Raw genomic sequence first — 459,493 nt, forward strand, 5'->3', positions numbered from 1 at the left:
TTCGCGCACGGGCAGAGCCCGCTGCGGCCGCTGAACCCGGACTGGGATCACGCGCTGCTGGATCTGATCGACACCAACCGGCTGTCCGAGGTGGATGGCTGGAGCAACGAGTGGATCGCGCGCGAGGCCGGCAATTCGGCACACGAGATCCGCACCTGGGTGGCGGCTTTCGCCGCGATGTCAGCCCAGGGCAACTACCAGACGCAGCAGCGCTACTACCGCGCTGCTCCCGAGCTGATCGCGGGATTCGCGATCCGGACGGCGGTACCCGCGTGAACAACCAGTACGACCACACCGTCGACGTCCTGGTCGTCGGCTCAGGCGGCGGTGGCATGACCGCCGCGCTGAAGGCCGATGCGGCCGGACTCTCCACCCTGATCGTGGAGAAGTCGCCGAAGTTCGGCGGGTCGACCGCGCTGTCCGGCGGCGGCATCTGGGTACCCGGCGCGCCGTCACAGCGCCGTGCCGGCTACCGCCCGGACCCCGACGGCGTGTTCGACTACCTCAAGACCATCACCGGCGGATTGGTCAGCGACGAGCGGCTGCGCGCCTATGTCGACGCCGCGCCGGAGATGATGGACTTCCTGGAGCGCTCCAGCGACTGGTTCGAATTCGTCTGGAAGCCCGGCTATGCCGACTACTACCCGGAACTGCCCGGCGGGTCCGAGCGGGGCAGCACCATCAACGTCCCCGAGATCGACCTGCGCAAGCTCGGCGCCGAAGAGCAGAATCTGCTGGCCCCGTTGGCGCTCGCCCCGAAGGGAATCTGGTTCGCGCCCAAGGATCTACGGCTGTTCTATCAGGTCCGGCAGAACTGGCGGGGCAAGGCGGTCCTGGTGAAACTGATCTGGCGGATGTTCCGTGCCCGGGTGTTCGGGGACCGGATGGCCGCCATCGGCCAGTCGCTGATGGCCCGGATGCGCCTGGCGCTGCAGGAGCACGACATCCCGCTGTGGCTGTCGTCCCCGATGACCGAACTCATCACCGACGTGGACGGCCGGGTGGTCGGCGCCGTCGTCGAGCGCGACGGAAAGCCGCTGCGCATCGGTGCCCGCGGTGGGGTGGTGCTGGCCACCGGCGGATTCGACCACGATATGGAATGGCGCCGCCGGTATCTTCCGCTACTGGAGAAGGACTGGAGCTTCGGCAACCCGGCCGCCACCGGTGACGGTATCCGGGCGGGGGAGAAGGTCGGTGCCGCCACCGAACTGCTGGACGAGGCATGGTGGTTCCCCGCGATGTGCTGGCCGGACGGGCGGTTGCAGTTCATGCTCAACGAACGCATGATGCCTGCCCAGTTCGTCGTCAACGGCGCGGGTAAACGCTTCATCAACGAGGCCGCGCCCTACATGGACTTCGCGCACGCGATGATCGAGGGACAGCAGTCCGGCATCGACCATGTGCCCTGCTGGCTGGTCACCGATATCGCATCGTTCCACCGCTACGTGGTCGGCGGGCACCTGCCGATCCCGAAGGTGCCCTTCGCCCCGGTACCGACCGGGCGCAAGATCCCGCAGGCCTGGCTGGACTCGGGCATCGTGGCGGCGGCGGGGAGTTTCGAGGAACTGGCCACCAAGATCGGCGTACCACCGGCCGAATTGCGCAACACGGCAATGCGGTTCAACGATCTCGCGCGCCAAGGGCACGACGACGACTTCAACCGCGGCGACAGTGCCTATGACAACTACTACGGCGACCCCACCCTGCCCAACCCGAATCTCGCACCCCTGGGCAAGCCGCCGTACCTGGCCTTCCAGATCATCCTCGGTGATCTGGGCACCTCGGGCGGGCTGCTGACCGACGAACACGCCAGGGTGCTGCGCGAGGACGGCAGCGTGATCGCCGGCCTCTATGCCACCGGCAACACCTCGGCCGCGGTGATGGGCCGCAGCTACGCCGGTGCAGGCGCCACCATCGGACCCGCCATGACGTTCGGCTACGTTGCGGCACAACACATATCTGAGAACTCCAATAGAGAGGTAACCGCATGAAGATCTCGCTGTTCTACGAATTCCCGCTGCCGCGGCCGTGGTCCGAGGACGACGAGCACCAGCTGTTCCAGCACGGTCTGGACGAGGTCGAGGCAGCCGACAAGGCGGGGTTCTCCACGGTCTGGCTCACCGAACACCACTTCCTGGAGGAGTACTGTCACTCCACCGCGCCGGAGATGTTCCTGGCCGCGGCGAGCCAGCGCACCAAGGACATCCGGCTCGGCTTCGGCGTGATGCACCTGCCGCCGCCGATCAACCATCCCGCACGTATCGCCGAACGGGTGGCCACCCTGGACCACCTGTCCAACGGCCGCGTCGAGTTCGGCACCGGTGAGGGTTCCTCGGTCGCCGAACTCGGCGGCTTCGACATCGATCCCGCCGACAAGCGCACCATGTGGGAGGAGGCCCTGGAGGTCTCCATCCGTTGCATGACCGAGGCGCCGTTCAGCGGCTTCAAGGGTGAGCACGTCGAGATGCCGGCCCGCAACGTCATCCCCAAACCGCTGCAGAGTCCGCACCCACCGGTCTGGGTTGCCTGCACCCGACCGTCCTCGGTGCAGATGGCCGCTCAGAAGGCCATCGGCGCACTGAGTTTCGCCTACACCGGACCCGAGGCGCTCAAGGACCGGGTCGACGGCTACTACAAGACGTTCGAGGAGGAGGGGGCGCCGGTGACACCGGCCATCAACCCCAACATCCTGGCCATCGGCGGCGACCTGTCGATGATGGTGGCCAAGACCGAAGAAGAAGCCCTCAAACGCCTCGGCACCGGTGGTGGCTTCTTCTCGTTCGGGATCATGCACTACTACCTGACCGGCATGCACACCCCCGGCCGCACCGGCGTGTGGGACCTCTACCAGGAGGCGGTCAAGGAGGACCCGACGCTGGCCTACGGGCCGGGCCGCGGCGCCATCGGATCGCCGGACACCGTGCGCGAGTTCCTGCGAGGCTATGAGGCCAGCGGCGTCGACGAGATCATCCTGCTGCTCAACCCGCGCAGCCATGAGGGCACCATGGAGTCCATCGACATCATGGGCAGAGAGATCCTGCCGGAGTTCATCGAGCGCGACGCAAAGGCAGTGGCGGACAAGGCCAAGCGGCTGGCTCCGGTGATCGAGAAGGTCGAGGCCCGACGTCAGCCGTCGAGCGCCCCGCTGTTCGACGAGACGTACTCCTTCGGTGGCCTGCCCACCGGGCGGGGCGGGAAGTTCACCGCCGGCGAGATCCCCGAGGCGATGGCCGAGATCAATGAGGGCCGGGTCAAGGCCGCGCAGCTGGAGAAGGATCAGCGCGAGGCCGCCAAATAAGCATGGTTGACGACCGCTGGCGCTATGACGGGCGCCGGGTAGTGGTGACGGGATGCGCATCGGGTATCGGCGCGCATCTCGCCAGTCAACTGGCCGATCTCGGGGCGCACGTCACCGGACTCGATCTGCGCAGTCCGCAGGCCGGGCCTGTGGAGTTCATCGAGGTGGACTTCGCCGACACCGCGTCGATCGATGCCGCGGCCGCCGCCATCGAGGGACCGGTCGACGCGTTGTTCAACGTGGCCGGGGTGTCCTCCGGGATCGGCAAGCCGCTGTTGGTGGTGACCATCAACTTCCTCGGTATGCGGCATCTCACCGAGGCGCTGGTGCCGAAGATGCCGCGCGGCTCGTCGATCGCCAACGTGTCCTCGCTGGCGGCGGCCAATTATCTGGCCAACACCGCTGTCACGGCCGGACTGCTCGCGACAACCTCCATGGCCGAGGGCATTTCCTGGTGCGCGGCGAACCCGGCGGCGCTCGCCGACGGCGGTTACCGATTGTCCAAGGAAGCGATCATCCTCTACGGCATGACCCGCGCACTGGACCTGGGTGCTCGCGGCATCCGGATCAACTGCACCGGACCGGGGGTTACCGAGACGCCGATCCTCGATCAATTGCGATCGGCGTACGGCGAGAACTATCTCGACGCGTTCCCCACCCTGCTCGGCCATGTCTGCGGGCCCGACGAGCAGGCGTCGGTACTGGCGTTCCTGAACAGCCCGGCGGCCAGTTACATATCGGGACAGGTGATCTGGGTGGATGGCGGCAGCATCGCCGGTAGGATCGCCGCGACACTGGAGGTATCTGAATAGTGGCCACCATGAAGGATTTTCGCCGCGTCGCCGACGATGTGCGCAATTGGGGCCGCTGGGGTGATGATGACGAACTCGGCACGCTGAACCTCATCACCGCCGACAAGGTGGCCGAGGCCGCGGCGACCGTGAAGAAGGGCACCGTCATCTCGCTGGGCGGTGACTTCGGCGCCAACGGGCCCCAGGGCGCGTTCAAGTTCCGGTTCAACCCGATCCACGTCATGACGGTGGACGGCGGCGACGCCGAGACGCTGGTCAAGTACGCGCCCGAATGGGCCCGCAATTCAGTCGCCCAGGAGCTCAGTTCCTTCTTCGTCGACAACCCTTTCCGGTTCAACGACGACATGATCACCATGTCGCTGCAGGCGGCCACCCAATGGGACGCGCTGTCGCACGTCTACTACGAGGACAAGCTGTACAACGGATTCCCGGCGGACTCGGTGACCAGTTTCGGCGCCTATCACTGCGGTATCGACAAGGTGGACGTCAAGGGCATCACCTCGCGCGGAGTGCTGCTGGATGTGGTGGCCCACCGGGGCGCCGACGTCTTCTGCGAGCCCGGCACCCCGATCACCCCGGCCGAACTCGACGATATCGCCGCCAAGCAGGGTGTCGAGATCCGCAGCGGTGACATCGTCGTCGTCCACACCGGTTGGTGGACGCGGTTCCTGTCCACCGGTGACGGGCACGAGGCCGGCTCCGGTCTGGACTGGACCTGCGCGTCCTGGTTGCACGACCACGACGTCGCCGCGGTGGCCGCCGACAACCTGATGGTGGAGGATCCCGACCCCGCCAACGGTGTCGAGGGCACGTTCCTGCCGATGCACATGCTGTGCCTGCGCGATATGGGTCTGATGTTCGGCGAGTACTGGGATCTGGGTGGTCTGGCCGCCGACTGCGCGGTCGACGGTGTGTACGAGTTCCAGCTGATCGCACCGCCGTTGAAGGTCGTCGGTGCCGTCGGTGCTCCCGTCAGCCCGATCGCGATCAAATGAGCTTCGACCGCAAGACCATCTCCGTCGACTCCCTGAAGACCAGTTATCTGGAGGCCGGCACCGGTGAACCGGTGGTGCTGCTGCACGGCGGTGAATTCGGCGGCAGCGCCGAGATCGCCTGGGAGAACACCATCGATGCGCTCGCGCAGCAGTACCGCGTGCTGGCACCGGACATGCTGGGCTTCGGCGAGTCAGCCAAGGTCATCGATTTCACCGACGGGCGCGGTGTGCGGATCCGGCATATCGCCCGATTCTGCGAGGTCCTCGGGGTGAGCTCGGCCCACTTCGTCGGTAACTCGATGGGTGCGATCAATCTGCTCGTCGACGCCACATCGGAGCAGCCGGTGTTGCCGGTGCGCTCGCTGACCGCGATCTGCGGAGGCGGGGACATCCAGCGCAACGAGCATGTGGGTGCGCTCTATGACTACGATGCGACGTTCGAGGCGATGCGCGCCATTGTGACGGCGTTGTTCGCCGACCCGGCGTATCCGGGCGATGACGCCTATGTGCGGCGCCGCTACGAGTCCAGTATCGCGCCGGGCGCCTGGGAATCGTTGGCGGCAGCACGATTTCGCCGCCCCGGTCTGGAGTCCCCGCCGGCCCCGTCCAGCGTGCGACCCTATGGCCGCATCTCGGTGCCGGTGCTGGTCATCGAAGGTGCGGCCGACAAATTGCTGCCCGCCGGCTGGGCGGCCGTGATCGCCGGCCAGATTCCGGACGGGCGGTCGGCGGTGGTGCCGGACGCCGGTCACTGTCCCCACATCGAGGCACCCGACACCGTGAACGGGCTGCTGCTGGAGTTTCTGAAAGGCGTGTCATGAGCGAACTGGCCGGCAAGGTCGCCGTCATCACCGGGGGAGCCTCCGGGCTCGGCGAGGGCCTAGTGCGCCGATTCGCCGCGGAGGGCGCACGGGTCGTCTTCGGTGACGTCGACAAGGCGCGCGGCAAGGCGGTGGCCGACGAGTTGGGCTCGGCCACGCTCTTTCTCGCCACCGATGTCACCGATATGAGCCAGATCGCCGCACTGGTGGACACCGCCGTCGGGGAGTTCGGCGGCCTGCACGTGATGGTCAACAACGCCGGTATCTCGGGCACCATGCACCGCCGGTTCCTGGACGACGACCTCGCCGACTTCGACGCCGTCATGCGGATCAACCTGCGCGCGGTGATGGCGGGCACCCGGGATGCCGCCCGCCAGATGGCCGAGAACGGCGGCGGATCGATCATCAACCTCACCTCCATCGGCGGCATCCAGGCCGGCGGGGGGGTGCAGACCTACCGTGCGTCGAAGGCCGCCGTCATCCAGTTCACCAAGTCGGTGGCCATCGAATTGGCGCACCACGAGATCCGGGTGAACGCCATCGCGCCGGGCAACATCCGGACCGCGATCGTGCGCAAGAGCGCCGCGGGTGAGGACCGTGAGCACCTCGAGGAGTTCGAGGCCAAGATCCGCGCCCAGATGCGCAATGACCGGCCACTCAAACGCGAGGGCACCGTCGACGACGTCGCCGAGGCGGCGCTGTACTTCGCCACCGACAAGTCGCGCTACGTCACCGGCACGATTCTGCCGATCGACGGCGGAACGGTGGCCGGGAAGGTGCTCGTCCGCAAGGAGAAGGGCTAGCTGCACCGCTGGGGCAGCCGCCGAGCGCACCGCCGGTCGGCACTTTAAATCAATCGCTTGACTTAATTACAGGAGGGGCGTTGACTGTAACGGTGACCGCGGCCAGACCCCTGCGCACCGACCGGGCGAGCATCACCCGCGAGGCCATCCTCACCGCAGCCGAACGGCTCTATGCCGAACACGGCGTCTTCGCCGTGTCCAACCGCCAGGTCAGTGAGGCTGCCGGACAAGGGAACAACGCCGCCGTGGGCTACCACTTCGGCACCAAGACCGACCTGGTCCGCGCCATCGAACAGCGCCACCGCGAGCCGATCGAGGAACTCCGCCAGCGCCTCGTCGCCGATACCGACGAGCACACCGACCTGCGCGGCTGGGTGGCGTGCCTTGTCCGTCCGTTGACCGACCACCTCGAGGAACTCGGCAACCCGACCTGGTACGCACGGTTCGCCGCGCAAGCCATGACCGACCCGGCGTATCACGGGATCGTGGTGAAGGACGCCCTGAGTTCGGCCTCGCTGGTGCAGGTGATCGACGGTATCAACCGGTGCCTTCCCGATCTGCCCGTCGTGGTGCGGTACGAACGCAACATCATGGCCCGAAACCTGTTGATGCACAGCTGCGCCGACCGTGAACGGGCTCTGACCTCAGGTTCGGTCGCCGCAGGCCGATCCTGGAGTGCTGCCGGCTGCGCGCTGATCGACGCGATCGTCGGCCTCTGGCTGGCTCCGGTGACGGGGGAGTCCGCGTGAAAGTGACCGTGGATCAAGACAAATGCGTGTCATCGGGGCAGTGCGTGCTGAACGCGATGGACGTGTTCGACCAGCGCGACGAGGACGGTGTCGTGGAATTGCTCGACCCCGAACCCGGGCCGGACCATTACGAGAATGCCCGCGCCGCCGCGGCGGCCTGCCCAGCCCTAGCCATCCACATCGACGACTGAGGACCCATGTCTGAAACGCTGACCGAGACCGACATCCCGGAATACCCGATGGAGCGGGAGGCATCCTGCCCCTTCGCGCCGCCGCGACAGATGCTCGGCAATGCCAAAGGGCTGTCCCGGGTGCGCATCTGGAACGGTGACACCCCGTGGCTGATCACCGGGCACGAAGAGGCCCGCGCGCTCTTCTCGGATGCGCGGATCAGTGTCGACGACCGGCGGGAAGGCTTCCCGCACTGGAACGAGCACATGCTCTCCACGGTCGACAAGCGGCCGCGTTCGGTGTTCACCGCCGATGCCGAGGAGCACACCCGCTTCCGGCGGATGCTGTCCAAACCATTCACCTTCCGGCGCGTCGAGGGGCTGCGCCCGGTCATCCAGAAGATCACCGATGAGTGCATCGACGAGATCCTGGCCGGACCCCAGCCCGCCGATATCGTCGACAAGCTGGCGCTGCCGGTCCCGACGGTCGTGATCAGCGAGATGCTCGGTGTCCCCTACGAAGACCACGAGTTCTTCCAGGAGCACGCCAATGCCGGGCTGGCCCGCTACGCTGCGGCCGACGCCATGCAAAAGGGCGCGATGAGCCTGCACCAGTACCTGATCAACCTGATCGAGAAGAAGCAGGCCGATCCCGCCGAAGACGCGGTCTCCGATCTGGCCGAACGGGTGAATGCCGGCGAGATCAGCGTCAAGGAGGCCGCCCAGCTTGGCACCGGCCTGCTGATCGCCGGACATGAGACCACCGCCAACGTGATCGGCATCGGTGTGCTGGCGCTGCTGGAGAATCCCGAACAGGCCGACTTCCTACGCAGCGCCGAAGACCCCAAGGTCATCGCCAACGCCACCGAGGAGTTGATGCGCTACCTGTCGATCATCCAGAACGGCCAGCGCCGCGTCGCCATCGAGGATATCGAGATCAGCGGCGAGACCATCAGGGCGGGCGAAGGCGTCATCATCGACCTGGCCCCGGCCAACTGGGATGCCAAGACCTACCCGGAACCCGACAAGCTCGACCTGCGCCGCGACGCCGGACAACAACTCGGCTTCGGCTACGGACGGCACCAGTGTGTCGGCCAGCAGCTCGCGCGCGCCGAACTGCAGATCGTCTTCCACACCCTGCTGCGCCGCATCCCCACCATGCGCCTGGCGATTCCCTTCGATCAGGTGCCCTTCAAGCACGACCGCCTCGCCTACGGCGTCTACGAACTTCCGGTGAGCTGGTAAGCGCACCGAAACTCCATTCCAACAGCCCAATTGGAGACCGAAATGACAACCGCCGCACCAAAATCGCCAAGTCTCTACCCACCCCAAGGTTTCGGCGCCCCCAAGGATCGGCGCGGCCATGCGGCAAAGGACGGCCTCGCGGGGCTTCCCGAAGGCACCGAGATCTTCTCGGCCGACAACCACATCTCGGTCGCCGACGACATCTTCTACGAACGCTTCCCCGAGGAGCTCAAGGGTGCCGCGCCGCGCATCTGGTACGAGGACGGCGCCTATATGGTCGGCATGAAGGGCAAGGCCTGGACCGGCGGCGATTTCGGCCGGGTCCTCATGCAGTACGACGATCTCGCCGGCGCGGCATCGAACAACATCGAGGCCCGCATCCGCGAACTCAAGGAAGACGGCATCGACAAGGAGCTCGCGTTCCCGAACGCCGTGCTGGCCCTTTTCCATTACCCCGACAAGTCGCTGCGCGAGCGGGTGTTCCGGATCTACAACGAGCACATCGCCGACCTGCAGGAGCGCTCCAACGGGCACTTCTACGGTGTCGGACTGATCAACTGGTGGGACCCCAAGGGCACCCGCAGCACGCTTGCCGAATTGAAGGCGTTGGGGCTCAAGACATTCCTGCTTCCGCTGAACCCCGGCAAGGATGACGACGGCAACATCTACGACTACGGGGGCGCCGCGCTGGACGCGGTGTGGGACGAGATCGAGGACGCCGGCCTTCCCGTCAGCCACCATATCGGCGAGACGCCGCCCAAGACGCCGTGCGAGAACAACAGCGTCGTCGTCGGCATGATGGTCAACGTCGACTCGTTCCGCGAGCAGTTCGCCAAGTACCTGTTCTCCGGCATCCTGGACCGCCATCCGAAACTCAAGATCGGCTGGTTCGAGGGCGGTATCGCCTGGGTGCCGACCGCGCTGCAGGACGGCGAACACATGCTGGCGTCCTACCGGCACATGTTCAATCACGAACTGCAGCATGAGATCCGGCACTACTGGGACAACCATATGAGTGCCTCGTTCATGGTCGACCCGCTCGGCCTGCGGTTGATCGACGATATCGGCGTGGACAATGTGATGTGGTCCAGCGACTACCCGCACAACGAGTCCACATTCGGATACTCCGAGAAGTCGCTGGCCACCGTCGTCGACGCGGTCGGCCCGGAGAACGCCACCAAGATCGTCTCGACCAATATCCAGAAGTTTCTGGGGCTGTTGCCGGCATGACCACCTCGACTCGTTCCGGCGTGACCCAGATCGCGCGGACCGGGTTGAGCTGGCTCGACATTCCCGACGAGCCCGACCTCACCCGGATGCGCCGCGAGACAAGCATCCGCCTGCATGCCGCGATGGCCGACCACGGCGTCGACGCCCTGGTGCTGCTCGGCAACAGCAACGTCATGTACGCCACCGGCATCAGCTGGCCGCTGGCCGACGCCGGGTTGTCCCACATCGAGCGTCCTGTCGCGATCGTGGTGGCCGATGACGAATACCCGCACCTGTTCCTGCCGTTCCGCGAAGGGGCAGTGGATGAATCCGAGTTGCCCGAGGACCACCTGAACGGCCCGATGTACCTCGAATTCGACGAAGGCGTCGACCAGTTCGCCGGCATCCTGGCCGGGCTGGTGCCCGCCGGTGCCACCATCGGTGTCGATGAGCTGACCGGTTCGATGCGCAGGGCCGGCAACCGGCTGTTCCCCCAGCCCCCGGTCGATGCCGCTCCGGTCGTCGGCGCGGCCAAACTGGTCAAGACCGTCGACCAGATATCCTGCCTGCGCCGGGCGACGCAGATCACCGAGCAGGCCGTCTCCGAGATCCAGAAGTCGCTGACGCCCGGGGTCCGCCAGATCGATCTGTCTGCCGAATTCGTCCGCCGTACTTTCGAGCTCGGTGCGACCACCAACATGTTCGACTCGATCTGGCAGGTGATGCCGGCCTCGAAGGCCGAAGGCACCTGGACGACCACCGGTGATTTGGCGCTCCCGCTGCTGACCACCGAACGTCAGGTCGCCCGCGGCGATGTGCTGTGGACCGACGTGTCCATCGCCTACCACGGCTACTGCTCCGATCACGGGCGCACCTGGATCGTCGGACAGGATCCCACCCCGCGCCAGCAGCAGCAGTTCGACAAGTGGCGCCAGATCGTCGATGCGGTGCTGTCGGTGACCAGGGCCGGCGCCAGCTGTGGTGACCTCGGGCGTGCGGCAACCGAGGCTGCCGGCGGCCAGAAACCGTGGCTGCCGCACTTCTATCTGGGCCACGGCATCGGCACCAGCGCCGCCGAGATGCCGATGATCGGAACCGATCTGGGCCAGCAGTGGGATGACGACTTTGTGTTCCCGGCCGGCATGTTGCTGGTGTTCGAACCAGTGGTGTGGGAGGACGGCACCGGCGGTTACCGCGGCGAGGAGATCGTGGTGGTCACCGAGGACGGCTGGATGCCGCTGACCTCCTATCCCTACGACCCCTTTGAGGTGTCCGGTGGGAACTGAGATCGAGGCCGACGGCCGGGCGCTGCGGGTCAGCCGAAGAGAGCGTGCCATCGCGCAGATGGAGGTCCACGACCTCGACATCCTGGTGCTGGGACGGCAGGCCAATGTGCGCTACATCTCCGGTGCGCCACAGTTGTGGGTGGTCGGAACCAGGCCGTTCGGGCCGATCTGCTCCTACGTCCGCGAGACCGGTGAGATCCACCTGAACAGCACCTGGGACGAGGGGATCCCCGAGGAGATCCCGCACGAGAATCTGTACGGCTTCGCGTGGAACCCGATGACTCTGGTCGGCATCATGCAGAAGATGAAGGGTGCCGACACCGCGCGGCGGGTCGGAACCGACGCGCTGACACCGATGTTCGCCAAGCTGCTGCCGATGGTGTTCCCGAATGCCGAACTGGTCGACGCGGAGCCGGCCATGCGGGCCGCCCGGCGGGTCAAGACCCCCGAGGAGGTCACCGCCCTGCGCCGCGCCCTGAGCGTGGCCGAGCAAGGGCTGGCCAAAGGGGCGGCCGAACTGAACCCGGGGACGACCGAACAGCACCTGGCCGGTGTGATCCTCGAGGGCGAGGCCGCCGGAGGGGTCAGCACACCGGCAACCCAAGATGCCGCGTGGGTGACGTCGAAGGGGCACCCGTGGCGGCGCGACCGAGTTGACGGCCGGGTGCGCGAGGGTGACCTGGTGGCGTTGTCCGCCGGGGTGCTCGCCGACGGGTACGTCGGTGAGCTGGCCCGCACCTACTACGCCGGCGAACCGACCGACGCGGTGCGCTCGCTGTACCGGCGCCGAGACGCACTGTGGCACAGCCTGCTCGATGCATGCCGGATCGGGAACACGACCAGCGCGTTGTTGGCCGCCTACGAACGGGCCGGTGAGCGGCTGCCGGCCATGCCGGTGGCGCACGGACTCGGGCTGGGGTTCGACCCTCCTGTCGTGACCCCCCACCTGCGGGCCACCGCCGAACGCGAGGTGCTGGAGGAGGGCATGGTCCTCGCGCTGACCGCATACGTCTGGGAGGAGGGCGTGGGTGCCGTGTTCACCCGCGACGCCGTCCTCATCGGCGCCGACGGTCCGCATGTGCTGACCCGTGCCCCGTCCGGTGCCGGCGTACCGGCCCTGAGTTGAACCCCATCCATCACTGCCGCAGAGGAGCCCGCTGATGGCGGATCGTCCGTCCCCCGAAGAGATCATCCGCTACGAGAAGGACCCGAAGACCAAGATCGCGACCATCACGTTCGACCGGCCGGAGTTCCTCAACGCGCCGACGTCGATGGCCCGGCTGCGCTACGCCGACATCCTGCGAGCGGCCAACACCGACAACGATGTGAAGGTGGTGATCATCCGCGGTGTGGGCGACAACCTCGGCAGCGGTGCGGATCTGCCGGAATTCATGGAGGGCAACGACAATCCGGCGGCCCGGCTGGCCGAACTGCGGCTGGAGGATGACGGCGTCGGCGAGGTGACCTACCCGCCCAAGGGGACGTTCCGCAACGGGGCGACCATCAGCTCGTGGTACGCCAACTCGCAGGCCGGAAACCGTGCGCTGCAGGATTTCAAGAAAATCAGCATCGTCGAGGCCAAGGGCTACTGTTACGGCTGGCACTTCTACCAGTGCGCCGACGCCGATCTGGTGATCTCCAGCGACGACGCACTGTTCGGTCACCCGTCCTTCCGCTATCACGGCTGGGGTCCGCGGATGTGGACCTGGGTGCAGATGATGGGCTTGCGCAAGTTCCAGGAGATGGTGTTCACCGGCCGTCCGTTCACCGCCGCGGAGATGTATGACTGCAACTTCCTGAACAAGGTGGTGGCCCGCGATCAGCTGGAAGCCGAGACGCAGAAGTATGCCCAGGCCTGTACCCGGAACCGGCCGGTGGACACGGTGTTCCAGCAGAAGATGTTCTTCGAGATCTTCAAGCAGCACCAGGGCGAGTACATGGGCAGCCTGCTGAGCGCCTTCTTCGAGTCGATGGGCAACGGCGTGGCCAACGACAGCGATGACGACCTCGACATGTTCGAGTCGATCGACTCCGGGTTGTCGGCCGCCGTCAACGACAACGACAGCAAGTTCCCACCGGACTTCCGGCTGTCCAAGAAGAACCGGAGCAAGCCCGAATAGACATGAGCGCACCACTTTCCGGCTACACCGTCATCGACCTGTCCACAGGTATCGCCGGTGCTTACTGCACCAGACTCCTGGCCGACGGCGGCGCCGAGGTCATCAAGGTGGAGGCACCGGAGGGCGACCCGCTGCGGCGCTGGTCGGCATCGGGCGCCGCCATCGCCGCCGGGGACAGCGGTGCGCTGTTCAAGTTCCTGGCCGGGGCCAAGCGGAGTGTGGTGATCGACCCGGCAGCCGGCACCTCCCTGCTCGACCGGTTGCTGGCCGCCGCCGATGCGGTCGTGTGGTCGCCGGAATCTGCTGTCGCCGAGCTGATCTCACCGCGGGAGCTGCACCGGCGCCATCCGCATCTGGTCATCACCGCGATCACACCGTTCGGTCTGGACGGACCCTGGCACGACCGGCCGGCCACCGAGTTCACCCTGCAGGCCTGGTCCGGCGGGGCCATCGGCATTGGGCGCGGATCCCAGGACCGAGCTCCCGCACACGTCGGTGGTCGGCCGGGGGAGTGGGTGACCGGCGCCTACGCCGCGGCGATGACGCAGGCGTTCCGGGTCCGTGCCCTGCGAGACGGGTACGGAGAGCTGATCGACGTGTCCGCGCTGGAGGCGCAGATCCTGTGCCTCACCTACTATCCGGTGACCTACTTCGAGATGCTCGGTCACCCGTGGCGCACCGAGCGGCGGCCCACCGTGCCGGGTGTCGCCGAGGCCGCGGACGGACTGGTCGCCCTCGGTTGCGGCACCGCCCAGCAATGGCACGATCTGTGCGCCATGTCCGGCCACGATGAGTGGATCGACGAGAACACCACCCTGACCATCACCGAGCAAGCCAATCTGCACGCCGAGGAGCTCTACGCCTGGGTGCGCGAACAGAACGCCGACGATCTCCGGGATCTGGCCACGGCATTCCGCATCCCCAATGCGCCGGTGGGCAACGGTGCGAACGTCGCCGCCATGGACCATTTCGCGCAGCGCGGTGCCTTCGTCGAGCACCCGGGCGGGCAGTTCATGCAGCCCGCCCATCCGTACCGGCTCGGCGGTGTTCAGCTGCGCCCGCCGGCGACGTCGCCCGAACTGGGTCAGCACACCGATGAGGTGGCCGCCCTGGACCTGCCGCCGCGGCCCGGTCCGGACGGCGAACTGGACCGGAACCGGTTGCCGTTGAGCGGTCTCCGCATCCTGGACATGACCACCTTCTGGGCGGGACCGTCGTGCACGCATGTGCTCGGCATGCTCGGAGCCGAGGTCATCCACCTGGAGTCCACCGCGCGCCCGGACGGGACCCGCCTGATCGCGGGTATCCCGGCTACCGAGGAACAGTGGTGGGAACGGTCGCCGATCTTCTCGGCACTCAACACCAACAAGAAGGGCCTGACCCTCGACTTCCAGACCGAGGAGGGCCGTGATCTGCTGCGTCGGCTGATCGCCACCTGCGATGTGGTGGTGGAGAATTTCACCCCGCGGGTGATCGATCAGATCGGGCTGGACTTCGAGACGGTGCGCACCCTGCGCGACGGTGTGATCATGGTGCGGATGCCCGGATTCGGGCTGGACGGCCCGTGGCGCGACAACCCGGCGTTCGCCTACATCATCGAGGACGCGTCCGGTCTGAGCTGGCTCACCGGCTACCCCGACCGCACCCCGTTCGAGCCCTATTCTGTCGGTGACCCGAATGCCGGTGTGCACGCGCTGAATGCGCTGTTGCTGGCGCTTGAGCATCGCCGCCGGACCGGCGAGGCGGTGCTGGTCGAGGCGGCCATGGTGGACGCGGCGCTCAACATCGCCGCCGAGCAGGTGATCGAACATTCCGCCTACGGCGCGCTGCTGCAGCGCGCCGGAAACCGCGGCCCGGCGGCCGCGCCGCAGAATCTGTACCGCAGCGCCGATATCGACGAATTCGGTCGTGCCGACAGCTGGGTGGCCGTCGCGGTCGAGACCGACGCGCAGTGGGCGGCGCTGCGCGACGCGCTGGGCAGACCGGCCTGGGCGATGGCCGACGAGTTGTCGACCGCAGCCGGCCGCCGCGCACACCACGACCGGATCGACGAGGAGCTGGGCGCCTGGTGCGAGCCCCGGGCAGCCGACGAGATCGTCGAAACACTCTGGCCGGCCGGTGTTCCGGTGGCCAAGGTGATGCAGCCGCACCGGCAGACCGAACTGGCCCAACTGCGGCATCGGCGGTTCTTCGAGCACGTCGGGCATCCGGTGAACATCGCCGCGCCGCACAGCACGCTGCCGGTATCGGTGTCCCGTGGCCCGGACGTCTTTCATCGGGAACCGGCACCGCTGCTCGGCGAGCACAACCATGAACTGCTCACCCAGCTCGGCCTGACCGGCGCCGAGATCGATTTGCTGGAGGAGCAGGGCGTGATCGGCACCGAACCCGGTGTCGGCGGTCGGAGGAAGGCAGTCCGCTAGTGCCCTGAGCCGGTGATCCGAGCCGAAATACGCCCAAAGGCAAAGGCGCACAACGGCTATTTCTCGTCGCATTGGCTACGTTGATGTATCAAGACATCGGTGACACTTTGGTGGTCGGCACTGACGGACGGGCCGCAGCCCCTACGTCGGCATCCGGTCCAACAACGCGCCGAAGTCCTCGGTGTCCCAGAGGTACAGCGCATTCGACAGCATCAACAGCGGGGCTCGCACTGCTTCCGTGCCGGCGATCCGTGGATCGCGACGATCGGCCACATCGGCCAGGTCCGGCACCGCGGTGCGCACGATGTCGGGCACCTCCAGCAGCCACGCCACGCCCATCACCGCGACGTACAGCATCAGCTGGGTCCGCAGCAGCGAAAGATCCAGCGCCGGCCCGCCGGCGGCGGCGTATTCGGTGGCGAAGTGTTCGAGCAGCTCGTCGAGATGGTTTCGCCACAGGTCGGTCTCGGCGCTGCACAGCGCACCCCATAGCGCCATTGCGACATTCATGACACTGACACAGCCCCAGTCCATCAACCCGCATCGCAGGGCGCCGTCGTGCTCGCGCCAGAACCAGGCGTTGTCCACGTTGGCATTCCAATGGCACAGTGCCGAGTGCGCACCGGTGTCGTGCAGCCAGGACATCACAGTGTCCTCGGCCGCGGCAATGCGGCCGACGTCGGCGAGCATGCGGTCGACGAACCCCGCGCTGTTCGCCACCTCGGGCAGCAGACCCGGATGTTCGGCGGCGAACTCGGCGAGCCGACGGATGCGGTAGGCGAGCTCGGCATCGCCGTGCCGGACCCGCTGCCCGACGGTCACCCGCTCGGGATCGAATCGGAACTCGTCGTCGACCGACGGCGGCAGTTGGCCCGCCCGGTGCGCGCCGGCGAGCCGGGCCACGCCGCTCAACAGCGCGGTGTAATGGCCCAGCTGATCGGGCATCGAGTAGTCCAGACATTTGTCGTAATGCCTTTCGATACCTGCGGATTCGTAGCCGATCCGTTCGGTGATCAGAATGCCGCTACAGTCTTCGGCCTGGTAGGCGCCGAACACGCAGACCGGCACAGCGACGGGCAGCGCTGTCGTCGTCGACAGCGCGGCGAACCGGACCTCGAGATCCATCTGGGACTTGCCCCGGTCGCGGCGGGGGTTGTCGAAGTCGCGGGAGAACTTCACGAACAGCTCGGTTGGCAGCCCGGGCCGCAGGTATTCGACGTCGATCAGCGCCTTGCGGCCGGTGCTGCCGCCACCACATTCCTCGAATCGGGTCACCGCGGTGACCCGATTGTCGGCGTCCAACGTCCCGAAACCATGCAGTGCGGTGGTGAGGAACTCCACACCGGCGACCCGCAGGGCGTCCGGTTCGGCGGGGAACAGCAGACCGTGATCGGTTCGGGCCCAACGGGTCACGTTCGGTGGACAGCGAAGAACCGGACGGCGCGGCAGATCGAGTCCTCTACCGGCTCGGGCTGCCAACCCAGTTCGCGCACCGCCTTGGAATGATCGAGGCGGCCCATGTTCTCGACGATCCGCATACCGACGGTGGCGAACTTGAGGTCCCGGCGCAGCAGGCCCGCCGCCAGATCGTTGAGGCGGGCCCCGGCGTACAGCACCGGCAGCGGTATGCCGATTTTCGGGACGCGTACCCCGGCGGCCTCGGCTGCGATCCGGTGGACGTCCTGGGAGCTCATGAAGCGATCGGAGATGATGTAGCGCTCGCCGGGGCGGCCGCGCTCGGCGGCCAGCAGCATGGCGCGGGCAGCGTCCTCGATCCCCACCACCTCGAGGGAGTAGCCGAAGTAGACCGGCAGGCGGCCGGCACCGACCATGGCCAGTGCCTCGCCGTGCGGCGTCGGTTGCCAGTCACCCGGGCCGTAGGTGGTGGACACGCACAGCGCGACGGCGGGCAGGCCACGGTCGCGTGCGTAGCTCAGCACCAGAGCTTCAGCGGCCCTGCGCGATTCGATATAGGGCCCGCCGCCGTCCCAATCGGCCACATCCTTCTCGGTGACCGGCCGCTCGCCGGCCGCGGCCAGCGTGCCGACAGTGCTGGTGAAGACGAACTTGCCGATGCCGACCGCCAATGCGGCGTCCAGGACGTGGCGCAGCCCGTCGACATTGGTGGAAAACAGGGCGGCCGGATCGCGCAGCCACATCCTGGCATCGACGACGCAGTAGTAGACGGCATCGCAGCCCGTCATCGCCTCGCGCAGGGCCTCGTCGTCGAACAGACCGCCGTAGCGGCGGTCCACCTCGAGATCATCGATGCCGCGGGTATCGCTGGTCGTGCGCAGCAGCACCCGGACGTCGTCACCACGCTGCACGAGCTGGCGGGTCACGTGCGACCCGAGGAAGCCACTGGCCCCCATCACCAGCGCCGTCATGCCCGTGCGGCGTCCAGCCCGGTGTCACCGAGCCGTGCGCTGAGCACCCGCCACGGATCGGCGTAGATGCCCGGTGATGTGCGGTATGCGCCTTGTCTTTTCACGAAGGCGCGGGCCAGAGGGGCGATCAGCCGGGACGGGTGGCGCTTCCAGCCGGTTTGGGCGCTGATCTCGGCGAGCATGTCGGGCCAGGTGTGGTGCTGGAACTGCAGCGCCTGCTGGGCGCGGGTGGTGTCCATCCAGTCGGTGATGAACCAGTCGTCGTCACTGTCGGGGTCGCCGGGCCGTCCGGGCGGGATCACTCCGGGCAGCCCACGTGCGGCGGCCAGGGACGGGCCGACATCACCCTGAAGCATGCGGTGTGACGCGTCGCCGGCGATGAGCAGGATCTCTCCGGCGACATCGGCGGTGGTGGCCGCGGCGAAAGCGCTTGCCACATCGCGGACATCCACCATGTGGATCCGGTTGTCGACCGGCAGTGCGCTCTCGAAGTACAGCGCATCGAGGGTGAACGGCAGGGCACTCAAATCGGTGCTCATCACCCCGCCGAGTCGCAGCACCACCCATTCCAGGCTGGATGCCCGCACGTAGGTTTCGGATTCCAGTTTGTGTCCGCCGTACAACTCGGTGGGCCGAGGGGGTGTCTCGGCGGTGACGGGGTCCGGGTTGCGGTGCGGATTCCGGGATCCGTAGACGGCATTGCTGGACGCCTGGACGAATCGCGGTGGCTTCGGTGCGGCCGCCGCGGTGTCGACGAGTGTCTTCGTCGCGTCCACGTTGACCTTGCGGGCCAGACCGGGGTTGCGGTAGATCGGCGGGGGAATGACGGCGGCCAGGTGCACGATGGCATCCGGCGCGACGTCGGCGATCAGGCTCTGTACGTCCGGTGTCGAGGTCAGGTCGGCCCAGCGCGATTCCACACCGCTCGGAAGCGCTTGAGCCTTGACCCGATTCGCATCGTTTGCCAGGTCGGTGGCCACCACCCGGTGGCCGGCGGCGGCCAGCGCACGCACTGTCGCCGACCCGACGAGACCGAACGCCCCGGTGACCAGGACGGTGTCGGTCATCGGTTACTTCAGGCAGCTACCGGCGTCGACCGGCAGCGTGACACCGGTGATGTAACGCGCCTCGTCGGAGGCCAGAAACAGCACCGCATTGCTGATGTCCACGGCGTTGACCCACGGGATCGGCAGCGTATGGAACATCTGGCAGATCGGCGCCATGTCGTCGGGGCCCGGGTTCTCCAGGTCCGGCCGGAACATCTTGAAGGTGCCTTCGTTGTGCAGCATGTCGGTGTTGACGTGGGTGGGATGCACGGTGTTGGCGCGGATGTTGTGATGGCCGAGTTCGACGGCGAAGCCGCGCATCAGGCCCACGACACCGTGCTTGGCCGACACGTAGTTGCCGCAGTGCGGGTAGGCCTTCAGGCCGCCGACCGAGCTGGTCAGGATGATGGAGCCGCCACGTCCGCCGTTGATGATATGCGGCACAGCGGCTTTCACCGACTTCCACACACCGGACAGGTTGATGTCGATCATCTCGTCCCAGTCGAGTTCACTGGTCTCGTGCAGGGGGTCGCCACCGTTGCCGATACCGGCATTGGCCACCACGATGTCCAGCCGTCCGAGCTGCTCCACACCGCTGTCGACGGCCGCCTTGAGTGCAGCGGCGTCACGGACATCGACCTCGGCGGTGACGATGCGGCGATTGAGGCCCTTCACCAGGTTGGCGGTCTCGGCGAGATCGTCGGGGGTGGAGGCGGGAATGGCGGTCTCGACGCCGGGCCGGATCGGTCCGGCGATATCGATTGCGATGATGTCGGCGCCCTCTTCGGCCAGCCGAACGGCGTGGCTGCGGCCCTGCCCGCGTGCCGCACCGGTGACGAATGCGACCTTGCCTTCTACCCGCCCTGCCATGTGGTCCTCGATTCCTCGGTCATTCCTGCATCAGTACCTTTTGTGCACTTGCTCAGCACTCTTTCACCGGCAGAGACTCGTGTCAATGACAGACTCAAATCGGGATATTTGTACTCTTCGCTTAGAAGAATCAGGTTCTCATCGAGGTGCGGGGAGGAGGGCTCGGCCTCGGAGGGGCCTCGCCGCGCAGCTGTGCCCAGGGGCGTGGCGCCACCGATGTGCGATGCGGTCGGTGGGGGCGCGCCATGCGAGCTGCGAGCGACGCTGCGTGTCTTCGCGGGGCGGGTGCTGCACCCGCGAGAACGGGATTCTCAGTCGTCGGTGGCGAAGCCGTGGGCGACGAAATCCCACACTTCCTGCGCCGAGATCGGTGTGACGGCGACATCCTCGCTGCCGCTGGACTGTGCGACGAACATCACGGTCTGCATCGTCATCGCCGCCATCCGGCGGGGGCTGACGGTGGGCCGCAACTTGCCGGCCGCGGCGGCTTCCTCCATCAGCTCGGTGAGCAGCACCACCAGCGGTGCATGGGCCACCTTGACCTCGGACGGATGTGATACCAGCAGGCGCGGGGCGAAGTCGGTGAACAGTGGACGCTTCGCGGTCGGGTCGGGCCGAGAGGATTCGAAGAGCAGCTCGATGGCCACCTTGAGTCGCTCGATCGGATCGGTATGACCGGCGACGGCCGCCCGGATCTGGTCCGCGGATCGGCTGAGGGCGTCCTCGAAGAGTGCGAGCAGCAGCTCGTGTTTGCCGTCGAACTGCAGGTAGAAGCTGCGCAGTGACTGGCGGGAGCGGTCGACGACCTCTTGCACGGTGAAGTCCGTGCTGCCCTTCTCGATGATGATCGACTGAGCCGCGTCAAGGAACCGCTGGACGCGCTGAGCCGCGCGCAATTTGGCGGTCTTGATCGAGCGTTCGACCGCGCGCTGCTTCCAGGCGGGTTCTTCGCTTGCGCTGGTCACCGGCGCCTCAGCTGCGTGCCGAGTGGGAAAGACATGAATGGACTGTACCGGAGAATGCTTGGGCATCGCCGTGCTCCACCCCCTCGCGACGTACGTGTCGGAGACTCTAGCTTCCTCATGGCGAGAATACTATTCTCATTTTCGCAGTTTCAGAAGGTCTACCGGAAAACCGGCTTTCCCTGAACGGAAGGCGCGCCGAAACTACGGTTGGTGGGCGGAAATGGCCTCCGACCAGCAATGACCGTAGTTTCGGCGGTGAGAATCGCTCTACAGCTGAGCGAGCCGTGGTGCGGAGCCGCGTGCCCGCAGTCCCGCACCGGCTTTCTTGGTGAGTTCGCGCGAGCTGCCCAGCAGCCCGTCGAGCACCAGGGCCCGCTTCACATGGCGATGCAGCTCGTGTTCCTCGGTGAAGCCGATGCCACCGAGCACCTGCTGGCAGTTCTTGGCCGCGGTCAGCGCCGCCCTGCCCGCGGCGGCCTTGGCCAGCAGTGCGAGCAGGTCGGGGTTGTCCGCGCTCGGCAGGGTCAAGGTCGCTTCGGCGCCTTCGATGGCCACCAGCGTCTCGGCCAACCGATGCCGCACGGCCTGAAAGGAGGCGATCGGCTTGCCGAACTGAACGCGATCCAGTGCGTGTTGGCGGGCCAGCGCGAGCATCGCCCTGGCGGAACCGATCAGCCACCAGCTGACTGCCCGTCGGGCCTCGGTCACCCGGATCGGATAGCCGTCGTCCTCCCGGCGCAGCGGTAGCCCGCCCATCGTCGGCTCGGCGCTGACCGCACTGATGCGGTCCCACACCACCCAGCCGTTGCCGGTGTAGGGAATAGGCAGTTCCACGGTGTCGCCGATGGTGTTGCCCGTTGCATGTAGGACGACATCGACGAGAACCGAGGCGTGTGACCCCGTTTCGCCCAGCAACCGGAACACCAGCGGGATCGCCAGATCCGGCGCATCGGAGAGCATTTCGGCCCAGCCGAGTTCGGTCAGCGCCGCGTCCAGCTCCGGCCCCGACGCCGACAGCATGGTCTTGCGCAGGGATGCCTCAAGCATCTCGAGTGACTCGCGATCCATGTTCACTCCTTCCCGAGATCGAGCAGGCGGCGGGCGATGATGTTGCGTTGCACTTCTGCGGTGCCGCCGTAGATGGTGGCCGACCGTGAGTACAGGTACTCGGTGCGCCAGTCGGTGTCGTCGAGTTCGATGGCACCGGGCAGCAGGTCGTGCACGGTGTCGTAGAGACGCTGTTCGGCGGTCGCCAGCAGCACCTTGTCGATGGAGGTGTCCGGACCGAGCTTCTGGCCGTCGGCCAGCCGGTGCTGGGTGGCACGGGACCGGCACCGCAGGGTGTGCAGGGCCAGATATGCCTCGCCCATGTCGGCGTCGATGTCCTTCGGGCTGGACTGCCCGACCTCCTTGAGGTCATTGATCAGCGCGTCGAAACGTGAGTACAGGTACGCGATCCGCTGCCAGAAGCAGGTCGATCGCTCGTAGGGCAGCAGATCCATGGCGAGTTGCCAGCCGTCACCGGGCTTTCCCAGCATGCGGCTCGCGTCCACGACCACATCGTCGAAGTACACCTCGCAGAACTCGTCGACACCGTGCATGGTGCGCAATGGGCGCACGCTGATGCCCGGCGTATCCATGTCGATGAAGAACGCGGTGATGCCCGCGTGGGGCGAGCGAAGCGACGGGGAGTCGGGCGAGCCCTCTCCGGTGCGGGTGAGCAGGATGCAGCGGTGCGAGAACTGCGCGAAGCTCGTCCACACTTTTTGGCCGTTGATGACCCACTGGTCACCCTTCTGCGTGGCCTTGGTGGTCAGCGACGCCAGGTCGCTACCGGACCCCGGTTCGGAGAATCCCTGGCACCACTGCTCTTCACCGGACAGCAGTTTGGGCACCATCTCGGCGGCGAGTTCGGTTGTGGCGTAGTCGATCATCGTGGGGGCCAGCACCTCGAGCATCGAATAGGGCCCGGGCTCGGCAAGCCTGCGGCCCACGATCTCCTCGCCGACGATCGCCCGCAGAATCACCGGACCGCCGAGACCGCCGGCGTGCTCGGGCCAGCCGTACCGGCTCCAGCCGCCGTCGTACAGCGCCTTCTGCACCCGGGCGAACTGGCGCATATGCCCTTCCAGGGAGTGATCCTCGGGCGGGGTGAGGTCATTCTCGGCGAGCCACTCCCGCAGCGCCGTGCGGAAGGCCGCGGGATCGTAGAGATCACTCGGATCCATGATTGGCTTGCTGGGCTCGCTCATGCCGACGGCCGTCCGATGGCATGCGGCTTGCCGTGGTCATGATCGCCATTGCGCCGGATGAAGGTCATGGCCCTGGTCCGCAGCCGCCACCCGCCTTCGGTGCGCACGTAGGTGTCGCGGTAATACCCGATCCGCATGTCATGCGCCGAATGTTCGATGAAGCACAGGGGCTGGGTGCCGGTGGCGTTGTCGGCGCCCTCGACGAGATCCACGAGAGCGGTGCCTGTCATGAACAGCCCCTTGGGGGCGGCATCGACCAGCACCGGAAAACGTTCCAGCGCATAGGTTTCACCGAAGGCGCTGTAGGTGCCGTCCGGGGTGAAGACGCTGACCAGACCCTCGATATCACCCTGGGTGATGGTGACCGCGTATTTGGCCAGCAGCTGCTGGATTTCCACCAGGTCGTCAGTTCGGCTAGGAGCCATCGGCGTACTCATTCTTGTAGACCTTACCGCCCTTCATTACAAATGTGACATCCCGTGTAACGGTGATGTCTTCCAGGGGGTTGCCGGGGACGGCGATGATGTCGGCCAGCAACCCCTCGGCTAGCCGACCCCGGTCCGTGACGTTGATCAGATCGGCGGCGATGGTGGTTGCCGAGCGCAGCACCGCGGCCGGCGGCATGCCCCATTCGACCAGGGTGACGAGTTCGTCGGCATTCTTGCCATGCGGAATCGCCGGCGCGTCGGTGCCCACCGCGATCTTGACCCCGGCCTCATAGGCCGCCTTGATCGATGTCTCCGCTTTGGGGAACATGATGGCAGCCTTGTCCTGCAAGGCTTTCGGCGCCTTGGATACGTCCATTGCCTGCGCCAGCCGCCGGGTGGTCACCAGGAAGCGGTCGTTGTCGACCAGTGCCTGGATCGCCTCGTCGTCCATCAGGAAGCCATGCTCGATGCAATCGATACCGCACGCCACGGCGTGCTTGACGGCCTCGGCGCCGTGGGTGTGCGCTGCCACCCGCATACCGCGGCGATGCGCCTCGTCGACGATCGCGCGCAGTTCGTCGTCTGAATAATGCTGCGCGCCTGCCTCACCGGTCAGCGACATGACGCCACCGGAGACGCAGACCTTGATCAACTGAGCGCCGTGCTTGATCTGATACCGCACGGCCCTGCGGACCTCGTCGACCCCGTTGGCGATGCCCTCCTCGACGGTGAGCTCCAGCGCGCCAGGCATGAACGCGGCGAACATGGTGGGGTCCAGGTGCCCGCCGGTGGGGGTGATGGCGTGCCCGGCCGGCACGATGCGTGGGCCGTCCACCCAGCCGGCGTCGATGGCCTTGCCCAGCGCCACGTCCAGCAGATAGCCGCCGGTCTTGACGAACAGACCGAGGTTGCGCACGGTGGTGAACCCGGCGCGCAGGGTGCGCCGGGCATTGCCCACCGCACGCAGCACGCGGGTCGGCGGATCGTCCTGCACCTGGGACAGGCCGGGATTCTCGCCGCGTCCGCCCATCAGCAGGTTGACTTCCATGTCCATCAGGCCGGGTAGCAGATAAGCGTCGCCCAGATCGATGATCTCGCCTTCGGGCTCGCCACCGATGCCGATGATGCGGTCTCCGGAGACACGAACGATGCCGGGGCGGATGATCGCCCCGGCATCGACGTCGACCAGACCCGCGGCTTTGAGGGTCAGTACGTTCGACACGCCTAAACCACCGGCTCCTTGATCAGGTTGATATAGGCCGCGCCACTGTCGAGCACGCGCGGTTGCTTCCACACCTCGATCGGGAAGCTCACCATGACGATGGACTGGCCCAGGTGCACCAACGCCTTGGCGTCCTCGGGCATCGAAGCCAGTGGGAAGCGGGCGTCGACATAGACCATGATGTCTTCGAGCCGTTTCATGCCGGCGTCGTAGAGTTCCTGCATCTCGGCCATCGTCGAGTTGAGGCGCTTTTGGTACCGCTCTTCCTCGGTGGGAAGGCACCAGTCGGAGAATCGCTCCAAATCGGCGAATTCCTCGGGCAGCTTAGACATTTACCTGATCCTTTTCCGGCGCCTTCGCGCCCGTGGTTGCGGCGCCGTTCGCTGATCCGTCGGCCGTCTTTTCTTCGAGGCTGGCCTTGTACCTGTCAACGTACTGGTGCGCCGTCATGTGCAGGTGGCGAAGCAGGATCTCCTGATCGCACAGCGGGAACTCGGTGACGGCGCGGGTGCCGATCTGGGACTGGGTGGCTTCCAGGGTGTTGGCGTCCTGGAATGCGTACTCCTTGAAGGTGACCGCTGCCAGTTCCTGCGACAGGCGTTCGCGCAGGTTCTTCGGCGGCACGAAGTACAGGTCGGCCTCGAAGATATGGCTGTCCACACCGGTGGGCCAGTAGTTGTAGGTGAGGTACCAGCCCGGCGCCCAGAACAGCAGCGTCCAGTTCGGGAAGAACTCGAAAGAGTCGGTGCCCCAAGTCGCATGGCGGCCCGGGTTGATGGCCGGCGGCAACTCGTCGGGCAGGATGCCGTCGATGTCGGGCCGGTCCCACGGTCCGAACAGCCCGCTGTGCAGGATCTGCTCGATGGGCTTGACCATGTTGATGTCCTTCGGCGGTGACATACCGCCCCACGACGACACCATCGAGTGGTCGCCCTTGATGTCGTAGGCCAGCGCCTCGAAGCCGAACTTGGCCAGCTTCTCGGCCTCCTCCTTCTCGGCCTGCTTCATGTGCAGGATCGGTGCGTGGTAGAACTCGGTGAACGCGTCGATGAAGAGCTTCCAGTTCGCCTTGATCTCCGAGCGATAGCTGTAGTGCTCGGTCATCTCGTGGAACGGGTAGCCCTTCAGGCCCTCGCCGAACTCGCCGAGGTATTCCTGCAGCGACACCGCGTCATCGTCGAAGTTGACGAAGATGAAGCCTTCCCACACCTCGCACCGCACGGACTTGAGCGGGTAATCGGCCTTGTCCAGATCGAAGAACTCGCTCTCCTGCTGGACGAAGGTCAGATCGCCCTTGAGGTCGTAGCGCCACGCGTGGTACTTGCAGACGAACTGCCGGCAGCTCCCGGAGACCTCCTCGTTCGGGTAGTCGTTCCACACCAGCTTGTTGCCGCGGTGCCGGCACAAGTTGTAGAAGGCGCGGATCTCGTCGCCGTCGTTGACGATGATGATCGACACGCCGGGGCCGACCGACGGAAGTTCACGGGTGACGTAGCGGCCCTTCTTGGGGACGAGTTCCACTCGGCCCATGTGCAGCCAGGTCTTGCGGAAGATGGCTTGCTGTTCCAGCTTCCAGTGCTCGGGATCGATGGAATCGGTGTAGTCGACCGGTGCCGTGCCGAGTTCCGGCCAGTTCTCGGTCCAGCTTCCCGCTGCTGGTTTGGGGAAAAACGCCACGGTGCAACCTCTCTGGTGTGTTCGTTTCGGGTCCGTCGCTCGCTGCCGGGTGCTGGACTACCAGCGGACATCGGCGGCTTCTCCGGTACGAGAATCATATTCTCATAACTGACTAACAGATTTCCAGTCTTTGGCCGTAGGGTCTTCGAAGATGCCCGTGAATCAGCGTGCTCGTGGCCGCGTCGCGCGCCGAAATGCGCGGTCAGGGGCACCGAGAACACCGCCGGACGTTGATTCTCGTACTGTGAGAAGTTAGTTTGCATGTATCGAGAATCTCCAGCGTTGAACGATGGAACCCCGAAGGGACGGCCCATGCACCAGGACGACATGATTCTGATCAGCGTCGATGACCACATCATCGAGCCGCCGGATATGTTCAAGAACCACCTGCCGGCGAAGTATGTCGACGAGGCGCCGCGGTTGGTGCACAACCCGGACGGTTCCGATACCTGGCAGTTCCGCGACACGGTGATCCCGAACGTGGCGCTCAACGCGGTGGCCGGCCGGCCGAAAGAGGAATACGGACTGGAACCGACCGGACTCGACGAGATCCGCAAGGGCTGCTACGACGCCGCCGAGCGGGTCAAGGACATGAACGCCGGTGGTGTGCTGGCCACGATGAACTTCCCGTCGTTCCCGGGATTCGCGGCGCGCCTGTTCGCCACCGAGGACGCCGAGTTCTCGATGGCGCTGGTGCAGGCCTACAACGACTGGCACATCGATGACTGGTGCGCGTCGCATCCGGGCCGGTTCATCCCGATGGCGATCCCGGCGATCTGGGATCCGGCGCTGTGCGCGCAGGAGATCCGACGGGTGGCCGACAAGGGAGTGCATTCGCTGACGTTCACCGAGAACCCGTCTGCGCTGGGCTACCCGAGCTTTCACGACCTGGAGTACTGGAAGCCGATGTGGGATGCGTTGGTGGACACCGAGACGGTGATGAACGTGCACATCGGTTCGTCGGGCCGGCTGGCGATCACCGCCCCGGATGCGCCGATGGACGTGATGATCACCCTGCAGCCGATGAACATCGTGCAGGCGGCCGCCGATCTGTTGTGGTCGGCGCCGATCAAGGCCTATCCGACGTTGAAGATCGCCCTGAGCGAGGGTGGCACCGGCTGGATTCCGTACTTCCTGGACCGGGTCGACCGCACCTATGAGATGCATTCGACCTGGACGCATCAGGACTTCGGGGACAAGTTGCCCTCGGAGGTGTTCCGCGAGCACTTCATGACGTGCTTCATCTCCGATCCGGTCGGGGTGAAGAACCGGCACATGATCGGGGTGGACAACATCTGCTGGGAGATGGACTACCCGCACTCCGATTCCATGTGGCCGGGTGCCCCGGAGGAACTGCACGCGGTGTTCGACACCTATGACGTGCCCGACGACGAGATCAACAAGATCACCCACGAGAACGCGATGCGGCTGTACCACTTCGAGCCGTTCAGGCATGTCCCGCGCGAGCAGGCCACCGTCGGCGCGCTGCGCAAACAGGCCGAGGGCCACGACATTTCGATCCAGGCGACGAGCTCGCACGACAAGCGCTCGGGTGCCGATGTCGCCGACTTCACCGCCAACGCCCGCGCGGTGAGCGGCGCCAAAGACTAGCCAGAGAACGCATTGGGCGGACGGTGCAGGGAGACCTGCACCGTGGGCGTCGCGTGCACGGACTGAGGAGGAACTGTGTCTGAGGGTATGAACTTCGAACTCACCGAGGACCAGCAGCTGATCCGCAAATCGGTGGCCGAACTGGCGGCCAGGTTCGACGATCACTACTGGATGGAAAAAGATCAGGCGCACGAGTTCCCGACCGAGTTCTACGACGCCATCGCCGCCGGCGGTTGGCTGGGCATGACCATCCCCGAGGAGTACGGCGGGCACGGTCTGGGCATCACCGAAGCCACCATCCTCGCCGAGGAGGTGGCCCGCTCCGGTGGCGCCATGAACGCCGCCAGCGCCATCCACATGTCGATCTTCGGCATGCAGCCGGTGGTGGTCTTCGGGTCCGAGGAGATGAAGAGGGCGACGCTGCCGCGCATCGTCAACGGTGACCTGCATGTCTGCTTCGGCGTGACCGAACCCGGTGCCGGGCTCGATACTTCGCGGATCACCACCTCCGCCAAGCGGGACGGCGATCACTATGTGGTCAACGGCCGTAAGGTGTGGATCTCGAAGGCGCTGGAATCGGAGAAGATCCTGCTGCTGACCCGCACCACGCCGCGGGACGAAGCGGCCAAGCCCACCGACGGTCTCACCCTATTCCTCACCGATATCGACCGCGACCACGTCGATATCCGGCCGATCAAGAAGATGGGCCGCAACGCCGTCAGCTCCAATGAGGTGTTCATCGACGATCTGCGCATTCCTGTCGAGGACCGTATCGGCGAGGAAGGCAAGGGGTTCTCCTACATCCTGCACGGACTCAACCCGGAGCGGATGCTGATCGCCGCCGAAGCCCTCGGCATCGGCCGGGTCGCGCTGGACCGCGCGGTGAAATACGCCAACGAGCGGGTGGTGTTCGACCGTCCGATCGGCAAGAACCAGGGCATCGCGTTCCCGCTCGCCGATTCGCTGGCCCGCCTCGACGCGGCCGAACTGATCCTGCGTAAGGCCACCTGGCTATATGACAACGGCCAATCGTGCGGACGCGAGGCCAACATGGCCAAGTACCTGTGCGCCGATGCCGGGTTCGACGCCGCGGACCGTGCGCTGCAGACCCACGGCGGTATGGGTTACTCCGAGGAGTACAACATTTCCCGGTTCTTCCGGGAGTCCCGCCTGATGAAGATCGCCCCGGTCAGCCAGGAGATGATCCTGAATTTCCTGGCCGCCAATGTGCTCGGCCTGCCCAAGAGCTACTGACCTGAAGAGTCACGCGAGGTTGCGGTTATCGTCATGTCCACTCGCACTTTGTCGCGATAACGGCAATCTCGCGTTCAGGCAGAGGGGACCATCGTCATGAGCACCACCGGGCCGGCATTGCCGCTGGCCGGCATCACTGTCATCGCCATGGAACAGGCGGTGTCCGCGCCGATGTGCACCAGGGTGCTCGCCGACTTCGGTGCCCGGGTGATCAAAATCGAGAATCCCAAGGGCGGGGATTTCGCGCGCGATTACGACGATGTGGTCAACGGCCTGGCCGCGCATTTCGTGTGGGCGAACCGGGGCAAGGAATCGGTGACGCTGAACCTCAAATCGCCGGCGGGTATGGGCGTGCTGCACCGGTTGCTCGCCGGAGCCGACGCCTTCGTGTCCAACCTCGCCCCCGGGGCCACCGCGCGACTCGGGTTGGGCCCGGCGGACCTGCGCGTGCGCCACCCGCAGGTGATCCCGGTCGAGATCGACGGTTACGGCCCGGGCGGCCCGCTGTCCGAGAAGCGCGCCTACGACCTCTTGGTGCAGGCGGAGTCGGGATCGTGCGCGGCCACCGGCCACCCGGGGATGCCGGCCAAACCCGGAGCGCCGGTCGCCGATATCACCACCGGCCTGTATTCGGCGCTGTCGATCATGGCGCTGTTGCTGGGCCGGGCACGCAGCGGCGCCACCGAAGCCGCCCCGGCCGTGGCGGTCAGCCTGCTCGACACCATGACCGACATCATGGGCTACCAGTTGACCTACACCCAGCACTCCGGGATCGATCAGGAACCGCTGGGGATGAGCTCGCCCGCGGTCGCGCCCTACGGTTCGTTCGGTACCCGTGACGGGCAGACGGTGGTGCTGGGTACCACCAACGACCGCGAATGGCAGCGGCTGGCCCGGGAAATCATCGAGCGCCCCGATCTGGCCGATGATCCGCGCTTCGCGACCAACCCGCAACGCTGCGCCAACCGGGACGAGCTCAACGCGGCCATCGAATCATGGTGTGCACAGCATGATCTCGACGATATCCAGCGCATCGCCGACGCCGCCGGGATCGGCAATTCGCGCTACAACAAGCCCAGCGAAGTCATCGCACACGAGCACCTGAAGGCACGCGACCGCTGGCGGCAGGTCGACACCCCCAACGGCGAGATCGCCGCGCTGCTGCCGCCGCCGGTGATCAGCGGCCTGGAGCTGGGGATGGGTGCGGTGCCCGGGCTGGGACAGCACACCGACGACGTACTGCACGAACTCGGTTACACCGCCGAGGAATTGGCTGCAATGCGCGGCGACGGTGCGATCGGCCCGGTGTACTCGTGAGCATCAGCGAGGAGCCGAAGGCGGATCGCGCATGAGTGATGTGTTGTTGATCGAGGACCGTGGCGGGGTGCGCACGCTCACCCTGAACCGGCCGCACCGCAAGAACGCCATCGACGTCGAACTGTGGCACGCGCTGGCCGCGGCCCTGCGCGCGGTCGACACCGACGACTCGGTGCGCGCGGTGGTGCTGACCGGTGCCGGCGGGGCGTTCTGCTCGGGTGCCGATATCGGCACCGGCGAGGCGATCCATCCCCGGCGAAAGCTGCAGCGGCTCACCGATGTCGCGCTGGCACTGCACAACCTGACGGTGCCCAGCGTCGCCAAGGTCACCGGTGTCGCGGTCGGCGCCGGCTGGAACCTGGCACTGGGCTGCGACCTGGTGGTGGCGACCCCCGAATCGAAGTTCTGCCAGATCTTCGCCAAACGCGGGCTGTCGGTCGATCTCGGCGGCTCCTGGCTGCTACCCAAAATCGTCGGCCTGCAGCAGGCCAAACGCCTTGTGCTGCTGGCCGATATGATCGATGCGGCCGAGGCGCACCGGCTGGGGCTGGTCACCTGGGTGCGCGACGCCGACGCGATCGACGCGTTCGTCGATGAGGTGGCGCGGCGGCTGGCCGATGGGCCACCGTTCGCGCTGGCGCAGAGCAAGGCGCTGCTCAACGACGGGGCCACCGCCACCTTCGCTCAGGCGCTGGGCAACGAGGCACGGGCTCAGCCCGGCAATTTCGCGACCGCCGATTCGGGGGAGGCCTACTCGGCGTTCGCCGCCAAGCGCGAACCAAAGTTTTCCGGAGAGTGGGCGGTGCCCTCCTCTGCAGTTGTCGAGAAGGAGCAGAACTGATGCGTGAGACCGTCATCGTCGGAGCCGTGCGCACGCCGGTCGGGAAGCGGAACGGCGGGCTGTCCGGGCAGCACGCCGCCGACCTGTCCGCGGTGGTACTCAAGCAACTCGTCGAGCGCACCGGGGTCGACCCGGGCCTGATCGATGATGTGGTGTGGGGCTGCGTGTCGCAGGTGGGCGATCAGTCCAGCAATATCGGACGGTACGCGGTGCTGGCCGCCGGCTGGCCGGAGAGCATCCCGGGCACCACGGTGAACCGGGCCTGCGGGTCCAGTCAGCAGGCGCTGGACTTCGCGGTGCAGGCCGTCATGTCCGGCCAGCAGGATGTCGTGGTCGCCGGCGGTGTCGAGGTGATGAGCCGGGTCCCGCTCGGCGCCGCGCGTGCCACCGGTCAGCCCTATGGTCCGAAAGTCTTTGCCCGGTATGACGATTTCTCCTTCAACCAGGGCATCTCTGCCGAGATGATCTGCCAGAAGTGGGATCTGTCGCGCACCCGCTGCGACGAGTACTCGGCGCAGTCACACGAGCGGGCCGCCGCCGCGCAGGACGCCGGCGCCTTCATCGATCAGATCGTGCCCGTCTTCACCGACGATGACGTCATCACCGACGACGAAGGGATCCGGCGCGGCACCACCGCCGCGTTGTTGGCCGGACTCAAACCCGCCTTCACCGACGACGGCGTCATCCACGCGGGCAACTCCTCGCAGATCTCCGATGGTGCGGCCGCACTGCTGGTGATGACCGCCGATCAGGCGCTCAACCTGGGTCTGACCCCGCTGGTGTACTACCGCGCGGGGGCGGTCACCGGCGCCGACCCGGTGCTGATGCTGACCGGTCCCATCCCGGCCACCGAGAAGGTGCTGCACAAGGCCGGCGTCGGGATCGACGATGTCGGCGTGTTCGAGGTCAACGAGGCGTTCGCGCCGGTGCCGTTGGCGTGGCTGGCAGAAACCGGCGTCGACGAGGCGAAACTCAATCCGCTGGGCGGGGCCATCGCGCTGGGGCATCCACTCGGCGCCTCCGGCGCGGTGCTGATGACCCGGATGATCCATCACATGCGCGACAACGGCATCCGCTACGGGCTGCAGACCATGTGCGAGGGCGGCGGGACCGCCAACGCCACGCTGGTCGAGTACGTCTTCTAGTCGAAAGGACAACACGTGCAACGCAATCTGTTCACCGAGGATCACGAGGCATTCCGGGAACTCGCACGCGATTTCGTGGAGAAGGAAGTGGTGCCCGCCTACCCGGACTGGGAGAAGGGCGGCCGGATGCCGCGCGCGGTGTTCGAGAAGATGGGCAAGCTCGGCATGCTCGGCGTCGCCATCCCCGAGGAGTACGGCGGTGGCGGCACGCCGGACTACCGCTACAACGTGGTGCTCCAGGAGGAGGCGGCCCGAGCCCTGGTGACGCTGTCCACGGTGCGTACCCAGCTCGAGGTGATCCTGCCGTACTTCCTGCATTACGCGAACGAGGAGCAGCGCAAGCGGTGGTTCCCGGGCCTGGCCGACGGCACGCTGCTGACCGCGGTGGCGATGACCGAACCCGGTACCGGATCCGATCTGGCCGGCATGCGCACCACCGCCGTGCAGGACGGTGACCACTGGATCGTCAACGGCGCCAAGACGTTCATCACCGGCGGTATGCAGGCCGACCTCGTCGTCGTGGTGGCCCGCACGTCCACCGACCCCGACAACCGGCGCAAGGGGCTCACCCTGTTCGTCGTGGAGGACGGGATGGCCGGGTTCACCCGCGGCCGCGAGCTGGAGAAGATGGGCTGCAAGGTGCAGGACACCGCGGAGCTCTCGTTCGTCGACGTGCGGGTGCCTGCCGCCAATGTGCTCGGTGAGGTGGGGGAGGCGTTCAGCTATCTGGGTCACAACCTGGCTCAGGAGCGGCTGACCGTCGCGGTGGGCTCGGTGGCGCAGGCGCGATCGGCGATCGCCGCGGCCATCGACTACACCAAGGACCGCAAGGCCTTCGGTACGCCGGTCGCGTCGTTCCAGAACACCAAGTTCGAACTGGCGGCCTGCTCGACGGAGGTGGAGGCGGCCCAGGCGATGCTGGACCGGGCCGTGGCACTGCATGTCGACGGGGAGTTGTCCGCGCCGGACGCCGCGCGGGTGAAACTGTTCTGCACCGAAATGCAGGCCCGGGTGATCGACCGCTGCCTACAGCTCTTCGGCGGCTACGGCTACATGATGGAATACCCGATCGCCCGGCTGTACACCGATGCCCGGGTGGCCCGCATCTACGCCGGCACCAGCGAAGTCATGAAGGTGATCATCGCCAAGTCCCTCGGCCTCTGACGCGACGTGTGGTGCCGGCGCTCTGACCAGGCACGTGACACCTGTCGGAAGATTTGTTAAGTGAGACCCTTGTCACACGCCGCGAACCAACCTACTGTGTGTTCAGTTGGTTGGTTTGTCCCGGTGATGAGGAGAGCGGTGTCAGCGATATCTGCGGCGTCTGGGCCCCGGCCCTACGAGTCGCTGCTGGCCAAGGGAGAGGACCGCAAGCAGCGCATTCTTGCTGCCGCGGAGAACCTCCTGGCGCGAAACGGCTGGCGCAACACCTCGCTGGCCCAGATCGCCAGGGAGGCCGGAGTCAGCGCCGCCGGCCTGCTGCACCACTTCGAATCCAAAGAACAGCTGCTGCACGCGGTGCTCGACGCCCGCGATTTCGACGATGACACCCATGCCGACCGGGGCGGTGATCTGATCGCCAACATCGGTCGGGTGGCCGAGCGGTTCGACCGCGCTCCCGAACTCGTCGGAACCTTCACCGTGCTGCTGGTGGAGAACATTCAGCCCGACGCCCCGCTGCACGACCGACTGGTGGCCCGGCAGCAGGCCGCCGTCGGGATCGTCGCCGACGCGATCCGGCGCGGCCAGCTCAGCGGCCGTTACCGCTCAGACCTCGACCCGGCCGCCAAGGCCGTGGAGATTCTCGCCTTCGTCAATGGAATGGAGACAGCATGGCTACTCGATCCTTCAATCCCGCTGGCGGCAGTGTTCAAGGGATACACGGAGTCGCTGGCCCGCGACTTCGCTCCGGCCACCGAGAGGAGTTCGATATGAGGTACCGACTCGACGTGGTCGCACCCACCGTCGCCGAGGTGGTGCGCAACGCCGGCGGCTGGCTGGTCGACCGCGCGATGGCCGGCTGGGATGTCACGGTGCTGATCACCGGTGACGACGACATCCGTCCGTTGCAGATCCTCGGGGTGGACATCGGCGACCTGGAGACGGCGATGCAGCTCTGGGAGGAGCGGCCCCACCCGCAGACGGTGGCGGTGGCCGCCGAGCTGTTCGTCAGCGATGTGCGGGTCCGCGAAGGTGTGCTCGGCGCCCTGGATCAGGGCCTCACCGAGGTGACCCTCTGGGGCGACAGCTGGCCCGAAGAGCTGGACAGCACCGTCGGCTCGGTCCAGCACCAGCTGAGTGCGGCCGCCCGTGCCTTCAAGGCGCAGGCGCTGGCAGCCGCCGGCGACACCGCTCCGTTCGGTCGCACCGAGGCCTTCCGGTGCGGCGTCATGTCATGTCCGTCGGTGGCCGCAGACCTGGTGCCCGCCAGCTGAATTCGTCACCTCACAGGGACAGCGACGCGAGGAAATCCATCGTGCGGTCCCGGGAGGCGCGCCGCGCCGCGCCGTCGGCCCCGAGTGGCACGATCCGTGCGGCCAGGTCGGTGACGCCCGCGTCCCGGTAGCGCTGCAGTCCCTTCAGCACCGCCGCTTCGTCACCGGCGGCCATGGTGTCGCCGACGTCCTCGGCATCACCGTGCTCGAGTAACCGCAGGTAGTTCGGCGACAGATGAGCGTGCCCCAGCACCTCGCCGGCATGGGCGCGGGCGTCCTCGACATCGCCCGGCGCGCAGAGCGCGACAGGGACGCCGGCCACCACGCGCGGGCGGTCCCGTCCCGCGGCCTCGGCGGCGGCATTGATCCGGGGCGCGACGTGCTCGCCGATCGCCCGCTCATCCGCCATCCACAGAATCGTGCCGCCGGCGCGTTCACCCGCGATCCGCAACATGGCCGGACCGAGCGCGGCCAGCAGTACCGGCACCGTGTGATCGGTGACGTCCACCGGGCTGTGCACGGTGAAGGTGGCGTTGTCGACGTCCACCCTCCCCGCGCCGGCGCATCCGGCGAGCAGCACGTCGAGGTAGTCCCGTACCAGTGCGACCGGGCGGTCATACGGCAAGCCCAACTGCCCCTTGATGATCCAGTCATGCGACGGGCCGATGCCCAGGGTGAACCTGCCCGCGCAGGCGGCCTGCGTGGTCAGAGACTGCTGGGCCAGGATGACCGGATGCCGCGTCTGGATCGGGACGACCGCGGTACCGACTTCGATGCTGCTGGTGGCGACACCGATCAGGGCCATCGCGGTCAGTGCGTCGAGATACCCGGGCACCTGCGGGAACCAGAACGAGTGGAAGCCGGCCGACTCCGCGGCGACGGCATCGGACAGCAACCCGGCCAGCCGGTCCGCCCGGAGGCGTTCCCTGTCCGAGCCGACCATCAGTCCGATGCGCATGGCTGTCCCGTGCTCAGGGCAGCAGGGTGGGCATGGCGGCCCAGCCGCGCACCGCGGCCGTCTCCGAGGGCACGGCGTTCGGCCAGTCGACCTCCCACTCCGGAAAACGTTTGAGGATCTCCTCCAGCGCGATCCGGCCCTCGAGGCGGGCCAGCGCGTTGCCCATGCAGAAGTGTGTGCCCGCACCGAACGTCATGTGCGAGCGCTGCTCGCGGAAGATGTCGAAGACATCGCCGTCGGGTGCGAAACGCCGGTGGTCGCGATTGGCGGCGCCGACGAGCATGAGCATCGCCGACCCCTCGGGCACCGTCTGCCCGTAGTACTCGACGTCGCGGGTGACATAGCGGGCGATCTGCAGGGCCGGTGGCTCCCAGCGCAGGATCTCCTCGATCGCCTGCGGTATCAGCGCGGGATTCTCCGCGAGGGCGCGACGTTGCTCGGGATGATCGGCCAGCGTCTTACCGGCCCAGCCGATCAGCCGCGTGGTGGTTTCCGAACCCGCGGTAGCGATCACGATCAGGTATAGCAGCAATTCGTCACGGCGCAGTGTGCGCCGGGTCCCGGTCTCGTCTTCGAATTCGGCGTTCAGCAGGTCGGTCATGATGTCGTCCGAGGGATGTTCGACCCGCCAGTCGATGAATTCGGAGAACACCTCTCCGGTGGCCAGTCCCTCCAGGCGCTCGCCCTGCAGGGTCTCCTCGCCGTGGTCGGTGATCTGTTGCTGCCGGTCTTCGGGAATGCCCAGCAGCATCCCGATGACCCGCATCGGCATCTGTTCGCCGAGGTCGTTGACGAAATCGAAACGGCCCGAACCGATGAGCGGGTCGAGGCAGCGTGCGGTGAACTCCCGGATCTGCGGTTCGAGCGCGAGAACCTTGCGCGGGGTGAACATCCGGGACAGCAGATTGCGGTGGATGTTGTGGATCGGGGGGTCCTCGAAAATCAAGGTGCCGGGTGGGATCTCCATGCCGGACTTGATGATCTCGAGCACGGCGCCGCGGCCCGAGATGAACGTCTCGTGATCGATGACCGCCGCGTTGACATCGTCGTAGCGGCTCAGCGCATAGAAGTCGTGTTGTTCGTTGTAGTACAGCGGCGCCTCCTCCCTGATCCGCGCGAACACCGCGTAGGGGTCCATGTTCAATTCGACGCTGTACGGGTCGTAGTACAGGTCGGGTGCGGCGGCGGTCGACTGTGCCATCAGGGCTCCCTTGGGGAAGGCGAAGAGTGCGAATTTTCCGAACGGGCTGAGTGTTCTGTTGAGCACCTGCTTAGCAGGTGTATCGCGGCGCGGTCAAGGTTCTGGCACGGTTTACGCTATTGATGATGAATGTAAAGATGGGTCAACACCGGCCGAGGGGGACGCAATGACCGCAGAACAGATCGTGCGCGACGAGATCGCCGCCTGGTCCCGCAACGATGTCGACGACGTCATGAGTCACTTCGCCGAGGACGCCACCTTCGACATCGGCCCGGACTGGCCGAAGCTGTCCGGGCGCGCGGCGATTCACGACATGATGAAGGTCTTCTTCGCCGGCGGGCAGTGCGTCGATCTGGAGGTTCGGCACATCGCGGTGGACGGCGATGTCGTCTTGATGGAGCGGCGCGACCACTGGATCGTGGACGGTAAGAAGATGAGCTGGCCCGTCATGGGCGCCTACGAGGTGAAGGACGAGAAGATCACCGCCTGGCGGGAGTACTTCTACCCGCCGAAACAGGACTGACGGCCCATCAGCTGACGGTGATGATGACCTTGCCGATCGCGCGTCCGTCGGCCACATGACGTAATGCGGCGGCGGTATCGGCGAGTTCGTACGTCGCGCCGATGTGCGGTGCGACGGCACCGGAGGCCAGCAGTTCGGCCAGTTCGGCCTCATTGCGGGTGAACTCGTCCACCGGGATGTCTTGGAACTGGAACCCGAGGATCTGAATACCCTTGACCAGAACCAGATTCAGTGGGATGCGCGGGATGGTTCCCGATGCGAACCCGACCGTCACGAACCGCCCGCCGCGTTTGAGGGACCGCAGGGCGGGCTCGGATAGTTCACCGCCGACCGGATCGATCACCGCCGCCGCGCCGCCGGGAAGCAACTCGCGCAGCGCCTCACGAAGCTGCCCCCCATGGTGGTTGATTCCCTGCACCGCGCCGTAATGTTCAGCTGCCGAGAGTTTCTCGGGGGACGACGCCACCGCGATGACGCGAGCGCCGAGCGCGGTGCCCAGCGCGACCGCGGCCAACCCGACACCGCCGCCGGCCCCGAGCACCACGACATCGTCGCCGGACCGGATTTGTGCCGTGCTGTGCAGCGCGTGGTAAGCGGTCCGGAAGGCGACGCCGGATGCGGCGGCGGTGGGCGCGTCGATGCCGTCGGGGATCCTCGCCACACCGGCGATGCCTGCGCATACCTCCTCGGCGAAGGCGCCGAACATGGCGGTCCCGGTGACCCGGTCGCCCACTGCGAAATCGCCGGTGCCCCCAGATATCTCGGCGATGACACCGGCGAACTCACTGCCCGGCACGAACGGCGGCGGCACCGTGACCTGGTACTTCCCGGCAACCAGCAGCACGTCCGGGAAATTCACCGCCGCCGCGGTGACCTGCACCCGCACCTGGCCCTCGGCGAGGGCGGGGGAGGGCAGCTCCTGCACCCGCACCACCTCCGGCGGCCCGTACCCGCTGCAGACCGCAGCTCTCACCGGTAGTCGCTGGATTCGGCGAGTTCGGCGGCCGAGCGCATCAGATCGGTGACGACCGGGCCGAAGGCCAGCAGTTTCTCGTCATCGCCTGCCCGCTGAAAACCCTGCTCCAGCACGATGGCCAGCTTCCACTTGGCCAGCACCAGGTAGTAGTCCAGATCATCGACCTGACGGCCGGACACCTCGGCATAGCGTGCCACCACCTGATCGCGGGTCGGTGCGCCGCGCATGTCGACGTAGCTCATCGCGGCGGTGTCGTGCTCGTCGGCCGGCCAACTCTGCACCATCCAGCCGAGGTCGAGTTTCGGGTCACCGACCGTGCCCATTTCCCAGTCGACGATCGCGGCCAGCTGGGCGGGTGCGCCGTGGCGGTACATGACGTTGGCGAACTGGTAGTCGCCGTGCATCAGGCCGGGGATGAAGTCGAGCGGCTTACGCTCCTGCAGCCACGCCGTGGCGACGTCGAGCCCCGGCAGGTCGCGTTGTTTGATGCGCTCCAGGAAGCCGATCCAGCGGGCGACCTGGCGTTCGTGGAAGCCGTCGGGCCGGCCCAGGTCGTGCAGTCCCTTGGCCTTCCAGTCCACCTTGGAGAGCAGCGCGATGCCCTCGGCCAGTTGGTAACTCAGTTCCGGTCGGATGCTGAGATCGCTGTCGAACGGCTCGGGCCAGCGGGCGTGCTGGTCCATCGGGGACCAGCCGTCGACGAAGCCCATCAGATAGAACGGCCGGCCGAGCACGTTCGGGTCGTCGCAGACGCCGACGGCCTCGGTGTGCGGCACGTCGGTCCCGTCGAGTGCCTCGATGATGCGCCACTCGCGCAGGATGCCCTTGTCGCGGTCCGCGGGCGCGCCGGGCGGTGGCATCCGGATGACGCAGCGCTCGTCGCCGCGGGTCAGTTCGTAGATGACGTTCTGGGTGCCGCCCGAGAGGAAACGCGCCTGCAGCGGGGCTCCCTTGCCGGGCAGCCCGGCGTCGTCCATCCAATCGGCAAGGCGGGCAACATCGATGGCCGGAGCGTTCACAGGTTGCCCACCTCGGCCTCCAGATGTTCGGCGAACCGGGCCCGCGCGGCGTCCCGTTTACCGGGTATCCATTCGGTGGGCCACAGCCCTTCGGTGCCGGTGTAGTCGCGCAGCACCTGCTTGGCCACGGTGGTCTTGTGCACTTCGGTGGGACCGTCGGCCAGGCCCATCACCGCGGCCCCGGTCACCATCCCGAGGAACGGCATCTCGTTGGTGACACCGAGCGCACCGTGTATCTGCATGGCCCGCCAGGCGATATCGTGCAGAACTGTCGGCATGACGACCTTCACTGCGGCGATGTCCTTGCGGACCTTCTTGTAGTCGTTGTGCTTGTCGATCTCCCATGCGGTGAACAGCACCATCAGCCGGAACTGTTTGAGCTGGGCGTAGGAGTCGGCAATGTAGCCCTGCACAACCTGTTTGTCGGCGAGCAGGCTGCCGGCGGTGTGTCGCGACAGCACCCGTTCGCACATCATGTCCATTGCCTTCTGCGCCAGCCCGATGGTGCGCATCGCGTGGTGGATGCGGCCGCCGCCGAGGCGGGTTTGGGCGATGACGAACGCCTGGCCCTCCCCGCCGAGCAAGGCGGAGTCCGGTACCCGGACGTTGTCGTAGTGGATCAGTGCGTGCGAACCCTCGCCCTCGGCCTCTCCGTAGAGCCCCGAGTTGCGCACGATGGTCACCCCGGGTGTGTCCGTCGGTACCAGGAACATCGACATGCCCTGGTAGGGACTGACATCCGGGTTCGTCACCACCATCACGATCAGGAACGACGCGGTCGAGGCATTCGAGGAGAAGAACTTGTGACCGTTGATCACCCAGTCGTCTCCGTCGCGGACCGCGGCGGTCGTGAACTGGGTGGGATCCGCGCCGCCCTGCGGTTCGGTCATCGAGTAACACGAGAACACCTCGCCCTTCAGCAGCGGCCGCAGGTAGCGCTCCTTCTGGTCGGGTGTGCCGTAGTGGGCGATGATCTCGGCATTACCGGTGTCGGGGGCCTGACAGCCGAACACGATCGGCGCCCATTGGGATCGGCCGAGGATCTCGTTGAGCAGCGCCAGTTTCAGCTGTCCGTAGCCCTGGCCGCCGAGATCCGGACCGAGATGGGTGGCCCACAACCCTTTTCGGCGGACCCGCTCCTTGAGCGGATCCACCACGGCTCGGCGGGGATCATCCAGGGGAGTGAACTGCAGGTGCGGCCAGATGAGGTCCAGCGGTTCGACCTCATCGCGGACGAAGGCGTCCGCCCAGTCGAGGAGCTCCTGGAACTCCGGGTCGGTTTCGAAATCCCATGCCATCACGGTCTCCTTTGACTGGTGGTGCCTGCGATCAGGGTGGCGATATCGGTGCCGACGACGTCGACGAAGGAACGCCGGCCGAATGAGCCTGCGGCCCAATGTCGGGCGCCCTCGCTGACCAACATCATGGCCAGGTAGGCCAGATGGCCGGTATCGGTGCCGGCGGGCAGCTTCCCGTCGGCGAGCGCGCGGTCGAACAGTGCGGTGAACATGCCGCCGTCCAGATCCGGGGTTTCGGCGGTGCCCAGGATCCGGTGCTCGTGGCGGTAGCCCTCGAGGATGGTCTCGATCACCAGTTCGGCGGGATTGCGGGCCATCGAACGTTCCAGATCGGTCAGCGCCGCCTCGATGACGGCCTGGATGTCATAGTCGTCGCCGTCCAGCAGAGCGGCGACCGTGCGTTGCGCCGACCGGGTGGACATCACGCCGACCTCGAAGAGCACGTCCTCCTTGCGAGGGAAATAGAAGTAGAACAACGCTTTCGAGACTCCGGCTGCGGCGCAGATCTGGGCCACCGTGGTGCCGGCGTAGCCGTTGGTGCGCCACAGCGCCATCGCGGCCTGCACCAGCATGCGCTTGGTCTCGCGTGAGTTGGACCGCTGAAATGTGGCCCTGCGCTGACCACGGTCAGCTTCCGCGTTGCGCGAAGAGTGGGGCATTCTCTGACCGTACCTCGTCCGAACTAAGCTGACCAGAGTCCAACTAATCGAAATGGCAGACTGGTCTGATGGTGCTACGGGTGGCGGGGCTGGCCTTCGGATTGCTGGCGGTGGTCGCCGGTGGGTTGCAGCTGTGGGCATTCGGCCTGACCGGCGGTGCCCGCCATCTCATCCTCGGCGTGTTCGCGAGCTCCGTCGGCGCCTGCGTGATCGCTGCGGTGTGGCGCCGCCGGCGGCACTGACTAGAGCGGCCGCGGGCCAGCCCGTCGTGTCAGGTAATCGATCTGGCGGTGCATCGCGATGAGCGCGAAGAACGGCAGGATCATGAAAGGCACGTTCTCGGCGATGAACTTGAACCAGAGTCCGAAGGCGCCCTGGCCGATATCGCCGAATCCGGCCCGCACCTCGGCCAGGAAGTACACGGCGGTGCTGCTGATCAGCATGGCGCACCCGGTGAACGCCAGCCACAGGCACCTGATCCGCGCCTCGACCGGTAGATCGGTGCGCATCAGCCGGATCCACACGATGAAGAGCATGGTGCCGGTGATGACGCCGACGAGTTCGAGGCCGAAGATCCAGGTGTTGCCGCTGGTGTACCGGGTGTCGGCGAGCCCGTACTGCCACCACAGCCACTTCCAGCCCGGATCGGTGGTCGGCGTCCACCAGTTCAGCGGATGGCCGATGAGAAAGATGGTCTCGTAGCCGAGTTGGCTGCCCGCCGTGTAGGGCAGGTAGATCATCGTCAGCTCCGAGGCCCGTTCCAGTCGCGATCGTTGCTCACCGCGTCCGGTCCAGAAATAGACCAGCGGCAACACGATCACCGGCAGCCCGAACGCGAGATTGGCGATGACGTCGACGGTGAAGGTGGGCGGCAGGAGTCCGGTGCCGACCCCCACGACCGCGATGCTGAATGCGATGGCCGTGATGGCGGTGAGTGCGACGTAAGCCTTACGGCGGTGCGGCGCCCACGGACGCGCCAGGTTCGGCTCGCCGTCCGCCGAGACCTGCAGCTCGACATCCGATGTCATCTCGAGATCCTGTCCTTGCCGAATCGTGCGCCTCAGCGGAGGATAGGCCTCCGGCGCGGGCATGTTGAGCGAACGCTCAACATTTCGAGAATCTCGTTTTCTCTCGCCGTGAGTTGAGCGGGTCGGTGAGACGTTTGCCCTCGTTGACGATGAAGCGGCGCTGTGGAAATGTAATACTCATAGATGAGAGCCACATTCTCGTAGTGGCTGCTACTGCCTGGAACGGAGCAACGCATATGGCGATCGATCCCGCCGGCATCGACTGGTTCAAGGACCCGCGGCTGGTTGACGATCCCTACCCGTACTTCAACGCGTTGCGCAACCAATGCCCGGTCCAGCCCGAAGACATCTATGGCGTGACCATGGTGACCGGCTGGGAAGAGGCGGTTTCGGTCTACAACGACGCGGACACCTTCTCCTCGTGTACCTCGGTGACCGGTCCGTTCCCGGGTTTCCCGGTACCGCTGGAGGGCCGCGACGACGTCGCCGAGTTGATCGAAAAGCACCGCGACGAGCTGCCGTTCAGCGATCAGCTGCCCACCCTGGATCCTCCGGTGCACACCAACCACCGCTCGCTGATGATGCGGCTGATCACCCCGAAGCGCCTCAAGGAGAACGAGGACGCGATGTGGCAACTCGCCGACGGGGTGCTCGATGACTTCCTGGCTCCGGGCAAGGGCGAGTTCATCAAGGGCTTCGCCAGCCCGTTCACGCTGCTGGTGATCGCCGACCTGCTGGGCATCCCGCCCGAGGATCGCAACGCCTTCGTCGACGGCATTTCGCAGAACTCCGGCGGAGGCGTCGGCAGCACCGGTGCGGAATCGCTGTCGCACAGCCCGTTGGAGTTCCTCTACGCCCAGTTCGAGGCCTACATCGAGGATCGGCGGGTCAACCCGCGCGAGGACATCATGACCGGGATGGCGACCGCGCTGTTCCCCGACGGCAGCACGCCGACCCCCGGGGACGTCGCCCGTGTCGCCACCAACGTCTTCTCCGCGGGTCAGGAAACCACCGTCCGGCTGCTGGGCACTGCGCTCAAGGTGCTCGGTGACCGTCCGGACATCCAGAAGCAGGTGCGCGAGGACCGCAGTCTGCTGCCCAACTTCATCGAGGAGGCGCTGCGCCACGAAAGCCCGGTCAAGGGTGACTTCCGGCTGTCACGCACCCCGGTCACCGTGGGGGAGAAGGAACTTCCGTCGGGCACCACCGTCATGGTGGTCAACGCCGGGGCCAACCGCGATCCGCGCCGCTTCGAGGATCCCGACGAATTCGACCCGGCGCGCAAGAATGCCCGCCAGCACCTGGCTTTCGGTCGCGGCATCCACAGCTGCCCGGGCGCTCCGCTGGCCCGCGCGGAGACCCGGGTGGGCTTGGAGCGGCTGCTCGATCGCACCACCGACATCCGCATCTCCGAGGAGAAGCACGGTCCGGCGGACAATCGGGACTACCACTACATCCCGACCTTCATCCTGCGCGGACTCACCCACCTGCACCTGGAGTTCGACGTCACATGAGGGTCGGCGTCGACGAGGACCGCTGCGCCGGGCACGGGATGTGCCTGACGCTGTGCCCCGAGGTGTTCGACCTCTCCGATGACGGATGGGCGGTCGCTGCTCCCGGCGAGGTGCCGGCCGAACACGAAGCGGCTGTGCACGAGGCGATCCAGTGCTGCCCCGAGAACGCGATTCACGAGATCTGATTCAATCCGCTTCACCAACAAGGAGATTCGAAACTGTGCCCAAGGGTTATGTGATCATCACCGAAGATATCAAGGACCCGGCCGGGATGGCCGAGTACGGCAAGCTGGCCAGCCAGACGATGAGCACCGCGAAGGTGCTGGCCTTCAGCCCCGTGGTCGAGTCGCTGGAGGGGCAGTGGCACGGCACCCAGACCGTGCTACTGGAATTCGAGTCGGTCGAGGCGGCCAAGGAGTGGTACTACTCCGACGCCTACCAGGAGGCCGCGAAGCTGCGCCAGGCCGCGGCCGAGTGCAACGGAGTGATCATCTCGGGCTTCTAGCCTTTCTGCGCGAGCAGACACATATGGCCCCAAAAGTGCTTACTTTTGGGGCCATATGTGTCTGCTCGCGCGAGGAAATTACTCGACGATGGCGATCGCCTGCCGGGGGCACTGGCGCACGGATTCACGCACCTGCTGCTCATTTTCCGGGGTGACGTCCTCGGTGAGCACGTGCAGGTAGTCATCGTCGTCGAGGTCGAACACCTCAGGGATGATGCCCATGCAGACGCCGTTGCTCTCGCAGAGGCCGAAATCCACTTCGATCTTGCTCATGACGGCAGCCTTCGCACCGGCACGTGTGAGTATCCGGCCACGTTCTGCATGTGAACCCGCTGCAGCCCATCCCATTTCACCTCGTAGCGGGGCATGAAATCGAGCAGCTTCTCCAGCGCGATCACGCTCTCCATCCGCGCCAGCGCCGCACCCAGACAACTGTGGATCCCGTAACCGAGGCCCAGGTTCTGCGCCTCGGTACGGTCGCGTTCGATATCGAACTTGTCGGCATCGGTGAACGCATCGGTGTCACGATTGGCCGCGGCGCTGAGCAGGAAGACTGCCTTGCCCGCCGGGATCACGCCGCTGGGCACGCGTGCCTCCTTGAGCGTGTAGCGCACGTTGTACTGCACCGGTCCCTCGTAGCGCAGCAGCTCCTCGACGGCGGCGGGTACCAGGTCTCTGTTGTCGAGCAGCTTCTGCCACTGCTCGGGATTGCGCGCGAAGAGCACCATCGCGGTGCCGATCAGCTTGGTGACCGTTTCCGCGCCGGCCCCACCCAGCAGGGTCGCGAAACCGGTGATCTCGATGTCGTCGAGTTTGTCCAGGCGGCCGTCCTCGCGCGGGATCTCGGCGGCGATGAGACGGCTGATCATGTCGTCGGTCGGGTTCTCCCGGCGCTTCTGCACCAGCGAGTAGTAGTAGATCGCGGTGTCCATGTTGGCCTGCATGCCGGCCTCGGAAGTACCGACCTGCCCGGGTTCGCGGGACAGGCTGGTGTCGATCCAGTGCCGCACCATCTGGCGATAGTCGGGTTCCACGCCGGCCATCCGGGTGATCACCTCGACCGGGAAGGGGCCGGAGAAGTCCTGCACGATGTCGAAGTCATCGGAGGTGATCAGGCCGAGGTAGTGGTCGATCTGTTCGACGATGGTGTCGCGCTGGGCCTGCACGGCCCGCGGGGTGAAGGCCTTGTTGAGCAGGCTGCGCATGTGCCGGTGATCGGGCGGGTCCATGAAGATGATGGACTTCTGCGGGGGCTCGTCGGCCTGCACCATCGCCAGATCGCAGCCACGCGATGAGGAGAACGCCTCGTGGTCCTTGAGCGCGGCGGAGACGTCCTCGTGCCGGGTGAGGGCGTAGAAATCCCGGTCGGGGCAGTAGTAGAGCGGTGCTTCGGTACGCATCCGCCGGTAGATCTCGAACGGGTTGTTGAAGTACTCGTCAGAGAACGGGTCGAACACGAGTTCCGCGGTGGTCATATTGTGGTCCTCCTCCAGGGTGGCGCGCTCACCCGAAGCGTTACGGAAGGCTGTGAAACTGTAACGCTAACAGTAGTCCCGTCGACAGGATTGTGAAACAGGCAATTTGGGGCCGAACTCAGCGTCCCAGTCCGGCGTCGACCACGGCGTTCAGCGCGCCGAGGTCGGTGCCGAGTTCGGCCACCGTCTGCCGGATCACCGCGACGTCCTTGCCGATGAATTCGCCGACGGCGGCGACGAATGCGGCGGTCGAACCGGCACGCGCCACATTGTCCAGCGCCCGGCTGGCACCGCTGCCGTGCGGCAGCGCCTCCAGCAAGGCGGATTCCGCCAGCCCCAGGCTGTCGGCCAGTTGGGCCGCTTCGGCCAACAGGCCGATCTGCGCGGCGAAAAGCGTGTTGTTGATCAGCTTGACCTTCTGGCCCGCCCCGAGTGCCCCGACGTGCAGGACCGGGCTGCCGTAGGCGGTCAGCACCGGCTGCGCCCGCCGCACCGCATCGTCGGGGCCGCCGACGAACAGCGTGACCTGACCGGCGGCGATATCGTGCGGACCGCCGCTGACCGGGGCGTCCACCACATCAAGATGAGGTGCCAGCGCCCTCAGGTGCTCGACGGTGCGCGGGCTGCCGGTGGTGTGCACGATCAGGACGGCCCCGGCCGGCACCGCCGCCAGCAGCGCGGTGTCGACGACCGTGCGCACCTGCTCGTCGGTGAACAGGCAGATGACCACCGCCTCGGCGCCGTCGGCGACCTGGGCGGCATCGGCGACCGGGGTGGCGCCCAGTTCCGCGACGGCCCGGCGTTTCTCCTCGGTGCGGCCGAGGACGCGCACCTGGTGTCCGGCCTCGGCGAGACGGCGCACCATCGGTGCGCCCATCCGGCCCGCGCCGATGACGCCGACGCGCATCAATCGAGTCGCTTCTGCACGCCGGTGCACATCAGCGCGGGTGGTCCATGAGCGCCAGCGCGGCGTCGGCGGCGTCGAACACCGCGCCTTCGGGTGCCGATGCCTTACCGGCGAGCGTCGCGGCGTGCCGGCAATCCTTCTGCAACAGCGCACCGGCGATCGGGGCGAGGTTGTCCAGGCTGCCGCCGAACGCGGCGATACTGCTCAAGGCCTTGCTGGTGGCCGAACCGCGGGTGACGACCTCGCACAGGCGTTCTCGAGGCACCCCGAGGGATTCGCCGAGTGCCAGCGCGCTCATCGCGGCACCGAGGTTCGCGGTGAACAGCAGGTTGTTCAGGATCTTGGCGACCTGTCCGCTGCCCAGTGGGCCCAGATGCACGATGGGATCGGCGTAGGTGGCGAACACCGGACGTACCTTTTCCGCATCGGCTTCGTCGCCGCCGATCATGACCAGCAGGGTGCCCGCTTCGACGGCGGGGCCGCCACCACTGACCGGGGCATCGATCACCGTGACGCCCTTGGCGGCGGCCATTTCCGCGATCTCGGCACAGGTGTCTGGGTGCACGGTGCTGTGGATGGCGATGATGCCGCCGGGAGCCAGTCCGGCCAGCACACCGTGCTCGCCGGAGATCACCTCGCGGACATCGTCGTCGCCGACGACGCACAGACACACCAGATCACTTGCGGCGCCCAGTTCGGACGGCGTACCCGCCGTCTTGGCCGCGGTGTCCGCATAGGGCTCCAGCGACGCGGCGCGACGGGCCCACAGTGTCAGTTCGAAGCCGCCCTCGACGATGCGGCGGGCCATCGGCCCACCCTGACTACCCAGTCCGATGAATCCAACGCGCATCAACCAGCCTCCGCTTCTTCGGCGCCACCGGCTCCGGCGGCGATACATTCTTCGACAAATGACAACACCCGAAGGTGGTAGATCTGCGCCGACAGTCCGACGCTGAGATTGTGCCCGCTATCCGGCATTTCGTGGACCGAAACCCTTGGCGCAGTGACGAACAGGCCGGCGATATCGGCCAGTGCCGATGCCGAGGTGTCCCAGACGCGTTCGTGCTCGGCCGCGGTGTACTGGACGGGCACTCGCACCGCGGCGGCCAGTTCCGGGAAGTCCCGGCGCGACCAGTTGGCGGTCACCGGACCCTCGTAGGCGACACCCGGCGCGGACAGCGCGCCGGTCAGCACCTCGGCCGGATACAGTTCCGCGGGCTCCCACAACAGTTCCCGCAGTCCGGCTGGCCGGCGTGTCAACGTCGCCTGGCTGAGGATCTCCTTGGCGTCGGGACTGTAGCGCAGACCGGTCCCGGCGAGCTCGACGCCGATTGCGCCGGCGTCGGCGACCGTCATCCGCAGTGCCAGTTCGCATCCCAGTGAATGAGCGAAGACGAAGATGCCCGCCCCACGCGGGCCGCCGGCCAGGATCTTGTCCACCGCGCCGGAGACGAGCGCGACCCGGGCGGCCGGCTCAGCCATGGTGTCCTGGTACAGCGCCGACGCACCGTAACCAGGACGGTCCAGGGCGATCGCGGTGTAGCCGTGTGCCGCCGCGGTCCGCAGCAACGAGAGGTCGGGGCGACCGGGGCAGTCGAAGTATGCCGACGTTGTCGCGCCGCCGTGGATGGCGACGATCACCGCGCGTGGCTCGGGGACTTCGGCGACCAGGGCGGACATCGGCACGGCGCCGATCATCACCACCCGGGGCCGTGGCTGAATCATTGCTCGGCTCCCGCTCGCTCCGGTCCTCGCTCGTACCTCGCTGCGATCCTCACTCCCGCTCGCCTTCGCAACTAGTCATCGGTCCGCAGCAGCAGCACACCACTGGGGGTCAGCCCGCCGCTGCTGGCCACCGCGACCTTGGCATCGGCGACCTGACGTTCACCGGCGTGCCCGCGCAGTTGGGTGACGGCCTCATGGATGAGCCCCATTCCGTGGGTCCGGCCGTGCGAGAGCTGACCGCCGTGGGTGTTCAGTGGGATGACGCCGTCACGGGCGATGGCGTGACCGCCGTCCAGGAAATCCTTGGCCTCACCGATACCGCAGAAGCCGAGCGCCTCCAGCCAGGAAAGACAGTTGAAGGTGAAGCCGTCATAGAGCTCGGCGACGTCGACGTCGCTGGGCCGCAAGGACGTTCGCGACCACAGGTGCGCGGACTGGCCGAGCACCTGCGGTTCGTGGGTCAGTGTGGTCTGATCCCAGTCGAGGCGTTCGATGATCTGGGTGCCGACGGCCTCGACCCGGATGGGTTTCTGCGGCAGGTCGCGTGCCAGGTCGACGGCCGAGACGATGACGGCGACCGCACCGTCGCACGGCACATCGCAGTCATACAGCCCGAACGGGGTGGTGATCATCCGCGCGGACAGATAGTCGTCCATGGTCATCGGGTCGCGGTAGATGGCCGTCGGGTTGAGCGCGGCGTTGGCGCGCTGGTTCAGCGCGATCCAGCCGAGCGTCTCGCGGGTGGTGCCGTAGCGATGGAAGTGCCGGGAGGCGTTCTGCGCCAACGTGTGCGCCGCCGAGATACCGCCGAAGGGCTGTTGCCAGCCGTTAGCGCGGGCGCCGCCCGGCGGGGACATCTTGCCTTCCTTCATCAGCTGCTGGAAGGTGGCCTCCCACAGCGTCCGGAAGCACAGCACGTGGCGGGCCATCCCGGTGGCGACGGCCATCATCGCGGCGATGACCGATCCGCCGGGGCCGAACGTGTCCATGCCGCCGTTGATCCAGGTCGGCCGCAGACCGAGCGCGCCCTCGAGCGCGCTGACACCGCCTTCGCCCATGCCGGCGATGTCCAACCCCGGATAGGTGGACAGTCCGTCGATATCGTCGAAGGTCAGACCGGCGTCGGCGACGGCGGCCTCGCACGCCTCGATGGTCAGCGACAGCGGCGCCGCCATCAGTCGCCGCCCGAGCCGGGATGCGCCGATGCCGGTGATGGCCGCCTTGTCCTCGAACTTCTCAACCCCCAGCATCGGCCGCACGTGCTTGGCGAAATCCGTTGGCGGGATCAGGTCTTCGGGCAGCGCCGTCTCGGCGTCGGGGTCACTCGCCGGGATGAACACCGGCAGCCAGACATCATCGACATGCTGGAAGGCCACCTCGACGGGCTGGCCGATCTCCAGGGCGTCGGCATCGCAGTCGACGATGTTGGTGGTCAGCCGGACCCGGGGGTCCTCCAGGATGGCGACCTCGGCGATGACATACGGCGGGGGCAGATCGGGAAAGCCGAAGCGGTGGTTGACGCTGAAGCCCGATAGCGTGGCCCGTCCCGACACGACCCGCACGCCCAGGTCATGGCTGCGGCAGTACCGGCAGATGGGTGCCGGCGGATGGATCAGCGCCTTGCAGGCCTGGCACTCCTGGATGCGTAACTGTCCGTCAGCGCCCGAAGTCCAGAAGAACTCGTTCTGCACCGTGAGTTGGGGCAGTGGCCGGCCGGGTATGGCGGACAAGTCAGCTCCTTGCTGTAGTGGCCGCGGGGTCGGCGGCGTGATCCCGGTCCTGCTGCACCGTCGGGATCTCGATGATGGCGTGTACCGGGCAGTCCAGCAGTGCGCGCATCACCGCATCGCGATCCTGTTCGGGCACCTCGCCGTTGCCCTCCAGGCAGGCGTAGCCCCAATCGTCGAGCGAGAAGTACGTCGGCGCGTGCTTGGCGCAGATACCGAACCCGTCGCACAGGGTCCTGTCGAGTTTGATCTTCACGACACCGCCTCAACTTCGAAGGGACGCAAGGCCGAAAGCCCGGTGCAGTCGGCGCAACCGCCGTCGAGATGGCTTTCGACGAGTTCGGGGAACTGATCCAGCAGGCTCGCCGCGACATTGGCTGCACCGTCGAGCGTCGCGCAGGCACCCCGCCCGCGCAGCACCACCGACCAGCGACGCAGCCGCGCCACATCCTCGGCGGTGGCGGCGCCGTCGCGCAGCGCATCGGTGACCGCTGCCATCGCGGCGGTGCCGTTGAAGCAGGAACCACACTGCCCGGCGTTCTCCCGGTCGAAATAGGCAAGCACGGACGCGGCGACCGCGACCGGGCAGTCCTCGGTCAGCACCGCGATGGCGCCGCATCCGAGCCCACTGCCCAGAGCCCGCACCGATTCGTGGTCCAGGGTGGTGTCCACGATGGCCCGGTTGAGCAGACCGGCGAAGTACCCGCCCATCAACGCACCGGTCACCGACTCGGGATCAACTCCGTGCAGCACGAACAGATCGGCGGCCTTGGTGCCGTGCGGTAGTTCGTACAGTGCCGGTGGGCGGCCCGCGCCGGTGATGGTGGCCAGGAAGGTGCCCGGCGAGGACTGGGTACCGTACCTGCGGAACTCGGCCGGTCCGTTGCGCAGGATGAACGGCAGGTGCGACAGCGTCTCGACATTGCTCACCAGGGTTGGGTGGCCTGCGACGCCCACTTCGAATACGCGTGGTGGTTTGTCGGTCGGTTTGGCCGGTCCGCCGTTGATCACCCGGACCGCCGCCGACTCCTCGCCGGCGATATAGGTGGAGTCAACGGTCACCACGCTGACCTGTAGCCCTTCGAGTCGAGCGTCGGCGAGTGCCGACTCCACCGCGGTGGCGGCGTGCGGGTCGGAGACGTACACATAGCCGCGCTGGGCGCCGACGACCTCGGCGGCCAGTCGCAGGCCGTCGAGCACCAGGTGCGGCCGGTTGCGCAGCAGCCAGCGGTCTTTGACCGAAGCGGGCTCGCCCTCTTCGCCGTTGGCGATGACGACGGTCTGTTTGCCGGCACGTGCGGCGGCCCGCACCGTGCTCAGCTTGACCGACAACGGGAATGCGGCACCGCCGCGACCGAGCAGACCGGATGCTGCCACCGCGTCGAGCAGCACATCGGCATCGTCGATCTGTTGATAGCCCCCGGCGCCCGCGTATTCGTCGAGGTCTTCCGGCACCGACGACGTCCGCAGCAGCCTGGGGGTGAGCCCGGGCCAGACATCGACTCTGAGATCGGTTGCGGTGGTAGTCATGACCGGCGCTTCCTTTCCACCGTTAGGCTGACGGCCGTGAGAACTGCGGTGGTGCGCGTCGAGGTGGACCCGACGGGGCGGCTGACGCCCGCACAGTTAACCGAGGGCATGGTGACGCTCCGGGGACTGTGCGGCCCTATCGGCGCCGACGTGATCGATGCGGATCTCTCGGTCATGCCGGCCAACCGGCGTGAGGTCGAGGTGTTGTTGGCCGGTGATGATGCCGAGGCGCTGCGCAGTGCGGTGGTCACGTTGTGCGGCAAAGCATTCGGAACCGAAGTGGCGCCCGGGGTGCTGACCTTCGTCAGTCGTGGCACCGATGACGACGCGCATGGCGTACTGGCCGGCTTCGGTCTGACCGGCGATGTACACCGGTATCCCAGCGGGCAGGGCTGGGACGTGGTCGAGGTGACGCTGCGCCGGGCGGATCTGGAGCGGGTTCCGGAAAGCCGGATTCACACCGCGCTGGAGGCGTCGCTGAACAGTGAGGTGCGGATCCTGTTGCAGTGAGCTCATCAGGATCCGTCCGGGGCGCCCAGGAAGTCCAGGATGGGCGGCGCCGCCTGCACCCAGGTGTCGAACAGGCAGAAATTCTTGCCGCCGCTCTGGGCGAACTTCTCTCCGGCCCGCTCCCAGGCGTCCTCGGGCCACGGCGGGTCGATCAGGGTGGAGCCCTTGATCAGGCAGCTCACTTCGAGCGAGGTTCGCTTGGGATGGTCCCAGTCGTTCTCGCCGCCCCGGATGATCAGGGTGGGCACGGTGATGTTGTCGAACAACTCGTCGGGGACGCCGGGGATGGTCTGGCCGGGCTTGGGCACGTAGGCGTTCAGCCAGCGCAGCATCACCTTGAGATAGGCATCGGTGTCGAAGTCGAGCAGGCGCTGACGATTGGCCGGGTTTTGCTCGATGCGCTCGCGCCATTCCGGGACCTTGAGCAGTCCCTCGATGCCCAGGCCGCGCACCGCGAGGATGCTGGGCGTGACGTAGTGCCCGCCGAGTACGAAGGATCCGTACACGCCGCCGACGATGTTCCACACCACCAGTTTCCGGACGATCTCCGGGTACAGCATGGTGGTGATCATCGAGTCCCGTGCGCCGCCGGATCCACCGAGGATGTGGCACGGGCCCACACCGAGTTCGGTGATCAGCCGGAACAGCGTCTCGGCCCGCATGTGCGATTCGCTCAGGCCGTAGAACTGCACATCGGACTTGCCGCAATTGGGCCGGTCCCACAGCAATACCCGGTAACCGCCCGCGACCAGTGCCTCGGCCAGTGGCAGGAGTCCCGGGATGTCCTTGCTGAACCGTCCGCCCGGGGTGAGGGCGATGAATTCGCCGGTCTCACCCAGGATTTCGTAGACGACATTGCCGCCGTTGATCTCGATGGACTTCTCGCCGCCGGTCAGTGCCGGCCCGGTCTCTGCACTCATGCTTGCACCAGCACATCGTTACCGACCACCCGGACCGGGTAGGTGCGGATGCTCCACTCCGGTTTGACCGCGGTGGTGCCGGTGGCCAGTTCGAAACCCCACTGGTGCCATGGGCAGAAGATGTATTCCTTGTCGCGCACCATGACTGCATCACCGGGCACGCTCTCGTCGACGATGTTGAGCCCGCGTGCGCGGCCCGAACACAGCGGGCCACCCTCATGCGGGCAGTAGTTCGCGATGGCATAGAAGGTGCCGTTGACGTTGTAGACGCCGACTCCGTGCCGGCCGATCGGCACGAGTTTGTGTGCGCCGTGCGGGATCTCGTCGACAGTGGCGACGATGTGCTCGCGTCCTTGTGCCAGGCGGGGCTCCCGCCCAGCCTCCGTGTCGTTGCTCATGGGTTAGAAGACCCGAACCTGGCCCTCAAGGGCCGGCACAGTGCTCGGCACGTTGCGATAGGTCGACATCGCGTTGCGGAACATGATGGGTTCGCGGGCATGCTCGGGTAGGTGCTTGACCAGCCAGCGCGGATCGTCGAACGTCCAGTGTGGGTAATCGCTGCTGAACAACAGGATCTTTTCGCACTCCATCCACTCGAAGGCCCGGGTCAACTCGGTCTTGTCCTCCGGGTAGTCCAGCGGCTGGGTGGTGAACTTGATGTGGTCCTTGACGTACTCGCTGGGCTTGCGCTTGATGTCCACCCAGGACTTGCGGGCCTCATAGAGCGCGTCCATCCGCCACATCAGCGGCAGGATCCAGCTGAACGCGTGCTCGACGAAGACGATCTTGAGCGTCGGATGCCGGTCGAAGGTGCCGTCGAAGATCAGGCTCATCACCTGATTGGCCGCCAGCAGCGAGTAGGTGACCATGAAATCGTGGTTGTAGCTGGGCAATCCGACCGGCGGCATGGGCAGTTCGTCGTAGTGGCTGCGCGAAAGGTGGCAACTGACCGGGATGTCGTGCTTGGCGGCCGCCGCCCAGATGGGGTCGTATTTGGGATTGCCCCACGACGGGCGTGGCTCGGCCTTGATGAGTATCTGCGACATATAGGGGTGATCGGCCCAGCGCTCGATCTCCTCGACGCTCTTCTGCGGCTCCTCGATGGCCAGGCAGATCGACCCGCGCCAGCGCTCGTGCCAGTTGTTCTGGCTGTCCAGCCAGTGGTTGGCCTGCCAGTCGTTGAGCGCCATCGACATGGCGTGCTGCGCCTCAGGGATCCGCGCCGGGTAGGCGGCGGGCTCCAGGATCGCGACGTCCGCGCCGGCCTCCATGATCAGCTGCTTGAAGGCCAGTTCAGGGTCGCTGCACGCGAACTCGCCGTCCGGCGGAAAGGCATCCAGGCGCATCGCGTAGGAGTGCGCGTAATCCGGTGCGTCGTAGTAGATCTGGTCGCCGACCTTGTGCGTGCCGAAGTACTTGCTGCGCCAGGGCTCGGGAAGGTACTGGCCGAGCTCGCCTGAGCGCGGGGCCGGATGGACATCGGAGTCGACGCACCGCACGGCGATGCGCTCGGTGGCAGATACCCGCGGATTGGCTGTGGTGGTCATGATGTGTGCCTCCTCGTTCCCTCTACTGTGCCTCGGCGGCGGACGCGATGACCGGGCTTTGGATCCCGTACAGCTCAGCCGCATTGCGCCAGCACAATTTGTCGCGTTGCTCGGCGCTGTAGCTGCGCGGCACCGAGAGCTCGTTGAGCTGCCAGTGCGGATAGCTGGATCCGTACATCACCATGTCGTCCTTGCCGGTGAATCCAGCCCACTCGCCGGCGAAGTCGACGTCACCGGGTCCGTCCAGCGCGCCCTGCACGAAGTACACGTGGTTGGGGAGGTAGTCGCTGGGCATTTTCGGCGCCCACGGGGTCTGCTCGAGGTGGGGGCGGCCGAAGCAGTCCATCCGCCACATGAACGGCGTCAGCATGTCGGCAGCGCCGTCGGCCCAGACGAACTTCAGCTCGGGCAACCGCTCGAAGACGCCCTCGGCGATCATGTTCATCAAGTGGTAGAGGAAGTTCATCGCCGTGAACCCGACGTACTGCTCGTAGGTTCGGGTGATTCCGTTCGGCGTCGGTGGCAGTGCCACGCCCGAGCCGACCTCGAAGTGCACCGATACCGGGAGCCCGGCGTCGACGGCGGCCTCCCACAGCGGCCAGAACTGTGGCTTTCCGTAGAGCTCGCGGGACTGCAGCGGAATGCCGAGTTGCACCACCTGCGGATGGTCCTTGTACTTGTCGATCTCGCGCAGCGCCCCGACGATGTCGTCGGGGTTGACCCGGATGGTGCCGCGGAAGCGATCACCGAACTCGTCATGCGCCAGCCAGCGCGTCACCATCATCTCGTTGTGCGCCGCGGCGATCGCGGAGCCGAGGTGACGGTCGGGCATGATGCCGCGCGTCATCGGATGCAGGATCGCGATGTCGACGCCGCGGTCGGTGAACAGGTGCTTGGCCACGACCGCGGGATCCGAGCCGGGGTACTGCCCGTCGGGGCCGGTGGTGCGGGTGGCGTACTCGCCGCCGGGAGCCCCGTACCAGTCCATCTCGTAGTCCGGGAAGCCCCGGCTGCTGAACGGTTCCTTGAGGAAGTTCTTGCGGAGGTCCTTGTTCGACGCGACGAAGATGTGCACGCTGGTGTCGATAACGGGGGTCATCACGACGTTTCCCGCACCGTCCTGCAGTTCTTTCACCGTGGTCCATCCTTCAGCTCTGCGGCCGGGCCGTGGGCACAGCCCAGTGCGACGTCTCGAACCCCAGTGTAGATCCTTGTTCTTCAATAGCAAGAATATTGTTCTCCAGCGGAACGCTTACATCGTCGCTGGTGAGAGTGTCTGCTGGTCAGTCGCGTAGCGGGCAATTAGTGAAACTAGATAGTCGCAGAAGGAGAATCTCGCACCCTTTCGCGAGAATGCTATTCTCCTGCAGACGGAACTAGTGCAGGCGGGAGGTGCCAGATGCTTCTGGAGTTCGACTCTGATCAGCGGCTTTGGCAGGAAACGGTGCGTGACGCGGTGGGCAAACAGTGCCCGGCGTCGCTCATCCGAGGGATCGCAGAAGAGACGGGGAGCGACGACGCCGCCGACAAACTCTGGCACTCCTACCGGGAGGCGGGTTGGACCGAGCTGACCGACCCGGAGAACGCGGTCGAGCTTGCGATCGTGCTCGAGGAACTCGGCCGCGCCACCGACCCGACGCCGCTGCTCGCCACGCTGTCGCAGTTCGCACCGCTGGCCGGTGATCGCTACGACCCCTCGAAGGCCGGCGCAGCGATCTATGAGGGCATCAGCGCCAACTGGAGTCGGCAGGGCTGGGAACTGGACGGCACCTCGAAATTCGTGTTGGACGGGGACCGCGCCGAGCGACTGGCCGTCGTCACGCCCGCGGGCGTTTTCGTCGTCAATGCCGACGTGACCACCAGTCGGCGGCGGGACATCTTCGATCCGGTGCTGCATGTCGCCGAGGTGACCTTCGACCGGGTGCGGGTGGAGGAGACCGACCGGCTGGATCTCGATCCGTCGACCGCACTGGCTCTGGTCGAGCGATCCCGGCATATCGCGTTGATGGGTATCGCCATCACCACGGTCGGAGCGTGTCAGCGCATTTTGGATCTCGCGCTCGAGCATGCCAAGAGCCGCCACCAGTTCGGGGTGCCGATCGGATCGTTTCAGGCGATCCAGCACAAGGCCACCGACATGTACGTGGCCATCGAAAGGGCCCGGGCGCTGTCCTATTTCGCCGCGCTCACCATCGCCGCGGATGACCCGCGGCGCCGGATCGCCGCGGCGATGGCCAAGGCCAGTGCGGGGGAGTGCCAGACGCTGGTGTTCCAGCACGGCCTGCAGACCTTCGGAGCCATGGGCTTCACCTGGGAGAACGACCTTCAGTTCGCGCTGAAGCGGGCCAAGGCCGGCGAGCTGCTGCTCGGCGGTGCCGCTGAACACCGCGCCCTCATCGCCGAGGAGTTTGATGCAACTCGAATTTGATCCCGACGTCGAAGAGTTCCGTGCCGAGTTCTCGGCCTTCCTCGACGAGCACTTACCCTCTGCGGCAGACACTCTGGAGCGCCCGCGGTCGGTATCGCACATGCCGCAGTGGGCACGCGACTGGCAGCGACTGCTGTTCGACAACGGCTGGCTGTTGCCGGCCCAGCCGCCGGAGTTCGGCGGGCGCAACGCATCGGTGCTGCAGAGCTTCGTGCACCTCGAGGAGCTGTGCCGGCGACGGATCTACCACAGCTTCAACCCCCAGGGCGTCAACATCATCGCCGCTTCACTGCTGACCTTCGGCACCGACGAACAGAAACAGCAGTGGGCGGTGCCGGTGCTCAAGGGAGAGCGCACCGCCTCGCTGGGCATGAGTGAACCCAGCGCGGGGTCCGATCTGGCGTCTTTGCGCACCAAGGCCGTCCGAGACGGTGACGAGTTCGTCGTCAACGGTCAGAAGGTCTGGACCTCCGGCGCGCATGACGCCGATTGGCTGCTGACGTTCGTGCGCACCGATCCCGACGCGCCCAAGCACAAGGGCATCAGCGTGCTGATCATCCCCACCGATACCGAAGGCGTGGTGTGCCGGCCGTTCGCCGACCTCACCGGCGAGGAGAACAAGGACTTCAACGAGGTCTTCTTCGCCGATGTGCGGGTCCCCGCGGAGAATCTCGTCGGCCCGCTCAACGGCGGCTGGAAGGTGGCCAACGGGTCGCTGGGCCACGAGCGCACCATGATGTGGCTGGGGTTTGCGGACCGGATCGCCAACTCGATCGGTGACTTCAAGCCCTCCACACCGCTGGAGCGCGATCAGCTGGCGTCGACCATCATGGATTATCAGGCGCTGCGGTTGCTGGGATCGGTGGGGCTGGCCAAGGCGGCCCGCGGTGAGGTCGACGTCGCGGCGGTGTCAGTGCCCAAGCTGCTCGGCGCCGAGGCGGAGCTGCGGGCGGCGAACAACGCGCTCGTTGCGGCCGGGCCGGAAGGGCTGATCCACCCGTCCTTCAGCGGGCCGTACGCGCACATGAATTTGGACCACTACTACGCGAGCTGGTTCGAGCGCTACGCACGCAGCTTCTCCGGGACCATCGCCGGCGGGACATCGGAGATCCAGCGCAACATCATCGCCCAGCAGGTGCTGGGGTTGCCCCGCGGTTAGCGAGCACATGAAAAAGTCCCGCCTTCCGATACCGGAAGGCGGGACTTTTTTCAGGCTTGCTACAACTCAGTAGTTGTTGCAGGTCCCGGCCAACTGCAGAGTGGCTCCCAGGTAGCTCGCGGCGCCCGGGTAGGCGGCGATCTGGTTGACCGTGTTCTGCCGCTCCACCGGACCGGAGTTCATGAAGGTCCGCAGCATCCCCAGCGCCATCGGCTGAGCGTTGAACTGCGCGGCCAGGTCGGGACGTTCCGCGTTCATGGCGGCCATCACCTGGTCGTAGCTACAGGTCGTGTTGATGACAGGACCGAGGTCGGGCTGGGCTGAGGCGATCCCGACCGACATCGGCACCGACAGAGCCAGACCGCCAATCACGACGGCAAGCTTCGTGCGCGACACCTTGAGCATGTGGTTTTTACCTTTCCCCACCCGACTGATTCGGGCGACATCCTCCTTGTCGTGGAGGACATCTAATTTGTTACAGATCTTCTGGACAAAAGGCTAACAGGAGCGACGCTGCTCCACGCAAGTCCATTACCCAGGGGTAACGCTGGTCAAACGGGTGAAGTTCCCCGATCCGGGCGACCGAATTCGGCGGTATCACTTCCAGTCTATGACCGCGGTTTCCTTGCGTTCGGTGATCGGCCGGGCCAGTTCCTGCTCATCGCAGATGCGCTGCAGGTTGTCCAGCGTCTCGTCCAGGCCGGGCCCGAGCTTCTTGCCCGGTGTGAAGGTGGCGGGCAACTTCCGCATGCCCTGGATGACACCGATGCTGTCGTAGTGCACGGTGCCCGCGGGATCACAGCGGTAGTCCGGCATCCGGTCGAGCACCGCGGTCAGCATCGATTTGAACACCGTGCGGGCGACGTTGGAGCCCACACAGCGGTGCACGCCGATACCGAAGCTGAAGTGCCGGTTGCCCTTGCGATCCATGATGATCGTGTTGGGGTCTTCGAAGACGGAGGGATCGCGGTTGGCCATCGCCCATGAGATCCACAGCCGCTCACCCTCCTTGAACTGGGTGCCTTCGACCTCGACGTCCTCGGCGAAGGTGCGTCCGTCACCGGGGGCCGGGGTGAAGAAGCGCAGGAACTCCTCGGTGGCCGGGTTGAGCAAGGTCTCCCGTTCCCGGCTGAGCAGGCTGCGCTGATCGGGGTGCTCGCCCAGCCATTCCAGCGCATGCGCCGTCAGCGCGGTGGTGGTGTCGAAACCACCGCCGATGATCAGGCCCAGGTTGCCCAGGATCTCCATATCGGGTGCGGGCTCACCGTCGATGCGCAGCTGCAGCAGGGCGTTGATCAGGCCCGGTTTCGGGTTCTCCTTGAAGGCGAACATGTTGGTGAGCAGGTCGATGCCCATCTCACGGTGCTGTTCGTTGATCTTCTCGCGGTCCGGCGAGTGCTCGGGGGTGTAGACCGAGGCGTGCGTGGGCTCGCTGTAGACATGCCACTTCTTGAGGTCCAGCCCCATCATCGCCAGGGTGAGTACCGCCGGCACGACGTTGGCGAGGTGGTCGACGAAGTCGATCTCGCCGGTCTCGATGTGCTCATCGAGTGCCGCGCGGGTGATCTCGTCGACGAACGGGACCCAGCGCTTGATGGCTGCCGGCGACAGGTAGGGGTTCAGCGCGCCGCGGTAGGTGCTGTGGTCGGGCTCGTCCATCTCCAGAATGCCGCCGCGCACCGTCTTCGCGCGGCTGGCGACCGGAATGCTGATGCCCTGGTAACCGGTGCCCTCACCGGTGAGGTCGTGGTCGTTGGACACCACCGGGCAGCGGGCCAGCTCGAAGACGTGCTTGCTGTCCGCGGCGACCCAGTGGCCGTCGTAGACGTCGGTCCATGCCATCGGGCACCGGGACTGCATCTCCTCGGTGATCTTCTCGAACTGCAGCCGGTACTCGGGTGTGTGCCGGTCGAAGTGGTACGTGTTCCGCTTACGCGCGTCATCGGTGGTGACGTCGTCGGTGCTCACGGCGGTGTCTCCCTTGGTTATCGGAGTGGATGGCGCTGGGGTTCCGTCATGTCATTCGACGACGATCGCTTGCTCGGGGCAGGAGTGCACGGCCTCTTTGACCGCATCCTCCTGATCGGCGGGCACCACTTCCGAGGTGGGTGAGGCGTGGCCGTCGACATCGTCGAGTTCGAACGAGTCGGGGGCGATCATCGCGCACAGGGTGTGCCCCTGGCAGCGGCTTCCGTCGACCGAAACCTTCACTGCGCCAGCTCCTTCCGGATGTTTGGTTGCACCATCAGACGTGGTAGTCGTACCACTTGAGGTATCCGCCCGCATCGACGCGCAACTGCATGCCGGTGACGAATCGGGACTCGTCGGAGGCCAGCCACAGCACCGCGTTGCTGATGTCCTCGGGTTCGATGTAGTTGACCTTCATGGCCTGTTGCACGCCGAAGACCGGCTCCGCGTCGGCGCGGGTCGGATTCTCCAGGTCCGGGCGGAACGAGCGGTACATCGGCTCGCTCTGCAGCATGTCGGTGTTGCAGTTGGTCGGATGGATGACATTGGCCCGGATGCCGCGGACAGCGAGTTCGGTGGCCAGGTAGTGCACGTATTCGGAGATGAGGCGCTTGCTGACCATGTAGCCCATACCGCCCGGGTCGCCACCGGGGTTGGGCTTGTTGTGGGCGTCCATGAGTGCGGCCGCCGAGGCGGTCGCCACGATCGAGGCCCCCTCGGTCAGATGCGGCAGCGCCACCTGGATGGCATTGATGGTGCCGACGAAGTTGGTGTTGATGCCGTCGGTCCAGGCCTGCATCGGCGGCTGACCCTTCATCGCGGCGACACCGGCCTGCGCGACAACGATGTCGACCTTGCCGAGTTCGGCGAGCCCGGCCTCCAGCGCGCCGCGCAATTCGGCCTCGTTGCGAACGTCGGCCTGGGCTGTGACGATCCGGCGGCCGGTCTTCTCGACGTAGTTCTTGGTCTCTTCGAGGTCCTCTGCCGTGGCCATGGCATAGCCGACGGTGTCGTAGTTCTTACAGATGTCGACGGCGATGATGTCGGCGCCCTCTTCGGCCAGCCGAATCGCGTGGCTGCGACCCTGCCCGCGGGCCGCGCCGGTGATGAACGCGACTTTTCCGGCTACCCGGCCTGCAGTGTTTCCCGTGGTCCCCATGTTCAGCCCTTCTCGCTTCTAGGTGTTCCGGCCGCCGTTGACGCCCAGGATCTGTCCGGTGATGTAGCTCGCCTCTTCGGAGATGAAGAAGGCGCAGGCCGCAGCGATGTCCTCGGGCTTGCCCATCCGGCGCACCGGGGTCTGCTCGATCTGCTTCTCGGTATCGCCGAGGAACCCGCGGTCCTCGGCCTTGCGCAGCATGGGGGTGTCGATGAAGCCGGGCGGGACGGCGTTGACGGTGATGCCCATCGGCCCGTATTCGAGCGCCAACGATTTCGTCAGCCCGTTGACCGCGGATTTGGCCGCGACGTAGGGCGCCATGAAGGGCTGCCCCGAGTGGGTGCTGGAGGAGGAGATGTTCACGATGCGTCCCCAGCCGGCCTCGACCATCTCCGGCAAGACGGCCTGGATGCAGTGGAACGTGCCGTTGAGGTTCACGTCGATGACCCGCTGCCACTGCTCGAAGGTGGTGTCGGTGAAACGGCGGAAGCTGTCCAGCCCGGCGGCATTGACCAGTATCGAGACCGGGCCGAGCTGGCCGCGGACATCGTTGAGCGCCTCGTCCACGGCGGCGCGGTCGGTCACGTTCGCGATGAACGCGTTCGGTGTATCCGAGGGGTTCAGGTCGAGGGTGGCGACGTTGTAGCCATCCGCGCGCAGACGGTCGGCGATCGCACGTCCGATGCCCGACCCGCCGCCTGTCACGACAGCGTTCTTCACCTGTGAGGCCTCCTCAGTGTGGCGGCGATCTCAAGAATCGCCCTTTCGATTATGAGAACCGTACTCTCGGGTCGGGCGATCCCGCAAGATCGGCGGGTCTGAAAAGAGGAACAAAACTTTGGCCCGCAGCCCAGCTCGGGGTATACGACTAGCGCATCTACGCTTTCTTGCGTTCTCATGAACCGGATGTAAGATTCGCCCCTGATGAGAATGAAATTTCCATCACAGTGAGGAGCCTGATGTCGGAGACCCCCACGATCACCGCCCCGAGCGGCAGTGATTCGGTCAGCGGAACAGCCACTACGAAGGCCGATCGGCGGATGCTGATCGACGGACAACTCGTCGACGCCGCCCGCACCTTCGCCACCGTGAACCCCGCCACCGGCGAGGTGCTCGGCTACGCGCCGGACGCATCGGTCGCCGATGCCGAGGGCGCCGTCGCTGCGGCGCGGCGCGCCTTCGACGGCTCCGGCTGGGCCACCGATGTGGCGCTGCGGGTGCGGTGCCTCGAGCAGTTCCACGCCGCACTGCTGGCCAACCGCGACGAACTCGCCGCGCTGACCACCGCGGAGGTGGGTGCCACCGCCGCGCTGAACCTGGGCGCGCAGCTGGATCAGCCGATCGCCATCGTCGAGTACTACACGAACCTGTTGCGCGACTACCCGCTCACCGAGGACCTCGGTCACGTCGAGAGCCGCGGGCAGCAGCATCACCGCTGGGTCGAGAAGGAAGCCGGCGGCGTGGTGGCCGCGATCATCGCCTACAACTATCCGAACCAGCTGGCGCTGGCCAAGCTGGCGCCGGCGCTGGCCGCCGGGTGCACCGTCGTCCTCAAGGCAGCCCCGGACACCCCGCTGATCACCCTGGCCCTCGGCGAGCTGATCGCCAATCACACCGACATCCCGGCCGGCGTCGTCAACGTCATCAGCGGAGCCGACCCACAGGTCGGTGCCGTGCTGACCACCGATCCGGACGTCGACATGGTGACCTTCACCGGCTCCACACCGACCGGCCGGGCCATCATGGCGGCGGCGAGCACCACGCTCAAGAAGGTCTTCCTCGAGCTCGGTGGCAAGTCCGCCGCGATCGTCCTCGACGACGCCGACTTCGGCACTGCCGCACTCTTCTCCGCGTTCAGCATGGTCACCCACGCCGGCCAAGGCTGCGCGCTGACCTCACGCCTGCTGGTGCCGCGCACGCACCACGACGAGATCGTCGAACTGGTCAAGGCCAACTTCGGGCATGTGCGCTTCGGAGATCCGACCGACCCGTCCACCTACATGGGTCCACTGATCAGCGAGAAACAGCGCGACAAGGTCGACGCCATGGTCCAGCGAGCCGTCGCCGCCGGGGCAACACTGGTGACCGGGGGCGAGAAGAAGGGGCCGGGCTACTTCTACACACCGACCCTGCTCACCGATGTCGACCCCGACAGCGAGATCGCCCAGGAAGAGGTCTTCGGCCCGGTCCTCGCGGTCATCGCCTACGACGATGACGACGACGCGGTACGGATCGCGAACAACTCCATCTATGGCCTGTCCGGCGCGGTGTTCGGCAGCCAGGAGCGTGCGCTCGCGATCGCGCGGCGCATCCGTACCGGCACCTTCTCCATCAACGGCGGCAACTACTTCAGCCCGGACAGCCCCTTCGGCGGGTTCAAGCAATCCGGCATCGGACGCGAGATGGGTGTGGCCGGACTCGAAGAGTTCCTGGAGGGCAAGACGTTCGCCGTTCCGGTGGTGCCATCGTGAGCAAGCCGCTGGACGGAATCCGGGTCCTCGAGGTCGCGATGTACGGATTCGTCCCGTCGGCGGGCGCCGTGCTCGCCGAATGGGGCGCCGACGTCGTCAAGGTCGAGCACGCGGTCACCGGCGACCCCCAGCGCGGGCTGCGCCAGACCGGTCTGCTGCGGGTCGAGGGCGACCCGAACCCGAACATCGAGCACGCCAATCGCGGTAAGCGCAGCATCGGTCTGGACATGTCGGTGCCCGAGGGCAAAGAGGTCCTGCTCGAACTCGCCCGCCGCGCAGATGTTTTCCTGACCAGTTTCCTGCCTGGGCACCGCGAGAAGTTCGGCATCGACGTCGAGGACATCCGCACGGTGAACCCGAACGTCATCTACGCCAGAGGCAGCGCGCTGGGGCCCCGCGGCGAGGAGTCGGTCAAGGGCGGCTACGACATGACGGCGTTCTGGTGCCGCGCCGGCACGGCCGCGACCATCACGGCACCCGGCACGCCGGGCATGGTCGGCCCCCCGGGACCCGCCTACGGCGACACCATCTCGGGGACGAACCTTGCCGGCGGTATCGCCGCGGCGCTGCTCAAGCGTGAGCGCACCGGCGAACCGTCGGTGGTGGATGTCTCGCTGCTCGGCAGCGGCCTGTGGGCGCTGGGCCACACCGTGGCGCTGACCAATCATCTCGACCAGCGGATGGAGGCCTTCCCGCCGGGAATGCAGGGTTCGCCGCTGAACCCGCTCGTCGGGCTGTACCCGACCGCCGACGACCGCTACATCTCCTTCGTCATGATGCAGCCGACGAAGTTCTGGGCCGACGTGTGCCGGCACATGGATCTCGAAGAGTTGATCGACGACCCCCGGTTCGCCACCGCGGAATCGATCGGTGAGAACACCGCCGCCGCCAACGAGATCCTCACCGAGGCGATGCGCAAGCGCACGCTGCCCGAGTGGAGCGAGCGTTTCGCCACCCTCGCCGGGCCGTGGGCTCCGGTTCAGGACACGCTGCAGGCCGCCAAGGACACCCAGATCCGGTCCAACGAGTACATCGTGCAGGCCGGCGATCTCGAACTGGTGGCCAACCCGGTGCAGTTCGACGTCACCGCGCCGAGTACCGGTGGCGCCCCGGGATTCGCCGAGCAGACCGAGGAGATCCTGTTGGAACTCGGCCTGGACTGGGACCGCATCATCGAGCTCAAAACCGCAGGCGCCGTTACTTAAGTTCGTCCCGAGAGGTACCCACACAGCCCATGCCCTACGTTTCATCGATCGGTACCTATCTGCCGTGCTGGGGTACCCCCACACGGCGGGTGCCCGGCGATGACGAGGATGCGATCACCCTCGCCGTCGAGGCCGGCCGCGCCGCGCTGGAGTCCGGTGGCGCCGTCGAACGGGTGGTGCTGGTGAGCCGCAGCCTGCCGCTGGTCGAGAGCAGCAATGCCGCGGTGCTGCTGGCCGGGTTGGGGCTGGACCCCGAACTCGAGGTGGACGAACGGTTGGGCGGCGCACCCGCGACCGCCGACGCGCTGAGTTCGGCGCGTCCGCGCACGCTGATCATCGGCGTGGATCTCGATCCTGCCGGCGCCGCCGCCCTGGTCACCGCCGAACACGGGCTGCAGGTGCGGACCGCGGCCCGGCTGGCGCGCAGCCTGCCGGTGCGTACCCGGACCGAGGCGGGCGGCATCCAGGACTACGGCGACCCGAGGTTTTTGCACGAACGTGGGTTGATCGCGTCATTGGAGGCCGCCTGGCTGGACACCCCGGCGGCGGTGGCGGGGGTCGATCACACCCGGGCCGCCGAACTGTGTCTGCCCGATCCGCCGGTGCTACCGACCATGGGCGCCAGCGCCGGCATTTTCGCCCTCGCCGGATTGGCCGAGACGGGCCGGACCGGGCCGCTGGTCGCCGTCGAGCAGGCCATTCTGTCCGGGATCACGGTCAGCGGTGGATGCGCGACGGTTCATCGCCGCGAGATCCCGGCCCGGCCCGCCCCGGCGTACACCTGTGCCAAGGGCGCGGACATCCCGATCTCGCTGGCCGCCTATGAGCGTGCCTTCGAGGCCAAGGTGCGTTGGGAAGCGGGCACTTTCGCCGGCAGCGACGAACTCGACTTCCCACCGCGTTTCCGGGTGGCCCGCGACGGCACGCTGGGCACCGACTACGAGCTGGTGCCGTTACCGCGCACCGGCACCGTCTACACCGAGGTGACCGTCCACGTCCCGGTCCCCGGTCTGCGGACGCCCTACTCGCTGGTGATCGTCGAGCTCGACGGGGTGCGGGTGCGGGCGCTGGTCAAGGTCACCGGGGTGCAGCCCGGCACCGTCGACATCGGGGACCGCGGCCGGCTGGCGCTGCGGCGGGTCGCGATGCGTTCCGGTGTGCCCGACTACGGGTACGCCTTCGCGCCCGACGAGGCAGTCGCATGAGCGCCCGCGGTGCGTGCGGGGGCAGATTTGGCGAATATCGCCACGTTTACGGTAAAGCATTCGATACTGTCCCTCGCGGCACCGAGGGGAGGCCATGAGAAACGTCGCCATCGTCGGCGCGGGGATGACCACCTTTGGTGAGCACTTCGCGCTCGGCCTCAAGGATCTGCTGCCACTGGCATTCGCCGACTGCGTGCACAGCATCGACAAGGGCCTGGACAAGTTCGACCTCCAGGCGGCCTGGTACGGCTCGATGGGTACCGCCGACGGATTCCCGGCGGGGATCCTCGCCGATACGTTGGGGTTGCCCGACATCCCGGTGACGCGCGTCGAGAATTCCTGTGCCACCGGCAACGACGCGGTGCGCAACGCACTGTTCGGGGTCGCCTCGGGCGCCTTCGACGTCGCACTGGTCATGGGGGCGGACAAGCTGCGCGACACCACTTCGGCAGACATGCTGTGGGAGTGGGAGGCGATGGCGCGCGACAAGGCCTGGGACTACCCGCTGGGGCTGGTGGCGCCCGCCGGTTTCGCGCTGCACGTGCGTCGCTACCTGCACGAGTCGCCGGCGACCCGGGAACACCTGGCCATGATCGCGGTGAAAAACCACCGGCACGGGGTCACGAACCCCAAGGCCCGCTTACGGTTTGAGATCACCATGGAGCAGGCCATGACGGCGCCGGTGGTGGTCACTCCTTTCCATGTCTATGACTGTGCGCCGCAGAGCGACGGCGCCGCCGCGCTGGTGATCGCCGCCGAGGATGTGGTGGAACGTTTCACCGACCGGCCGGTGTGGATCCGCGGTGTCGGCCTCGGGCTGGATTCGGTGATGCATCAACACAAAGAGGACCTGACCACCTTCCCGGCGACCGTCCGGGCGGCCAAACAGGCCTTCGGGATGGCAAATATGACACCTTCGGACATTCATGTCGCCGAAGTCCACGATTTCTTCACCGGAATCGAGTTGATCAGCTATGAAGATCTTGGCTTTGCTGACCGCTTCGACGCGTACAAACTCGCCGAGGCGGAAGTCACCAGCGTCGGGGGAGCGCTGCCGGTGAATCCCAGTGGAGGTTTGAAGTCCAAAGGGCATCCACCGGGTGCCACCGGTGTGGCACAGTGCGTTGAGCTGTTTCAGCAGCTGCGCGGTGAGGCCGTCAACCAAGTAGATGGAGCCCGAGTCGCGTTGGCGCACAACGTCGGCGGCCCGACGGCAGTAGCAGCAGTCACGATCTTGGAAGGACCCGATGGGTATGGCAGGTAAGGGTCCGGACCGGTGGACTCCGGGTATCGCAATAGCTCGTAACGCCTCGGGGCCGATGCAGGCCGTGGGTGGTCTGTTCGCGATGAGCGCGGATGCGGTGAAGTATCTGTTTCAGCGGCCGTTCTTCTGGCGTGAGTTCCTGGAGCAGGCGTGGTTCGTCGCGAAGGTGGCACTGGGACCGACGCTGCTGGTGGCCATTCCGTTCACGGTGCTGGTGTCGTTCACGCTGAACATCCTGCTTCGCGAGTTGGGTGCGGCGGATCTGTCCGGGGCCGGTGCGGCGTTCGGCGCGGTGACCCAGGTGGGTCCGATGGTCACGGTGCTGATCGTGGCCGGCGCGGGTGCGACGGCGATGTGCGCGGATCTCGGCTCGCGGACCATCCGCGAGGAGATCGACGCCATGGAGGTGCTCGGGATCAACCCGGTGCAGCGTCTGGTGACGCCGCGGATGCTGGCCTCGGGTTTGGTGGCCCTGCTGCTCAACAGTCTGGTGGTGATCATCGGCATCCTGGGCGGCTACTTCTTCTCGGTGTTCGTCCAGGACGTCAACCCGGGTGCGTTCGCCGCCGGGATCACGCTGCTGACCGGTGTGCCGGAGGTGATCATCTCGTGTGTCAAGGCGGGACTGTTCGGTCTGATCGCCGGATTGATTGCCTGTTACCGCGGTTTGACGATCAGCGGTGGCGGTGCGAAGGCAGTCGGTAACGCGGTCAACGAGACGGTGGTGTACGCCTTCATGGCGCTGTTCGTGGTCAACGTGGTGGTCACCGCCATCGGTATCCAGATGACGGACAGCTGATCTCATGGGAAATGTCGCCGTACTGAAGTCCACCTATCCGCGGTTGGCGCGCACCTTCAAGCGCCCGGTCGTGTCGCTGGCCTCGCTGGGGGATCACACCCTGTTCTATGCCCGCGCCGTCAGGGGCATCCCGCTGGCCGCGTTGCATTACCGGCGTGAGGTGATCAGGCTGATCGCCGAGATCTCGATGGGCGCCGGTGCGCTGGCGATGATCGGCGGCACGCTGGTGATCGTCGGCTTCCTGACCTTGGCGACCGGCGGCACGCTTGCCGTGCAGGGGTATTCGAGCCTGGGCAATATCGGTATCGAGGCGCTGACGGGCTTTTTGTCGGCGTTCATCAACGTGCGCATCGCGGCACCGGTGATCGCCGGGATCGGGCTGGCGGCCACCTTCGGCGCCGGTGTGACCGCGCAGTTGGGTGCGATGCGGATCAACGAGGAGATCGACGCGCTGGAAGCCATGGCGATCCGGCCGGTCGAGTACCTGGTGTCCACCCGGATCGTGGCGGGCATGATCGCGATCACGCCGCTGTACTCGATCGCGGTGGTGCTGTCGTTCCTGGCCAGTGAGTTCACCACCACGGTGCTGTTCGGGCAGTCCAGCGGCCTGTACTCGCACTACTTCAACACGTTCCTCAATCCGATCGACCTGTTGTGGTCGTTCCTGCAGGCGATTCTGATGGCGCTGGCGGTGCTGTTCATCCATACCTACTTCGGGTTCTTCGCCACCGGCGGACCGTCCGGGGTCGGGGTGGCGGTCGGCAACGCGGTGCGGACCTCACTGGTCGTGGTGGTGTCGGTGACCCTGTTGGTGTCGCTGGCCATCTACGGCTCCAACGGCAACTTCAACCTGTCGGGCTAGGGGCAACGGTCGATGAAGCAAACCAGTAAGAGTGCCGTGGCCGGGCTGGTCACTGTGGTGGTGATCGGGCTGATCATCGGGCTGTCGATCGCCTTGTTCCGGGGCGACTTCACCAAAAGCGAGACCGTCACCCTGATCTCGGATCGCGCCGGACTGGTGATGAACCCCGATGCCAAGGTCAAGATGCACGGTGTCGAGGTGGGCAAGGTTGCCACGATCGAGGCGCTGCCCGACGGGCGCGCCGAACTGAAGCTGGAGATCAACCCCGCGCAGCTGAAGCTGATCCCCTCCAACGTCACCGCCGACATCGCCTCCTCGACCGTGTTCGGTGCGAAGTACGTGGAGTTGCTGCCGCCCGAGGACCCCTCCGCGGCAAGGATGTACGCCGGCCAGGTGCTGCAGGGCCAACACGTCACCGTCGAGATCAACACGGTCTTCCAGCAGCTCACCCGGGTGCTGGACAAGATCGACCCGGCCAAACTGAACGAGACGCTCGGCGCGATGTCGGCGGCCTTCGGCGGACGCGGAGAGAAGATGGGGCAGACCCTCACCGATTTCGAGGCGCTACTGGCCAAGCTGGAGCCCAGCCTGCCGAATATGGCCCGGGACATCGAAGACACCGCCGTTGTCGCCGGCGGCTACGCCGACGCGGCGCCGGATCTGCTTCGCACGCTGGACAATACGACACAGATCAGCCAGAGCATTGTCGACGAGGAAGAGAACCTCGACGCGTTCCTGGTCAGCATGATCGGGTTGGCCGATATCGGCAACGAGGTGCTGGGTGGGAACCAGCCCGCGCTGAGCGAAACGCTGCGACTGCTGGCGCCCACCACCGACCTGCTCAACGAGTACGCACCCGGCCTCAACTGCGCGCTCGAGGGCATGTTGTTCGTGAAGAACCAACCGCCGCTGCCGGATCCGGGCGTGCTGGTCAACGTGGCCTTCACGCTGGGAATCGAGCGCTATCGCTACCCGCAGAACCTGCCCAAGGTCGCCGCCAAGGGCGGGCCCAACTGCATGGGGCTGCCCTACATCGGATTCGGAAACCGGGCGAAGTACCTCGTCACCGACACCGATGCCAATCCCTGGCAGTACGGCAACCAGGGCATCTTGCTCAACTCCGACGGACTCAAGCAGATGTTGTTCGGCCCGCTGGACGGTCCGCCGCGCAACACCACACAGGTAGGACAGCCGGGATGACGCGCGCGACTGGCACTCTCATCAAGTTCGCGGTGTTCGCCGCCGTGATGGTGCTTCTGACCGCGTTCCTGTTCATGGCTTTCGGTCAGTACCGCAGCGGTTCCACCAACGGTTACTCGGCGGTGTTCACCGACGCATCCCGGCTGGAAGCCGGTGATTCGGTACGCGTTGCCGGCGTGCGGGTGGGCACCGTCACGGGCGTGGATTTGCAACCCGACCGTTCCGTGCTGGTGAATTTCGACTCCGACCGGACCATCGGGCTGACCACCGGTACCAAGGCGGCGGTGCGCTATCTGAACCTGGTGGGTGATCGCTATCTGGAGCTGATCGACGGGCCCGGATCCACCCAGCCACTGCCGGCGGGGTCACAGATTCCCAAGGACCGCACCGCCGCTGCCCTGGACCTGGACCTGCTGCTGGGCGGTCTGCGGCCGGTGATCCAGGGCCTGAACCCCCAGGATGTCAACGCGCTGACCACTTCGTTGATCCAGATCCTGCAGGGCCAGGGTGACTCCCTGAGCTCGCTGATGACCAGGACATCGTCATTCTCGAACACGCTGGCCGACAACAACGAGGTCATCCAGGAACTGATCACCAACCTGAACAGCGTGGTCGACACCCTGGCCAAGGACGGCGACAAGTTCTCGGCGACCATCGATCGGCTGGAACAGCTGATCGCCGGACTGTCCGAAGACCGAGACCCGATCGGTGAGGCGATCACCGCGCTGGACAATGGCACCTCGTCGATCGCCAGCCTGCTGACCGAGGCCCGTGCCCCGCTGAAAGGCACAGTGGACCAACTCAATCGGATGGCCCCGTTGCTCTATGACGGCCGGGCCGGTTTCGATGCCGGTCTGCAGAAGGCGCCGGAGAACTACAAGAAGCTCGCGCGGTTGGGCTCCTACGGCAGCTGGATCATGTACTACATCTGCGGTCTCTCGTTTCGCGTCACCGATCTACAAGGCCGCACGGCGGTCTTCCCCATGCTCAAACAAGAATCCGGAAGGTGCGGGGAGCCCTGATGCTGAAGTATCGCGGAGCCAATCTCATCAAGGCCGGCATCATGGGCGTGGTCTTGATCGTGCTCGTCATCTCGGTCGGGCTGCAGCCGGAAAAGCTGATCCAGTGGGCCACCTCGGTGCGCTATCAGGCGCTGTTCACCGAGGCCGGTGGCATCGCTATCGGAAACGACGTGACGATGTCGGGTATCAAAATCGGGTCGGTCACCGATGTCTCGCTGGAGAACGGTGATGCCCTGGTGAAGTTCACGACCGCGGGCAAGTACCCGGTGGGTTCTCAGACCACCGCGCACATCCGGACCGGGTCACTGCTGGGCGAGCGGGTGCTGACCCTGGAGTCGGCGGGTAGTGGAACGCTCAGCCAGAACGACGTCATCCCGACATCGCGGACCTCCTCGCCGTATTCACTCACCGATGCGGTCAGCGATCTGACCACCAACACGGCCGGCACCGACACGGGCCAGCTCAATCAGTCGCTGGACACGTTGTCGGCGACCATCGACCAGCTCGCCCCGCAGTTGGGCCCCACCTTCGACGGGCTGAGCCGGCTGTCGAAGTCGATCAACGGTCGCAACGAGGATCTGGCCACCCTGCTCAAGAGTGCGAGCGAGGTCTCGGTGGTGCTCGGTGAGCGCAGCACGCAGCTGAACACCCTGATTCTCAACGCCAATGACCTGCTCGGCGTCCTCGATGACCGCCGCGGCGCCATCGTCGACCTGCTGGCCAGTACGACGGCGGTGTCACAGCAGCTGACCGGGCTGGTCGCCGACAATGAGGCACAGCTGGCGCCCACCCTGGAGCGGCTGAACGTGGTCACCGAGGTGCTGGAGAAGAACCGCGACAACATCTCCAATGCACTGCCGAACGTCAAGAAATTCATGCTGTCGCAGGCCGAGACGCTGGCGAACGGTCCGTTCTACAACGCCTACGTGCCCAACCTGCAACCGGCTCAGATCCTGCAGCCCTTCATCGACTACGCATTCGGCTTCCGTCGCGGCGTCAACGCCGGGCAGCCGCCGGACAATGTCGGTCCGCGGGCCGAGCTGCCGTTGCCCTACAACGGGATTCCGGGAGGTTCGCGCTGATGAACCGCAAACGTTCGGCCGTGATTGCGGTCGCCGTGGTGGCAGTCTTGGTGGCGGGCGCCGCGTATCTGGCCCGCGAGATGTACTTCGGGCCACGCACCATCACCGCGCTGTTCACCAGCGCCACCGGCGTCTACCCGGGCGACGAGGTGCGGGTGTCCGGGGTCGTCGTCGGCACCATCGAGGCGATCGAGCCCGAGGGCACCCAGACGCGGCTGACCTTGAAGGTCGACCGCGGCGTCGAGGTGCCCGCCGATGCGAAAGCGGTGCTCGTGGCCCCCAACCTGGTGGCGGCCCGTTATGTACAGCTGGCCCCGGCCTATCGGTCGAGTGGTCCGACCCTGCCCGACGATGCAGTGATCCCGTTGGAGCGCACCGCGGTTCCCGTCGAATGGGACGAGGTGAAAACGCAGCTGACCCGGCTGGCGACCGACCTCGGTCCGCAGAGCGGCGTCGATGGCACCTCGGTGTCGCGGTTCATCGACAGTGCGGCAAATGCCTTGGAGGGCAACGGGCCGAAGCTGCGCGACACCATCAACGAATTGTCCGGGGTGGCCCGGGTGCTCGCCGAGGGTAGTGGCGACATCGTGGACATCATCGTGAACCTGCAGAAGTTCGTCACCGCCTTGAAGAACAGCGACCAGCAGGTGGTGCAGTTCCAGGATCGGCTGGCCACGCTCACGAGCGTCGTCAACGGCAGCGGGGACGATATCGATGCGATGGTCAAGGAACTCTCGGTGGCCATCACCGAGGTGCAACGTTTCGTGGCGGGCAGCCGCAATCAGACTTCAGAACAGGTCCAGCGCCTGTCCAATGTCACCCAGAACCTGGTCGACAACAAGATCAACCTGGAGAACGTCCTGCACATCGCGCCGAACGCGTTCATGAACGGTTACAACATCTACAACCCGTCCACCGGCAGTGCCGTCGGCCAGTTCGTGCTGAACAACTTCTCCGACCCGGTGTCGTTCATCTGTGCCGCCATTGGCGCCATCGAGAATGTGACCGGACCGGAGACCGCGAAACTGTGCTCGCAGTACATGGGGCCGGCACTGCGGTTGCTGAACTTCAATCATCTCCCGTTCCCGATCGCGCCCTACCTGATGCCCTCGGCCGAGCCGGAGGACATCGTGTACTCCGAACCCGGGTTGATGCCCGGTGGAGCGGGCGGTTCGCCGGAAGCGCCGGATCTGCCGCCGACCCTGTCGGCGTACAACCCCGGCCCGCCACCGCCGGCGCCGTTCACCGGCCGGCCGCCGGGGACCCCGCCGCCGGGTGCACAGCAGATGCTGCCGGGCGCTCCGCCGGTCTCGGTGCTGCCGCCCAATGTGCCGTCCTCGTTGCGCGACATGCTCAATCCGGCGGGGGCGCTACCCGGCCCCGCACCCGATGCACCGCCGCCACCGGCGCCGGATGCGCCGTTGTTGCCAGCGGAAGGAATGCCACCGGCATGATAGGCAGACGATCAATTGTGGCGGTCGGCGCTTGTGTGGCGATCACCAGCTCGGGCTGTGCGTTTCAGGGCGTGAACTCGCTACCCTTGCCGGGCGCGGTCGGTAGGGGTGCCGATGCGCTCGTCTACCAGGTGGAGATCGCCAATGTGGCCACCCTGGAGCCGAATTCGCCGGTGATGATCGACGATGTCGTGGTGGGCAGCGTGCGCAGCCTCACCGTGAAGGACTGGCACGCGGTCGTCGAGGTCTCGGTGAAGCCCGATGTCACGGTGCCCGCGAACGCGGTCGCCAGCGTGGGGCAGACCAGCCTGCTCGGGTCCATGCATGTGGCCCTGAACCCGCCGATCGGCGAAGCGCCCGAGGGAAAGTTGCCCGCGGGAGCGACCGTCGCACTGAGTGACTCGTCGACGTACCCCTCCACCGAGCAGACGCTGGCGTCGTTGGCGGCCGTCGTCAACGGTGGTGGGCTGGGTCAGATCGGTGACGTGATCCACAACTTCAGCACCGCGGTCAGCGGGCGGGAGACCGAGATCCGGGATCTGATCACCCGTCTGGACACCTTCGTCGGTGTGCTGGATGCACAGCGCGGCAACATCGTGGCGTCGATCGAATCGCTGAACCGGTTGTCCTCGACGTTCGCCGGTCAGCGCGATGTCATCACCCGGGCCCTGGACAAGATTCCGCCCGCGATGGATGTCCTGATCAAGGAACGTCCGACACTGGTGACGGCCCTGCAGAAGCTCGGCACCTTCGGTACGACGGCGAGCCGGCTGGCCAATGAATCGCAGGCCGATCTGGTGCGAAACCTGAAGAACCTGGAACCCGCTATCAAGGCGCTGGCCGATGTGGGCAAGCAGCTGCCCGATGTCCTGGAGTACGCGGTGCATTTCCCGTTCACCCAGAGCTTCATCGATCGAGCGATCCGCGGCGACTACTACAACCTGTTCGCCACGGTGGATTTCACGGTGCCACGTCTCAAGCGCAGCCTGTTCTTAGGCACCCGTTGGGGCGAGTCCGGCCTGCAACTGGTCCCCGCCCCGGGTGATCCGCCCTACCTCAACTACACCTACGATCCGCTCAAGACCGGCATCGAGCCGCCGCCGCCGGAGATCATCAACCCGGGCGAGCAGCCGCCGGCCGCGCCGCCGCCTCCGCTGCCATCGGGCCCGGTGCTGCCGTTCACCCCGCCGGTGAGCACGGTGGGTGGGCCGCTGCAGGTCGCCACGCCGATGACCGGTGGCGCCGCGCCCATCTTTGCCGGCCCCTATGGCCCGCAGGGTAATCCGCCCGTCGCGCCGCCTGCTGGAGGCAACTGATGCTGACCCGGTTCGTTCGCATCCAGCTGATTCTGTTCACCGTCGCCTCGGTGATCGGTGTCTCGGTGATGGTCTTCAACTACATGCAGGTACCCACCCTGTTGGGTCTGGGACGGATCACCGTCAAGGTGGAGCTGCCGGCCACCGGCGGCCTCTACCGGTTCAGCAATGTGACCTACCGCGGTTCGGAAATCGGCAAGGTTACCTCGGTGGAACTGACCGACAGGGGAGTGGAAGCCACGCTGTCGCTGGAGACCTCGCCGGAGATCCCTGCCGACCTGAAGGCAGAAGTGCGCAGCATGTCGGCCGTCGGTGAGCAGTTCGTCGAGCTGTTGCCCCGCACCGATTCCGGCCCGTTCCTGCAGAACGGTTCGGTGATCGCGATGGAGAACACCAGCGTGCCCCAGAAGGTCGGCCCGATGCTCGATCAGGTCAGCGCGTTGATGGACACCATTCCGCAGGACAAGCTGAGCCAACTGCTCGACTCGACCTACGAGGCGTTCAATGGCACCGGCTACGCGTTCGGCTCGATGCTGGACTCGGCAGAGACGATCACGAGGGACGCCAACGAGATCTCCGATCAGTTCCGCGCTCTGATCGACGATTCCGGGCCGTTCCTAAAGGCCCAGGCGCAGACCACCGAGCAGACCAGGACCTGGGCGGCCAGCCTGGCGGGAATCACGGATCAGCTGGCCGACAACGATATCCACGTCCGTTCGATCCTGCAGAACGGACCTGGATTCGCCAGTGAGACCTCGATGCTGCTCAACGATCTCAAGCCGACGCTGCCGGTGCTGCTGGCCAACCTGACCACCATCGGGCAGATCGGTGTCACCTACAACTCGTCGCTGGAGCAACTGCTGGTGTTGTTGCCGCCGTATGTCTCCCAGATCCAGACGTACGCGCCGACCAACAACCCCACCGGCCTGCCCAACGGTGAGTTCTCGCTCGGGCTCGGGGACCCGCCGTCGTGCACCGTAGGATTCCTGCCGCCCTCGGCCTGGCGGTCGCCGGCCGACACCACGACCATCGACACCCCGGACAACATCTACTGCAAGCTGCCCCAGGACTCGCCTATCGCCGTGCGCGGCGCGCGGAACTATCCCTGCCAGGGGCATCCCGGCAAGCGGGCGCCGACGGTCGAATTGTGCAACGATCCACGCGGTTTCGTGCCACTGGCCCAGCGCCAGCATGCGCTGGGGCCCTACCCGATCGACCCCAACCTGATCTCGCAGGGTGTGCCCCCGGACAGTCGTGTGCTCCCTGACGAGAACATCTACGGTCCGCTGCAGGGCACCCCGCTGCCCCCGGGCGCGGTGGTTCCGCCGCCGAACCCGCTCTCGCCGCCGCAGCCGCCTGCCAGCTTCCCGGGCATGCAGCCCGGGCCCATGCTGCCGGGCCGGCCGCTGTACACCGAGCCGCCGGTGGTCGGTCAGCCGCCGCCGCCCCAACCCGATTATGAGATCGTGCCGCTGCCACCCGGGGATCTGCCCCAGGCCACCGAGGTGCCGGTGTTCCCGGACACCGTCGTCGGCGTGCCCGAGGGGGGCGTACCGCTTCCGCCACCTGATGTCCCGGCGCCGGCCGTCGCGCCCAGTGCCTTCGAAGGTGCAGGCGCACAGGGGCCGTCGATGGCGGTGGCCAAGTACAACCCGCGCACCGGGGAGTACATGGGGGCCGACGGCCACCTGTACAGGCAGACCGATCTGGTGAACACCGCAACGTCCTGGCAGGACCTGATGCCGACATGAGGGGCTGGAGGCGTTCGATGATATCGATGAAGGCCGGCGCGGTGCTCGGCGCGGTGGGGATGGCGGTCGCCGTCGGTGTCGCGCCGCCCGCCGCGGCCACGATGTACCTGGGCAACTACAACGTCAACATTCCGGATCGGCGGGACTTCCACACCTGGATCTGGTCGGCCCTGACACCGTGCGAGGACGAGGAGCGCGTCCTCATCCCCGGCTGCATCAACGTGCTCACCATCCCACAACCGGTGGCCAAGGCGCAGTATACGAATGCCAACGCCACCATGGTCGACGGTCGATACACGATGACCATCGACGATCCGTTCGGTCTGCGTTGCGGGAACATCTACTACGGCCCGACGATCCCCACTCACGATGTGTACTCATGGGACGCAACGACTTTGGCCGGCGAGATGGTCTCCAGCTTTGCCGTCGGCTGCGATGGTGCGCCCGGTGGTTCGCTCACCTATCCGTTCAACCTGACGAGGATGTGACGATGCGTCGTGTATTGCCGCTCTGGGGTGCGCTGACGATGTTGTGCGGTGCCGTGGTCACCGCTGCGCCGGCGGCGGCCGAACCGCCGGCACCGCCACCACCGTTGCGTCACGTGCAGTACATCGTGACCGCCGATTCCCCGTTCTTCGTGGACATCTACTACCGAGAGGCCGATCCGCCGACCTGGTCGGACTACAGCCACAATCCGTACGTGTTCAGCCCCCGCGTGCAGGTCGAGGTCGCACCCGAACGCCCATGGGTCTTCGATGCGATGCTGGCCGATCCGGATATGTGGGCGATGGTCACTGCGCAGAGCGGGGAGTCCCCGAATGTGACGCCCCCGACGATCTACTGCACCCTGGCGGTCGACGGTGTGGTGCTCAAGACGGGCCGCGGCCCCAAGGGCGCGCTGTGTTCACTGCGGAGCTGGTAGCGGGTGTCAGGAATCCCCGCGCCGCCAGCGCGTGTCGCCGTTCATCGTCACGCAACTGAGGAACAGCCCGTCCGGTGCCTGCGCCACGGCGTTGTTCTCGTTGATGCAGAGGCTGTTCTCGTCACGGATGCCCATCATCGGTGGGGAGCGGAACCAGCGCGGCTCGTAGCGGCGCGGCGATCCGCAGAACACCAGTCGGCCCCAACCGTTTCGGGCGTCCACACCGAAGACGTAGTACGTGGTGTTGGTGCAGTAGTTGCCGAGGATGGCGTGCGGGTTGATCCCGGGAACGCAGAAGGCGTCGTTGCAGGTTTGCGGCTCTGCCGCTGCCCGCGGGGCATTCACCTGCGGAGCGACTATCGCTCCGGCAACAATCAACGCACTGGTCGCCAGTACTGTCACGCGCACGGTCCCTACTCTCGCACATTTGGAAACGAAATTCTTGTATCTGGAGAAGATTGCTCCAACAAGGGATCTCGGCGGGATGGGCCGCTCCCGATCGCTTCACTCCGATCTCGTCGTTACCCCCGGTCAGCGAACCTGTCGCTGATATTCTCCAAAACAGAGAATGCCACTATCGGTTCAGAGGAGCGGAATCATGTCGGCCAGTAAGGTGAGCGCGGTCATTGCCGCCGCCACGTTCATCGCGCTCGGGGGAGCATCGCCCGCCAACGCCGACCCGCTGGGTCCCGAACCGCAGTGGGGGATCAACGGCACGTTCCTCACATCGTCCAACGGTGACTGGGCTCAGTTGAACCAGCGCTACGAGGATCAGCCATCCACGCGCAGCACCTGGACCATCTCGACGCAGTGTGTCTCGCCGTCGGACTGCACCGGCACGGTGAACAGCGACGCCGGTTGGAGCGCCCCGATCTACACCACCAACGGACTCTGGTACGTCAAGCGCAAGGTGGCGAACTGGCGGTTCTGCGCCGACGGAGTGCCTGTCGAGGGTCTGCAGACCTACAAGTTCTACCCTGTCGGCGCCAACGGCCACGTCGACGCGGATGCCAAGGAGTACACCGGGTTCGACAAGACCGTCGGGCCCAGCGGGTCCTGTGGCCGCAACCAGTGGCCCACCATCGAGATGCCGTTCTACATGAAGCCCGCCGGCTAGCGGCACCCTGCAGGTGTGACTTCGGCGCGTTCCCGTACGCAGAAACGTACGGAAACGCGCCGAAGTGCTGAGGGGGCCTAACGCAGCGGGGTGTAGTTGATGTTGAGTTCGGTGAGTCCGCGCAGCACGAATGTCGGCTCGTAGTTGAAGTTCTGGTCACCGACGGGACCGTGCTTCTCGGGATCGACGGTGATATCGCCCATCCGGTCCAGCAGGCGCTCTATCGAGACGCGGCCCTCCACGCGGGCCAGCGGTCCGCCCGGGCAGGAGTGCACGCCGCGGCCGAACGCCATGTGCTCGCGCACGTTCTTGCGGTCCAGTCGCAGCTCGTGCGGATTCTCGAAGCGTTTCGGGTCGCGGTTGACCGCACCGGGCAGCACCATCACCGGGGCGCCCGCCTTGATCACCACGCCTCCGACCTCGGTTGTCTTGCGGGCCAACCGGAAATCACACTTGACGGGGCTCTCCAGGCGCAGCGACTCCTCGATGAACGTCGGGATCAGACTGCGGTCATCGCGCAGTTGCTGCTGCACCGCGGGATTCTCCGCCAACACCCGCATCGCGGCGCTGAGCAGCTTTGTGGTGGTCTCCTGGCCGGCGGCGAACAGGAACGTCGCCGAGCGCACCGGCTCGATGACGGGAGGAACTGAGCCATCGGGGTAGAGCGCGGTCGCCAGTGAGGTCAGGACGTCCTCGCGCGGGGTGGCCCGGCGGTCCTCGAGGTAGGCGATGAACTTGTCGTCGAGGAACTGCAGCGGGTTCTCCGCGACGGTCTCCTGCTCCAGCGAACCCACCCGGGCACCCGGGCGGTCGGCGCCCAGCACCGTGCGGAACTGCTTGTGGTCCTCCTCGGGCACGCCGAGCAGGTCGGCGATCACCAGCAGCGAGAACGGCTTTGCGTACTCTGCCAGGAACTCGCAGTGGCCGTTGTCGAGGAATTCGTCGAGCTGGACATCGGCCAGCTTCCACATGAAATCCTCGTTCTCCTTGAGCCGGCGCGGAGTCAGTAGTCGGTTCAGCAGGGAACGTGCCTTGGTGTGATCGGGCGGATCCATGGTGACCATGTGCTCGAACATCGGCAGCAGGTGCCGGTGTGCCTCGAGCTGCTCGGAGATGTCGTCACCCTCTGGGGTGAAGGGCAGCGGGGGGAACGGACCGCCGAGGGCGACCGCATTGGAGAACGCATCGGTGTTCTTGTAGACCGCGACCGCTTCTTCGTACCCGGTGACCGCGTAGCAACCCCACGGCGGCACCTGCAGCACCGGATTCTGCTCACGCAGGTAGTCGAAGTAGGGGTAGGGATTGGGAACCAGCGACTGGTCGGTGAGGAAATCCAGCGTCGCGTATTCGCTCATGTAGGTCGATCTCCCGGGCTGTGGGTGGGATGGTGTCGGCGTTGTCTTGCCGGCGGACTGAGAATCCGGCGGAAGCAATGCCGTTGAAAGTGCTGTGCACCTGCTTAGCATGTGGATAGAGTCGTGGTCAAGGTCACAACCGGCGAGTCGATACGATCCGTGGGCGGCCGTGCGGACGTACCGCAGATGTGTCGAGCAAAGGGTGGAGGGTCATGTCCACAGCGCGCAGGATCGGGGCGCCGGATGCCAAGAACCGAGGTGTCCTACTCGACGCCGCGCAGGCGCTGATGATCGACGAGAGCTACGCCGCGGTCACCTCGCGGCGGGTCGCCGAGCGGGCCGGGCTGAAGCCCCAGCTTGTGCACTACTACTTCCGGACCATGGACGATCTGTTCCTGGCGGTGTTCCGCCGCCGTGCCGAACAGGGATTGGTGGTGCTGGAGGCCGCGCTGAAATCGGCACAGCCGCTGCGGGCCATCTGGCTGTTCAGCACCGATCAGGAGTCCACCCGGCTGACCATGGAGTTCATGGGGCTGGCCAATCACCGCAAGGAGCTGCGCGCGGAGATCAGCTACTACGCCGAGCGCTTCCGGGAGGATCAGCGGGTGGCCATGTCCGCGGCACTGGAGCGCTACGGGGTGGACCCCGGTGACGTCCCGCCGGTGGTCTGGGCCGTCATCGGCACCAGCCTGTCGTGGGCCCTGGTGATGGAACAGGCATTGGGGATGTCGGCCGGGCACGCCGAGACACTGGAGTTCGTGGAGCGCTGGCTGCGCGAACTCGAAGGGGAGGCCCTGCCGTTGGAGCAGATCTTCGGCGACCTTGCGGGCAGTGGTTTCGAGGCGGCGGCCGGGAAGTTGCCGCCGGGTCCCGGTCAATAGCGTCACATCCCGACGAAGTACAGCCCCAGCAGCAGCGCAAAGAGGGCGATCACCCAGCCGGCGGTGGCCGCTTTCAGCCACCGCGGCGCGTTCCGGACCTCCATGAAATACCAGATCACCAGCTGCGATTTCACCGCGGCGATGAGCAGAACCGCCACCGTCACCGTCGCGTTGAGGACGTGCGCGGAGCCGGTGTCGCGTGCCGTCAGCCAGGACACCAGCGTGACTGCGGTGAGCAGCGCCCACGTGATGGTCAGCGGATTCCGCAGATACGACGTCATGTTCACCTCATCACGTAGAGCAGAGCGAACAGGACGAGCCACAGCACATCCACCATGTGCCAGTAGGTGGCGGCGGTCTCGACGAACGAGATCTTGGGTGCCGCAGGCCCTCTCAGGTCGCGGATGACGAAAGAGAGGATGGCCAGGCCGAGCATGACATGGCACAGGTGCAGTCCCGTCATGACGAAGTAGTACATGAAGAACAGATTCGTGCCGGGGGTGATGCCCGCGACGATCTCGGGAACGTACTCGAAGAGTTTCAGGACAGGGAACACTGCTCCCAGGGCGAGTGCAATTCCGAAGAGCCGCAGCCCATCCGACGTCTTGCCGTCCCGGGCAGCCGATGTGCCCAGCGCGACGAACAGGGAGCTGGTGAGCAGCACGAGTGTGTTGGCGGCGCCGATGTCCAGGTTCAGCCGTGCCTGGCTTTCGAGGAACAGTGCCGGCTGCTGGCCGCGGTAATACATGTAGGCGACGAAGTACGCGCCGAAGATGAGCAGGTCGCCGATGACGAAGAACCACATGCTCGAATCGCCGGGGATGTGTTTGTCCAAGCCGGAACTGCGTTCCGCGCTGCTGACGCGCCCGCCGTGCGCGACGCCGGTCATGCGTTCTCGAGTTCGTGGTCGGGTTGATTCTTGATGGACCGGTAGATGCAGACGTAGACGATGATCTGCCACGGCACGTAGATGACCATGGCGAACCAGAACGTCATCACACCGTTCCAGGCGAACGGTCCCGATGTGGAGATCCAGACCGGAGCGGCCATGAGTTCGGTGACGTACTGCCAGACGGTGTAGTAGCCCAGCCATTTCGGCAACACCCGGTTGCGGTCCAGGATGATGGCCAGTCCGAAGGCCATCCACATCACGCAGAAACACCCCAGCGACCCGATATAGGCGAGGTAGCCGAAGTCGTAGAGCATGGCCAGCACCGCGGGGTCATAGCCGGCGCGGAAGGACCCGAGGCCGAAGCAGAACATCGGGAACAGCATGCCGACGATCGCTCCGGACATGGAGCCGACCATCAACGAGTACCGGAATACCGGGCTCACCGACATGCGCTTGATCTGGATCAGGTACACCGCATTGGACAGCGGGGCCAGGCCGAAGGACAGCGTCAGGATGGCGCAGGCGATCAGCAGATTGTGCGACTGCATGAACTCGACGATCTGCGAGGCGGGGCTGCCCGGAGATCGTGGCGGCATCATCCAGCTCAGTGGGACGAACACGATGCCGAACAGGGTGAAGAAGAACGGCACGGTGCAGAAGGCGATCCATTGATCGAGCTTCCGGCTCCGCCGCCGCGGCGGCAGGGAATCGGCGGTAGGAGGCGCAGTCGCGACGCTGTCCGTCACACGAGCACCGCCTGCTCCTGTTCGCTTCCTTGGCGATTCACGACCTTCAGTAGCACCGGGAACATCACCATCAGATATGCCGCCAGCACCGCGATCCGCAGCGTGAAGGACACGGACCCGTCCCAGGCGAGAGGGCCCGAGGTGAACAGGACCGAGAACGCGCCGGGAATCAGCAGTGCGGCGGTCGCGATGTTGAAATGCGCCACCCAGCGCGGAAAGACCGGCTGTGGCTTCTCATCGAGATAGATGCTCGCCGCGAAGCAGAGGTTCTGCACGACGATGGTGCCGACCGGCGCGATGAAGAAGAACCACGCCATGTCGTTGAGCAGGCTGATCAACTGTGGGTCCCGGTCGGGCCTGAAAGCGGCGACCCCCCAGCAGTAGTCGGCCAGGATGAAAGCCGTTGTGCCGACCCCGACGCAGATGATGTAGGCGTAGCTGAAGACACTGCTGGAGGTGGCGGTGCGAGAAATCTGCACGGCGATCACCGCGAAGAGTGGCACCAGTGATCCGGCGATGAGATTGCACAGGATGACCACCCCGAGAATGCCGGTGTGGTGGTCGCGGAAGAATGTCGCGACCTCCTCGGGGGTCAGCGCCGGTGACAGCGGCGGCGAGAAGATCGGAAACAGCAGAAACGCGAGTGCGAACAGCGCCATGGCCGGCGGTGCGGTCCACAGCAGAATTCGTTGACCCCGGGTATTCATCGACACCTGCCCATCGCGTACCGGGTAGCCGTTCGGCTATCCACGACTCAGGGTAGCCGATCGGCTACCCTGGCTCAAGGGTCCGGGCTGAAGTCGTGGCGTGGACAGCCAACGTGTTCTGCCGGGCCCGGTGCGCCAGATCGGTTATGTGGTCGACGATCTGGACAAGGCGATGGCCGACTGGGTGACGCTCGGGGTCGGGCCCTGGTTCGTCATGCGGGGGTTGGTCCAGCGGGTGACCTACCGCGGTGCGCCGTGCGAGGTGACTTTGTCACTCGCGCTGGCCAATAGCGGCGAACTGCAGGTCGAGCTCATCGAGCAGATCGATGACACGCCGAGCATATTCGGCGAGTTCACTGGTTCGGGCTTTCATCAACTCGCCTACTGGACAGAGGATTTCGACGCCACCATGGCGGCCGTCGCGGCGGCGGGCTGGCCGGTCGTGTGGTCCGGCGGCGAGGACGGGGGAGTGCGCTTCGCCTACGCCGAACCCGGAGGGGTGCCTGCGGCCATCATCGAGATCATGGAACTCACCGACGCCTCGGCGGGGATGGCGACATTGGTGCGCCGAGCCGCTCAGGGCTGGGACGGCGGCGACCCGGTTCGCGAACTCGGCACCGGATGAGCCACGCCGAGCGGCCACTTGTCACACGCGAATCGCGCTGACGCGTGCGGCAAGTGGACATTGGACGCGGCTACTTCGCCTTCTTCATCACCTTGTCGGCGGCATCCCAGTGTTCCTGGGACACCCAGAGTCCGGCGAAGGCCGCGACCGCCTCGGTGGTGGTCGCTCCCTTGATGACCCGTTTGATCTCGCCGGCGGGTCGGCGGGCCAGCAGTTGCGCCGTCTCGCGCCACGAGGTGGCGAACTCGGCGCGGGGTACCACCTGATCAATCAGCCCGACTCGCTCGGCGGCGGGGGCATCCAGCACCCGCCCGGTCCCCGCCAACAGCAGCGCCTGGCTGCGGCCGACCAGATGGCCGAGCCGCTCGGCGCCGCCCCAGGCCGGCATGATCGCCAGCGAAATCTGATTGAAGCCGATCTTGATGTCATCGGCGGCGATCCGGATATCGGCGGCGACCGCCACCTCGGCGCCACCGCCGAGCGCGTGCCCGTTCAGTGCGGCGATCACCGGGCCGGGGAAGCCGGCGATGCGGTCACAGATCGCCCGCATCCGCCACGCCATCGAGGACGCCTCCAACTCGGTGCGTAGCAGTGCCAGTTCCTTGAGGTCGCCCCCGGAGACGAACGCCCGGTCGCCGGCCCCGGTGATCGCCAGCGCAGATGCCCCGGCGGCACCGTCGAGGGCCTTGTTCAGCTCGTCCATCGTCTCCAGCGAGATGGCGTTGCGGGCATGCGGGCGGTCGATGGTGATGACCGCCAGTTCGCCGTTCAGTTCGAGGTCGACCATCAAAGGTTCTCCGATTTCGGTATTGGCATTCTCGGCAGGTGAGAATAGCATCACCAGCATCTGCCCGGCGTTGCGGAGGTGCTGTCATTTCGATCCGAGAAATCCCTGCTGAGCTGAGTAAACGGTACGTGGAGCAGGGGTGGTGGACACCGGAAACGCTCGGCCAGCTGCTGGCCGACGGCTTGCAGGCCAGCCCCGACGCCGGGTTTTTCGTGCACTCCGAGATCCGGCCCTTCACCGGTACCTTCGCCGACGTCGAGCACCGCGCCCGTCGGCTGGCCGCCGGCCTGGCCGAACGTGGTGTCGGCGCGGGTGACGTGGTGGCCCTGCAGCTGCCGAACTGGATGGAGGCCGCCGTCGCGTTCTGGGCCTCGGCCTTCCTGGGTGCGGTCACCGTCCCGATCGTGCATTTCTACGGCCGCAAGGAACTCGGCCACATCATCGCGACCGCCCGGCCGAAGGTGTTCATCAGCACCGCGGAGTTCGGGCGGATGACCTTCCATCCGGATCTGTGCGCCGAGGTGCCGATCGTCGGATTGGTCGGCGCCGACGGCGAGTTGGCGTTCGACCGGCTGCTGGCCGGCGAGCCGATGACCGGGACCGTCGATGCAGATCCGGCCGGCCCGGCGCTGATCGCGTTCACCTCAGGCACCACCAAGGAACCCAAGGGCGTCATCCACAGCCACCAGACGCTGAACTGTGAGACGCGCCAGCTGCTGGCCAACTACCCGCCGGGTCGCGGGCGCCAGCTCACCGCCACCCCGGTCGGACACTTCATCGGCATGCTCGGCGCGTTCCTGATCCCGGTGCTCGAAGGTGCGCCCATCGACCTGTGCGACGTATGGGACCCGGGCCGGGTACTCGACATCATCGAGCGCGACGGGCTGTCCATCGGCGGCGGACCGCCGTACTTCGTCACCAGCCTGATGGACCATCCGGGTTTCACCGACGCGCATCTGGCCCGGTTCTCCACCGTCGGGCTGGGTGGGTCGACGGTCCCGTCGGCGGTCACCCGGCGCCTCGCCGACCTGGGGCTCTTCGTGTTCCGTTCGTACGGCAGCACCGAACATCCCTCCATCACCGGTTCGGGACCGACGGCGCCGGAGGACAAGCGGTTGTTCACCGACGGCAACGTCCGGCCCGGTGTCGAGATCCGGCTGGGACCCGACGGCGAGATCTTCAGCCGCGGGCCCGACCTGTGTCTGGGCTATACCGATGACGCGCTGACCGCCCAATCCTTCGACGACGAGGGCTGGTACCGCACCGGCGACATCGGCGTCCTCGACGAGGACGGCTACCTCACCATCACCGACCGCACCGCCGACCTGATCATCAGGGGCGGCGAGAACATCAGTGCCCTTGAGGTCGAGGAAGTGCTGCTGAGCATGCCCGCGGTGCAGGAGGCGGTCGTGGTGGCGGCCCCGGATGCGCGGCTCGGCGAGCATGTCGCGGCTGTGCTGCGAATCCGGCCCGGGGCGCAGGTGCCCACCGGGGAGCAGGTACGTGCCCACTTCGAACAGGCCGGTGTGGCTCGGCAGAAGTGGCCCGAGGAACTGGTCGCGCTGCCGGAGGGAGAGGACTTCCCGCGGACCGCGAGCGGCAAGGTGCAGAAATTCAGGGTGCGGCAGGCCGTGCGCGATTCGGCCACAGCCGCACCCAGGGGCATTGCGACATCCAGCACATGAGAATATGATTCTCACGAACTGAAAAGGAGCATCTCATGGGTCAACTGTCGCATCGGGTCGACATACCGTTTCCGCTCTTCGATGCGGACAACCACCTCTACGAGCCTCCGGAGGCGATGACCAAGTACCTCCCCAAGGAGTACAAGGACATCGTCCAGTACGTGGAGATCAACGGCCGCACGAAGATCGCCATCAAGGGCCAGATCAGCAACTACATCCCGAACCCCACCTTCTCGGTGGTCGCCAAGCCCGGCGCCTGGGAGGAGTACTTCAAGTTCGGCAACCCCGACGGCAAGAGCAAGCGCGAGCTGTTCGGCGAGCCGATGAAGGCCATCCCGGCGTTCTTCGAGCCCGAGCCGCGCATCAAGGTGATGGACGACCTCGGTCTGGACCGCACACTGATGTTCCCGACGCTGGCCAGCCTCATCGAGGAGCGCCTCGCCGACGACCCGGTCGCCATCCACGTCATCGTGCACGCGCTGAACGAATGGCTGCACGAGGTGTGGGGCTTCAATCACAAGGGCCGCATCTTCACCACTCCGGTGATCACCCTGCCCATCCTGGACAAGGCGCTCGAGGAGCTGGAGTGGGCCGTCGCGCGCGGCGCCCGCGCCATCCTGATCCGCCCGGCGCCGGTGCCCGGCTTCCGCGGCCCGCGGTCGTTCGCACTGCCCGAATTCGATCCCTTCTGGGAGCGCTGCGTGCATCACGACATCTTCGTCGGCATGCACTCCTCGGACAGTGGTTACTCGCGCTACACCTCGGAGTGGGATGGCGGCGCGCAGGAGATGCTGCCGTTCCAGACCAACGCGATGTCCATCCTCAACGAGTGGCGTCCGATCCAGGATGCGGTGGCCTCCTGGGTCATTCACGGCGCACTCTTCCGGCACCCGAAGCTGAAGGTCGGCATCGTCGAGGCCGGCTCCAAGTGGATGTTCCCGCTGCTGGACTCGATGGCCGAGGTGTACAAGAAGGCGCCGGAGGCGTTCCTCGGTAACCCGATGGAAGAGATCAAGAACCGCATCTACGTCAGCCCGTTCTACGAAGAGGGCATCGATGATCTGATCAACCTGATCGGCGTCGACCAGGTGCTGTACGGCTCGGACTGGCCGCACCCGGAGGGCCTGGCGGAGCCTACGCACTATGTGACCGCCCTGGAGCATCTCTCCATCGAGGACCAGGCAAAGATCATGGGCGGCAACCTCGGGCGCCTCATCACCACGTAATTTCGCGAGTGACGTATACCCGAGAGTGGCAGACCATCCCGGAGATGGTCTTGAGCGTCGGCGACCGCTTCGGTGCTGCCGAAGCGGTCGTCGACGGTTCGCTGCGGTTGAGCTATATCGAACTGGCCCAGCGTGTTCGGTGTGCCGCGGGAGCTTTCGCCGAGTTCGGCATCGGCAAGGGCGACCGGGTCGCGATCTGGGCGCCCAACTCCGCAGCCTGGCTGATCGCCGCCTTCGGCGCGGTGACCGCCGGTGCGGTGGTCGTCCCGGTGAACACCCGATTCAAGGCCGAAGAGGCCGCCGATATCATCACCCGCAGCGGCGCCAAGGCTGTCCTGGTCCAAAACGGCTTCCTGGGACAGGATTTCAGCGTTCCCGCCGGGGTCCCGGCGATCGAGATCACCTCGGGCTTCCTGGACAGCGGGCAGCCCTACGCGGCGAAGGGTCTGCTGGGCACCGATATCGCCGACATCATCTACACCTCCGGCACCACCGGCCGGGCCAAGGGCGTGATGATGAATCATGAACAGACGCTTCGGCTCTACACCGAATGGTGCGATCTGGCCGACCTGCGCCAGGGCGACCGCTATCTGATCGTCAACCCGTTCTTCCACACCTTCGGCTACAAGGCCGGCTGCATCTCCTCGCTGATCCGCGGCGCCACCATCCTTCCGGTTCCAGTGTTCGACGTGCCCGCCGTGGTGGACCTCATCGAGGCCGAAAAGATCACGATGCTGCCGGGCGCCCCGACGCTGTACCACTCACTGCTGGCAGTCACCGACAAGCATCGGCTGGCAACCCTGCGGGCCGGGGTCACCGGTGCCGCCGACATCCCGGTCGAACTCATCCGCCGGGTGCACGAGGAACTGCCCTTCCAGACGCTGACGACCGGATACGGACTCACCGAGGCCGGCACGGTCACCCTGTCCCGCCCCGGCGATACCTTCGAGGACATCGCGACCACCGCGGGCAGGCCCTGCGACGGCGTCGAGGTGCGTATCGCCGCGGACGCGGAAGTGCTGGTGCGCGGCTACACCGTGATGCAGGGCTACCTGGATGATCCGGTGGCCACCGCGGAGACGATCGACGCCGACGGATGGCTGCACACCGGGGATCTGGGGGCCGTCGACGACGCTGGACGGCTCACGATCGTGGGCCGCAAGAAGGACATGTTCATCGTCGGCGGTTTCAACGCCTACCCGGCCGAGATCGAGGGTTTCCTGCTCGAGCACCCCGCGGTCCGTCAGGCGGCGGTGATCGGCGTGCCCGACGAACGGATGGGCCAGGTCGGCAAGGCCTTCGTGGTGTGCCGCGAAGGCGACGAGGTCCTGAGTGAGACCGATTTGATCGCTTGGAGCCGTGACCGGATGGCCGGGTATAAGGTGCCGCGGTACGTAGAGTTTCTTGATGAGCTGCCCTTGAACGCCACGGGCAAGGTGATGAAGGATCGCCTTCAGGACCTCGCCCGCTGAGCGTACGCACAGCACGGAAATAGCGTTTCCGCAGGAAGAGCATTGTTTCTGGGCGAATCGCTGATGGGGTATCGTCGAATGAATAGTCGAATTTGATAACGCCATTCTCGTTTGGCGCAGGAGGTCATGATGTCGACCCGGAAGCCTGGCGAAACGTCGCCGGACGCCGATCAGGCGGACGTCGCGGATCTGTCCGCAGAGGAGGCCGAGGCGCTCGCCGCAGCCGCCGAGGCCGAAGCGGCGGCAGCCCGCGCGCGGGCCAATGTGCTCCGCGTGCAGCAGGCCAAGGCCACGCGGGCGGCTGAAGCCACGGCCGAGGTGGCCGCTGATGACCCGGTGGGGGTTGACGCCGACAATGACGTGGCCGCCGAGGATGCCGAGGACGGTGCGGTCGAAGACATCGACGCGATCGAGGACATCGACGCGGCCGACGATGTAGACGATGCCGAGGACGACTCGGACCCCGTGCGCCGCGGTGGAAAACTCACCAGCATCGTCAAGTACGCCGCGGTGATCCTCGCGGTCCTCGGAATCGCCGCGCTGGCCAGCACCAGCGCCTGGATTGTGGTCAAGCACCAGCAGGCCGAGCAGCGGCGGGACCTCAGCGCCCAGTTCTCGGCCGCCGCACGGCAGGGCGTGGTGTCGTTGATGTCGCTGGACTTCAACCGCGCGCAGCAAGACGTGCAGCGCATCATCGACAACTCCACCGGTCAGTTCCGCGAGGATTTCCAGAGTCAGGCCGAGGAGTTCGCGAAGGTCGCCGAATCGTCGAAGGTCGTGACCGAGGCGAACGTCACCGCCACCGCGGTGCAGACGATGACCGACGACACCGCCGATGTTCTGGTGGCGGCCGCATCCACCATCACCAATGCCCAGGGCGCCAAGGAAGACCCCCGCAGCTGGCGGCTGATCGTGAGCGTGGCCCGCGATGGTGACCAGATCAAGATGGCGAAAGTCGAGTTCGCGCCGTGACCGTGAAGAACGAAGAAGAACTGTTGACCGCTGTCGAGATCGACGCCGCGGACGGTCCCGAGGACACCATTGCCGCCGAGGAACCGGATGTGGCGGCGGGTGGACCGCCCGATCGCCCGGCGGGCCCGGTACGCCGGGTGCTCCACGGTGCCGCCCGCTTCTGGGTGGCCATCACGTTGGTGGTGTTGTTGGCCATCACCGGAGGCGTGACCGCGTGGCTGTACGTCAACCAGTACAAGCCCGATCAGGCCACCGGAACCGCCGCCGCCGACACCGTGCTGAGCGCCGCCAAAGACGGAACCGTTGCGCTGCTGTCGTATTCACCGGAGACCCTCAACGAGGACTTCGGCAACGCCAAGACACATCTGACCGGTGATTTCCTGAACTACTACAACCAGTTCACCGAGCAGATCGTCACGCCGGCGGCCACCAAGAAATCGGTGAAGACGAGCGCGGCGATCGTCAATGCGGCCGTCGCCGAACTGAATCCCGAATCGGCGGTGGTGCTGGTGTTCCTGAACCAGACCACCACCAGCACGGAGAACCCGGACGGATCGTTCTCCACCAGCGCCGTCAAGGTCGGCCTGACGCGGGTGGACGACGACTGGTTGATCTCGTCCTTCGACCCGGTGTAGCCGTTGCCGTCGCCGACCTCTCCTGCCGACCTGGTTCTCTCCGGTGGCGGGGTCAAAGGGGTCGGTCTGATCGGCGCGGTGGTCGCCCTGATGGAGGCCGGCTACCGGGCGCAACGGGTTTCGGGCACCTCTGCGGGCTCCATCGTCGGGGCGATCGTCGCCGCCGCGCGTGGGCAGCTCACCGGGGTTGAATTCAAAGCCATTGCGCTGGAACTGAAGTACCGGAAATTCCGCGACCCGGGGCTGGTCGGGCGGTTACCGGTCATCGGGCAACCGCTGGCCCTGGTGCGGGGCCGCGGCATCTACAAGGGCGACTACGCGCACGACTGGGTGCGCGGGCAACTCGCGAACCTCGGGGTCCGTACCTTCGGTGACCTCGCCATCGATGATGACGACCTACCAGCCGAGCAGCGCTACAACCTGGTGGTCACCGTCGCCGATGTCACCACCGGCCAGTTGGTGCGGCTGCCCTGGGACTATCGCAGGGTCTACGGTCTGGACCCTGATGAGCAGCCGGTCGCCGATGCGGTGCGCGCCTCGATGTCGATCCCGTTCTACTTCCGTCCGGTGACGCTTACCGATGCCGCGGGGCGGAGCTCCACCTTGGTCGACGGCGGCCTGCTGTCCAACTTCCCGGTCGACTCCCTGGATCGCGCCGACGGAGGTGTCCCGCGCTGGCCCAGTTTCGGCGTCACGGTACTGCCGCACCTGCCCAATGACACCGACCATCTGCTGCCGAGTTGGGGACCCCTGCGCCGTCTGGGGCCCTCGCGAATGCTCGACGATGTCATCACCACCGTCCTGGTAGGCCGCGATCAGGCGTACCTGAATCAGCCCTGGGTCAGCGCCAGGACGGTGCGCGTCGACTCGACCGAGGTGGGATTCCTCGATTTCGATATCAGCGACACCGAGGTCGAGGCGCTGTACACCAACGGGTACTCGGCGGCGCGGGATTTCCTGGCCGGGTGGGACTGGGAGGCCTACCTCCAGCGCTTCCGGTCGGCCCGCCCGCTACATTGACCGCGGTGAAACTCTCAGCGATCCTGCCGCTACCGGTCGCGGCGGCCCGGCACCCGGAGTCGGTCTTCACCCCCGTCGACGGAGAGCCGGTACTGGTGCGGATCGTGCGTGGTCTCACCGTGGAGGTCACCGAGGTGCTGGTACCGGCCGACGCGGCAATCTACGAGCGGGCGCGCGCCGGGCTCGCCGGATCGCCGGCCAGGGTCATCGCGGCTGGCGAAAACGCCAGCACCGCAGAGTGCCTGACCGCGGCGGGGCCGCAGTTGCAGGCCTCCGCGGCGACACACGCCCTGGTGGCCGACCACCGCCACCCGGTGCTGTCGCGTGATCTTCTGGCCCGTGTCGTCGCGGCGCTGGCCGACGGTGCTGAGCTGGTCGTCCCGGTGTTACCGGTCACCGACACCGTGAAAAGGGTTGACGGGCAGGGTGTAATCCGGTCGACGGTGGACCGTTCCGAGCTGCAGATCACCCAGTATCCGTACGGTGCCGCCGTGGCCCGGCTCGACGATCTGCCCGCCGTGCTGAGCGCCGCGGCCGACCTGGTGTGTGTCGCCGGCGACGCGGACGCGATCCCGTTCGACCTGCCGGCAGATGCCGCTTTGCTGGCGGCCGTCATCGCCTGTCGGCGTTGACCGTTCCCGCCAGCAGGTGCTCGGCAAGCCGGATGTCCGGCGGGTAGGTCACCTTGAGATTGGTTGCGGCCCCGGGGAACACCCGCACTTCGACCTCGGTGAAATGTTGTACGCACGCCGAGGTGTCGGTGCCGTCGAAGGCCTCGTCGGCGGCGCGTCGATACGCCTGCAGCAACGGCCCGGCCCGGAAGGCCTGCGGTGTCTGCACACGCACCAGTCGCTGCGTCAGCGGTTCGAACCCGCCGCCGGGTCGTGGCCGGGCCAGGCCCGTTGCCGCCACCGCGGGCACGGCGCCACCGTGGCGGCGGGCCGTGTCCAGCGCGGCGCGCATGAGATCCGGGCCGGCCAGCGGCCGCGCGGCGTCGTGGATGAGCACGACCTCGACGGTGCCGTCCTCGATATCGGCGGCGATGTGGCGCAGCACGTTGAACTCGGATTCGTGGCGGCTGTCACCGCCCTCGACGAGTTCCACCGCGACCCCGGGCAGGTCGTCGGCCAGGGCTCGGGCCGCCACATCGCGCTCGCCCCGCCGGTACACCAAGATGACCCGGCCAATTTCTGCGGTGCCGGCCACCGCCCGGACAGACCAGGACAGCATCGACCTGCCGGCCAGCCTCAGATACGCCTTGTTGCCGTCGGCGCCCACCCGCGCACCGATCCCGGCCGCCAGCACCACACCGACCGCGGTGCGGGGATCCGAAGCTGTGGACACGCGCTCACGCTAGCGTGTTGCGTCGGTGAGCCGGTGCGGGCCGGGTCCATCGGGGAGAGGATGATCGGGTGAGCGTTTCCACACCACAGCCTTCGGTTCCGACCCGGGCGCACCGGCTTCGCCGGATGTCGGGTCGCGATCCGCACGAGCAGCATCGGGCGGCCACTCCGCTGGAGTTGTTGTTCGACCTCACCTTCGTGGTGGCCTTCGGCGTCGCCGCATCGGAGCTCGCGCATGCGATGGCCGCGGAGCATGTGCGGGTGGGCCTGGTTGGCTTCGGGTTTGTGATGTTCGCCGTCTGCTGGGCGTGGATCAACTTCACCTGGTTCGCCTCGGCCTACGACACCGATGACTGGGTGTACCGGCTGATGACGATGCTGCAGATGGTCGGTGTCCTGATCCTGACTCTCGGCATACCGGACGTATACGCCTCGCTGGAGCACGGCGGACACGTCGACAACTCGGTGATGGTGGCCGGATACGTGGTGATGCGGGTCGCCATGGTGGGGCAGTGGCTGCGCGCGGCGCGGCAGGACCCCGCGCGCCGCAGTGCCTGTATGCCTATGTCGCGGCGATCTCGGTTGCTCAACTCGGATGGATCGCAGCCATTTTCGTGCACACCTCGCTGTCGGTGACGCTGTTGATCATGGCGGTACTCATCGGCGTGGAGATGCTGGGTCCGGTGATCGCGGAGCGCCGGGCCGGCGGTACCCCGTGGCACGCCCATCACATCTCCGAGCGATATGGCCTGATGGCGATCATCGCGTTGGGGGAGGGAGTGGTCGGCACTGTGGCGAGCCTGTCCGCGGTGGTGCACGACCAGGGCTGGACCTCGGACGCGATCCTGGTGGCGCTGGCCGGAATCGGGTTGACCTTCGGCATGTGGTGGCTGTTCTTCATGGTGCCCTCGGCCGAACTGCTGCACGCACACCGAGAGACGTCGTTCTGGTTCGGCTATCTGGCCATCCTGCTGTTCGGCGCGATCGTCGGTACCGGTGCCGGGCTGCACGTTGCGGCGTACTACCTGGAGGAGCATTCCGAACTCGGTTCGGTGGGCACGGTGTTGTCGGTGGTGATCCCGGTGGCGGTCTACATCGGGTTGATCTACCTGCTGCACTCGCTGTTGTTGCGCAGCGTCAACGCGGTGCACCTGCTGCTTGCGGCGCTGACCGCGGCCGTCCTGGTGGGTGCGGTACTGCTGGCGCTCTCGGGTGTTTCGATGGCGGTCTGCCTGGTGGTCGTCACGGCAGCGCCCGCCGTGGCGGTGATCGGCGACGAGTGGGTCGGACACCGCCGGACGGCGGCCGCGGTCGCCGCCCGAACCGGGGCTTAGCGTCCGGCCGGTTCGAAGGTCTCCAACAGCGACCGCTCCTGCTCGGCCTTCATCAGGCGCCGCGCCTTGCGGCGGGTGATCAGGATGCCGATGACGGCGAGCACCCACACCACGTACTGCAGTGTCCACGCCAGCCGGAACGAGTCGGTGGAGTAGCCGCCGGCGGCGTCGAGAATCCAACCCATCGCCTGCATCAGCAGCAGCGAGGCCAGGAACCCGCCCATGTTGACGAAGCCCTGCGCGGTGCCCAGGGTCGCGCTCGGGTTGAACGTGCGGGCGAAATCGAAGCCGACCATCGAGCCGGGCCCGCCGACGGAGATGATCACGACGAGCAGCACCAGCAGCCACAGCGGCGCCTGGCCGGGGATGGCCAGCACGATCGTCCAGATGAGCGCGTTGCTGCCGATGATGGTCAGCACCATCACCGACCGCTTGTGCGGATACCGGCCGGTGAGGATGCCGAGCACGACACCGGCCGCGATCGCCGTCACCACCGAGATGGTCAGCAACATGCCGGCCACCGTGCGGGTCTGGCCCTGCGCGGTGGTGACGTAGGGGACTCCCCACATCAGGGCGAACGCGGTCACCGAGAACTGGGTGCCCATATGGGTGAAGAAGCCGAGCCGGGTGCCGGGACGCATCCACACGGTGCGCAGGCTCACCATGGTGTCCCGCACGTTCATGGTCTCGGTGGTGACCAGGCGCCCGTTCGGGGTGTTCTGCAGCACTGCGGCGGCCAGCACCATGGTGAGCACGCCGAATGCGGTCACGGTGAGGTAGGCCGAGGTCCAGCCGTTGACACCCAGCAACGCCAGGAACGGCACCGCGGAGAGCACCTGACCGAGTTGGCCGCTGATCCCGGTGAGCTGTGTCAGCAGCGGCACCCGCTTGGCCGGGAACCAATGCGGCACCAGGCGCAGGACGGAGATGAACGTGACCGCGTCCCCGAGCCCGACGACGGCGCGCGCGGCCAGCGCCAGTGGCAGTGAATCGGTGAGCGCGATCGCGAGCTGGCCGGTCGCCATCAGCGTGGCGCCGGAGAGGATGAGGAGCTTCGAGCCGTAGCGGTCGAGCAACACGCCGGCAGGCACCTGGGCGCCGGCGTAGACGATGATCTGCAGCACCACGAACGTCGACAGCACGCTGGGACCTGCGTGGAAGCGGTCGCCGGCCTCCAGCCCGGACACTCCGAGCGTGGTGCGGTTGAGCACCGCCACGATGTAGGCGAGTAGTCCGGTCGCCCAGATGATCCAGGGACGCACGCGGACCTCGATTCCTTGAGCGGGTGGGGGGAGCAGGATAAGGGTCCCAAATTGGTGGGATGAATCGCCAATCATTTCTCGGTGAGATCGCTCACCGAGGTTGCCAGAATTTACATCTGCACTGTTTCGCGCGTATTTCACAGTTCGCTCGTTCTGCACGAGCCGGGCTAGACTGGAGAAATGCGCGCGCTCTGCTGTCGACCCGGTGTGGGGGCGCACAGGTGGCGCTGAACGAATACCGCATCGACGATCTGGCCCGGATCTCCGGCGTCACGGCCCGGAACATCCGCGCCTACCGCGAACGTGGCCTACTGGATCCGCCGCGCAGACAGGGGCGCTCCGCCCTTTACGACGACTATCACCTGGCCCAGCTGCAGACCATCGACGAACTGCTGGGCCGCGGGTTCACCTCCGCCCATGTCGCGGAGTTCTTCGAGACCGTGCGGGCCGGCGGGAGTCTGGCCGAGCTGCTGGGACTGCAGCGGGTGATCCAGCGTCCGAGCCCCGAGTCGGGCGAAGATCCGACGCCGGCCGGGATCCCCGTCGGGATCGATCCGGCAAGTGCGGAGGGTGCCCGGCTGGTCGAACTCGAGCTCGCCCACCCCTCGGGGTCGGCGCTGGTGTTCGCCAATCCCGACATCGGGCGGTGGGTGGCGCACTCCGTGGACCCGCTGGCATACGCCCGCATCGTGATCACGCTGCTGGATACGGGCCGGGACGGTGTGGAGTGGCTGGCCGATGCCGTGATCTCGGTGCTGGAACGTGAGGTGGCCGAGCGGTTCGGATCCATGGACCCGAACCAGGGCGACATTGACCGTATGGGCCGGTGGATCGCCGACTGCGTAGGGATCGGCCACGCCGTCATCGCCGACCAGCTGCGGCGGGCACTGCTGACGCGGCCGCTGACGGCGGTGCCCGGTGGCGACAGGGCCTGACGGGGGGCTGGCAACTACACGTCGCCGGGGCGGTCCGGTCGGCGCGCCGGTTCTACATTCCTCGATGGCGACGTCAGTCAGGGGCGGGGCAAGGGCACGTCGAAGCCCTTCCTGTGCGCTGGGAGTCGGTGCTCAGCCCACGGGCGCCCGGGTCCGTGAACATCTGTATCGGCCTCGTCGTGCGGGCCGGCGTCGGACGGGGTGCAAAAACTTACCGATCAGTAATAATTTCCAGCAAACAATTTTCACCAGCCGTCACCGGCGGGTGGACACTTCGGCGCAATATGTCCTTTCGGGGGCGCGGTTCGAAGCGCCGTCGGTGGTGCCGGCGAACACCAAATTCTTAGATAACGATTTCATAACGGCATCGCGCTGATCTGGGAAGTTATAGCTACTCGACCGTAACCGCCTGCATGCAGGACGTTTGTCCCGCAGAACTTTGGGCGGCGCGGGGGTCGTTGTTACCCGACGTATGGTTACCCGTCCGTAGACTCGCCAGTAACCATTTAAGGTCGGAAAATCGCTCTAGTTCTTATGACACTCTTAGTGGGGTTGGGCTGCCCTCTGGGCGCGTCTGGAGCCGGCTTCCGGTGCTCCCGGATCGCGCCGATGAGAACCAGCCCGACGGAGATTCAAAGCTGAATCACCAGGACCAACAGGACGACGGGGCCGTCGGGGATCCCGTACGCATCCTCGCCGCGACGACGCGGCACACCGGTACGACCAGCGATATTGCGTGAAAAAGACTGCACCGAGGGAGATACACAACGTGACGATCAACGAGCACGACAGGGTGACAGCCGGCAGCAAGCACAGCCTGAACGAGGGATCCTTGACCGGTGCACATGCGCTCGTCGATCTGCTGAATGCCGGTGAGCCGTATGCGGTCGCGTTCGGTGGTCAGGGCGGCGCCTGGTTGGAGAGCCTGGAGGAGCTGGTCAGCTCCGCGGGTATCGAGTCCGAGCTCAGCGAGCTGGTCGGCGAGGCGGCGTTGCTGCTGGAGCCGGTGGCCCGCGAACTCGTCGTGGTGCGCCCGATCGGCTTCGAACCGCTGCAGTGGGTGCGCGCGCTGGCCGCCGAGGAGCCACTGCCCGACACCAAGCAGCTCACCACCGCCGCCATCTCAGGGCCCGGCATCCTGCTCACCCAGATGGCCGCGATCCGCGCGCTGACGCGCCAAGGCCTGGACCTGATGGGCACTCCGCCGGTCGCGATGGCCGGGCACTCCCAGGGCATCCTGGGTGTCGAATCGCTCAAGGCCAAGGGCACCCGCGACGCCGAACTGCTCGCGCTGCTCCAGCTGATCGGCGCCGCCGGTTCACTGATCTCCCGCCGGCGCGGCATGGTCGGCCGCGGTGACAAGACCCCGATGGTCTCGGTCACCAACGTCGACCCCGACCGGATCGCCGAGCTGCTCGAAGAGTTCTCCACCGACGTCCGCACCGTGCTGCCCCCGGTGCTGTCCATCCGCAACGGCCGCCGCTCCGTCGTCATCACCGGAACCCCCGAACAGCTCGGGCGCTTCGAGCTGTACTGCTCGAAGATCACCGAGAAAGAAGAAGCCGAGCGCAAGAACAAGCTGCGTGGTGGCGCGGTGTTCTCGCCGGTGTTCAACCCCGTCCAGGTCGAGGTCGGCTTCCACACCCCGCGGCTGGCCGACGGCATCGCACTCGTGGACCGCTGGGCGGCCAAGTGCGGTATCGACGCCGAGCTGGCCCACCGCATGGTCGAGTCCATCTTCGTCAGCCCCATCGACTGGGTCGCCGACGTCGAAGCCCTGCACGACGCGGGCGCCCGCTGGATCATCGACCTCGGCCCCGCCGACACCGTCACCCGATTGACCGCCCCGGTGATCCGCGGGCTGGGGGTCGGCATCGTGCCGGCCGCGACCCGCTCCGGTCAGCGCAGCCTGTTCACCGTCGGCGCCGTGCCCGAGGTGCCCGCACCGTGGACCAGCTACGCGCCGTCGACGGTCACCCTGCCCGACGGCTCGGTGAAGCTGTCCACCAAGTTCACCCGTCTCACCGGACGCTCGCCGATCCTGCTGGCCGGGATGACTCCGACCACCGTCGACGCCAAGATCGTCGCCGCCGCCGCGAACGCCGGGCACTGGTCCGAGCTTGCCGGTGGTGGCCAGGTCACCGAGACGATCTTCGACGACCGCATGGCCGAGCTCACCGAGCTCTTGGAGCCGGGCCGCGCCATCCAGTTCAACTCGTTGTTCCTGGACCCGTACCTGTGGAAGCTGCAGGTGGGCGGAAAGCGCCTGGTGCAGAAGGCCCGTCAGTCCGGCGCACCCATCGACGGTCTCGTCGTCACCGCCGGCATCCCGGAACTCGACGAAGCCGTGGCGCTCATCGAGGAACTCAACGAGATCGGCATCACCCACGTGGTGTTCAAGCCGGGCACCATCGACCAGATCAAGTCCGTGATCAAGATCGCGGCCGAGGTTCCGGGCAAGGATGTCATCGCCCACATCGAGGGCGGCCGCGCCGGTGGCCACCACTCGTGGGAGGACCTCGACGATCTGCTCCTGGCCACCTACGCGGACCTGCGCAAGCTGTCCAACATCACCATCTGCGTCGGCGGCGGTATCGGTACCCCCGAGCGTGCGGCCGACTACCTGGCCGGTCGCTGGGCACACGACTACGGATTCCCGCTGATGCCGGTCGACGGCATCCTGGTCGGCACCGCCGCGATGGCCACCCTGGAAGCCACCACCTCGCCCGCGGTCAAGCAGCTCCTGGTGGACACCAAGGGCACCGATGTGTGGGTCGGGGCCGGAAAAGCCCAGGGCGGCATGGCTTCCGGGCGCAGCCAGCTCGGCGCCGACATCCACGAGATCGACAACACCGCATCGCGTTGCGGCCGTCTGCTCGATGAGGTCGCCGGTGACGCCGACGCCGTCGCCGAGCGCCGCGACGAGATCATCGCGGCCATGGCCGACACCGCCAAGCCGTACTTCGGTGATGTCTCCGACATGACCTACCTGAAGTGGCTGGACCGCTACGTCGAGCTGGCCATCGGTGAGGGCGATTCCACCGCCGACACCAAGGCCGCCGATTCGCCGTGGCTGGACGTCACCTGGCGGGACCGCTTCGAGGAGATGCTCAAGCGCGCCGAGGCCCGCCTGCATCCCAGCGACTCGGGCCCGATCGACACCCTGTTCGCCGGCGACGCCGAAAGCCAAGCGCTGCTGGAGCATCCGGCCGCTGCCGTCGACATCCTGCTGAACCGGTACCCGGACGCCGAGACCATCAAGCTGCACCCGGCCGACGTGCCCTTCTTCACCACCCTGTGCAAGACCCCGGGCAAGCCGGTCAACTTCGTGCCGGTCATCGACAAGGATGTGCGCCGTTGGTGGCGCAGCGATTCCCTGTGGCAGGCCCACGATGCCCGCTACACCGCAGACCAGGTCTGCATCATTCCCGGCACCGCCGCCGTCGCCGGTATCACCCGGGTCGACGAGCCCGTCGGTGACCTGCTGGACCGCTTCGAGCAGGCCGCCGTCGACGAGGTCGTGGCCAGCGGAGCCGTCGCCGTTCCGGTGGTGTCCCGCCGCCAGGCCAACGCCGCGGTCACCGGACCCATTGCCGTGGTGCTGGATTCGCCCGATGTGCTGTGGGCCGGCCGTACCGCGATCAACCCGGTGCACCGCATCGGCGCCCCCAGCGAGTGGCAGGTCAACGAGAATCGTGCGGCCACCCATCCGTCCACCGGTTCGCGGCTGGAACTCACCGATGAGGGCGTCACGCTGAGCGTGCCGCTCTCAGATATCTGGATCAACATCAAGCTGACGCTGCCGGGCGCCACGGTCAACGGCGGCATGCCCGTCGTCACCACCGAGGATGCCGCCGCCGCGATGCGTGCGGTGCTGGCCATCGCCGCCGGCGTCGACGGGGTGGATGCACTGCCCGCCGTCGTCGACGGCACCGCGACGGTCACCGTCGGCTGGGACCCGGAGGAGGTCGCCGATCACACCGGCGTCACCGCCACCTTCGGCGCCCCGCTGGCCCCGGGCCTGACCCTGGTGCCCGACGCCCTGGTCGGCCGCTGCTGGCCCGCGGTGTTCGCCACCATCGGTTCGGCCGCCACCGATGCCGGTTTCCCCGTCATCGAGGGCCTGCTCAGCCTGGTGCACCTGGACCATGCCGCGCACCTGCTCGCCCCGATGCCCACATCGGAATCCGAATTGACGGTCACCGCAACGGCTTCGGAGGCAGTCGACACCGAGGTCGGACGCGTCGTGCCGGTCAGCGTGCTGATCACCGATGCCGAGGGCACCGAACTGGCGCGCCTGGAAGAGCGGTTCGCGATCCGCGGCCGCACCGGTGCCGTCGAGCTGGAGGACCCGGTTCGTGCCGGCGGCGCGATGACCGACAACGCCACCGACACCCCGCGGCGCCGTCGCCGTGATGTCACCCTGACCGCGCCCACCGATATGAGCGCGTTCGCCGTGGTGTCCGGTGACCACAACCCGATCCACACCGACCGCGCCGCAGCGCTTCTGGCCGGGCTCAAGGGCCCGATCGTGCACGGCATGTGGCTGTCGGCCGCCGCTCAGCACGTGGTGACCGCCACCGACGGCCGCGCCACCCCGCCGGCCCGCCTGGTGGGCTGGACCTCGCGCTTCCTGGGCATGGTCCTGCCCGGTGACGAGATCGAATTCCGCGTCGACCGGGTCGGCATCGACCGTGGCGCCGAGATCATCGAGGTCACCGCGAAGGTCGCCGGCGATCTGGTGATGGCCGCGACCGCACAGCTGGCCGCCCCGAAGACGGTGTACGCCTTCCCCGGCCAGGGCATCCAGCACAAGGGCATGGGCATGGAGGTCCGGGCCCGGTCCAAGGCCGCCCGCAAGGTGTGGGACATCGCCGACAAGTTCACCCGCGACACGCTGGGCTTCTCGGTGCTGCACGTGGTCAAGGACAACCCGACCAGCCTGATCGCCTCCGGTGTGCACTACCACCACCCCGAGGGTGTGCTGTACCTGACGCAGTTCACCCAGGTCGCCATGGCGACGGTGGCCGCCGCGCAGGTCGCCGAGATGCGGGAGCAGGGTGCCTTCGTCGAAGGTGCCATCGCCTGCGGGCACTCCGTCGGTGAATACACCGCGCTGGCTTGTGTTTCCGGCGTCTACGAGCTGCCCGCGCTGCTCGAGGTCGTGTTCCACCGCGGCTCCAAGATGCACGACATCGTCCCCCGCGACGAGAAGGGCCGCTCCAACTACCGGTTGGCCGCGATCCGCCCGTCCCAGATCGACCTGCCCGATGACGATGTCACGGCGTTCGTCGAGGAGATCTCCCAGCGCACCGGCGAGTTCCTGCAGATCGTGAACTTCAACCTGCGGGGCTCGCAGTACGCCATCGCCGGCACCGTGCGCGGCCTGGAGGCCCTGGAGGAGGAGATCGAACGTCGCCGCGAGATCAGCGGTGGCAAGCGGTCGTTCATCCTGGTGCCCGGTATCGACGTGCCGTTCCACTCCGAGGTGCTGCGCGTCGGTGTCGCCGACTTCCGCCGCTCCCTGGAGCGGGTCATGCCGACCGACGCCGACCCGGACCTGCTGGTGGGCAAGTACATCCCGAACCTGGTGCCGCGGCCGTTCACCCTGGACCGCGACTTCATCCAGGAGATCCGCGATCTGGTGCCCGCCGAGCCGCTCGACGAGATCCTCGCCGACTACGACACCTGGCGTAACGAGCGTCCGCGCGAGCTGATGCGCAAGGTCGTGATCGAGCTGCTGGCATGGCAGTTCGCCAGCCCGGTGCGCTGGATCGAGACCCAGGACCTGCTCTTCATCGAGGAGGCCGCCGGTGGTCTCGGGGTCGAGCGATTCGTCGAGATCGGCGTCAAGACCGCGCCGACCGTGGCGGGGCTGGCCACCAACACGCTGAAGCTGCCCGAGTACTCGCACAACACCACCGAGGTGCTCAACGCCGAGCGCGACGCCGCGGTGCTGTTCGCCACCGACACCGACCCGGAGCCCGAGGAGGAGGTGGCCGCTCCCGCGGCTGCCACCGAGGCCGCCCCGGCGGCTGCGGCTCCCGCGGCCGCTCCGGCACCGGCGGCAGCGCCGTCCGGTGGCCCGCGCCCCGACGACATCGGATTCGACGCTGCCGACGCCACTCTGGTGCTGATCGCACTGGCGGCCAAGATGCGTCCCGACCAGATCGAGGCGCTGGACTCCATCGAATCCATCACCGACGGTGCGTCCTCGCGGCGTAACCAGATGCTGGTGGACCTGGGCTCCGAGCTGAACCTCGGCGCCATCGACGGTGCGGCCGAAGCCGATCTGGCCGGTCTCAAGTCGCAGGTGACCAAGCTGGCCCGCACCTACAAGCCGTTCGGCCCGGTGCTGTCCGACTCGATCAACGATCAGCTGCGGACGGTCTTCGGGCCGTCGGGCAAGCGGCCGGCCTACATCGCCGAACGTGTCTCCAAGACATGGGAACTGGGCCCCGGCTGGGCCAAGCACGTCACCGCCGAGGTGGCGCTGGGTACCCGCGAGGGTTCCAGTGTCCGCGGCGGCAACATGGGCGGCCTGCACGAGGGCGCACTGGCCGACGCCGCTTCCGTCGACAAGGTCATCGACGCGGCGGTGCAGGCGGTCGGTGCCCGCAAGGGCATCCCGGTCAGCCTGCCGTCCTCCGGCGCGGCCGCCGGCGGCGTGGTCGACTCGGCGGCACTCGGCGAGTTCGCCGAGCAGGTCACCGGACCCAACGGTGTGCTGGCCAACGCCGCGCGCACGATCCTGGGCCAGCTCGGACTGGACAACCAGGTCAGCGCCGAGGAAACCGTCAGCGATGCCGATCTGATCGACCTGGTCACCACCGAACTCGGTTCGGACTGGCCGCGTCTGGTGTCCCCGGTGTTCGACGCCCGCAAGGCAGTGGTGTTCGACGACCGGTGGGCAAGTGCCCGTGAGGATCTGGCCCGGTTCTGGCTGCTCGACGAGAGCGAGATCGACGCCGACTGGCAGCGCCTGTCGCAGAGCTTCGAGGGTGCGGGCAACATCGTCGGCACCCAGGCCAGCTGGTGGCAGGGCCGCGCCCTGGCCCACGGCCGCAACGTGCACGCCGCGCTGTACGGCCGCGCCGCCGCCGGTGCGGAGAACCCGGACAAGGGTGGCTACGCCAACGAGGTGGCCGTGGTGACGGGTGCCTCGAAGGGGTCGATCGCCGCATCGGTGGCCGCCCAGCTGCTGGAGGGCGGCGCGACCGTCATCGCCACCACGTCGCGACTCGATGACGACCGGCTGGCGTTCTACCGCACGCTCTACCGCGATCACGCCCGCTTCAACGCCACCCTGTGGGTGGTCCCGGCCAACATGGCGTCCTACTCGGATATCGACGCACTGGTCGAGTGGGTCGGCAACGAGCAGACCGAGAACCTGGGCCCCAAGGCCATTCACCTCAAGGACGCGCAGAACCCGACGCTGCTGTTCCCGTTCGCCGCACCGCGGGTGGGTGGGGATCTCTCCGATGCGGGTGCGCGCTCCGAGATGGAGATGAAGGTCCTGCTGTGGGCCGTGCAGCGGCTCATCGCCGGCCTGTCGCATCTGGGCGCCGAGCGTGACATCGCCTCGCGTCTGCACGTGGTGCTGCCGGGCTCGCCCAACCGCGGCATGTTCGGTGGGGACGGCGCCTACGGTGAGGCCAAGGCCGCACTCGACGCCGTGGTTACCCGCTGGAAGGCCGAATCCTCATGGAGCCAGCGTGTTTCGCTGGCGCACGCGCTGATCGGCTGGACCAAGGGCACCGGTCTGATGGGCCACAACGACGCCATCGTCGGCGCCGTCGAAGAGGCCGGCCTGACCACCTACACCACCGCCGAGATGGCCTCGAAGCTGTTGGCGCTGTGCGATATCGAATCCAAGGTCGCCGCCGCCCGGGCGCCGATCGAGGTCGACATGACCGGCGGTCTCGGCGAGATCGAGATCGACATGGCCGAGCTGGCCGCCAAGGCCCGCGAGGAGATGTCGGCCGCGGCCGACGATGACGACGACGATGACGAGGCCGGCAAGATCCGCGCCCTGCCTTCGCCGCCGCGCGGCTACGCCGCGGCACCGCCGCCGGCATGGGACGACCTGGACGTCGACCCCGCCGATCTGGTGGTGATCGTCGGTGGTGCCGAGCTCGGACCGTACGGTTCCTCGCGTACCCGCTTCGAGATGGAGGTGTCCGGCGAGCTGTCGGCCGCCGGCGTCCTGGAGCTGGCCTGGACCACCGGGCTGGTCAAGTGGGAAGACGATCCCAAGCCGGGCTGGTACGACACCGAGACCGGTGATCTGGTCGACGAGGCCGAACTGGTCGAGCGTTACCACGATGCCGTGGTCGCCAAGGTGGGCATCCGCGAGTGGGTCGGCGACGGCTTCCTCGACGCCGATCACTCGGCGCCGCTGCTGGTGTCGGTGTTCCTGGACAAGGACTTCACCTTCGTGGTGTCCTCGGAGACCGATGCCCGCGAGTTCGTGAAGTACGACCCGGAGCACACCGTCATCGCACCGGTCCCCGACAGCGCGGACTGGCAGGTCACCCGCAAGGCCGGCACCGAGATCCGGGTGCCGCGCAAGGTGAAGCTGTCGCGCACCGTCGGAGCCCAGATCCCGACCGGCTTCGATCCGCAGGTCTACGGCGTCACGCCGGACATGGCCAGCTCGATCGACCGGGTGGCGCTGTGGAACCTGGTGACGACGGTGGACGCGTTCCTGTCGGCGGGCTTCAGCCCGGCCGAGCTGATGCGGTGGGTGCACCCGAGCCTGGTGGCCAGCACCCAGGGCACCGGCATGGGCGGCATGACGTCGATGCAGACCATGTACCACGGCAACCTGCTGGGCCGGAGCAAGCCGAACGACATCCTGCAGGAGGTGCTGCCGAACGTCTTCGCCGGCCACGTCGTGCAGTCCTACATCGGCAGCTACGGCTCGATGATCCACCCGGTCGCGGCGTGCGCCACGGCGGCGGTGTCGGTCGAGGAAGGCGTCGACAAGATTCAGCTGGGCAAGGCCGAATTCGTGGTCGCCGGTGGTTATGACGACCTGACGCTGGAGGCCATCACCGGCTTCGGCGACATGTCGGCCACCGCCGACACCGAGGCCATGCGGGCCAAGGGCATCAGTGATTCGAAGTTCTCCCGCGCCAACGATCGTCGCCGGCTCGGGTTCGTCGAATCCCAGGGCGGCGGAACGATTCTGCTGACCCGCGGTGACCTTGCGGTTCAGATGGGTCTGCCGGTGTTGGCCGTGGTGGCCTACGCCTCGTCCTTCGGTGACGGTGTGCACACCTCGATCCCCGCCCCGGGCCTCGGTGCCCTGAGTGCGGGTCGCGGTGGCAGCCAGTCGCGGCTGGCCCGTTCACTGGCCAAGCTGGGGGTCGGTGCCGATGACATCGCGGTGATCTCCAAGCACGACACCTCGACGCTGGCCAACGATCCCAACGAGACCGAGTTGCACGAGCGGCTCGCGGCCTCGCTGGGACGCTCGAAGGGCGCACCGCTGTTCGTGGTCAGCCAGAAGAGCCTCACCGGTCACGCCAAGGGCGGCGCCGCGGCCTTCCAGATGATGGGTCTGTGCCAGATCCTGCGTGACGGCGTCATCCCGCCCAACCGCAGCCTGGACTGCGTCGACGATGAGCTGAACCACGCCAAGCACTTCGTCTGGGTGCGCGAACCCCTGCACCTGGGGGAGAAGTTCCCGCTCAAGGCCGGTCTGGTGACCAGCCTCGGGTTCGGCCACGTGTCCGGTCTGGTGGCGCTGGTGCATCCGCAGGCGCTGCTGGCCGCACTGCCGGCCGATCAGCGTGCCGACTACCAGGCCCGGGCCAACGCCCGCGTGCTCGATGGTCAGCGCCGCCTCGCCTCGGCGATCGCCGGTGGGCCCGCGCTGTACGAGAAGCCGGCCGATCGCCGGTTCGGCAACGACACCCCGGAGAAGCGTCAGGAAGCGGCCATGCTGCTCAATCCCGACGCCCGCCTGGGTGCTGACGACCACTACTCGAAGTGACGGAAAGCGAGTCGGCTAGCGTCTCCGGAATGGGCATTGTTGGGGTAGGGATCGACCTGGTGTCGATTCCGGATTTCGCCGAGCAGGTTGACCAGCCTGGCACCGTTTTCGCCGAGACCTTCACGCCGGGGGAGAGGCGCGACGCCGCGGACAAGAGTTCGTCGGCGGCGCGTCACCTCGCGGCGCGGTGGGCGGCCAAGGAAGCGGTGATCAAGGCCTGGTCGGGGTCGCGCTTCTCGAAGCGGCCGATGCTGCCGGAGGGGATCCACCGCGATATCGAGGTGGTCACCGATATGTGGGGCCGCCCGAAGGTGCGGCTGTCCGGTGCCATCGCCGAGCACCTCAAGGATGTGACGATCCACCTGTCGCTGACCCATGAGGCCGATACCGCGGCCGCGGTCGCCATCCTGGAAGCCTGATGCCGCGAGCGTGCGTGTCTGAGGCTGGACACGCGCGCTCGCGCGGGAGTGTGCGCACGCTCGCGGGTCAGCGCCCATAACGGGAGCTCGGACCTGCTGCATGGTCACACGTTCCTACCTGGCTTCAGTCTGGCCACGGGTGGACCGTGCGAAGCTGAAGCGGTGTACGTGATCCGGCGGTGAGACGTACACAGTTTCAGTTTCGAACGGCGGGGAGTGTGACGTCTTGCGGTCGCTCGTGCACGGCGGCCGCGGGCTAGCCTTGAGCCATGACCGATGTTGCCGCGCGTGTCCAGGAACTGCTGCCCTCGGTGCGTGCCGATCTCGAAGAGCTGGTGCGTATCGAATCGGTGTGGGCGGACCCGGCGCGGCGTCCCGAGGTGCACCGCAGCGCCGAGCTGACATCGAAGTTGTTGTCGCAGGCCGGTTTCGGTGACATCCGCACCGTCAGCGCCGGCGGTGCACCCGCGGTCATCGCCCGGCACCCCGCACCCGAGGGCGCACCGACGGTGCTGCTGTATGCCCACCACGACGTGCAGCCCGAGGGTGACAGCGCACAGTGGCACTCGCCGCCGTTCGAGCCGACCGAACGTGACGGCCGGCTGTACGGCCGTGGCACCGCCGACGACAAGGCCGGTATCGCAACACATCTGGCGGCGTTCCGGGCGTTTGACGGCAATCCTCCCGTGGGCATCACCGTCTTCGTCGAAGGCGAAGAGGAGTCCGGGTCGCCGTCACTGCCCGCGCTGCTGGACGCCCATCGCGACCTGCTGGCCGCCGACGTCATCATCATCGCCGACTCCGACAACTGGGGTGTCGACATCCCCGCGCTGACCGTTTCGTTGCGCGGGCTGGCCGACTGTGTGGTGGAGGTCGCCACCCTGGACCACGGGCTGCACTCCGGGCTGTGGGGCGGTGTGGTGCCCGATGCGCTGAGCGCCCTGGTCCGGGTGCTGGCCAGCCTGCACGATGACGACGGCAACGTCGCTGTCGAGGGCCTGCACGAGGCGACGGCCGCCGAGGTCGAGTTCCCCGACGAGCGGGTGCGGGCGGACTCCGGCCTGCTCGACGGTGTCCGGCAGATCGGTTCGGGCCCGGTGGTGCAACGGATGTGGGCGCGCCCGGCCATCACGGTGATCGGTATCGACACCACGCCGACCGCCTTGGCGTCGAACACGCTGGTGCCCAGCGCCCGGGCCAAGGTGAGCATGCGGGTCGCGCCGGGCGGGGACGCCCGGGAGCACCTGGCGGCCCTGACACGGCATCTGGAGGCGCACGCCCCGTGGGGCGCGCGGGTCACCGTCACCCCCGGCGATGTCGGGCAGCCCTACGCGATCGATGCGACCGGCCCGGTGTATGACGCTGCCCGGCAGGCCTTTCAGATCGCGTGGGGCCGCGAGCCGATCGACATGGGGATGGGCGGGTCGATCCCGTTCATCGCCGAGTTCGCCGCGGCCTTCCCGGATGCCAAGATCCTCGTCACCGGGGTGGAGGATCCGGGCACCCAGGCGCACAGCATCAACGAGAGCCTGCACCTCGGTGTGCTGGAGCGGGCGGCGACCTCGGAGGCGCTGTTTCTGCAGGCGCTGGGGAACGACTCAGACCGATAGGTCGCGGCGCAGCTTGGCCACATGCCCGGTGGCCTTGACGTTGTACTGCGCGGCCTGCACGACGCCCTTCTCGTCGACCAGGAAGGTCGACCGGATGACACCCTGCACGGTCTTGCCGTACATGGATTTCTCGCCGAACGCGCCCCAGGCGGTCAGCACCTTCTTCTCCGGGTCGGACAGCAGCGGAAAGGTCAGTCCTTCGGCGTCGCGGAACTTGGCCAGCTTCTCGGGCTTGTCGGGGGAGATGCCCACGACATCGAGGCCGGCGTCGTTGAGCTCGGCGAGGCTGTCCCGGAAATCGCAGGCCTGCTTGGTGCAACCAGGGGTCGAGGCCGCCGGGTAGAAGTACACGATCACCTTGCGGCCCGTGAAGTCGGACAGCTTGACGGTGTTGCCGTCGGCGTCGGGGAGGCTGAAGGTGGGTGCCTTGTCGCCGACTGCCAGCCGCGGGGTCTGTGCCATGCGTGGATACGCCTTTCTTTCTCGACCGGGGCAGCGTGGTCGGCTCCGGCTGCTCTAGGGTAATTCGGTACGCCGACGACATGGAGGACACAGTGGCTGATCGGGATCCCGAGGCGATCAAGAAGGACATCGACCAGGCTCGTGATCAGCTGGCCGCGACGGTGGACAGTCTCGCCGTGCGCGCGAATCCTCAGCGCCTCGCCGACGATGCCAAGGCAAAGGTCGTGGCGTTCGTGACGAAGCCGCCGGTTCTGGTGTCGCTGGTAGGCGTGGGCACCGTGGTCGTGGTGCTGGTGATCCGTCGGATCAGGCGCCGCTGACGCTGTTGACGCGGCGGCGACGCGGCCGCAGCCAGTCCGTCAGAGAGAAGGTGGGCGGGTTCGCGGTGCGGCCCAGGCGGCTGCAGCTGATGACCGCGGCGACGCCGTCGAGCGGCGCGCCATCCGGCGTGGCGGCCGAGGAGCTCGGTGCGCTCTGGGCTGGCATCAGCTAATACCTCGTTTCCTACCTCGGCGGTGCGCTGCATCTGGATCTGCTCGATGTTCAGCTAACTTGACACTAGCACGGGTATGGGTTCCGGGCCGAACTTCTTCCTGCGTATCTACCTGGAACTTTGCGTTTCACAGCTACTGTTTCGTTCGGTGGCAGGTGGTGGAACTCCGCCATCGGATGGCGTTTCAGCACATCGGATCGAATTTCCCAGACGTTTGCAGTGCTAATTGACGTCAACGTCGGCGGCAACGCTACCTCAGGGTGCGCGAGCGGGGGAACGATTGGTGTGAATATCGGGTTACGCCGGCCCGATGACCGGTTGGTACCAGTACTCACTCGTGCCGGTGAGCACGGCGCCGACGAGTTCGTCGGTGACAAGCACCCCGGGGGTCGGGGTGGCGACCACCGGTTGCGGGGTCAGCACCTGTGGAGCGCGTTCGATGATGTCATCGAGCGGAATGTTCGTATCCGGATTCGGTGCGCAATCTGTGCGATATCGATCTTTGCCGACGAGTAGGTCGGCGATTGCCGAAGCGGCATGCCGGAGCGGTTCGGCATTGGCCGAGACACATGGGGCAAATATCTGCGAAGCGGCAGGCGACGGGTCGCGGACCGCGGCCGGTGCCGTCTCGTACAGCAGCGGTTGGGCGATCGTCTCGACGTGGATGCCGCATCCACTCAGCGTGGTCATGCCTAGTAGAAGGCAGGGGAGTGTCAACCGGTAGCCGATGTTGCGGCAGCGTGTCATCGCTGGTCCTCTCGCCTCGGCACCATCCCCGCGGGGTGCTGATTCCCAATTCCTCCGTGTTCACCAGCCCCGTGAGGGTACTGGAAATAGCTCGAAATAATTGACGCTCAAGGAAATTCAATGTGCAGGTAAATCAATTTGCTGAGTGAATTGTGATCATTGCACAGGGTGTCGTGCGATGGCGGGTTTTCGTTTCGCCTATGTTGATTGGTTCGGCCGCCGTGTCATCGGGGGCGGCGGGTCGCTCTGCCGGTGGCGCGCGCGATCGCGGCGTCCTCGCCCACCTTCGTGAGCCGGACGACGAAGATGTCCTCGCGGGCCAGCCGTTCACCGACCGATGCCGCGGCCGTCGGCCGGGCGGGCGGGCGGGCGGCGGGGAAAGCCTGCGCGACATCGCACTGCCGGTCATGAACGACCTGCAGTCGGCGACCACCGAGACGATCCACCGGGCCGCGCCGGACGGCGACTTGCTGGTGCTCGTCGAACGCCTGGGCACCTCGCACCGGTTGCGCGACGCCGCGGCCCGGATCAGCGGTGCGCTGGGCGGCGCACCGTGGTGCACCGGCAGGCCGGGTCAACGACCAAGCCACCAAACGACAATGTCGATGAACGACAATGCCGTCACACGACAAAGGCCCTGCCGAAGCAGGGCCTTTGCGGTGGTGCGCCGTCAGGGTTTCGAACCCCGGACCCGCTGATTAAGAGTCAGCTGCTCTACCAACTGAGCTAACGGCGCGCGTTGGAGACAATAACAGCACCGACGCTGTGAGGTGAAATCCGCATGACGATCACAGTTCCACCGCTTCGTGGACGGCCGGTTGTCGGAGGTTCCCTTAGACTATTGCCAAGTCTCCGTGATCCCGCGGGTCCTTGTGAAACAAAGTGGAGCAGAACAGATGGTGCAGGTCTCGCCGGTGGGCAGCGCGCGTCGGCGCAAGACGTGGCCAACCGTGATCGCGGTGGCGCTGACCACGGTGTTCACGGTGGCCGCGTGCAGTGGCAATCAAGCCCCCGAACAACCGAAGACCATCGCGGACAAGGGCACCCCGTACGCGGATCTGCTGATACCCAAGCTCACCGCGTCGGTCACCAACGGTGCCGTCGGCGTCACCGTCGAGGAGCCGGTGACCGTCACCACTGCGGGCGGAGCCCTCGGGCCCGTCAGCCTGACCGACGAGAACGGCGCACCGGTCCCCGGTGAGTTCAGTGCGGACGGCCTCACCTGGTCGAGCAGCGACCCGCTGGAGTACAACGCGAGCTACACCCTCAACGCGCGCTCCTCGGGCCTCGGCGGCCAGGCCGCCACCCAGGCGACCTTCGAGACGCACTCGCCGGAAAACCTGACGATGCCCTACCTGCTGCCCAACGAGGGCGAGGTCGTCGGCGTCGGTCAGCCCATCGCGGTCCGCTTCGACGAGAACATCACCAACCGCGCCGCCGCCGAGAAGGCCATCGAGGTCACCACCACCCCCAAGGTGGACGGCGCCTTCTACTGGCTCAACAATCGCGAGGTGCGTTGGCGCCCAGCCGAATACTGGAAGCCCGGCACCAAGGTCAACGTCGAGGTCAACACCTACGGTGTGGAGGTCGGCGACGGCCTGTTCGGCCAGGACAACGTCAGCACCAACTTCACCATCGGCGATCAGGTGATCGCGGTCGCCGATGACGCCACCAAGACGCTGACCGTGCGCCGCAACGGTGAGGTGGTCAAGACGATGCCGATCTCGATGGGCAAGGACAGTTCGCCCACCAACAACGGGGTGTACATCGTCGGTGACCGGTACGCCGAGCTGGTGATGGATTCGTCCACCTACGGCGTTCCGGTCAACTCACCCAACGGGTATCGCACCGAGGTGGACTACGCGACCCAGATGTCCTACAGCGGCATCTATGTGCACGGCGCCCCGTGGTCGGTGGGCAGCCAGGGGTACAGCAACGTCAGCCACGGATGCCTCAACGTGAGCACCTCCAACGCGCTGTGGTTCTACGAGAACACCAAGCGCGGCGACATCGTCGAGGTGGTCGGCACCGTCGGCTCGCAGCTTCCCGGCACCGACGGTCTCGGCGACTGGAACATTCCGTGGACACAGTGGAAGGCCGGCAACGCCAGCACCTGAGTCGTTGAGGGCTAGGTCGCGCAACGCTCCAGTGCGGCAAGGGATTCCTGGATATAGGAAGCCGGGAACGGCGGCATGCCGCCGACCTGATCGCGGAAGCTCTGCGGCGTTGCGGTCCAGTCGTAGGTGATCGTCACATCGGTGCCCGCACCGTTGGGCGCCAGGTCATAGCGCCACCACCAGCCGCCCGGCTCATGCTCGCCCGCCGCGTTGAGCTGGCCGGGCAGCCAGGCGATGGTGCGGTCGCGCTCGAACTCGGTGACCAGGTTGTGCATGACGTAATGGCCGCCGGCGAACTCCAGGAACATGTTGATCACGAAGATCTGACCGGTCCCGGTGATGGGCTCGGGGTCGACGGCATCGCGCACCCAGTCGCCGGGTTCGGTGTCCTGATGGCGTGCCGGGTCGGCGAGCACATCGAACACCGCCGTCGGGCTCGCCGGGATGGTGCGGGTCACGACGTAGCGTTCCTGGTCGGTCTGGGTGCTCATGCGTGGGCTCCTTCGCCGTAGGCGCGGGCGACATCGGGTGAGTCCAGCCAGTTCGAATAGGTCGGTGACTGGGGCCAGCCGTCGGGGGAGTCCTGCCACACCTCTTGGCGGCCGAAGGGCAGCAGATCGATGAGCGCGAAGGTGTGGCTGAGCTGTTCGGTGCCGCGGCCGTCGGTGTGCCAGGTGCGGTAGACGGTATCGCCGTCGCGCAGGAAGACGTTCACCGCGAAACCCGTGCCGGGAGCGGCGCCGACGTCCGCACCGAAGGAACTCTCCGATGCCGAGTACCAGTCCATCGTGTTGCCGACCTTGCGCTTGTAGGCCAGTGCCTCGTCGATGGGCCCGTTGGTGACGATGACGAACCGCGCGTCGTAGTTGTCCAGGAACTCCAGCCGGGTGAACTGCGAGGTGAAGCCGGTGCAGCCGCCGCACTGCCACTCCGCGCCGTCGGACCACATGTGGTTGTAGGTGATCAGCTGGGAGCGGCCCTCGAACACGTCGGCCAGTCGCACCGGCCCGTCCGCGCCGATCAGGGTGTAGTCGGGCAGTTCGACCATCGGCAGCCGGCGGCGCTGGGCCGCGATCGCGTCGAGTTCACGGGTGGCGGCCTTCTCGCGGCGGCGCAGGTCCTCCAGGGCGGTCTTCCAGGTGGCGGCGTCCACCACGGGTGGTTTCGCGGTCGTCATGAAGAGTCTCCTTTCACAGCGGTTCGTGTCTGTGTAGACCCACTGTGCGGTCCGAACTCATCGCGCGCGGTACTGTCCGACGAACAAAGGGTGTCCTAAGCCCGGATCGACCGAGGGAAAGCGAGCTCTACAGACCATGAGTGGTGAAGGTTCCGATATCGCCGGATTGCGTGTGCTCATCGTCGGTGCCTCTTCGGGGATCGGGCATGCGGTCGCCATTCGCGCGGCGGAGCGCGGCGCCAAGGTGGCGGTGGCCGCGCGTCGGACGGACCTGCTGGAAGCGCTGGCCGAGCAGACCGGCGGCACGGCCTTCGAACTCGACGTCGAGGACCAGGCCGCCATCGCACGGGTGGTGGCCGCTGCCGCGGAAACCCTGGGCGGCTTCGACGCCGTCGTGTTCACCAGCACCGTGGCCCCGATGGCGCACATCGAGGACACCGACATCGCCACCTGGATTCACGCCTTCAACGTCAACACCCTGGGCGCGAACAGTGTGCTGCGGGCGGTGCGGCCGCACCTGTCCGACACCGGCGTCGTGCTGATCACCTCCAGCCACGACGTGGGCCGGCCGCGGGCCGGCGTGGCGGCCTACAACGCCAGCAAGGCCGCGCTCAACGAGATTTTGCACTCCTGGCGCAGCGAGCACCCCGAACTGGCGATCGTGCGGGTCGGCATCGGCCCGACCGAGGACACCGAGATCCTGCGGGGCGCCGACCGGGAACTGCTCGCGCTGCTGTTCAAGTCGTGGACGAAGCACGGCCAGCTGCCCGAGCAGATGTCGGCGCTCAATGACGTTGCCAACACCCTGGTTTCACTCGTCGGCACCGCCTACCTGAACCCGAGCGTGGTGCCCGAGGTCGTGCAGCTGGCGCCCAGAGTGCGGCGGGGTTAGCGCGGGCGAATTCCGATGGCGCCACGATGTGCCGGTCTGCAGTCTGTGCTCAACCTGCAGCGGTGAGGGGCTGAATGCTATCCAGTTCGGCGCTGTGCTCGGCCCGGGCCCGATCTGCGTCGTAGCGGGCCTGCAAGTTGATCCAGAACATGTCCGACAGTCCCAGTGCACGCGACAGCCGCAGGCCGGTGTCGGCGGTGATGGCCCGTCGGCCGCGGATGATCTCGCTCAGTCGGGTCTGGGGCACGTCGATCTCCTGAGCCAGCCGGTAAGCGGTGATCCCCATCGGTGCGAGGAACTCTTCGGCGAGAATCTCACCGGGGTGGGTCGGGGCGAAGCCGGCCATGGGGTTCTCCTCTCAGTGGTAATCGGTCAGCTCGACATCATCAGCACCACCGTCGCGCCAGGTGAAGCAGATGCGGAACTGGTCGTTGACACGGATGCTGTGCTGTCCTGCGCGGGGTGGTTGTAGTTTTTCCAGCCGGTTGCCCGGCGGGACGCGCAGGTCGTTGATGTTCTCCGCGGCGTCGAGGATCTGCATCTTGCGCCGCGCCGCCTTGGCGAGTTCGACGCTGAACGCCTTGGGGCGCCGCAGCTCCCAGACCTTCTGGGTGTCGCCGTCTCTGAACGACCGGATCACGCCCAATGCTAACGCGGTGCGTTAGTAACGTCAATCGATAGGGTCAATGGCTTACGGGCATCGTCGCTCCCTGAAACGCAAACGGTGGGAGGGCCAAAAGGCCCTCCCACCTGCGGGGTGGCTGACGGGACTCGAACCCGCGACAGCCAGGATCACAACCTGGTGCTCTACCAACTGAACTACAGCCACCATTGCCGCCGCAGCGGCGTTGACGATCTTAACCGCATCGAGGCGGTTAAGCCGAATCGGATTCCTTCGGCGCGCTGCCCGCCGGCCCGAGCTCGGCCGCTACGGCGGCGATCTCGCTGGTCGACGGCCCGGGAGCGGCCACGAAGGCGGTCTGCCGGTAGTACTTGAGCTCCTGGATCGACTCGTGGATGTCGGCCAGGGCGCGGTGCGCGAGGCCCTTCTCCGGCTGGCCGAAATAGATGCGCGGGTACCAGCGCCGGCACAATTCCTTGATGGAGCTGACGTCGATCATCCGGTAATGCAGGAAGGTGTCCAGCGTCGGCATGTCGCGGGCAATGAAGCCACGGTCGGTGGCGATCGAATTACCGCACAGCGGAGCGGTATTCGCCGACTTGACGTGACTGCGGATGTAGTCGAGCACCATCTTCTCCGCGGTGGCCATGTCGATGTCGGAGGCCAGCACCTCCTTGTCCAGCCCGGACTTGGCGTGCATCTTCGCCACCACCTCGACCATCCCGGACAGGTCGTCGGGCTCGGCGTGGATCACCACGTCGATACCGTCACCGAGGACGTTGAGGTCGGCGTCGGTGACCAACGCCGCAATCTCGATGAGCTTGTCGGCCTTCAGATCGAGCCCGGTCATCTCACAGTCGATCCACACGAGTTCTTCACGCACGGAGATCCACAGTATTCCCACCGCCGACAAGTTGCTGCCTGCACCTACCCGGTAGATGGGTGTTCAGTAGTGTCTGGACCCATGACCGCTGAATCGACCGCGACCCCGGCGCAGCAGATCGCCGCAGGTTATGCCGTTGAAGGCCAGGCTTTGGAGCTCGGTTCCGTCGTCGTCGACGGGGTGGCCGATGCGGGCGCACAGGTGCGGATTCCGTTGGCGATGGTCAACCGGCACGGCCTGGTCGCCGGGGCGACCGGCACCGGCAAGACCAAGTCCCTGCAGGTGATGGCCGAGCAGCTGTCGGCCGCGGGCGTGCCGGTGCTGATGGCCGATGTGAAGGGCGATCTGTCCGGGCTGTCGCGGCCGGGGGAGGCGGGCGACAAGATCGCGCAACGCGCGACCGACACCGGCGACACGTGGGCCGGCACCGCCTACCCGGTGGAGTTCCTGTCGCTGGGCACCGAGGGCATCGGGGTGCCGGTGCGGGCCACCATCACCAGCTTCGGGCCGATTCTGCTGTCAAAGGTGCTGGGGCTCAACGCCACCCAGGAGTCGACGCTCGGCCTGATCTTCCACTGGGCCGACCAGAAGGGCCTGGCCCTGCTCGATCTCAAGGATCTGCGCGCCGTCATCCAGTTCCTCACCAGCGATGAGGGCAAGCCCGAACTCAAGGCGCTGGGTGCGGTGTCGACGACGACGGCCGGGGTCATCCTGCGAGCCCTGGTCAACCTGGAGGCCGAGGGTGCGGACACCTTCTTCGGCGAGCCCGAACTGGAGCCCAAGGACCTGATCCGCCTGGACGCGCAGGGCCGCGGCGTCATCTCGCTGCTGGAGCTGGGCGCCCAGGCCGCCCGCCCGGTGATGTTCTCCACCTTCCTGATGTGGGTGCTGGCCGATCTGTTCACCACGCTGCCCGAGGTCGGCGACGTCGACAAACCCAAGCTGGTGTTCTTCTTCGACGAGGCCCATCTGCTGTTTGACGACGCGTCCAAGGCGTTCCTGCAGCAGGTCGAGCAGACCGTGAAGCTGATCCGGTCCAAGGGCGTCGGCGTGTTCTTCTGCACCCAGCTGCCCACCGATGTGCCCAACGATGTGCTCAGCCAGCTCGGCGCCCGGATCCAGCACGCGTTGCGCGCGTTCACCCCAGACGATCAGAAGGCGCTGTCCAAGACGGTGCGTACCTACCCCAAGACCAAGGTCTACGACCTGGAGAGTGCGCTGACCTCACTGGGCATCGGGGAGGCCATCGTCACCGTGCTCTCGGAGAAGGGCGCCCCGACGCCGGTGGCGTGGACTCGCATGCGGGCACCGCGTTCACTGATGGACACCATCGGTCCGGACGCCATCAAGGCCGCCGCGGCCGCCAGCCCACTGCAGGCCACCTACGGGCAGACCATCGACCGCGAATCGGCCTATGAACGGCTCACCGCGCGTCTCGCCCCGCCCGAACCTGCGCCCGCCGACCAGTTGCCGCCGCCGCTGCCCACCTCGGGTGGTTCGGCCGAGGCCGGCGGCGCGGTGACATCGCGCGGCACCGCCGAGCCGAGCCTGCTGGACAAGATGGCCGCCAGCCCGGCGTTCAAGAGTGCGATGCGATCGGCCGGCACGGTGATCGGCCGCGAGATCACCCGCAGCATCTTCGGCACCGGCCGGCGGCGTCGCCGCTGACCGAGCAGCGCCGAAACTGTGTTCCAGACGGTCGTTACTCGAACTTCGCCGTCTGGAATACAGTTTCGGCGAGCAGCGGCAAAGCTACTGGCCGCCGAGCTTCTTGTAGACCGCGCCGACGATCGGGGTGACGATGGCCCGCGGTGCGTACCCGCTGGCCACCGACATCGCCTTGGACGTCAGGCCGGGCACGATGCGCATCTTGTTGGCCTCCAACGCGTCGAGCGACACCCTGGCGGTGTACTCGGTGTCGATCCAGAGGAAGTCCGGGATCAGCCGCTCCACCAGCGACTGCTCGGAGACATCCGGCAGCTCGGTGCGCACCGGGCCCGGTGCCAGCAGCGTGACGTGCACGCCGTCTTTCTTGACCTCACCGCGCAGCGACTCACTGAAGGTGTTCGCGAACGCCTTGGTCGCCGCGTAGGTGGCGTTGTTGGGGATCGGGGAGTTGCCCGCCGCGGAGCCCGAGATCAGGATGCCGCCGGCCCTGCGCTCCAGCATGCCGGGCAGCACCGCCAGGCAGAGGTCATGCACGGCAATGGCATTGAGCTGAACCTGGGCCTTCTCGCCGGCCGGGTCGAGCTTGGCCAACGGGCCGAAGGTCGCCGTCCCGGCATTGGCGCACAGGATGGAGATGTTGCGGCCGGCGAGCTCGTCGCACAGCACGTCGCGGGCCGCCGGGTCGGCGAGGTCGACCGCCCGCACCTCGACGGTCACGCCGTGTCGTTCGGTGATCCGCTGGGCGAGCTCGGTGAGCACCTCGCCGCGGCGCGCGGTGATGATCAGGTGGTGGCCGCGGGCGGCCAGATCGAAGGCCAGGGCCTCACCGATGCCCTGGGAGGCTCCGGTGACGACTGCGCGGGCGTCGGGATGGGGCGCGGGTACAGGCATGGAGAAATCGTAGGGACCATTAGGGTGGCGCCCATGAGCAGCCCCGGGTCGGCGCCACCTTCGGCCCGGCGGTCACAAATTCTGTCCTGGGTTCTCTACGACTGTGGGGCCACCGGCCTGAACGCCATCGTGGTCACCTTCGTGTTCTCGGTGTACCTGACCAGTGCGGTCGGTGAGGGCCTGCCGGGGGACACCACACCGGCCAGCTGGCTGGGCCGGGCGCTGGCGGTGGCGGGAGTCATCGTCGCGCTGCTGGCGCCGGTGACCGGTATCTGGGTCAACGCCCCGCACCGTCGCCGTCGCGCACTCGCCCTGCTCACCAGCGTCGTGGTGATCCTGGCGGCCTCGATGAGCCTGATCCGCGCGGACTATCACTATCTGTTCGCCGGGCTGGCCCTGCTGGCCCTCGCGGCGGCCTGCAATGACCTGGCCACCGTGCCCTACAACGCGATGCTCGGGCAGCTCACGACACCGCAGAACTCGGGTCGGGTATCCGGTGCCGGCCTGGCGGTCGGTTACGCCGGCACCGTCGGGCTGCTGCTCATCGTCTACGTGGCCTTCATCTCCGGCGACGGCGGCATCCTCGGGCTGCCCACCGACGACGGCCAGAACGTCAGCGCCGCGATGCTGCTCACGGCGGTCTGGTTCGCCGCGTTCGCGGCGCCGCTGCTGCTGAGGGCACCGTCGCCGCCGGCCGACGAGAACCACCGTGCGATCGGCTTCTTCGCCTCCTACCGGGTGCTGTGGACGGAGGTGAAAAGCGAATGGCGGCGCGACCGCAACGTCGTCTTCTACCTGATCGCCAGCGCGATCTTCCGGGACGGGCTGACGGGGGTATTCACCTTCGGGGCGGTGCTCGGCGTCAACGTCTACGGCATCTCACCGGCCAGCGTGCTGCTGTTCGGGGTCTGCGCATGTCTGGTGGCGGCCATCGGGGCGGTGGCCGGTGGGCTGCTCGATGATCGGTTCGGCGCCAAACCCGTCATCGTCTGCGCGCTGACGTTGATGATCGCGGTCGGGCTGACGTTGATGATGCTGTCCGGGCAGTTGGCGTTCTGGATCTGCGGGCTGCTGCTGTGCCTGTTCATCGGCCCGACCCTGTCGGCGGCGCGCACCCAGATGCTGCGGATGTCCACCGAGGGCAAGGAAGGTGTCGCGTTCGGTCTCTATACGACGACCGGACGCGCGGCCGCCCCGCTGGCGCCGTGGCTGTTCTTCGTGTTCATCGACGCCTTCGGCACCGATCGCGCGGGAATGGGCGGGCTGTGCGTGGTGCTGGCGCTGGGTCTGTTCTTGATGCTGGGGGTGCGCACCCGACCTGCCGCCCAACCGGTTTAGCCGATCGGGCTGCAGATCGTCAGACCGGATCCGGTGCGCTGTTGAACCTCCGCGCCGTCGATGCTGATCGAGCAGTTCACCTCGCGGCCGACGTTGATGATGGTCACGCTGGCCGACCGTTTGGCCGGCTGGGCCAGATTGACCGTCTTGCTCCACGGCAGCAGCACGTTGAACTCGGTCTGCAGCACACCTCCGTCATCGACGTAGGTGACGTTGATGGCCCGCCCCTCGCCGGTGACGTTGTAGGTCACGCTTTCGGTGGCGCCGGGCACTGTCGACCCGCCTGGGACCGACGGTGTCGTGGTGGCCGCCGGGGCGGGACGGCTGGTGGTGGTCGGTCGGCGCGTGGTGGTCGGTGGGGCGGTGCTCAGCGTCGGCTCGGCGATGCTGGGCTCGGACAGGGTGGGTACCGGGGCGACGACGGTCTGCTGCTGGGAGCTGTTGACGATCACCAGCGCGATGACCAGACCGATGACGGTGACCACGGCGACGGCGGCCACGATCCACAGCCAGCGCGGTGTGCCGGGGGGTTCCGGCGGCGGGGCGCCCGGGGGTGGCGGCGGACCGCCGTAGGAACCGCCGCCGTACTGGTCATATCCGTACGCCGGGTACGCGGGCAGCTTCTCGGTGGGGTGCACGCCATACGGGGGCTGACCCGAATAGGCGGGATCCGGGTAGCCCGAATATCCCGAATGGCCACCGTCGAGCCGCTGCGTCGGCTCGTCTCTGCGTGGAGAATCGGTCATTGCCACCTCATGTGCTCACACGCTACCCGCGCGGCCTGGGAATCGGTGCCGACCGATCGGTCGCTGTGCCCGAGCGAAACTCAGCGCGCGGCCGCCAGGGCCGCGACCGTCATGGCGCGCAGGATGCTCCGCGAGGCATGGTCTGTACTGGGCATTTTGACGCTGTGCGGGGTGGAGTTGAGCAGGCCGAAGACGGCGTGCGCCTTGAGCCGGGCCTCGGCCTCGTCCAGGCGAGCATCGACCTGCCGCAGGACGTCGACCCAGATCTCGACATATTGCCGCTGCGCCTTGCGGACCTGGCGTTTGGCCGCCGGCGGGAGGTGCCCCAGGTCGCGGTCCTGGATGCGGATCAGATCCGATTCGCCGAGCACGAAGTCGAGGTGGAAGTCGATCAGGCCGTCCAGCGCGGCGCGGTCATCGGTGGCCTCCGCGACCACCTCGCGCGCCCCGGCGAGCAGCCGGGTGCTGATGCCGACCAGCAGTTCGACCAGCAGTGCTTCCTTGTTGGGGAAGTGCCGGTAGATCGCCGGCCCGCTGACCCCTGCCGCGGCGCCGATGTCCTCCAGCCGGACCGACAGGTAGCCGTGTTCGGCGACCAGCCGTTCCGCGGCGGCGATGAGTTGGGTCCTGCGATCGGATTTGGCCCTGCTGCGCGGAGTCTCAGTGTTCATGCCCGGCTCCGTCCCGCCCATAGACATTTGAGTTAGTGGCAATTAACATCGTATGAGTTAGTCGTCATTAACTCAAGTGGAACGGTTCATCGATGACACATCGCGACGCGCACGTCGCCCTGGTGACCGAACTGCGCGCCAAACTGGCGGCAGTTGCGCTGGGTGGCCCGGAGAAGGCCCGAGAACGCCATGTCGGACGCGGGAAACTGCTCCCGCGCGAGCGGGTGGACGGACTGCTCGACCCGGGCAGCCCGTTCCTCGATGTGGCGCCGCTGGCCGCCGACGGCATGTACGACGACGACTGCCCGGGTGCGGGCATGATCGCGGGCATCGGCCGGGTGTCGGGGCGCGAATGCATGATCGTGGCCAACGATGCGACGGTCAAGGGCGGCACCTACTACCCGATCACCGTGAAGAAGCACCTGCGCGCCCAGGAGATCGCCGCGCAGAACCGGTTGCCGTGTCTCTATCTGGTGGACTCCGGTGGGGCGTTCCTGCCGCGCCAGGACGAGGTGTTCCCCGACCGTGAACACTTCGGCCGGATCTTCTTCAACCAGGCCACCATGAGCGCGCAGGGCATCCCGCAGATCGCCGCCGTGCTCGGATCCTGCACCGCCGGTGGCGCCTACGTGCCGGCCATGAGCGATGAGGCCGTCATCGTGCGCAACCAGGGCACCATCTTCCTCGGCGGCCCGCCGCTGGTGAAGGCCGCGACCGGTGAGGTGGTGACCGCCGAGGAACTCGGCGGCGGTGACCTGCACTCCAAAACCTCTGGCGTGACCGATCATCTGGCGCACGACGACCGGGATGCGCTGCGCATCGTGCGCCGCATCGTCGGCACGTTCGGGCCTCGGCAGGACCCGCCGTGGGAGGTGCGGCCCACCGTCGCGCCGATCGCCGATCAGTCCGAGCTCTATGACGTGGTGCCGGTGGATTCGCGGGTGCCCTACGACGTGCACGAGGTGATCACCCGCGTCGTCGATGGTGGCGAGTTCCAGGAGTTCAAGGCCGAATACGGCACCACGTTGGTGACCGGGTTCGCGCGTATCCACGGCCATCCCGTCGGCATCATCGCCAACAATGGTGTGCTGTTCGGGGAGTCGGCGGTCAAGGGCGCGCACTTCATCGAGCTGTGCGACAAACGCAATACCCCGCTGGTGTTCCTGCAGAACATCGCCGGGTTCATGGTGGGCCGCGACTACGAGGCCGGGGGCATCGCCAAACACGGCGCCAAGATGGTCACCGCGGTGGCCTGCGCCCGGGTGCCCAAACTGACGGTGGTGATCGGTGGTTCCTACGGTGCGGGTAACTACTCGATGTGCGGTCGGGCGTATTCGCCGCGGTTCCTGTGGATGTGGCCGAATGCCCGCATCTCGGTGATGGGCGGTGAGCAGGCCGCCTCGGTGCTGGCCACCGTGCGCGGTGACATGACACCGGAACAGGAGGAGGCGTTCAAGGCCCCGATCCGCGAGCAGTACGAACACCAGGGCAACCCGTACTACTCGACCGCCCGGCTCTGGGATGACGGTGTGATCGATCCCGCCGACACCAGAACCGTGCTGGGACTTGCCCTGTCAGTTGTCGCACAGGCTCCGCTGGAGCCGGTGTCCTACGGCGTCTTCCGGATGTGAACCAGATGTCTACTGAGCTTTTCCATACTGTCCTTGTTGCCAACCGCGGTGAGATCGCGGTACGGGTCATCCGCACCCTGCGCGATATGGGTATCCGTTCGGTCGCGGTGTACAGCGACGCCGACGCCGGTGCGCGGCACGTCCGTGAGGCCGACACCGCGGTGCGCATCGGGCCGGCTCCGGCACGTCAGAGCTATCTCGACATCGAGGCCATCGTCTCGGCCGCGCGGCGCACCGGAGCCCAGGCGGTGCATCCCGGATACGGATTCCTGGCCGAGAACGCCGAATTCGCGGCCGCCCTGCACGCCGCGGGCATTGTGTTCATCGGCCCGCCGGTGGCGGCGATCAAGACCATGGGGGACAAGATCGCTGCCAAGGCGGCGGTCTCGGAATTCGATGTGCCTGTGGTTCCCGGTATTTCGCGGCCAGACCTGACCGATGACGATCTGATCGCCGGGGCGCCCGGGGTCGGCTTCCCGGTCCTGGTCAAACCTTCGGCCGGCGGCGGCGGCAAGGGCATGCGCGTCGTGCACGACGCGGCCGAACTTCCCGCCGCGCTGACGAGTGCGCGCCGTGAGGCGGCGTCGGCGTTCGGCGACGACACGCTGTTTCTGGAGCGGTTCGTGTTGCGCCCCCGCCATATCGAGGTGCAGGTGCTCGCCGACGGACACGGCAACGTGATCCATCTCGGGGAGCGGGAGTGCAGCCTGCAGCGCCGTCATCAGAAGGTCATCGAGGAAGCGCCCTCGCCGCTGCTGGACGAGGCGACCCGCGCCCGCATCGGCGAGGCCGCCTGCAACACCGCGCGCAGCGTCAACTACAGCGGTGCCGGGACCGTCGAGTTCATCGTGTCCGCGGACGCGCCCGATGAGTTCTTCTTCATGGAGATGAACACCCGGCTGCAGGTCGAACACCCGGTCACCGAACTGGTCACCGGCGTGGATCTCGTTGCCCAGCAGGTCCGTATCGCCGCCGGTGCCGAACTCGGGATCGCCCAAACCGATATCGTGCTGACCGGTCATGCGATCGAGGCCCGGGTCTACTCCGAGGATCCCGGCAACGGTTTCCTGCCCACCGGCGGCACGGTGCTCGACGTGGTCGAACCTGCGACCGGCGGGCAGGAGCGCAGCGACCGGGGATTCGACACAGTGCGGGTCGATTCGGGGATCTACCCGGGCACCGTGGTGGGAAGTGACTACGACCCCATGCTCGCCAAGGTCATCACCCACGCCGCGGACCGGGACGCCGCAGTGCGCGCCCTTGACCGCGCACTGGCCGGGTCCGCCGTGCTGGGCGTGACCACCAATATCGATTTCCTGCGCTTCCTGCTGGCCGATGAGGATGTCGCCGCGGGTCGGCTGGACACCGGCCTGCTGGACCGGCGCACCCCCGATTACATTGCGCCCCAACCCACCGATCACGAACTGATCGCCGCGGCTGCCTACCGCTGGCTTGACACCTGGGCGGCGGCGGACGGCAATTTGTGGTCGGTGCCCTCGGGCTGGCGCACCGGTACGGCCGCCCCGACCGTCCTCCGGCTCGGCGGAGGCCAGCGGGTGGACCATGTCCGCATCACCGGGACCCCTGAGGCCGCAACTGCCGAGGTCGAACACGGGGCGACCTATCGGATCAGCGCGGCGCGCCGGGGACGGCAGCTGAACCTCACCGTCGACGATATCGGCGTCGAGTACGTGGTGGCCGCCGACGGCGGGTACGTCTGGCTGGCCGGGCCGCAGCGCACCGTCGCGGTACGCGAGGTGCGGGAGGCGCCGGTGCGTCCCGACGACGAACACGCCGGTGATGCCGAACTGCTCAGCCCGATGCCGGGTTCTGTTGTCGCCGTGGGCGTCACCGATGGCGCCGACGTCACAGCCGGAACCGTCGTCGTCACCGTGGAGGCGATGAAGATGGAACACGCACTGTCCGCACCCGTCGACGGGACGGTCGAATTGCTCGTCGCCGTGGGCGATCAGGTCAAGGTGGGCCAGCCGTTGGCCCGAATCACCGCAGCAAAGGAGGCTCAGCAATGAGCGACTATCTGTCCACGGGCGCACTGCCGGACGACTACGCACAGCTGGCCAAGACGGTGCGTGATTTCGCGCAGAGCGTGGTCGCACCAGTGGCGGCCAAACACGATGAAGAACACAGCTTCCCGTACGACGTGGTGGCCGGGATGGCCGAGATGGGGTTGTTCGGCCTGCCGTTCCCCGAGGAGTACGGCGGCATGGGTGGGGACTACTTCGCGCTGTGCCTGGCGCTGGAGGAACTGGGCAAGGTGGACCAGAGCGTGGCCATCACCTTGGAGGCCGGAGTCTCGCTGGGCGCGATGCCGGTGTACCGGTTCGGCAATGACGCACAGAAAGAAGAATGGCTGCCGCTGCTGGCCAGCGGTAAGGCGCTCGGCGCCTTCGGGCTCACCGAGGCGGGCGGGGGCAGCGACGCCGGTGCCACCAAGACGACCGCCAAAGCCGACGGCGGTGACTGGGTCATCAACGGCTCCAAGCAGTTCATCACCAACTCCGGTACCGATATCACCAAGCTGGTCACCGTCACCGCCGTCACCGGGGAAACCGGTCACGGGGATTCCCGCCAGCACGGCCGGGGCAAGAAGGAGATCTCGTCCATCCTGGTGCCCGTGCCCACCAAGGGGTTCACCGCCGAACCCGCCTACAACAAGGTCGGCTGGAACGCCTCGGACACCCACCCGCTGAGCTTCGACGATGTCCGGGTGCCCCAGGAGAACCTGCTCGGTGAACGCGGCCGCGGCTACGCCAACTTCCTGCGCATCCTCGATGAGGGCCGCATCGCGATCGCCGCGCTGTCGGTCGGTGCGGCGCAGGGCTGTGTGGACGAAAGCGTGAAATACGCCAAGGAACGCGAGGCGTTCGGCGCCGCGATCGGCAGCTACCAGGCCATCGCCTTCAAGATCGCCCGCATGGAGGCCCGCGCCCACGTGGCCCGCACCGCCTACTACGACGCCGCCGCGCTGATGCTGGCGGGCAAGCCGTTCAAGAAGGCCGCGTCGATCGCCAAGCTGGTGGCCAGTGAAGCCGCCATGGACAACTCACGCGATGCCACCCAGATCTTCGGCGGCTACGGCTTCATGAACGAGTACTCGGTGGCCCGTCACTACCGGGACTCCAAGATCCTCGAGATCGGCGAAGGGACGACCGAAGTGCAGCTGATGCTGATCGGGCGGGAGCTCGGACTGTGACCGATACGCCCAAACGCATTGTCGAGCAACGCGGTCTCTGGTTCGAGGAGTTCGAAACCGGTGTGCTGTACCGGCACAAGCCGGGCCGCACCATCACCGAGGCCGACAACGTCCTGTTCACCACGCTGACCATGAACACCCAGGCACTGCATCTGGATGCCGCGTTCTCCGATGCGCTGCCCCCGTTCCACCAGCGGCTGGTCAACTCGATGTTCACGCTGTCGACGCTGGTCGGGTTGTCGGTCACCCAGCTGACCCAGGGCACCATCGTCGGTAACCTCGGCTTCTCCGATATCGCCTTCCCCAAACCGCTGTTCCACGGCGACACTCTCTATGCGGAGTCCGAAGTGATCGACAAGCGGGAGTCCAAGAGCCGCCCCGGCGAAGGTATCGTCACCTTCGCGCACACCGGCCGCAATCAGCACGGCGACATCGTGGCCACCGCATCGCGAAAGACCATGGTGCGCAAGAAACCTCAGGAGGCCTAGTGCCGCTCGACAACATCGGTCCGGCGTGGATCTTCTGCCCGGCCGATCGTCCGGAACGATTCGAGAAGGCCGCGGCCGCAGCCGATGTCGTCATCCTCGATCTGGAGGACGGCGCCGGTGACAAGCCGGCCGCGCGTGCGGCCATCGTCGACACGCCGCTGGACCCGTCCCGCACCGTCATCCGGATCAACCCGCACGGCACCGAGGACCAGCGACTCGACCTGGAGGCGCTGCAGCGCACCGCCTATACGACCGTCATGCTGCCCAAGTGCGAGGCCGCCGAGCAGGTGAGCGCGCTGGCGCCACTGGAGGTGGTGCTCATCGTGGAGACGCCGCTCGGGGCGCTCACGGTCGCCGACACCGCCGCCGTCGCCAACACCATCGGGGTGATGTGGGGCGCCGAGGACCTGTTCGGCTCGCTGGGCGGGACGCTGAACCGCTTCCCCGATGGCTCCTACCGCGGCGTGGCCCTGCATGTCCGCTCGCAGTCGCTGCTGGCCGCCAAGGCCCACGGCAAGCTGGCGCTCGACTCGGTCTACATCGACATCAAGGATCTCGACGGGCTGCGCCGTGAGACCGATGACGCCGTCGCCGTCGGCTTCGACATCAAGGTCGCCCTGCACCCGACGCAGGTCACGGTCATCCGGGAGGGCTACGCGCCGTCGGACGATCAGGTCGACTGGGCGCGACACGTGCTGGCGGCCGCGACGAACCAGCGGGGCGCATTCGCTTTCGAGGGCATAATGGTGGATGCCCCGGTACTGCGGCGGGCGGAGCGGATCGTCCAGCTTGCGCCTCACCCCGGTAGCTAGCCGGCGCCCCTGACCAGGGGTCGCACCGACCGCAGCCGTGCCGAGCACCTCACGGAATGGCGGCCGAACATGCCGCCACCTGAAGGAGGCGGTATGGCTGGGTTCGATGGCGTGACGGTGGACGACGCCGGTCTGGTGCAGTTGCTCCGGCCCGACGGGACGCCGAGCGATGACACCCGCTACCGCCGTGACCTGCCGCCCGAGACGCTGGCCTGGCTCTACGAGCAGATGGTCGTCACCCGCGAACTGGACATCGAGTTCGTCAACCTGCAGCGCCAGGGCGAACTCGCCCTGTACGCCTCCTGCCGCGGCCAGGAAGCAGCCCAGGTCGGCGCGGTGGCCTGCCTGCGCAAAACCGACTGGCTGTTCCCGCAGTACCGCGAACTCGGCGCATTCCTGACCCGCGGTATCGCGCCCGCCCACATGGGTGCGGTGTGGCGTGGGACCTGGCACGGCGGGCTGTCGTTCACCGAGAAGTGCTGCGCGCCCATCTGCATCCAGATCGGCACGCACGGCCTGCACGCCGTGGGTGCGGCGATGGCCGCCCAGCGCCTCGGCGAGGACTCGGTGACGGTGGCCTTCATGGGTGACGGCGCCACGTCCGAGGGTGACGCCCATGAGGGGCTGAACCTGGCCGCGGTGTTCAAGGCGCCGTGCGTGTTCTTCGTGCAGAACAACCAGTGGGCCATCTCGGTACCCGTCGCCCGCCAGCACGCCGCGCAGTCGCTGGCGCACCGCGCCGCCGGGTACGGCATGCCGGCCGTCCGCGTCGACGGCAACGATGTGCTGGCCTGTTTCGCGGTGATGAGCCAGGCCGCTCAGCGTGCCCGCGAGGGCGGCGGACCCACGTTCGTCGAGGCGCTGACCTACCGGATGGGGCCGCACACCACCTCCGATGATCCGACCCGCTACCGATCGGCCAGCGAAGTCGACCAGTGGGCGGCGCGTGACCCGATCCAGCGGTACGAGACCTATCTCAGATCCGTTGGGGTGCTCACGAATCGACTCACCGAGCGGACCGCGGCGCGGGCGGCGCGGCTGCGTGGTGAGTTGCGCGATGCCCTGGTCGGCGCTCCCGATATGGACATCGCCGAGGTCTTCGACACCGTCTATCACGAGATCACCCCGGAGCTGGCCAGACAGCGCGATCAGCTACTCGTCGAGTTGGGGAAGGACTGAGGACATGACCCAGATCATCGAACGGCCCGCGATGCACGGTGACGACCTACCCGAACCCCGGCCCTCGTTGTTGACGATGACGATGGCCCAGGCCATCACCCAGGCGCTCCACGATGCAATGGCGGCCGATGACCGGGTGCTGGTGTTCGGCGAGGATGTCGCGTCGCTGGGCGGGGTCTTCCGGGTGACCGAAGGGTTGGCCGAAACCTTCGGACCGCAGCGGTGTTTCGACACACCCCTGGCCGAATCGGCCATCATCGGTATCGCCATCGGGATGGCCGTGCGCGGGTTCGTCCCGGTGCCCGAGATCCAGTTCGATGGATTCTCGGCCCCGGCCTTCGACCAGATCGTCAGCCACCTCGCCAAGTACCGGATGCGTACCCACGGCGATATCGACATGCCGGTGACGGTCCGCATCCCGTCCTTCGGCGGTATCGGTGCGGTGGAACACCATTCGGAATCCACCGAGAGCTACTGGTTGCACACCGCGGGGCTCAAAGTGGTGTCGCCCTCGACGCCGTCCGACGCCTACTGGCTGCTGCGGCAGTCGATCACCTGCCGGGACCCGGTCATCTATCTGGAGCCCAAACGCCGCTACTGGACCCGGGGCACCGTCGACACGGAGGCGCCGGCGTTGCCGTTCGGGCGCGCAGCGGTGGTGCGCAAGGGCTCCGATATCAGCGTGCTGACCTACGGCGGGTTGGTGGACACCGCACTGAGCGCCGCACAGCTGGCCGCCGAACAGCACGGCTGGGATCTGGAGGTGATCGACCTGCGGACGCTCAACCCGCTCGACTTCGACACCGTCGCCGACTCGGTGCGCCGCACCGGCCGCTGCGTGGTGATGCACGAAGGCCCCCGGACCCTCGGGTTCGGTGCCGAACTCGCGGCGCGGATCTCCGAGGAACTCTTCTACGATCTGGAAGCTCCGGTGTTGCGCGCCACCGGATTCGACACCCCCTACCCGCCCGCCCGGTTGGAGAAGATCTGGCTGCCCGGGGTGGACCGCCTGCTGGACTGTGTGGAGAGGTCGCTGGGGCATGAGTGATACCGATGGGCCGCAGCTGCTGGACTTTCTCGTCCCCGACCTCGGCGAGGGGCTGGAAGAAGCCACCATCACCGGTTGGTCGGTGGCCGTCGGTGATGAGGTGGCGCTGAACCAGACGCTGTGCACGCTGGAGACCAACAAGGCCGAAGTGGAGATCCCCAGTCCCTACGCCGGTCGCGTCGCCGAACTCGGTGGGCAGCAGGGGGACACGTTGGCCGTCGGTGCGGTGCTGGTGCGCATCGCCGGGACGGCGCAGAAGTCGGTGCTGGTGGGTTATGGCACCGACGATCGGATGGACACCTCCCGGCGGGCTCGGGCCAAGCCGCCGGTTCGCAAGCTGGCCCGCGAACTACAGGTCGACCTGACCGCGGTGGCACCGTCGGGCCCGGATCACATCGTCACCCGCGATGATGTGCTGGCCGCGGCGGCCACCCCGGACATGCAGGTGCCCTCGGGTGTCCAGGCCGAGATGGCCAGGCGGATGACGTTGTCCCGCAGCCAGATTCCTGACGCACATGCGGGCGTGCAGGTGGACTGTGCGGCATTGCTGAGGCTGCGGGATCGGCTGCAGGTCACGCCGTTCGTGCTGACCCTGCGGCTGTTGACGCTGGTGCTGCGCCGCCATCCGTTGCTCAATGCGACATGGGTGGACACCGCCGACGGCCCGCGCATCCACCCGCATGCGGCGGTGCATCTGGGTATCGGGGTGGCCACCCCGCGCGGGCTGCTGGTGCCGGTGGTCACCGACGCCCTGCAGCGCAGCACCCGCGAACTCGACGCCGAGGTCAACCGGTTGATCGAGGGCGCGCGCCACGGCGGGCTCCGCCCGACCGAGCTGATGGGCTCGACGTTCACGGTGTCCAACTTCGGGGCGCTCGGTCTCGACGAGGGGGTACCGGTGATCAACTACCCGGAGGCCGCCATCCTGGGGATTGGTTCGCTGAAGCCGCGGGCAGTGGTGATCGAGGACGAGGTGGTGGCCCGCCCGACCATGTCGCTGACGTGCGCGTTCGACCACCGTATCGCCGATGGCGCCCAGGTCGCGGCGTTCCTGACCGATCTTCGCGAGCTGATCGAAACCCCCGAGCTGGCGCTCGCCGACCTGTAGCCCTGCCGACGTCGTCAGCTCTTCTTGGCCGCGGCCAGCCGGCTCTGGAACTCCGGTGATTCGATGGACCGCGCCTGCGGGGTGATCTCGACGTCGACGGCGATCGCGTGCTGCGCGCTGTCGATAAATCCCGGGTTGGCGGTCGCGCGCATCGAGGCCTTGGTGGCGATCACCACGTCGCGGGGCGCGGAGGCCGGGCCGGCCGCGAGTTGCTGCGCCGCAGCGACCGGATCGTCTGCGACCTCGAGCGCCAGGCCGTAGCGCACCGCCTCGTCAGCGTCGAAGCGCTTGCCGAACAACAGCGCCGCGCGCGCCACCTGGGGGCCGACACCGCGCTGCAGCATCCAGGTCGCACCGCCGCCGGGGTGGATGCCGAGCTTCTGGAAACGCGGATCGAAAAGCGCTGCGGGACCGGCGATTCGGACATCGGCCGCGAGTGCGAGGTTGAGTCCTGCGCCGACGGCGGCGCCGTTGACCGCGGCGATGGTGGGCAGCGTGCAGTCGGCGACGGCCAAGAACCCGTCGTAGATGACGCGCAGTCCTTCCTCGGCGGCTTCACCGAGTGCGGTCAGGTCCGCACCCGCGCAGAACGCCTTGCCCGCGCCGGTCACCACGACGGCATGCACATCGGTGTTTGCTTCGGCGGCGTCGATCGCGGCCCGCAGGGCTGCCGAAATCTCGGCGGTCACCGCGTTGCGGCGGTCGGGATCGTTGACGGTGACGGTGGCGACGTGATCGGCGACGTCGACGAGAACGAGGTCTGACATGGCATCAGGCTACGTACCGGGTGTGGTGTCGGGAGCCGGAGGTCGGTCGTGTCGCCGGAACGCCTGATCAGGTGCGCTGTCCAGGTATTTTGCCCGCTTCTGTCACAGCCCCGGATCTCCTTTGCATCGGAACGGTAACCGTCCCTTCTGTCGCGCCGGGAAGTTGCATGGATGTCATTTACCTTTCTCCCTGACTGCGACGTCAATATGAAAGCGCTTGGGGATGACATGGTGAGTAAGTCGAATCGGCTGGCCGTCAGCATGATTGCTGCGGCGGCATTGTGCACGCCGCCTCTTTTGCTGAGCGCGGTGGCTCAGGCTCAACCGGCGTTGCAGTCGAGCGCGGGCGGTGTGCCCTGTGTCGGCATGGTGCAGCAGCTGGCTGCCTCCCCGCCTGATGTGGGTCAGTCGCTGCAGGGCATTGCGGCACCGTTCACCGGTGCCGGCACCCCGCCTGTGGTCATCCCGCCCGCGACCGCGGCCGGCGCGATTCCCGCCGCGGGTGCGGCCGGGGGCGGCGCCGGTGGCGCCGGTGCTGCTGGTGGTGGTGCGGGTGGTGCCGGTGCTGGTGGTGGCGCGGGTGCTGCTGGTGGTGGTGCGGGTGGCGCAGGCGGTGCCGGTGCGGCCGGCGGTGCGGGTGGGGCCGGAGCCGGAGGTGCCGGCGGTGCCGGTGCACCGCTGGCAGGCGGCGCGCCCATTGCGGGTGGAGCACCCGCAGGCGCTCCGCTGGCGGATGCCGCGGGCGTTGCGGGCGGCGCCCCGGCCGGAGTCGTGGATACCGCCGGCGCACCGATCCCAGGTGCCGTCGGTGATGGTGCGCCGCTGGCAGATGCCGCGGCCCATGTCGGCCAGGGTGGCGTGCCGGGCGCCGGTGGTGGCGGCGGTGGTGCGCCGGGTGGCGGAGTGATTCATCCCGCCGCCGCGAATGTCGGGCCCGCCGGCCCGCCGGCCGGCCCGATCGTCGATGCAGCTGCGGTCGTGCCGCCGGCAGTTGACGCAGGTGTTCCCGCGGCGGCAGTCATCGATGGCGCCGCGGCTGCTCCCGCGGCCGCCGCGCCGGTGATCGGTGGCGGTGAAGGCGCGGCTCCCGCCGCCGCGATCGGTGGCGGTGACGCAGGTGGTGGCGCCGGCGGTGCCGGTGGTGCCGGAGGCGGTGGTGCGGCCGGTGGTGGTGCTGGTGCCGGTGGTGGCGCGGCAGGCGGAGGCGGAGCCGGCGCTGGTGGCGGAGGCGGTGGTGCGGCCGGTGGTGGTGCAGGTGGCGGTGGTGCTGCCGGCGGTGCCGGTGGCGGAGCGGGTGGCGGAGCGGTTCCCGTCGGAGCAGTGGTCGAAGCCGGTGGCGGCGGGGTGGGCGGTGCTCCGGTCGAGCTCGCCGTGGCCGCACCTCCGGTTGAGGTCGCGTTGCCTCCGGTGGAGGTGGCTGCCCCTCCCGTAGAAGTGGCTTTGCCGCCCGTGGAGGTGGCCGCACCTCCGGTTGAGGTCGCGTTGCCGCCGGTCGAGGTGGCCGCGCCCCCGGTGGAAGTGGCGGCACCTCCGATCGAGGTTCACGCGCCGCCGGTCCAGGTGGCCGGGCCCCCGGCCGAGATTTCTGTGCCCGATATCGACATCGAGGTACCCGATATCAGCATTCCTGGCATCGATGTGCCCGGCGGTGTCGGCGTTCCCGGGGGAGTTGTCGGTGGCGCCCCCGGTGCTGCGGTCGGCGGTGCTCCCGCCGCAGTGGTCGCTGATGCAGGAGCCGCGGCCGCCGCGCCCGGTGGTGCCGTTGTCCACGCTGCGGCACCGGCGGTGGCCGGAGGAGGTACTGCCGGCGGCGGTGCTGCCGGTGGCGCCGGAGCGGCGGGCGGTGGCGGCGCTGGTGCAGGTGGTGCCGGAGCAGGTGGCGCAGGTGCGGGCGGGGCCGGTGCAGACGCAGGTGCCCTCGGTGGCGGTGCCCCGGCGGCCGGTGCAGCGGGTGGCGGAGCCCCCGCCGGAGGCGGCGCGGCAGGCGGCGCTCCGGCAGGTGCCGGAGGTGGCGCCCCGGTTGGTGGTGGCGGCCCGGTTGGTGGTGGCGCCCCTGTTGGTGGTGGCGCTCCCGTTGGTGGAGGTGCCCCGGTTGGTGGTGGCGCGCCCGCTGGCGGCGGTGGCCCCATCGCGGGCGGCGCGCCTGCCGGTGCTCCGTTGGTGGACGCAGCCGGTGTGCCGGCGGGAACTCCGCTGGTGGACGCTTCGGTGGTCGGACCGTTGATGGCCAACACCGGACTCAACGGAGGAATCCTCGACAATGCCGCAGGCGCGGCACCCGGCGGCCTCGCCGCTGCCGAAGGTGCCATCGCCCAGGGCTCCGGCGGTGGCGGACTTCCGCTCGCCGATGCCGCGGGCAGCGGTGGTGGACTCCCGCTCGCGGACGCAGCCGGTGTCGGCGGCCCTGCCGCCGGTGCGATCGAGGACGCGGCCGCGGTGGCGATCCCCGCGGGTGACGCGGGAGCCGGAGCCGGCGGTGCCGGAGCCGGTGGTGGCGCTGGAGGTGCTGGCGCCGGCGGCGGTGGTGGCGCCGGTGGTGCCGGAGCGGGCGGCGGTGGCGGAGCGGCCGGCGGTGCAGGTGGCGGCGGCGCGGGTGCTGGTGGTGCCGGAGCGGGCGGCGGCGGCGCGGCGGGCGGCGGTGCCGGTGGTGCCGGAGGAGCCGGAGCTGGTGGCGGTGGCGGTGCAGGTGGTGCCGGAGCGGGCGGTGCGGGTGCCGGCGGCGGTGGCGCTGCCGGTGGCGGTGCGGCCGGCGGTGGCGCAGCGGGCGCAGCCGGGGCTGGTGGTACCGGAGCCGGTGGCGTGAACGCCGCGGTCGTCGGGCCGCTGATGGCCAGCACCGGCGGACTCGGAGCCGTGCAGGCCGTGACCGCACCCGCGGTGGCAGCCGTTCAGGCGGCGGCCCCTGCCGCCGCAGTGGGCGGCGGCGCCGCGGGCGTGAGCGGTGGTGGCGGTACCGCCTTCGCTGGCATACCCGGTGTGATGGCACCCGCAGCCGGTGCAGCATCAGGTATCCCGGGGATGGTCATGGCGCCGTTGGCCGGTGTGACCGGCATCCTGGCCGAGATGCTGCCGCAGCCCTCGCTCGGCATGCCGAGCGGAACAGGTCTGACCGGCATGCTGCCGACACCTCAGCTCAACATGCCTTCGGTGAGTGGACTCCCGGTGCCGGTGCCCACACAGGTGTCCATGCCGACCGACCTGGTCTGTGAGGGTGTGGGCGGATGGTCGTTGTCGACGCCGGGAACCGGCAGTGTGATGCCGGACGCCACGGCAGCGGCAACGGTCCGCCAAGACGACTGGGACCAATCACCCAAGCGTGCAGGTCAATAGGTAGCGGTAGTACAGGGCGCGCCGGATCACGGCGCCCGGCAGCACGTCGCCGGCCACGCGTCGAATCTCGTCGAGAGACTCACGCGGGTCGGCGACGGCCACGCCGATATCCGGGACCTCGGAGTTCCGCCACGACCCGACACGCACCGCGGGCAGGCAGATCGCCGACCAGATCCAGTCGCGGACAGTCTTGTTCGCGCTGAGCCCCACGACGGCGATGGTGCCGCCCGGGTTCAGCATGCCGCGCGCCCGGACCAGCGCCGCCCGGGTATCCATATGATGCAGGCTCGCCACGAAGGTGATCAGGTCGAATCGCTGCGATCCGGGATCGAAGGCGACGAAGGTGGATTGACGCACCTGGACCCCGGGCAGCGCGCCGAGTCGTTCATCGGCCCGTTGCACCGACGACGGGTCGGGATCGATCGCGGTGACGGTGCGTGAGACCGGTGCCAGCCGTTGGGCCAGCAGCCCGTCGCCGCAACCGACATCGAGCACATCACCCGCTCGTTGTGCGGCGATGCCGAGCAACCACGGGTGGTAGGCGGTGTTGTGGTTCCAGTACTGGTCGTCGGATGCTCCCATGCCCACCCACTGTGCCAGCGCCGCCAAAGAGGTGCGGCGACCGCCGGCGGCGCCGACGAGATCACCCTCGATCAGGCCCGGGCCAGGCGGTCCGGCGGTACCGCAGCCAGCAGCGCGCGGGTGTACTCGTGCTCCGGCGCGGCGAAAAGCTCAGCGGCGGGCCGGTACTCGACACATTCACCGGCGCGCAGCACCAACACGTCGTGGCTCACCCGTTCGATGACCGCCAGATCATGCCCGATGAACAGGTAGGTCAACCCGAGATCGCGCTGCAGCTCCAGCAGCAGCTCCAGCACCTTGGCCTGCACCGACACATCCAGGGAAGCGGTGGCCTCATCGAGGATCAGCAGTTCGGGCTGCACGGCCAGCGCCCGGGCGATGTTCACCCGCTGGCGTTGCCCACCGGAAAGCTCGTGCGGGTAGCGGGACGCGAACGATGCGGACAGGCCGACGGCATCCAGGAGTTCGCCGACCCGGGCGTCGCGCTTCGTGCGGTCCGCCACCAGCCGGTGCACGACGAGCGGTTCGGCGATCGACGTCCCCACCGGCATGCGGGGGTTCAGCGAGGCGAACGGGTCCTGCATGACCAGGCTGATGCGCTGCCGCACGGTTTTGCGCTGTGCGCCCGGCACATTGAGCACATCGGTGCCGTCCAGCGCCGCGCTGCCCGACTCGGGCGCAACCAGGCCGGTGAGCGCCGAGGCGACGGTGGACTTCCCCGAACCGGATTCGCCCACCAGGCCCAGGGTGGCGCCCCGACGGATCCGGAACGACAGATTCTTGACCGCGTGCACCACCGACCTCCCCGTCGGGGTGCTCACCGGGAACCGGATGTCGAGGCCGTCGACATCCAGCAACACCGGCGCGTCGGACGGCGGAGCGGGCGGACCACTACCGCCCAATACCGGCCGGGCGCTGAGTAATTCGCGGGTGTAGGGTTCGCGGGGCCGATCGAAGATCTCGTCGACGCTCGCCTGCTCGACGACCTCCCCGCTGCGCAGCACCGTGACGGTGTCGGCCACCTCGCCGATGACCCCGAGGTCATGACTGATCCACACCACCGCGGTCCCGAAATCGCGCTGCAGGTCCCGGATCAGTTCGATGATCTGGGCCTGGGTGGTGACGTCGAGCGCGGTGGTGGGCTCGTCGGCGATCAGCAGTTCCGGATCGCAGGCCAGCCCGATGGCGACCATCACGCGTTGGCGTTGCCCGCCGGAGAGCTGATGTGGATAGCTGCGCAGCCGGTTCTGCGGTTCGGGCAGACCCACCGCCTCCAGTAGTTCCAGTGCGCGGGTGTGGGCCTGTCTGCGCGTCTGATTCTTGTGCGTCTCCAGGGATTCGGTGATCTGGCGTTCCACCGTCAGCAGCGGGTTCAGTGAGGTGCCGGGATCCTGGAAGACGAAACCGATCCGGCCGCCGTGCACCCGGCGCAGCGTGCGTGCCGACGCGCCGACGAGTTCCTGGTCCCCGGCGAGGACGCTGGACCCGCTGACCTGGGCGCCCGGCGCGTCGAGCAGTCCGGTGGCGGCCAGCACGGTCATCGACTTGCCGGAACCGGACTCACCGACGATGCCGAGAGTCTGTTCGGGTTCGACGACCATCGACACCTCGCGCACTATCTCCCGGCGCCCGATGCGCACCCCCAGCCCGCTGACGGCCAGCACTGAACCACTCATCGTCGCCTCCGCGCTTCGATCATGGTGCGCTGCTTGGGGTCCAGGACATCACGAAGGCCGTCGCCGAGCAGGTTGCAGGCCAGCACGATGACGAAGATGGCCAGACCCGGGAACACGGCCATCCACCAGGCCAGCGTGACGAAACCCTGGGAGTCGAAGATCATCCGTCCCAGCGAGGGTTGCGGAGGCTGTAATCCCAGCCCTAGGAAGGACAGCGCCGCCTCCGACAGGATCGCGAAGGCCAGCGACAGCGATGTCTGCACGATCAGCGGGCCGGTGATGTTGGGCAGGATGTGCCGGGTCAGGATGAAACCCGAGCCGGTGCCCATGGTGCGCGACATCGCCACATACGGCTCCACCCGGACCGAGAGCGTGCTGGCGCGGGCCACCCGCGCGAAGATCGGCACGTAGACGACGCCGATCGCCAGGATCGTGGTGGTCAGGCCCGGCCCGAGGACGGCGACGATGGCCAGGGCCAGCAGCAGCACCGGGAACGCGAACATCACATCGACGATCCGCATCACCACGGTGTCCAACCAGCCGCCGCGGTAGCCGGCGAGCACGCCCAGCGTGACACCGACCACGGCGGCAAAGGCGACGCTCACCACCGCCACCTTCATCGAGGCCTGCACGCCCATCAGCACCCGTGACAGCACATCGCGGCCCAGTTCGTCGGTGCCCATCCAGTGCGCGCCGCTGGGTGGACGCAATGCCTGGGGCACATCGACGTCGTTGACGCCGTACGGCGTGATGAAGGAGGCGGTCACCGCGATGACGAAGACCGCGCCGAGCACCAGGGCGCTCAGCACGGTCACCGGGTTGCCGGCCAGCAGCCGCCAGGCCCTGGTCCGCTGGTCGCCGGCGAGTCCTTGTTCGGTCATGACAGCCGGATCCTCGGATCGACAACCGCGTACAGCAGATCGACCAACAGGTTGACCACCAGGAACAGCACCGCCATCAGCAACACCGCGCCCTGGATCACCGGGTAATCCCGCGCGGCCACCGAGTTGAACACCAACCGGCCCAGGCCGGGCCAGGCGAACACCACTTCGACGACGATGATGCCGCTGAGGATGGTGGCCAGCTGGATGCCGGTGATGGTGAGGATCGGGACCAGTGCGTTGCGCACGGTGTGGCGCATCGTCACCACCCGGGGTGGAAGGCCTTTCGAGCGGGCGGTGCGGACGTACCCCATGGCGGTCACCTCCAGCACCGCCGACCGGACATAGCGGGTCAAGATGGCCGCGGCCACCAGGCCCACGGTCAGCCCGGGCAGGATGACGTGGCGCAGCCAGCCGCCCGGGTCCTCGAACAGCGGGCGGTACCCCGAGGTCGGCAGCCAGCCCAGCACCGTGGAGAACAACGAGATGAGCAGGATGCCGAGCCAGAAGTCGGGCACCGACACACCGAATTGGCTGGTGATACGCACGATCGCGTCGCTGGCCCGGCCTTCCCGCAGCGCGGAGTAGATCCCGGCGGGCAGCGCGATCGCCAGCGCCAGGGTAATGCCGACGAGCGCGAGGGACACCGTCGCCGGCAGCCGCTCCAGCAGGATCTCGGTGACCGGGTCGCCGTTGCGGAAGCTGACGCCCAGGTTGCCGGTGGCCGCATGCCCGAGATAGCCGAAGAACTGGCCGATCAGTGGCTGGTCCAGCCCACTGGCCTGGCGCAGCGCCGCGTACGCCTCGGGCGTGTAGCGGGTACCGAGCGCGATCCGCACGGGATCGCCGGGAACCAGATGGACCAGCGCGAACACCACGATGAGCACACCCACCAGCACCACCAGCGAGTACGCCAGCCGCCGGGCCAGGAACGTCAGGACCGTCACCGCGGGCACCCGCTCTTCGCGCACGCGCTCATCGGTCCGCACCACCGGAGTCCAGGACGGCGTCGCGGAACCGGATCGCCTTGTCGCGCCGTGCCTCGTACCCGGACAGGCCGGGGGTCCAGGCCTGCAGCACCGCCGGGTTGTACAGATACAGGTAGCTCACCTCATCGGCGATCAGGGTGGCCGCCTGCGCGTAATCCTCTTTGCGCGCTTGCTGATCGGTTTCGGTGCGGCCGGCATCGAGCAGCGCGTCCACCCGCGGGTCGGAGAATTTCTGGGCATTGCTCGTGCCGTCGGTGTGGTGCTGGGCGTAGTAGAAGTCGTCGGGGTCGATATTGCCCAGCCAACCCATCATCAGCATGTCGAACCGTCCGCTGTTCTGTTCGTCGAGCCAGGTGGCGAAGTCGACGGTGCGAATATTCGCGGTGATGCCAAGGGGCGCAAGGTTGTCGGCGATCACCTGGGCGGCGGTGACGGTCTGCGGATACTCGGTGGTGACCAGCAGGTCCATGGTCGACGGTGTCACGCCGGCCTCTTGCAACAGCGCCCGGGCCTTGTCCAGGTTTTGGCTGTAGCGGTCATAGGGCACGAACCACGGGTTGCCTTCGGGGATGGCCAGTTGATTGGCCTGCGCCGTACCGTAACTGGTGGCCTGCACGATCGACGGCCGGTCGATGGCATAGGCCACGGCCTGCCGGACGCGCACATCGTTCCACGGCGGCCGGGCCAGATTGAGTGCCAGATACCAGTAGTCGTTGCTGGGTGTCTGGGCGAGATGCAGCGAGTCGTCGTTGCGCAGCTGGGTGACCCGCTGCGGCGGCACGGCGTCGGTCCAGTCGACCTCACCGGCCTGCAGAGCGGACAGCGCGGTCGAGGGTTCACTGATGAACCGGTAGGTCACCCCAGGGACCTGCGGGGCGCCGCCCCAGTACCTATCGTTGGCGCGCAGGGTGATCGAGTCACCGCTCTTCTGCCCGACGAAGGAGAACGGGCCGGTGCCGATCGGGTGCGTCGCGATCTGTCCGTCTTCGACATTCGCGCGCTGCACGATTGCCATCCCCTTGAATCCACCGAGGTTGGTCAGCAGATTCGGGGTCGGACGCGCCAGGGTGATGCGAACCGTGAGGTCGTCGGTGGCGCTGACATAGGTGATGGCACTGAACTTGTCGACGTTGGTCAGTTCCTCGTCGATGATGCGGCGGTAGGAGTAGACGACGTCGTCGGCGGTCAACGGGCTGCCGTCGTGGAAGGTGACGCCGGGCCGCAGCCGGAAGGTCCAGACCAGCTGGTCCGGGGAGGTCTCCCAGGACTCGGCGAGTGCCGGGCGCATGTTCAGATCGGCGTCGGGTTCGACGAGCGTGTCGTAGACGTTCTCCAACACTTCGAACGAGAAGTAGGCACTGGTCTTGTGTGGATCGAGCTGGTCGGGTTCCCCCGAGATCGCGGCGATCAGATTGCCTGAGTCCTGGCCCAGATCGACGCGCTGCCCGGTGGAGCATGCCCCGCAGGTGAGGACGACCATTGCGGCGAGCACGGCCGCGAGCAGTCGCATATCCGTCACTTTCCGCCTCGGCCTACAGGTCACCGACGTCTACCCGCCTCGTTCGGCTTTTACACTTCCCGGGGTTCGGGCAGCTCAGAGCGCTTTGACACGGTGCCGACCGTCTGACGCGCTCAGACGTCGCTGGTGGTGTACCGCGTCTTGACCGGAGGTGCGGTCAGCAACGCGGGCACCTCGGTGAGCTTGCCTTCGCCGGCCCGGAAGGCGCGGTAAGCCTCATCGTGTTCGACGGACTCCCAGAGTTCGTAGATCAGCCAGTGGCCCTCGTCGGTCTCGTCGACGAGGACATCGGTGCCCAGATTGCCGGGGAACGCCCGGGTATCGGCGAGGGCCCGGCGGAAGATGTCGCGCGCGTCGGCGACGGATTCGGGCTTGATCTTCAGTTCGAGGACAACGGTGACCGGCATGGACGACAACATACCGCCGCGCGTCACAGGCGTTGCAGCGTGATGACGGTGACGTCATCGTCGGTCTCGCTGGATGCCAGTGCATTCGAGATACCCGACGCGGACAGATCACCGGCCTGGCCGAGCACGCCGGCCAGCCTGTCGATCCCGTCGTCGATCGTCGAGTCGCGTCGCTCCACCAGGCCGTCGGAGAACATCACCAGGCCCTGGCCGTGATCGAGGGTGAAGGTGCTCGGCACGTACTGCACACCCCGCACACCGATCGGCGGGGACAGCTGCACCGGTGCCTGCTCGACCACCGGGCCGGTGCGATAGGGCATCAGATGCCCGGCCGAGGCCGCCTCCACCTGACCGGAATCCAGATCGACCCGGGCGGCGATCACCGTCGCGAACGTCCGGGGCATCAGATGCAGGCTGAACGCATTGAGCTGACTCAATGCCTGAGCCGGTGTGGCCCCGGCGAACAGCTGTGAGCGCAATGCACCCCGCAGTTGTGCCATCGCCCCGGCGGCGGGCAAGCCATGGCCGGCGACATCACCGAGCAGCGCGATGAGCCGTCCGTCCGGGAGCTGGAAAGCGTCATACCAATCGCCGCCCACCCGGCCGCCGGCGGCGGGACGGTAGTCCGCCGACAGCTCCCAGCCGGGGATGAACGGCAACGAGGCGGGCTGCAGGCTGCGCTGCAGCATCTCGGCGGCCCGCAGCGCCCCGCGGGTGCGGCGGTACAGCTCCTCGACGAGGTGGCGGCGCAGTGTCTCGGCGGTCTCGAGCTGGATGGGTCCCCAGGGCTCACCGCATCCTTGGACCACCTCGCGCCAGCGTTCGAAAGACTTGCGCGGACTGAGCCGGACCCCGTCACCCTGCTGCACCGCGATGGCCTTGTTGTGCGGGTCACCGCCCCAGTCCACCGCCCGCAATGCCTCCTGGCGGAACCAGATGATGTATTGCTCGTCGGGCAGATTCAACGCCAGAGCACCCGCCGCGACACCGGGATCCAGTCCGGGGAGATCGTCGGCCAGGCATTCGGAGGAGGCGATTTCCGTACCGGCGCCCCGCGCCCAACCCACGACCTGTGCCACCACCTCTGCGGTCGGCACGGCCCCCAGTTCGTGGTACTCGCCGCCGAGGCTGACCGCCACGCCGGCGGCGGGCAGCAGGTCCAGCAGGCTGGGGGAGCGCAGCAGTGCCGACGCGACGGATTCACGCTCGTCCAGTGTTGCCGCGGTCACGTGGGCGAGCATGGACTGGGCTGCCAGGCGCTCGCGCAACTGGTCGTCGTCGAACCGGTCGATGAGGCGCAAGGACAGTGTGGAACCGAGGAATTCGGCGGCGGCCCGGGCGCCGTACGGCGGCAGGTGCGGCCCGGCGTAGTGGTGGCACGCGATCAATCCCCAGAGCCGGCCGTGGCGCAGCAGCGAAATCGACATCGACGCACGCACACCCATGTTCTGCAGGTATTCGATGTGGATCGGCGAGACGCTGCGCAGGGTGGCGTGCGTGAGATCCAGTGGCGTGCCGCTGTCCGGGTCCATCGTCGGCACCAGCGGCGCCGGCGTGTAATCGACATCGGAGATCAGGCGCAACCAGCTCTTCTCGTACATCGCGCGGGCCTGCGCCGGGATGTCGCTGGCCGGATAGTGCAGGCCGAGAAAGGAATTGAGGTCGTCGCGTTTGCTTTCGGCAACGACTTCGCCGTTGTAGTCACGGTCGTAGCGGTACACCATCACCCGGTCGAACCCGGTGAGATCGCGGATCGCACGGGCGGTGGTCTCGTAGAGCTCGCCCATGGACGAGGCCCGGTTGAGTTCCTCGACCGAGTTGCGCACCGCCTGATAGGTGTTCGGGAAGGAGAACGGCCGTTCCCCGTAGGCGATTTCGAGCTCGACCAGCAGCACGCCGCCAGGTTCACGATGCATCAACGCATCGAACGGCCGGGACCGGCCGTCAACGGTGAGCTCCAACTCCAGCGGATTACGTTGTCGCAGATCGCCGAACGCCGCCGCCGACTGCTGGACCCGGGCGGCCTGCGCGGTACCGATCAGCGCCGACAGGTGCCGGCCCAGAACGTCGTCGACGGCCACGCCGAGCAGATCGGCGACGTTGGCGCTGACCTGGCGGATCTCGAAGTCGGGCTCGCGGACGACGGCGAGCACTCCGCGCGGCTGGATGCTGCCCGGGATGTGGATCGGCTCGCGCGCGCAGTTGTCGAGATCGATGGGCGTGCCGGCCGGCAGCAGATCGTCGGCGGCGGCGCCGTCGGTAGTGTCACGCGACATTGGTCCACCCCCAGGTTGCGGTCCTGACTTCCCGTCTCGAGAGTGCCAGGCCACCCCTTGTCTGGTCACACCGACGTGGCGGTTGCCGTAAGCTCAAGATCAGTAAGCGTTCTAACTTGCCCGGTTGAGCCACAGCCCGCGAGACATTGCGCGCCGAATCTACGCTTCCGCGAGGTATTCGATGACTCAGCAATTCGTATCCGGTCCGTCGTCGTTGGTATGCACCGAGACGTGGCACGCCACGACCGTGGTGATCAGCTGCTCCGGCGTGGTTGACATGCTCACCGCTCCGCACATGGGCCAGCTCATCGCGACGGCCCTGGACAAGCGACCGTCGATGGTGATCATCGACCTGACCGAGACCACCATGTTCGCGTCCTGCGGTATGTCGCTGCTGGTCGAGACGAAGGAAAAGCTGTCCGAGGACGCGTCGCTGGTCGTCGTCGCCGACGGGCCCATCACCCGGCGTCCGCTGGAACTGGTCGGGCTGTCGGCGTTCCTCACGCTGCGCTCCACACTGGCTGAAGCGCTCGGGGAAGTGTCGGTCGCCGAGGGCTGAGACACCCGCACGCGCTTCGTGCACGATGACCCCATGACTGTCGTATTCGTGCATGGGAACCCGGAGACGAATGCCATCTGGGGGCCGTTGATCGATGCCCTCGGGCGTGACGATGTCGTCACCCTGTCCCCGCCCGGGTTCGGTGCGCCGCTGCCGGATGGATTCGACCCCACCTACCTGGCCTACCGGGACTGGCTGGAACAGGAACTCGAACGGATCGAGGGGCCCATCGACCTGGTCGGTCACGACTGGGGCGGCGGGCATGTCGTCAACGTCGTCATGCACCGCCCCGAACTGGTCCGGAGCTGGGTCAGCGATATCGTCGGCGTCTTCGATCCCGAGTACGTCTGGCACGACATGGCGCAGATCTGGCAGACGCCGGAGGTCGGCGAGCAGTACGTCGTGGCCATGATGGCCGGAACTGCCGAGGAGCGGATCGCGGCGGTGGCCGCCATGGGTATCGGACCCGAGATCGCACCGGCCCTGGTGGCGGCGCAGAACGCCGACATGGGCGCGGCGATCCTGCGGCTGTACCGCTCGGCGGCCCAGCCTGTGCTCGCCAAGGCGGGAGGCGCACTCGAAAACGCCGCAGCTCGTCCCGGGCTGGCCATCCTTGCCACCGAAGACCACTTCGTGGGTTCCGACGAGATCAGGCGCCGGGCGGCGGGCCGTGCCGGTGCCCGCACCGAGGTCCTCGACGGACTGGGGCACTGGTGGATGATCGAGGATCCGGCCCGCGGCGCCGAGGTGCTGACAAGCTTCTGGGCCGCCCTCTGACGCTCGGCGAATAGGAACTCGGGGCCTGGTCGCCGTACCCTTGCGCGGTGACTGCGATCGATCCGGACAAGCTGCGCGCCTGCCTTCAGGTGCTGGCCGAGGTCGAATCGCTGCCGCCCGAGCACCCCGACGCGGTCGCCGTCCGACGCGCCACCGCCGGCATCTTCAAGTCGGTGCGCAAGGCGCGCAGGCACGCCAAACGCGACGCGGTGGCCGAGGCCGACAAGGCCGTCATCGCCGCGACGGCCACCGGGGCGCCCGGGCGTATCGACGACGAGACCGCCGGCCTGCCGCTGGTGTCGTCGGTGACCGGTGCCTCCGCGGGAACCCTGCTGCGGTCGCGGGCCTGCTACATCTGCAAGAAGCAGCACACCGTCGTCGACGCCTTCTACCACCAGCTGTGTCCGGAGTGCGCGGCGTTCAGCCATGCCAAACGCGATGCTCGCACCGATCTCACCGGCCGCACCGCGCTGCTGACCGGCGGGCGCGCCAAGATCGGCATGTACATCGCGTTGCGCCTGCTGCGCGACGGCGCGCACACCACCATCACCACCCGATTCCCGAATGACGCGGTGCGGCGCTTCGCCGCCATGGAAGACAGCGCCGACTGGCTGCACCGGCTGCGGATCATCGGCATCGATCTGCGTGACCCCGCCCAGGTGGTGGCGCTGGCGGACACGGTGGCCGCCCACGGCCCGCTGGACATCCTGATCAACAACGCCGCCCAGACGGTGCGCCGGGCGCCCGGCTCCTATTCGGCACTCGTCGAGGCCGAACGCAGCGCGCCGCCGGAGCTGGCACATGTCGACGTGGTGACCTTCGACCGGGTCAGCGACGCGCACCCGGCGGCACTGGCGGGCAGCCTCGCCGACCACCAGACCCCGCACGCCCTGACCGAGCTGGCCCTGACCGCCCGCAGCGCCTCACCGGAACGGATCGCCGCGGGCACCGCCATCGATGCCGGCGGGCTGCTGCCCGACACGGCGCCGATCAACAGCTGGACCCAGCGGGTGCACGAGGTCGATGCGATGGAGCTGCTGGAGGTGCAGCTGTGCAACCAGACCGCGCCGTTCATCCTGGTCAGCCGCCTGCGCCCGGCGATGGCCGCCTCACCGGCCCGGCGCAAGTACGTCGTCAACGTCTCGGCGATGGAGGGCCAGTTCGGCCGCCGCTACAAGGGGCCCGGGCACCCGCACACCAACATGGCCAAGGCCGCGTTGAACATGCTCACCCGCACCAGCTCCGCGGAGATGCTGGAGCAGGACGGCATCCTGATGACCGCCGTGGATACCGGTTGGATCACCGATGAGCGTCCGCACCCGACCAAACTGCGCCTGGCCGAGGAGGGCTTCCATGCCCCGCTCGATCTGGTCGACGGCGCCGCCCGCGTCTACGACCCGATCGTGCGCGGTGAGGCCGGCGAGGACCTGCACGGCTGTTTCCTGAAGGATTACGCGCCCAGCGAGTGGTAGCTGGGCCACTGTTCACGAGATTGCAGATATCGCGTGGAAGTGCGAGTGGCTCGCGCAGAAACAGCAATCTCGCGGTCCAGGGGCTCGCCACAACTGAAGTCCACCCTGCCCATTAACTTCACTTAGCTCGATAAGTGAAGTTAAAGTATCTCGATGACTTCACTTCGTCCCATCGCCCACGAGGACGTTTGTTGGGAACCGCAGGGGATGAGGTACTCGCGCGTCGCGCGGCCGAGGTACGGCACTTATCACCCCTGCGTGCCGGTCGCCATTGCAGACCTGGCACTCGACTTGCCGCCGTCGGTGCTCGTCGAGGCTGAGTCGGCCAGCCGCGAGATCGCACGGTTTGACGCCGAGCTCGGCGGCGAGATCGCACCGTTTGCTTCAGTGTTGCTGCGGTCGGAATCCGCCGCGAGCTCGCAGATCGAGAACCTGACCGCATCGGCACGCGCGATCGGCGAGGCCGAGCTGCCCGGCGGCAAAGCCAAGCGCAACGCGGCAATGGTCGTCGCCAACACCGCGGCGATGCGGGCGGCGGTCGCACTGTCCGATACCGTCGACGCCGAGGCTGTCCGGGCGATGCACCGTGCGTTGATGATCAACGATCCGAGTCACACGCCGGGCGAATTCCGCACCGAGCCGGTGTGGATCGGCGGCGGGTCGACTCCCATCGGCGCGACATTTGTCGGCCCGCGCCATGAGTTGGTCCCCGGGGCGATCGACGATCTGGTCGCTTTCGCGCAGCGCGCTGACCTTCCCGCGCTGCCGCAGATAGCAGTGAGCCACGCACAGTTCGAGACCATTCACCCCTTCACCGACGGCAACGGCCGCACGGGTCGCGCCTTGGTGCAAGCGATGCTGCGCAACAAAGGTCTGTCGCGTCAGGTCACGGTGCCGGTCTCAGCCGGGTTGCTGGCCGACACCGATGGGTATTTCGCCGCCTTGACGAGCTACCGCGAGGGCGATGCCGCCCCCATTGTCGGGCGGTTCTCGCAGGCCACGGTCCTGGCCATCGCCAACGGACGACAGTTGGTTGACGAACTGCGTGACATCCGGGAAACCTGGAACGACGTGATCACCGCACGTGCCGACTCCGCGGTCTGGAAGGTCGCAGATTTGTTGACCCGTCGCCCGGTTGTGAATGCCGCGTTGCTCGCGCAGGAGCTGGGCATCGAGTCCACCAACGCACACCGCTACCTCAACCCGCTCACCGAGGCGGGAATCCTCGTCGAGTCAACGAATGGAGCTCGGAACCGGGTGTGGCGTTCTCCCGACGTACTTGCCGCGCTCGACGCCTTCGCCGAACGCGCCGGCCGGCGCGGCTGATCAGCTGTTTCCTCAAGGACTGCGCGCCCAGCGAGGCCATCGGGGTTTGTCGGACCGACGCGCTACGGTGCACTCAAGAACGAGAAGCACACGGCAATTGATCGAAATGTAGTACCCCCGACAGGATTCGAACCTGCAACCGACCGGGTAGAAACCGGATGCGCTATCCGTTGCGCCACGGGGGCAAGTCGGACCACCGTAATCTACACCGCGGCGATGTCTTTGAAGAAACGGATGCGCACGACGTGGGCTGCTCGCACCGCATTCGACGAAATGGGCGATCAGTGGTTCGACATCACACCAAAGACAAGGGCGACCTCGGTGTCGCCAAAGCACACGCCGACCTGGTGAGCAAGGGGTTCTACGTGCTTTTCCCGACTACCGAGCACGCGCCGTTCGACCTCGTTGCGTACGCGGACGGTGCGTTTCACCGGGTCCAGGTGAAATATCGGTCGGCGCGTGGAGGCGCCGTCCACCTCAACCTCCGATCCACATCTGAAGCCGCGATGAATTCCGACGTCGCCGCCGGATGACAGCTACGAAAGCTGCGTCGCACCCCGGCGCCGCCGACTAGCGTGGACGCTGCACGGTGACCGCTGGTGGAGCGCCGCGCAGGAGGAGAGTTCGCGCGATGAGCAAGGTGCCGTTGGATGCGGCGGGGCTGCCCAGAAACTGAACGGCGTCGACACATTGCTGCACCGCGGGGAGGCCAATCCCCGCACCCGGTCGGGCATCATGGGCGTCGAACTGCTTGACACCACCCCCGATTGGGAGCGGTTTCGCGCCGTGTTCGAGCAGGCGTCGCGCAAGGTGCTGCGGTTACGCCAGAAGGTCGTGATGCCGACGCTGCCCACGGCCTCGCCGCGCTGGGTGGTCGACCCCGACTTCAACCTCGACTTCCACGTGCGGCGGGCGCGGGTCCCGGAACCGGGCACCCTGCGCCAGGTGCTCGATCTGGCCGAGATCGCGCTGCAGTCCCCGATGGACATCACCCGGCCGCTGTGGAGTGCCACCCTCGTCGAAGGGCTGGCCGACGGTCGGGCCGCCACCATCCTGCACCTGAGCCATGCCGTCGCCGACGGGGTCGGCACGGTCGAGATGTTCGCCCACATCTACAACCTGGAACGCGATGTCGAGGTCGGTGAGCTTGCACCCCTGCCGATTCCGCAGGATCTGTCGGCCAATGACCTGATGCGGATGGGCATCAACCGGCTGCCCATGAAGATCACCAACAGCATGCTGGGCCTGCTCGGCGGTGCGGTGCACGCGGTCACCAACGTGGTGCGTGATCCGGCCGCCGCGGTCAGCGGCGTCGTGGACTATGCGTTGTCGACCACCCGGGTGTCCCGGCCGGTCGCCGATCACTCGCCGCTGCTGCGCCGCCGCAGCCTCACCTCGCGCAGCGAGGCCATCGACATCGTGTTCGCCGACCTGCACAAGGCCGCCAAGGCCGCGGGCGGATCCATCAACGACGTCTACCTGGCCGGGCTGTGCGGCGCGCTGCGGTACTACCACGAGGCCCTCGGGATGCCGATCGACACCTTGCCGATGGCCGTCCCGGTGAATCTGCGCTCCGATGACGACCCGGCCGGCGGAAACCGTTTTGCCGGCATCAATCTCGCCGCGCCCATCGGCATCGCCGATCCGGAGCGCCGGATCAAGGCGATCCGCTCGCAGATGACCAGCAAGCGCGAGGAACGCGCCATCGACATGGTCGGCACGATCGCGCCGATCGCCAGCTTCCTGCCCGACGCCGTCCTGGAATCGGCGGCCAGTTCGGTGGTCAACTCCGATGTGCAGGCCAGCAATGTTCCAGTCTACCCCGGGGACACCTTCATCGCCGGGGCAAAGGTGCTGCGGCACTACGGACTCGGGCCGCTGCCGGGAGTGGCGATGATGACGGTGCTGGTATCGCGCGGCGGTTACGTCACCGTCACCACCCGCTACGACCGGGCCGCCTTCGTCGACGACGCACTGTGGGCGCGGTGCCTGCTGCGGGGCTTCGACGAGATTCTGGCACTCGGCGGGGAAGGCCGGACCGTGCCGGCCTCCTTCGCCGACCCCGAAACCTCTTCGTCGAATGGGAGTGCTGCGCAATGAGTTCGGCGGACGGACAATCAGGCGGCTCGAAGATCATGCGGCTGCCCGGCACCGTGGCCGAGATCGAGGCGAGCCCAGAGGGGCCCCAGGTGGGCGCCTTCTTCGATCTGGACGGCACCCTGGTCGCCGGATTCACCGGCGTGCTCATGACGCGGGATCAGTTGCGGCGCGGCCAGATGAGCGTCGGCGAGTTCATCGGCATGGTGCAGGCCGGTGTCAACCATCAGCTGGGCCGCTCAGAGTTCGAGGACCTCATCGGCAAGGGTGCGCGCATGCTGCACGGGAACTCGATGAGCGATCTCGACGAACTCGGTGAGCGGTTGTTCATCCAGCATGTCCGCGACCGCATCTACCCGGAGATGCGGGCCATGGTGCGCGCGCACCAGGCCCGCGGCCACACCGTCGTGCTCAGCTCCTCGGCGCTGACGGTGCAGGTGGAACCGGTCGCCCGGTTCCTGGGCATCGACAAGGTGCTGAGCAACAAGTTCAAGGTCGACGATCACGGACTGATCACCGGCGAGGTCGAGGAGCCGGTCATCTGGGGTCCGGGCAAAGCCCATGCCGTACAGAAGTTCTCGGCGGCCAACGGTGTTGATCTGAGCAAGAGCTACTTCTACGCCGACGGCGACGAGGACGTCGCGTTGATGTATCTGGTCGGCAACCCGCGGCCCACCAACCCGGCCGGGAAGCTGGCGTCGGTGGCGCAGAAACGGGGCTGGCCGATCCTGAAGTTCAGCAGCCGCAGCGGCAGCAGCCCGGTGTCCCAGCTGCGCACCCTGGCCAGCCTGGCGACCATCCCGACGGTCGCGGCGGGTGCCATCGGGCTGGGGCTGCTCACCCGCAACAAACGGGTGGGCGTCAACTTCTTCACCTCCAACTGGAGCAGGCTGCTGATGCTGACCACCGGCATCGAGCTCAACGTGCTGGGCGAGGAGAACCTGACCGCGCAGCGCCCGGCGGTGTTCATCTTCAACCACCGCAACCAGGCCGACCCGATGATCGCCGGCCGGCTCGTCAACGTCGACTTCACCGGGGTGGGTAAGAAGGAGCTGGAACGCAACCCGTTGATGGGTCCGCTCGGCAAGGTGATGGACGCGGCCTTCATTGACCGCGACGACACCCAGTCGGCCGTCGAAGGACTGCGCAAGGTGGAAGAGCTTGCCCGCAAGGGTCTTTCCATCCTGATCGCTCCCGAGGGCACCCGGCTGGACACCACCGAGGTCGGCCCGTTCAAGAAGGGGCCGTTCCGCATCGCGATGGCGGCGGGCATCCCCATCGTGCCGATCGTGATCCGCAACGCCGAGGTCATCGCGGCCCGCGATTCCAGCACCTTCAACGCGGGCAAGGTCGATGTCGCGGTGTACCCGCCGATCCCCACCGACGACTGGACCCACGACAACCTGGCCGACCGCATCGCCGAGGTGCGCCGGCTCTACCTGGACACCCTGCTGGACTGGCCGCGTGAGTCGCTGCCCGATGCCGCTGTCTACCAACGTATGCGGGGAGAAGAAGCGTGAAGCAGGTTGTCGAGGACTTCGCCAGTTTCAGCCCGACCGGCGACACCCTCGTGCTGGCCGCGGTGGCCTCGCCGGCCGAACAGGAAATGCTCGACGACTGGCTGCGCCAGCAGCGCCGGGACCGGCCCGAGGCCCGCGTCGAGGTGCTGCTGCTGCCGACGCATTCCGATGACCCGCCGGCCACCGTGATGGCGCGGCTGGTGGAACTGCTCTCGGCCGACCCCGATCGGTCGGTGGTGCCGGTCCGGGTCTTCTGGGTGCCCGGCGGTCTGCCCACGCGGTCCAAGGTGGTCTCGCTGATCTCCGGCCGCGACACCTACCGGCCGCCCGAGCTGCTGCAGCGGCGCATCCTGCGCAAGGATCCCGCGCGCGCCCGGGTGGTGGCCGGTGAACCCGCGAAGGTGTCCGAGCTGCGCCAGCAGTGGAGTGACACGACCGTTGCCGAAAACCCCAGGGAGTTCGCCCGTTTCGTGATCCGACGGGCGATCCTGGCGATCGAACGGGTAGAACTGCGGCTGCTGGGGCCCGAATACAAGTCACCGCGTCTGGTCAAGCCCGAGATGCTGGCCTCGGCGCGGTTCCGTGAGGGCCTGGAGAAGATCCCGGGTGCCACGGTCGACAAGGCCGGCGAGATGCTCGACGAGCTGTCCACCGGGTGGAGTCGCTTCTCCGTGGACCTCATCCCGACGCTGGGCCGGGCCATCTTCAGCCGCGGCTTCGATCCCAGGATCGACTACGACAGCACCGAGATCGAAGCGATGCGACACAGCCTCGAGACCCACCCGGCGGTGCTGCTGTTCTCGCACCGGTCCTACCTCGACGGCGTCATCGTCCCGGTCGCCATGCAGGAGAACAGGCTTCCGCCGGTGCACACCTTCGCCGGAATCAACCTGTCCTTCGGTTTCATGGGACCGATCATGCGGCACTCCGGCGTGATCTTCCTGCGCCGCAAGCTCGACGATCCGCTGTACAAGTATGTGCTGCGTCAGTACGTCGGGTACATCGTGGAGAAGCGCTTCAACCTGAACTGGTCCATCGAGGGCACGCGGTCCCGCACCGGAAAGATGTTGCCGCCCAAGCTCGGACTGTTGTCCTATGTCGCCGACGCCTATCTCGACGGGCGCAGCGAGGACATCCTGCTGCAGCCGGTGTCGATCAGCTTCGACCAGCTGCACGAGACCGCCGAGTACGCCGAGTACGCCCGCGGCGGGGAGAAGACCCCGGAAAGCCTGGCCTGGCTGTACAGCTTCATCAAGGCGCAGGGCGAACGCAACTACGGCAAGATCTACGTCCGCTTCCCCGAAGCGGTGTCCATGCGCCAGTACCTGGGCGAACCCAACGGTCCCATCGCCCAGGACGAGGACACCAAACGGCTGGCCATGCAGAAGATGGCCTTCGAGGTGGCGTGGCGCATCGTGCGGGTCACCCCGGTCAATGCGACGGGACTGGTGTCGGCGTTGTTGCTCACCGCCCGGGGCATGGCACTCACGGTCGGGCAGCTGCACCACACTTTCCAGGACGCACTGGATTATCTTGAGCGCAAAGAGATTCCGATGACCAACAGTGTGCTGCGGCTGCGTACGCCCGAGGGTGTGGGCGCGGCGGTGGATGCACTCTCGGGTGGTCACCCGGTGACCCGGGTGGACGGCGGCCGCGAGCCGGTGTGGCGGATCGCCAGAGACGACGAACACGAAGCCGCGTTCTACCGGAACTCGGTCATCTACGCGTTCCTGGAAACCTCACTCATCGAGCTGGCGCTCGCGCATGCCGCGCGCGCCGAGTCGGACTGGCTCGAGGTGTTCTGGACCCAGGTGATCCGTCTGCGCGATCTGCTGAAGTTCGAGTTCTATTTCGCCGACTCGGCCACCTTCCGGGAGAACATCACCACGGAGATGTCCTGGGTGCCGGACTGGGAGGAGAAAATCGCCTCCGGCCCGACGGCATCGACGCCGTCCTGCAGACCAAGCGGCCCTGCTCGGTTCGGCGATGCTGCGGCCGTTCTTCGAGGCCTACAGAATCGTGGCCGATGTGCTGCGTGATGCCGCGGCGGAGATCCCGGAGGCGGAGCTGACCAAGCTGGCGCTCGGGGTCGGCCGTCAGTATGTGGCCCAGGCCAAGGTGCGTAGCGCCGAGTCGGTATCGGCGCTGCTGTTCACCACCGCGCGCCAGGTGGCCGCCGATCAGGGGCTGCTACGCCGCGCCGATGATCTGTCGGCGCGGCGGACGGCGTTTCTGACCGAGATGCGCGGCATCCTTGCCGACATGGACACGGTCGAAGTCGCCTCCCGCGAGCAGTTCCTTGCGCGTGAGCGGGCCTCACGCCAGTCCGCGGGTCGCTGAGCGCGCCACTTACCCTTGACGGCATGACGATCGTCGCGCCACCCGTGCGCATCAGCGCCGTGTGGCCGATTCTCTGGGGCGTCGCGCTGCTGGCCGGCGCGGTGGCCGCCGGAATCGGCGGGCTGTCCATCGTGGACGCGCTGGCCGCGACGGGGCTGCCCGACCCGGGCCCGGCCACCACCTACGGGCTGCCGTTCGTGCGTGCGGTGGGCGAGATCGCCGCGGCCATCGCCGTCGGCTCGTTCCTGATGGCCGCCTTCCTGGTGCCACCTCAGCGCAGCGGCGTGCTCGATGTCGGCGGCTACCGGGCGCTGCGCACCGGCACCATCGCCGCCGGGGTGTGGACCGTGTGTGCGGTGCTGCTGGTGCCGCTGACGGTCTCCGATATCACCGGTGCACCGTTGACCAGCCGGCTCAGCCCCATCGACGTCTGGACGGTCGCCAGCATGGTGGAGACCGCGGGTACCTGGCGCTGGACGGCCCTGCTGGCCGGGATCGTCACCCTGGTCAGCATCCCGGTGCTGCGCTGGGCCTGGACCCCGGCGCTGCTGGCCGGATCGCTGGTCACGCTGCTGCCGCTGGCACTCAGCGGGCATTCGTCCTCCGGTGGGGCCCACGACGTGGCGACCAACAGCCTGCTCATCCACCTGGTCGCCGGGGTGGTGTGGGCCGGCGGCCTGATGGCGCTGTGGGCGCTCGCGGTGCGCGGCGGCGAGCATCTCGACGTGGCGGCACGGCGGTTCTCGGCGATCGCGCTGTGGTGCTTCGCGGCGATGGCACTGTCCGGCATCGTCAATGCGCTGGTGCGGGTGCGTCCCGGCGAACTGTTCAGCACCACCTACGGCTGGCTGCTGCTCGGCAAGGCCGCAGCGCTGCTGGTGCTCGGTGTGCTCGGCCTGTTGCAGCGCCGCCGCAGCGTCCGCGCGCTGGCCGACGATCCCGTCGCCCGCCGTCCGCTGATCCAGCTGGCGCTCGTCGAATCGATGGTGTTCGGGGTGACCTTCGGTCTCGCCGTCGCCCTCGGGCGCACCCCGCCACCTCCGCTTGCCGAACTGCCGTCGATCACTGCGGTGGAGATCGGCTACGACCTGGCCGGCCCGCCCACGTTGGCCCGCGTGCTGTTCGACTGGCGTTTCGACCTCATCTTCGGCACCGCCGCCATCGTGGCGGCCGCGATCTACATCGCCGGTGTGGTGCGGCTGCGCCGCCGCGGCGACGCCTGGCCGGTGGGCCGGACCATCGCCTGGCTGTGCGGATGCGCGACGCTGTTGTTCGCGACGTCATCCGGGGTCGGGCGCTACATGCCCGCGATGTTCAGCATGCACATGACGGCCCACATGATGTTGTCGATGCTGGTGCCGGTGCTGCTGGTGCTGGGCGCACCGGTGACCCTGGCGCTGCGCGCGCTGCCGACGGCGGGCAAGGACCGCCCACCGGGCATGCGGGAGTGGCTGCTGGCCGCACTGCACAGCCGGGTGTCGAAGTTCTTCACCAACCCCTTGGTGGCGACCGCAATCTTCGTGGCCGGGTTCTACGGGCTGTACTTCGGCGGCATCTTCGATGCGGCCGCCGACAGCCATGGCGCGCACCTGGCGATGAATGCGCACTTCCTGCTCAGCGGCTACCTGTTCTACTGGGTGGTCATCGGGGTGGACCCGACGCCACGGCCCATCCCACCCCTGGCCAAGCTTGCGATGGTGTTCGGCTCGCTGCCGTTGCACGCGTTCTTCGGTGTGGTGCTGATGGGGACGCAGAAGGTGCTCGCCGGCGATTTCTACCGGTCCCTCGACTTGCCGTGGCACACCGACCTGCTCGCCGATCAGCGTCTCGGCGGCGGCATCGCCTGGTCGACGGGCGAGGTCCCGCTGGTGCTGGTGATGCTGGCGCTGCTCATCCAGTGGCGCCGCAGCGACAACCGCACCGCCAAACGGCTGGACCGGGCCGCCGACCGCGACGAGGACGCCGAACTGGCCGCCTACAACAACATGCTGGCGAAACTGTCCAAGCTCGAAGACCGCTAGCTGCCGTAGTTCACCGTGATGGTGCCGTCCCGGTTCACGCCGGTGCCGGGCGCCGGGACCTGCTGCACCACCTTGGCGCGCCGGTCGCCTCCGGCGTCCATATCGGGCCCCTTCAGGAACTGGCCGTTGAAGCCCAGCGCGTTCAGCTGTGCCAGCGCGTCGGCGTAGAGCAGCCCCCGTAGGTCGGGCATGGAGAACTGGTTGCCCCGGGAGACCTTCAGGGTGATCGGGGCATCCGAGGCCACCGAAGCACCGGCCGGCGGGTCGGTGGCGGCCACCTGGCCGGGCGGCAGTGTGCCGTCGGCGTCGGCCTGCAGGATGGTGGTGAAACCGGCGGTGTCGAGGTTGCGGATGGCCTGATCCACCGTCTGGCCGACCACATCGGGCACCGTCCGCGCCGACGGTCCCGAACCGACGAGGATGGCGATCTCGTTGCTGGTGGCGGTGTCCTGCTGAGCCGCCGGAACCGTCCCGATGACCCGGTCGAGTTCCTCGCTGGTCGACGCCTGCGGCATCCGGCGCACATTGTCGAAACCGGCATCGGCGAGGGTTTTCACCGCCTCGTCGTAGGACAGTCGGGAGACATCCGGGATGCGGCGCTGCTCGGGCCCGGTCGACACGTTGACGGTGATGTCACCACCTGAGGAGACGGAGCCACCGGCGGCCGGGTCGGTGCCGATCACCCGTCCCGCTTCGACCGATCCGTCGGGTGTGGCGTCCACCACGGGGGTCAGGCCGCTGTCCTGGAGTTGGTTCAGTGCCTCCTGCTGGGTCAGCCCCTGGACATCGGGCACGCGCACGCGGTTCATGGCGCCCACGACGTAGACGCCGGCGATCACCAGCAGCGTGACGGCCACCAGCGCACCGGCCATCACCCAGCGCCGCGATCTCCTGGGCTGTTCCTGCACGGGGAACTGCAGGGTGTTCGGGCCCCGGGGCGGCGGGGTGTCGTCGGTGTCATGGGCTTCGGGGGCCTGTGGCGACTGCGCCTCGGGGGTGTTGCCGCTGCCGACCCGCCGCAGATCGGCGTGCATCTCGGCCGCGCTCTGGTAGCGATTCTCGGGTTTCTTGGCCAGCGCCTTGAGGACCACGGCATCGAGGTCTCCGGAGATGCCGCTGTGCCGCTGTGACGGTGGGACCGGCCGCTCCCGGACATGCTGATAGGCCACCGACAGCGGCGTGTCCCCGGTGAAAAGCGCTTGGCCGGTCAACATTTCGTACAGCACGCAGCCCAGCGAGTACACATCGGTGCGGGCGTCGACCTGCTGGCCACGGGCCTGCTCGGGGGAGAAGTACTGTGCGGTGCCGACCACCGCGGAGGTCGCGGTGAGCCGGTCCCCGGTGGTCGCGTTCATGGAGCGCGCGATGCCGAAATCCATCACCTTCACCGCGCCGGTCGGGGTGATCATGATGTTGGCGGGCTTGATGTCGCGGTGCACGATGCCACGGCTGTGGCTGAACTCCAGCGCCGTGCACACATCGGCGATGATGGAGATCGCCCGACGCGGGGGCATCGGTCCGTGGCGCTGGATCAGCTTTCCGACGGTGTGACCGTCGACGTACTCCATCACCAGGAACGGCAGATTGCCCCCGGCTGTCTGCGCCTCACCGGTGTCGTACACCGCCACGATGGACGGGTGGTTCAGCGATGCGGTGTGCTTGGCCTCCCGGCGGAACCGCTGATAGAAATTCGGGTCCCGGGCCAGGTCGGCGCGCAAGATCTTGATCGCCACATCGCGGTGCAGCCGCACATCGCGCGCCTTGTGCACCTCCGACATGCCACCGAAACCCAGGATTTCGCCCAGCTCGTAGCGGTCGGTCAGCTGCTGCGGCACGGTCATGGCGCGCTGCCGATCACTTCGATGCCTGTACAACCCACTCGTTGATCTTCTCTCAGTGCCGACGCGGCGGGTTGCGAGACCCCGGTAAGTGCCGGTTGTGCACAATGCCCGATCCATCCACAGCCGGCGGTGCGGTGCAGCTGCCGCCGGTGGGCCTGTCGGTGTCGGTCGGGTCAATGGATGCACAGGCCGGCGACGTCGCCGGCATCCAGAAATGAGCGAAAGGCAATGCCATGTTCGAGACCCCGTTCTCCGTCGTCGGCACCGTGGTCAACGACCCCATCCTGCGCCGGATCGGCGAACAGGAATTCCTCAAGTTCCGGTTGGCCAGCAACTCGCGTCGGCGCAACCCCGAGGGCAGCTGGGAAACTGCCAACTCCCTCTTTGTGACCATCAACTGCTGGGGAAAAGTTGCCCAAGGTGTGGCCGGGGTGCTGTTCAAGGGTGACCCGGTGGTCGTGGTGGGCCAGATCTACACCGACGAGTATGAGGACAAGGAGGGCAACCGCCGGTCCACCGTCGAGGTGCGCGCGGTGTCGGTGGGGCCGGATCTGACCCGATGCCGGGCGAAGCTGGACAGGGCCCGGCCTGCGGCCGACCCGGTGTCCGCCTCCGCACCCGACGGTGGTGAGGACACCGAACACACCGACGAGCCGGGGGAGCTGTCGATCTCGGCGTAACCGGGCCGCCCGGTCGTGCCTAGGATGGTGCCGCGAGACTTTGGCGAACGAAAGGCAAGACGACGGCATGGCCGAATTCATCTACACGATGCGGAAGGTGCGCAAGGCGCACGGCGACAAGGTCATCCTTGACGACGTTTTCCTGAACTTCCTTCCGGGAGCCAAGATCGGCGTCGTCGGTCCCAACGGGGCCGGTAAGTCGAGTGTCCTGAAGATCATGGCCGGTATCGACCAGCCCAACAACGGCGACGCTTTCCTCCAACCGGGCGCGTCGGTCGGCATCCTCATGCAGGAGCCGGAGCTCGACGAGACCAAGACCGTCCGGGAGAACGTGGAGGACGGCGTCGCCATCAAGGGCAAGCTCAACCGGTACAACGAGGTCGCCGAGCTGATGGCCACCGACTACACCGATGAGCTCATGGAAGAAATGGGCCAGCTGCAGGAGGAGCTCGACGCCGCCGACGCCTGGGATATCGACTCTCAGCTGGAGCAGGCGATGGACGCGCTGCGCTGCCCGCCGCCCGACGAGCCGGTCACCCACCTGTCCGGTGGCGAGAAGCGCCGCGTGGCGCTGTGCAAGCTGCTGCTGTCCAAGCCGGATCTGCTGCTGCTCGACGAGCCCACCAACCACCTCGACGCCGAGAGCGTGTTGTGGCTGGAGCATCACCTCGCCGACTACAAGGGCGCGATCCTGGCGGTCACCCACGATCGCTACTTCCTGGACAACGTCGCCGAGTGGATCCTGGAACTGGACCGCGGCCGCGCCTACCCCTACGAGGGCAACTACTCCACCTATCTGGAGAAGAAGGCCGAGCGCCTGGAAGTTCAGGGCAAGAAGGACCAGAAGCTGCAGAAGCGGCTGAAGGATGAACTGGCCTGGGTGCGTTCCGGCGCGAAGGCCAGGCAGGCCAAGAGCAAGGCCCGCCTGGACCGTTACGACGAGATGGTCGCCGAGGCCGAGAAGACCCGCAAACTCGACTTCGAGGAGATCCAGATCCCGGCGCCGCCGCGGCTGGGCAACCTGGTGGTCGAGGTGAGCCATCTCGACAAGGGCTTCGACGGCCGCATCCTGATCAAGGACCTGTCCTTCACGCTGCCGCGCAACGGCATCGTCGGTGTGATCGGTCCCAACGGTGTCGGCAAGACCACGCTGTTCAAGACCATCGTCGGTCTCGAGGCGCCCGACAGCGGCGAGGTCAAGGTCGGCGAGACGGTCAAGCTGAGCTACGTCGACCAGAATCGCGGCGGCATCGACCCCAAGAAGAACGTGTGGCAGGTGGTGTCCGACGGCGCGGACTACATCGAGGTCGGGCAGAACGAGATCCCCTCGCGCGCCTACGTGTCGGCGTTCGGTTTCAAGGGCCCCGATCAGCAGAAGCCGGCCGGTGTGCTGTCCGGTGGTGAACGCAACCGGCTGAACCTGGCGCTGACCCTCAAGGAGGGCGGCAACCTGATCCTGCTCGACGAACCGACCAACGACCTCGACGTCGAGACGCTGTCCTCGCTGGAGAACGCGCTGGAGCAGTTCCCCGGTTGTGCCGTGGTGATCTCCCACGATCGCTGGTTCCTGGACCGCACCTGCACGCACATCCTGGCCTGGGAGGGTGACGACGACAACGAGGCCAAATGGTTCTGGTTCGAGGGCAACTTCGGTGCCTACGAGGAGAACAAGGTCCAGCGACTGGGTGCCGACGCGGCACGCCCGCACCGGGTCACCCACCGCAAACTGACGCGGGACTGAAACCTTCGGGACGCCGCGCGTGACGGCGGTGTTTCACTAAGGTTGCAGGCGTGTCCGGAACCACCGAGCAGTTGCATCTGAGTCAGGACGCGATCGCACAGCTGACTCACGCCTATGTCGAAACCCATCACGGCCCACACGGTGACGCGCCCGCGGCCGACACCGCGGTCACCGCTCCGATCGACCGCGGCGCGACGAAGGTGACACCGCAGCTGCTCGCGGCCCACACCGCAGTGGGCCGCCGCCGCGCACCGGGGGAGACCCTGGTGGCGGTGTACCCGGCCGATGACCCGGGAGGCTTCGGTCCGGCCATCCAGGTGGTCACCGACTACAGCGCGATGCTGATGGATTCGGTGACGGTGCTGCTGCACCGGCTCGGGGTCGCCTACGCGTGGGTGATGAATCCGGTGCTGCGGGCCCGCAGAGGGCCAGACGGTGAGTTGCTGGCGCTGGCGCCGGCCTCGGATGCGGATGCCCCGGACGGGGCCGACGAGATGTGGATCCACGTCCGGCTGGCCTCGACCGCAGATCCGGCGGCGGTCAACGAGGTGGCGGGCCTGCTGCCGTCGGTGCTTGCCGACGCCCGGCAGGTCGCGGCCGATTCGGCGTCGCTCAACGCGACACTGATCGGGTTGGCCAATGCACTGGATTCCGATCATGCCGGGCACTTCCCGGGCCCGGACCGCCGCGATGTCGCCGCTCTGCTGCACTGGCTCGGTGACGGCCACTACGTGCTGCTCGGCTATCAGCGGTGCGCGGTGCACAACGGGCAGGCCACCGTCGACCCGGCCAGCCGGCTGGGCATCCTCAAGTTGCGCACCGATGTGCTGCCGCAGTTGACCGGGGCCGAGGATCTGCTGGTGCTGGCGCAGGCCACCATGCCCAGCTTCCTGCGGTACGGCGCCTATCCGTACATCGTCGTGGTCCGCGAGTACCCGGCCGGGCCGGCGTCCAACCAGGCCGTCGAACACCGATTCGTCGGGCTGTTCACGGTCGCCGCGCTGAACGCGAACGTGCTGGAGATCCCGTTGATCTCGCGCCGCGTCGACGAGGCGCTCGCGCAGTCGCACTCCGATCCGAGCCATCCGGGCCAGCTGATGCTCGACGTCATCCAGACCATTCCGCGGTCCGAGCTGTTCGCGCTGCACACCCCGGATCTGCTGGAAATGGCAAGGGCGGTTGTCGATCTCGGATCGTTGCGGCGCACTTTGCTGTTCCTGCGTGCCGATCAGCTCGGTCACTTCGTCTCGGCGCTGGTGTACCTGCCGCGCGACCGCTACACCACCGCGGTGCGGTTGGCGATCCAGGACATCCTGGTCCGCGAGCTCGGTGGGGTCAGCATCGAGTACGCCGCCAGGGTCAGCGAATCACCGTGGGCTGTAGTGCATTTCACCGTGCGGATGCCCGACGGCAGCCAGCGTGCCGATATCGACACCTCGGCCGACAACGAAGTCCGGATCCAGCATCTGCTGACCGAAGCCGCCCGTACCTGGGCGGACCGCCTGATCGGTTCGGTGAAGACCGAATCGATCAGTCTGGCCGACGCCGAGTACTACGCCGGGGCCTTCCCCGAGATCTACAAGCAGGCCTTCACTCCGCAGGCGGCCATCGAAGACATCGCGATCATCGAAGAGCTGCAGGATAATTCGGTCAAGCTGGTGTTCCGCGACGGCGGTGCGGAGCGGGTCGATCTGCTCACCTGGTACCTGGGTGGCCGGTCGGCCTCGCTGTCCGAACTGCTGCCGATGTTGCAGTGCATGGGTGTGGTGGTGCTCGAAGAGCGGCCGTTCACCGTCACCCGACCCGACGGACTGGTGGTCTGGATCTACCAGTTCGTGGTGTCCCCACACCAGTCCATCCCCACCACGCCCGAGGCCGAGATCGAGGATGTGGCCCAGCGTTTCGCCGATACGGTGACCGCGATCTGGCACGGGCGCGCCGAGATCGACCATTTCAACGAACTGGTGTTGCGGGCCGGACTGACCTGGCAGCAGGTCACCATCCTGCGGGGTTACGCGAAGTACCTGCGCCAGGCCGGTTTCCCGTACAGCCAGTCCCACGTCGAGGGCGTGCTCAACGGCAATCCCCGCACGGCGCGGTCCCTGGTCGAGTTGTTCGAGGCTCTTTTCACCCCGGAGGCCGATGTCGCGGACGCGGGCCGGAAACTGGACGCCCAGGCCGCGGCGGCCGCGGTCGCCGCCGATATCGATGCCCTGGTCAGCTTGGACACCGATCGTGTGCTGCGGGCCTTCGCCGGCCTGATCCAGGCGACGCTGCGCACCAACTATTTCGTCGACAGCCCTGATTCGGCGCGCGCCCAGAATGTGCTGTCCTACAAGCTCAATCCGGGGTTGATCGATGAATTGCCGCTGCCCAAGCCGCGATTCGAGATCTTCGTCTATTCGCCCCGTGTCGAGGGCGTACACCTGCGTTTCGGTTTCGTGGCCCGCGGTGGCCTGCGCTGGTCGGATCGCCGAGAAGATTTCCGCACCGAGGTTCTGGGCCTGGTCAAGGCGCAGGCCGTGAAGAATGCCGTCATCGTCCCGGTCGGTGCCAAGGGCGGCTTCGTCGTCAAATCGCCACCGCTGCCCAGCGGGGACGCCGCGGTGGACCGTGATGCCACCCGTGCCGAAGGGGTGGCCTGCTACCGGCTGTTCATCTCGGGGCTGCTGGACCTGACCGACAATGTCGACACGTCCAGCGGCGCCGTGGTCACCCCGGCCGGGGTCGTGCGACGCGACGGGGATGACGCCTACCTGGTGGTCGCCGCCGACAAGGGCACGGCCACCTTCTCCGATATCGCCAACGACGTTGCGCAGTCCTACGGTTTCTGGCTCGGGGACGCCTTCGCCTCCGGCGGATCGGTGGGCTACGACCACAAGGCGATGGGCATCACCGCCAAGGGCGCCTGGGAATCGGTGAAGCGGCACTTCCGCGAGATCGGTGTCGACACCCAGTCCCAGGACTTCACCGTGGCCGGCGTCGGCGATATGAGCGGTGACGTGTTCGGCAACGGCATGCTGCTGTCCCCGCACATCCGGCTGATCGCGGCCTTCGATCACCGCGACATCTTCCTGGACCCCAACCCGGACGCCGCCACCTCCTTTGCCGAACGGGAGCGCATGTTCGCCCTGCCACGATCCAGCTGGGCGGATTACGACCGCACGCTGATCAGTGAGGGCGGCGGGGTGTTCAGCCGGCAACAGAAGTCGATCCCGATCAGCCCGCAGGTGCGCCACGCGCTGGGCCTGCCCGACGGCGTCGAGGAGATGACCCCGCCGGCACTGATGAAGGCGGTGCTGCTGGCGCCGGCCGACCTGTTCTGGAACGGCGGCATCGGCACCTACGTCAAGTCGGAGACCGAATCCGATGCCGACGTCGGCGACCGCGCCAACGACGCCATCCGCGTCAACGGAAATCAGTTGCGGGTCAAGGTGGTCGGGGAGGGTGGCAACCTCGGCGTCACCCAGCGTGGGCGTATCGAGTTCGATCTTGCCGGCGGCCGGATCAACACCGACGCGCTGGACAACTCCGCGGGTGTGGACTGCTCGGACCACGAGGTCAACATCAAGATCTTGATCGACTCGCTGGTGACGGCGGGCAAGGTGAGCGCCGATGAGCGCACCCCGCTGCTCATGTCGATGACCGACGAGGTGGGCCGGCTCGTGTTGGCCGACAACATCGATCAGAACGACCTGATGGGCACCAGCCGCGCGAACTCGGCCAGCCTGCTGCAGGTGCACGCTCGACTGATCAAGGAGTTCGTCACCGAGCGGGGACTCAACCGCGAGTTGGAGGCGTTGCCGTCGGAGAAGGAGATCCTGCGCCGCCACGAGCTCGGGATCGGCCTGACCTCACCGGAACTGGCCACCCTGATGGCCCACGTCAAGCTCGCGCTCAAGGACGAACTGCTGCGCACCGACCTGCCCGACCAGGAGGTGTTCGCGGTGCGGTTGCCGCAGTACTTCCCGGTGGAATTGCGGGACCGATTCACCAGCGAGATCCGATCGCATCAGCTGCGTCGCGAGATCGTCACCACGATGCTGGTCAACGATCTGGTCGACACCAGCGGGATCACCTACGCCTACCGGATGACCGAGGACACCGGTGTCGGTCCGGTCGACGCGGTGCGCGGCTTTGTGGCCACCGATGCGATCTTCGGGATCAGCGAGATCTGGCAGGGCATCAAAGACGCCGGGAACACCGGGATTCCGTGCGCGGTGACCGACCGCATGACGCTCGACCTGCGCCGGGTCATCGACCGGGCCGGGCGCTGGCTGATCAACTACCGGCCGCAGCCGCTGGCGGTCGGCGCCGAGATCAACCGGTTCGCCGATAAGGTCGCGCTGCTGTCGCCGCAGATGCCGAAGTGGCTACGCGGTGACGACAAGGCGATCGTGGCCAAGGAGTCCGGCGAGTTCGAAGCCCAGGGTGTGCCCAAGGAACTTGCCTACACCGTCGCCACCGGCCTGTACCGCTACAGCCTGCTCGACGTGATCGACATCGCCGACATCGCCGACCGTGATCCCGCCGAGGTGGCCGACGCGTACTTTGCGCTGATGGACCATCTCGGTATCGACGGCCTGCTCACCGCGATCTCGCAGCTCGAGCGTGACGACCGGTGGCATTCGTTGGCACGCTTGGCCATCCGCGACGATATCTATGGGTCGCTGCGGGCGCTGTGCTTCGATGTACTGGCCGTCGGCGAGCCCGACGAGACCGGTGAGCAGAAGATCGAGGAGTGGGAGCTGACGAACAGTTCACGCGTCGATCGAGCGCAACGCACCCTCGATGAGATTCACGCCGACGGCCAGCTCGACCTGGCGACCCTGTCGGTGGCGGCCCGCCAGATCCGCAGCATGACGCGAACAACAGGAACGGGAACAAGTGGCTGAGCGTTTCACCACACCGGTGCCGGTGCGCTGGTCGGATATCGACATGTACCAGCACGTCAACCACGCCACCATGGTGACGATCCTGGAAGAGGCGCGGGTGCCCTTCCTGCACGAGCCGTTCGTCAACGACATCGACACCATCGGATTGCTCATCGCCGAGGTGAAGGTCACCTACAAGGGCCAACTGCGCCTGATGGATTCGCCGTTGCAGGTGACCATCTGGGTGAGCAGGCTGCGGGCGGTGGACTTCAACCTCGGCTATGAGGTGCGCTCGGTGCACGCCGATCCGGAGTCCAAGCCCGCGGTGATCGGCGAGACCCAGCTGGCGGCCTTCAACATCGAGGAGCAGAAGCTGGTGCGACTGCTTCCGCATCACCGCGAGTATCTCCAGCGTTTTCAGCGATGAGCGCCTGCGCGAAGAGCAGACGGCAGCGGTGAGCTCACCCGAACGCGGTGTGTGGCTCGACACCGCGCACCGAAAAGACCTGTCCACCTTCGTCGACCGGGCGCTGCGGCTCGATGACGCCGCGGTGATCCGGTTCCGCGAACGCCCGGGTACCGACCAGGTGGTGGCCTGGGTGTCGACCGGCTTCGATGTGCTGGCCAGCCGGGTGGTGGCCGGGCGGGTGCGCCCCGCGGACCTGTCGGTGGGCGCCGACACCCTGGTGCGGTCGCTGTCGGCGGTGGATGACTCCGGGTACGTCGAGCCGGGTTTCGCGATGGATTCGGCGTGGCGTGGGGTGCTGCCACCCGATACCGGATTCGTGCATCTGGACGACGTGCCGGCCTGGGCGATCCTGGAGTTGGTGGAGCGGGGCACCGCGCTGGCCAAGGAACACAGCAGTGCGCACGGGCCGCCGGCCTCGCTGCTGGATCAGGAGGTCCTGGCGGTCAGCGCCGGCGAGACCACCGTGGGGATCCCGATGCGCTGTGTGTTCGCGTTGACCGCCATGGGATTTCTGCCGCAGAGCGCCGATGTGCTGTCCACCGATGAGATCGTGCGGGTCCGGGTGCATCCCGCGTGGTTGCGGGTCGATGCGCGGTTCGGCACGGTGTACCGGCGCCTGGGTGACCCGGCGATGGTGCTGCGCTGAGCTACACCAACCAGGCGGCGGTGTCCGGCGGCAACAGCCCGTCTTCGAGCGGCCCGCTGGTCAGCAGCACCTCGCCGACCGGGAGCTTCATGGGCGCGCTGCCCGCATTGAACGTGCACACCAGACCGCCGGGTCGCCGGAACGTCGAGTCACCGAGCCATTCCACAGCATCGCCGGCGAATTCCGTACGCCCGGTGCGTAACCCGATGGCGCGCCGGTACAACATCAAGGTCGATGACGGGTCCGCCAGCTGGGCCTCCACCGTCAGGGAGCTCCAGTCGGCGGGCATCGGTAGCCAGGTCTCGGTCGACGCGGAAAACCCGTACGGCGGCGTGGACCCGCTCCATGGCAGCGGCACCCGGCAGCCGTCACGGCCACGCTCCACCCGCCCGGAGCGTTCCCACACCGGATCCTGCAGCACCTCGCCGGGCAGTTCGACATTGGGCAGTCCCAGTTCCGCACCGTTGTAGACGAATACGGTGCCCGGCAGTGCCAGCTTCACCAGTGCCATCGCGCGGGCCCGCCGCAGTCCGGCGGTCCCGTCGCCGTAGCGGCTGACCTCGCGCGGCACATCGTGATTGGACAGCGTCCAGGTCGGTGCCGCCCCGGCCAGCGCCGCGGCGTCCAGCGAGTTGTCGATGGCCGCCCGGATGCCTGCCGCGTCGTAGTCGGTCTGCACCAGTTGGAAGTTGAAGCCCAGGTGCAGTTCGTCGGGGCGCAGGTACTTGGCGAACTGCTCGTTGCCGTGCACCCAGATCTCGCCGACGGTGACAGCGTCGGGATAGTCGTCGAGCACGGTGCGGATGAACCGGTGGATGTCGTGCACCGCGTCGTTGTCGAAGCGTGGGTCGTCGGCCTTGTTGCGCAGCAGCTCGTTCTCGGTCAGATCCATGTCCGGCAGCGTCGGCGGCTTGGCCATCCCGTGCGCGACATCGATGCGGAACCCGTCCACACCGCGGTCCAGCCAGAACCGCAGCGTCTTCTCGATGTCCTCGAAGACCTCGGGGTGCTCCCAGTTCAGATCGGGCTGGGCGGCGTCGAACAGATGCAGGTACCACTGCCCGTCGTCCACCCGGGTCCAGGCCGGGCCACCGAAGATCGACACCCAGTTGTTGGGCGGTTCGTCGCCGACCCCGTCGCGGAAGATGAAGCGGTCCCGCCGCGAGGGATCGGCGAGCGCCTCGACGAACCACGGATGCGCCGAGCTGACGTGATTGGGCACCAGGTCCATGGTGACCCGGATGCCGCGGGCATGCGCCGCTTCGAGCAGCCGGTCCAGCGCGTTCAGGTCACCGAAGAGCGGATCGATATCGCGGGGGTCGGAGACGTCGTAGCCGTGGTCGGCCATTGGGGACACCATCACCGGATTGAGCCACAGGGCCTGCACGCCCAGCTCGGCGAGGTAGTCCAGCCGCTCGGTGATGCCGTCGAGATCGCCGACGCCGTCACCGTTGCTGTCGGAAAACGAGCGCGGGTAGACCTGATAGAAGACCGCCCGGGACCACCACTGGGGGCGAGCGAAGCGACGGGGGATGGGCGGCGCCATCAGAACGCCGAGTTGACCATCGAATCGGCGGCCATCTGCAGGTAGTCCAGCAGGGCCCGCCGGTGCGCGTCGTCCAGGGTTGCCGAGTCGATGGAGGCCACGGCGGTGTGCATGCACCGCAGCCAGGCGTCACGTTCGAGGTAGCCGATCCGAAACGGTGCGTGCCGCATCCGCAACCGGGGGTGTCCGCGCTGATCGGAATAGGTACGAGGGCCGCCCCAGTACTGCTCAAGGAACAGCCGCAGCCGCTCCTCGGCGCCGTCCATATCGTCCTCGGGGTACAGCGGCAGCAGGATCTCGTCGTCGCGCACCTGCTCGTAGAACCTCGCCACGATCGCGGCGAACGTGGCGTGGCCTCCGACTTCGTCGTAGAACGAGCGTTGCGGCTGAGTCACCGCACCCATTGTTCCCGATCAGCCGTGGCGCCATGGCGGTGGGAGGGGCCTGGAAGCCTCGGCGATTAGCTCATCTAACGGAATTTTCACCGGAAGTTCACCGGACTGACCAGCGAACACCGACAAAATTGCCGTGCGATCGGCGTCAAATCGTGGTGAACTGTCTTTCCGGAGGACGAATGTCGCAGCGCAAGAAAAGCCCTGCTCGACGACAGGGCTACCGATTCCCCACGGCCGTGGCCGATTCTGCCGGCGCGCACTCCTTACAAGTCGCGGACGTTCCGCCTGCCGCCCACCAGGGTTCGGTCTGGGGGCGGCGCAGGGTGCTGCTGCTGAATTCCACCTACGAACCTCTCACCGCGCTGCCGATGCGTCGGGCCGTCATCATGCTGATGTGCGGTAAGGCCGACGTCGTCCACGACGACCCCTCCGGGCCGGTGATCCATTCGGCGACCCGCACCATCGTGGTGCCGTCGGTGATCCGGTTGCGCACCTTCGTGCGGGTGCCCTACCGCGCCCGCATCCCGATGACGCGCGCCGCGCTCATGCACCGCGACCGGTTCCGCTGCGCGTACTGCGGCCAGAAGGCCGACACCGTCGACCATGTGGTGCCACGCAGTCGCGGTGGCGAGCACTCGTGGGAGAACTGCGTCGCGGCGTGCTCGTCGTGCAACCACCGCAAGGCCGACCGGACGCTGGCCGAACTGGGCTGGTCGCTGCACTCGGCGCCGATGCCACCCAAGGGACAGCACTGGCGACTGCTGTCCTCGGTGAAGGAATTGGACCCGGCATGGGTCAGATATCTGGGCGAGGGCGCGGCGTGATGCGCGCTGCGATACGGTTTGCATCGTGAGTACAGGCTTAGCCCATGCCCTGATGGGTGGGATCCCGATCGTGGTGTTTCTGGTATTGGCTGCGCTGGCCTACCGCCACAAGGGTCCGCACCCTGAGTCCTACAAACTCGGCGACGAGTGGACCCACGACCCGATCCTGTGGGCGGCCGATGAGCCGGCCGATCACGGCCACGGTGGCCACGGATCGCACGTGACGGTGGGAGGTGGCGCAAGTGGCAAGTGGTAGCCATACCAACGAGATCGCCAGGACGACCACCGACGTCGACCTGCCCTACGGCTACGCGCTGACTTCCAGCGGCCGCATCTCGGGAGTCACCGAGCCCGGTGAGCTGTCGGTGCACTACCCGTTCTCGACCAAGGACCTGGTGGCCCTCGACGTTGCGCTCAAGTACGGCTCGCGCTACGCCAAGGCCCGTTTCGCGGTGTTCATCGGTGATCTCGGTGCCGATACCGCCGCCACGGCGCGCGAGATCCTGGCCAAGGTGCCGACTCCGGACAACGCCGTGCTGTTCGCGGTGTCGCCCAATCAGAAGGCCATCGAGGTCGTCTACGGCGCCGATGTGAAGGGGCGCGGCATCGAGACCGCCGCACCGCTGGGCATCTCCGCCGCGCTCGGCTCGCTGCGCGACGGCAACCTCATCGACGCTCTCGTGAGCGCCATCAACGTCACCTCCGCGGCGGTCTCGCCGCGCTGACCGCTGTGCACATCGGCCCCGGTATCGAAACTCGGTACCGGGGCTGATTGCGTTACAGGACGGCTTGGGTCATCGACGTGCGGATCTCGATGTAGCGCGTCAGGAAGGTGCGCTCGTCGAGCCGCTTGCGCCGCATCCAGTGCGTGACTTCCTCATTGCACTTGCTGGCATTGCAGGCCGCGCACGCGGGCACCACGTTCTCGACCGTGTACCTGCCGCCGCGTGAGATCGCCATGACGCAGTCGCGCTGCATCGGCTTGTCGGTCACCCCGCAGTAGGCGCAGCCACCCCAGGCATCCCGGATGGCCGACCACTGTTCGGGGGTCAGGTCGTTGACGACGGCCTTGACCCGGCGGATGCGCTTGCGCGCCGCCCTGGCCCTACGACTGTTGCTGGCCGCCATCCCCACAGCGTATTGCCGGCGAGCGACCGCGTTTGTGCGCGAAGTACGGCGTGTCGGCGCACAGACGCGGTCGCTCGAGCAGAGATCAGCTCACATCGAAGGCGCGGGCCCGCAACGAGCGCTCCACGCCCGCACGTCCCTCCAGCACCAGGCGGTGCAACGCGGGCGGCACATCCGGTCCGGACAGGAAGGCATCCGCGGCGTCCAGGCCGCCCTGGCTGATATCCCACGACGGGTACAGCCCGATGACCACGGTCTGGGCGACCTCGCTGGACCGGCGTTCCCACACGCCCGGGATGGACGCGAAGTACAGGTCCCTGAAGCGCGCGAGCACGCTGGCCTGCCCGGCCTGCGCGAACCCGCCGACGATCGCGCGGGTGGTGATGTTGGCCAGGGTGTCGTCCTCGATCACCTTCTGCCAGGCGGCGTTCTTCACCGTCACCTGTGGGCGGGCCGCGGCCGCTGCGGCCGCGTTGCGCTTGCCGGCGGCGGTCGGGTCGCGCTCGGCCTCGGCGTCGATGAACGGGCTCTCGGTACCGTCGGCGTCGATCACACCGGCGGCCGCCAGCGCGGTCACGATGCGCCAGCGCAGGTCGGTGTCGATGACCAGGCCGGCCAGGTTGACCGCGGCGGGCTCGTTGTCCAGCAGCGTCGACAGCACGGCGATGTGGTTGGGCGCCAGCACCGAGGTGCACAACGCGTTCACGAACGCCAGCTGGTGATCCGAGCCCGGCGCCGATTCGCGGGCCCGGTCCAGCAGGGCGTCACCGAAGGCCGGCCAGCCGGTTTCCCTGGCCCACTCCGGATCGGCATACGAGTTCAGCGCGGTCTGGGCCTGCAGCAGCAGCCGCTGTGCCACACCGACTTCGGTCTCGCCGTGAATGCCGCCGATGACCAGCGTCACGAAGTCGCGGGCCTTCATCTCGGCCTCGCGGGTCATCTCCCAGGCCGCCGACCAGGCCAGCGTGCGGGGGAGCGGTTCGGCAATATCGGCGATGCGGGCCAGCACCGTCTGCAGCGACTGGGGGTCCAGCCGTGACGAGCAGTAGGTGAGGTCGTCATCGTTGATCAGGACGAACTGGCCACGCGGAACACCGACCAGCGCAGGCACATCCGTGCGTGCACCCTCGACGTCGAGTTCCTCGCGGTGCACCCGCACCAACTTGCCGGAGGCATCTTCGTCGTAGACGCCGACGGCCAGGCGGTGCACCCGGGTTTCGCCGGCGCCCGGGGCCGCGCCGGACTGCACCAGCGCGAAACGGCTGAAGGCGCCGTCGGCGTCGACGTCGAAGTCGGCGCGCAGCGTGTTCAGCCCGGTGGTCTTGAGCCACTGCTGTCCCCAGCCGGACAGGTCGCGGCCCGAGGACTTCTCCAGTGCGCCAAGCAGATCACCGAAGGTCGCGTTGCCGAACGCGTGGTCGCGGAAGTAGTCCCGCAGGCCGGCCAGGAACGCTTCCAGACCGACATAGGCCACCAGTTGCTTGAGCACGCTGGCGCCCTTGGCGTAGGTGATGCCGTCGAAGTTCACCTCGACCGCATGCAGGTCCGGGATGTCGGCGGCCACCGGGTGGGTGGACGGCAGCTGGTCTTGGCGGTAGGCCCAGGACTTCTCCACGTTGGCGAACGTCGTCCAGGCCTGGGTGTACTCGGTGGCCTCGGCCTGGCACAGCACCGACGCGAAGGTGGCGAAGGATTCGTTGAGCCACAGGTCATCCCACCACTGCATGGTGACCAGGTCGCCGAACCACATGTGTGCCATCTCGTGCAGCACGGTCTCGGCGCGGCGTTCGTAGCTGTACCGGGTGACCTTGGACCGGAAGACGTAGTCCTCCAGGAACGTCACCGCGCCGGCGTTCTCCATGGCGCCGGCGTTGAACTCCGGCACGAACAGCTGGTCGTACTTGCCGAACGCGTACGGTTCACCGAAGTTGCGGTGGTAGAAGCCGAAACCCTGCTTGGTCTCGGTGAACAGCCGCTCGGCGTCCATGAACTCCGCCAGCGACGCGCGGCAGAAGATGCCCAGCGGGATATCGCCGTGGTCGTCGGTGTAGATGTCGTCCCAGCGGGCGTACGGCCCGGCGATGAGCGCGACGAGGTAGGTGCTCATCTTCGGGGTGGTGACGAAGGTGTGCAGGCCGTCCTGCACGGATTCGGTGGCTCCGTTGGAGATCACCTGCCAGTGCTCGGGCGCTGTGACGGTGACGTCGAAGGTGGCCTTCAGGTCGGGCTGATCGAAGCACGCGAACATCCGCTTGGCGTCCGCGGTTTCGAACTGCGAGTAGAGATACACCTCGTGGTCGACGGGGTCGACGAAGCGGTGCAGGCCCTCGCCGGTGTTCGAGTACAGGCAGTCGGCGTCGACGACGAGTTCGTTGTGCTCTGCGAGCCCGCTCAGCGCGATGCCGGCGGACTCGTCGTACCCGGAGACATCGAGCGCGCGGCCGTTGAGGGTGGCGCTGCGCACGGTGTCGGCGGCGAGGTCGATATAGGTGTCCGCGCCGGCCAGGGCGCTGAACGTCACGGTCGTGACCGACCGGAACGTTTTCTCACCAGTGGTGAGATCCAGATCGATGCGGTAGTTGTCGACGGTCACCAGCGTTGCGCGTTCGGCCGCCTGGTCGCGAGTCAGATTGGGGAGTGCCACGCCGACCAACTTAGTCGCAGCCGGGGAACATATGCCGAGCGGCGACAGTTGTGCCGTTGTGGAGACTGCCCGCACGTACTGAGAGGACTCAGCCGATGGCTCAGGAGACGGTTCAGAAGGACACCGCAGGTTTCTGGTTCGACCCGCTGTGCCCGTGGTGCTGGATCACCTCGCGCTGGATCCTCGAGGTGGAGAAGGTCCGCGATATCGAGGTGAACTTCCACGTGATGAGCCTCGCGGTGCTCAATGAGGGCCGCGACCTGCCGGAGAACTACCAGGAGATGATGCAGAAGGCCTGGGGTCCGGTACGGGTGGCGATCGCCGCCGAGCAGGCCCACGGTTCGGAGGTGCTGTCACCGCTGTACACCGCCATGGGCACGTTGATCCACAACGAGGGCAACAAGGACTTCGACGACGTCATCACCAAGTCGCTGGAGCAGGCCGGCCTGCCCGCCGAACTGGCCCAGGCCGCAACCAGCGACGCCTACGACGACGCGTTGCGCAAGAGCCACCACGAAGGCATGGACGCCGTCGGCGATGACGTCGGCACCCCCACCATCCACGTCAACGGCGTCGCGTTCTTCGGCCCGGTGCTCTCGCGGATCCCGCGCGGTGAGGAAGCCGGCAAGCTGTGGGACGCCTCGGTGATCTTCGCCTCCTACCCGCACTTCTTCGAGCTCAAGCGCACCCGGCACGAGTCGCCGGAATTCGACTAGTCACAGCCCCTGCAGCTGCGACAGCGTGGCGTGGGCGATCATGAAGTAGATGATCAGGCCGGTGCCGTCGACGATGGTGGCGATCATCGGCGCCGACACCACGGCCGGATCGACGCGCACCTTCTTGAGCACCGGCGGTAGGATCGACGCCACGAACGAGGACCACAGCACGATGGCGGCGACGGTCAGGCACACCGTCAGCGTGATCTCTGGGCCCACACCCAGCATCCAGGAGCGGATCAAGGCCGCCAGCGCCATGGTCAGCGCGATCATCATGCCGGTGGACATCTCCTTGGCCAGCACGGCGGGCACATCGCGCAGCCGGACCTGACCGGTGGCCATCGCTCGCACCAGCGTGGTGGTGATCTGGGTGCCGGTGTTGCCTCCGGTGCCGATGAGCAGCGGGATGAAGAAGGCCAGCGCGACGACGGCCTCCATCTCCTCCTCGAAGTGCCGCAGCACCGTCCCGGTGTAGGCCTCGGCGACGAACAGCAGCAGCAACCATCCGATGCGTTTGCGCCACAACAGCCACGGCGAGGCCCGCAGGTAGGGCACCTCCAGCGGCTCCGAGCCGCCCTGGCGTTCGGCGTCCTCGGTGACCTCCTCCTCGGTGATGTCACCGGCGGTGTTCTCGGTCAGGATCCCGAGTAGCCGGTTGTCGGCATCCACCACCGGAACCGCGACCAGGTTGTGGTCCATCAGCGCCTGCGCGGCCTCCTCGGCGTCGGTCAGCGGGGACACCGACAACACGTCGCTGTTCGTCAGCGCCGACACCGTGTCGTGCGGATCGCTCAGCACCAGGTCGCGAAACGCCACCACACCGAGGAGGCGATTGTCGTCATCGGTGACGTAAACGTAAGCGCCCGTCCGGGAATCGCTGCGTGAGGTCGCGGCGTCATCGCGCAGGGCGGCGACCGCTTGGCCGATGGTCATCGCGGGCCGCACCGTCAATGCCTCGGGCACCATGTGCGCGGCCACCGAGTCCTGCGGCCAACTCAGCAGGCCGCGCAGCGCCTCCGCGCGGTCCTGCGGCAGCGCGGACAGCAGTTGCTCGCGCGGGCCGGCCTTGATATCGCGCAGGACGTCGGCGGCGTGGTCGAGGTCCAGCACGTTCACCAGGTCGGCGGCATCCCGGGCGTGCATCGCTTCGAGCACTCGAGCGGCCAAGGCGTCATCGATCGACTCGAACAGGTCGGTGGCGCCCCGCTGATCGAGCAGGGCGCCGAGCGCGCGTAGCTCCTCGGCGGGCAGCTTGGCGAGCTGATGGGTGCGCTCGGCGGGATCCTTGACCGATCGCAGCCAGGCGGACATGTCCTCAGCCGCGATCGCCTGCCGTATCGAGGCCGCGGTTGTGCTGCCCATTCGAGTCTCCCTGTCTGCCGATTGCGAAGGACACCCTAGCGCGCCCGCTGACCTGCGGAATAGCTTGTCGGGCACAGCATTAACAGGTGAACAACGGTGGACGCACGGGTGTAGCGGGGGAGTACGACGACTGAATCCGAAGGTGTGACATTGGGTCGTTCCGGTTGCAAGCATGTGCCGCGCGCGTCAAAGTGCTCAGAATGACAGCGGCTGAACCCAGCACCGACGGCACCTACCGGGACCGCCTCGTCGCGGTCGAACCGGGTGGCAACGAGTTCATCGCCGAGGCCGACCGCCACGGTCGCCCGAGTCAACTGTTGTGGACCTGGGCGTCTCCCAACCTGGAGTTCGCCACCATCTTCCTGGGCGTGCTCGCCGTCTCGTACTTCGGCATGAGTTTCTGGCAGGCCGCGGCCGGCATCATCGTCGGTGCGGGCCTGGGCGCCGTGGCGCATTACTTCCTGTCCGCGCGTGGGCCGCAACTCGGTGTCCCGCAGATGGTGATCGGCCGGTTGCCGTTCGGTTTCAAGGGCAACGCGGTGCCCTCGGTGCTGATGGCGGTGACCGCCGGTGTCGGCTGGTTCGCCACCAACAGTGTCAGCGGCGCGTTCGCGCTCTCGACGTTGTTCGGAATCGGCCCGCTGCTGGCCCTTGTCCTGGTGGTCGTCGTGCAGACCGCGCTGGCCTTCTTCGGGCACAACCTGGTGCAGGCCTTCGAGCGCTGGGCGTTCCCGGTGCTCGCGGTGATTTTCGCGATCACCTCGGTGGTCATCTTGACCCAGGCCGATCTGGGCGCACCCGCCGTCGACGGCGGTGTCGGCGGGCTGGGCGGCTTCCTGCTGACGGTGGGCACCACCTTCGGCTATGTCGCCGGATGGGCGCCGTACGCCGCCGATTTCAGCCGCTACCTGCCGGCCACGGTCTCCCCGGTGCGCACCGGTTTGTTCGCCGCCGCGGGCCTGTTCTCGGCGTGCACCATCCTGGCGATCGTCGGCGCTGCCTCGGTCACCATCGTCACCGCGGCCACCGACAATCCGACGGACGCGTTCACCAGTTCACTGCCGGCCTGGCTGGCCGCGGCCACCCTGCTGGCCATCACCGTCGGCGCCATCGCCGCCAACGCGATCAATGTGTATTCGGCCGGGATGGCCTTCGTCACCACCGGGATCACGCTGCCCGCGCACATCGCGCGGGCGCTGGCCACGGTGTTCTTCGGCGTGGCCGGGTTCCTGGTCGCCTGGTGGGCGCTGGCCGATGCCGCGACCAGCTACAAGAGCTTCCTGTTCGTGATCGCCTACTGGGTCGGCCCGTGGCTGGGTGTCGTGTTCGCCGATCAGTACCTGCGCCGCGGGCATCGGGTGGACGGATTTCTCTATGACCGCAACTACTCCAACTGGCCGGGGCTACTGTCGTTCCTGATCGGTCTGGTGGTGTCGGTGCTGCTGTTCTGCAACCAGGAGTTGTTCGTGGGATTCGTGGTCCGCGCGGTGCCCGAGCTGGGCGATATCGGCTTCTTCGTCGGGTTCGTCCTCGCGGCGGGCAGCTATCTGGTGTTGTGCCGGTCCAAAATCCAAGCGGAACAGGTGGCTTTGTGAGTCCTGAGGACATGCTCGACGTCGCCGTCGGGGAGGCTCGAAAAGGGTTGGCCGAAGGTGGGATTCCGATCGGCGCGGCGCTGTTCACCGCCGACGGTGTGCTGCTGGGCAGCGGGCACAACCGGCGCGTGCAGAATGACGATCCGTCCGTGCACGGCGAGACCGACGCGTTCCGCAACGCCGGGCGCCAGCGCGACTACCGGTCGACGGTGATGGTGACGACACTGTCGCCGTGCTGGTACTGCAGCGGGCTGGTGCGCCAGTTCAACATCGGTGCCGTCGTCATCGGGGAGGCCAAGACGTTCTCCGGTGGGCATGACTGGCTGGCCGAGAACGGGGTGCAGGTCACGCTGCTCGAGGATCAGCGCTGCGTGACGATGATGGAGGAGTTCATCGCCGAGCACCCGGAACTGTGGAACGAGGATATCGGGGTGGCCGAATGAGTGCCATTGCCACGGTGGACATCTCACGCTGGTACGCCGGTGGCGATGACGCCGACGCGCTGGCGGCCGAGGTCGACGAGGGATTGCAGCGGGCCGGGTTCATCGTGGTCACCGGCCACGGTGTCGACGCCGGACTGGCCGCGCGGGTGCGCGCGGCCAGCCGGGAGTTCTTCGCGCTGCCCGACGAGGTCAAGCACCGCTATTCGGTGCCGGTCGGCGGACATGGCTGGATCGGCCCTGGCGCGGAAGCCAACGCCTACGCCGAGGGCACCGAAACCCCGCCCGATCTGAAGGAGAGCTTCAGCCTGGGTGCCGAAACACGCACCGGGGACCCGGAGGTGGACCGAATTTGGTTCGCGCCCAACGTCTGGCCTGCCGAGGTGGCGCACCTGCAGAGCCTGGTCGACGAGTACACCACGGCCATGCGTCGACTCTCCGATGACCTGCTCGCGCTGTTCGCCCGGGCGCTGGGGCTGTCGGACAACCCGTTCGTGGCGTTGGCGAGCAGGCCCACCTGGACGATGAACATCAACCACTACCCGCCGGTGAGCGTGGTCGGTGAGCCCGAGCCGGGGCAGTTCCGGATCGGCCCGCACACCGACTTCGGTACCGTCACCGTGCTGGATCGTGAGCCGGGAGCCGGTGGCCTACAGGTGTATTCGGAGGCCGAAGGGTGGGAGGACGCGCCCTGGGAGCCCGGCGCGCTGACCGTCAACATCGGTGACCTGCTGGAATACTGGAGTGGGCGGCGCTGGCCGTCGGGGCGGCACCGGGTGTTGCCGCCGCAGCCGCACGCCCCCGAAGAGGATCTGGTCTCGCTGATCTACTTCTACGAGGCCAACCACGACGCGATCGTCACACCGCTGGAGCCGCCGATCGGCCGGGTGTCCGGGCTGGCTTCGGTGACCTCGGCCGATTTCATCAAGGAACGCCTGGACGCCATCACCGTGTCCTGACTCACTGGGCGAACGAGAAGCCGCCGTTGACCGGGATGGTCTGGCCGGTGATCCAGGCGCCGTGATCGCTTGCCAGCATCGCCGCGAGCGGAGCGACGTCCTGGGGCAGGCCGGGGCGGCGTACGACATAGTTCCGCAGGATCGACGAGGCCTGCGGCGAATCGGGCTCGGCCCAGAGCGATTCGGTGGCGGGTGTGCGCATGGTGCCGAGCGCGACGTTGTTGGCGGTGATCCCGTATCGGCCGTGTTCGAGCGCGACGGACCGCGTGAATCCTGCTGCCCCGGCCTTGGACGCGGCATACACGGCAGAGCTGGGATCGCCGACCCGGCCGGCATCTGAGACGATCGTGATGACGCGCCCCCATCGGGCGGCGATCATGTCCGGCAGGACGGCACGCGTGCAGTAGAGCACTCCGTAGAGATTCACGCGCAGGTAAGGCTCCCAGTCCTGCGGTGCCGATTCGGCGAATCGTCCGCGGGTACCGAACCCGTGCGCTCCGGCATTGCCGGCATTGTTCACCAGGATGTCGACCGAGTCTGTGGCTGCGAGGGCGGCGGTCACCGCGTCGTAGTCGGTGACGTCGAAGGGTGCCGGCTGCGCTGCCCAACCTGCGTCTCGCACATCGGCGACGACCGCATCGGCGAGGTCCGGCCGCAGATCGTTGACCAGAATTTCGGCGCCGGCCGACGCAAATGCAAGGGCCAGGCCGCGCCCGACCCCCTGGCCGGCGCCGGTGATCAGCGCGCGGCGTCCGGACAGATCGATGTGCAGGCTCATGGGCCGGTCTCCTCAGATCGCTGGACATTCCGGCACGACTCTACGATAGTAGAGAGATGTCGCGATGTGACCTGGCCCATATCTCTCGGGAGAGCGGTCGCTAGTCATGCCGATGAACGCCACCAGCCCGGAAGCGCCCCCGGGGAACCGGCGCAAACCCGACCCCGACTCGCGGCGTCGTGAAATATGCGACGCGGCAATCGAACTCTTGGCCGAGGACGGCGTGAAGGGGCTCAGTCACCTGAAGGTCGACCGCCGTCTTGCCCTGCCCGACGGCACGACGTCGTTTTACTTCCGGACCCGGTCTGCACTGGTGCACGCGCTGGCCCAGCGCGTCGCCGAGCGGGATCTGTCCGAACTCACCGCGGCGACCGAATTTCAGGCGAATGCGGCACCCGGCCCGTCCGGACTGGCCAGGCTGGTGATGGCGGCGGCGACGGGCGAGCCGTTCGCGAGGACGAAGGCCCGGTACGAGCTCATGCTGCAAGCCAACCGCGATCCTGATCTGGCCGCTGTTGTGCACAGCAATTCCGACCGCTTCCTGGGTTTGATCCGCGACTTCGTCGAGCGGATGAACCCCCAGGGCGCTGCCATCCCGCGGATGGTGCTCGACCAGCAGGCCTATGTGCTGACCCAACTGATCAGCGGCATCATGCTGGCGTTCACCGCCGGCGACGGCACCATCACCGACGCCGGGGAACTCGACCGCATCATGGCCGCTGTCGTCGCGGGGATCGCCGGCGCGCACTGATACCTCGGCGACGCCATACAGAAGTCCGAAACCGGCTGCGGTCGGTCCTTATTCAAGGAGTGATGATCGATGGGCGATACGACGCTGGAGACCGGAGTGCTGGCCGGTGACGGTCGGATGCTGATCGGCGGTGAACTTCAGGGCACGGCGAGCGGCGCCGTGTTCGACGTGGTTCACCCGGCGAATGAGCAGGTGGTCGGTCAGGCCGTGGACGGAACGGTCGACGATATGGCCCGCGCGGTCGAAGCGGCCCGGCGTGCCTTCGATGGCACCGATTGGTCGCGCGATGTCGAATTCCGCCATCACTGCCTGTCGCAGTTGCATGCCGCGCTGGAGAACAACACCGAACGTCTGCGCCGGATCTTGGTCACCGAGGTGGGGTGCCCGGTGACGGTGACCGGTTCGCAGATCGAGAGCCCCATCGAGGAGGTCAGGCATTGGGCAGCGTACGGTCGCGACTTCGACTACGTGGTACACACCGGACTGCATGACACCCCGATGGGACCCGCACGCCGCCAATTGCACTACGAGCCAGTGGGGGTGGTCGGTGCCATCACGCCGTGGAATGTGCCGTTCTACCTGAACATCGCCGAGACGATGCCGGCGTTGATGGCCGGAAACACCGTCGTTCTCAAGCCGGCTCAACTCACACCGTGGTCGGGTACCGAGCTGGGACGCATCGTTGCCGAGGAGACCGATATTCCTGCCGGGGTGTTCAATGTGGTGTCCTCGAACGCCAACGACGTCGGTGCCGCGTTGTCGGCCGACCCCTGCGTGGACATGATCACCTTCACCGGATCGACCGCCACCGGGCGGGCAGTCCTGGCCGCCGGTGCACCCACGGTGAAGAAGACCTTGCTGGAACTCGGCGGCAAGTCCGCTCACGTTGTGCTCGAAGATGCCGATTTCACTTCGGCGCTGCCCATCGCCGCGATGATGGCGTGTGTGATGTCCGGGCAGTCGTGTGTGCTGCCCAGCCGGATACTGCTGCCGCGCAGCCGCTACGACGAGGGCCTGGAAATTCTGAAGGTCTCGATGGAGAACTTTCCTATCGGAGATCCCTGGACGCCGGGGATCATGCAGGGCCCCCAGATCAGCGAGCAGCAACGGCAGAAGGTGCTCGAACTGATCAGAAGCGGGATCGAGTCAGGTGCGCGGCTGATCACCGGTGGGGGCATCCCGGAGAACCTGCCGGTGGGTTACTACACCGAGCCGACGTTGCTCGCCGATGTCGACCCCGATTCGCGAGTGGCCCAGGAAGAGATCTTCGGCCCGGTGCTGACCGTCACACCCTACGACACCGAGGACGAGGCGATCGAGATCGCCAACAACACGATCTACGGCCTGTCCGGTGAGGTGTCCAGCGCCGACGTGGACCGGGCATTGGCCGTCGCCAAGCGGATTCGCACCGGCAATGTGTCGATCAACGCCAAGAGTCACTTCGGCATCAACAGCCCGTTCGGCGGCACCGGGCAGTCTGGCCTCGGCTACCGCAACGGAGCCGAAGGCTACCGAGAGTACCTGTCGATCAAGACGATCGGACTCCCCGAATGAGCGTGCCGACCGCGAACCGCATAGCCGAGGTGAATGCCGCGTGAAGTTCGCCTTCGGGTTGCCGCACACGCTGCGGATCAAGGCGATGGTGCAGCCGTGGGAGGCGGGCGTCACCGGCGCGGACCAAACCCGGATGGTCAAGCTGGCCGACGACCTGGGCTATGACATGGTCGCCGTCCCAGAGCATTTCGTCATCCCGCGCGACCACGTGGAGGTGTCCGGGCCGCACTACTTCCACGCGGCGTCGGCGCAGGCCTATATCGCGGGAGCCACCGAGCGCATCGTGGTGAACTCATGCATCACCATCCTGCCGCTGCAGAATCCGATCGTCCTCGGCAAGGCCCTGGCCACCGCCGACTGGTTGAGCAGTGGCCGAATGATGATGTCGGTCGGAGTCGGGTGGCTGGAGGAGGAATTCCAGGCCGTCGGCGTTCCGTTCCGGGAACGGGGCCGGATCTGCGACGAGTATCTGGCCGCGATGATCGAGTTGTGGACGAGCGACACCCCGGAGTTCGAGGGCAAGTACGTCTCCTTTCGCGATATCGCGTTCGAGCCCAAACCCGTTCGGCGGCCGCATATCCCGATATGGATCGGCGGCGATGTCGAGGCGTCGTTGAAGCGCGCAGCACGGTTCGGTTCGGGCTGGTGGCCCTTTCTGAGCGACCCCGACGACATTCCGGCCCGTCTCGACTACATCAAGTCGCAACCGACGTACGTCGACAAGCCCTTCGATGTGATGTTTCCGGTCAAGGTGCCGCCCATCAACGCGCGCCACGAAGCAATCGGCGATGCGGCGGACCGCCGGGTGATGAGCGCCGAGCAGATAGTCGACCGATTGGGCAGGTTGGCGGAACTGGGCGTCACGGTGAGCTCCGTGCCCCCGCAGGGAGTAGGCGATATCGAGGGCTACCTGGACTTCGCGCGCTGGGTGATCGAGGAGATCAAGCCACGGGTCGGTTGAGGAACGGTGCTCAGCCCTGGACCGTCGGCCGGATCGAGAGCTCACCGATCTCGACCTCCCAGGGCTGATCGATGACGTACTCGATTGCCCGTGCGATCGCGTCCGGCTCGATCCCGGATGTGCCCATCGTGGCGCCGATTTCGGCGCGGATGCCGGGGTCGGTGATGGAATCGACGAACTCGGTGCGCACCACACCCGGTGAGATCGCGGTGGTCTTCAGCGTCCCGTCGGTGGACTCCTGACGCAGGCCTTCCAACAGGGTGCGCACCGCGTTCTTGGTCGCCGCGTACACCGCCATGGTCGGCACGATCTTGATCCCCGCGGTCGAGACGATGGTGACGAAGTGGCCGCGCCCCTGGTCCTGGAAAACCGGTAGGGCGGCGTCGATACCGTGCAGCACCCCGCGCAGATTGACATCGATCATCGCGTCCCAATCTGCGCGGCGGCGCGCGGTCATCGGGGAGATCGGGCCGATCCCGGCACTGCTGACCAACACGTCCAGCCGTCCGTACTCGGATACCGCAGTCTCGACGAGCCGTTGCAGATCCTCGGCGCGGGTGACGTCGACCGTCACCACACTGGCCCGGCCCCCGGCCGCTCGGATCTCTCCGGCCAGCGTGTCCAGGCGGTCGGCGCGGCGCGCACCGAGGACGACGGCGGCCCCGCGGCCCGCGAGCCGGCGCGCCGCGGCCGCCCCGATCCCGCTGCTGGCGCCCGTTATCGCCACCACCTTGTCGACGATCGAATCCATCGTTAACCTCCTGAGTGATTACGGACAAACTGTCCGTTTCCATATAAGCGGACAGTTTGTCCGTTTTCAAGCTGAAGGGGTGGGTCATGTCCGAGCGCACCGATGCGGCACGCAGTCGCGCCGCGATCATCGAGGCCGCCCGGCAACTGATCACCGAGCCCGGAGAGCTCAAACTCAGCGCGGTCGCGCGGCGGGCCGGCGTCGGGCAGGCCACGCTTTACCGTCACTTCGCCACCCGTGACGAGCTCGTGCGCGCGCTCTATGACGGAGAAATCGATGAACTCGTCGCCCTCGCCCACGCGCTGCTCGATGAGCACCCGCCGCGTGAGGCGCTCGAACTGTGGTTCACCCAGCTCGCGGCCTACGCGCGGGTCAAGTTCGGGGTGATGGCCGCGGTCGAGGCCTCGATGTGGCAGGACCTCGGGGCACAGACGCTGGGCAAGCTGGGTGAGGCGCTCAACGCGTTGCTGGCTGCCGGTCGCGAGGCCGGCGTGCTGCGCGGTGATATCGACTCGCGCGATGTGATCCTGCTGTCCTGGTTCTTGGCCCACGTCGAGGATGACGAATGGGCCGAGCGCACCCCACGTCTGCTCGAGGTGTTGCTCGATGGCCTGGCGGCTCGCGGATCCGTTGTCTCAGAACTCGCCATGAAGGGACTGACTCCCGCCTAGGTTGCGACCGCCGACGACATCCCGGTGATTCGCGTCCCGGCAGGTACGGCACCGATCGCCCCCGACATGGTGCGTCGCGCGCTTGACGAAGGCTGACGCACCAGGAGTGCCATCCTGGTCGACGTGAACGCGCTGGTGGCGCTGGCGTGGGATTCCCATATCCACCACACAGTGATTCGGTCCTGGTTTCGCCGAGCGTGCGGCCGATGGATGGGCCACCTGCCCGGTCACCGAAAGTGGCTTCGTCCGAGTGTCCTCGAATCGAAGAGTCCTGTCCGCTCCGATCAGCGTGCCGCAAGCGCGTCAGGTCCTCGCTGCGTTGCGTGGTGTGGCTGGGCACCGCTTCGTCACAGGCGACGTGTCCTTTGCAGACGCCGATATCCTACAGGTCGCGGGCTACCGCCAGATCACCGATGCTCACCTGCTGGTGTTGGCCCGCCGCCACGGTCTTGCCGTGCTGACGTTCGATTCAGGCTTGGCAGCCATGTCGGGCCGGAACGACGTCGAGCTTCTCGGCATGCTGTAGCCGGACGTTCGGGGTGGCCGGTTTCCTGGTCGCCTGGTGGGCGTTGGCCGATGCCGCGACCAGCTACAAGAGTTTCCTGTTCGTGATTCCCGTCCGCACCCTCCGCATCCGCTGACCTGCCCGGATAGCGAGTCTCAAAAATGGACTTGCAAGTCCATTTTGGGTTCTGCACGCTGGCACTCGACGCTGAACCGGCATGCAAAGGGAGTGCGAAATGACAATTGATCGGTATCACCTCCTCGGACGGTCCGGGCTGCGTGTGAGCTCGCTGGCGCTTGGCACGATGAACTTCGGTACGAGTGGCTACCAGGCCGCCTACGGAAAGACGCTTGAGGAATCCAGGCCGATCCTTCGGCAGTATCTGGAAGCCGGAGGCAATTTCATCGACACCGCCGACTTCTACACCGAAGGAGAGAGCGAGACCATTTTGGGTGGGCTCCTCAACGAGTTCGGGGTGCGCGACAGCGTCGTGTTGACCACCAAGTTCACCAATGGAATGTTCCCCGGTGACCCCAATGGCGGTGGCAATGGCCGCAAGCACATGATCCGTGCTCTGGACGCGTCGCTGCGCAGGCTGCAGACCGATTATGTCGACCTCTATCTGCTGCACTCCTGGGACCGACTGACCCCGGTGGAGGAGGTCATGCAAACGTTCGACAGCCTGGTGCGGGCGGGCAAGATCCGGTACGCGGGGCTGTCGGACACCCCGGCCTGGTATGCGGCACAGGCGCAGACGTTCGCCGTCGCCAACAATCTCAGCCCGCTGATCAACATCCAGCTGCCGTACTCGCTGATCGAGCGCACCATCGAGACCGAACACGTCCCGATGGGCCAGCACCTCGGGCTCGGGGTCACCGCCTGGAGTCCGTTGGCGCAAGGTTTCCTCAGTGGCAAGTACCACGCCGAGGACAAGGGCGCAGTCGGCGGCGACGGCCGGTTGACGGGTGCGGGTGCGTCGATGGATCTGCGCGACCGAGATTGGGAGCTGCTCAAGCCACTGGCCCGGGTCTCCGCCGAGTTGGGGGTGTCGATGGCGCAGGTGGCGATCAACTGGGTGGCGACCCGACCCGGAGTTGCGGCGGCGATCGTGGGTGCGAGCAGCGCACAGCAGCTGGCGGCCACGATGGCTGCGCTGGACTTCGTCATACCCGGCGAACTACATGCGTTGTTGGACGCCGCCGGGGAGCCGACGCCGGAGTCGGTGTACAAGATGTTCACCCCGGGGTATCAGAATCTGATCGTCAGCCCGGGTGTGAAGGTCGGCGACAAGCCGGCGGGTTACCTTCCCGGCGTGCGCAATTGGGTGTGATCGCGACACATGATCCCGCGGGAGCGGACAGATCGGTCGTCGGCCGTCATTCAAGGAGCGGTTCGACAGCATCACGACGTAGTTCGGTGTAGGGCTGGACGTCGTGGTAGACGGTCTGGTGGCCACCGGCCGACACGTTAGGGTTACCGCCATGCGCGTCTACATCGGTGCCGACCACGCCGGATTCGAGTTCAAGAAGACCATCATCGAGCACCTCAAGAGCAACGGCCACGAGCCGATCGACTGCGGTGCCTACACCTACGACGCCGAGGACGACTACCCGGCGTTCTGCATCGACGCCGCGGTCAAGACCGTCGCCGATCCGGACAGCCTGGGCATCGTGCTCGGCGGATCCGGCAACGGCGAGCAGATCGCCGCGAACAAGGTGCCCGGCGCCCGATGTGCGCTGGCCTGGAGTGTGGAGACCGCACAGCTGGCCCGCCAGCACAACAAGGCGCAGCTGATGGGTCTCGGCGGTCGCATGCACACCGAGGAGGAGGCGCTCGCCATCGTCGACGCCTTCCTGTCCACCCCGTGGTCCGAGGCCGAACGCCACCAGCGCCGCATCGACATCCTGGCGGCCTACGAGGTCGACCACATCGCACCCCCGGTGCCCGGCGCGCCCGCCTAGACGTGCCCGAAGGGCATACCCTGCACCGGCTCGCCCGGCTGCATCAGAAGAGGTTCGGTCGTAAGCCGGTCATCGTGACCAGCCCGCAACAACGTTTCGCCGAGGGCGCGGACGCCGTGAGCGGTCGGGTGCTGCGCCGCGCCGATGCCTGGGGCAAGCATCTGTTCCACCACTACGACGGCGGCCACATCGTGCACGTGCACCTCGGGCTCTACGGCACCTTCACCGAGGCGCCGCTGCCGCTCGACGAGCCCGTCGGGCAGGTCCGGATGCGGATGATCGGCACCGAGTACGGCACCGACCTGCGGGGGCCGACGGTGTGCGAGGTGATCGACGCCGGCGCCGTCGATGACGTGGTGGCACGGTTGGGCCCCGACCCGCTGCGCCCGGATGCCGACCCGGCGCCGGCATGGAGGCGAATCGCCAAGTCCCGCAGGACCATCGGTGGGCTGCTGATGGATCAGAAGGTGATCGCCGGAGTCGGCAACGTGTACCGCAGTGAGTTGCTCTACCGCCACCACATCGACCCGTTCCGGCCCGGGACCGATATCTCCGCCGACGAGTTCGACGACATGTGGACCGATCTGGTGGCCCTGATGAAGGTCGGTGTGCGCCGCGGCAAGATCGTGGTGGTGCGCCCCGAGCACGACCGCGGCGCTCCGTCCTACCGGCCCGGCCGGCCGCGGACCTACGTCTACCGCCGGGCCGGTGACGCCTGCCGGGTGTGCGGCACGACGGTGCGCACCGCAGAACTGGAGGCGCGCAACGTGTTCTGGTGTTCCACCTGCCAGACCTGACGCGACGGCACCGTCACCCAGACCACCAGGGAGAATCCCCGGAGTGGAACTCATTCTCGTGGTCGTCGGAGCCATCGTGGTCACCGCCATCGCGCATCGGCGGGGGCTCGAACCCGCGCTGATCATCGTGGTGGTGGGCATCGCGGTCTCGTTCATGCCGGATTTCGAACCGCCGGAACTGGACTCGCACATCCTGCTGACGGTGGTGCTTCCGCCACTGCTGTATTCGGCGGCACTGAACTTTTCGTTCCCGACGTTCCTGCGCAATATCCGGCCCATCCTCGGCCTGGGCGTCGGACTGGTCGTGGTCAGCGCCTTCACCGTGGCGCTGGTGTCGTCCTGGCTGGTGGTGGTGCCGCTGACGTTCGCGACCGCCCTGGTGCTCGGCGCCATCGTGGCCCCGCCGGATGCGGTCACCGCCGTGGCCCTAGGCCGCAAACTGGGGCTGCCCAAGAAGGTGATGGCGATCCTGACGGGGGAGAGCCTGATCAACGACGCCGCCGCGCTGACCTTGTTCAGCGTCGCGGTGGCACAGGTGGCAGGCACTCACACCTTCTTCGACAACCCGTTCCTGCTGTTCACCTACAGCGCCCTGCTCGGGCCGGTGGTGGGCGGCGTCCTCGGCTACATCACGCTGTGGATCCGCAGGCGGCTGGCCAATCCGGGCCTGGAGACCGTGCAGGGTCTCGTGGTGCCGTTCGCGGCGTTCATCCTGGCCGAGGAGATGCACGCCTCGGGTGTGCTGGCAGTGGTCGTCGCCGGATTCGTCGTCGGCAACGGCACCCTGTCGGCGGGATACCAGACCCGGTTGCAGGAGCGCTACGTCTGGAACTCGGTGGACGTGCTGCTGGAGGCGTTCGTGTTCGCCTACATCGGGCTGCACCTGCGCTTTGTGCTCGACGATCTGCACGCCGCCCACGAATCGGTGGTGGAGGTCCTGATGGCCTCGGCGCTCGTGCTGCTGATTGTGTTGGTGATCCGGCCGCTGTCGGTGCTGCTGATGTTCGGTCGCGGTCAGCTGGCCCGCCACGTCGGGGCCCGCTGGAGCGTGCCGGCTCCCGATGGCGACGCGCGCGACGGGCGGGGGCGGGGGAGACCGCGCAGGGAGCCGGGGAAGTGGCGGTCCAAGATCGACCGCCGCTCACTGACCTGGCAGGAGAACGTGGTGGTCTCGTGGACCGGGATGCGCGGGGTGGTGACGCTGGCCGCCGCGGCCGCCATCCCGGTGACGACGGCGAGCGGGGAGCCGTTCCCGGAGCGGGCCACCATCCAGGCGATGGCGTTCGTGGTGGCCATCGGCACCCTGCTGATCCAGGGCTGGACGCTGCCGCTGCTGATCAAACGTCTGCAGTTGTCCCGGTTCAACGATGATCACGAGGCCGACCGGGCCGAGGAACTCAAGGCCGAAACGGTGGTCCACGACGCCGCCGATGAGGTGCTCGCGGAGTTCCGGGCCAATCCGCCGGCCGGGATCAATCCCCAGCTGGTCGCCGAGATCCGGGCCACCATCGCCCGGCACTCCCAGGATGCCGATGCGATGCCCGATCCGGAGGCACACACCAAACGCGCCGAGATCTTCTCCACTGTGTACCGCTCGGTGCTCGCGGCCCAGCGGGCCGCTCTGATCGCCGAACGCGATGAGGGCCGCATCGAGGATGAGGCGGTGCGCGCCATGCTGGAGCGCCTCGATCTGCAGGAGGCCGGTGTCAGCGCGCGGCTGGAGAGCCGGCTCTGATCGGGAAGGGTCAGAACCCGCCGAAATCTCCGCCGAAGTCGCCGCCACCGAAATCGCCGCCGCCGTCCCAACCGCCGGAATCCCAGCCGCCTTGGTCGCCGCCGCCGTCCCAGCCGGCCTGGTCGGCACCGCCGCCATCGCCGAGCTGGCCCTGGTCCATCCCGTCCTGGAACCCGTCGCCGTAGCCGTTTTCGAAGGCCTGGGCGTCATAGCCGACGCCGCTCATGCCGCTGAACATCGTGCTGAACAGCAGCGCCGATCCGATACCCCAGGCGCCCGCGACGAGCGCGGGCTTCCACCACGGTTCGGAGTACCAGCCCGCGGGGACCGGACGCCCGGCGACGCGCCCGCCGGGGTAATAGTTCGGGGTGCGCTCCGACGGGGACGGCGAGGCTTCGATCTGGCGACCCTCGAACTCGACGCGCCGATCCTCGGTGACATTGCCGGCGGTGCGTTGTCCGGCAAGGGATTCCAGCTCCGGTCCGGGGTCCATGCCCATCGCGACGCGGGCGGCGCGCACATAGTAGAGACCCTCGATGGCGCTCTCCTTGGCCAGCAGCGCCTGCTTGGCCGTGGTGGCCTGATCGATCTGCGAAGAGGCCGCGGTGTAGCGCTCGGAGGCATCGGCCATCGCCTGCTTGGAGGCGTCGTCGTTGCCGTTGAGGTTCAGCACCTGGCCGCCGAGCCGCTCGATCACGCGGCGGGCGTCGGCCTGTGCGTCGGCCAGCGACTCGGCCGACTTTCGGCCGTTCGCTTGAGAGGAGCTGTAGACGACGAATGCGATCGCCGCGATGACGAGGACGATGAGGATGAGCAAGACGCCGTTCATGGTCCCAGCGTACCGACAGGAATCGGCCCGGCCGTCTGTTGCGGGATGCGGTCGGTGCTCGCGGGAAACAACAAAATCACGCAAACCGGAGCCGACGCGCTGTTAGGTTTGGCACCCCGTCGATTCGACCCCGCGAGAGGGGCGCCCAATGCAAAGCCGGGTACGTGTGGCAAGACGGCTCGCAGTGATCGCCGTGAGTGCCGGGATGTCGATGGCGCTTGTCGGTGGTATCGGAGGTCCCGGCACCGAGTGGTCTGCGAGGGCGGCGAGGCACGCGGTGCTGCCGGTGGCGGCCATCGTGGAATCGCCGAGCACCATCGGTGTCGCGGAGGGGCATGACTTCTACCTGATGTCGGAGACCGATATCGAACGGACTCTGGACGCGATGCAGAGCCTCGGCGTCAAGAACGTCCGGATCGGGATCTTCTGGGCGGACGTCGAAGCCGAAGAAGGCGTCTTCAAATGGGAGAATATCGACCGGATGGTCGAAGCGGCCGACCGGCGGGGCATGGGCATCCTGGGCACCGTCCTGTACACACCGCCGTGGGCGGGTGCCGCTCAGCCGCCGGAGGAGACGGCGTGGATCAGCCACCCCGACCCGGTGAAGTTCGGGACCTTCGTCAGCGAGGTCGCCGAGAAATACTCGGGCAGGATCTCGGCCTACGAAATCTGGAACGAACCGACCGCCAACCTGTTCTGGGATCCGGTCGACCCCGCTGCCTACACCCGAATGCTGCAAGAGGGTTACGAGGCGATCAAGCTGGCCGACCCGTCCGCGGTGGTGATCGCCGGGTCGGTGGTGGCGGGCCCCACCCGCCCCGACGGTTCGACCATGAGCCCGGTGGACTTCTTGGCGGGAATGTACGACGCGGGCGCCCAGGGTTACTTCGACGCGTTCTCGTACCACCCGTATCTGTATTCCATGCCGTTCTCCGGTGGGCAGGGACAGCCCCATTTCGATTACCCGATCGAACAACTCGATCAACTGCGTGCGCTGATGATCGAAAAAGGCGACGGCGATATCAAGGTGTGGATCACCGAATATGGGCAACCGACAACCACTTTGGACGGCAATGTGGTCCTCACCCAGGAGCAGCAGGCGGCGTTCATCGAGGATCTTCTGCGCACCTGGCAGAACATCGACGGCGCAGGGCCGGTGTTCATCTACCAGACGCGGGACACCGAACCCGGCAGCTTGGATCCCGACAAGAACCTCGGCCTCTTCGACCACGACTGGCAGCCCAAGCTCGCCGCCGATGTCCTCGCCGACCTGATCAAAGAGCTGCGCCCGACGACGGCGCAGCCGGTGAACCCGCTGGCGGCCTTCTTCCAGCAGATCGTCCGGGCGGTCGGCCAGGCGGTCGCCTTCGTTCCGAAGCTGATCACGCAGGTCATCAAGGCGGTGGCGAACTTCGTCGGGTCGGTACTGGGTGTCGGCGCCGGTAAGAACGCGAGCTCGTCCGCAGTCACCCGGAGTGCGACATCTGAGATCAAAACGTCGGTGATGGAACGTGTTTCGCAGATGGATGAGGGTCGACGGGTGTCCGGCGCGAACACGTCCTCGCCCGCTGACGCCGCGGAGCGCGTGCGGCCGTTCGAGGTGCCAGGAGCGCAGCGGCCCGAAGAGCGGCCGGACGCCGAGCCGGCACGAGCCCGCGGCGGTGATCGAGACGACGTGTCCTTCGATGGCGGCGAGGAGGATATGGGCGAACAGGGGCCGACGGAGATCGCCGAGACGGCAGACTCGGATGTCGCTGGCGTGAGCGATGAACCCGACCGACTTTCCGCCGAGACGCCCTCGGAGGGTCGGAACGACGAGAAGGGTCTCGAAGCTGAGGCAGATTCGCAGGAATCCGCTACCGAGAGCGAACCCCCGGCAGCTGACAGGCCGGGGTCCCGCCCAGGGGTGACCATGCGGTCGGCGCCACGCTCGCACGTGTCCCCGGCGAAGGCACCCGCCTAGAGGTCATGCGAAGCGAATGACACGGGCCACGAAAAACGGCCCTACCAGCGTTTCCGCCGGTAGGGCCGTTTCTTTCGAGAGCGGGCGACGGGAATCGAACCCGCGTAGCTAGTTTGGAAGACTAGGGCTCTACCATTGAGCTACGCCCGCGTGCGGTGCATCGGAGACTGTACCGGCGAAGGCGCAATCAAATCCAATTGATTGCTCCACGACACGTGCCCGTAGTATCTCGCGTGGTCGGCGTGCGTGCGTGCCGACCAGGCAGGCACGGATTAGGCACGGGGTGTAGCGCAGCTTGGTAGCGCATCCGCTTTGGGAGCGGAAGGCCGCAGGTTCAAATCCTGTCACCCCGACCGCACGACTATCGAGAACCACACATACAAGGAGTAACGCAGTGAAGAGCACCGTCGAGAAGTTGAGCCCGACCCGGGTTCGGATCAACGTGGAGGTGCCCTTCACCGAGTTGGAGCCCGACTTCGATCGCGCGTTCAAGCAGATGGCCACCCAGGTCCGGCTGCCCGGCTTCCGTCCCGGCAAGGCCCCCCGCAAGCTCCTCGAAGCCCGCATCGGCCGCGGCGCCGTCCTGGAGCAGGTCGTCAACGACGCGCTGCCCAGCCGCTACAGCGAGGCCGTCAGCGCCGCCGAACTGCAGCCCCTCGGCCAGCCCGAGATCGAGGTCACCAAGCTCGAGGACAACGAGGAACTGGTCTTCACCGCCGAGGTGGACATCCGTCCCGACATCGAGCTGCCCGATCTGAGCGCGCTGAAGATCACCGTCGATCCGATCGAGGTCGGCGACGATGAGGTCGACACCGAGCTGCAGAACCTGCGCGCCCGCTTCGGCACCCTGACCGGTGTCGAGCGTCCCGCCGCCGAGGGCGACTTCGTCTCCATCGATCTGTCGGCCACTGTCGACGGCGAGGACGTGCCCGAGGCCGCCACCGAGGGCCTGTCCCATGAGATCGGCTCCGGCCAGCTCATCGAGGGCCTCGATGAGGCGATCGTCGGCCTGAAGGTCGACGAGAGCAAGACCTTCACCACCACCCTGGCCGCCGGCGAGCATGCCGGTAAGGAGGCCGAGGTCACCGTCACCGTGAAGTCGGTCAAGGAGCGCGAGCTGCCCGAGGCCGATGACGAGTTCGCGCAGCTGGCAAGCGAATTCGACACCATCGCCGAGCTGAAGGAAAGCCTCGTCGAGCAGGTCAGCCGGGTCAAGCGCATCCAGCAGGCCGAGCAGATCCGCGACAAGGCGCTCGAGGTGCTCCTCGATGACGTCGAGGTGCCCCTGCCCGAGGCGATCGTGAAGGCTCAGGTCGACGACGCCCTGCACAACGCGATCCACGGCCTCGAGCACGACGAGGACAAGTTCAACGAGCAGCTGACCGAGCAGGGCAGCAGCCGTGAAGAGTTCGACGCCGACAACCAGAGCAATGCCGAGAAGGCCGTCAAGACCCAGCTGTTGATGGACGCTGTCGCCGACAAGCTGGACATCCAGGTCGGCCAGGGCGACCTGACCGAGCGTCTGGTGCTGATGTCGCGTCAGTACGGCATCGAGCCGCAGCAGCTGCTGCAGGTGCTGCAGCAGAACAACCAGCTGCCGGCGATGTTCGCCGATGTGCGCCGCGGCCTGACGATCGCCGCGGTGGTGCACAGCGCGACCGTCACCGACACCGACGGCAATGTCATCGACACCGCCGAGTTCTTCGGACCGGCCGGTGACGCCGAGGCCGACGCGGCCGCCGAGGCCCCGGCCGAGGTCGAAGCCGATGACGCCGACGACGAGGCCGAGAAGAAGGCCAAGAAGGCGGAGAAGAAGGCGAAGAAGAAGGCCGAGAAGAAGGCCGACGCCGAGGAAGCCGACAGCGCGGAGTGACGCCGCGCGCGTGACGCTGTGAGCGAAAGCGCGCGTTTCAGGGAGTGCACGGTCGCGCCGGTTGGTTAGTGTTCGTGTGTACGTAGACGAGAAAGCAGGTATTCAGTCGTGACTGAGATGCGATCGGGCGCGTCGGGGCTCAACCTCATCGACTCGGTGTATGAGCGGTTGCTCGCCGAGCGCATCATCTTCCTGGGAACCCAGGTCGATGACGACATCGCCAACCGGCTGTGCGCGCAGATTCTGCTGCTGGCCGCGGAGGATCCCACCAAGGACATCCACCTGTACATCAACTCGCCGGGCGGCTCGGTGACCGCGGGCATGGCCATTTACGACACCATGGTGTTGGCGCCGTGCGACGTGGCCACCTACGCGATGGGCCTGGCCGCGTCGATGGGCGAGTTCCTGCTCGCCGCCGGCACCAAGGGCAAGCGTTACGCCCTGCCGCACGCGCGGATCATGATGCACCAGCCGTCGGCGGGTATCGGCGGTAGCGCCGCTGACATCGCCATCCAGGCCGAGCAGTTCGCCCTGACCAAGAAGGAGATGAACCGGCTCAACGCCGAGTTCACCGGTCAGACCCTGGAGCGGGTGGAAGCCGACGCCGATCGCGACCGTTGGTTCACCGCGCCCGAGGCACTCGAATACGGCTTTGTCGACCACATCATCACGAGCGTCAGCGTCAACGGTGAGGGACCAGGAGCAGGAATCAAATGAACCCGATGCAGTCGCGCTACATCTTGCCGTCGTTCATCGAGCACTCCAGCTTCGGCGTCAAGGAATCGAACCCGTACAACAAGCTGTTCGAGGAACGCATCATCTTCCTCGGTGTGCAGGTCGACGATGCCTCGGCCAACGACATCATGGCCCAGCTGCTGGTCCTTGAGTCCCTGGATCCCGACCGCGACATCACCATGTACATCAACTCGCCCGGTGGTTCGTTCACCTCGCTGATGGCGATCTACGACACCATGCAGTACGTGCGTGCCGACATCCAGACCGTCTGCCTCGGGCAGGCCGCGTCGGCCGCCGCCGTGCTGCTGGCCGCCGGCACCCCGGGCAAGCGCATGGCTCTGCCGAACGCGCGGGTGCTGATCCATCAGCCCGCCGTGGGCGGCGCCATCCAGGGGCAGGTCTCGGATCTGGAGATCCAGGCCGCCGAGATCGAGCGCATGCGCACCCTGATGGACACCACGCTCGCGCGGCACACCAACAAGGAACCCGCGCAGATCCGCAAGGACACCGACCGCGACAAGATCCTCACCGCGGCCGAGGCCATGGATTACGGGATCATCGACACGGTTCTGGCCTACCGGAAGCTTTCGGCGCAGAACGCATAGTCACCAGCGCACACACTCGACCCCGGTTCGCCTTCGCGAGCTGGGGTCGAGTTTTTGTCGTTCGCGTCAAAATGCGTCGCCGGACCGGTACGCGTGCGATTCTTGTTGCGTCGGGAAACTCCGAGGGAGACGACTATGACCACGCACAGACGCCGGGCGATGCTCGGTGCGTTCTTGTTCTCTGCCGGGCTGTGCACTCAGATCGCCGCACCGGCCATCAGCCTGGCCGAGGATCCGGTGTGCCCGTACGGGATGTACTGGAACCCGGTGGTGGTGCAATGCCTGCCGATCGGCGTGAACCCCGTCGTCGGTCCGGCCGGCCCGATCGGTGTGGGCGGCGTCGTCGGACCGGTCGGTGTCGGGCCCGTGGGCCCAGGGCCGGTGGGCCCGGGCCCGATCGGCCCAGGGCCGGTGGGCCCCGGGGGACTGGGTCCGCGCTAGCGATTCCGAATACCGGCCGGGCACCCGGCTGAGAGTCCGGACCGTCACGTACGGGTACCGGCGTACCCGCGCACGCTTTCAGCGCGCCGGGGGGAGGGCCCGATCTGTATCGACACCCGATTGGGCTCGCGTCGCGCGCACGGCTATTGCCGCGGCCGCCGGCTGGGGCCGCCAGGTACTGTGGAAGCCGGTGCACATCGGATCCGACCAGGTGGTCAAGACCGCAATCCCGTCACGACGACGACACGCCAGGGACACGGACCGCGTGCCGCCGGGTGGTAGGCCACCAGGAGAGATATGTTCTCCTGCACGCGAACAAATACCACCGACGCGATTCGGCCCTTCGGTCGCACCGTGACGGAACGAACGGGTAGCGTCGGGTTCACACCCGGGGCAACCCACATTTGAGTGACAGCCAAACAGGAAGTAGGACCCCCCCACATGGCTCGCATCGGAGACGGCGGTGACCTGCTGAAGTGCTCGTTCTGTGGGAAGAGCCAAAAGCAGGTGAAGAAGCTCATCGCTGGGCCGGGCGTCTACATCTGCGATGAGTGCATCGATCTGTGCAACGAGATCATCGAGGAGGAGCTGGCTGACGCCGACGACGTCAAGCTGGACGAACTCCCCAAGCCCGCCGAGATCCGCGAGTTCCTCGAGGGTTACGTGATCGGACAGGACACCGCGAAGAAGACACTCGCGGTCGCCGTCTACAACCACTACAAGCGCATCCAGGCCCAGGAGAAGAGCCGCGACTCGCGTGTCGAGCCCGTCGAGCTGGCCAAGTCCAACATTCTGATGCTCGGCCCGACCGGCTGCGGCAAGACCTACCTGGCGCAGACGCTGGCCAAGATGCTCAACGTCCCCTTCGCCATCGCCGATGCCACCGCGCTCACCGAGGCCGGCTACGTGGGTGAGGACGTCGAGAACATCCTGCTCAAGCTGATTCAGGCCGCCGACTACGACGTGAAGCGCGCCGAGACCGGCATCATCTACATCGACGAGGTCGACAAGATCGCCCGCAAGAGCGAGAACCCCTCGATCACCCGTGACGTCTCCGGTGAGGGTGTGCAGCAGGCGCTGCTCAAGATCCTGGAAGGTACCCAGGCGTCGGTGCCCCCGCAGGGCGGGCGCAAGCATCCGCACCAGGAGTTCATCCAGATCGACACCACGAACGTGCTGTTCATCGTGGCGGGTGCGTTCGCGGGCCTGGAGCGGATCGTGTCGGACCGCGTCGGCAAGCGCGGCCTGGGCTTCGGTGCCGAGGTGAAGTCGAAGGCCGAGATCGACACCCAGGACCATTTCGCCGAGGTCATGCCCGAGGATCTGATCAAGTTCGGTCTGATCCCCGAGTTCATCGGCCGTCTGCCGGTGGTCGCCTCGGTGACCAACCTGGACAAGGAATCGCTGGTTCAGATCCTGTCGACGCCGAAGAACGCACTGGTCAAGCAGTACACCCGGTTGTTCGAGATGGACGGTGTCGAGCTGGAGATGACACCGGAGGCCCTGGACGCGATCGCCGATCAGGCCATCCACCGCGGTACCGGTGCCCGTGGCCTGCGCGCCATCATGGAAGAGGTCCTGCAGCCGGCGATGTACGACATCCCCAGCCGCGACGACGTCGCCAAGGTCGTCGTCACCAGGGAGACCGTGCAGGACAACGTGCTCCCGACGATCGTGCCGCGCAAGCCCCCGCGCAACGAGCGCCGCGACAAGACCGCATAGGTCACGCTTCAAATAGACGAAATGGCTGTTCTTCCCTCGGGGAGAACAGCCATTTCGTCTATCTCGACCATGCTCAGGTCCGGCGGCGGACCCGGTCGGGCCGGCTGTAGACGTTCATCGAGTCGCCGCGCAGGAATGCCACCAGCGTCAGACCGGACTGCGCGGCCAGATCCACCGCCAGCGACGACGGTGCTGATACCGCCGCCAGCAGCGGTATCCCGGCCATCACCGCCTTCTGCGTCAGCTCGAAGGAGGCCCGCCCGCTGACCAGCAGCACCGTGCCGGTCAGCGGCACCCGGCCGGACTCCAGCGCCCAGCCGATCACCTTGTCCACGGCGTTGTGTCTGCCGATGTCCTCACGTACCACCAATGCGGTGCCGTGCGCGTCGAACAGGGCGGCGCCGTGCAGTCCGCCGGTGGCCGCGAACACCTTCTGCCGGTCGCGCAGCTTGTCGGGCAGCGCGGAAAGCATGTCGGCGTCGACGACCAGCGGATCGTCGCCGGGGGCGTGCTTGCTGCTCAGCCGCACCGCGTCCAGCGAGGACTTGCCGCACACCCCACACGAGGACGTCGTGTAGAAATTGCGGGTGACATCCACGTCCGGCATCGGGACACCTTGCGCCAACGTCACGTCCAGCACGTTGTAGGTGTTGAAACCGTCCGGCCCCGCACCGCTGCAGTACTGCACCGCGGCGATGTCTTCGCGCCGGGACACGAGTCCCTCGGTGAGCAGAAACCCCTGGGCCAGTTCGACATCGGAGCCGGGGGTGCGCATCGTCACGGTCAGTGGCGTGCCGTTGACACGGATCTCCAGCGGTTCCTCGACGGCCAGCGTCTCGGGACGGGCGACGGCGTCGGCGGCGGTCACATGCTGCGCGCGGCGACGTGCGGTGACCCTACCCATCTTCGTCTCCCGTGGCTGGGCTCGCCAGGGCGGGTGTTTCCAGTCGGATCACCACGGCCTTGGACACCGGTGTGTTCGACCGTGCGGCAACGTGATCCAACGGGACCAGCGGATTGGTTTCCGGGTAGTACGCCGCGGCGTTACCGGCCGGGGTGGCATAGGCCACCACTCGGAAGTCCTTCGCCCGGCGCTCCTGGCCGCCGAACTCCGAGACCAGGTCGACGCGGTCACCGTCGTGCAGGCCGAGGTCGGCGATGTCGCCGGGGTTCACGAACACCACCCGGCGTCCGCCCTTGACCCCGCGGTAGCGGTCATCGAGCCCGTAGATGGTGGTGTTGTACTGGTCGTGGCTGCGCAAGGTCTGCAGGATCAGCCGCCCGGGCGGTACCGGAACCCATTCCAGCGGGCACACCGAGAAGTTGGCCTTGCCGGTGGTGGTGTGGAATTCGCGGGAGTCCCGCGGTGGGTGGGGGAGCTGGAAGCCATCGGGTTGGCGCACCCGGGCGTTGTAGTCGGTGCAGCCCGGCACCACGTCGGCGATGGCGTCGCGGATGCGGTCGTAGTCGGCGTTGAACGCTTCCCACTCGACCGGATGGTCGGGGCCCAGCAGGGTGCGGGCCAGCTGGCAGACGATGGCCACCTCGCTGCGCAACTGGTCACTGGCCGGGGTGAGGCTGCCGCGGGACAGGTGCACCATCGACATCGAATCCTCCACGGAAACCAGCTGCTTGCCCGACTCCTGGATGTCGCGGTCGGTGCGGCCCAGGGTCGGCAGGATCAGCGCGGTCCGACCGTGCACCAGATGGCTGCGATTGAGCTTCGTCGAGATCTGCACGGTGAGAGCGCAATTGCGTAGCGCGGCCTCGGTGACCTCGGTGTCGGGGGTGGCCGAGACGAAGTTCCCGCCCATCCCGATGAAGGTCTTGGCGTGCCCGTCGCGCATCGCACGGATGGCGTCGACGGTGTCGTGGCCGTGCGTGCGGGGGCTGGTGATGCCGAATCGTGAATCGAGCGCCGCGAGAAACGATTCGGGCATCTTCTCCCAGATCCCCATGGTGCGGTCGCCCTGCACGTTGGAATGCCCGCGCACCGGGCACACCCCGGCACCCCGTTTGCCGATCATGCCGCGCATGAGCAGCAGGTTGGTGGCCTCCCCGATGGTGGCCACCGCGTGCCGATGCTGGGTCAGACCCATCGCCCAACAGATCACCGTCCGCTCGGAGCGGATCAGAATGTCGGCGACCCGGCGCAGCTGGGCCTCGTCGATACCGGTCGCCTCCAGCACCGTGGCGAGATCGACTGCCCGGGCTTGGCGTTCGTAGTCGTCGAACCCCGCGCAATGGGTGTCGACGAACGGCCGGTCGACCACGGTCCCGGGTGCGCGGTCCTCGGCTTCGAACAACAGCCGGCCCAGCCCGGCGAACAGCGCCATGTCGCCGCCGATCCGGATCTGCACGAACTCGTCGGCAACCGGGATGCCGTCGCCGATCACGCCGTGCACCTTCTGCGGATCCTTGAACCGGATCAGTCCGGCCTCGGGCAACGGGTTGACCGCGATGACGGTGGCGCCGTTGGCCTTCGCCTTCTCCAGCGTCGACAACATCCGCGGATGGTTGGTACCCGGGTTCTGTCCGGCGATCAGGATCACGTCGGCGTGCGCCACATCGTCGACCGTGACCGAGCCCTTGCCGATGCCGATGGAGTCCGTCAGCGCGGTGCCCGAGGATTCGTGGCACATGTTCGAACAGTCCGGCAGGTTGTTGGTGCCGAAGCTGCGGACCAGCAGTTGGTACAGGAAGGCGGCCTCATTGCTGGTGCGCCCGGAGGTGTAGAACAGCGCCTCGTCGGGGGAGGCCAGATCGTTGAGGTGATCGGCGATCAGCCGGTAGGCGTCGTCCCACTCGATGGGTTCGTAGTGGGTGGCACCGGGACGCAACACCATCGGATGGGTGAGCCGGCCCTGCTGGGAGAGCCAGTACTCGGGCTTCTGGGACAGCTCTGCCACCGAGTGGCGGGCGAAGAAATCGGTGGTGACGGTGCGCTTGGTGGCCTCCTCGGCGACGGCCTTGGCGCCGTTCTCGCAGAACTCGGCGAGCTTGCGGCCGCCGTGCTCCTCAGGCCAGGCGCAGCCGGGGCAGTCGAAACCGTGCCGCTGGTTCAGCCTGGCCAGAGTGGCGGCCGTGCGCAGCGGACCCATCTCGGCGAGGCCGCGCCGCAGGCTGACCATGACCGCCTTGACGCCGGCCGCCTCGTGTTTCGCGCCGCTGACGGTGACATCGCGCTCGTCATAGCTCGCATCGACATCCTTGGCCATATCTTCCAGGCTAACCGTCGCCGGCCGACGGGCGTGCCGATCGGGCGCGGTGCGTATTTGCCATTTCACATGCAGTGATAGACGGTATCTATCGATGGCAAGTGATGTCCTGCTCCAGCACCTGGATTACCTGCTGGCACTCGCGGCCGAACGCCACTTCGGGCGGGCCGCCGCGCGCTGTCATGTCAGCCAACCGACGCTGTCGGTGGCGATCCGCCGCCTGGAGAAAGATCTGGGCATCGTCATCGTGCAGCGCGGTCACCGCTTCGAGGGTTTCACCGAGGAGGGGCGCCGCGTCGTGACGTGGGCCCAGCGGATCATCGCCGAACGCGATGAGATGCTCGCCGATCTGGAACGCATGCGGGGCAGGCTGACGGTGACCGCCCGGCTGGGCGCCATCCCGACCGCGATCCCCGCAAGCCCGTTCATCACCACCGATTTCCTGCGCCGCAACCCGGCCGCCTCGGTGCGCATCGAGGCACTGTCATCACGCGAGATCGCCCGGCAGCTGGCCGATTTCGAGATCGATGCCGGGTTGACCTATCTCGACGATGAGGCGCCGCCGGGGACGCGTGCGGTCGAGCTGTACCGGGAGCAGTACGTCCTGGTGGCCCCCGCCGACAGCTCGCTGATGGGCGAACCGGAAGTGGCCTGGTCGGATGCGGCGGCACTGGAATTGTGTGTCCTGACCACCACGATGCGGAACCGGCGCATCCTGGACGCCAACATGGCCGCCGAGGGCGTTCAGTACCGCCCCGTCGTGGAGGCCTCGTCGGTCGACGCGCTCTATGCCCACATCGCCCATTCGCGACGAGCGACCATCGCGTCCACGGCGTGGTTGCCGCGGCTCGGAGTGCCGGCGGGTTTCGCGGCGCGGCCGATGGTCCAGCACGGGCCCCGGCCGGCGATCGGACTCGTCGTGCTCGATCGGGCACCGGCGTCGATCGTCGCGGCCGCCCTGGTCGAGGTCGCCGGGGCAGTGGACCTCGGCACCCACATCGACCGCGCGTGGGACGCCGCTCGGCTCGGATAGATCAGGGGCCACGGGTGCCGGTGTCGCCATCGCAGTGGTCGGTGGGTGCGCTACCGGGGCTCGACGATCTGGACCACGCCTGCCGTCACACCGGCGATGAACAGCCGGCCGGTGTCCGCGTCGACACCGAGCGTGTAGGGATTCTGGACGGTCGCGATGCGGTCCACCTCACGGGGCGTCGGCTCCGCCATGTCGTAGCCGACGACCTCGTTGGTGCCCGAGGACGCCACCCACAGCCGGTCGCGGGCCGGGTCGTAGGCGATTCCATACGGTCCGCCGGGCTGGGTGATCTCGGCGATCTGCCGGGGTTCGGTGTCGAACACCCGGATCGCGTCGCCCCGGGTGTCGGTGGCGATGTAGCGGCCGTGCTTGTCCGCCACGAGGTGGGTCGGTCCCTGACCCGCCGGGGTCGACCCCTTGATCGTCAGCGCCTCCGCGTCGTACACCGTCAGGTCGTTCTTGCGGACGTCCAGCATGCCCATCAGATTCCCGACGGGAGCCATACCCGCGGGCTGGACACTGTCGGTGAAGACCTTGGCGATGTCCTCGCCGCGCAGCACGGTCACGGTGCCGCCGAGTTCGTTGGCGACGAAAACCGTGCCATTCGGCGCCTCCGCGGCGTCGTGAGGGACGGTGCCGGTGATGATCTGCGGCGCCGCGCGTCCGCCGGGGAGGTCGACCCGCACCAGGGCGTTGGCACTCTCGACGGGGACCAGCACCGGGCCGCCGGGCTTGGCGAGCTGCAGATGCCGGACGAACCCCGGCAGTGGGACGCGCATCGTGGCGGTGCCGCTGTCGGCGTCGATGAGGACGAGTTCGTTGGGGTTGCGCTTGGCCACGGCGACGGTGCGGGTCTTTGCGTCGACGACGACACCCTCGGGCGCAGCGCCGACGCGGAGTTGGCGGCCGGGCAGCCCCGCTGCCGGTGCCGGCGCCCGCTGGGGTTCGGCGGGCGGCGGCAGGCCGTCGACCGGCGGGCGGGTGCCCTCGGTCGGAACGCCGGTCGGCAGCAGGCCGGTGGTGGTCGCGCTCGCGGGTGGAGTGCCGGCGCTCGGACCAGGCTTTTCTGCCGGTTGCGCGCAGCCCGCGACGGTCAGGACCAGTACCACGGCGAAAACACGGTCTCGCATGGTCAGGGGCTACCCATCTGAGCGACTTTGACCCACTGTTCGGCCGCCGCGACCGAGGAATTCACCCGCATTCCGCTGTTGACGCCGGCGTAACAAGTTCGGCATCCATTGTTCCTATCGTTGGCCGGTCAACGTCCGTCGAGTAGCTGGCGGACCGCAGTGCAAAGGAATTCCATTGAGCGGAAATTCGGTACGCCTCCAGGCGATCAACAGCGTCGAGGCCTACGTGCCCCCTCCCATCAGTTTTGATCCAGGCGAGGCCCCCGGGGAGATCTTCGGTACCAACGTCTTCACGCTGGCCGAGATGCGGCTGCGCCTGCCCAAGTCGGTCTACAAGTCCATGGTCGCGACGATGGAGAAGGGCGCCAAGCTGGATCCGGCGATCGCCGACTCGGTCGCCTCGGTGATGAAGGACTGGGCGCTGTCGAGGGGTGCCACCCACTACGCGCACGTCTTCTACCCGATGACAGGGCTGACCGCTGAGAAGCACGACAGCTTCCTCGACCCGGTGGGCGACGGAACCACGTTGGCCGAGTTCGCCGGCAAGACCCTGCTCCAGGGTGAACCCGACGCGTCGAGCTTCCCGTCGGGCGGTCTGCGCAGCACCTTCGAGGCGCGCGGGTACACCGGATGGGATATCACCAGTCCCGCTTACATTCTGGAGAACCCGAACGGCAATACCCTGTGTATCCCGACGGTGTTCGTCTCGATGACCGGCGAGGCGCTGGACTACAAGACGCCGCTGTTGCGTAGCCAGCAGGCCATGGGCGCCCAGGCCGAGCGCATCCTGAAGCTGTTCGGCCACACGAACTTTGACAACATCGTGTCGTTCTGCGGCCCCGAGCAGGAGTACTTCCTGGTCGATCGGCACTTCTTCCTGTCACGGCCTGACCTCATCAACGCCGGCCGCACACTCTTCGGCGCGAAGCCGCCCAAGGGTCAGGAGTTCGACGACCATTACTTCGGTGCCATCCCGGACCGTGTGCTGGCCTTCATGATGGACACCGAGCGTGAGCTGTTCAAGCTCGGCATCCCGGCCAAGACCCGGCACAACGAGGTCGCCCCCGGGCAGTTCGAGATCGCGCCGATGTTCGAGCGGGCCAATATCGCCGCCGACCATCAGCAGCTGCTGATGACGATGTTCAAGACGATCGCCAAGAAGCACGGCATGGAGTGTCTGTTCCACGAGAAGCCGTTCGCCGGCGTCAACGGCTCCGGCAAGCACGTCAACTTCTCGCTGGGCAACTCGCAATTCGGCAGCCTGCTGGTGCCCGGTGACACCCCGCATGAGAACGCGCAGTTCCTGGTCTTCTGTGCCGCGGTGATCCGTGCGGTGCACAAGTTCTCCGGGCTGTTGCGGGTCTCGGTGGCATCGGCCACCAACGATCACCGCCTCGGCGCCAACGAAGCCCCGCCGGCGATCATCTCGATCTTCCTCGGCGACCAGCTGGCCGACGTGTTCGAGCAGATCGCCAAGGGCGCGGCCACGTCCTCCAAGGGCAAGGGCAGCATGATCATCGGTTGCGACACCCTCCCGGTGCTGCCGACCGATCCGGGCGATCGGAACCGCACCAGCCCGTTCGCGTTCACCGGCAACCGATTCGAGTTCCGGGCGCCGGGTTCGGGCCAGACGATCAACGTTCCGATGATCATCCTGAACACGATCATGGCCGACTCGCTGGACTACATGGCCACCGAGTTGGAGAAGGCCGTCGAGGGTGGCACCGAGTTCGACGCCGCCGTGCAGACGCTGCTGACCGACATCATCACCGAGCACGGCGCGGTCGTGTTCAATGGCGACGGCTACTCGGAGAATTGGCAGATCGAAGCTGCCGAGCGTGGTCTGCCGAACCTCAAGACCACCCTGGACGCGATCCCGGAGCTCATCAAGCCGGAGGCGATCGAGGTCTTCGAAAAGTACGGTGTGTTCAGCGAGCGCGAGCTGGAGAGCCGCGTCGAGGTCCGGTACGAGATGTACGCGCTGACGGTCGCCGTCGAGGCCAAGCTGGCTCTGGAGATCGGTTCGACCGTGATCCTGCCTGCCGCGGTGCGATACCAGACCGAGCTGGCGCAGAACGTGGCATCGCTCAAGGCGGCCGGCGTCGAGCCGGATCTCACACTGCTGCAGATGGTTTCCGAACCCATCGGTGCCCTCACCGCAGCCTTGGCCACCCTCAAGGAGGGGCTGTCGCATCACGCGGACAGTGCCACCGAGGAAGCCAAGCACGCCCAGTCGGCGTTGCTGCCCGCGATGGAAGCCGTGCGGGCTGCGGCGGACACCCTGGAGAGCATGGTGGCCGACGATCTCTGGCCGCTGCCCACCTATCAGGAGATGCTCTACATCCTCTGACGCGGCGGCGACATCGGACATCGCCGGGTGCGGGGGTCAGGCCCGTCCGGGGCCTCTGGTGACCTCAGCCCCCGTGCCCGGCGATCATCCGCGCGACGTGCATTCCGGCGTCGCCTGTACCGCGGCGGTATCAGGGACTTAAGTCTCTGCTGCTGCGTGCCCCGCGCGGCATACGTTGGGCGCATGGGAGATCACGATCATCACGCCGCTGTTCTTGCCGAATTGAAGCCGCAGCATCGCGCGTTGCGTCAGATGATTCCAGAGGTCTACGACGGTTTCGGCGCGTTGAGTCGAGCGGCGCTGGGCGCCGGCGCGATCGATGCCAAGACCAAGGAATTGATCGCGATGGTGATCGGCGTCGTACAGGGTTGCGACGGCTGCATCGCCTCGCACGCACGTGGAGCTGTCCGCGCGGGTGCCACCAAGCAGGAGGCGGCCGAGGTCATCGGTGTGAGCATCATGATGCATGGCGGACCGGCCACCATCTACGGTGCGCGCGCCTACGCGGCATTCTGCGAGTTCGACGAGGCGGGTGATGGATAGCCGCTCACTTCGTGTCCTTCACCCGGATGGCCGCCTCGACCTCGTCGGCTGAGATCTCCTTGGTGCAGAAGAACCAGTCCTCGCACGTGACGCCCTCGTTGTGGCCGTCCATGCGTTCCTTGGCAGTGCCGCACGAGCCGGCAGGCGGAACGATGACGGGTTCGCCCGGGCGCCAGTCGGCGGGTGTGGCAACCGAGAAGTGGTCGGCGGTCTGCAGGGCCTTGATGACGCGTAACAACTCGTCGAAGTTGCGGCCGAGGCTCAGCGGATAGTAGATGACGGTCCGGATTCTGCCCTCGGGGTCGATGACGAAGACTGCCCGTACCGCCTTGGTCGAATCCTCGCCGGGCATGATCATTCCGTACAGTTCGGCGATCTTCATCGATGTGTCTTCGATCAGCGGGAACGTGACCTCGACGTTCTTCATGTCGCGGAAGGCAATCTTCTCCTTGATCGTTCGCAGCCAGGCGATGTGGCTGTAGAGCCCGTCCACCGACAGCCCGACCAGCTCGGTGTTGTAGGCGGCGAACTCCTGCTGCATCGATGCGAACGTCATGAACTCGCTCGTGCAGACCGGGGTGAAGTCGGCGGGATGGGAGAAGAAGATGACCCATCTACCCGCGTAGTCGGCGGGGAAGGTGATGTCGCCCTGGGTCGTCACGGCGGTGAAGGCCGGAGCCGGGTCGCCGATTCGCGGCATGCCCGGCGCGGCGGGCGTGGTGGGAGAGTCAATATCGGTGCTGGTCATGGTAATTCAGTCCACTTTCTTTGATGTCCCCGGGTGACGGACCGTCGCCAGGAAGGCCATATATACAGTGGGGGGTATATCAGTCTCCATCGTACACATACCCCTGGGGGTACATGCAAGCGCGGAATATTTGTGTATTCCCGTGCCGTTGATATACCCGTAGGGGTATAAATGAGTGTCGGCGTGAACCCGGCACATCGACGACGCCACCAGGCGTACCGAGGAAGGGAAACCGCGATGTCAACCACGACCATGACCACTGCCGATTTCGAGACCACCGTTGCCGAAAATCCGATCGTGCTCGTCGACTTCTGGGCATCTTGGTGCGGCCCGTGCCGCGCCTTCGCCCCGGTCTTCGAACGCTCGTCGCAGTCCCATCCTGAGGTGGTGCACGCCAAGGTCGATACCGAAGCACAGCAGCAACTTGCCGCTGCTCTGGAGATCCAGGCGATCCCCACGATCATGGCGTTCCGCGACGGAATCCTCGTCTACCGCCAACCCGGCGCCATGCCGGCCCCCGCCCTGGAGGATCTCATCACCAGGGTCAAGGCTCTCGATATGGACGACGTCCGCACCAAGATCGCCGCCTCGACACCCTAGCCGAATCTCAGATCAGCCAAGGAGAACCCATGTGCTACCCAGAGAAATGCCCGAAGTGCGGCAAGACAGGCTGGGCCGGCTGTGGCCAGCACGTCGACGATGTGATGCGTTCGGTGCCCGCAGGGCAACGATGCACCTGCGGGCCTGATGCCGCACCGCAACCCCGTGCCCGCTGGTGGCGCCGGTGATCACTTTGCGGTGATCTGAGCGCAAACGTCAGCCGACGAGTGCGGCAGACGACGCCCGGCGCAGCTTGCCCGACGGCGTCTTCGGGATCGAACCCGGTCCCAGCACCGCCACGTTGCGTGGCCGCATGTCGACCTCGGTGACGACCTCGTGTGCGACCTCGTGTTTGATCCGGCGGACCGCGGCGGCATCGTCGAAATCGTTGGATTCGACCACGACGGCGAATGTTTCACGGGCCTCCCCGGCATCCAGTCGCACCGCGACCGCGCACCCTGGGCGCACACCCCGGACTCGGCTCGCGGCCCGCTCGATGTCGGTGGGGTAAATGTTGCGACCTGCCATGATGATCACGTCCTTCACCCGGCCGCAGACCACCAGATTGCCGGTCTCGGTGAGGTACCCGAGATCGCCGGTGTCATACCACCCTTGGGCATTTCGGGCCCCGACGAATCCGCCCGTGGTGAGGTAGCCGCTCGTCACGGGCCCGCCGCGCAGTTCGATCACGCCAACACCGCGCGCCGCCATCAGGTCACCGGTCTCGCCGACGATGCGGGCCTCGAGTCCGTCCAGCAAGGGGCCGAGGCAGGCCAGTCTGGTGGTTCTGCTGCTGTTGTTCGCCGGAACCGCCTGCCGCAGCACGGCCAGCAGATCGGTGTCGACCTCGTCGACCACAAGCCCACCGCCACACTCCGAGAAAGACACCGCGACAGTGGTTTCGGCCATTCCGTAGGCAGGTAGTACCGCTTCCGGGCGCAGCCCGAAGGGTTTGCCCACTTCGATGAGTTCTTCGACGTCCGCCGGTTCCACGTGTTCGGACCCGGACAGTGCCCAGCGCAGGCTGGAGAGGTCGAAGTCACCGACTCTCGCCTGTCTGCGGAGCCGCTTGGCGAGCAGGGCGTACGCAAAGTTGGGCGCCGCGGTCATCGTGCCCGCGTACTTGTCGATGAGCCTCGGCCACAGCAGGATGTCGGTGAGGAAGTCCATCGGCGTGATCTTGACCAGTTCGGCGCCGAAATACATCGGTACCGTGAGGAATCCGGTCATGCCCATATCGTGGAACAGTGGCAGCCAGCTCACGATCACGTCGGTGTCGGTATTGACCTCTGCCCCGACGAACATCGCATCGGCGTTGGCGACCAGGTTGTCGTGGGTGATCTGGACCGCCTTGGGCGACCCTGTCGAGCCGGATGTCAGCTGCAGCAATGCGATGTCGTTGCCGGTGGTGCGGACCGGTTCGATGCCGTCTGCGGCCAGCAACTCGGCCACCGTCAGGACCGTGACGCCATGCTCTTCCAAGATGGGAACGGCCGCCATGAAGGGCTCGGAGACGATGACGGTCTTGGCTGCGATCATGTCGATGACGCTGATGGTGTCCAGGGCCCACGAGACCAGGTCGGTCCGTGGCGTCGGCTGGTGCAGCATCGTGATGCTGGCACCGCGCATCCACAGTCCCTGTGCGGTGGGCGCAATCTCCACCGGCGCGCCCGCCAGCACGCCGACAGCGTCGCCGTGCCCGACGCCCGCGGCGGCGAGGCCGCCGGCGACCCGGCGCGCGCGGTCGTGGATTTCACGCCAGGTGTGGCGGACCGGGTGGTCGGGTTCGCCCGTCACCATCCCGTTGACGCTCCACTGAGCGTTCGCAAACATGTTGTCCGTAAAGCGGCTCACGACAATCCTCCGGATCAGGGCGCACATCCCGAGGTCCGGGGGATAGGCGTAGGCCAGCCAGCTCATTCTAGGGCCGGGTCGCCGCATGCGGGGTGTCGATCGCCGTTGTGTCGATGAACGCGAAGGGTGGGTGGGTCGAGGTCGCTGTTCAGACGAGTTGGGGTGCGGACACGGATCCTCCTCGATCGCGAGCGTGCGCCATGTCCTCCCACACGCCGCGTGTCGGCTTCAGACACGCACGCTCGCGGGAAAGTAGGTCAGGCCCCGGTGATGGATGCGCGATCCACCATCGCGACCTCGACGGGCAGGCCGCTGTTCAGCGATTTCACGCCGGCCTCGCAGACCGCGGCCGCGGCGTAACCGTCCCAGGCGCTCGGACCGTCGACGTAATTGGTGGCGGAGTCACCGCCTTTTACACCGGCCAGTACCGCGTCCACCCAGCGCTGGAACTCGGTGTCGTAGGCCTGCCCGAAGCGCTCACGGAAACCGGGGGTGATCTGGCCTCCGCGGGTGCCGTCGCTGCGTGAGCGGACCAGGTTCACGTCCAGGCCGATCATGGCGCTGCCCTTCTCGGCCACGACCTCGGTGCGCACCTCGTAGGCGACCCCGGTGGTGACGAAGAGCTCGACGTCCACGTGCCGACCCGATGCCGTGCGCAGGATGGCGATCTGCGGGTCGGCAAGACCTTCCGGCGCACCGGGATTGGCCGACGGTCTGATGATCTGGATCGAGACAATCTCCTCGTCGAACAGGAACCGCGTCACGTCGACCTCATGCACCAGCGAATCGCGGACCACCATGGCGCTGTCGAATCCGTTCGGCACGGTGGGATTGCGGTGTGCGCAGTGCAGGACCAGTGCGCGGCCCAGGTCCCCCGAGTCCAGCAGCGCCTTCAGCTGCGTGTACTCGTGGTCGAAGCGCCGCATGAAACCGACCTGGATGAGCCGCTTACCCAGCTCTGCCTCGCGCTTGACGACCTCCAGGGAGGTGGCCACATCGGTGGTCAACGGTTTCTCGCACAGCACGGGTTTGCCGTGTTCCAGGCAGGCCAGTAGCTGCTTCTCATGCGTCGGGCCGGGCGTGGCCAGCACCACCGCGTCGACCTCGGGGTCGGCGATGGCGTCGAGCGGGTCGCCGATCGCGCGGCAGCCGTCGATGCCTGCCGCGATCTGTTCGGCCTTCTCGGTGACATAGTCGTTCACGACAACAACCCGGGCTCCCGAGATCCGGCTGGTCAGGCGGGCGACGTGATCGGCGCCCATGATGCCGACACCAAGAACGGCCACACGCAAATCGGACATGTCGTGAACTCCTACAGATCTAGGTGAAACGAACGGAGGGAACGCCACACGAGCCCAGGTATGTCTGGGTGCGCTTGGCGATGGGCAGGGGCGCGTCGACCTCACACGGGTACATGTCCTGCTCCACGATCGCGAACACATCGATGCCGAGCTTCTCGATCTCGGCCAGCAGCGGCGGCATCTCCGGAATGCCCAGCGGCGGTTCGGTCATCGCGCCCAGCTTCACGGCCTCGCCGAAGGGCAGATCCTCCGCCTCGACCTTGGCGCGCACCTCGGGGTCGACCTGTTTGAGGTGCAGATAGCCGATGCGCTCCGGGGCGCGCCGGATGATCGCGATGTTGTCGCCGCCGCAGTAGCTGATGTGCCCGGTGTCCAGGCACAGATTGACGAACCGGCCGTCGGTGCCGTCGAGGAAGCGGTACACGTTCTCTTCGGTGTCGACGTGGCTGTCGGCATGCGGATGGTATTGCGCACGCACGCCGTACTTCTCGAACATGGCCTTGCCCAGTTCGTTCATGCCCTGGGTCTTCTTGCGCCACTGCTCGGGCGTCAGGTTGCGGTCCTCCAACACCGCGCCGGTGGCCGGGTCACGCCACATCTCGGGGATGACGACGACGTGCTTGCCACCCACGGCGGCCGTCAGCTTGGCCACGTCCTCGATCTGGCTCCACACGGCATCCCAACTGTCATCTTGATGCAAGTGCTCGAACACCGTGCCGGCCGACAGCTTCAGGTTGCGCTTCGCGAGCTCATCGGAGAGTTGCTTCGGGTCGGTGGGCAGGTAGCCGAACGGGCCCAGTTCGATCCACTGGTAACCGGATTCGGCGACCTCGTCCAGAAAGTGGTTGTACGGGGTCTGCTGCGGATCGTCGGGGAACCAGACGCCCCAGGAGTCGGGTGCGGAGCCCACGAGAATTGACGACATCGAACGTTCCCTTCAGCGGTCGGACGAGAAGTGCTCAGACGGGCGCAGAAGAGGCCGTTGCACCTTCTTCCAGTCCGAATACCGTTGGTAGGCATCTTGTGTGGAGGCCAGTGTCGATACTTGACTGACCGGGACGTCCCACCAGGAGAAGCTGTCCGGGGCGTAGATCCGCGGGTCGGTCTCCACGTAGATGACCGTGGTGACGTCGGCGGACTTGGCGACCTTGACCGCGTCGGCGAATTCGGCTGCGGTGGCCACCTTGATGACATCGGCACCCAGGCTGGCGGCGTTGGCGGCCAGATCGACCGGCAGCTTGTCGCCGTCGAGTCGGCCATCGGCACTGCGGTAGCGGTAGGCGGTGCCGAACCGCTGTGAGCCGAGGGATTCCGAAAGCCCGCCGATGGAAGCGAATCCGTGGTTCTGCACCAACACCGGGATCACCTTGATGCCTTCCTGCACCGCCGTAGCGATCTCGGTGGCCATCATCAGGTACGAGCCGTCCCCGACCATGATGAACACATCGCGGTCCGGTGCGCCCATCCGGACCCCGATACCACCGGCGATCTCGTAGCCCATGCAGGAGAAGCCGTACTCGACGTGGTAGCCCTTGCGGTCCCGGGTGCGCCACAGCTTGTGCAGATCACCGGGCATCGAACCGGCCGCGCACACCACCACATCGCGCGGGTCGGACAGCGTGTTGATCAGGCCGATGACCTGACTCTGGTTCAGCTGGACGCCGTCCTCGGTGGCGTAGACGGAGGACACGGTGTCGTCCCATTCTTTTGCGAGTTCGGTTACCCGGGAGCGGTATTCGTCGCTCACGCGGTAATCGGACAAGGCGGGCGCCAGTGCCTCGAGCGCCTCGCGCGCGTCGGAGACCACGCTGATGCCGCCCTGCTTGACCGAGTCCAGCGAGGCGACGTTGATGTTCACGAACCGCACATCCGGGTTGTTGAACGCCGTGCGTGAAGCGGACGTGAAATCGCTGTAGCGGGTGCCGATCCCGATGATCACGTCGGCCTCTGCGGCCAGCGCGTTGGCGGCGGTGGTGCCGGTCGAACCGATAGCGCCGACACTCTGCGGGTGGTCGTAGCGCAGCGAGCCCTTACCGGCCTGACTCTCCGCGACCGGGATCCCGGTCTGCTCGCAGAACGTGGCCAGCGCCTCTTCGGCGAATGCGTAGTGCAGTCCGCCGCCGGCCACGATCAGCGGTTTGCCGGCGGAGGCGATGACCTCGGCGGCCCTGGCGATCACCGAGCGTTCGGGTAGCGGACGGGCGATGTGCCAGGTGCGTTCGGCGAACAGTGATTCCGGCCAGTCGTGCGCCTCGGCCTGCACATCCTGCGGGATGGACACCGTCGCCGCGCCGGTCTCGACGGGATCGGTCAGTACCCGCATGGCGCCCAGCAGCGCGGCGGGCAGTTGCTCGGGTCGCCACACCCGGTCGAAATACCGGGACAGCGGCTTGAACGCATCGTTGACGGTGACATCGCCGGAGGCCGGCAGCTCGAGTTCCTGCAGCACCGGGGAGCTGACCCGGGTGGCGAAGGTGTCGGCGGGCAGCAGCAGCACCGGCAGCCGGTTGATCGTCGCCAATGCGGCACCGGTGAGCATGTTGGTCGAGCCGGGGCCGACGCTGGCGGTGACGGCCCAGGTCTGCAGGCGGTCCTTCTGCCGGGCGTAGGCGACGGCGCTGTGCACCATGGCCTGCTCGTTGCGGCCCAGCACGTACTTCAACCCGGGTTCGCGGCCGGCCTGCCGCGACTCGACCTCATCCTGCAGCAGCGCCTGGCCCAGCCCGGCCACGTTGCCGTGCCCGAAGATGCCGAAGCAACCGGCGAAGAATCTGGTGCGCTCACCGTCGTGTTCGACGTACTGGTTGGCCAGGAACCGAATGGTGGCCTGGGCGACGGTGAGTCGCACCGCTGCCTCGTTGGCGGCCAGCTTCTCGCCTCCCTTCGGAGCGGTGGAAACCATGGTCACTCTCCTTGGGTCGTGCGCATCGGCAGGCGCGGATCGATTTCCTGGTGTTCCCAGCTGCTGCGCAGCCAGGTGTGGTCGGGGTTGTCGCAGATCAGCCAGGCGCGATCGGGACCGGACCCGGCCATCACGTTGAGGTAGTACATGTGGTGGCCGGGCGCGGCGATCGATGGCCCGTGATAGCCGTGCGGCACCAGTACGACATCGCCGGAGCGGACCTCTTCGAGCACCTCGATGGGGCGCGCCGGAGTGCCGAACACCCGGTGGTAGCCGAAACCCGGTGTCCCGGCCGGGCTGTCATCGATCTCGAAGTAGTAGATCTCTTCCAGCTGGGTCTCGAACTCGGTGTTCTCGTCGTGCTTGTGGGCGGGATAGCTCGACCAGTTACCGCCGGGCGTGATGACCTCACAGGCGATCAGCGAGTCGGCCTCGAAGGCGGTGGCGGTGCCGAAGTTGTGCACCTGCCTGCTGCAGTTACCGGCGCCGCGCAACTCGACGGGCACGTCGGCCGCGGCGACCCGGCGGTTCGGGAACGGGCGGCCCGCACGCGCACCGCAGATGGCGACGCGGCCGTGCCCGGACAGTGAGTAGGCCTGTTTGATCCCCAGGTAGACCATATCGGCCGGCCCGTCGAAAACCGATGCGCGGGGTGAGAGTTCGAAGGTTTCGCCGTCGCAGGTGACGGTGCCGCCGCCCGACAGCGGCAGGATCATGACCTCGCTGTCACCGGTGCGCCTCGTGACGGACTCGGCATCATCGAGATCGACGACATGCAGGCTGGACTCGGCCCAGCCGGCCGACTCCGGGGTGACGTCGACGGTGTAGGGGGTGACCGCGGTGTTCGCCGGGATGTACCACTTGCTCTTCATGGTCAGCGCACCAGCTTCACGGCGGTTGCCACGGCTCCGGCGACATCGTCATCGTGCGGGTAGAGCAGGGTGCGCCCGACGATCAGGCCGCGCACCGTGGGCAGGGACAGGGCCTTCTCCCAGCTGGCGAACGCCTCGTCGGGGTCGGTGGGATCGCCGCCGAGCAGCAGTGTCGGCATCGTGGTGGATTCCATGACGCGGTCCATCTCGTCGACGACCGGCAACTTCATCCAGGTGTAGGCCGATGTCGAACCCAGCCCCTGACCGATGTGCACGGACTTGATCACGGCATCGGGGGAGAGGTCGTTGCGGACCTTGCCGTCGACCCGCGAGGACATGAACGGCTCCAGCATCGCGATCAGGCCGTTGGCAGCCAGGTCGTCGACGGCCTGGGCGCACGCCGCGAGGGTGGACACCGTGCCGGGATCGTCGAGATCGATGCGGCACAGCATCTTTCCGCCGTTCATCCTGGCCGCTGCGGTGGACGCCGCGGTCGCACCGGTCATCCGGTCGTCCAGCTCGAACGAGGATCCGGCGAGTCCGCCGCGGTTGAACGAGGAGAACACCACCTTGTCCTCCAGCGCCCCGAGCAGCAGCAGGTCGTCGAGGATGTCGGCGGTGGCGAGCACCCCGTCCACACCAGGATCGGCGAGCGCGGCACGCAGCCGGTCCAGCAGATCGATCCGGTTGTTCATCGCCGTCGGGCGCGACCCGACCGCGAGCGCGCCGCGGGCCGGGTGGTCGGCGGCGACGATCATCAGCTGGCCGTCGCCGCGCACGGTGGGCCGGGTGGTGCGGGCCTGCCAGGCCCTGGCCACGGCGGCAGGATCGGCGGCGCGAAGGTTGGTGACGGCTGCGTAGTCGTTGCACAACAGGGGGGATGGGGGCGAGCTAGACATTGACGGCCTCCACAGCGGTCTGTTCGGCGAGATCGGCCACCTCGGCGGCGGTCGGCATCGCGGTCGAGCATTCGAGGCGGGACGCGACGATGGCTCCCGCGGCATTGGCATAGCGCAGCGTCTTCTCCAGTGGCCACCCGCGAAGCAGACCGTGGATGAGGCTGCCGCCGAAGGCGTCTCCGGCGCCGAGGCCGTTGATGACGTCGACCTCGTTCGGCGCGACGGTCACGGAGCTGTGCTTGGTCTTTCCCAGCACGCCGCGCGGGCCCTGCTTGACGATGGCGAGTTCGACGCCGAGGTCGAGCAACGCGTCGGCGGCCTTGTGCGGGCTGGTCTCGCCGACGGCGATCTCGCACTCCTCGCGGTTGCCGACGGCGACGGTGACGTGACCCAGCGCGCGCTGCACCTGCTCGGAGGCCGCAGCCGGCGTCTCCCAGAACATCGGGCGATAGTCGAGGTCCAGCACCGTCAGTGCCTTCCGTGCCGTGTCATTCCCCGTCGCTGCGCTCGCCACGCGCGCCGCCCAGGCGGCGAAATGAGCGCTGCGGCTCGGCTCTTCGGACAGGCCGGTGACCGTCGACCAGTACAGCCGGGCGTCGCGGACGGCGTCCACGTCGATCTCGGCGGCCTCGATCTGCAGATCGGGCGCCGACGGCTTGCGGTAGAAGTACAGCGGGAAGTCGTCGGGCGGAAAGATCTCGCAGAAGGTGACCGGGGTGGGGTACTCGCCGTGGGTGCGCACGTACCGGTTGTCCACTCCGAGTCGAGCGAGCTCGTTGCTGACGAATCGACCGAAGGGATCGTCGCCGGTGCCGGAGATCAGCGCCGTCCGGTTACCCAGGCGGGCGGCCGCAACCGCCACATTTGCTGCACTTCCGCCGAGGAACTTGCCGAACGATTCGACGTTCTCGAGTCCGACGCCGGTCTGCAGGGGGTAGACGTCCACGCCGCTGCGCCCGATGGCGATGACGTCGAACGGTTCCGCGCTGGACGGCCTTTCAAAAGACACTGTGGCTCCCGAAGATGGTGGGCGGGCTCTTCACGTAAAGACTGTGCCTCGCGTCACTCACTCATGTCAATAGTTTGTCCTGACATTCGAACTTTCAGTCATGCTGCTATGGTTCAGCTAATCTGTCTGATCATCGGCCGCAGATCGGAGTGGACGTGCCTTTAGCTGTTGAGCTCGACAGGTCCAGCCCTGTTCCCCTCTATTATCAGCTCGCTCAAGCGATCGAAGCGTCGATCCGCAACGGCGATCTGGCCCCGGGCGACCGTTTCGAGAACGAGCTGGCGCTGGCGAGCAGGCTCGCGTTATCGCGCCCGACGACCAGGCGCGCCATCCAGGAACTCGTCGACAAGGGCCTGCTGGTCCGTAAACGCGGCGTCGGCACCCAGGTCGTGCAGAATCCCGTGCACCGCCGGGTCGAGCTCACCAGCCTCTTCGACGACCTCGCGAAGTCCGGCCAGGAGCCGACGACGCAGCTGCTCGAATACCACTGCGGTACCGCCGATGAGGAGATCGCCGCCGAACTCAACCTCGGCAAGGACCATGAGATCGTCACAATCCAGCGTCTTCGCTGCGCCAACGGCGAGCCGCTCGCGGTCATGACGAACCATCTGCCCGTCGAGATCGCACCGGATGCCGAGGAGCTCGAGGCCAGCGGCCTGTATCAGGCCCTGCGCGGGCGTGGAGTGCACATCCGGCTGGCCCGGCAACGGATCGGCGCCAAGCCTGCCACCCGCAACGAGGCGCGGCTTCTCGACGAGAAGGCCGGTGCGCCGCTGCTGACCATGAGCCGGACGGCGTTCGACGACTCCGGTCGTGCGGTCGAGTTCGGTAGCCACTGCTATCGCGCGTCGCGCTACTACTTCGAGACCACGCTCGTCGACCGTTAGCTTCCTGCGATTTCGGCGTGATCGGACGCGGTCAACGCAACCGATCACGCCGCAACCGATCACGCCGAAATCGCTCAGGAGAAGGCCGCGCGGAACGCCTGCAGGGCCGCCGTGCTGTCGCTTTCGGCGTACGCCTCCATCCCGACGGTGCCGGCATAGCCGATATCGCGCAGTGCCTGTGCGACAGCGGGATAGTGGATCTCACCGGTACCGGGCTCGCAACGGCCGGGTACGTCGGCGACCTGGATCTCGCCGATCGCATCACCGCAGCGGCGCACGAGTTCGACGAGATTCCCTTCGCCGATCTGCGCGTGGTACAGGTCGAGCATCATCTTCACGTTCGGGTGCCCGACCCCCTCGATGAGCGCGAGCGTGTCCTTCGCGCGGGCCAGCGGCACACCCGGATGGTCGACGATGGTGTTGAGGTTCTCGACACAGAATGTCACCCCGGCGGCGGCCCCGAGTTCGCCGATGCGCTCCAGAGCACGTAGCGCCGTCGACCACATCTGACCGGTTGCGCGCTGGCGTGGGCGGGCGGCCTGGCCGTCGACGAGTTCCGCGGTGTGCAGATTGAGCCGCGGAACACCCAGCACCGCAGCGGCTTTGATGCTCAGCTCGGCAGTCCGGACCACCTCGTCGGCGCTCTCCGGGTCGATGAGGTCGCCGTGCAGGTAGCCGGTCATCGACGAGAACCGCGCGCCGGTCGCGGCCAGCGCGTCGAGGTCCTTGTCGTGCCAGCTCCAGATCTCCACGTCGAAGCCGAGCTCATCGATCCGCTTCACCCGGTCGAGCAGGGGCAACTCGGTGAAGACCATCTCCGAACAGACCGCCAGTCTCATGCCGGCACTCCGCTCAGCATCACAGGCGCCTTGGTCTCGATGGATTCACGGGCCGCCAATGCTATTTCGAGGGCAACGCGGGCGTCGGCCCCCGTCACGGACGGCTCGGAGCCTGCCAGCACGCTATCGGCGAAATGGGCGAACTGCGCGGTATAGGCGTCGGCGAACAATTCGGTGTTGATCCGGCCGGCGTGCTCGGGTGCCAGTCCGGCCTGCAGTACGCCGCCTGAGCCGAAGACCTCGCCGCGGATGTCGTAACCGTACACGGCCTGGAAGCTGGCTTCCGCGATCGCGAACGCGCCATTGTCGAACCGGATCTGCACCACGGAGGTGTCCCGGAAGCCCCGGTCGGCGAACTGCGGATGGACCAGCGCATCGGCCTGCGCGTATACCTCGGTGACCCGCGCGCCGGGATTGAGCCAGCACAGGGTGTCGAAATCGTGGATGAGCGTCTCGTTGAAGATCGTCCACGGTTTGACGCGGGCGGCGACCTCGGCGGAGATGCCGGGATCGCGGGTCAGGGAACGCAACAGCTGCGGGGTACCGATGTCGCCGGCATCGACACGCGCCCGCATGGCGGCGAAATCGGCGGCGAAGCGCCGGTTGAAACCGACCTGCAGTGCCACGCCGGCGGCGTGTGCCGCGGCGATGGCCCGGTCGGCGTCATCGAGTGTCAGCGCCATCGGCTTCTCGCAGAACACGTGCTTGCCCGCCTGTGCCGCCGCGACCACCAGGTCGGCATGGCTGGTGGCGGGGGAGCAGATGGCGACGGCCTGCACATCGGGATCGGCGATGAGCTCCAAGGGGTCCTGGTAGGCGCGTGCTCCCGAGAACCTTTCCGCTGCGCCGGGTACCGGATCGGCGACGGCGGCGAGTCGGGTGTTGGGCAGGCGCGCGGCAAGGGTCTCGGCATGGAAGCTGCCGATCCAGCCGGCGCCGATGAGGCCGAAGGACAACGGGGACGACATGGTGGACTCCGATCGACTAGAACGTTCTAGGGACGGTAAGCGGATCGGGCGTGTTTCGTCAACAATCTGCCTAGAACGTTCTAGAATCCCACCGTGCAACGACGCCCGACGCTGGAGGACGTGGCCACGCGCGCCGGTGTGTCGCGCGCGCTGGTTTCGATCGTCATGCGTGATGCGCCGGGTGCCAGCGAGCAGACGCGTGACCGGGTGCGCCGCGCCGCCGACGAACTCGGGTATCGGCCCGATCACCGGGCGCGCAGGCTGCGCCAGCTGCGCACCAAGCTCATCGGCGTCACCTTCACCGCCGGCCAGGAGTTTCATGCCGATCTCGTCGACGGTGTCTACGTCGCGGCCGAAGAGCTCGGCTATGACGTGGTGCTCAGTGCCATCACCCCGCACCGCGACGAGGCTCGCGCGCTACGCACGCTGATCGATGAGCAGTGCGAGGGTCTGGTGCTGATCGGCCCGCAGGCGCCGGCGCGGCGCCTCGCCGAGCTGGCCACGCGGGTACCGGTGGTGGTGCTGGCCCGCCGGATCCGCGGTGTCGACGCCGTACGCAGCGACGATGTCGTCGGCGCCCTCCTCGGCGCCGAGCACCTGATCGAGCTCGGCCATCACCGGATCGTCTATCTCGACGGTGGCCGGGCGCCCGGCGCGGCCGAGCGGCTGCGGGGCTGCCGGCGGGCCGCCGATGCCGCGGGAGTGGCGTTGGAGGTGCGTTCCGGTGGGCTCACCGAACGTGAGGGCGCCGCCGCGGCCACCGCCATGCTGGCCGAATCCGAGCTGCCCACGGCGGTATTCGCGTTCAACGACCGCTGTGCCCTCGGCGTGATAGATGTCCTGATTCGAGCGGGAGTGCCGGTGCCGCAACAGGTATCGGTGCTCGGCTTCGATGACAGCCCGCTTGCCGGGCTTGCTCACGTGGACCTGACCACGGTGCGCCAGGACGCGCTGGGCTTGGCGGCGTCGGCGGTGCAGCGTTTGGCCGGCCGCCTCGATGATCCGGACGGGCCTTGCGGGACGGTGGACGTGGTACGCGAGCCGGCGCTGGTCGTGCGGGGCTCGACGGGTGCCCCGCGGGTATCGGCCTGCGGAAACGGGTCGAGCAAATGACTTGCAGTCCTAATGTCAGGACAAAGTGTTGACTTTCCGGTGTGAGCCGTATTACATCAATCCTGCAGGCGTAGCGTCCGGCACTCGGTCCGCCGGGCCGATATGGGCGACACGGCGATCTTGAAACGAGGAGAGACAATGGCGTTGAAGCGGCTCGCGGTACTGGCCGGAGCGGGCGTAATGGCGTTGAGCATGGTGGCGTGCTCGTCCAGCGGCGGCAAGCAGGACGGCGCCGGCGAGGGTAGCGGCGGCGGCACCGTCGACACCCCGCGCATGACGATCGCGATGATCACCCACGAGGTGCCCGGTGACTCCTTCTGGGACCTCGTCCGCAAGGGCGCCGAGGCGGCAGCCAAGAAGGACAACATCGAGCTGCGCTACTCCAATGATCCCGAGGCGCCGAACCAGGCCAACCTGGTCCAGGCCGCGATCGACAGTGGAGTCGACGGCATTGCGGTGACTCTGGCCAAGCCCGATGCCATGCAAGCAGCGGTGAACGCCGCTGCGGACAAGGGGATTCCGGTCGTGGCCTTCAACGCGGGCATGGACTCGTGGAAGGCGATGGGCGTCAAGGAGTACTTCGGACAAGACGGGTTCATCGCCGGTCAGGGTGTCGGTGAGCGCCTCAGCGCCGAGGGCGCGACCAAAGCGCTGTGCGTCATTCAGGAGCAGGGTCACGTGGACCTGGAAGCCCGCTGTGCCGGTGTCAGGGACACCTTTCCGGCCACCGAGATCCTGAACGTCAACGGCAAGGACATGCCGTCGGTGGAGTCCACCATGACCGCCAAGCTCCAGCAGGATCCCAGCGTGGATTACGTCGTCACCCTCGGTGCTCCGTTCGCGCTCACCGCCGTTCAGTCGGCCGCGAGAGCCGGCAGTGACACCAAGATCGGCACCTTCGACACCAACGCCGCACTGGTGGGTGCCATCGAGTCCGGTGATGTGCAGTGGGCCGTGGACCAGCAGCCCTACCTGCAGGGCTACCTCGCCATCGACTCACTGTGGCTGTATCTGAGTAACGGCAACGTCCTCGGTGGTGGCGAGCCCACGCTGACCGGCCCCGCGTTCATCGACTCGTCCAACATCGAAGCGGTGGCCGAGTATGCGCAGCGCGGGACCCGGTGATGACGGTGCGGAGAAGGAAGGAGCGTCATGATGACTACCCAAACTGAGGTGGGCACCGCACCCAAGGTGGCCCGGGACGAACGTGTCAAGGAACGAAATCGGTTGCAGCGATTGCTGATCCGGCCCGAGGTGGGTGCGGCGATCGGCGCAATCGGGATCTTCGTGCTCTTCCTGGTCGTGGCCGAACCGTTCCGTGAGGCGGCCTCGTTGGCCACCGTGCTGTACGCCAGTTCCACCATCGGCATCATGGCCTGCGGGGTCGCGGTGCTGATGATCGGTGGAGAATTCGACCTATCGACCGGCGTCGCGGTGACTTTCAGCTCGCTGGCTGCGTCGATGCTGGCCTATAACCTGCACCTGAACCTGTGGGTGGGGGCGGCACTCGCGCTGGTCCTCGCGCTGGCGGTCGGCTTCTTCAACGGTTTCCTGGTGATGAAGACCAAGATCCCCAGCTTCCTGATCACACTGAGCACCTTCTTCATGCTCGCGGGCATCAACCTCGCCGTCACCAAGCTGGTGGCCGGCCAGGTGGCGACTCAGAGTGTCAGCGATATGGACGGCTGGGATTCCGCGCGCGCGGTGTTCGCCTCTTCCTTCACCGTTTTCGGGGTCAGCATCCGCATCACCGTGGTGTGGTGGTTGATCTTCACCGCGGTGGCAACCTGGGTGCTGTTCAAGACCAAGATCGGAAACTGGATCTTCGCGGTCGGTGGCGACAAGGACAGTGCTCGTGCAGTGGGTGTTCCGGTGACAGCGGTCAAGATCGGGCTGTTCATGTTCGTCGGGTTCTGCGCTTGGTTCGTCGGCATGCACCTGCTGTTCTCGTTCAACACCGTGCAGTCCGGGCAGGGCATCGGCAACGAGTTCTTCTACATCATCGCGGCGGTCATCGGCGGCTGTCTGCTGACCGGTGGCTACGGCACCGCCATCGGTGCCGCCATCGGTGCGTTCATCTTCGGCATGACCAACCAGGGCATCGTCTATGCGGGCTGGGATCCGGACTGGTTCAAGTTCTTCCTGGGTGGCATGCTGTTGTTCGCGGTGATCGCCAACAACGCCTTCCGTAATTACGCAGCGAAGAGGTGACCCGATGACCACAACAGTCGAAAAGGCCAGCAGCGAAACGCCATCGGGCGCCAAGGTACCGCTGGTCGAACTGAAGAACGTCGGCAAGTCCTACGGCAACATCACCGCGTTGAAGGACATCTGCCTGCGAGTGCACGCCGGTGAAGTGACCGGCATTCTGGGCGACAACGGTGCGGGAAAGTCCACCCTGATCAAGATCATCTCGGGGCTGCATCAGCAGACCGAGGGCGAGCTGCTCGTGGACGGAGAGCCGGCCTCCTTCGGTTCGCCGGCCGATGCGCTCGGCAAAGGGATCGCCACGGTGTACCAGAACCTGGCCGTGGTCCCGCTGATGCCGGTGTGGCGCAACTTCTTCCTCGGTCAGGAACTACGGAAGAAGTCGTTCCCGTTCTCGCTGGACGCCAACGCGATGCGCGCGACGACCCTGACCGAGTTGTCCAAGATGGGCATCGAACTGCCCGACGTCGATGTGCCGATCGGCTCACTGTCGGGCGGCCAGAAGCAGTGTGTGGCGATCGCGCGCGCCGTGTATTTCGGGGCCCGAGTGCTGATTCTCGACGAGCCGACCGCTGCGTTGGGTGTCAAGCAATCCGGTGTGGTGCTCAAATACATCACGGCGGCCAAAGAAGCCGGTTTCGGCGTGGTGTTCATCACCCACAACCCGCACCACGCGCACCTGGTAGGGGATCACTTCGTGCTGCTCAACCGCGGTCGGCAGAAGCTGGACTGCACCTATGACGAGATCTCGCTCGAGCACCTGACCCAGCAGATGGCGGGCGGCGATGAACTCGAGGCGCTCTCGCATGAGCTCGGACGCAAATAACGCCTGACGAAATCGGCGCGGTCCTCCGGTTGACCTCGGAGGGCCGCGCCGATTGCGTGGGCACCGTGTATCGCAGGCAGAGTCCGGGTATACGGGCCACCATGACCACGTCAACACTGAAGACAGAAGATGCCGGGCCGCGCACCGTGAGCCGCAGCGTCCAGGTGGCCGCGCCGGTCGCGGCGCTGTTCGACCAGATCGCCGACCCGCACCGACACCATGATCTCGATGGTTCGGGAACCGTGCGAGATGCCGACGTGAAGGGGCCGCACCGGCTCACCGAGGGTGACAAGTTCACCGTCGCCATGACGCAGTACGGCCTGCCCTACTCGATCACCTCTAAGGCCACCGCGGTACAGGAGAATCACCTGGTCGAGTGGGAGCACCCACTGGGTCATCGGTGGCGCTGGGAGCTCACCGAGGTGAGTCCCGGCACCACGAAGGTCACCGAGACATTCGACTATTCAACGGCCAAGGTGCCCTTCGTGGTGGAACTGCTCGGGTTCCACAAGAAGAACGCCGAGGGCATCGAGTCCACACTGACGGGTCTGGCCAGTCGCTACGAAACGCACTGAGTAACCGGGACGTACTCCCACGGCCGCGAGCCGATGAGACCTACATACCGCTCAACGACGGATTCAACTGGAGTCGACGGCTCCAGGTCGAGCGAAGGTGCGCGTGAGCGCCGCCGACGCCTACAGCTTCGCCATGCGGCGGGGTGCGCGGGTCAATTGTTGGACCAATCGAAGTCGTACAGGATCCAGTTCGTGTCCGTGAAACCGAGCCGAATGCCCTCGGCCTCGACCTGAAAAGTCCCGATCCCACACTCACCCTTGGTCCAGATGAAGCCGTCGGGCAGCACGATCTGAGCCTGGTGGGCCTCGCCGGTCACCGGGTTCTTGAAGGCATCCCCGGTGGCGCGACCATAACCCTCGGCCGTCATCGTGGTCTGCAGCCCGGTGCCCTCGAAGCTGATCGGAGCCTTGGCGAGCCCGACGACCTCGAAGGTCGTGCCGAGAATTCCCCACGGGTCGCCACCGAGCTGCCCGGTATAGATCTGGGACAGGCTCGAGATTTTTTCGTCGGTGGTATCCGGCTCGACGATGAACACTGCCTTGCCGTTTCCGTCGTGAATCGCTTTGGGCCAGTCGATCACTGCGATCGCCTTGACCCCGGAGAGGTCGACGTCGCCGCAGGATCCCTCCAGGATGTGGTTGCCGACCATTGCCTTGCAGCTGCCGTCCGGCGAGGTCGGAAAACCGTGGAAATTGCACCCGCAACCGGGCGCGCAGTTGCAGAACTCATATCCGCGTCCCTTCAGCTGCCACCGTGTGCGTTGTTCGGTCGTTGTCATTTTCACCCTCCAGCTAGACGAGATGGGTTACGAACGTGGGTTGCACCAGCAGCACCACCCCCAGCACAACAAGTGCCGCCCCGGTCACTCGGGCGAGCAGCTCACCGAACGGTGCGATCTTCTCCAGCACAATGAGCACCGCGAGAACCAGCATCCACACCAATTGCATTGTGCCGAAGGCAATGAGCACAGCCATTAACGTCCAGCAGCAGCCGACGCAGAACAGGCCGTGGTGGGCGCCGGCCACGAACGCCCGTGCCGGACGGTCGAGACGTTTGCCGTGGCGCAGGAAGAACGACATGGGCGATCGACAGTGCCGCAGACACATCGACTTCAGCGGCGTGAGCTGATACAGGCCGGCGACGATCGCCACCGTGCCGGCAACCCGCCCCGCCCAGGGACTGCCCTGCCCTGCATCAGGGGTGCTTCCAAGCGTCGCCACGCGAAGTACGCGGGAATGCCGACGAGGGTCCACAGTGCGATGTACCCCATGACGAACACAGCTACGGGTGCCACCTGGTCATTGGCGGCAGCGCGGGCATAGAGCCGGACAACGGGTACGACTGCGGGAAACATCATCGCCGCCATCATCGCCACCCATGCCACCAGGAAAGCTGCGAAGGACATCGTCGGCATCGGCTGCATGGACATGCCGCCGGTGTCCATGTCGCCGGCGCTGACCACCGACCACCACCAGCCCACGGCCGCCAGGGTCAGCAGCGCCACCGGCAGCCAAAGCTCAGCCCGGCCCGCCTTACGCTGTTCGCCCACGCTCACGTTGGTCCCGCCGTCGGTGCCTCAACCAGTATCGCACCGGCGGCACGCGAAGGGAACGGGCTTGCCTCAGGCGATGCTGCAACCGCCCGGGAGTTGATCAATCCTCGACGATACGAAGCGCGCCGGACGGACACATCCGCACCGCGTTGCGGGCGATGTTCTCACTCGCACGCGGCACCTGCTCGGCGATGAGCACCACGATGCCGTCCTCGTCCTGATCGAAGACCGCATCGGCGGTCATCACACAAACCCCTGTGGCCATGCATATCTCGCGGTCGCCGATGACCCTCAACGGGTGAACGCCTGTAGCGTGCGAGCCGAATTCATGAAATCCCGGAAGTACAGCCAGCGACCGTCGCGCAGCGTGATGATGTGCGCGAACTCCGACTCCCACTCGAAACCTGTTGCGAGCCGGCGGAACCGCTGGCGGCCCCACGCCGCCAGATCGTCACCCTGGGCGATGAACTTCCACGCCTGCATTTCGGTGATCGCGATATTCTCACCCACTGCGGTGAAGAACTCGACGGCTTCATCGATGCCTCGATAGTCGCCCGCGTACGGGATGGCGTCGACACCGTAGTAGGTGATGCGGACGTCCGGGTCCATCAGATCGAGAGCGGCCTGAAGATCACCTGCCGGCACCGCGGCGTAAATGGCCTTCGTCGCTTCGATATTGCGCGACTCGGTCACGGACGCGGTCATGAGAGGTGCAAGGGGAGACGGACGAAGGCATGGGTCAGCAGGCTCGCGGTCTGCTTGGTGCCGGGATCGTCGGTCAAGGCGATGGTCTGGTACCTGTCCAGAACCGCATTGATCACGGCCACGACTTCCAGGCGTGCCAGTGCGGCGCCGAGACAGAAGTGCAGGCCGTGCCCCATCGACAGCTGCTGGCGGATGTTGGGTCGGTCGATGTCGAGCACGTCGGGGTCGGCGAACACGGCCGGGTCGCGATTGGCCGAACCGAAGAACAGCGCCACCCACTCGCCCTTGCGGATCAACTTCCCCCCGATCTCGACGTCGCGGGTGGCGATGCGGAAGAGCCGCTGCGGCGGCCCGTCCAGTCGCATCGACTCCTCGACGAAGACGTTGACCAGGGCGCGGTCGGCACGCATCCGTGCGCAGACCTCGGGTTTGCGTGCCATCGCGTGCAGCAGGTTGCCGATCAGGAACGTGGTGGTCTCACTACCGGCGACCACCAGCGTGACGCAGAACCGGACGATCTCCTCGGGGGTGAGACGTTGTCCGTCGATCTCGGCGCGCAGCAGCGCCGAGATGAGGTCCTCGGCATCCTCGACATCACCGCTGGGTGGGCTCTCGGCCAACCGTGCGGTGTGCTCGGCAAGCCGGGTGGCGAACGTCGTCACCATCTCCTCATTGCTGGACATGCGTTCCTCGGGGGTCAGCGATGAGGAGAGCATGAACGCGTTGGCCCACTGCTTGAATCGGACGTGGTCCCCGTCGGGCAATCCGAGCAACCGCACCATTGCGCGGGTGGGAATCTCGGCGGCGAACTCCATCATCTCGACATCGCCATCGCCGAGCTCGTCGAGCAGCCGCGGTACCAGTTCACCGAGCCAGCCCTCGAGCCGCTTGACCCGGCGCGGCGAGAACGCCTGGCTCACCAGCTTCCGTTCGACCTCGTGTTTGGGCGGGTCGGTGTTGACGAGCATCAGGCTCGGTGCCGACGACGCCTCTTGGAGCGGGTCACGCGACGAGAACGTCGTGCTGTCCCGGGCGGCTTCGAAGATCTGGTCGTAGCGAAACAACGCCCACGCCGTGACGGGTTCATCGGCTCCGGGAATCGTTCCCGGCGGCCAGTCCCGGTAGCCCGCCACCGGCGACGCCGGCCGCAGTGTGTCGTACAGCGGGTACGGGTTGGCGATGCCCTGCGCGGTGGTCAGCAGATCCAGAGCCGAGACAGTGGTGGATGACATGGTCTTCAGCCTCTGACAGCGCGCGCGCCGAAACGATCCCCCGTAGGGGAGGACTCGTGCCCCCAAGGGAGGCCAATTCCGGCCTTGTCGGGAAAACCACCGCACCTGCCCGCCGTATCGGAGGACAGTCGAACCGTGACCGACATCTCCGAGACGCCCTCCATCGGTGATCTGGCCGACGGTGACCACCCGGGCTGGGCGTCGCGGCAGCCGGGGGAATCCGCCGCTGCCCGGCGCTACCGGGAGATGTTCGAGTGTTGTGACATCGACCCGACCGACGACCCGATGACCGTGGTGGCCGAAGCGGTCGACGCGAAGGTGACGGTGGTGCGCGGCGCGTTGGAAGCACTCGGCGACGAGGCGGCACTCAACGCGCTCGAGGCGGTGCTGGACCTCGCGTCGATGGAGCGTGAGCTGATCGAGGACGGTGCGCGGCGGCGCACCTTCGCGCTGCTGCAGGTGCAGGAAGCGCTCAGCAAGCTGCGCGTCGTCGACGATGTCGCCACCATCGTCGACCGGGCGCCGCGCGAGCTGGTCGAGTCCTGCGGGTTCGACCGCGCCGTGCTCTTTCGCGTGCACGAAAGCCGGATGGTGATGGAGTCGGCGTACTTCGGCGATGACCGTGACGGGGCGGAGAAGATGGTCGCCTTCGCGCAGTCGGTGGCTCCGCCGCTCAACCACATGCTGCTCGAGACCGAGATGATTCGCAGGCATGCACCCGCGATCGTGCGTGACGCCCGCAATGATCCGCGCGTGAACCGGCCCATCGTCGACTTCTCGATGACCCACTCCTACGTGGCCGCGCCGGTGATGCCGACGGGCAAGGTGATCGGGTTCCTGCACGCTGACCGGCTCTACTCGGGCCGTCTGGTGGACGAAATCGACCGCGACACGGTGTGGGCCTTTGCCGAGGGTTTCGGATATGCCTACGAACGCACGGTGCTGTTGGAGAGAACGCGTCGCCAGCATGCCGAGGTGCGGCGCGCATTGAACGCGGCCGACGAGGCCGTGCGTGCGTTGCAGGACGCGGATCTGGACCTGCGCAAGATCGAACCGGTGGAGCGCAGCCCGGCCGCGCAATCGTTGGCCGAGGTTCACACCCGGGTGCTGTCGATGCTGACACGTCGCGAGATCGAGGTGCTCCGCCTGATGGCCGCCGGCCGGACCAATCAGCAGATCGCCGACGAACTCGTGATCTCGACGGGAACGGTGAAGTCGCACGTCAAGCGTGTTCTGCGAAAACTGCGGGCCACCAACCGTGCCGAGGCTGCGTCCGCGTACGTGCGGTTGGCAAGCGCCCCGGCACAAGGCGGCCAGCTGCACTGACCGACGCCGGCGTTCGGGTGGCGCGTGCGGCGGAGAGCACTGATCCGGGGTGCTGCGGAAAGTCGCCGTGGGTGACATCTGTTTGCCAATATTTACGCAAAAGTCAATTTCTTGACGACCGCCCTCCATGGCGTCGACCGTTGCCGGCTGCCCGCAGGATGCCGCAGTTCCTCAGCAAACGTTGAGCCTGGGCGAGCGGTGCGCCGACGCCACAGGTAGGCGTGAACTGGGAATATTGCAATAACAAATATGCCTGGCGGCGAGCGGCTTCCTGGGACGCGGGTGCCGAAACGGGCGTCGGTCCCTTTGCGTGTCATGGTTGCCCACGCGAACACTGTTGCGCACCAGGGGGATCGCGCCGTGAACAACCGGGGCGCGCCGGGCATTTGCCGGGCCGTGTGGCGTCGATGGCGCCGGGTTCTTTCTTGACATAAAGCACCCACTTGTCAACTTACTTCTGAGTAAATTACTCACCGTTCACAAATGTGTGCACACCAGAGGAGGATCCATGCACGCTGCAATCAGGCCATACCTGGCAACCGGAGTCGCGTTGGTGGGAGCCGCGTCCATCGCGGTCATGCCCGTCCAACCGTCGAACCCGTTGCTCACCGTTCCGGCGGTTCCGGCCATCTCGTCGCAGGCCTTCACGCTCACCGCGCAGACCAACCCCATCGCACTGTGGGCAAGCGTCTTCAATGACGCGATCACCAACGTCGGCGCGCTGGGTGGGGACGTGCTCTCCGACCCCGCGCCGGTCGTGCGCCAGCTCCTCAAGAACCAGCTCGGATACCTGGGCACCGCGGTCGGTGCCGGCAAGTCGATGGTGGACGGGGCCGTTCAGTACCTGACCCCGAGCAACCCCTACAGCCTTCCCGCCGGCATCGAAACGGCCGTCGGGCAGCTGCGGTCGGGTCAGATCGCGGAAGCTTTCATCACCCTTTCGCAGACGCTCATCTCCACGCCCGTCGGCATGATCATCGGACTGCCACTGGCTGGTTCGGGTCTGCTGGATGTTCCGGCGAAAATAGCCCAGAATCTGACCGACGCGCTGTCCGCGGCGCTTTCCCTCAGCAACGCGCTGCCGCTGCTGTCGGGCGCGATGGGTCCGGCCATCGGCGCCATCGACGCCCTCGGTGAATCACTGCAAGACGTTGTCCAGGCCTTGGGCAGCGGTCGCCTCGTCGAGGCGCTCACGGCGGTGATCAACATCCCCGCGCAGCTGACCTCGGCAGTGCTCAACGGCTACACCGATGTCCAGGGCACCAAGGTCCCGGGCTTGCTGACCTTCAGTGCTGATCCGTTCAGCGGCGGTCTGCTGCAGACGCTTCTTGTGACGATTCCGCGCGCCATCGCGACGGCCCTGGGCGCTGCCCCGGCCGTCGAGCCGGCGGGCGCCGCAGCCCTCAGCGCGGCCTCTGCGCCGCCCGCTGCGTCCGCGACGGTGGTCACGCTGAGCGTGTCTGCAGCCGAAAGCCCAGCGGTGGCAGATGACGTCGACGAATCAACGATCGACGCGGAGTCGGGTTCCATCGGTCCGGACGCTGTGGAGGTGCAGGCGCCCGTTGCGGCCCCGGACCCCGAGCCTGCCACCGAGATCCCCGCCACCGACGTCGCTGATGACGTCGACGCGGCCGAGCCCACGGACGGGGAGGAGCAGCCGGCTGACGGTGCGGCCACCGAAACCACCGACGGTGTGTCCGAGGACGGCGAACCGAAGGCCGATGAGACCGAATCCGCGGATTCGAGCGACCTCGACGCCGAGGCGGACGACTCCGAGGTCGCCGACGCAAAGGTCACCGGGACGCTACGCGGCGCCAAGAGCGCAAAGGACGGCGCACGCAGCGCCGCCAGTGTCCGGACGGCAAAGCGCATTTCCGCACGGGGGTAACACATCCCAGGCCGCGTCGCGGTTGACGGCGCAGGTCCCGGTTCCACTCAGGGCCTGCGTCCGTCACTTCTACCTCGGGTCGAGGCCGGCCGCCCGGTAGGCCGCGTCCACCAATGCCATATTGGCCACCGCGTCATCGACCCCGAACGGCAGCGGCGCACCGCTCTGCACGTGCGCGGCGAAAGCTTCCAGCTGATGGCTGTAGGACGGCCGGGTGCCGTGTCGCTCGACGGTGGTGCCGCCGCCGGCCGTGGTCAGGGTCAGCCGGTCGTCGGCGGCGGGGTGGATGAAATCGTGCACGAAGGCCTCACCGGCGCTGCCGATGATCTTCAACGTGAACGAATAGCCCGGCGCCACCATCGAATTGGTGGACAGTCCGGTTGCTCCATTGGGGAATTCGAGCTCGACATCGCAGCGTGCGTCGACACCGGGGGAGCGCAGTTCGGCGCGCGCCCGGGTAACGGCCGGATCGCCCGAGCCGAGCCTGCCCAGGCTCCGCATGATGTGCAGGCCGTAACAGCCGAGGTCCATCAGCGCGCCGCCGGCCAGATCCAGTGACCAGCGCGGATCGTCGTCGCCGGGTGCGGGCATCGCCATCCGGACCTCGACCCGGCGGATCTCACCGAGCTCACCGTCACCCGCCAACCGGAACGCCCGGCGGGTCACCGGGTGGAAAAAGTAGTGGAACCCCTCCAGTACGGGCACTCCGGCGGCATCGGCGGCTCGGGCCACCCGAACCGCCTCGCAATGATCGCGGGCAAACGGCTTTTCGCTCAGCACCGGCTTGCCCGCCGCGATGGCGGCGAGATTCCACGGCGCGTGCAGTGCGTTGGCCAGCGGGTTGTAGATCACGTCGACCTGCGCGTCGTCGATCACGTCCTGGTAGGAATCCAGCACGCGCTCGACGCCGTACTTGTCGGCGAAGGTCTCGGCGCGACGGCGGTCCCGGGCCGCCACGGCCACCAGACGGTGACCGAGTTCGGCCGCGGGACCGACGATCGCGACCTCCGCGATCCGGGACGCGCCGAGCACCCCGATGCGGAGTGGGCTCATCCAGTCACGCTGTTCAGATACGCGACGCTGGCACGCACATCGGCCAGCGGTCCGTCACCGCCGGGCGCACCCTCGAGGATGGTGTCCTGTTCCATCACGAACCAGCCGTCGAAGCCGTTGTCGCGCAAGATGCGGACGATAGCTGCTATATCAATGTCGCCGGTTCCCAGCGGCGTGTACATCCCGGCCTTCACGGCATCGGTGTAGCTCAGCTCCCCGGACTGCACCTTGGCGGCCAGCGCGGCGTCCACATCCTTGAGGTGGGTGTGGGCGATGCGCTGCGGTACCGCTTTGGCCAGCTCCAACGGATCGGTGCCGCCGATGAGCAGGTGCCCGGTGTCCAGGCACAGCGGAATCGTCGATCCGGCCAGCACCCGGTCCACCTCGGCGCGGGTTTCGACCATGGTGCCCACATGCGGGTGCAGGACCGCGAGCAGACCCCGGTCGGCGACGATCCCGGCCAGCCTGTCCAGATTGGTGAGCAGGGTGGCCCATTGCGATTCGTCGAGGACCGGACGCGAATCGTAGCCGTCGGCGCCCGTCGCGGCGGCCAGCACCACCACGCCGGCGCCCGCGGCCACCAATGAATCGAGTGGTCCGGCAAGGTCGTCGGCAGGATCATGGTCGGCCTTGTGGAGCACGACCGGGACGAAGCCGCCCACGCAAGCGAGTTCATGCTGCGCCAGAACGGATTTCAGCTCTTCGGTGTCGGTGGGCAGGAATCCCTCCGGCCCCAGCTCGGTGGCGGTCAGCCCGACACCGCGCATCTCGGTCAGCACACGGTCGGGTTCGAGCTGGAAACCCCAGCCGGGTACCTCGCACACGCCCCAGGAAATGGGTGCACCGGCGATCTTGACAGCGGCGGTCATGCTTTGCTTATCTCCTTTTTAACCGACTCAAGTGCTACCGGGACACCCCGGCGCAGGGATTCGGTGGCGGCTTCGGCCAGCCAGGCCACCTCGACGGCGTCGGCGACGGTCGCGCCGCGGACCGGTCCGCCCTCGGCAACCTCGACGAAACCGGCCAGCTCGGTGCGGAACGCCTCGGTGAAGCGGTCCATGAAGAAGTTGTGTGCCGGACCGGTCGGGAAGTCCGACGGATCAGACAGGCGCGGGTCCGTGTTCAGCAGCGGCACACCGTGATCCCAGCCGGCGGCGACGCTGTCGACGAAACCGTGCACCTCGAGGCGGCAGTCGTAGCCGCGGGCGTTGTAGCGGGCGTTGGAGACGACGCCGAGTGCGCCACCGTCGAAACGCACCACCACTGCGGCCGAATCGACGTCGCCGTATTCGGCGAACAACGGGTCGCCCTGCACCGTTCCGGTGGCGTACACCTCGACGGCGTTCTGGCCGGTGATCCAGCGGATGGTGTCGAAATCGTGGACGGCGCAATCCCGGAAGATGCCACCGGAGCCCTTGATGTAGTCCATCGGCGGGGGAGCGGGGTCCATCGAGGTGCTCCGCACGGTGTGCAGGATGCCCAACGTGCCCGCGTCGACGGCACTCTTGGCCGCGGCGAAGGCGGCGTCGAAGCGCCGCTGGTAGCCGACCTGGACCGGAACGCCGGAGCGGCTGATGATCTCGGCGACCCGCGCACTCTCGGCGGCCGTGGAGGCGATCGGTTTCTCGCAGAACGTCGGGATACCGCGCTCGACGGCCGCCAGGGTGAGCTCGGCGTGCGCCGGGGTGGCCGCGGCCACCACCACGCCGTCGACGCCCGAGGACAACAATTCCTCGACGGAACCGACGGCCTTGGCGCCGTGCTTGGCAGCCACCGATGCCGTCACGTCGGCGCGTTCATCGGTGATCACCAACCCGTCGATTCCGGGCAGCCCGGAAAGGGTTTCGGTGTGGAATGCGCCGATGCGGCCCAGTCCGATCACGCCGATGGTGGTCATGGGGTTCTCCGTTCGTTTTGTGCGGTGAGTACGTCATCGAGTTGGGCGGGCGTGAGCCCGTCGGCCAGGGCAGCCAGCACGGTGTCGACCTGGCTGGGTGGGGCGAGGCTGCCGATGGGCTGGTCGCTGTCGAGGTTGGTCGGGAACGCGTAGCCCTCGGCGGTGGCATTGACGATGTTGGCCAGGTCGGCGGGCGGCCGGCCGGCCTGCTGCATCTGTAGCAGTGCGGGGTACACGGCCTTGACCATCGCGGTGCGATCCAGTGATTCCATCGCGCGACCGAAGGGCGACGAGATCTGCAGCAGGTTGGCCATCCGGCTGATATCGGCCGACGTGTTTTCTCCCGCACCGTGATAGAGCGCCGGATTGAAGAACACCGCGTCACCCTTGCGCAGCGGCACCTGGACGTGATGCTCGGCGAAGAACTCGATGAACTCGGGCCGGTAGAACGCGATATAGCCGGCTTCGAACCGCTGCGAATACGGCAGCAGCATCGTCGGCCCGCTCGCCAGCGGCATATCGCAATGCGCGACCGCACCCTGCAGCGTCAGTGCCGCGGACATCCGGTGCAGGTGTGCCGGATACTGCGCCAGCTGGTCGGCATCGACGAAGCCGAGATGGTAGTCCCGGTGCGGAACCTGCGCGGCGCCGCCGGGATTGACGACGTTCACCTGCGAGGTCACCTGATAGCGCGGACCGAGCCAGGCCTGCGACACCAGCGCCAGGGTGTCGGCGGCGTAGTACTCGGCGTACGCCTCGGGAGCGTGCAGGGCGAGTTTCTGCGCGGCGTTCCAGACCCGGTCGTTGGCCCCGGCCGCACCGAAGTGGTCTCCGGCCGCGCCGCCCCGAGCGCGCTGGGCGGCGATGATGTCGTCGAACGCCGCGGAGACCCGGTCGGTGACCGCACCATCGAAGGCGTTCTCGAAGACCACGACGCCGGGCCCCTCGCTGAGCGCGCGGATCACCTCGGACTGCAGCGCCCGGCGATCGGCCGCGGCGATGCCGGCCGCCGAGTACACCAGGACGTTGCGCCGGACGTCGACGGCGTGCGGGTAATCGGCCAGATCGGTGTCGCGCAGCACCTGACGACGGAACTCATCGAGGTCGCAGGCGGACTCGGTGATCCACTCGGAGGAGGTGAGCGACGCGGGCATGGCGGTTAGTCTTGCTGTGATACCCACCGCAATCAACAGCAAAAAGCCATCAAAAAACCATCACATAGCGTCACCATCCAGTCGCGAGCAGACGCGAATGGCCCCGGAAGCTCGACAATGTGGGCCATTGACGTTCCCCCGCAAGCGGGAGGTGCCCCCAGCTCGGGGAGAACTCGCGGGAGAGAGGCGCCGCACGATGCACCGCTACAAGGTTCGCGAGATCGCTCAGCAATCCGGGCTGAGCGAGGCGACCGTCGACCGGGTCCTCAATGCCCGGCCCGGCGTCCGGGAGAACACCCGCGCCGAGGTCATGCAGGCCATCGCCGACCTGGACAAGCAGCGAGCCCAGCTGCGGCTCAACGGTCGCCGCTACCTGATCGACGTGGTGATGCAAACCCCGCAGCGGTTCTCCGATGCGTTCCGGTCGGCGATCGAGGCCGAACTGCCCGCCTTCGCCCCGGCCGTACCGCGGGCCCGGTTCCATCTGTGGGAGTCGGGCTCGGCCGCGCAGACCGCCGAGGTGCTGGCCCGCATCAAGGGCAGCCACGGTGTCATCCTCAAGGCCCAGGACGAACCCGAGGTCGCCGAGGCCGTGGACCGGCTCGTCGCCTCGGGCGTGCCGGTGGTCACCTACAGCACCGACGTGGCCAACAGCGACCGCTGCGCCTACGTCGGCATCGACAACCACGGTGCCGGCATGACAGCGGCGTTCCTGGTGGACCAGTGGCTCGGTGACGCGTCGTCAGGAGTGCTGATCACGTTGAGCCGCACGGTATTCCGTGGTGAGGGTGAGCGCGAGGTCGGGTTCCGGTCCGGCCTGCGCGGTACTGGGCGCGACATCGTGGAGGTCAGCGACAGTGACGGTATCGACGCCACCACCGAACGGCTGGTGCTCGACGCGCTGAAACGTCATCCCGGGATCGAGGCCGTCTACTCGCCGGGGGGCGGCAATGACGCGACCGTCCGGGCATTCGAGAGATTGGGGCGGGAGTGCAGAGTCTTTGTTGCCCACGATCTCGATGTCGACAACCGCAGGCTGCTGCGCGCGGGCAAGCTCTCGGTGGTCCTGCACAACGATCTGCGCGCGGACGCCCGCCTGGCCATCCGGGTCATCTTCGCCCAGCACCGCGCCCTTCCCGAGGAACCGGTGCGGCCCACTCCCATCCAGGTCATCACCCCGTACAACCTGCCTGGGTGACGATCGGCACAGGCCCGCGAAGGCTGCGGAATCGCTGAAAGGGTGCCGCGCGGACTACCATTTCCGCGCACGGCCACGTCACCATGTGCCGACGACAGGACAAACCACAAGCAGGGGAATCGATTGATGGCGCCAGAGCTCGTCCCGGGCGTGACAGTGCTGGGGAACCTGGCCATCGACGTCATCAACGGAGCTCCGCCGAGCCCGGGTGGGTGTGCTTCGTTCGCCGGTGTGGCGCTGGAAGCCGCACCGGGCACCGCGCACATCGTGGCGATGGGCGAGGAAAAGCACCATGAACTCTTCGACCCAGTGCTGGAGCGGTTCGGCTCCCTGGTGCGGCTGCTGCCGTCGGACCGCACCAGCGGATTCAGCCTGGACTACGACGACACCGACCACCGGCACATGGGCGTCCAGGCGATCGGCCCGGTGTGGACCCCACGCGATGTCGACACCGACGATCCCCGCACCACGTGGATCCATCTGGCCCCGCTGCTGCGCACCGATTTCCCCGCCGAAACTCTCGCTCATCTGGCGGCCCGTGGGCACCGGATCGCCTACGACGGCCAGGGCCTGGTGCGCGCGGATCACGTCGGTCCGCTCAAACTGGACCGGCACTTCTCCCCGGAGCTGCTGCGCCACCTCGATGTGCTGAAGCTCGCCGAGGACGAGGCCGTCATCGTCGCCGACGGCGCCTTCGACATCGCGACGGCCCAGGCGCTCGGGGTGCCCGAGATCCTGGTGACCTATGGCTCCGAGGGCTGCGACATCTACAAGGACGGCGCTGTCGTGCGGGTTCCCGCGGCGTGGCGCGTGATGGACGTGCAGACGACCGGCGCCGGCGACATGTTCACCGCCTGTTACGTCGCCCACCGGGCTGCCGGGGCCGACCCCCGGCGCGCCGTCGAGGTCGCCAGCGAACTGGTGGCCCGCGAATTGCAGAAGCGTGTCCAGGTGCGCTCGGCACCGGCGTAGGCCGCGCCGGTTGAAACGATCCACTTGACACCCGTCAAGTTCGACCGGCAGAGTGCTACTGCGCGGTAACCAGTTCCTTAGAGAATGACATTCTCCAAAAGTGATGAAGACCACATCACGACGGGAACCCGGAGTGCTTCACTGCGCTGAACAGGCAGTTCTTCTGGACGAAACCCGCGTGTCGCCGGCCCGCCCGGCATTGGTCACCCTAAGAGAAGTGCCATACTGGTTACCGGCAGTGACACCAAAAGTTTTTGATGCAAACGCCCCGCGACTGAAGCGCGACTCGCGCGGGTGTGAAAGGCAGGAAGTCGTGGCTCAGAACGGCAACGCGGGGACTCCCCGGCAGAAGCTGGAAAAGGTGGTCATCCGCTTCGCCGGTGACTCCGGTGACGGCATGCAGCTCACCGGTGACCGGTTCACGTCTGAGGCCGCGCTCTTCGGCAATGACCTTGCGACGCAGCCCAATTACCCCGCGGAGATCCGCGCACCTCAGGGAACTCTGCCCGGTGTGTCGTCCTTCCAGATCCAGATCGCGGACTACGACATCCTGACCGCCGGCGACCGTCCCGATGTTCTCGTCGCGATGAATCCTGCCGCACTGAAGGCCAACGTGGGGGACCTACCTCGCGGCGGCCTGATCATTGCCAACTCCGACGAGTTCACCAAGCGCAACTTGGCCAAGGTCGGCTACGACGCCAACCCGCTGGAGAGCGAGGAACTGTCCGACTACGTCGTGCAGTCGGTGGCGATGACGACCCTGACCCTGGGTGCCGTCGAGGCGATCGGCGCGACCAAGAAGGACGGCCAGCGCGCCAAGAACATGTTCGCCCTCGGCCTGCTGTCGTGGATGTACGGCCGCGAGCTGGAGGCCAGCGAGGCCTTCATCCGGGAGAAGTTCGCCCGCAAGCCCGAGATCGCCGAGGCCAACGTGCTGGCGCTCAAGGCGGGCTGGAACTACGGCGAAACCACCGAGGCGTTCGCCGTCACCTACGAGGTGGGCCGGGCGAAGCTCAAGACCGGCGAATACCGGCAGATCTCGGGTAACACCGCGTTGGCCTACGGTGTCGTGGCCGCGGGACAGCTCGGCGATATCCAGGTGGTGCTGGGCACCTACCCGATCACCCCGGCGTCGGACATCCTGCACGAGCTGTCCAAGTACAAGCACTTCAATGTGCTGACCTTCCAGGCCGAGGATGAGATCGCCGGAATCGGCGCCGCCATCGGTGCGTCCTACGGCGGTGCGCTCGGCGTCACCAGCACCTCGGGCCCCGGTGTCTCACTGAAGTCCGAGGCCATCGGCCTCGCGGTGATGACGGAACTGCCGCTGCTGGTCATCGACGTGCAGCGGGGCGGCCCGTCCACCGGTCTGCCGACCAAGACCGAGCAGGCCGATCTGCTGCAGGCGCTGTACGGCCGCAACGGCGAGTCGCCGGTCGCGGTGCTCGCGCCCTGCTCACCGTCGGACTGCTTCGACATCGCGGTCGAGGCGGTGCGGATCGCCATCGGTTATCACACGCCGGTGATCATCCTGTCCGACGGCGCGATCGCCAACGGTTCCGAGCCGTGGCGTATCCCGGACATCAGCACCTACCCGGCCATCGAGCACACCTTCGCCAAGTCCGGCGAGCCGTTCGAGCCCTACGCGCGCGACCCGGAGACCCTGGCCCGTCAGTTCGCAGTGCCGGGCACACCGGGCCTGGAGCACCGCATCGGAGGGCTGGAGGCGGCCAACGGCTCGGGCAACATCTCCTATGAGCCCAAGAACCACGATCTGATGGTTCGGCTGCGGCAGCTCAAGATCGACGGCATCACGGTGCCCGATCTGGAGGTCGACGACCCGGATGGTGACGCCGAACTGCTGTTGCTCGGCTGGGGCAGCTCTTACGGCCCGATCGGCGAGGCCTGCCGGCGCGCCCGTCGCAGCGGTATCAAGGTCGCGCACGCTCAACTGCGCTACCTCAACCCGTTCCCGTCGAACCTCGGTGAGGTGCTGCGCCGCTACCCGAAGGTGGTCGTGCCGGAGATGAACCTCGGCCAGCTGGCGCTGCTGCTTCGCGGCAAGTACCTGGTCGACGTGCAGTCGGTCACCAAGGTCGAGGGTATGGCGTTCCTGGCCGACGAGGTCGAGGGCATCATCGGCGCGGCGATCGACGGGACGCTGCGCGAGAAGGAAACTGACAAGGCCAAATTCGCCCGGCTGGCCGCGGCCACCGTGGAATCTGTGGGAGCGAGCGCATGACCGATCTGATCGGCTCTGACCTGGGCTTGACCGAAGCCCTCAGCAAGACTGCGCTGGTACCGACGACGGACCAGCCGCAGAAGGGCAAAGACTTCACCAGTGACCAGGAGGTCCGCTGGTGCCCGGGTTGCGGTGACTACGTCATCCTCAACACGATCCGTAACTTCCTGCCGGAGCTGGGGCTGCGCCGCGAGAACATCGCGTTCGTCAGCGGCATCGGCTGCTCCAGCCGGTTCCCGTACTACCTGGAGACCTACGGCTTCCACTCGATCCACGGTCGGGCGCCGACCATCGCCACCGGTCTCGCGCTGGCTCGTGAGGATCTGTCGGTGTGGGTGGTCACCGGTGACGGTGACTCGCTGTCCATCGGCGGAAACCACCTCATCCATGCTCTGCGACGCAATATCAACATCACGATCCTGCTGTTCAACAACCGGATCTACGGCCTCACCAAGGGGCAGTACTCGCCGACGTCCGAGGTCGGCAAGGTCACCAAGTCCACGCCGATGGGCTCGGTGGACTACCCGTTCAACCCGGTGTCGCTGGCACTGGGCGCCGAGGCCACCTTCGTCGGACGTGCACTGGACTCCGACCGCAAGGGGCTGACCGAGGTGCTGCGCGGTGCCGCGGCCCATCGTGGTGCCGCCCTCGTCGAGATCATGCAGGACTGCCCGATCTTCAACGACGGTTCGTTCGATGCACTGCGCAAGGAAGGCGCCGAGGACCGGCTGATCAACGTCACCCACGGTGAACCGATCACGTTCGGCGCCGACGGCGAATACGCAGTGGTGCGGTCAGGGTTCAGCCTGGAGGTCGCCAAGACCGCCGACGTACCCGCCGATCAGATCGTGGTGCATGACGCGACGATCGACGACCCGGCGTACGCCTTCGCGTTGTCGCGGCTGTCCGAGCAGAACCTCGATCACATGGTGATGGGCATTTTCCGCCAGGTGAACAAGCCGACCTACGACGACGCCGCGCGCCAGCAGATCAGCGCGGCCCGCGAGGCCAAGGCGCACGACACGGCCGCACTGCAATCGCTGCTTCGCGGCAAGGACACCTGGTCGGTCGACTAACGTCAGCTAGGTGACCGGATCCCAGGGGCCCTCAGCAGACGCGGGCCTGGCTGGGATCGTGCTGGCCGGCGGCGCTTCGCGCCGCATGGGGCGCGACAAGGCCACCCTGGTGGTTCGTGGTCAGACACTCGTCGAGCGAGTGGTGAGCACCGTCGGCACTCGCTGTGCACCGGTTTTTGTCATCGCAGCTCCCGGCCAGGCGCTTCCCGACCTGCCTGCGCAGGTCCTGCGCGACGAGGTCCGCGGCCTCGGTCCGCTGTTGGCGACGGCACGGGGATTGCGGGCTGCCGCGGATGCGGGCGGGACATGGGCCTTCGTCTGCGCGGTCGACATGCCACACCTGGACGCCGGCATCATCGATGAACTGACCGGGGCCGCCGCGTCCTCGGTGGCCGATGTGGTCCTGCCCTGGGACGGGCGCGACCACTATCTCGCCGGGCTCTACCGCACTGCGCTGGCGGCCAGAGCCGATGAGCTGGTGGCGGCCGGCGAGCGCAGCATGCGTGCGCTGGTGGATGCCGCAGACACCCAGCGCATCGTCATGGAGCAACGCCGCGAGCTGACCAATGTCAATACGCCGCAGGATCTGGACTGACCGCTCGCCAATCCGCGGCCGATGATCCAGCAAATTTGCAATTGATACGCAAATCCCGCTCCATTTGCGTGCAACTGAGTTTATGCGCTCCGATCACGTTCGAATAACGTGCACGCAATTGTTGTATTGCGTGTGTACGTGGGCGGGTGGTGCCGGTGCCGGTCTGCCGCGGTGCTCCCAGATACCCTCTGGCTGAGATGATTTGAGCCACCTGGGCGCACGCTGTCAATGTTCTATGCGGCAGTCTGATTGGGCGTTCAGCCTGCCGTCGGGCCGAAATGCGAGGTGTGTGCGCCGAGTCGGCGACCGTCGCGCCGGGGTATCGGCACACGAGTGTCGCCGGCATGTCGCACTGCGGTTCTGCTGGCGCCAAAAGGACTGTAGCGCAGTGTCTCTGGCCTTCGAATTGCGAATATAGCTGCGTCACTATGTAGTTGCCCTATCTAGCTGTAAAGTCACGAAAACGCGTTCATGGCAACAGAATTGATGTTCAAGACGAATCCAGGTGGAAGGTCGACGGTCAGCGAACAGATCGTGGCCGGGGACCGCTTTCCGGGTGTGTGAGGGCGGCATTTTCGGGGAACCCTGAGCCAGCGCTGCCGCCACCACGCAATATCGGTGGTGCAGCTCACAAAAACCCTGTGATCTGCCTCACCGAACGGGTCTCGACCTGCAATTCAGGTTTAGCCGCGGAATTCCGTGCTGACCTGCGCTGTCTGAGCGGATCCCCGCCGTGATCGTCCTGTTATCTGAAAGCGACACGTTCGACATCGAAGTGACTTCGCTGCGCGATTTTTGTACGTTCATTTCAACTCCAGAGCCGGAGCAAATAACTACATAATCAAGAACCTGCGTGTGAGTGGGCCGACGACGGGCCGAGATGTCCGTCGGGCAATCGGATGTGTCATCCGGTGAGACGTCATGTGTCTCCACTGTCGTGCCTGACCGAGATGGCACGCCCCAAATTCTGCGCCTGAGTATTCAGGCATTCCGTCCGCGTTCGCGCGGGCGCTCCTTGGCGCGCGCTTGGCGAGAGGATTGACGTTGAAGAACATCCGCAAAACGTTCGGTATGGCCACCTTTGCCGGGGCGATCGCTATTGCTCCGCTGGCTATGGCCACAGGTACCGCACATGCGGACTCCGTGAACTGGGATGCCGTCGCGGCCTGCGAGTCGGGCGGCAACTGGGCCATCAACACCGGTAACGGCTACTACGGTGGCCTGCAGTTCTCCATGGGAACCTGGCGCTCCAACGGTGGTTCGGGTGCGCCCCACGCCGCCAGCCGCGAAGAGCAGATCCGCGTCGCGGAGAACGTTCTGCAGAGCCAGGGCATCGGTGCCTGGCCGTCCTGCGGCGGCCGGGGATAACCCGATATCAGACGAATCACAATGGCGCCGGGCTTTCCGCCCGGCGCCATTGTTTTCTCATGAACAACGCTGATATCCAGGCGCCTCATAAGAAACTGCTAAAACTTCCGCCCCCTCCGTAACGGGTGACGCCGATCACCCGAAACACCGGATAACCGCGTCGCAAGAACGCTTCACACCTTGTTCGCGGCCCTCGTGTCACCGGTCGGGGAAGGACCGCAAATGAAGAACATCCGAATCGCCATCAAGAACATCCTGACGAAGAGCCTGTGGGTGGCCGCCGCGACCGGCGCGCTCTCGGTGGCTCCGATGGCCATGTCGGCCACCGCCAGCGCCGACAGCGTCAACTGGGACGCCATCGCGCAGTGCGAGTCGGGTGGCAATTGGGGCATCAACACCGGCAACGGTCACTATGGCGGCCTGCAGTTCAAGCCGGCGACCTGGAGCGCCAACGGCGGGGTGGGTTCGCCGGCCGGCGCGTCGCGGGCCGAGCAGATCCGCGTCGCCGAGAACGTGCTGCGGACCCAGGGCCTGGGCGCCTGGCCCAAGTGCGGCCCCCGCGGCGCCACCCCCGCGGTCTTCAGCACCCCCGGCACCCAGACGCCCGCCCCGGCGGCCGTCGGCTGCCAGGCCATCCGCGGCGGCGCGGTGTTGGGGATCTTCGACTTCCGCAAGATGTGCACGATGGTGCAGACCGCGGCTTCGGCCTTCCAGCCGCGCTGACGTCAATTGCCGGGTCGCACTCGGTCGCCGGGCAGTGCTCAGCCGCCGGGTAACACGAAGGCCGACCGCCCGGCCACTGCGGCCAGATGCCGGGCCAGCACCGCCTCGGGAATCAGCGCCGTGGCCCTGCCGGCCAGCCCACCCAGTGCAGCGGGTCGCATGTTGATGACGCGCCCGACGGTCCGGGATTCCAGGACCAGTGCCCGCACCCGACGCCTCCGGAACTGCGCGAAGCGCTCGAATGCGCCGGACAGATCGGTCTCCCCGCCGACGGTCAGCGCCGCGAGAATCGCCGCATCCTCCAGGCCCTGGCATCCGCCCTGGCCGAGGTGGGGGCGCATCGGATGCGCGGCGTCACCGACGAGCACCGCCCGGCCGCGGGCCCAGGTGGCGGCGGGAGCGCGGTCGTAGAGATCATTGCGGAGCACCGCCGCCGGGTCGGTGGCCGCCAGCAGGGCGGGAATCGGTTCCGGCCAGTCGCCGAACACGCGCTGCAGGTGTGCGTGCTCCCCGCCGGCTGCCGTCTGGCCCTGCGGTACCCGCTGGGTGGCGAACCAATAGGTGTGCGCCGCGCCCATCGGCACATGGCCCACCTCGAGTCCGGGTCCCATCGTTTCCCCGGCAAGATCGGGATCCAGTGCATACGAGGCGATTCCGCGCCAGGCGGTGTAACCCGCGTACTGCCGGGAGAGCTCGCCGTTGAGATGCCGTGCCACCAGTGAGTCCACGCCGTCGGCACCCACCACGGCATCGACGGTGGCAACGGACCCGTCCGACAACGTGATCCGGGCTCCGGTGCCCGACACCTCCAGCGCCGTGGCGGCGACGCCGCGGGTCACCGTGTTCCCGGGCAGGGCCGCGGCCAGAATCTCGGTGAGCGTGCCGCGGTGGATGATGACCAGTGGTTCGCCCAACGCCCGCACGATCCGGTCGGCGGCCGGTCTGCGCAGCCACCGGCCATCGCGCCAGCGCAACGCGCCGGCGCTGACCCTGCCGCCGGCGGCGCGCACCTGCTCGCCCAGGCCCAGCACGTCGAGTGCGGCCAGTGCATTGGGCCAGATGCTGATACCGGCACCGATGGCGGTATCGGTGCGCTGTTCGATCACGGTCACGTCATGACCCACCCGGCGCAGGGCCACCGCGGTGGCCAGTCCGGCGATACCGGCGCCGACGATCATGATGCGCTCGGACATGTCGCCGACCATATCGGGCGCCACGTCAACCAGACGAGACAGTGAGGTCACATCACCGAAACGCGCCTTTGGTTTCCTGAAGGGCCACGTCGTCAACCACTGGTGTCCACGGGAAGGGCTCATGCGACCGGACCTCGAGCTGACAAGTGTGCCCGGCTGGGCGCTGAACCCCACCCAACCCGATGCCGATCTCTCCGGGCGGGCCTGGACGATCATCGCCTTCGGGCCGCGCGGCGCCGACGTCGCACGGGGCTGGATGACCCAGATCGTCTCGGCCGGTCACGAATCCGCGGTACGCCTGCACCAGGTGGATGCCGGGCAGGCGCGCGCGGCACTGACAGCCGACCTGGCCGACGCGCGGGTGGGGTGGCGGCTGATGATGGCCGGACCCGCCGATGCGTGCCTGGAACTGCGGGGCGCCGCGACCGGGCTCGGTGTCGCGGATGACGAGATGACAGTGGCGTCCACCGACGTCGATTCGCGCGCGGTGCACTGTGTGCACTGTGGGTTCGTCACCCGCGCCCGGGTGCAGCTCGACCAGGTGCTTCCCTGCGCATCGTGTGAGCGAAAATTGCTGGTATATCACCATGTTTCGCGGCGGGGCGGTACGTATCTGGGCTTCATGGTCGATGCCGAATGCCCGGCCGAGGTCGTGTCGTGAACACCCTCAAACTCGTCGTCACCGCGGTCGATGACAGGATCAGCGGCATCCGGACGCTCACCTTGGCCGATCCCGAAGGAACGGCCCTGCCGTCCTTCACGCCGGGCAGCCACATCGTCCTGGAGTGCGGTGGTAGCGCCAACGCCTATTCGCTGACCGGTGACGGCAACTCGCCGATGGGGTACGTGATATCCGTGCTGCGCTGTGACGACGGCGCCGGTGGTTCGCGGTGGATTCACGACGAACTGGCGCTGGGTGACACCGTCGCCGCAAGCCCGCCGCGCAGCGCGTTCGCGCCGGTGCTGCGCGCGCGCCGACACCTGCTGGTCGCCGCGGGAATCGGTATCACCCCGATGGTGTCGCACCTACGCAGTGCCCGGCTCTGGGGACGTGACGTCCGCCTGCTCTACATCCACCGAGAGGGCAGGGCGGCCTATGCGGACACCATCGCTCAACTCGGTGGACATGCCTCGATCCATACCAGGCGTGCGGATTTCACCGACGAGCTGCTCGTCGCACTTGCCGACCAACCCTTCGGTACCCATCTCTACGTGTGCGGACCGGCCTCGTTCATCGAGTACGTCACCGTCGCGGCCGCGGATCTGGGCTGGCCGGCCAGTCGGATCCACCTGGAACACTTCGGATCCGACGCGCTCGATTCGGGCGAGCCGTTCGCCGCCCGGGTCACCTCCACCGGTGAGGAGTTCGTCGTCGACGCCGGCGTCTCGCTGCTGGAGGAGTTGGAGCGCCGGGGCTTCGAGGTGCCCAATCTGTGTCGCCGCGGGGTGTGCGGAGAATGCCGCCTGCCGGTCGCGGCCGGTGCGATCACGCACCGCGACCTGTACCTGACCGATGCCGAGAAGAAAGCCGGTGATGCGCTGATGGCCTGTGTGTCGCGTGGCGGAGCCGACACCCTGGAGGTAGCACTGTGATCTCGACACCCGATCTCGTCCGCACCTTTCCTTTTCCCTTCGCCGCGGACACGTACCGCTACACCACCAATGTCGAGCCTGCCGGGTCTGCGGTGGCGACCCCGGTGGGCCGGTGGGGCGAGCGGGTGGTCGATGTCGACAGTGAGTACGAGCACGAACTGGCCGAGCGGTCGGCCATTCTGGCCACCGATCCGACCCGGAGTGCGGTCCTGCCGCATATGCGTCCGGCCTGCTGGGACACCATGCTGACTCTGATGCGCGAGCTCGCGGCCGGCTATCCCGACATCATGTCTCTGCACCGGCACGGCACCGGTTGGCGTTGGCGCAACGACAGATTGGGCATCGAGCAGGACTTCGTCCTCGGTGATGAGAGCACGCTGCCCACGGAACCGCTTGCCTACATCGCCGGCCAGGTGCAGGAGGACATTGTCCTGCTCGATCAACGCGATGGCGATCTGTTCGGTGATGCGGGTGTGGTCACCTTCGCCGCCGACTGGTCGTTCGGGTTCGATGTCGGCATGACGTTCTTGGAGATCCACGGACCGGTGCCCCGGCTGCGGGCTACCGGGGTGATCACCCGTGCCCGGGAATTCCTGATGCGGTTGCAGCCCGGTGAGACCTACCGGCGCACGAACTGGACGCTGACCATCGGTCGTCGCCTTGATGTCTCGACAGAGCTGTATCACGAGTGGGGCCCGGACCGCGCGATGATCAACGGTGTCACCGACGAGGATTTCGGGCGACTGGTGCACCTGCGGGTCGAGGTGCAGCATCTGATCCGACTGCCGGAGTCGGGTTCGATCTGCTTTTTGATCCGCACCTACATGTTGCCGCTGTCCGATGTGGCTGCCGTCGACGCCTGGCGGGTGCGGGCGGCGGCCGTACTGGCCGAGCTGCCCGAGGACATCGCCGACTACAAGGGCATCATCGGGTACCGCGACCGCGCGGTGCAGTGGTTGCGCTCCGCCGGGTGAGCGCTGCCTGCTGCCGAGATGCCGAATCGCCCCGAATCCGTGCGGATTCGGGGCGATATCGGCGTGCTGTCTGCGGTCAGTAGACGGGCGGTTCCCCCTCGGCGGCGGGGCCCTTTTCGACCGGGGTGTGTTCGATGATCGCCTTGTAGGCGTGATTCTCGTGCTGGATCATTCTCACGAAGAATCCCACGAAGAGCACCACGGCGAGAATGAAGAACAGCCAGGTGCCAACGCTGTTGCCGCCGAAGGTGAATACCACGCCCGGCTCGTCATAGCTGGTGATGGGGCTGAACATCTACTTGACCTCCTCGGTGATGACCAGAACCGAAGATCCGTTGACCTTCATGGCGGTCACCGGGATGCCCTCGGGGTAGGGGGTGGCAGGAACCTCGGACAGGTCCAGGCCCTGTTCCTCGACCTCCGGTGGGATCCGCAGCAGACCAACCTTTTTCAGGCCCAGCGACACCAGGTATGCGGGGATGAACCCGAGAGCGGCGAAGACAACGGCACCGATCAACTGACCCCAGAACGAGATCGACGGGTTGCCGTCGGTGTTGGGATACCCGGCGAGGAAGATCCCCGCCATGACCAATGAGTAGAAGCCCATACCGCCGTGCACGGCGACGGCGCCCACGACGTCATCGATCTTCATCTTGTCGAGCAGTTTGCCGATGAAGGGGACGAGGCCGCCACCGACAAGCGCAATGACGAAGGTGAGCGCGGGGTGGTACAGATCCATCCCCGCCGCCACGGCGATGACACCGGCAAGGCCGCCGGAGATCGTCCAGAACGGCTCACCACGTGACATGACATACGCGCCGATGATGCCGCCGACCATGCCCATCAGCGTGTTGAAGGCAAAGGCGCTCAACGTCGTCGGGCTCCCGTAGATCGTCGCATAGCCCCCGGGACCGTAGATGACACATCCCATCAGGAAGCCGAAGAACCCGGTGAAGATCAGGAACAGGCCGACCATGGTCAACGGCAGGTTGTGCGGGCGGATCGTGACCGCCGTGCCATCAGGGAGGAACCGACCGATGCGCGGGCCCAGGTTGATCAGAATGCCCAGCGCTGCGAATCCGGCGATCATGTGCACGCATCCGGCCGCGCCGACATCGTGGAAGCCCATCTGGGTGAGCATCCAGCCTGCGCCGTGCCAGCCCCAGGCGGCGCCGACGATCCACACCACGGAGCCGACGAACACCGTCAGGACCAGGAAGCCGCTGGTCCGAATACGCTCGAGCACGGCACCGGACATGATCGAACCGGTGGTTGCTGCGAACAGTGCGAAGGCACCCCAGAAGATGCCGCTCGCGGGGTCAGCGGTGTTCGGGCCCATGTTGTCGCTCCATGGCAGAGCCGCCTTGGCCGCGTCGGTCATCTCGAGGAAGCCGCTGGGCATCGCGTTGTACAGGAACCAGCCGACGAAGAAGAACGACGCGACGATCGTGGCGAACGCCAGCAGATTCTTCATTGCGGTGGCGAGCACGTTTTTCGAGCGCGACGCGCCGATCTCGTAGGCGAGGAAGCCCGCGTGGATGAGCATCATCAAGGCTATGGACATCCAGTAGAAGAACTCGTTGTTGACGGCCGCCATCGTTGAGAGGGCGTCCTCCACTTCAGGTGTCAAAAGGACCTCCGCCGATCGTTTCTGGGGATGTGGGGTGGGGTGGGGAGGCACTGCGTTTAATCACAGTGGCCTTGAGGTACTGACGGTGTACCGGATTGAAACTAACTGCGCGAATGTGTCCGAGCGGTCAATGCGAGTTAATTCCGCGTGAAGAGGTGTGCCGCACCACCGCCGTCGCACAGCTCAGCGACACGGCCGGGGGACTGAACGACCTCGCCGCAGGCGAACTGCTCACCGTCGACGGAATCGACGCGGCGTTCGCCGCGATCTCCGAGCGCGCGGGTGCCGACCCGATGAACGTGGTCGAGATCGTCATCACCGGGCAGGTGGTCACCGTCCAGGCCGTCGACCCGGCCGCGCCGACGGAACTCAACCAGTGGACCTACACCGCAAGCCATGTCGGCGATCTGCGGCCCGTCGACTACAACGACGACACGGAGGCGCTGCAGCAGAACCTGTTCCCGGTGACCGATGTGCCCGCCACCGCCATCATGACCGCGGTCGACAACGCGATCGGGGCCAGCGGTATCGCCGACGGCGCGGTGCAGTCCGTCGTCGTCAAGCGAAATCTGCCCTTCTCGGACGATCTGCAGATCCTGGTCAGTGTGCAGGGCGAGCGCAGCAACAAGCAGGTGCGTGCCGATGCCACAGGTCAGGTCACCGACGTCCTTTGAGTTGCGGAGCGGCCCGGCCGATGGATCACAGCGATACGGTGATGCCATGACGCCGTTCGACGATCTGGATGCCTACTTCGCGTTGCCCAGGGTGGCCGGCCTGGCCGTTGCTCCCGACGGTGAGCGCGTGGTGACCACGATCAGCGAACCGAATCACGAACACACCGAATACATCACCGCCATATGGGAATTGGATCCCAAAGGCGTCCAACCCGCCCGGCGGCTGACGCACGGCGTCAAGGGCGAGTCCGGGCCCGTTTTCACCGCCGGCGGTGACCTGCTGTTCGTCGCGGTCCGTCCGCGGGACGGGCAGGACGACCCACCCGCAGCGCTGTGGAGACTGCCCGCCGCCGGGGGTGAGGCGGTCGAAGAGCTTGCGCTGCCGGGCGGGGTGGCCGCGGTGCGCACGGCGCAACGCGCCGCGCGGACCGTCGTCACCGCGCCGGTCTTGTCCGCGGCGACGAATCTTGACGAGGACAAGCGTCTCCGTACGCTGCGCAAGGAGAACAAGGTCTCGGCGATCCTGCACACCGGATATCCGGTGCGGCACTGGGATCACGACCTGGGTCCCGACCAGCCCCACCTGTTCGACGCCGGCGCCCTGCAGGACCTGACCCCCGCCCCGGGCAGTGCCCTGCGTGACACCGCGCTCGATATCAGCGCCGATGGCACGTTCGTGGTCACCGCCTGGAACGCCGCGGCGCCCGCGGTGGCGCTGCGTTCGCGCCTCATCCGTATCGATATCGCCACCGGCCGGCACAGCACGGTCGCCGATGATCCCGGCGCCGATCTGGGGCAGCCCGCCATTTCTCCGGACGGAAGCCGGCTGGCGTTTCTTCGCGAGACAACCTCCACGCCCACCGAAGCGCCGCGGATCACGTTGTGCTGCATGAGCTTCGGCGACGCCTGGGTGGAGCTCGGCGACTGGGACCGCTGGCCGACATCGGTGAGCTGGTCTGCCGACGGCGCACAGTTGATCGTCACCGCGGACGAGGGCGGGCGCGGGCCGATCTTCGCCGTCGATCCCGGCACGGCCGCGGTCACCCGCCTCATTGCCGACGACTACACCTACAGCGATGTGCGGACCGCGCCCGGCGGCGTGATCTTCGCCGTGCGCAGTTCCTATCTCACGCCGCCGCACCCGGTGCGCATCGATCCCGGCGGTTCCGTCACGGTGTTGCCGTGCGTCCCGCTGCCCGAGCTGCCCGGGCACGTCGAGGAGGTGGTGGCCACCGCGCATGACGGCGCCACGGTCCGGTCCTGGCTCGTGCTTCCGGACAGTCCGGAAGAAGACGGTGCCGGCCGGGCTCCCTTGCTCCTCTGGATTCACGGCGGTCCGCTGGCCAGTTGGAACGCCTGGCACTGGCGGTGGAACCCGTGGCTGCTCGCGGCGCAGGGTTACGCCGTGCTGCTACCGGACCCGGCGCTGTCGACGGGATACGGCCAGGCCTTCATCCAGCGCGGTTGGGGAGCGTGGGGTGCGGCGCCCTATACCGATCTGATGGCGGTCACCGACGCCGCCTGTGCGCACCCGCGGGTCGATGAGTCGCGCACGGCGGCAATGGGCGGATCCTTCGGCGGCTACATGGCGAACTGGATCGCCGGGCATACCGATCGCTTCGACGCCATCGTCACCCACGCGAGTCTGTGGGCCCTCGATCAGTTCGGCCACACCACCGACGGCGCCTACTGGTGGGTGCGTGAGATGACCGAGGAGATGGCGCAGCGCAATTCCCCGCACCACCACGTGGCCGACATCCGGACTCCGATGTTGGTCATCCATGGGGACAAGGACTATCGCGTGCCCATCGGCGAGGGACTTCGGCTGTGGTACGAGCTGCTGAGCATGTCCGGTCTGCCCGCCGATGACGACGGCAACAGCGCCCACCGGTTCCTCTACTACCCGTCCGAAGGACACTGGGTCGGCGCCCCGCAACACGCCAAGATCTGGTACCAGGTGGTCATCGCATTTCTGGGCAACCATCTATTTGGTCGGGAGGTGGGCCCGCCGGAGGTCCTCGGGTAACTTCGGGACCCATGACCTCCTCACAGCGCGAATTCGACATCGTCCTGTACGGCGCCACCGGGTTCGCCGGCAAGCTCACCGCGCAGTACCTGGCCGAGGCCGGGAGGGGCGCGCGGATCGCCCTGGCCGGGCGTTCGCTGGTGAAGGTCCGCGATGTGCGCGACACCCTCGGCGCCGAGGCGCAGTCCTGGCCGTTGATCGAGGCCGACACCGCACAACCGTCCACGCTGGCCGATATGGCCGCGCGCACCCAGGTGGTCATCACCACTGTCGGGCCGTACACGAAGTACGGGCTGCCACTGGTGCAGGCGTGTGTGGCGGCGGGCACTGATTACGCCGACCTGACCGGTGAGACGCTGTTCATCCGGGACAGCGCCGAACAGTTCCACAAGCAGGCTGTCGACACCGGCTCCCGTATCGTGCATTCCTGCGGATTCGATTCCGTGCCTTCGGATATCACCGTCTACGCTCTGCACGACAGGGTGCGCAAGGACGGCGCGGGTGAACTCGCCGAGACCGCGCTGGTGCTGCGCTCGTTCGCCGGCGGCGTGTCCGGCGGCACCGTTGCCTCGATGATCGAATTCATGCGGACAGCGGCGGACAACCCGCAGTCGCGCGACGATCTCGCGGACCCGTACACGCTGACCACCGATCGCGGTGCCGAGCCGGAGCTGGGCCACCAGTCCGACAATCCGTGGCGCCGCGGGCGTGAGATCGCCCCCGAACTCGACGGCGTGTGGACCGGTGCGTTCGCCATGGCCGCGCCCAATTCCCGCATCGTGCGGCGCAGCAACGCCCTGCTGGACTGGGCGTACGGGCGCACCTTCCGGTACTCCGAACAGATGAGCATGGGTTCTTCGGTCGTCGCACCGGTGGCCGCCGCACTCGACACCGCGGTCAATGTGGGGATGTTCGGTCTGGGCACCCGGTACATCAACAAGGTGCCCAGCGGGCTCCTCGAGCGCGTGCTGCCCAAGCCGGGTACCGGGCCGAGCGAGCGGACCCGGGAAAAGGGGCATTACCGCGCCGAGACGTACACCACGACCACCACCGGCGCGCGGTATCGGGCCACCATCGCCCAGCAGGGGGATCCCGGTTACAAGGCCACCGCGGTGCTGCTCGGGGAGTGTGGGCTGGCGCTCGCGCTCGACCGGGACAAGCTCTCGGATCTGCACGGGGTGCTGACACCGGCCGCCGCCATGGGCGACGCGCTGCTGACCCGGCTGCCCGCTGCCGGGGTGACGCTGGAGACCGCTCGCCTCAACTGATTCGGGCGGCATGAGGCGGGCCGCGCCGAACACCTGTGGGCCATGATCGAAAGGGTTAGGGTCCAGGTCAGGGGTACCTGACATCGACAGAGGTGAGTGGGAAATGGCCGGTCTGGATGAACTGTTCGCACAAATTCCGGTACAGGACATTGCGGCGAAACTGGGTGCGGATCAAGGCGAGGTGAACAACGCCATCCGGACGTTGGTGCCGGCACTGGTGGGTGGGCTGCAGGCCAACGTCGCCGCCGATGACATCGATTCCACCGACCTGGAGGCCGCGGTCGGCTCACAGGCCGCGAGCGGCCTGCTCGACGGCGGGGTCAAGGTCGACGATGTGGACGCCGGTGAGGGCGACAAGATCGTCGCCAACATCTTCGGCGGCAACGACAGCAATTCGGTCGCCTCGGCGCTGGCGGGCACGGGTGCCGGCAGCGGCGATCTGATCAAGAAGCTGCTGCCGATCCTGGCGCCGATCGTGCTGGCCTATATCGGCAAGCAGTTCTCCGGCAACTCCGCCCCCGCGCAGCCGCAGGCCGCGCCCTCCGGGGGTGGGCTCGGCGATGTGCTCGGCAGCATCCTCGGCGGCTCCGGTGGCGGCGGCAACAATCCGCTGGGCAGCATCCTGGGCAGCGTGCTCGGTGGTGGTGGCCAGGGCGGCAATCAGGGCAATGTCATCGGGGACATTTTGGGTGGCCTGTTGGGTGGGAAGAAATAGCCCAGCGCGGTTTCCCTAGAATCGACGGGTGACCGACAGCCCGCGTGACCGTGCCGATGCCCTCCCCAAGTCCTGGGAGCCGAGCGCGGTAGAGAGCGAGCTGTACCAGGGCTGGGTGGACGCCGGATATTTCACCGCCGATCCGGCCAGCGACAAGCCGGCCTACTCGATCGTGCTGCCGCCGCCGAATGTGACCGGCAGCCTGCACATGGGCCATGCGCTGGACCACACCCTGATGGATGCGCTGACCCGGCGCCGCCGCATGCAGGGCTATGAGGTGCTGTGGATGCCGGGGATGGACCACGCCGGTATCGCCACCCAGTCGGTGGTGGAGAAGCAGCTCGCGGCCGACGGGAAGTCCAAAGAGGACTTCGGGCGCGAACTGTTCATCGACAAGGTGTGGGACTGGAAGCGAGAATCCGGCGGCACCATCGGTGGGCAGATGCGCCGCCTCGGTGACGGCGTGGACTGGAGCCGCGACCGGTTCACCATGGACGAGGGCCTGTCCCGCGCGGTGCGCACCATCTTCAAACGGCTCTACGACGCCGGGCTGATCTATCAGGCCGAACGCCTGGTCAACTGGTCCCCGGTGCTGCAGACGGCCATCAGCGATCTCGAGGTCAAGTACGAGGACGTCGAGGGCGAACTGGTGTCGTTCCGGTACGGCTCGATGAATGACGACGAGCCGCACCTCGTGGTCGCCACCACCCGGCTGGAGACGATGCTCGGTGACACCGCCATCGCGGTGCACCCCGATGACGACCGCTACCGTGCCCTGGTCGGACAGACGTTGGCGCACCCGTTCCTGGACCGGCAGATCATCGTGGTGGCCGACGGCCACGTCGACCCCGAATTCGGCACCGGTGCAGTCAAAGTCACCCCCGCCCACGACCCGAACGACTTCGAGATCGGGGTGCGGCACAACCTGCCGATGCCCTCGATCCTGGACAAGGCCGGCGCCATCACCGGCACCGGGACCCGGTTCGACGGGATGGACCGGTTCGAGGCCCGCGTCGCGGTGCGCGAGGCGCTGGCGGCCGAGGGTCGCATCGTCGCGGAGAAGCGGCCATATCTGCACAGCGTGGGGCACTCCGAACGCAGCGGCGAGCCGATCGAGCCGCGGCTGAGCCTGCAGTGGTGGGTGAACGTCGTATCGATGGCCAAGGCCGCCGGCGATGCGGTCCGCAACGGCGACACCGTGATTCACCCCGCCAGCCTGGAACCGCGCTGGTTCGCCTGGGTGGACAACATGCACGACTGGTGCATCTCGCGGCAGCTCTGGTGGGGCCACCGCATCCCGATCTGGCACGGGCCCGACGGGCAGCAGGTGTGTCTCGGCCCGGACGAGACCCCGCCCGAGGGCTGGGTGCAGGATCCCGACGTGCTGGACACGTGGTTCTCCTCGGCGCTGTGGCCGTTCTCTACGATGGGCTGGCCCGAGCGCACTCCCGAACTCGAAAAGTTCTACCCGACAACTGTTCTGGTCACCGGCTACGACATCCTGTTCTTCTGGGTGGCGCGCATGATGATGTTCGGTACCTTCGTGGCCGGCGATGACGCCATCACCACCGAGGCCGCGCACGGGCCGCAGGTCCCCTTCCAGAACGTCTTCCTGCACGGCCTGATCCGCGACGAGTTCGGCCGCAAGATGAGCAAGTCCAAGGGCAACGGCATCGACCCGTTGGACTGGGTCGAGAAGTTCGGTGCGGACGCGCTGCGCTTCACCCTGGCCCGCGGTGCCAGCCCCGGCGGTGACCTGTCCATCGGCGAGGATCACGCCCGGGCGTCGCGCAACTTTGCGACCAAGATCTTCAACGCGACGAAGTTCGCCTTGATGAACGGTGCGGCGCTCGCCCCACTGCCGGTGCCCTCGGAGCTGACCGATGCCGACCGCTGGATCCTGGGCCGCCTGGAAGAGGTTCGCGCCGAAGCCGATTCGGCCTTGGAGAGTTACGAGTTCAGCCGTGCCTGCGAGTCGATCTACCACTTCGCCTGGGACGAGTTCTGCGACTGGTATCTGGAACTGGCCAAGGTGCAGTTCGGGCAGTCCGACCACGCCGCCCACACGGGCACGGTGCTGGCCACGGTGCTGGACAGTCTGCTCAAGCTGCTCCATCCGGTGATGCCGTTCGTCACCGAGACGTTGTGGAAGACGCTTACCGGCGGGGAATCCCTCGTCATCGCCGAATGGCCGTCGCCATCCGGCGTCGCCGTGGACTCCGTTGCCACCCAACGCATCACCGATATGCAGAAGCTGATCACCGAGGTGCGCAGGTTCCGCAGCGACCAGGGTCTCAACGACCGGCAGCGGGTGCCGGCGAAGGTGGTGGGTATCGATGCCGTGGGCCTGGACGCCCAGTTGCCTGCGATTGCCGCGCTGGCCTGGCTCACCGAGCCCGCCGATGGGTTCACCCCGTCGGCGGCCGTCGAGGTGCGGGTGACCGGGGGCACCGTGCTCGTCGAACTGGACACCTCAAGCACCGTCGATGTCGCCGCCGAACGCAAACGGCTGGAGAAGGATCTGGCCGCCGCGCAGAAGGAACTGGCCCAGACCGCAGGCAAGCTCGGCAACGAGGCGTTCCTGGCGAAGGCACCCGACGCCGTCGTCGACAAGATCAAGGCCCGTCAGCAGCTGGCACATGAAGAGGTCGAGCGCATCACGGCTCGCCTCGGCGGGCTGGGATGAGCGCTCGCGCGGAGAACCGGCGGACCCGATGAACCAGCCCGCCCCCGACGAGATCGCGGCGCTGCTGCAGGTCGAGCATCTGCTCGACCAGCGGTGGCCGGAGACCAAGATCGAGCCCAGCACCACACGGATCTCCGCACTGCTGGAGTTGCTGGGCTCACCGCAGCGCAACTACCCGGCGATCCACATCGCCGGCACCAACGGCAAGACATCGGTGGCCCGCATCATCGACGCGTTGCTGACGGCATTGCACCGGCGCACCGGGCGCATCGTGAGCCCGCACCTGCAGTCGGCGGTCGAGCGCATCTCCATCGACGGCAAGCCGATCACCCCGGCCCAGTACGTCGAGACCTATCGGGAGATCGAACCGTTCATCGAGTTGGTGGACCAACAGTCCGAAGCGGCCGGGGGTCCGCGCATGAGCAAGTTCGAGGTGCTCACCGCGATGGCATTCGCCGCGTTCGCCGACGCGCCGATCGATGTGGCGGTGGTGGAAACCGGGTTGGGCGGGCGCTGGGACGCCACCAACGTGATCGGCGCCCCGGTCGCGGTGATCACCCCGATCGGGCTGGACCACACCGACTACCTCGGTGACACCATTGCCGAGATCGCCGGTGAGAAGGCCGGAATCATCATCAAGGCCGAAGACGACCTGGTTCCGATCGACACCGTGGCGATCATCGCCAAACAGGATCCCGAGGCGATGGAGGTGCTGCTGGCCGAGGCGGTGCGCGCCGATGCCGCGGTGGCGCGCGAGGATTCGGAATTCGCGGTCCTGGAGCGTCAGGTCGCCATCGGCGGTCAGCTGTTGACCTTGCAGGGACTCGGCGGGGTGTATCCGGAAATGTTCCTGCCCCTGCACGGTTTGCACCAGGCGCACAACGCCGTGCTCGCGCTGGCCGCGGTCGAGGCGTTCTTCGGGGCCGGCGCCGACCGTCAGCTCGATGTCGACGCGGTGCGCACCGGCTTCGCCTCGGTGAGCAGCCCGGGCCGGCTGGAACGGGTGCGCAGCGCGCCGACGGTGTTCATCGACGCCGCCCACAATCCCGCCGGCGCCGCGGCCCTGACCCAGGCCCTGGCTGACGAGTTCGACTTCCGCTACCTGGTCGGCGTGGTGTCGGTAATGGCGGACAAGGACGTCGACGGCATCCTCGCGGCGCTGGAGCCCGCGTTCGACATGGTCGTGGTCACCGACAACGGTTCACCCCGGGCGATGGAGGTGGAACTGCTCGCCGCCAAGGCCGAGGAGCGGTTCGGCCCGGAACGGGTGGTTGCGGCCGCCGCGCTTCCCGATGCCATCGAGACCGCGACGGCGCTGGTGGAAGAGTCCGGCAACGACGGCGAAGGATATTCGGGGAGCGGCATGGTCATCACCGGTTCGGTTGTCACCGCGGGTGCGGCGCGCACCCTGTTCGGGCGGGATCCACAGTGAGCGCCACGCCGACCGGGGAGACACCGGACCCGGATGCGACACCGCAGGCGCCGGTACCCGGTGACCCGTGGCGCAGCTTCCGCGGCATCATGGCCGCCGCACTGATCCTGGAAGCCATCGTCGTACTGCTGGCCCTTCCGGTGGTGTCGGCGGGGGACCAGGGCCTGACCGCGCTGAGCGGAACGTTCCTGATCGGTATGGCCGTCGTGCTGGTGCTGATGTCCGGGGTGCAGGGCAGGCCCGGCATCATCTGGGTGAACCTCGGGATCCAGGCGGTGTTCGTCGCCGGCGCCCTGATTCACGGTGCGATCGGGTTCATCGGCGTGGTGTTCGCCGGGGTCTGGGCGCTGATGATCTACCTGCGCAGCGAGGTCAAACGCCGCCAGGACCGCGGGCTGTTGCCCTTCCAGCAGGCCGCTCCGCCACCCGAGCGGGACTAGTCATTACTGCCCGGTAGGCTGTGCGCCGTGACTGAGCGGACCCTGGTTTTGATCAAGCCTGACGGCGTACAGCGGCACCTGATCGGTGAGATCATCGGCCGGATCGAGCGCAAGGGGCTGACGTTTGCCGCTCTCGAACTCAAGGTCGTCTCCGACGACCTGGCCCGGCAGCATTACGCCGAGCACGACGGCAAGCCGTTCTTCGGCTCGCTGCTCGAATTCATCACCTCCGGTCCGGTGGTGGCCGCGGTCGTCGAGGGCCCGCGCGCCATCGCAGCGTTCCGGCAGGTTGCCGGTGGCACCGATCCGGTGGAAAAGGCAACACCCGGCACCATCCGTGGTGACCTGGCACTTGTCACTCAGGACAATCTGGTGCACGGCTCCGATTCGCCCGAGTCGGCGGCCCGCGAAATCGCCCTCTGGTTCCCGGAACTGACCGGCGCCTAGCCGCACGTTCTCACCGCTTCGTCAGATTCCGGCGAGCGGTGTGGGATACTTACCCCGGGAGTCCGGCGCCACAACAGGGTCGGTCACCCGGATGAAGACTTCGACGAGCGCGACCATCGCGTTAGCGGTGCGGCGCCAGAGCGTCCAGCCATCATTCAGCCAGGCGCCGAGTTTGTTCCTTGCGAACCGCTCGGGGCGAGACCATAACAAGTTCGGGAGAAGCTCCCCGGACCCATAGCGGAAGCCCTCGCGTGGCCGCGTCATCACGACGCGCCCGGGGGCTTGAGGAGAATTTGTGGCCGAAGACGCCCCTACCCAAGACCTGTCCGAGAACACCCAGATCGAAGAACTGCCGGCGAAGCTGAGAGTTCACTCGCTGGCCCGCGTGCTGGGCACCACCAGTAAGCGCATTGTCGATGCACTCGCCGAGCTGGACGGCCGGGCCCGCAGCCCGCACTCGACCGTCGAGCGAGCCCAGGCCGAACAGGTCCGCGAGGTCCTCAACGCCGAAGCCGCCGCAGCCGCGGCCGAGGTCCCGGTCGCCGAGACCCCGGCTGACGCCCCCGCCGCCGAGGCGCCCGCCCCTGAGGCACCGGCCACCGTGCCGGAGCCCGCCGCGGTCGTCGAAGAGCCCGAATCCCGCCTGCTGCTGGAGGCCCCGCCGGTCCCCGACGCGGTGACCGAGGACGGCGAAAAATCCACCGAACCGGCGCCCTATCTGCCGCTGTTCGTGGCCCCGCAGCCGGTGACGGCGCTCAAGTCGCGTCCTGCGCCCGCTGCCGAGGTCACCGAGGACGCCGACGACGACACCGATGAAGCCGACGGCGACGACGCCGGTGACGATGACCAGTCCGAGCGGCCCGCCGCCCGGCGGCGCCGTCGGGGCCGCCGCGGCCGTGGCCGCGGACGCGGTGAGCAGAGCGCCGAGGACGGCGACGACACCGGTGACGACGAGACCGATGGCGCCGATCATGCCGGCGCCGACGACGCCGATGGCGAGGACACCGACGGCGAGGACGCCGACTCGGAGGACAACGATTCCGACGATGACGGCGGTGAGGACGGAGCGGGCTCGGAGGCGGGCAGCCGTCGCCGTCGCCGTCGCCGGCGTCGCAAGTCGGGTGGGGCAGATTCCGACGAACCCGTCGCACCTGACGATCCGCCCAACACGGTCGTGCACGAGCGCGCTCCCCGGGCGAAGTCGGCGAAGGCCGGCCGCGACCCCGACGAGATCCAGGGCATCTCCGGGTCCACCCGACTGGAGGCCAAGCGCCAGCGCCGCCGCGACGGCCGCGACGCCGGGCGTCGGCGTCCGCCGATCCTGAGCGAGGCCGAGTTCCTGGCCCGCCGCGAAGCCGTCGAGCGCACCATGATCGTGCGCGACAAGATCCGCACCGAACCGCCGCACGAGGGCGCCCGCTACACCCAGATCGCGGTCCTCGAGGACGGCGTCGTGGTCGAGCACTTCGTCACCTCGGCGGCCTCGGCATCGCTGGTCGGCAACATCTACCTCGGCATCGTGCAGAACGTGCTGCCTTCGATGGAGGCGGCGTTCGTCGATATCGGCCGCGGCCGCAACGGCGTCCTCTACGCCGGCGAGGTCAACTGGGAGGCCGCCGGTCTCGGCGGTGCCCAGCGCAAGATCGAACAGGCCCTCAAGCCCGGCGACTATGTCGTCGTCCAGGTCAGCAAGGACCCGGTCGGTCACAAGGGAGCCCGGCTCACCACGCAGGTCTCGTTGGCCGGTCGCTACCTGGTGTATGTGCCGGGTGCGTCGTCCACCGGTATCAGCCGCAAGCTGCCCGACACCGAACGGCAGCGCCTCAAGGAGATCCTGCGCGAGGTCGTCCCGGCCGGTGCCGGCGTGATCATCCGCACCGCGTCGGAGGGCGTCAAGGAAGACGACATCCGTTCCGACGTGAACCGGTTGCAGGAGCGCTGGTCGCAGATCGAGGCCAACGCCGCCGAGGTCACCAAGAAGAAGGCCGGCGCCGCGATCGCGCTCTACGAAGAGCCCGATGTCCTGGTGAAGGTCATCCGTGACCTGTTCAACGAGGACTTCTCCGGCCTCATCGTGTCCGGTGACGATGCCTGGAACACCATCAGCAACTACGTCAGTTCCGTTGCCCCGGAGCTGGTTCCGCGGATGACGAAGTATGAGCCCAGCGCGCCGGACGGCCCCGACGTGTTCGCGGTGCACCGCATCGACGAGCAGCTGGCCAAGGCGATGGACCGCAAGGTGTGGCTGCCCTCGGGCGGCACCCTGGTCATCGATCGCACCGAGGCGATGACGGTCGTCGACGTCAACACCGGCAAGTTCACCGGGTCGGGCGGCAACCTCGAGCAGACGGTCACCAAGAACAATCTCGAGGCCGCCGAGGAGACGGTGCGCCAGCTGCGGCTGCGCGATATCGGCGGGATCATCGTCATCGACTTCATCGACATGGTGCTGGAGTCCAACCGCGACCTGGTGCTGCGCCGGCTGACCGAGGCGCTGGCGCGGGACCGCACCCGCCATCAGGTGTCGGAGGTGACCTCACTCGGCCTGGTGCAGCTGACCCGTAAGAAGCTCGGCACCGGCCTGATCGAGGCGTTCTCCACGACCTGCACGCACTGCGCGGGCCGCGGCATCCATCTGCACGCCGATCCGGTGGACTCGGCGGGGCCGTCCGGGGGCGGCGGCGGGCGCAAGTCCGAGCCTGGCTCCGGCAACAGCCGCCGCAGCAAGCGGGGCAAGAAGGCGGCCAAGCCCGAAGAGGTCGCCGACGACATCCAGATGGCGAAGGTGCCGGCCCACGCGGCCGGTGAGCACCCGATGTTCAAGGCGATGGCGGCCGGCGTGCACGGACCGGACGACGACGCCCCCGTCGACGTCGACGATGACACCGGCGACTCCGACGAGCCGACCGTTGACGGTGCCGAGACCGAGGAACCGGCCATCGGTGCCGGCCTCGGGGAGACCGCCGACGACTCGGAGGACGACGACACTGACGACGACTCGGACGATGACGATTCGGACGATGACGATTCGGACGATGACGATTCGGACGATGACGAGTCCGATGAGGACGATCTCGACCTCGACGACGACGATGACGAAGAGGACGACGACGAGATCGAGGTTCTCGACGACGAGGACGACGATGACGACTCCGATGAGGATGACGACTCCGAGGACGACGAATCGGCGGCATACGAGCCCCCGGTCGCGGCCCCCAGGGGTCGGGTCCGCAGGCGGGCGGCGGCCCGACCGGCAGGCCCACCGGCCGGCTAGACGGGATCGAACAGGCGGTTTGACCCTCTACCCGCTGGTCACGTACCCTTGACCAGTTGTCGCGGGGCTTGCAGCCGCAACTGCTGGCTCGGCCCGCACCCAAGACCCGCACGTGCATATCCCAATTTGCGCGCGCCCAGACGAACGAAGCAGAGGTAGATCCACGATGGCAGCCGATAACGCCACGTACGCAGTCGTCAAGACTGGCGGCAAGCAGTACAAGGTCGCCGTCGGGGACATTGTCAAGGTCGAGAAGATCGAGTCCGAGCCCGGCTCGTCGGTCTCTCTGCCGGTTGCTCTCGTCGTCAACGGCGCCACGGTGACCACCGCGGCCGACGATCTGGCCAAGGTCGCCGTCACCGGCGAGATCCTGGAGCACACCAAGGGCCCCAAGATCCGTATCCACAAGTTCAAGAACAAGACCGGCTATCACAAGCGCCAGGGCCACCGTCAGCAGCTGACGGTGCTCAAGGTCACCGGAGTCAAGTAGGAACGGGAGCGAACAGACATGGCACATAAGAAGGGCGCTTCCAGCTCTCGCAACGGTCGCGACTCAGCCGCCCAGCGGCTCGGCGTCAAGCGTTTCGGCGGCCAGGTCGTCAAGGCCGGCGAGATCCTGGTCCGTCAGCGCGGCACCCACTTCCACCCGGGCGTGAACGTCGGCCGCGGCGGCGACGACACCCTGTTTGCCACGGCGCCCGGCGTCGTGGAATTCGGCGCCAAGCGCGGCCGCCGGACGGTCAACATCGTCCGTCTCGTGCGCTCGGAAGCCTGATAACCCGAGGACTTTCTGCGAACGTGAAGCTGCTGCGGGTTCTCTGAAGAAACTCGCAGCAGCTTTCGTTTTTCGGAAGGACTTATCCCATGCCCCGTTTCGTCGATCGCGTGGTCATCCATGCGCAGGCCGGCAACGGCGGTAACGGCTGTGCCTCGGTGCACCGCGAGAAGTTCAAACCCCTCGGTGGCCCCGACGGCGGCAATGGTGGCCGCGGTGGTTCCATCGTGCTGGTGGTGGACCCGCAGGTGCACACCCTGCTGGACTTCCACTTCCATCCACACGTGGTCGCCACCTCGGGTAAACCCGGCGCCGGTAGTAACCGTGAAGGTGCCAGCGGCGCTGACCTCGAGGTCAGGGTTCCCGACGGCACCGTCATCCTCGATGAGGACGGCCGGATGATCGCCGACCTCGTGGGTGCGGGCACCCGTTTCGAGGCCGTTGCCGGTGGCCGTGGGGGACTGGGCAACGCGGCATTGGCCTCCCGTTCCCGCAAGGCCCCCGGTTTCGCCCTGCTCGGCGAGAAGGGCCAGGCCCGTGATCTGACCCTGGAACTCAAGACCGTCGCCGATGTCGGCCTGGTCGGGTTCCCCTCGGCCGGCAAGTCCTCGCTGGTCTCCACCATCTCGGCGGCCAAGCCCAAGATCGCCGACTACCCGTTCACCACCCTGGTGCCCAATCTGGGCGTGGTGTCCGCCGGTGACCACACGTTCACCGTCGCCGATGTGCCCGGCCTGATCCCCGGCGCCTCCGCAGGCCGCGGTCTCGGCCTCGATTTCCTGCGGCATCTGGAGCGCTGCGCGGTGCTGGTCCATGTCGTGGACTGCGCCACCATGGAACCCGGCCGCGACCCGATCTCCGATATCGAGGCTCTGGAAGCCGAGCTCGCCGCCTATCAGCCGACCCTGCAGGGTGACTCGACGCTCGGGGATCTCGCCGACCGTCCGCGCGCGGTGGTGCTCAACAAGATCGACGTTCCCGACGCCCGCGAACTTGCCGAGTTCGTCCGCGACGAGGTCGCCGAGAAGTTCGGCTGGCCCGTCCTGGAGATCTCAACGGTGAGCCGGGATGGCCTGCGCCCGTTGATCTTTGCATTGTGGGACATGGTCGCCGCCTACCGTGCGGCCCAGCCCGAAGTGGCGCCGCGCCGCCCCGTGATCCGCCCGATCGCGGTCGACGAGACCGGTTTCACCGTGACTCCGGACGGCCAGGGCGGTTTCGTGGTGCGTGGCGCCCGGCCCGAGCGCTGGATCAACCAGACTCAGTTCGACAACGACGAGGCCGTCGGCTACCTCGGGGACCGGCTCGCCCGCCTCGGCGTCGAGGACGCCCTGCTCAAGCTGGGCGCCAAGCCTGGGTGCGCGGTGACCATCGCTGACGTCACCTTCGACTGGGAGCCGCAGACCCTGGCCGGTATCGACACCCAGATGTCCGGTCGCGGAACCGATCTGCGCCTGGAACAGACCGACCGCATCGGTGCGGCCGAACGTAAGGTTGCCCGCCGGGAGCGTCGTCTCCCCGACGTGGACGAGTCGTGAGCCTGCACCGGGAGGCGGTCCGCACGGCGCGCAGCGTCGTCGTCAAGATCGGCACCACCGCGCTGACCACCCCCTCCGGCGTGTTCGACGCGGGCCGGCTGGCCGGACTGGTCGAGGCCATCGAAGGCCGGATGAAGGCCGGCTCGGATGTGGTGATCGTGTCCTCGGGTGCGATCGCCGCCGGCATCGAACCGCTCGGATTGAGCAGGCGCCCCACCGATCTGGCGACCAAACAGGCCGCTGCCAGCGTCGGGCAGGTGGCTCTGGTCAATGCCTGGAGTGCGGCGTTCGCACGCTATGAGCGGACCGTCGGACAGGTACTGCTGACCGCCCATGACATCGCGATGCGGGTGCAGCACAACAACGCTCAGCGCACCCTGGACCGGCTGCGTGCATTGCACGCGGTCGCGATCGTCAACGAGAACGACACGGTGGCCACCAACGAGATCCGGTTCGGCGACAACGACCGGCTCTCGGCATTGGTCGCGCATCTGATCGGTGCCGACGCGCTGGTGCTGCTCTCCGATATCGACGGTCTATACGACGGCGATCCGCGAAAGGCCACGGCCGACAAGCCGGCCCGGTTCATCCCGGAGGTGGCTGCCGACGGTGATCTCGACGGTGTGATCGCCGGGCGGGGGAGCAGTCTGGGCACCGGGGGAATGGCCTCGAAGCTGTCCTCGGCCCTGCTCGCGGCGGACGCCGGGGTGCCGGTCTTGCTGGCGGCCGCAGCCGATGCCGCGGCCGCTCTCGACGATGCGTCGGTGGGCACGGTCTTCGCGCCGCGCCCCGAACGCATGTCGGCGCGGCGGTTCTGGGTGCGCTACGCGGCCGAGGCCAGTGGCGCCCTGACGTTGGACGCAGGCGCGGTCCGCGCGGTCGTCAGCGGCAGGCGATCACTGTTGCCCGCCGGGATCACGGCGGTGTCCGGCAAATTCCACGGCGATGACGTCGTCGAACTGCGCGGGCCCGATGGCGAGCCGGTCGCCCGGGGCGTGGTGGCCTACGACGCGGCCGAACTGGTCGCCATGATCGGCCGGTCCACCCGCGATCTGCCACCGGAACTGCGACGTCCCGCCGTGCACGCGGACGATCTCGTCGCCACCTGAGGCAAAACCGCCGGTACCGGCATTTCACAGGTACCTGTGAAAACCAGCTAATGCCGGTTGGCAAATTTGTCAGATGCAAATGCGGCGTTGCCTGCACCTTTGCGGTCGGCCGGCGTTGGCACTGATCATGATCACAACGCCCCTGCATGACGCCACTGCGAGCTAATGCCGACACCGTGCGTAACAACGCGGTATGCTCCGAATCAATTCGGTGTCAGCAAAGGGGAAGTAGGGGCATGACACGTCGATCGGTACTCGCGGTGGGGGCCCACCCCGACGATATCGAGCTCGGCTGCGGGGGCGCCTTGGCTAAGCATGTCGCGGCCGGTGACAAGGTCGCCATGCTGGTGGTCACCCGCGGCGAGGAGGGCCCCGGCCGGTCGGCCCAGCGTGTTTCCGAGCAGCTTGCCGCCGTCGATGTGCTGGGCGTGGACACCTTGCTGTGGGGCGAGGGATTCCTGGATTGTCGGGTGTCGCTGCAGGAGTTCGAACTCGTGCACTTGATCGAAGACGCGATCGAGCAGGTTTCGGCCACCGTCATCTACACCCACATGGCCAATGACAGCCATCAGGATCATCGGGTCGTCTCGCGGTGCACCATGGGCGCCGCGCGCTGGGTGTCGACCATCATGGCCTACGGCGGTCCGTCGGCGGTCAGCTTCAACCCCACCTCGTTCATCGACATCTCCGATTCCCTCGACAAAAAGGTCGAGGCGCTGATGTGCCACGTCTCGCAGGCCGAAGCCAGTGAGAAGGTCAGCGCTTCCTGGGTGCGCAGCTCGGCCGAGCATTACGGATTCCTGTGCAGGCGCCCGTTCGCCGAGGGTTTCGAACCGATCCGCCAGGTCGTCGACTTCTAAGCTGTGCCAACGTTTCTCGTAGTGGGCGCCGGCACCACCGGCATCGGCGCCGCGGTCCGCCTCACCGAACTCGGTATCGATCACCTCGTGGTGGATGCCGGGGAACGGCTGGGCGGTATGTCCGCCTCGGTGACCGACGACGCCGGTTTCACCTGGGATCTGGGTGGTCATGTACTGCACAGTCACTTCGCCGACTTCGACCGCGCCGTCGAGGCCAGCGGAGTCGCCCTCAACCACGTCACCCGCAACGGCTGGGTATGGCTGTCCGGCGACGGGCCACAGAGCTTGGTGCCCACGCCCATTCAGCAGCAGCTCAGCGAGCTACCCCAGGATCTGGACCCCGAGGCCCCGGTCGCCCATCTGGCCGATTACTACCGCAACAACTTCGGTCGCCGCCTCTACGACGAGTTCTTCGAGCCCTACAACCGCAAGATGTGGACGCTGCCGCTGGAGGACGTCGACCACGAATGGACCTCATTGCGCAGCGGAAGCGCCGCGCGCAATGTCCCGGTGCTCGGATTGGCCGGCGGACCGCCGCCGCCGGCATCGACGTTCCCGTATCCGGTCGGGGGCACCGGCGCGCTGTGGCAGGCGGTACACGACCGGTTGATGACACCGGGGTCGGTTCGGCTGCGCACCCGGGTGCTCGGCATCGATACCGCTGCCCGGGAGGCGCACCTCGATGACGGCAGCACGGTGGGGTTCCGGTTCTGTATCAGCACCGCCCCGGTCACCACCGCGCTGAACTGGATCGGCTGGTCCGAGCCGGCGCAGACCCTGCGCGCCAGCCGGGTCCACGCGGTCGGTCTGGGCTACGACGGGGAGCCACCGGCGGCGCTGGCGGACAAGACGTGGCTGTACTGCCCGGCGGAATCCGTGCCCTGGTACCGCGCGACGATGCTGAGCAATTACGACCCGGCCAATGCCGGACCCGGGCGGTGGAACATCCTTTGTGAGGTACCGGTTTTCACCGGTGACCCGATATCGGCGCCGGACGCGGTCGAGGGTGTGCAGCGTTCACTGCAACTGCTGGGCGCCGACCCGGCACGGGTGGTCAGCCGTTTCGCCGACACCCTCGAATTCGGCTATCCGGTGCCCACGCTGGGGCGCGATCGACTGCTGCGTGCGGCCGACGAACAGCTACGTGCACACGGCATCTACAGTCGGGGTCGCTTCGGAGGGTGGCGATACGAGTCGTCGAACCAGGACTACGGCTACGTCCAGGGCCGCCAGGCCGTCGACAATGCGCTGACCGGTGCGCCCGAGGATGTGTATTGGCATCCGGAGCGGTTCTGAAGCTCTCCAGCCTCATCCCTCCAAATACAGTGCGCCCCTGATGATCTGGGTTAGTGATGCGGCCAGTTCGTCATCATAGGAGCTCGGCTGCGTCGGCAGGTTCTGCTGGCAGACCCGTTCCACCATCCAGACCAGGCTGCTGGCCGTGGTGGCAGCGGGCAGGGTGGTACGGATGGATCCATCTGCCTGCCCGGCCTCGATGACGGCGGCGAACTGCTCGCCGATGCCGGTGAGCAGCTCCCGATACGTCTCACCGACCTGGGCGTCGTAACCGGCCATCTCGTTGAGGGCGATGAGCACGGGTTGGTGGCGCCGGTAGCTGGCGATGATGCGGGCCATGGCCGAGTGGATGTCGCTGGGGTCGCGGCGTCCGGCCACCGTCCACCACTGGGCGGCATCGGTGGTCAGATCGCCGAATACCTGGCGGGCCAGCCGGCGCAGCAGGTCGCCCTTGTCCTCGAAGTAGATGTAGAAGCCGGCGCGCGAGATGCCGGCCTCGGTGGCGAGCCGGTCGACGCTGAGCTCGGTGAAGCTGGTGCCGTCGGCCATCAGCCGGTCGGTCGCGTCGAGCAGTTGGCGTTCGATCTGTTCGCGGCGTTCCTGGCGGCTGACCTGTGGCTTGCGGGTCGTTCGAGTCACCGATGCCATGCGGTCAGCGTATCCGGCTGCTGACCATCTTGCTTAGACACTGCGTCTAGGCTTATTGTCAGCATCATGACTGTGTCGCCCCTCACATCTACCGGTGCACGCTCCTACGACCCCATCGACATCTCGTCGAAGGCCTTCTGGTCCACGACGGCGGCCGAGCGCGAGAAGTCGTTCGCCCAACTGCGGGCCCAACGCCCGGTGAGTTGGCATCGGCCCGTCGAGGAGACGCTCATGCCCGACCCCGAGGATCCCGGCTATTGGGCCGTCACCCGCCATGCCGACATCCAGGCGGTGAGTCGCGACAGTGAGACGTTCCTGTCCGGGAAGGGCGTGCTGTTCGACACCGTGCCCGAGGAGCTGCTGGAGGCATCGCAGTCGTTCCTGGCCATGGATGCGCCGCGGCACACGCTGATCCGCAAGCTCGTGCATTCGGCCTTCACGCCGCGGCAGGTGGCCCGGATCGAAACCTCGGTCAAGGCCAATGCCCGCGCGATCGTCGAGGAGCTCAAGGACACGGGCAGCGGGGTCGACTTCGTCGACCAGTGCGCCAAGGAGCTGCCCATCCGCACGCTCTCGGACATGGTGGGTATCCCGGCATCGGAGCGCCAGCAGGTGGCTCACGCCGCCGACGCGTTGGTGTCCTGGGCCGACCCGATCTACCTGGCCGGCCGCAACCCGCTGGAAGTGCTGGTGACCAACCAGATGTATCTACATCAGGTGGCGCAGGCGCTGGCCGCCGACCGCCGGCAGAACCCGGGCACCGATCTGATCAGTGCGCTGGTGCACGCCGAGGTCGACGGTGACCGGCTGACCGATGCCGAGGTGTCGGCGTTCTTCGTGCTGCTGGCGGTCGCCGGAAACGACACCACCCGCCAGGCCAGCAGCCACGCCCTGAAGGCGCTGACCGACTTCGGTGACCAGCGGGCCTGGCTGATGGAGGATTTCGAGGACCGCATCGGCGGCGCGGTCGAGGAGTTCGTGCGCTGGGCCAGCCCGGTGATGACCTTCCGGCGCACCGCCGCCGTCGACGTCGAACTCGGCGGCCAGCAGATCGCGGCAGGCGACAAGGTGGTGATGTTCTACGCATCGGGTAACTGGGACACCGAGGTGTTCGACCGTCCCGAACGGTTCGACCTCAACCGGAAACCGAACGCGCATCTGGGTTTTGGTGGCGGTGGACGGCACTTCTGTCTCGGCGCTCACGTCGCCCGGACGCAGCTTCGGGCGCTCTTCGGTGAGCTGCTGACCCAGTTGCCGGATATCGCCGCCGGCGAACCCGCCTATCTGCAGGGCAACTTCGTCCACGCGATCCGTGCGATGCCCTGTACGTTCTAGCGCACGGCGGGTGCGGTGAGCTCACCGGCGAGCAGGGTCAGCAGCTCCGAGCAGCCGGCCTCGACCTTGACGGTGGCCAGCGCGTCACCGCGGGTCGGGCCACGGTTGACGATGGCGATCGGCATGCCCGCGGCCGCGGCGTGGCGGACGAACCGGTAGCCGGAGAACACCGTCAGCGAGGAACCCGCGACCAACAGGGCGTCGGCGGCCTCGACCAGTGAGAATGCTTGCTGCACACGCTCCTTGGGCACGCTCTCGCCGAAGTAGACGATATCGGGCTTGAGCATGCCGGCGCAGCGCGGGCAGTCCAGATACCGGAAGTCCGAAGTGTCGGCCACCACGGCATCGGCATCGGGGGCGACCGCGATGCCGCCGACCTGCTCTGCGCGTTCGGCGAACCCGGGGTTGAGTGCTTCCAGTTCGTCGGCGAGGGCCTCCCGCGACATGGTGAGCCCGCAGTTCAGGCACACCACCTGGGCGTAGGTGCCGTGCAGGTTGACCACTTGCCGGCTGCCGGCCTTCGTGTGCAGCAGATCGACATTCTGGGTGATCAACCCCGACACCACCCCGGCAGCCTCCATGCGTGCCAGCGCGCGGTGCCCGGCATTGGGCGCGGTGTCGTCCATGTGGCGCCATCCGAGATGGTTGCGCGCCCAGTAGCGCTGCCGGAACACCGGGTCGGAGCGGAACTGACCGATCGTCATCGGGTTGCTCGGCGGGGAATCCGGCCCGCGGTAATCGGGAATCCCCGAATCGGTCGACATTCCCGCACCGGTGAGGACCGCCACCCGGCGTCCGGCCAGAGCCGCGACCAGTTCGGGAGCATCCACCCCACCGAGGATAGGCGCGTCCAGCCCATCGACGCATGGCATGGTGGCCCCATGGTGTGGCTCTCACCCGATCAGCTTGCCGACCGCCGCCGGCGCGCCGCGGAGGCGGCACTGGAGGCCGGTCGTGCGCTCGGACTGGGGGCCGAGTGCACGACCGTCCTGCACGACGTGTTCTCGGTGGTGGTGCGCCTGGACCCGACCCCGGTGGTGGCCCGGGTCCCGGTGGTGCTGCCGCCGGGATATACGCCCGAACTGCAGCACGCCCGCCAGCAGCGAGAGTTGGACGTGGTCGCCTGGCTGGACGCCAAGGGCGTGCCGGTGGTGCCGCCCAGCCCGTTGGTGCCGCGGACCCCGGTGCGTCAGGGCGGATTCCCGATGACGTTCTGGGAGTTGGCCGACGTGGCCACCGATCACGAGCCGTATTCGGGGGTGGCCATCGCCAAGAGCGCCGAGCTGCACGCCGGGCTGTCCGGGTACCGTGCACCGCTGCCGTTCCTCGCCCCGTTCAACGAGGCGGGGCCCGGCATGTTCGCCGCCCTCGAGGAATCCGACCTGCTGAGCGCCACCGATATCGAGCGGGCCCGCGCCGAGTACGCCGCGCTGCGCACGGTGCTCAGCGATCCGGCCGCGTTCGCCGCGCGGCATCCCGGTGTCAGCGTGCAGGCCGTGCAAGGAGATGGTCCGTCGCACAACGTCATCCGCACCACCAGCGGTGTCCGGTTCTCCGACTTCGAGGACGTATCTCTGGGGCCCGTCGAATGGGATCTGGCAATGCTGGGCCCCGAGGCGGTGGCCGAGTACGACGAGGCCGCCGTGCGGCTCGGGCTGCGACCCACCGACTTGGCGGTGCAGCGTCTCATGGACGCCGCCCGTGCCCTGCAGTTCATCAGCTGCGCGACGTTGGTGCCGCAGCTGCCGATCCTGGCCGACGGGCTGGCCTCGGTCATCGAGGAGTGGCGGCGCTCGGCCTGACCTGACCTGACGTGGCGTGTTTGCGTCTGATGCCAGAATGACCGGGTGGACTTCTACTCCGCCTACCGACACGGGTTCGTGCGGGTGGCCGCTTGCACCCACCACACCACGCTGGCGGTTCCCGCTGCCAACGCCGAATCGGTGCTGCGGCTGGCCCGGGAATGCCACGACGAGGCCGTCGGGCTGGCGGTGTTCCCGGAACTGACGCTGAGCGGATACTCGATCGAGGACATCCTGCTCCAGGACACCCTGCTCGACGCGGTGGAAGAGTCGCTGGCCACCGTGGTCGACGCGTCCGTAGACCTGCTGCCCGTGCTGGTCATCGGCGCGCCGCTGCGGCACCGCAACCGGGTGTACAACACCGCCGTGGTGATCCACCGTGGCGCGGTTCTCGGGGTGATTCCCAAGTCCTACCTGCCGAACTACCGCGAGTTCTACGAGAAGCGCCAGCTCGCCGCCGGTGACGATATCGACGGGATGATCCGGCTCAACGGGGTGGACGTGCCCTTCGGGCCCAACCTGCTGTTCGCCGCCACCGATCTGCCGGACTTCGTGCTGCACGTCGAGATCTGCGAGGACATGTGGGTTCCGGTGCCGCCCAGCGCGCAGGCGGCGCTGGCCGGCGCCACGGTACTGGCAAACCTGTCCGGCAGTCCGATCACCATCGGCCGGGCCGACGACCGCAAGCTGCTGGCCCGGTCGGCATCATCGCGATGCCTGGCTGCCTATGTCTACGCCGCTGCAGGCGAGGGCGAGTCGACCACCGATCTGTCCTGGGACGGGCAGACGATGATCTACGAGAACGGCGTGCTGCTCGCCGAGTCCGAGCGCTTTCCGAAGGGGGAGCGACGCAGTGTCGCCGATGTGGACACCGGGTTGCTGCGTGCCGAGCGGCTGCGGATGGGCAGCTTCGACGACAACGCCCGGCACTACCGCGTCGCCGGCGATGCCTTCCGCACCATCGAGTTCACCCTGAATCCGCCGGGCGGCGACATCGGGTTGCGCAGGCAGATCGAGCGATTCCCGTTCGTGCCCTCGGATGCCACCCGGCTGCAACAGGACTGCTACGAGGCCTACAGCATCCAGGTCGCCGGACTGGAGCAGCGGCTGCGGGCATTGAACTTCCCGAAGGTCGTCATCGGGGTCTCCGGCGGGCTGGACTCCACCCACGCCCTCATCGTCGCCGCCCGCGCGATGGACCGGGAAGGCCGGCCCCGTAGCGATATTCTCGCGTTCACCATGCCGGGGTTCGCGACCGGTGATCGCACCAAGGGCAACGCCATCGCATTGAGCCGGGCGCTGGGCGTGACGTTCGCCGAGATCGACATCCGCGAGACGGCGCAACTGATGCTCACCGAGATGGATCATCCTTTCGGCCGCGGCGAGAAGGTTTACGACGTCACCTTCGAGAACGTGCAGGCCGGGCTGCGCACCGACTACCTGTTCCGGCTGGCCAACCAGCGCGGCGGGATCGTGCTGGGTACCGGGGACCTCTCCGAGCTGGCGCTGGGCTGGTCCACATACGGTGTGGGTGACCAGATGTCGCACTACAACGTCAACGGTGGTGTGCCGAAAACGCTGATACAGCACCTGATTCGGTGGGTCATCTCATCAGGTCAGTTCGAGGACGCCGTCGACGAGGTGCTGCAGTCGGTGCTGGACACCGAGATCACCCCCGAGCTGGTGCCCGCAGGCGAGGACGAAGAGGTCCAGAGCAGCGAGGCCAAGGTGGGCCCCTATGTGCTGCAGGACTTTTCGTTGTTCCAGGTGCTGCGCTACGGTTTCGGCCCGTCAAAGGTGGCATTCCTGGCCTGGCATGCCTGGCACGACGCCGAGCGTGGGCACTGGCCGTTGGGGTACCCGCTGGACAAGCGGCCTCAGTACTCGCTCGCCGAGATCCGGCGCTGGCTGACGGTGTTCGCGCAGCGCTACTACTCGTTCTCCCAGTTCAAACGATCGGCACTGCCCAATGGTCCCAAGGTCTCGGCCGGCGGCGCGCTCTCGCCACGCGGTGACTGGCGTGCGCCCTCGGACATGTCCGCCCGGATCTGGCTGGACGAGATCGAGCGACATATCCCGGAAAGCTAGCCAAAGCTCATACGGCTGATGGTGTTTCGGCTGTGGATAGGCGAGGCTGGTGGGGCTCATCGGTGCGCATGCGGGCGGCGGCGTGGACCACCACCCCGAAGCAGATGGTGATCGGGATGCCGGCACCGTCCATGCCGCCGGCGATGATCGCGTCGGCAGCGGTGAACGTGGGTGGCACGATCAGCGAGAACAGGGTCACCGACACCGGGGCTGCGGTGAATCCCCAGAGCAGCCATCGCCATTGCCGCTCCCGGGCCGTGTCACGCCGTTTGCGGGAGCGGGCCACGCCGACCGCGGCCAGCGCGATGGCGATCCAGAGTGGCACCAGGTGGAAGGCCACCAGAGTGTGCGGTATCGGTTCGGGCAACCGCAGCGTCATGGCGGTGTAGGTGAGCGAGCCCGCCACCGCCACCGCCACCGCTGCGCCGTACCGCCATGCCGGCACGGGTGTGGTCACATCGTCGGGAGGGGGTCGCTGGGAGACCATGAACGCCGCTGCCGCGGCGCCCGGCGCGACGACACCAAGAATCAGGGAGGCCACCCCGATGTTGGTCAGCAGGTCATGTTGGGGGATCAATGGCTGAATCCCGATCCAGATGAACCGCAGCAAGGGGGCGGTCAACATGAAGGCAATGCTGTAGGTCATCCACGCCCGGTGGCTGATCACATCGCGCTTGCGGATCGCGTACACCGCGTACCACGCGCTGGCGAAGGTGGCTATCGCCAGTGCCCGCAGCTGAGTCTCGAACGCGGGCCCGATGAAATGCTCAGCCGGAGGGGTGGCGTACAGGAATATCAAGGCGGTCAGCATGCTGACCGACATCAGCGCGAGATAGGCGCGACCGATCCATCGATGCGCAGCGGGCCGACGTGTGCGGAGTCGGGCCGAGAACTGGAACAAGGCCAGTGCCAAGGCCAATGCGCCCAGCGTGGTGTGCACCAGCAGCACCACCCGATGCTCGGCGTAGGCGGCGTGGCGGACCGACTGCACCGATCCCTCGTCCAGGGCGTACCCGCGACCGTTGATGGCCGTGTTGATCCCGTCCTGCCAGTTGGTCACCTCGGGGTGGAAGAGCGGCCAGGTGTAGTTCAGTGCCAGTGGGAGATAGAGGGCAGCCACGACGGCGGTGACGATGAAAAGCCCCCGCGAAACCGCCCTCTGCTTGTGGTCGTCCATTTCAAGATCAGATATTAGGCGGCGATATCGACGTGTCGCTCCGTTCGGCTGATCTTGATACGTTCGACCGACGGGGAGCAGGTTCTAGAGCCGGCCGTCGATACGCAGGTCGGGGTGCACCCAGTCCGGCGAGCGGCGCTCCTTGAACGCCACGAAGCCCTGGCGGGCCTCGGGTCCGCTGTAGCTGGCCTTCATCCCGATGCGGTCGAACAGGCCCAGATAGTTGTCCAGGCTCGACTTGATCACCGACCGGGCGGCCGGCGCGGTCCGACAGACCTGTGCCAGCACCTCTTTCGCCTCGGCGAGCAGATCGTCATGGGCCACCACCCTGGTCACCAGGCCCCAGTCGAGTGCCTCGGCGGCCGTGAGGACCCGGCCGGTGAACATCAGGTCGCGGGTGCGCACCGGGCCGATGAGCCGGGCCAGCATCTGGCTGTAGTAGGTGTCGGCGATGCCGCGGAACAGTTCGGGCACCCGGAAGGTCGCGCGTTCGCTGACCACCGCCATATCGCTGCACAGCGCGATCTGCATACCCCCGCCCTGGGCGAGACCGTTGACCGCCGACACCACCGGCTTGACCGACTGGCGCAGCGTCTCGAACGGCGTCACGTCCATCGACAGTGCCGAGCCCCACGGCATCCAATCGTCGGTTCCGTCACCGCCGCCCAGATCACCGCCGGGGGCGAAGACGTCGCCGGTGCCGGTGATCAACAGGCCGGCCAGAGCGGGATCGGTGTCTACGAGGCTGACCGCGTACCGGATGCCGAAATACATGGCCGGGGTCATGGCGTTGCGCGCCTCGGGCCGGTCCAGGCGCACCACCCCGAACGGGCCGTGGCGCTCGAACTTCAGGAACGGGGTACCGAGCCAGTCGCCCTCGGGCGGTCGCGGTGTCATGGCAGCCGACTATAACGGCAACTGTTGATGTTCCAGTTGAGCGCCGTTTCAGCCGAGCGCGTCCTCGATGGCCTCGTCATCCGGGGCGCAATCGCCGGCGCCCGGTATCAGCGTGGCCAGCGCGCCCGCCGCACAGGCGCGCCGCAACGCGTGCGGTGGGCCGGCCGCCCAGCCGGCGGCAAGCACTCCCGCGAATACATCGCCGGCTCCGGTGGTGTCCACGGGCTCGACGTCCGGGGCCGCGACCGCGGTCTCGTCGTCGGCGTTGCGGTGGGTGGCCCCGCGGGCACCCAGGGTGGTGACCAGATGTGGCACCGGCCAATTCCAGCGTTGTGCCTCGGATTCGTTGACGATGACGACATCGGTGACCTCGGCAAGCTGCGCCAGGATGGCCGGATCGGCGCCCACCGGGGAGGCATTGAGCACAACGGTCGCCCCGGCGTCCCGCGCGATCCGGGCCGCGGCGAGCGCCGTCTCGCCGGGGATCTCCAACTGCAGCAGCAGTACCTCACAGCCGGCGACCAGATCGCGCAGATGCGGCGAGCTCAGACTGAGATGCCGATTGGCCCCCGGTGCCACCACGATCACGTTCTCGGCGTGCGCATCCACCACGATGCTGGCCGTTCCGCTGGGTATCGGTAGCGCGACGAGCCCGCTGACGTCCACCGTGTTGGCTTCCAGATGGGCCCGAAGCGCCGCGCCCGTGTCGTCCTGGCCGACCGCGGCCACCAGCACGACATCGGCGCCGGCGCGGGCCGCGGCCACCGCCTGGTTGCCGCCCTTGCCGCCGGGGGCCCGAACCATCGACGAGGCCAGCACCGTTGCGCCGGGTGCCGGCAGTGCCTGCACGGCGAAGACCAGGTCCATGTTCACGCTGCCCACCACACATACCCGCGTCACGCACCAACGGTAACCCCACCGGGCCGGGCCCGGGGATGCCCGATACGCTGGCTTAATGAGTGTGCAGACACCTGTCACGACCGACCTGCGACAGCAGGTCCACGATGCTGCGGCGGCCGCCCGGATCGCGTCCCGCGCGCTGGTCACCCTCAGCACCGTGACCAAGAACCGCGCGCTCCATGCCGCCGCGGACGCGGTGCTGTCGCACGCCCACGACATCCTGGCCGCCAACGCGGAGGACCTGGACGCGGCGCGTGCGGCGGGCACCGCCGAGGCGATGCTGGACCGCCTGGCCCTGAATCCGCAGCGCATCGACGGCATCGCGGCCGGGTTGCGCCAGGTGGCGGGCCTGCCTGACCCGGTGGGCGAAGTCCTGCGCGGGAGCACCTTGCCCAACGGTCTGCAGCTGCGCCAGCAGCGGGTGCCCCTCGGCGTGGTCGGCATCGTCTACGAGGGCCGCCCCAATGTCACCGTGGACGCTTTCGGTCTCACCCTGAAGTCCGGTAATGCGGTCCTGCTGCGCGGCAGCTCCTCGGCGGCGCGTTCCAACGCGGCGCTGGTGTGGGCGCTGCGCGAGGCGCTGGTTGCCGAAGGGCTGCCCGCCGATGCGGTGCAGTTGCTGCCCTGCGAGGACCGGTCCAGTGTCACCCACCTGATCCAGGCCCGCGGCCTCGTCGACGTCGTCATCCCACGTGGCGGGGCCGGACTGATCGCCGCCGTGGTCCGCGATGCCACCGTCCCCACCATCGAAACCGGTGTCGGCAACTGTCACGTGTTCGTGCACGCCGCCGCCGATCTCGATGTGGCAGAACGCATCCTGCTGAACGCCAAGACCCGGCGGCCCAGCGTCTGCAATGCCGCCGAGACACTGCTGGTGGACCGGTCCGCCGCCGACACCGTGTTGCCGCGACTGCTGGACGCGCTGCAGGGCGCCGGCGTCACCGTCCACCTCGACCCCACCGACGAGGAGCTGCGTGCGGAGTTCCTGTCCATGGACATCGCGGTGGCACTCGTCGACGGCGTCGACGGTGCCATCGAGCACATCAACGAATACGGCACCGGTCACACCGAGGCCATCGTCACCACCGAACTTGCTGCCGCGCAACGGTTCACCGAGCGGGTGGATGCCGCCGCGGTGATGGTGAACGCTTCGACCGCCTTCACCGACGGCGAGCAGTTCGGTTTCGGCGCCGAGATCGGCATCTCCACCCAGAAGTTGCACGCCCGGGGCCCGATGGGGCTTCCCGAACTGACCTCCACCAAATGGATCGTGTGGGGCGACGGCCAGACCCGTCCTGCCTGAACACCGCTGCGAAAAGAGCACATGTGAGCCTCCCGCCCGCCCGGCCCCGCTGTTCACCGATATCGACGATGTCGCCAAGCGGCTCGCCGAAACCGGCTACCTGCCCGACAAGGCCACCGCCACTGCGGTGTTCCTGGCCGACCGTCTCGGTAAGCCGCTGTTGGTGGAGGGTCCCGCCGGTGTCGGCAAGACCGAACTGGCCCGCGCCGTCGCGCAGACCACCGGATCGGAACTGGTCCGCCTGCAGTGCTACGAAGGCGTGGACGAAGCGCGTGCCCTCTACGAGTGGAACCACGCCAAGCAGATCCTGCGGATCCAGGCGGGAACCGCAGGCACCGGTGACTGGGACCAGACCAAGACCGACGTGTTCAGCGAGGAGTTCCTGCTGAGCCGTCCGTTGCTGACCGCGATCCGGCGCACCGACCCGACCGTGTTGCTCATCGACGAGACCGACAAGGCCGATATCGAGATCGAGGGTCTGCTGCTGGAGGTGCTCTCCGATTTCGCGGTGACGGTGCCCGAACTCGGCACCATCAGAGCCGAGCGCACCCCGTTCGTGCTGCTGACCTCCAACGCCACCAGGGAGCTGTCCGAGGCGCTCAAACGGCGGTGCCTGTTCCTGCACATCGACTTCCCCGACCCCGATCTGGAACGGCGCATCCTGCTTTCCCGGGTTCCCGAGCTGCCCGAGCGGATCGCCTCGGAGTTGGTGCGGATCATCGGGGTGCTGCGCGGGATGCAGCTCAAGAAGGTGCCGTCGGTGGCCGAGACGATCGACTGGGGCCGCACGGTGCTCGCGCTGGGCATGGACACCATCGACGACGAACTGATCGCGGCGACGCTCGGGGTGGTGCTCAAACACCAGTCCGATCAGGTCAAGGCGGCCGGCGAGCTCAGGCTGAACTGATGGCGTCCCGCCGCACCCGCCCACCACAGCCGCTGGCCCCCAACGGAATCCCCGGACACCTGGTGGAGTTCGTCGAGGCGCTGCGTGGTGTGGGCATCGCGGTGGGGCCGTCGGAGACGGTGGACGCCGGCCGGGTGATGACCGTGCTGGGGCTGGGGGACCGGGAGGCCCTGCGCGAGGGCCTGGCCTGCGCGGTACTGCGTCGCGCCGACCACCGCGACACCTACGACGCCATGTTCGACCTGTGGTGGCCGGCCGCGTACGGCGCGCGGACCGTGATCGAGGACGAACCCGATGCCGAGGCCGGCCCGGAGGGTGTGCCGCCCGAGGACATCGAGGCGATGCGCGCGGCGCTGATCGACATGCTGGGCCCCGACAGCGATCTGGAGAACGTCGACGACCGGTTGGCCGCGATGATCGCGCGGATCGTGGAGGCCTACGGTCGGTACAACTCCAGTCGCGGTCCGTCGTACTCGTCATATCAGGCGCTCAAGGCGATGGCGCTGGACGAACTGGAAGGCCGGCTGCTGGCGGGGTTACTGGCGCCCTACGGGGAGGAACCCACCCCGACGCAGGAAGAAATAGCCAAAGCGATGGCTGCGCAGCGTGTTTCGCAGCTGCGCCGGATGGTGGAGGCCGAGACCAAGCGGCGCACCGCCGAACAGCTCGGCCGCGACCATGTGCAGATGTACGGGGTGCCGCAGCTCGCCGAGAACGTCGAGTTCCTGCGTGCCTCCGGCGAGCAGCTGCGCCAGATGCGCAAGACCGTGCAGCCGCTGGCCCGCACGCTGGCCACCCGGCTGGCGGCCAAGCGGCGGCGGTCGGCGCACGGCCAGATCGATCTGCGCAAGACGCTGCGCAAGTCGATGTCGACCGGCGGGGTACCCATCGAAGTCGTGCTCAAGAGACCACACCCAGCCCGGCCGGAACTGGTGGTGCTCTGTGATGTCTCGGGCTCGGTGGCCGGTTTCAGCCACTTCACGCTGATGCTGGTCGCGGCGCTGCGCCAGCAGTTCTCCCGGGTGCGGGTGTTCGCCTTCATCGACACCACCGACGAGGTGACCCACATGTTCGGGCCGGAAGCCGACCTGGCGGTGGCGGTGCAGCGCATCACCCGTGAAGCCGGCGTCTACACCCGCGACGGGCACTCCGATTACGGGCACGCATTCGTGTCGTTCGCGCAGAACTTTCCCAACGTGCTGTCACCGCGTTCCTCGCTGCTCATCCTCGGTGACGCCCGGAACAACTACCGCAACCCCGAGACCGAGCTGCTGACCCGGATGGTGAACGCCAGCAGGCACGCGCACTGGCTCAACCCCGAGCCCAGGCACCTGTGGGGCAGCGGTGACTCGGCCGTCCCGCGCTACACGGACCTGATCCCGATGCACGAGTGCCGGTCGGCCAAGCAGCTCGCCGCGGTGATCGACGCCCTGCTGCCGGTCTGACCCGTCGGCACCGACGAGCGGGCCCGGAACACTGCCGTAAGCTGGCTCTTCGTGGCAGCACGGCGCAGGTTGGGTGTGATGGGCGGGACGTTCGATCCCGTGCATCATGGGCACCTGGTCGCCGCCAGCGAAGTCGCCGACCAGTTCGAACTCGACGAGGTCGTCTTCGTGCCGACCGGGCAGCCCTGGCAGAAGCGCGACCGCCACGTCACCGCCGCCGAGGACCGCTACCTGATGACGGTGATCGCGACCGCGGCCAACCCCCGTTTCTCGGTGAGCCGGGTCGACATCGACCGTGGTGGCGCCACCTACACGACGGACACGCTGCGCGATCTCGCCGCCCAGAATCCCGACACCGAGCTCTACTTCATCACCGGGGCGGACGCGCTGGCCTCGATCCTGTCCTGGCAGAACTGGGAGGAACTGTTCTCCCTGGCCCGTTTCGTCGGGGTGAGCAGGCCCGGGTACGAGCTCGACGGCGAGCACATCGCCGCGGCCATGAAGGAACTGCCCGAGAACGCCCTGACCCTGGTGGAGGTGCCCGCATTGGCGATCTCGTCGAGTGACTGCCGGCTGCGTGCCCAGCAGTCCCGACCCATCTGGTACCTGGTGCCCGACGGTGTCGTGCAGTACGTGTCCAAACGCAACCTCTACCCCGCATCGGCGGCGACCGGGGACAACAAACAGGAGACAAAGTCATGACCGCCACCCAGGAAGCCGTCGAGATGGCCACCGTCGCGGCCCGCGCCGCCGCGGACAAGCTCGGCAATGACGTCTTGGTCATCGATGTGTCCGAGCAGCTGGTCATCACCGACTGCTTCGTCATCGCGTCGGCGTCCAACGAACGCCAGGTCAACGCCATCGTCGACGAGATCGAGGACAAGATGCGCGCCGCCGGGCACAAGCCCGCCCGCCGCGAGGGAACCCGCGAAGGGCGCTGGACCCTGCTCGACTACGTGGACATCGTGGTGCACGTCCAGCACACCGACGAACGCGAGTTCTATGCGTTGGAGCGGTTGTGGCGGGACTGCCCGGTAGTGCCCGTGGATCTCGGCGAGCCAGACGCGCCGCAGGACGGCAAGTGAGTGTGCGCCGGCTGGTGCTGTTGCGGCACGGGCAGACCGAGTGGAACGCCGGCAGCCGGATGCAGGGCCAACTCGACACCGACCTGACCGACCTGGGACGCGAGCAGGCCAACGCGGCCGCCGAGGTGCTGGCCAAGCGCCAGCCCCTGGTCATCGTGTCCTCGGATCTGCGGCGCGCCCTGGACACCGCCACCGCACTGGGCGAGCGGTCCGGCCTGGAGGTGTCCATCGATGAACGCCTGCGCGAAACCCATCTGGGGGACTGGCAGGGTCTGACCCACCTCGAGGTCGACGCGGTGGCGCCGGGTGCCCGGCTGGCCTGGCGCGATGACGCCCGGTGGGCCCCGCACGGCGGGGAGAGCCGGGTCGACGTCGCGGACCGCAGCGTCCCGCTCGTCACCGAAATCGTTGCCGCCCAACCGGGCTGGGGTGAGCCGGACCGCCCGGTGGTGCTGGTGGCGCACGGCGGGTTGATCGCCGCGCTGACGGCCGCACTGCTGGATCTGCCGGTGGACAACTGGCCGGTGCTGGGCGGTATGGGCAACGCCAGCTGGGCGCAGCTGTCCGGGCACGACGTGGGCAGTGCCATCAAGTGGCGTCTGGATGTGTGGAACGCCTCGGCGCAGGTGGCCAACGATGTCCTCTGACGGCCCCCGCCGCAAGACCCTGCTGGTCTTCTGTGATTCGCTGTCCTACTACGGGCCGACCGGCGGACTGCCCGCCGACGACCCCAGGATCTGGCCGAATATCGTTGCAGAACAATTGGGTTGGGATGTCGAGCTGATCGGCCGCATCGGCTGGACCTGTCGCGACGTGTGGTGGGCGGCCACCCAGGACCCCCGTTCCTGGGCGGCGCTGCCGCGCGCCGGCGCGGTGATCTTCGCGACCTGTGGCATGGATTCGCTGCCCTCACCGCTGCCGACCGCGGTGCGCGAACTGATCCGCTACGTCCGCCCGCCGTTCCTGCGCCGGTGGGCGCGTGACGGGTACGGCTGGCTGCAGCCGCGACTGTCCCCGGTGGCGCGCCCGGCGCTGCCCCCGCACCTGACCGTCGAATACCTGGAGATGACCAGGGCCGCTCTGGATTTCAACCGTCCTGGGTTGCCTGTGGTGGCCACCATCCCGTCGGTGCACATCGCCGAGACCTACGGTAACTCGCACCGGTGGCGTGAACCCATCGTCAAGGCCATCACCGGCTGGGCCGACGAGCATCAGGTGCCGGTGGTGGATCTGAAGGCCGCGGTCGGTGACGAAGTGATGTCCGGGCGGGGCAATCCCGACGGGATCCACTGGAACTTCGAGGCGCACGCCGCGGTCGCGGATCTGATGCTCAAGGGTCTCGCCGAAGCCGGTGCCTACCAACCGGACACCTCCGTCCGGTCATGACCGTCCAGGTGGTGACCGATTCGTCGTCACGGCTGAGTCTCGACGAGCTCAAGCAATGGTCGATCCGGCAGGTGCCGTTGCACGTCCTCGTCGACGACCTCGACCTGCGTGACGGCATCGACGAGATTGCCAACGACGTGTTCGACCGCCATCAGGTGACGACCTCGGGCGCCTCGCCGTCGGATCTGGCGCAGGCCTATCGGGAGGCGTTGGCCGACAGCGACGGTGACGGTGTCGTCGCGGTACATCTGTCGGCGGCGCTGTCCAGCACGTTCAGTTCCGCCGCGTCGGCCGCCCGCGAGTTCGGTTCGGCGGTGCGCGTGGTGAACACCCGCTCGGCCGCGATGGGGGTGGGCTACGTCGCGCTGGCGGCGGCACGCGCCGCCCAGACCGGCGCCGAGCTCGACGCCGTGGAGGCCGCTGCCCGTGCGGTGGTTCCACGGGGGCACGTGTTCATCGTCGTGCACCGCCTGGACAACCTGCGCCGCAGCGGGCGCATCGGTACCGCGGCGTCCCGGCTGGCCACCGCGCTGTCGGTGAAGCCGCTGCTACGCCTGGATGTCGACGGTCGCTTGGTGCTGGCGCAGCGGGTGCGCACGGTGTCCAAAGCACATGCCGCGATGGTGGATTCGATCGCCGAGGTGGTGGGTGAGCGTTCCGCGTCGATCACGGTGCACCATGTGGACAACCACGACGCCGCCGCCGAGATGGGCGCGGCGCTGACGGCCCGGTTGCCGCAGCTGGAGTCGCTGACGGTCCGCGATATGGGAGCGGTGCTGGCCGTGCATGTGGGTGCCGGCGCCGTCGGGGCGTGTGTCACCCTCGCCGAGTGATTCAGCCGGCGAAGCGTCCGGTCACCGGCGGCAGGTCCTTGAGGGTGGCGATGCCCGGGGCCGCGGCGACCACGGCGGGTACCGCATTGGTGACCGGCAGCGCGGTGTAGATCATGCCCAGGCCCATGAACCCGGGTTCGGTCCAGTCCCTGGGTGGCAGGCAGTGCAGCACGGTGCGCATGTTGGGCACCCCGAAGACCTGGATGACGTGGCCGTGCTCAAGGGGTTTGGGCGGTGTGACGTGGTCACCCATCGTCCAGTTGAACCCCACGCTGACGACATTGCGGTCGCCGACCCAGCCGCGGTGGTAGCCGAGCACGCTGCCGACGGTGCCCTTCGGAATCGTCATGAAACCGAGGTCGGAGTCGCCGGTGGCGGCGGTGAAGGTGACATCGAAGGTCATCCGGTCCAGTTTTGCGCCGATCGCATCGGCCATCATCGCCGCTGATTCGGCGAACACCTCGCTCTCCCGGCGCACGCTCTCGGCCAGCCCGGGGGTGTCCGGGTCCTGGGAGAATCCCATGGCGGTCTGGGTTTCGGCAGATTCGTAGGTCGAGCAGTCCACCGATTCGGTGATCCTGATCTCGTCGACCCGCTCGCACGAGCCCGAGAGCACCATGGCGACCATGTTCGTCATTCCCGGGTGTGCGCCGCTGCCGAAGATGGTGGAATTGCCTGTTGCGCAAGCCTTCCTGATGCGATCCAGATCTTCGGGCGACTGCTTGCCACCGGTGATCCAGGCCGCACTCGAACAGACGTTGACGCCGGCCTCCAGCAGGGCGACGAGTTCGTCGATGCTCGGCCACAGCGGGTTGTAACAACAGGCGTCCGGTTTGAGGGCGATCAGCGCGTTGATGTCGTTGGTGGCCTTGATGCCGGTCGGAGTCGGCCAGCCCGCGAGGTCGGCGGCGTCGACCCCGACCTTGTCCGCTCCGTGGGCGTAGACGCCGACCAGTTCCATATCGTCGCGGCCGATGATGGCGTGCAGCGAGCGGGTGCCGATGTTTCCGGTGGTCCACTGGATGACGCGGAGCGGGGAAGATGCAGTCATGCGGTGAACACTATTCCGGCAGTGTGCACTGGTGTAACTCGGGTCACACCACGGGTTGGCCGGCGTGCCGAGACTGCGTGGCGTGCTCTGCAGCGATGTACCCGAACGTCATGGCGGGCCCGATGTTGATTCCTCCGGCGGGGTAGTGCCCGCCCATGACGCTGGCTTGATCCGATCCGACGGCGTAGAGGCCAGGTATCGGGACATCGGCGTCATTGAGGACGCGGGCGGACGCACGGGTGACCACGCCGGCGAACGTGCCGAAACTGCCGGGGACCACCTTGACGGCGTAGAACGGCCCCCTGGCCAAGGGGGCAAGCGACGGATTCGGGAACGGATTGTCCGGGTCGCCCGAGCCTCGGTTGAAAGGTGTCTCGCCCCGGTGAAAGTCCGGATCCTCGCCGCGCCGGGCGTGTTCGTTGAACGCCGCAACTGTGGACTGCAAGTTCCCGGCATCGATTCCACACTTGCGTGCCAAGTCGGCGACGGTGCGACCCCGCTTGAGGTATCCCGACCGCTGATAGGGCCAGACCGGTATGGGACGTGGTTTCGACATCCCCAACGGGTACCGGCGCTGGAACCGGTGGCTCAACGTGTTTCTGGGTCGATCCCGAACGTGAGATCCCCTACGTCTTTCTTCCGCCGGTCTCATGGAGGACTCTTACAGCACAGCGCTGCAACAGCGCTACGCAGGTCTCGTCCAGTCTAGTCTGCGGTCCTCGACTGAGATGCCTCCCGTGGCGCGCCGGCGCGGCTAAAGCTGCAGCTTCGCGGCGAACAGCTCGAGCGCCGGGAACGGGTCGTGCGCCGTGGGCAGGGGCATGATGGCCACGTGGTCCGCCCCAGCCTTGAAGTGCTCGCCGATCCGTTGGAGGCTGCCCTCGACTCCGTCCAGCGGAACGAGTGCCTGCAACAATTCCTCGCTCGGTTCGTCACCTACGTGTAGATCGGGGAACCCGTTTTCCTGCAGATTGCTCACGTAGTTCTGCAGGCCCAGGTAAAACGCCGTGTGTTCGCGGGCGGTGGAACGATTGACGTCGCGATCGTCGTCTGTGGCGACGAGTTGCACCACCGCCAACGTCCGGTCGGCGCCCAGTGCCGAACGTGCTTTCTCGGTGTGTGCAACGGTGGTGAAATACGGCAGTGCGCCTGCGGTCTTGGATTTGGACAGTTCCAACACCTTCGAGCGCAGCGCCGCGAGAATGATCTGATCGCCGGGGACGCCGAGTTCGAGCAAGCGATCGACATACTTGGTCAACGTGGGGAACGGTTTCTGGTAGACGTCGCCGGACATCTCACGGTGTCCGATGCCGACGCCGAGCACAAACCGTCCCGGATGACGGCCGTCCACCCGGTGGAAGGCTTCCGCCACCACGTCGGCATCCTCGGCCCAGACATTCACGATCGCGGTGCCGACGGCGATCGACTCGCTCTCGTCGAGGAGTCTTTCCGGGATGGCCAAGTCTCCCGGTGCATTTCCGGCAATCCACACCGTGCCATACCCGCTGTCTTCGAGGCCCTTCACCCGTGACGTGAGGGACCGTGTCTCGAAGTCCTGGACGAGTAGATAAGCGGCTCTTCCGACTTAGCAGGGGCGGAGCCTGGTTCTGGATGGCGCTCGCCGTGATTGGCGGGTGCAGGCCCACCGTACGCGGCGGCGTTGATTGTCTGGTGTTCTGAATCCGAACGCGATGCGGCCGACGTGTTTGACGATTCTGTTGAAGCCCTCGCTGCGGGCGTTGGACAGCCCGGTGGTGATGGCCAGGATCATCGGTTCCTGCCACGCTGAGATGGTTTCGGCGAGCTTGACGATCTCGGGCACCGAGCACGCCGCGCAGAACGTGTAGAACCGGTACAGCGCGTCACGGATCTCATAGCGCAGACCGCCACGGTCGGTGCAGGCCAGCACGTCTCGCAGCAGCTCCTTGGCGATCCAGGCCGCCGCGATGTCCCCGTTGGGGTCCGCGCAGGTCAGTTTCTCGAACAGCGTGTGTCGTTGATCGTCGGTGAGACGCTCGGCCGCGCGCAGTAGCCGGCGGCGGTTGATCCACTCCGGATCGCTCTTGTGCCCGCGGCGGCCGCGGTAGGCCTGGGTGACGCGGCGGCGAACCCGATCAACCATCTCGTTGGCCTTCTTCACGAGATGAAAGCGATCCACGATCAGCTTCGCGTGCGGCAAGGCCTCGCGGGCGGCCTTGGCGTAGGCCCCTGACATGTCGATCGCGACGAACTCGATGCCGTCCCTCCACGCCTGGTCGCGCTGGGTGAGCCAGTCGGTGACCGGCTGCGCGGCACGGCCGTTGACCTGGACCAGCAACCCGCCGGTGCCGGTGATGTCGACCAGGCCGCTGTCCCAGCGGTCCACCCACGCGCGGGCCCCGGTCTCCGAGCAGGTCTCCCACTTGGCCTTCCCGCGGCGGGTCTCATCGATGCCCAGCACCCGCACCGGGGGCGGTTCACCGGCCAGGACCGGGTCGGCGGTGGCGATCACCGCGTCATGGCAGGTGTTCCAGCTACAGCCATACGCGGCGGCGACCGCGGTGACCGAGCGGTCGTCGTCGAGGACCGCCAGGGCCATCTCTGCCTTGGCTCGTACCGTCACCCGCGCCCGCGGCGGGACCGACGGCGTGGACTCAGTGAACGACTTCCGACCGCAGGAGGCGTTGGTGCACAACCACTTCCGTTTGTGCCACACGATCAACGGCCGGTCCGCACCGATCCTGACGTCTCGGGGCCGAGTCGTGACCCAACCCCTCGACCGCAACGATCTGGTTCGGCAGTCCGGGCAGATCCCGACCCACTCGAGCGCTGTGCCGACGTGAACGACGCGGACATCGCTGTCATCGACCTGCACGGACTCCACGGTGATGCCGTCGAGTCCAAGCAGCAGGGAACCACTATTGTCAGACATGCTCGCGCCTTTGCTCTGGATGCGTAGAGAACACCCAGTTGACAAGGGCGCGAGCCCTCAATCAGTCACCGACACGAACCCAATCGGTCACACCAGACCCCCATCAAGTCGGAAGAGCCAGATAAGCACCGTAGCGCCCGAGTGGGGGAGTCGACATGTGAGTTCCCAGCACCGCTTCGTCGGTCTTTATTCCGCGAGGAGCGCCCGTCCCCGCGTCACCCCCGACCTGGGGTGCACGCGAACGGGATCCAACGACACCATGGTCGCGTTGACCGAGACGCAGCTGCGCACAGGAATGAGGAGTCGACGATGACGCCGAGCGGGCGCTTGACGCGCTCAACCGGTCCGCTGTGGCTCGGAGTGGACCTGGGCACCCAACAGGCACGCGCGCTCGTCGTCGACGATGACGGACACGTGTTCGGAGCGGGATCGGCGCCGCTGACGAGTACCCGCGGGGCCGGCCGCCATGAGCAAGATCCCCGGCAATGGTGGGCCGCGGTCGTCGACGCGACCAGAGCGGCATTGGCGGGCCTGCCCGCGGACGTGGTAGCGGCCCTCGCGGTCACCGCCACGTCCGGCTCGGTACTGCTCGTCGACAGCGCTGGAAATCCTCGCACCGAGGCGTTGATGTACGACGATGCGCGGGCGGTGACGGAAGCGGGCGCCGTCGACGATGCCGGCGCGGCACTGTGGCGTTCCCTCGGGTACACGCATATGCAGCCCACCTGGGCATTGCCGAAGCTGTTGTGGCTGCTGAACAGACAACCGGAACTGGTCGCCGACACGACGCGGTTGTGCCACCAGGCCGACCTGATCACGGCTCGGTTCGTCGGTCGTCTCGTCCCCACGGACGCCAGCAATGCGCTGAAGTCCGGATACGACCTTGTCCGCGAGCGCTGGCCCGACGAGGTGTTGACCATCCTCGGAATCCCGCCGCAGCTGCTGCCTGCAGTGGTTCGCCCGGGCACGGTGCTCGGCCGGGTCGGTCCCGATGCCGCCGCGTTGACCGGGGTGCCCGCCGGAATACCGGTGGTGGCCGGGATGACCGATGGTTGTGCGGCCCAACTCGGTGCGGGTTGCGTCGAGATCGGCTCCTGGAATTCCGTTCTCGGCACCACCTTGGTGCTCAAAGGCGTTTCAGCCCAGCTGATTCACGACCCGGCGGGTTCGCTCTACTGTCATCGCGGCCCGGACGGGACGTGGCTGCCCGGAGGCGCTTCGAACTGCGGGGCAGGGGTGGTGACCGAGTGGTTCCCGGGTGCCGACCTTGCTGACCTGACCGCGAGGGCGGCGAGGTTGCCCATCGGTCCGATGGCGTATCCGCTTCTCGCCCGAGGTGAGAGGTTCCCTTTCCGGGCACTGGATGCCGAGACGTTCCTGCTCGGTCGGCCGCACACCGGCCCAGGCGTCTTCGCCGCCCTGCTCCTCGGTGTCACATGCCTGGAACGGCTCTGTTTCGACCGGGTCACCATGCTGGGTGCCCCGACGCACGGCACCCTGACCTTCACCGGCGGGGCGTCCCGCAATGAGTACTGGTCGCAGATGCGGACCGACATGCTCGGCAGACAGGTCCACATACCCGAACAGAACGAACCGGCCCTGGGGATGGCGATTCTCGCCGCGACCTCGAGTGGCCGGTCCGCCAAGGAAGCTGTCGCGACCATGGTGCGCCGTCGGGGGGAGCGAACACCGAACACCGCACGGGTGTCCGAACTGACCGGGCATTACGCCCAGTTTCTGGAGGCGCTGACCGCGCGCGGCTGGCTGGACAACGCCACGGCAACCTATGCCGCGGCGAGGCTATAGGCGCAGCCCTACCTCGTGATCACCAACCCTGGATCGAACTGCGCCCGCGTGCGCACCGAAGTGGACGCGGCCGACACGAGCATTCCGGCGTCCGAATCATGGCCCTTGGGGAACGTGATGGCGGCACTGTCGGGATCCTCGCGGTGCGCCATCAGCCAGTCGTACAGCAACCAGTCCAGTGCGCAGGCCACGGTCAGCGGGTCGGCCTCGGCGCCACTGCGCACGCACGCCTCGATGACGTCCCGGTGCTCGCGCCGCGCGGCGTCCTTGTTCACACCGGAGCTGTCGAACAGCATGGTGGACAACGTCAGTGGATAGCGCTGTCCGGTCTCGGACCGAAGGATCCATCGGCCGCCCTTCCAGGGCATACTCGGATCGACCAACTGCATCTCGCCGTAGCCGGCGATGACCCCGATGGGTGCTTCATCGAGTTCACCGTCCAGGGGTGCCGGCCCCAGCAGCTCGAGAGCGAATCGAGCGCAGATCGAGAAGAGCGCTGCGGTGCCGATGATCTTGCCGGCCCGCACATCCGGTACCACCGCGCACGCGTCGGCAGATGACGCGTATTCGTACACGAGCCGGTCCAGGCACTGGTAGAGGGCGGCGAGGTCGTCGCGTTCCTGCGGGGTGGGGAGCTTGCCGCCGCCCAGTAGCTCACCGAATCGCCCGGCGGCGATGATCAACGCATCGTCGAGAGCCTCGAGGTGAGTCGCGACGAGGCGATCGGGCTCGTCATCGCCCGCCACGAGGACCTGGAGTGGGCTGGGCACGCCGGCGGAATCGGCCCAATAGAAACCGATCTGATCGTCGGTCTGTACGATCCGCGGTCTCATCAGCGCAACCAACGCAGGCGGCGGTTGGTGGCCTGCAACTGCTGTTGCGTACTCGTTTCCAGCGCGGCGAACTGTTCGGAGGTCAGCCGGGCGCATACCCGCCCCCAATGCATCGCGACGAGATCGCCCGTCGTCACCGGCGTGTCCGTCGGCGCTTCCTCACCGACATCCACCCGAACGGTGGACTCGGCGGGCAGCGACAACGCCGAACCGTTCCAGGCCAGTTTGCGACACTCCACGACGGCAGTCACACCATCACTGGAAAGCACGGTGCCCCAGGTGATCCGGCAATTGTCCAAGACCGCCAACGGGTGCTCGTCCATACCGTTACCCAGCAGCCGGGTCCACGGGTACACACCCAGGACATGGAAGCCGTGGTTCGGTGCGGCCTCCTCTGCGAGGTCGGCGCTCAGGTGCGCCCAATAGTGGCCGGCCTGAGGGCCGATCACCCCGAGCAGCGCCGCAGTGAACGCGTGCGGGTCCAGCTCCGCACCCACCCCGCCGCCGAGCCAGTACGATTCGACGATCCGGTGATCCAGCGGGTCGGGGATTCCCGTCATCTGGGACAGCACCACCAGATAAGGCCAAGCACCGGTGAATTGCCTTGCCGCGCGCTCGATATCAGCACGAGTACCGCCGACCAGCCGTGATGCGTCCGACGGTCCGCAGTAGCCCAGCCGGTTCGGGGCATATGCGTAGTGCGCGAACATCAGTGCGCCGTCGGTGCCGGTGGCACCGCCGGTCACGTCGGTGCACCGTGGCCGATGAGCGTGGCGGCATCACGGTGCAGCCGGCCGAAGTTGTAGTAGGCCGCGCAGGCGCCTTCCGGGGAGACCATGCACGTCCCGATCGGCGTTTCCGGTGTGCACGCCGTGCCGAACACCTTGCATTCCCATGGTTTCAGCACGCCTTTGAGCACTTCGCCGCACTGGCAGGCCTTCGGGTCGGCCACCCGGACGCCGGGCAGCGCGAACCGCTGCTCGGCATCGAACTGTGCCAACTCGTCGCGCAACCGCAGGGCACTTTGCGAGATGAAACCCAGACCGCGCCATTCGAAGTGCGGGCGCACCGCGAAGACCTCGCTCATCAGTGCCAGCGCGGCCGGGTTGCCCTCCTCGTGGACGACCCTGGAGTACTGGTTCTCCACCTCGCAGCGGCCCTCCCGGATCTGCCGGAGCAGCATCGCGATCGAGGCCAGGATGTCCAGCGGTTCGAAACCGGCTACCACCAAGGGTTTCTTGTACACCGCTGGCACGAACCGATACGGCCGGTTGCCGACCACCGTGGACACGTGGCCGGGCCCGAGGAAACCCGACAGACGCAGATCGGGGGACTCCAATATCGCCTTGATCGGCGGAACTATCGTGACGTGATTGCAGAAAACGGTGAAGTTCGGCACGGCGAGTTCGCGGGCGCGCACCACGGTCACCGCGGTGGACGGCGCGGTGGTCTCGAAGCCGATAGCGAAGAACACCACCTGCTTGTCGGGGTTGTCGACGGCGATCTTCAGCGCGTCCAGGGGCGAGTAGACGAAGCGGACGTCGGCACCGTTGGCCTTGGCGTCCAGCAGGCTGCCATTGGATCCGGGGACGCGCATCATGTCACCGAAGCAGGTGAAGATGACCCCCGGCCGCTGGGCCAGCCAGATGGCGTCATCGACACGTCCCATCGGAATCACACACACCGGGCAGCCCGGACCGTGCACCAGCTCCACATTGGCGGGCAGCAGGTGTTCGATACCGTGCCGATAGATGGTGTGGGTATGTCCGCCACACACCTCCATGAACTTGAAGTGTTCGTCGGGTCCGCCAGCGCCGGCCAGTGCGGTGATGGCGGACAATAACTTTCGCGCTGCCGCGGGGTCGCGGAACTCGTCAACGAAACGCATGGTGGTCTCCAGCTCAGATGATGGCGGATGAATCGAATGCTTGAATCTCGTCGGAATAGGCGTCACCGAGTTTCTGAACGGCCGCGAGCGTCAACAGCGCCTCGGACTCGTCGATCCTGGCCATCGCGAAGCCGACGTGGACCAGTACCCAGTCGTCGGGTTCTGGCATGTCCCTTTCCAAAAGGCGCACGCTGATCACCCGTCGTACACCGCTCACGTCGACCTTGGCCAAACAATTGTCGACATCGGTGATCTCGATGATCCGTCCCGGAATTCCCAAACACATGACGTGACCTTCCTCAGCAGATGCGGGGTAGTGGGTCGCCGACGAGCATGTCCACGATGCGCGTGCCACCGAAAGCGGTGCGCAATACGACGGTGGCCTCGGGTTCCTCGGCGATGCGGCCGATCTCGATGGCCTCGCCGCCCCCCGGCTGGGCCCGCAGCGCGGCCAGCGCGGCATCGACTTCGGCGGGCGCGACGACGGCAAGAAACTTGCCCTCATTGGCCACGTACAGCGGGTCGATGCCCAGCATCTCGCACGCCCCGGCGACCTCCGGCCGCACCGGGAGCCGATTCTCCTCCAGCACCACGGCCAGGCCGCTCGCCTGCGCCAGTTCGTTACAGACCGTTCCGACGCCACCGCGGGTGGGGTCCCGCAGCCACCGGGTCGAGGGTGCCGCGGCCAACAGGCTTTCGACCAGTCCGCTCACCGACGCGGTATCGGATTCGATATCTGCCTCGATCGCCAGATCCCCGCGGGCCAGCATCACCGCCATGCCATGGTCGCCGATGGTGCCGGAGACGAGCAGTCTGTCACCGGGCAGCACCTTGTCAGCGGTCAGTTCCCGTCCGGCAGGCACGAGCCCGGCGCCGGCTGTCGTGATGTACAGCCCGTCGGCGGCGCCGCGTGGCACGACTTTCGTGTCGCCGGTGACGATCTGGACCGACGCGGCACGGGCCGCGGACGCCATGTCCGCGACGATGTCCTTGAGGTCGGCAATCGGAAAACCCTCTTCGAGTACGAATGCCGCCGTGAGCCAGGACGGAACGGCACCGACCATGGCCAGATCGTTGAGGGTGCCGTGCACCGCCAGATGCCCGATCGAGCCGCCGGGGAAGCGAAGCGGCTGCACCACGAACGAGTCGGTCGAGAACGCGATCCGCCGGCCGCCGGGCAGGTCGATCACCGCGCCGTCACCGAGCGAGTCCAGGTGTGGATTGCGAAACGCCTCGACGAAGACCGCATCGACGAGCGCAGCCGATGACTTGCCGCCCGCGCCGTGGGCGAGGGTGACGACAGTGTCCCGCAGCCGGGGTCGCCGCCTGCGGAACGCCTCGATCCGTTCGATCACCTCACCTTCCCGGAACGATGGCCCCGAGGAGAGATATTCGGCTACGTGTTCGGTCATGGCCCTACCTCCGCTTGGACGGTGACCCAGAGTTGATAGCCGAGCAGGGCCTGTGACTCCTGAATCCGGTGCACGCTTTGAGAATCGACGACGAAGCACACGTCGACGTCGGGGTTGTCGGCGAATGCGCCACCGTCATAGCCCGCGAATCCGATGGTGTAGAGGCCGCGGCGACGCGCTTCCCGCAAGGCGATCAGCAGATCGGCAGAGTTTCCACTGGTCGACATCGCCACCGCGATATCGACCGGGCCCGCCCTGGCGATCAGCTGCCGGGCGAACACCAGGTCGAACCCGACATCGTTGCCCAGCGCGGTGAGCACCGCTTGATCGGCGGCGAGTGACCAGGCCGGCAGCGGCCGGCCGGCGGCCGGTTGGGCGAACAAGGCGGCGATCGTCGCGGCATCCGTCGAACTGCCACCGTTGCCGAAGGTGAACATCCTGCCGCCGGCGGTGAATCGGCGGGCCAGCTCGGCGCCGGCTTTGTCGAGCAGCTCACGGCAGGCCTGCAAGCTCGACAGCCGAAGGGCCGCACTGTCGGCGGCTTTGGCCTGAGCCGATCTGCTGAGGTCGGCCAGCAGCGCGCCGGCGTCGGATTCGTGTGAATCGATGAACGGGTACAGGAAATTGGTCGCTTCGTCGAGCGGATCGACGTCGAAATCTTGTCGGTTCATCGCGTCACTCCTCGGCCATCGTGCTGATCACCATTCCGGCGTGCACCAACACCAGGTCGCCCGCTGCCAGCGGTCCGACCAGCGTCGCCAGCACCGTTTCGGTGCCGTCGGCGGAGCGCACCGTCGCCGTTCCATCGGTGGTGGTGGCGATCACTTCGGCGAGGCGGCCCTCATCGCTACAGGTGATGCACACCTCTTCTGTGCATTCCTCTTTCGAGACGGTCAGCAGCCCGGGGTGTTCGAAACACACATGGGTCAGTTCCCACAGCAGGTGGTACATCAGGACGAACTCGCCCGTCGCGGGCAGCGTGGGATCCGGATCGTCGAGCCAGAGCACATGGTCGGCGGCGCCCGGAGCGGGGCGGGCACCGTTGCCGATCCAGATGGTGGTGACACCCCAGGCCGGGGCGCGCCGCATGATAGCCGAGACCACGGGATCGTCCGCGGCCGCAACGGCGATCACCACATCGCCTGGCCGGGCCGAAACCCGCACCTGACCGACCAGGTCGGTGCCGGTCAGCGCGACCGCCGGGAGGGCGCGCTTCCCGACGATGACCGGGTGCACGAACTCCACCGCGATGTGCTGGGCGTGCGGCGGGAACGCCGGGGCGACGCACCACGCCGTGGCGGAATCGCAGAACCGCCGGGCCAGCGCGAGCGATGCGCCGGCCAGATCGGCGGACAGCGGGGCCGATATCCCCTGCGGCGCCACGGCGGTCATGACACCTCCTGCTCGCCGAAGACCCCGTACTCGCGCATGGTGGCCAGGGTCAGTTGCGCCGACTGCTCATCGATACGAGTCAGGGCGAATCCCGCATGCAGGATCGTGTAGTCACCGACCGCCAGGTCGGGAAGATAGGCCAACGATGCGGTTTTCACCTCGTCGCCGAAGGCCACGTGGGCGAACCGTCCACCGGTGGGTGCATCCCAGATTTCGGTGATGCGACCGGGTATCCCTAAACACATCGCGGTGTCCTTTCGCCGAGTCGGTGGTGTGCGGTATCGGGCCCGGATTCGGCCAGCGCGGTCAGCACCGAAACCGCCGCCTGACCCAGTGCCAGTCCGCCGTCGTTGGGCGGCACTTTGCGGTGGATCAACACGCGAAACCCAGCTTCCTGCAACAGCTGCCGACAGGATCGGAGCAGCAGCACATTCTGGAAGACCCCGCCGGTCAGGCCCACCGTGCGGGTGCCTCCGGCGACCTGTTGGACGACTTCGGTGACGGCGACAGCGACGGCGTGGTGGAACCCGGATGCCAGCGCGGCGGTGTCGGCACCGTCGGAGGCGGCCGACGCCAACGCCGCGATCAGCGGCACCGGATCGAGCACGCCATCCGGGCGCACGTCCACCCGCAGTGGCACCGGTCCCGGCCCGGCGACGTCAGCGCAGGCCGAGGTGGCCAGCGATTCCAGCTCGATGGCCGCCTGACCTTCGTAGTCGATGTGCTGGCGTACCCCGAGCAGCGAGGCCACCGCATCGAACAACCGGCCCATGCTGGTTGTCGGCACACACCCGCGGCCGGTCGCGAACTGTGTTCGCAGCAAACGCAACTCGGCGCTGGTGGCCGCAGCTACCGGCGCCATATCCGAGTGCCACGGCACGCGGGCCTCCCACAAGTGGGCCAGCCCCATCCGCCATGGGTTGCGTACTGCTGCGTCGCCGCCGGCCAACGGCACGGCGGCAAGGTGTCCGGCGCGGGTGAACCGATGCGAGTCATGGTCGAGGCGCAGAATCTCACCGCCCCATACGGTGTCATCGCATCCGTAACCCGTGCCGTCGAACGCGACCCCGATGATCGGCTCGCCGAGCATGCCGTGTTCGGCGAGAAGTGACACCACATGCGCGTGATGGTGTTGCACCAGATCCAGCGGCCGCCCGCCGGTGTTGTGCTCGGCCCAGTTCCGGGTGACGTACCGCGGGTGCAGATCGGTGGCGATGCGGGCCGGCTCGCGACGGATCTCGCTGAGCTGGCGCACCGACTGCGTGAACGCTTTGAGCGTGGCCACACTGCCCATATCGCCGATATGGGCCGAGCAGAACGCGCGGCGTCCGTCGGTGAGGCAGAACGTGTTCTTGAGCTCGCCGCCGACAGCCAGGACAGGCGGTCCATCCCGGCCCAGGTCGATGGGCAGCGGCGCATAGCCGCGGGAGCGTCGGATCGGCAGTTCGTGGCCGTCCACGACTCGGACGACGGAGTCATCGCACGGTATGTGGATGGGCCGGTCATGATCGAGCACGGCATCGGCCAGCGCGGGTAAGCGGCGAGCGGCGTCCTCGGCGGTGCAGCAGATGGGTTCATCGGAGCGGTTGGCACTGGTCAACACGATGGCATCGATAGTGTCGGCCCCGGAGTCCGGTGCCGGTGTCAACAGCAGGTGGTGGATCGGTGAATACGGCAGCATCAGCCCGATCAAGGGGCTTCCCGGGGCCACGCCGGCGGCGACCGGCGCACTATCCCGGCGCCTCAGCAACACGATGGGCCGCGCCGAGCTGGAAAGAACCCGCACTTCCGCAGCGTCGATATGTGCGTACTGTCGCGCCACGTCGAGATCACGGACCATGAGTGCAAAGGGCTTGCCGCCCCGTGCCTTACGTCGTCGCAGAGCGGTGACTGCCGCATCGTCGCCGGGTCGGCACGCAAGGTGGTAGCCGCCGATACCCTTGACGGCAACGATGTGTCCAGCGGCCAGGCGCCGCCGGGTCGCGGCCAGCGCAGCATCGACACCGTCGACCCGCCCGCCCGGACCGGTGAACCACAGGGACGGTCCGCAGTCGGGGCAGGCGATGGGCTGAGCATGGAATCGGCGGTCTGCCGGGTCGTCGTACTCCTGCGCGCAACGCTCGCACATCGGAAAGCCGGCCATGGTGGTGGCGGGCCGGTCATAGGGCAGGCCCCGGATGATCGTGAACCGCGGGCCGCAGTCGGTGCACGTGATGAACGGGTGGTGATGGCGGCGGTCGGCGGGGTCGAACATCTCGGCAAGGCAGAGGTCACATATCGCCACATCCGGCGGGATGGCGGTGGGGACCGATGCCGATATACGGCTGGTGGCGATCTGGAAACCACTGTGCCACTGACTATCGGAGCGAATCTGTCGACTCGACACATCGTCGATCACCGCGAGCGGTGGTGCATCCAGACGCAGTCGTTTGCCGAATTCGGCGATGGTGGCAGCGGGGCCCTCGATATCGATGAACACGGTCGCCGAGTCGTTGCCCACGACGCCGGCCAGACCGAGTTCGGTGGCGATCCGATGTACGAACGGCCGGAAACCGACGCCTTGTACGACACCGGTCACGATGAATCGGTGCCGGGTGGCAGCTGCGGGCAATCCCTGCGGCGACATCAGCGCCGCCGCCAGATCATGATGCGGTTGTTGCCCGAATCGGCCACCGCGAGGCGGTCACCGCGCAACCACACACCGTACGGCCAGCACAGGGAGTCGTGAGTGACGGCGTCCCAGCGATTTTCGCCATTGGCGGCGAATGAGGGTTGCGCAAGCACGTGATCGGCGGGGCGGCCGTCGGCCGGCAGTGCGTCCCACAACAGGATGCGGTTGTTGGCGGTGTCGGCGACCGCCAACCGCTGCGCCGGTCCGCCGGCGGCGTCGAGGCAGACGGAGTACGGGAAACGGAGCCGGTCGCCCTTCTGGGGGCCGTACGGCCATTCTTGGGCCGTCGTGAAATCGGGCTGTCCCAGAACCAGATCGGCGGGCTGGTCGTCGGAGGGCAGCGGCGACCAGCCCAGGACCCGGTGATCACCGGCATCGGCGACCAGCAGCAGCCGGTCGGTGCCGGTGAGACTGTGTGGCCAGCGGAAGCTGTGCGGGCCCACCTCTTCGCCGCGGTTCTCCTCACGGTGGTGGGCATCGGGCTGGCCCAGCACGATATCGGCGGGTTGACCGGGCTCGGGTATTCCGCCGCTCCAGCCGAGCACCCTGCGGTTGCCGGTGTCGGCGACCCAGAATGTCGATCCGACCATCGCAACGCCGAACGGCCAGTACAGCGTTGCCGCGTTGCACTCACGTCCGGAGTTGGGCTCCACGGATGACAGGTCCGGTTGGCCGAGCACCAGATCGGGTGGGGTGCCGTGCTCTTCGGGAAGTTCACGCCACACCAGGATGCGGTGGTGCCAGGCGTCGGCCACGATGAGCTGCCCACGGTGAATCAGCACTCCGGTGGGCAGATTCATCCCGTTCTCGGGGCCACGGCCGCCGGCGGCGCGTCCCTCCGACGTGGCATCGGGCTGGCCGAGCACCACATCGGCGGGCTGTCCGTCCCGGGTCGGGACACCGTTCCAGATCAAGACCCGGTGATTGCCCGAATCGGCGGCGACCAGGTGATCGTCATCGAAGAACACGCAGCGCGGGGAGTACATCCAGGCCGGGGTGGGGCTGGCGGCAGGCAGCGTCAGCCCGCCCGACGCGGGTGCCCCCAGCCACACCTCCGGAATCCAGCCGCCCGTCATGTCGGGCCCGACGGCACCTGCCGGGCGCGGTGTCGCCCGGGAAAGACTGGTTCGTACCGTGAGGCTCGTCATGGACCGACTCGGATCCAGATCTGACCGTTGTTCACCCGCAACGGCAGCTGCTCCAGCTGGGCTTCCGGCGCCGTGAGGCATTCGCCGGAGCCGGCGTCGTAGCAGAAGCCGTGCCACGGACAGGTCAGGGTGCCGTTCTCGGCGTCGAACACCGCGTTGTCCAACGGCAGCGCCTCATGCGCGCATTCGTTGACATAGCAGGACAATTGGCCGCTCTGGCTGACCAGTAGCACCGACACCTCCTGCCCGGTGGGCGGTGTGGCCAACAGCTTGGCGACCAGACCGTTGTCGGGCATGTCGGCGACGGCGCCGGCCTGCGCCCAACCATCCTCGGCATGAACGGTCGAGAACAGCGATTCCGGCGCGATCACCGTCTGCTCGGGCTCATTGGGGACGACTTCGATGCCGTTGATCGACGCGATGCCCTCGACCAGCGCCTTTTCCACCAGGTTGCGCAATGTCACCGATGACATCGAACACCCGTTACAGGCGCCCGTCAGGCGAACGAATGCGATGCCGTCGTCGATACGCACCAGAGTGACATCGCCACCGTGTCCCTGCAGCTGTGGCCGAACCTCCTGAAGAGCCTTGGCGGCCTCGGTCATCGGGTCCGGTCGCACGATCTGGTGCAGTGACAACAGCAGATGCACCACCGGGTCGTCGACGAGGTCGAACAACACCGGCCGGGTGGCATCGCCGGCTCGCAGGCTGCGCACGATGGTCACCAGACCGGCGCGGTGGATCGCCTCGACCGCAGCCTTGAGTTCCTCGGCAACGGTGCGCGCGGCCGGATCCAGTGCCTCCAGCGCCTTGACGGCGTCATCGACGCGGGTCGCCAGCTGTTCGAAGGTCGGTTCGGCGGTCACCGCCGGCGGTGCGGCGGTGAGCTGCGGCACGGTGGTGGTCATCCCGGCACCTCCGAGTCGGTCCCGGAAAGCACGCTCTGGCGGGCGATCTCGTCGAGCACGCCGCGCACCGTGCGCACCGACTCGTTGTCGCCGAGGTCCTCGAACAGGAACCGGGCCTCGTAGAGTTTCGCCTTCGCCTCGTCGAAGACACCGAGATGGGCCAGCACATTGCCTTGATTGGCCAGGACTCTGGCCCGGCCGAGGGGGTCGGTGTCGCGGTCGCGGGTCTGCAGAACGGACTCGTAGATCTCGACCGCCTCGACCAGGTTCTCTTTCTGATGTCGCGAAGGCGTGTACACCAGCGAGTTGGCCAGGTTGAGCTGGACGCTGGACCACTCCTGCAGATGTGTTTCGCGGCTGTAGACCGTCAATGCCGCCCGCAAGGACTGTGCCGCCACCCCCAGCCGTAGCTGACCGGAGGCTTCCACCATCGGCATGGTCAGGTACGCGGTGGCCAGCCCGGAGTGCGCGGCGGCCCACATCGTGGGCGCATCTTCACATTTGATGAGCTGAAGCGCCGCGTGATAGTGCGGAACCGCGGCCGGCAGCAGTTCGGGGTGGTCATCCGCCTGTTCGTGCAGAGCGCCGGCCAGATAGAGGTGTACTTCGGCGCGCTCCACTCGCAAGTCGTCGGCATCGTCCAGATCGGCCAGTGCCCGCTGCAGGCGGGGGACGCAACTGGCATCGCCGATGTCCCGGCACACCGCCGCTGCCGCGCCGCGCAGCAGCCCGGTCAGCGGGGTGGACGCCGTGGTGCTCAGCTCAATGGCCTGGTCGAGCAATTCGACTGCCGCAGCGGGGTTCTGCTCACCCAGTGCGTGGCTTGCCTGGGCGGCCAACACCGCCGCGGCCACTTCGCCATCGGCATCGTCGGATCGCGGTGGGATGTCGGTGCGGCCGAGCACGAACTCCACCACGTCGACAAGAACCGCGAATTCGCCGAGTTCGGTGCGCAGTTTCCCGGCGTCGACGCTATCCGGGTCGAGCACGAAACGGTTGTAGAGGGTTACCGGGTCGGGGGTGTCACCCGCGGCGGCCGCCAGCGATCGGACGGCCGCTTCGCGATCACCTGCCGCCGCCAGTTCGTGCGCCCGCAGGGCCGGGGGCCAGTGGTCGGGAAGCCGGCCCTGCAGCATCGCGGCGCGGGCTTGTTCGGTGTCGGCGCCGGCCGGAATCAGCAGGTAGCCGAGCGGCAGCGGAAATGTGCCCAGCGGCTGTGGCCGCACCGCGAGTTGGGATTGCACCAGTGCGTCAACCATTGAGAGGTCCTCGGATGTCACGTTCGGCGGCCCGTTTGATCATGCGTGCCGAGAGTTCGGCGCGGGCCTGGGTGGGATGGGTGTCGATGCGTTTGCGCACAATGCCGTCGGCGAACACCACGATGATGTCGACAGCCCATCGGCCGCGTTCGGGTACGACGACGGTCTCGACGGCTAGCACCGCTTCGGCGGTGCTGTCCTGGCGCCTGCGCGTGCGTGGTGGCGTAGGTTTTCCGTCGTTCTGGTCGCCCTCGTTGTCATCGGAGTGCGGCTGGGTATCGGATCGGTCGGCCATGATCAGCACTTCTGGTGCTCCAACGGGATGCGCAGCGCGCCCTGCGCGTCGTCCCAGAAGGCCTGACGGGTGCCGGCGGGAATGCTGTCGTCGAGCAGCTCGCGCACCAGCAGGGCGCGGTCGCCGGCGGGGGTGCGCTGTTTGAGCAGCAGCCCGCCGCTACGCGGCCCGCGCAGCGGCAACAACCAGAGTTGCTCGTCGCGCACCATTCCGGCCGCCACGTGTGACGGGAACCGGGCCGCGGACAGCTGTGCCCCCAGACGCAGGTAGCCGTCCTCGGTGAATTCGACGGTGGTCTCGTCGGGGTCGACCGGTCGCAACGGTGAAATGTATTCGGATTCGAGTATTTCGATCACCTGCTCCATGGCCGTGGTCACCGCCGGTGACAGGTCGGCTCCGAACGACACATCGGCAGCCTCGATGAGGAAGACGGTGATGTCGGTGGGGCATGCGTCGCCCAGCGCCCAGCGTGCGAACGCGATGGCATGGTCCCAACGGAACGAGTGCGTATGGAGGCCCTGCAGCGGTGGCAGCTCGGCGAGCTCGGCACCCGGGACGCGGTACGTGGTTCCGGCCGCGGCGCCGGTGGCCGATGCGTCGATGATGACCACCTTGCCCGCACCGCGCATCTGGAACGCGACATCCATTCCCGCGGTGCCGCCGTCGACGATCCGAAGTCCTTCGGGCATACCGCGTTCCCACAGGTGACGGACCAGGATGGGGCCGACTCCGTCGTCACCGCGCAACAGGTTTCCGCACCCGACAACCAGCACGTCGCATCCCGGTGGGTCGAGCAGTGGATCCGACTCACCGGCATGCGTGCCGTCCGGGGTTGTTGACGTGGGACTCACACCATTCCGTTGATGACAAACTTCGACAGCTCGCGGCCCGTTTTCCCGTCGTAGGCGTGCACCGTGCACACCAGGCAGGAGTCGAAGCTACGGGCCACGTGTCCCAGTTCCACCGGATCGTCCACGTCGACGATCGGGGAGCCGACCAAGGCGTTCTCGATCGGGCCGAGCACCGACTCGCCGTCGCGCGGCCCGATGTTCCAGGCGGTCGGCGTGACGACCTGATAGTTCTTGATCTTGTTGTCCTCGATGACGATCCAGTCCGACAGCGACCCGCGGGCCGCCTCGGTGGAACCGAAGCCTTTGCCCTCGGCGTGCTCAGTGGGCTTGGTGTAGAAGCTCTCCTTGAGGTCGAGCTGGTTGAGCCATTCCCGAGTCCACTTGTAGTACTTCGGCGCCTCATGCATGCGGGCCAGCTGACGGACGAACACGCTGGGCCCGATCTTGTTGTACAGGTCGACGAACAGGGGGTCGTTGTCCTGGTGCGCAGCGGGATTGGGGCCGCCGGCGGCCAGCCGGCGTGCCAGCGGCCCGGCCTCCAGGGGGACCGTGCCCAGATCCGGCACGTCGTAACGCGGTGACTTCGCCCAGCTGTACTTGCCCTGTTTACGTCCGGCCTCCGGGTCGACGGGAATGGTCTCCCCGTCGAACGGATGCAGCGGACGGTCGCCTTCGTAGAAGGAATGTGTCACATCCTCGGTGACCCTGGCCTGGTCGAACTCGGTCCACTTGCCGCCGGCGAAAATCCCGGACCGGCCGATCAGCGCGTCGTTGCGCCCATCGATGGTCGGGTTCTCATAGAGCGACGGTTCGAAATAGGTGCCCGTGGCAATGTAATTGCCGACCCCCTGACCGTATTTGTCCAGGCCGACATCCAGGCAGAACCGGATGAAGAAACCGCAGTCGCTGTTGTGCTGTTCTTCGTTCTCGTCGACCCATTCCAGGATGTCTTCCCAGGTCTTGTTCTCCAGCCAACGGTCGACCGAGCAGCCAAGCCACTGCTTTTCCAGCCAGTTGTCCTTCCAATGCTCCAGGATGGCGATCGAACGGGTCACATCGGACAAGGTCGGAGCGCACATCACTCCGCCGGGCACCATGAAGCTGGAGTGCGGCCACTGGCCGCCGAAGATGGCGTACACCTCAACGGGTTTGGCCGACAGCACCACACCGGGTTGATAGCTGGTACCGACGTAGGGTGCGAACCGGCGCACCGATTCGGCGTACAGCTTCGACTTCGCGTAGTTCTTGTTGGTCAGGTCGATGGCGAACAGCGCGTAGAAGTAGCGCGGAATGGACTGCAACGTCTCGGCGGCCTGGCAGATGTTGCGGATCAGTGTCGCGTTGGGTGGCATATGCGTGCGCCAGGCGGTGTCGAGAGCATAGGCCGACTTGTACAGGTGACTGCCGCCACATATGCCGCAGATCCGTGGGCAGACGACCAGGCCGGCTTGCGGATCTTTGCCGCGGAGAATGATCTCGAAGCCACGGAACATGGCGGCCTCGGTCCACGCCGACGTGACCACTCCGTCTTCTATGGTCACGCGCACGTCGAGGTCACCCTCGACGCGCCCGAGTGGGCTGACAAAAAGATCGAGCGCGGTCATGGGTGTCCTTTCGAGACTTCGGTTCTGGGGCTGCGGCTGGGCGTTGTTAGACGACGAACATGTCTTCTTTGGACCACTGCGGTGCCGCGATGCGGGCCGCGGCGGCGTGCGCCATGTAGGTCAAGTGGTCGCTTCCCTCCGGGACCTCCTTGGGGATCATCCCGCTGACCTTCTGGGTCTTGAACACCGTGCCGGGGGCCAGGTCGAAATGGGGGAACTCGGGTTCGGTGCAGCCCAGGCACGGCATGCCGGCCCGGGTCTTCGACGACTGCCGGTTCCACAGGATGCGATTGCACGGTGAGTGGGTCATCGGCCCGCGGCACCCGAATTCGTAGAACAGGCAGCCGGTGCGGGTGCCTTCACCGAAGGACATCGTCGACTGCTTGTACTCGAAGAATTGCACACGGGTGCAACCGGTCTGGGTGAAGGTCTTGAAGAAGGTCTCGGGTCGGTGCAGCTCGTCGAGCGTGATATCACCGGCCCGACCGGTCGCCAGGGCGACGATGATCTGGGTGATCCAGTCCGGATGGGCCGGGCACCCGGGCACATTGATCACCGGCAAACCCATCTTCGAGGTGAAGTTCGGTCCGAGGAAGCCGCCCTTCTTGCGCTTGTGGAACTGCAGGCCGGTGGATCCGGACGGATTGGGCTCCATCGCCGGAATACCGCCCCAGCACGCGCAATCGCCGATCGCGACGACGATCTGTGCGGCGTTGCACAGGTCCACGACCCAGTCCTTCATCGGCCGGTCGGCGAAGATGTCCATCCGGCCGGTGCCGTTCGGCGCCTCGATGACCGAACCCTCGAAGACGAAGATGTCGAGCGGTCGCTCACCGCGGGCGCAATCCCAGAACACCTTCTGGGCATTGGCGCCGAGCTCCAGTCCCAACGACGGGTGCCACAACAGATCCAGTCCGAAGTCGACGATGAGGTCGACGACGTTGGGTTCCTCGGCGTTCAGGAACGACATCGTGTTGCCGCTGCACGCGCCTCCTTGCAACCAGAGCACGGACGCCATGGGAACTCCTCTCGAAAGGTTGTCGGATTCAGGTTGTTTGATGGTTTTGGTGACTTCTTGGGCGTGCGCGGTCAGCGATGTGGACCGCTGCTACGGGCTGTCGGTGGGCGGCGCCAACCGCTTACCGAATGCGCGTGCCACCTGGATCATGAAGCCGAGTCCTCGTGATACGTCGGGATCCTTGGTCACCCGCATCAGGCCGAAGACGCCCTTGGGGCCACGTGAATCGGCTTCGGCCGCCTTCTTTCCTTCCAAGAGCGCGTCACCGGCTTGAGCCAGCACATCTGCGGTCTGGGGGTCGATCAGTGCCGAGTGCAGCAACCGATCCAGGGCGGGTGCGGCGTCGAGTGCCGCGGACGCCAGCCGGGTGACCGTATCGGTGAGCGCGGCCAGGTCGATATCGGGGAAGGAGCGTTCGCCCGTGGCGGCGACCAGGCCCTGACGGGCGTCGGCGACCGTGGCCGATACCGAGTCGCCGATGACCTCGGCGCGGCGGACAAGCCCGTCGACCGACACGATGAGAATTGCCAGCAAATCAATGTGATCGAGGATGAGCGACAGCGATGACGCGACACCAGGGTCGTCGAGTCGTTGGATCAGTCGATCACCCGGGGTCTCGGCGAGGAGGTCAGCCTCGCCGGCACCCGGTGCGAGCGCAGCGTGTACAGCCACTCAATCCTCCTCGTTCAGTGTGTCGGTGCTCACACGGTAGACCGGGGACGGGCGCGGGCCTATCGCATTAGCGCAATTCCTGTGAGAATTACGCAGACATAGACTCGTAAATGCGCGCAATAGGTCGCGGAATATTGAATGATCGCCGCAGACTCTTGACAGATCGGTGCATTTGTCTACCGCGGAATAGTTAGGTTGCGGTCATGTCACGGCTGACCAGGCTCGGGTTCATCGACACCCGCCGGACCGGCAACCCGGTGCGGCGAAAGGTGCGTTCCCGCGGTGTGCCGCCAGCTCTGGCAAACTCCGAGATCTTCTATACCGAGAATGTCCGGGAGGCCGCCGCCCTGCTGGGAAAGGCACTCGCGCCCGGCCGCATAACGGTGGAGAGCGCGGACTCGGGGTTCGCGGCGAGCATGCACGGGGTGCGGTTGCGCAATATCAGCATGCTGTATGTCGACCTGCATGTGCGCGCCACGCTGGAGATACCGGTGCTGGGCCCGTACTTCGGCGTGCACATGCCGATGAACGGACGCGCGGTGTGCGCGCACAACGGACACCGGTTCGAAGCGACCACAATCTGTGCACTGGTGACCAGCCCGGGTTCGCCATTGACGATGGAACTCGACGAGGACTCACCGCAATTGCTGTTCCGCATCGAGGAGCCCGCGATGCGCGAATACCTCATCCGGCTGCGCGGTCGTCGGCTGACGCGGCCGCTCATCTTTCATCCGGAATTCGATCTGACGAGTGAGGTGGCGGTGCGCTGGCACGCGGCAGTGCAGTTGCTGCACACCGAGGTCTACCACGAGGGATCGCTGGTGCAGCACGGCCACGGGATCAGCGGGATCGAGGAATTGTTGATGAACAGTCTCCTGCATATTCAGCCTTCGACATACCACGAGGAGTTCGTCCGCCCCGCCGTACAATCCGTTCGCCCCGTGGTCGCCGACGCGATGAAATACATCGATGCACACCTGGCCGAGGCGATCACCATGGATTCGATCGCCCGCGCCGTCCATATGAGCGTACGGTCCGTCCAGCAGGGCTTCCGGGACGAGTTGGGTATGTCGCCGATGACCTACGTGCGTGACCGACGCCTCGAGCGGGTGCATCACGATCTTGCCGATGCGATGCCGGGGGATGGGGTGACGGTCACCGGTGTGGCGACGCGGTGGGGCTTCAACCACTTGGGCAGTTTCGCCGCGGAGTACCGCAAGAGGTGGGGGGTTCCTCCTTCAGAAACGTTGCGGCAGTGACGCATTCTGCGGTGTATGGTCGCTCATCTGAGGAGGGCAAGGTGCACGAACTGTCTATCTGCAATTCCATGGTGCGCATCGTGCAGAGTCATGCGCAGGGGCGGACTGTCCGCGCGGTCAACGTCCGGATCGGGGCAATGCGGCAGATCGTCCCGGAGACCCTGGTCTACTGCTGGTCGCTGGTGACCGAAAGCTCCGATCTGGCAGGTGCTGAACTCCTGGTCGAGCGTGTCCCGGCCAAGATCCGATGCGGCGTGTGCGGCCGTGAGCAGATTCTCGACCAACCCGTCCTCACATGCGACGGTTGCCCGGACGGACACCTCGACCTGGTCGAAGGTGACGAATTCCTGATCACTTCACTCGATTTGGCGGAGGTATGACCCCATGGGCAGATTTCATCGGCACGAGGACGGCACCGAACACGATCACGATCACGATCACGATCACGATCATGACCATGATCATGACCACCAGGATCCGGTGCATGAGCACGGCGACCACTCCGGATACGTGACGGGAGCCGACCGGGTGGTGGTGCTGGAAAGCATCTTCGCGGAGAACGACAGGACCGCGGCCGCCAACCGGCGTGACTTCGACGAGGCCGATGTCACGGCGGTGAACTTGATGTCTTCGCCCGGTGCCGGCAAGACCACACTGCTCGCAGAGACCCTGCGCCGACTGCAGGGCCGGCTGCGCACCGGAGTCATCGAAGGTGACATCGAGACCAGTATCGACGCCGACCGACTCAGCGGATTGGGCGCAGCAGTAGCGCTGATCAACACCGCCGACGGGTTCGGCGGGGAATGTCATCTCGACGCCCCCATGGTGCGTTCGGCGTTACCACGTATTCCGCTGCAAGCCCTCGATCTCCTGGTGATCGAGAACGTGGGAAATCTCGTGTGCCCCGCGGAATTCGACGTCGGATCGCATGCCAGTGCCATGGTGTACTCCATCACCGAGGGCGAGGAGAAACCTCTGAAATACCCGGTGATGTTCCGGTCCGTGGACCTGGTGTTGGTGAACAAGATGGATCTGTTGCCTCATCTGGACTACGACCTGGCGGCATTTCACGCCAACTTGAAGGCCGTCAATCCGGGCGTCGCCGTGATCGAGACCAGTGCCCGTACGGGTGCGGGCGTCGACGCGTGGTGTGACTGGCTGTCTGCCCTCCGACCATGAGCCACCCGCGCCGCCACCCAGATTGGGGATGGCTGACATATTCCCGCGAGTCATTCTCGGAGCCATGCTGACTGAACGCACCACCTTGGTGCAATTTCTCATAGAAGAGCGTCGACGGCATCCCGGAGCGTCGGGCGAACTCAACCGCCTCGTGGTGGATGTCGCGTTGGCCTGTAAGGCGATCGCGAATCGGGTGGCAGGAGGCGCACTGGGCGGGGCCCTCGGTTCCGCCGACGAGGTCAATGTGCAGGGTGAAACCCAGCAGAAGCTGGACGTGTTGGCCAACGACTACTTCCTTCGGGCCACGGAATGGAGCGGATACGTCGCCGGCATGGTTTCTGAAGAGCTGGCGGAACCGTATCGGATACCGGACTGCTTCCCACGCGGGAAGTACCTGCTCGTGTTCGATCCGCTGGACGGCTCGTCGAATATCGATGTCAACGTCTCCGTGGGGAGCATCTTTTCGATTCTTCGTGCCCCGAACCCCGGTGCCGAGCCGGAGCGGGAGGATTTTTTACAGCAGGGAACCGAGCAGGTCTGCGCCGGCTACGCGATCTACGGTCCGTCGACGATGATCGTTCTTTCGATGGGTACCGGGGTACACGCTTTCACGCTCGATCCCAGTCTCGGCGAGTTCTTCCTGACCCGTGAATCCATCAAGATTCCCGCCACCACTGGGGAGTTCGCCATCAATGCGTCGAACCAGCGATTCTGGGAGCCTGCCGTGCAGCAGTATGTGTCAGAATGCCTGGCCGGCAGATCAGGGCCGCGGGGCAAGGACTTCAATATGCGCTGGGTGGCCTCACTGGTGGCCGAGACGCATCGGATACTGACCCGCGGCGGAGTGTTCCTCTATCCGCGCGACTCGAAAGAGCCGGCGAAAGCGGGACGATTACGGTTGCTCTACGAGGCGAACCCGATGGCGCTTCTGATCGAGCAGGCCGGTGGCTCCGCGAGCACCGGCCGGCAGCGCGTTCTGGATGTCGTCCCGACTGATATCCACCAACGCATTTCGCTGGTCTTCGGTGCCAGCGAGGAGGTGGCACGGGTCGCGTCCTATCACGATCAACCCTACGAACCGCCCACGACACTCCCGTTGTACGGGACCCGTGGCCTGTTCCGTGAAGTGGCGGGCTGAGGACCATGTCGCGCATACATCCGATCGTTTCGGTCACCGGGTCCTCAGGAGCCGGTACCACCTCAGTGATGCGTACTTTCCAGCAGATATTTCGTCGCGAGGGTGTCAACGTCGCCTATGTCGAGGGCGACAGCTTTCACCGTTTCGACCGGCTCGAGATGAAGGCGGAGATTGCCGAGGCGTACGCGCGCGGCGATCACACCTTCAGTCATTTCGGACCGGCGTCCAATCTGTTCGAGGAACTCGAGGATCTGTTCCGTAATTACTCCGAACAGGGGACCGGCAAGTTCCGCAAGTACCTGCACGACGACGCCGAAGCAGAACCCTACGGACAGGAACCGGGCACGTTCACGTCCTGGGAGGAGATATCCCCGGATACCGATGTGTTGTTCTACGAGGGGCTGCACGGAGCGGTGGTCACCGACACCGTGAACGTCGCGCAGCACGCCGATCTGCGGATCGGTGTCGTCCCCGTGATCAATCTGGAGTGGATTCAGAAACTGCATCGCGACCGGGTGGTCCGGGGGTACACCTCAGAGGCGGTCACGGACACCATCTTGCGTCGAATGCCCGACTATGTGAACTACATCTGCCCGCAGTTCTCCCACACCGATGTCAACTTCCAGCGCGTTCCGGTGGTGGATACCTCGAATCCCTTCATTGCCAGGAGCATTCCGTCTGCCGACGAGTCGATGCTGATCATCAGATTCCGCGACCCGCATGGCATCGACTTCCCGTACCTGCTGGACATGTTGCACGATTCGTTCATGTCGAGGCCGAACACCATCGTGTGCCCCGGCGGCAAGATGGATCTGGCCATGCAGCTCATTTTCACCCCGATGATCTTGCGGATCGTGGAGCGGCGGAAGGCCGAACTGGTGGCTCGATAAGCGTGCGCCGACCGTCGGTCGGGAGAATGTCGGACAGGGGACGATTTGAGGAATACGGATGGCCGATCGGGCAGTTGAACGTCGTCGCCTGTGGTCATCGAGCGTGCGGGACGCACTGACGTCGAGGGAATGGCTGCGCTTGGCGTCGATGTTCCTCGCGATCTTCGCCCTACACGCGGTGGGCTGGCTGACGTTGCTGCTCGTTGTCGTTCCAGCGCATTACAGCGTGGGGGACAAGGTTCTGGGCGTGGGTATCGGGATGACAGCCTACGCACTGGGTATGCGGCACGCCTTCGATGCCGACCACATCGCTGCCATCGACAACACCACCCGCAAACTGATGGGCGACGGACAGCGCCCACTCGCGGTGGGGTTCTTCTTCTCCCTTGGGCACTCCACTGTGGTCTTCGGACTCACGGCACTGTTGGCTTTCGGAGTGACGGCCGTGGTGGGACCCGTACAAGACGACTCCTCGGCACTGCATCACTACACCGCGTTGATCGGGACCGCCGTCTCCGGGATCTTCCTGTACGTCATAGCGATCGCGAATCTGGTGATCCTGGTCGGCATCGTTCGGGTGTTCACTCAGATGCGGGATGGCACGTACAACGATTCCGAGCTGGAGGAGCACCTCAACAACCGCGGATTCCTGAACCGGTACCTCGGCAGGTTCACGCGCTCCATCAAGCAGTCGTGGCACACCTATCCGCTCGGCGTGCTCTTCGGCCTGGGGTTCGACACCGCCAGCGAGGTCGCGCTTCTCGTGGTGGCGGGCACCAGTGTGGCGGCCGGCGTTCCCTGGTACGCGATACTGTGCCTGCCGGTGCTGTTCGCGGCGGGCATGACCCTGCTTGACACCATCGACGGCTCGTTCATGAATCTCGCATACGGGTGGGCACTTTCCGAGCCGGTGCGCAAGGTGTACTACAACCTGACTCTCACGGCAATGTCGGTCGCCATCGCCCTGATCGTCGGAAGCATCGAGCTGCTCGGCGTGCTGGTCGCTCAGCTCGGCTGGACCGGCGGTGCCTGGGACTGGGTCGGTGACGTCGACCTCAACATCGTCGGCTTCGTCGTGGTGGGTGTCTTCGTTGCGACATGGATCGTGGCCCTGTTGGTGTGGAAATACGCGCACGTCGAAGAGAAGTGGACGACCGACCGGCCAAGGTGACCGTGAATCGTCCTACACCGACAGGGTGTGCATCACGATCTCGGTACTCAGCTGGGCGATGAAATGACGTGAACCTCGTGTTCCGGCCAGATCAGCGATCCTGAAGTCCCCGCGAACGTGGCGCCGGCTGGCACGCGCAATCGAGCCGGCGCCGCGCGAACTGACCAGAGCTGTCGTGTCGGCGAAGACCTGCGGGCAGAGGGCGTCCCCGCTGTCATTGTGTGCGGTTCCGGGATGGCCGCCGTCGATCACCACCAGGCCCGTAATGCGCTGCGGGTGATGCGCCGCTGTCAGCCAGGCGATCTCGGCGCACCGCCCGTCGCCGACGAGTACCGCGCAGCGGATGCTCAGCGAGTCAAGGATGGCAACGATGGCTTTGTCGGACAGCGGTGAACGCGCGCTGATACCGACTGTCTGCACCTTCGCCACGTGCAAGCGGTCCCTGAGTTCCTGATAGGGGGATCCGGCGGTGCGAGACATGTCCAGCAACACCACCGTCCGGCCGTCCGGCGGACCCTGTGCACTGACCTGGACGGGGAGCCCGTCGATCGTATATAGGCGATCGACGGGCTCCATGTCAGTCGGTATCGTTGTCATTGCCGTATCGCTGGCCGGACGGTTTCGTCGCGGCGTAGGCGAAGGTGGTGTATCCGATTCTGCGATCGGAACCTTCGGCTCGGTCGAGGCGGAAACCCGGCTCTTCAGCCGGGCGTTGCACGATGAAGGAGAATGCGGTGGTCTGCCGGCCGAGACGAGCGTCATAGGCGTTGAGACGCACATAGGCGTTGGGGTAGGCGGTGCGGCAGGCATTGACCTCGAGCAGCACTCCGGCGGCGTCCTTCAGGTCGAACATCGGCAAGCCCCACATCTCCCAGTAGACATTTCGGGGATGCGGATCGTCGGTGAACTCCACCGACAACGGCCAGTCGTTGTCCAAAGCGTAGGTGATTTGCGCGGTGATCTCGTCGTCGGTGAAGTCGGGCAGGTATGAGAAGGTGCCCTGGGTGATTCGCATGTGCATTCTCCGCTCTGGTTCAGGAACTTGTCGACGTCGCGACGACGTCGGGAGTGTCGGTTGATTCGTAGTTGAACGAAATGTCGCCCCATGTGGCGAGCGCGGTGTCGAGTGCTCGGTTGCGCGACGCCGCCTTCTTGAGAATTTCCGGACCTTCGGCGTAGAAATCGCGACCTTCGTTGCGCGCCTTGAGCATTGCTTCGAGTGCAACGCGGTTGGCTTCGGCGCCTGCGGAGATACCCATCGGGTGACCGATGGTGCCGCCACCGAACTGCAGAATGACGTCTTCACCCAGGTAATGGAGCAGTTGGTGCATCTGTCCGGCGTGGATGCCGCCGGAGGCGACGGGCATCACGCCGGGCATCGACGCCCATTCCTGGTCGAAGTACAGACCTTTGGCCGGGTCGGCGGAAATGCTGTCCAGCCGGAGCGTGTCGTAGAAGCCGGCGGTGCTGTACGGGTCACCTTCGAGTTTGCCGACCACGGTGCCAGCATGGATGTGATCGACGCCGGCCAGGCGCATCCACTTCGAGATCACCCGGAAACTGATCCCATGTGCCTTTTGCCTTGTGTAGGTGCCGTGCCCGGCGCGGTGGAGGTGCAACAGCACACCGTTGGCGCGGGCCCACTTGGCCATCGACTGGATTGCGGTGTATCCGATCGTGAGGTCGATCATCACCACCACGGAGCCGAGTTCTTTGGCGAACTCCGCGCGCTCGTACATCTCTTCCATCGTGCCCGAGGTGATGTTGAGGTAGTGGCCCTTGATTTCGCCGGTCGCCGCCTGCGCCCTGTTGACGGCCTCCATGCAGAACAGGAATCGGTCGCGCCACCGCATGAACGGCTGGGAGCAGATGTTCTCGTCGTCTTTGGTGAAGTCGAGTCCGCCACGCAACGCCTCGTACACCACGCGGCCGTAGTTGCGGGCCGAAAGACCGAGTTTCGGCTTCGTGGTCGCGCCCAGTAGCGGCCGCCCGAACTTACCGAGATGCTCACGTTCCATTACGATTCCGTGTGCGGGTCCCTGGAACGTCTTCACGTAGTGGGTCGGGATTCGCATATCCTCCAGGCGAAGCGCCTTGAGTGGTTTGAAGCCGAAGACATTGCCGATGATCGAGCTCGTGAGGTTGGCGATCGAGCCTTCTTCGAAGAGGTCGATATCGTAGGCGATCCAGGCGATCCACTGCCCAGGCGTATTCGGAACCGCTTCGACGCGATAACACTTCGCCTGATAGTGCTCGAATGTGGTGAGACGATCGGTCCACACCACCGTCCACGTCGCGGTGCTGGACTCACCGGCGACCGCGGCGCCCGCTTCCTCGGGCGGGACGCCCGGCTGCGGTGTTATGCGAAAGGCGCACAGCACATCCGAATCTTTGGGCACATAGTCGGGCTGCCAGTAGCCCATCTCTGCGTAGGGGATCACTCCTGCATTCCATCGTTCGCTCATGACTCCGATCGTGGCAGCGAACAGTGAACATGTCTATTGAGAATTACCCACCGACCATCAAGTGTTCAGTTGACTGTATCCCCCTGGGTATCCACCTCCTAGGTGAGGGCGGCGCCGCGGAACCTGGATAGCGTCCTTGTGTCAACCACACCCGAAGAAGGACACCGCGCATGACTAACTGCCGACAGATCGCAGCCGCAATGATGGCGCCCGGCAAAGGTATTCTGGCCGCAGACGAGAGCATCGCGACGATGTCGAAGCGTCTGAAAGACAACCGAGTGGAGCCGACCGCAGAGAATCGGCGCTACTACCGGGAAATGCTCGCATCGGCGCCCGGGTTGTCCGACGATATTTCCGGGATCATCTTCTGTGATGAGACGCTCAAGCAGAGCTTCAGTGACGGGACGCCGTTCCCGCAGGCAGTCGGGGAACTCGGAATTCTCGCCGGTATCAAGGTCGATACCGGTGCCAAGGCCTGCCCAGGCCTGGACGGGGAAACCATCACCGAAGGCCTCGATGACCTGCCGGCGCGACTGGCCGAGTATGCGAAATTGGGAGCTGCCTTTGCCAAGTGGCGCGCCGTATTCACCATCGGTTCCGAAACGCCGACCCAGGGCGCGATTCGATCGAACGCGAACGCACTGGCCCGCTACGCGGCCGCATGCCAGCAGGCGGGGCTCGTTCCGATCGTCGAGCCGGAGGTGTTGATGGATGGCAGCCACAATCTCGCGGTGTGCCGGGACGTCACCGAGGAGGTGCACACCGCCGTTCGCGCCGAACTGGGATTGTTGAACGTCGATCTGGCCGGGATCATTCTGAAGCCGAATATGGTGATCGAGGGTGACGGCCACGGCAGGGTGTCCAGCCCGGAAGAGGTTGCCGAAGCCACTGTCACAGTGTTGCGCTCGTGGCCAGGAGCTTTGGCCGGTGTAGCCTTCCTGTCCGGTGGCCAGGATCCTGAGCGGGCGACAGACAACTTGACAGCGATGCAGCGGCACTCCACGCCGTGGCCGCTGACGTTCTCCTTCGGTCGCGCCCTGGTGTCGCCCGCTCTGTCGGCCTGGCAGGGAGATCCGGATCGGCGATCCGACGGCCAGGCAACGTTGCTCAACCGGGTCAAGGCCAACGGTGCCGCGGCGGGTCTGCGCGCCGCATTGCGCTGACGCACAACGAAATCTCCGATGCGAGTCGCAGCCGGCAGCTGTCCACGCAGCGTGGCGTGGGCCCGAGGGGTCATCACGGGTGTGATGACCCCTCGGTGGTTTCGCCCACCATGTCCGGCGGTGAACAATGGCAGCGGTGACGAGTGCCGAGGTCAGGCTTTGCCGAATCCCCAGACCAATCCGGCGAAGATACCGCCGACCACCAACACGTCGGCTATTCGGAGCAGCCACCAGAGAATTGCCCAATGCACGGTGCTGCGGGCCGCATTGCCGACTTGAGAAGTCATCGCAGGAGCCATATCTGGCGCCGCGTGGGATCCACGAGCTCGCGCGCGCCATCGTCGTAGTGGACGAAGATGTAACCCGGCGACGTCGAGGAGACTCGGCCGACGCGACCGAGTATGCCCTGCGACACCCGAACCCTGTCGCCCGCAACCAGTACGGGTACGGTGCAAGCGATTGCTTCGGTATTGATCATGGGCTGGCTCCGATCCCTTGTCCTGGCTGAAGTTCCATTGGTGAGCATGCCCGCTGAGCAGAGGCGAGACGACCCTCGATTGGGGGTCCGCACGGGTGTCGAGACTTTCAGATCAGTGCAGGAACTCGGCTGCCTGGGTGGCGAGCGTCAACAGTGTCTGAGGTGCGATCCCGAGCAGCACGGTCAGCGCGGCCGCCGCCGCGACAGCGACGGCGGCCAGGGGCCCGGGCCGCGCCGGCACTGCCGTACCTTCACCGGGTTCGTCGAAGAACATCACGACGATGACCCGTGAGTAGGCGACTGCCGCAATGACGCTGCACGTCAATGCCACCAGCACCAGGGCCGTGCCGCCGTTGTCCAGTGCGGCCTTCAAGACCCCGAACTTGCCGATGAATCCGCTCGTGAGCGGAATTCCTGCAGCGGCAAGCAGAAACAGGGCCAGGGCGGTGGCCAAGAAAGGTGATCGTCGCCCCAAGCCACGCCAATGGGTGATGTCGGCGTCCTCGGTGTCGCCGCGGCCGTGGATGAGGCCCGCCACAGTGAACGCGCCCAGTGCGCTGATGCCGTAGGCGAGGAGATAGAACATCGTCGGCGCCAGACCCCCCGCAATCATCGTTGCGCCGGTGAGAATGAAGCCGACATTGGCCACCGAGGAGTAGGCCAGTAACCGTTTGATGTCGAACTGACTGACCAGCAGAACACTGCCGACCACCATGGTGAGGATCGCGACCGCCCACAATACCGGCCGCCAGGCCTCGATGAGGCCGGGCAGGGCGACGTGGAGCAGACGTAGCAGCGCCCCGAACGCCGCGATCTTGGTTCCGGCCGACATGAAGCCACTGATCGGTGTGGGGGCACCCTGGTACACGTCGGGGACCCACGAGTGGAACGGCACGGCTCCGAGTTTGAACAGCAGTCCCACCATGATCAGAGCGGTACCCATCAGCGCCATCGTCGTGTCACCACCACCCTGCTGGATCGTGCTTGCGATAGCCGACAGGTTCAGCGTGCCTGCGTAGCCGTACAGCAATGCCACGCCGTAAAGGAAGAAGGCTGAGGAGAATGCGCCAAGCAAGAAGTACTTCAACGCGGCTTCCTGCGCGAGGACGCGGCGGCGACTTGCCAAGCCGCACAACACATAAAGCGGAAGCGAGAGGACCTCCAGAGAGACGAACATCGTCAACAGGTCTGCTGCTGCGGGGAGGAGCAACATCCCGCTGAGTGCGAACATCAGAAGGGGAAAGATCTCGGTTTGGATCACGCCGGCACCTGCTGCCGTGCGTTCGGCAGCACTACGCGGAGCCAGCGCGCCCTGCGGAGCGAAGGCGACCAGGCGGCCCCGCGCGACGGGGGCGATGGCGATGAGCCCGGTCACCAGGATGCCGCCTTGAAGGAACAGCGTGGGCCCATCGATGGCCACTGAACCGACTAGGGCGCTGCTGCGGTGCCCAGTCAGTGAGATCACCGCGCCCAGGGCGGCGACCATACCGGTGACGCTGACGGCAAGCTGTGCGCGGTAGCGGATCGAGCGGGGCAGAAGTGCTTCGATGAGCACGCCGGTGACCGCGGTGCCGAGCATGATCAGCATCGGCATCAGCAAGCTGTACTCGATACTGGGCGCGGGGATGCTCATGGATGCTCCGCCATCGCGGCCGTGGGTGTGCGGTCATGTTCTCCGACAATGAACATCGTGTGGGCCACCGTCGGGTCGATCAGCTCCAGAACCGGCTTCGGGTAGACCCCGAATCCCAGCAGAACTGCGAGAAGCGTTGCCGAGACCGCAAGTTCCCGAGGACGCAGGTCGATGACCCGCTTACTGTTGTCGGTGACGGGCCCAGTCATGATCCGTTGGTACATCCACAGGATGTAGATCGCGGAAAGAACAAGCGCCAGCGCCGAGCAGATCGCCATCACCGGATAGCGGGTGAACGTGCCGATCAGCACGAGGAACTCGCTGACGAACGGCGCCAGTCCGGGCAGTGCCAGGCTGGCGAGTCCAGCGACCAGGAACGTGCCGGCAAGGACAGGTGCCACCTGCCGGACACCACCGTATCCGCCGATGCTCTGCGTGCGGCCACGCAACACCAGAAAACCCGCGATGAGCAGTATCGCGGCGGTCGAAACACCGTGATTGACCATGTAGAGGATGGCGCCGCTCTGGCTCTGGCTGGTCATGGCGAAGATACCCAGGGTGATGAACCCGAAGTGGGACAGCGACGCATAGGCGATCAACCGCATCATGTCCGTCTGGCCGATGGCAAGCACTGCGCCATATACGATCGCGATCACCGAGAGTCCGACGATCAGTGGCCGGAAGTACGTGGCCGCTTCCGGAAACAGTTGCAAGCAGTACCTCATCATCCCGAATGTCCCGATTTTGTCCACGATGGCCATGATCAGCACCGCGGTTGCCGGTTTCGCTGTTGCCACCACATCGGGAAGCCACGTGTGCAGCGGCCACATCGGAGCCTTGACCGCGAATGCGAACATGAAGCCGGCGAAGAGAAGTCGGGAGGTGGTACTCGATCCGTGCTCGCCGCCAGCCAGGTCGCGGATATCGAAACTCGCGGCACCCGATGCGGTCATCACGTACATCCCGATGACTGCGGCGAGCATGATCAGCCCGCCCGCAAGGTTGTACAGCAGGAACTTCATCGCGGCGCGGGAGCGGTCCGGACCGCCGAAACGCCCGATGAGCAGATACGTGGGAATCAGTATTGCCTCGAACAGCACGTAGAACAGCAGCACGTCCAGAGCGACGAAGGTCAGCAGGGCCATTGCCTCGACGGCGAGTATCAGTGCGACGTAGGTATGAACTGCGCGCCCTCCGGCGGGTACATCGTTCCAGCCTGCGACTATCAACAGCGGTACCAGCCCCGCCGTCAGGACCACCATCGACAATGCGAGGCCGTCGACACCGACAATGTAAGCGGCACCGAAAGACGGTATCCAACTGTGCTTTTCGACGAACTGATAGTGCTGCCCGGTGGCGTCGAAACCCGACGTCAGCACCGCCGAGACCGCCAACGGAGTCAGCGCCGCGCCCAGTCCGAGGTATTTGGCGAAGGTGTGCCGGTCGGACGGCACCAGTACGACGATGCATGCGCCGACAGCCGGGGCCAGCCACAGGACGGTCAACCAGGGGATGCCGTTCACCAGATCCTCATTCCGACGATGGTCGCGATCGCTGCGGCGGCGCCGACGAACACACTGAGCGCATAGGACCGCACGAAGCCCGTCTGAAGCGGGCCCAGCCTGACACTCACCCCACTGACGAGCGCTGCGATTCCCAGGGCTATGCCGTTGATACCTCGTTCCCCGACGTCCGAGGCGATGGCGATGACGCGTCGGCCGGGCCGTATGAAAGCCGCCTCGTTGAAGCTGTCACCGTAGAGATCACGGCGGGCTGCGATGGTCACGGGTGATCCCTCTGGTGCATTAACCGACACTCCCTGTGCTGCATGAATTCGGACGGCGATGAGAACGCCCGCGGCGACCGCGACCAGCGTCATCGCCGTGACGGTCCACGCGGTGGCGTGCGTCTCGTTGTCGATTCCACCCACCACGGGTGCAAGCCAGTCATGCAGTGTGCCACCAACAGTCAGTAGTGCACCCATGGATACCGACCCGATGGCCAGCACGATCATCGGCAAGAGCATGGTGGCCGGCGCTTCGTGGGGATGCGTGTCGGCCGGCCAACGCCTGTGGCCGGCGAAGGTCATCAGCATGATTCGTGTCATGTAGAACGCGGTGAGACCGGCACCGAGCAGTGCGGCGCCGCCCAACAGCACTCCGCGTGTCCCCCCCGCAGCGAAAGCGACTTCGATGATGGCGTCCTTGGAATAGAACCCCGCCAGCGGTGGCACTCCGATGATGGCCAGATATCCCAAACCGAATGTCACGAAGGTGGCGGGGAGAACTCTGCGCAGACCGCCGAACCGACGCATGTCCACGTTGTCGTCCATCGCGTGCATCACCGAGCCGGCGCCCAGGAACAAGCCCGCCTTGAAGAAGCCGTGGGTGATCAGGTGCAGGATCGCGACCGGATAACCGGCGGGACCGAGTCCCGCGGCCAGCACCATATAGCCGATCTGGCTCATCGTCGAGGCCGCCAGTGCCTTCTTGATGTCGTCCTTGGCGCAGCCTATGACGGCCCCGAAGAGCAAGGTGGCGGCGCCCACCGTGACCACGGCGGTCTGTGCCGCCGGGGCCAGGTCGAACACCGGCCCGGACCGCACGATGAGGTACACCCCTGCGGTCACCATGGTCGCCGCGTGGATGAGGGCCGAGACCGGCGTCGGCCCTTCCATCGCATCACCGAGCCACGACTGCAGCGGCAACTGAGCGGATTTCCCGCATGCGGCGAACAACAATGACAGGCCGATAACCGTCAGGGTGCCGTGCCCCAGCTCCGGTGCGGCCCCGAACACGGCGTCGAAGGACACCGATCCCACGGCGCTGAACATCACCATCAGGGCCACTGCCAGGCCGATGTCACCCACTCGATTCATGACAAACGCCTTGCGCGCCGCGGTGGCGGCGGCAGGCTTGGCATCCCAGAATCCGATCAACAGATAGGACGCCAGCCCGACGGCTTCCCAGCCCGCGTACAAGCCCAGATAGTTGTCGGCCAGTACGAGCAGCAGCATTGCCGCGATGAAGAGGTTCAGGTACGCGAAGAACCGGCGCCGATAGGGATCGTCGGCCATATAGCCGATCGAGTAGATGTGAATCAGCGATCCCACACCCGTGATCAGCAAGGCGAAGCACATCGACAACTGATCCACGTGCAATCCGAGGTCCACCTGCAGAGCGTCGGCGGGAATCCAGGAGAACAGCAACCGGCTGATGGTTCGGTCCTCTACGGGACGGTCCAGCATTCCGATGAACAGCCGTACGGTGACCGCGAAGGACGCGATGGCCGCCGCGCAGCCCAGGAGGTGCCCCCAGCGGTCGGTGCGCTTTCCGCCCAGCAGTAACAACACGGCGCCCGCGGCAGGCAGCGTGATCGACAACCACAGCAGATGTCCCACGTCGTCAGCCCCGCAGCAGGCTGGCAGCGTCGACATCAGCAGACCGGCGGGTGCGGAATATCGACATGATGATCGCCAGTCCGACGACGACCTCGCATGCAGCCACCACCATGGTGAAGAACGCCACGATCTGTCCGTCGAGATTGTCGTGTGCCCGGGAGAACGTGACGAGGGCCAGGTTGCCGGCATTGAGCATGAGTTCCACGCACATGAAGACGACGATGACGTTGTGCCGCAAGAGCACTCCCAATGCGCCGATGCTGAACAGGATCGCCGAGAGGTACAGGTAGTTGTCATGATTCATCGGTCGGTGCCTTCCGCCGAGAAGCCCGGATACGTCTCACCGTCGTTGGGCGCCGCGTCTGTCCAACGCTCCACCCAGACCGGCGCCTCGGCGGAGACCACCGTGACCAACTGCAGCCGAAGCTGTGAGCCTGCCTGGGTCTGTGACGGAGGCACCCGGCGGGGGAGCAGGCTGCCGGCTACGGAGTCGGGAGCGCCGGATCCATCCGGCAGCCGTGCGGGGAAGTCGACGGCATTGTGGCGGGCGTAGACGCCAGGACTGGGTAGGGGCGTCGGCCGCCCACCGGGCCGGAATCTCTCGATGGCCAACTCCCGCTGGGTCTTACGCCGTTCGAACCGCTCGCGATGGGTCAACACCATAGCCGCCATCGCGGCGGTGATCATCAATGCGCCTGTCAGTTCAAAGGCCCAGATGTAACGGGTGAAGATCAGGACCGCCAGGCCTGCGACGTTGTCGTCCGCGTTCGCTTCCCGCGCACCGACCAGCTCGGTTCCTGCTGATTGCCCGATGCCGGAAACCAACAGCACGGAGAACCCGATCGCCACCAGAATCGATGCCCAACGTTGTCCACGAATCGTTTCGCGGAGCGATTCGGAGAGGTCGACGCCGATGAGCATCAGCACGAAGAGAAACAGCATCATCACAGCACCGGTGTAAACGACAACCTGTACGACACCGAGGAACACGGCGTCGAGCGCCACGTAGAACGCCGCCAGCGTGATCATCGTCATGCCGAGAAACATTGCCGAATACACCGCGCGGACGGCTGCCACCGTGCCGATCGCACCTGCCACCGCGACGGTACCCAGTGTCCAGAACGCCACGGCTTCACCGGCCGAGGTGACCGGGAGGGCCTCCGCCATCAGGGTGGTCACGCCTGCTCCGGACGACCGTAGTAGTCCTTGGCAGTACTGCCGGGCGCCAGGGGATGTGGTGGTGCCGTCATCCCCTGCATTAGTGGCGCCAGCAGGTCCTCCTTCCCATAGATCAGGTCGGTGCGGTTGTCATCGGCCATCTCGTAGTCGTTCGTCATCGTCAGCGCGCGAGTGGGGCATGCCTCGATGCACAGCCCGCAACCGATACAACGCAGATAGTTGATCTGATAGACGCTTCCGTACCGCTCACCGGGTGAGAAACGCTGTTCGTCGGTGTTGTCGGCGCCTTCGACGAAGATGGCGTCGGCCGGGCACGCCCACGCACACAATTCACAGCCGATGCATTTCTCCAAACCGTCGTCGTAGCGGTTGAGCTGGTGACGTCCGTGGTAGCGCGGCGCGGTCGGAGCCTTGCTCTCCGGATAATGTTCGGTGGCAGTCTTTTTGAACATGGTTTTGAATGTGACGGCGAATCCGGCCAGTCCGGCGAGCTTAGACATCAATTTCCTTCCGGTGCACGACGAGGTCCGATATGGGGTCGATGGCGCGGGCGCGCCGTGCCCGCACGCGTGTGCGCAAGGTGGCGGTCAACACGGCGGCGAGGATGGCCGCCGCGCCGGCCAGGGATGTCCACGGCACACGGGCTCCCTGATCGGGAAGGCTGCTCGAGAGAGCGACGACCATCAACCAGGCCAGCGCGGCCGGGATCAGGAGCTTCCATCCCAGCGCCATGAACTGGTCGTAACGCAATCGTGGCAAGGTACCGCGCAACCAGATGAAAAAGAACAGGAAGATCCATATCTTGGCGGTGAACCAGAGCAGCGGCCACCAGCCGAGGTTGACTCCGTGGATCATCGACAGCGGCCACGGCGCCTGCCATCCACCGAAGAACAAGGTGGTTGCCAGGGCGGACACCGTGGTCATGTTGATGTATTCGGCCAGCATGAACATGGCGAACTTCAACGACGAGTACTCGGTATGGAAACCTCCGACGAGCTCACCTTCGGCCTCGGGCAGGTCGAACGGTGCGCGGTTGGTCTCTCCGACCATCGCCGTCAGATAGATGAGCAACGATGGCGCCAACACGAATGCGAACCACGTGTGTTGTTGGGCGGTGACAATTCCCGAGGTTGACATGGTGCCGGCGGTCACGAACACGGCGGCGAACGAAAGAGCCATGGCGATCTCGTAGGACACGACCTGAGCCGCGGAACGCAATCCACCCAGCAGGGGATAGGTGGAACCGGACGCCCACCCCGCCAGCACGATGCCGTAGACACCGACCGAGGTCACGGCGAGCACGTACAACACCGCCACCGGCATGTCTGTGAGTTGCAGCGGGGTGGTGTGCCCGAATATCGAAACCTCGGGCCCCATGGGGATCACCGCAAAGGCCATGACCGCCGGCACCACGGAAATGATCGGGGCAAGCAGATACGTCGGCTTGTCCGCGCGGGCAGGGATGAGCCCCTCCTTGAGGGCGAGCTTGATCCCGTCGACGAGCGACTGCAGAAGGCCCCGCGGCCCCACCCGGTTGGGGCCGAGCCGCATCTGCATGCGGGCCAGGACTTTACGTTCTACCAGGATTGCCACCAAGACGGTCACCACCAGGAATGCGAAGATTCCCAGCGCCTTCAGTAGCACCAGCCACCACGTGTCGTGGCCGAAGGCGCTCAGATCGGCAACAGGCATCAGCCGGCCCTCCCGATGTTCACCACTGCTCCGGCGGTGACGCCGAGTTGAGCATTGACCGCACTTCCGGATGAGTTCATCGGTACCCACACCACCCGATTCGTCATATCGGTGATCTTCACGGGCAGTGTGATCGCACCTCTGGCGGTCGATATCGACACCTTTTCGTGCTCAGCGACCCCGATCTCAGCGGCAGTGGCCGGGGAGAGCCGGGCCACCGCGGCGCGTGCTGTGCCCGCCAGGAACGGTTCGCCGTCCTGCAGCAGACCGGCATCCAAAAGTTCGCGCCACGTCGACAGGACGGCCTGCCCCGGTCCCGGGCGGGCGCCGGTGGGCGCCGGTACGGGTGGACTCACGGACTGCGCGGCGGGCCGCGCACCGAGTCGGCGTAGGTCCTCGCGTGCGGTGGCGTCGTCGGGCAGGCTCAGCGGGACGCCCATTTCGGCGGCGAGTGCGTCGAGCACCCGCAGATCGGACATGGCTCCGGTATCGGGTATCGATGCGGCGAAATAACGTTGCCGCCCTTCCCAATTCAAGAAGGTCCCGGACTTCTCCTGGACTGGTGCCACCGGGAGAACGACGTCGGCGTGTCGCGTGACAGTGCTCTCGCGGACCTCAAGGCTCAATACGAACGGAGTTTCCTGCAGTGCTCGCCGGGCTGTCTGCGGATCTGTCAGATCGTCGAGCTCTACACCGCCGATCACCAGGGCGGCCAGGTGCCCCTGTGCGGCATCGCCGATGATGGCTCCGGTATCGCGGCCAGGATGGCCGGTGCGGCGCCCGCCGGGTAGCAGCGTGGGAAACGCGCCCGCCTCCAGTGCGCCGCGCTCGCCGGCGCGGCGCGGGATCCAGGCCAGTTTTGCGCCGGTGCCGTCGGCCAGGCGTGCGGCCGCCGTCAGGGCACCGGGGCTGGCGGACAGGCGTTCCCCGACCACGATCACCGCGCCGCGGCAACGTAGCAGGTCGGCAACGTCCCCGCGGTGCAGCGCGTCGAGGACCGCACTCTCGCCACCTGGCGCGGCAGCCAGCAGCTGCCCGCCCATCTTGGTGAGGCCACGGCTGGCGAAGGGCCCGATCGAATAGACCGGCAGGCCGCCGCTGCGCACGGCCTTGCGTAGCCGGAGGAAGAGAATGGGTGACTCGTCTTCGGGTTCCAGCCCGACCAGCAAGACCACCGGTGCGACCGACATATCGGCGTAGGTCACGTCCAGCGGGCGCCCGGCGATACGGTTGGACAGAAACCATGTCTCCTCGGCAGAGTGTGCGCGAGCACGGAAGTCGATATCGTTGCTGCCCAGCGCCACTCGGGCGAACTTCGCGTAGGCGTAGGCGTCCTCCATGGTGACCCGGCCACCGACGAGAACGCCTGTCTGCTGCTTTGCCCGCCGAAGGCCGGCTGCCGCCGTGGCCAGCGCTTCTGACCACGATGCCGCGATCAGTTCGCCGTCTTCGCCCCGGACCAGCGGTTCGCGGATTCTGTCGGGCTGCGTCGCATAGTGGAAGGCCCACCGCCCCTTGTCACAGTTCCACTCCTCGTTGACCTCAGGGTCATCGGCTGCCAGCCGGCGCACCACTTTTCCCCGGCGGTGGTCGGTGCGCTGAGCGCACCCCGACGCACAGTGCTCACAGACGCTGGGCGTGGATTGCAGGTCGAAAGGCCGGGCCCGGAATCGGTAGGCTGCGCCGGTCAGGGCACCGACAGGGCATATCTGCACCGTGTTCCCCGAGTAATAGGAGTCGAACGGTTCACCCTCGGCGATCCCGATCTGTTGGGCGGCACCGCGTTCCATCAGGTCGATCATGTGATCGCCGGCGATCTGGTCGGCGAATCGGGTGCATCGTGCGCATTGGACGCACCGCTCGCGGTCCAGCAGAACCTGCGTGGACAGGTTGATCGGCTTGGCGAAGGTTCGTTTGACATCGGTGAAACGAGACTCGGTGCGGCCGGCGGACATCGCCTGGTTCTGCAACGGGCACTCGCCGCCCTTGTCGCATACCGGGCAGTCCAACGGGTGGTTGATCAGTAGCAGTTCCATCACGCCACGCTGGGCATCCGCGGCGACCGTAGAGGTCAATTGAGTGTTGACCACCATGTCCGGCGCGACGGCCGCGGTGCATGACGCGAGCGGCTTGCGTTGACCTTGGACGTCGACCAGGCATTGCCGGCAGGCGCCGACCGGCTCCAACAACGGATGATCACAGAATCTCGGAATCTCGATACCGGCAAGCTCGGCAGCTCTGATGACCAGGGTTCCCGCGGGAACTGTCAGCGCCTGCCCGTCGATCGTGAGGTGCACCGACGCGGCCGCCCGGGTCGGCGCTTCGTGGACTGGCTCGATTACCGTCATCAGATTCTCGACTCCTGTGTCTCCAACAAAGCGGACTCCGCGGGATCGAACGGACAGCCACCCAGTGTGATGTGGGCCCGGTATTCATCGCCGAAATGCAACAGCGATGACACGATGGGGCTGGCCGCACCATCGCCCAAGGCGCAGAAAGACTTTCCGTTGATGCTGTCCGCGATTCGGCGAGCGCACCCAGGTCCTGCGAGGTCGCGGACCCGAGTTCCAGACGCTCGTAGATCTGGGTTAGCCAGTACGTCCCTTCCCGGCATGGTGTGCACTTCCCGCACGACTCGTGCGCGTAGAACTGGGTCCAGCGCCGGACCGCACGCACCACACATGTGGTGTTGTCGAAGATCTGCAGGGCCTTGGTGCCCAACATCGAACCGGCCGCCGTGACGCCCTCGTAGTCCAGGGGCACGTCGAGGTGTTCGGCGGTCAGCAAGGGGGTGGATGATCCACCTGGTGTCCAGAATTTCAGTGCGCGCCCGGCGCGCACTCCGCCGGCGTAACCGAGGAGTTCACGCAGTGTGATGCCCAGCGGCGCCTCGTACTGACCGGGGGAGGTGACGTGTCCGGACAACGAGTACAGGGTGAAACCGGGGGATTTCTCGGTCCCCATGGTGCGGAACCACTCATCCCCGTTGGCCAGTATCGACGGCACCGAGGCGAGCGATTCGACATTGTTGACCACCGTCGGGCACCCGTACAGTCCGGCTTCGGCTGGGAACGGCGGCCGGAGCCGAGGTTGTCCGCGCCGCCCTTCCAGGGAGTCCAGTAAGGCGGTCTCTTCGCCGCAGATGTAGGCGCCGGCACCGGCGTGTACCACCATGTCTAGGTCGAAGCCCGACCCATGAATATTCGTGCCGAGATGGCCGCCCTGGTACGCCTCGGCCACGGCTTGTCGCAGGCGGCGCACCACGGGTACCACCTCGCCACGCACATAGATGAACGCATGGTGGGCGCGAATCGCGTACGCGGCGATGATCGTGCCTTCGATCAGCAGGTGCGGGGCGGCCAGCATCAGCGGGACGTCCTTGCACGTACCGGGTTCGGATTCGTCGGCATTGACCACCAGGTAATGCGGCGGCGGGGTTGGGTCCGACGAATCCTGTTTGATGAAGGACCATTTCACCCCGGTGGGAAATCCGGCCCCGCCCCGGCCCCGAAGGCCGGAACGTTTGACCGTGTCGATGACCTCGTCGGGGTCCATGCGCAATGCTCGTAGCAGCGCCGCATAACCGTCGTGCTCGCGATAGGAGGCCAGGGTCCAGGATTCGGGGTCCGCCCAGTGCCGGCTCAGGACCGGAGTCAGTGCTGTTGCGTCACCGGGCGTCACAGTTCGGCGTCCGTAATGGGCTGCGCGACCCCGGCCAGGATGCGTCCGGTCTGCCGGAACGTGCACAGTGGGGCGCCGCGCGTCGGCGTGACACCATGACCGGCACGCAGCGCATCCACCAGGTCCCTGGCCGAACGTGGTGACTGGTTGTCGAAGAACTCCCAGTTCACCATGACCACCGGGGCGTAATCGCATGCGGCGTTGCACTCGACATGCTCGAGCGTGATGCGGGTGTCCTCGGTGGTTTGGCCCGCCTGCACGCCGAGATGCTGCTGTAGCGACTCCAGGATCGCATCACCGCCCATCACCGCGCACAGTGTGTTGGTGCACACGCCGACCAGATAGTCACCGGTGGGCGAGCGGCGGTACATCGAGTAGAACGACGCCACGGCGCTGACATCGGAGCGTGTCAGGCCGAGTCGGTCGGCGCAGAACCGGACTCCGGCGGGCGTGATGCACGAGTCCACCGACTGCACCAGATGCAGCAGCGGTAGCAGCGCCGAGCGCATGTGCGGGTATCTGGCGATGATCGTCTCGGCATCCGCTTGCAACCCGGCGAGCACAGGCTCGGGGTAGGACGTGCGTCCGCTGAAACGGTGGCTCTCATCGGCTGCGAGACCTAGTTGCAAGAACGTTTTCATCGGTCGACTCCCCCCATCACAGGATCGATACTGGCCAGCGCGGCGATCACGTCGGCGATCATGCCGCCCTCGCACATCGCTGCCACCGCTTGCAGATTCGTGAACGACGGGTCGCGGTAGTGCACCCGGTAGGGCCTTGTCCCACCGTCACTGACCAGATGGGCTCCGAGCTCGCCGCGGGGCGATTCGACGGCCGTGTAGACCTGGCCCGCAGGCACCCGGAAGCCCTCGGTCACCAGTTTGAAGTGATGGATCAGCCCTTCCATGGAGTCACCCATGATCTGGGTGACATGCGCCTCAGAGGTCCCCAGACCGTCCGGACCCAACTCGAGGTCGGCGGGCCAGCCGAGCTTCTTGTCGTCGATCATCACCGGACCCGGCCGCAACCGGTCGAGACACTGCTCGACGAGCCTGAGCGACTGATACATCTCGCCGACCCGAATGAGGTAGCGGCCGTATGAATCGCATCGATCATCGGTGACGACGTCGAAATCGAATGTCTCATAGCTGCAGTAGGGCTGGGCTTTTCGGAGATCGAGGGCGAGACCGGTGGAGCGCAGGATCGGTCCGGTCACTCCCAGCGCCAGGCAGCCGTTGAGGTCCAGGTAGCCGATCCCTTGTGTGCGGGCCTTCCAGATTCGGTTGGCGGTGAGCAGGTCCTCCAGGTCGCGTAGTCCTTTGGGCAGACTCGTCAGCAATTCCCGGACCTGTCCTAGGGCTCCGTCCGGAAGATCCATCGCTACTCCGCCCGGGCGGATGTAACCGTGATTCATCCGCAGCCCAGTGATGGTCTCGAAGACAGCCAGGATCTGCTCCCGCTCCCGGAATCCGTAGAACATCGGGCCCATGGCACCGAGCTCCATCCCGCCGGTGGCGATCGCCACCAGGTGTGAGGAGATGCGATTGAGCTCCATCAACATCACGCGTATCACCGTCGCACGTTCGGGAATGTCATCGGTGATGTCGAGTAGGTTTTCGACCCCGAGGCAGTAGACGGTCTCGTTGAAAAACGGTGACAGATAATCCATCCTGGTCACGAACGTGACTCCCTGGGTCCACGTGCGGTACTCGAGGCTCTTCTCGATCCCGGTGTGCAGGTAGCCGATACCGCAGCGTGCCTGAGTGACGATCTCGCCGTCGAGTTCCAGGATGAGGCGCAGCACGCCGTGCGTGGAGGGATGTTGTGGACCCATGTTGACGACAAGCCGCTCGCCGGCCTGAGCGTTGTGCGCGTTGGCGAGTACCTCGTCCCAGTCCTGTCCACCGACATCGACGACAGCGGGATTGCGCATGTGTGAGCCCATCAGTGATACGCCCGGCGCTGGTCGGGGGGCGGCACCTGAGCACCGTGGTACTGCACCGGAATGCCACCGAGCTGGTGGTCCTTGCGCTGCGGATGGCCGACCCAGTCGTCGGGCATCTCGATACGACTCAGGGCTGGGTGTCCGTCGAAGATGATCCCGAAGAAGTCGTAGGTCTCGCGTTCATGCCAGTCACAGGTGGGATAGACCGCATAGAGTGACGGGATGTGTGGATCCTCCTCAGGGGCAGTGACTTCGAGGTTGATCCGACGATTGTGGGCGATCGACATCAACGGGTACAGCGCATGTAGCTGTGCGCCGGCCTGGGTCGGGTAGTGCACGCCGCTGACTCCGGCACAGAGATCGAAACGCAGTTTCGGATGGTCGCGCAGGATCTCGGCGATCGCACGGATATGCCGGCGGGCCACCGTGACGGTGAGTTGGCCACGGTGCATCGTCACGTGTTCAACGGCGGTATCGAACGTCCCGGAGCCGACGGCACCGGCAAGGGTGTCGATCAACTCGTCGTAGTATCCGCCGTAGGGTCTCGGGGTGCCGGCCGGCTGCGCCGAGGCTCTGACAAGGCGCCCATACCCCGAGGTATCGCCGGATCCGATCGCACCGAACATGCCGGCCGATGTGCGGTTGGGCGTCACTGCGGTGGACCTTCGTGGCTACCTGGCCCCATGGCCGCAAGGGCTGCCGACTCTGCGGCGCGCACCGCTTCTTGCCGGTTCACTCCAAGCGGCATCTGCTGGATCTGGTCGTGCAGTTTGAGGATCGCATGCAGCAGCATTTCCGGCCGGGGCGGACATCCCGGCAAGTAGATATCGACGGGCACAACATGATCGACACCCTGAACGATGGCGTAATTGTTGAACATTCCGCCCGAGCTTGCGCACACACCCATGGCCAGCACCCACTTCGGCTCAACCATCTGGTCATAGACCTGTCGCAGCACGGGGGCCATCTTCTGGCTGACCCGCCCGGCAACGATCATCAGGTCTGCCTGTCGCGGGGTGGCAGAGAAGCGCTCCATTCCGAATCGCGCGATATCCACGCGTGGCGAAGCGGTCGCCATCATTTCGATGGCGCAGCACGCGAGGCCGAAAGTGGCGGGCCAGAGTGACCCTTTGCGCACGTATCCGGCAAGTGTCTCAACCGTCGAGAGGAGAATTCCGGCGGGTAACTGCTCTTCTAGTCCCAATTCAGACCTCCCCGCCGCCAGACATATGCGTAGGCCACAAACACTGTGAACGTGAACAGTGCCATTTCAGCCAGGGCGAAGAGGCCGAGGCTGTGGAACGAGACGGCCCAGGGGTAGACAAAGATGATTTCGATATCGAACACGATGAACAGCATCGCCGTCAGGTAGTACCTCATCGGGAAGCGCGAAGGCGCAGCTCCCGGCTCCACGGGTTCGATACCGCATTCGTAGGCAGCGCTTTTCGCGCGGTTGTAGTGGGACGGGCCGAGAACCAGGGACATGGCGACAGATCCGATTGCGAACGCAGCGCCTATCGCCGCAAGCACGGCGACCGGTGTGTAGAGATTCACAGTCTACCTTTCTCCTCGTTCTGACAAGAACCACGATGCCTAGGTCGCCATGCGTACGGTTACCCCAATGTGGGGGAAGGGGACGGGGATTCACGTGCGGCGGATCAATCGTTAGCATGCGGACATGAACCAGTCTTTGGCCCGACGGGATATCTATACCCCGCTACAGATCCTTGTTTTCAGCAACAACACCGAAACTCGCCGGCAGATCGAGCTGGCGCTCGGCCGATTCTCGGATTCACGTCTCGGCACGCCCATGTTGCGCACATATGCGACTCAGCCCGCTCTCATGGATGAGATCGCCAACGGCACAGTAGATTTGATCATCGTGGACGCTGAAACGTCGCCGTTCGGCGGTATGGGGGTTTCCAAGCAACTCAAAGACGAGTTACTGCAACGCTTGCCGGTGGTGCTGGTCATCAGCCGGGCGGCGGATCGTTGGCTGGCCAGCTGGTCACAAGCCGATGCTGTCGTGATGTCGCCCATCGATCCCGTCGCACTGCGGAAAGCGGTGGGCTCGTTGCTGCAAGAGAATCTCAGGAATTAAGCTGTCGGCCGGCGAAGTTGGCGGACATTGTGCGGATGTTCGGATTCCCAGCGGCTTTCGATTCGAAGCACACGACGGTGCTCGATCACAAGCCACGCAGCACCTCCGGTGATCGCGAGAACGCCCACGGCGCCTGCGGTTGGAATCCACTCGTGGCGCTGATAGGCCGCGGCCACCACGCCCCCGACGAGTGACATCGTTCCGAAGACGATGGACAGGTACCCCGGCCAGCTGTAGACGTCGATGAAATGTTCACCGGTGTGCGGGAGAGTGGTGCGGAAATGGTCGGTGGGATCCTTGTAGTTCGCCATGGCAGCCTCCATTGTTGGGTACATACCAGAGCTAACTCGGTCAGCGCTGCCGACCATCCCCCTTCTAGGTGGACTGAAGGGGGTTACCCGCCGGTCGCCAGCCGAGATCTCGCCGGCCTAGCAGGTGCGCGATCAGCAATTCGGTGGACCCGGTGGAGGATGACTGCGTGACGACGTGCCATGGCCGGTCCAATGCCTCGACGTGCAGTGGCAGCTCCGACAGTGTGCCTGCCTGCAATTCGCGATGCACCGCCTGGCGTGAGACCAGCGTGACACCGAGGCCCGCCACCGCCGCCGCGACAACGGCCCCATGCGATCCCAGGACCATCTGCGGCGGCGAGATACCCAGTTCTTCGAGCAGCGTCATGGTGGTAGCCCTTGTGCCTGAACCGGATTCCCGTAGCAGCCAGGTGGCTTCCGCCGGCTCGAACCCACGGTGCGTGTCGGCGGATCCGACCAGCACCAGCGTATTGGGGCTGACCGCGCGCAGTTGGATCTGACGGAGGTCGGATGGCGGTCGACCTGCGACCACGACATCGGCTTCGTGCCGAGCGAGCATCGGCCAGATTGCGGTGCGGGAAGCCACCTCCAGCTTGCAGTCGACGCCCGGATACTGGGATCTGAACGAGGCCAGCAGCGCGGGGATCAAGAGTTCGCCCGCCGTGGTGACGGCGGCGAGCCGGATCGAGCCGTGCTCGGGGTCGGCCTCCCCGTGTGCTGCCAGAATGGCCTCGGCGTGGAGTCCGAGAATGGTGCGCGCGTAGTCGACATAGCGCTTTCCGGCGGGGGTCAGACGCACCCCTCGACCGTGTCTGTCCACCAGCGGTACACCCACTTCGGCGCTGAGACTGCCGATCGCGGACGAAATCGCCGACTCCGTCACCACGAGTGATTCGGCCGCTCCCCGCACCGAACCGCTGTTGGCGAGTTCCACCAACGCGCGTAACCGGGCATTGGTGGTCACGAGTTGTCCGCCGTGATGTCTGTCTGCTCGAACACGCGGCTTGCGAGGAGGTCTGGAGCTTCGATCGTGGTGAGAGCCGCCAGGTCCACCTGTTGGTCGGCGCCGTTCATCAGGCGCCTTGCGTGGCGTAGCCGCGCTCGCTCCATGGCGTTGCGGACACTGCGGGCATTGGCGAACCAGGGTTGGTCGATCCTTCGGATCAGATACTGCTGTAACGCTTCTCGTCCGCCGGCTGACAGCTTGTAGCCGAGCTGCTCGGTCATCTGTCCGGCAATCTGTTCCAGTTCCGCGACCGTGTAATCGGGGAAGGAGACATGGTGAGCGACCCTGCTCTGCATCCCGGGATTCGCCGAGAAGAACTGGTCCATCTTGTCGGCGTAGCCGGCCAGAATGACCACCAGGTCGTCACGGTTGTTCTCCATCACCTGGAGCAGGATCTCTATGGCTTCGGACCCGTAGTCGCGCTCGTTCTCCACCTTGTACAGGTAGTACGCCTCGTCGATGAACAGCACGCCGCCCATCGCGCGTTTGATGATCTCTTTGGTCTTCGGAGCGGTATGGCCGATGTACTCGCCGACCAAGTCGTCCCGCGTGACGCTCACCAGCTGTCCGCGCCTGAGGTAGCCGAGCTTGTGCAGCATATCGGCCATTCTCAGGGCGACGGTTGTCTTGCCGGTGCCCGGATTACCGGTGAAACACATGTGCAGGCTGGGCTGCGGAGCGCTGACACCGAACTGACTGCGCATCCGGTCGACCAGAAGCAGCGCGGCGATCTCAGCGATACGGGTCTTCACCGGAGCGAGGCCGACGAGTTCGGTGTCGAGTCGGTCGAGCACCGCGTCGACGCCGGTATCACGGCGCGCAGCGGCGAGATCGACGACGGCGTCAACGGGTAACAGCTCGACGTGCGGCTCCGGTTCGGCGGCAAGTTGCGGGCCCGACCGCTGGCTTGCGCTCAACCCGAACGAGTGTCCCATGGCCTGGATGCTGCCACGGGTCACTGAACATGTCTATTGAGAATCACGATAGGAATATCAATCGTTAGGTTGATTATCTCCCCGTGGAATCCACCACCTGGGTGAGGCGAGCCACCCTTCACCGGTTCTATCGTCGGTGAATCGGACGCACGGACCAGGTGCATGGGAGGGCGCGCCAATGCCCACTGCTGGACTGTTAGGCAAACTCGAACGCCGGGTGATGGATGAGCTCTGGAGCGCAACGGAACCGCTGACGGTCCGACAAGTGCACAGTATGTTGGTCACGGACCGCGCCGTGGCTTACAACACCGTGCTGACGGTGCTGCGGAGGCTGGCCGAAAAAGGTGTCGCCCTACGGCACAGGGAATCCCGAGCAGACCGGTACGCCCCCGTCACCGCCCTCGAGCAGATGGTGGTGGCGCTGATGATCGACGCATTGGGTCAGGCGACCGCATCGGGCGACCGCTACTCCGCCTTGGCCCACTTCGTGGAACGTGTCAGCACCGATGAAGCGATGCTGCTGCGGAAAGTGCTCTCCGACATCGACGTCAGTCGACAAGAACGCCCAGGCTAGGTGGCTGCAACGGGATGGTGGCGGTCACCGCGGTGCCCGATCCCCGGCGCGACCGGATGGTGAGCCGGCCACCGACCAGCTCGGCGCGCTCCGTCATCGACAACAATCCGTAACCACGAGTCTGGGGGTCGCCGCCCGCACGTTCGGCAGCATTGAAACCGACGCCGTCATCGACGATCTCCAGAATCGCGATGTCGTCGTGCACCACGAAACTGAGCTTGGCCACACTCGCCGCGGCATGCTTGACGACATTCTGCAGGCACTCCTGGGCAATGCGATAGAGCGCCAGTTCGACATGCTCGGCCAGTCGGCTTTCCGCCAACTGGACCTCCAGGTCCAGTTGGGGTATCGAACGGGCCAGACTGGCCAGCCCCCCGGCCAACCCGAGATCGTCGAGAACCGGCGGGCGCAAACCACTGATCGCCGCACGGGCCTCCTCCAATGTGAGTCCCACGAGTTCGCGCGCGGCGCCGAGCTGCTCGGATGCCTCATCCACATCATCGTGCATGGCCCTTGCGGCGGCGTCGAGACGATAGGCAAGGGTGATCAGCCGCTGCGAGATGCCGTCGTGGATATCACCGGCCAGATGCCTGCGCTCGGTCTCTTGTGCCTCGATGACCTGCTCGACGAAACTCTCGTGAGCGCGCTGGCGAGCCAACAGCTGCCGGTGTAGCCGGGCCTGATGCAACGCGCCGGCAATCAGCCGGCCGATCACCCTGAGCAGCTCGACGTCGCGCGGCGTGAATTGCCGTCGCTCCACGGTGTAAACCGACAATTCGCCGACCAGTCCACCCGGATCGGTTTCCATCGGCACCGACACCATTGAGGTGAATCCGGATGTGCTGAATGCGGCGATGGGGACGTACCGTGCGTCGGACTCCTTGTCCTCGGTGATGACCACCGCTTCCCGGTGGCTCGCCACCCACCCGGAGATGCCCGCGCCAAGTGGTAGTTGGACGCGCCCGACCTCCTTGTCGTAGGGCGGAGTCGCCCCGGCGAGAGTCAACGAGCGGTCGCCGTCATCGAGAACGTGGACGAAACACACATCGGCGCCGGTGGTGTCGATGATCATGCGTGCTGCGGCGGCTGCGAGAGGCTCGACGGTCGGATCTCTCGAGGTGGCCTCTATCAGCGCACGCAACAGCGCCAGTTCCCCGTCAGCGTCGACGAAGTCACGTACTGCGTTCTGTCCGTTCGCCTGACCGGGCACCCGTTGCGGAGTAGCGGTACTCTTCACCTGAAAATGCCCTCTCGCAACGCGGCCGCCACGGCGCTCGTGCGGTCACCGACACCGAGCTTGCGGTACATCGATCGCAGATGGCTTTTCACCGTCTCGTCCCCGATGACCAACCTGACTGCGATGGCCCGGTTGGACAAGCCGCTGACCATGAACGACAGAATCTCGCTCTCCCGCTGGGTCAGTCCCTGCCGGGCGCCGGGCCAGAATTCGTCGCGCTGCAACCTGGCCGCCGTGTCGACCGCGCGAGCCGCCAGGCCGGGATCGATTGCCATCTCGCCGTTTTTCACCAACTCCAATTGGTGCACGAGATCGTCGCTGCTGATGCTCTTCAGCAGATAACCCGATGCACCGACTCTCATCGCCTGAAAGAGGTACTGCTCGTCGTCGTACACCGACAACATCACGATTCTGCGATCGGGATTGCGTTGCCGCAATGTCAAACACAGGTCCAGTCCGCTGGAGCCCTGCATCCTGACATCGCACAGCACGACGTCGGGGTCGAGACTCTCGACAACCTGAACGGCCTGCTCGACACCTACCGCCTGCCCGACCACGCGGACTTTGCTCTGAAAGCCGGTGAGCATGGCCTTGAGACCTTCGATCACCATCTGGTGATCGTCGACGAGCACAACCCGAACCGGACCCGCAACCGTCGCTGTCATCATGGCAACACGATAGGAGTGCAAGCCGGCGGAGTCACGCAAGTTCGGCCCCCAGCGCGCAATCTCACCCGTACAACCCCCCGTTACGGGGGAACCCGGGGCCTACGCGGGTTCCTAACATCGCGTTGACTCAAGGAGGTTAGATGGACAGGCGCTCGCCAACCATCGTCGCATCGGTTCTGCCCGCTGATTATTCCGACCTCGGTCAGGAGTTGCGGCACCTGGAGAAGGCGGGCGTCGACCGCGTCCAGTGGGACGTGATGGACGGTCAGTTCGTGCCGAACCTGACCTTCGGACCGGATGTCATCGCCGCCGGACGGCCACATGTGTCGATGGGCTTCGAAGCGCATCTGATGGTGAACGAGCCGGATCCGATGCTGGCCACCTGGGTGCAGGTCGGCTGCGAGATTGTCATCGTGCACGCCGAGGCGACCAGGCACCTGCACCGCACCCTTTCTGCGATCGCCGATCTGGGGGCGCGCGCGGGTGTGGCACTGAATCCGGCAACACCACTGGAGGTCGTCGTCAATGTCCTCGACCTCGTCGACCTGCTGCTGGTGATGACGGTGAATCCGGGGTTCGGCGGCCAGCAGTACATCGCGTCGATGGAGACCAAGATCGCCGCGGCGCGCCGCGAAATCGACCGCAGGGGAGGCGGTATCGAGTTGGAAGTGGATGGCGGGATAGGGCTGACAACCATCGACGGCGCCGCCCGGTCGGGAGCCGACGTGTTTTGCGCGGGATCCTCCATCTTCAAGGGATCCGGAACGATGTCCGATCGTGTCGGCGCGCTGCGCAGCGCCGCGGCATCGGGGGCAGAGAGCCGATGACCGCCGACAGTGTGACAGCCGCCGAGCTCCCAGAGCTCACCCCGGAGATCGATGAACTGGCGATCACCACGCTGCGCTTCTTGGCCGTTGATGCTGTGCAGGCTGCCAACAGTGGTCACCCCGGCCTGCCATTGGGCGCCGCGCCCGCCCTGTGGACACTGTGGTCACGACATTTACGGCACGATCCGGCGCATCCGGACTGGCCCGATCGGGACCGGTTCATCCTGTCGGCCGGGCACGGTTCGGCCTTGCTGTACGCGCTGCTCCATGTGTTCGGTTACGGCTTGGAGACCGCCGAACTCGCCCGATTCCGTCAGCTGGGGTCCCGTACGCCAGGACATCCGGAACTGGGTCAGACCCCGGGTGTCGAGACCACGACCGGCCCGCTCGGCCAGGGACTTGCCAACGCGGTCGGCATGGCACTCGCCGAACGGATGCTGGCGGCTCGTTGCAACGACGAACAGCACACGATCGTCGACCACCGAACCTGGGTCCTGGCCGGTGACGGTGACCTGATGGAGGGAATCAGCCACGAGGCGGCGTCGTTGGCTGGGCGCCTGGGCCTCGGCCGTCTGGTGGTGCTCTTCGATGACAACAACATCACCATCGACGGCACCGCCGACATCAGCTGTGGTGACGATGCGACAGCACGATTCGCGGCGTACGGATGGCGCACGCTGTCGGTCGACGACGGTAACGATATCGACGCCGTCGATCGGGCGTTGGCTGTTGCCCGCAAGGATGATTCGGCCCCTACGTTCATCCGGGTGCGCACCACCATCGGCTACGGAGCGCCGGGTGTCGAAGGCACTTCCAAGGCGCATGGCAATCCGCTCGGTGCCGAAACGATAGCGGCAATGCGTGCGCGTTGCGGCTGGCCCAGCACCGCATTCCACGTGCCGGACGAGGTCGCCATGTGCGCGGGCCGACTCGCCGCCGAAGGCGCCACCACACGGGCCGGCTGGGTCCGCGACTACGCAGAATGGACGGTGGACAATTCGAGATTGGCCATCGATCACCGGCTCGATCAGGTGCCGGGTCCGCCCGAAGCAGAGGCAGCGGGTATCGATGCGCCGACACAGAAGCCCATCGCGACGCGGCAGGCCTCCGGCATCGCGCTCAATCATCTGGCATCCCGGTACCCGGCACTCGTCGGGGGATCGGCTGACCTGGCCGCCTCGACCAATACCGGAATTCCCGGTGGATCTGTGAGTTCCGACGACTTCTCTGGCCGCACCATACATTTCGGCATCCGCGAGCACGGCATGGCGGCGGTGATGAACGGTATCGCCGTACATGGCGGCCTGCGGCCGTTCGGTAGTACATTTCTGGTGTTTGCCGACTATCTGCGCCCGGCCTTGCGCTTGTCCGCGTTGATGCGGCAGCCGGTCATCTACGTCTTCACCCACGATTCGGTTCACGTCGGTGAGGACGGGCCGACGCACCAGCCGGTCGAGCATATCGAATCGCTGCGGCTGATCCCCGGGGTGACGGTGCTGCGTCCGGCAGACAATGGAGAGACCGCCATCGCGTGGGATATCGCGGCACGCAACCTCACCGGGCCCACCGTGCTGATCTTGACCAGGCAGAGTCTGCCGAATCTCGGTGAGAACGGGCTCGATGATCTGCGCCTGAACGGATTTCGGACAGTAGGCGGATTCCTCGATCAACCCGATGTGCTGTTGGGTGCCAGCGGTTCGGAGGTGTCCCTGGCGGTTGCGGCGGCCGAGCTCCTGGCCGAACGTGGTGTGCGGGCGGCGGTCATCTCGGTGATGTGGCGTGAGCGGCTCGCCGAGGTGCTGTCCGAGCGACGCGCCGTCCTGCCCGACGTACCTGCGGTGTGGATAGAGGCCGGTGTCACCGTCGGTTGGCGCGCCCTGGCGCGGGACCGCGACGATGTCATCGGGCTGAATCGGTTCGGCGAAAGTGGGCCGGGTCCGCAGGTGGCCGCCCACCTGGGCCTCACTCCGGATGCGATCGTCCAATCGGCACTGGAGACACTGGCCCGGACCGATCACCGTGGTTAGGTCCCCCCGTGTCCGACAAACGGTTTAGGATCAGCCGCGCTGCCGATACTCGCCCTCGGCCGGTCATGCTCGCGATCGCCGGGGACAGTGCCGCGGGAAAGGCCACGCTCACACGGGGGCTGGCGCATACCCTCGGAACCGATCGGTGTGTTGTCTTCTCCGCCGACGACTATCAGCGTTTCGATCGCACCGAAAGAACCGGCACGGCGCTGACTCCGGTGCATCCCGACAGTAACTACCTCGCCATCCTGGAACAGCATCTTCAGTTGCTGGCGACCGGTCAGCCGGTGCTCAAGCCGGTCTACGATCACACCACCGGTCTGCGCACCCGGCCGGAACTTGTGGAACCCAACGACTTCGTCATCGTGCACGGGGTGCTACCGCTGCACAGCAAGCTGGCGCGAGCCTGCTTCGACGTCAGTGTCTACCTCGACCCGGCCGAGGACCTCCGCCGATGCTGGAAACTGCGGCGAGACACCGTGGAACGTGGATACACCGACGAACAGGTGCGGGAATCACTCGCGGCCGCGGAGAGCGCATCGGTGTCGGTGATAAGGCCGCAGCGCGCCGAGGCCGATATCGTCGTCCGGTTTGCCGGGATCGACGGACGTGACGATCCGCCCGGGACTCCACTGTCGGCAGAGGTGTTGCTACGCAACACCATCGCGCAACCGGACCTGGCGCAGATCCTTCAGCCGACACTCACCCGGACCGCACACCTGCGGTTGACCCGGGACACCGACGGAAGGCCGGTGGACAGTCTGCACATCCACGGCTATGCCTCGGCGGAGGAGAATGCCGCGGCCGAGCTACTGATCTGGCGTGCGCTCGGCGAACCCGACGCCGAGGTACCGATCTGCCTGGGGAACACCGGCACCGGAACCCGAAGCACACCGTTGGCCATCACGCAGATGCTGTTGCGGTATCACATGATGCGTGGCTCGCGATGATGTGTGAACGCCCATCGCTTCGCGCTGTGATCTTCGATGTCGACGGCACGCTGGCCGACACCGAACGTGACGGCCATCGTCCCGCGTTCAACGACGCCTTCGCCATGCATGGCATCGATGTGACGTGGGATCCCGAGCAATACGGCCGACTGCTGCAGATGACCGGCGGGCGCCGTCGCATTGCGGCCGAACTGCACCGCTTGGGCTATGCGGAGGCAGAACGGCGAGCCGCCGAGATCCATGCCACCAAGACCGCCTTGTTCCGGGACCGCATACTGGCCGGCGAGGTGCTGCCCCGCGTCGGGTTGCGGTCATTGCTCAGCAGTCTGGCCGACACCGGTATCACCATCGCGGTGGCGACCACCGGCCGCCGTGCCTGGGTGGAACCACTGGTGGATCAGCTCATCGGTCACGGCGTGGCCGATGCCGTGCTGACCGGTGACGACGTCGAACAGCTCAAACCCGATCCCGAGGTCTACCTCAAGGCCCTCGATCGGCTCGGCATCGCGGCCGAACAAGCGCTCGCGGTGGAGGATTCCTCCGTCGGCTTGCGCGCCGCGGTCGCCGCCGGAATCGCGACGGTGGTGGTCACCAACGACTACACCCGTGCCCAGGACTTCGCGGCGGCGGCCGCGGTGCGTGCCGGATACGGTGGGCCGCAATCCCTCACCGCCGCGATGTGTCAGCGCATCCATCGGCAGTGGTGGGGGAGATGACCGTCGCTGCCGAATCGCTGGTGTCCGAACACGATTGCCTATTGCTCGATCTCGACGGCACCGTGTACCGGGGAGCCGAACCCGTCGACGGGGCGGTCGCCACCTTGACCGGCCTCGGTGTGCAGAGCCTCTTTGTGACCAACAACGCCTCACGCGGACCCGGTGAGGTGGCGGCGCGGATGCGCCGGATGGGGTTCAGCCTCCGGGACGACGACGTGGTCACCAGTGCACAGAGCGCGGCCCGGCTGCTGGCGAGCCGGCTGCGTCCCGGCGCACGGGTACTCGTGGTGGGAGCGGATGCGCTTCGTGCTGAAGTGAGTGATGTCGGTTTGTGCCCGGTTCGCGCGGCGGCCGATGATGCGGTGGCCGTCGTACAGGGCCACTCCACCAGAACCGGATGGGATGATCTCGCCGAGGCGGCGCTGGCCATTCGAGGCGGGGCCTGGTGGCTGGCCACCAACCTCGATAGTTCGTTCCCGACCGAACGTGGGCTGCTTCCTGGAAACGGGTCGATGGTGGCGGCGCTGCAGACAGCGACCGGCGCCATTCCTGACGTCGCGGGCAAGCCACAGCCGGTGATCCTGCGGGATGCGCTCGCACGGGGCCGATTTCAGTCGCCGCTCGTTGTCGGCGACCGGCTTGACACCGATATCGCTTGTGCGAATGCTGCGGGCCTGCCGAGTCTTCTGGTGTGCAGCGGTGTGGCCGGGCCCGGGGACGTGCTCACGGCGACGGTTGGGCAGCGGCCCACACATGTCGCAATGGATATCCGAAGTCTCAGATACCCGAGTGTGAGCACTCGGGTCGGCCAACAACCCTATTGGCTTGTGGAGGCCGACGGCGATGCAGTGACGGTGCTGTCGACGGGAGTCGCCGACGATGGCGATGGCTTGTCGATCATCCGAGCGATCGCCCACGAGATCTGGCAGATCGATACCGGTGAAGGCGGGGTTACGTCGGCAATCCGCGCGGGTGACGACCATGCCCGGCGTGCCTTGGCGGCCGTGGAGGTGGTCGAGCGGCCAAGCCGAGACCACACCGCCGTGTAGTCGGCAAACATTCGTTGTTCCTGCGCAGTCTGGAGTTGTATTGCGCCCATATGTCGGGAGCCGTCCGAGCGGATCTGCACAATCCGGCGTTGAGCGCCTACGACCGGCTGGTGGCCCACGTTCGCGGGCTCACCTGGGCGATGGCCTCCGATACCGACCGTCGAGGTTGCCTGATGGCCAAGAGCGCCGACGAGCTCTTCCCTGCCGGCCCCGACGTCGCCAAACCGGTGAAGCGCACCCTGGACGGATGGCTGCGTGAGTTGACCGCGACGATCACCGCCGCTCAGGCAGACGGTGACATCCCGGCCGGCAGTGACGCGAAGGCCCTGGCGAGCCTGCTGTCTGCGGTGTTGCGCGGGATGGAGGGGCGTGCGCAAGGGCGGGGTGGCGGCCTCGAACGTAGAGGCAGCCGCCGAACAGGTCATCACCTTGATGTCCCTCCAGCCGCCCGCGGCAACCTGATCACAAACGCTTGTCTCGACCTAGACCTCTAAATCTCACCTGCACCACCGTGCCGGCGGCTTCCCGCGCTCAACCGCGACCATGGGAATGCTCGTATCTGTTCATTCACAAACCCGGATTCATCCACAACCTGAGGTCTCACGGGCCACGACGAGACCGGTAGGTCGGTCGGCGTGCCTACCGTCGGCTCATGGACACCGAATCGCCCGCGCAGCGCCTGACGCGACGTATCGGGACCGATCGTGACGCGGTAACCGAAGTGCCAGAGGAGGAGTCGGACACCGTGCTGGCCCGGTGGCTGCCCGATGGAGACAGGCCGTCGGCACGGGATTGGCTCGGTACGCTGCGAGCAGACCCGGGCCGGGCCGGTGTGATCGCGTTGCTCGGCGTCGGGATCATCGCGGTGCTGGTCACGGTGTTCACCGTGTTGCGTGATTCACCTGCGCCGGTCTCCTCGGCGAATCTCCCTGCGGTGCAGATGGTTTCCGGATCTCCCACCGCACAGGCCGGCGCCACCGCAGGCCCGCCGGAGCCACCTGATGGACCGGTGGTGGTCAGCGTCGTCGGCCTGGTCAACACGCCCGGGCTGGTCACGCTGACGGCGGGGGACCGGATAGCCGACGCACTGGAGGCCGCCGGCGGCGCGGTGGACGGCGCGGATCTGGTCGGGTTGAATCTGGCCCGCCGCGTCGCGGACGGGGAACAGATCATCGTCGGGTTGGCCGCACCACCTGGATCGCCGTCACCGATGGGCAGCTCGGTGAGTTCGGCGGCTCCACCCGAACAGGCACCCCCTGCGGGGCCGAACGCCACCGCCACGCCCGGGGCCCCGGTCAACCTGAACACCGCGACCCCGGAGGATCTCGACGCCTTGCCCGGTGTCGGGCCGGTCACCGCCGCGGCGATCATCGCGTGGCGGGAGGCCAATGGACGATTCACCAGCATCGACCAGCTCGGCGAGGTGGACGGTATCGGCCCGGCCCGCCTGGACAAGCTCCGTGGCCTGGTCGATGTGTGAACACCGACGAGCGCCACATCGATATCCGGCTGGTCCCGGGCGCGCTGACCTGTTGGACGGTGACCGCCGCCGGAACCCTCTGGTCGCCCGCGGTCATCGTGGCGATCGTGGTCGGCGCCGTCGCGGGGACGGCGATGGCGGGGCGGTGGTGTGCGCGGCGCGGGATCGCGCTGGGAGCCGCCGGGGTGGCCGCGGTCGCGGTCATCGGCACGGCCTTCGGCCTATCGATCGCCCTGCGTGCCCACGATGCGCGGCATCATCCGATCACAGCGCGACACGGCCACACCGCGACCGTCGGTGTGGTCCCCACGGAGTCGCCGCGATCGCTGGGGCAGGGCCGCATGATGTTCCGGGCCGGTCTCCTGGAACTGGACGGCAACCCGCTGGCCGGCATGGTGCTGGTCTTCGCGCCGGTGACGGATTTTGCCGAACTGACCGTGGGCCGCCCCGCGACCTTTCGGGCACGCATCGGGCGTCCGCTGCGGCCAGATCTCAGCGTCGCCGTGCTCACCGCGATCGGCGAGCCGACGCTCGGAGCAGTCCCTGCCGTGCGCCGGCTGTCCGGGCACATCCGCTCGGAGTTCGCCGACACCGCGCGCCGGGTGCTGCCCGCCGAACAGTCCGCGATGCTGCCCGCGCTGGTGCTCGGCGACATGTCCGCGGTCCCTGCGACGACGGCCGATGACTTCAAGATCGCGGGCCTGACCCATCTGACGGCGGTTTCGGGTGCCAACGTCACCATCGTGTGCGGCACCGCCCTGCTCGCCGCCGCGTTGGTCGGACCCCGGCTGGCGGCCCTGCTGGCGTTGGCGGTGCTGATCGGTTTCGTCGTCGTGGTCGAACCGTCGGCGAGCGTGCTGCGAGCGGCTGTCATGGGCGGTATCGCCCTGCTCGCGGTGCTCACCCATCGCCGTCGCCAAGCGATCCCGGTGCTCTCGGCGAGCATCGTCGCGCTGATGGCGGTGGCGCCACAGCTGGCCGTCGATGCGGGGTTCGCGCTGTCGGTGGTGGCCACGGCCGCCCTGGTCGTGATCGCCCCGATCTGGTCGGCACGCCTGGTCGAGCGCGGCTGGCCCACACCGCTGGCCGCCGCGGTGAGCATCGCGCTGGCCGCTCAGCTGGTCACCGCCCCGCTGATCGCCGGGATCTCGGGCCGGTTCAGCGTGCTCGCGGTCCTGGCCAATCTGCTGGTCGCCGCCGTCATCCCGCCGATCACGGTGATCGGCACCGCCGCGGCGGCGCTGTCGGCCTTCTCGCCGGCGGCGGCGGGCATCCTGATCCGCTTCACCGGGCCGGAGCTGTGGTGGCTGCTGACGGTGGCGGACCGGATCGCGGCGGTGCCGGGGGCCTCGGTCACCGTTCCGTCCGGCTTCCTCGGTATGGCGTTGGTCACCGCGGTGAGCATCACGCTGATCCTGACTTGGCGGCGGCGGTGGGGCCGGATGGTGAGCGCCGCCGCGGCCTGCTGCCTACTGGCCTGGACCCTTTCCGGGGTTGTCGGCGCGGCGTGAAACGATCCTTGGGTGACAGACACCGCGGAACTGCACCTCGTCCTCGGCGACGAGGAACTGCTCGTCGAGCGTGCGGTGGCCGGTGTCCTGAAGACCGCCCGCAAGAAGGCGGGCACGGTCGATGTCCCGGTGGACCGGTTGCGCGCCGGTGAGGTGAGCACCAGCGAGCTCGCCGAACTGCTGAGCCCGTCGCTGTTCGCCGACGAGCGGGTCGTGGTGCTGGAATCCGCCGGTGAGGCCGGTAAGGAGGCGGCAGCCCTGATCGTCAGCTCGGCGGCCGACCTGCCGCCGGGTACCCAGCTGGTGGTGGTGCACTCCGGCGGAGGTCGCGCCAAGGCGATGGCCGACCAACTCAAAAAACTTGGTGCTCAGGTGCATCCGTGCGCGAAGATCGCCAAACCCGGCGACCGCGCCGACTTCGTGCGCCGCGAGTTCCGGACCTTGAAGGTCAAGGTCGACGATGACACCGTCACGGCGATCCTCGACGCGGTCGGTTCGGATATCCGCGAACTGGCGGCGGTGTGCTCACAGTTGGTAGCCGACACCGACGGCACCGTCGATGCCGCCGCGGTGCGCCAGTACCACCAGGGCAAGGCCGAGGTGAAGGGCTTCGACATCGCCGACAAGGCGGTCATGGGTGACATGTCCGGAGCGGCGGAGGCATTGCGCTGGGCCATGCTCAGCGGGGAACCGCATGTGGTGCTCGCCGATGCGCTGGCCGAGGCGGTGCACACCATCGCCCGGGTGGGCTCGCTGCAGGGCGATCCCTACCAGTTGGCCGGCGAGCTCGGTATGCCGCCGTGGCGGGTGCAGAAGGCACAGAAGCAGTCACGGCGCTGGTCGCGTGACCGGGTGGCCGAAGCGCTGCGGGTGGTCGCGGCGCTGAACGCCGATGTCAAGGGCGTGGCCGCCGATGCGGACTACGCGCTGGAGGCCGCCGTGCGGAAGGTCGCCGAACTCGCCACCGACGCGTGAGCGTCAGCGGCACTCCGACCGAGCCCGGGCACGCAAAAACCCGCGCGTGACAGTGGATCGTCGACGCGCGGGTGTGCGGGGTGAAATCAGAGCTGGTTGACGGCCAGCGACAGCGCGGACTTCTTGTTCGCGGCCTGGTTCTTGTGGATGACGCCCGCGCTGGCAGCCTTGTCCAGCTTGCGGTTGGTCACGACCAGCAGTTCGCCCGCCTTGTCCTTCTCACCGGCGTCGATGGCCTCGCGCAGTCCGCGCACAGCCGTACGCAGCGACGACTTCACCGACTGGTTGCGCAGTCGACGACGCTCGTTGGTCTTGATGCGCTTTTCCTGCGACTTGATGTTGGCCACGCGTGTAGTTCCTTCGTAAAACGTCGGTTGGGATACGTCTTGGACGCCCCGCCGTGCAATCGCGGCTGGGCAGCGGTTGTTCAGGTTACCAGCGGGGGCGCCAAACCCCCAAAGCGGAGCGACTGGCCTGCCGAAATGCCGGACTTACGGCAGCATGGCAGTGGTGAGCCTACGAACCCTGCCGAACGAAACTGCCCGCACGTCGCGCTCGGGTTCCCGCGCCGTCAAACGCCAGGCCGGCATTTTCGACGGCTATGAGAATCTGGGCAGATACTCGGCGGCCTTCGACGAGATGTTCGACGCCGACGGCAACGTCCGCGGGCCCTACAAGGGGATCTTCGCTGAACTTTCGCCGTCGGACGCCTCCGAGCTTGCCGCCCGCTCCGAAGCCCTCGGCCGCGCCTTCATCGACCAGGGCATCACCTTCTCGTTGTCCGGTCAGGAACGCCCGTTCCCGCTCGACCTGGTGCCCCGCGTCATCTCCGCGGCCGAGTGGTCACGCCTGGAGAAGGGCATCGCGCAGCGCGTCAAGGCGCTCGAGCTCTACCTCGACGATATCTATGGGGAACAGGAGATCCTGCGCGACGGGGTGATCCCGCGCCGGCTCATCACCTCCTGCGAGCACTTCCACCGCGAGGCGGTCGGCATCGTGCCCCCCAACGGCGTGCGCATCCACGTCGCGGGCATCGACCTGGTCCGCGACGCGCAGGGCACGTTCCGGGTCCTGGAGGACAACCTGCGTTCGCCGTCGGGGGTGTCCTACGTGATGGAGAACCGCCGCACCATGGCACGGGTGTTCCCGAACCTGTTCGCCTCCCACCGAGTTCGGGCGGTGGGCGACTACTCCTCGCACCTGTTGCGCGCGCTGCGCAAGGCGGCGGCCACCAATGAGGCCGATCCGACCGTCGTCGTGCTGACCCCGGGCGTCTACAACTCCGCCTACTTCGAGCATTCGCTGCTGGCCCGCCAGATGGGGGTCGAACTGGTCGAGGGCCGAGACCTGTTCTGCCGCGACAACACCGTGTACATGCGTACCACCGAGGGGGAGCGTCAGGTCGACGTCATCTACCGCCGCATCGACGACGAGTATCTGGATCCGATGCAGTTCCGGCCGGATTCGGTGCTCGGGGTGGCCGGCGTGCTGAACGCGGCCCGGGCCGGCAACGTGGTGATCTCCAGTGCGGTCGGCAACGGCGTCGGGGACGACAAGCTCGTGTACACCTACGTACCGACCATCGTCGAGTACTACCTGGGCGAAAAGCCGTTGCTGGCCAACGTCGACACCTTCCGCTGCTGGCTCGACGAGGAACGTGAAGAGGTCCTCGACCGAGTCGACGAATTGGTGATCAAACCCGTCGAAGGCAGCGGCGGCTACGGCATCGTGTTCGGTCCGGACGCCAACGAAAAGGAACTCGCCACCATCAGCAAGAAGATCCGCGCCGACCCGCGGGGCTGGATCGCCCAACCCGTGGTGCAACTTTCGACCGTGCCCACCCAGATCGGCGACCATCTGGCGCCGCGCCATGTGGACCTGCGTCCGTTCGCGGTCAACGACGGTGACGATGTCTGGGTGCTCCCCGGCGGATTGACCCGGGTTGCGCTGCCGGAGGGTTCGTTGGTGGTGAACTCCAGTCAGGGCGGCGGCTCCAAGGACACCTGGGTGCTGGCCTCGCGGACATCGGCCGCCGATCGTGAGCTTGCCGCCGCCGAGGTGGTTCGGGCGCTGCCCGATGCCGCCAAGGTCGGCAAACCGTCGGTCGCCGAGAAGGTTTCGCGCAACGGCAAAGCCGGCCGTGAGGTCAAGGGCGAACAAACCCAACAGCAGCAGACCCGAGACTTCCGGGGCACGTCCACGCAGAACGAACAGCAACAGCAGCAGCAACAGCAGGCGGTGGTCGACTGATGTTGGCACGTAACGCGGAATCGTTGTACTGGATCGGCCGCTACGTCGAGCGCGCCGACGACACCGCGCGCATCCTCGATGTCGTGGTGCACCAGCTGCTGGAGGACTCCAGCGTGGACCCCGACCACACCTCGCGGGTGTTGTTGCAGGTGCTCGATATCGAACCCCCGGAACAGCAGCTGGATGTCTGGTCGCTGACCGATCTGGTGGCCTTCGGCAAGGACACCAAGGGCGGGTGTTCGATCGTCGAGTCCATCACCGCGGCGCGCGAAAATGCCCGTGGCGCACGTGAGGTCACGTCCACCGAAATGTGGGAGTGCCTGAACACCACCTACAACGCCCTGGCCGAGCGGGAACGTGCGGCCCGACGGCTCGGCCCGCACGAGTTCCTGGCCTATGTGGAGGGCCGGGCCGCGATGTTCGCGGGCCTGGCCGATTCGACGCTGTCGCGCGATGACGGTTACCGCTTCATGGTGCTGGGGCGCGCCATCGAACGCGTCGACATGACGGTGCGCATGCTGTTGTCGCGGGTCGGTGACAGCGGTTCATCACCGGCCTGGGTGACGGTGCTGCGTTCGGCGGGCGCCCACGACACCTACCTGCGCACCTACCGTGGTGTCCTGGACGCCAGCAGGGTCGTCGAATTCATGTTGCTGGACCGGCTTTTCCCGCGCTCGATCTACTATTCGTTGCGATTGGCCGAGCACAGTCTCGACGAACTGCTGCACCGCAGGCACAGTCGGGTCGGATCGACCGCCGAGGCGCAGCGATTGCTCGGCCGGGCCCGTAGCGAGCTGGAGTTCCTGCCGCCCGGCGCCTTACTGGAGTCGCTGGAGGATCAGTTGGCGGCCCTGCAGCAGACGTGCGTCGAAGTCGGAGACGCCCTGGCGTTGCAGTACTTTCACTCGGCGCCCTGGGTGGCGTGGACCGACGCCGGTCGCGCGGGTGGCACCGTCATCGAAGAGGGGGAGATCTGATGTGGCGCATGCGAGTGGTCCACGCAACGGGCTATGCGTACAAGTCGCCGGTCACCGCGTCGTTCAACGAGGCGCGGCTGACGCCGCGGTCGGATTCGCGCCAGAACGTGATCCTCAACCGGGTGGAGACCATTCCGGCCACCAGGCAGTACCGCTACGTGGACTACTGGGGCACCGCCGTCACGACCTTCGACCTGCATGCGCCGCACGCCGAGTTGGAGGTCACCGCATCCTCGGTGGTCGAGACCGAGAAGCCGGATGCCCCACAGTCAACGGTGACGTGGGCGGACCTGGAGACCGCGGCGGTGATCGACCGTTTCGACGAACTGCTCACCCCGACGGTCTACACCCCGGCCAGCAAGCGCATCGAGCGGGTGGGCCGGCGCATCGCCAAGTACCACGAACCGCAGGAAGCCGTCATCGAGGCGGCGCGCTGGGTGCACGGTGAGCTCAAATACGTTGCCGGCACCACCGGGGTGCACTCGTCCGGCCTGGACGCGCTGCGCGAGGGCAAGGGCGTCTGCCAGGACTTCGCGCATCTGACGCTGATCCTGTTGCGCGGCATGGGCATTCCGGCCCGCTACGTCTCGGGATACCTGCATCCCAAGCGCACCGCGAAGGTGGGCGACACCATCGAAGGTCAGAGCCATGCCTGGATCCAGGCCTGGACGGGTGACTGGTGGCACTACGACCCCACCAATGACAAGGCCATCAACGAGCAGTACATCAGCGTCGGCGTCGGCCGCGACTACGCCGATGTGACACCGCTGAAGGGCATCTACTCCGGGGAGGGCTCCACGGACCTCGATGTGGTCGTGGAGATCACCCGGCTGGCCTGACCCGCTTCGTTTCGCAGCGTGGCGGTCAGCGCAGGAGTGATCGCACGCCGTTGAGCAGCCGGACGGCGTCGTCCATGTCGCCACTGCGGGCGCGTGACAGCGCACCCAGCACACCGGCCTGTAGTGCGGCGGCGAAGGGCGCGGGTGCGGCGGCCTGGAGCTCGCCGGCGTCGGCGGCCCGTTGAACCGCCGCGAGCAGGCCTTGGCTCAGGCGATTCAGGTGCTGATCCGTCAGTGCCCTGATGGTTGGGTCGCCGTTGACCGGGTTCTGCATCGTCTCGACGACGAGGCATCCGGCCGGGCCCATCGGGCCACGTAGCCAGTCCTGCATGTTGTCGAGGAAGGTCTGCAGGTCGGCCATTCCACCATCGCCGCGCTCCAGCGGGGCGAACAGGATCGATGCGTACCCGGCATAGTGCCCCAACACGGCGCGGAGGATATCGGCCTTGTTCCCGAAGGACCGGAACAGCGTCGATGAGGACAGCCCGGTGGCGGACAGCATCTCCTCCTGTGTCGCTGCGTCATAGCCCTTGCGCCAGAACAGGCTCAGGAGTTGATCCAGCGCGTGTTGACGATCGAGCAGCGAGGGGCGCCCGGGACGCCGTGTGCTGCCATCTGAGACCGTTGACATTTGGAGTAAGACTACTCAATACTGATGGCAATGGGAATGGAGTCACTTGACTCAATATTGAGAGGGGCGCGTAGTGCTCGACATCGGAGACACCATCGCGACGCGGACGCTGACCACCATCGACGGCACGGACGTGGCGGTCCCCGCCGCGGACTCCGTCGTGCACCTCCAGTTCCGGCGCTTCGCGGGTTGCCCGATCTGCAGCCTTCACCTGCGTGAGGTGGCCCGTCGCCACCAGGAGATCGCCGATGCCGGGGTCCGCGAGGTCGTGTTGTTCCACTCCTCGGCCGACCAACTCCGCGAGTACCAGGCCGATCTGCCCTTCGCGGTGGTGGCGGATCCGGATCGTCTGGTCTACACCGAGTTCGGCGTCGGGTCGTCGCTGGCCGCCGTGCTGCATCCCGGTGCCTTCGCCGCGGCGGTGCGGGGACTGCGGCACACCGGATTCAAAGGCGCGCTTTCACCCGGCGAGGACCACGCCGGCAAACCGGCCGATTTCCTCATCGACCCCGATGGCACCGTCCGTGCCCGCAAGTACGGCGCGCACGCCGACGATCAGTGGTCGGTCGACGACCTTCTCGCACTGGCGGCGCGCTGAGCACTGCTCAACGGGCGGAGCAGACGCCGGGATGGACCTGCACCCGGTGCAGGTCATCGCCGAGTTCGATCTGGCGGTCGAACACCGTCGCCGCCAGGGCACGCCAGTCCTCGTACTGTCCGCGGGCGGGGCTCGGCACATAGTGGGTGAGGATCAGGATGCCCACCCCGGCGCGGGCGGCGGTGTCGGCGGCCTGCTCGACCGATGAGTGGTAGTCACAGATATCGCGGAACCGCTGCAGCGGCATCGCGTCGACGAGATCGTGGCGGATTGCGGTGTGCACCAATGCCCCTGCGCCCGAGGCCAGTTCATCCAGGCTGTCGCACGGCACGGTGTCACCGGCCAGCACCACCGACGCACCGTCGTGTTCGACGCGGAAGCCGATGGTCGGTGCGACCGGACGGTGATCGGTGGGCGCGGCAAGAATCCGGACGCCGTCGGCGTCCCACACCACCCCTTCGGTGTACTCGTGCACCTCGATGGCCGGTGGCGCGGTGATATCGGCGTGATGGGCGATGCGATAGCCGATATCGCGACCGAACGCTGCCAGCGTCGCGTCCACGACCTCGGCGGTGCCCGGCGGCCCGATGATCTGGAACGGTGCGGGATCCGGGGTGAACGTGGAGATCCAGCGGGTGATGATCAGGTCGCCCAGATCGGCGATGTGATCACTGTGCAGATGGGTCAGCAGCAGCGCCGTCAGCGCATTGGCGCCGGATCCGGCGGCGGCCAACCGCAACTGGACCCCGCGACCGCAGTCGACGAGGAAGGTCTGGCCGCCCGCGCGGATCAGCGTGGACGGCCCTGCCCGGTCGGGGTCGGGGATGGGGCTGCCGGTGCCCAGGAGCGTCACCTCGATCATGGCTCACATATACGCGTCCATCGGCGTGGGTTCCACTCAATCGACCAAACAGATACGGATCCGACGTAGCCTGGATTGTGTTCGAGATCACATTCTGACCCGGGGAGGGTGCCATGCGCATCGCCGACGTACTGAAGGCCAAGGGCGCCGCCGTCGCGACGATCACCCCGGAGACACCGGTCGCCGTGCTGCTCACCGGCCTCGTCGACCGCAACATCGGTGCGATGGTGGTCGTCGGCCCGGACGGACCGGTGGGCATCGTGTCCGAACGCGATGTGGTGCACAAACTGCACGATCTCGGCGCGGATCTGTTGAGCAGGCCGGTCAGCGAGATCATGACCAAACATCTGCTGTTCTGTTCGCCCGAGGACTCGGTGGACAGCCTCAGCGCCGCGATGACCCACAACCGGGTCCGCCATATCCCGGTTCTGGTGGACGGTCGGCTGGCCGGCATCGTGAGCATCGGTGACGTGGTCAAGACCCGCATGCAGGAGCTGGAGTCCACCAGGGAGCAGTTGCAGGCGTACATCACGCAGGGCTGAATGGACGGCGTGAACAACTCCGACGACGTCGCGGTGCGGCCCGCGGCGCGAGCCGACATCCCCGCGCTGTCCCACGCGCTGGGCCGCGCGTTCTTCGATGATCCGGTGATGATGTGGCTGTTGCCCGACGCGCAGGCCCGGCGGCGCAAGCTGCACAAGCTGTTCGCAGCGCTGACCCGCCATCACCACCTGGCGCACGGTGGCGTCGAGGTCGCGTCGATGGGGACGACCATCGGCGCCGCGGCACTGTGGGATCCGCCGGGCAAGTGGCAGCACACCGCCGTCGAGGAGTTGCGCGCCGCGCCGAGCATGCTGCTGACCTTCGGCACCGCGGTGCGTCGCGGCATGCGGATCACCGAACTCATGAAACACCAGCACCCCGAAGAGCCGCACTGGTATCTGGGGGTCATCGGCAGTGACCCGCAGGTGCGCGGAGCCGGCCTCGGGCACGCCTTGATGCGGTCCCGGCTGGACCGTTGCGACGCCGAATTCGCACCGGCGTATCTGGAGTCGAGCAATCCCGACAACATCGGTTACTACCAGCGGTTCGGTTTCGAGGTGACCGGGGAGATCGAGCTGCCCGACGGCGGTCCCGTCATGTATCCGATGTGGCGGAATCCACGATGAGGTGCAAGCGGTAGAGTGCGGGTGCTGACCTGCAGGGAAATCCGGTGAGAACCCGGAGCTGACGCGCAACGGTATGAGGCCTGACCTCTGAGCCCGAATGCCTGCGGTCGCTGAACCGTCGACGGCTCCGCGCCTGGGCCCTGCACCGAAGGAAGTCACCGCCGTGCGTGCATTCATCACGCTTGTATCCCTGCTGCTCCTCGTGACCGCGTGTACCCGCACCGAGCCGCCGGCGCCTGCACCGTCGCAGGCCGACCACCCCGACGCCACCAGTTACCCTCTGACACTGCAGAACTGCGGCGTGGAGGTCACCTTCGAACACGCGCCGCAGCGCGCGGTGTCGCTGTATCAGGCCTCCACCGAGATCCTGCTCTCTCTCGGGCTGGCCGACCGCATGGTGGGCACCTCGACCTGGTTCGACCCGGTGCTGAACGAACTGGCGGCCGACAACGACCGGGTACCCCGCCTCGCGGACAATGACCCGAGCCTGGAAGCCGTGCTCGATCTGGAACCCGACATCATCACCTCCGCGAGCGCGCACACCTTCACCCCGGCGGTCGTCGGTGAACGTGTCCGTCTGGCCGAACTCGGGATCCCCACCTACCAGTCGCCGTCGGTGTGTACCGACGCGGTGGTGGAGGGCGAGACGGTGACCCGCACCGCACCGCTGGAAATGGACACCCTGTTTCGTGAGATCACGGAACTGGCACAAATTTTCGATGTCCAGGACCGCGGTGCTCAGCTGGTGCGTGATCTGCGGCAGCGCCTCGGCGACACACCGGCGATCCCGCAGCAGGGTGCCACCGTCGCATTCTGGTTTTCCGGGCTGCGCACCCCGTATCTGGCCGGATGCTGTTCGGCTCCGGGCCTCTACGCCCGGGAGGTCGGTGCCACCAACGTGTTCGCCGATGCCACGGAGGACTGGCCCGAGATCAGCTGGGAGGCACTGGCCGATCGCGACCCCGACGTGCTGGTGCTCGCGGATCTGAGTCGCAAGCGCATCGACGGTGACGCGCTGGACACCAAAATCGCTTTCCTGGAATCCAATCCGGTGACCCGCAACATGACGGCGGTGCAGCAGAAACGCTATGTGGTGCTGACCGGTTCGGAGCTCGATCCGGGCATCCGGCAGGTCGACGCCGTCGAGAAGCTCGCCGCGGGTTTCGCGAACGTCGGGCAGCCGGGATGATCGGCCGCCGGATTCTCGTCGTGGCGTCATTGGTGGTGCTGACCGCGTGCGGTCAGCCCGAGGCTCCCGCCGAACGCGGTCAGACGGCAGCGGGTTTCCCGATCACGGTGCAGAACTGCGGTCGTGACGTGGTGATCGACACCCCTCCGCAGCGGGCGGTGTCGCTGAACCAGGGCTCCACCGAGATCCTGCTGTCGCTGGGCCTGGCCGACCGCATGGTCGGCTCCGCGACGTGGACGGATCCGGTGCGGGAGAACCTCGCCGAGGACAACGCCAAGGTGCCACAGCTGGCGGTCAACAAACCCTCCCTGGAGACCGTGCTGGACGCCGAGCCGGACTTCGTGTCCGCATCGTTCGCCGGGACGCTGGGACCGGGTGGTGTCGCCGACCGCGATCAGTTCGACTCGCTGGGTGTGCCCAGCTATCTTGCGCCGAGCGACTGCGTGGGCAAGGTGTCGGTCAACGCCGACGGTGCCCGCACCGAGCCGTTCACGATGGATGCGATCTATGGCGAGATCCGGGATCTGGCGCGGATATTCGATGTCCCCGAGCGTGGAGAGGAACTGATCGCCGGTCTGGAGCAGCGGATGCGCGACAGCAGGCTGCGCGCCGATGCCGACCTGGCGTACTGGTTCTCCGATATCCGGGCTCCGTACTTCGGCGGCTGCTGCGGCTCACCGGGGGTGATCACCGACACCGTCGGTGCGCGCAACATCTTCCTGGACACCACCGAGGAGTGGCCGCAGGTGAGCTGGGAGGTGATCGCCGACCGAGACCCGGATGTGCTGGTGCTTGCCGACCTGAGTCGGCGCACCATCGACGGCGACGCGCTGGCGGCGAAGATCGCGTTCCTGGAATCGAATCCGGTGACCTCGCGGTTGACCGCCGTCCGGGGGAAGCGCTATATCGTGGTCAACGGCGCTGATCTGAATCCCTCGATCCGGACCGTCGACGGCACCGAGAAGGTGGCGGACGGCCTGCGCCGGCTCGGATTCGCCCCCGGCCGTTGACCGTGCGTACGCGTTCGCTGCCCGTCCTGTGGGTGCTCGGACTGGCGTTGCTGGTCGTCTCGGCGGCGGTGGCCATCACGATCGGTCCGGCGGCACTGTCGGTGCGCGATGTGTACGGGATCGTCGCCGAGCATCTGGGCGCCGGACCGTCGGGTGCCACCCGGATCCAGGACGGCATCGTCTGGCAACTGCGGCTGCCCCGGGTGCTGCTGGCCGCGGTGTGCGGTGCGGGCCTGGCGCTGTGCGGGGCGATCCTGCAGTCCTTGCTGCGCAACCCACTCGCCGATCCGTTCGTGCTGGGGGTCTCCTCGGGCGCGTCGACCGGGGCGGTGTTGATCGCGGTGCTCGGCGTGGGTGCCGGCACGCTGACCCTGTCCGGTGGCGCGTTCGTCGGGGCGGTGCTGTCCTTCGGGGTGGTGCTGCTGCTGGCACACGCCGCGGGCGGCGGTACCGATCGGGTGGTGCTCGCCGGAGTGGCGGCCACCCAACTGTTTTCGGCGCTCACATCATTCATCGTGCTGTCCTCGGCGGATGCCGAGCAGACCCGCGGGGTGCTGTTCTGGCTCCTCGGCTCGCTGGCCGGGGTGTCCTGGAACGATGTCGCGGTGTGCAGCGTCGTCGTCGGGGCCGGCCTGATGTGCTGCCTGGCCTACGCACGCGCCCTGGACGCCTTCGCCTTCGGCGACGATGCCGCCGCCACGCTCGGCGTGTCGGTGCGGCAGGCGCGGATCGTGCTGCTGGTCATGACCGCCCTGATCACCGCGTCACTGGTCAGCGCGGCGGGCGCCATCGGCTTCGTCGGACTGGTGCTTCCGCACGCGGCGCGATTCGTCGTCGGGCCGGCGCACCTGCGGCTGCTGCCGACGGTCGCCATCTTCGGCGCGGTGTTCATGGTGTGGGTCGACACGCTGGCCCGCACCGTGTTCGCGCCGCAGGAACTGCCCACCGGTGTGGTGACGGCGCTGCTGGGTGTCCCGGCGTTCGCGCTGATCCTGTTGCGCCGTCGGGGGATACCGTCGTGACCCTGCGCGCGGACCAGGTCAGCTGGACGCGGTCGGGCCGGCTCGTGCTGGACGGTGTCACGGTGGAACCGGCGCCCGGCGCCACGGTCGGCCTGCTGGGGCCGAACGGCTCCGGTAAGTCTTCGCTGCTGAAACTGCTGGCCGGGGTGGACCGGCCGAGTCGTGGGACGGTGCACCTCGGTCACGAGCCGGTGGCCCGGATGCCCCGGCGTGCACTGGCCCGCCGGGTGGCGATGGTCGCCCAGCACGCCGAGACCGAACTGCACGTCACGGTGCGCGATGTCGTGCGGCTGGGCCGCATTCCGTACACCGGGATGATCGGCGCCGACCCGGACGGCGCGCGGGTGGTCGACGCCGCGCTGGCCGCCACCGGGCTCGTCGACATGACCGACCGCTACTGGCACATGCTCTCGGGCGGGGAGCGCCAGCGGGTCCAGATCGCCAGAGCGTTGGCCCAGGATCCCGATCACCTGCTCCTGGATGAGCCGACCAACCACCTCGACATCGCCCACCAGCTGGAGATCCTGGCCCTGGTGCGGCAATTGAACGTCACCACGGTGGTGGCGCTACACGATCTGAACCTGGCCGCGATGTTCTGCGACCACGTCGTGGTGCTCTCCGCCGGTCGGATCGTGGCCACCGGCGCCCCCGTTCAGGTGCTCACCGAGCCTCTCATCGCCGCCGTCTACGGCGTGCGGTGCCGCGTCAGTATCGAGGACGGCCTGCCGCACGTGCGGTTCGCGCGGGGTTGATCAGGCGCTGGTGCCGATACTCTGTCGCTGGTGCGGGGCGGGCTCCGGCACCTGATCGGCCAGCGAGTTGCCGGTGAACGCGCCGCGATACCTGGCCGCCGGATGACTGGCCGGCAGCCGGTCACCGCGCCCGAGCAGCTTCTGGCGCAGCGTGCCCGACTTGTCGGTGCCGATCAGCCCACGCTCGCGCAGGGTCGGGAACAATCGGTCTGCCACCTCGCGGAACGACTGGGGCACGGTGGCGTGGTAGACGTTGATGCCGTCGACCCCGGCCTCCCGCCACTCTTCCAGGCGATCCGCGATCTCCTCGGGCGTGCCGACCACCCGGTTGGCGCCCTCGAGCACCCAGGCCATATCGCGGATGGTGGGTTCCTCGTTGCCGGATACCTCGGCGGCCCAGCGCTTGAAGCTCTGGATGCCGGTGAACTCGCCGAGTTCACTGATCGGGGTGTCCAGCGGCAGACCACCGGCGTCGATACCGGCATCGCCGAGCGCGTGCAGGGCGATGCCCTCCAGATCGAGATAGCGCTTGAGTTCGTCGTTGCGGCGGATCGCGTCGGCATGGCTGTCACCGATGACGAACGACAGGCCCTGCGCGAAGGTGATGTCCTGCGGGTCGCGGCCGTGTTCGGTGGCCAGCGCCCGGGTTTCGGTGGTCAGCGTGTAGGCGTCGGCCGGCGTGGGGCTCCCGATGTAGACGCCTTCGGCGTTTCGGGCGGAGAACAGCTGGCCCGCCGGCGACGAGCCGGCCTGGAAGAGCGCCGGCGTGCGCTGCGGGGACGGGGAGGTGAAATGCGGCCCCTCAACGCTGTAGCGCTGCCCGACATGGTTGATCTTGTGAATCTTGGCCGGATCGGAGTGCACGCTGCGCTCCTTGTCCTGCACCAGCGCGTCCTCGTCCCACGAGCCCTCCCACAGCTTGTAGGCGACGTCGACGTATTCGTAGGCCCACTCGTAGCGCTCGTCGTGGGCGAGGGTGCCTTCGTGGCCGAAGCTGCGAAACATGTTGGCGTTGAAGCTGGTGACGATGTTCCAGCCGAGCCGGCCCTCGGTGTAGTGATCCAGCGAGGACATTCTTCTGGCGAAGTTGAACGGGTGGTCCTGGATGATCGAACTGGTGAACACGATGCCCAGGTTGTCCGTCGCCGCCGCCAGTGCCGACGCCAGTACGGAGGGATCGTTGACCGGGATCTGGATCCCGCCCTCGACCGACTTGCGCCAGTTGCCGTTCCACGGCGCCCGCAGACCGAACACGTCGGCGAAGAACAGCAGGTCGTAGCCGGCGCTGTCGACCTCGGCGGCCAGCGACGTCCAGTGCCGCAGCGAGTTGAACTTGTGGTTCTGCGCTTCCGGTGCCCGCCAAAGACCGTGCAGCACATGGGAGGCGGTGTTCATGACGAACGCCGAGTAGTAGAGCGGCTTCTTGCTGTTCACGACGTGGATTCCGCGCTCTCGGTGCCGGACGCACCGATCGGTCCCAGGGTGTCGCGAATCAGCGCATTGTCGGTGGTCTCCAGGAACTCGGCGATCCTCGGATCTTCGAAGGTGGCGATCAGCTTCTGTACGTTCGGGTCGTCGAGATGCTTGTTGCTGACCACCAGGCCGCCCTCACTGCCCTCCGGCGCGGGGTGACGGTCCAGGATCTGATCCTCGCGAAGGCCGGCCGCGTACACGTCGGAGATGTGCACGACGACGGCGTCGACATCGGGCAGGCTGCGGGCCAGCTGCCCGATCGGCACCTGGACGAACTCGTAGTTCTTCGGGTTCGTGGCGACATCATCGAGCTGGGGCAGCCCCGCGACGGTGTCCTTGCCCGGCTTCAGCGTGATCTGGCCGGCCTCGGCCAGGTCGAGCAGCGCGATGGCCTGACCCGCCGGATCGTCGCGCAGCGCGACCTTCGCCCCGCGGGGCAGCTCATCCCAGCTGTTGTACTTGTCGGAGTAGGTGGCCTGATCCCAGGTGAATGTCGGTGCGGCCAAGGTGAGTTCGAAATCGTTGGCGGCGATGGCGTCGTTGAGGAAGGGCTGGTGTTCGAAGAAGTTCCCGGCCACGGTGCCCGCGTCGACGGCCCGGTTGATCTCGATGAGATTGTCGATCTGGACCGGCTTGATGGTGATGCCGTGCTCGGGCGCGACATTCTCGGCGATGTAGGCCAGCAGGTTCTCCGCGGCGATATCGGTGCTCCAGGTTGCCACCTCGAGCTCGGTGCCGAACGGCTTGTCGCGGTGGGAGAGCTGACCGTAGGCCACTCCGCCGGCGATCGCGACCACCGCCACCACCGCGCCCGCGACCCAGGGCCACCGCGTGCGCTTCTTGATCTCGATCTCCAGGCCGGGAGTGCTGCTCTGATCTGCCACAGTCGTTCCTTCTGTTTGAATGGGGTGTACGGGGTCAGCGGGTGAGCGCTTTGACGGCACGATCCCCGGTGAACTGCACCAGCTGAATGGTGAGGATCAGCGCGATCACCGTGGCGATCATGATGTTGTCGTCAAAGCGGTTGTAGCCGTAGGTGATTGCCAGGTGCCCGACACCACCGGCGCCGATGGAACCGGCGATCGCCGAGTACTCGATCATGGCGATGGTGTTGACCGTCAGTGCCCCGGCAAGCGCAGGCAGCGCCTCGGACAGCTGTACCGACCGGATGACCTGGACGTGGGATCCGCCCGACACCAGACCCATATCGGTCACATCCGAGCGGACCTCGCGCAGCGCGTTCTGGACGAGGCGGGCGAAAAACGGCACGCCCGCAACCGTCATCGGGACGATCGCCGCCGCGACACCGATGGTGGTGCCGACGATGAATCGCGTGACCGGGATGATGGCTGCCATCAGGATGAGAAAGGGCAGCGAACGGCCGACGTTGACGATCGTGTTCAGCACATTGAACACCCGCGGGTCCGGAAACAGCCCGAGGTTCGAGGTGTTGTGCAGCACGATGCCGACCGGGGTGCCGATCAGCACGACAAGCGCCATCGTGATACCCACCATCAGCCAGGTTTGGCCGTAGGCGGGCAGCAGTAGATCGGGCACCCTGGACCACGGTGTGCTGAAGTCGTCCTGGGCCAGATAGTTCACGCCGCTTCCTCGTCGGAGGTGGTGTTCACGTTCCGTACGTGCAGGCCGCGGTCGCGCAGCTGCCGCTCGAAACCGGCTGGGGTGGTGGGGGACAGGGCCAGCACGGCGCGGCCCACGGCGACCCCGCGAATGGCCTCGACACTGGCGCTGAGCACGCTGACCCGGGTACTCGCCAGGCCCGGGATCGATTGGATGGAGGTCAGCCAGTCCAGCGGGACATCGCGGGACGCGTAGGACACTTCCCAGACGTCACCGGCTCCGGTCAGCGCCACGCCGGGCCGGTCCGGCAGGAGTTCGTGGGCCAGCGGCGACGCTGGGTCCAGGATGATGTCCTCGACGGAGCCGCGTTCGATGATGCGGCCGTCCTCGATCCGTGCCACCGAGTCGGCGACCTCCCGGACCACCTCCATCTCGTGGGTGATCAGGATGATCGACAGACCGAACTCGTCGCGAAGATGACTGAGCAGGTTGAGGATCGACTTCGTGGTGGCCGGGTCCAGACCCGAGGTCGCCTCGTCGGACAGCAGATTCGACGGCCCCAGCGCCAGGGCGCGGGCAATGCCGACACGCTGCTTCTGCCCGCCGGACAGCTGAGCCGGGAAGAACTCGCGACGATCGCTCAAGCCCACCCGGTCCAGCAGCTCTGTGACCCGTGTGTCGACCGAGCCGTCGGTGGCGTGCAGGTACTGCAGGGGCAGCGCGATGTTCTGCGCCACGGTGCGGCGCCGCAGCAGCGGCGCGGTCTGGAAGATCACCCCGACACTGCGCCGCGCGGTCACCAACTCGTCGGCGTCGAGGCGGGAGAAGTCCTTCCCGTCTACCCGCACGGTGCCGCTGGTGGGACGCTCCAGGAAACTGACACACCGCGACAACGTGCTCTTGCCGGCGCCACTGGGCCCGACCACGGCCAGGATTTCTCCGCTGCCGACGGACAGGGAGATGTCGTCGAGGACGGTGCGGTCACCGAACCGTTTGGTCAGGTTTTCGATCTCGATCACGGGAATGCTCTCTTGGTCGAACGGCTTTCGGTCGCGAGGCGTCGCGCTCCGTTGTGTGGCAACACATGTGGGTTGATCGCAGCTGGATCCGTCTTGCGGTTTGGTGGGGTTGTGAGGTTCGCCTTCGGACCACGGTCGAGGGACGTACCGAAGCTACGCATGCCGGCGGATCGGCGAAAGAGTAGTGATCTGGCTGATCCGAAGTAGCTCTGATCTGCTCAAAGTGTTTGCACGCGAGTATCTTTGCAACGTGTCATCTGAAAATCGTCATCCATGAAGTTCCATTGGTACCTGCCGACCCATGGCGACACCACCACCATCGCGGACAATCGGGGTAGCGCCTCGGAGCGGGTGCAGTCGCATCTTCAGCCGACGTTGGAGAACCTCACCGCGCTGGTGCGCAGCGCCGAGGATCTCGGCTTCGAGGCGGCGCTGACCCCGACCGGCTCGCACTGCGAGGATTCCTGGCTGGCCACCGCCGCACTGGCGCAACACAGCCGCCGGCTCAAGTTCCTGGTGGCGTTCCGCCCTGGAGTGCTGTCGCCGACGCTGGCCGCCCAGCAGGTCAGCACCTACCAGCGATTCACCGGAAATCGGTTGGCGCTCAACATCGTCACCGGCGGTGACGATCTGGAGATGCGCCGCTACGGCGACGGCGTCGACAAGGCCGCCCGGTACCGGCGCACCGCAGAGTTCCTCACGGTGGTGCGCGGCGCCTGGAGCAATCCGGAGTTCAGCTTCCGCGGCGAGTTCTACGACGTGGCGGCGGCCAGGATGGCGTACCCGGTGGACACCCTGCCGACCGTCTACTTCGGCGGGTCTTCACCGGAGGCCATCGAGGTCGCCGCCGAGCACGCCGACGTCTATCTCACCTGGGGTGAGCCGCCGGAGCAGGTCGCCGAGAAGATCGAGCGGGTGCGCGACGCCGCCGCACGACGCGGACGGGAGCTGAGGTTCGGTCTGCGATTGCACACGGTGGCGCGCCCCACCGAGGAGCAGGCCTGGCGGCGTGCCGACGAGCTGATCGCCGGGCTGTCCGCCGATGAGGTGCGTCGCGCCCACGAGCGCTACCTGGCCAGTGGATCGGAGGGTCAGCGCCGGATGGCGGCGCTGACCACCGGCGAACTGGTCGATGCCCGCAGTCTCGAAGTCCATCCCGGGCTGTGGGCCGGGCCGAGCCTGCTGCGCGATGGCGCAGGCACCGCGGCGATCGGGAGCTATCGGCAGGTGGCCGACGTGTTCGCCGAATACGCCCGCCTCGGCATCAGCGAGTTCGTGTTGTCGGGCTACCCGCAGGCCGACGAGATCCGCCATGTCGGCGAGGGGGTGCTGCCGCTCGTGCGGGCGGGCGTCCCGGTCGGCTGATTCAGCTCCAGGAGAACTCGGCGCGCAACCGGGTCGCGATGATCTCGAAACGATCCTTGTCGAGGATGGCACCCTCCCGGCGGATGCCGTCCTCGGGCACGTCGAGCACCCGGTCCAGCCGCACCCAGGAGGGCCGGCCGTCGTAGTCCCAGCTGCCCGTCCCGATTCCGACCCAGCCGTCGTCACCGGCATGGTGGTCCTGGCTGGACAGCATCAGTCCGAGCAGGGTGCGCTGATCGCGACCGACCACCAGCACCGGGCGGTCCTTGCCGCGCGTCGGATCGTCCTCGTAGACCACCCAGGTCCAGACGATCTCGCCCGGATCGGCCCGGCCGTCCAGGTCGGGGGAGTAGGAGATGCGCCGGGCCCGCTGTGCGGTGGGCACGCCGGTGCTGGTCACCGGTCGTCCACTGGTGAGGGCGGCCGGCGACGGGTTGGCCTGGGCTGCCAGCGCCTCCATGCCGATCCGCAGACCCTGTTGAAGGACGCGTTCGGGGTTGGGCAGCTGGCGGATGAGCTTCGGGGCCTCGCTGAACACGAGTTTCTCCGCAAACCTCTGGAAGGCCTTCCACTGGGACGCCATAGCCGCCAAGCATAGCGAGGGCGCCGCATGCCCGATTGTGTCCAGCGGGCCCGCTGTCGATACCCTGGGACTACACGATCACGCCAGGACCAGGAGATTCCCATCAGCAGTTTCGCCGACAAGACGTTCACCGCGCCGGCGCAGATACGGAACTTCTGCATCATCGCTCATATCGACCACGGCAAGTCGACGCTGGCCGACCGCATGCTCGGCATCACCGGGGTGGTCGCCGACCGCGATATGCGGGCCCAGTATCTGGACCGGATGGATATCGAGCGGGAACGCGGTATCACCATCAAGGCGCAGAACGTCCGGCTGCCCTGGCAGGTCAATGGCGAAGACTTCGTCCTGCACCTGATCGACACCCCCGGTCACGTCGACTTCACCTACGAGGTGTCCCGGGCCCTGGAGGCCTGTGAGGGTGCGGTGCTGCTGGTCGATGCCGCCCAGGGCATCGAGGCGCAGACGCTGGCCAACCTCTACCTGGCCCTGGACCGGGAACTGACCATCATCCCGGTACTCAACAAGATCGACCTGCCCGCCGCCGACCCGGACCGCTACGCCGGCGAGATCGCCCACATCATCGGCTGTGAACCCAGCGATGTGCTGCGGGTCTCCGGCAAGACCGGTATGGGCGTGCGTGAGCTGCTCGACGAGGTCGTCCGTCTGGTCCCCGCCCCGGTCGGGAAGGACGACGCACCGGCACGGGCGATGATCTTCGACTCGGTCTACGACATCTACCGCGGTGTGGTGACCTACGTCCGGGTGGTGGACGGCAAGCTCCATCCCCGCGAGAAGATCAAGATGATGTCCACCGGGGCGACCCATGAGCTGCTCGAGGTCGGCATCGTCTCCCCGGATCCGAAGGCCTCCGACGGGCTCGGCGTCGGCGAGGTCGGCTACCTGATCACCGGTGTGAAGGACGTCCGGCAGTCCAAGGTCGGCGACACCGTGACCTCGGCGCGGCACGGTGCCACCGAAGCGCTTGTCGGCTACCGCGAGCCCCGGCCGATGGTCTACTCGGGCCTGTACCCGGTGGACGGCTCGGACTATCCGGTGCTGCGCGAGGCCCTGGACAAGCTGCAGCTCAACGACGCGGCGCTGACCTATGAGCCGGAGACCTCGGTGGCGCTCGGGTTCGGTTTCCGCTGCGGCTTCCTCGGGCTGCTGCACATGGAGATCACCCGGGAGCGCCTGGAGCGCGAGTTCAACCTCGACCTGATCTCCACCGCGCCCAACGTCGTCTACCGCGTGGTCAAGGAAGACAACACGGAGATGATCGTCACCAACCCGTCGGACTGGCCCGAGGGCAAGGTCCGCGCGGTCTACGAGCCGGTGGTGAAGACGACGGTCATCGCGCCCAGCGAGTTCATCGGCACCATCATGGAGCTCTGCCAGGCCCGCCGCGGTGAACTGGGCGGGATGGACTATCTGTCCCCGGAGCGCGTCGAACTGCGCTACACGATGCCGCTCGGCGAGATCATCTTCGATTTCTTCGACTCGCTGAAATCGCGCACCCGCGGTTACGCCAGCCTCGACTACGAGGAGGCCGGTGAGCAGGAGGCCGACCTGGTCAAGGTCGACATCCTGCTGCAGGGCGAGGCCGTCGACGCGTTCAGCGCCATCGTGCACAAGGACGGCGCGGCGGCCTACGGCAACAAGATGACCACCAAGCTCAAGGAACTCATCCCGCGCCAGCAGTTCGAGGTGCCCATCCAGGCGGCCATCGGATCGAGAATCATTGCCCGCGAGAACATCCGGGCCATCCGCAAGGACGTGCTGTCCAAGTGCTACGGCGGTGACATCACCCGTAAGCGCAAGCTGCTGGAGAAGCAAAAAGAGGGCAAGAAGCGGATGAAGACGATCGGCCGGGTCGAGGTACCCCAGGAGGCGTTCGTCGCCGCGCTGTCGACCGATGCGGCAGGCGACAAAGCCAAGAAGTGACTCCGGGGCCGCCATCGGTCACAATGACGCGGTGAACAGTGCCGCAGTATCGCCGCGCGCGCGGTATGCCCGTCCTGCCCTCGTCGCCGCGGCGATCGGGTGCGTGCTGCTGACCAGCTGTTCGGCCACGGTCACCGGTCAGGCCGTCCGGGACCAGAACGCGGCGCCCGTCGACGCGCCGCCGCTCAAGGAGAGCCAGCTCGACGACGTGTTGCTGTCCATCGGCGACATCAACGACATCATGGGCTCGGACACCATGGAGGTCACCGGTGAGCTCGACCAGATGGTCGACCACTCCAGCGATGTGTCCGAACCGGATTGCCTCGGTTCGATCTTCGGCGCCGAACAGCCGGTCTACGGGGACAGCGGGTACACCGCGGTCCGTGACCAGGTGTCGCGCGAACCCGACGACGACAACGCGCACTGGGTGGAACAGACCGCGGTGCTCTACCCGTCGGCGGACAAGGCGCAGCGCTTCTTCGACAGTGCGCAGTCCAGCTGGGACGCGTGCGCCGGGACGTCGATCGCCATCGACGACGGGATGGACAGCTACACCTGGCAGATCGAGGATCTGACGGCCACCGACACGGTACTGACCCAGATCACCACCCAGGATGACGCCGACGGCTGGGAATGCCAGCATGCGCTCTCCGCGGTCACGAACGTGATCGTGGAGGCCTGGGCGTGCAGCTACGGCGCGGGCGACGAGGCGGCCCAGATCGCGGCGAAGATGGTCGAGAACGCCGTCGAGTAGTGGGCGACACCGACCGCACCCGCTGGGACGCGGCGTACATCGACCGAGACGCGGCGCCGACACCCGCGCTGCCCACGGTGTTCGTCGGTTACAAGGACCTGTTCCCGCGCCGCGGCACCGCACTGGAGATCGCCTGCGGTGCAGGCGGTGCCGCGGTGTGGCTGGCGCAACGCGGTCTGGACGTACACGCCGTCGATGTCTCGGGAATCGCCATCGGACAGGCTCGGGTGCTGGCCGAACAACACGGTGTCACAGCACGTTTCGACACTGTCGATCTCGATGGCGGGCTACCGCCCGGCGACCCGGCCGATGTGGTGCTGTGTCACAAGTTCCGCGAACCCGACCTCTTTGCGGATCTGTCCGCCCGGCTGAAGCCAGGCGGCCTACTGGCCATCTGTGTGCTCAGCGAGGTCGGCGCCTCGCCTGGGCGGTTCCGGGCTGTTGCCGGTGAACTGCGCTCGGCGTTCGCCGGCCTTGATGAGCTGGCCGCGGGGGAGGGCGACGGGCAGGCCTGGTTGCTCGCCCGGCGTCGCTGACCGCGGGCCGTCGGTACGGAAAAACTTGTCACACCTGTGATGTCTCAGGACATCGGTGACAGTTCTGCATCAGGACATCGGTGACAGTGGATGTCTCAGGACATCGGTGACGGTTTCTCGTTCTTGGGGCGTGGACCGCGGGGGCGTCCGTTGCCGACGTACTTCACCCCCGGTGCGGGTCGGGTGTGTTCGATGAGGACTTCGCCGTCCAGGTCAGCCACGGTGATCTTCTCGCCGTCGACGACCACCAAGACCTGTTCGAAACCGCGCCCACCGTCGACTTGATAGCGAACTCCGGCGAGGACGAATGCGCCGGCGCTGGTCAGGGTTGCGACGGTGGTGCCGGCGGGAAGGTCGGTGGGCGCAGACCTGCGCGGTGTGGTGACCGCTGGAAGAACCGGCGCGTCGGGCCTGGGGCGCGGTGGTTCAGCTTTGGGGATTGCCTCCCAGGCCGTGCGCGGTGTGACGCGTCCTGGCAGCCCTTGGTGGGGACGTTCGGTGTTGTAGATGTCGTCGAACGCGTCGACCTGGGCCTGCAACTCGGCCAGCGTGCTGGCAAGCGGCTGCTTGTCGAGGTAGCGGAACAAGGTCTGATGGAAGCGTTCATTCTTGCCCTGCGTGGTGGGCTTGTCGGGCTTTCCGGTGATCGCCTGAACCCCTAGCCGCGAGAGGTGTTTGACGAGTCGGCCGAGGTAGCCACGCCGCGAGGGGTTGAGCGCAATTCCGTTGTCCGACAATAACCGTTGGGGAACACCACAGGCTGCCACGCCCTTGTCAAACACTGCGATGGCCGCTTCGGCGGTCTCTGTCCACGCCACATGGGAGGCCACTGCGTAGCGGGAGTGGTCGTCGATGAGTTGGAAGATCACACACGTGCGGCCACCGGTGAGCACGTACTGGGTGGCGTCGACTTGCCAGCACGCGTTCGGGGCCGGGTAGACGAACCGTCGCCATGCCGAACGGGGCTTCTTCTTGGGCTCAAGACGAGCCACACCGGCCTCACGGAAGATCCGTGCCAACGCTGCGATGGAAGGGACCTGCGGCAGGCCCATCGCGTGCATTTTGTCGTACACGCTGATCGGTCCATGGTCGCGGCCGGAAGCCTCCAGAGCGGCACGCACGGCCACGGCCTGCTGCCTAACCTCCTCAGTTAACTTCGACGGACTCGACTTCGGCCGCCGAGACATGGGTTCGAGCACCTCGGCCTGCCCATCGGTCTTCGCGCGCTGACGTAACGCGTAGAACGACTTTCGGGAGATGCCGTGCTCGGCGCAGAACGTCGAGACCGCCCCACGCGGCGCGTCATCAGGCCACTGTGAGATCGCCAACCGGACACGAGGATCGATAGGTTCATTAACAGCCACCCCCGCAGCCTCGGCGCAGAAGTGTCACCACCAAGAACCCTCGAAGTGTCACCGATGTCCTGATACAGAACTGTCACCGATGTCTTGAGACATGACAAAAACTTGTCACACCCGCGTGGCATACTCGAACACATGTTCGAGATCCGAGGTGTCGCCGTCCACCTCGATGCTGCGCGCGATCAGCTTCGGGCCGAACGCAAGGCCATCGCGCACAAGTTGATCGAAGCGGGGACGTTCGCCCTGGCGCGGATGGCCGAGCTGGGCCACAGCTTCGAGGACCGGATCGTGGACGACTGGGAACTGGTGGCTGCCGAGGTCGGTATCGAGCTCGGGATCAGCCGCGGCCGGGCATGCACGCTGATCACCCAGGGCCGTGACCTGATCGTCAGGCTCCCAGGGTTCGCCGCGGTATTCGCAGCCGGCGACGTGGATCTGCGGGTGCTTCGGGTCATCCTGAATCGCACGGCTCTGATTCTCGATCCCGACATCATGTCGGTCATCGATGCTCATCTTGCCGAGCGGGCTCCGTCGTGGAACGCGCTGTCTGATGACCGCATCGGCGATCTGGTCGATTCGATGGTCGTCGACGTCGACCCCGATGCGGTGCGCCGGGCGCGGGAGGCGCGCCGCCGCCGCAGTATCACTGTCGAACCGATCGGTGACGGCATGGTCGAGATCCACGGCCGCGTCGATGCCGCCAAGGGCGCAGTCTTCGATCAGGGCCTGGATGCGTTGGCGCGCACCGTGTGCCCCGATGACCCGCGCACCGTCGATGAGCGCCGAGCCGACTCCGTCGAGCCCCTGACTCTCGGCGCGACAAGCATCCCGTGCCTGTGCGGCAACGACGGTTGCCCGGCCGCAGGCAACGAGGTGCCCAAGGGGCACATCATGATCCATGTGCACGCCGAACAGGGCACCGTCACCTGCGAGGCCGAGCGCCCGGCGCTGATCCCCGGTTACGGCATCGTGCACGCCGAACAGATTCAGGAAATCATGCCGCAGGCCGACGTTCGGCCCGTGCCCGAGGCAGCGGATCTGGGTACCGAACGCGGCTATCATCCGTCCCGCACGCTCGCCGACTTCATCGGGTGCCGTGATCTGACGTGTCGCTGGCCCGGCTGCACTGTCCCGGTTGCGCACTGCGATATCGACCACACCACTCCGTGGCCCTACGGCCCGACGCATCCGTCCAACACGAAGTTGTATTGCCGAATCCACCACCTGATCAAGACTTTTCACTGCGGCCCGGGCGGTTGGACCGATCAGCAGCATCCCGACGGGACCATCACGATCACCGCACCCAACGGGCGGACGTACACGACCAAGCCCGACAGCGCCCTGTACTTTCCACAGTTCGCGGTGCGCACGGCTGAACTGGGGCCGATCACGATGCCGCCGCCGAGCCCGCATCGCGAACTCGCCGCACCCAAGCGCTCCCGCTCCCGCGCGCAGAACCGCGCCTACCGAATCGCACGCGAGCGAGCGCTCAACCGTGCGGACTACGAGGCCAACCCACCGCCCTTCTAGGCGCGAACCGTCAGGCCGGCGCGTTCGCGGGCTGGAAGACGCCGGTACTGTCGGCCTCCTCCTCGGCCCGGATGACGTGCACCACCGCGTTGATCAGGGCCAGGTGGGTGAACGCCTGCGGGAAGTTGCCCAGGTGGCGTCCGGTGCGCGGCTCGATCTCCTCGGCGTAGAGGTGCAGTGGGCTGGCGAACGACAGCAGCCGCTCGCACAACCGCTTGGCGCGGCTGACCTCGCCGATCTCGACCAGCGCCGACACCAACCAGAACGAACAGATGGTGAAGGTGCCCTCCTCGCCGGACAGGCCGTCGTCGGTTTCCTCGGTGCGATAGCGCAGCACCAGCCCGTCCTCGGTGAGTTCCTCGGCGATGGCCAGCACGGTGGCCCGGATGCGCGGGTCGTCCGAGGGCAGGAACCGGGTGAGCACCGCGAGCAGCAGCGACGCGTCGAGGGCATCGTCGCCGTAGCGCTGGGTGAGCACCCCTCGGGAGTCCACACCGTGGGCCAGGATGTCGGCCTGGATCTCCTCGGCGATCGTGCTCCACTGCTGGGCGTAACTCTTCTCGCCCTGCAGTTCGGCCAGTTTGGCCCCGCGATCCAGCGCCACCCAACACATGATCTTGCTGGAGGTGAAGTGCTGCGGTTCGCCGCGGACCTCCCAGATGCCGCGGTCGGGTTCGCGCCAGTGCTTGATGGCCTCCTCGACCTGATTCTTCAGGATCGGCCACAACGCCTCGGGCATCTGCTCACGCGACTTGGCGTGCAGGTACACCGAATCCAGCATGGTGCCCCAGATATCGTGCTGCATCTGGTTGTACGCGCCGTTGCCGATGCGCACCGGCCGGGAGTTGTCATAGCCGGACAGGTGGTGCAGTTCCTCCTCGACCAGGCTGCGTTCCCCGCCCACCCCGTACATCACCTGCAAGGGGTGCCGTTCGCCGTTGGTGGCCCCGGATACGTCGGCGATGAAGGAGAAGAAGTCGTCGGCCTCGCGGTCCAGTCCGAGGGTGTACAGGCCCCACAACGCGAAGGTGGAATCCCGTATCCACGAATAGCGGTAGTCCCAGTTGCGTTCTCCCTGAGGAGTTTCCGGCAGCGACGTGCTGCTGGCCGCCAGCAGCGCGCCGGTCGGCGAATACACCAGGCCCTTCAACGTCAGCGCGCTGCGTTGCAGGTACGCCCGCCACGGATGGTCCGGGAAGTCGCCGATGTTGATCCACTGCCGCCACGACTCGCTGGTCTTCCACATCTTGTCGGCGGCTTCTTCGAAATTCTGCGGCGCGGGATGCTTGGACCAGCTGAGTGCCACGAACACCTTGTCGCCCTCGGTGAGCCGGGTGCGCGCGCGGGCCTCGTGGCCCTCCAGGCCGATGCGCAGGTTGGTGGTCAGCCGCAGCGTCGGATTGGCCTCGGGATCCTTCCGTGCGCGGGCGATCGCCTCACCGTAGGCCGACGAGGAGTACTCCCAGGTCGCCGGGCTGCGGCCGTAGTCGAAGTTGGGCTCGCAGCTCATCACCAGTTCAACGGTGCCGCTGACACAGCGCACGGTGCGCAGCAGGATGTGCTCGGCGTCCCAGTCGGTGGGGGTGCGGCGGTGGGTTCGCGAACGGGTCTCCGTGTCGTGCCAGGGGCCCATCACCAGGGCGTCCCGCACGATGATCCAGCCGGTATGGGTCTGCCAAGTGGTTTCCATGATGAGGCTGCCGGGCAGGTATCGCCGCGCCGAGGGCACCGAGACGCCGTACGGGCTCAGCTTGAAGTGACCGGCGCCACGGTCCAGGATGGCGCCGAACACACTGGGTGAATCCGGCCGCGGCACGCACAGCCATTCCACGGCCCCCGCCGAGGACACCAGGCACGTGCTCTCGCAGTCGGACAGGAACGCGTAATCCGCGATGGGCGGGAACGGGTTTCGCAGGGCTCCGGACGGGGCGTAAGCGATGGGAGCCGATGCCGTGAACGGTGTCGGCGTCGGATCGTGCTCGGTATGTTCCAGAACCATGTCGCCCATCATGGGTGCAGAATCCGCCGCCGTCTAGTCGCGGCGAACCGGGTGTCAGCGCCGGGCGAAGCCGGGTATGTGCTCGGGTAGCGGCCCGATCGCGACGCCGTAACCGATGATCCTGCGCAGCAGCGCAACCCGGCCGACCAGTCGCACCGCGGCCGGTGCCCGCACGGGGGCGCCCTCGGTCACCGCGACCGCGATGACCCGGTTGTGAACGGTCTTCTGCACACCCTGGACCAGCACCGTGGGCAGCCAGCGGCGGGCCTGGATGCGCCGCAGCCGGCGCGTCGGCACCGCACCGGAACGCAACGGGGCGGCGAGCAGCCGGGCGGCCGCCACGGCGTCGGCCACCGCCAGATTGATGCCCACCCCGCCCACCGGCGACATCGCATGAGCGGCGTCACCGATGAACAGAAGTCCGTCGGCATACCAGCGCCGCAACCGATTGAGCTGCACATCAAGCAGTTTGACCTCGTCGAAGGATTGCACCGAGCCGATCCGGTCGGCGATCCACGGGACGACCGCGGTGACCCGCCGGTGCAGCGACTCGATGCCCTCGGAGCGCAGGCGCTGATCCGACCCCTTCGGGATGACGAACGCGCACTGGTAGTAGTCGCCACGGTCGATCATGGCCGCCACGTGACCGGCGCCCATCGCCCCGGCAAGGCCTGCGGGGTCGTTCTCGGTGCGCGGCACCCGGAACCACCAGACATCCATCGGTGCGCCAAAGCTCCTGGGCACCAGCCCCATTGTCGATCTCAACGTCGAGCCCCGGCCATCGCAGGCCACCGTCAACGGGGCGTGGATCTCGCGTTCGGCGCCGTGCTCATCGCGGTAGCGCACGCCGCGCACCCGTCCCGAGCGCAACACCGGTCCGAGCACCTCGCTGTTGCGCAACAGGGTGAACGTCGGCTCCCGCTCGGCCGCGTCGGCGAGCAGTTCCAGAAAATCCCACTGCGGCACCAGGGCGATGTGCTGATGTGCGCCGGGCAGGTGGCGCAGATCCACCTCGACCGGGACTCCCTGCACCGACAGGCGCAACGATTCGATCAGCCGATGCGGTAGCGCGGCGAAGCGGTCACCGAGCCCGAGCTCGTCGAGCAGGCGCAAGGTGCTGGCATGCACGGTGTCCCCACGGAAATCGCGCAGGAAGTCGGCGTGCTTTTCCAGCACGGTGACATGCACGCCGGCCCTGGCCAGCAGCAGGCCCAGCATCATCCCGGCCGGGCCGCCGCCGACGATCACGCATCCGGTGGACATGGCTCCATGGTCGCACCGAAACCCGTCGCACTACTGTGGTTCTCATGGGTGGATTCCTGAGCTGGTGGGACGGCGTCGAGCTGTGGCTGTCCGGGCTCGGTTTCGTTGCCCAAACCGCCATCGTGATGCCGGTCGTGCTGCTGTTGGCCTACGGGATCGCCGTCGTTCTGGACGGCGCGCTCGGCAACGGCATCCGGCTGCTGCGCCGGGCATCGCACCAGGATGAGGAGCCCTCGTGAACCAGATGCCGCGGTCGCGGGTGACGCTGGCGCTGGTCGCTCTACTGGCGCTGGTGATCCTGATGTGGTTGCTGGCCCGCTGACGTTGCCCTCATCAGGCGAAGCAGGTCAATTCTGATACTCTTCCGGCCATGCGCGCAGCGACCGGCAACAAGAGCGGCCACATCTTGGCCCTCATTGCCGTGGGTTTCTCCGCTGTTGCTGATGTCTGTTGTTGTCGCTGACACCACACCCGTCTGCGGTTTGGCGTTGGTAGCGGCACGTGAACGCGTCGCGCACTGATCCATCACCTTTCCGTGTGTACGGCAGCCCTGCCCCGTGTCCCGCCCTGGAAAGGTCCTCCATGAACAACATCCGCACCACTACCAAACGTTGGAGCGCGCTCACCGCGTTCGCGCTGTCCACCACGCTCATCGCGGCCTGCAGTGGCGGCGCCAGCGATGTCGCCGGCGAGGGGAACACCGCGGCCGCCGACACCACCCTGACCCTGGTGGCGTTCGCGGTGCCGGAGCCGGGCTGGTCGAAGATCGCCCCGGTGTTCGCGGGCACCGAGGAGGGCAACGGCGTCGGTGTGACGGCCTCCTACGGCGCTTCGGGGGATCAGTCCCGCGGTGTCGAATCCGGCAAGCCGGCCGATGTCGTGAACTTCTCCGTCGAGCCCGATATCACCCGGCTGGTGAAGGCCGGGCTGGTCGACGAGGACTGGAACGCCGGCGCGCAGAAGGGGCTGCCGTTCGGTTCGGTGGTCACCTTCGCGGTGCGGGAGGGCAACCCGAAGAACATCCGCGACTGGGATGACCTGCTCAAGCCGGGTATCGAGGTCATCACACCCAGCCCGTTGAGCTCGGGTGCGGCGAAGTGGAACCTGCTGGCCCCGTACGCGGCCAAGAGCAACGGCGGCCAGGACCATGCCGCGGGCATCGCCTACGTCCAGGAGTTGGTCAGCCAGCACGTCAAGCTGCGCCCGGGCTCGGGCCGTGAGGCCACCGATGTGTTCCGTCAGGGCACCGGCGATGTGCTGCTCGCCTACGAGAACGAGGCACTGCATTACAACCTGGAGCACGTGAACCCGCCGCAGACCTTCAAGATCGAGAACCCGGTCGCGGTGGTCAACACCAGCAAGCACCTGGACAAGGCCACCGAGTTCGTGAACTTCCAGTACACGCCCGAGGCGCAGAAGGTGTGGGCCGAGGCCGGTTTCCGGCCGTCCGACCCGGCGGTCGCCGCGGAGTTCGCGGACAAGTTCCCGGCCCCGGAGAAGCTGTGGAGCATCACCGATCTCGGTGGCTGGTCCGAGGTCGATCCTCAGCTGTTCGACAAGGACAACGGTGAGATCACCAAGATCTACAAGCAGGCCACCGGGTGACAACCCCGATCAGCGCCGCCGGGCGGCGGTTGTCGCCGCGTCCCAACGCCGCCACCCTGCAGGTCGGGGTGGCGGTGCTGTGGATGTCGCTGATCGTGCTGCTGCCGCTGGCGGCGATCCTGTGGACCTCGGCCGAGGGCGGTTGGGGCGCGTTCTGGTCGGCGGTCACCTCGCCGTCGGCGCTGGCCTCGTTCCGGGTCACGTTGACCATCTCGGTCGGCGTGACGCTGGTCAACGTGCTCTTCGGCCTGTTGATCGCCTGGGTCCTGGTCCGGGACGACTTCCCGCTCAAGCGGGTCGTGGACGCCATCATCGATCTGCCGTTCGCGTTGCCGACCATCGTGGCCAGTCTGGTGCTGCTGTCGCTCTACGGGCCCGGCAGCCCGGTGGGCATCCACATCCAGCACACCGCGTGGGGCGTCGCGCTGGCGCTGGCCTTCGTGACGCTGCCGTTCGTGGTCCGCGCCGTGCAGCCGGTGCTGCTGGAACTCGACCGCGAGGTCGAGGAGGCGGCGGCCTCGCTGGGGGCCAACAGCGTGACGATCTTCCTCAAGGTCATCCTGCCCGCCCTGGCCCCGTCGCTGTTGTCGGGCGCCGGCTTGGCGTTCTCCCGCGCCATCGGCGAATTCGGGTCCATCGTGCTGATCGGCGGGGCCATTCCCGGCGAGACCGAGGTGTCCTCGCAGTGGATCCGCACACTCATCGAGAACGATGACCGGGTGGGCGCGGCGGCGATCTCGATCGTGTTGCTGCTCATCTCCTTTGTGGTGCTGTTCGTGCTGCGCTACTTCGGTGCGCGGGCGGCCAAACGGGAGGAGTCCGCCCGATGACGCTGTCCCGGTCCACCCGGCTGATCCTCCGGGTCATCGCGCTGGTGTACGTCTTCGCGCTGCTGGTGGTGCCGTTGGGGGCGATTCTGTGGCGCGCACTCGCACCCGGGCTGGGGGAGTTCTTCGCCTCCGTTTCCACGCCCGCCGCCCAGTCCGCGCTGCAACTGTCGCTCTTGGTGGTGGCCATCGTGGTGCCGCTGAACGTCCTGTTCGGTGTGCCGACGGCCATCGTGCTGGCCCGGCGCAAGTTCCGCGGCAAGAACGCGCTGCAGGCCGCGATCGACCTGCCGTTCGCGGTGTCCCCGGTGGTCATCGGTGTGGCACTCATCGCGTTGTGGGGCAGCGCCGGCCTGTTCGGGTTCATGCAGAACAGCTGGGGCCTCACGATCATCTTCGGCTTTCCCGGCATCGTGCTGGCCAGTCTGTTCGTCACGATCCCGTTCGTCATCCGGGAAGTCGAACCGGTGCTGCACGAGGTCGGCACCGACCAGGAGGAAGCGGCGGCCACCCTGGGCGCCAACTGGTGGCAGACCTTCTGGCGGATCACCTTGCCGTCGATCCGGTGGGGCCTCACCTATGGTGTGGTGCTCACCGTGGCCCGCACCCTCGGCGAGTTCGGCGCGGTGCTGATGGTGTCGTCCAACCTGCCCGGCCAATCGCAGACGCTGACCCTGCTGGTGCACGACCGCTACACCCTGGGCAATCCGTACGGCGCGTACACCATCTCGGTGGTGCTGATGGCGGTCGCGCTCATTGTGCTGGTGGCCCAGATCGTGTTTGACGCCCAGCGCTCGCGTGTCAAGACTGAGGACTGAAGGAGACCACCCGATGAGCGATATCGCCATTTCGGTGCAGGGCGCGAACAAGCACTACGGCGCGTTCGCCGCGCTGGACAACATCGACTTCGTGGTGCCCAAGGGCTCGCTGACCGCGTTGCTGGGGCCCAGCGGGTCGGGTAAGTCGACGCTGCTGCGCGCGATCGCCGGTCTCGATCAGCCCGATACCGGCACGATCACCATCAACGACCGCGATGTGACGGGAGTACCGGCGCAGAAGCGCGGTATCGGGTTCGTCTTCCAGCACTACGCCGCGTTCAAGCACCTCACGGTGCGCGACAACGTCGCGTTCGGCCTGTCGATCCGCAAGAAGCCCAAGCACGAGATCAAGGAGAAGGTCGACAACCTGCTCGAGGTGGTCGGCCTCGCCGGCTTCCAGACCCGGTATCCGGCGCAGTTGTCGGGTGGGCAGCGCCAGCGCATGGCGTTGGCCCGGGCCCTGGCCGTCGACCCAGAGGTGCTTCTGCTCGACGAGCCGTTCGGCGCACTGGACGCGAAGGTCCGGGAGGATCTGCGGGCCTGGCTGCGCCGGCTGCACGACGAGGTCCACGTCACCACGGTGCTGGTCACCCACGATCAGGCCGAGGCGCTCGACGTCGCCGACCGGATCGCGGTCCTCAACAAGGGCCGGATCGAACAGGTGGGCTCGCCGACCGAGGTGTACGACGCACCGGCGAATCCGTTCGTCATGTCCTTCCTCGGCACGGTGTCACTGCTCAACGGAATCCTGGTGCGCCCGCACGATATCCGGGTCGGCCGCAATCCCGACATGGCCATCGCCGCCGGTGACGGGACCGCCGAGTCGACCGGTGTCACCAGGGCCACCATCGACCGGATCGTCACCCTGGGCTTCGAGGTACGCGTCGAACTGATCAGCGCCGTCAACGGCACGCCCTTCACCGCGCAGATCACCCGCGGTGACGCCGAGGCCCTGGGGCTACGTGCGGGGGACACCGTGTACGTGCGGGCCACCCGGGTGCCGGCCATCGCCGGTGAACTGCAGAGCGCCGAGGCGCTCACCTAGCAGGGGGCTACCCGGTCGGCCCACGGCAGCGCCACCTCGAGTTGGGCGGCCAGCCGGATCAGTAGGGCCTCGCCGGCCAGTGGCGCCACGAACTGGACGCCGAGCGGGAGGCCGTCCGCGGTCCAGTGCAGGGGCAGGCTGATCGCCGGGCGTCCGGTGAGGTTGGCCAGCTGGGTATAGGGCACCCAGCCGAGGTTCTTGTCGACCATATCGTCGACGATCGTGGTGTAGCGCAACAGTTTTGCGGTCCGGGTCCGCAGCAGCAGGTCCGCGCCCCGCGCCAGGGCGGCGGGCAGCTCGAACTCACCGATGCGCGGTGGCGGGGTCGCTAAGGTGGGGGTGAGCAGCAGGTCGTAGTTCTCGAAGTAGGTGCTCAGCCGTCGGGTGTGTTCATGGCGGCGCTGCACCGCGTCGACGTAGGCGACACTGCTGGTCGCCCGGCCGAGGGCGGCCATGATGAGGGTGTCGCGCTCGAAGGCGTCATCGCCGGCACCGGACAGCCGTTTGGCCTCGTCGACCTCCCACGCCAGGTAGACGAACCAGGTGAGCAGGAAGTCGCGCGCCAGCTCGGCATCGTCGAACGGCGCGGTGGGGAGTTCCTCGACGTGGTGCCCGAGATCGGTGAGGACCCGGATCGCCGTCTCCACCGCGGCGTACGCCTCGTGATGGGGCTGCGGTGTGATCGCCGAGGGCACCCGGACGCCGATCCGCAACGTGCCCGGATCCTGCCCGACCGCCGACGCATAGGACGACTCGGCCAGCGCCGGTGAATAGGGTCCGAACGGTTCACCGCCGGCGATGACATCGAACATCGCGGCGGTGTCCCGGACGGTTCGCGAGACCACGCCCTGCACCGCGGAGCCATGCATCGACTCGGCGTTCGTCGGACCCATCGGGGTGAGTCCGCGCCCCGGTTTGAGGCCCACCAGCCCGCAGCAGGCGGCCGGGATGCGGATCGACCCGCCGCCGTCGTTGGCGCCCGCGCAGGGGACGATGCCCCCGGCAACCGCGGCCGCCGAACCGCCGGAGGAGCCCCCGGGTGTCCGGTCGAGGTTCCACGGATTGCGGGCGGGACCCCACAGCTGCGGTTCGGAGACCCCCTTGGCGCCGAACTCGGGCAGGTTGGTCTTGCCGAAGATCACCAGCCCGGCATCGAGCCAGCGCGCCACGATCGTGGAATGCTCGGCGACCGGTATGTGCCGCAACGACCGGGAGCCCGCGGAGCTGGGCAGCCCCGCGTAGTCCTGGGCGAGATCCTTGATCAGGAACGGCACCCCGGCGAACGGCCCGGTCAGCTCGTCCGACGGCGTGGCGGGGACATCGCGCACGATGGCGTTGATCTTCGGATTCACCGCCGCGGCACGCTCGGAGGCCAGCGTGAGCAGCTCGGAGGCCTGTATCTGCTTGTCGGCGACCAGCTTCGCCAGTCCGGTCGCGTCATGGCTGCGGTACTCGTCGAACCTCATGGCGTCAGACTAGGCGAGCCGCCCGTCAGCGACGTGTGCTTGCAGGTTCCCGCTCTGGTGCGGCCGCGGCGGCATCGGTCCACCCCGGTGGCCGCAGCAGGTGGCCGGCCCGCGCCCGCCAGCTCGTGGCGCGCCAGACGTCGCCGACCATCAGCGCGAACTCGTGGAAGTTCACCTTGATCGGGTTGTAGGTGTCGATGTTGTGGGTGAGGCCGTAGCGGACCTGCTCGACCTCGTCGGCGTAGCTGTTGAACAGCCGGTCCCAGATGATCAGGATGCCGCCGTAGTTCTTGTCCAGGTAGGGGTTGTTGGAGCCGTGGTGCACGCGGTGGTGCGATGGCGTGTTGAACACGAATTCGATTGCCGGGTGCAGCTTTCCGATGCGTTCGGTGTGCAGCGGGTACTGGAACAGCAGGATGATCGCCTGCGAGAGGAAGATCACCCAGACCGGCACGCCGACCACTGCCAGCGGGATGTAGACCACCGATGTCAGGAAGCGCCCCGGAATCAGCCACGGCAGCCGCACCGCGGTGGACATGTTGAAGTGCTGACTGGAGTGGTGCACGCTGTGCGCCGCCCAGAACAGCCGGACCCGGTGCTGCATCCGGTGCTGGGCGTAGTAGCCGAGATCGGCCCCGATGATGGCCAGCACCCACACCCACCAGTCCGATGCCGACAGCGAAATCGGGGCGAGCATCGCGGCGAGCAGCACGATGGGCAGCTGGATGAAGTCCTCGACGAGGTTGGCGAACCGGCCCAGCCCGTAGACGCCCAGGCTGGCGAAGGTGTCGCGGGCCGAGAAACCCACGCGTCGAGGGCTTTCCGTGGAACCTCCGGTCCGGCGGTCGCGGCGGCGTTCCAGGTAGTCGCCCAGGAACTCGATGCCGAGCAGCACCAGGAACGCCGGGATCGCGTACAGGCCGATATTGCCGATCCACTCCATGTCAGGGTGCCTCGTTCGCTTTGCGGGGCATGCCGGCGATCTGCCAGCGCAGCGCCTGGCCGAACATCTCCTCGGTGACCCGCTCGGGTTCGATGCGGCGCTGCCGGATCAGGCCGCCGAACAGGGCGAGCGTGGTGGTGGCGAAGTCGTCGATGTTGATCGCCCCGACATCGACCCCGTGGCGGTCCAGCATCTCGGTGAGGATGCCGCGCACCGATTCCAGCGTCTTCGCCGAGGAGGCCGCCTCGATCCGCATGAGTTCGGGATTGCGGACCGCGTGCAGCCAGAACTCGGTACGCAGCACGGCGACGTCGATCTCCTTGTCCGCCATGGCGATCAGCATCGCGCCCAGCGCGCGCAGGGGATCACCGGCCGCGGCCTTCGCCTCCCGGATGGCCTGTGCCACCTCGCTCATCCGGTCGACGGCGCGATCGGTCATCAGCGCTTCGAAGAGCTGTTCCTTGTTGCTGAAATTCGAGTACACCGCGCCGACGGAATAGCCCGCCGACTCGGCGATCTCCTCGACCGACGCGGCGGTGTACCCGCGGTGCGCGAACACCTGCGCCGCCGCATCGAGGAGTCGTCGCCTGGTCTGCTCTTTGCTCTCGGCGCGGGTGAAACGCCGCGGTTTCTCATCGGAGGCCATATTCAGATAGTAGCCACTATTTGAATTGCGCGCACTATGCCGACTGGTGCGGGGCGAGTGTCGATTGTGAAATCTCGGCGGTGATTCGGCCGACTTTTCGACGACGTTGCACACCCGGGTCGGTGGGTGCCGTTTGTGAGCCGGCTCAGGCGGCGGCGGACAGCGCCAGGGCCGCGTCGAAGCGGTCCAGCACTGTCTCGGCCACCAGGCGGTGCGCCCCGAGTGGAGACGCCATCGGAATACCTTGCGCCGCAGCGAAATCGGCGACCCGGTCGGTGATCCTGCCATGCGCCAGGAACCACGGTGCGATCACGATGCGTTCGGCGCCACAGCGCTGCAGACGCTGCGCGGCGGCCGGCAGCGACGGTTTCGGTCCGGTGGCGAACGCGCTGGTCGTGCCGATCCATCGGGTGCCGACCGCGACGGCGGAGGCGACCGTCGAGGTGCGCGCGTTGGCCCCCTGGCGCGATGACCCGACCGCCGTCACGATCACACCGACATCCGAATCCTCGGCGGCGACCCCGACTTCGGCGATCCGGCGGCGCAGCACGGCGAGCAACTGGTCGTCCTCGCCGAGCACCTGCGCCTGCCGTGCGCGCACGCCACTGGCCGCGATCATCGCCGGGATATCGGTGCGCGCATGGAACGCATCGGCCAGCAGCAGGGGAGTGACCACCGCGCGGTCACCGACCTCGCGCAGCACGTCGACCAGGTTGGGCGCGGTCTGCTCGCAGAACGCGGGCACCACCTCGAGATCGCGCCGCAGTCTGCGGATCGTGTCGGCCACCGCGTACGTGGTCATCGCCGAGCGTGGGTCGGCGCTGCCGTGCGCGGTCAGCACCAGTACCGGTGGATTCACCACCGGACACTCACGAGGCGTGTAGTCCGCATTCCGTTTTCGCCTGCCCGGCCCAGCGGCCGCTGCGCGGATCGGCGCCCTCGACCGGCTTGCTGGTGCACGGGGCGCACCCGATCGACGGGTATCCCTCGTAGACCAGCGGATTGACCAGGATGCCATTGGCGTCGATGTAGGCCTGCATGTCCTCGTCGGTCCAGGCGGCGATCGGATTGATCTTCACCAGGCCGAAGGCGGCGTCCCAGCTGATCAGCGGCGCATTCGCGCGCGTCGGCGCTTCGACCCGGCGGATGCCGGTCACCCACGCCGAGTATCCGTGCAGCGACTTGCCCAGCGGCTCGACCTTGCGCATCCGGCAGCAGGCCGCGGCGTCGCGGGCGAACAGATCCTTGCCGTGCAGCTCGTCCTGACGGGCCACGCTGTTCTCGGGGGAGACATTCACCACATGCACGCCGTAGACGGCCTCGACGGCGTCGCGGGTGCCTATCGTCTCGGCGAAGTGGTACCCGGTGTCCAGGAACAGCACGTCCACGCCGGGCCGCACCTTGGCGGCCATCTCGACGAGTACGCCGTCCTGCATGTTGGACGCCACGATGTAATTGCCGCCGAAGTTCTCGTCGGTCCAGCGCAGCAGTTCCTCGGGACCGGCATCGGCCAGTTCGGCCGCGCCGCGCTCGGCCAACTGCTGCAATTCGCTTTCCGAATGTGTCACCGCTGTCACACCATCACCTCAAGTCCGCTTCGTCGGCGCGTATCGCCCACTCTGCGAAACGCTCGCCGCCCTCGCGTTGTTTCACGAAGTTGCGAACGACTCGCTCGATGTAGTCGCCGAGCTCGGTGGAGAGCACCTTGTGCTGGCGCAGTTTGCGGCCGAAACCGCTGTCCAGGCCCAGGCTGCCGCCCAGGTGGACCTGGAAACCCTCCTCGGGGCCGTTGCCCTCGTCGATCATCTGACCCTTGAAGCCGATATCGGCGACCTGGATGCGTGCGCACGAGTTGGGGCAGCCGTTGATGTTGATCGTCACCGGCACGTCGAGCTGGGCGTTGATGTCTTCGAGCCGCTTCTCCAGCTCGGGCACCAGCACCTGCGAACGGCTGCGGGTCTCGGCGAAGCTCAACTTGCAGAACTCGATGCCCGTGCAGGCCATCAGATTGCGACGCCAGTGCGACGGGGCCGACGGCAGGCCCAGGGCGTCCAGGCCCTCCCTGAGCTCGGCCAGATTCTCGTCCGGGACGTCCAGGACGATCAGCTTCTGATACGGGGTGAAGCGCACCCGGTTGGAGCCGGCGGCCTCGGCCAGATCGGCGACCTTGCTCAGGATGGTGCCCGAGACGCGGCCCGCGATGGGCGCGACGCCGACGGCGTTCAGCCCGTTCTTGAGCTTCGTCACGCCGACGTGGTCGATGGGCCGCGGCACCGGTGCCGGCGCGGGACCGTCGATCAGCGGGCGCTTGAGGTACTCGGTTTCGAGAACCGCCCTGAACTTTTCCACGCCCCAGTCCTTGATCAGGAACTTCAGTCGGGCCTTGGCCCGCAGCCGGCGGTAGCCGTAGTCACGGAAGGCGCTGACCACGGCTTCCCACACGTCGGGCACCTCGTCCAGCGGCACCCAGGCGCCGAGGCGCTGGCCCAGCATCGGGTTGGTGGACAGCCCGCCGCCGACCCACACGTCGAAACCGGGTCCGTGTTCGGGGTGATCGACCCCGATGAACGCGACGTCGTTGATCTCGTGCACGACGTCCTGCAGCCCGGAGATCGCGGTCTTGAACTTGCGCGGCAGGTTGGAGTACTCGGGCTTGCCGATATAGCGCTTGACGATCTCGTCGATGGCGGGCGTGCCGTCGATGATCTCGTCGGGGTGCTCGCCGGCCAGCGGGGAGCCCAGCACGATGCGGGGGCAGTCGCCGCAGGCCTCGGTGGTCTGCAGGCCGACCTCGTCGAGGCGACGCCAGATCTCCGGCATGTTCTCGACCTCGATCCAGTGGTACTGGACGTTCTGCCGGTCGGAGATGTCGGCGGTATCGCGGCCGAACTCGGTGGAGATGCCGCCGAGGGTGCGCAGCGCGGCAGTGGTCAGGGCGCCACCGTCGCTGCGTACCCGCAGCATGAAGTACGAGTCCTCCAGCATGTCGGTGTTCTCGTCACCGGTCCAGGTGCCGTCGTAGCCGGGCTTGCGCTGGGTGTAGAGGCCCCACCAGCGGAAACGGCCACGCAGATCACCCTTGTCGATGCTCTCGAACCCACCGGCGGCATAGATGCTCTCGATGCGCTGGCGCACATTGAGCGGGTTGTCGTCCTTCTTGGCCTGCTCGTTGGCGTTGAGTGGCTCGCGGTAACCCAGCGCCCACTGGCCCTCGCCGCGGGGCCGCTTGACCGGCTTCGCCGGCTTCTCGGGGGCGTTGGAGACGGTGTCTGTCATGTTGTCGGTGGCTCCTTGTCGGAGGAGCGGGCTCGCAAATCGCGCCATCGCCGGGGGCTGGCCGGCGGCGCAGATCCGGCGGCCGGCTCAGGATGTGGGCGGGCTGATTCCGATATCGACGCGGGTCAGGACGGACAACAACAGCTGCAGATGCGCTTGAGGTCGACATGCCGACGGACCACCAGCGCAATGCGGGTGGTGCTGTCAACGGCGGCGGTCACGCCGGCCATTCTGCCACGGAAGCCCCCACCTGCCCTAACCGGGCCAAATTTGGGCTCAGGGTGAGCAAAACACGTCTGGGATGATTCCGTGCATGAGCAGTGAGGGCCCCTTCGGCATCTACATCCATGTGCCGTTCTGTGCGACCCGCTGCGGTTACTGCGACTTCAACACCTACACACCGTCCGAGCTCGGGGGCGCCAACCCCGACGGCTGGCTGGCCGCCGTGCGCGTCGAATTGGAACTGGCGGCCCGCCAGGTCGGCCCACGGGCGGTCGACACCGTCTTCGTCGGCGGCGGCACGCCGACGATGCTGGGTGGGCACGGGCTGGCGGCGGTGCTGGCGGCGGTGCGCGACCACTTTCAGCTGGCGCCCGGCGCGGAGGTCACCACCGAGGCCAACCCGGAGTCCAGCTCGCCCGAACTGTTCGCCACGCTGCGCGCGGCCGGCTACACCCGCATCTCGCTGGGTATGCAGTCGGCGGCGCCGCATGTGCTCAAGGTGCTGGACCGGGTGCATTCGGCGGGCCGGGCCCCGGCCGCCGCGCTGGAGGCCCGGGCCGAGGGGTTCGAGCATGTCAATCTCGATCTGATCTACGGCACACCCGGCGAGACCGACGATGATCTGGTGCGTTCCATCGAGACCGCACTGGGCGCGGACGTCGACCATGTGTCGGCCTATGCGCTGATCGTGGAGGACGGCACCGCGCTGGCCCGCCGGGTGCGCCGCGGCGAACTGCCGGCACCGGACAACGACGTGCTGGCCGACCGCTACGAACTGCTCGACGCGCACCTGTCGGCGGCCGGTCTGCAGTGGTACGAGGTGTCCAACTGGAGCCGTCCCGGCGGTGAGTGCCGGCACAACCTCGGGTACTGGGACGGCGGCCACTGGTGGGGCGCCGGGCCGGGCGCACACAGCTTCCTCGGGGCGCGCAGATGGTGGAACATCAAGCACCCCAACGCATATGCACAGGCACTGGCCGAGCGCCGGCTACCGGTGGCGGACTCCGAGGAGATCGATGCCGCCGCCCGGCACATGGAGGACGTGATGCTGCGGATGCGGCTGCGCAGCGGCCTGCCGCGCGGGGTGCTCACCGAACCCGAGCGGCGGCGCGCCGATATCGCGCTCACCGATGGGCTGGTGGTGGCCGCCGCGGACCGGCTGGTGCTCACCGACCGGGGCCGATTGCTGGCCGACGCGGTGGTGCGTGACCTGCTCGAGGACTGAGATCCCCGGGTCAGGGGCAGGCCCCGACCTGCTCGGTCACCGAATGGTCATGCGGCGCCAGCATTTCCACGATCCTGGTGGTCACCGCGGCGGCGGTCGGGTGCTCCCACAGCAGGGTCGGCGGCAACGCCAGCCCGGTTTTGCGCTCCAACTGCTTGCGCAACGCGACCGTCATGATCGAGTCCACACCTATCTCGGCCAGCGGCGAGCGCGGGTCCACACCGTCGTCGGGCAGGCCCAGCTCGGCGGCCACCGTGGCGACCACCAGTTCGGCCACCCACACCGCGGTGTCCACCCCGTCGCGCCCGACCGGCAGCGCCAGCCCGTCCAGGCCGGCGTCCTCGTCGTCGCGGGGTGCGATATCGGCGAGCATCGGCACCGAGGCGGCATCGGCGGTCACCGGGAGCACCACGATATGGGCCTGATCGGCACGCACCGCGAGATCCAGTGCACGCATCGCGTCGTCGGCCCCGACGGTACCCATGCCCAGCGCGTTCAGCTGTGCGGCGACAAAGCTTGACGCCGAACCCATTCCGAGGCCACGCCAGGCGGTCCAGGCCACCGCGGTCGTCCGGTCGCCCAGACTGCGGCGGTGCTGGGCGAACGCGTCGAGGAAGGCGTTCGCGCAGGCGTAGGCGCCCTGGCCGGGGAACCCCGCCAGGTAGCCGCAGGAGGAGAACAGCACCAGCCAGTCCAGCTCGCCGGGCGGGAACACCTCGTGCAGGGTCAGGGTGCCGTCGACCTTGGGCCGCATGGCCTGGGCGAAATCCTCGACGGTGGTGCCCGCCAGCAGGGCGCCGGCCTCCACGCCGGCGGCATGCACCACGCCGCGCACCGGGGGCAGATCACCCAGGACGGCCCGCAGCTCGTCGGCGGCGCCGGGTGCGGCGATGTCGACGGCGGCCACCCGCACCGACACGCCGCGTTCCTCCAGCGACAGGATGGTGCGTGCGGGCTCGGCCCCGGTATCCCAGGACGCGCGGTCGGCAATACCGCTGCGGGACACCAGCACGATGCGGCGTGCCCCCAGATCGGCCAGTCGCGCGGCGACGCGCACACCCAGCGTCCCGGTGCCGCCGGTGATCAGGTAGGTGCCGGCCGGCGAGCAGGACAGCGTGGCTCGCCTGGTCGACTCGGCGTGGGTCAGGCGTGCGGTCAGCGCGATATCGTCGCGGACCACGACGACACCCTGGCCGCCGAGCGTGGCGAGCGCCCCGATGGGCAGTGCGTCGTCGGCCACGTCGAGGATGCCGCCCCACACTCCGGGGTGTTCGGCGGCGGCGATGCGGGAAAAGCCCCACAACGGTGAACTGCCGATATCGCTGCCCTCGTAGACGCCGCGGGTCAGCGCCCACAGCTGAGCCGGGGCCGCCCGGTCCAGCAGCGTGGTCAGCGCCTGATGCAGCAGGCCGACTGTCTCGATCGGCGCATCCGCGGGCCGGGGCAGCACCAGCACCACCGCACCGGGGGCCAGCGCGGCGGGGATCTCGTCCGGCGATGTGCACAGCCGGTGGTCCACATCGGCGGCGGCGAGATCGCGCATGCACCAGGCCAGGGTCGGTGCGTCGCCACCCACCAGGATCACCTGCGACGGCCGTGCTGATTCGGTCCAGCTCGTCGGATGCCACTGGAGTTGCTGCATCATCCGGTTGACATCGTTGCCGCCGGGATTCTCCAGCTGATCGAAGAACATGCCGTCGATCGCACCGACCGCCGTGCCCGCGGCGTCGGCGATCGTCACATCGGCGATCGTGCCGTCGGCCGTGCGGCGAATGTGCATCAGCGCCAACGCAACCGGTGCGCCGCGCAGCGTCACCCGGTCGATGCGGGCCGGCATCCGCAGCCGCAGCGGGCTCTCGAACACGGTCGACGCCGCCGACGTCGCGGCGTCCATCAGCCCGGCCCAGGTGGGCGGCGCGGAACCGTCCGGCTCGGCGCGCACCACCGCCAGCAACTCGCCGTCACCGCGCAGCAGTTCGGTGATCTCCCAAGGGAATCCCATGGCCGCCACGCCCAGCTCGGCCAGCGTGTCCACGACGTGGCCGGCCGGCAGCGTCTCGGTGCAACGCGCCCGCGCGCCCGCGATATCGAATGCCGGTAGCGGGGATTCGGCACTCGCCGCGGACACGGCGGTGCAGTGGGTGAGCCAGCCGCCATCGGAATCGGTGCTCGCGTCGGTGTCGTCGATCCGTGAAGCCAGGGCCAGCGCTCGGTCCTGCAGCACGACCTGCACCGAACGGGCCCGCGCCGGTGCCACCGGGGTGCGCAGCCGCACATCGGTGATATCGCCACCGGTCGCGGTCAGGAAGGTGTTCAGCAGCACCGCGGCCGGGATGATCTCGGTGCCCTGTACCGGGTGATCGCCCGGATAGGGCCGGGTGTCCATGTCCAGCTGGGTCTGCCAGACCTTGGCGGGTACCGCGGCGGTCACCTCGAGGCGGCCGCCGAGCAGCGTGTTGGTCTGCGGGTCGTGCACCGCGCCGCCACCGGGTGGCGCGGCGGGGGTGCGCCAGAACCGGCGGTGCTGCCACTGCGTGCCGGGCAGGCCGTGGGCCCACCGGGTGTGGGACGGGCGGAGTGCCACGGGAGCGCCGTGACAATGCAGGGCGGCGATCGCGGTGGTGACCGAGCGCACCTCCGGCATGTTGCGGCGGTGCAGGGGCACCACCGCGAATTCTTCGATTCCGTTGTGCGACAAGGTGTCGACGATCGAATGCGAGACCACCGGGTGCGCGGCGATCTCCAGGAACAGGCGGTGGCCGTCCTCCGCAGCGGCGGTGACGGCCTCGGTGAACCGGACCCGTCCGCGCAGATTCGCCACCCAGTAGTCGGGGCCGCGCAGCGCGGTCGACCGCGGATCGGCCATGGCCGTGCTGTAGAGCGGGATGCTCGGTGCCTGCGGTGACAGCGCCCCGGTGAGGCGGGCCAGTTCGGCGGTCAAATCGTCCATGGCGGGGCTGTGGAACGCGACATCGGTGTTCACCGCGCGGGTCACGATGCCCTGGGCCGACCAGTCGGCGGTGATCGCCCGCACCTCGTCGGCGGTGCCGGAGATGACGGTGGACTGCGGTGCCGCACTGATCGCGGCGACCACCTGGGTCTGCCCGGCGAGGCGCTGCTCGGCCTCGGCGAAGGACAGTGCGACCAGCGCCATCGCACCCTGGCCCTGCACCGCGCGGAAACCGCGGGCCCGGTAACAGGCGATCCTGGCGCCGTCGGTCAGGTCGAACACCCCGGCGATGACGCACGCGGCGACCTCGCCCACGGAGTGCCCGATGACCGCGGCGGGCGCCGCCCCGCGGGAGCGCAGCACCGCGGCCAGCCCGACCTGCATCGCAAAGGTCAGTGCCTGCACCTGATCGGTGCCACCATGCTCGCCACTGGAGAGCGCCGCACGGGCGGAAAAGCCCAGCTCGGCGTCGAAGATCGGGTCGATCGCGTCGATGACGGCGGCGAAATCCGGTTCCTCGCGCAGCAGCTCGGCGCCCATGCCGACCCAGTGCGAGCCGTGTCCCGAGCACACCCAGACCGCACCGTCGGCGGCGCCGGGCACCACCGAGCCGGTGGCCACCGAGGAGTGGCGTTCGCCGCCCGCCAGTGCGTCCAGGCCGACGACCAGTTCCTTGTGGTCCTCGGCGATGATCGCGGCGCGCACGGGTTCGTGGGACCGCCGCGACCACAGCGTGCCGGCCACCTCGGTCAGTGCGTGGTGCGCGGAACGCAGCTGGTCGCCCAGCGCCTCGGCGTTGGCAGACAGCCGGGACGGGGACCGTCCGGAGACCGGAATGACCTGATAGGTGCCGTCTTTCGGGGTCTCGATGAGCACCGGTGCGGGCGCCTCTTCGAGCAGGACGTGCGCGATGGTCCCGCCGTAGCCGTAGCTGCACACCGCCGCGCGGCGAGGCCGCTCGGTGCGCGGCCAGCTCTCGGTCTCGGTGTTGACCCGCAGGCCGTTGGTGGACCAGTCCACCGCGGTGGTGGGGGTCTGCACGCCGGCGGTCGGCGGGATCGCCTCGTGGTGCAGCGCCAGCGTGGCCTTGACCAGACCGACCACGCCGGCGCCGCCCTCCAGGTGCCCGGTGTTGGGTTTGACCGAGCCGACCACGCACGGGCGATCCGCCCGACCCGCCCCGTACACCGCCGACAGTGCGGTCAGTTCCACCGGGTCGCCGGTCGGGGTCCCGGTGCCGTGCGCCTCCACGAAGTCGATAGTTGCCGGGTCGATACCCGCGGTGCGGCAGGTGAGCCGGAACATCTGCTCCTGCGCGTCACCGTTGGGCGACATGATGCCGACGGTCCTGCCGTCCTGGGCGACCGCGCCGCCGCGCACGATCGCCAGCACCCGGTCGTTGTCGCGCTGCGCGTCGGCCAGGCGCTTGAGCACCACCACGGCGGCACCTTCGCCGCGGCCGTAACCGTCGGCGGACTCGTCGAATGATTTGCACCGTCCGTCCGGGGCGGTCGCCCCGGCCACGTCCAGCACCCGGGTCAGGCCGGGACCGATCAACGCGCTGACACCGCCGGCCAGCGCCAGTGATGTCTCGCCGGCCCGCAACAGCTGGCAGGCCTGATGCACGGCCACCAGGGAGGCCGCGCAGGCGGCGTCCAGGGCGACACTGGGGCCGCGCAGATCGAGCAGGTGCGAGACCCGGTTGGCGATACCGCACAGCGCGGTACCGATCCCGGTCCAGGCCTCGATGCCGGGCAGGTCCTCCATGACGAGCTTGCCGTAGTCGTCGGAGTTGACGCCCATCAGCACCGCGGTGTCGCTGCCGGCCAGCGAACGAGGCGGCACACCCGCGTCCTCCAGCGCCTCCCAGCTGACCTCGAGGGCCAGTCGCTGTTGCGGGTCCATGAGCTCGGCCTCGCGCGGGGAGACGCCGAAGAACTCGGCGTCGAAGCCGGGCAGGTCGGACAGGAAGCTGCCCCAGGGCGTGGTGGCCTTGAGGATTGCGGCGTTGCGGGGATCCCGGCGCAGATACGGCTCCCACCGTTCGGCCGGGACCTCGCCCACCGCGGTACCGCTGTCGAGCAGGAACCGCCAGAGATCGGCCGGGGTGTTGACGTCGCCGGCGAGCCGGCACCCGATACCGACGATGGCGATCGGTTCCAGGGTGGGGTCCTGGTTAAGCGTCACGGCTGCGAATCCTCTTCACATCATTGGCGTTGACTGAGATCGTGGCACGCGACGGCGGTCGATGGAGGGCTACCTGATGTGCCCCAGAGCACACTGACCGGCGAGAATTGAAGTAGGTGAACGGATTAGCGGTCACAAAGACTCCAGCAGCGCGATGATCTGTTTCTTGTCGACCTTGCCGACTGCGGTCTTGGGTAGCGCCGGCAGCGGGGCGAGCATGTCCGGCTTGGTGTGCGCGGACACGCCGCGGGTGTCCAGGAAGCTGTTCAGCTCGGCCAGTGTCAGCGCCTTCCCGGAGAAAACGACTGCGGCGCAGATCTTCTCGCCGAGATATTCGTCCGGCATGGCTACCGCGGCGGCGGCGTAGATGCCCGGGTGGGCGAACAGGTGTTCCTCCAGATCGGAGGCCGACACGGTCTCGCCGCCACGGTGGATGACGTCCTTGATGCGCCCCGTCACCTCGACGTAGCCGGCCCGCGGGCCGTCGGTGAAGATCCGCACCCGGTCCCCGGAGCGGTAGTAACCGTCCGGGCTGAACGAGCGCGCGTTGGCTTCCTCGGCGCGGTAGTAGCCGTTGATGGTGTTCGGCCCGCGCACCAGCAGTTCGCCCTCCTGGCCGGGGGCCACGGCATCGCCGTGCTCGTCGACGACGAGCATCTCGTCGAGTGGGGACATCGGCCGGCCCTGGGTGTGCAGCAGCACGTCGACCGGGTCACCGGGACGGGTGAAGTTCAGCATGCCCTCGGCCATCCCGAAGATCTGGGACAGGCCACCGGTGAGGTTGTCGAGAATGAACTTCGCCTCGTCCGCCGTCATCCGCGATCCGCCCACCTGCACCACCCGCAGCGACGTCGGCAGTACCGGTTCCCAGTCACAGGCCTGTGCCCAGACCTTGGCCAGGGCGTTGACCAGGCCCGTCACCGTGACGTGGTGCTTGTCGATGAGCGCGAATGCGTTCTCCGGGCTCGGGTCGTGGGTGAAGACGGTGGGGGCGCCGACGGTCATCGCACCCAGCAACCCGGGGCAGCCCAGCGGGAAGTTGTGCCCGGCGGGCAGTGCGACGAGGTAGGTGTCGTCGCTGGTCATGAGGTATTCCTGGGCCGAGGCGACCGCGGTGTAGACGTAGTCGTCATGGGTGCGCGGGATCAGCTTGGGCAGGCCGGTGGTGCCGCCGGAGACGAGCAGCAGCGCGGGTTCGGCCGGGTCGACGTCCCCCCGGGCGGGCGCCGTGGTGGGCGCGTCGCCGGCCGGATCGGTCAGCGCGGACCACGGGAGGTAGCCGCCGGGGTCGCCGTCGACGATGACATGGCGCAGCGCGGTATGGTCCTTCTGCAGTTGAGCGGCCATCGCGCGGAAATCGAAACCGGCTGCGGTGTCGGTGATGACGAGCCCGACCGCGCCGCTGACACCGGCGAAGTGGCTCAGTTCGGCCGAACGGTGGCCCGACAGGCACATCACCGGCACCACGCCCGCGCGCAACAGGCCGAAGAAGGCGACGGCGAACTGGGTGGTGTTCGGCAACTGGAGCAGCACCCGGTCACCGGGCCGCAATCCCAGGGCGGTGAGCCGAGCAGCCACCAGGTCGGCGGTGGCATCCAGTTCGGCGAATGTGTAACTGCGCTCGCTGTCGACGATCGCGGTGACGTCGGGCCATGTCGCGGCGCCGTTGCTGAGAATGGAATCCAGCGGCGCACCGGTCCAATAGCCTGCCTGCCGGTACGCGACGGCGCGTTCGGCCGGGAACGTGACGAAACCGTCGGTCAGGCCGTCGTGTTCCTGCGAAAAAACCGTGCTCATGCTGGAAAAACCGTCCCTCTGGGTAGGTGCGTTGCCGATACGAATATAGGGTAGCCTCACTGCAGTTAGGGCAGCCTGTACTAAATATTCGGAGGAAACGCGTGTCCGTCGCTGCGACGACATCAGAATCGGTGCGGTCCGAGGTGGCAGAACTTCTCGGGGTAGCCCCGGAATCGCTGGACCCGAATGCTGATCTCATCGCCTCCGGACTCGACTCCATCCGGATGATGTCGCTGTCCGGGCGCTGGCGTAAGCAGGGCATCGAGGTCGGTTTCGCCGCGCTCGCGGCCAATCCCACCGTTGCCGCCTGGCAGGACCTGGTCGCCGAACACGCTCCCGCCGGTGCGGCACCCGTCGCCGAGGTCGCCGCCGGTGATGCCGACGCGCCGTTCTCGCTGGCCCCCATTGCGCACGCGATGTGGGTGGGCCGGCACGGCGAACAGGAACTCGGGGGAGTCGCTGCACATCTATATGTCGAATTCGACGGCGCCGGCGTGGATCCCGGGCGGTTGCAGCGGGCGGCGTCCAAACTGGTTGCGCGCCATCCGATGCTGCGCCAGGAGATCCTGCCCGATGGCACCCAGCGGATCAGTGATCGGGAGCTGCCGGTCACCGTCCACGACCTGCGCGACGCGGTAGATGCCGACGAACAACTGCTGAGGATCCGCGACGACAAGTCACATCAGTTGATGGACAACGAGGTTCTGCAGATCTCGCTGTCCCTGCTGGCGGATGGACGGACCCGTCTGCACGTGGACATGGACATGCAGGCCGCCGATGCGGTGAGTTATCGCAACTTCATGGCCGATCTGGCCGCGTTCTACCGCGGTGCCGAACTTCCCGAACTCGGATACACCTACCGTGAATACCGGGCCCGGCTGACCGCGTCGACGCCGCCGCCCTCGCCCGAAGACCTGCAGTGGTGGGCCGATCGGATCCCCGATTTACCGGAACCGCCTGCGCTGCCGCTGGTTCCGCGGGATGAACAGCGCAACCCGTTGCGCAGCATCAGGTTGTGGCACATCTTCGATGTGCCGACCCGCGATGCACTGTTCGCCGCGGCGCACCGGCGTGGTCTGACCCCGGCGATGGCCGTCGCCGCCGCCTACTCCCATGCGCTGGCCCGCTGGTCGACCGATTCACGTTTTCTGCTCAACCTGCCCATGTTCGGGCGCGAGCCCTACCACCCCGACGTCGACAAGCTGGTGGGGTGTTTCACCTCGTCGCTGATGCTCGATATCGACCTGGCCGAGACCGGCTCCGCCGCGGCGAGGGCGCGGGCGGTGCAGGAAACCCTGCACGCCACCGCTCGGCATTCGTCGGTGTCCGGGCTGACCGTCCTGCGGGATATGAGCAGGCACCGGGGCAGCCAGACGCTGGCGACCATCGTCTACACCAGCGCGCTGGGCCTGGGCGATCTGTTCGCCGGTGACGTGACCGACCAGTTCGGTGAACCGGTGTGGACCATCTCGCAGGGCCCGCAGGTGCTCATCGACGCCCAGGCCACCCCGCTGGCCAACGGGCTGATGATCAACTGGGACGTGCGGGTGGAGGCCTTCCCGCCGGGGGTGCCCGAGGCGATGTTCGCCTACGAGGTCGCCGAACTCGCCCGCTTGGCCGCGGATGACGCGGCCTGGGACGAGCCGGACCCGCCGGCGCTGGCCGAGGCCTCGCGCGCGGTCCGGGACGCGGTCAATGCGAGCACCGCGCCACCGTCCGGCGACACTCTCGTCGACGGCTTCTTCCGTCACGCCGCCGCGACCCCGGAGGCCACCGCGCTGATCGCGCGTTCGGAAACGCTGCGCTACGGCGAACTCGCCGACCGGGTGCTCGCCGTCGCCGGCACGCTGCAGGCCGCCGGGATCGGCCCCGGTGACATCGTCGCCGTCACGGGACCCAAAGGCGCCCAACAGGTTCCCGCTCTGCTCGGCATCCTGACCGCCGGTGCCGCCTACCTGCCGATCGGCGTCGATCAGCCTGCCGACCGCGCCCGCCGCATGCTGGCCACCGGGGGAGTGACATTCGCACTCGTCTGCGGTGACGACATCCCCGACGTCCTGGCGGACGCCGATGTCCCCGCCCGGCGCATCGTCGATATCGACACGGGGGCAACGACGTTCGATGCTGTCACCGTCGCACCGACCGATCTGGCCTATGTGCTGTTCACCTCCGGCTCCACGGGTGAACCCAAGGGCGTGGAGCTGACCCACGACGCGGTGATGAACACCCTGGAGTTCCTCTACCGGCACTTCGAGGTCGGACCCGAGGACCGTGAGCTGGCGCTGTCGCATCTGGAATCGGACATGTCGGTGCCCGATGTGTTCGGCATCCTGGGGGCCGGCGGCGCCATCGTCATGGTCGACGAGGACCAGCGTCGTGATCCGGACGCCTGGGCGCGGCTCATCGAGGCGCACAACGTGTCGGTGGTCAACTTTCTGCCCGGGTGGTTGCAGATGCTCACCGAGGTGCCCGGCTCGCTGGAGTCGCTGCGGGTGGTGCTCACCGGGGGTGACTGGGTGCGGCCCGACATGGTCAGGGCGCTGCGCGCGCGGGCGCCGCGGATGCGGTTCGCCGGGCTGGGCGGGGCCACCGAGACCGCCATCCACGGCACCATCTTCGAGATCGGGCCCGCCGACCAGATTCCCGCGAAGCCCTCGGTGCCCTACGGGGTGCCGTTCCCCAACAACGCCTGCCGGGTCGTCAGCCCCAGCGGTGCGGACTGCCCGGACTGGGTGCCCGGCGAACTGTGGTTCACCGGGCGCGGTATCGCCCGCGGGTACCGTGGTCGCCCGGACCTGACCGCGGAGAAGTTCGTCGAGCACGACGGCCGCACCTGGTACCGCACCGGAGACCTGGCCCGCTACTGGCCGGACGGCACCCTGGAGTTCATCGGCCGCACCGATCACCGCGTCAAACTCAGCGGGTATCGCATCGAACTCGGCGAGGTGGAAGCGGCGCTGAGCCGGGTGCCCGGAGTCGGCGCGGCGGTCGCCGCGGTGGTCCCCGTTGATGGAGGGCGCGACGTGCTCGGCGCGTTGGTGCGGATCGACGATCCCGGCCTCGGCGCCGACGCGGTGCTGAACGCGATGGCCGACCTGGTTCCGCCCCATATGATTCCGCAGGTCATCGTGCCCACGGACCGGATCCCCTTCACCATCGGCGGCAAGATCGACCGCAAGGCGGTGGCGCTGCGTCTGGCCGCGGCCGAACTGCCCGCCGAGCGCGGCTACCGCGCCCCGTCCACCGCGCTGGAAACGGCCATCGCGCGGATCATGTCCGACCTGCTGGGCCGCGACACCATCGGCGTCGACGACGACTTCTTCGGGCTCGGCGGCGATTCGGTGATGGCCACCCAGGTGGTGGCGCACGTGCGCGACTGGCTCGACACGCCGACGATCATGGTGCCCGATGTCTTCGCGACCCGGACGGTGGCCGCGCTGGCGCAGCGCCTGATCGAGCAGGAATCCGACGCGCAGCGCCTCGAACTGGTGGCCGAGCTGTACCTGGAGGTCGCCGCCATGGACGACGCCGACGTGGTGGCCGAGCTGGATACCGCGGGCCGATCGTGAGCGCCTTCAAGCCGTGGATCAAGCGGTACTCGGGATCCAGGAATGCCGCGGCCCTGGTGTTCCCGCATGCCGGGGGCGCGGCGCTGGCCTACCGCTCGCTGGGCACCGCACTGGCCGCGGCGGGCGCCGACACCTACGTCATGCAGTACCCGCAGCGCGGGGACCGGCTGACCCACCCCGCCCCGGATACCGTCGGCGAACTCGCCGCGGACCTGTTCGAGGGCGGTGACTGGGCCGCGCTCGGCCCGCTGCGGCTGTTCGGGCACTGCATGGGCGCGGTGGTGGCCTTCGAGTTCGCCCGCGTCGCCGAGAGCAAGGGCGTCGAGATCAGCGCACTGTGGGTGTCGGCCAGTGAGGCCCCGTCGACGGTCGCCGCGGCGCCGTCGCTGCCGATGGCCGAGACCGAGATCATCGCCGAGATGGTCGATCTCGGCGGCACCGACCCGCAGTTGCTGGCCGATGACGACTTCGTGGAACTGCTGCTGATGGCGGTGCGCGCGGACTACGCCGCCTTCAACCGATACGCCTGCGACGACGATGTCCGCATCGCGGCCGATATCCACACCCTGGGCGGCCGAGGCGATCACCGGGTCAGCGAAAACATGTTGCGCCGCTGGGAAACCCACACCGACGGGGCGTTCACGGTCTCGATGTTCGACGGCGGTCACTTCTACATCAACGACCACACCGCGGATGTGGCGGAGCTGGTCAATGTCCTCTGAGGGCCGCGTCGGCGACCACGATCCGGTGGTGATCATCGGCATGGCGGTGGAGGCGCCCGGCGGTGTCGACTCCGCCGACACCTTCTGGGACCTGCTGTCCGGGCGCCGGGAGGCGCTCGGCCCGTTCCCGACCGACCGCGGCTGGTCGGTGTCCGAGCTGCTGGAGGGATCGCGCCGCGACGGCTTCAAGCGGATCCACGACCTGGGTGGATTCCTTTCCGACGCGGCCAGTTTCGACCCGGCATTCTTCGGTATCTCGCCGCGGGAGGCGGTGGCGATGGACCCGCAGCAGCGGGTGGCGCTGCGCCTGGCCTGGCGTGCCCTGGAGAACAGCGGAATCAACCCCGACGATGTCGCCGGCCACGACGTCGGGTGCTATATCGGGGCATCGGCGCTGGAGTACGGACCGCCGCTGTCCGAATACTCGAAGCACAGCGGCCATCTGATCACCGGCACCTCGCTGGGCGTGATCTCCGGTCGCATCGCCTACACACTGGACCTGGCCGGACCCGCGCTCACCGTGGACACCTCGTGTTCCTCGGCACTGGCCGCACTGCACACCGCGGCCGGTGCGGTGCGGGCCGGGGACTGCGATATGGCGCTGACCGGCGGGGTGTGCGTGATGGGCACTCCCGGCTACTTCGTCGAATTCTCCAAGCAACACGCCCTTTCCGATGACGGCCACTGCCGGCCCTACAGCGCCGCCGCCAGCGGCACCGTGTGGGCCGAAGGGGCCGGCCTGTTCGTGCTGGCGCGCCGGTCCGCGGCGATCCGTGACGGCAGGCAGATACTGGCCGAGGTGCGCGCCACCGGCGTCAACTCCGACGGCCGCACGATCGGGCTGACCGCACCCAGCGGCGCCGCCCAGCAGCGGCTGTTCACCCGCGCCATCGAGCGCGCCGGGGTTCGGCCCGAGGACGTCGGCATGATCGAGGGCCACGGCACCGCCACCCGGCTCGGTGACCGCACCGAATTGCGGGCACTGGCCCAGACCTACGGTGCTACCGCACCCGGCGCGGGTGCGCTGCTCGGCTCGGTCAAATCCAATGTGGGACACGCCCAGGCCGCCGCCGGTGCGCTCGGGCTGGCCAAGGTGATCCTGGCCGCTCAGCACGGGGCCGTGCCCGCCAGCCTGCACATCGACACCGCCAGCCGCGAAATCGACTGGCAAGCACAGGGTCTGCGGCCGGCCACCGAGCTCACCGCATGGCCCGCGGTCAGTGGTGAGCGGATCGCCGCGGTATCGGCGTTCGGGATGAGTGGCACCAACACCCATGCCGTGGTGGCGATCCCGGACACCGCCGGGCAGGCCGCCTGATGACCATCACCACACTGCCCGACGGGCGCATCCCGGTCCTGCTCAGCGCGCACGCCGAAGAACTGATCGGCCAGGACGCCGGCGCCATCCTGGATCACCTGCACCGCCGACCGGCGCTGCGCACCGCTGCCGACGTGGCCCGGGTGGCCGCGACCCTGGCAGCGACCCGGCGGCTACGCACGTTCCGGGCGCTGATCCGGGCCGCCGATATCGCCGAACTCAGCGACGCCCTGCGTGCGCTGCAGGCTGGTGTGGACCACCCGCTGGTCACCCGGTCCGCGCAGGCAGGGAAACCGTGCGTCGCGTTCGTCTTCCCCGGGCAGGGCAGCCAATGGCCGTCCATGGGGGTCGAGGCCTACGACCGGCTGAGCGTCTACCGCGACGAGGTCGACCGCTGCGCAACGGCCTTCGCCGATGCCGGGCACGCGTCGCCGCTGTCCTATCTGCTCGCCGACCCCGGCGCACAGACCAACGATTTCTCCCAGGTGCAGATCCAGGGCGCGCAATTCGTGCACGGCGTCGCACTGGCCCGGGTGTGGCAGTCCTGCGGGGTGAGCCCGGACATCACCGTCGGGCACAGCCTCGGCGAGATCGGCGCGGCCCACATCGCCGGTGCCATCACGCTGGCCGACGCCGTCGGCGTGGTCGCCGCGCGCGCCACCGTGCTGGACGGGCTCACCGGTCCGTACCGGGTCGCCGTGCTCGGAATCGACCAGGAGCAGGCGCGGGAGGCGATCGCGCGCACCCCGGGCTGGCTGGAACTGTCGGTGGTGAACTCGGCATCGTCGGTGGCGGTCTCCGGTGACACCGAGGCCATCGCCTCGGTGGTGCGCCGGGTCAGCGAGGACGGCCGGTTCGCCAAAGAGATCGAAATGTGGTTTCCCGCCCACACCACCAAACTGGACACCAAGCGCGCGGAGCTCGAATCCATGCTCCCCGTGGGCACATTCGACGCCACGCCGGTCCCGTTCATCGGTTCGGCGACCGCGCAGGTGGTGCCGGACGGCACCGATTTCGCCGACTACTGGTACACCAACCTGCGCAGCACGGTGCGCTTCGATGATGCGGTGCGGGCCGCGGTCAGCGCAGGTGCCCGGGCATTCGTGGAACTTTCGGCGCATCCGGCACTGCTGTACGCCATGGCCGAGGTGCTCGACGATATGCCCGACCCGCCGTCGATGGTCGGGTCGGGCCGCCGCGACGAGCCCCTGGTCGAGCGACTGGCCGGCAACGTGGCCGCGGTCGCATCGGCCGATCCGGGATTCGGCCGGGGCGGGCAGTCCGCAGCGCTGTTGCGCGACTTCCCGTTCGCGCCGATGCGTGCCCTGCATCACTGGGCCGCAGCCGAACCGCTGCCGCCGGTGCCGGGTCTGACGGTGCTGACCGAACGGTGGGAACAACGTGCACCCGTCGCTGCCGGCCCGCGCCGCGCCGCGATCGTGGACCTCGGCGCGGACGGCGGGCTCGCCGCCACCCTGGGATCCCGGCTGGAGATCACCGATCCGGTCGAGGCCGACCTACTCGTCGTGCTGGCCCCCGTGGTCGACCAGCTGGACGTGGTCGCCGCCGGCCATGACCTGGCCGCCCGCATCGACGCCGGGCTGCTGGGCTACACCGACGCCATCGGGCCGCGCTGCCGCGACGTCTGGCTCGTCACCGTCGGCGGTGAACAGGTGCGCCCCGGTGAACCGGGCCCGCTGCCGGCCCAGGCCGCGCTGGCGGCCATGCACCGCAGCATCGGGCTGGAGCTGCCCGATCAATCCTTCGGGCATCTCGACCTGCCGTCATGGGATCTCGATCACGCGGCGGCCACCCTCGCAGCCGTCGCGCTGGCCGGCGCGGCCACCGAAGTGGCGCTGCGCCATACCGATTCCGGTCCGGCACTGTTCGGGCGCGGCACCGTCGAGAACCGGCTGCCGCAGCCGGGCTGGGGCGCACCCGGTGTGCTCGACGAGGTGGTGATCACCGGCGGCTCCGGAGCGGTCGGCACCCACTTCGAGAATTACCTTGCCGCGCAGGGTGCGCGACGCATCGTGCTGCTCGGCCGCAGCGGTGCGGACCCGCGCCGGGTGGCCGGTGTCGAGGTGCTGGCGCCACCGTGCGATATCACCGACCCCGTCGCCCTGGCCGCCACCGCGGCCGAGTTCGGAGGCGGTGGCGCATCGCTGGTCATCCACGCGGCGGGTGCGGCCACCATGGTCGGACACCGCGACCTCACCGGCCCGGTGTTCGCCGCGGCCGTGTCGGCCAAGGTCGGCGGGCTGGCCGCGTTCACCGCGCACTGGCCGCTGCGCGCGGATGCCCGCATCGTGGTGTGCTCTTCGGTATCCGGTCTGTGGGGTGGCAGCGGGCACACCGCTTACTCGGCGGCCAACCGGCTGCTCGATGTGCTGGCCGGCCAGTTGCGGGCCGACGGCAGCCACTGCACCTCGGTGCGCTGGGGGCTGTGGCCGGGCGCCGGCATCATCGACGCCGACGAGATCGCCCGTGTCGAACGGTCCGGCCTGCAGGCCATGACCCCGGAGCGGGCCGTCGAGACCTGCCTGCGGGACTTCGCCGCCGACCCGCTGGTGTTCTCCGCCGACCCGGCGCGACTGCGGGTATTCCTGGGGGAAGCACAGGCCGAACCGGCACCGGGCCGGCCGGAACCGTCGGTGGACGGACTCGATGCGGCGGGCGTGCTGCGGGTCGCACTCGGGTCGGTGCTCAACCTGCCCGCGGGCACCGCGCTGGAACCGTCCGCGTCACTGCTCGATCTGGGCGTCGACTCGCTGTTGGCGCTCGACCTACGCAAGAAGCTCAAGAAGGCGGCCGGGGTCAATGTCCCGCTGGCGACCATTCTCGGCGGCGCCACCGTCGCCGAGGTGCTTGGGCACCTGGAAGAACCCGACAAGAAGGCACGTCTGAAGTGACTGACACCGTAGCCGCATCCGTTGACTCGTCCCGCCTGGAGTTGATGCGCCGCAAGCTCGCCGAGCGCGGCCTGTCCTCGAGCACGGCCGACGAGATCGATGACAAGGCACTCTCCGACGGCCAGCGCCGGATGTGGTTCGTCCAGGCCTTCGACCCCACCGGTGTGCTGCTCAACATCAGCCTGTCCTACCGGCTGACCGGCGCGCTGGATGCCGACCGCCTGCACTCCGCGCTCAACGCCGTGGCGCGCAGGCACCCGTTGCTGCGCACCACCTACGCCGCCGACGAGAATGGCGAACCGCAGGCCGTCCTGCACGATGACCTGAACCCCGCGTGGGCCTTCCACGACCTCTCGGCGATGTCCGAGCGGGCCCGCGGGCTGCGCCTGGAGGTGCTGGCCCAGCGTGAGTTCGGCCGGAGCTTCGACCTTTCCGCCGACTCGCCGCTGCGGATCACCCTGGTGCGCCTGGCCGCCGACGAGCACATGATGCTGCTGGTCGCTCACCACATCGCCTGGGATGACGGCAGCTGGAGGGTGTTCTTCGGCGATCTGACCACCGCCTACGGCGGGGCCGACCTCGGGCCGACCCCGCGCCCGCCCGCGCCGGCCGCCGACACCGGAGCGCAGGATCTGGCGCACTGGCGTGCGGTGATGACCGACCCGCCCGAGCCCCTGGAACTTCCGGGCCCCACCGGATCGGCCGTCCCGACCGGATTCCGTTCCCAGCGCACCTCGCTGGCGCTGGCGCCGGAGACCGTCACCAAGGTGTCCGCCCTGGCCCGCGACACCGGCGCCACCCCGTACATGGTGCTGCTCGCTGCCTTCGGCGCCCTGATCAACCGCTACACCCACACCGATGACTTCCTGGTCGCCAGCCCGGTGCTCAACCGCGGCACCGACGATGCCATCGGCTACTACGGCAACACGGTGGCCCTGCGGCTGCGCCCGCAGCCCGCGAAGGGTTTCCGCGACCTGGTGCTGGCCACCCGCGACACCGCGCTGGGCGCGTTCGCGCACCAGCGCATCAACCTGGATCGGGTGGTGCGCGAACTGAACCCGGACCGTCGCCACGGCGCCGAGCGGATGACCCGGGTGAGCTTCGGCTTCCGCGAACCCGACGGCGGCGGTTTCCGCCCCGACGGTGTGCAGTGCGTCCGAGGTGAGCTGCGTGGGCACGTCACCCAGCTGCCGCTGGGCTTCATGGTCGAGTTCGATGGCACCGGAGCCGTTGTCGAGGCCGAGCACCTCACCGAGATCATCGACGCCGACCTGGCCCGACGCATGCTCACGTCATTTGCGGTGCTGCTGGACAACGCACTGGCCGACCCGGAGCGCCCGCTGGCACGGCTGGACATTCTCTCGGCCGAGGACGCCGAATGGATGCGGACGATGTCGCACGGTGAGCGGTTCGACACCCCCGCCACCACGCTGACCGCGCTGGTGCAGGAGCAGGCCGCCAAGACCCCTGATGTCACCGCCGTGGTGTACGAGGGCCGCCACTACAGCTACCGCGAGATCAACGAGACGGCAAACCGTCTGGCGCACAAGCTCATTGCCCAGGGCATCGGCACCGAGGACCGTGTCGCGGTACTGATGGAGAAGTCGCCGGAACTGGTCATCACCGCCCTCGGGATCGTCAAGGCCGGTGCGGTGTACCTGCCGGTCGACCCGACCTACCCCGAAGACCGGCTCAGCTACATCCTGTCGGACTCCGACCCCAAAGTCGTGCTCCGCGAGCTCGACACCGACCTCGACGGCTACTCCGCGGCCGACCCCACCGACACCGACCGGGTGCGCCCGCTGCTGCCGGAGAACACCGCCTACCTGATCTACACGTCCGGTTCCACCGGCCTGCCCAAAGGCGTGCCGGTGCCGCACCGCCCGATCGCCGAATACTTCGCCTGGTTCGGACCGGAATACCAGGTCTCCGATCAGGACCGGCTGTTGCAGGTGGCCTCGCAGGGCTTCGACGTCTCGATCGGCGAGATCTTCGGGATGCTCGCCGCCGGCGCCCGCCTGGTGATCCCCAAGCCCGACGGCCTGACCGACATCGGGTACCTGACCGACCTGCTGCGCAACGAGGGCGTCACTTCGATGCACTTCGTCCCGTCGCTGCTCGGCCTTTTCCTGTCGCTGCCCGGGGTCAACGAATGGCGCACCCTGCAGCGTGTCCCGATCGGCGGCGAGGCACTGCCCGGCGAGGTGGCCGACAAGTTTCACGCCATGTTCGACTCGCTGCTGCACAACTTCTACGGCCCCACCGAGACCGTGCTCAACTGCAGCCGTTTCAAGGTCGAGGGCAAGCAGGGTTCGCGCATCGTGCCGATCGGTACCCCGAAGATCAACACCAGCATGCACCTGCTCGACGACTACCTGCAGCCGGTGCCGGTCGGGGTGATCGGCGAGATCTACATCGGCGGAACACATGTCGCGCACGGATACCATCACCGCCCGGCGCTGACCGCCGAACGTTTCATCGCCGACCCGTTCAACCCGGGCGGGCGGATGTACCGCTCCGGTGACCTGGCCCGCCGCAACGCCGACGGGGACATCGAATTCGTCGGGCGCGCCGATGAGCAGGTCAAGATTCGTGGATTCCGGATCGAACTCGGTGAGATCGCCGCCGCCATCTCGGTGGATCCATCGGTGGGACAGGCCGTGGTGGTGGCCGGCGACGTCCCCGGACTGGGCAAGAGCCTGGTTGCCTATGTCACCCCGGCCGGTGAGGCCGGCATCGTCGAGATCGACCGGATCCGGGCCCGCGTCGCCGCGGCCCTGCCGGAGTACATGATCCCGGCGGCCTATGTGGCCATCGACGAGATCCCGATCACCGCGCACGGCAAGATCGACCGAAAAGCGTTGCCGGAGCCGGAGATCGTGGTCGCCACCGCGTACCGCGAGCCCGCCACCGACACCGAGCGCCAGGTCGCCGAGCTGTTCGCCGAGTTGCTCAGCCGCGACACGGTGGGCGCCGACGATTCCTTCTTCGAACTCGGCGGTCACTCGCTGCTGGCCACCAAACTGGTGGCGGCGGTGCGCTCGCGCTGCCGCGTCGACATCGGGGTGCAGGAGATCTTCGAGATCGGCACCGTCAGCGGTATCGCCGCGCACATCGATGCCATCGCTGCCGCCGGTGGCCGCTCCGACCGTCCGGCCATGGTGGCCGTCCCGCACGAGGGCCCGCTGCAGATGTCGGCGGCCCAGCTGCGCCAGTGGTTCCAGTTCCGCATCGACGGCCCGAACCCGGTCAACAACATCCCGTTCGCGGCCCGCCTGAGCGGACCGAACAATCCGGAGGCCTTCGTCGCCGCCATCACCGATGTGGTGAACCGGCACGAGATCCTGCGCACCACCTACCGCGAGATCGACGGGTCGCCGTTCCAGATCATCAACCCGGGAGCCGCGGTGCCGGTGCGCCGGGCCCGCGGCGACGGCGAACAGTGGCTGCAGGCTGAACTGACCGCCGAGCGGCGCTACTGCTTCGACCTGGAGAACGAGTGGCCGATCCGGGCCGCCGTGCTCTCCACCGCGAATGAGCACGTGCTCTCGCTGGTGGTGCACCACATCGCCGCCGACCACTGGTCGGCCGGGGTGCTGTTCACCGATATCCTGACCGCCTACCGGGCCCGCAGTGCCGGGCAGACACCGGATTTCGAACCGCTGCCGGTGCAGTACGCGGACTACGCGGCCTGGCAGGCCGAACTGCTCGGTGGCCGCGCCGAGAGCATCGTCGCCCAGCGTGACTACTGGGTGGAGCAGCTGTCTGGCCTGCCGGAGGAGAACGGGCTGCGCCCGGACTTCCCGCGCCGGCCCGTCCCCGGCGGTGACGGTGATGCGCTGCCGTTCACCATCGACACCGGTACCCGCGCGAAACTGACCGAACTGAGCCGCGAGCTCGGCATCACCGAATTCATGCTGCTGCAGGCCGCCGTCGCCGTTGCCCTGCACAAGGCGGGCGAGGGGACCGACATCCCGCTGGGCACCCCGGTCGCCGGCCGCACCGAACCCGAACTCGACGGCCTCATCGGGTTCTTCATCAACATCGTGGTGCTGCGCAACAGGCTGGACGGCAACCCCACCGTGCGTGAGGTGCTGAGCCGGGCCCGGGAGATGGCACTGGGCGCCTACGCGCATCAGGACCTGCCCTTCGACCGCGTCGTCGATGCCGTCAGCCCGGTGCGCTCGCTGTCGCGCAACCCGCTGTTCGGGGTCGTCGTGCACGTGCGTGAGGAATTGCCCTCGGACCAGGTGATCGACACCTCGGCGGACGGGGAGACCCGATTCACCGCGCTGGAGCCGACATTCGATGTGGCGCATGCCGATCTGTCGCTGAACTTCTTCGCCGAGACGACGGCAGACGGCACGCCGGCGGGCTACGCGGGCACCGTCATCTACCGCACCGAGCTGTACCGGCAGGAGACCGCGCGACGGCTGATCTCCTGGCTGGAGCGGGTCGTGCGCGCGTTCGCCGACGACCCCGACCGCACCCTGCGCGATATCACCATCGCCGACGGGGACGACGGGCTCGTTGCGCAGTGGAGCCGATCGGCCACGCCACTGGAGGGTCTGCCCCAGACCGTGGGCGCCGACCGCGTGTACGTGCTCGACGAGTGGCTGGCGCCCGTCGCCGCCGGTGTCACCGGCGATGTGTACTACGCCGGTGGGGCCATCGACGACTCCTGCGAAACCGCGGGACCCGCAGCGGCTTTCCGGTATCCGGAGAACCCGTTCGGGACGAGTGCCCGGCTGTACCGCACCGGCGACCGTGCCCGGTGGAACTCCGAGGGCACCCTGGAGTACCTGGAACGCGGCGAGCATCGGGTGCAGGCCGCACTCGAGGCGGCCCCGGGCGTCGCGGTGGCGACCACCCGGTACTGGGAAACCCGCAGCGGGCCGGCGCTGGGCGGCTACGTGGTGGCCACCGAACCGGTGACGGATGCGGACACGTTCGTCGCGGCGCTGCGCGCAGCGCTACCCGAACAGCATGCGGCACTGCCGATCACCGTGCTGAACTCGCTGGACGGTGCGTTGTTGCCGCGTCCGGTGGTGGTGTCCACCGCGCCGAGCGAACCGGCCCGCACCGAGACCGAGCGGGCGCTGGCCGCCATGCTGGTCGACTTGCTGTCGGTGCAGGAATTCGGGCGCCACGACGACTTCTTCACCCTCGGTGGCGACAGCATCCTGGCCGTGCAGCTGGCCGCCCGGGCACGTGATGCCGGTGTCCCGCTGACCGCCCGGATGGTGTTCGAGCATCCCGAGCTCGCCGAACTCGCCACGGCGATCGACGCCAAGGCCGGACAGGCGCAGCTCGCCGACACCCGGCACGAGCCGATGGCGGCGTCGGGGCTGTCCGACGACGAACTGGCCGCGCTGACCGCGGGGTGGGGCACCGACCAGACATGACCTCGCCCCCTCCGGCCATCGCCGATGTGATGGCACTCAGCCCGCTGCAGCAGGGGCTGTACTCGCTGGCCGGTCTGACCGACAGCGAGGCCGGGGCCGACCCGTATTTCATCGCGATGGCCGCCGACGTCGAGGGCGACCTGGATGCCGGCCTGCTGAAGTCCTGCGCCGAGGCGATGCTGGAGCGCCACCCCAATGTCCGGGTCAGCTTCTTCCAGGGAAATCTGAGCAGGCCGGTCGCTATCGTCCCGGTGAGCTTCGAGTTGCCCTGGCAGCACATCGTCGCCGACGCCGACGAGGCCGCCGCCCTGGAGGCCGAGGCGCGCAGCCAGCCCTTCGACCTCGGCAAGGGTCCGTCGATCCGGTTCCTGCTGGTGCAACTGCCGCAGCAGCAGTGGCGGCTGGTGGTGGTCGCGCACCACATCGTGATCGACGGCTGGTCGTTGCCGGTGTTCGTCAGCGAGCTCATCGGCCTGTACCGGGCCGGCGGTGATCTCGCCGCGATACCGCCGGCGCCGCGGCCCTACCGCGACTACATCGGCTGGCTGGCCGGCCGTGACCCCGACACCAGCAAGCAACGGTGGCGCACCCACCTCGCCGACCTGGACGGCCCGACGCTGCTGACGCCGGCCCTGGGCGGCGAGGCAGTGCCCGGCCTGCCCGCCCGCACCGAGATCGAACTGGACGAGCAGGCCACCGCTGAACTGATCGAAACCGCCAGGAGCCGCGGCGTCACCGTCAGCACGCTGTTCCAGATGGCCTGGGCCACAATCCTGTCCGCGTTCACCGACCGCTCCGATGTGGTGTTCGGGGTGACGGTGTCCGGCCGGCCCGACGAATTGTCCGGCGTGGAAGCCATGGTGGGGCTGTTCATCAACACCGTGCCGCTTCGGATCCGGCTGGACCCGAGCGAACGGGTCGGGGCGCAATGCCTGGCGCTGCAGCGGGAAGCGGCCGAGCTGCGGGATCACGGCTACCTCAGCCACACCGAACTGCGGGCCGCCGGCGGTATCGGCGAGCTGTACGACACGCTGCTGGTGTACGAGAACTTCCCGCCCGGCGGACTCGTCGGCAGTGGCGAATTCGACCTGGGCTCGGCGGTGATCCGGCCCGCCGCGCTGGAGAGCCTGTCGCATTTCCCGGTCACCATCGCCGCCCACCCGACGCACGGTCGGCTGACGGTGCTCGTCGAAACCCTGGACGGCGCACTGGGACCGCTTGATCCGGCCACGCTGGGCCAACGGGTACTGATCGTCGTGCAGCGCCTGCTGCACGCGTGGGGACGCCCGATGCGCGAGGTGAACGTCACCCTCGACGGTGAGGTCATCACCTCCCGCCTCGCCGAAAACGCCGGCATCGCAGGTGGTTTCCATACCGCGGTCGCCGCTGTGGCGGCCGAACGCCCGGACGCGATCGCGCTGAGCTGGGATCCCGCCACCTCGTCGAGCTTCGGGGACCGCAGCGCGCTGAGCTATCGCGAATTCGACGCCGCCGCCGACCGGCTGGCCGCGGACCTGCAGCGCAGGGGAGTGCGCGCCGAGACCCCGGTGCCGATCCTGATGCGCCGCGGCCCCGATTACGTGGTGGCCATGCTGGCCGTACTGAAGGCGGGCGGCCTGATCGTGCCGCTGGATCCCGGCATGCCCTCCGAGCGCATCCGCGAGATCGTCGGCCAGACCGGCGCCGAGCTGATCGTCGACGACGCGCTGCTGGCAGACGGCGGCGCCCAGGAACCGGACTACCGCCCCGCGCAGATACGGCCCGGGCAGGGTGCCTACATCATCTTCACCTCCGGCACGACCGGAAAACCCAAGGGCGTCATCGGAACCCACAGCGCGCTGCTCGCCTACGGGGAGGATCACGTGCGCAACGTGCTGGGGCCGGCGCAGGAGCGGCTGCACCGCACGCTGAGCATCGCCCATGCCTGGTCGTTCACCTTCGATGCGGCGTGGCAGCCGCTGGTGGCCCTGCTCGGCGGTCACCGCGTGCACATCATCGGCGACGACGTGCAGCGCGACGCGGAGGCGCTGGTCGCCACCATCGGCCGTTTCGGTCTGGACATGATCGACACCACCCCGTCGATGTTCACTCAGCTGCGTGCCGCCGGGCTCTTGTCGACCGTGCCGCTGGCGGTGCTCGCGCTCGGCGGCGAGAACATCGACACCGCGGCCTGGCAGGGTATCCGCGCCGAATGTGAACGCACCGGGATGCGGGCCCACAATTGTTACGGCCCCACCGAAACCACCGTCGAGGCCGTCGTCGCCGCGATCTCGGACAATGATCAGCCCTGCATCGGCCTACCGACCGATCCGATGACGGCGCACGTGTTGGACAGCTGGCTGCGCCCGGTCCCCGCGGGGGTGGCCGGTGAGCTGTACCTGACCGGCGGGCAGCTCACCCGCGGCTACCTGGGGCGCGCGGGGGAGACCTCGGGCCGCTTCGTCGCGGACCCCGTCACCCCTGGCGCCCGGATGTACCGCACCGGTGATGTGGTGCGCCGCCTTGCTGGGAATGCTCTGCAGTTCCTGGGCCGCAGCGATGATCAGGTCAAGATCCGCGGCTTCCGGGTCGAACCCGCGGAGGTGGCCGCCGCCCTGCACCGGCATCCCGATGTCCGGCACGCGCATGTCGCGGTGCGACAGCACCGCAGCGGGCCCCGGCTCACCGCTTACGTGGTCACCACTGCGCCGGTGACCGAGCTGCGCCGCATGCTGACCGGCACCCTGCCCAGATACCTTGTGCCGCATCACATCATCGACGTCGAGGCCATCCCGCTGACCTCACATGGCAAGGTCGACGACGCCGCGCTGGCGGCCCTGGACGCCGACCGCGGGGTCGGTCGGACCGATGAGTTCGCCGCCCCCGGCACCGATACCGAGATCGTGCTCGCCGAGGTGCTCGGCGAGCTGCTGGACACCCCGGTCGTGGACGTCAACGCCGACTTCCTTGACCTCGGCCTGGACAGCATCGTCGCGCTGTCTGTGGTGCAGGCGGTGCGCCGGCGTGGCGTGTCCCTACGGGCCCGGCTGATGCTGGAATGCACCACCATCCGCGAGTTGGCCGCCGCGATCGATACCGATGTCGAGGCCGAGCAGATCGACATCGAGGACACCGGGCCGATCCCGCTGCCACCCGCCGGGCACTGGCTGCTGGCCCACGGGGATCCGCGGCGGCTGGCGTCCACCGAGGCGATCCGGCTGCCCGACGGCGCCACCCGCGAGCAGGTGGACGCGGTGCTGCGCAGTGTGGTCGATGGCCACGCGGCGCTGCGCAGCCGATTGGACCGCACGGCAATGGCTTTGGTCGACCACCCGGTGGTCGACGTCCTCGCCGAGGTCGAGGTGTCGGGTGAGCTGACGGCAGCGGTCGCACAGCACACCGACGCCGCGGTGCAGCGGCTGGACCCCGACCGGGGTGCGATGTTCAACGCGGTGTGGCTGCACCACGACAGCGGCGCCGAGGTGCTGCTCGTCACCGCCCACGTGCTCGCCATGGACCCGGCCTCCTGGCAGATCGTGCTCGGCGAGCTCGAAACCGGTTGGCACGCCGCGTCCGCCGGCCGCACGCCCGCCGCAGTGCGGGAGCACACCTCGCTGCGGCAGTGGTCGCGGCTGCTGGGCGAGCGCGCCCTCAAGCTCGACACCTGCGATTTCTGGGCACGCCAGCTCGACGGTGCGGACCCCGATATCGGCACCCGGCGGGTCCGGCCGGACTCCGACCGCGCCGGCGATGTTGTGGTGTCGATGTCCTTCGTCGGCCGCGCCGTCACCGCGCAGGTGCTGGCCGCGCCGGTCCCGGTGCCCGAGGTGCTGGCCGCGGCGACCGCCCGGGCGCTGACCGCGTGGCGCCGGCGGCGCGGGCAGGACACGCCCGCGCCGCTGCTGGCGTTGGAGACCTATGGGCGTGCCGATGGCGTGGTTTCGGCCGGACTCCTCGACGATTCCCGTCAGATCGACACCGGGGACACGGTCGGGCTGCTCAGCGCGATCTACCCGGTGCGTCTGGAATCCACGGATGTCCGCGGGGTCGCCGACGAACTCGCCGCGATCCCCGGTGACGGTATCGACTACGCGCTGCTGCGCTACCTGCGCACCGATACCGCCGAACGGCTCGGTGCCCACCCCGGCCCACAGATCCTGCTGAACTACCTGGGCCGGATGCGCCAGGCGCCGAAAGGTTCGGCGCTGGCGCTGGATCGGGAGCTGCTGACCCAGGTGTCCCGGATCCCCGAACCGAATCTGGCTGTGCGCCATGAGATCACGCTGAACGTGGCGATGGTCGACAAGGACGGCTCGCCGGTGCTGGGGACGCAGTGGCGCACGCTGCCCGACATTCTTTCTGCCGATGACGTCGCCACCCTGCAGGCGCTGTGGCAGGACGCTCTACGAGAGGTGATTTCATGACCACGACACTCGCCGTGATCGGTGCCGGCGTGAAGGCGATCGCGGTGGCCGCCAAGGCCGCCGAGCTGCGCGCCATGGGCGTGGCCGCCCCCGATGTGGTGGCGATCGAACGCACCGCGGTGGCCGCCAACTGGCAGCCCGCCGGCGGCTGGACCGACGGGCAGCACCGGCTGGGCACCGGCCCGGAGAAGGACATCGGGTTCCCGTATCAGTCGGCGCTGGTGCCGCGGCGCAATGCCGAACTGGACCAGCGGATGATGGGGCACAGCTGGCAGTCCTACCTGATCTCGACCGGACAGTTCGCCGAGTGGATCGACCGCGGGCGGCCCGCCCCTACGCACAAGCGCTGGAGCCAGTACCTGACGTGGGTGGCCGACAACACCGGGATGACCGTCCGCCACGGTGACGTCTCCGAGATCGGGCTGCAGTACGGCGATGACGGGGTGCGCTGGGAACTGGGCACCCGGGAGGGCGCCGTGCATGCCGACGCGCTGATGATCACCGGGCCGGGACAAGCCGAACGGTCGATTCTGCCGGGCAACCCGCGAGTGCTCTCCATCGCCCAGTTCTGGCACCGGGCGGCCCAGCACGAGCTGATCGCCGCGGACCGGGTCGCTGTGATCGGCGGCGGCGAAACCGCGGGCACCATGCTCGATGAGCTGTTCCGGCACCGGGTTTCGACCATCACCGTGATCTCGCCGCAGGTGACGTTGTTCACCCGCGGCGAAGGATTCTTCGAGAACGCCCTGTACTCCGACCCCATCCACTGGGCCGGTCTGACGCTGGCCGAGAAGCGCGACGCCATGAACCGCACCGACCGCGGGGTGTTCTCGGTGCGGGTGCAGGAGGCGCTGCTCGCCGATGACCGCATCCGGCATCTGCGCGGCCGGGTGGCGCACGCGGTGGCCCGCGACGAACGCATCCGGCTCACCCTGCAGACCGAGCGGGGTGGGGAGCGGTTGGAGACGGTGCACGGTTTCGATCTGGTGATCGACGGATCCGGCGCCAACGCCATGTGGTTCGTGCCGCTGCTGCGTCAGGACGCGCTCGACGTCCTGGAACTGGGGATGGGCAAGGCGCTGGACGCCGACAGCATCCAGGAGTCGATCGGCTACGACCTGTCGGTCAACGATGTCGAGCCCAAGTTGTTCCTGCCGGGCCTGGCCGGGCTGACACAGGGCCCCGGATTCCCGAACCTGAGCTGTCTGGGCCGGCTGTCCGACCGGGTGCTGGGTTCTGACATTTTCAGCAAGACCGACGCCACTGCGAGGAGAGCCGATGAGCAACAATCCGTTCGATGACGAGGACGGCGCCTTCTTCGTCCTGGTGAACGACGAAGAGCAGCACAGTCTGTGGCCCACGTTCGCGCAGGTGCCCGCCGGCTGGCGGGTGGTGTTCGGGGAGAGCACCCGCGCGGATTGCCTGGCCTACGTCGAGGAGAACTGGTCCGACCTGCGCCCCAAGAGCCTGCGCGACGCCATGTCCTAACCCGCCTCTCGCCGAAACTGTATTCCGGACGGTGGGTAATCGAACATTCCCTTCGCGCTTACAGTTTCGGCGATGCGGGTGTGCATCTGGCCGTCCCATCCGCCGGCGCGTAGTGCACGGTAGGCGCTGTCGACGACGTCGGCGCCGCGGTCTTCCCTGATGACTTGGATGACGTTCCACCCAAGCTCCCGCAGCCTCGGCAACACCCAGTGGTCCTTGACGTACTGCGGACGACTGGTCTGATGCTGGTCACCGTCGTATTCGAGCGCCACTTTGAACTCTTCCCAACCCATGTCGAGTGTCCGTACGTGTCGTCCCCACTGGTCAACCACGGCGATCTGCGTCGTCGGCCAGGGCAGGCCGGCGTCGATGCACATCAGCCGTAGCCGTGTCTCCTGGGGCGACGCGGCTCCGCCGTCGACGAGCGGGAGAATCGCCTTGAGCCGCGCAACCCCGCGCGCCCCGCGATAGCGCTCCGCGAGCGCCAGCACTTCGACGGGATCGAAGGCGACCGCGCGCATCAGCGCGTCGAGACGCGCCAACGCCGGCCCCCGAGACAGAAACCGCCCCAGATCCATGGCGGTACGTGCCGCAGATGTGGTGGGAATGCCCGACAGGCATGTCATCTCGTCCTCGGCGAGTCGTTCATTGCGGACGACCAGACCACGCGGTGGCCTGGTGCAATTCCAGATCAGCTCGAGCGGAATGCCGGTGTCCACCCATTCGGCACCGTGCAATGCCGACGCCGCCACACCCGTCACCACGCCGCGACGGCGTGTCCACAGCCACGCTGCATAGGTGCGATCCTGCAGAGTGAGGATCTGATTCTTCGGCGCGTGGACGTTCGTGAAGACGGGACGATGGTGATGCTGCAGTTCGTGGCGGGTGAGGATGCCGTCGTTCAGCGCTTCACTGCCGATGATGATGTGCCCCATGGCGTGATCTTGGTTGTCCCCACCGACAAGCGCGTCGAGACTGTACTGGTGATGGAAAAGATCGAGTGAGGACCTTCTGGAATACAGTTTCGGCGAAAGGGGGACTGGCGGCGCTGCTGTGGCTGCTGGCCGCGGCCGGGTATCTGGCCGCCGAGGCGTCCGCCGCGGTGGCGCTGCCGGGGTACCGCTACGGCACCGACTACATCAGCACCCTCGGTGACCCCACCGTCTCCCCGCAGGCCCCGCTGATGAACGCCGCCTTCGCCTTTCAGGGGGTGTGCTTCGCCGTCGCCGCGGCCCTGTTCGCGACCGCCGCGCCGCGATCCCGGAACCGCTTGTGGTTCTTGGTGTTCGCCGGCGCCAACGGTATCGGCAACGTGCTGATCGCCGTCGTGCACAGCGGGCAGGGCAACCCGTGGCATGTCATCGGCGCGGTACTGGCGATCGTCGGCGGAAACGCCGCCGCGCTGGCGGGATCGGGCCTGCTCGCGTCGACGGCATACCGGGCCACGTCGATCACGCTGGGCGCGTCGGGTCTGCTGTGCCTGCTCGCGGTGGGAGTGGGGGCAAATCCGGTCGGTCTCTGGGAGCGCGGCAGCGTCTACCCGATCTTCGCCTGGCAGATCCTCACCGCGCTGGTGCTGCTGCGGCGTCAGGCCGGCAGCGCGTCGTCCATCTCGTAGACCCGGGCGTGCAGCACCGTCCGGTTGCGCAGCGCCGCCCGCACCGCATGGTGCACGCCCTCCTCCAGATAGACGTCGCCCTGCCAGCGCACCGCGTGCGGGAAGAGATCGCCGTAGAACGTCGAATCCTCGGAGAGCAACCGGTCCAGCGCGAGCACCGTCGTGGTGGTCACCAGCTCGTCGAGCCGGATCTGGCGCGGGGGGATCTGGGCCCACTGCCGGTAGGTCAGATTGTGTTCGGGATACGGCTTGCCGTCGCGGACACCTTTGAAGATCACCGGCGGGCTCCCATGAAGGTGAGATTAACCGCAATCGACGGGCAATGTCGGCGAAGTCTTTGCCTACGGAACGATGCCGGGGAGGCCGGTGCGCGACGTGATCGGTGTCGCGGTGAAGATGCGCTGCTGATCCCCGTAAAATGGCGGCAGACCGGATGACAAAGGGCAGGTGAACAATGGGTAGTGCAGACGATCGTCGCTTCGAGGTGTTGCGCGCCATCGTCGCCGACTTCGTCGCGACCCAGGAGCCGATCGGGTCCAAGACCCTCGTCGAACGCCACAACCTCGGTGTTTCGAGCGCCACGGTGCGCAACGACATGGCCGTCCTGGAGGCCGAGGGCTACATCGCGCAGCCACACACGAGTTCGGGGCGGGTGCCCACCGAGAAGGGCTACCGCGAGTTCGTCGACCGCCTCGACGATGTGAAGCCGATGTCGGCCGGCGAACGCCGGGCCATCATGACGTTCCTGGAATCCGGCGTCGACCTCGACGATGTGCTGCGCCGTGCGGTGCGCCTGCTGGCCCAGCTGACCCGCCAGGTCGCCATCATCCAATACCCGACGCTGTCCGCCTCCACGGTGCGTCACCTCGAGGTCGTCGCGCTGACGCCGGCCAAACTGCTGCTGGTGGTCATCACCGACAGCGGCCGCGTCGACCAGCGGGTCGTCGAACTCGGTGACGCCATCGACGATGGGCAACTCGCTCAGCTGCGCGAACGCCTGGGTTCGGCGCTGGAGGGCAAACCGCTCTCGGCGGCGTCGGTGGCGGTCGCCGATCTGGCCGGCACGCTGGACGGTCACGGCGGTCTCGGCGACGCGGTGGGCCGCGCGGCGACCGTTCTGGTGGAGACCCTCGTCGAGCACACCGAGGAACGACTGCTGCTGGGCGGCACCGCGAACCTCACCCGCAACACCGCCGACTTCGGCGGTTCGCTGCGCTCGGTGCTCGAAGCGCTGGAGGAACAGGTCGTGGTGCTGCGGCTGCTCGCCGTCCAACAGCAGGCCGGTAAGGTCACGGTGCGTATCGGGCACGAGACCGAGGCCGAGCAGATGCTGGGAACATCGGTGGTGAGCACCACCTACGGCAGCTCGGGCAAGGTGTACGGCGGAATGGGCGTGGTCGGTCCCACCCGGATGGACTATCCGGGAACGATTGCGAACGTCGCCGCCGTTGCCCTCTACATAGGTGAAGTCCTGGGCACCCGATGAGGGAATGCCGCCGCCGGCGGCACGAGAGAGGTTTTTAGCGTGGCACGCGATTATTACGGTCTGCTCGGCGTGAGCAAAGGCGCCAGTGATTCGGAGCTGAAACGCGCCTACCGCAAGCTGGCCCGTGAACTGCATCCCGACGTCAACCCGGACGAGGCCGCCCAGGCGCGCTTCACCGAGATCCAGCTCGCCTACGAGGTGCTCTCCGATCCGGAGAAGCGCCGCATCGTCGATCTCGGCGGCGATCCGCTGGAGGGCGCGGGCGCGGGTGGCGGCGGTTTCTCCGGCGCCGGCTTCGGTGGACTCGGCGACGTGTTCGAGGCGTTCTTCGGTGGCGGCGCGGGCTCGCGCGGGCCGATCGGCCGGGTGCGCCCGGGCTCGGATTCGCTGCTGCGGATGCGGCTGGACCTGACCGAGTGCGCGACCGGTGTGACCAAGCAGGTGGCGGTCGACACCGCGGTGCTGTGCGACCTGTGCCAGGGCAAGGGCACCCACGGCAACTCGGTTCCCAAGACCTGCGATACCTGCAAGGGCCACGGCGAGGTGCAGACGGTGCAGCGCTCGCTGCTCGGTCAGGTGATGACCTCGCGCCCGTGCCCGGTCTGCGGCGGCGTCGGCGAGGTCATCCCGGATCCGTGCCACCGCTGCGGCGGCGACGGCCGGGTGCAAGCCCGCCGCGAGATCAGCGTCAAGATCCCGGCCGGTGTCGGCGACGGTATGCGGGTGCGCCTCGCCGCCCAGGGTGAGGTCGGCCCCGGTGGCGGCCCGGCCGGTGACCTCTACGTCGAGGTGCACGAACAGCCCCACGAGATCTTCGTCCGTGATGGCGATGACCTGCACTGCACGGTCTCGGTGCCGATGTTCGACGCGGCGCTGGGCACCTCGGTCACCGTCGACGCCATCATCGACGGCCCCACCGAGCTGGTCATCCCGCCCGGAACTCAGCCCGGCTCGGTGACCACCCTGCGCGGGCACGGCATGCCGCATCTGCGTTCCGGGGTGCGCGGCAACCTGCACGCCCACATCGAGGTGCTGGTGCCGACCCGCCTGGACGGTACAGATTCGGAGTTGCTGCGCAAGCTCAAGGAGCACCGCCCGCGCGATGTCGCCGAGGTGAAGTCCAGCAGTGGCGGTGCCGGGGCCAACAACGGCGGGCTGTTCAGCCGGCTGCGTGAGACGTTCTCGGGCCGCTAGTTGTCGGCTCAGCGGGATCGCGCATGAGCAGGGCGCTCTTCTACGTCGACGCGCTGCCCGGTGCGGGCGGTATCGCCGTCGTCGACGGTGACGAGGGTTTTCACGCGTCCAACGTGCGCCGGATCCGGCCGGGCGAGGAACTCGATCTGAGCGATGGCAACGGGACGGTCGCGCACTGCGTGGTCGAGGAGGCCGCCAAGGGCCGGCTGTCCGCTCGGGTGCTCGACGTCACCGCGGTGCCCCGCCCGACACCGTCGGTGACCATTGCCCAGGCCCTGCCCAAGTCCGAACGTTCCGAGCTGGCAATCGAATTGGCCACCGAGGCCGGTGCCGACGGCTTCCTGGCCTGGCAGGCGCAGCGCTGCGTGGCCCGCTGGGAATCGGCGGCCAAGGTCGACAAGGGGTTGCGGCGCTGGGGTGCGGTGGCCCGCTCGGCCGCCCGGCAGTCCCGACGCGCCCACGTCCCCGAGATCGAGGGGTTGGTGTCCACCGCCCAACTGCTGACCCGGGTGCCGGGCGCGCTGACGCTGGTGTTGCACGAGTCCGCGACGGTGCCGCTGGCCGATATCGGGCTGGCCGACGCGGCGGCGGTGCTGCTGGTGGTCGGTCCCGAGGGCGGGATCAGCGATGAGGAGTTGGCCGAACTCACCGGTGCCGGTGCCCGCACGGTGCGGCTCGGGCCGTCGGTGCTGCGCACCTCGACAGCCGCGGCGGTGGCGCTCGGCGCGATCGGGGTGCTGACCAGCCGCTGGGATATGACGTACTGACCATTGGGTCAGGTCGGTGACCAGCGGTAAACTCGGGACCACCATTTCCAGAGAGCACAGGAAGCAGGCACGAAACCGCACGTGACGCCCCGCGAGACGACCGCTGGTCCGATTCCCGGACCGGTACGAAGCAGCATCACTGTTCCGCCCGACAGCATCGTGGGCCTGCTGGGTTCGGCCGATGAGAACCTGCGTGCCCTGGAAGAACTGCTCACCGCCGACATCCATGTCCGCGGTAACGCCATCACCATCAGCGGCGAGCCCGCCGACGTGGCACTGGCCGAGCGTGTCGTCGCCGAGCTGACCGCGGTGATCTCCCGGGGCCAGCCACTGAACCCCGACGCCGTCCGGCACAGCGTGTCGATGCTGACCGGCACCGACGACGCCTCGCCGGCCGAGGTTCTCACCCTGGACATCCTGTCCCGGCGTGGGAAGACCATCCGGCCCAAGACGCTCAACCAGAAGCACTACGTCGACGCCATCGACGCGCACACCATCGTCTTCGGGATCGGCCCGGCCGGCACCGGCAAGACCTATCTGGCGATGGCCAAGGCCGTGCACGCGTTGCAGACCAAGCAGGTCAACCGGATCATCCTGACCCGCCCCGCGGTGGAAGCCGGTGAGCGCCTCGGCTTCCTTCCCGGCACGCTGACCGAGAAGATCGATCCGTACCTGCGCCCGCTGTACGACGCGCTGCACGACATGATGGATCCGGCCGCCATCCCGAACCTGCTGGCGGCCGGTGTGATCGAGGTGGCGCCGCTGGCGTTCATGCGCGGCCGCTCGCTCAACGACGCGTTCATCATCCTCGACGAGGCGCAGAACACCACGCCCGAGCAGATGAAGATGTTCCTGACCCGGCTGGGGTTCAACTCCAAGATGGTCGTCACCGGTGACGTCACCCAGGTCGATCTGCCCGGTGGCGCGCGCTCGGGTCTGCGCGCGGCCAGCGACATCCTCGACGGTATCGACGATATCCACTTCTCGGAGCTCACCAGCGCCGATGTGGTCCGCCACCGGCTGGTCTCCCAGATCGTGGATGCCTACTCGCGGCACGAGGCGCAGCCGGAACTGATCAACCGCGCCCAGCGCAGGTCTTCGGGCGGGCGTCCGCGCAGATGAGCATCGAGGTCTCGAACGAATCGGGGATGGACGTCTCCGAACAGGAATTGGTCAGTGTCGCGAAGTTCGTCATCGCGCAGATGGACGTGAACCCGGCGGCCGAGCTGTCCATGGTGCTGCTGGACACCGCGGCGATGGCCGACCTGCACGTGCGCTGGATGGACCTGCCCGGGCCCACCGACGTGATGAGTTTCCCGATGGACGAGTTGGAGCCCGGGGGTCGCCCGGATGCGGCCGAACCCGGCCCGTCCATGCTCGGCGACATCGTGCTGTGCCCCGAGTTCGCGGCCGTTCAGGCCGAGAAGGCCGGGCACTCTCTCGGACAGGAACTGGCGCTGCTCACGGTGCACGGTGTGCTGCACCTGCTGGGTTACGACCATGCCGAACCCGATGAGGAGAAAGAGATGTTCGCCCTGCAGCGCCGCCTCCTCGAGGAATGGGTGGCCGACCAAGTGGAGTCCTACCGCCAGGATCTGCAGATCGAGAAGGATCGCCGGCTGTTGGACAAGTCGCGATACTTCGACCAGCAGTGACCGGCCTCGCCCCACTGCTCGCTGCAGTGCTGCTCGTCGGGCTCGGTGGGCTCTTCGCCGCGGTGGACGCCGCGATCAGCACCGCCTCGCTGGCCCGCGTCGAGGAGATGGTCCGCGACGAGCGGCCCGGCGCCGCCCGGCTGGCCCGGGTGCTGCTGGACCGGCCCCGCTATATCAATCTCGTGGTGCTGCTGCGTATCACGTGTGAGGTGAGCGCGACCGTCCTGCTGGTGTCCTATCTGGACGGCTATCTGGGCGTTGCCTGGGGGCTGTTCGCCGCGGCGGCGACCATGGTGGTGGTCAGCTTCGTCGTCATCGGTGTGGGTCCGCGGACCGTCGGCCGGCAGAACGCGTACACCATCGCGTTGGCGGCAGCGCTTCCGCTGCATGCGATCTCGGTCCTGCTGACCCCGATCAGCCGGCTGCTGGTGCTCATCGGTAACGCACTGACACCCGGCCGGGGCTTCCGCAACGGACCGTTCGCCTCGGAGATCGAACTGCGCGAGGTGGTCGATCTGGCCCAGCAGCGCGGTGTGGTGGCCGATGACGAACGGCGGATGATCCAGTCCGTCTTCGAGCTCGGTGACACCCCGGCGCGTGAGGTGATGGTGCCGCGCACCGAGATGGTGTGGATCGAATCGGACAAGACCGCGGCGCAGGCGCTCTCATTGGCCGTGCGCAGCGGGCATTCCCGGCTGCCGGTGATCGGGGAGAACGTCGACGATGTCGTCGGTGTGGTCTACCTCAAGGATCTGGTGCAGCAGACGAGCACCGAGAACGGGCGCGTCGACACCCGCGTCGGCGAGGTGATGCGCCCGGCGGTGTTCGTACCGGACTCCAAGCCGCTGGACACCCTGTTGCGTGAGATGCAGCGCGACCGCAAGCACATGGCGCTGTTGGTCGACGAATACGGCGCGATCGCCGGTCTGGTCACCATCGAGGACGTGCTGGAGGAGATCGTCGGGGAGATCAACGACGAGTACGACGCCGACGAGGTCGCACCCTGGGAGGTGCTGGGCTCCAACAGGTTCCGGGTCTCCACCCGGCTGCCCATCGAAGACCTGACCGAACTGTACGAGGACCTCGACGTCGGCGAGGACCTGGAAGTCGACACCGTCGGCGGGTTGCTCGCCCACGAACTCGGCCGGGTACCGCTGCCCGGCGCCCAGGTCAGCTGGAACGGATTGCGATTGCGGGCCGAAGGCGGCCCGGACCATCGCGGAAGGGTGCGGATCGGCACAGTGCTGATCGCCCCGGAAGCGCCACCGGAGGAGGACACGTGAGCGATCTGGACGCCGAGGACGACAAGCTGGTGGTGCTGGCGCGCGGAGCGATGGGCCGCGCCGAAGCCGCCCAGGGTGCGGCCGTGCGTGACCTCGACGGCCGCACCTATGCCGGTGCGCCCGTGCACCTGTCGGCGCTGAGCCTGACCGCGTTGCAGGCGGCCGTCGCCGCCGCGGTGTCCAGCGGCGCGGCCGGACTGGAAGCGGCGGTGCTGGTCGGCGGATCGGCGGAGGATCCCGGTGTCGGCGCGGTGACCGAGCTGTCCCCGACGGCGACGGTGATCGTCACCGACCGCGCCGGTACGCCGTTGGTGTCCCCGTGAGCGACGAATTCCGCTCCGGTTTCGTCTGTTTCGTCGGCCGGCCCAACACCGGCAAGTCGACACTGACCAACGCGCTGGTCGGCGAGAAGGTGGCCATCACCTCGAATCGGCCCCAGACGACGCGGCACACCATTCGCGGCATCGTGCATCGCGACGACTTTCAGATCATCCTCGTCGACACCCCGGGTCTGCACCGGCCGCGCACCCTGCTCGGTGAGCGGCTCAACGAACTGGTCAAGGGCACCTACTCCGATGTCGACGTCATCGGGCTGTGCCTGCCCGCCGATGAGGCGATCGGACCGGGCGACCGGTGGATCTACGAGCAGATCCGGGCCGTGGCGCCCAGGACCACTCTGATCGTGATCGTCACCAAGATCGACAAGGTGCCCAGGGACAAGGTGGCGGCGCAGCTGATGGCCGTCAGCAACTTGGTCGGGGACACCGCCGAGATCGTGCCGGTGTCGGCGACCAAGGGTGAGCAGCTCGATGTGCTGATCGACGTCCTGGTGAGCAAGCTTCCCCCGGGCCCGGCGTTCTACCCCGACGGCGAACTGACCGACGAGCCCGAACAGGTGCTGATGGCCGAGTTCATCCGTGAGGCCGCGCTCGAAGGCGTCCGCGACGAGCTACCGCACTCGCTGGCCGTCGTGATCGACGAGGTGACCCCGCGTGAGGGCCGCGACGACCTGATCGATGTGCACGCCATCGTCTATGTCGAGCGCGACAGCCAGAAGGGCATCGTGATCGGCAAGGGCGGTGCCCGGCTGCGTGAGGTGGGCACCGCGGCGCGCACCCAGATCGAGAAGCTGCTGGGCACCAAGGTCTATCTGCAGCTGCAGGTCAAGATCGCCAAGAACTGGCAGCGCGATCCCAAGCAGCTCAGGAAGCTGGGTTTTTAGGGCGTCCAGCCCGGTACCTGGCCGAAGTCCCGGATATCCGACGGGACCGGCGGGGCGCCGTCGCCCTTGCCGTACACCGCGACCACCACGGTGCGGTCCAGCATGCTCTCCGACCACACGCCGATGTCCACGTTCGAGCAGTCGGACATGATCGCGTGATAGTCGGGCCGGTGGAACCACTGGTTGATCAGCTCGATGCCGCTGATCGCCAGCGCCGGGTTGATCGCGACCGTCTCGGCGACCGCGCCGGCGTATCCGGCGTTGCGGGCCCGGTCGGCGACCGTGGTGCCGTCCGAACCGATGTCCCCGTCCAGCGCCCGGTTGTTCAGCACGTCGTTGGTGTGCCACTGCGCAGCCAGCCGGAGCTTCGGGTTCACCTTGATATCTGTGTCACAGCCGGCCTTGTGCTGCATCGTGTACACGTTGGCGACCACGCTGTTGTTGAGCCGGCGGTTGTCGGCATTGGCGGTGGGCGCGGTGAGTACCGCGCCGGCGGCCAGCGCGACGACAGGAAGGGCCGTGACGCAACGGTGGACGTTGTTCATAGCCGGTGACCTTACGTCAGGGCGTCGGCGTCCCACCAGGGATCCGGCTGTTTGACCCCCCAGCCGTTGACCGCCTCCAGCGCGGCGGCCAGTGAGATGAGCATCGGTTCGCTATCGGCCGGCCCCATCAGCTGTACGCCGATCGGCAGGCCGTCGGAGGTGAAGCCGGCCGGGATGTTGATCGAGGGCCAGCCCAGCAGGTTCCACGGCCAGGTCACCGGGCAGGCCCGGATCATGGCCCGGTCGGTGGCCAACGGCCCGCGGTCGTCGTACTCGTCGACCCGGGGTGGCGGCAGCGCGGTGGTGGGGGCCAGCACCACGTCGGCGATGTTGAAGATCCAGCCGATCCGGCGCTGGGCCTGCGCCTCGGCCGCGCGGGCCTTGCGCAGGGTGTGCTGGGACAGCAGCCAGCCGGTGCGGATATTGCTCCGGGTACGCTTGTCCAGCGGCACCTCGGAGCCCAGGCGGTGCTGCCAGTCCACCAGCCCCGCGGTGGAGCGGGCCAGGAAGTTCCAGGACATCCGCAGCCCGTAATCCGGATCGGCCTTGATGACGGTGTGCCCGAGCTGTCCGAGCTGATCGGCCACACCCTGCAGCGCTGCCGCGATCTCCGGGTGCAGCTCGGAACGGAACCCGTTGAACGGAAAGGCCGTGGACATCGCGACGCGCAGCGGGCCGGGGGCGCGACCGACGTGGTCGGACACCTGGACCGGAGCCGGTTTGTGCAGATCGCCGTCGGCGTTACCGGAGGCGGCGTCGAGCACGATGGCGGCGTCGGCGACGGTGCGGGCCAGCACGCCGTTGACGGTGATGCCGTTGAACGCCTCGGGCAGCGGCCAGGTCGAGATGCGGCCGCGCTGCGGTTTGATCCCGACCAGATGGGTCCAGGCCGCCGGTATCCGGACACTGCCCGCCCCGTCGGATCCGATCGCGGCGGTCACCAGACCGGCGGCCACCGCGGCGGCGCTGCCCCCGGAGGACCCACCCGGACTGTGCTCGCGTGACCACGGATTGCGGGTGTGGCCGAATCCCGGGCCGCTGGTGAACGGCCACTGACCCAGCTCGCAGGTATTGGTCTTGCCGACGATCACCGCACCGGCCGCCCGTAACCGCCGCACCACCTCGGCATCGGCGGTCGCGACCGGCCGTTCCCCGTCGGTGCCGAACCGGGTGGGCACCCCCGCCACGTCCACGTCATCCTTGACTGCGATCGGGATTCCCAGTAGTGGAAGTTGTTGCCCGGCAGCGCGTTTGCGATCAGCTTCGGCGGCATCGGCCAGCGCCTGCTCGGTCAGCACCACCCGGAAGGCATTCAGGGTGGGCTGGCTGGCCTCGATGGCCGCCAGGGACCTGCGTACCAGTTGGTCGGACGTGGCCGAGCCGCTGGCGAGTCGGTACTGCAGCTGGGTGAGGGTGGGAAATCTGGGTGCAGGAGTCATGCGGACGGGCGTTTTCTGGGTGAGAGCCATACTGGGTTCGAGGATATCCGGCGTTGCGGTGCGGTCGATGTCACCGCGCGGTGACACACTGTCCGGATGCGGTTGTACCGGGATCGAGCGGTGGTGCTGCGCCAGCACAAGCTCGGCGAGGCCGACCGGATCGTGACTCTGCTCACCCGCGAGAACGGCGTGGTCCGTGCGGTGGCCAAGGGAGTGCGCCGTACCCGGAGCAAGTTCGGGGCGCGGCTGGAGCCTTTCGCGCACATCGACGTTCAGCTGCACCCGGGGCGCAATCTCGACATCGTCACCCAGGTGCAATCCATCGATGCGTTCGCCGTCGACATCGTCAGCGACTACGGCCGCTACACCTGCGCCTGTGCGGTGCTGGAGACCGCGGAGCGCCTCGCCGGTGAGGAACGCGCCCCGGTGCCCGCGCTGCACGGCCTGACGGTGGCGGCGCTGCGTGCGGTGGCCGAGGGTCGTCGTCCCCGCGAGCTGGTTCTCGATGCGTACCTGCTGCGGGCGATGGGGATCGCGGGCTGGGCGCCGTCGCTGACCGAATGCGCCCGGTGCGCGGCGCCCGGTCCACACCGGGCCTTCCACGTCGGCGCGGGCGGCAGCGTGTGCGTGCACTGCCGGCCGTCGGGGGCCGCGACCCCCGCGCAGGCCGTGATGGATCTGATGATCGCGCTGCACGACGGTGACTGGGAGTTCGCCGAGGCGTCCGCCTCATCGCATCGCAGCCAGGCCAGCGGGCTGGTGGCCGCGCATCTGCAGTGGCACCTGGAACGTCAACTGCGGACATTGCCACTGGTGGAGCGCGTATACAGAGTTGATACCGCGGCCGTTGAACGCGGCGCGGGGGTGGTCGGGCAGGATATGGCCCATGGCTACCAAACGGGGCAAGACCACGTACCCGCAGCTGCCCCCGGCGCCTGAGGACTACCCGGTTTTCCCGGACGTCTCGAGGTGGCCGGTGGTGTTCCCGGAGCTGCCGCCGCGCACCAACGGCGCGTTCTCCCGGCCGCCGCAGCACCCGTCGAAGGCGGCTGCTCCGCAGATCCCGGCCGACCAGGTTCCCAACCACGTCGCCGTCGTCATGGACGGTAACGGCCGGTGGGCCACCCAGCGCGGGCTGGGTCGCACCGAGGGACACAAGATGGGCGAGGCCGTCCTCATCGACATCACCTGCGGCGCCATCGAACTGGGCATCAAACATCTTAGCGTGTATGCATTCTCCACCGAGAACTGGAAGCGCAGCACCGAAGAGGTGCGTTTCCTGATGGGCTTCAACCGCGAGGTGGTGCGCCGCCGCCGCGAGAACCTGGACGCCATGGGTGTCAACATGCGCTGGGTGGGCTCGCGGCCGCGCATGTGGAGCAGCGTCATCAAGGAGTTCGACATCGCCGAGCAGATGACGGTCGGCAACGACGTCATCACCGTCAACTACTGCGTGAACTACGGGGGCCGTACCGAGATCGTCGAGGCGGCAAGGCAACTCGCCGAAGAGGCGGTCGCGGGCAAGGTCAACCCGAATCGCATCAGTGAGGCGTCCTTCGCCAAGCACCTGCACCGCCCCGACATTCCCGATGTCGACCTGTTCATCCGGACATCGGGGGAGCAGCGGGCCAGCAACTTCCTGATCTGGCAGGCGGCGTATGCCGAGTACGTCTTCCAGGACAAGCTCTGGCCCGACTATGACCGCCGCGACCTGTGGGCGGCGTGCGAGGAATACGTCAACCGCAACCGCCGGTTCGGGCGGGCCTGATGGCATCCGGCGGGCAGGAGCGCAGCGACCCGGGAATGTCTTCGCTCGAGGATCGGCTCGCGGCCATCGCCGAGGCGTTGCTGACCGCCACCCGTGAGGACGACGGCGCGCTGACCGTGCACCACGACGGCACGTTCGCCTCGCTGCGGGTGGTGAGCGTCGGCGAGGGGCTGGACATGGTGTCGCTCAACCAGGTCCTGGCCTGGGACCTGCCGCTGGACGACGAGCTGCGCGCCACGGTGTCCGGGCACACCCGGGGCACCCTGCTGGGCACGGTGTCACTGGCCGAGAAGGATGACACCTCAGCGGATGTGCTGCTGCGCTACAACTTTCCGGGCTCGGGCCTGTCCGACGAGGCGCTCGGCACGCTGATCATGATGGTGCTGTCCACCGGCGCCGACGTGCGGCGCACGCTGACGTGACTCCGGTGATCCGGATCGTTGCGGCCGTCGTGCTCGACGACCGCAACCATGTGCTGGTGGTCCGCAAGCGCGGGACCACGGCGTTCATGCAGCCCGGCGGAAAGATCGAACCGGGGGAGACGCCGGTGCAGGCGCTGCGCCGGGAGATCCGCGAAGAACTCGGCGCCGGCGTGGTGGAGGAATCCATCCGCTCGCTGGGACATCACGATGCGGCGGCGGCCAATGAGCCCGGCCATCGCGTCGCCGCCGACCTGTTCCTGGTCAGCCTCGATGATCGACCGCAACCGGGCGCCGAGATCGTCGAGATGGCGTGGGTGGACCCACACGCACCCGGTGATATCGAGCTCGCCCCGCTGACCGTCGGCGCGGTGCTGGAGTTCGTGCGCGTCAGCTGACCTTCGCGCACTTCCCGCACACCCCGAAGATCTCGATGGTGTGGCTGACATCGGTGAAACCGTGCTGCGCGGCGACCTGGTCGGCCCACACCTCGGCGGCGCCGCCCTCGACCTCGACGGTGGCACCGCAGATCCGGCACACGAGGTGATGGTGGTGATGTTCCGAGCACAGCCGGTACACCGATTCCCCGGTGTCGGTGCGCAGGGTGTCGACCTGGCCGGCGGTGGCCATGGACTGCAGTGTCCGGTACACGGTGGTCAGCCCGATACCTTCGCCGCGCTTGCGCAGTTCGTCGTGCAGTTCCTGCGCGGACCGGAAGTCCGCGATGTCGTCGAGCAGCGCGGAGATCGCCGCGCGCTGCTTCGTCGAGCGCACCACGGGGGTCATGCCGGGTCCTCGGCGGCGTGGGTGACGGCCGCCACCACGATCTCGGCGAGGTGATGGTCGACGAGGCGGTACATCACCTCGCGGCCGCTGCGTTCCCCGGCCACCACGCCGGCGGACTTGAGGATGCGCAGGTGCTGGCTGACCAGCGGCTGGGGCACGTCCAGCGCGTCGACGAGTTCGTGCACACAGCGCTGGGATTCGCGCAGTTGCAGCACGATGGCGATGCGCAACGGTGCGGCCAGCGCGCGCAGCAGATCCCCGGTGATGTCCAGGATCTCGCGTGACGGTAGCTCGGGGAACGGTGAGCTGGCATGCTCGTGCTCGTGGCCGGTAGTGGAAACGGTTTTCATTATGAAGTCAGATTACATGCGCATCTGCGCATGTCAATGGTTGGGCAGGGACTCCGCGGCGAGGGGGTCGCGATCTCATCGCTACGCTGTTGACCCGTGGCATCCCTCATCGACACCGTTGCAAACCTGGCGAAACGCCGTGGCCTCGTCTACCAATCGGGCGAGATCTACGGCGGTACCAAGTCCGCCTGGGACTACGGACCACTCGGGGTGGAGCTCAAGGAGAACATCAAAAAGCAGTGGTGGCGTTCGGTGGTCACCGGCCGCGATGACGTCGTCGGCCTGGACAGCGCCATCATCCTGCCCCGCCAGGTGTGGGTGGCCTCCGGGCACGTCGCGGTGTTCAACGACCCGCTCGTCGAATGCCTGAACTGTCACAAGCGGCACCGCCAGGATCACCTGCAGGAGGCCTACGCGCTCAAGAAGGGTGGGGAGCCCGATGACGTCCCCATGGGTGAGATCGTCTGCCCGGACTGCGGGACCAAGGGGCAGTGGACCGAGCCGCGCGATTTCAACATGATGCTCAAGACCTACCTCGGGCCCATCGAGTCCGAGGAGGGTCTGCACTACTTGCGTCCGGAGACCGCGCAGGGCATCTTCGTCAACTTCGCCAATGTGGTGACCACGTCCCGCAAGAAGCCGCCCTTCGGTATCGGCCAGATCGGCAAGAGCTTCCGCAACGAGATCACCCCGGGCAACTTCATCTTCCGCACCCGTGAGTTCGAGCAGATGGAGATGGAGTTCTTCGTCGAGCCGTCCACCGCGCCGGAGTGGCACAAGTACTGGATCGAGACCCGGCTGAAGTGGTACACCGATCTGGGGATCAACCCGGAGAATCTGCGCCTCTACGAGCACCCGCTGGAAAAGCTGTCGCACTACAGCGCGGGCACCACCGATATCGAGTACAAGTTCGGTTTCTCCGGCAACCCGTGGGGCGAGCTGGAGGGTATCGCCAACCGCACCGACCACGACTTGTCCAGCCACGCAAAGGCTTCCGGTGTCGACCTGACCTACTATGATCAGGCTTCGGACACCCGCTACACGCCCTACGTGATCGAGCCGGCGGCCGGTCTGACCCGCTCGCTGATGGCGTTCCTGGTCGATGCCTACACCGAGGACGAGGCGCCGAACGCCAAGGGCGGGGTGGACAAGCGCACCGTGCTCAAACTCGACCCGCGGCTGGCCCCGGTCAAGGCGGCGGTGCTGCCGCTCTCGCGGCACGCCGATTTGTCGCCCAAGGCAAAGGATCTCGCCGCCGAGTTGCGGCAGAGCTGGAATGTCGAGTTCGACGATGCCGGCGCGATCGGGCGGCGCTACCGCCGCCAGGACGAGATCGGCACCCCGTTCTGCGTGACGCTGGACTTCGATTCGCTCGAGGACCAGGCGGTCACCATCCGCGAGCGGGACGCCATGACCCAGGAGCGGGTGGCGATCTCCGAGGTCTCGAATTATCTTGCCGTGCGGTTGAAGGGCTGCTGACCTACTTCCCGCGAGTAGACGCAAAAGGCCCCAATTCCCATCGGAGTTGGGGCCTTTTGCGTCTGCTCGTCAGCAGATTACCTTTGACATATTCCTTGACGGGAATACGTCGATCGGCTTATGGTGGCTGACATGCAGGCGGCAGTGTTCGTGGCGCTGGGGGAGCCGAGCCGCTTGCGGATCGTCGATCTGCTCAGGGCAGGGCCACTGTCGGTCGGCGCGATCGCCGAGGCGCTCGGAATACGGCAGCCGCAGGTGTCCAAACACCTTCGGGTGCTTGGTGATTCGGGGCTCGTCAGTAGTCAGGCCCAGGCGCGACAGCGGATCTACCAGCTCGAAGCCGAGCCGTTCGAGGATATCGGCCAGTGGGTCGCATCCTTCGAACGGTTGTGGGATGACCGGCTGGACTCCCTTGGTGACTTCCTGAATTCGATGGCACACGAGAAGAAAGACGAAAGCCCATGATTCTGCAGCTGTTCAAGAAGAAGAAAGAGTTCACCCTCCAGCGGACCTACGGTGCGCCGATCGCCACCGTGTGGGACGCCTGGACCCAGGCAGAAATGCTGCAGCAATGGTGGGGCCCGAAAAACACCTTCGTCCCCGAATGCCGGATCGACCCGGCCGTCGGCGGCGAGGTCTTCGTCGTCATGCAGGCCGGTGAGGGCATGGGCAAGTACGCGGGCACCCGCTGGCCGATGGCCGGCACCTTCACTCGGGTCGACCCGGTCACCCGGCTGACCTATGACGCGCGGTCGTGGACCGACGGCCAGGAGTCGACGACGACGATCGAGCACACCAACGACATCACGCTGAGCGAGCAGGACGGTCAGACCACGATCACGCTGGAGGTGACCATCACCAGCATCGGCGACAAGGCCAAGATGGCCGCGTTCGGCATGAAGTTCGGTTACAAGGCGCAGCTCGACAAGCTCGCCGACCAGCTGAGCGGGTAGCCCGAATTGCTGCGCCGGAGGAGGTCTGGGCTCATTTAGGATTTGAGTCGAGCGATCAAAGGGGGCGGCGATCAGCGTGCTGGGGGCATTTCTTTCGACGTGGGACAGCGCCCGCGCGACGCTCGGCGAGGGCCCGCCGGTCGGCGGGGCCGAGTTCGACCGCAGCGGCACACTCGACGAGTTGCATCGCATGATCGCCTCGGCCGGGCCCGGTGAGCACTGGACGGGCGCCGCGGCCGAGGCCTACTCGGGCCGCAACGAACGGCTGGTCGGCACGATCGGCGGGCTCGCCGAACTCGATCGGCGCCTCGGATCCGAGGTGGACCGGTCAGCGCAGGTGGTGGCAGCCGGACGGCGGGACCTGGACGCGGTCAAACAGTGGGTGCTGAGCGCCGCGGCCAGCGTGCCGCCCAACACGGCCGGTGAACGTGCCCTCATCGCGGTGGTGTCACGCGGTGTCGGCGAGGTCGCCGACATCCTGCGCCGGTCCAACGCCGATATGAACGGCATCGCGGCCCGGATCCGCGATCTCGGCGAGGGCTATCAGACCCTGGGCGACCGCCAGGGCCGTGACGCTGACGCCGATGATCCGAACGGGCAGGGCTAGAACCGACCGCCGCCGCCGCTCATCCCGCCCCCGCTGAACCCGCCGCCGCCGGAGCCGCCGAACGTGGTGGAACTCCATCCGCCGCCACCGCCCATACCGCCGCGCAGCGCCCCGGACAGGATGTTGCCGATGATGATGCCGCCGATCATCGCGCCTGTATTCGAGCCGCCGCCACCACCGAAGCCGCCGTAATTGTTGTACTGCTGTTGGGTTTTGGCGACATCGCTGTTGGCGATCGTCTGGGCCTGCCCGGCCAGCATCGCCGCACCGTTGGCGTGCGCGATCGCCTCGGGCAGATTGGTGCCCTGCTTGTCCTGCGCGGCCTGCAGTTGGCGCACAGCTTCGGCGAGGCGGGTGCGGGCCTCCGGTCCGATGCTGCCGCGGCGGGTGTCGATGAAATCCGAGACGCCGCGCACCCGGGACTGCGCGGAGAACAACGCCTGTTCGAACGCGCGGCGTAGCCGTTCGGCGGCCGCGCGTTCCTCGGCGACTGTGTCCAGCAGCCGGTCCAGGTCGGCGTCGGCCTGGGTCAGCGCGGTGAAGGCACCCAGCGGGTCGGTGCCGCCGTTGGCCTGCGCTTCGGTGACCGCGCGGGTCGCGGCATCGCGGGCGGCGGTCAGGGCCTCGGCGCCGGCGATACCGCCTTGCGCCAGTTGGGTACCGGCGGCCTTGATGCCGTTCTGGATATCGGTGATCGCATCGGGCAGGGTGGCGATCGCGCGGTTGATATCGGTGGCGGCGCTGTCGATCGCGTCCAGCATGGTCCTGGCCTGGCCGAGCGCGGACTCGGCCGCCCGGATCGAGTCGACGAGCCCGCCCTGGCGTCCCGCCGGCCGCGCCACCAGTGTGCGGGCGTTGGTGATGTTCTGATCGGCGAAGGCCAGCCGGTGCTTGGCGGTTTCGGCGTTGCGGGTCACCGAGTGCAGCGCGGTGGGGGAGAACTGCTGGTGCAGGGTGGCCAGCGTCTGTTCGGCCGGTGCGATGCGGGCGGTGAGATCGACCATCTGCTGGGTGAGTGCGTCGAGCCGGGTGGGCGCGTTGATCACCAGATCGCGGAGCTGCGAGAACGCCTCGCGCTGTGTGTCGAGTTCGCGGTCGGCCTTGGCCGCCGCCACGATCACCCGGGTCAGCAGATCACGGCGCTGCTGCGGGGATTCGGGCACCGCATCGTCGAGGATCTGGCGCACGTTGAACGCCTGGGCCAGCGTCGTCTTCGCGGCGCTGACCGCGGTGCTGAACGGCGCGGTCTCCTTCTCGCCGAACTCCTCGACGGCCAACGCCAGTTCGTTCTCGCTGGTGCGCACCGCGTTGTCGACCTCGACCACGATGGAGCGGGACAGCTCGTCGAGGGTGTCCAGCGGCACCGCCGCCAGTGCGCTCGGGTCGGCCGGATCGATGCGCTGGGCGGCCGCGAGATCGGCCTCCCGGCGCTTGCGCTTGCGGCGCCGGGACCACAGCAACAGGCCGGCCACCGCCGCTGCGATGACGGCCAGCATCACCAGGACACCGAACCAGTTCAGTTCGGAATCAGAGGATCCCGACGACCTCGAGGACGAGCCGGCGGGCCCGTCGAGACCCTCGGCCGCCGCGATCGCCGCCTCGGCCCACTGCTGAGCGCGCAGCGCGGGCTCCACCTGATTGCGGCGCAGGGCATCCACGTCGACACCGCCGGCGGCCGCGGTGGGCGCCAGCAGCGCGTAGGCGCGGTCGCTGGTGGCCACCGCCAGCAGCGCGTCGTGGTCGCCGAAATCGCTGGTCCGCATGGTGGCCCGGGCCCAGTCCGCGGCCGGTGAGCCGGAGAACGAGTCGACGAACACCACCCAGAGCCGGACCTTGCGGTCGGTGTAGAGCTTGTCGATCGCCTGAGTCACGTCGGTCATGTCGGAGGCGCTCAGCGCGTTCGCCTCATCCACCACATAGCTGGCCAACCGGAACGGCGGCTGCCCCGCGGCGGCGGGTGCGAGCAGGAGGCCGGCGGTCAGAACCGCGAGGGCCACACTGAGCAAACGGGCGATACGCATGACGTCAATCTAGTGAACACGGGCGCTCCGCGGCGGCGGCATGTCCGAACGGCGGCAGCGCTGCTGGCAGACTGTGCGGCGGTGGCCACGCAACGCGACACATCCGACCCCTACGACGACTTCGACCGGCAGCGGCTGGTGCCGGAGTCGGCGAAGGGTAGCGCGCTGCCCGGGACCGACACCGAGCACCGCACCGCCTTCGCCAGGGACCGCGCCCGCGTGCTGCACAGCGCCGCGCTGCGCAGGCTCGCCGACAAGACCCAGGTGGTCGGTCCCCGACACGGCGACACCCCACGCACCCGGCTGACGCACTCCCTGGAGGTGGCCCAGATCGGCCGCGGTATGGCCGTCGGGCTGGGGTGTGACCCGGATCTGGTCGATCTGGCCGGGCTGGCCCACGACATCGGCCACCCGCCCTACGGGCACAACGGTGAACGCGCGCTCAACGAGATCGCCGACGCCTTCGGCGGGTTCGAGGGCAACGCCCAGAATCTGCGGATCCTGACCCGGCTGGAACCCAAAGTGCTTGACGCCGAGGGCCGTTCCGCGGGACTGAACCTCACCAGGGCGGCGCTGGACGCGGTCACCAAGTACCCGTGGACCCGTGCCGAGAATCCGAAGAAGTTCGGTTTCTACAGCGACGACCTCGTCGCGGCCGGCTGGCTGCGCGACGGGGCGCCCGCGGGACGGCCGTGCCTGGAGGCCCAGGTGATGGACTGGGCCGACGACGTCGCCTACTCCGTGCACGATGTCGAGGACGGCGTCATCTCCGGACGCATCGACCTACGGGTGCTGGCCGACGCCGATGCCGCCACCGCATTGGCGGACCTGGGCGCGAAGGCGTTCCCGGCGATCAGCCATGACGAACTGCTCGACGCGTCGTCGAGGCTGTCGGAGATGCCGGTCGTCGAGGCGGTCGGCAAGTACGACGGCACGTTGACGGCCTCGGTGGCCCTGAAGAATCTGACCAGCGAGTTCGTCGGCCGCTTCGCCAATGCCGCGATCTCGCAGACCCGCGCCGCGGCGGGCCCCGGACCGCTGCGCCGGTTCGACACCGATCTGCAGGTCCCGGGTCTGGTCCGCGCCGAGGTGGCCGTGCTCAAGATGCTGGCCCTGCAATTCATCATGTCCGACCACCGTCACCTGCAGGTGCAGGCCGACCAGCGCACGCTCATCCGTGAGGTCGCGCTCGCCCTGTGGGCGCAGGCGCCCAGCGGTCTGGATCCGCAGTTTGCGCTCGAATTCGCCGAGGCCGCCGACGACGGAGCCCGGCTGCGTGTGGTGATCGACCAGATCGCGTCCTACACCGAGTCCCGGCTGGAGCGAGTGCACGAAGTGCGCTCACCCAGACCCTTGTGACGGGCCGATAGACTGCCCGGATGGCCGGTATCGACACGACGCGGGGTGGCCGGGGCCGCATCCCCGATCGCGATATCGCCGCCATCCGCGAACGTGTCCGCATCGAAGATGTGGTGGGCGACTACGTCCAGCTGCGCAAGGCCGGGGTGGACTCGCTGAAGGGGCTCTGCCCGTTCCACGACGAGAAATCCCCGTCCTTCCATGTGCGACCCAACCACGGGCACTTCCACTGCTTCGGCTGCGGAGAGGGCGGTGACGTGTATGCCTTTCTGCAGAAGATCGAGCACGTCACGTTCGTCGAGGCCGTGGAACTGCTCGCCGACAAGGTCGGCTACACCGTCACCTACACCGGGGCCTCGGCCACCCACGTGCAGCGCGACCGGGGCAGCCGCAGCCGGCTGATCGCCGCCAACGCCGCGGCCCAGGAGTTCTACGCCGAGGCTCTGCGCTCCGAGGAGGCCGCACCGGCCCGCCAGTACCTGATCGAGCGCAACTTCGACGGCGAGGCCGCCGCCAAGTACGGCTGCGGTTACGCGCCGTCGGGCTGGGACACCTTGACAAAGCACATGTTGCGCAAGGGTTTCGAGTTCAAGGAGCTGGAGGCGGCCGGGTTGAGCCGGGAGGGCAAACGCGGCCCGATGGACCGGTTCCACCGCCGGCTGCTGTGGCCGATCCGGGTGTCATCGGGGGAGACCATCGGGTTCGGTGCCCGCCGGCTCTTCGATGACGACCATATGGAAGCCAAATACGTCAACACCCCGGAAACGGTGCTGTACAAGAAGTCTCACGTGCTGTTCGGTCTGGACCTGGCCAAGCGCGATATCGCCAAGGGGCATCAGGCCGTCGTGGTCGAGGGCTACACCGACGTGATGGCCATGCACCAGGCCGGGGTGACCACCGCGGTCGCCGCCTGCGGTACCGCGTTCGGTGACGAGCACCTTTCGATGTTGCGCCGACTCATGATGGACGACAACTTCTTTCGAGGTGAGCTCATCTACGTGTTCGACGGCGACGCCGCCGGCCGGGCCGCCGCGGTGAAGGCCCTGGAGGGTGAGCAGAACCTGGCGGGGCAGTCGTTCGTCGCGGTGGCCGCCGACGGGATGGATCCCTGCGATCTGCGGCTGCGCTCCGGTGACGGTGCGCTGCGTGACCTGGTGGCCCGCCGTGCCCCGCTGTTCGAATTCGCCATCCGTACCGCGCTGACCGATCACGATCTGGACAGCGCCGAGGGCCGGGTGTCGGCACTGCGGCGCTGTGTCCCGATGGTGGCGCGCATCAAGGATCCGACGCTGCGCGACGAGTACGCCCGCCAGTTGGCCGGCTGGGTGGGCTGGCAGGACGTCGGCCAGGTGCTCGGCCGGGTCCGTGAGGAAGCCGGCCGCAAGGGCGGACGCACCAATGGTCGTGGCGCGGCGACCTCGAACCGGCGCTCCGGCGCCGAACCGCCGTCACGGCCTCAGGTGTCGGTGTCGCGCCCCGATCCGCGGGACCCGATCCTGCGGCCCCAGCGCGAGGCGCTCAAGTCGGCGCTGCAGTACCCGGGGCTGGCCGGGCCGGTGTTCGACAGCCTGTCGGTCGAGAACTTCACCCACCCCGGCTATGCCGCGGTGCGCACGGCGATCGCCGCCGCCGGCGGCATGACGTCCGGGCTCTCGGGTGGCCAGTGGATCGACACCGTGCGGGATATGGCCGGTTCACCGGAGGCGGCCAAACTGATCAACGAACTCTCGGTGGACGCCATCCGCATCGAGGACGACGAGAAGCTGGCCCGCTACATCTCCGGGGTGCTGGCCCGGCTGCAGGAAGTATCGGTCGGCCGCCAGATCGCCGAGGTCAAGTCGAAGCTGCAGCGGATGTCCCCGGTGGACAACAGCGACGAGTACCACGCCCTGTTCGGGGACCTGGTGGCCATGGAGACCTACCGCCGCAGCCTGCTGGAGCAGGCCAGCGGCGATGACTTGACTGCATGATCGTGACGCACGCGTTACAGTGAGTGCGCAGCTAACTGTCTAGAAAGGCTCCGCCGTGGCATCTCTGAGCGATCAGACACGCAAGTTCCTCTTCGCCGGCGCCTTCGCGGTCGCCGCCGTTGCGGCGCCCGCGCTGGCACTTTCTACGACTCCCGACGCCTCCCCGCAGGCCGGTCCGGCCTGTCTGGCCTGGTTCGGCAACAAGGAAGACGGCAACTGCCTGTCGACCTCCAACGGCAACGGTGTGGCCGTCGGCACCCCCGGTGCCGGGCTGTGCAACGGCGGGTTCTGCACCTCGCCGATCTTCCCGGGCAACACCTGGAACACCAGCATCCCGTTCGGCTGAGTTAGAAGCGCTTCCCGTTCTGCGGGTTCGGCGTCTCGACGTCGACCTGCTCGGGGTGCAGCACCGATGTCTCGGCGTCGATCGCCGTCAATCTCACCATCGCCGGATCGGGTGATACCCGATCGGCGACCTTGCGACGCCCGGCGTCCAGCACGGCCTTGGTCGCGGGGTTCTCGGTGACCGCTTTATAGGTGGCAGAGATCTGCTCGTATCGGCGCCGGCCCGCTTTCGCGCCCAACACATAGCCGACCCCCAGTACGAACACGAACCGGAACACAGGGCTCCCCTCACCGTGACAACAGATTGCTTCTATCCTGCCTCACGCACCCGGAACGCGGGTGAAGGGGCATCTGACATGGCGATTCGGGAGCAGCCGGGTGCATACGCTAGAGTCTGTTCCGCATCATTCCCCTGTAGCTCAATTGGCAGAGCTTCCGACTGTTAATCGGACGGTTGATGGTTCGAGTCCATCCGGGGGAGCAGAAGTACACAGGTCAGAGGTTCGCAACCTCTGGCCTTTCTGCTTTCCAGGGGGCCTTACCCGATTGCTCCTTCGCGAGGTCCGCCGAGGCCGCCGGCGACGGCGCGATGCGCTCACGCCTGGCCGCAAGCGTCGCACCAGCACCCGACGACGCCTCCTACGACATGCGACACAGTGGCGAGCCGGGGTGCTAATCGGTGTGTTGATCGTCCTTCGACATGCCCGGCGGGATCGTGTAAGCCTCGGCCATCTCGCTGGCCATCGTCAATGGCCCCGGCTGAGACCGAATCGTCTCTTGCAGAGATTGCGCCAGCTCGACGATCGCGCCGACCTGCGCCACTAGCGACCCGGGCGCCGGCTCGCGGAGCTCGGCCACCAACTTCAGCAACTGCTCCCGCGCCACCGTTGACACCGGCAGCTCTCTGCGCGCAGCAATCGCCTCCAGCGCGTCGAACTCATCCGGATTCAGCCGCACCTGCAGCACCTTTGACCGTGCCCGGCCTGGCCGCGACACGTCCACGTTGGCGGGCAGCGGACGGTCTGACTGGTCAGTTTCGCCGGCCTCGGCCTCCGCACCGATCCGTGCCAGCCGATCCTCAAGGGACTCACTCATCGTCCATGCCTCCCTGCTCGTAGTAGCGGCGGTCACGTGCATTTGCTCTCCACGCGTTCGCCCCGTAGGTGACGTTGTCTTCGTGACTGAAAACGGTGATGACCGTCAGGACCGCTCCGGCACTCTGTGAGTAGCCGATGATGCGGGCACTGTCGCCGGACCTGCTGTTGTAGTCCGGGACGATGAGCACCCGATAGGGGTCGTCGAGGGCCTCGTCGGCCTGAGCCGGAGTGAGGTTGCGTTTGGCGATGTATCCGCCTCGCTTGCTCCAGTCGACCGCCACGCCGGTATCGTACTACAAGTGTAGTACGAAATGTGGTGGGCGGCGGTGGGTTCACCAGCCCTTGCGCTAGGCGATCCTGCCCGCGGCGGCCGCCGCTGCTGCGTCGGTCAGTCCGTTGTAGGGATAGGTCGCATGGGCCAGCGAGCCCAGCAGCGACGCCGGCGAGCCATCGCAGATGTTGTCGCCCGGTGCGCACAGGTCCAGTGACTTGCCCGCGTACGCCGGTGCGATGTTGGCCGGCGGCGCACCGTATTGGGCCAGCAGCGACGGGCTCGGTTTGCCGAACAGCACCAGTCCGGCGACCCGGCTCTGCACGTCGGCGGGCAGGTCTGCCGTGGCGTAGGCGGCGACGGCTGCGCCCTGGGAGTATCCGCCGACGATGAGTTTGGTGTTCGGGCAGTTCGCGGCCGTCGCCCGCACCCGTGCGGCGGCGTCGCCGACGCCGTCGAACATGGTGGCCGGGAACACCGCCCGGTTCTCGAAATCGCCGGTGGCCGGGTAGTTGACCGGGTAGACGCCGATGGACTTACCGGGGGACTGCGCGCGCAGGGTGTCGACGAACGCCTGGCCGGTGGCGCCGAGGCCGGGCGGCTCGTCGCTGCCGCGGGCGAAAACCACCTCGGCATCGGGGCATGGTTCGGCCGAGGCGCCGGGGGCGGAGCCGGTTGCCAGCATCGAAGCGGTGAGCGCGCCGACAACAACCAACCGGCGTAAATGGCGTATTCCCATGGTCCGGATGCTACGCGGAGTGTTCGCTGAGCACATCCGGGCGCCGGGACTGGCCCGCGCCGGAGCATCGGGGAGAGCCATGGTCACTCCGTAAGCTCACTGCCATGCGGCTCACCCGGATCGCCTCGGCCCTCGCGGCCCTCACGTTCGCCCTGGCCTCGTGCGGGTGGAGCCCACCCAACTCGGCGCCGCAGTCCACCTCGGACTGCCCGGCCGAGGACACCCCGACCGCCGAGACCGTCAAGACCGCCGTGCAGCAGGTCGGTGAACGCTGGTCGGAGGTATCGCGGGGTAACACCGGTGATTGCCGCCTGCACTGGGTGGTGATCGGCACCGGGGACACCGCCCCGGATGCCGCCGTGCAGGTGCTGTTCTTCGATCGCGATGCGCCGCTGGGTCCGCCGACCCCGCGGCCCCGCCCGTACACGACCGTTGTGCCGTTGGGGGAGAAGATCGCCACGGTGCAGTACCAGTGGCTGCAGGGCCAGGACGAGCCGTGCTGCCCGACCGGGATCGCTCAGGTGCGCTTCCAGATCGGCGAGGACGGTGCGCTCCAGGCGTTGGATCCGATCCCGACCCCTATTCCTTAGTGGCGACTTTCGACTCGTAGAGCTCGATCAGCGCGTCCTCGACATGCTGCAGCGGCTCGGCCGATTTGGTGGCCTGGCACACGACGATGGCGCCCTCGACCGCGGACACCGTGACGCTGGCCAGCCGCGCGGCGTCCTCGGCGCTGACATCGGCGGCCTCGAGGTGGCGGGCCAGCCGGCGTTGCCAGTCGATGAAGACCGCGCCGGCGTTGTCGGCGGCCTTGTCGGCCTCCGAGCGTCCCAGTGTGGCGGCCACGATCGGGCATCCGGACAGAAAATCGCTGTGGGTGAGGGTGTCTCGCCATGCGGCGACGAAGGCCCGCACCGCGGGAACCGGGCCCAGGGTGGCGGCCAGGTGATCGATGGCGTCACCGGTGTAGCGGCCCGCGGTCAGGGTGGCATCGGCGACGAGTTCGGCCTTGCCGCCGGGGAAGTTCAGATACAGCGACCGGCGCGCGGTGCCGCTGAGCTCCAGTAACAACGACAGACCGGTACCCGCGACGCCGTTGCGCCGGATCAGATCGATGGCACTGGTGACGAGTCGGTCGCGGGCCTGCATACGCGTATTTCCTACCAGGGGATGATTGCGGTGTACCGATCAGTCTACTAACGTCTGCCCGGTCCGGTAGACCAATTGGTCTACTGCATGACCAGGGGGCGGTAATGCAACACAGTGACAGTCGGCGCTTCGGCGCGTTCAGCAGGTTCTGCGCCCGCTACGCCTGGGTGGTCATCGGGTTCTGGGTGGTGCTCGTCGCCGCACTCAACATCGCCATCCCACAGCTCGAACAGACCGTGGCGGAGCGTTCCGCGCCGTTCATGCCCGCCGATATCCCGGCCGCGCAGACGCTCCGGCAGATGTCGCAGGCGTTCGGGGTGCCCGAATCCTCGGCCATCGGCAGCGTGCTCATCGTCAACGAGCAGGGCATCGGACCCGCGGAGGAGAAGCTCTACGGCGAGCTCGTCGAGGCGCTGCGCGCCGACACCGGCAATGTCGCCTACGCACTGGACGTGTTCGGCAACGAGCGGTTGCGCGATATCGCGCTCAGCCCGGACGGCAAGGCCATCAATGTGCTGGTGGCCGGCGTCGGCGACGTCGGCTCCACCGAGGCACACAAGAACACCGTTGCGATCCGCGACACCATTCACTCGTTGCCGACCCCGCCGGGCGTGCAGCTCTACTACACCGGCCCGTCGCCGACACTGGCGGATCTGTTCAGCTCCATGGACTTCTCGCTGCTGATCATCACGGCGGTGTCGGTGGTGCTGATCATGGCGGTGTTGCTGATGGTCTACCGATCGGTGGTCACCGCGCTCATCCCGCTGCTCACCATCGGGATCGCGATGGGGGCCGCCCGCCCGGTGGTGTCACTGCTGGGGGCATCCGGCACGCTGACGGTCTCGAACTTCACCATCGCGCTGATGACCGCGATGCTGCTCGGCGCGGCCACCGACTACGCGATCTTCATCCTCGCCGGCTATCACGAGGGACGCCGAAAGAAGTTGTCCGTCAACGATTCATTGGCCTACGCCGGTGGGCGGGTGTCGGGCATCCTGATCGCCTCGATGCTCACCATCGCGGCCGCCGCGACCGCGATGGGCTTCACCGAACTCGGCATGTTCAAGGCGGCGGGCCCGCCCATCGCGATCGCCATCGTGATCGCACTGGCGGTGTCGATGACGCTGCCCTACGCCCTGTTGTCCGTGCTCGGCAGGCGCGGGCTGGCCGAACCGCGCCGACTCGACGAACGGCGTTGGCGCCGCATCGGATCGACCGTGCTACGCCGGTCGGGTGCGCTCGCGGCGGCCTCGCTGGTGCTGCTGATCGCCGCGGCCACGGTGCTGCTCACCTTCCGGGTCAACTTCGACGAGAACGCCATGCAACTCGACGCCACCGAGAGTTCCGCCGGCTACCAGAAGGCCTACCAGCATTGGGGCGTCAACGAAGTCGCACCCGAGTACCTCATCGTCACCGCCGACCATGACATGCGCAACACCAACGATCTCGCCGCGCTGGACCAGATCGCCGAACGGATCACCAAGCTCCCCGAAGTCGCCTACGTGCGCGCATTGACACGCCCGGACGGACACCAGCTCGAGCAGACCACCGTGGGCTATCAGGCCGGTGTGGTCGCCGATCGCCTCGGTTCGGCCCGCGACCGCGTCGACGCCGCGCACCCCGATCTGCAGCGGCTGGCGTCGGGCACCACCGCGCTGCGTGACGGTGCCGCCACCGCGGATGCCCAGCTTCCCCAATTGGTCACCGGCATCAAGCAAGTCACCGCGCTGGCGCATGAGGTGCTGGGCAGTTATGAGTCCGCGAACACCGCGCTGGCCACCGCGACCGGTGCGCCCGCCGACCTGGAGGTGGTGCTGGCCGACCTGAACTCCGCGGTGAATCTGCTCGACGTGGGCCTGCAGGTGCTCACCCAGAACACCCAGGTGCTCGATGCGGGCCGCACCATGAGCGCAGCGCTGGGGCCGGCGCTGGCCGTGGAGGCGCGACCGGACTGCCTGGCCGACCCGGTCTGCGCGCGGGCCCGCGCCGGCATCGCCGATCTGGACGCGATTTCCGGCGGGGCGGTCAGCCGGGCACTGCGCCAGGTACAGCTGGCCGCGGGGATGCCGCAGGAGACCGTCGACAGGGTGCGCGCGGCCGAACCCGCGATCAGGAACACGGTGGCGCGCCTGCAGAAGCTGGTCGCCACCGCACCGGGGGGCTCACCATCGCAGAGCCGGGCCCGGCTCGACGAACTGGTACGCGGCGCGGACCGGCTGTCCGACGGAGTCTCCGAGCTGTCGGCCGGTCTGGATCAGGTCAAGGGCGGCGTCGATCAGGTGGTCAGTCTCACCGCAGCGCTCAGCGACGGGCTCTCGGAGGCCACCGACTATCTGTCCACGCTGAGCGCGCACACCTCCGACGGCCCGGGTGCGGGCTTCTACCTGCCGCCCCAGGGGCTCACCGACGCCGGTTTTCGCGCTGCCGAGCAGTTGCTGTTCGCCCCCGACGGGAAAAGCGCCCGGCTGCTGGTGATCTGGCAGATCAACCCGTACAGCGCCGAGGTGCTGGATGCGACCCGGCTGTTGCCGGTGGCGGCCGGGGAGGCCGCCACCGGGACCGCGCTGGCCGGTGCACAATTCGCCAGCACCGGGCTGGCCTCCCTGTCGGCCGATATGCGCGATCAGGTGTGGCGGGACTTCGCCGTGTACGGCGCCGTCGCCATCGCCGGTGTCCTGCTGGTGCTGATCGTGCTGCTGCGCAGCATCGCCGCACCGGTGTTCATGGTGGCGGTGGTGACGCTGTCCTTCGCCGCGGCGGCCGGAGTCAGCGTCCTCGTCTGGCAGCACCTGATCGGCATCGATGTCGACTGGTCGGTCTTCCCGGTGTCGTTCATGGCACTGATCGCCGTCGGCGCCGACTACAGCATGCTGTTCGCCGCCCGCATCAGAGACGAATCGGCCGACGGGATGCGGCGCGGCATCCTGCGCAGCTTCGCCAGCACCGGCAGCGTGATCACCACGGCGGGCGTGGTTTTCGCGCTGACGATGTTCGCGCTGATGAGCGGACGGGTGATCAACCTGCTGCAGATCGGCTTCACCGTCGGCGTCGGGCTGCTCATCGACATCACGCTGGTGCGCACCATCCTGGTGCCTGCCGCCATGTCGCTGATCGGTGACCGGATCTGGTGGCCGGGCAGGGCCCGGCGCGGCTGAGGCGCTACTTCGGCTCGATGGTGCCCGAGCTGACGGCGTCCTTCTCCTCGTGTTCGTCGGCGTCAGGGATGTGCTCGGGATGCAGCATCTCGGCGTAGCGCAGCTGCTCGGGGATCCCGAACCCGTCGACGAGCAGTTCGGCGTGCGGGCGCAGCTTGCGGCACCGGTCGTTGATGGCGCGGGTGACGGCCTTGGAGCGTTCGACCGACAGGAAGCGGTGCTCGACGAACCAGGCCTTGTCGTCTTCGATCACCGTCAGCGCGTACAGATCACACACCAGGCCGAGGATCTCGCGGGCATCCTCATCCGGGCAGGCGTCGATCCCGGCGACGAAGGCCTCCAGGATGATCCGGTCGATGTGGGCCTGCGCGGTGTGCAGCACGTGGTCCTGCACCGCGTTGAACGCCTCGAACGGTGACATCTCCTTGGCCTTGCTCTGCAGTCGGCGCGCCACCGAGGCGAGCATGTACTCCTCGCGGTCCTCGAACATCTTCACCTGGGTACCGCGGTTGAACAGCGAGCCCTCTTCCTCGTTGTCCTCGCGGGTGTCCACGATGGTCTGCATGATCGTCTGTGCGGCGGTGCGCTTGAGCACCCGCTCGCCGGCGAAGTTGGCGGCGAAGCGCACCCATTCCACCGGGCTCATGCCCTTGATGTCATCGGCGTAGGCCGTCAGCAGTTCCTTGGCCACCAGCTGGGTCAGCACGTGGTTGTCACCCTCGAAGGTGGTGAACACGTCGGTGTCCGCCTTCAGCGCGATCAGCCGGTTCTCCGCCAGATAGCCTGCGCCACCGCAGGCTTCACGCGCCTCCTGGATCGCCGCCGTCGCATGCCAGGTGTTGGCGGCCTTCAGACCCGCGGCGCGCGATTCCAGCTCGCGCTGCTCCTCGGCGTCCGGGTTGTCCGAAGTCTGTAGCTCGTGGGTTTTGGCCACCAGTTCGTTCTGCGCGAACTGTAGCGCGTAGGACTTCGCGATCAGCGGGAACAGCCGGCGCTGGTGCACCAGGTAATCCATGATCAGCACTTCCTGATCGGCGCCGGGAGCATCGAACTGCCTGCGCTCCAACGCATATCGAGTGGCGATGTCCAGCGCCACCCGGGCTGCCGCGCCGGCGCTGCCGCCGACGGTGACGCGGCCACGGATGAGTGTGCCGAGCATGGTGAAAAACCGCCTGCCGACGTTCTCGATCGGTGAGGAGTAGGTGCCGTCCTCGGCGACGTCGGCGTATTTGTTGAGCAGGTTTTCCCGCGGGACGCGCACCTGGTCGAACTGGATGCGGCCGTTGTCGACGCCGGGCAGCCCGCCCTTGTAGTGACAGTCCGAGGTGGTGACACCGGGCAGGTCGTTGCCGGCATCGTCGCGGATGGGCACGACAAAGCAGTGCACACCGTGACCCTCGCCGTCGGCGGTGATGAGTTGAGCGAATACCGCTGCCACCCTTGCTGTTTGGGCAGCGCCGCCGATGTAGTCCTTACGCGACGACGGGGTGGGGGAGTCGATGATGAACTCCTGTGCCGCCGGGTCGTAGGTGGCGGTGGTCTCCAGGGACTGGACGTCGCTGCCGTGACCGGTCTCGGTCATCGCGAAGCAGCCCAGCAGTTCGAGGTTGATGATCTTCTTGACGTAGGCGTTGTGGTGCCGTTCGGTGCCCAGGTTCTCGATGGCCCCGCCGAACAGGCCCCACTGCACACCTGCCTTGACCATCAGCGACAGATCGCTCATCGCGAGCATCTCGATCTGCGTGACCGCGGCGCCGACGTCGCCGTTGCCGCCGTGTTCCTTCTTGAAGCCGTCCTCGGCCGCGCCGCGGGCGGCCATGATCTTCATCTGTTCGCCGACCTTGGTGCGGGCGATGACGGTGTTGGGCGTGTAGTGCGGCCGGAACACCTCACCGGACAATTCGGCACGTACCTCGTTCTTGACATCGCGCCAGCGGCCGTCGAGCGCGTTGCGGAGATGATCTGCGGTAGTGGTCATAGTTGACGGTAACTTGCCCCCGCATCGACGAAGGTAAACCTGAGTACAACGGTGAAAAATCGTCGGCGTTGAATTTGCGACATGACCGAGCGGTCCGAACCCGAATCACCCACCGGCCTGCCCCACGTGGCCGACCATCAACACGCTGACGTGACCGGTGGGTGGCTGCGCGCGGCCACCTTCGGCGCGATGGACGGCCTGGTGAGCAACACCGCACTGATCGCGGGTGTGGCGGCCGCGGCGAATGCGCATGCCGTGGTGCTGGCCGGGATCGCCGGTCTGCTGGCCGGGGCCTTCTCGATGGCGCTGGGGGAGTACACCTCGGTGACGACGGCCAATGAGCAGATCGACTCCGAGGTGAAGGTGGAACGCCGCTCGTTCCGCCGTCACCCCGATGCCGAGCAGGCGGAGTTGACCGCGATGCTGGTCGATATGGGCATGACGCCGGCGACGGCCGCCACGGCGACCACCGAGATCCACCGCGACGAGACGCGGGCGCTGAATTTCCACCTGGTGCAGGAACTCGGGGTGGACCCCCGCGAGAAGCCCTCACCCTGGGTGGCCGCGGGATCGTCGTTCGTGATGTTCACCCTCGGCGCGATCGTGCCGCTCATCCCGTACCTGCTCGGCTTCGCATCGCTGTGGGCCGGGCTGGCCTGCGGCGGACTGGGTCTGCTGATCACCGGTGGTCTGGCGGCGAAGTTCACCCGCAAGCCGCCGTGGTGGTCGGCGCTGCGTCTGCTTTCCCTCGGTGGCGTCGCGATCGCGATCACCTACCTCGTGGGTTCCGTTGTCGGGGTTGCGGTTACCTGAGCGCGTCAGTTCCCGACGGTGACCGCGGTGGCCTCATCGGTCAGTTCGTCGATCTCGTCCTCGGGGCCGTCGATCCCGCTCAGATGCCCGCGGGCGGTGAAAAGCAGTGCGGCACCGGCCAGCACCGCGCCCGCGCCCACCCAGTAGGGCAGGTGCACGCTGACCCGCTCACCCAGCACGCCGGCCAGCCACGGCGCGACGGCCGCGCCCCCGAAGCGCAGGAAGCTGTAGGCCGCCGATGCGACGCCCCGCTCGACGGGCGCAGCTTTCATGACCGTCTCGGTGATCAGGGTGTTGTTGATGCCGATGAACAACCCGGCCACCACCACACAGGTCGCCAGCACCGCCTTGCTGTCGGTGCCGATCGCCATCACGGCCAGCGTCACCGTCAATGCCAGCAGGTTGACCACCAGGGTCGGCACCGTGCCGAACCGGTGCTGCAGACGCGGGGCCACCACCACCGAGGTGAACGCCAGCGCCAGGCCCCAGCCGAAGAAGATCAGGCCGATCTGATGGGCGTTCATGTCCAGCGGGAACGGGGTGAAGGCCAGCAGGGTGAAGAAACCGAAGTTGTACAGCATCGCGGTGACCGATACGGCCAGCAGCCCACGGTGGCGTAGCGCGCGGAACGGGTCGATCAGGCTGGTCGCGCGTTGGGGCCGCGGGGTGGACGGCAGCAGGAAGACGGTGACCACCAGCGCCACTGCCATCAGCGCCGAGACCCCGAAGAACGGGCCGCGCCACGAGATCGAGCCCAGCACGCCGCCGACCAGTGGGCCGACCGCGATGCCCAGGCCGAGCGCCGCCTCGTAGAGGATGATCGCCTGGGCCACCGAACCCTTCGCGGAGTTGACGATGGTCGCCAGCGCGGTCGCGATGAACAGCGCGTTGCCCAGACCCCACAGCGCGCGCCAGCCGACGATCTCCATCACCGTCGCCGACATGCCGGCCAGTCCGGCGCCGGCGATGATGATCACCAGCCCGAGCAGCAGCGTGTTCTTGGGGCCGATCCGGCTGGACACCACCCCGGTGATGAGCATGGCCACTCCCATCACCGCCATGTAGCTGGTGAACAGCAGCGACACCTGCGACGGTGAGGCGTTCAGGTTGTCCGCGATGGGTTTGAGGATCGGGTCGACCAGGCCGATGCCCATGAAGGCGACGACGGAGGCAAAGGCAACGGCCCAAACGGCTTTCGGTTGACGCCACATGGCGGGCGAGCTCCTCACTGACTAGCGGCGATCATGCTGGGCGTCGTCGAGCAGCCCGCGCAGGACCTGGATCGCGTCGACGAGCGCGGTGCGTTCGGCGTCGTCGAGGTGTTCCAGATAGGGGTTGATCGCGGCACTGCGATCGGCGCGCACCCGGCTGAGGATCTGGCGGCCCTCTTCGGTGATGCCGATGAGGACGGCCCGGGCATCGCCGGGGTCCTCGGCACGCTGCACCAGGCCGGCGTCCTCGAGACGGCGCACCTGGGTGGTCATCGTCGGTTGCGAGCAGTGATCGAGGGCTGCCAGATCGGAGATGCGGGTCTGCCCCTGATCTTCGATGGTCGACAGCAGTCGGGCCTGGGCGAAGGGCAGCGGAAGCTCGATGCGCTGATTGGCCAGCCGGTTGATCCGTGCGACGACGGCCAGCAGGTCGGCGCCGAGAGCCGCGGTGTTGTCCGGACGAGTCACCTGCCCCAGGTTACATAGAGACACTATGCATAGGCAAAACGGGGTGACGTGGGAGCCGTCACAGTGCGGACGACCGAAGCACTCCGGCGAACTGGCAGAATCGGGTGATGCCTCCCGGTTCGCCAACGTTGCGCCGGGCCGGGTCATTGCAGCCGAACGAACTTGCCCAGGCCGCCGTGATGGCGGCTCTGTGCGCGGCCATCGCGATCATCGCCGTCGTCGTCCCGTTCGCGGCCGCGCTGTCCCTGCTGGGCACCGTCCCGATGGGCCTGCTCGCCTACCGGTACCGGCTGCGCGTCGTGCTGGCCGCGACCATCGCCGCCGCGCTCATCGCCTTCCTGATCGGCGGCTTCGGCGGCCTGATGACCGTCATCAACTGCGCCTACATCGGCGGACTCACCGGCATCGTCAAACGCCGTGGCCGCGGCCTGCCGGTCGTGGTGCTGGTATCCGTGATCGCCGGCGCGGTATTCGGCATCGCGGCCGTGGTCGCGCTGCTGATCGCGTCCCGGCTGCGTGAGCTCGTGTTCACCGCCATGACCGCCAACGTCGACGGCTCCGTCGCGATCTGGAGCTACATCCCCGAGCTGCGTCCCGCCGCCGAGAAGTTCCGGGAACTGTTCGGGGTGGCCCTGGAGCACTGGCCGATCCTCATCTTCTGCTACGGGCTGTTCGCCATCATGGGCGTCAGCCTGGTCGGCTGGTGGGCACTGTCGCGGGTGCTGGCCCGGCTGCTCGGGGTGCCCGATGTACACAAGCTGGAGACCGTCATCACCGACGGACCGGTCGTGCCGGTCCCGATGGCCCTGCGCGATGTGGTGTTCCGCTATCCCGGGACCACCCGCGACGCGCTCGGCCCGCTGTCGATGGACGTGCACCCCGGAGAACACCTCGCCGTCACCGGCGCCAACGGATCCGGCAAGACCACGCTGATGCTGATCCTCGCCGGACGCGAACCCACCGAGGGCACCGTGCAGCGTCCCGGCGGGGTCGGGCTCGGCGCCCCGGGCGGCACCGCGGTGATCATGCAGCACCCCGAGAGCCAGGTACTGGGCACCCGGGTCGCCGACGATGTGGTGTGGGGATTGCCCGCAGGCACCCACGTCGACGTGCCCGAACTGCTCTCCGAGGTCGGGCTGGACGGGCTGGGTGAACGCGACACCGGCAGCCTGTCCGGGGGCGAGCTGCAACGTCTGGCCGTGGCCGCCGCGCTGGCCCGCAAGCCCGCGCTGCTGGTCGCCGACGAGGTCACCAGCATGGTCGACCAGCAGGGCCGTGACGGACTGATGTCGGTGCTGGCCGGGCTGACCCGCAAGCGCGACATGTCACTGGTGCACATCACGCACTACAACGAGGAAGCCGAGGCCGCCGACCGGGTGGTCAACCTGGCCGGCGGATCGGAGATGGTGCAGTCCGCCGACGTGCCCACTCCCAGTGGTGAGACCCGCTCGGAGGTGCCGGTGTTGGAGCTCACCGGCGTCAGCCACCGCTACGCCGACGGAACTCCATGGGCCAAAACCGCTCTGCGCGATATCAACCTGGTCGTGCACGAGGGTGACGGTGTGCTGATCCACGGCCTCAACGGCTCCGGTAAGTCGACGCTGGCGTGGATCCTCGCCGGGCTGACCCTGCCCACCACCGGAACCTGTCTGCTCGACGGCAAGCCGGTCTCCGATCAGGTCGGCGCGGTCGCGCTGTCCTTCCAGGCCGCCCGGCTGCAGCTGATGCGCAGCCACGTGCACCGCGAGATCGCCTCGGCCGCCGGTTTCCCCGCCCGCGACCGGGCCCGGGTGGTGGCCGCGCTCGCCACCGTCGGGCTGGAACCCGCACTGGCGGACCGCCGTATCGACCAACTCTCCGGGGGGCAGATGCGCCGCGTCGTGCTGGCCGGGCTGCTGGCCCGTTCACCGCGGGCCATCGTGCTCGACGAACCGCTGGCCGGACTCGATGCCGCCAGCGCCCGCGGACTGCTGCGCCTGCTGGAGGAGCTGCGCCGGGGCGGGCTGACGGTCGTCGTGATCTCCCACGATTTCGCCGGGCTGGAAGAGCTGTGTCCGCGCACCCTGCATCTGCACGAGGGCGCACTGGTGCCCGTCGCGTCGGGAGCCACCCCATGAGCTCTGCACAACGCCGCCCGGTCGTGCTGCTGCGACCCGTGCCCGGCGACTCCGTCATCCACCGGCTGTGGGCCGGAACGAAACTCGTCACCGTGCTGGCCCTTGCGGTGCTGTTGATGTTCTACCCGGGTTGGCTGCCCATCGCGCTGGTCACGCTGCTGGTGGCGGCCGCGGTGGTGCTGGCGCGGATCCCGCGGGGCGCGCTGCCCTCGATTCCGGGCTGGCTGTGGTTGATCGTGCTGCTCGGCGGAGTCACCGCGGCCTTCGCCGGCGGCACCCCGATCGTCGACCTGGCCGGCCTCGAGCTCGAACTCGGCGGGCTGCTGAAATTCCTGCGCATCACCGCGGTGTCGATCGTGCTGCTGGGCCTGGGCGCTCTGGTGTCCTGGACCACCAACGTCGCCGAAATCGCGCCCGCGGTATCGACGTTGTGCCGGCCGCTGCGCTGGCTGAAACTGCCCGTCGATGACTGGGCCGCCACCCTGGCGTTGGCGCTGCGGGCGTTCCCGATGCTGATGGACGAGTTCAGCGTGCTGTACGCGGCGCGGCGGCTGCGCCCGCGGGTACGGGCGCAGACCCGTCGTGAACGACGCAAGCAGTGGGTCTCCGAGGTGATCGACCTGCTGGCCGCCGCGGTGACGGTGGCGCTGCGGCGCGCCGACGAGATGGGTGATGCCATCACCGCACGCGGCGGGGCCGGTCAGATCGCGGCCGCCCCGGCGCGCCCCGGCGCGGCCGATTACGTGGTGCTCGCGCTGGTGGCGGTGGTCTGCGGCGCCGCCGGGTACCTCGAAGCGGCGTCCTTCCTCAGCACCAGCTGACACACCCGGACCGGTCCGGCCGGCGATTGTCGGGACCCGACAATCGGCGCGCGGCGGATTGGCCGATTCCGCAGCGCCTTCGCGCGGCGGCCCTCCCATGATGGTGTCACTACCAGCCAAGGAGCGGAGGGATCACATGGTCGGCGTCGATCGCGTCGGCGAGGGGCCGCGCAGTGTCATCGTGGTGGGAGCCGGGATCGTGGGGTTGTCCACGGCGTGGTTCCTGCAGGAGCGCGGTGTCGCGGTCACCGTGGTGGACCGCGAGGGGGTGGCGGCCGGTTCGTCCTGGGGTAACGCCGGGTGGGTCTCACCGGCGCTGACCCTTCCGCTCAACCAGCCCGGCGTCCTCGGCTACGGGTTGCGTTCCCTGTTCAATCCCTCGGCCCCACTGCATATTCCACTGCGCGCCGACTTCGGGCTGGCCCGGTTCCTGGCCACCTTCGCGCGCCACTGCAACCATGCATCCGCCGAGCGGGTGGTGCGCGCCAACCAACCGCTCAACGCCGAATGCGTGGAGGCCTTCGACGTACTCGTTGCCAACGGGGTGGACGCGCCGGTCACCGACTCACCGATCATCGCGCTGTTCGAGAACGACGCCCTGGCCGACGAACTCCGTGCCGAGATCGACATGCTCGAGCGCGCCGGACTGCCGGTGCAGACCCGCCGGCTCAGCGGGGCGGCGCTGCGTGACGCGGTGCCGCTGGCGGCACCGGATGCCCGGGTGGCACTGGCGGTGGACGGGCAGCGGTATGTCGACCCCGGCCGGTTCGTGACCGCGCTGGGGCAGGCGGTGATCGAACGCGGCGCCACCCTGCGCACCGAACGCGTCGTCGATGTGAGCACCCACGGCCGGGTGGTCGTGCGGACCGCCGGCGGGCAGGACCTGACCGCCGACGCCGTCGTCCTGGCCACCGGCGCCTGGCTACCCGACCTCGCCGAGCACTGGATCCGGGTGCCGATCCGGGCCGGGCGAGGGTATTCGTTCACCGTCCCACTGGACCGTGCGATGCCCGGCCCGATCTATCTGCCGACCGTGCGGGTGGCCTGCACGCCCTACCGCGGCGCGATGCGGGTGGCGGGCACCATGGAATTCCGTGGGCCCGATGAGCCCGTGGTCCCCGCCCGGGTGCGCGCGATCGTCGACTCGGCGGCCCGCCTGCTCGACGGTGTGCGCTGGGAGGGACGCAGCGATGTCTGGGTCGGCCCGCGCCCGGTGAGCGCGGACGGCCTGCCGGTCGTCGGGCAGGTCAGCGCCGGGCTCTATGTGGCCGGCGGGCACGGCATGTGGGGCCTGGCACACGGACCGGTCACCGGCCGGCTGCTGACCGAACAGATCACCACCGGTAAGCAACCCGAAGCCCTGCGTGCCTTCGACCCGTTGCGCTAGCGCCTTCCTCCCGTCGTCAGGGGCGGCGCGGCGACCACCCGCCCCTGACGACAAACTCCTGCCATTACGGTGGGTTCCGTGACACGTCGAACCGTCGACCCCGACTTCCTCGCGCTGCCCCGCCGGGCGCTGGCCGATGCCGCGTTGTCGGCGGCCCGCGCGGCCGGGGCCAGCTACGCCGATCTGCGGATCCACCGCCTCACCACCGAAGTCGTGCAGCTGCGCGACGGCGAGCTGGAGAACTCCACCCTGGACCGCGAGATCGGGCTGGCGGTGCGCGTGATCGTCGACGGCACGTGGGGCTTCGCCTCGCACGCCGAACTGGATCCGACCGTGGCCGCCGACACCGCGCGCCGCGCCGTGCGGGTCGCGACCACGCTGGCCCCGCTGAACGCCGAACGCATCGAGCTGGCCGCCGAGCCCGTCTATGACGATCTGAGCTGGGTGTCGGGCTACCGCATCGATCCGTTCACGGTGCCCGGACCGGACAAGATCGCCGTGCTCGCCGACTATTCGGAACGACTGCTGGCCGCCGACGGGGTGGACCACGTGTCGGCCAGCCTGCAAGCGGTCAAGGAGCAGACCTACTATGCCGACACCTTCGGCACCTCCACGACTCAGCAGCGGGTGCGGGTGCAGCCGTCGCTGGAGGCTGTCAGCGTGGACCCGTCGGCCGGATCGTTCGAGACGATGCGCACGCTGGCGCCGCCGACGGCGCGCGGCTGGGAGGCCGTCGCCGATGACAGCGTCTGGAACTGGAGCGCCGAGCTGGCCGAGTTGCCGGCGCTGCTCGCCGAGAAGGTGAAGGCGCCCAGCGTCACCGCCGGCGCATGCGACCTGGTCATCGACCCGTCCAACCTGTGGCTCACCATCCACGAATCCATCGGGCACGCCACCGAATACGACCGGGCCATCGGCTACGAAGCGGCCTACGCCGGCACCTCGTTCGCCACCCCGGACAAGCTGAACAGCATGCAGTACGGCTCACCGGTGATGAACGTGACCGCCGACCGGACCGTCGAACACGGCTTGGCCACCATCGGTTTCGACGACGAGGGGGTGCGCGCGCAGAGTTGGGACCTGGTGCGCGACGGACTGTTCGTCGGCTACCAGCTGGACCGGGTGTTCGCGCCACGGCTGGGGGAGTCACGGTCCAACGGGTGTTCCTATGCGGACTCCGCGCACCACGTGCCGATCCAGCGGATGGCGAATGTCTCGTTGCAGCCGGGCGCCGAGGACCTCAGCACCGACGACCTGATCTCCCGGGTGTCCGAGGGCATCTACATCGTCGGCGACAAATCCTGGTCAATCGACATGCAGCGGTACAACTTCCAGTTCACCGGGCAGCGGTTCTTCCGTATCCGGGACGGCAAGCTGGATGGTCAGCTGCGCGATGTCGCCTACCAGGCCACCACGACCGACTTCTGGGGATCGATGGAGGCCGTCGGGGGTCCGTCCACCTGGCGGCTCGGCGGAGCGTTCAACTGTGGTAAGGCCCAACCCGGTCAGGTCGCGCCGGTCAGTCACGGCTGCCCGTCGGCACTGTTCCGAGGAGTGAATGTGCTGAACACCCAAGCCGAATCGGGCCGCTCATGATCGCCGCACAGCAGCTCGTCGATCAGGTGCTCGCCGAGGCCGCACGTCTCGGCGGTGCCGACGAGACCACCGTCATCGTCACCGACCGCGCCGATGCGTCGCTGCGCTGGGCCGGGAATTCGATGACCACCAACGGCGAATCCCGTGGCCGCAGCACCACGGTCATCTCGGTGGTGCGCCGCGGTGAGCAGGCCCACGTCGGCTCGGTGAGCTCCACCGAGGTCGATCAGGCCGCCCTCGCGGCGCTGGTCGCGGCGTCCCAGGCCGCCGCGGCATCGGCGCCGGCGGCCAGCGACAATGCCCCCGCGCTGCCCGGTGGACCGGCCCCCGCGGACTGGGACACACCGGTGCCGAGCACCGGCGCGGACGTATTCGCCGATGTGGCAACCAGTCTGGTGCGCGGCTTCCGCGGCGAGGACCGGCTCTACGGGTACGCCCGGCACATCCTGGAGACCACGTTCGTGGCCACCTCGGGCGGGCTGCGTCGGCGTTTCACCCAGCCGACCGGCTCGGTGGAGATCAACGCCAAACGCCACGGCGCCAGCGCGTGGGCCGGCGTGGGCACACCGGATTTCGTCGACGTGCCCACCGACGGTCTGCTCGACGAGTTGTCGACCCGGCTGGGCTGGGCGGCGCGCACGGTCGGGCTGCCCGCCGGTCGCTACGAGACGCTGATGCCGCCCTCGACCGTCGCCGACATGCTCATCTACATGGGCTGGAGCATGGACGGCCGCGGTGCGCAGGAGGGTCGCACCGCGCTGTCGGCGCCCGGCGGCACCCGGGTGGGGGAGAAGCTCACCGACCTTCCGCTGACGCTGTACTCGGATCCGGCCGCGCCGGGTCAGGAGTGCACGCCGTTCGTGGTGGCGTCGCGTTCCTCGGAGCAGTCCTCGATCTTCGACAACGGGATGGACATCGGCCGGGTGGACTGGCTGCGCGACGGCACCATCAACGCGCTGGCCTACCCGCGGGCCGCGGCCGCGGAATTCGATGCGCCCGTGACGGTTCCGGCCGACAACCTGCTGATGACGGGCGGGACCAGATCGCTGGCGGACATGATCGCCGGCACCGAACGCGGGCTGCTGCTGACCACGCTCTGGTACATCCGCACCGTGGACCCGGCGGTGCTGCTGTTGACCGGGCTGACCCGTGACGGGGTCTACCTGATCGAGGACGGCGAGGTGCGCGCCGCGGTCAACAATTTCCGGTTCAACGAGAGCCCGCTGGATCTGCTGCGCCGCGCCACCGAGGCCGGCATCAGCGAGCCGACCCTGCCGCGGGAATGGGGCGACTGGGCGACCCGGGCGACCATGCCGTCCTTGCGGATTCCCGACTTTCACATGTCGTCGGTGAGTCAGGCGCAGTAGTCGGTCTCCGAGGCCGTCAGGTCAGATGGGGGTAGGCCTCGTCGCGGCGCTGGAATTTCAGGATCTCGGGATTGATGATGGTGCCTTCTCGAATCTCGATGGCGCGCGCAATCGTCGTGCTGGCATCCCAGGCGGCAGGTCCGCTGAGCACCGTTTCGATATGCGGAAGCAGGGCCTCGCTGATTTCCCAGGTCGCCGAGTTCCACAGGTAGGACGGGCTGTGATCCACCGCGTAATAGTGGATGCCATTGGCCTTCTCGATCACCGGGTCGGTGAACGAGGTGGGGCGCGCCCAGCTGAAACCCATTCCGGCGTCACAGGACACGTCGATCAACAGGCTGTCCGGGGTGAATGCCGCGAGATCGTCCTCGGTCACGAATATCAGGGGCGCGTTGGGATCCTGGAGCACACAGTTGACGACGATGTCGTTCTCGGCCAGCAGGCGTGCCACCGGTACGGCGCCGTCCTCCGGGGTATCGGCCAGTATCTGCTCGGGGTTGTCGTCATCGGGGCGCATCTGGATGATCTGAGTCGACGGGATCGGTGACCCGACCGCGGCCACGTCGCGGTTGGTGAGCACCCGGACGTCGTCGACACCGTGTGCGTTCAGGGCGGTGACCGCGCCGCGGGCCGTCGCGCCGAAGCCGAGGACGGCGGCCCTGAGTCGGCGACCGTAACTGCCGGTCACGCCGGCCAGTTGCATGGCGTGCAGCACGGAGCAGTAGCCCGCGAGTTCGTTGTTCTTGTGGAAGACGTGCAAGCCGAAGCCGCCGTCGGCCTGCCAGTGGTTCATCGCCTCAAACGCGATCAGCGTCTGCCGCCGGTCGATGGCGACCTGGGTTTGGGTGAAATCCTGCACGCAGTGCGGCCACCCCCACACGACCTGCCCGACTCTCAGCTCCGCGAGGTCCTCGGCCTGCACCTTGGGCAACACGATGACGTCGCACTCGGCGATCAGCTCGGCCCGGGATCTCATTCCGCCGACGAGTTCGGCCAGCCCCTCGTCGGTGGCGCCGAAGTCCTCGCCGTAGCCGTGCTCCAGGAAGATCCGCTGCCGAAGTTCGGGTTCGATCCTGCTGAAGTGTGCCGGGTGAATTGGCAGCCGCTGCTCGTTCGGTTTCCGCGAGCGGGCCATGACGCCGAGTGAAAGTAGTTCCGCCTCAGAGGTTGTCATGCGCGTCCCGCTGCACACGCGGCGCCGGACTGCCCGGTCAGAGATTTTCGATCAGATTTATCAGACATAGCGAGCCCTTTACTATGAGGCCTGAGCGGCCCCTATGCCCGCAACATTACCTCGCCCACCACATCGCACTTTCACACCTGAAGTTTCGAGTTTCCGCCGACTCAGGGGCGTTGTGGGGGAGGATCAAGGCCGTGCTGGACCTACTGACCGATCTGGTGGCGCTCTCCCCGGACGGGCTCACCCGCGAGAACATGCTGATGCGCACGGTGTGCGCCCAGGCGGTGGGGCTGGCGCCGCTGCCCTTCGAGGCGGTGACGGCATCCGCGGAGGCGGATCCGGTGCTGGCCGAGTTCGCCGAGCAGTTCAGCGTCGACGTCGCCGGGGTGTCCGCCGAGCAGCGGGCCGCGCTCGTCTCGGCGTACGGGGCCGAGGTGCTCGGGGTGGCGGCGCTGATGTACGTCGCCGATTTCGTGCCCCGGGTGCGCGCCGGGCTGAACGCGCTGGGCATGACATTCCCGGACCCGGACGGCTGGGACCACGCCACCCATCCGGCGGATGCGCTGCTGAACCGCTTCACCTCCGCGGTCGGCGCGATGCGCGGGCTGGACCCGTTGACCACCGAGATCATCCGGCTGCGCGGGGCCACCCAGCACAACTGCCGGCTCTGTAAGTCGCTGCGCGAGACGACCGCCCTGGACGCGGGTGGGACCGAGTCGCTGTATGACGACATCGGGGCCTACAGAGAGTCCGAGCAGCTGACGCCGGCGCACAAGGCGGCGCTGCGCTATGTCGATGCGCTGATCTGGACACCGACATCGGTCGACAAGGCGGCCGCCGTTGTGCTCGAACACTTCTCGGCCGAGCAGGCCCTGGAGATCACGCTGGACGTGATGCGCAACGGCACCAACAAGATCGCGGTCGCGCTCGGTGGCGATGCCCCGCGGGTGGCCGACGGGGTGGAGCACTACCTGCTGGGTGCCGACGGGCAGCCCGTCTTCAGCTCGTAGCGGCCTCCTTCTTCAGCACCAGCGCCGGCAGGATCAGGGTGGCGATGGCGGTGACCAGCCAGACCACCACGGTGGCCGCGATCCAGGAGCCGGTGCCGCGGATGCTGATACCGCTGGAGAACAGCGAGGCCAGGATCAGGGCGGCCAGGGTGGAGACCAGGCCGATCCCGCCGAGGAAGGCCGAGGCGTAACGGCTGGCCATCTTCAGGAAGAACGGCGACAGGATGCCCTGCGCGACGGTGAAAATGACCACCGCGGTGAGGAATCCGAGCGGGCGCAGTGTCATGCCGGGCACGATCAGCGAGGCGACCAGCAGCCCGATGGCCGAGGACCCCAGGAACACGGCGATGCGCAGCAGGAATCTGATCACCCGGTGAGCGTAACCGGGGTGCGGGCCAGGTGGGGGTGCTGTGCGAACATAGGTGCCGCTATACGCGTCGGGGCGGTAGCTCAGTTGGTCAGAGCCGGGGACTCATAATCCCTTGGTCGCGGGTTCGAGCCCCGCCCGCCCCACTTCAACGGATTACTCGCGCCCACGCGTCGTGCACCGCGGACAGGGCATCCCTCGACGAGACGGTGAGGCGGGTTTGGCCGGAGAGCTGGTTCCGCCAGTCGGCCTCTGTCGGCGCCTTCGTGAAGTCGCGCAGAGCCGGCGGTTTGTTGGTGGGGCCAAGACGGCGGTACAGGGTTCCGGCTTCGGCGTCGATGGCGCCGATCTGGTCAAGCGCCCACAGATCCCACAGATCACGGGATGCGCGGCGGTCGAACCATGTCGCGGTCTTGGATGCCGCGAAGGCGGGCAGGGTCGGCACCAACAGGTCGGCTGCGGGCGCATCGGCGTACCGCTGCACCAGTGATCGCCGCTCCGCCGGCCACACGGTCCGGTCCCGGGAGGACAGCAGTTGGATTCTCACCGTCAACCCTTCCGAGGTTCGCAGGACGGCCGCCCGTGTATCGGGAACGCTGCCGAGTGCCGGGTTGAGGGTGAGTCGCCCGTGAGTGCGGGCGAGAGCCCGGGGCAGCGCGTCGTCCAGATCGGTAGCTATGGATCTGCGATCGGCGACGGCAATGATGTCGATGTCCTCGCTCAGGCGTCCATTCGGGAGATGCGTACGCGCGAGTGCGGTTCCACCGATGAAATGGATTCGGTCGCCGAAGTTCCGGCTCAGGAAGGCGAGGAGGTGGGAGATGAGGTGATCCCGTTCGACCTGCTCGGCCGCGACGCCGAATTGCTCGGCAACAGCTACCTTTTCGTCGCTGTTCATCGTCGGGTCCAGGTCTCCGCCCGGCGCAGGGATGCGACGCGCCGCTGTTCGGTCGCCAAGACCTGTAGGCGGTCCTTATCGCTGCGTTCATACAGCGCCGCGACCGCACTCGGGACATCGACCTCGGCACCGCCGAGTTTCGGGCGGTGCGCGAGGTCCAGGATCGTCTGTTCGGGTGTGGTCACCAGTGTCGAGCCGAGTTCGGTGTCGTAGCGTTCGGCATCCAATTCATGTGTGTTGCGTTTGACGAACTGGACCATCGCAGCGCGGTCGGACAGTGGGATGGGGCGGTGCTGGGCAGGCACTGCGACGGTGGCGGTGGCCAGCGCGCGCGGAATCGCTCCGTGGAGCCGGGCGGCGCTGACGCCCATGACGATGATGCTGTCCGGGTCGTAGATCGCCGAGGCGATTCCGGCTGCGGCCGTCTCCAGGCCCGGCATCCAGCGGCGCCCAACCATGTCCCGCGGCACGACGACGTAATAGCCATCGGCCAATCGGTGCAGGAGACCGCGTTCGTGAAGACGGGCCACCTCGGCCGCCGGATGCGCGTACGTATGTTTCGCCTGTGCCGGGCGGAAGGTCCCGAGCGGATGCGCAGCAAGGCTGCCGGGTACCGCTGTTCGGTGTGCGCGTCCCATAATCGCTCCTTCAGTATGCAGATCATAGGCTAATGGCCTATGAAATGCATACTCGTGACCGTCTGGCATCGCAGCGCGCGCCGGCCCCTTGTCGACCCTTGACCACGCACCAGTCGGCTGTCAGTATGACCAGTGGTCATAAAACATGACCACTGGTCATGTTCGCTCGGGAGGCCTCATGCCGACGGTCACCTGGGACCGCCTCGACCCGATCCGTCGCGCAGCCGTGGTGGAAGCAGCCGAGACAGAGTTCGGTGAGCACGGGTTTTCGCAGGGCAGCCTCAATGCCATCGCCCGGCGCGGCGGCGTCGCCAAGGGGAGTCTGTTCCAGTACTTCACCGACAAGCGTGATCTGTACGCCCACATCGTCGATGTCGCCAGCGAGCGGGTGCGCTCCGAGATCGAGGGCCGCATCCGCGAGTTGGACCCCAGCCGACCGTTTTTCGAGTTCCTGACCGACCTGCTCGATGCGTGGGTCGTCTACTTCGCCGATCATCCGCGGGAACGGTCGCTGCATGCCGCGGCCGTCCTGGAAGTCGACATCGATGCTCGCGTCAGTGTGCGGACCGTCATCCACCGGCACTACCTGGACATTCTGCGGCCGCTGGTGCACGACGCGCGGCTACGCGGCGACCTCCGCGCCGACTCCGACACAGATGCGCTGCTGTCCCTGCTGTTGATGATCTTTCCGCACCTGGCGCTGGCACCGTTCGTGCGCGGCCTCGATCCCATCCTCGGACTCGACGATCCCACCCCGGAGCAGCCGGCACTGGCGGTGCGCAGGCTCGTCGCAGTGCTGGTCGCCGCGTTCGCACCTCACCCGTCCACGGTCGTCGCAGTTCTGCCAACACCATCAGCCCCGAACCTGATCTGAGGAGGTCAAAAGTCCATGACACGAACACGATTCGACGCGCTCGACGCAAGCAGACCCGGCGCCCGTGAGGTGGCTGCACGATGAGGAGCCTCGACGAGATCCGTGCCGCCACCGAACGGTCCTTTCAGGCCACGGAGACCCTCTGCGCCGGACTGAAGGACGCCGACTGGCAGGCGCAGTCGCTCTGCCCGGACTGGAATGTCCGAGCCGTCGTCAGTCATGTCACCAGCATTGAAGCGGTGCTGGCTGATTGGCTGCCCGAGGATGCCGCGGCGCTTCCGCCGCTGGAGAAGATGGCGGAGTTCGAACGCGACACCGCAGGCCTGGACAACGCGGCCTTCCTCGAAAAGGTCCGCGCCATCTACGAACACCGCCGGCGCAATCTCGCATCCCTCACCGACGCGGATCTGCAACGGCCCTCCTGGACACCGGTCGGCCCGAAAACTTACGGGCGATTCCTGGAGATCCGGGTCTTCGACTTCTGGGTCCACGAACGCGATATCGCCACCCCGCTGGCCATCGAGACCGACGACACCGGCATCGACGCCGAGATCGCACTCGGCGAGGTGGAGGGTTCGCTGGGCTACATCGTCGGCAAGAAGATCGGACTGCCCGACGGCACGAGCATCGCCTTTCACCTCACCGGGCCGATCGTTCGCGACCTCAACATCGCCGTCGAGGGCAAGGCCACCAGGGTCGACCACCTGCCGCACCCGGACGTCGAGATCTCCGCCGAATCAACCACATTCATCCAGCTCGCCTGCGGACGCATCGATCCTCAGGGTGCGATCGACTCCGGCGCGATCAGATGGAACGGTGACGCCGAACTCGGCGAACGGGCCGCCCGCAACCTCAGGTTCACGATGTGACGAACCCACCCGCATCCGTCGATTTTCACTTCGACATCATGTGCCCCTACGCATATCAGACCTCGTTGTGGATCCGCGACGTGCGCGCGCAGACCGGCCTCACCGTGAACTGGCGCTTCTTCAGCCTCGAAGAAATCAACCGGAAGGAAGGCAAAAAGCACCCGTGGGAACGGGATTGGTCCTACGGCTGGTCGATGATGCGCATCGGAGCCCTGCTGCGCCGCAACTCGATGGAAGACCTGGACGCCTGGTACGGCCGCGCCGGAAAGGCTCTGCACGTCGACGGGCACAAGCCGCATGAGAAGGCCGTCGCCGAACACCTCCTTGCGGAACTCGGCTTCGACCCCAGTCTCGTCGAGGCGGCGATCGCCGACCTCACCACCAACGACGAGGTGCTGGCCGAACACCGGCGGGTGGTCGATGCCGACGGTTACGGCGTGCCGACGATGTTCTTCCCCGACGGGCAGTGCCTTTTCGGGCCGGTGCTCATCGATCCGCCGACCGGGCAGGCGGCCGTCCGACTCTGGGATGCCGTACTGGCCTGGACCGAGTTTCCACATCTCTACGAGCTTCAGCGGCCCAAGACCCGCGCCGACGAGCGGCTGATCGCCGAGACCTTCCGCCCCTATCTGGAGGCGCGCGACTGGGTGTCGATCAACCGCGGCGAAGTGATCAGCTTCGGCGGCCCCGAGGCTCCGGATCAGCCCGCCCAGACGTCCTCGACGTAGTGGTCGGAGGCGACCAGGCCCTCCAGCCAGTCGCGGGCGGCGTCCTCGTCGGCGCCGGTGCGGGCCCGGTAGATGTCGCGGAACGCCGCGCGTACCGCCGGGGCCATCCGGCCGCCGTCCCCGCAGATGAACACGTGGGTGTCCTTGGCCGGATCCCCGATCAGCTCCCAGACAAGGTCGGCGTCGGCGGCGATCCGGTCCTGGACGTAGCGCACGCCGTTCTGCGGCGCCCGGGAGAACGCGGGTCGCATCGCGACGATGCCCTGGCGCTCGGCGTCCTCGAACTCTGCCCGGAAGATGTAGTCGACGTCGGGGTCGCGCACCCCGAAGAAGCACAGCGCCGGTGCGAACGGTGCCCCGGCTTGTTTGGCCGCCAGCCGATCGCCGAGGAACCCGCAGAACGGCGCCACACCGGTGCCCGCGCTGACCAGGATCACGTTCTTCTCCGGTTCCGCGCCCGCGCGGAACGCCTGGCGGGCCGGGTCCACCCTGGCGCGGATGTGCGCACCGGGGGCGATGTCCGCCAGATGGTTTGACGCGACTCCCTTGAACAGTCCCTTGCCCGACCGCGCCGTGGTGTCGAGCACGCTGACGATCAGTGCCACCTCTTTCGGTGAGAGCCGGGACGAGGACGCGATCGAATAGTGGCGCGGGGTCATGGGTTCGAGCAGTTCGAGAAGTTCGGCGCCGGTCAGGGCGCAGGCCGGGAATTCCTGCAGACATTCCAACGGGCTGAGCGCGCACTGCTCGTCGGACGCGGCGAGTTCTTCGAGGCGCTGCTTTTCGGGGACGCACGGGTTGGTGGCGGCAAGCCGGCGGAGCTGACTCTGGGTCGCAGGTTTGCGGAGCTCGACGAAGTGGGTGAGGAGTTCGCGGACGCTCACCTCGCGGTCGAGTGCGATGAGCCGCCGCGACGTGCGGCGCGGGTTGATCGACAGCCGCAGGTTCGCATCGATGCCCAGTAGTTCGAGCACCATGTCAACCACCTCGGGGGGATTGTCCGCGAGCACGGTGAGGTGATCGCCGGTGTGATAGTCCACGTCATCCGGAAGAGTCACGCGGACATAGCGTTTGGCCTGGCCCAGCGAGTTGTCGGCGCTCACCAGTTCATCGTTGAGCACCACGGTCATCGGCTCCACCGCAAACCTGGTGTCGATGGCCGCGGTGACCGGGCCGGTGATGAGCTTCAGATCGTAGAGCGGTTCGTTGTTGTCGGTCAGCGGTGCCGCGTCGGGGTCGCCGAACTGTTCGGACAGGGCTGCCCAGAACGCGGTGGTGAATTCCTCCAGTGCTCCGGTGAGGTCACCCGAGGTGTCGGCGGCGGCACGCGGGACCAGGGGTTGGGCCCCAAGTTCGTTCAGCCGCTGGTCGATTCGGATCGGTACGGCCTGGTAGGTGTCCGCCCAGTTGTGATCACCGACGCCGAGCACGGCGAAGCGCGGGCTGCCGCCGAGAACAGTGTCCTCGCTGAACAGCCAGTCCACGAAACCGCGAGCGTCATCGGTCGGCTGCCCGTTGTAGGACGACGCGACGATCAGAACGGCATCGGCGTCGGGTAGCCCGCCGGCGGCGTCGTCGAGGGGCGCCACGGTTGTGGCACAACCGATATCGGCGGCCTCCTCGGCGAGTTGCTTGGCCAGCGCCCGGCAGGTGCCGAGGTTGGATCCGTGCAAGATGGCCAGCGTGGTGCCCGCTCTGACGGGCATCGAGGTTCCCACCACGGCCGGTGTGGACGGCTCTGCCACCGCGACGCGGCGATCCGCGGGGGAGCGGCGGATGAGGTCGAGCTGGAAGCCGACGGGCCGACGGCTCAGACCTTCCCACTGCAGCACATAATGCTGCGAGTCCACCAGGCGGTAACGGTGTACGAGGCGGGCGATCAACATGGCCGCCTCGTGCAGCGCGAACTGCCGCCCGATACAGGAGCGCTCACCGGTCCCGAACGGCTTGAACAACGACGTCGAGCGGCCCTCGGCGGTGTCCGGGTCGAACCGGGACGGGTCGAACCGGGACGGGTCGAACAGCTCGACGTTGTCGCCCCACTGGGGCTGGCGGTGCAACGCACCGGTGAGGATGGTCACCGCCTCGCCGGCCTTGATCGGGTACTTTCCACCGATGACGGTGTCCACCAACGCCATCCGATCGAAGTTCAGCACCGGTGGGGACAGCCGCAGGGTCTCGCTGATCACCTGACGCAGATAGGAGAGCTTGCCGATATCGTCGTAGCTCGGCAGGTATTCGTCGTCGGATCCGAAGACCGCGTCCACTTCGCTCTGCACCCGGGCCAGCACCGCCGGGTGGTGCACCAGGTTGTAGACCGTGTTGGGCATGAGCTCGGAGGTGGTGAGCTGGCCGGCGATCAGGAACGTCATGATCTGGTTGCGGATGTTCGCCGGGTCGAGCAGCGGTTGACCTTCGCCGCTGTCGCCGAGCATGACGTAGAGCAGGTCGTCACCCGTGCCGGCCGCGCGGTGCCCGGCGATCAATTCGTCGAAGTAGCTGTGCAGGGTCGCGCGGTCGGCCGCCAACGCGGTTGTCTCGCCGTTGGTTACGGATTCGACGAGCGCGGAGGTGAAGCACGCGGGGATGGGGGCCAATCCGTCGTGTTCGAACGAGTCGAATCGTGCCCCGAACCCCGCCAGCCCGACGGTGTCCATCGCCAGCTTCTGCAGATCGTCGGAGACGTTGACCGGCGTACGTCCGGCGGCCGCATCCCACCGGTCGACCAGTTGCACGTTGATCTCGAGCATCGCGTCGTGGTAGTTGCGCAACCCCGCATAGCTGAAGCCCGGCAGGAGCACGTCGTGTGCCTTCTGCCAGTTCGGTTCGCCGTGGTACGCGGTGAACAGGCCGTCCCCGGCCAGTGGACGCACCCGGGCAAGCGTCTGGGTCATGTTCTTGGCGAATCTGCTTTCATCGCAGAGGTCGTCGACGAGTTCCATCGAGCACGCATAGAGCTTGCGGATGCCGTTCCAGTCCGCATAGAAGATCGGCCCGTGCCGCTCGGCCAGGATGTCGATGGGCAGGGCGTAGGGCCGTCCGGCCAGATCCGCCGCCGTGGGCAGGGGCTGCCCTTCGATAGACGGCACGTTGTCCAATG

General features: G+C 67.2%; 423 protein-coding genes, 7 tRNA genes and 8 pseudogenes (2 of these 438 cut by a window edge). 247 read left to right on the forward strand and 191 right to left on the reverse strand.

Going from position 1 to position 459,493, the window contains the following annotated elements; all coding sequences use genetic code 11:
* The 15 genes from EXE63_RS24105 to EXE63_RS24175 all read left to right on the forward strand — a co-directional run.
* Positions 1-276 carry the 3' portion of a 3-carboxyethylcatechol 2,3-dioxygenase gene (locus tag EXE63_RS24105; protein WP_168144011.1) on the forward strand. The gene continues 666 nt to the left of window position 1, outside the view, so only the last 276 of its 942 coding nucleotides appear in the window; its start codon lies beyond the left edge, outside the window; it ends in the stop codon at positions 274-276.
* A gap of 56 nt (positions 277-332) precedes the next feature.
* Entirely contained in the window at positions 333-1,991 is a 1,659-nt protein-coding gene (locus tag EXE63_RS24110; RefSeq protein WP_234904636.1) for an FAD-binding protein, read from the forward strand.
* A complete protein-coding gene (locus tag EXE63_RS24115) occupies positions 1,988-3,298 on the forward strand; it encodes an LLM class flavin-dependent oxidoreductase (protein WP_168144013.1) in 1,311 nt (436 codons plus the stop codon). Before EXE63_RS24110 ends, EXE63_RS24115 begins: the two co-directional genes overlap by 4 nt.
* 2 nt (positions 3,299-3,300) lie before the next feature.
* Positions 3,301-4,110 carry a coniferyl-alcohol dehydrogenase gene (locus EXE63_RS24120; protein WP_276007787.1) on the forward strand — a complete coding sequence of 270 codons (810 nt, stop codon included), beginning with the start codon at positions 3,301-3,303 and terminating at the stop codon, positions 4,108-4,110.
* Positions 4,111-4,118: 8 nt separating this feature from the next.
* Positions 4,119-5,105 carry a cyclase family protein gene (locus EXE63_RS24125; RefSeq protein ID WP_209999940.1) on the forward strand — a complete coding sequence of 329 codons (987 nt, stop codon included), beginning with the start codon at positions 4,119-4,121 and terminating at the stop codon, positions 5,103-5,105.
* Positions 5,102-5,926, forward strand: a complete 825-nt coding sequence (locus EXE63_RS24130; RefSeq protein ID WP_168144014.1) for an alpha/beta fold hydrolase — start codon at positions 5,102-5,104, stop codon at positions 5,924-5,926. The genes EXE63_RS24125 and EXE63_RS24130 overlap by 4 nt, the downstream gene beginning before the upstream one ends.
* Positions 5,923-6,729 carry an SDR family NAD(P)-dependent oxidoreductase gene (locus EXE63_RS24135; RefSeq protein WP_168144015.1) on the forward strand — a complete coding sequence of 269 codons (807 nt, stop codon included), beginning with the start codon at positions 5,923-5,925 and terminating at the stop codon, positions 6,727-6,729. The genes EXE63_RS24130 and EXE63_RS24135 overlap by 4 nt, the downstream gene beginning before the upstream one ends.
* A gap of 80 nt (positions 6,730-6,809) precedes the next feature.
* Positions 6,810-7,478 carry a TetR/AcrR family transcriptional regulator gene (locus tag EXE63_RS24140; RefSeq protein ID WP_234904253.1) on the forward strand — a complete coding sequence of 223 codons (669 nt, stop codon included), beginning with the start codon at positions 6,810-6,812 and terminating at the stop codon, positions 7,476-7,478.
* Positions 7,475-7,669 (forward strand): ferredoxin, encoded by a 195-nt coding sequence (locus tag EXE63_RS24145; protein ID WP_168144016.1) that lies wholly within the window; start codon positions 7,475-7,477, stop codon positions 7,667-7,669. Before EXE63_RS24140 ends, EXE63_RS24145 begins: the two co-directional genes overlap by 4 nt.
* Before the next feature lie 6 nt (positions 7,670-7,675).
* Positions 7,676-8,893: a cytochrome P450 gene (locus EXE63_RS24150; protein WP_168144017.1), complete on the forward strand. Its 1,218-nt coding sequence runs from the start codon at positions 7,676-7,678 to the stop codon at positions 8,891-8,893.
* Positions 8,894-8,935: 42 nt separating this feature from the next.
* Positions 8,936-10,123 carry an amidohydrolase family protein gene (locus EXE63_RS24155; RefSeq protein WP_168144018.1) on the forward strand — a complete coding sequence of 396 codons (1,188 nt, stop codon included), beginning with the start codon at positions 8,936-8,938 and terminating at the stop codon, positions 10,121-10,123.
* Complete coding sequence (locus EXE63_RS24160; protein WP_168144019.1) at positions 10,120-11,388, forward strand: M24 family metallopeptidase; 1,269 nt, start codon at positions 10,120-10,122, stop codon at positions 11,386-11,388. The genes EXE63_RS24155 and EXE63_RS24160 overlap by 4 nt, the downstream gene beginning before the upstream one ends.
* Positions 11,378-12,514 carry a M24 family metallopeptidase gene (locus EXE63_RS24165; RefSeq protein WP_168144020.1) on the forward strand — a complete coding sequence of 379 codons (1,137 nt, stop codon included), beginning with the start codon at positions 11,378-11,380 and terminating at the stop codon, positions 12,512-12,514. The genes EXE63_RS24160 and EXE63_RS24165 overlap by 11 nt, the downstream gene beginning before the upstream one ends.
* Positions 12,515-12,548: 34 nt before the next feature.
* On the forward strand, positions 12,549-13,508 hold the full coding sequence (locus tag EXE63_RS24170; protein ID WP_105366421.1) for an enoyl-CoA hydratase/isomerase family protein: 960 nt from the start codon (positions 12,549-12,551) through the stop codon (positions 13,506-13,508).
* A 2-nt stretch (positions 13,509-13,510) separates the two neighbouring features.
* Positions 13,511-15,931, forward strand: coding sequence for a CaiB/BaiF CoA transferase family protein (locus EXE63_RS24175; protein WP_168144021.1), 2,421 nt, complete (start codon positions 13,511-13,513; stop codon positions 15,929-15,931).
* Between the two features lie 141 nt (positions 15,932-16,072).
* On the opposite strand, the gene EXE63_RS24180 is transcribed toward EXE63_RS24175, so the two are convergent.
* The 11 genes from EXE63_RS24180 to EXE63_RS24230 form a co-directional block, all read right to left on the reverse strand.
* Positions 16,073-17,344 carry a hypothetical protein gene (locus tag EXE63_RS24180; protein ID WP_168144022.1) on the reverse strand — a complete coding sequence of 424 codons (1,272 nt, stop codon included), beginning with the start codon at positions 17,342-17,344 and terminating at the stop codon, positions 16,073-16,075.
* Positions 17,341-18,318, reverse strand: a complete 978-nt coding sequence (locus tag EXE63_RS24185) for an NAD-dependent epimerase/dehydratase family protein (RefSeq protein ID WP_168144023.1) — start codon at positions 18,316-18,318, stop codon at positions 17,341-17,343. The genes EXE63_RS24180 and EXE63_RS24185 overlap by 4 nt, the downstream gene beginning before the upstream one ends.
* Positions 18,315-19,385: an NAD-dependent epimerase/dehydratase family protein gene (locus EXE63_RS24190; RefSeq protein WP_168144024.1), complete on the reverse strand. Its 1,071-nt coding sequence runs from the start codon at positions 19,383-19,385 to the stop codon at positions 18,315-18,317. Before EXE63_RS24190 ends, EXE63_RS24185 begins: the two co-directional genes overlap by 4 nt.
* Positions 19,386-19,388: 3 nt before the next feature.
* Complete coding sequence (locus EXE63_RS24195) at positions 19,389-20,234, reverse strand: mycofactocin-coupled SDR family oxidoreductase (RefSeq protein ID WP_057167278.1); 846 nt, start codon at positions 20,232-20,234, stop codon at positions 19,389-19,391.
* Between the two features lie 311 nt (positions 20,235-20,545).
* Positions 20,546-21,265, reverse strand: a complete 720-nt coding sequence (locus EXE63_RS24200; RefSeq protein ID WP_168144025.1) for a TetR/AcrR family transcriptional regulator — start codon at positions 21,263-21,265, stop codon at positions 20,546-20,548.
* Positions 21,266-21,466: 201 nt separating this feature from the next.
* The gene (locus tag EXE63_RS24205) at positions 21,467-22,267 is read right to left on the reverse strand and encodes an acyl-CoA dehydrogenase family protein (protein WP_209999943.1); all 801 of its coding nucleotides are present in this window, start codon (positions 22,265-22,267) and stop codon (positions 21,467-21,469) included.
* 2 nt (positions 22,268-22,269) lie between these two features.
* The gene (locus EXE63_RS24210; RefSeq protein WP_168144027.1) at positions 22,270-23,427 is read right to left on the reverse strand and encodes an acyl-CoA dehydrogenase family protein; all 1,158 of its coding nucleotides are present in this window, start codon (positions 23,425-23,427) and stop codon (positions 22,270-22,272) included.
* A gap of 20 nt (positions 23,428-23,447) precedes the next feature.
* On the reverse strand, positions 23,448-23,876 hold the full coding sequence (locus EXE63_RS24215) for a nuclear transport factor 2 family protein (protein ID WP_372513228.1): 429 nt from the start codon (positions 23,874-23,876) through the stop codon (positions 23,448-23,450).
* Positions 23,866-25,101 carry a metal-dependent hydrolase family protein gene (locus tag EXE63_RS24220; protein WP_168144029.1) on the reverse strand — a complete coding sequence of 412 codons (1,236 nt, stop codon included), beginning with the start codon at positions 25,099-25,101 and terminating at the stop codon, positions 23,866-23,868. Before EXE63_RS24220 ends, EXE63_RS24215 begins: the two co-directional genes overlap by 11 nt.
* A 2-nt stretch (positions 25,102-25,103) precedes the next feature.
* The gene (locus EXE63_RS24225; protein WP_105366431.1) at positions 25,104-25,433 is read right to left on the reverse strand and encodes a hypothetical protein; all 330 of its coding nucleotides are present in this window, start codon (positions 25,431-25,433) and stop codon (positions 25,104-25,106) included.
* Positions 25,426-26,778 (reverse strand): aromatic ring-hydroxylating oxygenase subunit alpha, encoded by a 1,353-nt coding sequence (locus EXE63_RS24230; RefSeq protein WP_168144030.1) that lies wholly within the window; start codon positions 26,776-26,778, stop codon positions 25,426-25,428. The genes EXE63_RS24225 and EXE63_RS24230 overlap by 8 nt, the downstream gene beginning before the upstream one ends.
* A gap of 312 nt (positions 26,779-27,090) precedes the next feature.
* Between EXE63_RS24230 and EXE63_RS24235 the strand changes: the two genes are divergently transcribed.
* From EXE63_RS24235 to EXE63_RS24270, 8 genes are all read left to right on the forward strand, one after another.
* Positions 27,091-28,389: an amidohydrolase family protein gene (locus tag EXE63_RS24235; RefSeq protein WP_168144031.1), complete on the forward strand. Its 1,299-nt coding sequence runs from the start codon at positions 27,091-27,093 to the stop codon at positions 28,387-28,389.
* An 87-nt stretch (positions 28,390-28,476) separates the two neighbouring features.
* The gene (locus EXE63_RS24240) at positions 28,477-29,643 is read left to right on the forward strand and encodes an acyl-CoA dehydrogenase family protein (RefSeq protein ID WP_168145747.1); all 1,167 of its coding nucleotides are present in this window, start codon (positions 28,477-28,479) and stop codon (positions 29,641-29,643) included.
* Positions 29,644-29,739: 96 nt separating this feature from the next.
* Complete coding sequence (locus EXE63_RS24245; RefSeq protein WP_168144032.1) at positions 29,740-30,960, forward strand: CaiB/BaiF CoA transferase family protein; 1,221 nt, start codon at positions 29,740-29,742, stop codon at positions 30,958-30,960.
* Between the two features lie 31 nt (positions 30,961-30,991).
* Positions 30,992-31,801 (forward strand): enoyl-CoA hydratase/isomerase family protein, encoded by an 810-nt coding sequence (locus tag EXE63_RS24250; protein ID WP_168144033.1) that lies wholly within the window; start codon positions 30,992-30,994, stop codon positions 31,799-31,801.
* Entirely contained in the window at positions 31,801-32,946 is a 1,146-nt protein-coding gene (locus tag EXE63_RS24255) for a thiolase family protein (protein WP_168144034.1), read from the forward strand. Before EXE63_RS24250 ends, EXE63_RS24255 begins: the two co-directional genes overlap by 1 nt.
* 15 nt (positions 32,947-32,961) lie before the next feature.
* On the forward strand, positions 32,962-34,110 hold the full coding sequence (locus EXE63_RS24260) for an acyl-CoA dehydrogenase family protein (RefSeq protein WP_168144035.1): 1,149 nt from the start codon (positions 32,962-32,964) through the stop codon (positions 34,108-34,110).
* Between the two features lie 126 nt (positions 34,111-34,236).
* Positions 34,237-34,881 (forward strand): TetR/AcrR family transcriptional regulator, encoded by a 645-nt coding sequence (locus tag EXE63_RS24265; RefSeq protein ID WP_168144036.1) that lies wholly within the window; start codon positions 34,237-34,239, stop codon positions 34,879-34,881.
* Positions 34,878-35,381, forward strand: a complete 504-nt coding sequence (locus tag EXE63_RS24270) for a hypothetical protein (RefSeq protein ID WP_168144037.1) — start codon at positions 34,878-34,880, stop codon at positions 35,379-35,381. The genes EXE63_RS24265 and EXE63_RS24270 overlap by 4 nt, the downstream gene beginning before the upstream one ends.
* Positions 35,382-35,391: 10 nt before the next feature.
* Here the strand turns inward: EXE63_RS24270 and EXE63_RS24275 are convergent, their stop codons facing one another.
* Both EXE63_RS24275 and EXE63_RS24280 read right to left on the reverse strand, forming a co-directional pair.
* Complete coding sequence (locus EXE63_RS24275) at positions 35,392-36,339, reverse strand: TIGR03564 family F420-dependent LLM class oxidoreductase (protein WP_168144038.1); 948 nt, start codon at positions 36,337-36,339, stop codon at positions 35,392-35,394.
* A 13-nt stretch (positions 36,340-36,352) separates the two neighbouring features.
* Positions 36,353-37,540: a cytochrome P450 gene (locus tag EXE63_RS24280; protein WP_168144039.1), complete on the reverse strand. Its 1,188-nt coding sequence runs from the start codon at positions 37,538-37,540 to the stop codon at positions 36,353-36,355.
* A 166-nt stretch (positions 37,541-37,706) separates the two neighbouring features.
* On the opposite strand from EXE63_RS24280, the gene EXE63_RS24285 reads away from it, so the two are divergent.
* Positions 37,707-38,063, forward strand: a complete 357-nt coding sequence (locus tag EXE63_RS24285) for a limonene-1,2-epoxide hydrolase family protein (RefSeq protein ID WP_168144040.1) — start codon at positions 37,707-37,709, stop codon at positions 38,061-38,063.
* A 7-nt stretch (positions 38,064-38,070) separates the two neighbouring features.
* Here the strand turns inward: EXE63_RS24285 and EXE63_RS24290 are convergent, their stop codons facing one another.
* Genes EXE63_RS24290 through EXE63_RS24305 form a run of 4 tightly spaced genes read right to left on the reverse strand, consistent with a single transcriptional unit; the run spans position 38,071 to position 42,015 of the window.
* Positions 38,071-39,036: an NADPH:quinone oxidoreductase family protein gene (locus EXE63_RS24290; protein ID WP_168144041.1), complete on the reverse strand. Its 966-nt coding sequence runs from the start codon at positions 39,034-39,036 to the stop codon at positions 38,071-38,073.
* Positions 39,033-40,016 carry a phosphotransferase family protein gene (locus EXE63_RS24295; protein ID WP_168145748.1) on the reverse strand — a complete coding sequence of 328 codons (984 nt, stop codon included), beginning with the start codon at positions 40,014-40,016 and terminating at the stop codon, positions 39,033-39,035. The genes EXE63_RS24290 and EXE63_RS24295 overlap by 4 nt, the downstream gene beginning before the upstream one ends.
* A gap of 38 nt (positions 40,017-40,054) precedes the next feature.
* On the reverse strand, positions 40,055-41,356 hold the full coding sequence (locus tag EXE63_RS24300) for an acyl-CoA dehydrogenase family protein (RefSeq protein WP_168144042.1): 1,302 nt from the start codon (positions 41,354-41,356) through the stop codon (positions 40,055-40,057).
* Positions 41,356-42,015, reverse strand: a complete 660-nt coding sequence (locus EXE63_RS24305) for a TetR/AcrR family transcriptional regulator (RefSeq protein ID WP_168144043.1) — start codon at positions 42,013-42,015, stop codon at positions 41,356-41,358. Before EXE63_RS24305 ends, EXE63_RS24300 begins: the two co-directional genes overlap by 1 nt.
* A gap of 68 nt (positions 42,016-42,083) precedes the next feature.
* Here EXE63_RS24305 and EXE63_RS24310 point away from each other — a divergent pair, with 68 nt between their 5' ends.
* Positions 42,084-42,257: a hypothetical protein gene (locus EXE63_RS24310; protein WP_168144044.1), complete on the forward strand. Its 174-nt coding sequence runs from the start codon at positions 42,084-42,086 to the stop codon at positions 42,255-42,257.
* Here the strand turns inward: EXE63_RS24310 and EXE63_RS24315 are convergent, their stop codons facing one another.
* Positions 42,258-43,043 carry an emopamil-binding protein gene (locus tag EXE63_RS24315; protein WP_168144045.1) on the reverse strand — a complete coding sequence of 262 codons (786 nt, stop codon included), beginning with the start codon at positions 43,041-43,043 and terminating at the stop codon, positions 42,258-42,260.
* Positions 43,044-43,279: 236 nt separating this feature from the next.
* Here EXE63_RS24315 and EXE63_RS24320 point away from each other — a divergent pair, with 236 nt between their 5' ends.
* The 3 genes from EXE63_RS24320 to EXE63_RS24330 are packed head-to-tail and all read left to right on the forward strand — an operon-like array spanning position 43,280 to position 45,062.
* Positions 43,280-44,557: a cytochrome P450 gene (locus EXE63_RS24320; protein ID WP_168144046.1), complete on the forward strand. Its 1,278-nt coding sequence runs from the start codon at positions 43,280-43,282 to the stop codon at positions 44,555-44,557.
* Positions 44,554-44,742 carry a ferredoxin gene (locus tag EXE63_RS24325; RefSeq protein WP_149442535.1) on the forward strand — a complete coding sequence of 63 codons (189 nt, stop codon included), beginning with the start codon at positions 44,554-44,556 and terminating at the stop codon, positions 44,740-44,742. The genes EXE63_RS24320 and EXE63_RS24325 overlap by 4 nt, the downstream gene beginning before the upstream one ends.
* Positions 44,743-44,777: 35 nt before the next feature.
* Positions 44,778-45,062 (forward strand): DUF1330 domain-containing protein, encoded by a 285-nt coding sequence (locus tag EXE63_RS24330; protein ID WP_105366451.1) that lies wholly within the window; start codon positions 44,778-44,780, stop codon positions 45,060-45,062.
* 78 nt (positions 45,063-45,140) lie between these two features.
* Here the strand turns inward: EXE63_RS24330 and EXE63_RS24335 are convergent, their stop codons facing one another.
* The 8 genes from EXE63_RS24335 to EXE63_RS24370 form a co-directional block, all read right to left on the reverse strand.
* On the reverse strand, positions 45,141-45,335 hold the full coding sequence (locus tag EXE63_RS24335) for a ferredoxin (RefSeq protein ID WP_168144047.1): 195 nt from the start codon (positions 45,333-45,335) through the stop codon (positions 45,141-45,143).
* On the reverse strand, positions 45,332-46,537 hold the full coding sequence (locus EXE63_RS24340; protein WP_168144048.1) for a cytochrome P450: 1,206 nt from the start codon (positions 46,535-46,537) through the stop codon (positions 45,332-45,334). The genes EXE63_RS24335 and EXE63_RS24340 overlap by 4 nt, the downstream gene beginning before the upstream one ends.
* A gap of 118 nt (positions 46,538-46,655) precedes the next feature.
* Positions 46,656-47,444, reverse strand: a complete 789-nt coding sequence (locus EXE63_RS24345; RefSeq protein ID WP_234904254.1) for an NAD(P)-dependent oxidoreductase — start codon at positions 47,442-47,444, stop codon at positions 46,656-46,658.
* 31 nt (positions 47,445-47,475) lie between these two features.
* A complete protein-coding gene (locus EXE63_RS24350; RefSeq protein WP_168144050.1) occupies positions 47,476-48,294 on the reverse strand; it encodes an NAD(P)-dependent oxidoreductase in 819 nt (272 codons plus the stop codon).
* Positions 48,294-49,169, reverse strand: coding sequence for an alpha/beta hydrolase (locus tag EXE63_RS24355; protein ID WP_168144051.1), 876 nt, complete (start codon positions 49,167-49,169; stop codon positions 48,294-48,296). The genes EXE63_RS24350 and EXE63_RS24355 overlap by 1 nt, the downstream gene beginning before the upstream one ends.
* Positions 49,170-49,240: 71 nt before the next feature.
* Entirely contained in the window at positions 49,241-50,899 is a 1,659-nt protein-coding gene (locus tag EXE63_RS24360) for a thiolase C-terminal domain-containing protein (RefSeq protein ID WP_168144052.1), read from the reverse strand.
* 1 nt (position 50,900) lies between these two features.
* Positions 50,901-51,152, reverse strand: a complete 252-nt coding sequence (locus EXE63_RS24365; protein ID WP_168144053.1) for a ferredoxin — start codon at positions 51,150-51,152, stop codon at positions 50,901-50,903.
* Positions 51,149-52,426 (reverse strand): NADH-ubiquinone oxidoreductase-F iron-sulfur binding region domain-containing protein, encoded by a 1,278-nt coding sequence (locus tag EXE63_RS24370; protein WP_168144054.1) that lies wholly within the window; start codon positions 52,424-52,426, stop codon positions 51,149-51,151. Before EXE63_RS24370 ends, EXE63_RS24365 begins: the two co-directional genes overlap by 4 nt.
* A gap of 36 nt (positions 52,427-52,462) precedes the next feature.
* On the opposite strand from EXE63_RS24370, the gene EXE63_RS24375 reads away from it, so the two are divergent.
* Complete coding sequence (locus tag EXE63_RS24375; RefSeq protein WP_168144055.1) at positions 52,463-52,936, forward strand: hypothetical protein; 474 nt, start codon at positions 52,463-52,465, stop codon at positions 52,934-52,936.
* A 5-nt stretch (positions 52,937-52,941) separates the two neighbouring features.
* On the opposite strand, the gene EXE63_RS24380 is transcribed toward EXE63_RS24375, so the two are convergent.
* The 4 genes from EXE63_RS24380 to EXE63_RS24395 are packed head-to-tail and all read right to left on the reverse strand — an operon-like array spanning position 52,942 to position 56,502.
* Positions 52,942-53,856 carry an alpha/beta fold hydrolase gene (locus EXE63_RS24380; protein WP_168144056.1) on the reverse strand — a complete coding sequence of 305 codons (915 nt, stop codon included), beginning with the start codon at positions 53,854-53,856 and terminating at the stop codon, positions 52,942-52,944.
* On the reverse strand, positions 53,853-54,254 hold the full coding sequence (locus EXE63_RS24385) for a Rieske (2Fe-2S) protein (RefSeq protein ID WP_168144057.1): 402 nt from the start codon (positions 54,252-54,254) through the stop codon (positions 53,853-53,855). The genes EXE63_RS24380 and EXE63_RS24385 overlap by 4 nt, the downstream gene beginning before the upstream one ends.
* A 3-nt stretch (positions 54,255-54,257) precedes the next feature.
* Positions 54,258-55,403: an amidohydrolase family protein gene (locus tag EXE63_RS24390; RefSeq protein ID WP_168144058.1), complete on the reverse strand. Its 1,146-nt coding sequence runs from the start codon at positions 55,401-55,403 to the stop codon at positions 54,258-54,260.
* Between the two features lie 22 nt (positions 55,404-55,425).
* Positions 55,426-56,502 carry an amidohydrolase family protein gene (locus EXE63_RS24395; RefSeq protein WP_168145749.1) on the reverse strand — a complete coding sequence of 359 codons (1,077 nt, stop codon included), beginning with the start codon at positions 56,500-56,502 and terminating at the stop codon, positions 55,426-55,428.
* A gap of 300 nt (positions 56,503-56,802) precedes the next feature.
* On the opposite strand from EXE63_RS24395, the gene EXE63_RS24400 reads away from it, so the two are divergent.
* Both EXE63_RS24400 and EXE63_RS24405 read left to right on the forward strand, forming a co-directional pair.
* A complete protein-coding gene (locus EXE63_RS24400; protein ID WP_168144059.1) occupies positions 56,803-57,831 on the forward strand; it encodes an acyl-CoA dehydrogenase family protein in 1,029 nt (342 codons plus the stop codon).
* A complete protein-coding gene (locus tag EXE63_RS24405; protein WP_168144060.1) occupies positions 57,815-58,990 on the forward strand; it encodes an acyl-CoA dehydrogenase family protein in 1,176 nt (391 codons plus the stop codon). Before EXE63_RS24400 ends, EXE63_RS24405 begins: the two co-directional genes overlap by 17 nt.
* 66 nt (positions 58,991-59,056) lie before the next feature.
* Here EXE63_RS24405 and EXE63_RS24410 read toward each other — a convergent pair whose 3' ends face one another.
* The 5 genes from EXE63_RS24410 to EXE63_RS24430 form a co-directional block, all read right to left on the reverse strand.
* The gene (locus EXE63_RS24410) at positions 59,057-59,395 is read right to left on the reverse strand and encodes a hemophore-related protein (protein WP_168144061.1); all 339 of its coding nucleotides are present in this window, start codon (positions 59,393-59,395) and stop codon (positions 59,057-59,059) included.
* A 192-nt stretch (positions 59,396-59,587) separates the two neighbouring features.
* Complete coding sequence (locus EXE63_RS24415; protein ID WP_168144062.1) at positions 59,588-60,958, reverse strand: cytochrome P450; 1,371 nt, start codon at positions 60,956-60,958, stop codon at positions 59,588-59,590.
* A gap of 51 nt (positions 60,959-61,009) precedes the next feature.
* Positions 61,010-61,201 carry a ferredoxin gene (locus tag EXE63_RS24420; RefSeq protein ID WP_168144063.1) on the reverse strand — a complete coding sequence of 64 codons (192 nt, stop codon included), beginning with the start codon at positions 61,199-61,201 and terminating at the stop codon, positions 61,010-61,012.
* A 34-nt stretch (positions 61,202-61,235) separates the two neighbouring features.
* Positions 61,236-62,117 carry a mycofactocin-coupled SDR family oxidoreductase gene (locus tag EXE63_RS24425; protein ID WP_168144064.1) on the reverse strand — a complete coding sequence of 294 codons (882 nt, stop codon included), beginning with the start codon at positions 62,115-62,117 and terminating at the stop codon, positions 61,236-61,238.
* Positions 62,118-62,135: 18 nt separating this feature from the next.
* Complete coding sequence (locus EXE63_RS24430) at positions 62,136-62,837, reverse strand: SDR family NAD(P)-dependent oxidoreductase (protein WP_168144065.1); 702 nt, start codon at positions 62,835-62,837, stop codon at positions 62,136-62,138.
* A 239-nt stretch (positions 62,838-63,076) separates the two neighbouring features.
* Here EXE63_RS24430 and EXE63_RS24435 point away from each other — a divergent pair, with 239 nt between their 5' ends.
* From EXE63_RS24435 to EXE63_RS24500, 14 genes are all read left to right on the forward strand, one after another.
* Entirely contained in the window at positions 63,077-64,588 is a 1,512-nt protein-coding gene (locus EXE63_RS24435) for an aldehyde dehydrogenase family protein (protein ID WP_168144066.1), read from the forward strand.
* A 38-nt stretch (positions 64,589-64,626) separates the two neighbouring features.
* Positions 64,627-65,793 carry a CaiB/BaiF CoA transferase family protein gene (locus EXE63_RS24440; protein ID WP_234904637.1) on the forward strand — a complete coding sequence of 389 codons (1,167 nt, stop codon included), beginning with the start codon at positions 64,627-64,629 and terminating at the stop codon, positions 65,791-65,793.
* A gap of 29 nt (positions 65,794-65,822) precedes the next feature.
* Entirely contained in the window at positions 65,823-66,998 is a 1,176-nt protein-coding gene (locus EXE63_RS24445; protein ID WP_168144068.1) for an OB-fold domain-containing protein, read from the forward strand.
* Positions 66,999-67,092: 94 nt separating this feature from the next.
* Positions 67,093-68,262: a thiolase C-terminal domain-containing protein gene (locus EXE63_RS24450; protein ID WP_168144069.1), complete on the forward strand. Its 1,170-nt coding sequence runs from the start codon at positions 67,093-67,095 to the stop codon at positions 68,260-68,262.
* A complete protein-coding gene (locus EXE63_RS24455) occupies positions 68,252-69,061 on the forward strand; it encodes an MlaE family ABC transporter permease (RefSeq protein WP_105364399.1) in 810 nt (269 codons plus the stop codon). Before EXE63_RS24450 ends, EXE63_RS24455 begins: the two co-directional genes overlap by 11 nt.
* A 4-nt stretch (positions 69,062-69,065) precedes the next feature.
* Positions 69,066-69,923 (forward strand): MlaE family ABC transporter permease, encoded by an 858-nt coding sequence (locus EXE63_RS24460; protein WP_168144070.1) that lies wholly within the window; start codon positions 69,066-69,068, stop codon positions 69,921-69,923.
* 12 nt (positions 69,924-69,935) lie between these two features.
* Positions 69,936-71,123, forward strand: coding sequence for an MCE family protein (locus EXE63_RS24465; protein WP_168144071.1), 1,188 nt, complete (start codon positions 69,936-69,938; stop codon positions 71,121-71,123).
* On the forward strand, positions 71,120-72,145 hold the full coding sequence (locus EXE63_RS24470) for an MCE family protein (RefSeq protein WP_168144072.1): 1,026 nt from the start codon (positions 71,120-71,122) through the stop codon (positions 72,143-72,145). The genes EXE63_RS24465 and EXE63_RS24470 overlap by 4 nt, the downstream gene beginning before the upstream one ends.
* A complete protein-coding gene (locus EXE63_RS24475) occupies positions 72,145-73,227 on the forward strand; it encodes an MCE family protein (RefSeq protein WP_168144073.1) in 1,083 nt (360 codons plus the stop codon). The genes EXE63_RS24470 and EXE63_RS24475 overlap by 1 nt, the downstream gene beginning before the upstream one ends.
* Positions 73,227-74,681, forward strand: coding sequence for an MCE family protein (locus tag EXE63_RS24480; RefSeq protein ID WP_168144074.1), 1,455 nt, complete (start codon positions 73,227-73,229; stop codon positions 74,679-74,681). The genes EXE63_RS24475 and EXE63_RS24480 overlap by 1 nt, the downstream gene beginning before the upstream one ends.
* Positions 74,678-75,997, forward strand: coding sequence for an MCE family protein (locus EXE63_RS24485; RefSeq protein ID WP_168144075.1), 1,320 nt, complete (start codon positions 74,678-74,680; stop codon positions 75,995-75,997). The genes EXE63_RS24480 and EXE63_RS24485 overlap by 4 nt, the downstream gene beginning before the upstream one ends.
* The gene (locus EXE63_RS24490) at positions 75,997-77,748 is read left to right on the forward strand and encodes an MCE family protein (protein ID WP_168144076.1); all 1,752 of its coding nucleotides are present in this window, start codon (positions 75,997-75,999) and stop codon (positions 77,746-77,748) included. The genes EXE63_RS24485 and EXE63_RS24490 overlap by 1 nt, the downstream gene beginning before the upstream one ends.
* A gap of 26 nt (positions 77,749-77,774) precedes the next feature.
* Complete coding sequence (locus tag EXE63_RS24495; protein ID WP_168145750.1) at positions 77,775-78,236, forward strand: hypothetical protein; 462 nt, start codon at positions 77,775-77,777, stop codon at positions 78,234-78,236.
* Positions 78,237-78,238: 2 nt separating this feature from the next.
* Positions 78,239-78,670 carry an Rv2576c family protein gene (locus EXE63_RS24500; RefSeq protein ID WP_168144077.1) on the forward strand — a complete coding sequence of 144 codons (432 nt, stop codon included), beginning with the start codon at positions 78,239-78,241 and terminating at the stop codon, positions 78,668-78,670.
* 6 nt (positions 78,671-78,676) lie between these two features.
* Here the strand turns inward: EXE63_RS24500 and EXE63_RS24505 are convergent, their stop codons facing one another.
* Positions 78,677-79,078 carry a hypothetical protein gene (locus tag EXE63_RS24505; protein ID WP_209999948.1) on the reverse strand — a complete coding sequence of 134 codons (402 nt, stop codon included), beginning with the start codon at positions 79,076-79,078 and terminating at the stop codon, positions 78,677-78,679.
* 190 nt (positions 79,079-79,268) lie between these two features.
* Between EXE63_RS24505 and EXE63_RS24510 the strand changes: the two genes are divergently transcribed.
* On the forward strand, positions 79,269-79,787 hold the full coding sequence (locus EXE63_RS24510) for an Rv2253/PknI dimerization domain-containing protein (RefSeq protein WP_168144079.1): 519 nt from the start codon (positions 79,269-79,271) through the stop codon (positions 79,785-79,787).
* 77 nt (positions 79,788-79,864) lie between these two features.
* Here the strand turns inward: EXE63_RS24510 and EXE63_RS24515 are convergent, their stop codons facing one another.
* Positions 79,865-81,142 carry a cytochrome P450 gene (locus EXE63_RS24515; protein WP_168144080.1) on the reverse strand — a complete coding sequence of 426 codons (1,278 nt, stop codon included), beginning with the start codon at positions 81,140-81,142 and terminating at the stop codon, positions 79,865-79,867.
* A 212-nt stretch (positions 81,143-81,354) separates the two neighbouring features.
* On the opposite strand from EXE63_RS24515, the gene EXE63_RS24520 reads away from it, so the two are divergent.
* Entirely contained in the window at positions 81,355-82,023 is a 669-nt protein-coding gene (locus tag EXE63_RS24520) for a TetR/AcrR family transcriptional regulator (RefSeq protein ID WP_168144081.1), read from the forward strand.
* A gap of 2 nt (positions 82,024-82,025) precedes the next feature.
* On the opposite strand, the gene EXE63_RS24525 is transcribed toward EXE63_RS24520, so the two are convergent.
* Genes EXE63_RS24525 through EXE63_RS24540 form a run of 4 tightly spaced genes read right to left on the reverse strand, consistent with a single transcriptional unit; the run spans position 82,026 to position 84,368 of the window.
* On the reverse strand, positions 82,026-82,304 hold the full coding sequence (locus tag EXE63_RS24525; RefSeq protein WP_168144082.1) for a cytochrome C oxidase subunit IV family protein: 279 nt from the start codon (positions 82,302-82,304) through the stop codon (positions 82,026-82,028).
* 2 nt (positions 82,305-82,306) lie between these two features.
* Positions 82,307-82,912: a cytochrome c oxidase subunit 3 family protein gene (locus EXE63_RS24530; RefSeq protein ID WP_168144083.1), complete on the reverse strand. Its 606-nt coding sequence runs from the start codon at positions 82,910-82,912 to the stop codon at positions 82,307-82,309.
* Positions 82,909-83,661: a hypothetical protein gene (locus EXE63_RS24535; protein WP_209999959.1), complete on the reverse strand. Its 753-nt coding sequence runs from the start codon at positions 83,659-83,661 to the stop codon at positions 82,909-82,911. Before EXE63_RS24535 ends, EXE63_RS24530 begins: the two co-directional genes overlap by 4 nt.
* On the reverse strand, positions 83,658-84,368 hold the full coding sequence (locus EXE63_RS24540) for a hypothetical protein (protein ID WP_168144084.1): 711 nt from the start codon (positions 84,366-84,368) through the stop codon (positions 83,658-83,660). The genes EXE63_RS24535 and EXE63_RS24540 overlap by 4 nt, the downstream gene beginning before the upstream one ends.
* Positions 84,369-84,540: 172 nt before the next feature.
* On the opposite strand from EXE63_RS24540, the gene EXE63_RS24545 reads away from it, so the two are divergent.
* Entirely contained in the window at positions 84,541-84,993 is a 453-nt protein-coding gene (locus tag EXE63_RS24545) for a VOC family protein (RefSeq protein WP_168145752.1), read from the forward strand.
* A 70-nt stretch (positions 84,994-85,063) separates the two neighbouring features.
* Here the strand turns inward: EXE63_RS24545 and EXE63_RS24550 are convergent, their stop codons facing one another.
* Positions 85,064-85,780, reverse strand: a complete 717-nt coding sequence (locus tag EXE63_RS24550) for an enoyl-CoA hydratase/isomerase family protein (protein ID WP_168144085.1) — start codon at positions 85,778-85,780, stop codon at positions 85,064-85,066.
* A 92-nt stretch (positions 85,781-85,872) separates the two neighbouring features.
* On the opposite strand from EXE63_RS24550, the gene EXE63_RS24555 reads away from it, so the two are divergent.
* From EXE63_RS24555 to EXE63_RS24585, 7 genes are all read left to right on the forward strand, one after another.
* Entirely contained in the window at positions 85,873-87,465 is a 1,593-nt protein-coding gene (locus EXE63_RS24555; RefSeq protein WP_168145753.1) for an AMP-binding protein, read from the forward strand.
* 35 nt (positions 87,466-87,500) lie between these two features.
* Positions 87,501-88,691 carry an amidohydrolase family protein gene (locus EXE63_RS24560; protein ID WP_105361761.1) on the forward strand — a complete coding sequence of 397 codons (1,191 nt, stop codon included), beginning with the start codon at positions 87,501-87,503 and terminating at the stop codon, positions 88,689-88,691.
* 44 nt (positions 88,692-88,735) lie between these two features.
* Positions 88,736-90,163, forward strand: coding sequence for a FadD3 family acyl-CoA ligase (locus EXE63_RS24565; protein ID WP_210000891.1), 1,428 nt, complete (start codon positions 88,736-88,738; stop codon positions 90,161-90,163).
* A gap of 129 nt (positions 90,164-90,292) precedes the next feature.
* Positions 90,293-91,135: an Rv1363c family protein gene (locus EXE63_RS24570; protein WP_234904255.1), complete on the forward strand. Its 843-nt coding sequence runs from the start codon at positions 90,293-90,295 to the stop codon at positions 91,133-91,135.
* Entirely contained in the window at positions 91,132-91,770 is a 639-nt protein-coding gene (locus EXE63_RS24575) for an Rv1363c family protein (RefSeq protein ID WP_168144088.1), read from the forward strand. Before EXE63_RS24570 ends, EXE63_RS24575 begins: the two co-directional genes overlap by 4 nt.
* Before the next feature lie 3 nt (positions 91,771-91,773).
* Entirely contained in the window at positions 91,774-92,790 is a 1,017-nt protein-coding gene (locus EXE63_RS24580) for a patatin-like phospholipase family protein (protein WP_168144089.1), read from the forward strand.
* Positions 92,791-92,795: 5 nt separating this feature from the next.
* A complete protein-coding gene (locus EXE63_RS24585; RefSeq protein WP_209999976.1) occupies positions 92,796-93,422 on the forward strand; it encodes a 2-C-methyl-D-erythritol 4-phosphate cytidylyltransferase in 627 nt (208 codons plus the stop codon).
* Here the strand turns inward: EXE63_RS24585 and EXE63_RS24590 are convergent.
* Complete coding sequence (locus tag EXE63_RS24590) at positions 93,403-94,134, reverse strand: IspD/TarI family cytidylyltransferase (protein ID WP_234904256.1); 732 nt, start codon at positions 94,132-94,134, stop codon at positions 93,403-93,405. The two genes, EXE63_RS24585 and EXE63_RS24590, sit on opposite strands and share 20 nt — an antisense overlap.
* A gap of 125 nt (positions 94,135-94,259) precedes the next feature.
* Between EXE63_RS24590 and EXE63_RS24595 the strand changes: the two are divergent.
* Positions 94,260-95,467 (forward strand): annotated as a pseudogene (locus tag EXE63_RS24595) (low temperature requirement protein A).
* Here EXE63_RS24595 and EXE63_RS24600 read toward each other — a convergent pair.
* Positions 95,464-96,729 (reverse strand): MFS transporter, encoded by a 1,266-nt coding sequence (locus EXE63_RS24600; RefSeq protein ID WP_168144091.1) that lies wholly within the window; start codon positions 96,727-96,729, stop codon positions 95,464-95,466. The pseudogene EXE63_RS24595 and the gene EXE63_RS24600 overlap by 4 nt on opposite strands.
* A gap of 221 nt (positions 96,730-96,950) precedes the next feature.
* On the opposite strand from EXE63_RS24600, the gene EXE63_RS24605 reads away from it, so the two are divergent.
* The 4 genes from EXE63_RS24605 to EXE63_RS24620 all read left to right on the forward strand — a co-directional run bounded on the left by EXE63_RS24605 (position 96,951) and on the right by EXE63_RS24620 (position 109,693).
* Positions 96,951-97,664 carry a MerR family transcriptional regulator gene (locus EXE63_RS24605; protein WP_234904257.1) on the forward strand — a complete coding sequence of 238 codons (714 nt, stop codon included), beginning with the start codon at positions 96,951-96,953 and terminating at the stop codon, positions 97,662-97,664.
* A 769-nt stretch (positions 97,665-98,433) separates the two neighbouring features.
* Positions 98,434-107,664, forward strand: coding sequence for a type I polyketide synthase (locus EXE63_RS24610; RefSeq protein WP_168144092.1), 9,231 nt, complete (start codon positions 98,434-98,436; stop codon positions 107,662-107,664).
* A 29-nt stretch (positions 107,665-107,693) separates the two neighbouring features.
* The gene (gene acpS / locus EXE63_RS24615) at positions 107,694-108,083 is read left to right on the forward strand and encodes a holo-ACP synthase AcpS (RefSeq protein ID WP_067994998.1); all 390 of its coding nucleotides are present in this window, start codon (positions 107,694-107,696) and stop codon (positions 108,081-108,083) included.
* 269 nt (positions 108,084-108,352) lie between these two features.
* The gene (locus tag EXE63_RS24620) at positions 108,353-109,693 is read left to right on the forward strand and encodes a dipeptidase (protein WP_168144093.1); all 1,341 of its coding nucleotides are present in this window, start codon (positions 108,353-108,355) and stop codon (positions 109,691-109,693) included.
* On the opposite strand, the gene bcp is transcribed toward EXE63_RS24620, so the two are convergent.
* Positions 109,682-110,155, reverse strand: coding sequence for a thioredoxin-dependent thiol peroxidase (gene bcp / locus EXE63_RS24625; RefSeq protein ID WP_168144094.1), 474 nt, complete (start codon positions 110,153-110,155; stop codon positions 109,682-109,684). The genes EXE63_RS24620 and bcp overlap by 12 nt on opposite strands.
* A 92-nt stretch (positions 110,156-110,247) precedes the next feature.
* Between bcp and EXE63_RS24630 the strand changes: the two genes are divergently transcribed.
* A complete protein-coding gene (locus tag EXE63_RS24630) occupies positions 110,248-110,475 on the forward strand; it encodes a DUF3618 domain-containing protein (RefSeq protein ID WP_168145756.1) in 228 nt (75 codons plus the stop codon).
* Here EXE63_RS24630 and EXE63_RS24635 read toward each other — a convergent pair.
* The 4 genes from EXE63_RS24635 to EXE63_RS24650 all read right to left on the reverse strand — a co-directional run bounded on the left by EXE63_RS24635 (position 110,462) and on the right by EXE63_RS24650 (position 112,131).
* Positions 110,462-110,641 (reverse strand): hypothetical protein, encoded by a 180-nt coding sequence (locus tag EXE63_RS24635; RefSeq protein WP_105365372.1) that lies wholly within the window; start codon positions 110,639-110,641, stop codon positions 110,462-110,464. The genes EXE63_RS24630 and EXE63_RS24635 overlap by 14 nt on opposite strands.
* A 304-nt stretch (positions 110,642-110,945) precedes the next feature.
* On the reverse strand, positions 110,946-111,338 hold the full coding sequence (locus tag EXE63_RS24640) for a hypothetical protein (RefSeq protein ID WP_168144095.1): 393 nt from the start codon (positions 111,336-111,338) through the stop codon (positions 110,946-110,948).
* Between the two features lie 281 nt (positions 111,339-111,619).
* Positions 111,620-111,985 carry a hypothetical protein gene (locus EXE63_RS24645; protein ID WP_168144096.1) on the reverse strand — a complete coding sequence of 122 codons (366 nt, stop codon included), beginning with the start codon at positions 111,983-111,985 and terminating at the stop codon, positions 111,620-111,622.
* 70 nt (positions 111,986-112,055) lie between these two features.
* Positions 112,056-112,131, reverse strand: a tRNA-Lys gene (locus EXE63_RS24650).
* Positions 112,132-112,291: 160 nt separating this feature from the next.
* On the opposite strand from EXE63_RS24650, the gene EXE63_RS24655 reads away from it, so the two are divergent.
* Positions 112,292-113,512 carry a L,D-transpeptidase gene (locus tag EXE63_RS24655; protein WP_168144097.1) on the forward strand — a complete coding sequence of 407 codons (1,221 nt, stop codon included), beginning with the start codon at positions 112,292-112,294 and terminating at the stop codon, positions 113,510-113,512.
* 11 nt (positions 113,513-113,523) lie between these two features.
* Here EXE63_RS24655 and EXE63_RS24660 read toward each other — a convergent pair whose 3' ends face one another.
* Entirely contained in the window at positions 113,524-114,003 is a 480-nt protein-coding gene (locus tag EXE63_RS24660; RefSeq protein ID WP_168144098.1) for an SRPBCC family protein, read from the reverse strand.
* Complete coding sequence (locus EXE63_RS24665; protein WP_168144099.1) at positions 114,000-114,689, reverse strand: DUF899 domain-containing protein; 690 nt, start codon at positions 114,687-114,689, stop codon at positions 114,000-114,002. The genes EXE63_RS24660 and EXE63_RS24665 overlap by 4 nt, the downstream gene beginning before the upstream one ends.
* A 136-nt stretch (positions 114,690-114,825) precedes the next feature.
* On the opposite strand from EXE63_RS24665, the gene EXE63_RS24670 reads away from it, so the two are divergent.
* Positions 114,826-115,581 (forward strand): SDR family oxidoreductase, encoded by a 756-nt coding sequence (locus EXE63_RS24670; RefSeq protein ID WP_168144100.1) that lies wholly within the window; start codon positions 114,826-114,828, stop codon positions 115,579-115,581.
* Between the two features lie 49 nt (positions 115,582-115,630).
* Here the strand turns inward: EXE63_RS24670 and EXE63_RS24675 are convergent, their stop codons facing one another.
* From EXE63_RS24675 to orn, 4 genes are all read right to left on the reverse strand, one after another.
* On the reverse strand, positions 115,631-115,927 hold the full coding sequence (locus EXE63_RS24675) for a HigA family addiction module antitoxin (protein ID WP_168144101.1): 297 nt from the start codon (positions 115,925-115,927) through the stop codon (positions 115,631-115,633).
* 12 nt (positions 115,928-115,939) lie between these two features.
* Positions 115,940-116,221, reverse strand: coding sequence for a type II toxin-antitoxin system RelE/ParE family toxin (locus tag EXE63_RS24680; RefSeq protein ID WP_168144102.1), 282 nt, complete (start codon positions 116,219-116,221; stop codon positions 115,940-115,942).
* Positions 116,222-116,337: 116 nt separating this feature from the next.
* A tRNA-His gene (locus EXE63_RS24685) sits at positions 116,338-116,410 on the reverse strand.
* 46 nt (positions 116,411-116,456) lie between these two features.
* Positions 116,457-117,086, reverse strand: coding sequence for an oligoribonuclease (gene orn / locus EXE63_RS24690; RefSeq protein ID WP_168144103.1), 630 nt, complete (start codon positions 117,084-117,086; stop codon positions 116,457-116,459).
* Positions 117,087-117,167: 81 nt separating this feature from the next.
* Between orn and EXE63_RS24695 the strand changes: the two genes are divergently transcribed.
* The gene (locus tag EXE63_RS24695) at positions 117,168-118,754 is read left to right on the forward strand and encodes a helicase HerA-like domain-containing protein (protein ID WP_168144104.1); all 1,587 of its coding nucleotides are present in this window, start codon (positions 117,168-117,170) and stop codon (positions 118,752-118,754) included.
* 84 nt (positions 118,755-118,838) lie between these two features.
* Here the strand turns inward: EXE63_RS24695 and cmrA are convergent, their stop codons facing one another.
* Positions 118,839-119,645, reverse strand: a complete 807-nt coding sequence (gene cmrA, locus EXE63_RS24700; RefSeq protein WP_168144105.1) for a mycolate reductase — start codon at positions 119,643-119,645, stop codon at positions 118,839-118,841.
* 33 nt (positions 119,646-119,678) lie between these two features.
* Here cmrA and EXE63_RS24705 point away from each other — a divergent pair, with 33 nt between their 5' ends.
* Entirely contained in the window at positions 119,679-120,983 is a 1,305-nt protein-coding gene (locus EXE63_RS24705) for an MFS transporter (protein WP_168144106.1), read from the forward strand.
* On the opposite strand, the gene EXE63_RS24710 is transcribed toward EXE63_RS24705, so the two are convergent.
* Complete coding sequence (locus EXE63_RS24710; RefSeq protein ID WP_209999978.1) at positions 120,980-121,729, reverse strand: MmpS family transport accessory protein; 750 nt, start codon at positions 121,727-121,729, stop codon at positions 120,980-120,982. The two genes, EXE63_RS24705 and EXE63_RS24710, sit on opposite strands and share 4 nt — an antisense overlap.
* 80 nt (positions 121,730-121,809) lie before the next feature.
* Positions 121,810-122,400 carry an SACE_7040 family transcriptional regulator gene (locus tag EXE63_RS24715; RefSeq protein ID WP_168144108.1) on the reverse strand — a complete coding sequence of 197 codons (591 nt, stop codon included), beginning with the start codon at positions 122,398-122,400 and terminating at the stop codon, positions 121,810-121,812.
* A 92-nt stretch (positions 122,401-122,492) separates the two neighbouring features.
* Here EXE63_RS24715 and EXE63_RS24720 point away from each other — a divergent pair, with 92 nt between their 5' ends.
* The 8 genes from EXE63_RS24720 to EXE63_RS24755 all read left to right on the forward strand — a co-directional run bounded on the left by EXE63_RS24720 (position 122,493) and on the right by EXE63_RS24755 (position 131,880).
* The gene (locus EXE63_RS24720; RefSeq protein ID WP_168144109.1) at positions 122,493-124,031 is read left to right on the forward strand and encodes a carboxyl transferase domain-containing protein; all 1,539 of its coding nucleotides are present in this window, start codon (positions 122,493-122,495) and stop codon (positions 124,029-124,031) included.
* A gap of 5 nt (positions 124,032-124,036) precedes the next feature.
* Positions 124,037-126,061: an acetyl/propionyl/methylcrotonyl-CoA carboxylase subunit alpha gene (locus EXE63_RS24725; protein ID WP_168144110.1), complete on the forward strand. Its 2,025-nt coding sequence runs from the start codon at positions 124,037-124,039 to the stop codon at positions 126,059-126,061.
* Entirely contained in the window at positions 126,058-127,245 is a 1,188-nt protein-coding gene (locus EXE63_RS24730) for an acyl-CoA dehydrogenase family protein (RefSeq protein WP_168144111.1), read from the forward strand. The genes EXE63_RS24725 and EXE63_RS24730 overlap by 4 nt, the downstream gene beginning before the upstream one ends.
* Positions 127,242-127,733 carry a MaoC family dehydratase gene (locus EXE63_RS24735; protein WP_168144112.1) on the forward strand — a complete coding sequence of 164 codons (492 nt, stop codon included), beginning with the start codon at positions 127,242-127,244 and terminating at the stop codon, positions 127,731-127,733. Before EXE63_RS24730 ends, EXE63_RS24735 begins: the two co-directional genes overlap by 4 nt.
* Entirely contained in the window at positions 127,733-128,545 is an 813-nt protein-coding gene (locus tag EXE63_RS24740) for an HpcH/HpaI aldolase/citrate lyase family protein (protein WP_105365388.1), read from the forward strand. The genes EXE63_RS24735 and EXE63_RS24740 overlap by 1 nt, the downstream gene beginning before the upstream one ends.
* 93 nt (positions 128,546-128,638) lie before the next feature.
* Positions 128,639-129,724, forward strand: a complete 1,086-nt coding sequence (pdhA, locus tag EXE63_RS24745; protein ID WP_168144113.1) for a pyruvate dehydrogenase (acetyl-transferring) E1 component subunit alpha — start codon at positions 128,639-128,641, stop codon at positions 129,722-129,724.
* A 4-nt stretch (positions 129,725-129,728) separates the two neighbouring features.
* A complete protein-coding gene (locus EXE63_RS24750; RefSeq protein WP_168144114.1) occupies positions 129,729-130,772 on the forward strand; it encodes an alpha-ketoacid dehydrogenase subunit beta in 1,044 nt (347 codons plus the stop codon).
* Positions 130,765-131,880, forward strand: coding sequence for a dihydrolipoamide acetyltransferase family protein (locus EXE63_RS24755; protein WP_168144115.1), 1,116 nt, complete (start codon positions 130,765-130,767; stop codon positions 131,878-131,880). Before EXE63_RS24750 ends, EXE63_RS24755 begins: the two co-directional genes overlap by 8 nt.
* A 14-nt stretch (positions 131,881-131,894) precedes the next feature.
* Here the strand turns inward: EXE63_RS24755 and EXE63_RS24760 are convergent, their stop codons facing one another.
* Entirely contained in the window at positions 131,895-132,647 is a 753-nt protein-coding gene (locus tag EXE63_RS24760) for an enoyl-CoA hydratase (protein ID WP_168144116.1), read from the reverse strand.
* A gap of 439 nt (positions 132,648-133,086) precedes the next feature.
* On the opposite strand from EXE63_RS24760, the gene EXE63_RS24765 reads away from it, so the two are divergent.
* From EXE63_RS24765 to EXE63_RS24785, 5 genes are all read left to right on the forward strand, one after another.
* Entirely contained in the window at positions 133,087-133,554 is a 468-nt protein-coding gene (locus tag EXE63_RS24765) for a hypothetical protein (protein ID WP_168144117.1), read from the forward strand.
* 165 nt (positions 133,555-133,719) lie between these two features.
* The gene (locus EXE63_RS32545; RefSeq protein ID WP_209999979.1) at positions 133,720-134,079 is read left to right on the forward strand and encodes a hypothetical protein; all 360 of its coding nucleotides are present in this window, start codon (positions 133,720-133,722) and stop codon (positions 134,077-134,079) included.
* 216 nt (positions 134,080-134,295) lie between these two features.
* Positions 134,296-134,871 (forward strand): hypothetical protein, encoded by a 576-nt coding sequence (locus EXE63_RS24775; RefSeq protein ID WP_168144118.1) that lies wholly within the window; start codon positions 134,296-134,298, stop codon positions 134,869-134,871.
* A gap of 36 nt (positions 134,872-134,907) precedes the next feature.
* Positions 134,908-135,450 carry a hypothetical protein gene (locus tag EXE63_RS32550; RefSeq protein ID WP_209999982.1) on the forward strand — a complete coding sequence of 181 codons (543 nt, stop codon included), beginning with the start codon at positions 134,908-134,910 and terminating at the stop codon, positions 135,448-135,450.
* Positions 135,447-135,977, forward strand: a complete 531-nt coding sequence (locus EXE63_RS24785; protein ID WP_168144119.1) for a hypothetical protein — start codon at positions 135,447-135,449, stop codon at positions 135,975-135,977. The genes EXE63_RS32550 and EXE63_RS24785 overlap by 4 nt, the downstream gene beginning before the upstream one ends.
* On the opposite strand, the gene EXE63_RS24790 is transcribed toward EXE63_RS24785, so the two are convergent.
* The 7 genes from EXE63_RS24790 to EXE63_RS24820 form a co-directional block, all read right to left on the reverse strand.
* Positions 135,954-136,559, reverse strand: a complete 606-nt coding sequence (locus EXE63_RS24790; protein WP_168144120.1) for a class I SAM-dependent methyltransferase — start codon at positions 136,557-136,559, stop codon at positions 135,954-135,956. The genes EXE63_RS24785 and EXE63_RS24790 overlap by 24 nt on opposite strands.
* Positions 136,560-136,630: 71 nt before the next feature.
* Complete coding sequence (locus EXE63_RS24795) at positions 136,631-138,235, reverse strand: dipeptide ABC transporter ATP-binding protein (RefSeq protein ID WP_168144121.1); 1,605 nt, start codon at positions 138,233-138,235, stop codon at positions 136,631-136,633.
* Complete coding sequence (locus tag EXE63_RS24800; protein WP_168144122.1) at positions 138,232-139,116, reverse strand: ABC transporter permease; 885 nt, start codon at positions 139,114-139,116, stop codon at positions 138,232-138,234. Before EXE63_RS24800 ends, EXE63_RS24795 begins: the two co-directional genes overlap by 4 nt.
* Positions 139,113-140,063 (reverse strand): ABC transporter permease, encoded by a 951-nt coding sequence (locus EXE63_RS24805; RefSeq protein WP_168145757.1) that lies wholly within the window; start codon positions 140,061-140,063, stop codon positions 139,113-139,115. The genes EXE63_RS24800 and EXE63_RS24805 overlap by 4 nt, the downstream gene beginning before the upstream one ends.
* 28 nt (positions 140,064-140,091) lie before the next feature.
* A complete protein-coding gene (locus EXE63_RS24810; protein WP_168144123.1) occupies positions 140,092-141,615 on the reverse strand; it encodes an ABC transporter substrate-binding protein in 1,524 nt (507 codons plus the stop codon).
* Positions 141,616-141,737: 122 nt separating this feature from the next.
* Positions 141,738-142,031, reverse strand: coding sequence for a putative quinol monooxygenase (locus tag EXE63_RS24815; RefSeq protein ID WP_168144124.1), 294 nt, complete (start codon positions 142,029-142,031; stop codon positions 141,738-141,740).
* A gap of 23 nt (positions 142,032-142,054) precedes the next feature.
* Complete coding sequence (locus tag EXE63_RS24820; protein WP_168144125.1) at positions 142,055-144,307, reverse strand: SpoIIE family protein phosphatase; 2,253 nt, start codon at positions 144,305-144,307, stop codon at positions 142,055-142,057.
* 181 nt (positions 144,308-144,488) lie between these two features.
* Between EXE63_RS24820 and EXE63_RS24825 the strand changes: the two genes are divergently transcribed.
* The 4 genes from EXE63_RS24825 to EXE63_RS24840 all read left to right on the forward strand — a co-directional run bounded on the left by EXE63_RS24825 (position 144,489) and on the right by EXE63_RS24840 (position 148,441).
* Entirely contained in the window at positions 144,489-144,866 is a 378-nt protein-coding gene (locus EXE63_RS24825) for an STAS domain-containing protein (protein WP_168144126.1), read from the forward strand.
* Between the two features lie 33 nt (positions 144,867-144,899).
* The gene (locus EXE63_RS24830) at positions 144,900-145,643 is read left to right on the forward strand and encodes an alpha/beta fold hydrolase (protein ID WP_168144127.1); all 744 of its coding nucleotides are present in this window, start codon (positions 144,900-144,902) and stop codon (positions 145,641-145,643) included.
* Between the two features lie 47 nt (positions 145,644-145,690).
* Complete coding sequence (locus EXE63_RS24835) at positions 145,691-147,115, forward strand: SDR family NAD(P)-dependent oxidoreductase (protein ID WP_168144128.1); 1,425 nt, start codon at positions 145,691-145,693, stop codon at positions 147,113-147,115.
* Positions 147,116-147,268: 153 nt separating this feature from the next.
* The gene (locus EXE63_RS24840; RefSeq protein ID WP_168144129.1) at positions 147,269-148,441 is read left to right on the forward strand and encodes a Fic family protein; all 1,173 of its coding nucleotides are present in this window, start codon (positions 147,269-147,271) and stop codon (positions 148,439-148,441) included.
* 112 nt (positions 148,442-148,553) lie between these two features.
* Here the strand turns inward: EXE63_RS24840 and EXE63_RS24845 are convergent.
* A tRNA-Arg gene (locus EXE63_RS24845) sits at positions 148,554-148,626 on the reverse strand.
* On the opposite strand from EXE63_RS24845, the gene EXE63_RS24850 reads away from it, so the two are divergent.
* The 5 genes and pseudogenes from EXE63_RS24850 to EXE63_RS24870 all read left to right on the forward strand — a co-directional run bounded on the left by EXE63_RS24850 (position 148,600) and on the right by EXE63_RS24870 (position 156,419).
* Entirely contained in the window at positions 148,600-148,974 is a 375-nt protein-coding gene (locus EXE63_RS24850; RefSeq protein ID WP_234904258.1) for a group I intron-associated PD-(D/E)XK endonuclease, read from the forward strand. The two genes, EXE63_RS24845 and EXE63_RS24850, sit on opposite strands and share 27 nt — an antisense overlap.
* Before the next feature lie 98 nt (positions 148,975-149,072).
* A pseudogene (locus tag EXE63_RS24855) lies at positions 149,073-150,541 on the forward strand (wax ester/triacylglycerol synthase family O-acyltransferase).
* A complete protein-coding gene (locus EXE63_RS24860) occupies positions 150,538-152,058 on the forward strand; it encodes an HAD-IB family hydrolase (RefSeq protein ID WP_168144130.1) in 1,521 nt (506 codons plus the stop codon). Before EXE63_RS24855 ends, EXE63_RS24860 begins: the two are co-directional and overlap by 4 nt.
* Positions 152,055-154,398: pseudogene (locus tag EXE63_RS24865) on the forward strand (glycerol-3-phosphate 1-O-acyltransferase). The gene EXE63_RS24860 and the pseudogene EXE63_RS24865 overlap by 4 nt, the downstream one beginning before the upstream one ends.
* Before the next feature lie 23 nt (positions 154,399-154,421).
* Positions 154,422-156,419: a bifunctional copper resistance protein CopD/cytochrome c oxidase assembly protein gene (locus tag EXE63_RS24870; RefSeq protein WP_168144131.1), complete on the forward strand. Its 1,998-nt coding sequence runs from the start codon at positions 154,422-154,424 to the stop codon at positions 156,417-156,419.
* Here the strand turns inward: EXE63_RS24870 and pknB are convergent.
* Entirely contained in the window at positions 156,416-158,260 is a 1,845-nt protein-coding gene (gene pknB / locus EXE63_RS24875) for a Stk1 family PASTA domain-containing Ser/Thr kinase (protein WP_168144132.1), read from the reverse strand. The two genes, EXE63_RS24870 and pknB, sit on opposite strands and share 4 nt — an antisense overlap.
* Before the next feature lie 233 nt (positions 158,261-158,493).
* Between pknB and ssb the strand changes: the two genes are divergently transcribed.
* The 5 genes from ssb (at position 158,494) to EXE63_RS24900 (ending at position 166,670) form a co-directional block, all read left to right on the forward strand.
* On the forward strand, positions 158,494-158,940 hold the full coding sequence (ssb, locus tag EXE63_RS24880; protein WP_168144133.1) for a single-stranded DNA-binding protein: 447 nt from the start codon (positions 158,494-158,496) through the stop codon (positions 158,938-158,940).
* A gap of 67 nt (positions 158,941-159,007) precedes the next feature.
* The gene (ettA, locus tag EXE63_RS24885; RefSeq protein ID WP_168144134.1) at positions 159,008-160,681 is read left to right on the forward strand and encodes an energy-dependent translational throttle protein EttA; all 1,674 of its coding nucleotides are present in this window, start codon (positions 159,008-159,010) and stop codon (positions 160,679-160,681) included.
* Between the two features lie 50 nt (positions 160,682-160,731).
* Complete coding sequence (locus tag EXE63_RS24890) at positions 160,732-165,576, forward strand: NAD-glutamate dehydrogenase (protein WP_168144135.1); 4,845 nt, start codon at positions 160,732-160,734, stop codon at positions 165,574-165,576.
* On the forward strand, positions 165,569-165,982 hold the full coding sequence (locus EXE63_RS24895; RefSeq protein WP_105364066.1) for an acyl-CoA thioesterase: 414 nt from the start codon (positions 165,569-165,571) through the stop codon (positions 165,980-165,982). Before EXE63_RS24890 ends, EXE63_RS24895 begins: the two co-directional genes overlap by 8 nt.
* A 28-nt stretch (positions 165,983-166,010) precedes the next feature.
* A complete protein-coding gene (locus tag EXE63_RS24900) occupies positions 166,011-166,670 on the forward strand; it encodes a DUF8185 domain-containing protein (protein WP_168144136.1) in 660 nt (219 codons plus the stop codon).
* 1 nt (position 166,671) lies between these two features.
* Here the strand turns inward: EXE63_RS24900 and EXE63_RS24905 are convergent, their stop codons facing one another.
* Together EXE63_RS24905 and EXE63_RS24910 are read right to left on the reverse strand one after the other, a co-directional pair.
* Complete coding sequence (locus EXE63_RS24905) at positions 166,672-168,216, reverse strand: glycoside hydrolase family 13 protein (RefSeq protein WP_168144137.1); 1,545 nt, start codon at positions 168,214-168,216, stop codon at positions 166,672-166,674.
* Complete coding sequence (locus EXE63_RS24910) at positions 168,216-168,620, reverse strand: globin (protein ID WP_168144138.1); 405 nt, start codon at positions 168,618-168,620, stop codon at positions 168,216-168,218. Before EXE63_RS24910 ends, EXE63_RS24905 begins: the two co-directional genes overlap by 1 nt.
* A 170-nt stretch (positions 168,621-168,790) precedes the next feature.
* On the opposite strand from EXE63_RS24910, the gene EXE63_RS24915 reads away from it, so the two are divergent.
* The 3 genes from EXE63_RS24915 to EXE63_RS24925 are packed head-to-tail and all read left to right on the forward strand — an operon-like array spanning position 168,791 to position 170,160.
* A complete protein-coding gene (locus tag EXE63_RS24915; protein ID WP_168144139.1) occupies positions 168,791-169,435 on the forward strand; it encodes an HNH endonuclease in 645 nt (214 codons plus the stop codon).
* Positions 169,436-169,487: 52 nt separating this feature from the next.
* Positions 169,488-169,691 (forward strand): aa3-type cytochrome oxidase subunit CtaJ, encoded by a 204-nt coding sequence (gene ctaJ / locus EXE63_RS24920; RefSeq protein WP_105364070.1) that lies wholly within the window; start codon positions 169,488-169,490, stop codon positions 169,689-169,691.
* Positions 169,678-170,160 (forward strand): DUF5130 domain-containing protein, encoded by a 483-nt coding sequence (locus tag EXE63_RS24925; RefSeq protein WP_168144140.1) that lies wholly within the window; start codon positions 169,678-169,680, stop codon positions 170,158-170,160. Before ctaJ ends, EXE63_RS24925 begins: the two co-directional genes overlap by 14 nt.
* 52 nt (positions 170,161-170,212) lie before the next feature.
* On the opposite strand, the gene EXE63_RS24930 is transcribed toward EXE63_RS24925, so the two are convergent.
* Both EXE63_RS24930 and pepN read right to left on the reverse strand, forming a co-directional pair.
* Complete coding sequence (locus EXE63_RS24930; protein WP_105364072.1) at positions 170,213-170,563, reverse strand: HNH endonuclease; 351 nt, start codon at positions 170,561-170,563, stop codon at positions 170,213-170,215.
* 85 nt (positions 170,564-170,648) lie between these two features.
* Positions 170,649-173,207, reverse strand: coding sequence for an aminopeptidase N (pepN, locus tag EXE63_RS24935; protein ID WP_168144141.1), 2,559 nt, complete (start codon positions 173,205-173,207; stop codon positions 170,649-170,651).
* A 95-nt stretch (positions 173,208-173,302) separates the two neighbouring features.
* Here pepN and EXE63_RS24940 point away from each other — a divergent pair, with 95 nt between their 5' ends.
* Positions 173,303-173,923 carry a mycothiol-dependent nitroreductase Rv2466c family protein gene (locus EXE63_RS24940; RefSeq protein WP_168144142.1) on the forward strand — a complete coding sequence of 207 codons (621 nt, stop codon included), beginning with the start codon at positions 173,303-173,305 and terminating at the stop codon, positions 173,921-173,923.
* On the opposite strand, the gene mgtE is transcribed toward EXE63_RS24940, so the two are convergent.
* A complete protein-coding gene (gene mgtE / locus EXE63_RS24945; RefSeq protein ID WP_168144143.1) occupies positions 173,924-175,285 on the reverse strand; it encodes a magnesium transporter in 1,362 nt (453 codons plus the stop codon).
* Positions 175,286-175,485: 200 nt separating this feature from the next.
* Here mgtE and EXE63_RS24950 point away from each other — a divergent pair, with 200 nt between their 5' ends.
* The 3 genes from EXE63_RS24950 to EXE63_RS24960 are packed head-to-tail and all read left to right on the forward strand — an operon-like array spanning position 175,486 to position 178,279.
* Positions 175,486-176,880, forward strand: a complete 1,395-nt coding sequence (locus EXE63_RS24950; RefSeq protein WP_168144144.1) for a purine-cytosine permease family protein — start codon at positions 175,486-175,488, stop codon at positions 176,878-176,880.
* A gap of 11 nt (positions 176,881-176,891) precedes the next feature.
* A complete protein-coding gene (locus EXE63_RS24955) occupies positions 176,892-177,323 on the forward strand; it encodes a nucleoside deaminase (protein ID WP_168145760.1) in 432 nt (143 codons plus the stop codon).
* Entirely contained in the window at positions 177,320-178,279 is a 960-nt protein-coding gene (locus EXE63_RS24960) for an isopenicillin N synthase family dioxygenase (RefSeq protein ID WP_168144145.1), read from the forward strand. The genes EXE63_RS24955 and EXE63_RS24960 overlap by 4 nt, the downstream gene beginning before the upstream one ends.
* 1 nt (position 178,280) lies before the next feature.
* Here EXE63_RS24960 and EXE63_RS24965 read toward each other — a convergent pair whose 3' ends face one another.
* A complete protein-coding gene (locus tag EXE63_RS24965) occupies positions 178,281-179,057 on the reverse strand; it encodes an SDR family NAD(P)-dependent oxidoreductase (protein WP_168144146.1) in 777 nt (258 codons plus the stop codon).
* A 106-nt stretch (positions 179,058-179,163) separates the two neighbouring features.
* Here EXE63_RS24965 and EXE63_RS24970 point away from each other — a divergent pair, with 106 nt between their 5' ends.
* The 3 genes from EXE63_RS24970 to EXE63_RS24980 all read left to right on the forward strand — a co-directional run bounded on the left by EXE63_RS24970 (position 179,164) and on the right by EXE63_RS24980 (position 182,323).
* Complete coding sequence (locus EXE63_RS24970) at positions 179,164-179,808, forward strand: TetR/AcrR family transcriptional regulator (RefSeq protein WP_234904259.1); 645 nt, start codon at positions 179,164-179,166, stop codon at positions 179,806-179,808.
* Positions 179,809-179,877: 69 nt separating this feature from the next.
* Positions 179,878-181,362: an aldehyde dehydrogenase family protein gene (locus EXE63_RS24975; protein ID WP_168144147.1), complete on the forward strand. Its 1,485-nt coding sequence runs from the start codon at positions 179,878-179,880 to the stop codon at positions 181,360-181,362.
* Between the two features lie 40 nt (positions 181,363-181,402).
* Entirely contained in the window at positions 181,403-182,323 is a 921-nt protein-coding gene (locus EXE63_RS24980) for a TIGR03619 family F420-dependent LLM class oxidoreductase (protein ID WP_168144148.1), read from the forward strand.
* A gap of 10 nt (positions 182,324-182,333) precedes the next feature.
* Here the strand turns inward: EXE63_RS24980 and EXE63_RS24985 are convergent, their stop codons facing one another.
* Positions 182,334-183,074: an SDR family oxidoreductase gene (locus EXE63_RS24985; protein ID WP_168144149.1), complete on the reverse strand. Its 741-nt coding sequence runs from the start codon at positions 183,072-183,074 to the stop codon at positions 182,334-182,336.
* Between the two features lie 86 nt (positions 183,075-183,160).
* Here EXE63_RS24985 and EXE63_RS24990 point away from each other — a divergent pair, with 86 nt between their 5' ends.
* The 6 genes from EXE63_RS24990 to EXE63_RS25015 all read left to right on the forward strand — a co-directional run bounded on the left by EXE63_RS24990 (position 183,161) and on the right by EXE63_RS25015 (position 188,743).
* Positions 183,161-183,745, forward strand: a complete 585-nt coding sequence (locus tag EXE63_RS24990; RefSeq protein WP_168144150.1) for a TetR/AcrR family transcriptional regulator — start codon at positions 183,161-183,163, stop codon at positions 183,743-183,745.
* A 250-nt stretch (positions 183,746-183,995) separates the two neighbouring features.
* Complete coding sequence (locus EXE63_RS24995; RefSeq protein WP_234904260.1) at positions 183,996-184,271, forward strand: PIN domain-containing protein; 276 nt, start codon at positions 183,996-183,998, stop codon at positions 184,269-184,271.
* 214 nt (positions 184,272-184,485) lie between these two features.
* Complete coding sequence (locus tag EXE63_RS25000) at positions 184,486-185,580, forward strand: aldo/keto reductase (protein ID WP_168144151.1); 1,095 nt, start codon at positions 184,486-184,488, stop codon at positions 185,578-185,580.
* Positions 185,581-185,731: 151 nt separating this feature from the next.
* On the forward strand, positions 185,732-186,211 hold the full coding sequence (locus EXE63_RS25005; RefSeq protein WP_168144152.1) for a ribose-5-phosphate isomerase: 480 nt from the start codon (positions 185,732-185,734) through the stop codon (positions 186,209-186,211).
* A gap of 2 nt (positions 186,212-186,213) precedes the next feature.
* Complete coding sequence (locus EXE63_RS25010) at positions 186,214-187,008, forward strand: Fpg/Nei family DNA glycosylase (protein WP_168144153.1); 795 nt, start codon at positions 186,214-186,216, stop codon at positions 187,006-187,008.
* 43 nt (positions 187,009-187,051) lie between these two features.
* Positions 187,052-188,743 carry a cation:proton antiporter gene (locus EXE63_RS25015; protein WP_168144154.1) on the forward strand — a complete coding sequence of 564 codons (1,692 nt, stop codon included), beginning with the start codon at positions 187,052-187,054 and terminating at the stop codon, positions 188,741-188,743.
* 10 nt (positions 188,744-188,753) lie between these two features.
* Here the strand turns inward: EXE63_RS25015 and EXE63_RS25020 are convergent, their stop codons facing one another.
* Positions 188,754-189,572 carry a DUF1542 domain-containing protein gene (locus EXE63_RS25020; protein WP_168144155.1) on the reverse strand — a complete coding sequence of 273 codons (819 nt, stop codon included), beginning with the start codon at positions 189,570-189,572 and terminating at the stop codon, positions 188,754-188,756.
* 184 nt (positions 189,573-189,756) lie between these two features.
* Between EXE63_RS25020 and EXE63_RS25025 the strand changes: the two genes are divergently transcribed.
* Positions 189,757-191,535, forward strand: coding sequence for a cellulase family glycosylhydrolase (locus tag EXE63_RS25025; RefSeq protein ID WP_168144156.1), 1,779 nt, complete (start codon positions 189,757-189,759; stop codon positions 191,533-191,535).
* 79 nt (positions 191,536-191,614) lie between these two features.
* Here the strand turns inward: EXE63_RS25025 and EXE63_RS25030 are convergent.
* Positions 191,615-191,685, reverse strand: a tRNA-Gly gene (locus EXE63_RS25030).
* 129 nt (positions 191,686-191,814) lie between these two features.
* On the opposite strand from EXE63_RS25030, the gene EXE63_RS25035 reads away from it, so the two are divergent.
* From EXE63_RS25035 to clpX, 6 genes are all read left to right on the forward strand, one after another.
* Positions 191,815-191,888 (forward strand) — tRNA-Pro (locus EXE63_RS25035).
* A 41-nt stretch (positions 191,889-191,929) separates the two neighbouring features.
* Positions 191,930-193,408: a trigger factor gene (tig, locus tag EXE63_RS25040; RefSeq protein WP_168144157.1), complete on the forward strand. Its 1,479-nt coding sequence runs from the start codon at positions 191,930-191,932 to the stop codon at positions 193,406-193,408.
* Positions 193,409-193,525: 117 nt separating this feature from the next.
* Positions 193,526-194,125, forward strand: a complete 600-nt coding sequence (locus tag EXE63_RS25045; protein ID WP_168145762.1) for an ATP-dependent Clp protease proteolytic subunit — start codon at positions 193,526-193,528, stop codon at positions 194,123-194,125.
* Entirely contained in the window at positions 194,122-194,748 is a 627-nt protein-coding gene (locus tag EXE63_RS25050) for an ATP-dependent Clp protease proteolytic subunit (RefSeq protein WP_168144158.1), read from the forward strand. Before EXE63_RS25045 ends, EXE63_RS25050 begins: the two co-directional genes overlap by 4 nt.
* 135 nt (positions 194,749-194,883) lie before the next feature.
* Positions 194,884-195,189 (forward strand): hypothetical protein, encoded by a 306-nt coding sequence (locus EXE63_RS25055; protein ID WP_105364088.1) that lies wholly within the window; start codon positions 194,884-194,886, stop codon positions 195,187-195,189.
* 441 nt (positions 195,190-195,630) lie between these two features.
* Positions 195,631-196,911 carry an ATP-dependent Clp protease ATP-binding subunit ClpX gene (gene clpX, locus EXE63_RS25060; protein ID WP_168144159.1) on the forward strand — a complete coding sequence of 427 codons (1,281 nt, stop codon included), beginning with the start codon at positions 195,631-195,633 and terminating at the stop codon, positions 196,909-196,911.
* Positions 196,912-196,984: 73 nt separating this feature from the next.
* Here the strand turns inward: clpX and fdhD are convergent, their stop codons facing one another.
* Positions 196,985-197,815, reverse strand: coding sequence for a formate dehydrogenase accessory sulfurtransferase FdhD (fdhD, locus tag EXE63_RS25065; RefSeq protein ID WP_168144160.1), 831 nt, complete (start codon positions 197,813-197,815; stop codon positions 196,985-196,987).
* A complete protein-coding gene (locus EXE63_RS25070) occupies positions 197,808-200,129 on the reverse strand; it encodes an FdhF/YdeP family oxidoreductase (RefSeq protein ID WP_168144161.1) in 2,322 nt (773 codons plus the stop codon). The genes fdhD and EXE63_RS25070 overlap by 8 nt, the downstream gene beginning before the upstream one ends.
* 94 nt (positions 200,130-200,223) lie before the next feature.
* Between EXE63_RS25070 and EXE63_RS25075 the strand changes: the two genes are divergently transcribed.
* Entirely contained in the window at positions 200,224-201,162 is a 939-nt protein-coding gene (locus EXE63_RS25075) for a LysR family transcriptional regulator (RefSeq protein WP_168144162.1), read from the forward strand.
* Positions 201,163-201,212: 50 nt separating this feature from the next.
* On the opposite strand, the gene EXE63_RS25080 is transcribed toward EXE63_RS25075, so the two are convergent.
* Complete coding sequence (locus EXE63_RS25080; protein ID WP_168144163.1) at positions 201,213-202,292, reverse strand: YncE family protein; 1,080 nt, start codon at positions 202,290-202,292, stop codon at positions 201,213-201,215.
* 175 nt (positions 202,293-202,467) lie between these two features.
* Here EXE63_RS25080 and EXE63_RS25085 point away from each other — a divergent pair, with 175 nt between their 5' ends.
* Both EXE63_RS25085 and EXE63_RS25090 read left to right on the forward strand, forming a co-directional pair.
* Positions 202,468-204,642: a glutamine synthetase III family protein gene (locus tag EXE63_RS25085; RefSeq protein WP_168144164.1), complete on the forward strand. Its 2,175-nt coding sequence runs from the start codon at positions 202,468-202,470 to the stop codon at positions 204,640-204,642.
* A 183-nt stretch (positions 204,643-204,825) separates the two neighbouring features.
* Positions 204,826-205,185: a carboxymuconolactone decarboxylase family protein gene (locus EXE63_RS25090; protein ID WP_168144165.1), complete on the forward strand. Its 360-nt coding sequence runs from the start codon at positions 204,826-204,828 to the stop codon at positions 205,183-205,185.
* Between the two features lie 4 nt (positions 205,186-205,189).
* Here the strand turns inward: EXE63_RS25090 and EXE63_RS25095 are convergent, their stop codons facing one another.
* Positions 205,190-205,885: a peroxiredoxin gene (locus tag EXE63_RS25095; RefSeq protein ID WP_168145763.1), complete on the reverse strand. Its 696-nt coding sequence runs from the start codon at positions 205,883-205,885 to the stop codon at positions 205,190-205,192.
* Positions 205,886-206,170: 285 nt separating this feature from the next.
* Here EXE63_RS25095 and trxA point away from each other — a divergent pair, with 285 nt between their 5' ends.
* Together trxA and EXE63_RS33680 are read left to right on the forward strand one after the other, a co-directional pair.
* Positions 206,171-206,533, forward strand: a complete 363-nt coding sequence (gene trxA / locus EXE63_RS25100) for a thioredoxin (RefSeq protein WP_168144166.1) — start codon at positions 206,171-206,173, stop codon at positions 206,531-206,533.
* A gap of 29 nt (positions 206,534-206,562) precedes the next feature.
* Complete coding sequence (locus EXE63_RS33680) at positions 206,563-206,721, forward strand: DUF8730 family Cys-rich protein (protein ID WP_494546309.1); 159 nt, start codon at positions 206,563-206,565, stop codon at positions 206,719-206,721.
* Positions 206,722-206,749: 28 nt separating this feature from the next.
* Here the strand turns inward: EXE63_RS33680 and EXE63_RS25105 are convergent, their stop codons facing one another.
* The 7 genes from EXE63_RS25105 to iolC all read right to left on the reverse strand — a co-directional run bounded on the left by EXE63_RS25105 (position 206,750) and on the right by iolC (position 215,370).
* On the reverse strand, positions 206,750-208,387 hold the full coding sequence (locus EXE63_RS25105; protein WP_168145764.1) for a fatty acyl-AMP ligase: 1,638 nt from the start codon (positions 208,385-208,387) through the stop codon (positions 206,750-206,752).
* A 257-nt stretch (positions 208,388-208,644) separates the two neighbouring features.
* Positions 208,645-209,688 carry a Gfo/Idh/MocA family protein gene (locus EXE63_RS25110; protein WP_168144167.1) on the reverse strand — a complete coding sequence of 348 codons (1,044 nt, stop codon included), beginning with the start codon at positions 209,686-209,688 and terminating at the stop codon, positions 208,645-208,647.
* 19 nt (positions 209,689-209,707) lie between these two features.
* Entirely contained in the window at positions 209,708-210,613 is a 906-nt protein-coding gene (locus EXE63_RS25115) for a sugar phosphate isomerase/epimerase family protein (protein ID WP_168144168.1), read from the reverse strand.
* A 12-nt stretch (positions 210,614-210,625) separates the two neighbouring features.
* Positions 210,626-212,590, reverse strand: coding sequence for a 3D-(3,5/4)-trihydroxycyclohexane-1,2-dione acylhydrolase (decyclizing) (iolD, locus tag EXE63_RS25120; protein ID WP_168144169.1), 1,965 nt, complete (start codon positions 212,588-212,590; stop codon positions 210,626-210,628).
* Between the two features lie 2 nt (positions 212,591-212,592).
* Complete coding sequence (gene iolB / locus EXE63_RS25125; RefSeq protein ID WP_168144170.1) at positions 212,593-213,462, reverse strand: 5-deoxy-glucuronate isomerase; 870 nt, start codon at positions 213,460-213,462, stop codon at positions 212,593-212,595.
* Between the two features lie 2 nt (positions 213,463-213,464).
* Positions 213,465-214,361, reverse strand: coding sequence for a Cgl0159 family (beta/alpha)8-fold protein (locus EXE63_RS25130; RefSeq protein WP_168144171.1), 897 nt, complete (start codon positions 214,359-214,361; stop codon positions 213,465-213,467).
* Entirely contained in the window at positions 214,354-215,370 is a 1,017-nt protein-coding gene (gene iolC, locus EXE63_RS25135; RefSeq protein WP_168144172.1) for a 5-dehydro-2-deoxygluconokinase, read from the reverse strand. Before iolC ends, EXE63_RS25130 begins: the two co-directional genes overlap by 8 nt.
* A 149-nt stretch (positions 215,371-215,519) precedes the next feature.
* On the opposite strand from iolC, the gene EXE63_RS25140 reads away from it, so the two are divergent.
* Positions 215,520-216,257, forward strand: coding sequence for a GntR family transcriptional regulator (locus EXE63_RS25140; RefSeq protein ID WP_272955791.1), 738 nt, complete (start codon positions 215,520-215,522; stop codon positions 216,255-216,257).
* 74 nt (positions 216,258-216,331) lie between these two features.
* Here EXE63_RS25140 and EXE63_RS25145 read toward each other — a convergent pair whose 3' ends face one another.
* Complete coding sequence (locus EXE63_RS25145) at positions 216,332-217,096, reverse strand: TIM barrel protein (RefSeq protein WP_168144174.1); 765 nt, start codon at positions 217,094-217,096, stop codon at positions 216,332-216,334.
* Positions 217,093-218,064, reverse strand: coding sequence for a Gfo/Idh/MocA family oxidoreductase (locus EXE63_RS25150; RefSeq protein ID WP_168144175.1), 972 nt, complete (start codon positions 218,062-218,064; stop codon positions 217,093-217,095). Before EXE63_RS25150 ends, EXE63_RS25145 begins: the two co-directional genes overlap by 4 nt.
* 93 nt (positions 218,065-218,157) lie before the next feature.
* Here EXE63_RS25150 and EXE63_RS25155 point away from each other — a divergent pair, with 93 nt between their 5' ends.
* From EXE63_RS25155 to EXE63_RS25175, 5 genes are all read left to right on the forward strand, one after another.
* Positions 218,158-219,177, forward strand: a complete 1,020-nt coding sequence (locus EXE63_RS25155) for a LacI family DNA-binding transcriptional regulator (protein WP_168144176.1) — start codon at positions 218,158-218,160, stop codon at positions 219,175-219,177.
* Positions 219,178-219,315: 138 nt separating this feature from the next.
* Complete coding sequence (locus EXE63_RS25160) at positions 219,316-220,302, forward strand: substrate-binding domain-containing protein (protein ID WP_168144177.1); 987 nt, start codon at positions 219,316-219,318, stop codon at positions 220,300-220,302.
* Between the two features lie 30 nt (positions 220,303-220,332).
* Positions 220,333-221,388: an ABC transporter permease gene (locus tag EXE63_RS25165; RefSeq protein ID WP_168144178.1), complete on the forward strand. Its 1,056-nt coding sequence runs from the start codon at positions 220,333-220,335 to the stop codon at positions 221,386-221,388.
* A gap of 4 nt (positions 221,389-221,392) precedes the next feature.
* Positions 221,393-222,211 (forward strand): ATP-binding cassette domain-containing protein, encoded by an 819-nt coding sequence (locus EXE63_RS25170; RefSeq protein WP_168144179.1) that lies wholly within the window; start codon positions 221,393-221,395, stop codon positions 222,209-222,211.
* Between the two features lie 101 nt (positions 222,212-222,312).
* A complete protein-coding gene (locus EXE63_RS25175; protein ID WP_168144180.1) occupies positions 222,313-222,786 on the forward strand; it encodes an SRPBCC family protein in 474 nt (157 codons plus the stop codon).
* Positions 222,787-222,938: 152 nt separating this feature from the next.
* On the opposite strand, the gene EXE63_RS25180 is transcribed toward EXE63_RS25175, so the two are convergent.
* From EXE63_RS25180 to EXE63_RS25200, 6 genes are all read right to left on the reverse strand, one after another.
* Positions 222,939-223,565, reverse strand: coding sequence for a DUF1326 domain-containing protein (locus tag EXE63_RS25180; protein ID WP_168144181.1), 627 nt, complete (start codon positions 223,563-223,565; stop codon positions 222,939-222,941).
* A gap of 13 nt (positions 223,566-223,578) precedes the next feature.
* Complete coding sequence (locus tag EXE63_RS33315; protein WP_272955792.1) at positions 223,579-223,938, reverse strand: DUF2182 domain-containing protein; 360 nt, start codon at positions 223,936-223,938, stop codon at positions 223,579-223,581.
* Positions 223,899-224,336, reverse strand: a complete 438-nt coding sequence (locus EXE63_RS33320) for a copper chaperone (RefSeq protein ID WP_272955793.1) — start codon at positions 224,334-224,336, stop codon at positions 223,899-223,901. The genes EXE63_RS33315 and EXE63_RS33320 overlap by 40 nt, the downstream gene beginning before the upstream one ends.
* Positions 224,337-224,439: 103 nt before the next feature.
* Positions 224,440-224,634, reverse strand: a complete 195-nt coding sequence (locus EXE63_RS25190) for a ferredoxin (protein ID WP_168144182.1) — start codon at positions 224,632-224,634, stop codon at positions 224,440-224,442.
* The gene (locus tag EXE63_RS25195) at positions 224,631-225,044 is read right to left on the reverse strand and encodes a nuclear transport factor 2 family protein (RefSeq protein WP_168144183.1); all 414 of its coding nucleotides are present in this window, start codon (positions 225,042-225,044) and stop codon (positions 224,631-224,633) included. The genes EXE63_RS25190 and EXE63_RS25195 overlap by 4 nt, the downstream gene beginning before the upstream one ends.
* The gene (locus EXE63_RS25200) at positions 225,041-226,276 is read right to left on the reverse strand and encodes a cytochrome P450 (RefSeq protein WP_168144184.1); all 1,236 of its coding nucleotides are present in this window, start codon (positions 226,274-226,276) and stop codon (positions 225,041-225,043) included. The genes EXE63_RS25195 and EXE63_RS25200 overlap by 4 nt, the downstream gene beginning before the upstream one ends.
* Before the next feature lie 135 nt (positions 226,277-226,411).
* Between EXE63_RS25200 and EXE63_RS25205 the strand changes: the two genes are divergently transcribed.
* Entirely contained in the window at positions 226,412-227,602 is a 1,191-nt protein-coding gene (locus tag EXE63_RS25205) for a LuxR C-terminal-related transcriptional regulator (protein ID WP_209999984.1), read from the forward strand.
* Between the two features lie 508 nt (positions 227,603-228,110).
* Entirely contained in the window at positions 228,111-229,490 is a 1,380-nt protein-coding gene (locus tag EXE63_RS25210) for a hypothetical protein (protein WP_209999987.1), read from the forward strand.
* Between the two features lie 69 nt (positions 229,491-229,559).
* Here the strand turns inward: EXE63_RS25210 and EXE63_RS25215 are convergent, their stop codons facing one another.
* From EXE63_RS25215 to EXE63_RS25230, 4 genes are read right to left on the reverse strand one after another with little or no spacing between them, the layout of a single operon-like run.
* Positions 229,560-230,543 carry a Gfo/Idh/MocA family protein gene (locus tag EXE63_RS25215; RefSeq protein ID WP_168144185.1) on the reverse strand — a complete coding sequence of 328 codons (984 nt, stop codon included), beginning with the start codon at positions 230,541-230,543 and terminating at the stop codon, positions 229,560-229,562.
* Complete coding sequence (locus tag EXE63_RS25220; RefSeq protein WP_168144186.1) at positions 230,540-231,412, reverse strand: sugar phosphate isomerase/epimerase family protein; 873 nt, start codon at positions 231,410-231,412, stop codon at positions 230,540-230,542. Before EXE63_RS25220 ends, EXE63_RS25215 begins: the two co-directional genes overlap by 4 nt.
* A complete protein-coding gene (locus tag EXE63_RS25225) occupies positions 231,409-232,440 on the reverse strand; it encodes a Gfo/Idh/MocA family protein (protein WP_168144187.1) in 1,032 nt (343 codons plus the stop codon). Before EXE63_RS25225 ends, EXE63_RS25220 begins: the two co-directional genes overlap by 4 nt.
* The gene (locus EXE63_RS25230) at positions 232,437-233,594 is read right to left on the reverse strand and encodes a phytanoyl-CoA dioxygenase family protein (RefSeq protein WP_168144188.1); all 1,158 of its coding nucleotides are present in this window, start codon (positions 233,592-233,594) and stop codon (positions 232,437-232,439) included. The genes EXE63_RS25225 and EXE63_RS25230 overlap by 4 nt, the downstream gene beginning before the upstream one ends.
* A gap of 196 nt (positions 233,595-233,790) precedes the next feature.
* Here EXE63_RS25230 and EXE63_RS25235 point away from each other — a divergent pair, with 196 nt between their 5' ends.
* The 7 genes from EXE63_RS25235 (at position 233,791) to EXE63_RS33360 (ending at position 241,768) form a co-directional block, all read left to right on the forward strand.
* Positions 233,791-234,792 (forward strand): LacI family DNA-binding transcriptional regulator, encoded by a 1,002-nt coding sequence (locus EXE63_RS25235; protein ID WP_168144189.1) that lies wholly within the window; start codon positions 233,791-233,793, stop codon positions 234,790-234,792.
* Positions 234,793-234,918: 126 nt separating this feature from the next.
* Positions 234,919-235,764 carry a PfkB family carbohydrate kinase gene (locus EXE63_RS25240; protein ID WP_209999990.1) on the forward strand — a complete coding sequence of 282 codons (846 nt, stop codon included), beginning with the start codon at positions 234,919-234,921 and terminating at the stop codon, positions 235,762-235,764.
* A gap of 313 nt (positions 235,765-236,077) precedes the next feature.
* On the forward strand, positions 236,078-238,006 hold the full coding sequence (locus tag EXE63_RS25245; RefSeq protein ID WP_168144190.1) for a 2-oxoacid:acceptor oxidoreductase subunit alpha: 1,929 nt from the start codon (positions 236,078-236,080) through the stop codon (positions 238,004-238,006).
* Entirely contained in the window at positions 238,003-239,082 is a 1,080-nt protein-coding gene (locus EXE63_RS25250) for a 2-oxoacid:ferredoxin oxidoreductase subunit beta (protein WP_168144191.1), read from the forward strand. The genes EXE63_RS25245 and EXE63_RS25250 overlap by 4 nt, the downstream gene beginning before the upstream one ends.
* An 85-nt stretch (positions 239,083-239,167) precedes the next feature.
* A complete protein-coding gene (gene mobA, locus EXE63_RS25255; protein ID WP_168145767.1) occupies positions 239,168-239,677 on the forward strand; it encodes a molybdenum cofactor guanylyltransferase in 510 nt (169 codons plus the stop codon).
* Positions 239,678-240,721: 1,044 nt separating this feature from the next.
* Positions 240,722-241,045 carry a transglycosylase family protein gene (locus tag EXE63_RS25260; protein ID WP_168144192.1) on the forward strand — a complete coding sequence of 108 codons (324 nt, stop codon included), beginning with the start codon at positions 240,722-240,724 and terminating at the stop codon, positions 241,043-241,045.
* Positions 241,046-241,267: 222 nt separating this feature from the next.
* The gene (locus EXE63_RS33360; RefSeq protein ID WP_168144193.1) at positions 241,268-241,768 is read left to right on the forward strand and encodes a transglycosylase family protein; all 501 of its coding nucleotides are present in this window, start codon (positions 241,268-241,270) and stop codon (positions 241,766-241,768) included.
* Between the two features lie 38 nt (positions 241,769-241,806).
* Here the strand turns inward: EXE63_RS33360 and EXE63_RS25270 are convergent, their stop codons facing one another.
* On the reverse strand, positions 241,807-242,961 hold the full coding sequence (locus EXE63_RS25270; RefSeq protein ID WP_168144194.1) for an FAD-dependent oxidoreductase: 1,155 nt from the start codon (positions 242,959-242,961) through the stop codon (positions 241,807-241,809).
* A gap of 121 nt (positions 242,962-243,082) precedes the next feature.
* On the opposite strand from EXE63_RS25270, the gene EXE63_RS25275 reads away from it, so the two are divergent.
* The 3 genes from EXE63_RS25275 to EXE63_RS25285 are packed head-to-tail and all read left to right on the forward strand — an operon-like array spanning position 243,083 to position 245,528.
* On the forward strand, positions 243,083-243,622 hold the full coding sequence (locus tag EXE63_RS25275) for a dimethylamine monooxygenase subunit DmmA family protein (protein WP_168144195.1): 540 nt from the start codon (positions 243,083-243,085) through the stop codon (positions 243,620-243,622).
* Positions 243,619-244,554, forward strand: a complete 936-nt coding sequence (locus EXE63_RS25280; protein ID WP_234904262.1) for a PDR/VanB family oxidoreductase — start codon at positions 243,619-243,621, stop codon at positions 244,552-244,554. The genes EXE63_RS25275 and EXE63_RS25280 overlap by 4 nt, the downstream gene beginning before the upstream one ends.
* A complete protein-coding gene (locus EXE63_RS25285) occupies positions 244,551-245,528 on the forward strand; it encodes a heme-dependent oxidative N-demethylase family protein (protein ID WP_168144197.1) in 978 nt (325 codons plus the stop codon). Before EXE63_RS25280 ends, EXE63_RS25285 begins: the two co-directional genes overlap by 4 nt.
* Before the next feature lie 76 nt (positions 245,529-245,604).
* On the opposite strand, the gene EXE63_RS25290 is transcribed toward EXE63_RS25285, so the two are convergent.
* Both EXE63_RS25290 and EXE63_RS25295 read right to left on the reverse strand, forming a co-directional pair.
* The gene (locus EXE63_RS25290; protein WP_168144198.1) at positions 245,605-245,823 is read right to left on the reverse strand and encodes a hypothetical protein; all 219 of its coding nucleotides are present in this window, start codon (positions 245,821-245,823) and stop codon (positions 245,605-245,607) included.
* The gene (locus EXE63_RS25295; protein WP_168144199.1) at positions 245,824-247,158 is read right to left on the reverse strand and encodes an ammonium transporter; all 1,335 of its coding nucleotides are present in this window, start codon (positions 247,156-247,158) and stop codon (positions 245,824-245,826) included.
* A 155-nt stretch (positions 247,159-247,313) separates the two neighbouring features.
* Between EXE63_RS25295 and EXE63_RS25300 the strand changes: the two genes are divergently transcribed.
* The 15 genes from EXE63_RS25300 to EXE63_RS25370 all read left to right on the forward strand — a co-directional run bounded on the left by EXE63_RS25300 (position 247,314) and on the right by EXE63_RS25370 (position 265,698).
* Positions 247,314-247,832, forward strand: a complete 519-nt coding sequence (locus EXE63_RS25300) for a hypothetical protein (RefSeq protein WP_168144200.1) — start codon at positions 247,314-247,316, stop codon at positions 247,830-247,832.
* Between the two features lie 46 nt (positions 247,833-247,878).
* Positions 247,879-249,858 (forward strand): S9 family peptidase, encoded by a 1,980-nt coding sequence (locus tag EXE63_RS25305; RefSeq protein WP_168144201.1) that lies wholly within the window; start codon positions 247,879-247,881, stop codon positions 249,856-249,858.
* Positions 249,859-249,869: 11 nt separating this feature from the next.
* Entirely contained in the window at positions 249,870-251,126 is a 1,257-nt protein-coding gene (locus EXE63_RS25310; RefSeq protein WP_168144202.1) for a saccharopine dehydrogenase family protein, read from the forward strand.
* Positions 251,127-251,229: 103 nt separating this feature from the next.
* Entirely contained in the window at positions 251,230-251,841 is a 612-nt protein-coding gene (locus tag EXE63_RS25315) for a DUF937 domain-containing protein (protein WP_168144203.1), read from the forward strand.
* Between the two features lie 28 nt (positions 251,842-251,869).
* The gene (locus tag EXE63_RS25320) at positions 251,870-254,527 is read left to right on the forward strand and encodes a valine--tRNA ligase (RefSeq protein WP_168144204.1); all 2,658 of its coding nucleotides are present in this window, start codon (positions 251,870-251,872) and stop codon (positions 254,525-254,527) included.
* A gap of 28 nt (positions 254,528-254,555) precedes the next feature.
* Positions 254,556-255,959 carry a bifunctional tetrahydrofolate synthase/dihydrofolate synthase gene (gene folC / locus EXE63_RS25325; protein ID WP_168145768.1) on the forward strand — a complete coding sequence of 468 codons (1,404 nt, stop codon included), beginning with the start codon at positions 254,556-254,558 and terminating at the stop codon, positions 255,957-255,959.
* An 89-nt stretch (positions 255,960-256,048) separates the two neighbouring features.
* Complete coding sequence (locus EXE63_RS25330) at positions 256,049-256,399, forward strand: DUF4233 domain-containing protein (protein ID WP_168145769.1); 351 nt, start codon at positions 256,049-256,051, stop codon at positions 256,397-256,399.
* Positions 256,400-256,426: 27 nt separating this feature from the next.
* On the forward strand, positions 256,427-256,846 hold the full coding sequence (gene ndk / locus EXE63_RS25335) for a nucleoside-diphosphate kinase (RefSeq protein ID WP_168144205.1): 420 nt from the start codon (positions 256,427-256,429) through the stop codon (positions 256,844-256,846).
* A gap of 295 nt (positions 256,847-257,141) precedes the next feature.
* Entirely contained in the window at positions 257,142-260,120 is a 2,979-nt protein-coding gene (gene rne, locus EXE63_RS25340) for a ribonuclease E (RefSeq protein ID WP_168144206.1), read from the forward strand.
* Positions 260,121-260,286: 166 nt separating this feature from the next.
* A complete protein-coding gene (rplU, locus tag EXE63_RS25345) occupies positions 260,287-260,610 on the forward strand; it encodes a 50S ribosomal protein L21 (protein WP_168144207.1) in 324 nt (107 codons plus the stop codon).
* An 18-nt stretch (positions 260,611-260,628) separates the two neighbouring features.
* Positions 260,629-260,895 carry a 50S ribosomal protein L27 gene (rpmA, locus tag EXE63_RS25350; RefSeq protein ID WP_019513236.1) on the forward strand — a complete coding sequence of 89 codons (267 nt, stop codon included), beginning with the start codon at positions 260,629-260,631 and terminating at the stop codon, positions 260,893-260,895.
* Between the two features lie 89 nt (positions 260,896-260,984).
* On the forward strand, positions 260,985-262,433 hold the full coding sequence (obgE, locus tag EXE63_RS25355; RefSeq protein WP_168144208.1) for a GTPase ObgE: 1,449 nt from the start codon (positions 260,985-260,987) through the stop codon (positions 262,431-262,433).
* On the forward strand, positions 262,430-263,542 hold the full coding sequence (gene proB / locus EXE63_RS25360) for a glutamate 5-kinase (RefSeq protein ID WP_168144209.1): 1,113 nt from the start codon (positions 262,430-262,432) through the stop codon (positions 263,540-263,542). The genes obgE and proB overlap by 4 nt, the downstream gene beginning before the upstream one ends.
* Positions 263,543-263,778: 236 nt before the next feature.
* On the forward strand, positions 263,779-264,402 hold the full coding sequence (locus tag EXE63_RS25365; protein ID WP_168144210.1) for a PIG-L deacetylase family protein: 624 nt from the start codon (positions 263,779-263,781) through the stop codon (positions 264,400-264,402).
* 21 nt (positions 264,403-264,423) lie between these two features.
* Positions 264,424-265,698: a protoporphyrinogen/coproporphyrinogen oxidase gene (locus EXE63_RS25370; RefSeq protein WP_234904263.1), complete on the forward strand. Its 1,275-nt coding sequence runs from the start codon at positions 264,424-264,426 to the stop codon at positions 265,696-265,698.
* Positions 265,699-265,710: 12 nt separating this feature from the next.
* On the opposite strand, the gene EXE63_RS25375 is transcribed toward EXE63_RS25370, so the two are convergent.
* Complete coding sequence (locus EXE63_RS25375; RefSeq protein ID WP_168145770.1) at positions 265,711-266,337, reverse strand: TetR/AcrR family transcriptional regulator; 627 nt, start codon at positions 266,335-266,337, stop codon at positions 265,711-265,713.
* Positions 266,338-266,412: 75 nt separating this feature from the next.
* On the opposite strand from EXE63_RS25375, the gene EXE63_RS25380 reads away from it, so the two are divergent.
* Positions 266,413-267,681 (forward strand): cytochrome P450, encoded by a 1,269-nt coding sequence (locus EXE63_RS25380; protein WP_168144212.1) that lies wholly within the window; start codon positions 266,413-266,415, stop codon positions 267,679-267,681.
* Here EXE63_RS25380 and EXE63_RS25385 read toward each other — a convergent pair.
* Positions 267,678-268,511, reverse strand: a complete 834-nt coding sequence (locus EXE63_RS25385) for an NAD-dependent protein deacetylase (RefSeq protein ID WP_168144213.1) — start codon at positions 268,509-268,511, stop codon at positions 267,678-267,680. The two genes, EXE63_RS25380 and EXE63_RS25385, sit on opposite strands and share 4 nt — an antisense overlap.
* A gap of 51 nt (positions 268,512-268,562) precedes the next feature.
* Between EXE63_RS25385 and EXE63_RS25390 the strand changes: the two genes are divergently transcribed.
* Positions 268,563-269,483, forward strand: a complete 921-nt coding sequence (locus EXE63_RS25390) for a phosphotransferase (RefSeq protein ID WP_168144214.1) — start codon at positions 268,563-268,565, stop codon at positions 269,481-269,483.
* Positions 269,484-269,528: 45 nt separating this feature from the next.
* Entirely contained in the window at positions 269,529-271,571 is a 2,043-nt protein-coding gene (locus tag EXE63_RS25395; RefSeq protein ID WP_168144215.1) for an NAD(+) synthase, read from the forward strand.
* A gap of 7 nt (positions 271,572-271,578) precedes the next feature.
* Here the strand turns inward: EXE63_RS25395 and EXE63_RS25400 are convergent, their stop codons facing one another.
* The 3 genes from EXE63_RS25400 to EXE63_RS25410 all read right to left on the reverse strand — a co-directional run bounded on the left by EXE63_RS25400 (position 271,579) and on the right by EXE63_RS25410 (position 274,545).
* Positions 271,579-272,748, reverse strand: coding sequence for a DUF2306 domain-containing protein (locus EXE63_RS25400; protein ID WP_168144216.1), 1,170 nt, complete (start codon positions 272,746-272,748; stop codon positions 271,579-271,581).
* Positions 272,749-272,832: 84 nt separating this feature from the next.
* Entirely contained in the window at positions 272,833-273,645 is an 813-nt protein-coding gene (locus tag EXE63_RS25405) for an enoyl-CoA hydratase/isomerase family protein (protein WP_168144217.1), read from the reverse strand.
* Positions 273,646-273,693: 48 nt separating this feature from the next.
* Positions 273,694-274,545: a ribokinase gene (locus tag EXE63_RS25410; RefSeq protein WP_168144218.1), complete on the reverse strand. Its 852-nt coding sequence runs from the start codon at positions 274,543-274,545 to the stop codon at positions 273,694-273,696.
* Positions 274,546-274,600: 55 nt separating this feature from the next.
* Here EXE63_RS25410 and EXE63_RS25415 point away from each other — a divergent pair, with 55 nt between their 5' ends.
* From EXE63_RS25415 to EXE63_RS25450, 8 genes are all read left to right on the forward strand, one after another.
* Complete coding sequence (locus EXE63_RS25415) at positions 274,601-275,848, forward strand: glutamate-5-semialdehyde dehydrogenase (protein ID WP_168144219.1); 1,248 nt, start codon at positions 274,601-274,603, stop codon at positions 275,846-275,848.
* Positions 275,841-276,755 carry an AAA family ATPase gene (locus tag EXE63_RS25420; protein WP_168145771.1) on the forward strand — a complete coding sequence of 305 codons (915 nt, stop codon included), beginning with the start codon at positions 275,841-275,843 and terminating at the stop codon, positions 276,753-276,755. The genes EXE63_RS25415 and EXE63_RS25420 overlap by 8 nt, the downstream gene beginning before the upstream one ends.
* The gene (locus EXE63_RS25425; RefSeq protein ID WP_168144220.1) at positions 276,755-278,200 is read left to right on the forward strand and encodes a vWA domain-containing protein; all 1,446 of its coding nucleotides are present in this window, start codon (positions 276,755-276,757) and stop codon (positions 278,198-278,200) included. The genes EXE63_RS25420 and EXE63_RS25425 overlap by 1 nt, the downstream gene beginning before the upstream one ends.
* 78 nt (positions 278,201-278,278) lie before the next feature.
* A complete protein-coding gene (gene nadD / locus EXE63_RS25430; RefSeq protein WP_234904641.1) occupies positions 278,279-278,902 on the forward strand; it encodes a nicotinate-nucleotide adenylyltransferase in 624 nt (207 codons plus the stop codon).
* Positions 278,899-279,285 carry a ribosome silencing factor gene (rsfS, locus tag EXE63_RS25435; RefSeq protein ID WP_105364473.1) on the forward strand — a complete coding sequence of 129 codons (387 nt, stop codon included), beginning with the start codon at positions 278,899-278,901 and terminating at the stop codon, positions 279,283-279,285. Before nadD ends, rsfS begins: the two co-directional genes overlap by 4 nt.
* Positions 279,282-279,932: a glucosyl-3-phosphoglycerate phosphatase gene (gpgP, locus tag EXE63_RS25440; protein ID WP_168144222.1), complete on the forward strand. Its 651-nt coding sequence runs from the start codon at positions 279,282-279,284 to the stop codon at positions 279,930-279,932. Before rsfS ends, gpgP begins: the two co-directional genes overlap by 4 nt.
* Positions 279,922-280,671, forward strand: coding sequence for a diglucosylglycerate octanoyltransferase (gene octT / locus EXE63_RS25445; protein ID WP_168144223.1), 750 nt, complete (start codon positions 279,922-279,924; stop codon positions 280,669-280,671). Before gpgP ends, octT begins: the two co-directional genes overlap by 11 nt.
* The gene (locus tag EXE63_RS25450; RefSeq protein ID WP_168144224.1) at positions 280,668-281,504 is read left to right on the forward strand and encodes a DegV family protein; all 837 of its coding nucleotides are present in this window, start codon (positions 280,668-280,670) and stop codon (positions 281,502-281,504) included. The genes octT and EXE63_RS25450 overlap by 4 nt, the downstream gene beginning before the upstream one ends.
* Before the next feature lies 1 nt (position 281,505).
* Here the strand turns inward: EXE63_RS25450 and EXE63_RS25455 are convergent, their stop codons facing one another.
* From EXE63_RS25455 to EXE63_RS25470, 4 genes and pseudogenes are all read right to left on the reverse strand, one after another.
* Positions 281,506-282,555 (reverse strand): NAD(P)H-dependent amine dehydrogenase family protein, encoded by a 1,050-nt coding sequence (locus EXE63_RS25455; protein WP_168144225.1) that lies wholly within the window; start codon positions 282,553-282,555, stop codon positions 281,506-281,508.
* A 43-nt stretch (positions 282,556-282,598) separates the two neighbouring features.
* Positions 282,599-283,138: pseudogene (locus EXE63_RS25460) on the reverse strand (FAD-binding protein); the annotation flags it as partial.
* A gap of 171 nt (positions 283,139-283,309) precedes the next feature.
* Positions 283,310-284,080 (reverse strand): TIGR03620 family F420-dependent LLM class oxidoreductase, encoded by a 771-nt coding sequence (locus EXE63_RS25465; protein WP_168144227.1) that lies wholly within the window; start codon positions 284,078-284,080, stop codon positions 283,310-283,312.
* A gap of 60 nt (positions 284,081-284,140) precedes the next feature.
* A pseudogene (locus EXE63_RS25470) lies at positions 284,141-285,527 on the reverse strand (ISL3 family transposase).
* Between the two features lie 248 nt (positions 285,528-285,775).
* Here EXE63_RS25470 and EXE63_RS25475 point away from each other — a divergent pair.
* Positions 285,776-287,272 carry an FGGY-family carbohydrate kinase gene (locus tag EXE63_RS25475; RefSeq protein ID WP_168144228.1) on the forward strand — a complete coding sequence of 499 codons (1,497 nt, stop codon included), beginning with the start codon at positions 285,776-285,778 and terminating at the stop codon, positions 287,270-287,272.
* Positions 287,273-287,280: 8 nt separating this feature from the next.
* Here EXE63_RS25475 and EXE63_RS25480 read toward each other — a convergent pair whose 3' ends face one another.
* The 17 genes from EXE63_RS25480 to EXE63_RS25560 all read right to left on the reverse strand — a co-directional run bounded on the left by EXE63_RS25480 (position 287,281) and on the right by EXE63_RS25560 (position 303,223).
* A complete protein-coding gene (locus tag EXE63_RS25480) occupies positions 287,281-288,105 on the reverse strand; it encodes a hypothetical protein (RefSeq protein WP_168144229.1) in 825 nt (274 codons plus the stop codon).
* Positions 288,105-288,815: a DUF6390 family protein gene (locus tag EXE63_RS25485; RefSeq protein WP_168145772.1), complete on the reverse strand. Its 711-nt coding sequence runs from the start codon at positions 288,813-288,815 to the stop codon at positions 288,105-288,107. Before EXE63_RS25485 ends, EXE63_RS25480 begins: the two co-directional genes overlap by 1 nt.
* Before the next feature lie 32 nt (positions 288,816-288,847).
* Complete coding sequence (gene hypD, locus EXE63_RS25490) at positions 288,848-289,993, reverse strand: hydrogenase formation protein HypD (RefSeq protein ID WP_149442796.1); 1,146 nt, start codon at positions 289,991-289,993, stop codon at positions 288,848-288,850.
* A 13-nt stretch (positions 289,994-290,006) separates the two neighbouring features.
* The gene (locus tag EXE63_RS25495) at positions 290,007-290,279 is read right to left on the reverse strand and encodes a HypC/HybG/HupF family hydrogenase formation chaperone (RefSeq protein ID WP_168144230.1); all 273 of its coding nucleotides are present in this window, start codon (positions 290,277-290,279) and stop codon (positions 290,007-290,009) included.
* 13 nt (positions 290,280-290,292) lie between these two features.
* Positions 290,293-291,405, reverse strand: coding sequence for a hydrogenase expression/formation protein HypE (gene hypE / locus EXE63_RS25500; RefSeq protein WP_168144231.1), 1,113 nt, complete (start codon positions 291,403-291,405; stop codon positions 290,293-290,295).
* Positions 291,402-292,076, reverse strand: a complete 675-nt coding sequence (locus EXE63_RS25505) for a D-sedoheptulose-7-phosphate isomerase (RefSeq protein ID WP_168144232.1) — start codon at positions 292,074-292,076, stop codon at positions 291,402-291,404. Before EXE63_RS25505 ends, hypE begins: the two co-directional genes overlap by 4 nt.
* A 4-nt stretch (positions 292,077-292,080) precedes the next feature.
* Positions 292,081-292,797, reverse strand: coding sequence for a HypC/HybG/HupF family hydrogenase formation chaperone (locus EXE63_RS25510; RefSeq protein ID WP_168144233.1), 717 nt, complete (start codon positions 292,795-292,797; stop codon positions 292,081-292,083).
* A complete protein-coding gene (locus tag EXE63_RS25515; RefSeq protein ID WP_090363747.1) occupies positions 292,794-293,042 on the reverse strand; it encodes a HypC/HybG/HupF family hydrogenase formation chaperone in 249 nt (82 codons plus the stop codon). Before EXE63_RS25515 ends, EXE63_RS25510 begins: the two co-directional genes overlap by 4 nt.
* Positions 293,033-295,423, reverse strand: a complete 2,391-nt coding sequence (gene hypF / locus EXE63_RS25520) for a carbamoyltransferase HypF (protein WP_168144234.1) — start codon at positions 295,421-295,423, stop codon at positions 293,033-293,035. Before hypF ends, EXE63_RS25515 begins: the two co-directional genes overlap by 10 nt.
* Positions 295,423-296,616 (reverse strand): NHL repeat-containing protein, encoded by a 1,194-nt coding sequence (locus EXE63_RS25525; protein WP_168144235.1) that lies wholly within the window; start codon positions 296,614-296,616, stop codon positions 295,423-295,425. Before EXE63_RS25525 ends, hypF begins: the two co-directional genes overlap by 1 nt.
* Positions 296,613-297,524, reverse strand: coding sequence for a NifU family protein (locus EXE63_RS25530; protein WP_168144236.1), 912 nt, complete (start codon positions 297,522-297,524; stop codon positions 296,613-296,615). Before EXE63_RS25530 ends, EXE63_RS25525 begins: the two co-directional genes overlap by 4 nt.
* On the reverse strand, positions 297,521-298,783 hold the full coding sequence (locus EXE63_RS25535) for a hypothetical protein (protein WP_168144237.1): 1,263 nt from the start codon (positions 298,781-298,783) through the stop codon (positions 297,521-297,523). The genes EXE63_RS25530 and EXE63_RS25535 overlap by 4 nt, the downstream gene beginning before the upstream one ends.
* A complete protein-coding gene (locus EXE63_RS33125) occupies positions 298,776-299,078 on the reverse strand; it encodes a hypothetical protein (RefSeq protein ID WP_234904264.1) in 303 nt (100 codons plus the stop codon). Before EXE63_RS33125 ends, EXE63_RS25535 begins: the two co-directional genes overlap by 8 nt.
* Positions 299,079-299,080: 2 nt before the next feature.
* Positions 299,081-299,929, reverse strand: a complete 849-nt coding sequence (locus EXE63_RS25545) for a hydrogenase maturation protease (RefSeq protein WP_168144238.1) — start codon at positions 299,927-299,929, stop codon at positions 299,081-299,083.
* Positions 299,926-301,533 (reverse strand): nickel-dependent hydrogenase large subunit, encoded by a 1,608-nt coding sequence (locus EXE63_RS25550; RefSeq protein ID WP_168144239.1) that lies wholly within the window; start codon positions 301,531-301,533, stop codon positions 299,926-299,928. Before EXE63_RS25550 ends, EXE63_RS25545 begins: the two co-directional genes overlap by 4 nt.
* A gap of 46 nt (positions 301,534-301,579) precedes the next feature.
* On the reverse strand, positions 301,580-302,551 hold the full coding sequence (locus EXE63_RS25555; protein WP_090363759.1) for an NADH-quinone oxidoreductase subunit B family protein: 972 nt from the start codon (positions 302,549-302,551) through the stop codon (positions 301,580-301,582).
* Positions 302,552-302,641: 90 nt separating this feature from the next.
* Positions 302,642-303,223, reverse strand: a complete 582-nt coding sequence (locus EXE63_RS25560; RefSeq protein ID WP_168144240.1) for a DUF1641 domain-containing protein — start codon at positions 303,221-303,223, stop codon at positions 302,642-302,644.
* Between the two features lie 203 nt (positions 303,224-303,426).
* Between EXE63_RS25560 and EXE63_RS25565 the strand changes: the two genes are divergently transcribed.
* From EXE63_RS25565 to nicT, 6 genes are all read left to right on the forward strand, one after another.
* Positions 303,427-304,482 (forward strand): AraC family transcriptional regulator, encoded by a 1,056-nt coding sequence (locus tag EXE63_RS25565; RefSeq protein WP_168144241.1) that lies wholly within the window; start codon positions 303,427-303,429, stop codon positions 304,480-304,482.
* Entirely contained in the window at positions 304,479-304,862 is a 384-nt protein-coding gene (locus EXE63_RS25570) for a hydrogenase maturation nickel metallochaperone HypA (protein ID WP_234904265.1), read from the forward strand. The genes EXE63_RS25565 and EXE63_RS25570 overlap by 4 nt, the downstream gene beginning before the upstream one ends.
* A 4-nt stretch (positions 304,863-304,866) precedes the next feature.
* A complete protein-coding gene (gene hypB / locus EXE63_RS25575) occupies positions 304,867-305,661 on the forward strand; it encodes a hydrogenase nickel incorporation protein HypB (protein ID WP_168144242.1) in 795 nt (264 codons plus the stop codon).
* A 64-nt stretch (positions 305,662-305,725) separates the two neighbouring features.
* Positions 305,726-306,799: a class 1 fructose-bisphosphatase gene (locus EXE63_RS25580; protein ID WP_168144243.1), complete on the forward strand. Its 1,074-nt coding sequence runs from the start codon at positions 305,726-305,728 to the stop codon at positions 306,797-306,799.
* A gap of 5 nt (positions 306,800-306,804) precedes the next feature.
* Positions 306,805-307,689: a phosphoribulokinase gene (locus EXE63_RS25585; protein WP_149442813.1), complete on the forward strand. Its 885-nt coding sequence runs from the start codon at positions 306,805-306,807 to the stop codon at positions 307,687-307,689.
* Between the two features lie 58 nt (positions 307,690-307,747).
* Positions 307,748-308,860, forward strand: coding sequence for a Nickel transporter NicT (gene nicT, locus EXE63_RS25590; protein ID WP_168144244.1), 1,113 nt, complete (start codon positions 307,748-307,750; stop codon positions 308,858-308,860).
* A 12-nt stretch (positions 308,861-308,872) separates the two neighbouring features.
* Here the strand turns inward: nicT and EXE63_RS25595 are convergent, their stop codons facing one another.
* From EXE63_RS25595 to EXE63_RS25605, 3 genes are read right to left on the reverse strand one after another with little or no spacing between them, the layout of a single operon-like run.
* Positions 308,873-309,436, reverse strand: coding sequence for an alpha/beta fold hydrolase (locus EXE63_RS25595; protein WP_168144245.1), 564 nt, complete (start codon positions 309,434-309,436; stop codon positions 308,873-308,875).
* 1 nt (position 309,437) lies between these two features.
* The gene (locus EXE63_RS25600; protein ID WP_168144246.1) at positions 309,438-309,875 is read right to left on the reverse strand and encodes a ribulose bisphosphate carboxylase small subunit; all 438 of its coding nucleotides are present in this window, start codon (positions 309,873-309,875) and stop codon (positions 309,438-309,440) included.
* 19 nt (positions 309,876-309,894) lie between these two features.
* Positions 309,895-311,325 (reverse strand): form I ribulose bisphosphate carboxylase large subunit, encoded by a 1,431-nt coding sequence (locus EXE63_RS25605; RefSeq protein WP_168144247.1) that lies wholly within the window; start codon positions 311,323-311,325, stop codon positions 309,895-309,897.
* A 200-nt stretch (positions 311,326-311,525) separates the two neighbouring features.
* On the opposite strand from EXE63_RS25605, the gene EXE63_RS25610 reads away from it, so the two are divergent.
* Positions 311,526-312,488, forward strand: coding sequence for a class I fructose-bisphosphate aldolase (locus EXE63_RS25610; RefSeq protein ID WP_234904266.1), 963 nt, complete (start codon positions 311,526-311,528; stop codon positions 312,486-312,488).
* A gap of 152 nt (positions 312,489-312,640) precedes the next feature.
* Here the strand turns inward: EXE63_RS25610 and EXE63_RS33325 are convergent, their stop codons facing one another.
* The 15 genes and pseudogenes from EXE63_RS33325 to EXE63_RS25680 form a co-directional block, all read right to left on the reverse strand.
* The gene (locus EXE63_RS33325; RefSeq protein WP_272955794.1) at positions 312,641-312,775 is read right to left on the reverse strand and encodes a hypothetical protein; all 135 of its coding nucleotides are present in this window, start codon (positions 312,773-312,775) and stop codon (positions 312,641-312,643) included.
* 303 nt (positions 312,776-313,078) lie between these two features.
* Positions 313,079-314,599: an NADH-quinone oxidoreductase subunit NuoN gene (gene nuoN, locus EXE63_RS25615; RefSeq protein ID WP_168144249.1), complete on the reverse strand. Its 1,521-nt coding sequence runs from the start codon at positions 314,597-314,599 to the stop codon at positions 313,079-313,081.
* A complete protein-coding gene (locus EXE63_RS25620; RefSeq protein WP_210000897.1) occupies positions 314,596-316,125 on the reverse strand; it encodes an NADH-quinone oxidoreductase subunit M in 1,530 nt (509 codons plus the stop codon). Before EXE63_RS25620 ends, nuoN begins: the two co-directional genes overlap by 4 nt.
* Positions 316,119-317,999, reverse strand: a complete 1,881-nt coding sequence (nuoL, locus tag EXE63_RS25625; protein ID WP_210000003.1) for an NADH-quinone oxidoreductase subunit L — start codon at positions 317,997-317,999, stop codon at positions 316,119-316,121. Before nuoL ends, EXE63_RS25620 begins: the two co-directional genes overlap by 7 nt.
* 4 nt (positions 318,000-318,003) lie before the next feature.
* On the reverse strand, positions 318,004-318,303 hold the full coding sequence (nuoK, locus tag EXE63_RS25630) for an NADH-quinone oxidoreductase subunit NuoK (RefSeq protein WP_168144252.1): 300 nt from the start codon (positions 318,301-318,303) through the stop codon (positions 318,004-318,006).
* Between the two features lie 137 nt (positions 318,304-318,440).
* Positions 318,441-319,166, reverse strand: a pseudogene (locus tag EXE63_RS25635) (NADH-quinone oxidoreductase subunit J); the annotation flags it as partial.
* 8 nt (positions 319,167-319,174) lie between these two features.
* Complete coding sequence (gene nuoI / locus EXE63_RS25640) at positions 319,175-319,678, reverse strand: NADH-quinone oxidoreductase subunit NuoI (RefSeq protein ID WP_168144253.1); 504 nt, start codon at positions 319,676-319,678, stop codon at positions 319,175-319,177.
* Complete coding sequence (gene nuoH, locus EXE63_RS25645) at positions 319,671-320,870, reverse strand: NADH-quinone oxidoreductase subunit NuoH (RefSeq protein ID WP_168144254.1); 1,200 nt, start codon at positions 320,868-320,870, stop codon at positions 319,671-319,673. The genes nuoI and nuoH overlap by 8 nt, the downstream gene beginning before the upstream one ends.
* On the reverse strand, positions 320,870-323,218 hold the full coding sequence (locus EXE63_RS25650; RefSeq protein WP_168144255.1) for an NADH-quinone oxidoreductase subunit G: 2,349 nt from the start codon (positions 323,216-323,218) through the stop codon (positions 320,870-320,872). The genes nuoH and EXE63_RS25650 overlap by 1 nt, the downstream gene beginning before the upstream one ends.
* Positions 323,218-324,551 (reverse strand): annotated as a pseudogene (nuoF, locus tag EXE63_RS25655) (NADH-quinone oxidoreductase subunit NuoF). The gene EXE63_RS25650 and the pseudogene nuoF overlap by 1 nt, the downstream one beginning before the upstream one ends.
* 17 nt (positions 324,552-324,568) lie before the next feature.
* A pseudogene (gene nuoE, locus EXE63_RS25660) lies at positions 324,569-325,192 on the reverse strand (NADH-quinone oxidoreductase subunit NuoE); the annotation flags it as partial.
* Positions 325,189-326,496 carry an NADH dehydrogenase (quinone) subunit D gene (gene nuoD, locus EXE63_RS25665; protein WP_168144257.1) on the reverse strand — a complete coding sequence of 436 codons (1,308 nt, stop codon included), beginning with the start codon at positions 326,494-326,496 and terminating at the stop codon, positions 325,189-325,191. The pseudogene nuoE and the gene nuoD, both read right to left, overlap by 4 nt.
* Complete coding sequence (locus tag EXE63_RS25670; protein ID WP_168145776.1) at positions 326,496-327,122, reverse strand: NADH-quinone oxidoreductase subunit C; 627 nt, start codon at positions 327,120-327,122, stop codon at positions 326,496-326,498. The genes nuoD and EXE63_RS25670 overlap by 1 nt, the downstream gene beginning before the upstream one ends.
* A 23-nt stretch (positions 327,123-327,145) precedes the next feature.
* Positions 327,146-327,700 carry a NuoB/complex I 20 kDa subunit family protein gene (locus EXE63_RS25675; RefSeq protein ID WP_168144258.1) on the reverse strand — a complete coding sequence of 185 codons (555 nt, stop codon included), beginning with the start codon at positions 327,698-327,700 and terminating at the stop codon, positions 327,146-327,148.
* Positions 327,691-328,050, reverse strand: a complete 360-nt coding sequence (locus EXE63_RS25680; protein ID WP_168144259.1) for an NADH-quinone oxidoreductase subunit A — start codon at positions 328,048-328,050, stop codon at positions 327,691-327,693. The genes EXE63_RS25675 and EXE63_RS25680 overlap by 10 nt, the downstream gene beginning before the upstream one ends.
* A 124-nt stretch (positions 328,051-328,174) precedes the next feature.
* Here EXE63_RS25680 and EXE63_RS25685 point away from each other — a divergent pair, with 124 nt between their 5' ends.
* Entirely contained in the window at positions 328,175-328,597 is a 423-nt protein-coding gene (locus EXE63_RS25685; protein ID WP_168144260.1) for a hypothetical protein, read from the forward strand.
* On the opposite strand, the gene usfY is transcribed toward EXE63_RS25685, so the two are convergent.
* The 3 genes from usfY to cbbX form a co-directional block, all read right to left on the reverse strand.
* Complete coding sequence (usfY, locus tag EXE63_RS25690) at positions 328,594-328,908, reverse strand: protein UsfY (RefSeq protein ID WP_168144261.1); 315 nt, start codon at positions 328,906-328,908, stop codon at positions 328,594-328,596. The two genes, EXE63_RS25685 and usfY, sit on opposite strands and share 4 nt — an antisense overlap.
* Positions 328,909-328,972: 64 nt before the next feature.
* Positions 328,973-329,872, reverse strand: a complete 900-nt coding sequence (locus EXE63_RS25695; RefSeq protein WP_168144262.1) for a LysR family transcriptional regulator — start codon at positions 329,870-329,872, stop codon at positions 328,973-328,975.
* Entirely contained in the window at positions 329,869-330,849 is a 981-nt protein-coding gene (cbbX, locus tag EXE63_RS25700) for a CbbX protein (RefSeq protein ID WP_168144263.1), read from the reverse strand. Before cbbX ends, EXE63_RS25695 begins: the two co-directional genes overlap by 4 nt.
* Before the next feature lie 178 nt (positions 330,850-331,027).
* Between cbbX and EXE63_RS25705 the strand changes: the two genes are divergently transcribed.
* Positions 331,028-331,423, forward strand: a complete 396-nt coding sequence (locus EXE63_RS25705) for a BlaI/MecI/CopY family transcriptional regulator (RefSeq protein WP_168144264.1) — start codon at positions 331,028-331,030, stop codon at positions 331,421-331,423.
* On the opposite strand, the gene EXE63_RS25710 is transcribed toward EXE63_RS25705, so the two are convergent.
* Positions 331,398-332,660, reverse strand: coding sequence for a GAF domain-containing sensor histidine kinase (locus EXE63_RS25710; protein WP_372513066.1), 1,263 nt, complete (start codon positions 332,658-332,660; stop codon positions 331,398-331,400). The two genes, EXE63_RS25705 and EXE63_RS25710, sit on opposite strands and share 26 nt — an antisense overlap.
* A complete protein-coding gene (locus EXE63_RS25715) occupies positions 332,657-333,328 on the reverse strand; it encodes a response regulator (protein WP_228032067.1) in 672 nt (223 codons plus the stop codon). The genes EXE63_RS25710 and EXE63_RS25715 overlap by 4 nt, the downstream gene beginning before the upstream one ends.
* Before the next feature lie 140 nt (positions 333,329-333,468).
* On the opposite strand from EXE63_RS25715, the gene rpe reads away from it, so the two are divergent.
* The 9 genes from rpe (at position 333,469) to holA (ending at position 342,863) form a co-directional block, all read left to right on the forward strand.
* Entirely contained in the window at positions 333,469-334,155 is a 687-nt protein-coding gene (gene rpe / locus EXE63_RS25720) for a ribulose-phosphate 3-epimerase (RefSeq protein WP_168144265.1), read from the forward strand.
* Positions 334,152-336,182: a transketolase gene (gene tkt / locus EXE63_RS25725; RefSeq protein ID WP_168144266.1), complete on the forward strand. Its 2,031-nt coding sequence runs from the start codon at positions 334,152-334,154 to the stop codon at positions 336,180-336,182. The genes rpe and tkt overlap by 4 nt, the downstream gene beginning before the upstream one ends.
* Positions 336,183-336,247: 65 nt before the next feature.
* Positions 336,248-337,132, forward strand: a complete 885-nt coding sequence (locus EXE63_RS25730) for a phosphoribulokinase (protein ID WP_210000008.1) — start codon at positions 336,248-336,250, stop codon at positions 337,130-337,132.
* 26 nt (positions 337,133-337,158) lie between these two features.
* Positions 337,159-337,848: an HAD-IA family hydrolase gene (locus EXE63_RS25735; protein WP_210000011.1), complete on the forward strand. Its 690-nt coding sequence runs from the start codon at positions 337,159-337,161 to the stop codon at positions 337,846-337,848.
* Positions 337,845-338,897 (forward strand): HAD-IIA family hydrolase, encoded by a 1,053-nt coding sequence (locus tag EXE63_RS25740; RefSeq protein ID WP_168144269.1) that lies wholly within the window; start codon positions 337,845-337,847, stop codon positions 338,895-338,897. The genes EXE63_RS25735 and EXE63_RS25740 overlap by 4 nt, the downstream gene beginning before the upstream one ends.
* 89 nt (positions 338,898-338,986) lie before the next feature.
* Positions 338,987-339,391, forward strand: a complete 405-nt coding sequence (locus EXE63_RS25745; protein WP_168144270.1) for a TetR family transcriptional regulator C-terminal domain-containing protein — start codon at positions 338,987-338,989, stop codon at positions 339,389-339,391.
* 158 nt (positions 339,392-339,549) lie between these two features.
* Entirely contained in the window at positions 339,550-340,377 is an 828-nt protein-coding gene (locus EXE63_RS25750) for a ComEA family DNA-binding protein (protein ID WP_168144271.1), read from the forward strand.
* On the forward strand, positions 340,374-341,888 hold the full coding sequence (locus tag EXE63_RS25755; RefSeq protein ID WP_168144272.1) for a ComEC/Rec2 family competence protein: 1,515 nt from the start codon (positions 340,374-340,376) through the stop codon (positions 341,886-341,888). The genes EXE63_RS25750 and EXE63_RS25755 overlap by 4 nt, the downstream gene beginning before the upstream one ends.
* Before the next feature lie 12 nt (positions 341,889-341,900).
* On the forward strand, positions 341,901-342,863 hold the full coding sequence (gene holA, locus EXE63_RS25760; RefSeq protein WP_168144273.1) for a DNA polymerase III subunit delta: 963 nt from the start codon (positions 341,901-341,903) through the stop codon (positions 342,861-342,863).
* Between the two features lie 86 nt (positions 342,864-342,949).
* On the opposite strand, the gene rpsT is transcribed toward holA, so the two are convergent.
* The gene (rpsT, locus tag EXE63_RS25765; protein WP_105364462.1) at positions 342,950-343,210 is read right to left on the reverse strand and encodes a 30S ribosomal protein S20; all 261 of its coding nucleotides are present in this window, start codon (positions 343,208-343,210) and stop codon (positions 342,950-342,952) included.
* 154 nt (positions 343,211-343,364) lie between these two features.
* Between rpsT and EXE63_RS25770 the strand changes: the two genes are divergently transcribed.
* The 3 genes from EXE63_RS25770 to EXE63_RS25780 are packed head-to-tail and all read left to right on the forward strand — an operon-like array spanning position 343,365 to position 346,929.
* On the forward strand, positions 343,365-345,113 hold the full coding sequence (locus EXE63_RS25770; RefSeq protein WP_301335179.1) for a circularly permuted type 2 ATP-grasp protein: 1,749 nt from the start codon (positions 343,365-343,367) through the stop codon (positions 345,111-345,113).
* Positions 345,113-346,090: an alpha-E domain-containing protein gene (locus EXE63_RS25775; RefSeq protein ID WP_168144274.1), complete on the forward strand. Its 978-nt coding sequence runs from the start codon at positions 345,113-345,115 to the stop codon at positions 346,088-346,090. Before EXE63_RS25770 ends, EXE63_RS25775 begins: the two co-directional genes overlap by 1 nt.
* Positions 346,090-346,929 carry a transglutaminase family protein gene (locus EXE63_RS25780; protein WP_168144275.1) on the forward strand — a complete coding sequence of 280 codons (840 nt, stop codon included), beginning with the start codon at positions 346,090-346,092 and terminating at the stop codon, positions 346,927-346,929. Before EXE63_RS25775 ends, EXE63_RS25780 begins: the two co-directional genes overlap by 1 nt.
* Before the next feature lie 25 nt (positions 346,930-346,954).
* Here EXE63_RS25780 and EXE63_RS25785 read toward each other — a convergent pair whose 3' ends face one another.
* Positions 346,955-347,560 (reverse strand): TetR/AcrR family transcriptional regulator, encoded by a 606-nt coding sequence (locus EXE63_RS25785; RefSeq protein ID WP_168144276.1) that lies wholly within the window; start codon positions 347,558-347,560, stop codon positions 346,955-346,957.
* A gap of 73 nt (positions 347,561-347,633) precedes the next feature.
* Between EXE63_RS25785 and EXE63_RS25790 the strand changes: the two genes are divergently transcribed.
* Entirely contained in the window at positions 347,634-348,158 is a 525-nt protein-coding gene (locus tag EXE63_RS25790) for a peroxiredoxin-like family protein (protein WP_168144277.1), read from the forward strand.
* A 7-nt stretch (positions 348,159-348,165) separates the two neighbouring features.
* Here the strand turns inward: EXE63_RS25790 and EXE63_RS25795 are convergent, their stop codons facing one another.
* On the reverse strand, positions 348,166-349,020 hold the full coding sequence (locus EXE63_RS25795) for a ribonuclease Z (RefSeq protein WP_168144278.1): 855 nt from the start codon (positions 349,018-349,020) through the stop codon (positions 348,166-348,168).
* Positions 349,021-349,133: 113 nt separating this feature from the next.
* On the opposite strand from EXE63_RS25795, the gene EXE63_RS25800 reads away from it, so the two are divergent.
* From EXE63_RS25800 to EXE63_RS25825, 6 genes are all read left to right on the forward strand, one after another.
* The gene (locus tag EXE63_RS25800; RefSeq protein WP_168144279.1) at positions 349,134-349,562 is read left to right on the forward strand and encodes a CBS domain-containing protein; all 429 of its coding nucleotides are present in this window, start codon (positions 349,134-349,136) and stop codon (positions 349,560-349,562) included.
* The gene (locus tag EXE63_RS25805; RefSeq protein WP_168144280.1) at positions 349,563-350,189 is read left to right on the forward strand and encodes a GNAT family N-acetyltransferase; all 627 of its coding nucleotides are present in this window, start codon (positions 349,563-349,565) and stop codon (positions 350,187-350,189) included. It abuts the gene before it with no gap.
* Between the two features lie 163 nt (positions 350,190-350,352).
* A complete protein-coding gene (locus tag EXE63_RS25810) occupies positions 350,353-351,378 on the forward strand; it encodes an ABC transporter substrate-binding protein (protein WP_234904268.1) in 1,026 nt (341 codons plus the stop codon).
* Complete coding sequence (locus tag EXE63_RS25815) at positions 351,375-352,388, forward strand: ABC transporter substrate-binding protein (protein WP_168144282.1); 1,014 nt, start codon at positions 351,375-351,377, stop codon at positions 352,386-352,388. Before EXE63_RS25810 ends, EXE63_RS25815 begins: the two co-directional genes overlap by 4 nt.
* Entirely contained in the window at positions 352,385-353,410 is a 1,026-nt protein-coding gene (locus EXE63_RS25820; RefSeq protein WP_168144283.1) for a FecCD family ABC transporter permease, read from the forward strand. The genes EXE63_RS25815 and EXE63_RS25820 overlap by 4 nt, the downstream gene beginning before the upstream one ends.
* Positions 353,407-354,162 carry an ABC transporter ATP-binding protein gene (locus EXE63_RS25825; protein ID WP_168144284.1) on the forward strand — a complete coding sequence of 252 codons (756 nt, stop codon included), beginning with the start codon at positions 353,407-353,409 and terminating at the stop codon, positions 354,160-354,162. Before EXE63_RS25820 ends, EXE63_RS25825 begins: the two co-directional genes overlap by 4 nt.
* Here EXE63_RS25825 and EXE63_RS25830 read toward each other — a convergent pair whose 3' ends face one another.
* From EXE63_RS25830 to EXE63_RS25845, 4 genes are read right to left on the reverse strand one after another with little or no spacing between them, the layout of a single operon-like run.
* The gene (locus EXE63_RS25830; protein WP_168145779.1) at positions 354,163-355,557 is read right to left on the reverse strand and encodes an NtaA/DmoA family FMN-dependent monooxygenase; all 1,395 of its coding nucleotides are present in this window, start codon (positions 355,555-355,557) and stop codon (positions 354,163-354,165) included.
* Between the two features lie 35 nt (positions 355,558-355,592).
* Positions 355,593-356,519 carry a MetQ/NlpA family ABC transporter substrate-binding protein gene (locus EXE63_RS25835; RefSeq protein WP_168144285.1) on the reverse strand — a complete coding sequence of 309 codons (927 nt, stop codon included), beginning with the start codon at positions 356,517-356,519 and terminating at the stop codon, positions 355,593-355,595.
* Between the two features lie 34 nt (positions 356,520-356,553).
* Entirely contained in the window at positions 356,554-357,237 is a 684-nt protein-coding gene (locus EXE63_RS25840; protein WP_168144286.1) for a methionine ABC transporter permease, read from the reverse strand.
* On the reverse strand, positions 357,234-358,235 hold the full coding sequence (locus tag EXE63_RS25845) for a methionine ABC transporter ATP-binding protein (protein WP_168144287.1): 1,002 nt from the start codon (positions 358,233-358,235) through the stop codon (positions 357,234-357,236). The genes EXE63_RS25840 and EXE63_RS25845 overlap by 4 nt, the downstream gene beginning before the upstream one ends.
* 273 nt (positions 358,236-358,508) lie before the next feature.
* Between EXE63_RS25845 and EXE63_RS25850 the strand changes: the two genes are divergently transcribed.
* A complete protein-coding gene (locus EXE63_RS25850; protein ID WP_168144288.1) occupies positions 358,509-359,600 on the forward strand; it encodes an LLM class flavin-dependent oxidoreductase in 1,092 nt (363 codons plus the stop codon).
* Position 359,601: 1 nt separating this feature from the next.
* On the opposite strand, the gene EXE63_RS25855 is transcribed toward EXE63_RS25850, so the two are convergent.
* Positions 359,602-360,183 (reverse strand): type II toxin-antitoxin system PemK/MazF family toxin, encoded by a 582-nt coding sequence (locus EXE63_RS25855; protein ID WP_168144289.1) that lies wholly within the window; start codon positions 360,181-360,183, stop codon positions 359,602-359,604.
* 27 nt (positions 360,184-360,210) lie between these two features.
* On the opposite strand from EXE63_RS25855, the gene lepA reads away from it, so the two are divergent.
* From lepA to EXE63_RS25870, 3 genes are read left to right on the forward strand one after another with little or no spacing between them, the layout of a single operon-like run.
* Positions 360,211-362,127, forward strand: coding sequence for a translation elongation factor 4 (gene lepA, locus EXE63_RS25860; protein WP_234904269.1), 1,917 nt, complete (start codon positions 360,211-360,213; stop codon positions 362,125-362,127).
* A 31-nt stretch (positions 362,128-362,158) separates the two neighbouring features.
* Complete coding sequence (locus tag EXE63_RS25865; protein WP_234904270.1) at positions 362,159-362,881, forward strand: sensor domain-containing protein; 723 nt, start codon at positions 362,159-362,161, stop codon at positions 362,879-362,881.
* Entirely contained in the window at positions 362,881-363,417 is a 537-nt protein-coding gene (locus tag EXE63_RS25870) for a class I SAM-dependent methyltransferase (protein ID WP_168144291.1), read from the forward strand. Before EXE63_RS25865 ends, EXE63_RS25870 begins: the two co-directional genes overlap by 1 nt.
* Before the next feature lie 95 nt (positions 363,418-363,512).
* On the opposite strand, the gene EXE63_RS25875 is transcribed toward EXE63_RS25870, so the two are convergent.
* Complete coding sequence (locus EXE63_RS25875; RefSeq protein WP_168144292.1) at positions 363,513-364,781, reverse strand: integrase core domain-containing protein; 1,269 nt, start codon at positions 364,779-364,781, stop codon at positions 363,513-363,515.
* Positions 364,782-364,913: 132 nt separating this feature from the next.
* On the opposite strand from EXE63_RS25875, the gene EXE63_RS25880 reads away from it, so the two are divergent.
* Positions 364,914-366,308 carry an HNH endonuclease signature motif containing protein gene (locus EXE63_RS25880; protein WP_168144293.1) on the forward strand — a complete coding sequence of 465 codons (1,395 nt, stop codon included), beginning with the start codon at positions 364,914-364,916 and terminating at the stop codon, positions 366,306-366,308.
* Positions 366,309-366,318: 10 nt separating this feature from the next.
* On the opposite strand, the gene EXE63_RS25885 is transcribed toward EXE63_RS25880, so the two are convergent.
* Both EXE63_RS25885 and EXE63_RS25890 read right to left on the reverse strand, forming a co-directional pair.
* Positions 366,319-368,307 (reverse strand): glycoside hydrolase family 15 protein, encoded by a 1,989-nt coding sequence (locus EXE63_RS25885; RefSeq protein ID WP_199196043.1) that lies wholly within the window; start codon positions 368,305-368,307, stop codon positions 366,319-366,321.
* A gap of 54 nt (positions 368,308-368,361) precedes the next feature.
* Positions 368,362-369,570 (reverse strand): FAD-dependent oxidoreductase, encoded by a 1,209-nt coding sequence (locus EXE63_RS25890; RefSeq protein WP_168144294.1) that lies wholly within the window; start codon positions 369,568-369,570, stop codon positions 368,362-368,364.
* 44 nt (positions 369,571-369,614) lie between these two features.
* Here EXE63_RS25890 and EXE63_RS25895 point away from each other — a divergent pair, with 44 nt between their 5' ends.
* The 6 genes from EXE63_RS25895 to EXE63_RS25915 all read left to right on the forward strand — a co-directional run bounded on the left by EXE63_RS25895 (position 369,615) and on the right by EXE63_RS25915 (position 373,865).
* Entirely contained in the window at positions 369,615-369,809 is a 195-nt protein-coding gene (locus tag EXE63_RS25895) for a hypothetical protein (RefSeq protein ID WP_168144295.1), read from the forward strand.
* A gap of 131 nt (positions 369,810-369,940) precedes the next feature.
* Positions 369,941-370,033, forward strand: a complete 93-nt coding sequence (locus EXE63_RS33520) for an Ms4533A family Cys-rich leader peptide (protein ID WP_366515297.1) — start codon at positions 369,941-369,943, stop codon at positions 370,031-370,033.
* Between the two features lie 119 nt (positions 370,034-370,152).
* Positions 370,153-371,175: a sulfate ABC transporter substrate-binding protein gene (locus tag EXE63_RS25900; RefSeq protein ID WP_168144296.1), complete on the forward strand. Its 1,023-nt coding sequence runs from the start codon at positions 370,153-370,155 to the stop codon at positions 371,173-371,175.
* Complete coding sequence (cysT, locus tag EXE63_RS25905; RefSeq protein WP_168144297.1) at positions 371,172-372,005, forward strand: sulfate ABC transporter permease subunit CysT; 834 nt, start codon at positions 371,172-371,174, stop codon at positions 372,003-372,005. The genes EXE63_RS25900 and cysT overlap by 4 nt, the downstream gene beginning before the upstream one ends.
* Entirely contained in the window at positions 372,002-372,820 is an 819-nt protein-coding gene (gene cysW, locus EXE63_RS25910; protein WP_168144298.1) for a sulfate ABC transporter permease subunit CysW, read from the forward strand. Before cysT ends, cysW begins: the two co-directional genes overlap by 4 nt.
* A gap of 13 nt (positions 372,821-372,833) precedes the next feature.
* Entirely contained in the window at positions 372,834-373,865 is a 1,032-nt protein-coding gene (locus EXE63_RS25915; RefSeq protein WP_168144299.1) for a sulfate/molybdate ABC transporter ATP-binding protein, read from the forward strand.
* Here the strand turns inward: EXE63_RS25915 and EXE63_RS25920 are convergent.
* The 6 genes from EXE63_RS25920 to EXE63_RS25945 form a co-directional block, all read right to left on the reverse strand.
* Positions 373,862-375,331, reverse strand: coding sequence for an amidase (locus tag EXE63_RS25920; protein WP_168144300.1), 1,470 nt, complete (start codon positions 375,329-375,331; stop codon positions 373,862-373,864). The genes EXE63_RS25915 and EXE63_RS25920 overlap by 4 nt on opposite strands.
* Before the next feature lie 25 nt (positions 375,332-375,356).
* On the reverse strand, positions 375,357-376,274 hold the full coding sequence (locus EXE63_RS25925) for a sterol desaturase family protein (RefSeq protein WP_168144301.1): 918 nt from the start codon (positions 376,272-376,274) through the stop codon (positions 375,357-375,359).
* Between the two features lies 1 nt (position 376,275).
* Complete coding sequence (locus EXE63_RS25930) at positions 376,276-376,920, reverse strand: TetR family transcriptional regulator (RefSeq protein ID WP_168144302.1); 645 nt, start codon at positions 376,918-376,920, stop codon at positions 376,276-376,278.
* 145 nt (positions 376,921-377,065) lie between these two features.
* The gene (locus EXE63_RS25935; protein ID WP_234904644.1) at positions 377,066-377,722 is read right to left on the reverse strand and encodes a sirohydrochlorin chelatase; all 657 of its coding nucleotides are present in this window, start codon (positions 377,720-377,722) and stop codon (positions 377,066-377,068) included.
* Positions 377,723-377,789: 67 nt separating this feature from the next.
* Complete coding sequence (locus EXE63_RS25940) at positions 377,790-378,497, reverse strand: phosphoadenylyl-sulfate reductase (protein WP_168144303.1); 708 nt, start codon at positions 378,495-378,497, stop codon at positions 377,790-377,792.
* Between the two features lie 4 nt (positions 378,498-378,501).
* Positions 378,502-380,196, reverse strand: coding sequence for a nitrite/sulfite reductase (locus EXE63_RS25945; RefSeq protein WP_168144304.1), 1,695 nt, complete (start codon positions 380,194-380,196; stop codon positions 378,502-378,504).
* A 313-nt stretch (positions 380,197-380,509) separates the two neighbouring features.
* Between EXE63_RS25945 and hemW the strand changes: the two genes are divergently transcribed.
* On the forward strand, positions 380,510-381,643 hold the full coding sequence (gene hemW, locus EXE63_RS25950; protein ID WP_234904271.1) for a radical SAM family heme chaperone HemW: 1,134 nt from the start codon (positions 380,510-380,512) through the stop codon (positions 381,641-381,643).
* Between the two features lie 10 nt (positions 381,644-381,653).
* Here hemW and EXE63_RS25955 read toward each other — a convergent pair whose 3' ends face one another.
* Positions 381,654-386,780, reverse strand: coding sequence for a type I polyketide synthase (locus EXE63_RS25955; RefSeq protein ID WP_168144306.1), 5,127 nt, complete (start codon positions 386,778-386,780; stop codon positions 381,654-381,656).
* A gap of 132 nt (positions 386,781-386,912) precedes the next feature.
* Positions 386,913-388,577 (reverse strand): (2,3-dihydroxybenzoyl)adenylate synthase, encoded by a 1,665-nt coding sequence (locus EXE63_RS25960; protein ID WP_168144307.1) that lies wholly within the window; start codon positions 388,575-388,577, stop codon positions 386,913-386,915.
* A 101-nt stretch (positions 388,578-388,678) separates the two neighbouring features.
* Between EXE63_RS25960 and EXE63_RS25965 the strand changes: the two genes are divergently transcribed.
* The 8 genes from EXE63_RS25965 to EXE63_RS26000 are packed head-to-tail and all read left to right on the forward strand — an operon-like array spanning position 388,679 to position 408,394.
* The gene (locus EXE63_RS25965) at positions 388,679-392,146 is read left to right on the forward strand and encodes a non-ribosomal peptide synthetase (RefSeq protein ID WP_168144308.1); all 3,468 of its coding nucleotides are present in this window, start codon (positions 388,679-388,681) and stop codon (positions 392,144-392,146) included.
* Positions 392,143-392,868 (forward strand): thioesterase II family protein, encoded by a 726-nt coding sequence (locus tag EXE63_RS25970; RefSeq protein WP_234904272.1) that lies wholly within the window; start codon positions 392,143-392,145, stop codon positions 392,866-392,868. Before EXE63_RS25965 ends, EXE63_RS25970 begins: the two co-directional genes overlap by 4 nt.
* On the forward strand, positions 392,858-394,186 hold the full coding sequence (locus EXE63_RS25975) for a beta-ketoacyl [acyl carrier protein] synthase domain-containing protein (RefSeq protein WP_168144309.1): 1,329 nt from the start codon (positions 392,858-392,860) through the stop codon (positions 394,184-394,186). Before EXE63_RS25970 ends, EXE63_RS25975 begins: the two co-directional genes overlap by 11 nt.
* Entirely contained in the window at positions 394,186-397,098 is a 2,913-nt protein-coding gene (gene mbtD, locus EXE63_RS25980; protein WP_168144310.1) for a mycobactin polyketide synthase MbtD, read from the forward strand. The genes EXE63_RS25975 and mbtD overlap by 1 nt, the downstream gene beginning before the upstream one ends.
* 44 nt (positions 397,099-397,142) lie before the next feature.
* Positions 397,143-402,503 (forward strand): non-ribosomal peptide synthetase, encoded by a 5,361-nt coding sequence (locus EXE63_RS25985; protein WP_168145783.1) that lies wholly within the window; start codon positions 397,143-397,145, stop codon positions 402,501-402,503.
* Positions 402,500-406,906: a non-ribosomal peptide synthetase gene (locus tag EXE63_RS25990; RefSeq protein ID WP_168144311.1), complete on the forward strand. Its 4,407-nt coding sequence runs from the start codon at positions 402,500-402,502 to the stop codon at positions 406,904-406,906. Before EXE63_RS25985 ends, EXE63_RS25990 begins: the two co-directional genes overlap by 4 nt.
* Entirely contained in the window at positions 406,903-408,207 is a 1,305-nt protein-coding gene (gene mbtG, locus EXE63_RS25995) for an NADPH-dependent L-lysine N(6)-monooxygenase MbtG (protein WP_168144312.1), read from the forward strand. The genes EXE63_RS25990 and mbtG overlap by 4 nt, the downstream gene beginning before the upstream one ends.
* Positions 408,185-408,394 (forward strand): MbtH family protein, encoded by a 210-nt coding sequence (locus EXE63_RS26000; protein WP_168144313.1) that lies wholly within the window; start codon positions 408,185-408,187, stop codon positions 408,392-408,394. The genes mbtG and EXE63_RS26000 overlap by 23 nt, the downstream gene beginning before the upstream one ends.
* On the opposite strand, the gene EXE63_RS26005 is transcribed toward EXE63_RS26000, so the two are convergent.
* The gene (locus EXE63_RS26005; RefSeq protein WP_234904274.1) at positions 408,391-409,329 is read right to left on the reverse strand and encodes a type IV toxin-antitoxin system AbiEi family antitoxin; all 939 of its coding nucleotides are present in this window, start codon (positions 409,327-409,329) and stop codon (positions 408,391-408,393) included. The genes EXE63_RS26000 and EXE63_RS26005 overlap by 4 nt on opposite strands.
* A 65-nt stretch (positions 409,330-409,394) precedes the next feature.
* On the opposite strand from EXE63_RS26005, the gene EXE63_RS26010 reads away from it, so the two are divergent.
* Positions 409,395-410,012 carry a DUF998 domain-containing protein gene (locus EXE63_RS26010; RefSeq protein WP_168144314.1) on the forward strand — a complete coding sequence of 206 codons (618 nt, stop codon included), beginning with the start codon at positions 409,395-409,397 and terminating at the stop codon, positions 410,010-410,012.
* Here the strand turns inward: EXE63_RS26010 and EXE63_RS26015 are convergent.
* Positions 409,982-410,290 (reverse strand): type II toxin-antitoxin system VapB family antitoxin, encoded by a 309-nt coding sequence (locus EXE63_RS26015; RefSeq protein WP_057169694.1) that lies wholly within the window; start codon positions 410,288-410,290, stop codon positions 409,982-409,984. The two genes, EXE63_RS26010 and EXE63_RS26015, sit on opposite strands and share 31 nt — an antisense overlap.
* A gap of 176 nt (positions 410,291-410,466) precedes the next feature.
* Between EXE63_RS26015 and hrcA the strand changes: the two genes are divergently transcribed.
* From hrcA to era, 8 genes are all read left to right on the forward strand, one after another.
* The gene (gene hrcA / locus EXE63_RS26020; protein ID WP_168144315.1) at positions 410,467-411,498 is read left to right on the forward strand and encodes a heat-inducible transcriptional repressor HrcA; all 1,032 of its coding nucleotides are present in this window, start codon (positions 410,467-410,469) and stop codon (positions 411,496-411,498) included.
* A 39-nt stretch (positions 411,499-411,537) separates the two neighbouring features.
* Positions 411,538-412,692: a molecular chaperone DnaJ gene (gene dnaJ, locus EXE63_RS26025; protein WP_168144316.1), complete on the forward strand. Its 1,155-nt coding sequence runs from the start codon at positions 411,538-411,540 to the stop codon at positions 412,690-412,692.
* 23 nt (positions 412,693-412,715) lie between these two features.
* Positions 412,716-413,459: a 16S rRNA (uracil(1498)-N(3))-methyltransferase gene (locus EXE63_RS26030; RefSeq protein ID WP_168144317.1), complete on the forward strand. Its 744-nt coding sequence runs from the start codon at positions 412,716-412,718 to the stop codon at positions 413,457-413,459.
* A gap of 81 nt (positions 413,460-413,540) precedes the next feature.
* Positions 413,541-414,581, forward strand: coding sequence for a PhoH family protein (locus EXE63_RS26035; protein ID WP_168144318.1), 1,041 nt, complete (start codon positions 413,541-413,543; stop codon positions 414,579-414,581).
* Positions 414,578-415,114 carry an rRNA maturation RNase YbeY gene (gene ybeY / locus EXE63_RS26040; RefSeq protein WP_105365404.1) on the forward strand — a complete coding sequence of 179 codons (537 nt, stop codon included), beginning with the start codon at positions 414,578-414,580 and terminating at the stop codon, positions 415,112-415,114. The genes EXE63_RS26035 and ybeY overlap by 4 nt, the downstream gene beginning before the upstream one ends.
* Positions 415,111-416,397 (forward strand): hemolysin family protein, encoded by a 1,287-nt coding sequence (locus tag EXE63_RS26045; RefSeq protein ID WP_168144319.1) that lies wholly within the window; start codon positions 415,111-415,113, stop codon positions 416,395-416,397. Before ybeY ends, EXE63_RS26045 begins: the two co-directional genes overlap by 4 nt.
* 50 nt (positions 416,398-416,447) lie before the next feature.
* A complete protein-coding gene (locus EXE63_RS26050) occupies positions 416,448-416,720 on the forward strand; it encodes a cytidine deaminase-like protein (protein WP_233213183.1) in 273 nt (90 codons plus the stop codon).
* Positions 416,717-417,619 (forward strand): GTPase Era, encoded by a 903-nt coding sequence (gene era / locus EXE63_RS26055; RefSeq protein WP_168144320.1) that lies wholly within the window; start codon positions 416,717-416,719, stop codon positions 417,617-417,619. The genes EXE63_RS26050 and era overlap by 4 nt, the downstream gene beginning before the upstream one ends.
* On the opposite strand, the gene EXE63_RS26060 is transcribed toward era, so the two are convergent.
* Both EXE63_RS26060 and EXE63_RS26065 read right to left on the reverse strand, forming a co-directional pair.
* Positions 417,616-418,164: a CAP domain-containing protein gene (locus tag EXE63_RS26060; RefSeq protein WP_168144321.1), complete on the reverse strand. Its 549-nt coding sequence runs from the start codon at positions 418,162-418,164 to the stop codon at positions 417,616-417,618. The two genes, era and EXE63_RS26060, sit on opposite strands and share 4 nt — an antisense overlap.
* A gap of 11 nt (positions 418,165-418,175) precedes the next feature.
* Positions 418,176-419,603, reverse strand: coding sequence for an amidase (locus EXE63_RS26065; RefSeq protein ID WP_168144322.1), 1,428 nt, complete (start codon positions 419,601-419,603; stop codon positions 418,176-418,178).
* 96 nt (positions 419,604-419,699) lie between these two features.
* Here EXE63_RS26065 and recO point away from each other — a divergent pair, with 96 nt between their 5' ends.
* Genes recO through EXE63_RS26085 form a run of 4 tightly spaced genes read left to right on the forward strand, consistent with a single transcriptional unit; the run spans position 419,700 to position 422,188 of the window.
* Positions 419,700-420,542, forward strand: a complete 843-nt coding sequence (gene recO, locus EXE63_RS26070; RefSeq protein ID WP_168144323.1) for a DNA repair protein RecO — start codon at positions 419,700-419,702, stop codon at positions 420,540-420,542.
* Positions 420,490-421,371, forward strand: a complete 882-nt coding sequence (locus EXE63_RS26075) for a decaprenyl diphosphate synthase (protein WP_168144324.1) — start codon at positions 420,490-420,492, stop codon at positions 421,369-421,371. The genes recO and EXE63_RS26075 overlap by 53 nt, the downstream gene beginning before the upstream one ends.
* 35 nt (positions 421,372-421,406) lie before the next feature.
* Complete coding sequence (locus EXE63_RS26080; RefSeq protein ID WP_168144325.1) at positions 421,407-421,793, forward strand: hypothetical protein; 387 nt, start codon at positions 421,407-421,409, stop codon at positions 421,791-421,793.
* Positions 421,794-421,798: 5 nt separating this feature from the next.
* The gene (locus EXE63_RS26085) at positions 421,799-422,188 is read left to right on the forward strand and encodes an NUDIX hydrolase (RefSeq protein ID WP_234904276.1); all 390 of its coding nucleotides are present in this window, start codon (positions 421,799-421,801) and stop codon (positions 422,186-422,188) included.
* Here EXE63_RS26085 and EXE63_RS26090 read toward each other — a convergent pair.
* Together EXE63_RS26090 and EXE63_RS26095 are read right to left on the reverse strand one after the other, a co-directional pair.
* Positions 422,181-422,576: a Fur family transcriptional regulator gene (locus EXE63_RS26090; protein ID WP_168144327.1), complete on the reverse strand. Its 396-nt coding sequence runs from the start codon at positions 422,574-422,576 to the stop codon at positions 422,181-422,183. The genes EXE63_RS26085 and EXE63_RS26090 overlap by 8 nt on opposite strands.
* The gene (locus EXE63_RS26095; RefSeq protein WP_168144328.1) at positions 422,573-422,926 is read right to left on the reverse strand and encodes an ArsR/SmtB family transcription factor; all 354 of its coding nucleotides are present in this window, start codon (positions 422,924-422,926) and stop codon (positions 422,573-422,575) included. The genes EXE63_RS26090 and EXE63_RS26095 overlap by 4 nt, the downstream gene beginning before the upstream one ends.
* A gap of 96 nt (positions 422,927-423,022) precedes the next feature.
* Here EXE63_RS26095 and EXE63_RS26100 point away from each other — a divergent pair, with 96 nt between their 5' ends.
* From EXE63_RS26100 to EXE63_RS26115, 4 genes are all read left to right on the forward strand, one after another.
* Positions 423,023-424,405 (forward strand): glycine--tRNA ligase, encoded by a 1,383-nt coding sequence (locus EXE63_RS26100; protein ID WP_168144329.1) that lies wholly within the window; start codon positions 423,023-423,025, stop codon positions 424,403-424,405.
* 132 nt (positions 424,406-424,537) lie between these two features.
* A complete protein-coding gene (locus EXE63_RS26105) occupies positions 424,538-424,870 on the forward strand; it encodes an ArsR/SmtB family transcription factor (RefSeq protein ID WP_168144330.1) in 333 nt (110 codons plus the stop codon).
* A complete protein-coding gene (locus EXE63_RS26110) occupies positions 424,867-425,358 on the forward strand; it encodes an SRPBCC family protein (protein WP_168144331.1) in 492 nt (163 codons plus the stop codon). The genes EXE63_RS26105 and EXE63_RS26110 overlap by 4 nt, the downstream gene beginning before the upstream one ends.
* A gap of 76 nt (positions 425,359-425,434) precedes the next feature.
* The gene (locus EXE63_RS26115; RefSeq protein ID WP_234904277.1) at positions 425,435-425,965 is read left to right on the forward strand and encodes an EspA/EspE family type VII secretion system effector; all 531 of its coding nucleotides are present in this window, start codon (positions 425,435-425,437) and stop codon (positions 425,963-425,965) included.
* On the opposite strand, the gene EXE63_RS26120 is transcribed toward EXE63_RS26115, so the two are convergent.
* Complete coding sequence (locus EXE63_RS26120) at positions 425,962-427,986, reverse strand: TPM domain-containing protein (RefSeq protein ID WP_168144332.1); 2,025 nt, start codon at positions 427,984-427,986, stop codon at positions 425,962-425,964. The two genes, EXE63_RS26115 and EXE63_RS26120, sit on opposite strands and share 4 nt — an antisense overlap.
* An 81-nt stretch (positions 427,987-428,067) precedes the next feature.
* On the opposite strand from EXE63_RS26120, the gene EXE63_RS26125 reads away from it, so the two are divergent.
* From EXE63_RS26125 to EXE63_RS26135, 3 genes are read left to right on the forward strand one after another with little or no spacing between them, the layout of a single operon-like run.
* Complete coding sequence (locus EXE63_RS26125; protein WP_168144333.1) at positions 428,068-429,345, forward strand: deoxyguanosinetriphosphate triphosphohydrolase; 1,278 nt, start codon at positions 428,068-428,070, stop codon at positions 429,343-429,345.
* A 20-nt stretch (positions 429,346-429,365) separates the two neighbouring features.
* Positions 429,366-431,315, forward strand: a complete 1,950-nt coding sequence (dnaG, locus tag EXE63_RS26130; protein ID WP_168144334.1) for a DNA primase — start codon at positions 429,366-429,368, stop codon at positions 431,313-431,315.
* Between the two features lie 55 nt (positions 431,316-431,370).
* On the forward strand, positions 431,371-431,661 hold the full coding sequence (locus EXE63_RS26135; RefSeq protein ID WP_168144335.1) for a DUF7155 family protein: 291 nt from the start codon (positions 431,371-431,373) through the stop codon (positions 431,659-431,661).
* 1 nt (position 431,662) lies between these two features.
* Here EXE63_RS26135 and EXE63_RS26140 read toward each other — a convergent pair whose 3' ends face one another.
* Positions 431,663-431,938 carry a hypothetical protein gene (locus EXE63_RS26140; RefSeq protein WP_168144336.1) on the reverse strand — a complete coding sequence of 92 codons (276 nt, stop codon included), beginning with the start codon at positions 431,936-431,938 and terminating at the stop codon, positions 431,663-431,665.
* A gap of 130 nt (positions 431,939-432,068) precedes the next feature.
* Between EXE63_RS26140 and EXE63_RS26145 the strand changes: the two genes are divergently transcribed.
* Positions 432,069-432,141, forward strand: a tRNA-Asn gene (locus EXE63_RS26145).
* Positions 432,142-432,332: 191 nt separating this feature from the next.
* On the opposite strand, the gene EXE63_RS33130 is transcribed toward EXE63_RS26145, so the two are convergent.
* From EXE63_RS33130 to EXE63_RS26160, 3 genes are all read right to left on the reverse strand, one after another.
* Positions 432,333-432,755 carry a hypothetical protein gene (locus tag EXE63_RS33130; protein ID WP_234904278.1) on the reverse strand — a complete coding sequence of 141 codons (423 nt, stop codon included), beginning with the start codon at positions 432,753-432,755 and terminating at the stop codon, positions 432,333-432,335.
* Positions 432,748-433,038 carry a BrnT family toxin gene (locus EXE63_RS26155; protein ID WP_168144337.1) on the reverse strand — a complete coding sequence of 97 codons (291 nt, stop codon included), beginning with the start codon at positions 433,036-433,038 and terminating at the stop codon, positions 432,748-432,750. Before EXE63_RS26155 ends, EXE63_RS33130 begins: the two co-directional genes overlap by 8 nt.
* Positions 433,039-433,104: 66 nt before the next feature.
* On the reverse strand, positions 433,105-433,767 hold the full coding sequence (locus EXE63_RS26160) for a cutinase family protein (RefSeq protein WP_210000014.1): 663 nt from the start codon (positions 433,765-433,767) through the stop codon (positions 433,105-433,107).
* Positions 433,768-433,871: 104 nt separating this feature from the next.
* Between EXE63_RS26160 and EXE63_RS26165 the strand changes: the two genes are divergently transcribed.
* Positions 433,872-434,357 carry an LppP/LprE family lipoprotein gene (locus EXE63_RS26165; protein ID WP_168144338.1) on the forward strand — a complete coding sequence of 162 codons (486 nt, stop codon included), beginning with the start codon at positions 433,872-433,874 and terminating at the stop codon, positions 434,355-434,357.
* On the opposite strand, the gene EXE63_RS26170 is transcribed toward EXE63_RS26165, so the two are convergent.
* Entirely contained in the window at positions 434,347-434,916 is a 570-nt protein-coding gene (locus EXE63_RS26170) for an LmrA/YxaF family transcription factor (protein WP_168144339.1), read from the reverse strand. The two genes, EXE63_RS26165 and EXE63_RS26170, sit on opposite strands and share 11 nt — an antisense overlap.
* A 104-nt stretch (positions 434,917-435,020) precedes the next feature.
* Between EXE63_RS26170 and EXE63_RS26175 the strand changes: the two genes are divergently transcribed.
* A complete protein-coding gene (locus EXE63_RS26175) occupies positions 435,021-438,071 on the forward strand; it encodes an MMPL family transporter (RefSeq protein ID WP_168144340.1) in 3,051 nt (1,016 codons plus the stop codon).
* A 4-nt stretch (positions 438,072-438,075) separates the two neighbouring features.
* Here EXE63_RS26175 and EXE63_RS26180 read toward each other — a convergent pair whose 3' ends face one another.
* Positions 438,076-440,049, reverse strand: a complete 1,974-nt coding sequence (locus tag EXE63_RS26180; protein WP_168144341.1) for an acyl-CoA dehydrogenase family protein — start codon at positions 440,047-440,049, stop codon at positions 438,076-438,078.
* Between the two features lie 81 nt (positions 440,050-440,130).
* Between EXE63_RS26180 and EXE63_RS26185 the strand changes: the two genes are divergently transcribed.
* Entirely contained in the window at positions 440,131-440,862 is a 732-nt protein-coding gene (locus tag EXE63_RS26185; protein WP_168144342.1) for a VIT1/CCC1 transporter family protein, read from the forward strand.
* Positions 440,863-440,867: 5 nt separating this feature from the next.
* Here EXE63_RS26185 and EXE63_RS26190 read toward each other — a convergent pair whose 3' ends face one another.
* Together EXE63_RS26190 and EXE63_RS26195 are read right to left on the reverse strand one after the other, a co-directional pair.
* Positions 440,868-442,073 carry an MFS transporter gene (locus EXE63_RS26190; RefSeq protein WP_168144343.1) on the reverse strand — a complete coding sequence of 402 codons (1,206 nt, stop codon included), beginning with the start codon at positions 442,071-442,073 and terminating at the stop codon, positions 440,868-440,870.
* 21 nt (positions 442,074-442,094) lie between these two features.
* A complete protein-coding gene (locus EXE63_RS26195) occupies positions 442,095-442,541 on the reverse strand; it encodes a MarR family winged helix-turn-helix transcriptional regulator (protein ID WP_234904279.1) in 447 nt (148 codons plus the stop codon).
* A gap of 107 nt (positions 442,542-442,648) precedes the next feature.
* On the opposite strand from EXE63_RS26195, the gene EXE63_RS26200 reads away from it, so the two are divergent.
* The 5 genes from EXE63_RS26200 to EXE63_RS26220 all read left to right on the forward strand — a co-directional run bounded on the left by EXE63_RS26200 (position 442,649) and on the right by EXE63_RS26220 (position 449,829).
* Positions 442,649-444,658 (forward strand): DUF2232 domain-containing protein, encoded by a 2,010-nt coding sequence (locus EXE63_RS26200; protein WP_168144345.1) that lies wholly within the window; start codon positions 442,649-442,651, stop codon positions 444,656-444,658.
* On the forward strand, positions 444,655-445,479 hold the full coding sequence (locus EXE63_RS26205; protein ID WP_168144346.1) for a CbiQ family ECF transporter T component: 825 nt from the start codon (positions 444,655-444,657) through the stop codon (positions 445,477-445,479). The genes EXE63_RS26200 and EXE63_RS26205 overlap by 4 nt, the downstream gene beginning before the upstream one ends.
* A gap of 136 nt (positions 445,480-445,615) precedes the next feature.
* Positions 445,616-446,866 (forward strand): NAD(P)/FAD-dependent oxidoreductase, encoded by a 1,251-nt coding sequence (locus tag EXE63_RS26210; RefSeq protein WP_168144347.1) that lies wholly within the window; start codon positions 445,616-445,618, stop codon positions 446,864-446,866.
* A gap of 78 nt (positions 446,867-446,944) precedes the next feature.
* Positions 446,945-448,462: a TldD/PmbA family protein gene (locus tag EXE63_RS26215; protein ID WP_168144348.1), complete on the forward strand. Its 1,518-nt coding sequence runs from the start codon at positions 446,945-446,947 to the stop codon at positions 448,460-448,462.
* A complete protein-coding gene (locus tag EXE63_RS26220; protein WP_168144349.1) occupies positions 448,459-449,829 on the forward strand; it encodes a metallopeptidase TldD-related protein in 1,371 nt (456 codons plus the stop codon). The genes EXE63_RS26215 and EXE63_RS26220 overlap by 4 nt, the downstream gene beginning before the upstream one ends.
* Positions 449,830-449,845: 16 nt before the next feature.
* On the opposite strand, the gene EXE63_RS26225 is transcribed toward EXE63_RS26220, so the two are convergent.
* Positions 449,846-450,964, reverse strand: a complete 1,119-nt coding sequence (locus EXE63_RS26225; protein WP_436277724.1) for a N(5)-(carboxyethyl)ornithine synthase — start codon at positions 450,962-450,964, stop codon at positions 449,846-449,848.
* Positions 450,965-451,203: 239 nt separating this feature from the next.
* Between EXE63_RS26225 and EXE63_RS26230 the strand changes: the two genes are divergently transcribed.
* Complete coding sequence (locus EXE63_RS26230) at positions 451,204-452,019, forward strand: carboxymuconolactone decarboxylase family protein (RefSeq protein ID WP_168144351.1); 816 nt, start codon at positions 451,204-451,206, stop codon at positions 452,017-452,019.
* Here the strand turns inward: EXE63_RS26230 and EXE63_RS26235 are convergent.
* On the reverse strand, positions 452,009-452,389 hold the full coding sequence (locus EXE63_RS26235) for a phage holin family protein (protein WP_168144352.1): 381 nt from the start codon (positions 452,387-452,389) through the stop codon (positions 452,009-452,011). The two genes, EXE63_RS26230 and EXE63_RS26235, sit on opposite strands and share 11 nt — an antisense overlap.
* Positions 452,390-452,458: 69 nt before the next feature.
* On the opposite strand from EXE63_RS26235, the gene EXE63_RS26240 reads away from it, so the two are divergent.
* Positions 452,459-452,532 (forward strand) — tRNA-Ile (locus EXE63_RS26240).
* 2 nt (positions 452,533-452,534) lie between these two features.
* On the opposite strand, the gene EXE63_RS26245 is transcribed toward EXE63_RS26240, so the two are convergent.
* Together EXE63_RS26245 and EXE63_RS26250 are read right to left on the reverse strand one after the other, a co-directional pair.
* Complete coding sequence (locus tag EXE63_RS26245; RefSeq protein ID WP_168144353.1) at positions 452,535-453,284, reverse strand: nucleotidyl transferase AbiEii/AbiGii toxin family protein; 750 nt, start codon at positions 453,282-453,284, stop codon at positions 452,535-452,537.
* Entirely contained in the window at positions 453,281-453,922 is a 642-nt protein-coding gene (locus EXE63_RS26250) for a type IV toxin-antitoxin system AbiEi family antitoxin domain-containing protein (RefSeq protein WP_168144354.1), read from the reverse strand. Before EXE63_RS26250 ends, EXE63_RS26245 begins: the two co-directional genes overlap by 4 nt.
* Before the next feature lie 178 nt (positions 453,923-454,100).
* Between EXE63_RS26250 and EXE63_RS26255 the strand changes: the two genes are divergently transcribed.
* From EXE63_RS26255 to EXE63_RS26265, 3 genes are all read left to right on the forward strand, one after another.
* The gene (locus EXE63_RS26255; protein ID WP_168144355.1) at positions 454,101-454,796 is read left to right on the forward strand and encodes a TetR/AcrR family transcriptional regulator; all 696 of its coding nucleotides are present in this window, start codon (positions 454,101-454,103) and stop codon (positions 454,794-454,796) included.
* A gap of 80 nt (positions 454,797-454,876) precedes the next feature.
* A complete protein-coding gene (locus EXE63_RS26260; RefSeq protein ID WP_168144356.1) occupies positions 454,877-455,665 on the forward strand; it encodes a maleylpyruvate isomerase family mycothiol-dependent enzyme in 789 nt (262 codons plus the stop codon).
* Positions 455,662-456,393: a mycothiol-dependent nitroreductase Rv2466c family protein gene (locus EXE63_RS26265; RefSeq protein WP_168144357.1), complete on the forward strand. Its 732-nt coding sequence runs from the start codon at positions 455,662-455,664 to the stop codon at positions 456,391-456,393. The genes EXE63_RS26260 and EXE63_RS26265 overlap by 4 nt, the downstream gene beginning before the upstream one ends.
* On the opposite strand, the gene EXE63_RS26270 is transcribed toward EXE63_RS26265, so the two are convergent.
* Positions 456,366-459,493 carry the 3' portion of a bifunctional cytochrome P450/NADPH--P450 reductase gene (locus EXE63_RS26270; RefSeq protein WP_168144358.1) on the reverse strand. Its footprint extends 31 nt past the window's final position, so only the last 3,128 of its 3,159 coding nucleotides appear in the window; its start codon lies beyond the right edge, outside the window; it ends in the stop codon at positions 456,366-456,368. The genes EXE63_RS26265 and EXE63_RS26270 overlap by 28 nt on opposite strands.

The organism is Mycolicibacterium frederiksbergense, assembly GCF_012223425.1.
Classification (GTDB): domain Bacteria; phylum Actinomycetota; class Actinomycetes; order Mycobacteriales; family Mycobacteriaceae; genus Mycobacterium; species Mycobacterium frederiksbergense.

Bases quoted from the DNA above. Each gene is read 5' to 3' on its own strand.
- EXE63_RS24110 (WP_234904636.1), top strand. From the start codon at position 333: ATGACCGCCGCGCTGAAGGCCGATGCGGCCGGACTCTCCACCCTGATC.
- EXE63_RS24115 (WP_168144013.1), top strand. From the start codon at position 1,988: ATGAAGATCTCGCTGTTCTACGAATTCCCGCTGCCGCGGCCGTGGTCC.
- EXE63_RS24120 (WP_276007787.1), top strand. From the start codon at position 3,301: ATGGTTGACGACCGCTGGCGCTATGACGGGCGCCGGGTAGTGGTGACG.
- EXE63_RS24125 (WP_209999940.1), top strand. From the start codon at position 4,119: ATGAAGGATTTTCGCCGCGTCGCCGACGATGTGCGCAATTGGGGCCGC.
- EXE63_RS24130 (WP_168144014.1), top strand. From the start codon at position 5,102: ATGAGCTTCGACCGCAAGACCATCTCCGTCGACTCCCTGAAGACCAGT.
- EXE63_RS24135 (WP_168144015.1), top strand. From the start codon at position 5,923: ATGAGCGAACTGGCCGGCAAGGTCGCCGTCATCACCGGGGGAGCCTCC.
- EXE63_RS24150 (WP_168144017.1), top strand. From the start codon at position 7,676: ATGTCTGAAACGCTGACCGAGACCGACATCCCGGAATACCCGATGGAG.
- EXE63_RS24155 (WP_168144018.1), top strand. From the start codon at position 8,936: ATGACAACCGCCGCACCAAAATCGCCAAGTCTCTACCCACCCCAAGGT.
- EXE63_RS24160 (WP_168144019.1), top strand. From the start codon at position 10,120: ATGACCACCTCGACTCGTTCCGGCGTGACCCAGATCGCGCGGACCGGG.
- EXE63_RS24170 (WP_105366421.1), top strand. From the start codon at position 12,549: ATGGCGGATCGTCCGTCCCCCGAAGAGATCATCCGCTACGAGAAGGAC.
- EXE63_RS24175 (WP_168144021.1), top strand. From the start codon at position 13,511: ATGAGCGCACCACTTTCCGGCTACACCGTCATCGACCTGTCCACAGGT.
- EXE63_RS24185 (WP_168144023.1), bottom strand. From the start codon at position 18,318: ATGACGGCGCTGGTGATGGGGGCCAGTGGCTTCCTCGGGTCGCACGTG.
- EXE63_RS24190 (WP_168144024.1), bottom strand. From the start codon at position 19,385: ATGACCGACACCGTCCTGGTCACCGGGGCGTTCGGTCTCGTCGGGTCG.
- EXE63_RS24195 (WP_057167278.1), bottom strand. From the start codon at position 20,234: ATGGCAGGGCGGGTAGAAGGCAAGGTCGCATTCGTCACCGGTGCGGCA.
- EXE63_RS24200 (WP_168144025.1), bottom strand. From the start codon at position 21,265: ATGCCCAAGCATTCTCCGGTACAGTCCATTCATGTCTTTCCCACTCGG.
- EXE63_RS24205 (WP_209999943.1), bottom strand. From the start codon at position 22,267: ATGGATCGCGAGTCACTCGAGATGCTTGAGGCATCCCTGCGCAAGACC.
- EXE63_RS24210 (WP_168144027.1), bottom strand. From the start codon at position 23,427: ATGGATCCGAGTGATCTCTACGATCCCGCGGCCTTCCGCACGGCGCTG.
- EXE63_RS24215 (WP_372513228.1), bottom strand. From the start codon at position 23,876: ATGGCTCCTAGCCGAACTGACGACCTGGTGGAAATCCAGCAGCTGCTG.
- EXE63_RS24225 (WP_105366431.1), bottom strand. From the start codon at position 25,433: ATGTCTAAGCTGCCCGAGGAATTCGCCGATTTGGAGCGATTCTCCGAC.
- EXE63_RS24235 (WP_168144031.1), top strand. From the start codon at position 27,091: ATGCACCAGGACGACATGATTCTGATCAGCGTCGATGACCACATCATC.
- EXE63_RS24240 (WP_168145747.1), top strand. From the start codon at position 28,477: ATGAACTTCGAACTCACCGAGGACCAGCAGCTGATCCGCAAATCGGTG.
- EXE63_RS24245 (WP_168144032.1), top strand. From the start codon at position 29,740: ATGAGCACCACCGGGCCGGCATTGCCGCTGGCCGGCATCACTGTCATC.
- EXE63_RS24250 (WP_168144033.1), top strand. From the start codon at position 30,992: ATGAGTGATGTGTTGTTGATCGAGGACCGTGGCGGGGTGCGCACGCTC.
- EXE63_RS24255 (WP_168144034.1), top strand. From the start codon at position 31,801: ATGCGTGAGACCGTCATCGTCGGAGCCGTGCGCACGCCGGTCGGGAAG.
- EXE63_RS24265 (WP_168144036.1), top strand. From the start codon at position 34,237: ATGAGGAGAGCGGTGTCAGCGATATCTGCGGCGTCTGGGCCCCGGCCC.
- EXE63_RS24270 (WP_168144037.1), top strand. From the start codon at position 34,878: ATGAGGTACCGACTCGACGTGGTCGCACCCACCGTCGCCGAGGTGGTG.
- EXE63_RS24275 (WP_168144038.1), bottom strand. From the start codon at position 36,339: ATGCGCATCGGACTGATGGTCGGCTCGGACAGGGAACGCCTCCGGGCG.
- EXE63_RS24280 (WP_168144039.1), bottom strand. From the start codon at position 37,540: ATGGCACAGTCGACCGCCGCCGCACCCGACCTGTACTACGACCCGTAC.
- EXE63_RS24285 (WP_168144040.1), top strand. From the start codon at position 37,707: ATGACCGCAGAACAGATCGTGCGCGACGAGATCGCCGCCTGGTCCCGC.
- EXE63_RS24295 (WP_168145748.1), bottom strand. From the start codon at position 40,016: ATGGACGACGCCGGGCTGCCCGGCAAGGGAGCCCCGCTGCAGGCGCGT.
- EXE63_RS24300 (WP_168144042.1), bottom strand. From the start codon at position 41,356: ATGGCATGGGATTTCGAAACCGACCCGGAGTTCCAGGAGCTCCTCGAC.
- EXE63_RS24305 (WP_168144043.1), bottom strand. From the start codon at position 42,015: ATGCCCCACTCTTCGCGCAACGCGGAAGCTGACCGTGGTCAGCGCAGG.
- EXE63_RS24310 (WP_168144044.1), top strand. From the start codon at position 42,084: ATGGTGCTACGGGTGGCGGGGCTGGCCTTCGGATTGCTGGCGGTGGTC.
- EXE63_RS24315 (WP_168144045.1), bottom strand. From the start codon at position 43,043: ATGACATCGGATGTCGAGCTGCAGGTCTCGGCGGACGGCGAGCCGAAC.
- EXE63_RS24320 (WP_168144046.1), top strand. From the start codon at position 43,280: ATGGCGATCGATCCCGCCGGCATCGACTGGTTCAAGGACCCGCGGCTG.
- EXE63_RS24325 (WP_149442535.1), top strand. From the start codon at position 44,554: ATGAGGGTCGGCGTCGACGAGGACCGCTGCGCCGGGCACGGGATGTGC.
- EXE63_RS24335 (WP_168144047.1), bottom strand. From the start codon at position 45,335: ATGAGCAAGATCGAAGTGGATTTCGGCCTCTGCGAGAGCAACGGCGTC.
- EXE63_RS24340 (WP_168144048.1), bottom strand. From the start codon at position 46,537: ATGACCACCGCGGAACTCGTGTTCGACCCGTTCTCTGACGAGTACTTC.
- EXE63_RS24345 (WP_234904254.1), bottom strand. From the start codon at position 47,444: ATGCGCGTCGGCGTCATCGGCGCGGGCCGGATGGGCGCACCGATGGTG.
- EXE63_RS24350 (WP_168144050.1), bottom strand. From the start codon at position 48,294: ATGCGCGTTGGATTCATCGGACTGGGTAGTCAGGGTGGGCCGATGGCC.
- EXE63_RS24355 (WP_168144051.1), bottom strand. From the start codon at position 49,169: ATGATTCAGCCACGGCCCCGGGTGGTGATGATCGGCGCCGTGCCGATG.
- EXE63_RS24370 (WP_168144054.1), bottom strand. From the start codon at position 52,426: ATGACTACCACCGCAACCGATCTCAGAGTCGATGTCTGGCCCGGGCTC.
- EXE63_RS24380 (WP_168144056.1), bottom strand. From the start codon at position 53,856: ATGAGTGCAGAGACCGGGCCGGCACTGACCGGCGGCGAGAAGTCCATC.
- EXE63_RS24385 (WP_168144057.1), bottom strand. From the start codon at position 54,254: ATGAGCAACGACACGGAGGCTGGGCGGGAGCCCCGCCTGGCACAAGGA.
- EXE63_RS24390 (WP_168144058.1), bottom strand. From the start codon at position 55,403: ATGACCACCACAGCCAATCCGCGGGTATCTGCCACCGAGCGCATCGCC.
- EXE63_RS24395 (WP_168145749.1), bottom strand. From the start codon at position 56,502: ATGACCCCCGTTATCGACACCAGCGTGCACATCTTCGTCGCGTCGAAC.
- EXE63_RS24400 (WP_168144059.1), top strand. From the start codon at position 56,803: ATGCTTCTGGAGTTCGACTCTGATCAGCGGCTTTGGCAGGAAACGGTG.
- EXE63_RS24405 (WP_168144060.1), top strand. From the start codon at position 57,815: ATGCAACTCGAATTTGATCCCGACGTCGAAGAGTTCCGTGCCGAGTTC.
- EXE63_RS24410 (WP_168144061.1), bottom strand. From the start codon at position 59,395: ATGCTCAAGGTGTCGCGCACGAAGCTTGCCGTCGTGATTGGCGGTCTG.
- EXE63_RS24425 (WP_168144064.1), bottom strand. From the start codon at position 62,117: ATGGGGACCACGGGAAACACTGCAGGCCGGGTAGCCGGAAAAGTCGCG.
- EXE63_RS24435 (WP_168144066.1), top strand. From the start codon at position 63,077: ATGTCGGAGACCCCCACGATCACCGCCCCGAGCGGCAGTGATTCGGTC.
- EXE63_RS24440 (WP_234904637.1), top strand. From the start codon at position 64,627: ATGTACGGATTCGTCCCGTCGGCGGGCGCCGTGCTCGCCGAATGGGGC.
- EXE63_RS24445 (WP_168144068.1), top strand. From the start codon at position 65,823: ATGCCCTACGTTTCATCGATCGGTACCTATCTGCCGTGCTGGGGTACC.
- EXE63_RS24450 (WP_168144069.1), top strand. From the start codon at position 67,093: ATGAGAAACGTCGCCATCGTCGGCGCGGGGATGACCACCTTTGGTGAG.
- EXE63_RS24455 (WP_105364399.1), top strand. From the start codon at position 68,252: ATGGCAGGTAAGGGTCCGGACCGGTGGACTCCGGGTATCGCAATAGCT.
- EXE63_RS24460 (WP_168144070.1), top strand. From the start codon at position 69,066: ATGGGAAATGTCGCCGTACTGAAGTCCACCTATCCGCGGTTGGCGCGC.
- EXE63_RS24465 (WP_168144071.1), top strand. From the start codon at position 69,936: ATGAAGCAAACCAGTAAGAGTGCCGTGGCCGGGCTGGTCACTGTGGTG.
- EXE63_RS24470 (WP_168144072.1), top strand. From the start codon at position 71,120: ATGACGCGCGCGACTGGCACTCTCATCAAGTTCGCGGTGTTCGCCGCC.
- EXE63_RS24475 (WP_168144073.1), top strand. From the start codon at position 72,145: ATGCTGAAGTATCGCGGAGCCAATCTCATCAAGGCCGGCATCATGGGC.
- EXE63_RS24480 (WP_168144074.1), top strand. From the start codon at position 73,227: ATGAACCGCAAACGTTCGGCCGTGATTGCGGTCGCCGTGGTGGCAGTC.
- EXE63_RS24485 (WP_168144075.1), top strand. From the start codon at position 74,678: ATGATAGGCAGACGATCAATTGTGGCGGTCGGCGCTTGTGTGGCGATC.
- EXE63_RS24490 (WP_168144076.1), top strand. From the start codon at position 75,997: ATGCTGACCCGGTTCGTTCGCATCCAGCTGATTCTGTTCACCGTCGCC.
- EXE63_RS24495 (WP_168145750.1), top strand. From the start codon at position 77,775: ATGAAGGCCGGCGCGGTGCTCGGCGCGGTGGGGATGGCGGTCGCCGTC.
- EXE63_RS24500 (WP_168144077.1), top strand. From the start codon at position 78,239: ATGCGTCGTGTATTGCCGCTCTGGGGTGCGCTGACGATGTTGTGCGGT.
- EXE63_RS24510 (WP_168144079.1), top strand. From the start codon at position 79,269: ATGTCGGCCAGTAAGGTGAGCGCGGTCATTGCCGCCGCCACGTTCATC.
- EXE63_RS24515 (WP_168144080.1), bottom strand. From the start codon at position 81,142: ATGAGCGAATACGCGACGCTGGATTTCCTCACCGACCAGTCGCTGGTT.
- EXE63_RS24520 (WP_168144081.1), top strand. From the start codon at position 81,355: ATGTCCACAGCGCGCAGGATCGGGGCGCCGGATGCCAAGAACCGAGGT.
- EXE63_RS24525 (WP_168144082.1), bottom strand. From the start codon at position 82,304: ATGACGTCGTATCTGCGGAATCCGCTGACCATCACGTGGGCGCTGCTC.
- EXE63_RS24530 (WP_168144083.1), bottom strand. From the start codon at position 82,912: ATGACCGGCGTCGCGCACGGCGGGCGCGTCAGCAGCGCGGAACGCAGT.
- EXE63_RS24540 (WP_168144084.1), bottom strand. From the start codon at position 84,368: ATGAATACCCGGGGTCAACGAATTCTGCTGTGGACCGCACCGCCGGCC.
- EXE63_RS24545 (WP_168145752.1), top strand. From the start codon at position 84,541: ATGGCCGACTGGGTGACGCTCGGGGTCGGGCCCTGGTTCGTCATGCGG.
- EXE63_RS24550 (WP_168144085.1), bottom strand. From the start codon at position 85,780: ATGGTCGACCTCGAACTGAACGGCGAACTGGCGGTCATCACCATCGAC.
- EXE63_RS24560 (WP_105361761.1), top strand. From the start codon at position 87,501: ATGGGTCAACTGTCGCATCGGGTCGACATACCGTTTCCGCTCTTCGAT.
- EXE63_RS24565 (WP_210000891.1), top strand. From the start codon at position 88,736: ATGGTCTTGAGCGTCGGCGACCGCTTCGGTGCTGCCGAAGCGGTCGTC.
- EXE63_RS24570 (WP_234904255.1), top strand. From the start codon at position 90,293: ATGTCGACCCGGAAGCCTGGCGAAACGTCGCCGGACGCCGATCAGGCG.
- acpS (WP_067994998.1), top strand. From the start codon at position 107,694: ATGGGCATTGTTGGGGTAGGGATCGACCTGGTGTCGATTCCGGATTTC.
- EXE63_RS24620 (WP_168144093.1), top strand. From the start codon at position 108,353: ATGACCGATGTTGCCGCGCGTGTCCAGGAACTGCTGCCCTCGGTGCGT.
- bcp (WP_168144094.1), bottom strand. From the start codon at position 110,155: ATGGCACAGACCCCGCGGCTGGCAGTCGGCGACAAGGCACCCACCTTC.
- EXE63_RS24635 (WP_105365372.1), bottom strand. From the start codon at position 110,641: ATGCCAGCCCAGAGCGCACCGAGCTCCTCGGCCGCCACGCCGGATGGC.
- EXE63_RS24640 (WP_168144095.1), bottom strand. From the start codon at position 111,338: ATGACCACGCTGAGTGGATGCGGCATCCACGTCGAGACGATCGCCCAA.
- EXE63_RS24655 (WP_168144097.1), top strand. From the start codon at position 112,292: ATGGTGCAGGTCTCGCCGGTGGGCAGCGCGCGTCGGCGCAAGACGTGG.
- EXE63_RS24660 (WP_168144098.1), bottom strand. From the start codon at position 114,003: ATGAGCACCCAGACCGACCAGGAACGCTACGTCGTGACCCGCACCATC.
- EXE63_RS24665 (WP_168144099.1), bottom strand. From the start codon at position 114,689: ATGACGACCGCGAAACCACCCGTGGTGGACGCCGCCACCTGGAAGACC.
- EXE63_RS24670 (WP_168144100.1), top strand. From the start codon at position 114,826: ATGAGTGGTGAAGGTTCCGATATCGCCGGATTGCGTGTGCTCATCGTC.
- EXE63_RS24675 (WP_168144101.1), bottom strand. From the start codon at position 115,927: ATGGCCGGCTTCGCCCCGACCCACCCCGGTGAGATTCTCGCCGAAGAG.
- EXE63_RS24695 (WP_168144104.1), top strand. From the start codon at position 117,168: ATGACCGCTGAATCGACCGCGACCCCGGCGCAGCAGATCGCCGCAGGT.
- cmrA (WP_168144105.1), bottom strand. From the start codon at position 119,645: ATGCCTGTACCCGCGCCCCATCCCGACGCCCGCGCAGTCGTCACCGGA.
- EXE63_RS24705 (WP_168144106.1), top strand. From the start codon at position 119,679: ATGAGCAGCCCCGGGTCGGCGCCACCTTCGGCCCGGCGGTCACAAATT.
- EXE63_RS24710 (WP_209999978.1), bottom strand. From the start codon at position 121,729: ATGACCGATTCTCCACGCAGAGACGAGCCGACGCAGCGGCTCGACGGT.
- EXE63_RS24715 (WP_168144108.1), bottom strand. From the start codon at position 122,400: ATGAACACTGAGACTCCGCGCAGCAGGGCCAAATCCGATCGCAGGACC.
- EXE63_RS24720 (WP_168144109.1), top strand. From the start codon at position 122,493: ATGACACATCGCGACGCGCACGTCGCCCTGGTGACCGAACTGCGCGCC.
- EXE63_RS24725 (WP_168144110.1), top strand. From the start codon at position 124,037: ATGTCTACTGAGCTTTTCCATACTGTCCTTGTTGCCAACCGCGGTGAG.
- EXE63_RS24730 (WP_168144111.1), top strand. From the start codon at position 126,058: ATGAGCGACTATCTGTCCACGGGCGCACTGCCGGACGACTACGCACAG.
- pdhA (WP_168144113.1), top strand. From the start codon at position 128,639: ATGGCTGGGTTCGATGGCGTGACGGTGGACGACGCCGGTCTGGTGCAG.
- EXE63_RS24750 (WP_168144114.1), top strand. From the start codon at position 129,729: ATGACCCAGATCATCGAACGGCCCGCGATGCACGGTGACGACCTACCC.
- EXE63_RS24755 (WP_168144115.1), top strand. From the start codon at position 130,765: ATGAGTGATACCGATGGGCCGCAGCTGCTGGACTTTCTCGTCCCCGAC.
- EXE63_RS24760 (WP_168144116.1), bottom strand. From the start codon at position 132,647: ATGTCAGACCTCGTTCTCGTCGACGTCGCCGATCACGTCGCCACCGTC.
- EXE63_RS32550 (WP_209999982.1), top strand. From the start codon at position 134,908: ATGCCGCAGGCGCGGCACCCGGCGGCCTCGCCGCTGCCGAAGGTGCCA.
- EXE63_RS24790 (WP_168144120.1), bottom strand. From the start codon at position 136,559: ATGGGAGCATCCGACGACCAGTACTGGAACCACAACACCGCCTACCAC.
- EXE63_RS24795 (WP_168144121.1), bottom strand. From the start codon at position 138,235: ATGAGTGGTTCAGTGCTGGCCGTCAGCGGGCTGGGGGTGCGCATCGGG.
- EXE63_RS24800 (WP_168144122.1), bottom strand. From the start codon at position 139,116: ATGACCGAACAAGGACTCGCCGGCGACCAGCGGACCAGGGCCTGGCGG.
- EXE63_RS24810 (WP_168144123.1), bottom strand. From the start codon at position 141,615: ATGCGACTGCTCGCGGCCGTGCTCGCCGCAATGGTCGTCCTCACCTGC.
- EXE63_RS24815 (WP_168144124.1), bottom strand. From the start codon at position 142,031: ATGCCGGTCACCGTTGTCCTCGAACTGAAGATCAAGCCCGAATCCGTC.
- EXE63_RS24820 (WP_168144125.1), bottom strand. From the start codon at position 144,307: ATGTCGCGTGACACTACCGACGGCGCCGCCGCCGACGATCTGCTGCCG.
- EXE63_RS24825 (WP_168144126.1), top strand. From the start codon at position 144,489: ATGACTCAGCAATTCGTATCCGGTCCGTCGTCGTTGGTATGCACCGAG.
- EXE63_RS24830 (WP_168144127.1), top strand. From the start codon at position 144,900: ATGACTGTCGTATTCGTGCATGGGAACCCGGAGACGAATGCCATCTGG.
- EXE63_RS24840 (WP_168144129.1), top strand. From the start codon at position 147,269: ATGACTTCACTTCGTCCCATCGCCCACGAGGACGTTTGTTGGGAACCG.
- EXE63_RS24850 (WP_234904258.1), top strand. From the start codon at position 148,600: ATGCGCTATCCGTTGCGCCACGGGGGCAAGTCGGACCACCGTAATCTA.
- EXE63_RS24860 (WP_168144130.1), top strand. From the start codon at position 150,538: ATGAGTTCGGCGGACGGACAATCAGGCGGCTCGAAGATCATGCGGCTG.
- EXE63_RS24870 (WP_168144131.1), top strand. From the start codon at position 154,422: ATGACGATCGTCGCGCCACCCGTGCGCATCAGCGCCGTGTGGCCGATT.
- pknB (WP_168144132.1), bottom strand. From the start codon at position 158,260: ATGACCGTGCCGCAGCAGCTGACCGACCGCTACGAGCTGGGCGAAATC.
- ssb (WP_168144133.1), top strand. From the start codon at position 158,494: ATGTTCGAGACCCCGTTCTCCGTCGTCGGCACCGTGGTCAACGACCCC.
- ettA (WP_168144134.1), top strand. From the start codon at position 159,008: ATGGCCGAATTCATCTACACGATGCGGAAGGTGCGCAAGGCGCACGGC.
- EXE63_RS24905 (WP_168144137.1), bottom strand. From the start codon at position 168,216: ATGGCGCCGCCCATCCCCCGTCGCTTCGCTCGCCCCCAGTGGTGGTCC.
- EXE63_RS24910 (WP_168144138.1), bottom strand. From the start codon at position 168,620: ATGGGTGCGGTGACTCAGCCGCAACGCTCGTTCTACGACGAAGTCGGA.
- EXE63_RS24915 (WP_168144139.1), top strand. From the start codon at position 168,791: ATGTCGCAGCGCAAGAAAAGCCCTGCTCGACGACAGGGCTACCGATTC.
- ctaJ (WP_105364070.1), top strand. From the start codon at position 169,488: ATGGGTGGGATCCCGATCGTGGTGTTTCTGGTATTGGCTGCGCTGGCC.
- EXE63_RS24930 (WP_105364072.1), bottom strand. From the start codon at position 170,563: ATGGCGGCCAGCAACAGTCGTAGGGCCAGGGCGGCGCGCAAGCGCATC.
- EXE63_RS24940 (WP_168144142.1), top strand. From the start codon at position 173,303: ATGGCTCAGGAGACGGTTCAGAAGGACACCGCAGGTTTCTGGTTCGAC.
- mgtE (WP_168144143.1), bottom strand. From the start codon at position 175,285: ATGGGCAGCACAACCGCGGCCTCGATACGGCAGGCGATCGCGGCTGAG.
- EXE63_RS24950 (WP_168144144.1), top strand. From the start codon at position 175,486: ATGACAGCGGCTGAACCCAGCACCGACGGCACCTACCGGGACCGCCTC.
- EXE63_RS24955 (WP_168145760.1), top strand. From the start codon at position 176,892: ATGCTCGACGTCGCCGTCGGGGAGGCTCGAAAAGGGTTGGCCGAAGGT.
- EXE63_RS24960 (WP_168144145.1), top strand. From the start codon at position 177,320: ATGAGTGCCATTGCCACGGTGGACATCTCACGCTGGTACGCCGGTGGC.
- EXE63_RS24965 (WP_168144146.1), bottom strand. From the start codon at position 179,057: ATGAGCCTGCACATCGATCTGTCCGGACGCCGCGCGCTGATCACCGGC.
- EXE63_RS24970 (WP_234904259.1), top strand. From the start codon at position 179,164: ATGCCGATGAACGCCACCAGCCCGGAAGCGCCCCCGGGGAACCGGCGC.
- EXE63_RS24975 (WP_168144147.1), top strand. From the start codon at position 179,878: ATGGGCGATACGACGCTGGAGACCGGAGTGCTGGCCGGTGACGGTCGG.
- EXE63_RS24985 (WP_168144149.1), bottom strand. From the start codon at position 183,074: ATGGATTCGATCGTCGACAAGGTGGTGGCGATAACGGGCGCCAGCAGC.
- EXE63_RS24990 (WP_168144150.1), top strand. From the start codon at position 183,161: ATGTCCGAGCGCACCGATGCGGCACGCAGTCGCGCCGCGATCATCGAG.
- EXE63_RS25000 (WP_168144151.1), top strand. From the start codon at position 184,486: ATGACAATTGATCGGTATCACCTCCTCGGACGGTCCGGGCTGCGTGTG.
- EXE63_RS25005 (WP_168144152.1), top strand. From the start codon at position 185,732: ATGCGCGTCTACATCGGTGCCGACCACGCCGGATTCGAGTTCAAGAAG.
- EXE63_RS25020 (WP_168144155.1), bottom strand. From the start codon at position 189,572: ATGAACGGCGTCTTGCTCATCCTCATCGTCCTCGTCATCGCGGCGATC.
- EXE63_RS25045 (WP_168145762.1), top strand. From the start codon at position 193,526: ATGCGATCGGGCGCGTCGGGGCTCAACCTCATCGACTCGGTGTATGAG.
- EXE63_RS25050 (WP_168144158.1), top strand. From the start codon at position 194,122: ATGAACCCGATGCAGTCGCGCTACATCTTGCCGTCGTTCATCGAGCAC.
- EXE63_RS25055 (WP_105364088.1), top strand. From the start codon at position 194,884: ATGACCACGCACAGACGCCGGGCGATGCTCGGTGCGTTCTTGTTCTCT.
- clpX (WP_168144159.1), top strand. From the start codon at position 195,631: ATGGCTCGCATCGGAGACGGCGGTGACCTGCTGAAGTGCTCGTTCTGT.
- fdhD (WP_168144160.1), bottom strand. From the start codon at position 197,815: ATGGGTAGGGTCACCGCACGTCGCCGCGCGCAGCATGTGACCGCCGCC.
- EXE63_RS25070 (WP_168144161.1), bottom strand. From the start codon at position 200,129: ATGGCCAAGGATGTCGATGCGAGCTATGACGAGCGCGATGTCACCGTC.
- EXE63_RS25075 (WP_168144162.1), top strand. From the start codon at position 200,224: ATGGCAAGTGATGTCCTGCTCCAGCACCTGGATTACCTGCTGGCACTC.
- EXE63_RS25080 (WP_168144163.1), bottom strand. From the start codon at position 202,292: ATGCGAGACCGTGTTTTCGCCGTGGTACTGGTCCTGACCGTCGCGGGC.
- EXE63_RS25090 (WP_168144165.1), top strand. From the start codon at position 204,826: ATGGGAGATCACGATCATCACGCCGCTGTTCTTGCCGAATTGAAGCCG.
- EXE63_RS25095 (WP_168145763.1), bottom strand. From the start codon at position 205,885: ATGCCGCGAATCGGCGACCCGGCTCCGGCCTTCACCGCCGTGACGACC.
- trxA (WP_168144166.1), top strand. From the start codon at position 206,171: ATGTCAACCACGACCATGACCACTGCCGATTTCGAGACCACCGTTGCC.
- EXE63_RS33680 (WP_494546309.1), top strand. From the start codon at position 206,563: ATGTGCTACCCAGAGAAATGCCCGAAGTGCGGCAAGACAGGCTGGGCC.
- EXE63_RS25110 (WP_168144167.1), bottom strand. From the start codon at position 209,688: ATGTCCGATTTGCGTGTGGCCGTTCTTGGTGTCGGCATCATGGGCGCC.
- EXE63_RS25115 (WP_168144168.1), bottom strand. From the start codon at position 210,613: ATGTCGTCAATTCTCGTGGGCTCCGCACCCGACTCCTGGGGCGTCTGG.
- iolD (WP_168144169.1), bottom strand. From the start codon at position 212,590: ATGGTTTCCACCGCTCCGAAGGGAGGCGAGAAGCTGGCCGCCAACGAG.
- iolB (WP_168144170.1), bottom strand. From the start codon at position 213,462: ATGAAGAGCAAGTGGTACATCCCGGCGAACACCGCGGTCACCCCCTAC.
- EXE63_RS25130 (WP_168144171.1), bottom strand. From the start codon at position 214,361: ATGTCTAGCTCGCCCCCATCCCCCCTGTTGTGCAACGACTACGCAGCC.
- EXE63_RS25145 (WP_168144174.1), bottom strand. From the start codon at position 217,096: ATGAGACTGGCGGTCTGTTCGGAGATGGTCTTCACCGAGTTGCCCCTG.
- EXE63_RS25150 (WP_168144175.1), bottom strand. From the start codon at position 218,064: ATGTCGTCCCCGTTGTCCTTCGGCCTCATCGGCGCCGGCTGGATCGGC.
- EXE63_RS25160 (WP_168144177.1), top strand. From the start codon at position 219,316: ATGGCGTTGAAGCGGCTCGCGGTACTGGCCGGAGCGGGCGTAATGGCG.
- EXE63_RS25165 (WP_168144178.1), top strand. From the start codon at position 220,333: ATGACTACCCAAACTGAGGTGGGCACCGCACCCAAGGTGGCCCGGGAC.
- EXE63_RS25170 (WP_168144179.1), top strand. From the start codon at position 221,393: ATGACCACAACAGTCGAAAAGGCCAGCAGCGAAACGCCATCGGGCGCC.
- EXE63_RS25175 (WP_168144180.1), top strand. From the start codon at position 222,313: ATGACCACGTCAACACTGAAGACAGAAGATGCCGGGCCGCGCACCGTG.
- EXE63_RS25180 (WP_168144181.1), bottom strand. From the start codon at position 223,565: ATGACAACGACCGAACAACGCACACGGTGGCAGCTGAAGGGACGCGGA.
- EXE63_RS25195 (WP_168144183.1), bottom strand. From the start codon at position 225,044: ATGACCGCGTCCGTGACCGAGTCGCGCAATATCGAAGCGACGAAGGCC.
- EXE63_RS25200 (WP_168144184.1), bottom strand. From the start codon at position 226,276: ATGTCATCCACCACTGTCTCGGCTCTGGATCTGCTGACCACCGCGCAG.
- EXE63_RS25210 (WP_209999987.1), top strand. From the start codon at position 228,111: ATGCACGCTGCAATCAGGCCATACCTGGCAACCGGAGTCGCGTTGGTG.
- EXE63_RS25215 (WP_168144185.1), bottom strand. From the start codon at position 230,543: ATGAGCCCACTCCGCATCGGGGTGCTCGGCGCGTCCCGGATCGCGGAG.
- EXE63_RS25220 (WP_168144186.1), bottom strand. From the start codon at position 231,412: ATGACCGCCGCTGTCAAGATCGCCGGTGCACCCATTTCCTGGGGCGTG.
- EXE63_RS25225 (WP_168144187.1), bottom strand. From the start codon at position 232,440: ATGACCACCATCGGCGTGATCGGACTGGGCCGCATCGGCGCATTCCAC.
- EXE63_RS25230 (WP_168144188.1), bottom strand. From the start codon at position 233,594: ATGCCCGCGTCGCTCACCTCCTCCGAGTGGATCACCGAGTCCGCCTGC.
- EXE63_RS25235 (WP_168144189.1), top strand. From the start codon at position 233,791: ATGCACCGCTACAAGGTTCGCGAGATCGCTCAGCAATCCGGGCTGAGC.
- EXE63_RS25240 (WP_209999990.1), top strand. From the start codon at position 234,919: ATGGCGCCAGAGCTCGTCCCGGGCGTGACAGTGCTGGGGAACCTGGCC.
- EXE63_RS25250 (WP_168144191.1), top strand. From the start codon at position 238,003: ATGACCGATCTGATCGGCTCTGACCTGGGCTTGACCGAAGCCCTCAGC.
- mobA (WP_168145767.1), top strand. From the start codon at position 239,168: ATGGGGCGCGACAAGGCCACCCTGGTGGTTCGTGGTCAGACACTCGTC.
- EXE63_RS33360 (WP_168144193.1), top strand. From the start codon at position 241,268: ATGAAGAACATCCGAATCGCCATCAAGAACATCCTGACGAAGAGCCTG.
- EXE63_RS25270 (WP_168144194.1), bottom strand. From the start codon at position 242,961: ATGTCCGAGCGCATCATGATCGTCGGCGCCGGTATCGCCGGACTGGCC.
- EXE63_RS25275 (WP_168144195.1), top strand. From the start codon at position 243,083: ATGCGACCGGACCTCGAGCTGACAAGTGTGCCCGGCTGGGCGCTGAAC.
- EXE63_RS25290 (WP_168144198.1), bottom strand. From the start codon at position 245,823: ATGTTCAGCCCCATCACCAGCTATGACGAGCCGGGCGTGGTATTCACC.
- EXE63_RS25305 (WP_168144201.1), top strand. From the start codon at position 247,879: ATGACGCCGTTCGACGATCTGGATGCCTACTTCGCGTTGCCCAGGGTG.
- EXE63_RS25310 (WP_168144202.1), top strand. From the start codon at position 249,870: ATGACCTCCTCACAGCGCGAATTCGACATCGTCCTGTACGGCGCCACC.
- EXE63_RS25315 (WP_168144203.1), top strand. From the start codon at position 251,230: ATGGCCGGTCTGGATGAACTGTTCGCACAAATTCCGGTACAGGACATT.
- folC (WP_168145768.1), top strand. From the start codon at position 254,556: ATGAACCAGCCCGCCCCCGACGAGATCGCGGCGCTGCTGCAGGTCGAG.
- EXE63_RS25330 (WP_168145769.1), top strand. From the start codon at position 256,049: ATGGCCGCCGCACTGATCCTGGAAGCCATCGTCGTACTGCTGGCCCTT.
- rplU (WP_168144207.1), top strand. From the start codon at position 260,287: ATGGCAGCCGATAACGCCACGTACGCAGTCGTCAAGACTGGCGGCAAG.
- rpmA (WP_019513236.1), top strand. From the start codon at position 260,629: ATGGCACATAAGAAGGGCGCTTCCAGCTCTCGCAACGGTCGCGACTCA.
- obgE (WP_168144208.1), top strand. From the start codon at position 260,985: ATGCCCCGTTTCGTCGATCGCGTGGTCATCCATGCGCAGGCCGGCAAC.
- EXE63_RS25365 (WP_168144210.1), top strand. From the start codon at position 263,779: ATGACACGTCGATCGGTACTCGCGGTGGGGGCCCACCCCGACGATATC.
- EXE63_RS25380 (WP_168144212.1), top strand. From the start codon at position 266,413: ATGACTGTGTCGCCCCTCACATCTACCGGTGCACGCTCCTACGACCCC.
- EXE63_RS25390 (WP_168144214.1), top strand. From the start codon at position 268,563: ATGGTGTGGCTCTCACCCGATCAGCTTGCCGACCGCCGCCGGCGCGCC.
- EXE63_RS25400 (WP_168144216.1), bottom strand. From the start codon at position 272,748: ATGGACGACCACAAGCAGAGGGCGGTTTCGCGGGGGCTTTTCATCGTC.
- EXE63_RS25405 (WP_168144217.1), bottom strand. From the start codon at position 273,645: ATGACACCGCGACCGCCCGAGGGCGACTGGCTCGGTACCCCGTTCCTG.
- EXE63_RS25415 (WP_168144219.1), top strand. From the start codon at position 274,601: ATGAGTGTGCAGACACCTGTCACGACCGACCTGCGACAGCAGGTCCAC.
- EXE63_RS25425 (WP_168144220.1), top strand. From the start codon at position 276,755: ATGGCGTCCCGCCGCACCCGCCCACCACAGCCGCTGGCCCCCAACGGA.
- nadD (WP_234904641.1), top strand. From the start codon at position 278,279: ATGGGCGGGACGTTCGATCCCGTGCATCATGGGCACCTGGTCGCCGCC.
- rsfS (WP_105364473.1), top strand. From the start codon at position 278,899: ATGACCGCCACCCAGGAAGCCGTCGAGATGGCCACCGTCGCGGCCCGC.
- octT (WP_168144223.1), top strand. From the start codon at position 279,922: ATGTCCTCTGACGGCCCCCGCCGCAAGACCCTGCTGGTCTTCTGTGAT.
- EXE63_RS25450 (WP_168144224.1), top strand. From the start codon at position 280,668: ATGACCGTCCAGGTGGTGACCGATTCGTCGTCACGGCTGAGTCTCGAC.
- EXE63_RS25455 (WP_168144225.1), bottom strand. From the start codon at position 282,555: ATGACTGCATCTTCCCCGCTCCGCGTCATCCAGTGGACCACCGGAAAC.
- EXE63_RS25475 (WP_168144228.1), top strand. From the start codon at position 285,776: ATGACGCCGAGCGGGCGCTTGACGCGCTCAACCGGTCCGCTGTGGCTC.
- EXE63_RS25480 (WP_168144229.1), bottom strand. From the start codon at position 288,105: ATGAGACCGCGGATCGTACAGACCGACGATCAGATCGGTTTCTATTGG.
- EXE63_RS25485 (WP_168145772.1), bottom strand. From the start codon at position 288,815: ATGTTCGCGCACTACGCATATGCCCCGAACCGGCTGGGCTACTGCGGA.
- hypD (WP_149442796.1), bottom strand. From the start codon at position 289,993: ATGCGTTTCGTTGACGAGTTCCGCGACCCCGCGGCAGCGCGAAAGTTA.
- EXE63_RS25495 (WP_168144230.1), bottom strand. From the start codon at position 290,279: ATGTGTTTGGGAATTCCGGGACGGATCATCGAGATCACCGATGTCGAC.
- hypE (WP_168144231.1), bottom strand. From the start codon at position 291,405: ATGACCGAACACGTAGCCGAATATCTCTCCTCGGGGCCATCGTTCCGG.
- EXE63_RS25505 (WP_168144232.1), bottom strand. From the start codon at position 292,076: ATGAACCGACAAGATTTCGACGTCGATCCGCTCGACGAAGCGACCAAT.
- EXE63_RS25510 (WP_168144233.1), bottom strand. From the start codon at position 292,797: ATGACCGCCGTGGCGCCGCAGGGGATATCGGCCCCGCTGTCCGCCGAT.
- EXE63_RS25515 (WP_090363747.1), bottom strand. From the start codon at position 293,042: ATGTGTTTAGGGATACCCGGTCGCATCACCGAAATCTGGGATGCACCC.
- hypF (WP_168144234.1), bottom strand. From the start codon at position 295,423: ATGTCGCCGCAGGGATTGCCCGCAGCTGCCACCCGGCACCGATTCATC.
- EXE63_RS25525 (WP_168144235.1), bottom strand. From the start codon at position 296,616: ATGACGAGCCTCACGGTACGAACCAGTCTTTCCCGGGCGACACCGCGC.
- EXE63_RS25530 (WP_168144236.1), bottom strand. From the start codon at position 297,524: ATGACCACCACCGTGCCGCAGCTCACCGCCGCACCGCCGGCGGTGACC.
- EXE63_RS25535 (WP_168144237.1), bottom strand. From the start codon at position 298,783: ATGGTTGACGCACTGGTGCAATCCCAACTCGCGGTGCGGCCACAGCCG.
- EXE63_RS33125 (WP_234904264.1), bottom strand. From the start codon at position 299,078: ATGGCCGACCGATCCGATACCCAGCCGCACTCCGATGACAACGAGGGC.
- EXE63_RS25550 (WP_168144239.1), bottom strand. From the start codon at position 301,533: ATGACCGCGCTCGATCTTTTTGTCAGCCCACTCGGGCGCGTCGAGGGT.
- EXE63_RS25555 (WP_090363759.1), bottom strand. From the start codon at position 302,551: ATGGCGTCCGTGCTCTGGTTGCAAGGAGGCGCGTGCAGCGGCAACACG.
- EXE63_RS25565 (WP_168144241.1), top strand. From the start codon at position 303,427: ATGTCACGGCTGACCAGGCTCGGGTTCATCGACACCCGCCGGACCGGC.
- hypB (WP_168144242.1), top strand. From the start codon at position 304,867: ATGGGCAGATTTCATCGGCACGAGGACGGCACCGAACACGATCACGAT.
- EXE63_RS25580 (WP_168144243.1), top strand. From the start codon at position 305,726: ATGCTGACTGAACGCACCACCTTGGTGCAATTTCTCATAGAAGAGCGT.
- EXE63_RS25585 (WP_149442813.1), top strand. From the start codon at position 306,805: ATGTCGCGCATACATCCGATCGTTTCGGTCACCGGGTCCTCAGGAGCC.
- nicT (WP_168144244.1), top strand. From the start codon at position 307,748: ATGGCCGATCGGGCAGTTGAACGTCGTCGCCTGTGGTCATCGAGCGTG.
- EXE63_RS25595 (WP_168144245.1), bottom strand. From the start codon at position 309,436: ATGGAGCCCGTCGATCGCCTATATACGATCGACGGGCTCCCCGTCCAG.
- EXE63_RS25600 (WP_168144246.1), bottom strand. From the start codon at position 309,875: ATGCGAATCACCCAGGGCACCTTCTCATACCTGCCCGACTTCACCGAC.
- EXE63_RS25605 (WP_168144247.1), bottom strand. From the start codon at position 311,325: ATGAGCGAACGATGGAATGCAGGAGTGATCCCCTACGCAGAGATGGGC.
- EXE63_RS25610 (WP_234904266.1), top strand. From the start codon at position 311,526: ATGATGGCGCCCGGCAAAGGTATTCTGGCCGCAGACGAGAGCATCGCG.
- EXE63_RS33325 (WP_272955794.1), bottom strand. From the start codon at position 312,775: ATGACTTCTCAAGTCGGCAATGCGGCCCGCAGCACCGTGCATTGGGCA.
- nuoN (WP_168144249.1), bottom strand. From the start codon at position 314,599: ATGAGCATCCCCGCGCCCAGTATCGAGTACAGCTTGCTGATGCCGATG.
- nuoK (WP_168144252.1), bottom strand. From the start codon at position 318,303: ATGAATCATGACAACTACCTGTACCTCTCGGCGATCCTGTTCAGCATC.
- nuoI (WP_168144253.1), bottom strand. From the start codon at position 319,678: ATGTCTAAGCTCGCCGGACTGGCCGGATTCGCCGTCACATTCAAAACC.
- nuoH (WP_168144254.1), bottom strand. From the start codon at position 320,870: ATGCCTGTTGCCGATCTGAGCGCCTTCGGCCACGACACGTGGTGGCTG.
- EXE63_RS25650 (WP_168144255.1), bottom strand. From the start codon at position 323,218: ATGACGGTAATCGAGCCAGTCCACGAAGCGCCGACCCGGGCGGCCGCG.
- nuoD (WP_168144257.1), bottom strand. From the start codon at position 326,496: ATGGGCTCACACATGCGCAATCCCGCTGTCGTCGATGTCGGTGGACAG.
- EXE63_RS25670 (WP_168145776.1), bottom strand. From the start codon at position 327,122: ATGTTCGGTGCGATCGGATCCGGCGATACCTCGGGGTATGGGCGCCTT.
- EXE63_RS25685 (WP_168144260.1), top strand. From the start codon at position 328,175: ATGAACCAGTCTTTGGCCCGACGGGATATCTATACCCCGCTACAGATC.
- usfY (WP_168144261.1), bottom strand. From the start codon at position 328,908: ATGGCGAACTACAAGGATCCCACCGACCATTTCCGCACCACTCTCCCG.
- cbbX (WP_168144263.1), bottom strand. From the start codon at position 330,849: ATGGGACACTCGTTCGGGTTGAGCGCAAGCCAGCGGTCGGGCCCGCAA.
- EXE63_RS25705 (WP_168144264.1), top strand. From the start codon at position 331,028: ATGCCCACTGCTGGACTGTTAGGCAAACTCGAACGCCGGGTGATGGAT.
- EXE63_RS25715 (WP_228032067.1), bottom strand. From the start codon at position 333,328: ATGATGACAGCGACGGTTGCGGGTCCGGTTCGGGTTGTGCTCGTCGAC.
- rpe (WP_168144265.1), top strand. From the start codon at position 333,469: ATGGACAGGCGCTCGCCAACCATCGTCGCATCGGTTCTGCCCGCTGAT.
- tkt (WP_168144266.1), top strand. From the start codon at position 334,152: ATGACCGCCGACAGTGTGACAGCCGCCGAGCTCCCAGAGCTCACCCCG.
- EXE63_RS25730 (WP_210000008.1), top strand. From the start codon at position 336,248: ATGCTCGCGATCGCCGGGGACAGTGCCGCGGGAAAGGCCACGCTCACA.
- EXE63_RS25740 (WP_168144269.1), top strand. From the start codon at position 337,845: ATGACCGTCGCTGCCGAATCGCTGGTGTCCGAACACGATTGCCTATTG.
- EXE63_RS25750 (WP_168144271.1), top strand. From the start codon at position 339,550: ATGGACACCGAATCGCCCGCGCAGCGCCTGACGCGACGTATCGGGACC.
- EXE63_RS25770 (WP_301335179.1), top strand. From the start codon at position 343,365: ATGGCAGTGGTGAGCCTACGAACCCTGCCGAACGAAACTGCCCGCACG.
- EXE63_RS25775 (WP_168144274.1), top strand. From the start codon at position 345,113: ATGTTGGCACGTAACGCGGAATCGTTGTACTGGATCGGCCGCTACGTC.
- EXE63_RS25780 (WP_168144275.1), top strand. From the start codon at position 346,090: ATGTGGCGCATGCGAGTGGTCCACGCAACGGGCTATGCGTACAAGTCG.
- EXE63_RS25785 (WP_168144276.1), bottom strand. From the start codon at position 347,560: ATGTCAACGGTCTCAGATGGCAGCACACGGCGTCCCGGGCGCCCCTCG.
- EXE63_RS25795 (WP_168144278.1), bottom strand. From the start codon at position 349,020: ATGATCGAGGTGACGCTCCTGGGCACCGGCAGCCCCATCCCCGACCCC.
- EXE63_RS25800 (WP_168144279.1), top strand. From the start codon at position 349,134: ATGCGCATCGCCGACGTACTGAAGGCCAAGGGCGCCGCCGTCGCGACG.
- EXE63_RS25805 (WP_168144280.1), top strand. From the start codon at position 349,563: ATGGACGGCGTGAACAACTCCGACGACGTCGCGGTGCGGCCCGCGGCG.
- EXE63_RS25815 (WP_168144282.1), top strand. From the start codon at position 351,375: ATGATCGGCCGCCGGATTCTCGTCGTGGCGTCATTGGTGGTGCTGACC.
- EXE63_RS25830 (WP_168145779.1), bottom strand. From the start codon at position 355,557: ATGAACACCGCCTCCCATGTGCTGCACGGTCTTTGGCGGGCACCGGAA.
- EXE63_RS25850 (WP_168144288.1), top strand. From the start codon at position 358,509: ATGAAGTTCCATTGGTACCTGCCGACCCATGGCGACACCACCACCATC.
- EXE63_RS25855 (WP_168144289.1), bottom strand. From the start codon at position 360,183: ATGGCGTCCCAGTGGAAGGCCTTCCAGAGGTTTGCGGAGAAACTCGTG.
- lepA (WP_234904269.1), top strand. From the start codon at position 360,211: ATGCCCGATTGTGTCCAGCGGGCCCGCTGTCGATACCCTGGGACTACA.
- EXE63_RS25880 (WP_168144293.1), top strand. From the start codon at position 364,914: ATGTTCGAGATCCGAGGTGTCGCCGTCCACCTCGATGCTGCGCGCGAT.
- EXE63_RS25885 (WP_199196043.1), bottom strand. From the start codon at position 368,307: ATGGTTCTGGAACATACCGAGCACGATCCGACGCCGACACCGTTCACG.
- EXE63_RS25890 (WP_168144294.1), bottom strand. From the start codon at position 369,570: ATGTCCACCGGATGCGTGATCGTCGGCGGCGGCCCGGCCGGGATGATG.
- EXE63_RS25895 (WP_168144295.1), top strand. From the start codon at position 369,615: ATGGGTGGATTCCTGAGCTGGTGGGACGGCGTCGAGCTGTGGCTGTCC.
- EXE63_RS33520 (WP_366515297.1), top strand. From the start codon at position 369,941: ATGCGCGCAGCGACCGGCAACAAGAGCGGCCACATCTTGGCCCTCATT.
- EXE63_RS25900 (WP_168144296.1), top strand. From the start codon at position 370,153: ATGAACAACATCCGCACCACTACCAAACGTTGGAGCGCGCTCACCGCG.
- cysW (WP_168144298.1), top strand. From the start codon at position 372,002: ATGACGCTGTCCCGGTCCACCCGGCTGATCCTCCGGGTCATCGCGCTG.
- EXE63_RS25915 (WP_168144299.1), top strand. From the start codon at position 372,834: ATGAGCGATATCGCCATTTCGGTGCAGGGCGCGAACAAGCACTACGGC.
- EXE63_RS25920 (WP_168144300.1), bottom strand. From the start codon at position 375,331: ATGAGGTTCGACGAGTACCGCAGCCATGACGCGACCGGACTGGCGAAG.
- EXE63_RS25925 (WP_168144301.1), bottom strand. From the start codon at position 376,274: ATGGAGTGGATCGGCAATATCGGCCTGTACGCGATCCCGGCGTTCCTG.
- EXE63_RS25930 (WP_168144302.1), bottom strand. From the start codon at position 376,920: ATGGCCTCCGATGAGAAACCGCGGCGTTTCACCCGCGCCGAGAGCAAA.
- EXE63_RS25935 (WP_234904644.1), bottom strand. From the start codon at position 377,722: ATGACCACGTACGCGGTGGCCGACACGATCCGCAGACTGCGGCGCGAT.
- EXE63_RS25945 (WP_168144304.1), bottom strand. From the start codon at position 380,196: ATGACAGACACCGTCTCCAACGCCCCCGAGAAGCCGGCGAAGCCGGTC.
- hemW (WP_234904271.1), top strand. From the start codon at position 380,510: ATGAGCAGTGAGGGCCCCTTCGGCATCTACATCCATGTGCCGTTCTGT.
- EXE63_RS25960 (WP_168144307.1), bottom strand. From the start codon at position 388,577: ATGAGCACGGTTTTTTCGCAGGAACACGACGGCCTGACCGACGGTTTC.
- EXE63_RS25975 (WP_168144309.1), top strand. From the start codon at position 392,858: ATGTCCTCTGAGGGCCGCGTCGGCGACCACGATCCGGTGGTGATCATC.
- mbtD (WP_168144310.1), top strand. From the start codon at position 394,186: ATGACCATCACCACACTGCCCGACGGGCGCATCCCGGTCCTGCTCAGC.
- EXE63_RS25985 (WP_168145783.1), top strand. From the start codon at position 397,143: ATGCGCCGCAAGCTCGCCGAGCGCGGCCTGTCCTCGAGCACGGCCGAC.
- EXE63_RS25990 (WP_168144311.1), top strand. From the start codon at position 402,500: ATGACCTCGCCCCCTCCGGCCATCGCCGATGTGATGGCACTCAGCCCG.
- mbtG (WP_168144312.1), top strand. From the start codon at position 406,903: ATGACCACGACACTCGCCGTGATCGGTGCCGGCGTGAAGGCGATCGCG.
- EXE63_RS26000 (WP_168144313.1), top strand. From the start codon at position 408,185: ATGAGCAACAATCCGTTCGATGACGAGGACGGCGCCTTCTTCGTCCTG.
- EXE63_RS26005 (WP_234904274.1), bottom strand. From the start codon at position 409,329: ATGGGGCACATCATCATCGGCAGTGAAGCGCTGAACGACGGCATCCTC.
- hrcA (WP_168144315.1), top strand. From the start codon at position 410,467: ATGGGTAGTGCAGACGATCGTCGCTTCGAGGTGTTGCGCGCCATCGTC.
- EXE63_RS26030 (WP_168144317.1), top strand. From the start codon at position 412,716: ATGAGCAGGGCGCTCTTCTACGTCGACGCGCTGCCCGGTGCGGGCGGT.
- ybeY (WP_105365404.1), top strand. From the start codon at position 414,578: ATGAGCATCGAGGTCTCGAACGAATCGGGGATGGACGTCTCCGAACAG.
- EXE63_RS26050 (WP_233213183.1), top strand. From the start codon at position 416,448: ATGGGCCGCGCCGAAGCCGCCCAGGGTGCGGCCGTGCGTGACCTCGAC.
- EXE63_RS26060 (WP_168144321.1), bottom strand. From the start codon at position 418,164: ATGAACAACGTCCACCGTTGCGTCACGGCCCTTCCTGTCGTCGCGCTG.
- EXE63_RS26065 (WP_168144322.1), bottom strand. From the start codon at position 419,603: ATGACTCCTGCACCCAGATTTCCCACCCTCACCCAGCTGCAGTACCGA.
- recO (WP_168144323.1), top strand. From the start codon at position 419,700: ATGCGGTTGTACCGGGATCGAGCGGTGGTGCTGCGCCAGCACAAGCTC.
- EXE63_RS26075 (WP_168144324.1), top strand. From the start codon at position 420,490: ATGGCTACCAAACGGGGCAAGACCACGTACCCGCAGCTGCCCCCGGCG.
- EXE63_RS26080 (WP_168144325.1), top strand. From the start codon at position 421,407: ATGTCTTCGCTCGAGGATCGGCTCGCGGCCATCGCCGAGGCGTTGCTG.
- EXE63_RS26090 (WP_168144327.1), bottom strand. From the start codon at position 422,576: ATGACCCCCGTGGTGCGCTCGACGAAGCAGCGCGCGGCGATCTCCGCG.
- EXE63_RS26095 (WP_168144328.1), bottom strand. From the start codon at position 422,926: ATGAAAACCGTTTCCACTACCGGCCACGAGCACGAGCATGCCAGCTCA.
- EXE63_RS26105 (WP_168144330.1), top strand. From the start codon at position 424,538: ATGCAGGCGGCAGTGTTCGTGGCGCTGGGGGAGCCGAGCCGCTTGCGG.
- EXE63_RS26110 (WP_168144331.1), top strand. From the start codon at position 424,867: ATGATTCTGCAGCTGTTCAAGAAGAAGAAAGAGTTCACCCTCCAGCGG.
- EXE63_RS26120 (WP_168144332.1), bottom strand. From the start codon at position 427,986: ATGCGTATCGCCCGTTTGCTCAGTGTGGCCCTCGCGGTTCTGACCGCC.
- dnaG (WP_168144334.1), top strand. From the start codon at position 429,366: ATGGCCGGTATCGACACGACGCGGGGTGGCCGGGGCCGCATCCCCGAT.
- EXE63_RS33130 (WP_234904278.1), bottom strand. From the start codon at position 432,755: ATGAGTGAGTCCCTTGAGGATCGGCTGGCACGGATCGGTGCGGAGGCC.
- EXE63_RS26160 (WP_210000014.1), bottom strand. From the start codon at position 433,767: ATGGGAATACGCCATTTACGCCGGTTGGTTGTTGTCGGCGCGCTCACC.
- EXE63_RS26165 (WP_168144338.1), top strand. From the start codon at position 433,872: ATGCGGCTCACCCGGATCGCCTCGGCCCTCGCGGCCCTCACGTTCGCC.
- EXE63_RS26170 (WP_168144339.1), bottom strand. From the start codon at position 434,916: ATGCAGGCCCGCGACCGACTCGTCACCAGTGCCATCGATCTGATCCGG.
- EXE63_RS26175 (WP_168144340.1), top strand. From the start codon at position 435,021: ATGCAACACAGTGACAGTCGGCGCTTCGGCGCGTTCAGCAGGTTCTGC.
- EXE63_RS26180 (WP_168144341.1), bottom strand. From the start codon at position 440,049: ATGACCACTACCGCAGATCATCTCCGCAACGCGCTCGACGGCCGCTGG.
- EXE63_RS26185 (WP_168144342.1), top strand. From the start codon at position 440,131: ATGACCGAGCGGTCCGAACCCGAATCACCCACCGGCCTGCCCCACGTG.
- EXE63_RS26190 (WP_168144343.1), bottom strand. From the start codon at position 442,073: ATGTGGCGTCAACCGAAAGCCGTTTGGGCCGTTGCCTTTGCCTCCGTC.
- EXE63_RS26200 (WP_168144345.1), top strand. From the start codon at position 442,649: ATGCCTCCCGGTTCGCCAACGTTGCGCCGGGCCGGGTCATTGCAGCCG.
- EXE63_RS26205 (WP_168144346.1), top strand. From the start codon at position 444,655: ATGAGCTCTGCACAACGCCGCCCGGTCGTGCTGCTGCGACCCGTGCCC.
- EXE63_RS26210 (WP_168144347.1), top strand. From the start codon at position 445,616: ATGGTCGGCGTCGATCGCGTCGGCGAGGGGCCGCGCAGTGTCATCGTG.
- EXE63_RS26220 (WP_168144349.1), top strand. From the start codon at position 448,459: ATGATCGCCGCACAGCAGCTCGTCGATCAGGTGCTCGCCGAGGCCGCA.
- EXE63_RS26225 (WP_436277724.1), bottom strand. From the start codon at position 450,964: ATGGCCCGCTCGCGGAAACCGAACGAGCAGCGGCTGCCAATTCACCCG.
- EXE63_RS26245 (WP_168144353.1), bottom strand. From the start codon at position 453,284: ATGAACAGCGACGAAAAGGTAGCTGTTGCCGAGCAATTCGGCGTCGCG.
- EXE63_RS26250 (WP_168144354.1), bottom strand. From the start codon at position 453,922: ATGGGACGCGCACACCGAACAGCGGTACCCGGCAGCCTTGCTGCGCAT.
- EXE63_RS26255 (WP_168144355.1), top strand. From the start codon at position 454,101: ATGCCGACGGTCACCTGGGACCGCCTCGACCCGATCCGTCGCGCAGCC.
- EXE63_RS26260 (WP_168144356.1), top strand. From the start codon at position 454,877: ATGAGGAGCCTCGACGAGATCCGTGCCGCCACCGAACGGTCCTTTCAG.